Raw genomic sequence first — 453,731 nt, forward strand, 5'->3', positions numbered from 1 at the left:
AGCACTGATCGCCCTGGCCCGCCGCCTGGTCGACGTCATCTGGGCGCTGCTGCGCGACGGCCGCGAGTTTCACCCCTCACCACCGATCACGGCCGCAACCGCTGCTTGACACAGTCATTGAGACTCCTCAGTCCTGCCCCCATCCCTACCATCAGTCCAGGAACTCCGCGATCTCCTCGGGCGAGTACCCCAGCTCGGCCAGCACCTCCCCGGTGTGCTGCCCCAGCGTCGGCGGGGCGGACGTCGGCCGCGCCGGGGTGTCCGACGCCTTCACCGGGAAGCCCGTGCCCACGTACGTCCCCACCGTCGGGTGCGGCAGCCGGACCACCTGCTCGCGCGCGGCCGCCCACGGGTCCGCGTAGACGTCGTCGACCTCGTTGATGGGCGCCGCCGGGATGCCCGCCGCGTCGAACGCCTTCATCCACTCCGCCGCCGTGCGGGTCCGGAGCACCGGCTCCAGCAGCGCGTTCAGCTCGTCGCGGTGGGCGGCGCGAAGAGCGTTCGACGAGAACCGCGGGTCGGCCGCGATGTGCAGGCCGAGCACGTCGCAGAACGCGTGCCACAGCTTCTCGCTGCCGACCGCGATCACCAGCCAGCCGTCGGCGACGTGGTAGCCCTGGTACGGGACGATGCTCGGGTGCGCCGAGCCCATCCGGCGCGGGCGTGGCGCGTCGTAGAACACCGCGCCCGCCGCATACACGTGCCAGGCCAGCTGACTGTCCAATAGGGACACGTCGAGGTACTGGCCGCGGCCGGTCGTGTGCCGGGCCTGCAGCGCCATCAGGACGCCGATGATCGCCCACGTCCCCGCGTTCAGGTCCGCCACCGGCAGCCCGACCTTCGCCGGCGCGCCGTCCGGCTCGCCGGTCAGCGACATCACGCCGCCGAGGGCCTGCGCCACCAGGTCGTACCCGGCACGGTCGCGGTACGGCCCGGTCTGACCGAACCCGGTGATCGACACGTGGATCAGCCGCGGGTTGAGCGCGGACAACGTCTCGTACCCGATGCCCCACTTCTCGAGCGTGCCCGGGCGGAAGTTCTCGACCAGGACGTCGGCGTCCGCGACCAGCCGCCGGACTGCTTCGCGGCCGCGGTCGCTCTTGAGGTCGAGCACGATGCCGCGCTTGTTCCGGTTCGCCGCCAGGTAGTAGACGGCCTCGTCGCCGACGAACGGCGGGCCCCAGCCGCGGGTGTCGTCGCCGTGGCCCGGCGGCTCGACCTTCACCACGTCCGCGCCCATCTCGCCGAGGTACTGGGTGCAGTACGGCCCGGCCAGGATGCGGGAGAGGTCGACGACCTTGATCCCGTCCAGCGGTCGAACAGCAGGGGGCATCGATGGCTCCTCGTCTCGGCGTCCGGTCCCTTTCTACCCGGCCGCCCCTCGGGAATTCACCCACCGACCATCGCGGGAGGCCACTCGTCCGGGGGCGGCATTTCTGCCCTGATGCCCGGTTCACCCCCACGTCACCCTGGAGATCTTGTCCGCAGTCCCGGAGAGGGAACCCATGCGACGGTTCGGGGTCCTGCTGCTCACCCTCCTCACCCTCGGCACGGCGATCGCCGCCCCGGCGGCCGCCGAGGAGCCGGTCATCGCCGCGAAGCCGCCGATGGGCATCTCGTGGTCCCGCGGCTGGAACCAGTGCCCGCGGATCGACGACGCCAAGGTCCGCGCGGCGGTCGACACGCTGGTCACCAGCGGCCTGAAGGACGCCGGCTACAGCTACGTCAACATCGCGGGGTGCTGGGCGGCCAAGACGCGCGCGGCCGACGGGAAGCTCCAGCCGGACACCGCCAAGTACCCGGACCTGCCCGGGCTCATCGCCTACGTGCACGCCAACGGCCTCAAGTTCGGCCTGCACAGCGGCACCGGCGCGCTCGTCTGCGGCAGCGCCATGCCCGGCTCCCGCGACCACGAGGAACTGGACGCGCAGACGTTCGCGGCCTGGGGCGTCGACTACCTCGAGTACGACACGTGCGGTGGCGAGAACGGCGTCGCGGCCGCCACCAAGAAGATGAGCGACGCGCTCAAGGCCACCGGACGGCCGATCCTGCTCGCCATGATCGACACGTTCTCGGCGAACTACCGCCAGTGGGAGTGGGCGCCCGGCGCGGGGGCACAGACCTGGCAGCTCACCAGCGATCTCCCGGACAACTTCCCGGCCGCGATGCTGGCCGTGGACAAGCAGATCCCGCTGGCCGGGCACACCGGCCCCGGCGGCTGGAGCGACCCGGGCTACCTCAACTTCAGCATCGTCGACCCCTGGGTGCGGCGCGCGCAGTTCTCGTTGTGGGCGCTGCTGAACGCGCCGCTGATGCCGAACGAGTCGTTTCCGCTGGACACGATCGCCAACCGCGACGTGATCGCGGTCGACCAGGACTGGTCCGGCACGCCGGGACGCAAGGTCCGCGACCTGTCCGACGGCGAGATCTGGGCGAAGCCGATGTCCGACGGCTCGGTCGCGGTGCTGCTGCTCAACCGCGGCCCGGTCGCCCGGACCATCGTGTTCGACCTCGCGGAATCCGGGGTCGCGGCAGCGCCGGTCTACCGGGTCCGCGACCTGTGGACCGGCGCCGAGCTGACCAGCACCGGCACGCTGCGCACGTCCACGCGCGCGAATTCCGGGACCTTCCTCCGCGTGTGGCCCGGTCAGCCGTCCCCCGCCGAGCCGCTGGTGACGCTGGGCGTCGAGCTGCCCGAGGGGTTCCTGGCCGGCCAGGCGGTGCCGGGCACCGTGACGCTGACCAACGACGGCGACACCCCGATCACCGACGCGCGGTACACGATCACCGTGCCGTCCGGGTGGGCGCTGGACGGCCCCGCGCAGGTCGACGTCCCGCGGGTCTCCCCCGGCAGCACGGTGACACGCGAAATCACGCTGCGGCCGACCGCGGCACCGGCCGCGAAGGTGCTGGTCGGCGCGAGCGGCGGGTACACGAGCGAGTTCGGCCCGCGGTCCGCGGCGGGCTCCGCCGAGGCACCGCTGGTGACCGCGCCGGGCACCGGGACGACCTACCTCAGCACGCGGCCGTGGCTGTACTCGGAAAACGGGCTCGGCCCGGTGGAACGCGGCAGCGTGGCCAACGGGCGGGCGATGGCCGTCGGCGGCGTGGGCTACCAGCCCAACAGCGGGATCGGCGTGCACGCGCCGTCGGTGATCCGCCTCCACCTGGGCGGGGCGTGCAAGTCGTTCACGACCCAGTACGGCGTCGACGACGCGTCGGGCCCGCAGGCGACGGTGGCGTTCCGCGTGCTGGGCGACGGCCGGGAGCTGTTCGCGACGGGGATCGTCCAGCGCGGCACGAAACCGCAGAAGCTGACAGTCCCGGTCACCGGCGTGCAGCAGCTGGCCATCGCGGTCGACGACGGCGGTGACGGCTCGGCGGACGAGTACGCCGACTGGATCGCCCCGAACGTCAGCTGCTGACGGCTCCCTCGAGCAGCGCAACGGCCTGCGCGGTCCGCCGGTAGAGCACGAACCGCCCGTCCCGGACCTTGGTGACCAGGCCCGCCCGGTGCAACGCGCCCAGGTGGTACGACACCGTGCCCGGGCTGTACCCGGTCCGGGTCGCGAGCTCCGCCGTCGACCGCGCGGGTTCGAGGTCGGCCAGCAGTGCCGCGCGGGCCGCGCCGACGACCGGGGCGATCCGGCCCGGCCGGTGGTCGGCGCCCGTGCCGACGCCGTGCGCCGGGTAGCAGAGGACGACCTGGCCGGGGACGTCGATCTGGATGCTGGTGCCGGGCCAGCTGAGCACGCCGGGCGCGAGGACCAGCTCCCGGCCGGAGATGTCGGCCTCGCCGTCGAACGGCTTGACGACGGTGATCGCGTTTCCGGCCCAGCCGATGGTCGGGTGCAGGCTGCCGAGCACCCCACCGACGCCGTGGCGGGCGATGGTTTGCGCGCGGTGGGTGATGTCCCGGTCGAGGACCGACTGCAGACCGGCCCAGTCCTCGGCCAGCGCCTCGCGCCAGAACCGGGCGAGGCCGTTGGCCAGGCGGCGCGGCATCGTCCCCGACTCGACGCTCCGGCGGGCCGTGACCGGCAGCGGTCTGGTCCAGTGGGCCTGCGTGTGAGCCAGCACCTGGGTCTCGACGTCGTCCTGCGCGGTCGCCTCGATCCGGGCGATCTGCTCGTCGAGCAGGTCGCGGTGCCGGGTGGCCGTGCCCGGCTGCGGGGTGAGCAGGTCCGGCGTGTAGACCTCGCCGGGGCGCGGCAGCAGGTCCAGGAGCAGGGCGACGTCGGGGTGGGCGAGCGCCGCGCGGGCGAGCGGGCCGGGATCGCCGAACACCGGGTGCCGCCCCGCGTCGGCGGCGAGCTTCAGCCAGGCGAGGGACTCCGCCGCCAGTGACGGGGAAAACCGTGTCCTGGCCACCGTCTCGGCGTCGACCCGCAGCTTGAACACCTCATCGACGGTAGCAGCGAAAGCGGCGGATTTGAACCGGCTCGAATCCTTTCCGGTCGGAGGTTCCCGCGGGGTTGAGTGGGCTGGTGTGCATCCGACGTGCGGGGACAGTCGCGGCCGTGGCCGCCGTGCTGCTCGCCTCCGCGCCGGCCGCCACGGCCCGCGCCGCCGACGCGCCCGCCCCCGGCTACCGCGCGTGTTCCGTCCTCCGCACGATCGCCTGGTACAGCTGGGTGGCCGGTCCCGACGGCCGGTACCGCCTCGTCACGGTCCGCCGGCCGTACTCGTTCAGCGTGGTGTTCCCGGTGCGCTGAGCTCGAGCAGCCGGGCCTGGGCGTCCCGCAGGTAGCGGTCCAGCGCGGCCTCCGCGGCGTCGAACCGCCCGCCGCGCAGGTCGTGCAGGATCTGCTCGTGGCAGTCCAGGAACGGCTCGTAGAACTCGCGGGTGTTCTCGTTGAGCACGAAGAACAACCGGGTTTCGGCGAGCACCTGCCGCATCGTCGCGGACAGGCGCTCGCTGCCGGCCAGGTCCGCGAGGGCCTGGTGGAAGTGGATGCTCGCGGTGCCGACCGCCGGCCAGTCCTCGGCCGCCGCGGCGGTCCGGCCGGCCTGAAGCGCTTGCTCGACCGGTGAAAGATCCACTGTGGACAGTTCGGCCGCGCGGCGCAGGGCCCCGCATTCGGTCGCGCGGCGCACGACGTAGAGGTCCTCGATGTCCTCTGTGGTCAGTTCGCGCACGAACACGCCGCGGTTCAGCTCGTGCACGGCCAGCCGTTCGTGGGCGAGCAGCTGGAAAGACTCGCGCAGCGTGTTGCGCGAGACGCCGAGCGCCGAGCTGATCACCGGCTCGGACAGCCGTTCACCGGGGGCGAAGACGCCGTCGGTGATGTACTGGCGCAGGATCGCCGCGACCCGCTCGGCCGTGCCGCTGCGCTCGAGCAGGTGCCGCGCGCTCTCCAGCCCCGAGGCATCGACGGTCACGGCACTACCTGACGCCGAGTTCGAAATCGAGGCTGTACCGGTTGCCCGGCATCGCCCCCGCGGCCTTCGCGCCGTCGATCGGCAGCACGACGCCGTTGACGAACCGGGACTCGTCGCTGGCCAGGAACACCACGGCCTTCGCGACCTCCCACGCCTCGCCGACGCGGGCCGCGGGCGTGCTCGCGACCAGCTGGTGCTGCTTGGTCTCGAACTCCTCCGGCGAGTTGAGCGTGCTGCGCAGCATGTCGGTGTCGATCGCGCCCGGGTTGACCGTGTTGGCCCGGATGCCCTGGTGCGCGTGGGCGACGGCGATGGACTTGGTCAGCCCGACCAGCGCGTGCTTGGTGGCGTTGTACACCGGGTCGCCGGGGCGGCCCATCACACCGCCGTTCGACGACGTCGTGATGATGCTGCCGGCCTTCTGCTCGATCATGTGCGGCAGCACGGCGCGGGCGCCGAGGAAGGCGGCGCGGACGTTGAGCGCGAAGATGTGGTCGAAATCGGCGAGCGTGGTGTCCACCAGGGACTTGCCGAGGTGGATGCCGACGTTGTTGAACAGCACGTCGATGCGGCCGGCCTCGGCGAGCACGCCGTCGACGAACGCCGCCACCGCGGCCTCGTCGGTGGCGTCCACTATGGAATGGCGGTGGCCGTCGAGTGCTTCCGCGGGCTCGCGGATGTCGGACGCGAAGACCGTCGCCCCCTCGGCGAGGAACTCCTTCACCGTGGCGAGGCCGATGCCCCGCGCGCCGCCGAAGACCACCGCAACCTTGCCGGCCAACCGACCCATGCTCACTGCCCTGCTCTCAGTCGTGCTGTCTGCTCTTCGTCCACCACGTAGTCCCCGGGCAGCCGGACCAGCGCGTCCGGGTCCCCGAGATACCGCACCTCGACGCCGTACACCGCACGCGCCGCCGCCACCGAGACGTACCCCTCGACGACGTCGGCGAGCACCGCCGCCGCCGGCCGCTCGGCCGGCCGCCCGTACCCGCCACCGCCGGGCAGCGTGACGTCCACCACGGACTCCGTCGCCAGCGGCACCCGGCTCTTCGCGGGCAGGTCCCGGCCACCGTGCAGGCCGAAGCGACCGGGCGCGCCGGGTTTCCCACCGGCCACCCCGGACGCCGCGGCCCGCACCCGGTCGACGTTCCCGTTGACGCTCCAGGAAGTCACGCCGAGTGCGCCCATCGTGGTCACCTGTCCGAGTCCGCCGCGGAACCGGCCGGCGCCGCCGGAGTCCACGCGTAGCTCGCGCGCGTGCTGGACCAGCGGCGCCATGGTCTCGATGACCTCGGTCGGCGTCGACCGCAGGCCGCTCGGGAAGCCGGTGGTGGACAGGCCGTCCTTGTCCGCCCGCGCGCCCATCCCACCGGTCTGGAAGACGTTCAGCATGAAGCCCGGCCCGCGCCAGATGGTCATCCACAGCGCGTCCGCGCTCGGCGCGAGCGCCGTGCCGGGCAGCGCGCCGATCAGCAGCGACGGCAGGAAGTGCCCGATCAGGTGCCGGGACGCGACCGGGGCCGGCGGGAGGCAGTTCAGCACCGAGCCTTCGGGTGCGGTGACGTGCACCGGCCGGAACGACCCGGCGTTGTGCGGCACCTCGGGCGAGATCGCCGCCTTGACCGCGAACGACGCGTACGCCCGCGTGTAGTTCAGGACGACGTTGATCCCGCGTCGGCTCTGCGGCGAGGAGCCCGCGAAGTCGAGGTGGATTTCGTCGCCGTCCACAGTGGCCGTGACGCGCAGGACGATCTCTTCGTCGTCGAAGCCGTCGGTGACGATCTCGTTGGTGTACGCGCCGTCGGGCAGGTCCCGCAGCGCGTCGCGCAACGCCCGCTCCGAGCGGTCCATGATCTCGGCGGCGACCTCGTCCAGGCTGTCGAGGCCGAGCTCGGCCAGCAGCCGCAGCAGGCTCGCCGCGCCGACCTCGTTGCCGGTGACCTGCGCGTACAGGTCGCCGATGGTCTCCTCCGGCGTCCGGACGTTGGCCCGGATCAGCCGTTCCAGGTCGGCGTTGACCTCGCCCGCGCGGAGGAACTTCAGGATCGGCAACCGGAGGCCTTCTTCGAAGACCTCGTGGGCTTCGGCGGACACCAGCCGCCCGCCGATGTCCGGCGCGTGGCAGCAGGAGGCGAACCACGCGACCAGCCGGCCGTTCCGGAAGACCGGCGTCGCCACCGTGATGTCGTTGACCTGGCCCGCGGTCTGCCACGGGTCGTTGGTGAGCAGCACGTCACCGGGTTCGAGGGTCTCCGGCGGGTACGCCGCGACGAAGTGGTGCATGCCTGTCGCCATCGCGTTGATGTGCCCAGGCGTGCCGCCGACGGACTGGCCGATCATCTCGCCGCGCGAGTCGAACACCGCGCAGGCCAGGTCGAGCGACTCGCGCACGACCGCGGAGAAGGCCGTGTTGACCAGCGCGTTCTGCTGCTCGGCGAGGATCGAGTGCAGCCGGTGGCCGAACAACCCGACGACGATGGGGTCGACGCTCACACCGTCACCTCCAGAGCGCCGTCGGCCCGGACGACGCAGGACGCGCCCGGCGGGACGACCACAGTGGACTCGCGTTCCTCCACGATGGCCGGCCCGTCGACCCGCGCGCCGGGTTCGAGCCGGTACCGGTCGAACACGGCCGTGTCGACAAATCCACCGGCCGCCGGGAACCAGGCCGGCCGGCTGCCCTTCCGGGCCTCGCCGGCGGAAGCCGCCTCGAGCCGCAGGGTGACCTCCGGCGCGGGACCGCTCGACACGACCCGCCAGTTCAGCACCTCGACGCCGACCTCGGGCCCGGTCCGCCGGTAGAGCGCGCGGTAGGTGCTGGTGAACTCCTCGATCAGGGTCCCGGGCCAGGGGCCGTCGTGGACCGGGACGCGGATCTCGTAGCCCTGCCCGGCGTACCGCATCTCGGCGACGCGCCGGTGCGTCACCTCGTCCACTCCGGACTTGGCGAGCAGCGCCGCGCCCTCGGCTTCCATCTCGGCGAACAGCGCGTCGACCTGGTCCCACGTCAGGTCGTGGACGGCCGCGCGGGCCGACCGCACGAAGTCGAACGCCAGCGGTGCGGTGAGGAACCCGGCCGCGCTCAGCACCCCGGCCGCGGGTGGCGCGACGACCGAAGGCGCGCCGAGGGCCCGCGCGACGCCGACGCCGTGCACCGGACCCGCCCCGCCGAAGGTGTACATCGGCAGCTTCGCCGGGTCGTGCCCGCGCTCGACGGCGTGCACCCGCGCCGCGTTGGCCATGTCTTCGTTGACGCTCGTGTGGATGCCCCAGGCGGCCTCTTCGACGCTCACCCCGAGCGGATCGGCGATCTTCCTCCGGAGCACTGCTCTCGCGGCCTCGGCGTCCAGGCGCATGCCGCCGCCGAGGAAGTAGCCCGGATCGAGGTAGCCGAGCACGAGGTCGGCGTCGGTGACCGTGGGCTCGGTGCCGCCGCGGTCGTAGCAGACCGGGCCGGGCTCGGAGCCCGCCGAGTCGGGGCCGACGGTGAGCAGGCCCAGCGCGTCGATCCGGGCGATCGAGCCGCCGCCGACGCCGATCTCGATCATGTCCGTGACCGGCACCCGCACCGGCAGCCCGGAGCCGGGCAGCAGCCGGTACTTGCGGTCCACTTCGAACTGGTGCGTCACCAGCGGCGTGCCGCCGGCGATCAGGCACAGCTTGGCCGTGGTGCCGCCCATGTCGAAGGCCAGCAGGTCCTCCGGCCCGATCGCCGCGGCCGCGAGCGCCCCGCCCGCCGGGCCGGACTCCAGGATCCGGATCGGGTGCCGGGCCGCGGTGTCCACACTGGCCAGTCCGCCGTTGGACAGCATGATGTGCGGCGCGCGGGTGATCCCCAGCCGGCGCAGCCGCTGTTCGAGGTCGCGCAGGTACCGTTCGGTGAGGTCCTGGACGTAGACGTTGGCGACCGTCGTCGAGGCCCGTTCGAACTCGCGGATCTCGGGGACGACGTCGGAGGACAGCGCCACCCGCAGCGAGGGCGCGACCTCGGCCAGGAGCTCCGCGGTCCGGCGTTCGTGCGCCGGGTTCGTGAAGGCGTGCAGGAAGCAGACGGCGACGGCCTCGATCCCGCGGTCCGCCAGTTCCCGGCCCAGCCGCGTGACGTACTGCTCGTCGAGTCCGGTGTGGACGGACCCGTCCGCGAGGATCCGCTCCGGGACGTCGAACCGCAGGTGCCGGGGCACGAGCGGCGCCGGCAGTTCCAGGTGCAGGTCGTAGAGCTCGTACCGGTGCTCACGGCGCATCTCGAGGACGTCCCGGAACCCGGCGGTGGCCAGCAACGCCGTCCGCGAGCCCGTCCGCTCGATCAGGGCGTTCGTCACCAGCGTCGTCCCGTGCACCACCTGCTCGACGGCGCCGAGGTCCGGCAGCAGCGCGGCCAGGCCCTCCTCGACCGCACGGGCCGGCTCGTCGTGCGTGGTCAGGACCTTGCCGACCGCGACGATGCCGGTCTCGTCCACCGCGCAGAGGTCGGTGAACGTGCCGCCGATGTCGACGCCGATCCTCATGTCCGGTACCACCGCGGCGAGGTGTTCAGCGGCGGCTTCAGCTTGGCCTTCACGACCAGCACGTTCGGCTCGTCCGACTCGACGAACTCGCCGAGCAGCCGCCGGAACGCCCGCCCGAAGCCGGAGACGCGGTCGGCGTGCACCCCGAACGACCGGGCCAGGCCGACGAAGTCCGGGCTGTCCCAGTCGACCCCGCGGTGCGGCAGGCCCTCGCGGTCCTGGTCGTAGCGGAGCATGCCGTACCCGCCGTCGTCGACGAGGACGACGGTGACCGGCAGCTGCTCCTGCGCGAGCGTCGCCAGGTCGCCGCAGCCGTAGAGGAACCCGCCGTCGCCGGTGATGCAGATGGCGCGCCCGGTGCCGGCCGCGGCCGCGCCGAGCGAGGCCGGGAAGCCGTAGCCGAGGGTGCCCCAGCCCATCGGGTAGGCGAGCTTGCGCGGCGCCCGCACCCGGTGGAAGCCGCCGACCCAGTACCCGGCCACGCACATGTCCGAGACCAGCACGGCGTCCGTCGGCAGCACCTCGTCCAAAGTGGACAGGAAGTCGGAGGCCTGGGGTTCCTCGTCGCGGATGCGCTGACGCACCCGGCGGCCGATCCCCGCCAGCCGCAGCGTGATGTCGTCGAGCCCGTCCCGCTGCTTCGGCAGCAGGCGCTCGACGATCGAGCGCGCGTCCCCGACCAGCGTCAGGTCGGGCGGGTAGTTCTTGGCGGCGTCGTCGGCGTCGACGTTGACCGCGATGAGCTTCGGCGGCTTGGGCATCCGCCAGTTCTGCGTCATCAGGCCGTCGAAGTCGGTGCCGATGGCCAGCACGACGTCGGCTTCGTCCCACAGCTCGCCGACCTCCGGCGTGTGCACCGGGTTCGGCGCCAGGCACGGGTGGTCGAGCGGGAGCAGCCCGCGGGCGGCGAACGTGGTGATCACCGGCGCGGCGAGCTTCTCGGCGAGGGCACCGATCGCCTCGCCCGCGCCCGACCGCAGCGCGCCACCGCCGGCCCAGATCAGCGGGTGCCGCGCGTCGGACAGCATCGCCTCGGCCCGCGCGAGGTCGGGCACGTCGACGTCGGGCTTGCGGTGCGGGGCGGGCGGACGCCGGTGCGGCACCTGTTCGCGCAGGTAGTCGGTCGGCACGCCGAGGTAGACCGGGCCGCTCTGCGGCAGCTGCGCGAGCCGGGCGGCGCGGTGCACGGTGGTGCCGATCTGGTCGGGGGCCCGCACGGTGAAGCCGCCCTTGGTCACCGGCGCGAACATCGCCTGCTGGTCGGACGTCTCGTGCAGCACGCCGCGGACGACGCCGGGGCGCCGCAGCGTCGAGGGGATGTCGGTGGCGATGACCAGCACCGGGGCCGCGGACGCCATGGCCTCGCCGACCGCGCCGAGCGTGTTCGCCGCGCCCGGACCGGTGGTGACCAGCGCGACGCCGAGCTTGCCGGTGGCGCGGGCGTAGCCGTCGGCGGCGTACCCGGCGGTCTGTTCGTGGCGAACGCCGACGAGCTTGATGCGGGTTTCACCGAGGGCTTCCCACAGTGGCAGGTTGTGCACCCCCGGAAGGCCGAAGACGATCTCCGTTCCGAGCGCTTCCAGCGCGTCCACCAGCTCCCGAGCACCACTCACAGCCACGGGCCGGATACTGCCAGATCGTTCAACGATCTGGCAATCTGCCCCTAGACGATGTTGTGCTCGGCGCTCGCCGACCCCGCGGCGAACCGGCGGACGTCGAGCCCGGCGATGTCCACCTCGGGCCGTCGCCGCAGGTAGAGGTCCCGGATCAGCTCCCCGGTGGCCGGGCCCATCTGGAAGCCGTGGCCCGAGAAACCGGTCGCGTAGAAGAACCGCGACAACAGGACGCTTTCCCCGATGATCTGGTTGCGGTCCGGCGTCGTTTCGTACAGCCCGGCCCAGGCGGTCCGGATGCCGGCGTCGAGCGCGGCGGGGAGCCGGCGGCCCGCGAGCTCGGCCAGCCGCGGCAGCCACTCGCCCGGCTCGTACCGCGTGTCGAAGCCCGGGACGCCGTCGCCGTCGGAGAACGACATCGCCAAGCCGGGCCCTTCGCGGTGGAAGTAGAAGGCCGACGGCATCTCGATGGTGAGCGGAACCGCTTCCGGCAGCCCGGGCACCGGCCCGGTGAACACGACCTGCCTGCGGTACGGACGCACCGGCAGGTCCAGCCCGGCGCGTAACCCTGGACGACCGCGTCCGGCGTCGCCTTGGCGTCGTCCGGCGACCAGAGGGCGGCCACGACGCCGTCGGTCGCCACCGGCGGGAGCACCTTCTTCGCTTCCGCCGGGTCGAGCAGGTGGCTGCGGACGCCGTGCTCGCGCTGGAGCTCGGCGCAGCGCTCGAACGCGGGGACGTCGGCCGGGTCGGTGACGAGGTAGAGGTAGCCGTCGCGGCGGAAGTCGATCTCGGTGCCGAATTCGCTCCGGAAAGCGCTGTACGCGGCGAGCCCGCGCAGGCCGAGCTCGACGTTGACCCGGCTGGTGAACGACGACCGGATGCCGCCCGCGGCCTTCGCCGTCGAGCCGCCGCCCAGCTCGCCGCGCTCGAGGAGCAGCACGTCCACGCCGGCTTCGGCGAGCCGGAACGCGCAGCTGACGCCGATCACGCCACCGCCGATCACGACGCACTCGGCCATCGGTGGCAACGACGTTTCCCCCGTGCCGCGGCCGGTCATACTCGCCAATGTAGAACGTGATCCACCGGCGGCCGCCGAGCGCGTAGAGTCGGCGTGCCGAGCTCGAGAGGTGATGTCCCATGGCGATGATGCCCGTGACCGATTCGATGTTCCTCCTCGTCGAAACGCGCGAGCATCCGATGCACGTGGGCGGTCTGCAGCTGTTCAAGAAACCCGATGGCGCGGGCGACGAGTACCTGCGCGACATCCGCAGCAGCCTCCTCGAATCGGACAACATGCGCTCGGTCTTCCGGCGCCGTCCGGCCCGGCCGGTCAACACGATGGGGCACGTGGCTTGGGCCAACGACGCCGAGCTCGAGCTCGACTACCACTTCCGGCACTCGGCGCTGCCGCGGCCGGGCCGCGTCCGCGAGCTGCTGGAGCTGACCGGCCGCTGGCACAGCACCCTGCTCGACCGGCACCGCCCGCTCTGGGAGACCCACCTCATCGAGGGGCTCGACGACGGCCGGTTCGCCGTCTACACGAAGGTCCACCACGCGCTGATGGACGGCGTCTCGGCGCTGCGCCAGCTGCAGGGCACGCTCTCGGACGACCCGGCCGACATGGACTGCCCTCCGTGGTGGGGCTCCCGGCGCAAGCCGGGCTCGGCCGGCGAGAAGCGCCCGCGGTCGCTGCTCGGGACGGCGCGGAAGACGGCCAACCAGCTCGCGAGCCTGGCGCCGGCCGCGATGAAGGTCGCGCGCGAGGCGTTCGGCGAGCACACGCTGACGCTGCCGGGACAGGCGCCGAAGACGATGCTCAACGTGCCGATCGGCGGCGCGCGGCGGTTTGCGGCGCAGAAGTGGTCGCTGGACCGCGTGCGCCAGGTGGCGACCGCGGCCGGGGTGTCGCGCAACGACGTCGTGCTCGCGATGTGCTCGGGCGCGCTGCGGGACTACCTCATCGAGCAGCGCGCGTTGCCGGACGCGCCGCTGATCGCGATGGTGCCGGTGTCGCTGCGCCGCCAGAACGACCCCGGCGAGGCCGCGGGCAACAACATCGGCGCGCTGCTCTGCAACCTGGCCACCGACCTGCCGGACGCGGGCAAGCGGCTCGTCACGATCCACCAGTCGATGCGCAACGGCAAGCGGTTGTTCTCGGAGCTGACGCCGCTGCAGACGCTGCTGCTCTCGGCGGTGAACGTCGCGCAGCTCGGCGTCTCGCCGATCCCGGGCGTCGTCAAGAACACGCGGCCGCCGTTCAACCTGGTGATCTCGAACGTGCCCGGCCCGCGCAAGCAGATGTACTGGAACGGCGCCCAGCTCGACGGCATCTACCCGGCGTCGGTGCTGCTCGACGGCCAGGCCGTGAACATCACCCTGACGAGCAACGGCGACCACCTCGACTTCGGCATCACCGGCTGCCGCCGCAGCGTCCCGCACCTGCAGCGGATCCTGACCCACCTCGACACGGCCTTGGTGGAACTCGAAGCTGCGGTAAGGTAGCCCGCTCATCGGAACGCTTGCTCCCCCATCGGAAGGAAACTTTCCGAAAGCGGGGCGAAAAGGCTCGTCAGGCGGCTCTTCCCGCTCCTAGGGTGGCGACGATCACCCCCGCAGAGAGGAGCAGGACATGACCGAGGAGTGGACGACCCCGGACTTCGTCGAGTACGAAACCCCGATGGAGGTCACCGCCTACGCGGCCCGCATGGCGGACTGACCGATGCCGGTCGAGCCACTCCCGGAAAGCGCATTCATCGACGCGCTGCGCGGTCTTTCCGGCCGGTACTGGGGAACGCACCCGTTCCACCGCCGGCTGCACGCGGGCGAACTCGACGAGCGCGCGCTGCGGATCTGGGCGGCGAACCGCTGGTACTACCAGTGCGTGCTGCCGCAGAAGGACGCGGCGATCATCAGCAACTGCCCGGTGCCGGAGATCCGCCGCCAGTGGCTCGACCGGATCGTCTACCACGACGGCGTGAGCGCCGGCACCGGCGGGATCGACCGCTGGCTGCGGCTCTGCACCGCCGTCGGCCTGGACCGCGACGAAGTTCTCGATGAACGGCACGTCGCTCCCGGCGTCCGGTTCGCCGTGGACGCCTACGTCACCTTCGCGCGGACGAAGCCGTGGTGGGAGGCCGTCGCATCGGGACTGACCGAGATGTTCGCCGGGCACCTGATGCAGCAGCGGGTGGCGGACATGCTCGCCAACTACGCGTGGATCGCCCGCGACGACCTCGCGTACTTCACCAACCGGATCGACAAGGTCGCCGGCGAAGGCAAGGACACACTCGACATCGTGGTCCGCCACTGCGTCACGCGCGAACAGCAGGACCGAGCGATCGCCGCGCTGTCGTTCAAGTGCGACGTCCTGTGGTCGATGCTCGACGCGATCGAACGGGCGGCCGCGTGATCACCGCCGATTCGGTTCCCCAGCTGCGCCGGGGTGTGCGGCTGTCCTTCGACCACGTCCGGGAGACGCACGTGCTGCTGTTCCCCGAGGGCGTCCTGGTGCCGAACGCCACGGCGGCCGCGGTCCTCGAGCTCTGCGACGGCGCCCGGTCCGTCCGCGAGATCACGACGGCGCTTTCCGGGCGTTACTCCGGTGTCGTCGCGCAGGACGTCCTTTCCGTGCTGACCCGGCTGGGCGAACGGCGGGTCGTGGCATGGACGTGAGCCCGCCGCTGGGCCTGCTGGCCGAGCTGACCCACCGGTGTCCTCTGCACTGTCCTTATTGCTCGAACCCGGTCGAGCTGACGGCCCGGGACCGTGAGATGTCCACTGAGGACTGGCTGTCGGTGCTGTCGCAGGCGCGGGAACTCGGTGTCCTGCAGGTGCACCTGTCCGGCGGCGAGCCGTTGCTCCGGCCGGACCTGCCCGCGCTGGTCGCCCACGCGCACGGGCTCGGCTGCTACGTCAACCTGGTCACGTCGGGGCTCGGCCTGACGTCTTCGCGGCTCGACGACCTCGTTGCGCGCGGGCTGGCCCACGTCCAGCTGTCGGCGCAGGGCGCGACCCGGGAGCGGGCCGACCGGTTGGCCGGCGCGAAGGCACACGACCGGAAACTGTCGGCGGCCGAGCTGGTGAAGGCGGCCGGGCTGCCGCTGTCGCTGAACGTGGTGCTGCACCGGCAGAACCACGACCAGCTGGCCGGGATCATCGAGCTGGCCGAGCGGATGGGCGCGGACCGGCTGGAGCTGGCGAACACGCAGTACTACGGCTGGGCGTTGCGCAACCGGGACGCGCTGATGCCGACGGCCGCCCAGCTGGCGGCCGCCGAGCCGGTGGTGCGCGCGGCCATCGACCGCCTGCGGGGCACGATGGAGATCGTCTACGTCGTCGCCGACTACCACGAGCCGTACCCGAAGCCGTGCATGTACGGCTGGGGTGCGCGGCAGCTGACGGTGGCGCCGGACGGGACGGTGCTGCCGTGCCCGGCGGCGTCGGCGATCTCGACGCTCTCGCTGTCGTCCGTGCGGGACACGCCGCTGGCCGAGATCTGGTACCGCTCGTCGTCGTTCAACGCCTACCGCGGCGAGGAGTGGATGAGCGAGCCGTGCCGCACGTGCGACCGCCGGGGCGTCGACTTCGGCGGCTGCCGCTGCCAGGCGTTCCTGCTCACCGGCGACGCGGCGGCGACGGACCCGGTGTGCTCGAGGTCGCCTCAGCGCGGCGTGGTCGACCTGGTCCTGTCCCGGCCCGCGGTTCCCGACCTGGTCATGCGCCGGTGAAGGTGATCCTCCTCGGCACCGCGGCCGGCGGCGGGTGTCCACAGTGGAACTGCGCGTGCCGGCTCTGCGTTTCGGGGTTGCCGCCACGCACGCAGGACTGCGTGGCGATCAGCGCTGACGGCGCCGGCTGGTACCTGCTGAACTGTTCGCCGGACATCCGGACGCAGCTCCTCGGGACGCCGGAGCTGCGGGCCGGGCCGGGGCCGCGCGAGATCCCGCTGCGCGGGGTGCTGCTGACGGACGCCGAACTCGACCACTGCCTGGGCTTGCTGATGTTGCGTGAGTCCGGCGGGCTGCCGGTGTGGGCGCCGCCGGCGGTGCTGTCCGCGCTGTCGCCGTTGTTTTCTATTGTGGACGGTTACGGTCGCTGGCCCCGGTCGTCCTCGGTGGACATCCCGGGCTTGCGGGTCGAGGTGCTGCCGGTGAGCGACAAGCGGCCGAAGTACGCTTCGGCTGCCGACGGCCCCTGGGTGGTCGCGTACCGGATCTCGGACCCGGCGACCGGCGGCGTGCTGGTGTACGCGCCGTGCCTGCGCAGCTGGCCCCCGGGGTTCGACGAGTTCGTCGCCGGCGCTTCGCTCGTGCTGCTGGACGGGACGTTCTACGCGCCGGACGAGATGGCCGGCGTGGGCGGGCCGGACCAGCTCGCGATGGGCCACCTGCCGATCACGGCGAGCCTGCCCCGGGTGGCCGGGCGGCCGTGGGCGTTCACCCACCTGAACAACACGAACCCGGCACTGGACCCGGCATCCCCCGAGCACGCGGCCGTGCTGGCCGCCGGCGCTTCCTTGCCCCCGGACGGCGCTCGGTTCTCGTTCTGAGCGACCCCCAAATAAGTGTTTGACAGTCATGGTTGACTGGGGACATGCCCCACGACCACCTCCGGGTGCTGGCCCACCCGCTGCGCCTGCGCATCCTGTCGCTGCTGACGGGCACGGCCCTGAGCGCGGCGGAGGCGGCCCGCGAACTGGGCGAGACGCAGGCGAACGTGAGCTACCACGTCCGCCGGCTGCACGACGCGGGCCTGCTGGAGGTGGCGGAGGAGGTCCACATCCGCGGCGGCCGCGCCAAGCGCTACCGCCACCAGCCGGACTCGGGCAAGCGCTTGACGACCCGATCGCCGGGCGAGGAGAAGCTCCTGACGAAGGCGATCGCGAACGAGCTGCTGAGGCGCTCTTCCGACCGGGCGGCGGAGCGTCCGGCGTCCCTGACGGACGCGGAGCTGTGGGTGGACCCGGAGTTGTGGGCCCGCCTGCTCGAGAAGGCGACGGCGCTGAGCGAGGAACTGCACGCGGCGGCCCGGCCCCCGAGGACCCCGGGGACGGTGCGGGTCAGCGCGAGCGTGGCGCTGTTCGAGCTGGAGCCGCTGTCGTGAGCGCGCGCAACCGGCGTACCCGCCCCCTCGGAGCCGGTGTCGTGACCAGCCCCTTGCTCGCCCCGCTGCGGGAAGCCCGGTTCCGCGCCCTCGTCACCGGCCGGAGCCTGGCCGACTTCGGGAACGCCATCGCCCCCTTCGCCCTGGCCTTCGCCGTGGTGGATCTCACCGGGTCCGCCGTCGACCTCGGGATCGTCGTCGGGGCCCGGTCGATCGCGAACGTTCTCCTGCTGCTCTTCGGCGGCCTGCTGGCCGACCGGCTCCCGCGGTCCGTCATCCTGCAGGGCACCGAAACCGCCGCCGCGCTCACGCAGGCCGCCATCGCCGCGAGTGTCCTCTGTGGATTCGCCTCCATCCCGTTGCTGGCCGGGCTCGGGCTCGTCAACGGGGCTGTCTCGGCCATTTCCCTGCCCGCGGCCGCGTCGCTCACGCCGTTGACCGTGCCGTCCACCCTGCTCACCCAGGCGAACGCCCTGGTCCGCCTGCTCTCCAACACCGGCCGCATCGCCGGGGCCGGGCTGGCCGGCGTGCTCGTCGCCTTCGCCGGTTCCGGGTGGGCGCTCGCCGGGAACTCCCTGCTCTTCCTCGCCGCCGCGCTGGCGTACCGGCGGATCCGGCTGCCGCGCGGTGAACGCGTGCCCGGCAGCCGTCCGCTCGCCGAGCTGGCCGAAGGCTGGCGGGAGTTCCGCGCCCGGGCGTGGGTGTGGCTGGTGGTGCTGCAGTTCATGATCGTCAACGCGGTGACCGCGGGCGCGCTGCTGGTGATCGGCCCGCTCGTCGCCGACGACACCTTCGGCCGCACCGGCTGGGGCTTCGCGCTGGCCGTGCAGACCGCCGGGTCGCTGCTCGGCGGCATCCTCGCCGCCCACTGGCAACCACGGCGGATGCTGTTCGCCGGCGTCGCGCTGGTCTTGGTCGACGCGCTGCCGATGCTGGTCCTCGGGCAGACGCCGTACCTGCTGCCGCTGCTGGCCGCGATGTTCCTCTCCGGCATCGCGATCGAACAGTTCTCCGTCGCCTGGGACGTGTCGCTGCAGGAGAACATCCCGCCGGACAAGCTCGCCCGCGTCTACTCCTACGACATGCTCGGCTCGTGCATCGCGATGCCGCTCGGCCAGATCAGCGTGGGCCCGCTGGCCGAACACGCCGGCCGGTCGGCGACGCTGCTGGGTGGCGCGGCCCTGGTCGTCGGCGCCACCGCGCTCGTGCTGTGCAGTTCGCAGGTGCGGGGGCTCGTCCGCCGGGCGCCGGTCAGCCCGGTCGCACCAGAATGAAGTTCAGCAGGTTCGCGCTGAACACGACCTCGTCGCCCGTGTCGACGAACTCGACGCGCGTGCGCACCAGCCCCCGGTCGGGTTTTGAACGGGACCGCCGTGCTTCGGTCACGGTGGCCCGCAGCCGCAGCACGGCGCCCGGCCGCACCGGGCGAGGCCAGCGCAGCTCGTCCACTCCGGGGCTACCCAGACTGGACACAGTGGACAGGTACTGTTCGGCGTACAACCGCATCATCAGGCTCGCGGTGTGCCAGCCGCTGGCGATCAGCCCGCCGAACGGACCGGCGGCGGCCGCGGCCGGGTCGACGTGGAAGTCCTGCGGGTCGTAGCGCCGGGCGAACTCGACGATCTCGGCCTCGGTCACCGCGACGCTCCCGCAGTCGTAGGTGACGCCCGGCACGTAGTCCTCGAAATAGCGATCCATCACGGCCGCAGGGTGCCACACAAGTCGTTCGATCCGGAGCGAACTGTTCTCCGGATAGGCTGGCACGATGCCCGGCATCGCATCAGTGGCCCAGGCCATCGGCGAGCCGGCCAGGGCGGCCATGCTCCTCCTGCTGATGGACGGCGGCGCCCACACCGCCCGAGCCCTGGCATCGGCGGCCGGAGTCGCCCCGTCCACGGCGAGTTCCCACCTGCGCCGGCTGGGCGAGGCGGGCCTGATCCAGGTGACCGACGCGGGCCGCCAGCGCTTGCACCGGCTAGCGGGCCCGGAGGTGGCCCAGCTCGTGGAGGCCCTGGCGGCGATCGCCCCACCACGGCTGCCTTCGCGGCTCCAGCCCGACCCACCGGCCGGCCCGCTGTTGCGGGCCCGAGCGTGTTACGGCCACGTGGCCGGGCAACTGGGCGTAGACGTGGCGGCGGCGCTGCGCAAGGACGAAGTGGTCGGAGACCTGACACCGGGCGAGACGGCCTCGCTGCGCACCTTCGACCACCCGCTGCTGGCAGCCCTCGGCATCGGCGGGCTGCCGGGCACCGGCCCGGCGGTCCGCGCGTGCCTGGATTGGTCTCACGGAAGCGTCCATTTGGCCGGCGAGCTGGGGACGGCCCTGCTGAAGGCCTTGCTCGGCACCGGCTGGGTGCGCCGCCGGCCGGGCGGAAGGACCTTGCGCATCACGGAGCCCGGCCGACGCCGCCTCGGCGAGCTCGGCGTGTGTCCGGGTTCCGGCTCAGGTCCGGGTTCCGGCTCGGGCCCAGGCTCCGACTTGAGTCCGGACTCCGGCTCGGGTCCGGCTTGGGTTTGAGTCAAGCTTCGGCTCGGGTCCGGGCTCCGGCTGGGGTCTGGACTCCGGCTCGGGTCCGGCTTCGGTTTGAGTCCAGGCTCCGGCTCGCGTCCACGCTTCGACCCGGGTCGAGGCCCCGGCTCGCGTCCAGGCTTCGACTCGGGTCCAGGCTCCGGCTCGCGTCCAGGCTTCGACTCGGGTCCGGGCTCCGGCTCGGGTCCGGATTCCGGCGCGGACCTGGGTTCCGACAGGCGCCCGGGCCCCGGCGCAGACTTGCCTCCTGGCCGGCCGTGAGAGTTGTCCTCAGGCGCGGCCGCATGTGGACAACCCCTGCCCTGAGCCATCGAAAAGCCAGGATTGTCGCGCCCCGCCGATAGACTGGCCTGGGGGCCAACCCCCGGGATAGGGCGGGCCGCGCCCCGGCCACCGCGTTCCGGCCACCGGCCACCGGGCCCCGGCCATCGCGGCCCCGGCCACCGCGCCCGGCTCAGTTGTCCCACCGACCGGAAAGGCACGCGGACGCCCAAACCGGCACCCCACCCAGACCTCCCCCGCCACCCCGATCCGAAGCCCGAACACGGCCGGTGGTGCCGGTTCAAGGCACGCTTTCCCGCCTTGACGCGGTGCCACCGGCCGTAGTCACAATCCCGGCTTCGGGGTGGTGGGCACACCCGGAACCGCCCAAGTGAACAGCACCTCCAGGGCAGAGACCAGCAGCCCCGCCTCCACCACGCAGCACCGACCTCGCCGGAACTCACTCTCCTGAGGCAACGCTCCGGCGAAGTCGTTTGCTGATCAGACAGGGATCCCGTAGAGGGTGAGTGGTCGAAGCAACGACACGACTTCGCCGAAACCCGCAGGACAGGGCGGGCCGCGCGCGGTACTACCGGCCCACGCGCGGTCCGGACGTCAGGTCGCGGTGGCCGTCGAGGCGCCACCAGTTCTCCAACGTCTCGCGCAGCGCCTTCAGCAGCTCGCCGCCGGTTTCCAGCGGGACGAGGGCCGCCTTGCCGTCGTCCACCCGCAGTGCTGCGGCCAGCCGGTCGCCCTGTTCGATCAGGCCGACGACCACCCGCGTCGGCTCGCCGGTGACGTCGACGGTCGGGATGGCTCGTTCGTACCACCAGCCTTGAGCGTTCACCCGGCCGACAGTGGCACAGCTTTCCCCGCGCCGGTCCGGGTTTCACCCTCACGTGTGGTCAGGGCGCCCAGGGCCGCACTTCCTCCAGCAGCTTCGCCACGGCCAGCACCAGGTCGTCCGAGTGCCGGGGCCCGACGATCTGCAGGCCGACCGGCAGCCCCGCCGACGTCCGCCCGGACGGCACGCTGATCGCCGGCTGCTGGGTCATGTTGAACGGGTACGTGAACGGCGTCCACTCCGGCCACTCGCTCAGCCCGCTGCCCGGCGGCACGTCGTGCCCCGCCTCGAACGCGGCGATCGGGAGGGTCGGCGTGATCAGCACGTCGTAGCGCGTGTGGAACTCGCCCATCCGGATACCGAGCGCGGCACGCTCGGCGGTGGCGTCGAGGTAGTCGCTCGCCGTCCACTTCCGGCCGAGCTCCCAGACCCGGCGCAGACCGGGGTCGGTTCGCTGCTCGGACCCGGGCGGGAACGAGTCCAGCAGCTTCGCCGCGCCGGACGACCAGAGGACGTCGAACGCCGGCTTCGGGTCGGCGAACCCGGGGTCGGTCTCCTCGATGTGCAGGCCGGCGTCCCCCAGTGAGCGGACCGCCTCGGCGACGATCGCGGCCACCTCCGGGTCGACGTCGACGTAGCCGAGCGTCGGCGAGAACGCGGCGATCAGGCCGCGCACGTCCCGCCGGACGGCCTCCCGGAACGACCCCACCGGCGGCGCCAGCGCGGCCGGGTCACGGTGGTCGGGCAGCGAAAGCACGTCCAGCAGCAGCGCGGTGTCGTCGACCGAGCGCGCCATCGGGCCGGCGTGCGAGAGCGGGCCGAACGGGCTCGCCGGGTAGAGCGCGATCCGGCCGTGGGTCGGCTTCAGCCCGACGATGCCGCAGAACGACGCCGGGATCCGCACCGAGCCACCGCCGTCGGTGCCGACCGACAGCTCGCCCATGCCGGCCGCGACGGCCGCGGCACTGCCGCCGCTCGACCCGCCCGCCGTCTTCGACGGGTCGGCCGGGTTGCGCGTGATGCCGCACAGCGGGCTGTCGGTGACGCCCTTCCAGCCGATCTCGGGCGTGGTCGTCTTGCCGAGCAGCACCAGGCCGGCCTCGCGCATCCGCGCGGCGACCGGGCTGTCGACGTCCCACGGCTGGTCCGGGTCGATGCTCTTCGAGCCCCGGACGGTCGGCCAGCCCTGGGTGAGGAACATGTCCTTGATCGACGCCGGCACGCCGTCGAGCCACCCGATCGGGTTGCCGTCCCGCCAGCGGACTTCGGCCGCCTTGGCCTGCTCCAGCGCCCGGTCGGCGTCGACGAGGCAGTAGGCGTTGCACTCGCCGTCCCGGGCTTCGATGGCCTGCAACGCGTTCTGCGTCGCCTCGACCGGCGAGAGCTCGCCGGTCGCGTAGGCGGCGACGAGCTCGCTGGCGGTCAGCATCCTGTCGTTCATCCGGCTCCCTGGTTCCCCTGGTTCTCCGACGGCACGTAACCGAGCGTCTTGTCGACGACATTGCGCAGCGGCTCCCCGGCGCGCCAGCGGCGGAAGTTCTCGGTGAACACCTCGACCAGCGTGTTCCGCCAGCCGATGAAGTCGCCGGACATGTGCGGCGAGATCAGCACGTCCGGCAGCGTCCACAGCGGGCTTTCGGCCGGCAGCGGCTCGGTGTCGAAGACGTCGAGCGCGGCCCCGGCGATGGTCTTGTTTTCGAGCGCGGCGACCAGGTCGGACGTCACCACGAGCTCGCCCCGGCCCACGTTGACGAACCGCGCCGACGGCTTCATCGCGGCGAACGCCCGCGCGTCGAACATGCCCTTCGTGTGCTCGGTCAGCGGCGCGACCGCGACGACGTAGTCGGCGTGCGGCAGGATTTCGGTGAGCCGCGCGGACTCGTGCACGACGCCGAAGTCCGGGTCGCCGGTGCGCTCACGGCGCCCGGCGCCGCTCACCCGCATCCCGGCCGCGCGCAGCAGCCGCGCGATGGCCCGGCCGATCGGCCCGGTGCCGACGACCAGCACCTCCCGCCCGGCGATGCGCTCTGTCTCGCGGTGCAGCCAGCGGCCTTCGCGCTGCAGGTCGTGCGAGCGCGCGAAGTCCTTCGCGAAGGCGAGGACGACGCCCAGCACGTACTCCGCGATGGCGTCGTCGAAGACACCCCGCGAGTTCGTCAGGACGACGTCGCTCTCGCGCAGCCCAGGGAACAGCACGGGGTCGACCCCGGCGCTGGCGATGTGCAGCCAGCGCAGCCGGTCGGCCGCGTGCCACGCTTGCGGGACGGCCGTCGACAGGAAGTCGTAGACGAAAAGGGCGTCCGCTCCGGACAACGCTTCCGCAAGACCCGCCGCGTCCGTGTAACGCACGACCGCCCCGGATTCGACAGCACGCATGTCCGGTGGGCGGGACTCGCCGCAGAGCACTGCCAGGACGGGGGCTTCCCGGTGTTCCGAGGCGATCACGTTGACACGGTAAAAGTGACTCGTATGATTGTCAACAATCCGAGGAACGACCCCCGGAGCACCGGACGTGTCAAGCACAGACGTATTCCGGAGGCTGAGCCTTGGATTTCGACTTCCTGGCGTTCGACGGCCCGCTGGCGCAACGCGGCATCGGGGTCATCGCCCCCTTCGACCTCGCGCTGGAGCGCGAGCTCTGGCGCTGGGTGCCGATGGAGGTGTCCCTCCACCTAGCCCGCACGCCGTACGAGCCCGTGCCGGTCAGCATGGAGATGGCCCGCCTGGTCAGCGACAGCCACCACCTGGCGAGCGCGACCCGCGACGTGCTGCACGTCGAGCCCGAGGTCGTCGCCTACCTCTGCACGTCGGGCAGCTTCGTCAACGGCGTCGACTACGAACGCTCGCTGACCAAGGCGATCTGCGACGCCGGCGCGCCGGACGCCGTCACCACTTCGGGCGCGCTGGCCGAAGTGCTGCACCAGCTCGACCTCCACCGCGTCTCGGTGCTCACGCCGTACGACGCCGACCTGACCCGCGCCCTGCACGACTTCCTCGCCGAACTGGACGTCACGACCGTCGCCAGCGACCACCTCGGCCTGGGCGGCGGCATCTGGAAGGTCAGCTACCGGACCATCGCCGAGCGCATCCTCGCCGCCGACCACGGCGACGCCGAAGCGATCTTCGTAAGCTGCACCAACCTCCCCACCTACGACCTGATCGAACCCCTGGAAGCCGCGCTCGGCAAACCGGTGCTCACCGCCAACCAGCTGACGATGTGGGCGTGCCTGCGCCGGATGAACCTCCCCATCGTCGGACCCGGGAGGTGGCTTCGTGACGTGTCGTGAAGGGTATTCCTTGACCTCCCCTCTAGGATTGTCGACAATTTGCGTCCCCTCCGGAGGTTCCGTGACCACCATCGGTTTCATCTACCCCGACCACGCGGCCGAAGACGACTACCCGCTGGCCGAGCAGCTGCTCGGCGGCATGGCCGTCGACGAGGGCGACATCCGCCTGGCCGTCGAGCACATCTACGGCACCGACAAGCACGCGGTGGCCGAGCTGCTCGACCTCGGCAGCGAGGCCCGCCTCGCCGACGGCGCCGCCCTCCTCGCCAAACACGAGCCCGCCGCCGTCATCTGGGCCTGCACCAGCGGCAGCTTCGTCTACGGCTGGGACGGCGCCCGTGACCAGGCCGACCGCCTCGCCGCCGTCGCCGGTGTCCCGGCCTCCAGCACCTCCTTCGCGTTCGTACACGCCGCGCGTGCGCTGGGCGTTCGACGGGTCGCCGTCGCCGCCAGCTACCCGGACGACATCGCCCGGCTGTTCGCCGACTTCCTCAAGGCCGGCGGCATCGAGGTCGTCTCGATGGCCAGCGCGGACATCATCACGGCGGCCGAGGTCGGCGCGATGACCCCGGAGGCCGTCGTCGAGCTCGCCGTCGGCCACGACCACCCGGACGCCGAAGCGGTGCTCGTGCCGGACACCGCCATGCGCACCCTCGGCGAGATCAACGCCGTGGAGGCCGCGCTCCGCAAGCCCGTGCTGACCGCCAACCAGGTCACGGTCTGGGAGGGCCTGCGCCTGACCGGGCAGCACCGGCTCGTCCGCTCGCTCGGCGCGCTCTTCCGGCACCTGCCGGACGGGGGCGCCTGAGATGGCCCTGCCACCGGGCATGCTGCCCGAGATCGAGCCGGTGAGCCGCGAGTCGACGGCCGCCGTGATCGCGCGCCAGCTGCGTGACGCGATCATGACGGGCGCTCTCCCGCCCGGGACCCAGCTCGGTGAGACCGAGCTGGCCGCGCGGTTCCAGGTGTCACGGGGGCCGCTCCGGGAAGCCATGCAGCACCTGGTGTCCGAAGGGCTGCTGCGAAGCGAACGGCACCGCGGGCTGTTCGTCATCGACCTCGAGCCGGGCGACGTCTACGACATCTACGCGGCCCGATCCGCGATCGAGCGGGCGGCCATGCTGCGCGCCCTGCGCGGCGGCGACCGCGACCGGATCGCGGACGTGCTCGAGCAGACCGTCACCGAGATGGCGACGGCGGCGAGCGAGGACGACCCCACGGCGCTCTCCACGGCGGACCTGAAGTTCCACGAAGCCCTGATCAACGCCTCCGGCAGCAAGCGGCTCGTGCGGATGGCCCGGACGCTGCTGATCGAGACGCGGATGTGCCTGACGGCGTTGCAGAGCACGTACCAGCGGGTCGAGGAGCGGGTGGAGGAGCACACGAAGCTGATCCAGGCGCTGCGCGACGGCGACGAGGAGACGGCGCTGACGTTGCTGGAGGCCCACATGGAGGACGCGGTGCAGCGGCTGGCGCCGGGCACGAGTCTGCGGGACGGGGAAGCTCCGCCGGTGCCGGGAAACGCGTGATCGCAGAGCCGACACGCGTGATTGGAGCGTCGACACGCGTGATTGAAGGGTCGACACGCGTACCTGGGTGGACGACACGCGTACCTGGGTGGACGACACGCGTGATTGGCGGCGGGACTCGGGTGTCGGGGGGATGGGGTCAGTTCGCATGGCGGGGCCCCAGGACGGGCTGGCCGGCGCGGCCGTCGCGGTAGTCGGGGGACCAGGGGAAGCGGCCCTGGGTGTCCGCGTGGACCAGTTGCAGCGCGCGGATTTCCGGGCCGTACAGCGCCGCCGCGAACACCAGGTGGGCCGACGGCTCGGCGAGCGAGACGACCTCGATCAGCGGGCCGTCGCGCAGTGGGATGTGGTCGCCCGCCGCAAAAGGCGGGCCGTGCAGGGTGTGGGACGCCAGGGCGTTCAGCAGGGCGCCAGCGGCGAGCATCGGCAGGCCGGTGACGACCAGCTCCGGCAAGCCGTACCCGCTCAGGCCGATCGTGTAGGCCCACGGCGGGTACGGCCCCGCTCTCTCCACTCCCTGCACCAGCCAGCCCCGGTCGGCCACGCCGCCGCGAAGCCGTTCCAGGTAACCGGATCTGTCCGGGTTCTCGCACTCGAAGCACATCGGTGACTCCTCCCCCTCGGTGGGCTCGTGGTCCACCGTGCCGGAGGGCACCGACAAAACTCAGCCCAGCGCTTCGGCCACCGCCGTGCCGAGCCGTTCTGTGGTATCCGTGCCGCCGAGGTCGGGCGTGCGCACCCGGCCCTCGTCGAGCACCCGGTCCACCGCGGCGCGGATCGCTTGCGCCGCAACGGTTTCGCCCAGGTGTTCGACCAGCATCGCGGCCGCCAGGATCTGCGCCACGGGGTTGGCGATCCCCTGTCCCGCGATGTCCGGGGCGCTCCCGTGGACCGCCTCGAACATCGACGGGAATTCACCCGATGGGTTGATGTTTCCGGACGGGGCCATGCCGAGGCCGCCGGTGATCGCGGCCGCGAGGTCGCTCAGGATGTCGCCGAAGAGGTTCGACGCCACCACGATGTCGAGCCGGTCCGGCGCCTGCACCATCCGCGCGGCCAGCGCGTCCACGTGCATCTGTTCACTGTGTACGTCCGGGAACTCCGCCGCGACCTCGGCGAAGATCTCGTCCCAGAACGGCATCGAGTGGATCAGCCCGTTCGACTTCGTCGCCGAGCAGACCCGCGCCGACCGCGTCCGGGCCAGTTCGAACGCGTACCGGATGATCCGCGTGACGCCGACCCGCGTGAAAACCGACTCCTGCAGCACGAACTCGTCCGGCCGCCCGGCGTTGTGCCGGCCGCCGACCGCCGAGTACTCCCCTTCGGAGTTCTCCCGGACGATGACCAGTTCCAGTTCCTCGGCCTTCCGCCCGGCCAGCACGGACGTCGTCCCCGGCAGCAGCCGCACCGGGCGCAGGTTGACGTACTGCTGGAACGCCCGCCGCAGCGGGATCAGCAGGCCCCACAGCGAAACGTGGTCCGGGACGCCGGGGAAGCCGACCGCGCCGAGCAGGATCCCGTCGAACGCCGAGAGCTGCGCGACGCCGTCCTCCGGCATCATCGCGCCGACCCGGGCGTACCGCTCGCAGCTCCAGTCGAACTCGGTCCACTCCAAGGAAAAATCGAACAGAGCGGAAGCCCGGTCGAGGACCTTGCGGGCCTCGACCGTGACGTCCACGCCGATCCCGTCGCCCGGGATGCTCGCCAGGCGGTAGGCCGTCACAGGGCCACCGCGATGTACTTGGTCTCGAGGAACTCGTCGATGCCGACCGAGCCGCCCTCGCGGCCGAGCCCGGACTGCTTGATCCCGCCGAACGGCGCCGCCGGGTTCGACACGATCCCCTGGTTGAGCCCGATCATCCCGGCCTCCAGGGCTTCCGAGACCCGCAGCGCGCGCTTGAGGTCGCTGGTGAAGACGTAGGAAACCAGGCCGAACTCGGTGTCGTTCGCCTTCGCGACGGCCTCTTCTTCGGTGTCGAACGGCGTGATCGGGGCGACCGGCCCGAAGATCTCCTCGTGCGTCAGCCGCGCCTCCTGCGGGACGTCGGTGAGCACGGTGGCCTGGTAGAAGTGGCCGGGCCCGTCGACGCCCGAGCCGCCGGTGAGGACCCGGGCGCCGCGGTCGGTGGCGTCCTTGACCAGCTCCGTCACCTTCTCGACGGCCTTGTCGTCGATCAGCGGGCCGACCACGACGTCCTTCTCGGTACCGCGGCCCATCGGCAGCGCCTGCATGCGTTCGGTCAGCCGCCGCGCGAACTCGTCGACGACGCCGCGCTGGACGTAGAACCGGTTCGCCGCGGTGCACGCCTCGCCGATGTTGCGCATCTTCGCCTGCATCGCGCCGTCGATCGCGGCGTCCATGTCCGCGTCGTCGAAGACCAGGAAGGGCGCGTTGCCGCCCAGCTCCATCGACGTCCGCAGGACCTTGTCGGCGCACTGTTCCAGCAGTTTGCGGCCGACCCCGGTGGAGCCGGTGAAGGAGAGCTTGCGGGCGCGGCCGTCGCGGATCAGCGGCTCCATCACGCCGCCGGAGTCGCTGGTCGTGACGACGTTGAGCACGCCTTCGGGCAGGCCCGCCTCGGCGAGGATGCCGGCCAGCGCGAGCATCGACAGCGGCGTCTGCGCGGCCGGCTTGATCACCGACGTGCAGCCCGCGGCGATCGCCGGGCCGATCTTGCGCGTCCCCATCGCCATCGGGAAGTTCCACGGCGTGATCAGCAGCGTCGGGCCGACCGGCTGCTTGGTGATCAGGAACCGGCCGGCGCCGTTCGGGGCGGTCGCGTAGCCACCGTCGATGCGGACGGCTTCCTCGGCGAACCAGCGGAAGAACTCGGCGGCGTAGGCGATCTCACCCTTCGACTCGGCGAGCGGCTTGCCCATCTCCAGGGTCATCAGCAGCGCCAGTTCCTCCTGGCGCTGCATCAGCAGCTCGTAGGCGCGGCGCAGGATCTCGCCGCGTTCCCGGGGCGCCATCTTCGCGAAATCGGCCTGGGCCGCGACGGCGGCGTCCAGCGCCGCGACGCCGTCCGACGGCGAGGCGTCGGCGACGTGGCACAGCTCCTTGCCGGTGGCCGGGTCGACCACCGGGAACGTCTTCCCGTCCTGCGCGGCGACCCACTTGCCGCCGATGAACAGTTCCTTGCCGACCGCCTCGACGACGCCGGTCTCGGTGCTCGCGCTCATGCCGACCTGCTCCTCACGTGTTGTCCCGAGGGCCATGCTATGGATATTGTCAACAATCGACAACCCGCTCGAACCGACCGAGGAGCACGCTGTGGCCCAGCTCTCTCCGCTGCTCAAGCAGGCAACGCCCGTCGTGGTCGACCACGGTGAAGGGGTTTACCTCTACGACGTCGACGGCAAACGCCACCTGGACTTCACCGCCGGCATCGGCGTCACGAGCACCGGGCACTGCCACCCCCACGTCGTCCGGGCCGCGCAGGAGCAGATCGGCAAGCTCGTCCACGGCCAGTACACGACGGTGATGCACAAGCCGCTCCTCGAGCTGACCGAACGCCTCGGCGGGGTCCTCCCGAGCGGGCTCGACTCGCTCTTCTACGCGAACTCCGGCAGCGAAGCCGTCGAAGCGGCATTGCGGCTCTCGCGGCAGGCGACGAAACGCCCGAACGTCATCGTCTTCCAGGGCGGTTTCCACGGCCGGACCGTCGCCGCGGCGACCATGACGACGTCCGGGACGCGGTTCAGCGCCGGCATCGGCCCGCTGATGGCCGGCGTGCACGTCGCGCCGTTCCCGTACGCCTACCACTACGGCTGGGACGAGCAGACGGCGACGAAGTTCGCGCTGCGCGAGCTGGACTACCTCTTCCAGACGGTCAGCGCGCCGAACGAAACCGCCGCGATGTTCGTCGAGCCGGTGCTCGGCGAGGGCGGGTACGTCCCGGCGAACACCGAGTTCCTGGCCGGGCTGCGCGAGCACGCGGACCGGCACGGCATCCTGCTGGTCGTCGACGAGATCCAGACCGGCTTCGGCCGCACCGGGAAGTTCTGGGGCCACGACCACTTCGACGTCTCTCCCGACATCGTCCTCATCGCGAAGGGCCTGGCGAGCGGCTTCCCGCTGTCCGGCATCGCCGCTTCGCAGGAGCTGATGGCGAAGGCGTTCCCGGGCTCGCAGGGCGGGACGTACGGCGGCAACGCCGTTTCGTGCGCCGCGGCGATCGCGACGCTCGAGGTCATCCAGCAGGAGAACCTCGTCGAGAACGCCGCCGAGCGCGGCCGCCAGCTCCTCGAAGGCGCGCGGGTGATCGCGGACAAGACGCCGTCGATCGGCGAGGTGCGCGGGCTCGGGCTGCTGGTCGGCTCGGAGTTCACCACCGCCGACGGCGAACCGGACACGGCCACCGCGCAGGCTGCGCAGCAGGCGGCCGCGAAGAACGGGCTGCTGCTGCTCACCTGCGGGCCGTACATGAACGTCGTCCGGATGGTGCCGCCGCTGGTCGTCACCGCCGAGCAGGTCGACGACGCGCTGCGGATCTGGGGAGACGTCGTCGCTTCGGTCACGGGGAGCTGAGCATGGCCCGATACATCACGATCACCCTCGACAAGCGCGGCGTCTCCTGCCGGGCCCGGCTGCTCGACGACGAGGCACCGCGGACCTGCAAGGCGGTCTGGGACGCGTTGCCGCAGAGCGGATCCGCCTACCACGCCAAGTACGCGCGCAACGAGGTCTACACGCTCGTGCCGCCGTTCGCCGAACCCAAGCCGGGCCGGGAGAACCCGACGATCACGCCGATCCCCGGCGACGTCGTGTACTTCGGTTTCGAGGCCTGGGAAATCGGCAATCCGGCGTACGGCTACGACGAAGGCAGCGAGGCGCACAGCGACCAGGGCGCGACCGACCTGGCGATCTTCTACGGCCGCAACAACCTGCTGATCAACGGTGACGCGGGCTGGGTGCCCGGCAACGTGTTCGCCACGATCGAGGAGGGCCTGGCCGAGATGGCGGCGGCCGCGCAGGACCTGTGGCTGCGGGGTGTCGAGGGAGAAACGCTCTCGTTCGCCCGCGCCTGATCCCCCGGCCCGGCCGCGGTCCTTCCCGCGGCCGGGCCGGCGTTCAGCCCAGCTGCGCGAACTCGGCGTCGGAGAGCACGACTTCCGCCGCGGCGCAGTTTTCCTCCAGGTGCGCGATCGACGACGTCCCCGGGATCGGGATCACCACCGGCGAACGGCGCAGCAGCCAGGCGAGGGACACCTGAGCGGGGGTCGCGCCGACGCCGGCCGCCACCTTGCCCAGCACACCTTCCGCCGTGGCGTGGCCGCCGCGGGCGATCGGGAGCCACGGGACGAACGCGATCCCGTTGCGCTCGCAGTGGTCGAGGACGTCGTCGGACGCGCGGTCGGTCAGGTTGTAGCGGTTCTGGACGCTCGCGATCGGCGCGATCGCCTGCGCCTCGGTCAGCTGCGCGACGGTCACTTCGGACAGTCCGATCCGGGCGACCTTGCCCTCGTCCCGCAGCCGGGCGAGCGCGCCGATCTGGTCGGCCAGCGGCACTTGCGGGTCCACCCGGTGCAGCTGCAGCAGCTCGAGCCGGTCGACACGCAGGCGCCGCAACGAAAGTTCCGCCTGCTGGCGGAGGTATTCGGGCCGGCCGAGCGGGACCCACTCGCCGCGGCTCGGGCGGGCGTGCCCGCACTTCGTCGCGATGAGCAGCCCCGGGTACGGGTGGAGCGCGTCGGCGAGCAGCTCCTCGTTCAGGCCGAGGTCGTAGGCGTCGGCGGTGTCGAAGAACGTCACGCCGAGGTCGGCCGCGCGGCGCGCGACCGCGGCGGCGCCGTCGCGCACGTGGTCCCACTCGGTGAGCCGCATCGCGCCGAAACCCAGGCGGTGCACGGAAAGGCCGTCTTCGAAGGTGTACGTCGAGGTCATGCCGGAAGCTTCGCCGACGGTCCCGTCACCCACCAGAGATTTAGTCTGAGCTAAACCAACGCCCTGTACTCTGCGTGAAATGGTAGCGCGAACAGAGTAATTCGATTACTCCATTCGGGGATATGCTGACGTGTCAGGCAACCCTAGGGTGATCGAACCTGACCACTGGGGTCGGCGTGTCAAGGGCGTCAGGACAAGGAGAAGACGAGCCGGATGAACATCGAAACAGCCTTGAAGGAAGCCCTTTCCATCACCGGCGCAGTGGGGGCCGCCCTGGTCGACTACGAGAGCGGGATGGCGCTCGGGACACTGGGCGGCGGCGACTGGCTCGACCTCGACACCGCGGCCGCGGGCAACACCGAGGTCGTCCGCTCCAAGCTGCGCGTGATCTCCGCGCTGCGGCTCAACGACGAGATCGAGGACATCCTCATCACCCTCGGCCGCCAGTACCACCTGATCCGCCTGCTGAAGCCGGCCAAGCACGACTCCGCGCTGTTCCTGTACCTCGTCCTGGACCGCGAGCGGGCCAACCTCGCGCTGGCGCGGCACTACCTCAAGAACATCGAAGCCGAGCTGGTCGTGTGACGGGGATGCCGGCCGAAGTACCCGGCACCCCGGTGCCGCTGCCCACGCGCAAGCTCGGGGCGACCCCGGCCTTCCCCGTCCAGAAGGGACCCCGGGAGGCCCACCCCGACGCCAAGGCCGCGGCCAAGGCCCTCGACGAGATCCGCGACCGGGTCGACCGGGCCAACATCACCGGGCTCCTGGTGGCCAGCCGGGACGGCCTGCTGCTGGCCAGCGACACCCGGGAGATCGAAGACGACAGCGTGGCGGCCATGTCCGCCGCCGCGGTCGGGCTGGCCACGAGGTTCATCGGCCAGGCCGGCCTGGGCGAGGCCCGGGGCGCGATGTTCCAGGGCTCGCTCGGTCACGTCTGCGTCTTCCCCGTGCAGGGGCCGATCCTGCTGGTGGTGTTCGCCCGGCCGGACACGACCATGGGCCTGTTCAACGTCGTCGCGAGGCAGGCGCTGACCCTGCTCCAGGACGCTCTGACCACAGCGAACTGACCGGCGAACCTCCTCCGCGCAAGAACGTGAAAAACCTTCATGGCGACGTACCGCCGGTACGTACTACGCTGCGGTAACCACAGCGACGGCGCGGAGGAGAAACTGCCGATGGGCGACGTGGCGGCACGCCTGGCCGAGATCGTCGGGGACGGAAATCTGCTGACGGGCGAGGCGATCTCGGAGGACTACGCGCACGACGAAGCGCTGACGGCGGAACCGCAGAAGCCTGCGTACGTCGCGAAGCCGGCAACGGCAGAAGAAGTCGCGGAGCTGCTGAAGGCCGCTTCGGAACACAACGTCCCCGTGACGGCCCGCGGCTCCGGCAGCGGGCTGTCCGGGGCGGCCCGGCCGCGGGCGGACGGGCTGCTGATCTCCTTCGAGCGGATGAACGCCGTCCTCGAAGTCGACACCGGGAACCACGTCGCCGTCGTCCAGCCCGGCGTCACCCTCGCCGAACTCGACGCCAAGACCGCCGAAGCCGGGCTCGGCTACACCGTCTACCCCGGTGAGCTCAGCGCGAGCGTCGGCGGGAACGTCGGCACCAACGCCGGCGGGATGCGCGCCGTCAAGTACGGCGTCACCCGCAACAACGTGCTCGGCCTGCAGGCCGTGCTGCCGACCGGCGAGATCATCCGGACCGGCGGCAAGACGTCGAAGATCTCCACCGGCTACGACCTCACGCAGCTGATCATCGGCTCCGAGGGCACCCTCGCGCTGGCCACCGAGATCACCGTCAAGCTGCACCCGCGGCTGGCCCACGGCGCCACCGTGCTCGCCCCCTTCGGCGACTTCGGCCAGGTGATGGCCGCCGTGCCGGAGATCCTCTCCAGCGGCCTCGCGCCGCACATCCTCGAGTACATCGACAACCTGACGATGGCGGCCATCGTCTACAACGAGAAGCTCGAGCTGGGTGTCCCGGACAAGATCCGCGAGACGAGCGAGGCGTACCTCGTGGTGGCGCTGGAAAACCGCGAGACCGGGCGTCTCGAGGAAGACGTCGAGACCGTCGGCGAGCTGCTGAGCGAGCTGGGCGCCACCGACGTCTACGTCCTCGAAGGCAACGCAGCCCGCAAGCTCATCGAAGCCCGGGAGAAGGCGTTCTGGACCGCGAAGGCGGCCGGCGCCGACGACGTGATCGACGTCGTCGTACCGCGCACCGCGATGCCGCAGTTTATCTCGAAGGCGCGTGAACTGGCGATGGCCGCCGGTGGCGGCGCGCTCGGCTGCGGGCACGCCGGCGACGGCAACGTCCACCTCGGCATCTTCTGCAAGGACGACGCCAAGCGGAAGCAGCTGCTCACCGACATCTTCGCCTACGCCATGGAACTCGGCGGCGCGATCTCCGGCGAGCACGGCCTCGGCCGCACCAAGGCCCACTACCACTCCGAACTCGAAGACCCGGCGAAGATCGAGCTGATGCGCCGGATCAAGCAGAGCTTCGACCCCGCCGGGATCCTCAACCCCGGCGTTCTCTTCCCCGAAGGAACCGCATGAGTGAGCTGAACGGCGCCCAGTCCCTGATCCGCACGCTGGTCGACGCCGGCGTCGAGGTGTGCTTCGCGAACCCGGGCACGTCGGAGATGCACTTCGTCGCCGCGCTCGACTCCGTCCCCGAGATGCGGGGCGTGCTCGCCCTGTTCGAAGGCGTCGTCACCGGTGCGGCCGACGGGTACGCCCGGATCGCGGACAAGCCCGCCGCGACGCTGCTGCACCTGGGCCCCGGCCTGGGCAACGGCCTGGCGAACCTGCACAACGCGCGGCGCGCGCACACGCCGATCGTCAACGTCGTCGGCGACCACGCGACCTACCACAAGCAGTACGACGCGCCCCTGGAGTCGGACATCGAAGCCGTCGCGGGCTCGCTGGAAGGCTGGGTGCGCCGCTCGGAGCACACGAAGGACGTCGGTGCGGACGCCGCGGCCGCGGTCGCCGCCGCGCAGGACGCGCCCGGCCGGGTCGCCACGCTGATCCTGCCCGCGGACGCTTCGTGGGGCGAGGGCGGCGAGACCTGCGCGCCGATCCCGCCGCGCGTGCCGCAGGCCGTCGACGCGACGACCGTCAAGGACGTCGCCGCGGTGTTCGGCACCGGCGAGCCGGTGGCCCTGCTCGTCGGCGGCGGCGCGTGCCGCGAGGAAGGCCTGCGCGCCGCCAGCCGCATCGGCGCCGCGACCGGCGCGAAGGTGTTCGTCGAGACGTTCCCGGCGCGGCTGGAGCGCGGCGCCGGGCTGCCCGCGATCGAGCGGCTCGGCTACCTCGCCGAACAGGTCGCCTACCAGCTCGACGGGATCAAGCACGTCGTCGTCGCGGGCACGAAGGCGCCGGTGTCGTTCTTCGCCTACCCGGGCAAGGCCAGCGACCTGGTGCCCGAAGGCGCCCAGGTGCACACGCTGGCGTCGGTCGGGCAGGACGTCACGCGCGCGCTGAACGAGGTCGCCGAGCTGGTCGCCGCGGACACCGAGCCCGTGCTGGCACCCGAGTCGCGGCCGGCGCTGCCCAGCGGGCCGCTGACCCCGCAGAACTGGGTCGAGGTGATCGGGGCGCTGCTGCCGGAGAACGCGATCATCGCCGACGAGGCCAACACGTCCGGCCTGATGCTGCCGATGGCGACGGCGGGTGCGCCGCGGCACGACGTCCTCACGCTGACCGGCGGCGCGATCGGGTACGGCATGCCGGTGGCCACCGGGGCGGCCGTCGCGGCGCCGGACCGGCCGGTGCTGAACCTGCAGTCCGACGGCAGTGCGCTGTACACGATTTCGGCGCTGTGGACGCAGGCCCGGGAGAACTTGAACGTCACGACGGTGCTGCTCAACAACCGCGCGTACGCGATCCTGCGGCTGGAGCTGCAGCGCGTCGGCGCGGCCTCGGGCGGCCCGAAGGCGAACGACCTGCTCGACCTTTCCCGGCCGGACATGGACTTCGTGAAGATCGCGGAGGGCATGGGCGTGCCCGCGACCCGGGCGACCACCGCCGAAGAGCTCGCCGAACAGCTCCAGCGGGCCTTCGCCGAGCCCGGCCCGCACCTCATCGACGCCGCGGTGCCGCCACTGCTGTGAACCGGACTATTCTCCCGTCACACCTTCGACCCGGGAGCGGCGGATGAGCGACGACGAACACGCGAAGCGGGGCATCGACCTCGAAAGACCGAACGCCGCGCGCGTGTACGACTACATGATCGGCGGCAAGCTCAACTACGCCGTCGACCGGATGTTCGCCGACCGCGTCCTGAGCGTGCTGCCGAACGCGCAGCACATGGCGCTGACCAACCGGGCCTGGCTGCGCCGCGCCGTGCGGTTCGGCGCCGAGCAGGGCATCCGGCAGTTCCTGGACATCGGTTCGGGGATGCCGACGGTCGGGCACGTGCACGAGGTCGTCCAGGCGATCGACCCGAAGTCGCGGGTGGTCTACGTCGACAACGAGCCGATCGCCGTCGCGCACAGCGAGATCGTGCTGGAGGGCAACGAGAACGCCGCCATGGTCCAGGCCGACGCCGAGCGCCCGGACGAGGTGCTGGAGCACCCGGTCACCGAGGAGCTGCTGGACTTCGGCGAGCCGGTGATGGTGATCATGGCGGCGTTCGTGCACTTCATCCCGGACTCGCGGGACCCCGCCGGGCTGATCGGCACCTACCGCGACGTCCTCGCGCCGGGCAGCTACCTCGCGCTGTCGTCGGGCACCTGGGAGGGGCAGGGCGAAGAGTCCCAGCGCTCGGTCGCGCTGTACGAGAAGAGCGGCACGCCGCTGACCCTGCGGTCACCCGACGAACTGCGGGCGCTGGTGAAGGGCTTCGAGATCCTGCCGCCGGGGATCGTGTTCACGCCGGAATGGCGTCCGGACGGCCCGCTCGAAGACCCGCCGGAGCAGTCGGGCGGCCTCGCGCTGGTGGGCCGCAAGGAGCGGTGATGGCCGGCGACCACGCGCCGCGCGGCATCGACGTCGACAAGCCCAACGCGGCGCGCGTGTACGACTACCTGATCGGCGGCAAGCTCAACTACGCGATCGACCGGGAGTTCGCCGAGCGGATCCTCCAGGTGCGGCCGGAGTCCAGGAAACTGGCCCTGCTCAACCGGCGGTGGCTGCGCCGCGCGGTGCGTTTCGGTGCTTCGCAGGGGATCCGCCAGTTCCTGGACGTCGGTTCGGGCATGCCGACGGTCGGGCACGTGCACGAGGTCGCGCAGTCGATCGACCCGGCGTCCCGGGTGGTGTACGTCGACAACGAGCCGATCGCCGTCGCGCACAGCGAGATCGTCCTGCAGGACAACGCCAACGCGGAGATGGTGCAGGCGGACGCGGAGATCCCGGCCGACGTCCTCGGGCACCCGACGACCGAGCGGCTGCTGGACTTCACCGAGCCGGTGATGCTGATCATGGCGGCGTTCATCCACTTCGTCCCGGACTCCCGGGATCCGGCGGGGTTGATCGCGGCCTACCGGGACGCGCTCGCGCCGGGGAGTTACCTGGCGTTGTCGTCCGGCACGTTCGAAGGGCAGGGCGAGGAGGTCCGTCGCGCGGCGGAGCTGTACCAGAAGAGCGTCACGGACGTCTTCGCGCGGTCGCGGGAGGAGCTGCGCGCCTTGGTCGGCGGCTTCGAGATCCTGCCGCCGGGGATCGTGTTCACGCCGGAGTGGCGGCCGGACGACCCCGCCGACGTCGGCGCGCACCCGGAGGAGGCCAGTCAGCTGGCCCTGGTGGCCCGAAGGAACTGAGCGGCTATTCTCGCGGCACACCTGACTTCCGGGGAGCGGCGGATGAGCGAAGACGAGTACGCGCGGCGGGGCATCGACCTCGACAAGCCCAACGCCGCGCGCGTGTACGACTACATCCTGGGCGGGCAGCTCAACTACGCCGTCGACCGGATGTTCGCCGAGCAGGTGCTGGCCGCGCAGCCGAACGCGCGTGAGCGGGCCCGGCTCAACCGGCAGTGGCTGCGCCGGGCCATCCGGTTCGGGATGGACCAGGGCATCCGGCAGTTCCTGGACATCGGTTCGGGGATGCCGACGGTCGGGCACGTGCACGAAGTCGCCCAAGCCGTCGACGCCAACGCGCGGGTCGTCTACGTCGACAACGAGCCGGTCGCCGTCGCGCACAGCGAGATCGTCCTGGAGGACAACGACAACGCGGCCATGGTGCACGCCGACGCCGAGTTCCCTGACGACGTCCTCGAGCACGACATCACCGAGATGATGCTCGACCTGGACCAGCCGGTGATGGTCGTGATGGCGCTGTTCGTGCACTTCATCCCGGACGAGCGCAACCCGGCCGGGCTGATCGCCGCCTACCGCGACGCGCTCGCGCCCGGCAGCTACCTCGCGCTGTCGTCCGCCACCTACGAGCAGCAGAGCGACGACACGGCCCGTGCGGTCGCGATGTACCAGAAGAGCGCGAACCCGGTGACCCCGCGCTCGGCCGACGAGCTCCGGACGCTGGTCGACGGCTTCGAAATCGTCGACCCGGGCATCGTGTTCATCCCCGAGTGGCGGCCGGACAACCCCGCGGAAATGCCCCCCGACCCCACGGAATGCGGTGGCCTGGCCCTGGTGGCCCGCAAGAACTAGACGGCGACCAGCTCCGGCGCGGTCCGCGTCCGCGGGACCAGCGCCGCGAGCAGCGCCCCCGCCAGCGCGGCGAACGCGGCCACGGCGAACGTGGCACGGAAGCCGAACAGCGACGGCACCGGCAGCCCGCCGACGGTGATGGTCAGCTGGGCCAGCATCGCCGCCATCACCGCGCTGGAGACGGCCGTGCCGACCCCGCGCATCAGGGAGTTCAGGCCGTTCGCCGACGCCGTTTCGGTGATCGGCACCGAACCCATGATCAGCGCGGGCATCGCCGCGTACGCGATGCCGACGCCGGCCCCGATGATCACCGACGCCGTGATCAGCTCGGCGGCGTTGTCCATGAGCACGATGGCGAACGCGTACCCGGCGGCGATCACCAGCGAGCCGCTGATCAGCGTCGGGCGCGGGCCGAACCGGGCGATGAGCCGTGCCGAAACCGGCGAGAGCAGCATCATCACCAGGCCGTTCGGGGCCAGCGTGAGGCCGGACTCGACCAGCGTCTGACCCAGCCCGTAGCCGGTCGACGCCGGCGCCTGCAGCAGCTGCGGGAACGACAACGCCATGGCGTACAGGGCGAAGCCGACCATGATCGACGCGAGGTTCGTGAACAGCACCGGGCGGCGCGCGGACACCCGCAGGTCGACCAGCGGATCCCGGCGGCGCAGCTGGTAGGCGCCCCAGCCGAGCAGGACGACCACGGCGGCCGCGGCCAGCCCGAGCGTCGGGGCGCTGGTCCAGCCCCAGGTGCCGCCCTTGACCACCGGCAGCAGCAGGCAGAGCAGCCCGGCGGCCAGGCCGAAGGCGCCGAAATAGTCGAACGGCGCCGGCGTCCGCACCGGCGACTCGGGCACCACGGTGAGGATCAGCAGCGCGCAGGCCAGCCCGAGCCCGGCGGCGGTCCAGAAGAGCACGTGCCAGTCGGCGTTCTCGGCCACCACGGCCGCGACCGGCAGCCCGATGGCGCCGCCGACCCCGAGCGTCGCGCTCATCAGCGAGATCGCGCCGCCGACGCGTTCGGGCGGCAGTTCGTCGCGCATGATGCTGATGCCGAGCGGGATGACGCCCATCGCGCAGCCCTGCAGCCCGCGGCCGAGGATCTGGAAGGCGAGCGCGCTGGTCGTCGCGGACACGACCGAGCCGGCGATGAGCAGCCCGAGGCTGACGAGGATCATCCGCCGTTTGCCGTAGAGGTCGCCGAGCCGCCCGCTGACGGGGGTGACGACGGACGCGGCCAGCAGCGTCACGGTGACCACCCAGGAGGCGTCGGCCGGGGACGCGTGCAGCAGCCGCGGGAAAACCGGGATCAGCGGCACGACCAGCGTCTGCATGAAAGACGCAACGAGCCCGCACGAGGCGAGCACCACGACGATCGCCCGGCCGGAACGGGACACCACCACACCCCCAGTGTGTGTTTAGTACGCGTCATGCAACTTCATGCACTGTACCTACGGGGTGACGGGTTTCCGTACGAGTGGCGGTTTCGTCACAGCCAGGTGCGGACGCCTCCGTGGCCGGAGCAGGTGCCCGAGCGGTGCTGGCTGTAGCTGTAGGTGCCGTCCTTGCAGAGGGCCGTGGCGCCGGCCGGGTTGTCACTGGGCCGGTGGACGCAGTTGCCGTCCGAGTTCCGGTAGTAGTCGGCACCGCACTCGGCCGGCTTCGGCGCGGCCTGCGCGGTGGTGCGCGGGGCGGTGGTCCGCGGCGTGGTCGCCTTCGGAGCGGTCACCTTGGGTGCGACCGTCTTCGGCGCCTCCGGGGTCGTGGTGGCCACCGGCGCTTCGGACGTCGTCGGCGCCGACGTCGACGTCTCGGTCGGCGCCGAATACGCCGGGATCGGATACGCCGACGTGGTGGGGGCGACCACCCCGAGGTTCCCGGCGTCCTTGGGCGGCACGGTGCCGGCCCCGCAGCCCGCGACCAGCACACCCGCGACCAGCACCGCACCGAACTTCATCCGCATGCCGACTCCCTTAGCATCACGAAGCAATGCCGAAGAGTCGATCGAACGCGCCCGGTTGTTACGCCGATTCTCCTAAACTCGCCGTATGTCCTGGTTGCGCCGGTTCGCAGTGGAGCTCACAGTCACCGTGACCGTGCTCGCCGGCTCGCTCTTCGCCGTGCTCGGGGACCGTCCAGAGCCCCCGCGCCACGCCGCGCTTGGCTGGGTGCTCACCGTCCTCGCCTGTGCCGCCCTCTTCTCCCGCCGCCGCTTCCCCCTGACCGTCGCCGCGGTCACGCTCGGCTGTTGCGCCCTCTACTACCCGCTCACCGATCCCGACGGCCTCGTCCTGCTCGCCTTCGCCTACGCCCTCTACAACGCCGCCGCGGCCGGGCGGATCCGCGGGGCCGCGCTGCTCGTCGTCGCCGCGATGGCCGGAGTCACCGCCGGGGAAATCGCCTCGCGGACCGGGCGGCACGTCGACAACTTCGCCTTCTTCCTGATGACCGGCTGGTTCGTCGCCCTGGTCGCGGGCGGCGCCGTCGCGCACTACCGCGCCGAAGCCGAGCGCACCAAGGAGGCCGAGGCCCGGGCGCGCGCCACCGACGAACGCCTGCGCATCGCCCGCGAGCTGCACGACGTCCTCGGCCACCACCTCGCGCTGATCAACGTCCAGGCCGGCGCCGCGCTGCACCGCCGTGACCCCAGGCAGGCCGAGGAAGCGCTCGGCGCCATCAAGGACGCCAGCAAGACCGCACTCCAGGAGTTGCGCACGACGCTCGGCATGCTCCGCCAAGCCGGCGGCCCGAGCCTTCAGCGGGTCGCCGAACTCGCCGAATCGGTCGGCGCCTCCGGGCTGACCGTGCGCACCGAGATCGACGGGGTCGCCCGGGATCTGCCGCCGGACGTCGAGCACGCCGCGTTCCGGGTGGTCCAGGAGGCGCTGACGAACGTCGCCAAGCACGCCGGCGCGAAGACCGTCGTCGTCCGGCTCGGCTACGGCGCCGACGAGCTGTCCGTGCAGGTCGACGACGACGGCCGCGGCGGCGCGGCGCCGGCGGGCAACGGCATCCGCGGGATGGCCGAACGCGCGCGGGCGCTCGGCGGCGAGCTGACCGCGGCGCCGCGCGAAGACGGCGGTTACCGCGTGCGCGCCCGGCTGCCGGTGCGATGATGGGCCGATGATCCGGGTCCTGCTCGTCGACGACCAGCGGCTCGTCCGCGCCGGCTTCCGGTCCATTTTGGACGGGGAGGACGACATCTCCGTCGTCGCCGAGGCCGCGGACGGACGCGAGGCATTGCAGGCCGCGCACGACCACCACCCCGACGTCGTGCTGATGGACATCCGGATGCCGGTGCTCGACGGCCTCGCCGCCACCCGGCACCTCCTCGAAGACCCGGGCGTGCGGACCAAGGTCGTCATCCTCACGACGTTCGACCTCGACGAGGACGTCTACGGCGCACTGCGGGCGGGCGCGAGCGGGTTCCTGGTCAAGGACACCGAGCCCGAGGAGCTGATCCACGCCGTGCGCGTGGTCGCCCGCGGCGACGCGCTGCTGGCGCCGTCGATCACCCGGCGGCTGATCGCGGAGTTCGCCGCGCGCGGCACCCGGCCGGCGCCGTCCCCGGCGCTCGACCGGCTCACCGACCGCGAGCGCGAGGTGCTGTCCCTGGTCGCGGCCGGGCTGTCGAACGACGACATCGCGCGCGAGCTCACGCTGAGCCCGGCCACAGCGAAAACGCACGTCAGCCGCATCATGACCAAGACCGGCACGCACGATCGCGCGCAGCTGGTCGTCCTCGCCTACGAGTCCGGCGCGGTGACGCCGCGGTGGCTGGCGCCCTGACCCGTACTCCCCCGGGTGTACGGGACCGGCCTTAGGGGACACCGCCGGGAGCACGTGAAGTGTCCTCCGCTGCGCGACGCGCGGTAGGGCCCCTCTCGCGAATCCTTGTCCACCATGGACACCATCACTCGTACCTCCGGGGGCGGCCTGGCGCGGCTGGCCGGCTGGGCGCAGCGCCACCGGTGGCTCGCCGTCGCGCTCTGGGCGCTGGTCCTCATCGGCGTCACGTTCACCTCGCAGCTGGCCGGCAGCGCGTTCCACGACGACAACTCGTTGCCCGGCACCGAATCCCAGCAGGTCGTGGACCTGCTCGAGAACTCCGCGCAGTCCGGTACGAGCGCGCAGATCGTGCTGAAGGCCAACAGCGGGCTCGCCGCCAACCGGTCGTCGATCGACACCATGCTCGGCGAAGTCCGGTCCCTGCCGCACGTGCGGTCGGTGACCGAGACGACGCTCTCGCCCGACGGGCGGATCGGTTACGCCACCGTCACTTTCGACGCGGCGTCGACCGATCTTCCCTACGACGACATCGTGAAGTTCGCCGACACCACCAAACGGGCCGGGCCGGTCGAGGTCGCGCTCGCCGGGGACCCGATCGAGCGGATCTCCGGAGGCGGCGGTCCCGCGGAGGGGGTCGGCTTGCTCGCCGCGCTGGTCATCCTCGTATTCTTGTTCCGCTCGCTGCTCGCGGCCGGGCTGCCGGTTATCACCGCGGTGTTCGCGGTCGGCAGCACGTTGGGAGTGATCACGGTCGTCTCACACTTCGTCGACATCGCGAGCTACACCTCGCCGCTGATGATGCTGGTCGGGTTCGGCGTCGGCGTCGACTACGCGCTGTTGATCTTTTCCCGCTACCGCACGGAAATCCTCGCCGGCCACGACCGCGAGCCGGCGGCCCGGCGGGCCCTCGACACGGCCGGCCGCTCGGTCCTGTTCGCCGGGACGACGGTGATCATCGCCCTGCTCGGCCTCCTCGCGCTCGGGCTCGGCGGGCTGCGCGGGGTCGCGCTGTCCGTCGCGCTGACGGTCCTGATGACGATGCTCGCGTCCGTGACGCTCCTGCCCGCGCTGCTGTCGTTGTTCGGCAAGCGGCTCGAGCGCGGGATCCGCCGGCAGGCTCTTCGGAAGGAGCCCGGCAAGGCGTGGCGACGGCTCGCCGACAGCGTCCAACGGCGTCCGCTGGCGCCACTGGCGCTCGGCTTGATCGTCCTCATCGGACTGTCCATTCCGGCCGCCGGCATGCGGCTCGGGTTCGCCGACGCGAGCACCGACCCGGCCGGTTCCCCCACGCGCAAGGCCTACGACCTGCTGGCCGAGGGCTTCGGCCCGGGCTTCACCGGCCCGCTCGCGATCGTGACCGAAGACGGCGACACCGGTGCGCTGCAGCAGAAACTGGCGTCGACACCGGGCATCGCCCAGGTCCTGCCGCCGATGGGCCGGACGGTTCTGGTGTTCCCGACGACGTCACCCCAGGACGAGGCCACCGCCGATCTGGTGACGCGGCTGAGGACCGAAGTCCTCCCGACCCTGCCGGGCCACTACCTCGTCGGCGGTTCGGTCGCGGCGGCGACGGACTTCGCGGACGCCGTCGCGGACCGGCTGCCGCTGTTCGTGCTGGTCGTCGTCGGGTTGTCGGCGTTGCTGCTGATGGTGGTGTTCCGCTCGGTGCTGATCCCGCTCAAGGCGGCGCTGCTGAACTTGCTGAGCATCGGCGCTTCGCTCGGCGTGATGACCTTGGTGTTCGGCGACGGCTGGTTCGGCGCGCAGCCGGGCCCGATCGAGGCGTTCGTCCCGGTGATGATCTTCGCGATCGTCTTCGGGCTGTCGATGGACTACGAGGTGTTCCTGGTGTCCCGCATGCACGAGGAGTGGCGCCGCACGGGCAACGCCCAGTTGGCGGTGCGCGAAGGCCTGGCCTCGACGGGAGCGGTGATCACCGCGGCGGGCGCGATCATGGTCCTGGTGTTCGGAGCGTTCCTGCTCGACCCGTCCCGCATGCTGGCCCAGTTCGGCCTCGGCCTGGCGGTCGCGGTCCTGCTGGACGCACTGGTGATCCGCTGCTTGGTCGTCCCGGCGATCATGCGGCTGCTGGGTGCCCGCGCGTGGTGGCTGCCGAAGTGGCTGGATCGGCGGCTGCCGCACTTCGCGCTCGAGCCCTGACGTGGCGCCCCGGCGCCCGGCAATGCGCTCAACAGCTTCGGCCGAACATCTCAAAGATCACTCACGGTGAGTTTACCTTTACGCTGAACAACCGGTTGAGCGGCAGACAACATCGTGCGCCGTCGGGTGAATTGGAGTGGAGGGACGTCCAGGACGAACGGGGAGGGACACCCGCGATGCTCGAAGATCCGTTGGAACAGCTCCGGCAGCAGGCTCACGTGACAATCGAATCCACCCAGGATCTTGCCTGGCGAGTCGAGCGAGCCGCGCACAAGGTGGCCGAAAAGCGGGCTGAGGAGGAGAAGGAGGCGGTTCCCCGCAAACCCGCACTGACGCCGCTTTCGCCTGCTCTGCACCACCGCGGGATGGTCGCCACGCCGTGGGAACTGCTTCACACGCTCGGACGCGCGACCGTACTCGCCGGGCAGACCCCTTCTCGTGGCCTGTCCCAGCATTGGAACTACCTCCGGTATCTGACGACCCTGCAAGCCGACCACCACGGTCGCATGGAGCTCTCCGCCAACGGGAAGCTTCAGCGTTACCACCGCAAAACCGTCCAGGCGCAAGATCTCGGAGCGGCGTTCGCCCTCCGGGCAGCGCGGGAAATCCTCTCCCGGCAGCACCCCGGCCACCACTTCGAAGTCGTCGACGCGGAAGTCGCACTGGAGGCGGGCTGGGCCCTCCGCGGCAAGGAATCGAAAGGCAGGTACCTCACCCAGACCCGGCCCGGCTACTTCCTCATCGGGAAGAAGCCGGGCAGCCCGCTCCGGCTCGTCGTCGTCGAGTGCCGGGGCACGCACGGCAAGGCGGGTATGCAGCACGACCAGCTGGCTCGGGCCGCGGAACGGGTGCAGGCCTTCGCGCTCGACGGTGCACCGGCGCCCAGCCTGCTGATGTCGACGGCGCTTGCCGGGGACGGCGGTATCGGGCTGGGACTGCTCGACCCACCCGGTGACGGAGTGCTCCAGGAGCCTGGCGCCGGGCTCCCGGATCCGACCGGGCCGGCGGAGCAGCTGAATCTGTTCCCACAGATTCCTCAGGTCATGGAAGACGACACCGCCGGTACTCGGCCGGGGTTCAACGTCCGTGCGGTCGATTACGAATGGTTCTCCCGCGTACTGGTGAGGACCGCGGCAGCCGCGGTCCTCACCTTCGTCGGCGACCGGGAGAGCGCCGCTCACTACCTGACCCCGCGGCAGCAGATCCGGCTTGGTGACGACTACTCCCAGCACGCCACGAACGCCGAATGCGATGTCCGCGTCGACCTCGGCGGTGTGGAGCTCGTCGGCACCGACCACGTCTTCCGCCTCGATCGACGGCGGGTCGAAGTCTTCTCGGGCATCCCCGAGGTGCTTCACACGCTCCTCGCCCGGGACAAGGATCTGGGGTCCTACCTCGTCGAAGCTCCGCGGATGTTCGCGCGGTGGGCCGGGTGTTCCGCCGCTGCGGAAGAGGACTGGGGCGGAGTCGTCTCGATGGACGGAGACGGCACCGTCTTGGCGCTTCGCTGGCTCGGCGAAGGGCGGCGAGAACTCCGATCCACCTGACCCCGGACACGTTGAAGGGCCGCCACCGGAATCCGATGGCGGCCCTCTTCACGTCAGCCGTTATTCGTAGATCTCGCCCTTGGCGGCCTTCTCCACCAGCGACGCCGGCGGCTCGAAGTGGTCGCCGTACCGGGCGGCCAGCTCACGGGCCCGGTCGACGAAGCCCTGCAGGCCACCCTCGTACTGGTTGATGTACTGGATGACGCCACCGGTCCAGGCCGGGAAGCCGATGCCGAAGATCGAGCCGATGTTGGCGTCGGCCACCGATGTCAGCACGCCCTCGTCGAAGCACTTCACCGTCTCGAGCGCCTCGGCGAAGAGCATCCGCTCCTTGAGGTCCTCGAACGGCACCTCGGCCGAGCCCGACTTGAACGCGTCACGCAGCCCCGGCCACAGGCCCACGCGCTTGCCTTCGGCGTCGTACTCGTAGAAGCCCGCGCCGGTCGAGCGGCCCTTGCGGTCGAACTCCTCGACCATCCGGTCGATCACGGTCTCCGACGCGTGCGCCTTCCACGTGCCGCCCGCCGCCTCGACCGCTTCGCGAGTCTCCTTGCGGATCTTGCGCGGCAGGGTCAGCGTCAGCTCGTCCATCAGCTGCAGCGGCGGCGCCGGGTAGCCGGCCTGCGAACCCGCCTGCTCGATCGACGCCGGCTCGACGCCCTCGCCCAGCGCGGCGACGGCCTCGTTGATGAACGTGCCGATCACGCGCGAGGTGAAGAAGCCGCGGCTGTCGTTGACGACGATCGGGGTCTTCTTGATCTGCAGCGTGTAGTCGAAGACCTTGGCCAGCGTCGCCGGCGACGTCTTCTCGCCGCAGATGATCTCGACCAGCGGCATCTTGTCCACCGGCGAGAAGAAGTGGATCCCGATGAAGTCCTCGGTGCGCTGCACGCCCTCGGCGAGGGTGGTGATCGGCAGCGTCGAGGTGTTCGAGCCCAGCACAGCGTCGGCGTTGACGATGCCCTCGATCTCGCCGAACACCTTGTGCTTCAGCTCGACGCTCTCGAACACGGCCTCGATGACGAAGTCGACGCCCGCGAAGTCGGCCGGGTCGGCGGTCGGCTTGATCTTGGCCAGCAGCGCGTCCGACTTCTCCTGCGTGGTCTTGCCGCGCGAGAGGGCCTTCTGCTCCAGCTTCTCCGCGTAACCCTTGCCCTTTTCGGCCGCCTCCTGCGAGACGTCCTTGAGGACGACGTCGATGCCGGCCTTCGCCGACACATACGCGATCGCGGCGCCCATCATGCCCGCGCCCAGGACGCCCACCTTGCGAGCCGTGTACTTCTCGAAGCCGTCCGGCCGCGAGCCACCCGAGTTGATGGTCTGCAGGTCGAAGAAGAACGCCTTCGTCATGTTCTTCGAGACCTGGCCGGTGGCGAGGTGGATGAAGTAGCGCGTCTCGATCTGGATCGCGGTGTCGAAGTCGACCTGCGCGCCCTCGATCGCGGCGGCCAGGATCGCCCGCGGCGCCGGCATGTTCGCGCCCTTGATCTGCTTGCGCAGGTTCGCCGGGAACGCCGGGAGGTTGGCCGCGAAGCTCGGGTTCGACGGGGTGCCGCCCGGGATCTTGTAGCCCTTGACGTCCCACGGCTGCACGCCGCCCTCGGGGTTCGCCTTGATCCACGCCTTCGCGGCGGGGACGAGCTCCTCGACCGTGCCGACGAGCTCGTGCACCAGGCCAAGCTCCAGCGCCTTGGCCGGCCGGTGCCGCTGGCCCTGGAGCAGGACGTTCAGCAGCGCGCTCTGGATGCCGAGCAGGCGCACGGTGCGGACCACGCCACCGCCGCCGGGCAGCAGGCCCAGCGTCACCTCGGGCAGGCCGATCTGGCTGCCCTTGACGTCGGCGGCGATGCGGTGGTGCGTCGCCAGCGCGATCTCCAGGCCGCCGCCGAGCGCGGCGCCGTTGATCGCCGCGACGACCGGCTTGCCGAGCTGCTCGATGCGGCGCATCTGCCCCTTCATCAGGGTGCTGCCCTCGGTCAGCTCGACCGCGTGTTCGGGCCTGGCCTGGATGAGGTCGTTGAGGTCGCCACCGGCGAAGAACGTCTTCTTGGCGGACGTGATGACGACACCCGTGATGTTGTCCTTCTCCGCTTCGAGGCGGTCGACCGTGACGCCGAGCGACTCGCGGAAGTCGGCGTTCATCGTGTTCGCCGACTGGTTCGGGTCGTCCAGGGTCAGGGTGACGATGCCGTCTTCGTCCTGCTCCCAGCGGATGGTCTTGCTTTCAGCCATTTCGGTCCTCACACCCGCTCGATGATGGTCGCGACGCCCATGCCGCCGCCGATGCACAGGGTCACCAGGGCGCGGCGCGCCTGGCGGCGTTCCAGCTCGTCGACCACGGTGCCGACCAGCATCGCGCCGGTGGCGCCGAGCGGGTGGCCCATGGCGATCGCGCCGCCGTTGACGTTGACCTTCTCCTCGTCGAGGTGCAGGTCCTTGATCCACTTGAGCACGACGGAGGCGAACGCCTCGTTGAGCTCCCACAGGTCGATGTCCTCGGGCTTGAGACCCGCGGCCTTCAGCACCTTCTGGGTGGCCGGGGTGGGCCCGGTGAGCATGATCGTCGGCTCGGAGCCGATCGACGCGGTGGCCACGATCCGGGCGCGCGGGGTCAGCCCGAAGGTCTTGCCGACCTGCTCGGAGCCGACGAGCACCAGCGCGGCGCCGTCGACGATGCCGGAGGAGTTGCCGCCGGTGTGGACGTGGTTGATCTTCTCGACCGAGTGGTACTTCTGCAGCGCGACGGCGTCGAAGCCGCCCAGCTCGCCGATGCCGGCGAAGGCGGGCTTGAGCTTGCCGAGGCTCTCGACGGTGGAGCCGGGACGGCGGTGCTCGTCGTGGTCGAGGACGGTGACGCCGTTGATGTCCTTGACCGGCACGACGGACTTCGCGAAGTAGCCGCCGGACCAGGCGGCCTCGGCGCGGTCCTGCGAGCGGACGGCCCAGCGGTCGACGTCCTCGCGGGAGAAGCCCTCGATGGTCGCGATCAGGTCGGCGCCGGTGCCCTGCGGGACGATGTAGTTGTCGTAGGCGGTGGCCGGGTCCATGAACAGCGCGCCGCCGTCGGAACCCATCGGAACGCGCGACATCGACTCGACGCCACCGGCGATGATCAGGTTGTCCCAGCCGGAGCGCACCTTCTGCGCGGCGGTGTTGGTGGCCTCGAGGCCGGAGGCGCAGAAGCGGTTGAGCTGCACGCCGGCGACGGTCTCGGGCAGGCCCGCGTTGAGGGCGGCGGTGCGCGCGATGACGGCGCCCTGCTCACCGACGGGCGAGACGACGCCGAGGACGATGTCGTCGATCGCCTGCGGGTCGAGGTTCGGGTGGCGGACCTTGAGTTCGTTGATCAGGCCGACCACCAGGTCGACCGGCTTGGTGCCGTGCAGGGCACCGCCCTTGTTCTTGCCGCGAGGCGTGCGGATCGCCTCGTAGATGTAGGCCTCGCTACTCACAGAACAACTCCTCGCGAGCGTGTGGACGTCGTCGTGCCATGGCCGATGATACCGGCCAGTAGGGCTAATGGCCATTAACATATCGCCGGATAACCCCATGGTGTCAATGGGTTGCAGGTGTGCCGTTAACCGCTATCGTTCACTCACCATGACCGACTCAGTGCGTAGCGCGCGCCCCCGCGACCGCAAGGCCCAGCTGGCCGCGGTGGCGGCGGAGCTGTTCCGCGCCCGGGGCTTCCCCGGAGTCGGCATCAAGGACATAGCGGACGCGGCGGGGGTAACGGGGCCGGCGTTGTACCGCCACTTCGCGGACAAGCAGGCAATCCTGGCGTACGTGGTCCTGAGCGGCTTCGACGACATGGAAGCGGCGACGGCGGAGGCCCTGTCGGACTCGGTCCCCCCGGCTGACCAGCTCCATTCCCTCCTCGACCGGCTCGCCGCCCAGGCGGTCGAGCGGCGCGAGATCGCGGCCTTGTGGCGCTGGGAGGGCCGTCACCTGCCGAAGGAGGACCAGCGCGAGATCGCCCGCCGATCAGCGCTGGCCTTGGCGGCGTGGTCGAAGGCCCTCCAGGCCCAGCGTCCGGAGCTGCCGGCCGAGGACGCCGAGCTCCTGTGCTGGGCGGCCCTGTCGGTGTTCGGCAGCGTGTCGGTCCACCACACATCGGTGGCGCGTCGCCGCTTCGCTGCGTTGTTGGTCGAGCTGGCCTGGGATGTGCTGAACACCACACTCCCCGAACCGTCGTCTCCTCCTCCCGCAGTCGCATCGAGCCTGGGCAAGCCCTCCCGCCGCGAGCAGGTGCTGGCGGAGGCAACGGCCCTGTTCGCCCAGAGGGGCTTCCACGACGTGAGCATGGAGGACATCGGAGCGGCGGCGGGCATAGCGGGGCCCAGCGTGTACCGCCACTTCCCCAGCAAGGCGGCTTTGATGGTGGCAATCGGCCACCGAGCGGCGGACAGGCTGGCCCTGGCGGCGGAGCTGGCATTGCAGACGTCGGACGAGCGCTCGGCCTTGCGCCGCCTGGCGGCGTCGTATGTACACACGATCTTGCACACGCCGGAGCTGCTGGTGTCGTTCTCGGCGGACCGCGTGACGATGCCGGACCGGGACAAGGTTGACCTGCTGCGGGTGCAGCGGGACTACGTGGCCCAGTGGGTGACGCTGCTGTCAGCGGTGCGGCCGGAGCTGCCGCCGAGGGAAGCAAAGATCACGGTCCACGCGGCGCTGACCATTGCCAACGACCTGGCACGCACCCGCCGGGTGGCGTCGAGGCCGAATTTCGGAGCCGAGCTGACGACGCTGATTCACACGGTGCTTGACGTCGCCTGAGCGCGATGCTTCGCCTGATCGAAGCACGGCATGTCGTCTTTCGCCGAGGGTGGACTCGTGCCAAGCTTTGCCCGTCAATGCCCCTCCGGCTTAGGAGCACACCCATCACTACTCGAAAGCCGGTAGGCCGCGGATCAGCGGGGATCAGGTCCGAGCTCCTCGATCTGAGCGCCGTTTCACTGTCCGCACTGCGAGGACTCGACGCGACTCTGCTCCGCCGTTCGATCCGGCACGCAGCGGACCGGACCGCGCACATTCCCGTGACCGCGAGCGGCAGTGGCGGCGGCGCCAAACGGGTCGACTGAAGTCGCTTCAGAGGAGTCGCATCGTGCACACGACGGACCAGGTGGCGTCCACTCCGGAGGCGCATTCGATCTCCTGGGACACCTTTGACCAGCTCGCAGCGGGAGGCGGCGGCGTCGCCGCGGTGAACGAGCTACGCAGCGCTGATCGCAGCCGCCGGTTGCTGCTCCTCCTAGGACTCCTCGACAAGGCGGCCGACGAGCGGCTGACCGGGCCGCTCGCCGACGCCGGGACTGCATGGGACCTGTTGGAACGGGCCCAAGCGGCTGCGCCGGATGCACTGGAGCGGATACTCGCCCACCCCTACACCGGAAGCTGGGCCGGATACCTCACGCGGGTGATCGAGCAAGGGTTGACCGGGGAGTGCCCGCTCTGGGTCCACTACGGCTACCTCCATGCGCTGGCAGCCGCGGCTGCGGTGCACGCCGGTATCGAGTTCCGGATTCGCGTGCCGGTCTGGGACGACACTGTCGTGCTGCCGACCCTGGGGGCGGCGCAACTCGACGAGGGCGGTGGTTTCACCACCGCCGAAGTGTGCGGCGAAGCTGGTTCTTTCTCGATCATCGGCGAACGTTCGCGGGCCACCAAAGAAACGCCGACTTGGCGGCCGCTCCCGTCTTTCCGATTCGAAGCACGCGGCCGGGTTCTGGAACTCCGGCTCGATCACTTGGACCCCCACCGCGGCCTCTACCATCCGATCCGGCCTGATCGGCTCACGGAAACCGAGCTGGAAAGCTGGCGGAAGCTGCTCGGCGAGGCCTGGCGGCTGATTGTCGAGCACGCACCAGAATACGCGGAGGTCCTGCCCATGGGCCTCGAGTCGGTCGTTCCCGACGCGGCCGTTCCGTTCCGGCTCCCCAGCGCGTCGACGGGAGAGGCCTTCGGGAGCATGGTGGTCGCCACGCCCGAGGAACCCGCCACCTTGGCCGCGGCGCTGGTGCACGAGTTCCAGCACATCCGGCTGGGCGCACTTCTGCAGCTCGTCCGGCTGCACGACGACGACCGGACCCAGCGGCTCTACGCCCCGTGGCGGGAGGATCCTCGGCCGCTCGGCGGCTTGGTGCACGGAGTTTACGCGTTCTTCGGCGTTTCGGCTTTCTGGCGAGCACTGTCTCGGGCACGTCCCGACGACCGGTTGGCCGCTTTCGAATTCGCCCACTGGCGTGCTCAAGCTTGGCAGACCCTGGAGGCTATCCGGGGCGATGACGCGTTGACCGACGCGGGGCGGCAGTTCTTGGACGAACTCGCCGGCGTATTCGGGCCGTGGCAGTCGGAGCCGACCACTGACGAGGCCAGGCGGTGGGCGGAAACCCTGGCGTCGGACCACTACGCGGGCTGGCGGCTGCGTCACATCCGTCCCAAGGAAGAAACCGTCGCCGAACTCGCTCGAGCGTGGCGGGAAGAAGCTCCTTGTCCGCCGGTGGCTCGGAACGGCCGCCTCGACACCAGATCGGATGGACAGTGGCCGAACGCCCGCGGCGACCTGATCCGGGTTCTGCTGGGCGAAGACGGTGATACGAGGCTGAAGCGGCAGTGGGCGGACGTGCCGGACGCACTCGAGGGCGACTACCACCTCGTGGCCGGACGCGCGGAAGAAGCACGCTCGGCGTACGAGGGGGTGCTCTCGAAGGAACCGGACGACGCCCCGGCCCTGATCGGCCTCGGCCTCACATTGCTGGACGGACCTGCCGCCCGTGCTCTGCTCAGCACGCCCGAACTGGTGCGTGCGGTACACCGCGAGCTGCGCCGGGACGGTAGCGCGCCGTCGGTCGGCGAGCTCGCGTACTGGATCGGTGAAGCACTGTCCTGACCGGCGTCACAGCGGCATCGGGTCGATGTCGCACTCCGCTCGCGTCGCGTTTTCGGCCGCGGTGATGGCGGGGTGACCTGGCCGGAACGCGCGGTCGGCCGCACTCAGCACCTCCCGGTGCTGGCTCACCGCTTCTCGGACCCGGCCGAGCAGTTCGAGATCCAGCGCCCGGTTGAGGCGCGCCGCGAGGGCGGTGGGGTGGTGCTCGGGTAGCACCCTCCGCAGTCGCGCCAGCGATTCGGTGTTGATGCGCAGAGAACGCTGCACGTCGCCCAGCGCGTGCCAATCGTTCGCCATGTTGATCGAGCACGCCAGAACGTGGGGGTGTGCTTGGCCCAGTCGCGCGCGCAGGCCTCCGAGCGCACGCTCATCCTTTTCGAGCGCGTCGGCCGGACTCCCGAGAAGGCGTAGCGTCACTCCGATGTCGACTTCGGCAGCCAGCGTGTGCGGATGGCGGTCGCCCAGACTTTCCCGGTACAGCAATAATGCCTGCTCGCCCAGCTCCAAGGCTTCCGGCAAGTTCCCCGCGTTTCGCAGGTCGATCGAATGAGCCAGCACGCAGGCCATCGCGCTGGGGTGGCCCGGACCATATCTGAGGCGAAACCGCTCGAGTGCGCTCCCCGACAGAGTGAGCGCGGCTTCGTGGTAGCCGTCTTTGCGCTGCGCTACCGCGAGGTGGTAGTCGCGGCGGATGACACCGTCCGTTCCCGATCCGTACAGACCGCGCACCCGCTCCACGACTTTCTCCTGCTCGATGCGTGCCCATGAGTAGTCCCCGAGCTCACGACGGCAGATGATCATGATATTCAGTGTGGTGATGGTCTTCCAATTGTCGTAGCCGAGAACCTCCGACCGGCGTTCGTAGGTGTCCTCGCTGAGCCAGCGGGCCTCTTCGTAGTCCCCGGCCAGCAAGAACGACACGACCAGGTCGTGCGCCGCGGCCAGCGCGGTCGGGTCGTCGTTGCCGAAAAGGGACCGCACCCGTTCGTAGGTCTGCCGGTTGAGGTCACGGGCAGCGAAGAAGTCCCCGCTGGACTTCAAGCCGACCGCCACCTGGACCTCGGCGTTCAAAGCCTGTTCCGAATCCGGGCCCACGGTTTGCCGGTAGAGCTCCAACGTCCGTCTGCTGACCTCCGAAGAATCTTCATAGTGGCCGAGCACCCAGAGCACGAACCCGAGTTGCACCGACGCCGCCAGCGTCTGCGGATCCTCGGCGCCGTGGCGGTCCGTCCACGCGGCGACGACCTCCTGCGCGAGGGTCAGCGCACCCGCGTGATCACCGGAGACGTACAGGAACTTCATCAGATTGAGCAACAGCTGCCGGACCCAGCGGTCGTCGCAGCCGATCAGCTCGGTGTGCCGCAGATGCGGCAGCACAATCTGGTATTGCGGCCCCTGCCGGGCTGTCTCGGGATCATTCGGATCGACGTTGGCGAGCAGGAGGTGGGCGCCGTGGCGCATTCGCGTCCGGGTCCGATCGGTCATCCGGCCCTGCAGCGCCACCTGTGCGAGCCGGTGCAGGAGAAGTGAGCCACTCCGGTGGTCGAGCTTCGCCAGCCGGCAGCGGTCGATGTCCCTGAGTACCCGGTCCAGCTGGACCGGATCCTGCATCGCGAGGTCCAGTTCCGGGGCGATCGACACTCCACGCACTCCGGAGAACAGGCTGCGGGAGATCGGTTCGGCGGCGAAGAACGCACAGACCTGCAACAACTGGTGCGCAGCCGGGTTGCGTGTCGCCAGTCCGTCGAAGGAAACGTTCCACGCAGCGGTCACTGAAATCTCGTAGTCCGACGGCAGCGGCGACGTTGCGACGATTTCCGCCATCTTCTGGTCCAGTAGCCGCGTGTACTCGGCGACTGGTATCCCGGTCTCGGCGCGCCACGCCGCCGCCTGGGCCAGCGCGATCGGCAGATCTCCCAGCTTTTCCGCCAGTCCGTAGGCATCCGGGGCAGTCAACGCGGAATCCCGGCTGCGCAGCAGATCGACGCTCTCCAGCCGGGTGAACCGGCCGACAGCGATCGAATCCCCGGGGAACGAGTCGTCGGCTGTATGCCGCGAGGTGACGAGGACCCGGCCCGAACCACCGACCGGCAGGAACGGCCGGAGCAGTTCGAGCTGGTCGGCCGCGTCGAAAACGAGTAGCCAGCGGCGGTACGGCTCGCCGGCACGAAGTGCGTCCAAAACGGCCGGCACAGCGGTGAGGGTCTCCTCCGAACCTGGCAGCCGCAGCTGACGGGCCAGCTCGGTCAAGGACGCGCGGATCTGGGTCTCCTGGCGGGCGCTCACCCACCAAACGAGATCGTGGTCGCGGAGCCGACGGTAGATGTACTCGACCGCGATCTGGGTCTTGCCGAGGCCGCCCCGGCCGTGCAGCACCACGAACCCGCGCGAGGCGAGACTCGCATTGAGCCGATCGAGCAGTTCGCGTCGGCCGACGAAGTCCGGGTTCCTGGCGGGAACCGCGCCCCAGACCACCGGTGCGTCGGTGCTGATCCGCCGGATCCGACGCAGCGATGTGGCCGCCTCCTCGCGGACGTCAGCGACCAGCCGTTCGTCCGGGACCCCCGGCTCGACAGACGCCGGCGGCCCCACGCCGTCGACGTCCTCCGCCTCGGCGACCTCGCCGCGCACCTCTGCTGCGGCCAGTTCACTTTCCCGCTCCCGCAGTCGCTCTGCGCGCCACGCGTACGGACCGGACAACGCTCGCATGACGACCCGTTCGAGAGATACGTCCGCGACCTCAACGGGCAGCGATGCGTGCTCAGGGTCCGCCAGCGCGTCGGTCATCCTCTGCAACACCGGGTGCAGATCACCGAACCGCTGCCCGGTCACAACGACCACCTGCACAGTGTCGGCGCGCCGGCCTGCCGTCAGCAAGGCCTGGCGAACTGCCGCCGGAAATTCGAAGACTACGTCCTCACCTGGGGCGGTTCTCCCTCGGGGCGCGTCAAGGAGCCCGCTGGTGAAGACCTCTGCGAGGTGGGAGCTGTCGGCTTCCGGCACGAGTTCGGCTCGAACGAGCCTGGCGATCGGCAGGCTCACCGGCACCGCGGCCAGCAGTGTCGCCAGCCGGAACGCCGGCGGCGTCGCGGCGCCGAGGAATCGCCGGACCCGCTCTTCGGCCGTTCGAGGCGGGGAAGGCTCATCGTCTCCGGCTTCGAGCATCGGCTGGTCACGAGCGAGCAGGACGGTGGCGGACAGCCGGTCGGCGACGGGACGCGAGATGAGCCGCACCCACCAGCTGAACCACCGCCCATCCAGCTCCAGCACCGGTACCGGTACCGCGCCGGCGACCGCCTTTTCCGGGTTCGCCATGGTCATCGAGGCATCGGGCAGGTCGAATCCGTAACGGCGGTTGGGCTGGAACGGTCCGGGTGACGTCAGGAAGGCCCGGTGCAGCGGGATCCCGCTCTTCTTCCACAGGTGCTGGGGCAGCAGGTGCACCACGGCGACCGGCATCCGGCTGCTCCACTGCGCGAGCAGCGGCGATACGAGGTCTCGCCGCCATGCCTCACCGACTCCGTCGGTCAGGACGAGCATGAGCCGTCCGCCATGCCAATCCAGAAGCTCCGCGACACTGTGTTGTGGGGCATCCGGGGTACCGCCGCGAAGCACCGGCGCCAGGGAGCCGTCCGTCGCCCGCGTCTCCGTCTCGAGGTATCGGATGCGGACGGTCCGGAACGCTCCGAGTTGCTGCACCAGCCCGAGGAACGCTGTAACCTCCGGTTGCCACAACACCATCGATGCTCCGGCGTCGACAACCACCGTCAGATCCAGAACCCGTGTCGTCGGAGCGGGCTTCAGCCGCGGGAGCCAGAGACCGGTCTGCGCCGCCTGTTCGGCGGTCAGTTCTTCATCCAGTTCCACGTCGTCTTCGCCGGCGGAAGGACGTAACTGCTTCAGCGGCCGCAGGGCTTTCAGGATGTCCAAACCACCGGACATCGCGGGGCGTTTCGAGGATGGCCCGGTCCATCCCGTTCCGCCGGCTGCGTGCCGGCGAGTCTCCCGCATTGAACCCCCGGCGACCGCATGATGCCGTCGGTCGGCGACCGGCTCGGACACCTGGGACGGTGGCCGAGATTTCGCTGCCGGTGGGTGCGCCGCCGGTTCCGGTTCGGCATCCGGCCGCGGTGGCTCCGGTGGCTGGTCCGCTGCCGACGAGTGAGGCTGCGCTTCCACCCGGTCCACCGATCGCGCCACGCGGGGCCCGAGCGCTGCCGTCAGCCAGACCGCGTCGGCCAGCTCGCTCCACGACAGTGGCGGGTTACCGGACCATTCCCCGGCCATCTCACGGCACCACGGAGTTCAGCTGACGCCAGAGCGCATTCAACAGCCGCTCCCAAGAATCGCCTTCTTCTCGGTATGCACCGGAAGTCGCGAGGTAAACCGCTTCGAGGAGCTTGTCGACTGGCAACCCTCCGAACGCGTTGCTGCGGCTGACGAAGTCCTCGATGATGTGAGAACGGTGAGCGTCCGCCGGGTCGAGCGCGTGCGCCGCCACCATGGCCGCCAGCTGCTCGATGTCCGGGTCCTGGATTTCCAACCGAAGGCACCGGCGGAGGAAGGCGGGTGGAAAGTCGCGATCGCCGTTGCTGGTGATCACGACGAACGGGAAAGCTTTGCAGCGCACGCGCCCGTCCTCCACGGTGGCCGTCGTGTCCGGATCAGCGGTGAAGACCTCGACTTCCCTCGTGCGACTGCGCATCCGCACCAGCTCGGGGATCGCGAACTCGCCGTCTTCGAACAGGCTGAGGAGGTCGTTGGGCAGATCGGCCTCGCTCTTGTCGAGTTCGTCGATCAGCAGCACCCGGGGCAGACTGCGGGGCAGGAAGACCGTACCGAGTTCACCGAGTCGCAGATAGTCTCCGATCGGCGGCTCCCGGTCACCGCCCGGAGCTGCGCCCGACTGGGCGCTGGCGGCCTGGGCCCGGCCAATCGCGTCGTAGTGGTACAGCCCGGCCTTGAGCGTGGTGTGGGATGTGATCGGCCACCGCAGCACCCGGCCCAGCCCCAGTTCGCGCGCGACCCGGTAGGCCAGGCTCGATTTCCCGCAGCCCGGGCGGCCGGTCACCAGAAGCGGACGGCGCAGGTAGAGCGCCGCGTTCACCATGTCGACCTCGTGCGGGTCGACGTGGCGGACCGTCAGCCGGTGTTCGGAACCCAGTCGCCGGTCCGCTTCCCCTTCGTCCGGCGGTACGACGTCTTCGTGCGGCAACGGCACACCACGGAACTCGCGCCACGGTGGCGCGGGCGGGAGCAAGCCGGTCAGCGAACCTTTGCCGCTCGGCTGGCCGGTGCCGCAGTAGATCCACCAATCCGGCGATGACTCAGGATGCTTTACCTCGTTCATTCGAATCCTCCCGTGTCACTTCCGGCATGTACGGGGCGTCGTCAAGGAAGATCAATCTGCTGGGGTCGTCCCAGAGGATCACCAGATCGCGGGCAATCCGGAAGTCGACGGGGAGGGTCGCTTCACGGAACGCCGCCCGTCGCGAATCCTGGGTTCGGACGGGAAGTTCGCCGAGTTCACCTCCGCCGAGGAGCCAGACGACGACTTCGCGCAGCACTTCGGCGGGCGCGTCGGGATGCCAGATCAGCACGGGAATTCCCGTCCGCAGCCCCGCGGCCAGCTCATCTTCACCGGGTCTCGGCCGGGCGGGCGGCGGACCGGCCAGCACCATCACCAGCCACCGTCCGTCGCTGAGGATGGCGTCGAGCCGGTGGCGCTCCGCGGTGTCTTGAGGCCGGCAGAAGTACACCCGTTCCACGGACGGGTTGGCGAGCATGGCTTCCCACCTGATCCGCCACGCGCGGTGCCACTGCCGGGAGAACATCCGCTCCAGCGACCGGATGACGATCGGGTAGTCCAGGAAAAGCGGGCGTGGATCACCGGTCTCGTGTTCCTTGCACCACCGGTGCACCGGCAGGTTCACGAGAGCACGCGGCAGGACGAACTCGAGCGCCACTTCCTCGCGGTACTCCGACCAGGCACGCTCGGCGTCGACGATCAGCCGATCGACGTGATGCTCGAGTTCGTCGCCGCGGATCGTGGTCATACCACCCCGGGCCGGCGGCCACTCCTGCGGATCTTCCTGGCGCCAGTGCGAAACGACGTGCCGATCGGGATCGATGCCGTCGACTTCCACCATGATCACGAGGTGCAGGCGCAGCCCGCTGCCACTCGGCTCCCGTACGGCGCGGAGCTCTTGCAGCCGGGCCTCACCTTGGACGCGACGCGCCTGCCAGGTGTTCCACTCCCGCAGCTCGTCACCGAGCGACCGGGCACACTTGACGGCGATGAGTTCGATGAAGGCCAGGGCCGGCGGCAGCCCGTGCGCCGGCGTGTTGAGCTCGGTCAGCAAGCAGAACGCTTCCCAGGCATCGCCCGGGTCACCCGCCGGGCACATCGCCGGGCTTGCCGCTCGCCGAACGAGCGCACCGAGCCGCGGCGGCGTGAACCCGATCAGTACCGAACGCAGCCAGAGCAGTTCGGTGTCCGGCAACAGGTCGTGCATTCGCGGCTCGTGCACGAGCCGATGCAGCAGTCCGGCTTCCGGCGACCCGGGCCGCAACATGCGGACGGCACGGTCGAGCGCGTGCATCCCGCCCTCCGCGCGTGCGCAGGCATTCACGATGTCGATCAGCTGGTCTCGTCCCGTCGCGTGTTCGGACAGCGTCAGCGAGAACCCGAGATTGTCGTGTATCAGCTCCACCAACAGCGACCGGCTCGGGCGGTCCGCGGCGAAGCCAGCGTTGGCGAGCAGGTTGACGATCGCCTCGCGGACGGCCACGCGGACCGTGGACGGGAGGTGGAGCTCACGTCCCGGTTCGTGGGTTCGTTCACCGGCCGACACCTGACGAACCACCTCCCCGCCCGGGAGCCCGGGAATCGTGATTTTACCTACCGAACCCCTCGGTAATAACGGGCAAAAGGTGGACACGAGGTGGGCGGAAGCAGGACAACCGACCGGATGTCCCTTCGCTCGCCTCCGCTCAGGCGGTGAGGCGAGGGGTGTACCGACGACGCACGACGCGGCCGCTGGCCGAGTTCAACGTAACTCCGTCGACGCAGACGCCGTGCGCAGCTGCACGTGCGTCTGCTCCGCCGGCATCGAACCTCCCTGGATCATCGCGAGCCGACGCGATCGAGATCGCGTCCATCTCTGTCGCGGAAGCCGGGAATGCGCGACAATGCGAAGCGGGCCGACGGGGTCCGTTCTCCGCGCGAGAGGGAAATCGTGATGCAGGTACCTACCTGGGCCGGGGATGCGGGAATCGAATCGAAACTGCTCGATCTCGGCGAAGTCCCGCTCTCGCGCCTGCGCACCCTGGACGGAACTGAATTGCAGAGCTCGCTGCGGTACGCGGCCGAGCGGGTCTCCTACATCCCGGTGACTGCAAGCGGAAGCGGAGGTGCCCGACGGGTCGACTGATGATGACTTCGGACGGACTGGCACCCCATCTTCTGTCATGGGCGGATTTCGATGCCTTCGCCAGAGGCGAGGGCAGTCCCGCCTCCGTACGCCGACTGCGTGCGGCCGAGAGGAGTAGACGACTGCTCCTCTTGAGAGGAATCGTCGACTGGGCTGTCAAATCACCGGAACTCGCCGGGCCGCTCCCGTCGCCCGAATCGGCTTGGGAACTGCTGGCGCGGGTCCAGAACCTGGCCCCTGCTGCGGTCGAGAACATTCTCGCACACCCTTACACCGGAACCTGGGCCGGCTACACCACGAGATTGTGCCACCAGGACATGACCGGCGTCTGCCCGCGTTGGGTCCATCTTGGACACATGCACTGCCTGGCCGCGGCGGCAGCCGTGCAAGCCGGCGTTGCCTTCGAAGCACAACTGCCCGTCTGGCAGGGCAACGTGGCCTTACCGACGCTCGGCATGGTCCGGCTCCGCTCGACCGAAACGTTCGGCGTAGCAGAGATAACCTGCGAGAGGGGTAGTGTATTCGTCCGAGACCAGCACACCGAAGTACGGCTCCCAGATGACTTGAGTGTCGAGACGCCGGGCTGGCAACCGGTTCGCCGGATCGCAAGCTGGTGCGGTGACCGGCGGCTTTCGATCAGGCTCGACGACGTGGATCCGTACCGGGGCCTTTACGAGCCGATCCCCCCTCGCCGCCTCACCCATATGGAGGTCGAGGCGTGGCGGACGGTCGTCGACGGCGCGTGGCAGCTACTCACCACTCATTTACCAGTTGCGGCTGAGACGCTGCCGGTGGGATTGGAATCGGTGGTACCCGCTCCAGCAGTCGCCTTCCGGCTGCCGAGCGCGTCGACGGGCGAAGCATTCGGCAGCGCGATAGCGGCCTACAGCGAAGACCCTGAGCAGCTTGCGGCCGCCCTTGTTCACGAGTCCCACCACATCCAGCTCGGCGGTATCCAGCACCTGGCGACCCTGCACACCGACGATCGCCGGGAGCGGCTATACGCGCCGTGGCGGGACGATCCGCGACCGATCGGTGGGGTATTGCACGGAATCTACGCGTTCTTCGGCGTCGCCGCGTTCTGGCGAGCGATGTCCGCCGCCGAACCGGACTATGCGCTTGCTGCTTTCGAATTCGTCCTGTGGCGGACCGCGACTTGGCGCACCCTGTGCGAGATTTACGACGACGAGAGCCTTACGCCGACTGGACGCAGATTCCTCGACGGTGTCGCGGTCGAGCTGGCCCCGTGGCAAGGAACGTCGGTGCGCGCCGAACCGGCCGATTGGGCCGCCAGGGCCGCACTCGACCACTACGCAACGTGGCGCCTCCGGCATCTGCGCCCGGACCCGACTACCGTCTCGATGCTCGCCGAGGCCTGGCGCGACGGGATCAGCCGGCCCCGGCTCGGTCGGCTGCCGGACCCGCACCTGCCGACCCCCGTTCCGGACGGCGGCTGGGTTGACGCCCGGACGGACCTCGTCCGGTTACGCCTGGGCCGGGATCGAAACTCCTTCGCCGAACACGGTTCCACAGTCCCCGGGGCAACGGCCGCAGATCTCGCACTGGTAGCCGGAGCTCACAAGCAGGCGGCGGAGGGCTACCGCGATTTGCTGGCCGTCGACCCCGATGTCCCGGCGGCGCTGGTCGGCCTCGGTCTGGCGCTGGCGGCGTACAGCACCGGACCGGCGGCACGCGCGCTGCTGCACCGCCCGGAGCTGGTCCGGGCGGTGCACCGCGCATTGCGCACGCACCCCGGTTTCGCCCCGCCGATCGAAGTGATCGCCGGGTGGATCGGCCGCTTCACCCACTGACTGGGGCTACAGCGGCATCGGGTCGATATCGCAGTCGGCGCGGATTTGCTTCGAAGCCGAGACAGTGCCGGGGTGTGCTTCGCCGAGAACATGCCGGTAGCGGGTCATGACGTCTTCGAACAACTCGTCCGCTTCCTCGCCCTGACCCAACGTCCGGAGATCGAGGGAGCGGTTGAGCTGGACGGCCAGCGTGGTGGGATGGTCTTCGCCGAGAACCCGTCGTGAACGCTCGAGCAGCTCCGCGTCCCGCTCCGCGGCTTCGTCGACACGGCCCAACGCCGCGAGATCACTCGCGACGTCGATCGCACAGACGATCGTGTGCGGATGTTCCTCCCCAAGCTGGTCCCGGAACGCTTCCAACGACCGCTCGTCCACGGCTCGCGCGCCCGAGGGATCACCGGACAAGCGCATGGTGACGCCCAGGTCGAGCGCTGCCGACTGAGTGTGCGGGTGGTTCTCGCCCAGGCTTTCGCGATAAAGCTCGAAGACCTCTTCCCCCAGCTCGCGTGCCATCGTGAACTTTCGATCGTGCCGGAGGTCGATCGAATGCCCGAGAGCGCAAGCCAGTGCGCTCGGGTGTTTGTCACCGTACCGGATCCGGAACCGGCGGAGAGCGTCTTCCGAAATCCGAAGAGCTGTCTTGTGTTCGCCGTCTTTCCGGCACGCGACGGCGAGGTGATGTTTACGGCGGAGGGTGCTGATGCTGTCTTCGCCGAGGAACTTCTCGAGCCGGTTGGTGATCTGCTCCTGCTCGATCCTGGCCCATGGGTAATTACCCAGTTCACGCCGAGCGATCACCATCAGAACCTGAACCGTGACGGTCGACGCGTTGTCGTAGCCGAAGACCTCCACATATCGACGGTAGGTGTCAGTAGCCAGCGCGTCCGCTTCGCCGTAGTCCCCCATCAAGAGCAACGCCGTGACGTAGTCGTTGGCCGACTGCAGGGTGATCGGGTCATCCTTGCCGAAGATGCCGCGCGCCTTGACGTAAATTTCTTCGTTGAGCCGAAGCGCTTCAGCGAAGTCTCCTCGCGCCTTCAACATGACCGCGTAGGTCAATTGGGCGTTGAGCGTGTCCTCGTGGTCGGCACCGACCTGCTCCCGATAACGCTCGAAGGTGTCCTGACCGGTCTTCGCGGCGTCGACGTACCGACCGACGGTCCACTGGAAGAACGCCAGCCGCTCGGATGCCTCCAGCTCCTGCAGTGGCGGGTCCTCGATCGGTGCCTCGCCGCCGCGCTGACGTTCGATCCGGTCCCTCGCCCACGCGTCGACCGCTCGCTGGGCGAGGGTGACCGCGCCGTCGTGGTCGCCCCAGTGGTAGAGGAACTTCATCAGGTTGATCACCAGCTGGCGAACCCACTTGTCCGTGCATTCGATCAGCTCGGCGTCGTAGATGTGCGGCAGGATTTCCTGGTACCGCTGCCACTGGGCGGGCGAAGCCGGGTTGTTCGGGTCCAGGTTGGCCAAGAGCGTGTGCGCGCCGTGCCGCATCTCGCGACGTTGATGTTCGGACATGCGGTTACGCAGCACCAGCTGGACCAGCCGGTGCAGGAGTATGGTGGTGGTGCGGTGGTCGATCTTCGCCAATCCGAACCGGTTGATGTCACGGAAGGCTCGGCTGAGCTTGATCGGATCACTCAGCGCCTGGTCGAGGTCGGGAGATACTGTCAGCCCGCGCACACCGGTGAACAGGCTGCGCGAGACTGGTTCGGGTGCGAAGAAGGCGCAGACCTGGAGCAGCTGGTGCGCCGCGGGGTTGCTCTCCGTCAGTTGGTCGAACGAAACGTTCCAGGCCGCGGCCACCGAGGTTTCGTAGTCCTGCGGGCTCGACGTGTCAAGGATTTCGGCGACCTTCTCGTCGAACAACCGCAAGTACTCCCCGGCTGTCATTCCGGTCTCGGCGAGCCAGGCGGCGGCTTGCTCGATGGCCAGCGGCAAGTCACCCAGTTTTTCGGAGATGCGGTCGGCGTCCGCGTCATCCAGCTGGGGTCCGCGCCGGCTCAGCAGCATCTTGCTCTCACCGCGCTCGAACACCGCCACCTCGAGCGGACGCGCGACGCCCGCCCAGTTCGGGTTGCGGGAAGTCACGAGGATGTCGCCGGGACCACCCACGGGGAAGAAGGGACGCACCATCTCCGGGTCCTCGGCGGAGTCAAACACGAGCAACCACCGTCGGTAAGGTCGTCCGAGACGCAGCGCTTCCTTGACGGCGGGCACGGCTGTGATGGCTTCCTGGGCGCCCGGCAGCCGGAGGTGCTGGGCGAGCTCGGTGAGCGACGCGTTGATTTGGCTCGACCGGGTCGCTTGGATCCACCAGACGATGTCGTAGTCCTGCAGGTGCCGGTAGATGTACTCGGTGGCCATCTGGGTTTTGCCGATGCCCCCCATCCCGTGCAGCGTCGCGGGCAGCACCGCGGTGGTGCCCGCCCCCAGTCGCTCACTTAATTGAGTGAGCAGCTCATCACGCCCGGTAAAATTGGGATTGGGCGGCGGGATGGAACCCCAGATCGGCGGAACTTCTTCACCCGAACGCCGTACTTGACGGGAAGTCGAAGCTCCAACGTTGGCGACGACGATAGCTCTTTCGGCGGACGCGTTCGGTTTCTCTGTTTGGGTCGGAGCTCGCTCCACTGGATCCCGGCTCTCCTGGTCAGCGGACGCGGGCACGACGGAGCCCTCCGACCGCTCTAACCCGCGCGGCATTGTATCACTCATTGGCGAAACACTAGTCAGTCTATCTGCGCGCGAGAGACGGGGTCCGGACAACCTATCTGCGCGCGATAGATAGGGCCCGGACAAGGCGCTCATCACATCGCGCTCGAGCGCCACTTCGGCCTGGCTTGCCGTCTCCGGCGGGTCCGGCGTGGAGTCGGGGTCCGCGAGCGCCGCCTGAAGCCTTGCCAGCGCGGGGTTCTGCCCAGCTGCTCGCCGCGACGCCGCGCGGACCGCATGCGCCGTGTCCGATCTGCGCGCACCGCTGAGCAGAACCCTTCTCGTGTCGCCCGAAAACTCCCACGGTGTGCCACTCTCCCACGGTTGCCGGTTCCCGTCATGGCGCAGTAAGCCGCTCGTGAATACCTCAACCAGATGGTCCGGGCCGGTGCCAGGGAGCATTTCCGCCTGCACGGCGCTGGCCACGTTGATATCCACCGGCACCGCCGCCAGAAGCGTGACCAGCCGAAATGCCGAGGGTGACGCTCGACTGTGAAATTCTCTCACCCGCTCCTGTGCGGTCGCCTCATTTTCCGGCTCGTCAGAAAATTCACCTGATTCAGTGGCCGTCGGCTTCCGCCGATCGTGAATCACCGCCACCGAACACTTCAGGGGCACGTCCGACTTTCCGGTGACGACCTCCGCCCAGCGGCTGAACCAACGCTCCTCCAGTTCCAGCACGGGCACCGCGATTGCATCTCCAGGCAGTTCCGCCTGGCCCGGTTCGTCGAACTGCAGGTCGGTCAACTGGACTCGGTACGTGTCGTTGGGCCGCACCGGCCCCCTCGTGGTGATCTCGGCGTTCTTCGCGTTGACCCCTCCGCGCGCCCACAGCCGCCTCGGCAGGAGGTGGACGATCGCGATCGGGCTCTTGCGGCCCCACCGGGCGATCAGCGGCTGAACCAGCTCGTGGTGCCAGGCGTCGCTGATGCCGTCGGTCAGCACGAGCATCAGCCGGCGCCCCGATGAGTCAAGGGCCTCACCCGCGCCTCGTACCGGACTGTCCGGCGTACCGCCGCGCAGCACCGGACCCAGGATGATGCCTCCTTCGGCGCGCCCGGCCTTGCTCGTCTCCAAGAGGCGCACCTGGACCGAGCGGAAGATACCAAGCCGGCGCTGGCACAGCGTCACGAACGCCGCGACAGTCGGCGCCCACAGCTCCATCGACGGCGCCTGCTCGACCACCAGGGTCAGGTCAAGCCACGGCTGCCGCTTCCGGCGAGTGACCGGGATCCACGTCCCCGTTTCCGCGCTCACCTCGGCGGTGCGCTCCTCGTCGAGCTCGACGTCTTCCGGCAGCGTCGAGGGCACCTTGCGCTTGAAAGCCCGGAAGGCGCGTACGAGGCGGGCGATGTCGGGCAACGGCGGAGCAGGAACGGTCGCCGGAATTTCTTCGTGCCCCAGCAGACCGCCCGCACTCACATCGGCTCCGCGGATTCCGGACTCCGCTGGTGCGGGCCTGGTCAGATCCGGCGCCGGCCGGTCTTCGTCCCGCTCCGGCCGCTCCTGCGGCCGGAGCGGCGGTGAGCCGGCGACGCCGGGCACTTCGGCGCGGCGCGGAGAGACGGGACGGTCCTCGGGCGACGGCTCGGCGACGTTCGCCGTCATCGCGGCCATCAGCCACAAGCCGTCGGCGACCTCGCTCGGTGTCAGGTCGTGGTGCTCCGCGCCGTCCGGGTTCACCGCCATCTCAGTGTCCCTGCTGGTTCAACTGCTGCCAGAGCGACTCGACCAGCCCCGGCCAGCCCGGATCGTCGGGTTGATAGACGCCAGAGGTCGCCAGGAAGATTGCGTCGAGCAGCTTGTCCGCGGGCAGGCCGCCGAGCGCCGCGCGCCGGGCGACGAAGTCCTCGATCAGCACGCCGCGCTGTCTCGGGTCGAGCGCATGCGCGGCGACGATGGCGGCGAGCTGCGCCGGGTCGGGGTCCTTCATCTCCAGACGCAGGCACCGGCGGAGGAAGGCAGGCGGGAAGTCCCGTTCCCCGTTGCTGGTGATGACGACGATGGGGAACGCCGAACACCGCACGACACCGTTCTCGATTTGTGCGGTGTAGCCGGGATCGGCCGTGAACACCTCCGCGACCTGCGAGCGCCGTGCGTCGCGCGCCAGCTCCGGGATGAGGAACTCGCCGTCCTCGAAGATCGACAACAGGTCGTGGGGAAGGTCGGACTCGGCCTTGTCGAGTTCGTCCACCAGCAGCACCCGTGGCAGGCGGCGTGGGAGGAAAGCGGTGCCCAGCTCGCGGAGCCGGACGAAGTCGCCGATCGGCGGCTCCTCCATACCCGGTTGGCCCAGCACAGCGTGTCGCGCGGCCGACGCCTGTACCCGGCCGATGGCGTCGTAGTCGTAGAGCCCCGACTTCAAGGTCGTCTGCGAGGTGACCGGCCAGCGAAGCACACGCCCCAGCCGCAGCTCGCGGGAAATCCGGTAGGCCAGACTGGACTTGCCGCTCCCGGGCTTGCCCGTCACCAACAGGGGTCGGCGCAAGTACAGCGCGGCGTTGACCATGTCGACTTCGGCGCGGTTGGGGTGCCCGGCGGTGAAGCTCAGCTCGGAGCCCAAGCGCCGGTCGGTCTCGGCGTCGTCCTGCGGGACGTCAGCCGCGAGAGGCTCGCCGTCCCGCCTGAAGTCACGCCACGGCGGTGGTGGTGGAAGCCGGTCGGCCAGGTGGGTGTCCTGCAGCGGGCGCCCGGTACCACGGTAAATCCACCAATCGGGCGTGCGATCAGAACGCTCGGTCGTGCTCATCGCACCCCCTGACCCGACCGAGCCGGTTCAGCTGCCACCGAGGGGGAGTGTGCGGTTCGGGTCGTCCCATAGCACCACCAATTCCCCTATGACGCCGCCATCTGGGGACGACGACCGATTTCCCAGTGCGTCGAGACGGTGCTTCCGGGTCAGAGCTGGCAAATCCCCCAGATCCTCACTGCTGGCCAACCAGGCTACCACCTCACGCACGATTTTCGAAGGGACCGTGGGGTGCCAGACGATGACCGGAACACCGGCGCGCAAAGCGGCGAAAAGCTCATCACGGCCGGGAATCGCACTCGCCGGCGGCGTCGTGGTCAGCACCGTCATCAGCCACCGCTCGTCACGCAGAATCGCGTCAAGGCGTTGATGATCTTCGGTGTCCTCGCGGCCGCAAAAATACACTCGATCGAACGAAGGGTGCTGCTCCCAGGAAGCCCACCTCCGCCGCCACACCCGGTGTGAGGTAGGAGAACTCATCCGTTCCAGTGAACGAACAACCGTCGGATAAGACATGTACAGCGGTTGCGGCTCCCCTATGTCACTTTGCGTGCTCCAGGCATGCACCGGAAGGCCGAGCAGCACCCGCGGTAGCACGAACTCAAGGACGGCTTCGGCCTTACGCGTCGACCACGCCTCTTCCGCCGCCGAGATCACCTTGGCCACTTCGGCTTCAAGTCCAGCCGACCTCGCCGCCACGGTTTCGCCGCGGGGTGGCGGCCACTCGGCGGGATCGTCCTGGCGCCAGTGCGATATCTCGTACCGACCGGAGTCGATGGGGTCGGGGCTGATCATGATGGCCAGGTGCAGCCGTCCTGACGCCGACGGCTTGACGTCCGCCCGCAGTTCTTGCAACGCGCCGTCGAGTCTGAGGTGGTGCGCCTGCCCGTCCGCCCACTTCCGGAGGTACGCGGCCAGGCGGTCGTCGCATTCCGCGGCGATCAGCTCGGCGAAAGCGATGACCGGTGGCAGCTCGCCGGGCGGCGCGTTGAAGTCCGCAAGGCCGAGGAAAGCGTCGGCCGCGTCTGCATAGTGCGGCGACGGCACGACGAACCGGGCGGCGCGTCGCACTGCGGCCCGGAGCCCGGACGGCGCAAAGCCTTCCAACTGTCGCCGGAACTTCTCCTGTTCGGACTCCGATACCACTTCCCGCAACGGGAGGGAATCCACCAGAGCGCGGAACTGTGTGCATTCGTTCGTACCCGGACGCAAGAATTCGAGCACATCGGCCAACACCGGCAAGCCGTCGTCGATCCCGCTGCACCCGTTGACGATTTCGATCAACTGCGCGCGCGGTGCGAGCTGATCGGGCACAGTGAAGGGTTGGTCCAGCGCTCTTCGTAGTTCCGACACCATCAACGTACGGATCGACTTGTCGTCGGCGAAACCGGCGACGACCAAGACATCGACGAGCGCTCGCCGGATCGTGAAGCTGAGCTGGGGATGCCCCTGTCTTGCCGACACCGGCGTACCACCTCCCGCCCCTGCGAAGTGCCCCCGAAGATCGGGAGTCTACCTACCCGGTGAACCACGAAAAGAGGCAAAAGGCGGACAACTGTCAACGAACTTTGAGCGCGGACCGGCTCGAGATCACGAGGTCAAGCTTCTCGACTTCCGGTGACCCGGGATCGAGCAGCCGGACGGTGGTGAGCAATTCTGCCAGCCCCCCGTCGTACCGTTCGCACGTGCGCGCCAATTCGATCACGTGCAACCGGTCTTCCGCATGGTGCCGGACTGCGTCCGCGATCTCGCGGCGGGACAGCGTCCGCAACAGGAGACTGCGGCTTTCCGCGTTGCGCACGCATTCGACCGCCAGCAACGCTTCCACCAGCATGGCGAAGGAAGCCGGCTCGCTCACTTGCGCGGCCGACGACGACATCGCCGGCACGACGACGCCGTTGTCCGAGGCACCCAGGAGACGCAACCACGCCCACGCGGCGTTCTCCCCGGGTTTGACCTTGACCGGAATGCGGCGGTAGGCCTTCGGGTCGGCGGCCGGGTCGTGGCACACCACCTCTTGGTACATCAGCTCCGAGGTGATCAGTGCCAGGTCCGCCTTCGACTCCTTCTGGGCCCCTTTCGCCTCCGGGGCGTCGAGGATGCGGAACGTGAAACTCACCGCCCGGCTCACCGATCCGTGGCTGCCCTGGGCCACTTCGCCCGCGTGCAACGCCATGCGGAGGTGGATCTGCGCCTCGGGTGCGCGCAGGTGGTTGTAGCGGCAAAGCTCGTCACGCATCCGCGAAGGCAGCTGGGCGACCAGGTCCGCCTTCGCGATCTCCGGAGGCAGCAGGATCATCGCGCCGTCGCCGGTGTTCTCCACGAAACACACGTCCCACGGCAAGCCCGTCTCCGCGAACGTCGTGCGCAGGACCCGCCACAAGCCGTCGTGGACCTCGCGCAGGTGCGCCATGGTCCGGTTCGGGTTGTTGTAACCGGCGATGTCGACAGCCATGATCGTCCGGTGTAGCGCGGCCGCATAGGAATGCACGACCCACCTCCCCACGTCCGCCGCTCATTGTCCCAGACCCATGCACGCTCGGCCATGTTCGCGCTGGGCGTTACGCGGAAACCGGACCTTCTTGACCTTGTTTCGTCCATAATTCGGCGTGCCCACGAGACGCCTGCACCTGGTGAGCGCGGATGAGGACCACCGCGTCTCGACCATCGAGCTCTTCTTCGACCTGGTCTTCGTCTACGCCATCACGCAGACCACCCAGCTGATGGCCGACCACCTGAGCCCCACCGGGGTGGTGCAGGGGGTGGCCATGCTCGCGGTGCTGTGGTGGTGCTGGTGCAGCTATGCGTGGCTCGGGAACACCATCCACGTCGACCACGGGATCGCGCGGCTGGCCATGTTCGGCGCGATGGCGGTGATGTTCCTGGTGTCGCTGACCATCCCCGAAGCCTTCGTCGACCACCCCGGCGGGTTGTTCGCGCCCGTGCTGTTCGTCGTCTGCTACGCGCTCGTGCGGCTGCTTCACCTCGTTGCCTACCTGGGTGCCGCGAAGCACGATCCGGGGTTGCGGCGGGTGCTGCTCAAGATGTTCGTCGGGCTGCTGCCCAGCGTCGTCCTGCTCGGCGTGGCCGCGTTCCTGAGCGGGCCCTGGCAGCTGGGGTTGTGGGTCGTGGCGCTGCTGGTCGACTACCTCAACGTCTACCTCGCCGGGCCCGACGGGTGGCGGCTGAACTCGCCCGCGCACTTCGCCGAGCGGTTCGGGCTCATCGTGATCATCGCGCTCGGCGAATCGATCGTCGCCATCGGGATCGGGATCGGGGCGCTGCCGATGTCGTGGCTGATCACCGGGGCCGCCGTGTGCGGGCTGGGGCTGGCCGCCGGGATGTGGTGGACCTACTTCGACGTCGTCGCGCGTGTCTCCGAGCACCGGCTCACCCAGGCCACCGGGACCGCGCGCACGAAGCTCGCCACCGACTCCTACACGTTTCTGCACCTGCCGCTCATCGCCGGCATCGTGCTGGTCGCCCTCGGGCTGAAGAAGGCGTTCCTCTACATCGCCGATACCGAGCACCACACGCCCGGCGAAGCGCTGCACGGCGTGCCGATCTGGACGCTGACCGGTGGCCTCGCGCTCTACCTGATCGCGCTGAGCGCCCTGCGCAAGCGCAACCTCGGCAGCTGGAACGTCCAGCGGGTGGTCCTCGGGGTACTGCTGGTCGCGGCGACGCCGTTGCTGGAGCACGTGCCCGCCGCGGCGCTGCTGCTGCTCGTGGCCGCCGCGGTGCTCGGGCTCATCACCTTCGAGCGGCTCCGCTTCGGCGAGTGGCGGCGGAAGGTGCACGCCGAACACTCATAGCAACTGCGGGCCGACGACCGAAAGCAGCTGCAGCTTCTCCGCGTCCTCGCTGCCGGGCGTGGCGGTGAACACCAGCAGTACCTGCGCGAGGTCGTCGGTGAAGAGCAGCTGGCAGTCGAGCGCGATCTCGCCGAGGCTCGGGTGCACGATCGTCTTCCGCCGCTCGGACGGTACCGCGACTTCGTGCGCTTCCCACAGCTGCGCGAACTCCGCGCTCTTCGCCGTGAGCAGCCCGGCCAGCTCGGTGGCCCGGCGGTCGGTCGCGCTCGCGGCGCGCAGGCTCGCCACCAGGAACCGGGCGTGGCCGGGGCGCGCGGGCTCCGGGTAGATCCGCTGCTCGGCGGGGTCGGTGAACCACCGGTAGACCGCGCTGCGCGCCGGACCGCGGTGCTGGGTTTCGTTGCCGAGCAGCGCCTCGGCCGGCCGGTTCTGCACGAGCGTCTCGCCGAGGTTCGACATCACCTGCGCCGGCGTGTCGTGCAGCCGGTCCAGCACACGCATCAGCGGCGGGCTGACGTGGTCCGTGCGCGACAGGCGGGCCGGCGCGGTGTGCCCGGCCAGCCGGAACAGGTGGTCGCGCTCGTCCAGGGTGAGCCGCAGCCCGCGGGCGATCGCCGCGAGCATCTGCTCCGACGGCCGCGGCCCGCGCTCCTGCTCGAGCCGCGTGTAGTAGTCGGCCGACATGCCCGAAAGCGTCGCGACCTCCTCGCGGCGCAGCCCGGCCGTGCGGCGGCGCTGCCCCGGCGGCAGCCCGACGTCGTCCGGGCGCAGGGCTTCCCGGCGGCGGCGCAGGAAGTCGGCGAGCGCGGTGCGGTCCACGTCGTCGATTATCGGCGTCCGCCCGGCCGGTGCCAGGGATCGCCGATCCCCCGATCGACGCGCTCTGCCGCACCCCTGCCGCCGCGGTGACGCTGGGCGCATGACCACCTACCTCGTCACCGGGGCCGGCAGCGGCCTCGGCGCCATCGTCGCCCGCGAACTCGCCGCCACCGGGGCCCGCGTCGTGCTGGCCGTCCGTGACCCCGCCCGCGTCACGCCCCCGCCGGGCGCCACCGAAGTCCGGCGGCTCGACCTCGCCGACCTCGCCTCGGTGCGCGAGTTCGCCGCCGGCTGGCGGGGTGAGCTGGACGTCCTGATCAACAGCGCGGGCGTGATGGCCGTGCCGTACGCGAAGACCGCCGACGGCTTCGAGACGCACATGGCCGTCAACCACTTCGGCCCGTTCCTGCTGACGAACCTGCTCCGGCCGCACCTCACCGGCCGGGTCGTCACGGTCTCCTCGAACCTGTCCCGGCGCGGGCGGCTGCGGCTCGACGACCTGAACTGGGAGCGCCGCCGGTATTCGCCGCTGGGCGCCTACGCCCAGTCGAAGCTCGCGAACCTGCTGTTCACCCAGGAACTCCAGCGGCAGCTGGCCGAATCCGGCAGCGCGGTCCGGGCCGTCGCCGCCCATCCCGGCGTCGCGCGGACTGGGATCGACCGGCACTTCGGCGGTGTCCAGGCCGTCCTGCTGAAAGCGCTTTACCCGCTGATCGCGCAGAAGAAGGCCGAGTACGGCGCCCTCCCCATTCTGTTCGCCGCGACCGGAGACGTCCCCGGCAACGCCTACGTCGGCCCGGGCGGCCGGTCGGGCGGACAGCCCCGGCTCGAACGGCGACGCCCGGCCGTCGGCGCCCGCGAGCTGTGGGAGATCTCGGCCCGGCTGACGCGCGCCTGAACCCGCACTGGCGCTATCCCGGCGCGCGGGTTAACCTACTCGCGAGTAGATAACGGGATGGAGGGCCACATGGCTGCGCCAAGGAAACGGGACGCGATGGGCTGGGGCCTGTCCGCGCTGACCCGGCTGGCCGGGAGCAAGGTCGTCGATCGGGCCGGGCTGCGCAAGCCCCTCGAAGGCCTGGTCACCGCGGGGACACGCAACGGCTTCCGCGTCGCCGGCGCGGCGACCCGGTCGTTCAAGTCGGTGCAGAAGCTGGGCAAGCCCGCCCGGCTCACGCCGGCCGCCGACACCGGGCTGTTCGACCTCACGCCGACCGAGGACCAGCAGCTCATCGTCGAAACGGTGACCGAGTTCGCCGCCGAGCAGCTGCGGCCGGCCGCCGCGGACGCCGACGCCAAGCTCGAGGCCCCCGAAGGCCTGCTGAGCCGGGCCGCCGAGCTGGGCATCAGCCTGGTCGGCATCCCCGAGGAGCTCGGCGGCATCGGCACCGAACGCTCGGTGGTGACCAACGCGCTCGTCGCGGAAGCGCTGGCCCACGGCGACCTCGGCCTGGCCGTGGCCGTGCTGGCGCCGTCCGCCGTGAGCACCGCGCTGGTCAGCTGGGGCGACGAGCAGCAGCAGGCCGACTACCTGCCCGCGTTCACCGGCGAGCACGTCCCGGCCGCGGCGCTGGCCCTGCAGGAGCAGAAAGCGCTCTACGACCCCTTCAAGCCCGCCACGAAGGCGCGCCGCACCCCGAAGGGCTACCAGCTCGACGGCGTCAAGTCGCTGGTCCCGCGGGCGACGCAGGCGGAGCTGTTCGTCGTGTCGGCCGACCTCGAAGGCCGTGGTCCGGCGCTGTTCCTCGTCGAGTCGTCGAACGCCGGGGTGTCCATCGAGGCCGAGCCGGCGATGGGCCTGCGCGGCGCCGCGACCGGCAAGCTGCACCTCGAAGGCGTGCACCTGCCCGCGGGCGCGCTGCTCGGCGGCGGCAAGGCGGACGTCTTCGCCGAGGTCGTCCGGCTGTCGCGGCTGGGCTGGGCGGCGCTGGCCGCCGGCACCGCGAAGGCCGTCCTCGACTACGTCGTCCCCTACGTCAACGAGCGGACCGCGTTCGGCGAGCCGATCAGCCACCGGCAGGCGGTGGCGTTCTCGGTCGCCGACATCGCGATCGAGCTGGAGGGCCTGCGGCTGGTGACGCTGCGCGCGGCGGCGCGGGCCGAGCAGGGCAAGTCCTACGCCCGTGAGGTCGCGCTGGCGCGGAAGCTGGCCGTGGACAAGGGCATGCAGATCGGCAATGCGGGCGTGCAGCTGCTCGGCGGGCACGGCTTCGTCAAGGAGCACCCGGTCGAGCGCTGGTACCGGGACCTGCGGGCCATCGGCGTCATGGAAGGCGCCGTCCTTCTCTAGGCTTCGGAAAGGCTTTGGACCATGATCAACCTGGAAGTCCCCAAGAAGGCCGGCGCGCTGATCAACCAGGCGTACCAGGCCGCGGCCGAGGTGTTCCGGCCGATCTCGCGCAAGTACGACCGCGCGGAACACACGTACCCGAGCGAGCTCGACATGTTCGCGGCGCTGCTGGACGGCTTGAATTCGTCCGGCGAGGGCGGCGCGGGCGCGGCGGGTGTGCGGCGGTCCGGCAAGGACGACTCGGCCAAGGGAAACCGCAACGGCGCCAACCTGAACGTCGTCCTCGGCACGATCGAGATGTGCTGGGGCGACGTCGGCCTGCTGCTGTCGATGCCGCGTCAGGGCCTCGGCAACGCGGCGATCGGCTCGGTGGCCACGGACGAGCAGCTCGAGCGCTTCTCCGGCATGTGGGCGGCGATGGCGATCACCGAGCCGGCCTTCGGTTCGGACTCGGCGGCGGTCAGCACGACGGCCCGCCTCGACGGCGACCACTACGTGATCAACGGCGAGAAGATCTTCGTGACCTCAGGCGAGCGCGCGGACGCGGTGGTCGTCTGGGCGACGCTGGACAAGAGCAAGGGCCGCGCGGCGATCAAGTCGTTCGTGGTGGAGAAGGGCACGCCGGGCTTCGAGGTGGTGCGCACCGAGCACAAGCTCGGCATCCGCGCTTCGGACACGGCGGTGCTGCGCTTCGAGAACTGCCGCGTGCCTCGCGAGAACCTGCTGGGCACCCCGGAAATCGACACGGCCAAGGGTTTCGCGGGCGTCATGCAGACGTTCGACAACACCCGCCCCCTGGTGGCGGCGATGGCGATCGGCGTCGCCCGCGCGGCCCTCGACGAGACGCGCGAGATCCTCACGTCCGCCGGCATCACCATCGACTACGACCGCCCGGCGAACAGCCAGCACGCGGCCGCGGCGGAATTCCTCCGCCTGGAGGCGGACTACGAGTCGGCGTACCTGCTGACGCTGGAATCGGCGTGGATGGCGGACAACCGCCAGCCGAACTCACTCCAGGCGTCGATGGCCAAGGCCAAGGCGGGGCGCTCGGTGGTGGAGATCGCGCTGAAGTGCGTCGAGCTCACCGGGGCGTACAGCGAAGAGTCGCTGCTCGAGAAGTGGGCTCGGGACGCGAAGATTTTGGACATCTTCGAGGGGACGCAGCAGATTCAGCAGCTGATCGTGGCGAGGCGAATCCTCGGGAAGACGAGCGCCGAGCTGAAGTAAGCGGAAGGGCCGCCCCGGCAATCGGGGCGGCCCTTCCGACATCTCAAGCGATCTGGTCGTCCAGGAACTCGTCCAGATACCGCCACGTCGTTCCCCGGGCCTTCCGCCCCGTCAAGACACCCAGATGCCCGCCCGGCGCCGTCTTGAAGCGGACTTCGGGGGCCTTGTCCAGGAGCTCCACCACGCGCTCCACCGATGGCCTCGGCGCGATCGTGTCGTTCTCGCCCGCCACCACCATCGTCGGCACGCGGACCGAGGACAGCGAAATGATCCGGCCGTTCAGGTCCACCTTGCCCTCCGCCAGGTCGTTCGTGCGGAACAGGCGGTGGTACAGCTGGCCGAACGTGCGGCCCGGGTACGCGTACATGTTGCTCATGAAATGGTCGACGGCCTCGATCTGGGCCAGGTAGTCGCGGTCGTCGAGGTGGGACAAGATCGCCAGGGGCTTGGTGATTTCCTTGCTGATGCCCGTCGCGCGGAACACGCGGCTGACCAAATAGGACGGTGCGCCGCCGAACACGCGGTAGATGGGCGTCAGCAGGTGGCCGCCGGTCAGGTCCACCAGGGGGCGGAACGGTGCCACGATCGGGATCGCCGTGAAGTCGACCGGGGAGCCGATCGCCGTGATCGAGGCGATCGGGAGGTCCGGCTGGTCGGCGTTCACCAGCAGCGAGAAGATGCCGCCCAGCGACCACGACACCAGGTGCACGTCCTGGCCGCCGGCGTCCGCGCTCACGCGGCGGATGGCGCGCGGGAGGACCTCGTCGATCCAGTGCTCGATGCCCAGGCGACGGTCGGAGAACGCCACCATGCCGTAGTCGACGAGGTAGGTGTTGCGGCCGCCGTCGATCAGGTGCTCGATGAGGCTGCAGCCGCGACGCAGGTCGAAGCAGATCGCCGGGGCCGCCAGCGGGGGCACCAGGAGGATCGGCGGCCCGGACACCGTGCCGCCGCTGTGGGTCATCCGGTACAGCGAGCGGTTGGGCCCCTGGTCGATCAGCACCCGCGGCATCGGGCGCAGGTCGGCGACGCCGCCGTGCAGCACCTTGCCGACCACGTTCGACGCCGCGGCGGCCAGCCGTGCGGGTGGTGAAATCATTTGCCTCGTGCCTCCCGAAACCGATCCGGGGGCAATCTTGCCGGGCCGGGCGGGCGGACTCAACATCGGTACACCCGCAAGCACCCGGCAAGCACGTCCAATTCGGACGGTCGCTAGTCCGTCCGAGTTACCCCGGGCCCGCTCTCCGCGGCCCGGGCTTCGTACGCCGCGCGGGCCGGGGAATGGGCTGCTGAAGCCAAAAGCCGTTCCGCCTTCAACGCCCGCGAGAACGCTTCGCCCGCCCGCCGCGGCAGCAGCCGCGTGAGCTTGCCCATAGTGCCCAGCGAGCGGGGCACGAAAACGTCGAAACGAGGTTTGCGCAGCGCGGATACGATGGCGTCCGCCACATCTTCCGGCCGCACGGACTTGAAGAACTTCGCCTCGGCGAGGCCGCTCGCCAGCTCCGTCCGCACGATGCCCGGCATCACGCACGAGACGTGGACACCGCTGCCGTGCAGCTCCAGGTGCACCGCCTCGGACAGCCCGACGACGGCGTGCTTGGTGGCGCAGTAGGTCGCCGCGCCGGGGAAGCCGGCCTTGCCCGCGAACGACGCGATGTTGACGATGTGCCCGGACCGCCGCGGCCGCATCCGCCGCACCGCCTCGCGCGTGCCGTGGATGACGGCGTGCAGGTTGATCTCCAGCTGACGCCGGGTCGTCGCGTCGCTCTCCGTCTCGAGGTCGCCGAGCGGCATGATGCCGGCGTTGTTGATCAGCACGTCGATGCGGCCGTGGCGGCGTTCGACCTCGTCGAGGAACGCGGTGAACCCGGCGAGGTCGGTGACGTCCAGCGGCAGCGCGTCGGCGTCCAGCTCGCCGGCGGTCTTCTCGGCCCGGACCTGGTCGACGTCGCCGATCACCACCTTCGCGCCCAGCCGGGCCAGCGCCGACGCGGTCGCCGCGCCGATCCCCTGCCCGCCCCCGGTGATCACCACGACCTTGCCCGCGAGTTCCATGGCGACTCCTTCGTCTGTTGGCACCGCGTCAACAGTGTCGCCCCTGAAGCGGGACGGCGCCACTCCCCGGGGCAATTTCAGTGGGATTCCCGAGGCGACGACCGGTCCGCCGTTCCTAGCCTGGCGACATCCGAACCGCAAAGGAGCACGGACATGCGCTTGTCCCACATTTTCGCGGCCACGGCACTGGGGATCTCCACCGTGGCGGTGGCGCCGGCCGCCGCCACGACGACGACCCAGCCGACCTGCACCTCCCCGGCACCGGGCGCCTGGACCATCGACCCCGCGACGGCCGCGGCACCGTCCGGGCCGGGCCGCCCGGCGGACCCGGCCACGGCCCGGCGGGTCCGCGCCGGCATCGGCAACTTCGTCGCGTGCGTCAACGCCGGTGACCCCACCAGGCCGGACGACCTCGCCGCCAACCCGGCGGCCACCCTGTTCACGGTCCATTTCATCACCACGTTCATGCACCAGGACAGCTACGCGAGCGTGCCGAGGGTGCTCGGCGGCCTGCGCATCGACCGGATGCGCACCCTCGACGTCGTCGCCTACCCGGACGGCAGCTTCAGCACCGAAGGCACCTACCTCGCCTACGGCCACAAGCTCGTCCACGAACGCTGGTACTGGTGGCCGGACACCGACGGCTACCTGAAGGTGAACAAGCTCGAACCGCTGGCACCGCCCGTGCCGGCGGACGCGGTCCCGCTCGACGTCGAGGTCGGCGACTACTTCTACCGGCCCGCCGCCACCAGCGTGCGCGCGCCGCACGGCAAGGTGGTGTTGCGCTTCCACCAGACCGGCGCACAGCGGCACGAGGCGATCCTGTTCCGGCTCCCCGAAGGCGCCACCGCCGAGGACCTGCTCGGCGGGAAGCTGACCCACGACCAGGTCGTCACCATCGGCCAGGACAACGGCTCCGACGTGATGTCCCTGATGGCGCTGCGGCCGGGCACCTACACGCTGATCAGCTTCGAACCGGGCCCCGACGGCCGCCCGCTCGCCCTGCACGGGATGACCGCCCGGTTCCGGGTCCGCTAACCCACGCGCTGCTCCAGCACCTGGCCGACCCACTCGTCGACGTCGAACCGGACGGTCGGCTTGAACCCCTGCCCCTCGTAGTACCGCTGCAGGTCGCCGTCACCACCCGCCCAACAGTCGACGCGGACCAGGTCGATACCGCGGCGGCGTGCCTCGTCGAGCGCGTACTCGACGAGGCGGCCGCCGACGCGCCGGCCGGCGAACCGCCGCGAGGTGATCAGCAGCCGGATGTACAGCTCCCGCTCGTCGACCGCGGGCACGTGCGGGTCGTGGTCCTCCGAGACGATCAGTGCGCCGGCCGGCTCGCCGTCGACCATCGCGATGCGCAGGCCCGGGTCCGCGGCCATGCCCTGGACCCGGTCGACGCGCTTCGGGACGCGGCTCCACGGCTCGGTCCCCCACTGCTTCGAGCTGCCGCGTGCGGCCAGCCATTCGACGGCCTCGTCGAAGAAGCGCAGCAGCGTGTCAGCATCCCCAGAATCACCCGACCGGATGACGATGTTGTCCATCCCCCTTGTCTACCGCACGGTGAGCACGCGCGGGCCGTCTTCGGTGATGGCGATGGTGTGCTCGACGTGCGCCGCGCGGCTGCCGTCGGCGGTCAGGATCGACCAGCCGTCCTCGGCGTAGCGGTAATCGTCGCCGCCGCGGGTGAGCATCGGCTCGATCGCCAGCGCGAGCCCCGGCTTGAGCCGCATTCCGCGCCCCGGGCGGCCTTCGTTCGGCAGGTGCGGGTCCTCGTGCATCGCGCGGCCGATGCCGTGCCCGCCGTGGTCGTCGAGCATGCCGTGGCCGTGCGCGCGCCCGGCGACGCCGATCGCGTACGAGATGTCCCCGAGCTTCGCGCCCGGCTGAGCGGCGGCGATCCCGGCCTGCAGGGCCCGCTCGGTGGCCTCGATGAGGGCCAGGTCGGCGGGATCGGCGGTGCCGACGACGAAGCTGATCGCCGCGTCGCCGTTCCAGCCGTCGAGGATCGCGCCGCAGTCGATGCTGACCAGGTCGCCGTCCTGGAGGCGGTACGCGGTGGGGATCCCGTGCACGACGACGTCGTTGACGCTGGCGCAGAGGACGTTCGGGTAGGGCGTCGGCGCGGACCGCGGCTGGTAGTGCAGGAACGACGGTTTCGCGCCCGCCTCGCTGATGACGTGGGCGGCGACGTCGTCCAGCTCGCGCAGGGAGACGCCGATCGCGGCCGCCTCCTTGACCGCGTGCAGGGTGTTCGCCACGACTCGCCCGGCTTCGCGCATCATCGCCAGCTCGGACTCGGTTTTGATCTCGACCATGCCGATAACTATACCGGTATAGTTATCGCTGTCCAGTGCGGACAGCTACGCACGTTCAACCGGTGGCTCGGTCCGTGTCATCCGGAGTTCAGGCAGCGCTGATTGACTTCCCCCGTTCACGACCTCTCTCGCGACGAGGACAAATTGACCCAGTCAGTGCCCGACGGCGACGCGCTCGCCGCGTTCGGCGCCGAACTCGCGGAAATCCAGGCCAAAGCCGCGGAAGCCCAGGAAAAACTCCGATCCGCCGTCGCCAGCGTGCAATCGCCGGACGGGTCGGTCTCGGTGACCGTCGGCCCGAGCGGCGTCCTGCAGGACCTCCGGTTCGGCCCGCGTGCGTACGAGCGTCCCCCGCAAGCCCTGTCCGGCCTGGTGCTGCAGCTGATCGGCCGGGCGCAGCAGAAGGTCTCGGCCGAGGTCGCCGACGCGTTCAGCGGCATGGTCGGCGAGAACTCGGCAGCTCGCGAACTCCTCGACGAATTCCTGCCGCAACCGGAAGAGAGCCCGCAGCAGGCGGCCGAGGAGCCTCCGGCGCACCGGCCACCGCCGCCTGGTCCGCCCCAGGCGGGTCCGCCGCAGCCGCAGCGTGGTCAGCCGCGCCGTCGCCCCCGGCCCGAGCCGGACGAGGACGACGGCGAAAGCAATCCCTGGTAGCACGGAGGAGAAACGGTGGTTTCCGGAGCAGGGTTCTCGGTCGACCCGGCCGAGTTGCAGAAGTTCAGCCAGTTCCTGTCGGGCACCACGCAACCGGCGGTGCAGGACGCCGCGAACCGGATGCAGGCGGCCAACGGGTTCGACAACGCCGCGTTCGGCATCCTGCTCGCGCAGGTGCTCGCCGTGCCCTCGCGGGTCACGATGGCCGTCATCACCGGGGAGATCACCAAGCTCGTCGGCGACATCGGCAAGTCCGCGGACGACCTGAAGAAGGCCGCCGAGACGTACGCGACCCACGACGCGAACACGGCACAGGGCTTGAGCACCTTCGAAACGGAGCTGGGCAAGTGACCGTTCCCATCACGTCCGCGAACTCCACCACGGGCGCCGGCGTCTTCGACAGCTGGAAGCAGGTCGGGGACTCGATCGGCAAGGTCCAGACCGAGCACGGCGGCGACCTCGCGGCCGTCAGCGTGGAGCTGGGCATCAACGTCATCAGCGCCGTGCTCGACACCGTCGCGTTCGCCATGGACCCGCTGGCCAAGCTGATCGCCGCGGGACTGGGCTGGCTGATCGAGCACGTCTCGTTCCTGAAGTGGCCGCTCGACCAGGTCGCGGGCAACCCGTCGGAAGTCACGAAGGTCGCCAACGAGCTGCACAAGATCGGCGAGAGCCTGCGCAACACCAGCGAGGACCTCGACAAGACGCTCAAGGCCACGATCACCCAGTGGCAGGGCAAGGGCTACGACAGCTTCCTGAAGTCGATCAACGACCGGAAGGGCTGGATCGACGCCAACGCCAAGGCGGCCGACGTCGCCGGCTACATGGTCGAGACCACCGGGGCGCTGATCGGCGCGGTCCGCGCGCTGTTGCGCGACATCATCACGACCATCCTCGGCGACATCATCTCCACGATGCTGATCGCGCTCGCCCTCGCCATCCCCACCTTCGGCGCCTCGATCGCGGTCGGGGTGACCAAGTGCGTCGCGACGGTCTCGGTGCAGGTCGCGGCGATGATGGCGAAGCTCGCCAAGGTCGTCGCCTACGCCGGCCGCACGCTGGCCCGGCTCACCGGGCTGTCGAAGCTGGTCAAGGGCAAGCCTGGCTCGTCGTCGAGCGCGGGCCACGAGCTGACGCCGGTGCCGCCGCCGGGCACCGCGATCACCCACGACCGCCCCGGTGGCGGCGCCACCCCCAGCACCCGGCCCCCGGGCGACGGCACGACCCCGAACTTCTCGCGGCCGCTGCCCCCGCCGGGCACCGCGGTCACCCACGACAACCCGGGTGGCGGCGCCACGCCGAGCACCCGGCCGCCGGGTGACGGGACCACGCCGAACTTCTCCCGGCCCCTGCCGCCCCCGCCCAAGCCGGCGCCGCCGAAGTCGCACCTGAGCGACCACGACATCTCGACCATCAAGAAGCACGAGGACTGGCTGAAGACCAAGTTCGGCGACAGCTACCAGAAGATGAAGTTCGCCGACGACTGGATCAAGAAGAACCACCCGGACTACTACCCGATGCTGAAGGCGCTCTCCGACGCGAAGAGCTCGAAGAACTTCGTGGGCTGGGCGGGCAAGGACATCGTGCAGGTCGACCGCGGTCTCACCGACATCCAGATGCAAGCGGAAGCCGCGTGGGCCGAAGAAGACAAGAAGCAGCAACAGCAACAACCGCAGTAACCCACGAGGGGCACCTCCCGCCGGAGGTGCCCCTCGTGCGGTCAGGCGACGCCGAGGTGGCGTGAGATCAGCATCTTCTGGACCTCGCTCGTGCCCTCGCCGATCTCCAGGATCTTCGCGTCGCGGTAGAAGCGGCTCACCGGGAACTCGTTCATGAACCCGTACCCGCCGAAGATCTGCGTCGCGTCGCGGGCGTTGTCCATCGCCGCGTTGGAGGCCACCAGCTTGGCGATCGACGCCTCCTTCTTGAACGGCTCGCCGCGCAGCATCTTCGACGCCGCCTGGTAGTACGCCAGGCGGGCGGTGTGGGTGCGGACCTCCATGTCCGCGATCTTGAACTGGATCGCCTGGTACTCCCCGATCCGCTTGCCGAACGCGACCCGGTCCTTGACGTACTTGAGGCATTCGTCCACGCAACCCTGCGCCAACCCCACCGACAACGCGGCGATCGCGACCCGGCCCTCGTCCAAAATGGACAGGAACTGCGCGTACCCGCGGCCGCGGACACCGACCAGGTTCTCCACCGGGACGCGGACGTCCGAAAAGGACAGCTCGTGGGTGTCCGAGCAGTTCCAGCCGACCTTGGAGTACTTCGGCGCCACCGCGAAGCCCGGCGTGCCGGACGGGATGAGGATCGCCGAGATCTCCTTGCGGCCGTTCTCCATCACGTCGGTGACCGCGGTGGCCGTGACGAACCGGGTGATGTCCGTGCCCGAGTTCGTGATGAACGCCTTGCTGCCGTTGACGACCCACTCGTCACCGTCCTGCCGGGCGCGCGTGCGCGTGGCGCCGGCGTCCGAGCCGCCGCCCGGTTCGGTCAGGCCGAAGCCGCCCAGCGCCGTGCCCGCGCACAGGTCCGGGAGCCACTTCTCCTTCTGCTCCTGCGTCCCGAAGCGGTAGATCGGCATCGCGCCGAGGGAGACGCCGGCCTCCAGGGTGATCGCGACCGACGAGTCGACCCGCGCCAGCTCCTCCAGCGCCAGGCACAGCGCGAAGTAGTCGCCGCCCATCCCGCCGAACTCCTCGGGGAACGGCAGGCCGAACAGGCCCATCTCGCCCATCTTCGCGACGATCGCGTACGGGAACTCTTCCTTCTCGTACAGCTCGCCGATCACCGGCGCGACCTCGCCGCGCGCGAAGTCCTCGACGGTCTTGCGGAGGGACTCGTACTCCTCGTCCAGGCGGAAGTCGATCACGGCTGCTCCTCTTGGGGGCTGACGACGGCTAGGGTTTCGTCCAGCGCGACCTGTTGGCCGGCCCGGACGGGGAGTTCGCTGACCACGCCGTCGATCGGCGCGGTGACCGTGTGCTCCATCTTCATCGCTTCGACGACCAGCAACGGCGTCCCGGCCTTGACGACGTCACCCGCGGCGACCTTCACCACGAGCACCGTGCCCGGCATCGGGCTGGTGACCGGACCCGCCCCGGCGGCCTCGCCGCGTGTCGCCAGCACGAACTCCTGCTCCCCGAACGGGAAACTCAGGCCGTCGCGCGCCAGCCAGACCGTCCGATCCGGACCGCAGGCCTGGCGGTAGCGGTGGAACCCGCCCGCGTGCCGGATCTCCAGGACGTCGCCGTCGCGCCGGGCCGACACGTGGACCGGGGAAGCGTCGTCCACGAACACCGTCGCCGAAGACGGCGTGCCCTGCACCCGGACCACCGCGCGGGCGGTGCCGGACTTCAGCCGGAACGTCACCCCGCCGGAGCCGCCCATCCGCCAGCCGTCCGGCACGTCCCACGGGTCGACCACGGGCCCGGACGGCTGCAGCTCGAGGAACCGGTCGAGCGCGGCCGCGACGAAGAACTCCGCGGGCACCTCGGAGGAGACGAGCTCCGACAGCCGCCGGTCGACGAGTTCGGTGTCGAGCTTGCCCGCGCGGACGTCGGCGTCGGCCAGCAGCCCGCGCAGGAACGCGGTGTTCGTGCCGATGCCCAGCAACGCCGTGTCGGCCAGCGCCAGGTCGAGCCGGTGCAGCGCGGCCGCGCGGTCCGGGCCCCAGGCGATCACCTTGGCCAGCATCGGGTCGTAGTTCGAGCCGACCACCGCGCCCGGCGTCATCCACGAGTCGACGCGGACGCCGTCGCCGGACGGCTCGTGCACGGCCAGCACCGTCCCACCGGTCGGGATGAACCCGCGCGCCGGGTCTTCGGCGTACACCCGCGCTTCGACGGCGTGTCCCTCTAGGACGACGTCGTCCTGCTGCACGGTCAGGTGTTCCCCGGCCGCCACCCGGACCTGCCACTCGACCAGGTCGAGGCCGGTGACCAGCTCGGTGACCGGGTGCTCGACCTGCAGCCGGGTGTTCATCTCCATGAAGAAGAACTCGTCCGGGTCGTGCGCCGACATGATGAACTCGACGGTGCCGGCGCCGACGTACCCGACCGAGCGCGCGGCCTCGGCCGCCGCTGAGCCCATCTTTTCGCGCGTCGCGGCGTCGAGCAGGACCGACGGCGCTTCCTCGATGATCTTCTGGTGCCGCCGCTGCAGGCTGCACTCGCGCTCGCCGAGGTGGATGACGTGGCCGTGCGTGTCGGCCAGCACCTGGATCTCGATGTGCCGCGGGGTCGTGACGAACCGCTCCATCAGCAGCGTGTCGTCGCCGAACGAGCCCTTGGCCTCGCGCCGCGCCGACTCGATCGCGGCGTCCAGTTCCTCGGGGGCGTGCACCAGCCGCATCCCCTTGCCGCCACCGCCGGCGGACGGCTTCAGCAGGAGCGGGTAGCCGACTTTCGCGGCCGCCGAAGCGAAGTCACCGTCCGGTATGTCCACATCGGACGCACCGGGCACGACGGGCACGCCGGCCTTCGACACCGTCGCTTTGGCGCGGATCTTGTCGCCCATGGCGTCGATCGCCGCCACCGGCGGGCCGATGAACACCAGCCCGGCGGCCTCGCAGGCCCGTGCGAACTCGGCGTTCTCGGCCAGGAAGCCGTAACCGGGGTGCACGGCCTGCGCACCGGACGACACCGCGGCGTCCACAATGGCCGGGATGTTCAGATAACTGCGGGCGGCTTCCGCCGGGCCGATGCGCACCGCCGTGTGCGCCTCGCGGACGTGCCGCGCGTCGGCGTCCGCGTCGCTGTATACCGCGACCGCGCGGATGCCGAGGGCCCGCAGCGTGCGGATGACCCGGACCGCGATCTCGCCCCGGTTCGCGACCAACACTGAGTCGAACATGCCCCTCACATCCGGAAGACGCCGTAGTTGACCTCGGCCAGCGGTGCGTTGGCCGCGGCCGAGAGGGCGAGGCCGAGCACCGTGCGGGTGTCCGCCGGGTCGATGACGCCGTCGTCCCACAGCCGCGCGGTGGAGTAGTACGGGCTGCCCTGCGCCTCGTACTGCTCGCGGATCGGGTCCTTGAACGCCTCTTCGTCCTCTGTGGACCATTCGCCGCCGCGGGCCTCGATGGCGTCACGGCGGACCGTCGACAGCACCGACGCCGCCTGCTCGCCGCCCATCACCGAGATCCGCGCGTTCGGCCACATCCACAGGAACCGCGGCGAGTACGCCCGGCCGCACATCGAGTAGTTGCCGGCCCCGAACGAGCCGCCGATCACGACGGTCAGCTTCGGCACCCGCGCGCACGCCACGGCCGTGACCATCTTGGCGCCGTGTTTGGCGATACCGCCCGCCTCGTACGCGCGCCCGACCATGAAACCGGTGATGTTCTGCAGGAACAGCAGCGGGATCGAGCGCTTGTCGCACAACTCGATGAAGTGCGCGCCCTTCATCGCCGACTCGGCGAACAGGACGCCGTTGTTCGCGACGATGCCGACCGGGTGGCCGTGGATCCGGGCGAACCCGGTGACCAGCGTGGCGCCGTACTCCTTCTTGAACTCGGCGAACCGGCTGCCGTCGACGATCCGGGCGATCACCTCGCGCACGTCGTAGGGCACGCGCGGGTCGGTCGGCACGACGCCGTACAGCTCGGCCGGGTCGACGGCGGGCGCTTCGGTCGGCAGGACGTCCCACGGGCGCGGGGTGCGCGGCCCGAGCGTCGAGACGATCGACCGGACGATCCGCAGCGCGTGGGCGTCGTCGTCGGCCAGGTGGTCGGTGACGCCGGACTGCCGGGCGTGGACGTCGCCGCCGCCGAGCTCCTCGGCCGTGACGACCTCGCCGGTCGCCGCCTTCACCAGCGGCGGGCCGCCGAGGAAGATGGTGCCCTGGTTCCGGACGATGACGGCCTCGTCGCTCATCGCGGGAACGTACGCGCCGCCCGCGGTGCACGAGCCGAGCACGGCGGCGATCTGCGGGATCCCGCGCGCGGACATCGTCGCCTGGTTGTAGAAGATCCGGCCGAAGTGTTCACGATCCGGGAACACCTCGTCCTGCCTGGGCAGGAACGCGCCGCCGGAGTCCACCAGGTAGACGCACGGCAGGTTGTTGTGGAGGGCGACCTCCTGGGCGCGCAGGTGCTTCTTCACGGTCATCGGGTAGTAGGTGCCACCCTTGACGGTGGCGTCGTTGGCGACGACCACGCACTCCCGGCCGGAGACCCGCCCCACGCCGGTGATGATGCCCGCCGACGGCGCTTCGTCGTCGTAGAGGCCGTTGGCGGCCAGCGGGGCCAGTTCGAGGAACGGCGAGCCCGGGTCGAGCAGTGTGTCGACGCGGTCGCGCGGCAGCAGCTTGCCGCGCTCGACGTGCCGCGTGCGGGCCTTCTCCGGCCCGCCCAGCCGGGCGGCCGCCAAGCGTTTGCGGAGGTCTTCGACCAGCTCCGCGTGTGAGGTGGCGTTGCGGGCGTAGGCCTCGCTGTCCGGGGCAGCCGTAGTCCCCAGTGCCGGCGTGTCCATGGGCTCCCTCGAAGTTAGCAGGCGTTAACCTCCGCTCCGATGTTAGCGACCGCTAACGTGGGTGTCCAGTCGCCGGATCGCGCGAACGGCCACCCCGGCGGACCGGGGTGGCCGTCTCGGACTCCGCTCAGCCGATCGCCGCGCGCAGCGGGGCGTAGTAGCCGCCCGACTGCCCGGCCGCGGTCGGGTGGTAGGACTCGATCACCGGCCAGGTCAGGCTGTGCAGGTAGTCGTCGGCCGACGAGCAGATGTTGTGCCCGGCGAACGACGGCCGCACGTCGACGAAGGTCGCGCCCGCCGAGCCCGCCCGCGACTGGATCACCGACGCGAGCGCGTCGGCACCCGAGTTGATCGCGGACCGCTTGGTATCGCTCAGCCCGACCCAGCAGGAGCCGGGCACGGTGTAGAAGCGCGGGTAGGACAGGACGACGAGCCGAGCGCCCGGCGCCTTGGCCTTGATCGCGTTGTAGGTGTTGGTCAGCAGGGCCGGCAGCGTGTTGTTCACGTACGTCTTGGCCGTGTTGACGCGGTTCACGCAGTCGGCGTCACTGCCCAGGGTGCAGGTGGTGATGACGTCGGTGAACCCGGCGTCGTTCCCGCCGACGGTCACCGTGACGAGCGTGGCCGACGAGGGGATCGAGTTCGCCTGGTTGATCACGTCCCCGGTCTTCGCGCCGGAGCACGCCAGGAACGTGAACGAGGTTCCGCTGTGGGCGTTGGTCCACAGCTGCGGATAGGCCTTGGAGCTGCGGTAACAGCTCCCGGAACTGCCGTAGCTGCCGGCCCCGACCCCGGAGGAGTAGGAGTCGCCGAGCGCGGCGTAGACGGTCCCGGCGGCTTGGGCGAGGCCCGTGACGCCGAGAGAGGCAAGGACGACGGCCCCCAGGGCCGTGCTCAACCGTAGAAGGGATCGCCTGAAGTTACGGGTGGGAACAGCCATGGGTCACTCCTTTGTGACAGGGCCGACCCAAATAGGACAGCAGGTGAAGGGCTGGCGAGGAACCCCTAGTTACCGGTAGGTACCCACTTAGCCCACACCGGAAGTGTGAAACGTCAGCGATCCGTCAGCCGCACAAGATCAGCAGGTCGCCCCGGGTGGGTTACCCCCAGCCGGACGACGGACGGGGTTCACGCCACGCCCTTGACACCGTGACCGCGTTCGCTAACCTCGTCTGGGAGCGCTCCCAGGATCACGTATTGCTCAAAGGAGAGCAGATGACGCAGTGGAGAAAAGCGTTCGGCGTGCTGGCCGCGGCCGTGGTGGCCGCGAGCGGGCTGGTGGCCTTCGGCGCGACCGGCCAGGTCGCGGCGGCGGCCGGCGGTACGGGCGCCGGGTACCTGCACACCAGCGGCAACAAGATCCTGGACAGCACGGGCGCGACGGTTCGGCTGACCGGCATCAACTGGTTCGGGATGGAGACCGACAACAAGACCTTCCACGGCCTGTGGTCCAGCCGGACCTGGCGCCAGCAGCTCGACCAGATGGCCCAGCTGGGCTACAACACCCTGCGCGTGCCGTTCTCCGACGACGCGCTGAAGCCCGGAGCCACGGCCACCGGCATCAACGACTACACCAACCCCGACCTGATCGGGCTGTCCCCGCTGCAGATCCTCGACAAGGTGATCGGCTACGCGGGGACGAAGGGGATGCGCGTCATCCTCGACCGGCACCGGCCGACCAGCGCGGGGCAGACCGCGCTCTGGTACACCGCCGGCGTCCCGGAAAGCACCTGGATCAACGACTGGAAGACCCTCGCCCAGCACTACGCGGGCAACACCACGGTCATCGGCGCGGACCTGCACAACGAGCCGCACGCCGAGGGCACCAACCCGGCCGCGACCGGCGCGTGCTGGGGCTGCGGTGACACCGCCCGCGACTGGCGGCTGGCCGCCGAACGCGCCGGCAACGCGATCCTGGCCGTGCAGCCGAACTGGCTGATCTTCGTCGAGGGCGTGAGCTGCCCGAGCGGCGGGCTGTCGAACGTGTGGGACGGCGACCCGTCCAACGACGAGGACTGCGGCTGGTGGGGCGGGAACCTGTCGAAGGCGGGCGAGTTCCCGGTACGCCTGTCGGTGGCCAACCGGGTGGTGTACTCCCCGCACGAGTACGCCACGTCGGTCTACAACCAGCCGTGGTTCAGCGCTCCCGACTACCCGGCGAACCTGACGGCGATCTGGGACCACTACTGGGGCTACCTGTACAAGCAGAACATCGCGCCGCTGATGATGGGTGAGTTCGGCACCACGCTGGCGAACCCGGTCGACAAGGTGTGGCTGGAAAAGCTGATGGCCTACACCGGCACCGGCGTCAACGGCATCTCGTTCACCTACTGGTCGTGGAACCCCAACTCCGGGGACACCGGGGGCATCCTCAACGACGACTGGACCACGGTCAACCAGGCGAAGCAGAGCATCCTCCAGCCGTACCTCATCCCGCCCACCGGCGGCGGCCCCGACCCGACGACGACCACCCCCACCACCACGACGACCGGCGGCGGCACGGGCGGGTGCAAGACGGCGTGGAAGCTGGACAACTCCTGGCAAGGCGGCTTCCAGGGCACGTTGACCGTCACCAACACCGCGACGAGCGCCGCCAACCCGTGGACGGTCGTGTTCACCCTGCCCGCCGGGGCGACCGTCGTCAGCGGCTGGAACGGCACCTTCACCCAGGCCGGCACCACGGTCACAGTGAGCGCGCCGTCCTACAGCCCGTCCCTGGGCGCGGGAGCGGCGGTGGCGCTCGGTTTCACCGCCAACGGCCCGTCGGGCACACCTTCGGCCGTCAAGCTCGGCTCGGCGGCCTGCACCACCTGACCGGCCCCTGGCTGCGGTGCCCGCCGGGTACCGCAGCCAGGGTCCCCTCGACGAGCCGGGTGAGCAGGCTCACAGCGCGAGCGGACCGGCGAACCGGGACGTTAGCGCTCGCTAACCTGCCGCTCTAAACTGACCGGATGCCGGCCAACCCCACCCCTCTCGTGAACGGCGAGAAGGCGAGCAGGCGCGAACAGATCCTGTCCGCGGCCGCCGAGCTGTTCGCCCACCACGGCTTCCACGGCGTCGGCATCGACGACATCGGTGCCGCCGTCGGGATCTCCGGCCCCGCGCTCTACCGGCACTTCCGCAGCAAGGACGCGATCCTCGGCGAGATGCTGAACTCGATCAGCCGCTACCTGCTCGACGGCGGCACGGCCCGAGCCGCCCACCCGGGTGAACCCGACGACACGCTGACCGGCCTCGTGCGGTTCCACGTCGATTTCGCGCTCGCGCACCCCGCCTTGATCACCGTTCAGGAGCGCAACCTCGCCAACCTCACCGACGCCGACCGCAAGCAGGTGCGCGCGCTCCAGCGCCAGTACGTCGAGGTGTGGGTGCGGGTCATCCGCGAAGCCGTCCCGGAGCTGGGGGAACGGCAGGCGCGGTCGGCGGCACACGCCGTGTTCGGACTGATCAACTCGACGCCGTACAACCGCCATCTCGGTGACGATGAACTGGCCGAACTGCTCTGCCGGCTCGCGCTGGGTGCCCTTCGCGCGGCCTGAAGGTCATCGGCGGATCAAGGTGTGCCGCCGAGCGCCGTCGTGGTGTTTGATGGGGCACGTGGACCCGGATTGGAGCGAGCAGGAGCGCCGGCTCGTCGAGAAGGCTCAGCGCGCGTTGACCGCGCTGAGCCTCGGCGACGACGCCGAAGCGCTGGGCGAGGTCGCCCCGTCGGCCGCCGAGCCGCAGGCCCGCGCGGACGAGACGAAGGCCCTCATGCTGCTGCTCTTCGGCGAGTGCAGCGCGATGGTCTCCACCCTGGGCGACGGCGGCAGCGCCCCGGTGAAGGTCCAGGTGTTCGACGAGGACGGCGAAGAGGTCTCGATCGACCAGGCCGACCCGCCGGTGCGGACCGCGGTCCGGACGCTGCTCGCCGAGGTCCACGGCAACACCGAAGCCGCGCAGGAACAGGTCGAGATCGCCCTCGCCAACGCGGCCCCGGACGAGGTCGACAGCCTCGTCCTGCAGGCACTGCGCTGGACCATCCGGCTGTCGGTCGAATGCCTGGACCGGGACCTCCCGGTGGCCCCCTGGATCTCCGAAGCCGTCTCCGACTAGGGGCCCCTAACCCAGCAGCTGCTTCACCAGGGCCGCGATCTGGCCGGTTTCGATGAGGAACGAGTCGTGCCCGTACGGCGACGTCACCACGGACGGCTCTGGCGCGCCCGGGATGCCCGCCGCGATCTCCGCCGACTGGTACAGCGGGTAGAGCCGGTCGCTGTCGACGCCGGCGATCACCGCCCGCGCCGTCACGCGGCCCAGTGCCGCCGCCACGCCGCCGCGGCCGCGGCCGACGTCGTGGGTGTTCATCGACTCCGTCAGCACCAGGTAGCTGTTGGCGTCGAAGCGGCGGGCCAGCTTGGCCGCGTGGTGGTCCAAATAGGACTCGACGGCGAACCGGCCGCCGCGCAGCGGATCTTCGCCGTCCTGCGGAAGCCGGCCGAACCGCTGGGCCAGTTCGGGCTCGCTGCGGTAGGTGACGTGCGCGATCCGCCGGGCGATGCCCAGACCGGCCACGGGTCCCGAAGCCGCCGAGTAGTAGTCGCCACCACGGAAGAACGGGTCGCTGCGGATCGCGTGCAGCTGCGGGGCGGCCCAGGCGATCTGCTCGGCCGACGCCCGCGCGGTCGACGCCAGCACCAGCACCGAAGCCACTCGCGAAGGGAGCGAGACCGCCCACTCCAGCGCGCGCATCCCGCCCATCGACCCGCCGATGACGGCGGCCCAGCGTGAAACGCCCAGCGCGTCCGCCAGGGCCGCTTCGGCCGCGACCTGGTCCCACACCGTCACCACCGGGAACCGGCTGCCCCACGGCGTCCCGTCCGGATCCGGCGACGACGGCCCGGTCGAGCCCTGGCAGCCGCCCAGCACGTTCGGGACCACGACGAAGAACTCGTTCGTGTCCAGCGCCTTGCCCGGCCCGATCAGGCCGTCCCACCAGCCGGCGCTCGGGTGCCCCGGCTCGGCGGGCCCGGCCGCGTGGCTGTCGCCGGTCAGCGCGTGCTCGACGAGGACCGCGTTGGACGCGTCGGAGTTCAGCGTCCCCCACGTCTCGTACGCGAGCGTGAACGACGGCAGCACGCCACCGGCCTCGAGCGCCAGCGCGCCCGGGCCGGTGACGAACTTCCGGCGGCCCGGCGGATCGCCGATCCGCCAGGCGCCGGTCACGGTCACAGCTCCGCCTTGGCCGCCCGGAATCCGGCTTCGAGGTCGGCCTTGAGGTCCTCGATCCCCTCCAGCCCGACGGCGAGCCGGACCAGCCCGGGCGTGACGCCGCTGGAGAGCTGCTCCTCGGGCGTCAGCTGGCTGTGCGTGGTCGACGCGGGGTGCACGATCAAGCTGCGGACGTCGCCGATGTTCACCAGCTGGCTGTGCAGCTCGGTGCCGTCGACGAACTTCCGGCCCGCCTCGACGCCGCCACGCAGGTCGAACGACAGGACCGCGCCCGCGCCGCGCGGCAGGTACTTCTGCGCGTTGGCGAAGTGCGGGCTCGACGGCAGACCGGCGTAGTAGACCTTCTCGACCTCGTCGCGCTGCTCCAGCCACTCGGCCAGCGCCTGCGCGTTCGACACGTGCCGCTCGAGGCGCAGCGACAGCGTCTCGATGCCCTGCAGGATCAGGAAGCTGTTCAACGGCGAGATCGCCGCGCCCGTGTCGCGCAGGATCTGCACGCGCGCCTTGGCCGCGTACGAACCGGGACCGAGCGCCTCCCAGTACTTCAGGCCGTGGTAGCTCGGGTCGGGCTCGTTGAAGCCGGGGAACCGCTCCGGGTTCTTGCCGAAGTCGAACGTGCCGCCGTCGACCAGCACGCCGGCCACCGTGGTGCCGTGGCCGCCGAGGTACTTCGTCGCGGAGTGCACGACGACGTCGGCGCCGTGCTCGATCGGGCGCAGCAGGTACGGCGTCGGCACGGTGTTGTCGACGACGAGCGGGACGCCGGCCTCGTGCGCGACGTCGGCGACGCCCCGGATGTCGAGGACGTTGCTGCCCGGGTTGGCCAGCGTCTCGGCGAAGAACAGCTTCGTGTTCGGCCGGACGGCGGCGCGCCACTGCTCGAGGTCGTCCTGGTCGTCGATGAACGTGACCTCGACGCCGAGCTTCGGCAGCGTGTAGTGGAAGAGGTTGTAGGTGCCGCCGTAGAGCGACGGGCTGGAGACGAAGTGGTCGCCCGCGCCGGCGAGGTTCAGGATCGCCGCCGTGGTCGCGGCCGAGCCGGACGCGAACGCCAGCGCCGCGACGCCGCCTTCGAGCGCGGCGAGCCGCTGCTCCAGCACGTCCTGGGTCGGGTTCATGATCCGCGTGTAGATGTTGCCGGGCTCGGCCAGGCTGAACAGGTCGGCGCCGTGCTGGCTGTCGCGGAATACGTACGACGTCGTCTGGTAGATCGGTGTCGCCCGGGCCCCGGTGGCCGGGTCCGGCGCGGCGCCCGCGTGGATCTGCTTGGTCTCGAAGGACCACGCCGAGGTCTCGGTCATCGGTTTTCTCCTTGCGGCTCAAGGGGTTCGCGGAGGGCTGCCGAATGCGAAGCTACTTGCGCCGAACGGCCTACCCAACCCTTCCCACGTCCTGGGAGCCGATTTGCCTTGCCGGATGAATCTCTTTGTGTCTAAGATATCTGCCAGGGAGATTCACAGATGGGGAGATACACATGACCGAGCGGGTACAGGTACTGGTCGTCGGGGCGGGATTGGGCGGGCTGTCGGCCTCGCTGTTCCTCGCGCATGCCGGAGTGGACGTGCTGACCGTGGAGCGGCACGCGGGGACGTCGGTCCACTCCCGCGCCGCCGGGCAGAACTGGCGCACCATGGAGTTGTTCCACTGGGCGGGAATCGACCGCGAGGTGCTGGCGGCCAGCCCACGGGCGGCGCAGGGGCTGCGGATCACCGTCGCGACCAGCCTGGCCGGCCGGGTCCTGCACCAGCTGGTCCAGGACGGCAGCGAGTTCGACGTCTCGGCGTCGACCACCCTGCCCGCCGCCATGGCCGGCCAGGACGTCGTGGAGCCGATCCTGCTGGCGCACGCGGAAAAGGCGGGCGCGCGGGTGCGGTTCCGGACCGAGCTGACGGACCTGGCGCCGGACGACGACGGCGTCACGGCGACGCTGCGCGACCGCGAGTCCGGCGAAGAAACCGTGGTGCGCGCGGACTACGTCGTCGCCGCCGACGGCGGGCGCAGCGGGATCCGGCAGCGGCTCGGCATCGGGACCACCGGGGTGGACGCGCTCAGCCACTGCCTCGGCGTGGTGTTCGACGCCGACCTCGGCGACCGCGTCCACCCCGGCCTGACCGACCTGTTCTACCTGCAGCACCCGGACTTCACCGCCGGGTTCGTCACCACCGACGTGCCGGACCGGTACGTCTTCGCGCCGGACTACTTCCCGGACCGCGGCGAACGCCCGGCCGACTTCACCCGCGACCGGCTGGTCGCGATGATCCGCGCCGCCACCGACCTGCCGGACCTGGAGCCGGAGATCGTCTGGACGGGCTCGTGGGAGATCGCCGCGCGGCTCGCCGACCGGTTCCGCACCGGCCGGGTCTTCCTGATCGGCGACGCGGCGAAGGTGACGCCGCCGACCGGCGGGATGGGCGGCAACACCGCGGTCGGCGACGCCGCGGACATCGCGTGGAAGCTGGCCGCGGTGCTGCGCGGCGAAGCGGGCCCGGCACTGCTCGACACCTACGAAGCCGAGCGGAAGCCGATCGCGCGGATGGTCATCGACACGTCGCTGCACAACATGAAGCAGCGCATGCACCCCGATCTCGACGTCTCCGGGCTGACGAAGGCCGAGGACCAGCTGGCGATCACGCTCGGGTTCCGCTACCGCTCGACGGCCGTGCTGCCGGAGGAGCCGGACGACGGCGAGCGCGTCGAGGACGTCCGGGCGCCGACCGGGCGGCCCGGCTTCCGGGCGCCGGGCCTGGCGTCCACCGTGGACCTGTTCGGGCACTCGTGGGTGCTGCTGTGCGCGGGCGACGGCACGCGGTGGCGGCCGGCCGCGGCGGAGCAGGGCATCCGCCTCGACTGCCACGTGCTCGACGACGACGTCTTCGCCACCCGGTACGGCCTTTCGCGGGGCGGCGCCTCGCTGGTGCGGCCCGACGGAATCGTCGCGTGGCGGTCCCCGGAACCGGCCGAGGACCCGGCCGGCGAACTGCGGCGGGTCCTGACGGCGGTCCTTTCGCGCTAGCGCTGCTGCAGCGCGAAGCGGTTCCCCTCGGAGTCGGTGAACATCGACCACCAGCCCCACGGCTGCTTCTCCGGCTTCGCGGGGAATTCCACGCCCTTTGCCGACAGCTCCTCGTAGGTCTTCTCGATGTCGTCGGCGTACAGGAAGAAGTTCGACGTCGGGAGCTGGCCGGCGGTGGCGCGGGGGCGGTCCTCGGGGTTCTCGCTGAGCACGAGGATCGTCCCGTCCGGGGCGGTCACTTCGACCCAGCGCCGGCCCTGGTCGTCGTAGGGCACGTCCGTCGTCACCGCGAAGCCGACCACCGCCGACCAGAACTCCTTGGCCCGGGCCTGGTCCTCGACCCCGACCACGACCTTGCCGACTCCCCGGATGGGCATGACTCCCGCCTCTCTATATCCACCATGGATATAACCAGGGCGGAGTGTAGGCTCCCTCCATGGCCGACGGCAACCCGCTGACCCCCGCGGCGTTCCAGGTGCTCCTGGCGCTGGCGACGGGGCCGGGCGGGCGCGCGCACGGCTACGGGATCATGGGCTTCGTCGCCGAGGTCACCGGCGGCGCCGTCCAGCTGGGACCCGGGACGCTCTACCGGACGCTGACCCGGCTGGCCGCCGACGACCTGGCCGAGGAGCTCCCGGGCGAGGACTCGCGCCGCCGTTACTACCGGATCACCCCGGCCGGCCGCGCGGCCGCCGCACGGGAGACGGCCCTGCTCGCCCGGCTGGTCGCCGCGGCCGGGGACGCGGGGCTGACGGCCCGCCCGGAGTCGGCGTGAGCCGCCCGCTCGGCCTGGTGCCGCACCTGTTCGTGCGCGATGTGAACGTCGCCCTTTCCTTCTACGCCAAGGCGTTCGGCGCGGTGGAGCTGTTCCGCACGGTGCTGCCGGACGGCACGGTGCTGTTCGTCGAGCTGGCCGTGGGCGACGCGCGGCTGCTGGTCAGCCAGGAGATCGCGGCCCTCGACGCGCTGGCGCCGTCGACGATCGGCGGCACCCCGGTGCTGCTGACGCTGGAAACGGCGGACCCGGACGACCTCGCCCGCCGCGCGGTCTTCGCGGGGGCGACGGTCGAAGCGCCGGTCACGGAGATGTTCTTCGGGGAGCGGTACGGCCGGGTCGTCGACCCCGACGGCCACCGCTGGGCGTTGACGACCAAGCGGGAGCAGTACACGCCCGAGGACATCGACGCGCGGAAGCCATCCGGCATCTGATCAGCCGGCCGCGGGCCGCCGTCCGCTTCCGGCGAAGTGTTCGTGCAGCTCGCGGACGTGCTGGGCCCAGAACAGCCGGCGCCCGCCGCGGGTGCGGGGCACCGCCAGGCCTTTGCGCGCGGCCAGCCGGTAGAAGCCATGCTCGCGCGGCCGGCACTGGTCGTGAAGTCGAATCCGGCCACCCCCGTGCGCCGGGTCAGCGCGGCGGCGAATTCACCGAAGGAAGTCGTCCGGTCGACGACCGCGCGGGCGATCAGAATCGCCTTGCCCTCGTCGATCATCTTTTGCCATTCCGCCACGTCACGTCCGGACCAGCCTGCCACCGCACCCTTTCCGCGCGCCGGGATGAAATAGAGTCGGCGCCTTCCCGGACCCGGAATCGATCGGAGGGTTCGGCATTCGGAGAAATCCCGGGAGCGCCGTGAGCGATTCCCCCTGAACGCCTGCCGGGGTGGTACGACCGCCCGCCACCGCCCCGGCAGGCCGTCACGGCGTCGAAGCCGGCGTCCGGAAAGGACGGTTCCGCCGTGCCAGTGACATCCGGGGAGCGCGAGCGCGGGTCGTCCGGATGCGTGCTGCGCCACGCGGTCGCAACCGCTTTCCACGCCCTGCCGGGCCTCGCTCACCCCGGCGACCCTACCGAGCCGTCGCCGGGTTTCTCGGCGAGAATGCTCCCGTGGTATCGGTGCGCAGCGTGGTCGACCGGGTGGGGCCGACGCTGCTCCACGCGCTCCAGCTGCCCGACGACTCGCCCGCCGTCGCCGACGTCGTCATCGCCGAACCCGGCGGGGCCCTCACGCTGTCCGCCGGCGACCTCGTGCTCGGCGTCGCCACGACCGGCCCCGAAGACGCCGCCGAGCTGGTGAAGCAGAGCGCCGGACAGGGCGCGGCCGCCGTCCTGCTCAAGCCGCCGCTGGCCGCGAAACCGGCGGTCAAGCGGGCCGCGAAGGCCAGCGGGATCGCGCTGATCCAGGTGCACGCCGCGACGTCGTGGGCGCAGCTCGTCTGGCTGCTGCGGACCGTCCTGGACGCCCTGGCCGACGAATCGGAGGACCTCGATCCCGGGTCCGGCGACCTGTTCCGGCTGGCCGATGCCGTCGCGAGCGTCGTCGACGCGCCGGTGACCATCGAGGACACCAACTCGCGCGTGCTCGCCTACTCCGCCCGCCAGGACCTGACCGACCCCGCCCGCGTCGCCACGATCATGGGCCGCCGCATCCCCGACGACGTCCTCGCGCGGTTCCGGTCGCGCGGGGTGTTCCGCGAGCTGTCCCGCGGCCGGCAGACGATCTTCGTCCCGGCCCAGCGCGACGGCACGCTGCCGCGGCTGATCGTGCCGATCCGGATGGGCGGTGAGCTGCTCGGGTCGATGTGGGCGGTGGTCGCCGGGCCGGTGTCCGACGAGCGTGCGGCCGCGTTCGCCGACGCCGCCCCGGTCGTCGCGCTGCACCTGCTGCGGCGCCGCGCGCACACCGACGCGCAGCGCCGCGCGTCGGCCGAACTGCTGCGCGCGGTGCTCGAAGGCCACGCGAACCCGCGCAAGGCGATGGCGGAGCTGGACCTGTCCGACGAGCCGCACCGTGTGGTCGTCATCGAAGTCACCGGCGGCGACGGGCGCGACGCGGAGGGCCTGCGGCTCGCGTTGCTCGAACGGATCTCCCAGGGCATCGGCAGCCGCCCGGTGGCGACCGAGCTCGGCGGCCTGCTCTACGCCGTGGTGCCGGACCGCGCGGGCCCGGGCGGCTGGGCCGAGCTGCGCCACGCCCTGGCCACGCAACCGGCGTCCCGGCGCGGCGGAGCCCCGCGCGCGGCGGCGGGCTCCCCCGGCGGCCTCGCCGACCTCTCGGCGTCGCGCGCCCAGGCCGACGAAGCCCTCGGCCTGCTGCGCGCCGAAATCCTCACCGACCGCGTGATCGCCTTCGACGAGGCCTGGACGTCGCTGACCCTGCACCGCGGCGCGACCGCGGCGACCGCGGCCCGGGTCGCCGACCTCGGCCCGCTGAGCACCCTGCGCGCGCACGACGAATCGGGCAAGGCCGGGTACGTCGAGACGCTCTACGAGTGGCTGCGGCACCCGGGCGACCCGCGGGCGGCGGCGCGGGAGCTGCGGATCCACCCGAACACCCTGCGGTACCGGATGCGGAAGCTGCTCGAACTGGTACCGCTGGACCTCGACGACCCCGACGTCCGGCTGGCGCTGCTGATCCAGCTCGTCGCGGTGCGCTGGAGCTGATTGGGCCGTTCGGCCCAGTTTCTGATGTATGCACTAGTCCGCATGGATCGCGCCGATGGTACGGAGTGTCTTTTCCAGCCGAAAGATGGTGGATAAGGAAGATCGCGTGCCGCATTTTCTCTTCACCACCCGGGGTAGCCGGGTCGTTGCAAGAGGAGTTCCTCCATGAGCAGTTCGGAGCGGTTCGGCAAGGCCGTCAAGCTGGGCGCGGTGTCCGCGCTCTCCCTGGTCGCCCTGGTCGTCCCGGCGGCAGGAGCCGGGAGCGCCGTCGCGGCGCCGAGCGGCGACTGCTTCACCCCCGCCCACGCCGCGGACCGCAGCAAGGACGGGCGCGCCGACTCGGTGTCCCCGGCCGAGGCGGCCCGCATGGAAGCGGACCTGCAGAGCAAGCTCGCCGGCAAGCGCACGGCGTTCTCGGCCCAGGCCGCGGCCGCGGTGTCGATCCCGGTGTACTTCCACGTGATCACCAGCGGTTCGACCGGCAACCTGCCGGCGGCCACGATCAGCAAGCAGATCTCGGTCCTGAACAGCGCGTACGCGTCGAGCGGCTTCAGCTTCTCGCTGGTCAGCACCGACTACACGAACAACTCCACCTGGTACAACGGCATCACCGACGGCACCTCGGCCGAGCGCAACATGAAGAACGCGCTGCGCAAGGGCGGCGCGAACGCGCTGAACATCTACACGGCCAAGCTCGGCGACGACCTGCTCGGCTGGGCGACGTTCCCGTCGAACTACAAGTCCCAGCCGAAGCTGGACGGCGTGGTCATCCTCGACGAGTCCCTCCCGGGCCGCTCGGCGACGAACTACAACGAGGGCGACACGGCCACCCACGAGGTCGGCCACTGGATGGGCCTGTACCACACGTTCCAGGGCGGCTGCTCGGGTTCGGGCGACTACGTGTCCGACACCCCGGCCGAGGCCACGGCGACCTCGGGCTGCCCGGCGAGCAAGGACACCTGCTCGTCGGCGGGCGTGGACCCGGTGCACAACTTCATGGACTACAGCTACGACAGCTGCATGTACGAGTTCACCGCGGGCCAGGCCTCGCGGATGAAGAGCTCCTGGTCGGCCTACCGCGGCTGAGGTTCCCGTCTTCCCGCGGCGGAACCCGTGAAGGCCTTCCCGAGTCTCTCGGGGAGGCCTTCACGGCGTTTCCGGTGGGTTTGCTTCCGCTTCGCCGGGCGGTGTCGCGAATGACTCATTCGGGACGTCCGAGGTCCCGAATGAGTCATTCGCGACCTTCGAGAAGTGCCGGCCCCCCACCCAGAGTCGAAAGCACCCTTTCAGCTACTGCACCGCCCCGAAACGGCACTCTGGCCCCCATACCGGCACCCCGCCCAGACCTGCCCCGCCGCCCCGATCCGAAGCCAGCACGCGGACGGTGGTGCCGGGTCAAGGCACGCTTTCCCGCCTTGACCCGGTACCACCGGCCGTAGTCACAATCGAGCTTCGGGGTGGTGGGCACCCGGAACCACCGCGTAGCTCAAATCCTTCAGCACCAGCCGCGAAGGCCGCAGATACACCCAAACCGCCCCGACGTCCCCATACAGGTACTCCCGGAACCGCGGATCCCACCCCGACTCGTCGACTCCCAGGTACCGCACCAGCTTCCGCCGCCCACGAGCCACGTCGAACGGCCGCACCTCCGCCTCACCGCGAGCCAGGACCTGCAGGACCACCCCGGTCTCGAGCTCGCAGACATCCACCGTCAAAGCGATCCGCGACTTCGCATGGACGAGCGCCGGCAGCCGGGACCACGGCCCGCTCAGGATCCAGAACGCGTCGTCCTCCCACAGGTACCACGTGGGCCGGACCGTCGGCCCGTCCGTCGCCACCCGCGCCGTCAGCGGCCGGGCCAGGAAATCGTCGATCACAGGACCAGCAACGTCTTTCCCACCGTCGCGCGGGACTCGATCGCCGCGTGGGCGTCCGCCGCCTTCTCCAGGGGGAAGCGCTGGCCGATCACCGGCACCAGGCTCCCCTCGGCCGCCGCCGCCAACGCCGATTCCGTGAACGCCCGCAGCTCCGCCGGCGACCCGATCGACCGCACCAGCGAAACTCCCCGGGCCGCAGCGTCCTCTTCGGACACTTCGGCCCACGACCCGCCCGCCAGTCCGTACACCGCCATCCGGCCGCCCGGGCGCAGGAGCCCGAACGCCGCCGTGCCGATCGGCCCGCCCACTCCGTCGAACACGACGTCCACCGGGCCTGCCGCGGACGTCCAGTCCGGCCGCAGGTAGTCGACGACCGAAGAAGCCCCGCGCACCCGAGCCACCTTCGCCGGCCCGCCCGCCGCGCCGATCACCGTCGCTCCCGCCGCCTTCGCCAGCTGGACCAGCAAGCCGCCGACGCCGCCCGCCGCCGCCTCCACCAGGACCCGGTCACCCGGGCGCACGCCGGTCGCCCGCACCAAGCCGGTCGCCGTCCGGCCGTCCGCCAGGAGCGCCACCGCCGCGTCGAGGGACAGCGCGCTGGGCACCTCGAACACCGCCGCCGCGTCCACCGCGACGCGCTCGGCGTAGCCGCCCGAGCCACCCGTCGCCGTCACCACCCGTTGCCCGGCCAGCCCCGGGTCCACCCCCGCGCCGACCGCGCTGATCACGCCGCCGACGCCGTTGCCCGGGATCACCGGCAGCGACGCCCGGAACGGCCCCGGCGCGCCCGCCCGGAACTGCGTCTCGACGAACGTCGTGTTCGCGAAGGCCACCTCCACCAGCACCTGGCCCGGCCCGGGCACCGGATCCGGCGCCTCCCCCGGGACGAGCACTTCCGGGCCACCGAACTCTCTCAACCACACCGCACGCATGCCGCAACGGTGCAACTTCAAGTGAAGTCGAGGTCAAGGGGCTTGTTCCGGCAGAACCACGAATGCCGCCGAGAATTGTCCGGGCAGCACGATGACACCGCCGTCCGGGTGGCTCACCGTGAGTGGCAGCACCAACCGATTCCGGACGCTGACCGACCCAGGAGGCCGACCATGCGTATCGCCGTTCCCCGTGAGATCAAGAAGCACGAATACCGGGTCGCGCTGACCCCGGCCGGGGTGCACGAGCTGGTCGGGCGTGGGCACGACGTCTTCGTCGAGACCGCCGCCGGAGTGGGTTCGTCCATCACCGACGAGGAGTACGTCGCCGCCGGCGCGAAGATCCTCGCCACCGCCGACGAGACCTGGGCCGAGGGCGAGCTCGTCCTCAAGGTCAAGGAGCCCATCGCCGAGGAGTACGGCCGGCTCCGCCGCGACCAGGTCCTCTTCACCTACCTGCACATCGCCGCCGACCGGCCGTTGACCGACGCGCTGCTCGCCGCCGGCACCACCGCGATCGCCTACGAGACGGTGCAGACCGCCTCCGGCGCCCTTCCGCTGCTCGCCCCGATGTCCGAGGTCGCCGGCCGGCTCGCCCCGCAGGTCGGCGCGTTCTCCCTGATGAAGCCCAGTGGCGGCCGCGGTGTGCTGCCCGGCGGCATCCCCGGCGTCCACCCGGCGCGCGTCGTCGTCATCGGCGGCGGTGTCGCGGGCCTGAACGCCGCCCGCGTCGCGCTCGGCCTCGGCTCCGACGTCGAGATCCTCGACACCAACGTCGACCGCCTCCGCCAGATCGACAACGACTTCGGTGGCCGCATCCGCACGGTGACGTCGAACCGGCTTTCGGTCGAGGAGTCCGTGCTGCAGGCCGACCTGGTCATCGGCGCGGTGCTCGTCCCCGGCGCGAAGGCGCCGAAGCTGGTCTCGAACGAGCTCGTCGCCCGGATGAAGCCGGGCAGCGTGCTGGTCGACATCGCGATCGACCAGGGCGGTTGCTTCGCCGACTCGCGCCCGACCACGCACGACGACCCGACCTACACCGTGCACGAGTCCGTCTTCTACTGCGTCGCGAACATGCCGGGCGCGGTGCCCCGGACGTCGACCTACGGCCTCACCAACGTCACGCTGCCCTATGCGGTCCAGCTGGCCGAGCACGGCTGGAAGGCCGCGTTGCAGGCCGACGCCGCGCTGGCCAAGGGCCTCAACACGCACGACGGTGCCCTGACCAACGGCCCGGTCGCGGTGGCCCACGACCTGCCGCACACGCCACTGGACACCGTTCTCGCCTGAGCTGCTCCGCCCGAGCGGGCTCCTGTCGCACCGCGGCAGGGGCCCGCTCCCCTTTCCGCGGCCGCCGCCGTCCGAACGCGGTGGAGCGCCCGAAGTCAGGCTGCCGCGGTCACCACGTGGTAGCCGGCGCCGCGGACGGTCCGGATGGTTTCCGCGCCGAAGGGGACGTCGATCTTGCGCCGCAGCGCGCTGACGTGCACTTCCACCAGGTTGGCGGTGGCGGAGGCAGCGAAGTCCCAGAGGTTGTCGAGCAGTTCGGCTTTGGTGACGACCTGCCCGGGCCGTTGCATGAGGTAGGCGAGGAGGGCGAACTCCTTGCTGGTGAGCGTGATGTCGGTGGTGCCGCGCCGGCAGGTCCGCCCGGCCTGGTCGAGCTCGAGGTCCCCGAGTTTGAGAACGCCGGGCCGGGTGGCGCCGCCACGCCGGATGAGCGCGCGCAGCCGGGAAAGCAGGACGCCGTAGGAGAAGGGCTTGGGCAGGAAGTCATCGGCCCCGGTGTCGAGGGCCTCGATCTCGTCGTCCTCGCCGTCCTTGGCGGTGAGCATCAGGATCGGGGTGCTGTTCCCCTGGTCCCGAAGCCGCCGGCAGACGCGGTACCCGTTGAGCCCGGGCAGCATGATGTCGAGGACGATGGCGGCATAGGGGTGCTCACCGGCGTGCCAGAGGGCATCCCGCCCGTTGTGGGCAACATCGACGGCGTACCCCTCGGCACTCAGCCCGGCCCGCAACGCCTCGGCAAGCCGCCGTTCGTCTTCAACGAGCAAGATCCGCACCGCGCAACGATGCCACAGCCCAGCCCCCACCTTCACACCCAACCCAACCAGCACGGGGGCTGGCTTCACGCCCAACCCAGCTAAGGTCCGGCAGGGCTGGAAGCCGGGCGGAGGCACCGTGGGGGGTCCGGGGGGCTCGGCCCCCCGGGTAATACGACGAAGTCGACATGAGCGGCGAAGCCGCGAAGAAGGAGACGAAGGGGCGACCCGCTCAACCAGCCTGGGGGTCACTGGGAGCGGGCCGCCGGTACCTAGCTTAGAGGGGTTTGGCGGACTTGGCTGCACCGGGTCGGCAAGTCGCACGAATTCTTTACCAAGTTGATCGCCGGGAGAGCACGAATCCTCTGGTCAGTGCCACTGGAGACCGGATCGGCCGGTAGCGGAAAGTGACGAAGGTCGCTCTCGGGCGTTCCGTGCGCGCGAGCGTCGCCGGTAGGGCAGGATGACGCCGCATCAGCGGGGAACGTTAGGGGACGGTATGCACGACGGCAGTGGCCGGATTGTGGTGCAGAACCTGAGCAAGCGGTTCGGCGCAGTGAACGCCGTGCAGAACCTGAGCTTCACGGTCGAACCTGGTTCGGTGACGGGGTTCCTGGGTCCGAACGGCGCGGGCAAGACGACGACGTTGCGCATGTTGCTCGGGTTGGTGACACCCACTTCGGGGATGGCGACGATCAACGGGCGGCCGCATTCGCAGCTGGGGAATCCGGCGCGGGTGGTGGGCTCGGTGCTGGAGAACGAGGGGTTCCACCCGGGCCGGACGGCGCGCAACCACCTTCGGGTGTACGCCGCGGCCATCGGGGTGCCGGATCGGCGTGCGGACGAGGTGCTCGGCCTGGTGGGCCTGGGAAGTGCCGCGGACCGGAAGGCGGGCGGGTTCTCGCTGGGCATGCGGCAGCGGCTGGCGCTGGCGACGGCGCTCCTGGGTGATCCGCAGGTGCTGGTGCTGGACGAGCCGACGAACGGTCTCGATCCCGAGGGCATTCTGTGGTTGCGCAACTTCCTGCGTTCGTACGCGCGGGAGCAGCGGCGGACGGTCCTGGTTTCGAGTCACCTGCTGAACGAGGTCGAGCAGCTGATCGACCAGGTCGTCATCATCAGCCAGGGGGTCACGCGTTATTACGGCCCGCTGGAGCAGCTGCGCAAGAGCCAGCAGTCGCGGGTGCTGGTGCAGCCGGCGGATCCGTCGGGGTTGGTGAAGGTGTTGCAGGACAACGGCATCGTCGGGGTTTCGCCGACGCCGGACGGCCGGGTGGCGGTCGCCGGGTCGAGTGTCCAGCAGATCGGTGACATCGCCGCGAAGGCGGGGATCGCCGTCTACGGGATGCAGGAGGAGCACGCCGATCTGGAGCGGATGTTCTTCCAGTTGACGCAGGGTCAGTACACCGGCGCGCCGGGCCAGCCGCCGCCGGGTTACCCGCCGCAGCCGCAGTACCAGGGCCCGCCGCCCGGTTATCCGCCGCAGCAGCACTACCAGCAGGGCCCGCCGTCGGGCCCGCAGCAGCAACAGCAGCAGCAGTACTGGGGAGGACCGCAGCAGTGATGGGCAACCTGATCAAGGCGGAGTTCCGCAAGACGCTCTCGCTGAACACGTGGTGGGTGCTGCTGATCCCGCTGGTGCTGGTCGCGTTCTGGATGACCTTCGCGTGGGGCAGCCTCACGAACGATTTCGCGGACTTCCTGGGCAGTAAGGACGCCCGGCAGGTCAGCGAGATGATCGGCCTCGACCCGAGCAAGATCCCGGTGGGGCTGCTGGCGCTGGCGCACGGGGTGAACATCGCGCAGCTCGTCCCGGCGTTGTTCGGCGTCTTCGCGCTGGCCGGGGAGTACCGCAACAAGACGATCACGACGACCTTCCTCACCGCGCCGAACCGGGTTTCGGCGCTGACCGCGAAGATGCTCACCTACCTCGTGTGGGGCGCTCTCTACGGTTTGATCAGCTTCGGCGTTTCGGCGCTCGCGGTGATGGCGTCGGTGGACTCGGGCCGCTGGCCGTCGGCGGGTCAGTGGCTGGCCGCGCTCGGCGGGTCGGTGCTGGCCGGGGCGCTGGTGACGTTGTTCGGCATCGGGTTCGGCGCGGTGCTGCGCAGCGTGCCGCTGGCCGTCGTGCTGCTCATGGTGTGGTTCCTGATCCTGGAAAACGTCGTGGTGATCGTGTTCTGGGCCTGGCTGGACATCGACATCCTGGGCGGGATCCTGCCGAACGGCACCGCGAACGGGATCGTCGGCGGCATCGCGGCGGACGCCTTCGGGTTCAACTCGCTCGCCCTGCCGGCCAGCGTGGACTCCGGTTCGCAGCTGGTGCTCCAGCTGACGGCGGGGGCGCCCGGTGTGCTCTCGTGGTGGGCGTCGGCGCTGATCTTCCTCGCGTGGACGATGCTCTTCTTCGGCCTCGGCTGGGCGGGCAACCAGAAGCGCGACATCACGTAGTCCGGCTGTTCGCGAAGGCCACCTCGAGCTGCTCGAGGTGGCCTTCGCGGCGTTCGGGGAAATATTTTGTCGGTGGTGGCGCTTACTGTCACAACGTGACCGTTGCTCCGCCTCGCTCCCGTCAAGAGCTCCCACCCGCCGAGACGGCCGGCTGGATCCGCCGGCTGTCCGCCGCGGCGTGGGAGCACCGCGTGCTCGTCGTGCTGTCGCTGCTGGCCGCCGCCTTCGGCGTCGGCGTGCAGGCCGTGAGCCCGCTGCTGGTGCGCACGGCGGTGGACGACGCGGTGGCCGGGCAGACCGGCGGGCTGCCCGGGATCGCCGGGTTCCTGGTGGCGCTGCAGCTGGTCGCCTTCGGCACCGCGTTCGCGCGCCGCTACCTCGGCGGGAAGCTCGCCCTCGACGTGCAGCACGATCTGCGCCAGCGGGTCTTCAACGCCGTTTCGCGGCTGGACGGCGGCAAGCAGGACGCGCTGCGCACCGGCCAGGTCGCCTCGCGCGCGATCTCGGACCTGCAGCTGGTGACCGGGATCCTGATGCAGGTCCCGCTGTCGTTCGGCTCGGTGGTCTTCGCGCTGCTGTCGTTCGTCGCGATGCTGTGGCTGTCCCCGGTGCTGACGCTGATCGCGCTGGTCGTCACGCCGGCGGTCGGCATCATCGTGGCGCGCAGCCGCAAGCGGCTCTTCCCGGCCACCTGGTCGGCGCAGCAGCGCGCGGCGGATGTCGCGCAGCAGGTCGAGGAGACCGTCACCGGCGTCCGGGTGGTCAAGGGTTTCGGCCAGGAGACGCGGGAGGTCTCGAAGCTGGAAGCGACCGCGCGGAAGCTGTTCGGGGAGCGGCTGCGCGCGGCGAAACTGTCGGCGGTCCCGACGGCGACCACCGCCGCGCTGCCGGCCGCCGGTCAGGTCGCCGTGCTCGGCATCGGCGGCGTCCTCGCGCTGAACGGGTCCATCACGCTCGGCACGTTCCTGGCCTTCGCCACCTACCTCGCGACGCTGATCGGGCCGGCCCGGATGCTGTCCGGCCTGGTCGTGCAGGCGCAGCTGACCCGGGCCGGCGCCGAGCGGGTGTACGAGCTGATCGACGCGCAGCCGGAGGTCGTCGACGCGCCGGACGCGCGGCCGCTGCCGGAGGGGCCGCTGGGCGTGGAGCTCGAGGGCGTCCGCTTCGGCTACACGCGCACCGAACCGGTGCTGGACGGCCTGTCGGTCACCGCGAACCCGGGCGAGACCCTCGCGCTGGTCGGCACCGCCGGTTCCGGGAAGTCGACGATTTCGCTGCTGCTGCCCCGGTTCTACGACGTGCACGAGGGCTCGGTGCGGGTCGGCGGCCTCGACGTCCGGGACGTCCCGCTGCGGCAGCTGCGGCAGGCGATCGGCGTGGTGTTCGAGGAGGCGTTCCTGTTCTCCTCGTCGATCCGGGACAACATCGCCTACGGCCGTCCGGACGCCACCGACGAGGAGGTCTTCGCGGCGGCCAGGGCCGCGGAGGCGGACGGCTTCATCCGCGCGCTGCCGGACGGCTACGAGACGCTGGTCGGCGAACGCGGGCTGACGCTCTCGGGCGGGCAGCGGCAGCGGCTGGGGCTGGCCAGGGCACTGATCACGGACCCGCGGATCCTCGTCCTCGACGACGCGACCTCGGCGATCGACACCGTCACCGAGGCGGCCATTTACGACACCCTCCGATCGGTCACCGCGGCCCGGACCACCCTGTTGATCGCGCACCGGCGGTCCACCCTGGCGCTGGCGGACCGGATCGCGGTGCTGGACGAGGGCCGCGTCGTCGACGTCGGCACCGAGGCCGAGCTGATGGCGCGCTGCCCGCTGTTCCGCGAGCTGGTGGCGGGCCCGGGCGACGACGTCGAGGAGAAGCACCGCTGCGAGAGCCTGGACTCCGGCCGGGACGGCGTCACGCCGTCGCTGTGGCCGCGTGACGAGAGCCGCGACGAGGTCGACGAGCTGGCCGAAGCCGCGCGGATGCGCAGCGGCGACCCGAACAGCAGCGGGTTCGTCGGCGGGGGCGGCGGCCTCGACGTCCCGCCGACGCCGGAGCTGATCGAGGGCGTGCGCAAGCTGCCGCCGGCCGTCGACGAGCCGCGCCTGCCCGGCGTGGACGTCACCGCGCCCGACCCGAAGTTCCGGCTGGCCGGGTTGCTGCGGCCGGTCCGCTGGCCCCTGGCCGTGGTGATCGCGCTGGTGGCGGCGGACGCGCTGGCGTCGATCGCGCTGCCGGGGCTGTACCAGTTCGGCGTCGACCACGGCGTGCGCACCGGGGTCGAGTGGGTGATCTGGCTCGCCGCCGGGATCGGCGCCGTGGTGATCGCGGCCGACTGGCTGGTGGTCTTCGCGCAGACGCGGCTGACGTCCCGGGTGGGCGAGACGGTGCTGTACGCGCTGCGCGTCCGCAGCTACGCGCACCTGCAGCGGCTCGGGCTCGACTACTACGAGCGGGAGCTGTCCGGAAAGATCATGACCCGGATGACGACGGACGTCGACGCGCTCTCGACGTTCCTGCAGACCGGCCTGGCCACCGCGGTGGTGAGCGCGCTGACGCTGGCCGGGATCACGGCCGCGCTGCTGGTCACCGACGCCGGCCTGGCGCTGTACGCGCTGGCGATGGTGCCGGTGCTGGCGGTGGCCACGGTGATCTTCCGGCGGTCGGCGTCGAAGGCGTACAACGAGGCCCGCGAGCGGGTCAGCGTCGTGAACGCGGACATGCAGGAGAACGTCAGCGGGCTGCGCGTGGCGCAGGCGTACACGCGCGAAGACCGCTCCGCGGAGGCGTTCGCTTCGCGCAGTGACGACTACCGGCGCTCGCGGCTGCGGGCCCAGCGGTACGTGGCGACGTACTTCCCGCTGGTGGCGCTGCTGTCGGACCTGGCGACCACGACGGTGCTGGTGGTCGGCGCGAACCGCGTCTCGGCGGGCACGCTGTCGGCCGGTGTGCTGCTCGCGTTCCTGCTGTACCTGCAGCAGTTCTTCTCGCCGATCCAGCAGCTGTCGGCGGTGTTCGACGGCTACCAGCAGGCGAGCGTCGGCCTGAACCGCATCGGCGACCTGCTGCGGACGCCGACGTCGGTGCCGGCGGCGGAGCACCCGGTCACGGTGCCGGAGCGGCTGCGCGGCGAAGTCTCGTTCAAGGAGGTCGGGTTCTCCTACGCCGGCGCGGAGTCCCCGGCGCTGGCGGAGTTCTCGCTGGACGTCGCGGCGGGCGAGACGATCGCGCTGGTCGGCGCGACCGGCGCGGGCAAGTCGACGGCGGTGAAGCTGGTGGCCCGCTACTACGACGTCACCGGCGGCGAGGTCCGGATCGACGGCACGGACGTCCGCGAGTACGAGCTGGCCGGCCTGCGCCGCCGGATGGGCGTGGTGCCCCAGGAGGCCCACCTGTTCTCGGGCACGGTCGCGGACAACGTCCGCTACGGCCGCCCGTCGGCCACGGACGCGGAGGTCGAGGCGGCGGTCCGCGCGGTCGGAGCGCTGGACGGCGTCGCGGCCCTGCCGGCGGGCTTCCTGCAGCCGGTGGGCGAGCGCGGCCGCTCCCTGTCGGCGGGCCAGCGCCAGCTGGTGGCTCTGGCCCGGGCGGAACTGGTGGACCCGGACGTCCTGCTCCTCGACGAAGCCACCGCGGCCCTCGACCCCTCGACGGAGGCGGCGGTCCTCCGAGCGACGGAGACGGTCGCCCGCCGCCGCACCACCTTCGTGGTCGCCCACCGCCTCGCCACAGCCGCCCGAGCAGACCGCATCGTGGTCCTCGACCACGGCCGGATCGTCGAAACCGGAACCCACGCCGAGCTCCTGGCCGCCAACGGCCCCTACGCCCGCCTCTGGTCCCTCGGCTGACCGTGCGGAAAGGGTCGACACGCGTGATCCGGAAGTCGACACGCGTGATTGAGGAGTCGACACGCCGGAAAGCCCGGGCTACGCCGTGTCGACCCTCCAATCACGCGAGTTGACCCTCCAATCACGCGTGTCGACCCTCCAGTCACGGGTGATGCGTCCTTGCGCACGAAAGTTCGTGGCCGGGGCGGGCCGGCGCTGGGAGCATGGCGGGCATGTTCGAAGAGAAGCGGGTCCCCGACCGGCAGATCCGGGCCGCCCAGACCGACACGACCGTGCGGGTCTACCGGTCGTGCCCGCCCGCCGTCGCCGATGCCGCGCTCGAGAAGCAGACCCTCGGGCAGGGTGGGAGCGTGGCGGTCACGCCGTCGTTCCGGCTCGCGGCCCACGACAGCGACAACGGACGCAAGCCCGGCCACGAGCGCGTCCTGGCCGTCGACCTCACCCGTGACGGCTTCGAGCGCGCCCTCCAGGGGCACGTCGAGTGGGTGCCGGAGCGAGATCTCGACCACACCCCGCTGAACTTCCAGGCGATCCGGCTCGTCGGCGGGCACGCCGACGAGTGGATCACGGCTGTCACCGACGTCACCCCGGTCGTGCGGGACATCGCCGGGCTGCTGGCCACCGACCAGCTCCACCTGGCCGTCAAGCTCGTCCCCCACGAGCCGCCGTACGAACGGGGTTAAGGCAGCGCGCGCCACTTCAGCGAGCCCAGCCCGGCCGCCTCCACCTCGGGGCGGGACGCCCAGCGGACCGTGCCCGGCCGGACGTGGACCCCGGCCCCGACCAGCCAATCCGGCTCGTCGGGCTCGACCCAGGCCATCTCCTCGAAGTCGGCCAGCGTAGGCCAGACGGCCGAACACGAATCACACCTCAGGACCACCGTGCCGGACTCGGTGACCAGCGGCCGCACCAGGCCCTGGTCCCAGAACGACGGACATTCGACCAGCCACATCACCCCAGGAGAACCCACCGCGGTGAACGTCCGCCGCACACGGAGCGAACCCGCGCGGAAGAGCCGGGGAACGCTGTACCGGGTCCAGTGCTTAAGGTTCCCTTAGCACATCTTGATCGAGTCAGTGACCGATACCCTAGTGCGCCACGCCTCACACAGGCCGGTTCCATCACATCGCGGTCACCGAGGGGGTTAGCCTGGTAGGCGCATCAGCGGATTCAAGATCGAGATCGAGACGGATAGAGGCGAGCCCCAGCCGTGTCCAGCAGCAGCCCTGCGTCACAGTTCGGCCCCAACGAGTGGCTGGTCGAAGAGATGTACGACCAGTTCCTCGCCGACCCTTCCTCAGTCGATGCCGCATGGCACGACTTCTTCGCGGACTTCAAGCCGACGCAGAGCGCGCAGGCCAAGGCGGACACCGCCCGGCAGCAGGCCGACGCCAAGCCCGCCACCAACGGCCAGGCCGCCCAGCCGTCGCCCAAGGCCGTGCAGAACGCGGAGTCGGCGGCCAAGCAGGCCAAGCAGGCCGCGCCGGCCAAGCCGGCCCCGAAGGCCGAGCCGAAGGCGGCCCCGAAGCCGGCGGCCGCGAAGGCCGAGCCCAAGGCCGAGGCGAAGAAGGAAGAGCCGGAGTCGAAGCAGCTGCGCGGCGCCGCGGCGGCCATCGCCAAGAACATGGACGCCTCGCTGAGCGTTCCCACCGCGACCAGCGTGCGCGCGGTCCCGGCGAAGCTGATGGCGGACAACCGCATCGTCATCAACAACCACCTCAAGCGCACCCGCGGCGGCAAGATCTCCTTCACGCACCTCATCGGCTACGCCATGGTGCGGGCGCTGAAGGACTACCCGAACATGAACCGGCATTACCAGCAGATCGACGGCAAGCCGTTCGCGATCACGCCGGAGCACGTCAACTTCGGGCTCGCCATCGACATGAAGGGCAAGGACGGGTCGCGCAACCTCGTCGTGGCCTCGGTCAAGAACGTCGAGGACATGACGTTCCTGCAGTTCTGGCAGGCGTACGAGGAGATCGTCAAGAAGGCCCGCAACAACAAGCTGACCGCCGACGACTTCTCCGGCACCACCATCTCGCTGACCAACCCGGGCGGCATCGGCACCAACCACTCGGTGCCGCGCCTGCAGGCCGGCCAGGGCGCCATCATCGGCGTCGGCGCCATGCAGTACCCGGCCGCCTTCGAGGGCACCAGCGAGAAGACCCTGGTCGACCTCGGCATCAGCAAGATCATGACGCTGACCTCGACCTACGACCACCGCATCATCCAGGGCGCGGAGTCCGGCGAGTTCCTCAAGCGCATCCACCAGCTGCTGCTCGGCGAAGACGGCTTCTACGACGACGTCTTCACCAGCCTGCGCCTGCCGTACGAGCCGATCCGCTGGGTCGCCGACATCCCGGACGGCCCGGTCGACAAGACCGCCCGCGTGATCGAGCTGATCGACGCGTTCCGGATGCGCGGCCACCTGATGGCCGACACCGACCCGCTGAACTACCGCCAGCGCAGCCACGCCGACCTGGACGTCCTCTCCCACAACCTGACCTTGTGGGACCTCGACCGCGAGTTCCCGGTCGGCGGCTTCGCCGGCCAGGAGCGGATGAAGCTGCGCGACATCCTGGGCGTGCTGCGCAACTCGTACTGCCGCACGGTCGGCATCGAGTACACCCACATCCTCGACCCCGAGGAGCGCCGCTGGATCCAGGAGCGCGTCGAGATCCCGCACGAGAAGCCGGACCCCGCGGTCCAGAAGTACGTGCTCTCGAAGCTGAACGCCGCCGAGGCGTTCGAGACGTTCCTGCAGACCAAGTACGTCGGCCAGAAGCGGTTCTCGCTCGAGGGCGGCGAGACGGCGATCCCGCTGCTGGACACGCTGCTGGACAAGGCCGCCGAGCACGAGCTCGACGAGGTCGTCATCGGCATGCCGCACCGCGGCCGGCTGAACGTGCTGGCCAACATCGTCGGCAAGCCGATCAGCCAGATCTTCCAGGAGTTCGAGGGCAACCTCGACCCGGGCCAGGCGCACGGTTCCGGTGACGTCAAGTACCACCTCGGCGCCGAGGGCAAGTACTTCCGGATGTTCGGCGACGGCGAGACTAAGGTGTCGCTGACCGCGAACCCGTCCCACCTGGAGACCGTCGACCCGGTCCTCGAGGGCATCGTCCGCGCGAAGCAGGACATCCTCGACAAGGGCGGCGAGGGCTACACCGTCCTGCCGGTCCTGATGCACGGCGACGCGGCCTTCGCGGGCCAGGGCGTGGTGGCCGAGACGCTGAACCTGGCGCTGCTGCGCGGATACCGCACCGGCGGCACCGTGCACGTCATCGTCAACAACCAGGTCGGCTTCACGACCGCGCCGGAGCACTCGCGCTCGTCGCAGTACGCCACCGACGTCGCCAAGATGATCGGCTCGCCGATCTTCCACGTGAACGGCGACGACCCCGAAGCCGCGCACTGGGTGGCCAAGCTGGCCGTCGAGTACCGGCAGGCGTTCCACAAGGACGTCGTCATCGACCTCATCTGCTACCGCCGCCGCGGGCACAACGAGGGCGACGACCCGTCGATGACGCAGCCGGCGATGTACGACATCATCGACACCAAGCGCTCGGTCCGGAAGACCTACACCGAGTCGCTGATCGGCCGCGGCGACATCTCCGTCGAGGAGGCCGAGGCCGCGCTGCGCGACTTCTCGAGCCAGCTGGAGCACGTCTTCAACGAGGTCCGCGAGCTGGAGAAGCACCCCGCGAAGGCCAGCCCCTCCGTCGAGGAGGAGCAGCAGGTGCCGGCCAAGGTCAAGACGTCGGTCTCGAGCGAGGTCATCGAGCGCATCGGCGACGCGTTCGTCCAGGTGCCCGAGGGCTTCACGCCGCACCCGCGCGTCAAGCCGGTGATGGAGCGCCGTCACAAGATGTCCCGCGAGGGCGACATCGACTGGGCGTTCGGCGAGCTGCTGGCGTTCGGGTCGCTGGCGATGGAAGGCCGGCTGGTCCGGCTGTCCGGCCAGGACTCGCGGCGCGGCACGTTCACCCAGCGGCACTCGGTCTTCATCGACCGCAAGACCGGCCAGGAGTACGCGCCGCTGCAGAACCTGGCCGACGGTCAGGGCCGCGTGATGATCTACGACTCGGCGCTGTCGGAGTACGCGGCCGTCGGCTTCGAGTACGGCTACTCGGTGGCGAACTCCGAGGCGCTGGTGATGTGGGAAGCGCAGTTCGGTGACTTCGTCAACGGCGCGCAGACGGTCATCGACGAGTACATCTCCTCGGGCGAGGCCAAGTGGGGCCAGCGCTCGGACGTCGTGCTGCTGCTGCCGCACGGCCACGAGGGCCAGGGCCCGGACCACACGTCCGGCCGCATCGAGCGCTTCCTCTCGCTGTGCGCGGAGGGCTCGATGACGGTGGCGGTCCCGTCCACCCCGGCGAACTACTTCCACCTGCTGCGCCGCCACGCCCTCGACGGCATCCAGCGCCCGCTGGTCGTCTTCACGCCGAAGTCGATGCTGCGCAACAAGGCCGCGACGTCGGCGGTCGAGGACTTCACCGGCGAAAGCCGCTTCATGTCCGTCATCGACGACGTCACGCCGGACCCGTCGAAGATCCGCAAGGTGCTGCTGACCTCCGGGAAGCTGTACTGGGAGCTGGTGGCGGAGCGGGCGAAGCGCGAGGCCGACGACGTCGCGATCGTGCGGATCGAGCAGTACTACCCGCTGCCGAAGAAGAAGCTGCTGGCGGCGCTGGAGCGGTACACGAACGCGACGCAGGTCGCGTGGGTCCAGGAGGAGCCGGAGAACCAGGGTGCGTGGCCGTTCTTCGGCCTGAACCTGCCCCGGAAGTTCCCGGAGGTCCTCTCGGGCCTGCAGGTCGTGTCGCGCCGTCCGATGGCGGCGCCGTCGGCGGGTTCGTCGAAGGTGCACGAGGTCGAGCAGAAGGCGCTGATCGCGAAGGCGTTCGACTGAGTTTTCCCGGAACAGGCCTCCTCACGGTTCGCCGTGGGGAGGCCTGTTTTCATTCGAGAGACTCCGACGCCGCCTTGGCCAGGTTGTGCGCGTTGCGGCGGCACCGTTCGATGTTCCGGTCGCTGGTGTCGGCGGCGGTGACGACCACGGTCACGTCGACGTTGCCCTGGTAGAACCGCACGCCGCACTGCAAGGGGCCGCTCTGGTCGTAGTCGACGTCGGCCGCTTTGGTCGCCTTCCCGATCTGCTCGGTGATCGGCTTCGCGCCGCGGTCCACTTCGATCTCGTAGCCCGCCTTCGCGTACCCGGGGCCCTCCCCGGAACCAGGCTGGGTCGACTTGGCCAGGAACATCGAGAGCGTGCCGGACGACGACCCGGACTTCATCCACGAGCAGCTGAGCTGGGAGAGCTGGATCTTGTCGTCCGAGGTGCTGGCGGGCTCGGCCGGGCTGTCGCTGGTGAGCGGCGGCAGGTTGTCCATCCGGCTCCCGACCTCGCTGCACCGGGGCAGCGAGCGGTACTTGTCGGGTTCGCCGGCCGGAGCGGTCGAGGACGGCGCGGCCACGGACGGCTTGTCGGCGGTGAGCAGGAAGAACGCCCCGACCCCCGCCCCGGCCAGCACGAGCACGCCGACGACCACCAGCACGACGATCAGCGCGGTCTTCCCCCCGGACTTGGGCGGCGGGTAGCCGGGCGGCTGTGGCTGGTAGGGCTGGTACTGCGGATACGGGTATTGAGGTCCTTGCTGCACGAATCGGACACTAGGCCATCCGCGCGGGGCGAGCAGGCCGTTCACCCGAAATCGTCAGGGCCCCGCCGGCCCTCAGCCGCGCACGGCCGCCGCCACGCGGGCCGCGTCCTCGATGGCCTGTTCCGGGGCGTCCTCCGGCAGCGGTAGCAGCACCACCGAGCCGCTGCCCGCGTCGTGCAGGGCCCGGACCGCGGCCGCACAGGTGTCCAGGTCGCCGCAGATCGCCAAGCGGTCGATCCACTCCGGGCGCAGGCCCGCGGCCAGTTCGTCCACTGTGGACGTCGAATCCAGCAGGGCCAGCAGCTCGGTCGCGAACGGCAGGCCCTCGACCTGCACCCGCGAGCCCGGCGTCAGGGACTCCGCGACCGTCCTGCGCGCCCGCTCGCGGTCGCCCAGGGCCAGCCAGTTGTACGTCACCAAGGCGTGCGGTCCCGTCGCCGCGATGCCCGCCAGCGCCGTCCGGACGTACTCCGGCGGGGCCGGCTCGGCCAGGATCGTGCCGTCCGCCGCCGTGCCCGCGATCGCCAGGGACTTCGGGCGGCGCACGCCCGCCACCAGCGGGGGCGGCGAGGACGGCGGGAACACCAGCTCGACCTCGTCCAGGTGGACGTGCCGGCCGTCCATCGAGACGCGCTCGCCCGCCAGCAGCCGCCGGACCGCCACCAGCGTCTCCTCCAGCGCCGCCAGCGGTGACTCCGGGTACGCGCCGATCTGCCGCATCCACGACGCGACGCCGTGGCCGAACCCGGCGATCAGGCGGTCCGGGTGCAGTTCGGCGAGCGCCGCGATCTCCATCGCCGCGATCGCCGGGTTGCGCGCCACCGCCGGCAGCACGCCGATGCCCACCTTGATCGTCGACGTCACCGCCAGCGCCGTCGCGACCGTGGCGACGCCGGCCGCCCAGAAGCAGTCCTCGACCAGCCAGAGTTCGTCGAGACCCGCGTCCTCGGCCTGACGCGCGAGGTCGCGCAGCTTGGCCGGCGGCTGCTCGCGGTTGATCCGGACGCCGACCGACCTCGTGGGTGCGTACACGCGTGGCTCCTGTTCAGATCCGGGAGAACGCGGGCGCGTACTCGAAGGCGCCCGCCTGGGTGGGTTCGTACGCGGCCAGCGTCCGCGCCTGGAAGTGTTCGCCCCACTGCGGATCCGGGGCGGTGATCGACAGGTCGGACGCCGTGACGAAGCCGAACCGCGAGTAGTAGGCCGGGTTGCCGAGCAGGACGACCAGGCCGTGGCCGAGGGCGTCCGCCGCGCCGACGACGGCGTGCACCAGCGCGGAGCCGACACCGGCGGCTTGGTGCGCCGGCAGCACACCGAGCGGCCCGAGCCCGACGGCGGCTTCGGTGTCGTCGCCGAGGCGGGCCCGGCTGCAGCAGACGTGCCCGACGACGGTGTTGTCCCGGATGGCCACGAGCGAGAGGGCGTCGATCAGGTCGCCATCGGCGCGGAGTTCGTCGACGAGAGGCGCCTCGACCGGGGTGACGGCGGGTTCGCGCCGGAAGGCTTCGCTGTGGACGGCGTGGATCGCCGCCTGATCGGCAAGCGTCGCGCGACGGATCAGCATGATCGCCACCTTGCCCGCGCCGGCCGCGGACGGCAATCGGGTTTCGGCTCCCGGCCGGGCGCGTAAAGCAGTTCGCCCACCACGGCCGGCGTGTCAGGATCGAGGGATGCCGGTCGACCCGCACCTCCTGCTGGCCTTTCTCGTCACCACCGCGATCGCCATGGTGACGCCCGGCCCGGACATGCTCTTCATCCTCGGCTGCGGCATGCGTGGCGGGCCGAAAGCCGGGCTGCTGGCCACCGCCGGGGTCGCCACCAGTGAGGCCATCCACGTCGCCGTCGCCGCGGCCGGGCTGGCCGCGCTCTTCGCCGCCGTTCCCGTGGCCTTCACCGTCGTCCGGATCGCCGGGGCCGCCTACCTCATCCACCTGGGCGTCCAGGCCATCCGGAACCGCAAGCCGCTCGTGGAACGGAAGAGCGATCGCGCCTACCTGTCCGGCCTGCTCACCAACCTGCTCAACCCCAAGATGGTCACCTTCACCATCGCCTTCCTGCCGCAGTTCATCGACCCCGCCCGCGGCCACCTCTGGCTGCAGTTCGCCGTCCTCGGGGCGATCATGATCGTGTTCGAGTTCCTCGTCGACGGCACCGTCGGCGTCCTGGCCGGCCGGCTCGGCGGGTGGGTCCGCAAGAAGAAGAACCAGCGGCGGATCGAGGTCGCCACCGGCGGGATCTTCATCGGCCTCGGCCTCAAACTGGCCGCCGACGCCTAAGCGCGCAGGCCGTCGACGATCACCGCCACGATCCGCGGCGCGCGCGCATCCCACTCCGCTTCCGGGATCCGGGACAGCGCCCCGAGCAGCAGGATGACGTCGGCGGCGTCGACACCGGCACGGATCTCCCCCGCGGCCTGCCCCCGGTCCAGCAGCGTTTCGAGCGCCTCGTCGAGCCGGTGGTGCTGGCCGTCGTAGAGGTCCTGCCACGTCGGCACCTCGATCGCCGCCATGACGCCGCGTTTCACGCGCGCGTACTCGACCAGCCGGTCCAGCCAGCGGGCCAGCGCCTCCAGCGGGGAGTGTTCCGCCAGCAGCGGCGCCACCGTGCCGACGAGCTGCGTCAGTTCGGCCCGGTAAACCTCCGCCAGCAGGTGCTCGCGCGTCGGGAAGTGCCGGTAGAGCGTGCCCTGCCCGACGCCGGCGGCCTTGGCGACCCGGTGCAGCTTCAGCTCCTCGGCCGCGCCGTTGGACTCGCTCAGCTCGGCCCGGGCGGCCTCGACGATCCGGTCGCGGTTGGCGACGGCGTCCGAACGCGGCAAGACCGCCTCCTCGAATAAGTGGACAACTGTCCGGTAAGCTTAAGCGGACAGTTGTCAGTTTAGTGGGAGGTGCCATGTCGAACGGACTGGACAAGGTCGTCGCCATCACGGGCGCAAGCAGCGGAATCGGCGAGGCGACGGCCGTCGAGCTGGCGAGCCGCGGCGCGGCCGTCGTGCTGGGCGCCCGGCGCACCGAAAGGCTGGAGGTGCTCGCGCAGAAGATCCGCGCCGACGGCGGCCGCGCGGAACTGCTGGACGTCGACGTCACCCGCCGGGCCGATCTCGAGCGGCTCGTCGCCCTCGCCGTCGAGCGCTTCGGACGGCTCGACGTCCTGGTGGCCAACGCCGGCGTCGCCCGGATCGCGCCGATGAGCGCCCTCGACGTCGACGACTGGGACGCGATGATCGACGTCAACGTCCGCGGCGTGCTGCACGGCATCGCCGCCGCGCTGCCGGTGTTCCGCGCGCAGGGCCGCGGGCACTTCGTGACGACCGTCTCGACGTCGGGGCTGAAGATCGTCCCGACCCAGGCCGTCTACGCGGGCACCAAGAACGCCGTCCGCACGCTGCTGGAGGCGCTGCGCCAGGAGTCGACCGACGGCGTCCTGCGCACGACGTCGATCTCGCCGGGGTACGTGCGCACCGAACTGGTCGACTACGTCCAGGACCCCGAGCAGCGCGAGCAGGCGCAGCAGGCGATGGCCGCGCTCGGCATCGCTCCCGAGGCGGTGGCACGGGCGATCGCATTCGCCATCGAGCAGCCGGACGACGTCGAGATCGGCGATCTCACCATCCGCCCCACCCGGCAAGGCTGAGCGGTGGGCGAGCGCGACTGGCGGGTGCTGCTGCTGGGCGGCGCGTCCGGCACCGGCAAGAGCCGGCTCAGCTACCCGCTGGCCCGGCGGTACGAGGTGCCGATCGTCGAGGTGGACGACCTCGTTCTCGCCGTGCAGCGGATGACCACCCCGGCGCAGCAGCCGCTGGTGCACTACTGGGACACCCACCCGGACGCCGGCAGCCTGCCGGTGCCGCAGGTCCTGGAGCTGCAGATCGCCGTGGCCGAGGCGCTGCGGCCGGCGCTGGAGGCGGTGATCGGCAACCACCTGGAGACCGACACCCCCGTCGTCATCGAGGGCGACTACCTGCTGCCCGCACTGGCCGCGCAGGACTCGTTCGCCGGCCAAGCGGCCGGCGGCCGGGTCCGCGCGGTGTTCCTGCACGAGCCCGACCCCGGCCGGCTGGTCGCCAACTACCTGGAGCGGGAACCGGACGAGGGCGAACAGCACAGCCGGGCACAGGTCAGCGCTCGCTACGGCGACTGGCTGGCCGCGCGGGCCCGCGAACACGGGATCCCGGTCCTCACCGCACGACCGTGGACCACCGCGCTGGATCGGCTGTGCGCCTTGCTGGACGCTCCGCGCGGAGGCGCGGGCTAGGCCCGCGCGAGGAAGTCCTCCGCGATGTCCAGGGGATTCCGCTTCTCTTCGGTGAACTCGACGTTCAGCCGCGTCAGCTGTTCGGTGGTCAGCGCCGCCGAGACGCGGTTCAACGCCGCCACTTCGGCGGGCGACAGCGTTCCCTTCGCCACCAGGGGCACGATGTTCTGCGCCGGGAACATGTTCTTGTCGTCGACCAGCGGCACGAACCCGTTGGCCGCGATCGTCGACGACGTGCTGAAGAGGTCCGCCACCTGGACGTCGCCGGACTTCAGCGCCGCCACCGTCACCGGGCCGCCCGTGTCCGTCGTGCGGATTTCCTTGAACTCGCAGCCGTACAGCGACTTGATCTTGTCCTTCCAGCGGCTGCTCCACTGGCCCGGCCCGCCGAACACCAGCTCACCGCAGCGCTTCCCCAGGTCGGAGAACGTCTTGACGCCCGATGCCGCCAGCTGCGGCCCGACGACGAGCAGATCCTTGTCCTCCGCCGGTGCCTGGTCCAGCACCTCGAAGCCCGCCGGGATCTTCTGCTTCAGCTGCGCGTAGACGTCCTGGGACGTCGTCGCCGTAGTGTCCTTGTCGAAGTACCGCAGCAGGTTCCCGCTGTAGTCCGGGACCACCGACAGCGACTTGTCCTGCAGTGCCTTGACGACGACCTCGCGGCTGCCCACCGGCGGCCGCACCGTCACGTTCGAAGCACCGGCCTGCCGGAGCGCTCCGGCGTAGATCTGGGCCAGCAGCAGGCTTTCGCCGACGTCCGACGCGCCGATGATGATGTCGCCCGAAGCGCCACCTTCGCCGCCGCCCGCCAGCGGGTTGCCGCAACCGGCGGCCAGGACCAAGACCGCCACAAGGGAAATCAGCCGCTTCACGCCGTCACCTTCTTCGCGGCCGCCGCGAGCCGGACGCCCCGCGGCACCAAAGCGCGGTTCAGCAAGGAAAAGAGCAGGTCGAGGACGATGGCCAGCAGCGTCGTCAGCAGGGCGCCCGCGATGACCTCGGAATAGTCCAAAATGGCCAGTCCGTCGAGCAGGAACCGGCCCAGGCCACCGAGTCCGACGTACGCGGCCACCGCGGCGGTCGCCACGAGCTGGAGCACGGCGTTGCGGATGCCGCCGAGCACGAGCGGCAGGGAGATCGGCACCTCGACCTTCCACAGCCGCTGCCAGCCGGTCATCCCGACGCCCTCGGCGGCGTCGACCACGCCGTGGTCGGTCGCCTGCAGCCCGGCGTACGTGCCGGCCAGGATCGGCGGCACGGCCAGCACGACGAGGCCGATGATCGTCGAGGTGACGCTCTCGGTGAAGAGCAGGAACAGGAACGTCACGAGCCCCAGCGTGGGCAAGGCGCGGATGGCGTTGCCGACGCTCACCAGCGCGACGCCGCCGCGGCCGGTGTGGCCGACGAACAGGCCCAGCGGCACGGCGATGACCAGCGCGATCACCAGTGACAGCCCGGTGTAGCCGAGGTGTTCCAGCAGCCGCTGCGGGACGCCGTCGGGCCCGGACCAGTGGGCCGGGTCCCCGAACCAGTGGAAGAGGTCGGTGATCATGCGGCTCCCACCCGGGTCCACGGCGTCAGCAGGTTTCGCGAGCCCACCAGCACGAGGTCGACGACCAGCGCCAGCAGCAGGGTCAGCACGATGCCGACCACGATCGGCGAGAAGTACTCGCGCTGGAAGCCGTCGGTGAACAGCACGCCGAGGCCGCCGGTGCCGATCAGCGCGCCGACGCTGACCAGGCTGATGTTGCTGACCGACGCGACGCGCACGCCGGCCGCCAGCACCGGCACCGACAGCGGCAGTTCGACGGCGAAGAACCGCCGCACCGGCTTGTAGCCGACCGCGGTCGCGGCGGCGACCACCGGCGGCGGCACCGCGTCGAGGGCGTCGAGCACCGGCCGGACCAGCAGTGCCGTGGTGTAGATGGTCAGCGCGACGACGACGTTGACGCTGTCCAGGATCTTCGACCCGATCAGGCCGGGGATGACGACGAACAGCGCGAGCGACGGGATCGTGTAGAGCAGGTTCGCCACGACCATCAGCACCTGCCGCGCGGGCCGCCAGCGGTGGCCGAGCCAGCCCGCCGCGATGGCCAGCACGATGCCGAGCACCAGCGGGAGCAGCGCCAGGTAGACGTGGTCGCCCAGGTCGCCGAGGATCTGGCCGCGGTTGTTCGCGCTGCTCAGGTACCGCCCGAGCTCGTCGAAGAAGCTCATGACGCCTGGGGCGTGCCCTCGATGACGTCCAGGACCTGCCGCGCGACCACGGCGCCGAGCACCCGGTGTTCTTCGTCGACGACCACGCCGAGGCTGGCCGGCGACGACAGCGCCGCGTCGAGCGCGCCGCGGATCGGCGTCCCCCGCACCCACAGCGAGCCGCCGGCCACCAGGTCGTCCTCGCCGAGCGGACCGTCCACAGTGGAGTTCGGGGGCAGCCAGCCGCGGGGCTGCTTCTCGGTGTTGACCGCCAGCCGCCAGCCGTCGCTCGCCGCGACCGTGGCGCCGACCTCGATCAGCTCCAGCTCCTTGACCTCGACCCCTTCGGCGGAGAGGAACGACAGGCCGCGGTAGCCGCGGTCACGGCCGACGAAGGACGCGACGAAGTCGTCGACCGGGTGCCGGAGGACGTCGGCGGGCGTGCCGTACTGGGCCAGTTTGCCGCCGACGCGCATCACGGCCACCTTGTCGCCGAGCCGGACGGCCTCGTCGATGTCGTGGGTGACGAACACGATCGTCTTGCCCAGCTGCGACTGCAGCCGCAGCAGCTCGTTCTGGAGGTCCTCGCGCACGATCGGGTCGACCGCGGAGAACGGCTCGTCCATCAGCAGCACCGGCGAGTCCGCGGCGAGCGCGCGGGCGACGCCGACGCGCTGCTGCTGGCCGCCCGAAAGCTGGGCCGGGTACCGCTTGCCGAGCTCGACCGGCAGGCCGATGATCTCCAGCAGCTCGGCGGCCCGCTTGCGCGCCTTCGCCTTGTCCCAGCCGGAAAGCAGCGGCACGGTGGCGATGTTGTCCAGGACCGTCCGATGTGGAAAGAGGCCGGCGTGCTGGATGACGTAGCCGATGCCGCGGCGCAGCAGGGCCGGGTCGCCCTCGGCGACGTCCTTGCCGTCCAGCAGCACCTGGCCGCCGGTCGGCTCGACCATCCGGTTGATCATCCGCAGCGACGTCGTCTTGCCGCAGCCGGACGGGCCGACGAACACGGTGATCGTGCCGTCTTCGACCGTGAGGTTCAGCTTGTCGACGGCGACCGTCCCATCCGGATACTGCTTGGTCACGTCGCGGAATTCGATGGTCACTGCCACTCCCCATGTCCCGGTGGATTCGACCGTAGCCGAGTCCGCGGTGGTTGGCACGCTGTTCCGAGGGGTGGCTACTAGGCTCAGAGTCCGTGAAGGCTCTCGACGACGTCCTCGCCGCGCACGGTGTCGGCGTCCGCCCGCTGTACCGCGTCCTCGACCTGCTGCGCACCGGCGACCACGACCTCGGCGAGCTGGTCCGGTTGAGCACCGCCCCGCGGCGCAGCGTGGAAGCCGTCCTCGCCGCGCTCGGCGACGACCTGGACCGCAGCGGCGACCGCCTGCGCATCGCCCCCGGCGTCGCGGCGTCGTACCTGCAGTACCGCGCGCCGCGCTACGCCGACCCGCTCGACGAAGCAGTCGCGGCGCACGAGTTGCTGCCGAAGGTCGCCGAGTGGGTGGCCGAGGTGCCGTCCCCGCTGGCCGCGCTCGACCACGTGCAGGCCACGCCGGAGACCGTGCTGCGCCGCGCGCTCTGGCTGGACGCGCAGTACGACCTCACCGCCACCCGCCTGCTGTTCCTCGGCGACCACGACCTGACGTCGCTGGCCGTGCGGGCGATCTGCCCGTCGGCGGCCCTGACCGTCGCCGACCTCGACGAGCGCGTGCTCGCCTACCTCGACGACCGCGGCGGCCGCGAGATCCGGACCGTGCACGCGGACCTGCGGGTCGGGCTGCCACCCGCGTTGAGCAGCGGCTTCGACCTCGTGTTCAGCGACCCGCCGTACACGCCCGAAGGCATGGGGCTGTTCGCGGCGCGCGGGGTGCAGGCGCTGCGCGAGCCGAGCGAGGGACGGCTGCTGCTGGCGTACGGCTACAGCCCGCGGCACCCGGCGCTGGGTGCGCAGGTGCAGCGCTCGCTGGCGACGCTCGGGCTGACGTTCGAGGCGATCCTGCCCGGCTTCAACCGCTACTTCGGCGCTCAGGCGATCGGCAGCGCGGCGGATCTGTACGTCTGCCAGCCGACGGCGAAGGCCAAGAAGATGCGCAGCGGCAAGGCGATCTACACGCACGGGCCGCAGTCGGTGGAGGCGGCCGGGACGAAACCGGCGCTGCTGGAGAAGCTCAAGGAGATCGCCGGCGCGGGCGGCCTCGCGCTGGAATCGCGGCCGGTGGACTGGTCGATCTCCGGCCCCGAGGGCGACGCGGTCGCGATGGACCTCTCGGCCGACCCGGGCCCGTGGCTGCTGCGGACGCTGCTGGGCACGAACGCCCGCCGCCTGGCCCTGCTGCTGCCGAACGCCCACCCGGACTTGGCGGACCAGGCGTCCCAGGAAGCGCTGGCGTCACTCGTCCGGGGGAAGTACGCGCTGCGGTACCTGCGGAGCACGCCGGACAACCGGCACGCGGTGGTGGTCGCGGAGGCGGTGGCGCACCAGGACGAGGTCCTGACCCGCGCCCACGCCCGGCTGGCGAACGTCTCGCTCGACGTCCCGGACGACCTGGTGGACCTTCGCCTGGTCGACGTCCCCCGCCACCGCCTGGCCGACCTGCTCGGTTCCTGAGCCTGCCGCAGCCGTCGTGAGTGGCAAGGCGGGTGCTAACCCGCTTTACCACTCACGACCGGCCGCGGCAGGGCAGTCAGGCCGTGACGCCGTCGGCTTCCGCGGCCTTCGCGACCGCGGCCGCGACCTCCGGGGCCACGCGCGGGTCGAGCGGGCTGGGGACGATCCGGTCCGGACCGAGGTCGTCCATCGCCACCGACACGATCGCCTCGGCGGCGGCCAGCTTCATGTTCTCCGTGATCGCCCGCGCGCCCGAGTCGAGCGCACCGCGGAAGACACCCGGGAAGGCCAGCACGTTGTTGATCTGGTTCGGGAAGTCGCTCCGCCCGGTCGCCACGATCGACGCGTACCGCGCGGCCACGGCCGGGTGCACTTCCGGGTCCGGGTTGGACAGCGCGAACACGATGCCGCCGCCCGCCATGCGGCCCAGCAGCGACTCGTCGATCGTCGCGCCCGACAGGCCGAGGAACACGTCCGCGCCCTCCAGCGCCTCCGCCAGCCCGCCCGTCAGGCCGGCCTTGTTCGTCGTCGCGGCCAGGCGCTCCTTGACCGGGTTCAGGCCCTCGCGGCCGGAGTGGATGATGCCGCGGGAGTCGAGCACGGTGACGTCGCCGATGCCCGCTTCCTGCAGGATCTTCGCGCAGGCCACGCCCGCCGCGCCGGCGCCGGAGACGACCACGCGCTGGTCGGCGATCGCCCGGTCGAGGACCAGGTTGGCGCCTCGCAGGGCGGCCAGCGTCACGATCGCCGTGCCGTGCTGGTCGTCGTGCATGACCGGGCAGTCGAGCGCTTCCTTGAGCTTGTCCTCCAGCTCGAAGCACCGCGGTGCGGAGACGTCCTCCAGGTTGACCGCTCCGAACGACGGCCGCAGCCGCACCAGCGTCTCGACGATCTCGTCGACGTCGGTGGTGTCCAGCACCAGCGGGATCGAGTCGAGCCCGCCGAAGGTCTTGAAGAGCACCGACTTGCCCTCCATGACCGGCAGCGACGCGCTCGCGCCGATGTCACCGAGGCCGAGCACCGCCGTCCCGTCGCTGACCACGACGACCAGCCGGTCCGCCCACGTGTAGCGCTTGGCCTTGGCGGCGTCCTCGGCGATCGCGCGGCTCACCTTCGCCACCCCCGGGGTGTACGCGATCGAAAGGTCACGCGGGCTGGAAATCGGGCGGGTGGCCGCCACCGAGAGCTTGCCGCCCTCGTGCCCGGTGAAGATCTCTTCGTCGGTGACCGGCGCGACGGCGCCGGTGGGGTCGCTCATGGGGTTTCCTGTCGTCGTTTCCGGTATTCCCCCGGTGGGAATGACGGAACTCGCGGTTCGGACTGAGGTCACTGGAATTTCTCCTGGGCATGCGGGCTGGGACCACGGTCCACAGGGGAAACCGTGGGGGATTCCCGGCACGGCAGCCCAGCGCGGTAGCGCCGGCCTGTCGGCGAGGCGTCACGTCGGCCATCGGTGCCGTGGGTCTGGCGATGGCCGCGGACGCGGCGGTCCGGTCATTGTGACAGGTCCCGTGCCGCGGGTGACCCCTCGGTGCGGTTGATGTCACACCGGCGCCCTTTTCCCGGCAATTCCCAAGACGTCCGTCCGGTTTTGTAAGGCGCCCGATAAGGTGACGCCATGCAATTCCGCCGGCTGCGCGTCCCGGACGCCTACGAGTTCGCCCCCCGGGCGTTCCCCGACGACCGGGGCCTGTTCGTCGCCCCCTTCCAGGAGGACGCCTTCCAAGCGGCGGTCGGCCACCCGTTGCGGCTCGGCCAGGCGAACCACAGCGTGTCCCGGCGCGGCACGATCCGCGGCATCCACTTCGCCGACACCCCGCCCGGCCAGGCCAAGTACATCTACTGCCCGCGTGGCTCGCTGCTCGACGTCGTCATCGACCTCCGCGTCGGGTCCCCGACCTTCGGCCAGTGGGACACGGTCGTGCTCGACTCGCGCGAGTTCCGCGCCATGTACCTCGCGGAAGGCCTGGGCCACGGCTTCGCCGCCCTCGAAGACGACACCGTGATGTCGTACTTCTGCTCGGAGCCGTACCACCCCACCGGCGAGCACGGCATCACCCCGCTCGACCCGGCCCTGAACCTGCCCTGGCCCGCGGACATCGAGCCGGTCCTGTCGGCCAAGGACCGCGACGCGCCCACCCTCGCCGAAGCCGTCGACCAGGGCCTGCTCCCGCAGTACGCCGACTGCCTCGCCTTCTACGACAAGCTGCGCTCGGCGCACTGACCAGCCCCCGGCCACCAGGCCGCTTGCCGTTTTAGTAAGCGCGCATATAGTCTGCCCGCATGACACTTTACGAGTATGAGCACAGCGAGACGTCCGCCGCCCCCGCCGCCGCGATCTGGCCGCTGTGGGCCGACACCGGACGCTGGCCGGAATGGGACGCCGGCGTCCGGTCGGTGGTCCTCGACGGCCCGTTCACGGTCGGGATCAGCGGCACGATGACGATGGACGGCATGCCGCCGATCCCGTTCACCCTCACCGAGGTCACCGAGGGCCGCAGCTTCACCGACGAGACGCGGCTGCCGGACGCGTTCCTGCGGTTTGAGCACGTGCTGACCGACGTCGACGGCGGCACGCGGATCACCTACCGCGTCACCATCGACGGCCCGGACGGCTTCGGCGAGCAGGTGACCGAAGACACCCCGGATGCCATACGCGCGCTGGCCCGTCTTGCCGAGGCAAGCTCACGGGTATGACGGCCCCCGAGTCCCGCCTGCCCGGCCCGGAGCGCAGCCCCGGCTTCCTGCTGTGGCGCGTGACACTGGCCTGGCAGCGGGCGATGCGGGCCGCGCTGGCCCCGCACGACCTCACGCACGTCCAGTTCGTGCTGCTGACGACGACGTGGTGGCTCACCCGCTCGGGCGAGCCACCGACCCAGCGGCAGCTCGCCGACCAGGCCGGCACCGACACGATGATGACCAGCCAGGTGGTGCGCAAGCTCGCCGACCGCGGCCTGCTGGCGCGCGCCGACGACCCGGCCGACGCGCGCGCGAAGCGCCTGCAGGTCACGCCGGCCGGCCTCGAACTGGTGGCGAAGGCGCTGAAGGACGTCGAGGCCGCGGACGCCGAGTTCTTCGCGGCCACCGACGACGGCTTCGTCGACGCGCTGGCCCGGCTCGGCCCCTGACCGGATTCCGGGGCTTCCCTGGGGACCATCCCGGATGTCCCGGCCGCGTGATCCGAGCAGGCTCACCGCCATGAAACTTCTCGCACTGGGGGCGGCCGCGGTCGCACTGGCCTTGCTGCCGGGCACCGCGGCCGCGGACGAACTCCCGACGTTCGACTTCACCGACTGCCCGGCGCCGCCCGTGAACGCCGACCCGGGCACGTGGCGCTGCGAAGCCTTTGTCTCACAAGGGAAGCTGACGATCGGCGCCCAGGAGATCCCGCTCGGCGAACTGCGGCTGACGTTCAGCGAAGGCCGGGTGAACGGCCAGTACGCGCAGCTGTTCGGCGCGCTGCGGCACGAGCCGGTGCGGGTGCCCGGCCTGGCCGGCACGACGCTCCAGCTGCGCTACGGCGGCTACTCGGACTTCCAGGGCAACGACGAGCGCCGCGGCGAGCTCGACGTCTACGCCGTGCTGCGGCACCCGTTGCTGCGCAAGGAATGCAGCATCGGCACCACGGCCGCGCCGCTGCACACCGTCGTCCACGACGACCCGGCGCTGCCGCCGACCGTGCTGTCCAAGAACCCGCCGACGTTCCACTTCGGCGTCGTCGACCCGGCGCTGGCGCTCCCGGCGACGCAGGGCTGCGGCCCGCTCGGCAAGCTCGTCGACCGGAAGCTGGGGCTGCCGTCGCCGTCCGTGTTCCACCAGACGACGTACGTGCAGTACAAGCAGCTCTAACGCTTCTTCGGCGTCACCCAGATGGTGATCGTCCCGGTGACCACGGGCCGGCCCTTCGCATCCGAAATGGTCACCGGGACGTCGAGGTCGAAGCCGTCGTCGCCGAACTCCGGCAGCTCGGGCAGGGCCGCCACCGCGCGCAGGCCCGTCTCGGCCTTCGCGACGTACTGGACGTTCATGCCCTTCGGCAGCCAGCGGTGCGTGGTGGGGACGGTCGCCTCGGCGAGCATGCCCATCGCGATCTCGGCGAGGTTGCAGGCGGCGATCGCGTGGAACGTGCGGATGTGGTTGTGCACACCCCACCACTTCGGCGCGGTCACCTCGCAGTGGCCGGGCCGCAGCTCGCGCACCGACGGCAACACCGTGCGGAAGTACGGTACCCGCAGGCACATCGCGGCGCTGAACAGCTGTTTTCCGCCCGGCTTCCCGGCCAGCCGGTGCCACATCGCGAACGTCGGCGTCTCGGGCATGGAGGTCTCCTCGAACTAAGCTACCGTTCAGTAGCTAAGCAGACGACCAGCCGCCGCGCAAACCGCCGGATATATTCGGCCGCGTGACCAACCGTCTCTTCCTCCTCCGGCACGGGCAGACCGAATGGTCGCTGAACGGGCGGCACACCGGCCGCACGGACATCCCGCTGACGCCGGCGGGCGAAGGCCAGGCCCGCGCCGCGGGCGGCACCCTCCGCAGCCTGGTGGGTGGCCCGTCGCTGGTGCTGTCGAGCCCGCGGGCCCGGGCGCTGCGCACGGCCGCGCTGGCCGGGCTGCGCGTCGACGAAGTCACCGAAGACCTCGCCGAGTGGGACTACGGCGACTACGAAGGCATCACCACCCCGCAGATCCGGGAAACCGTGCCCGGCTGGACGGTGTGGACCCACCCGAGCCCGGGCGGCGAAAGCGCTTCGGACGTCTCGGCCCGCGCGGATCGCGTGCTGGAGCGCGCCCGGCGTGAGATCGAGGCCGGGGACGTCATCCTGGTGGGACACGGGCACTTCAGCCGCGTGCTGGTGGCCCGCTGGCTCGGCCTGCCCGCCACCGCCGGCGTCCACTTCGGACTCGACGCGGCCGGCATCGCGGTGCTCGGCGACGAGCGCGGCGAACCCCAGATCGAACACCTCAACCTGCTGCCCGCGGAGGACTGACGTGCCCGACGACCGCATCCGCCGGATCCGCCCTTCGGACGTCGAAGCGGCGGTCGGCCTGGCCCACGAACTGGCGGACTACGAGCGCGCGCCGGACGAGTGCCACCTGACCCCGGCCCAGCTGCACTCCGCTCTGTTCGATGACGAGCCGAAGCTGTTCGGGCACGTGGCCGAGGTGGACGGCGAGGTCGTCGGCTTCGCGGTCTGGTTCTTGAACTACTCGACCTGGCGCGGGGTGCACGGGATCTACCTGGAGGACCTGTACGTCCGGGAGTCCCAGCGCGGTTCGGGCCTGGGCAAGGCCCTCCTGGCGGCCTTGGCGGCCGAGTGCGTCGCGAACGGCTACGCGCGGCTCGAGTGGTCGGTCCTGGACTGGAACCCGGCGACGGAGTTCTACAAGGCCCTGGGCGCGGTCCCAATGGACGAGTGGACGGTCAACCGCCTCACCGACGAGCCGCTGAAGGCCCTGGCCGCGCAAGCCTGAACCAACGTCGCGAATGACTCATTCGGGACCTCCGACGCCGCGAATGAGTCATTCGCGGCATCCGGGCGAGGCGTAGCTCAGTCCTCTTCGTGGCCTTCACGCTCGGCGCGGCGGCCCGCCAGCCCGCCGCGCTCGGCGGCTTCGGTCTCGGTCTCGCCCTCGCGGAGGCCGAGCGCCCACGCCCGCGACGGCCGCCGGAACAGCAGGACCAGGGCCGCGATGCCGAGCAGCGCGATCGGCACGCCCCACAGCGGCTCGCCGGACGGGCCCAGCAGGTACCAGCCGAGCCCGATCACGATCAGCGCGATCACCACACCCGGCGAGCGCGCCCAGGTCTGGCCCAGCACCAGCCCGGCCGACGCGGCCAGGAACGCCAGCGCCACCACGATGAACGTGCCCGACTCGACGAAGACGTTGTTGCCGGGCTGCGCGGGCGCACCCAGGCCGTTCACCAGCACGACCACCCCGAACACCAGCAGGGCGAGCGACGGCACCGCGGTGACCACGCCGGCCAGCCGGACCTCACGGGGAGCGGGCGAGAGCTTCACTGCGGCGGCCTTCCCAGGGTTTCGCGAAAGCACAGTGGACTCCACCAGGGCGAGTCACCGTGCGTGAGCCCTTTCGATCGTATGCCACCCGGTCGGCCGTTTTCGCGGGACCGCCCCGGCGTCGAAAATCAAGATGTCGTCGATGAGCGGGCGGTCGGCCCGGGTGCACTTGTCACGACGAGCGGACACTCGCGTGTGAAGGAGGACCGCCCGGCACAGGGTCTCGTAGGTGCTGTTCCCCGGGGTTGCGCCCGTCACCATGCGGCGCCGGAAGGTTCTCGGGCCGCCGGAAGTCACTTACTCTGCGGTAATGCGCGCAATCCTCGTCGTGAACCCCCAGGCCACCTCGACCACCGCGGGTGGCCGGGACGTGCTGGCGCACGCGCTCGCCAGCCAGGTCAAGCTCGACGTGGTCGAGACGGACTACCGCGGCCACGCGATGGCCGTCGCGCGCTCGGCCGCGCGGGACGGCATCGACCTGGTCGTGGCGCACGGCGGCGACGGCACGGTCAACGAGGTCGTCAACGGCCTGCTGGCCGACGCCGACGGAGATCCCACGGAAATCGGGCGAGTGCCCGCCCTGGGCGTGGTCCCGGGCGGCTCGGCCAACGTCTTCGCACGCGCCCTCGGCATCTCGGCCGACTCCTTCGAGGCCACCCACCAGCTGCTCAACGCGCTGGAGAACGACCGCTCGCGCCGGGTCGGGCTCGGCCTGGCCGACGGGCACTGGTTCACCTTCAACGCCGGCCTCGGCTGGGACGCCGACGTCGTCGGCCGGGTCGCCAAGCGCCGCGGCAAGCAGACCACCGCCGGCCTGTACCTGCGGGCCGCCGTCCGCTCCTACTTCCGGCCGCCGCTGGGCCGGCCGGCCCTCACGATCCGCGTCCCGGGCGAGGACCCGGTCGAGACGCTGACCGCTTTCGTGTCGAACACCGATCCGTGGAGCTACCTGGGCGAGCGTGCCGTCCACCTCAACCCGGGTTGCTCGTTCGAGACGGGATTGGGTTTGTTCGCGCTGAGCGGTCTGGGGTTGCCCACGGTGTTCAAGCATGTACGCCAAGCTTTGGCTACGAAGAGCAACCAGCGGGGCCGGCGTCTCGTGCGTCACGATGACCTGCCGATGATCCGCATCGACGCAGCTGAACCGGTAAACTTCCAGGTGGACGGCGACCTCGTCGGCCAGCGGACTCGAGTCGAATTCTTCAGCGTCCCGAATGCACTCACGGTAATCGTGTGACGACGGGACCGCTGATCGCCTGCGGCAAAGTGCCAGGTGCCGTTCGTCGACGGAGAAGCTCCACTCAGCGCATCAGCCTTTCCTTCGGACGGCTGTTTCGGAGAGAAACCGCAGGTCAGAGGGGTCGCTCGGCCGGGTGACCTGACTCACCGATCTCCCGGAAACCCTTGTCGAAAGCGGTGCTTCGTGAAAGCATTCACAAGCACCCAAGAACACGACCGCCATTGACGACTGTGGCGCGGCCCTCCCGCGCCATATGAAGGAGCTCACGAACATGGACTGGCGCCACGACGCGGCCTGCCGAGACGAGGACCCCGAGCTGTTCTTCCCGGTGGGAACCAGCGGTCCTGCTCTGTCGCAGGTTGCTCAGGCGAAGGCCGTGTGCCACCGCTGCCCCTCCGCTTCCGACTGCCTGGCCTGGGCTCTGGCCAGCGGCCAGGACGCGGGCGTGTGGGGCGGTATGAGCGAGGACGAGCGACGCGCTCTCAAGCGCCGCCGTACGCACATCGGCACGCGTACCAACGCCTGAGTTTCTCGAGATCCACCCAGGCCGAGCAGGAATTTCACCCGGCGGGCATTCGTCGTGCCCACGCCGTCTGGGGTGATACCTACCCGGTTTGAGCTTAACAACCGAGGCGAAACCACCCGGCAACGGGTGCGCTGAAACCTCACCGGGACTTCAAGTCCTCCCGCAAGCGCTGAACGGCCCGGCACCACGCACCTGGTGCCGGGCCTTCATCGTGTCGACCCTTCAATCACCGGTGTCGACCCTTCAATCACAGGTGATGACTGCTCAATCACGCGGCCCAGAAGCGCCCGTGTGATTGAGGAGTCAGCTCACGTGATTGAAGGGTCGACACGCGTGATTGAAGGGTCGACACGAATCAGAGGCGGCGGGAGAGGGGGATGCGGAGCGCGGCTTCCGTGCCCGTCACGCGGGTCGACGACGTCTCCGTCCGCACCTTCCGCAGCGAAAGCGAGCCCCGCAGCTCGGACTCCACCAGCGTCCGGACGATCTGGAGCCCGAGCCCGTCCGAACGCTCCAGCGAGAAGCCCGACGGCAGGCCCCGCCCGTTGTCGCGGATGACGACGTCCAGCCACCGCGCCGAACGCTCCACGATCAGCTCGACCTTGCCCGGCCGGCCCGCCGGGAACGCGTGCTCGATCGCGTTCTGCACCAGCTCGGCCAGCACCATCACCAGTGGCGTCGCGATCTCCGCGACCACCACCCCGAACGAGCCCTTCCGCGACAGCCCGACCTGCGACTCCGCCGTCGCGACCTCGCCGACCATCGGCAGCACGTTGTCGAGCAGCTTGTCGAGGTCGACGCGCTCGTCGACCGAGATCGACAGCGCCTCGTGCACCAGCGCGATCGACGTCACCCGGCGCACGGACTCCGCCAGGGCGAGCCGCGCCTCCTCCGACGTCGTCCGCCGGGACTGCAGCCGCAGCAGCGCCGCCACCGTCTGGAGGTTGTTCTTCACCCGATGGTGGATCTCACGGATCGTCGCGTCCTTCGACAGCAACGCCCGGTCCCGCCGTTTGACCTCGGTGACGTCCCGGACCAGCACCAGCGCGCCCGCTGCCTGCCCGGCCGGCCGCAGCGGCAGCGCGCGGAACAGCACCACCGCCCCGCGCCGCGAATCGGCCTCCGTGCGGCTCGACGGCTTCCCGTCGAGGGCCTCAATGATCCGGTGGGACACCTCGGTCGCGTCGAACGGGTCGCGGATCAGCGAGCGTGTCAGCGGCGCCAAGCGCGTCCCGACCAGGTCGGACTCGTGCCCCATCCGGTGGTACGCGGACAACCCGTTCGGGCTGGCGAACACGACCGTGCCGCTCGAATCCAGGCGGATCAGCCCGTCGCCGACCCGCGGGGACGTGTGCGTGTCCGTCGCGTTCGTGCCGTTCGGCGGGAACGTGCCGTCGACGATCATCTGGCACAGGTCGCCGGCACTGCCCAGGTACGCGATCTCCAACGGCGACGGCACCCGCGGCGCGGCCAGGTTCGTCTCGCGGCTCATCACGGCGATGACCTCGTCGTGGAACCGCACCGGGATCGCTTCCCGCCGCATCGGCAGGTCGCGGTACCAGTGCGGGTCCTCCTCGCGGCAGATCCGCACCTCGCGCATGGCCTTCGCCAGCTGCGGGTGCTCCTGGACGGTGAACCGCGTGCCGACGACGTCCTCGGGGTGCGCGGTCGGCGCCGTCGTGGGGCGGGCGTGCGCGACGCAGACGAAGTCGCCGCCGTCCGGCTGCAGCTCCTCGGTCACCGGGACCCAGAGCAGGAAGTCCGCGAAGGACAGGTCGGCCAGCAGCTGCCACTCGGCGACGACGGTCTGCAGGTGGTCCGCCGCTTCCCCGGGGAGGCCGGTGTTGTCGGCGAGCAGTTCGGCGAGCGTGGACACGGCGTTACTCGACCACCCCGAGCAGGTCACCCTGCTGGACGCGGTCGCCCTTCGCCACGGCGAGGCTGGTCAGCGTGCCCGCGCGTTCGCTCACCGCGGGTAGCTCCATCTTCATCGACTCCAGGATCAGCACGGTGTCACCGGCGTTCAGCGCGGCGCCGGGCGTGGCCACGACCTCGAGCACCGTGCCGACCATTTCGGCCCTGATCTCGGCCATCGACACCCTCCTCGCGCTCGCCCGACCACCCCATCCAACCAGAACGGGACGTCATGACACACTTGAGAGGTTGACCAGCTTTGACGACGAGGAGTGAGCATGTCGAAGCGCGCCCGCAAGCGTCGCGACCGGAAGAAGAACGGCGCGAACCACGGCAAGAAGCCCAACGCCTGAGCGTTCGGCATGACGAAGGCCCCCACACGGCTCGTGCGGGGGCCTTCGTAGTGCTCGGGTGCGTTATTCGGAGCGCTGCTCGAGGGTGATCTCGGTGCGTTCCACGGTGACGCCGCCGCGGGAGGCGACGGTCTGGCGGATCGACGCGCGCAGCCGGCTCTTCAGCTCGGCCGGGGCGTGCTCGCCGCCGCACTTGCGGGCCAGCAGCTGCTTGATGTGCTCGTCGATGCCGTACTCCTCGAGGCACGGCGGGCAGTCCTCGATGTGGGCGCGCAGGGCGGCGTCCCGCTCGGGGCTGCACTCGCGGTCGAGCAGCAGGTAGATGTCGGCGAGCGCCTCTTCGCAGCGGACCTTGTCCGACGCGCCCTCGCACATGTCGCTCATCGCCCCGCCACCTCCTCCTTGGCACCCCGGATGAAGCCGCGCTCCCGCGCCACGTCGGCGAGCAGGTCGCGCAGCTGGGCGCGGCCGCGGTGCAGACGGGACATCACGGTGCCGATGGGCGTGTCCATGATCTCGGCGATCTCCTTGTACGCGAAGCCCTCGACGTCGGCCAGGTAGACGGCCAGCCGGAACTCCTCGGGCAGCTTCTGCAGGGCGGCCTTGACGTCGGTGTCGGGCAGGTTGTCCATCGCCTCGACCTCGGCCGACCGGAGCCCGCTGGAGGTGTGGCTCTCCGCCTTGGCGATCTGCCAGTCGGTGATCTCCTCGGTGGGCGCCTGCACCGGCTGCCGCTGCCGCTTGCGGTAGCCGTTGATGTAGGTGTTGGTCAGGATGCGGTACATCCAGGCCTTGAGGTTCGTGCCGGCCTTGAAGGACGCGAAGGCGGCGTACGCCTTCAGGTAGGTCTCCTGGACCAGGTCCTCGGCATCGGCGGGGTTGCGGGTCATCCGCATCGCGGCCGAGTACAGCTGGTCGAGCAGCGGCATCGCGTCCCGCTCGAAGCGCTCGGCGCGCTCGGCCTCGGTCGCTTCTTCCGGCGCTGAGTTCTGCGTGCTCGGCAAACCGTTCCCTTCCCGCTCGGCGTCGATGCGCGTGCGCGCATACGGCGGACCCGAGTTTACGCGGGGACCGGGCACGCCGCGGTTCGCCGGTGCCTCGGGACGGCGGCGGCTGCGTGAGCGTGTAGTGGCGAGCGTTGTTGTCACGTCCCGTACAACCGATCGGGGGGATCGGGCATTCCCTAGACTTCCGCCATGGCTGGCAAGGGCACCCCGGCGACGGCATTGCTGGGGAAGCAGAAAGTGGCGCACACGCTGCACACTTACGACCACGACCCGCGCGCGGAGTCGTACGGGCTGGAGGCCGTGGAGGCCCTCGGCCTGGACCGGGCGCGCGTGTTCAAGACGCTGGTCGCGGAGGTGGACGGCAAGTTGGTGGTGGGCGTGGTGCCGGTCACCGGCCAGCTGGACCTGAAGGCCCTGGCGGCCGCGGCGGGCGGCAAGAAGGCGAAGATGGCCGACCCGGCGGCGGCCCAGCGGGCGACGGGCTACGTACTGGGCGGAATCTCCCCACTGGGCCACCGCAGCCGGCTGCCGGTGGTGATCGACGCCTCGGCGGAGCGCTTCGAGACGGTGTTCTGCTCGGCCGGCCGGCGAGGACTGGAGGTCGAGCTCGCCCCGGGCGAGCTGATCCGGCTGACCGGCGCGGTGGTGGCGCCGATCGGGGCCTGAGTCAGGCCAGCGGCCGCAGCACCCGCGACAGCCACTCGGTCGCCGCCCGGGAGATCGTCTCCAAATCCTTCCCCAGGCTGTGGTCGCCGTCCACCAGGACCAGCTCCTGGTGGGGTCCCGGCTTGGGCCGGCCGAACGGGTCGCGCTCCCCCTGGATCACCAGCGTCGGCACCTCGACCGCGTCGAACTCCGGCTGGCGGGTCTTCTCCGGCCGGCCCGGGGGGTGCTCCGGGAACGCCAGGCACAGCACCGCCACCGCCTGCCCCGCCGACGCCGTCCGGCAGGCCACCCGCGCGCCCGAGGATCGGCCGCCGAACACGAACGGCAGGCCGTCGAAGCGCTCCGACAGGTCGTCCGCCACCGTGAGCCACGCCGTGTCCAGCTGGTTCGCCGGGGCCGGTGCGCGGCGGCCCGCCACCCGGTACGGCTGCTCGACCAGCGCCACGTGCACGTCCGCCGCCTGCGCCGCGCGCGTCACCGCCACCAGGTCCTTCGCCCCGAGGCCGCCGCCCGCGCCGTGGCCGAGCATCAGCACCGCCTCGCCCTCTTCGGCGCAGTGCAGGTACACGCGCGCCGGGCCGTAGGCGGTTTCGATCGGGATGGCCGTCATGACTTCGGCGCGTCGAACAGCGCGCTCTCCTGCGCCGGGTCGACCCGCTCCAGCAGCTCGGGGCCGTTGTTGCGGACGTTGTTGACCTTGCTCGAGATCGGCCGCAGCTCCAGCGACGCGATCTCCTCCGGCGTCGGCACCAGCAGGTCGGTGACGTCTTCGCGGTCCGGGTCCAGCCAGCCGTCCCAGTGCGAGCGCGGCACGATCAGCGGCATGCGGTGGTGGATGTCCGTGAGCTGGCCGGCCGCATCCGTCGTGATGATCGAGAACGTGATCAGCGGCGACGCCTTGTCGTCGTCCTTCGGCCGCCAGCTCTCCCAGATCCCGCCGAACGCCAGCGACGAGCCGTCCGGCTCCGTCATGTAGAACGGTTCCTTCTCCTTGCCCGTGCGGCGCCACTCGAACCAGCCGTCGGCCGGGACCAGGCAGCGGCGCGACACCAGCGCGCGGCGGAAGGCGGGCTTTTCGGCGGCCGTCTCGGCGCGCGTGTTGATCATCCGCGAGCCGACCGACGGGTCCTTGGCCCAGAACGGCACCAGGCCCCACTTCATCATCCGCAGCGAGCGCTCGGCGGGCTCGTCCTCGAGCACCTGGCCGTCTTCGTCACGCGGGTGCCGCTGCACGACCGTCACGACGTTCTTCGTCGGCGCCACGTTGTGGTCCGCCCGCGCGCGTCCCTCGGTGAGGTCGATCGCGTCGAACTCCTCGATCAGCTTTGCCGGGTCCTTCGTGGCGGCGTAGCGCCCGCACATGACCAACCTCCCTCTACGGAAAGAGTCATCGTTACACGCAGGCCAGGGCCCTGGCGAGCGGCGTGGGATCATTCGGGTGGGCACCGGCGCACGAGAGGACGAGGGTTTGGCGCGCAACGACTGGAGCAAGCTGGACGAGTCCGACGTCCGCGTGCGTCCGGGCAAGGGCAGCCGGCCCCGCAGCAAGCGCCGTCCCGAGCACGCCGACGCCGTCACGGCGATGGTCATCGGCAAGGACCGCGGCCGCTGGACCTGCGCGGTCGACGCCGATCCGGGCCGGGTGATCACCGCGATGCGCGCCCGCGAGATGGGCCGGACCCCGGTGGTCGTCGGCGACCGGGTCGGCATCGTCGGAGACGTCTCCGGCAAGCCGGACACGCTCGCGCGGATCGTCCGGGTCGACGAGCGCACCAGCTCGCTGCTGCGCACGGCCGACGACACCGACCCGTACGAGCGGCTGGTCGTCGCGAACGCCGAGCGCCTGCTGATCGTCACCGCGCTGGCCGACCCGCCACCGCGCACCGGCTTCATCGACCGCTGCCTCGTCGCCTGCTACGCCGGTGGCGTCGAGCCGGTCCTCTGCCTGACGAAGGCCGATCTGGCCAGCCCGAACGAGCTCCTGGCCGGCTACGCGGGCCTGGACGTCCCGGCGATCGTGACCCGCTTCGACGAGCAGCCCGAAGGCCTCGCCGACATGCTCAAGGACCGCGTGACGGCCCTGGTCGGCCACTCCGGTGTCGGCAAGTCGACATTGGTCAACCGCCTGGTCCCCGCCGCCGAACTGGCCACCGGCGTGGTGAGCGCGGTCGGCAAGGGGCGCCACACGTCCGTGGCGGCGGTCGCACTGCCGCTGCCGGACGGCGGCTGGGTGATCGACACGCCCGGTGTCCGGTCGTTCGGGCTGGCCCACGTCACCGCGGACGACATCGTGGACGCCTTCGAGGAGTTCGCCGAAGCCGCCGAGGAGTGCCCGTCGGGCTGCGGGCACCTGGGCGCGCCCGAAGACCCGGACTGCGCGCTCGACGACGTCGTCACCGAGGGGAAGGCGAGCCCCGAGCGGCTCGCTTCGCTGCGGCGCCTGCTGGCGTCGCGCGGCGGTCATGATGTGACTCGCGCCACCGATTCGTGAGGCAACCGGGAACCGATCGCGGATCGTCACCGTCACATCGGTAACCATTCGCCCGTTCGGGCGATATGCCGAGCGGAAGATCCGATCCTGAGGGGAACTCAATGCGCAAGACCACCTTGGTCGCCGCGGGTGCCGCGCTGGTGCTCACGCTGACCGCCTGCAGCGGCAACTCCGCTCCCGGCACCGCCGAACCCGCCGCCGCGGGCGGCCAGAGCCAGACCGACGGCCTCGCCTCGCCCTTCACCGACGCGATCAAGCTGGCGTCGGAGGCGAAGCAGGGCACCGAGAAGTCCAAGTCGGCGAAGTTCACCATGGAGGGCTCCGCCGCCGGCCAGACCATGACCGCCTCGGGCGCGATGGCCTTCGACGGCGCGAACACGAAGTTCTCGATGACCAGCACCGCGGCCGGCCAGACCACCGAGATGCGCATGGTCGACAAGGTCATGTACATCAAGCTGCCCGCCGAAGACCAGAAGCAGATGGGCACGGACAAGGCGTGGGCCAAGATCTCGGCCGACGGCACCGACCCGCTTTCGCAGGCGCTGGGCGGCGCGCTGTCCAAGTCGGCGGAGCAGAGCGACCCGAGCAAGATGCTCGAGCAGATCTCCAAGACGGGCCGGATCGTCTCGTCCGACCAGACCGAGCTGAACGGCCAGAAGGTCAACCACTACAAGGTCGAGCTCGACGTCGCGAAGGCGATCGACCAGTTCACCGACCAGGTCCCGGCCGCGGCGCGCGACCAGCTCACCGAGAAGCTCAAGGGCAAGGACCTCAAGCTCCCGGCCGAGCTGTGGCTGGACAAGAACAACCTGCCGGTGCAGGTCACCATGGACCAGGGCCCGATGATGCAGGCGATGGGCGCGCCGGCCGGTGACGCCAAGTTCACGATGAAGTACACCGACTGGGGCACCCAGGTCGACGTGGCGGCCCCGCCGGCCGACCAGGTCGTCGACCTCGGCGAGCTGATGAAGAAGGCCGGTCGCTGACACCGGACGACACTGAGTAGCGGCGGCTCCCCCGAACGAGATCGGGGGAGCCGCTGTGTTTTTGTTGGCGCCATGCGCAAAGCCGCCGTGGTGCTGCTGTTCGCCCTGCTCGCCGGAGCGTGCTCCGACCCATCGCCCCGCCCGGCGTTCGAGGACGCGCGGGCGCTGGCGGACGCGGCGACGGCGGCCACGACGAACGGCGGCTCGGCGAAGTTCGGCACGGACATCGCGGTCGGCTCGGTCCGCTCGAAGGGCCAGGGCCAGGCGCGGTTCGGCGCAGGTGGGACGGCCCAGGCGCTGACGACGGACTTCCTCGGCGAGCCGGTGGAGCTGCGGCAGGTGGCCGGAAAGCTGTACGCGAAGGTGCCGGAGGGCTCGCGCGACGAGGTCGGCAGTGGAAAGCCGTGGATCGTGGTGGCGGCGGACGGGACGGACCCGTTTTCCCAGGTCCTCGGCGGCAGCTTGACGCAGCTGGCGGAGCAGAACGATCCGGCGCACACGCTGGGCGAGATCCGCACGGCGGGCACGATCGTCGCGGCCGAGCGCGGCCAGCTGAACGGGGCGCCGGCGGAGCACTACCGCATCGACCTGGACCTGGCCCGCCTGGGCACGGACCTGCCGGCGGGCCTCCCCCCGGACGCGGCGGGCCGGGTGGGCGGCAAGTTCCCGGTGGAGCTGTGGCTCGACGAGGCGCACCGGCCGATGCAGATCGTGCTGGACCTGACACCAATCCTGCCGGGCTCCGAGGCACGCATCACCACCCGGTATTCGGACTGGGGCACCCCGGTGAACATCCAGCCCCCGCCGGCGGGCGAGGTGGGTTAGCCACGTTTCGCCCGCGCGTCTGCCCGCGGCTCCGGCAGAGTCGGAGCGCCTTCCGCAGCTGCCTCACCGGCCCGAACGGCACGCGGACGCGGGACTTGCACCCCGCCCAGACCTGCCCCGCCACCCCGATCCGAAGCCCAAACACGGCCGGTGGTGCCGGGTCAAGGCACGCTTTCCCGCCTTGACGCGGTACCACCGGCCGTAGTGACAATCGAGCTTCGGGGTGGTGGGCACCCGAAGCCGCCCAACTCAGGTGCACCTCCGGGCAGAGGCCAGCAGACCCGCCTCCACGAAGAACCGCCCGGTTTCGCGGCTTCAACCCCGCCCTCGCCCCTCAACAAACCCCCACCCACCACGGGGGGCGTCCCCAGTTCCACTCTACCGGCCCCCACCGACAAAACCCCAGCTCAAGGCCGGTTGTCCACAGGCGACTCGCATTGAGGACAACTCAGAGCAGTTCCAGCAGGAACGGCAGTTCCTGCGGCGCGTACCAAGCCAGCTCGTGATCCTCGGCGTCCCCCAGCGTGAACTCCGCATCCGGATCCCCCAGATCCGCCGCGTCGATCACCGCCGCCGCCGCGGCCACCGCCTCTGCCGCCTCGGGGGCGTCCACGTGGATCGCCGCCACCGCCGACAGGGGGATCGGGCCGCCGATGCGGACCACCGGCGCGTCCAGGTCCGGACGCAAAGTCACTCCGGAAACGTCCGCCGACACCACCACCCGGCGCGGCTCGCCCTTCTCCTCCGCCGCGATCAGGCGCAACGAGGCCCGGGCCGCGTCCAGCAACGCCGCGTACTCGAGCTCCTCGTCCGACCCGCTCACGTACGCCTCGCGCAACGCCGGGGTCAGCGCGAACGCCGTTCCGCTGCGGGCGCGGAACTCCCCCGAGGTTTCGAGGTCGCGAAGCATCGCGATGGTCGCAGGCAGATAGACCCTCACCAGTGCGCACCCTTCAGCTCTTCCAGGGACTCTTCGATCATCCCGGCCACGAGATCCACGTCGAACGCGGCCTTGCGGTCGCCGTTCAGTCCGAAGTAGACGCCGCCGTGGTACGACGTCACCCCGATCGCCAGCGCCTGGGTGCGCATCAGCGGCATCACCGGGAACATCTCGACCAGTCTGGCCTCTCCCGCGTACATCGGCACCTGGGGGCCCGGTGAATTGGTCACCATGACGTTGAAGATGCGCCCGGACAGCGACCCCGCCGCCCGCGCGCCGAGCGAGTGGAGCGTAGCCGGGGCGAAGCCGCCGACCTTGAGCAGGCCGCGCGCCGCCACCGAACGGCCCGAATCGAGGTGCTCGGCCATCGCGTGGCCGATGTGCTGGAGCCGCAGGACCGGGTTCGGCTCGCCCACCGGCAGGTCCACCAGGTACGCCGCCACCTGGTTGCCGACCAGCCCCGGCGTCGAGTAGCCGGGCGTCTCGGCGTCGCGGACCGCCAGCGGCACCAGCGCGCGGATCGTCGTGTTCGGCGTCAGCTGGACTTCGCGCGACAAGAGCCATTCGCGCAGGGCCCCGGTGATGGCCGCGAGGACGACGTCGTTGACCGTGCCGCCGTGCGCCGCGCGGATCTTGCGGAAGTCCTCCAGCCGCGTGCGGACCACCGCGAACACGCGGCCGCCCGAGACCCGGACGTTCAGCGGCCCCGGCGGCGCCGGGCTGACCAGCGTGCGCAGCGTCGACGCCACCCCGCCGACCGTCTCGGCGAACTTGCCCGCCGCCGCGAAGGCGTCGTTCGCCGCCGACCGGACGTTCTCCACCACCTCGCCCGGCCGCTGGACGCCCTCGCTGATCGCGTCCAGCACCAGCTGGGTGCGGCTCGGCTCGCGGCGCGGTGTCCAGATGTCCTCGAACGGCTCCGGTTCGGCCGGCGCCGGATCGAGGATGAGCTGGCCGAGGTCGATCGTGCCGACACCGTCCACAACGGACTGATGGGTCTTCGTGACCAGCGCCACCCGGTCGCCGGACAGGCCTTCGATGAAGTACGCCTCCCAGAGCGGCCGCTCCGGTGCCAGCCGCCGCGACATCAGGCGCGCGACCAGGTCGAACAGCTGCTCGTCACTGCCCGGCTGGGGCAGCGCCGAGCGCCGGACGTGGTAGTTCAGGTCGAAATCGACGTCGTCCACCCACACCGGGCGCGCCAGGTGGCCCGGCACCTCCAGCACGCGCTGCCGGTACCGCGGCAGGTACGCGAGCCGCCCGCCGATGAGGTCGACCAGCTGGGTGTAGCCGAACCCGGACCGCGGCCGCTCGAAGATCGCCACGCCGCCGACGTGCATCGGGGTCGCGTGGTCCTCGACGTACAGGAACGAGGCGTCCAGCGCGGAAAGGCGGTCGGGCATGGGCCGATCCTTACACAATGGAAGACTGCGGGGTGTGGGTGATGAGTCGACGATCTCGCCGAAGGACCGGTTCCTGACCGTGTACGGCCGGAAGCCGGTGCTCGAGGCACTGGCCGACGACGGCCTGCGCGTGGACAAGGTGATCCTCGCCGACACCGCCCGCGGCCCCGGCGCCGCCGAGATCCAGCGCGCGGCGAAGGCCGCCGGCGTGCCGGTGCAGCGCGCCAGCGCTCACCGGGTCAAAGTGCTCGCCGGCAACGGCAAGCAGGATCAAGGGGTGCTCGCCGACGTCGTCGCCCCGCGGATGCGAGCGCTTTCCGCGGCGCTGGCCGACCGGCGCCCGCCGTCGCGGGTGCTGCTGCTGGACGGCATCACGACCCCCGCGAACGTCGGCATGATCCTGCGGACGGCGACCGCGGCCGGGCTGGACGGCGTGATCGTGCCCCGGCGCGGCGTCGCGGCGCTGGACCCGCTGGTGGTCAAGGCCTCGGCCGGGGTGGCGTTCCGCGCGCCGGTGCTGCGCTGCGGCTCGGCGCGCGAGGCCGCCGAGCTGCTCACCGAAGCTGGCTACGGGCTCTACGCGCTGGGCGCGTCGGCGCGCACCACGGTGTTCGACGTCGACCTGCCGCAGCGCGCCGCGTTCGTCCTCGGCGGCGAGACGGCCGGGGTCGGGCCGGAGGTCGGCGAGCTCGTCACGGAGTGGCTGTCGATCCCGATGCCGGGCGACGTCGAGTCGCTGAACGTCTCGGCCGCCGCCGCGGTCGTGTCGTTCGAGCTGGTCCGCCGCGCGCGCTGACCCTCAGCCGGTGGGGAACAGCACGGCGAGTTCGTCCAGCGTCTCGCTGACCGACCGGTGGTGCACCCCGACCATGCCCGCCTGGACGGCGCCGCGGATGTTCGTCGCGGAGTCGTCGACGAACGCGCAGCGCGCGACCGGCAGCCCGAGCCGGTCGGCCGCGATCAGGTAGACGGCCGGATCCGGTTTCGCCACGCCGACCTCACCGGAAAACACCAGCGCGTCGAAATAGTGGAACATGGTGTTCTTGACCTCATCCGACGCGCCGGGAGCGTTGGACAGCAGCGCGGTGCGGACGCCCCGTTCGCGCGCGGCCGCCAGGTAGTCGTAGAACCGGCCGGCGTCAGGGTCCGTGAGAACTCCGGCGAAATCGACCAATAACCCTTTCAGCACCCGGCACACAATAGCCGGGCGCGTTGTGACATGTCCCGCAGAGTGGTCCACCTACCGCATCCGTCGGCCGGAATCCACAGTTCGGCGGTTTTCGCCCGGATCGAGCGATTCCCGGTTCTTTTCCGGCCCGTTCTCGCCTCTAAGCGAAAGCCGAGTCAGGGAGGGCAGGAAATGATCGAGGAACATCGGTTGCGGACGTTGATCGACTGCGAGGTCCCGCGGCGGCCGGACGGTCGGCAGGTGCCTCAGCGGGAGGAGGAACGCGCGCGCTGCCCGGCGCCGAGACAGGGCGAGGCGGGCGAAGTCGGCCACCTGCTGAACATGCTGCTGGAGGCGTACGACGGCCGCCGCCCGGCGGCGCAGGTCCGCGCACTGGTGGCGCCGGAGGTGTTCGCCGGGCTGGCCGGGCCTCGCCGGCCGCGGCCTCGGCACCGGACGCAGACGATCCACACGTGCAGCCCGGCACCGGACGTGGTGGAGGCCTGCGCCCGCGTGGAGGCGGACGGCCGTTCGTTCGCCCTGGCGGCGAGGTTCGTGCGGACGCCGGTGGGGTGGCGGTGCGAGCGGTTCGCGCTGTTGAAGCCGCAGCCCCCGGCCAACCCGCTCCGGCGGGCGGCTTGAGATGGGGAGAAGGGGCCGCTCGCCGCCGGGGGCCGGTTGGGGCCTCTGGCTGGTCGAGGGACCTGCGCCGTGTCGTGCTGACGCGGCGCAGTCCCTGGTCAGGCCTTGGTGGCGCGGGCAGCCGGGCCAGGGCTAATCGCTGCTGGTCACCGGGAGGCTCGACAAGCCGCGCAGGGTTGCCGTGGGGTTCCAGGCCGGTGTTCCCGCCAATCTCAGGCCTGGGCGGCGGCGGGCCAGCTCGCGGAAGGCGATCCGGGCCTCCAACCTCGCCAACGGCGCTCCCAAACAGAAGTGGATCCCCTGGCCGAACGCCAGATGCCGGCCGGGCTCCCGCGCCGGGTCGAAGGAGTCCGGGGAAGGGCCCGTGGCCGGGTCGCGGTTGGCTGCTCCGATCACCACGATCACCTGGCTACCCTGCGGTATCGGCAGGTCCGCCAGCGTCGTGTCGCGCAGGGCCGTTCGGGCCGTCAGCTGGGCCGGCGAGTCGTAGCGCAGGACCTCCTCCACCACGCGCGCCGCGTTCTCGCCGTCCGCTCCCAGGGGCTTCAAGCCCTCCGGGGAGCGCAACAGCGCCAGTACGCCGTTGCCGATCAGGTTCGTCGTCGTCTCGTGGCCGGCGATCAGCAGGAGCGTCAACGTCACCAGGAGCTCGCCCTCGGTGAGCACGTCGCCCGCGTCCGAGACCGCCACCAGCGCCGACAGCAGGTCGTCGCCCGGCTCGCGCCGGCGGTCGGCCGCCAGTTCGCGGAAGTACGCGACGAACGACTGCCGTGCTCTGACCGCCGGTTCGAGCGTGTCCGGGGGCTGCAGGAACGGCGGGTCCAGGGCCCGCGCCATTGCGTGCGACCACTCCGCGAAGCGATCGCGGTCGTCCAGTGGCACGCCCAGGAGTTCCGCGATCACCTCGACCGGCAGCGGCTTCGCGAACGCCGTCATCACGTCGAACTCCGCCGGCGCGCGGTCGATGAGCGCTGCCGCGAGTTCCTCGATGCGCGGTGCCAGCTGCTCGACCATCCGCGGCGTGAACGCCTTCGCCACCAGCCGCCGCAGGCGCGTGTGGTCGGGCGGGTTCAGCGACAGGAACGCCCGGACCACGCGTCCCGATTCGTCGACCGGCTGGTCCGGGAGGCGGTCCGCCGGGTCGAGGTACTCGGGTTCGGGGTGCCCGAACGCCGGGTCGCGCAGCACCTGCGTGGCCTCGGCGAGGCCGCTGACCACGAACATCCGCTCCGCGAGAGCCGCCACCGGGCGGGCCTCGCGCCAGCGGCGGTAGTGCGGGTACGGGTCCGGCCGCCGCTCGGCGCCGAACAGCGCGAAGAACTCCTGTGGATCTGCCGACGTCACAAAACCCCCATCAACGAAACCGGGGCGCGCGGATCTCGCCGCGCGCCCCGATCGACACCCGTGTCAGCGACGCGGGCCCTTCTTGCCCTTCTTGGCGGCGTCACGCTGGGCGGCGCGACGGTCGCGACGCGTACCGCCGGCGCCACCGCCCGCGGCCTGCGCCCCGCCCTCGGCGTGGGACTCGACCTCGCCGTCCTCGCCCGGACCGGACAGCATCATGCCCGACTGCTGACCACCGCCGCCGAGACCCTTGCCGCGCAGGGCGGCCGGGACGGACTCGGTGTCGGTCGTCGGCGGCTGCGGCGGCGCCGGACGCGCGTGGCGGCCTTCGGTCGCCTGGCCGTTGCCGGTCGGGACACCCGTCGGCAGCGCCGAGGCCTCCTCGGCCGGGGGCGCCTCGGCGCGCTCGACCTGCAGGTTGAACAGGAAGCCGACGGCCTCCTCCTTCAGCGAGTCGAGCATCGCGCGGAACATGTCGAAGCCCTCGCGCTGGTACTCGATCAACGGGTCGCGCTGCGCCAGCGCCCGCATGCCGATGCCCTGCTTGAGGTAGTCCATCTCGTAGAGGTGCTCGCGCCACTTGCGGTCGAGGACCGTCAGCATCACCTGGTGCTCCAGGGTCCGCATGCCCTCCGGGCCGACGAGCGCGTTGATCTCCTCTTCGCGCTGGTCGTAGGCGCGGCGGGCGTCTTCGAGCAGCGCCTGGCGCAGGCCGTCGGCGTCGAGGTCGCCGTCGTCCATCAGCTCGTCCCAGGTCACCGAGACCGGGTAGAGCTGCTTCAGCGCCGACCACAGCTTCTCGTGGTCCCAGTCCTCGGCGTAGCCGTTGGCCGTCGCGCCGTCCACATAGGCGTTGACGACGTCCTCGAGCATGCCCTCGATCTGGTCGCGCAGGTTCTCGCCGGCGAGGACGCGGTGGCGCTCGGCGTAGATCACCTTGCGCTGCTCGTTCATGACCTCGTCGTACTTGAGGACGTCCTTGCGCTGCTCCATGTTGATCTGCTCGACCTGGGTCTGCGCGCTCTTGATGGCCTTGGAGACCATCTTGTGCTCGATCGGCACGTCGTCGGGCAGCCGCATGGTCGTCATGACGCGCTCGACCATCGTCGCGTTGAAGCGGCGCATGAGCTCGTCACCGAGCGAGAGGTAGAAGCGGGACTCGCCCGGGTCGCCCTGACGGCCGGACCGACCGCGGAGCTGGTTGTCGATGCGGCGCGACTCGTGCCGCTCGGTGCCCAGCACGTAGAGCCCGCCCGCCTCGCGGACCTCTTCGCCCTCGGCCTTCGACTCCGCCTTGACCTGCTCGAGGACCTCGGGCCACGCGGCCTCGTACTCCTCGGAGTGCTCGACCGGGTCCAGGCCGCGCTCGCGCAGCACCTGGTCGGCGATGAGGTCGGGGTTGCCGCCCAGCACGATGTCGGTACCGCGGCCGGCCATGTTCGTGGCGACCGTGACGGCGCCCTTCTGGCCGGCGCGCGCGACGATCAGCGCCTCCCGGTCGTGGTGCTTCGCGTTCAGCACCTCGTGCGGGACGCTCAGCTTCACCAGCAGCTTCGACAGGTGCTCGGACTTCTCGACGCTGGTCGTGCCGACCAGCACCGGCTGGCCCTTTTCGTGCCGCTCGGCGATGTCCTCGGCGACGGCCTCGAACTTGGCCTGCTCGGTCTTGTAGATCAGGTCGGCCTGGTCGACGCGGATCATCGGCCGGTTGGTCGGGATCGGCACCACACCCAGCTTGTAGGTCTGGTGGAACTCCGCGGCCTCGGTCTCGGCCGTACCGGTCATGCCGGACAGCTTCTCGTAGAGGCGGAAGTAGTTCTGCAGCGTGATCGTCGCCAGGGTCTGGTTCTCGGCCTTGATCTCGACCTTTTCCTTGGCCTCGATCGCCTGGTGCATGCCCTCGTTGTAGCGGCGGCCGTGCAGGATGCGCCCGGTGAACTCGTCGACGATCATGACTTCGCCGTTGCGGACGATGTAGTCCTTGTCGCGGTGGAAGAGCTCCTGGACCTTCAGCGCGTTGTTCAGGTACCCGACCAGCGGGGTGTTCGCGGCCTCGTACAGGTTGTCGATGCCGAGCTGGTCCTCGACGAACCGGACGCCCTTCTCGGTGACGGCGACGGTGCGCTTCCGCTGGTCGACCTCGTAGTGGTACTTCGAGTTGATCAGGTTCGTCTTCTCGACGCGCTCGCGCGACCCCATCGTCGTGGTGTCGATGCCCTGCATGAGGGGGGCGAGCCGGGCGAACTCGACGTACCAGCGCGACGACTGGTCGGCCGGGCCGGAGATGATCAGCGGCGTCCGGGCCTCGTCGATGAGGATCGAGTCCACCTCGTCGACGATGGCGAAGTTGTGCCCGCGCTGCACGCAGTCGTCGAGGCTCCACGCCATGTTGTCGCGCAGGTAGTCGAAGCCGAACTCGTTGTTCGTGCCGTAGGTGATGTCGGCGTTGTACTGGGAGCGCCGCACGTCCGGCTGCTGCTCCGACAGGATGACGCCGACCTCGAGGCCGAGGAAGCGGTGGATGCGGCCCATCCACTCCGAGTCGCGCTTGGCCAGGTAGTCGTTCGTCGTGACGACGTGGACGCCCTTGCCGGGGATGGCGTTGAGGTAGGCGGGGAGGACGCAGGTGAGCGTCTTGCCCTCGCCGGTCTTCATCTCGGCGACCTGGCCGAGGTGCAGCGCCGCGCCGCCCATCAGCTGGACGTCGAAGTGGCGCTGGCCCAGCACCCGCTTGGCCGCTTCCCGGACGACCGCGAAGGCCTCCGGCAGCAGGTCGTCGAGGGATTCGCCGTCGCCGTTCCGCTTGCGGAACTCCTCGGTCTTGGCCCGCAGCTCGGCGTCGGTCAGGTCCTTGACGTCGTCTTCGAGGGTGTTGATGTGATCGGCGATGTTGCGCAGCCGCTTCACCATCTTGCCCTCACCCGCGCGGAGCAGGCGGTTCAGCACCATCCGGTCGACCTCACTAGCTGAATATGAGCGCGCCCAGGCCGGTCCCGGGCAGGTTCTCCCGCGGTGGCGGCCGTGTTCGGCACCACCTTCCCACCCCCATCGTAGGGAACGGTGGCCCTCGTGTGCACACGCCGTAGGTTCTGACGTGCGGAGGGCCCGCACGCAAGCGCGTGCGGGCCCTCCGGCTGACCTCCCTTGTACCCGGCTCAGCCGAGCCGGATCACGCCGTAGTCGAAGCCTTTCCGCCGGTAGACCACGCTGGGCCGGCCCGCGTCGGAGTCGTTGAAGAGGTAGAAGTCGTGGCCGACCAGCTCCATCTCGTAGAGAGCCTGGTCCACCGTCATGGGCTCCGCGGTGTGCTGCTTCTCGCGAACGACGCGGCCGGGCTGGTGACCCAGGTCGTCGTCGGCCCAGCTCTGCTGCTGGGGCAGGTGGAATTCTTCGGCACTCGCGAAGCCGTTCGTCTGCGGCTCGGCTTCGGGTGCGTCCAACACCGCGGTACGCGCGGCGGGACTGGCTGCGGCCGGGGATCCACCACCCGGCAGTGCCGAGGTCGCTTCGGCGACCGATTCCGGGCGGCTGCGGCCGTAGTGCACGCGCCTCCGGTCGTGTGTCCTCCGCAGCCGGTTTTCCAGCTTGGTGACTGCGGAATCGAGCGCCGCGTAGAAGTCGGCGGCACACGCTTCAGCGCGTACGGCCGGGCCCCGCCCCTTTCCGGTGATTTCGACGCGCTGGCAGCTCTTGGCCTGGCGCCGGTTGGGTTCGTGGAACAGTTCCACGTCGTACCGGATGACTTTCCTGTCGTAGCGCTCGAGCCGGGCCAGCTTTTCGCTGACAAGCGCCCGATAGTGGTCGGGCACCTCCACGTTGCGGCCCTTAACGACGATGTCCATACACGACCTCCCTCGCTGAGATGACTGCGAGCTGTTGTGTTCACACACGGCGCCGGTATTGCGGGGACGTAAGCCCGGATCGCGGGCTGAGAAGGAACTCGGAAACGGTGGACGACGTCTCGTTCCGGTGACCGAGCGCGGACTCAGCGCACCTCCGGCGCCAGGGACATGGGCTCGTCACCTCCCTGCCTGCGGGGATTGCTGATTGCGGAGCACGTTAGCTTCCTCACGCCCGTTACAACAGCCCCCGAGCCGGGGGATGTCAGGGGATGGGACTCGGTCACCCCGCGCAGTGATCGCGAAGTGGGCACCACAAAACACCCGCTGGTCGGACGCGCCGCTGTCGCCGTGCTGTCACACGGACGGCGCATCGCTGCCTCCTGCTGGACGCCGAGGGTGACAGCCCGGTCTCCCACAGCCGCCACCCCGGTGGAGTGGTGCGGCGGCCGAGTGATCGTGATCGACACCCTCATGCCCGGACAACGGGCGCCGGTCCCTCCGCGTTCCCGGTTGTTGTCACTCGTGTAGGTGACGCCGGGTTCACCCGGGCGCGAGAAGTGCGATATTGGCTGGCTTTTTGCGGGCTGAGCTGGGGCGAGGTGGTTTGGGCGGTGTTTGATCGAAGTGAGCCCGCGGAACCGGTACCACCCTTTTTGATCTGTGCGCTTTGTTCTTTCAGCCGGCCGCCAGGAGGGTCAGGACGGCGGAGACGGTGAAGCCCGCCGCCGCCAGGGCCCGGGTGCAGGCCGCGGCGGTGGCGCCGGTGGTGATCACGTCGTCGAGCACCACGATGTCGGCGCCCGGAGGCGGGCGGCCCGCTTCACGGAACTTCAGCCGGCCGGCGAGGTTGGCGGCGCGTTGCTCGCGGCTCAGGCCGACCGCGTCGCGGGCTGCGCCGGCGAGCTCCAGCGCCGGAGCGACGGTGACGGGGACGCCGCGGGCGGCCAGGACGGCGGCGGCTGCCTTGGCGAGGCGCTCGACGTGGGGGCCACCGCGTACCCGGGCTGCCGATGGGCGGCTGGGGGCCGGGACGAGGCAGATCGGCCGGGTGGAGAGGTGGGTCTTTTGGCTGATCGGGCGCGGGCTGGCTGGGGGACGTGGCGGGGCGCCGGCCGGGTGGATGGCTCCGGGCCACGCCCGCGCACGGGCCGGCCACGGCAGAAGGCGCCGCAGGCCGGCCTGAGCATGCGCCGGCCACGCCGAAAGCCGGCTCGGCCAGGTCCGAGCTCGGGCTGACCACACCAGACGCCCACTCGGCCGAGCCAGAGCGCCATTCGGTCGCGCCGACGGGTGCGGCGGGATGGCGGGGGCGGCCTGCGCGACAGTGGGGTGTGGGTTGCCCGGGAAGTGCGCCGGAGCAGACCGAGGGGCGGCCTCGCGAGCGTGAACGGCGCCAGGCCGCGCCGGCGCGCCACCCGACCGAGCCCGAGCATCACTCGGTCGCGCCGACGGGTGCGGCGGGATCGCGGGGGCGGGGCAGGAGTCGCTCGGGAGATGCGCCGGAGCGAACCTAGGTTCGGCCTCGCGAGCGTGAACGGCACCGGGCCAAACCGGCGCGCCACCCGGCCGAGCCCGCGCACCATTCGGCGGGATCGCGGCGGCGGGATGAGGGTTGCCCAGCGGACTTACGGGACGCGAGCCACCAGACTCAGCCGGCATCAACGGCAGCGCCACCAAAGCCTCCGCCAGCACCCGCCCCAGCGACGGCGCCAGGTCCCGGCGCCCCCGCTCCTTGTACGCGATCAACAACCTCCGGCCCACCCCGCGGTACCGGGCCAGCGCGAACACCCGCACCAGCCCCGCGGTCGGGCCGCGCACCACCTCCCGCGCGGCTCCCCACACGCCCTCGCAGCGGGCACAACACGGCTCCCCGCGCGCTCCGCACGCGGCGCAGCGGCTCGGGATCAGCAGATCGAGCAGTCTCTTCAGCACACGGACAGTGTCACGACCGGCACCGACAGTTTCGGACGCTCAGCCGTCACTCACCCGAGTGAAAGATCAGCCCGGGTAGAACGGGTCCGCGTCCTTCATCGTGTGGCTGTGCGGGCGCCACACCTCGCCCAGCACCGAGGCCGTCCACAGGCCGTTCGCGTCCGCCACCACGATCTGGTGGTTGGGGGCCGCCGTCACCCCGTGGACCGTCGGGGTCAGGTTGCTGCTGTTGAACGCGTCCAGGCGCTGGCCGTCCACCGTCACCTTGACCACCGGCTGGGACGACGACTTCGTGACCGCCACCAGGCTGTCCGCGGCGATCCAGTCGACGTCCACGACGTCCTCGATGTCGTGGGGCTGGAGGTGGCGGGGCTCGCGCAAGGACACCGAATCACCGTTGACGACCACCGCGGCCACCCACAGCTGGCCCTTGATCACCGCCGCCACGCGAGCTCCGTCGCGGGAGAACCGGAGCTCCGTGAGGTCGCCCTGCTGGGTCAGGTCCGTGGCGTTGACGCTCAGCGCCGTCCAGTGACCGTTCTGGTCGAGCACCATGCGGCCCACCGACAGCCCGTCGACCACCATCCACAGCTCACCCGTGCCCGGACGCCACGTGGGGCGGGTCAGGGAACTGCCGCCGAGGGGCGTCAGCGCCAGGTCGTGGCCGAGGTCGCCGATGCGCAGGCGGACGCCGCCGCCGCTGCGCTCCACCACCGCCAGGCGCTTGCCGTCGATCGACTGGGCCGCGCTCACCACGTCGTAGCCGCCGTTGCCCGCCGGGCCGCCCACCGGGGCGCCGTCGGCGAGGGAACGGACCCGGCCGCCGACCGTCATCAGGCCCTGCAGCTGCGAGCCGATCGACAGCGACGCGCCGTACGCGGGCAGGTCGTTCTGCCGCCAGTCCGGGTGGTTCGGCACGAGCGGGGCGCCGTCGGCGAGGATGCGGATCCGGGCCGACGTGACGTACTGCAGGGACAGCACGATCTGCGCGGCGATCAGGTTCCGGATGTCGTCGGGCACCCCCGAGAGCCCGGTCAGCGGGACCACCAGCGTCCCGTCGTCGAGGCTCTTGACGTTCGTGTCGATCTCGATCGGCTCGCCGAGCAGGTTCTTCACCGCCCCGGCCAGAGCCGACGACGGCCCGTTCACCAGCAGGTCCATCACCCGGCCCGGCAGGCCCGACTGCGGCTTCGCGACGACGTAGCGCCGATCGGGGACGAAGGTGGCCGACGACTCCGAGTAGAAGTTCACCGGCACCGGCGTGTAGTTCTCGCTGAAGTCGCTCTCGGTCGCGTACAGGTCGGCGGGCGGGTCCACGATCCGCCACTGGTTGTTCGGCTGCCGGCGCACCTTCACCTGCAGCAGCGCCGAGGTGTAGTCCGGCACGAACGCGCTGCTCTGGTCCAGCGTGCCGATGTCGATCCCGCGCACGTTGACGACCTGCGTGTTCGGGTCCGGCTGCGGAGCGGTGTCGTAGACCGTGCCGAAGGTGTCCTGGATGATCGTCAGGCTGCGGCTCGGCCGCCAGTTCGCCCGGCCCTGCTCGTCCAGGTAGGCGCGCGCGGCGGCGTTGTTCTGCCCCGGCTTGAGCGTCGCCCCGACGAAGGCGCGGACCAGCGACAGCGGGTCGAGGCCCGGCGCCGGCTCCGGCACTACGTCGCCGGGGCTCTGGCCCTGCCGCTCCCCCGGCACCACCTGGGGCTGCGATTCCAGCGGCACGTTGGCGCAGCCCGCCAGCAACACCGAGCAGAGAACCAGGAGCAAAAGCCGTTTCGTCCGGAACTTCGCTCCGAGCCGGGGGCTCCGCCACCCGGACCCCCGGAAAACCTGGTGGTTCACTGACCGATTCCCTCACGTTCGGCGAAGATCGCCTCCGGCGCCGGCGTGACGTCGATGACCCCGAGCGGCACCTCGGCGGCGAACCGGTCGGGCGGCGGCAGGACGAGCGGCGACTCGCCCACGGGCACGTCCTGCTGGCGCGGCAGCAGGAGGCGGAAGCAGGCGCCGTTGCCGGGCTCGCCCCACGCGTCGAGCTCGCCGCCGTGCAGGCGCGCGTCCTCCTGGCTGATCGCCAGGCCCAGCCCGGTGCCGCCGGTGCGCCGGTTGCGCGACGGGTCGGCGCGCCAGAACCGGTTGAACACCAGGTCGGCCTCGCCGGGCCGCAGGCCGACGCCGTGGTCCCGGACCGTGATGGCGACGGCGGTTTCGTTCGCCCCGACCGTCAGCACCACCGGCTTGCCTTCGCTGTGGTCGACGGCGTTCGCGAGCAGGTTGCGCAGGATCCGCTCGACGCGCCGGGCGTCGACCTCGGCGATCACTTCTTCCTCGGGCAGCACCAGTTCCACCGAGCTGCCCGCGTTGCCGGCGATCACCCGCACCTGCTCGACCGCGCGGGTGGCGATCGGCCGGACGTCGATGAACTCCGCGGCCAGCTCCTCCACGCCGGCGTCGAGCCTGCTGATCTCCAGCAGGTCCCCGAGCAGCGCTTCGAACCGGTCGAGCTCGTCGACCAGCAGCTCCGTCGACCGCGCGAGGCCGGCCGGGAACTGCTCGCGGGAGGCGTGCAGCACGTCCGCGGCCATCCGGACGGTGGTCAGCGGCGTGCGCAGCTCGTGCGAGACGTCGGAGGTGAACCGGCGCTGCAGGCCGCCGAACTCCTCGAGCTGGCGGATCTGGCGCTGGATGCTCGCGGCCATCCCGTTGTAGGACACCGCGAGCTTCGCGAGGTCGTCTTCGCCGAGCACGGCGAGCCGCTGGTCGAGGTCGCCGCCGGCGAACTGCTCGGCCGCCGCGGCGGCCTGCCGGACCGGGCGGACCACCTGCCGCGTCACCAGGTTCGTGATGCCCGCCAGCAGGAGCAGCAGCACGAGCCCGCCGACCAGCAGCGTGTTCTGCACCGTCGAGACGGTGTTCTGCTCGGTCGTCAACGGGAACAGCAGGTACAGCTGCAGCGGGACGGCCACGGTGTTCAGCGGCGTGCCGACGATCAGGTACGTGGTGCGGCCGCCGCCGGCCTCGGGCGCGGTGTGCTCGAGGAAGCTCATCTGGTCGGCTTCGACGAACTGGCGCAGCCGCGGCGGCACGTTCTCGAACGGGCCCGCGAACGACGGCTCGGCGCCCGACTGGTCGTGCCCGCCGCTGGCGAGGACCGGGACGAACGTGCCCGCCGCCGACCCGGCCGCGTCCTGGCTGGTCGGCGTGATCGCGATCTTCTTCAGTGCGTTCTCGAGCCGGTTCCGGAGCGCCTCGTCGTTCTCGGACGAACCGAGGCCGACGAGCTCGCCGGCGGCCGTCTCCGCCGCCGCGCGGGTCTGCGCGATCGCCGCCGTGCGCTTGGTGTCCAGCAGCCGCTCGGTGATCTGGTTCTGCAGCACCATGCCCAGCACGAAGACCACGGCCGAGGACAGCGCGAGCGTCGACACGGTGACGCGGAACTGCAGCGAGTGCTTCCACAGCTCGTTGAACGCGACCGCGCGGCGGCGCGCGAAAACGACGACACGCCGCACCAGGCGTGCCGTCGAACGCGCGAACGCGGGAAGCCGTCTTCCGCTCGCGAGAGTCATGGCCGCATCACGGCGGGCCGGCCTTGTACCCGACACCGCGAACGGTCAACACCACCTCGGGGTGCTCCGGGTCCTTCTCCACCTTCGAACGCAGGCGCTGGACGTGCACGTTCACCAGCCGGGTGTCGGCCGCGTGCCGGTAGCCCCACACCTGCTCCAGCAGCACCTCGCGGGTGAACACCTGACGCGGCTTGCGGGCCAGCGCCACCAGCAGGTCGAACTCCAGCGGGGTCAGCGGGATGGCTTTGCCTTCGCGCGTGACCTCGTGGCCCGGCACGTCGATCGCCAGGTCGCCGATGGTGAGCGATTCCGCCGGCTCGGCCTCGGTGCGGCGCATGCGGGCCCGGACCCGCGCGACCAGCTCCTTCGGCTTGAACGGCTTGACGACGTAGTCGTCGGCGCCGGACTCCAGGCCGAGAACTATGTCGACGGTGTCGCTCTTGGCGGTGAGCATGACGATCGGCACCCCGGACTCGGCGCGGATCGCCTTGCAGACGTCGATCCCGTTCATCCCGGGCAGCATCAGGTCGAGGAGGACGAGGTCGGGCTTCAGCTCACGCAGCGCGGGCAGCGCGCGTGAGCCGTCGGCGACCACCGCCGTGTCGAACCCCTCCCCACGGAGCACGATGGTGAGCATCTCCGCGAGGGCGGGGTCGTCGTCGACCACGAGAACACGTGCCTTCATGTCCACATATTCGCACTAGTTCCGGCGCCCGCACGCACGACCCGCGTGTTTGACCACCAGAAAGATCAAGATCGCCCGCACTCCCTGCTCCATCCGGGTGCCGGTACCGGCTGCTGTGGACGGTCCGCGGAGGCCGCGCCGGGGTTCCGGCGCGGCCTCCGCGGACCTGCGAGAAGGGGCTCAGGGTAACGACTGGCGAGATGCCGAGCCGGTACGTGAAAGTTGCGCATTGTGAGACTCTGTGCCTCCTCCGCAACAATCCGGCCTGAGGTGGGCCCTCGTCAAGAGATTCGCCCATCCAGCCGATAGGAACTCCGCGAAACGGATACTGTTGCGCCATGCGGAACCAGGACTCGGGCAACGCAACTCAGAGCCAGGTGCAATCGGTCGACCGGGCCATCAGCGTGCTGGAACTGCTCGCGCGCAACGGCGAAACCGGCATCACCGAGATCGCGGGCGAACTGGGCGTCCACAAGTCGACGGCGTCGCGCCTGCTCAGCGTCCTGGAGACCAGAGGCCTGGTCGAGCAGCTCGGCGAACGCGGGAAGTACGCCATCGGCTTCGGCGTCGTCCGGCTGGCCGGTGCCGCGACCGGCCGGATGGACCTCGCGAAACTGGGCCGGGCCAGCTGCCTGGTGCTGGCCGAGGAACTGGGCGAGACGGTGAACATCGCGATCGCCGACGACGGCGTCGCCATCAACATCAGCCAGGCCCGCGGTTCGGCCGCGATCACCACGCAGAACTGGACGGGCCAGCGGACGCCGCTGCACGCGACCTCGAGCGGGAAGGTCCTGCTGGCGTACATGGGGGAACCCGAGCGCAAGCGGGTGCTGAAGCGGAAGCTGGAGCAGTACACCCCGCGCACAACGGTCGAGCCGGAGGAGCTGCTGGCCGAGCTGGACCGGGTGGTCGAGGACGGTTATGCGGCCTGCTACGAAGAACTCGAGCTCGGGATGCACGCCGTGGCCGTGCCGATCCACGGCCCGGGCGGGGACGTCGTCGCCGCGATGAGCGCTTCCGGGCCGTCGTACCGGCTTTCGAAGCAGCGGGTGAAGCAGATCGTGCGGCCGATGACCGAGGCGGCGGAGGAGCTTTCCGCGCAGCTGGGGTATTTCCGGGACTAGGGGTAGAGCCGCACCATCTCGCGGATCGTCTTTCCTATGTGCGCCATCAGTTCCGGGGGTGCCAGCACCTGCGCGTCCGCGCCGAGCCGCAGCAGCCCGGCCGTCGCGTGCGACACGCTCTCCAGCGGGATTTCCGCGCGCTGCCAGCCTTCCGCGTCCGCGGGTTCGAGCGTCCGGGCGACGAGCCGTGCGGCTCGCGGGCCGAGGATGTCCGGCAGGGCCGCGATTCCGGCCGGGGAAAGCCGGATGAGCGCCGTCTCGCCGTCTTCGCCCTCTTCGTACCGTTGGACGTGCGCGCGCCAGAATTCCGCCAGCTCGAAGCCGGCCGGGCGGGTGAAGTGCTCGTCGAGCGCCCGGAACTCCTCGATGTTGCCGACCCGGTAGGTCCGCGGCTCCGGCCCGGCGACCAGGTACCAGACGCCGGCCTTGAGGACCAGGCCGAGCGGGTGCAGCCGCCGCGTCACCACCCCGGGTGCCGGCGACCAGCGGCGGTAGCGGATCTCGACGACCTGGTCCCGCCACAGCGCTTCCGCGGCCGCGAGCAGCTGAGGGACGGCGTCGGCCTCCCGGTACCAGCCGGGCGCGTCGAGGTGGAACCGCTGCCGGATCCGCACCGACGCGTCGCGGTACGGCGTCGGCAGCGCGGCCATCAGCTTCAGCACGCCGAGCTCGGCCGCCAGCCGGGCGGCGCTCATCCTCCCCCGGTTCTGCAGCAACAGCAGCAGGGAAACCAGCCGGCTCGCACGCACGCGCCGGAGTCTGCCAGCGGCCACTGACAGAAGGTGTCAGGGGTAGCCCCGCAAGATCGCCGTCATGAACGACTTCGACTTCTTCATCGGCTCTTGGACCGTCGTCAACCGGCGGCTCGAGTCGCTGTTCTCCGGCTGCGACGACTGGGACACCTTCGCCGGCACCACCACGTGCACGCCGCTCTTCGACGGCGGCGGCAACACCGAGGAGATCCTGTTCCCCGACCGCGGCTTCCGCGGTTTCACCCTGCGCCTGTTCGACGTCGAACGGAAGGAGTGGTCCATCTACTGGGCCAACAGCCGCACCGGGCGGCTCGAACCGCCGGTGGTGGGCACCTTCCGCGACGGCCGGGGCGACTTCTACGGCGACGACACCCACGGAGGCAAGCCCATCAAGGCGCATTTCATCTGGTCGGACATCACCGCCACCTCCGCGCGGTGGGAACAGGAGTTCTCCGCCGACGGCGGCCGGACCTGGGAAAGCAACTGGGTCATGGAATTCACCCGGGCCTGAGGGGCGCAGCTCCGTCGTCCTCGCGACTGTCCACTGTGGGCAAACCGGGCCGGGAACGAGGCAACGCCCGGTGGCGACGCGACCCGGCTACTGCCCTAGCAGCGTCTTCGCGAGCGCTTCGTGGTCGACGCCCGCGACGCCGTCCAGGACGTGCCAAGGCGCGAGCCAGCCCGACGCGGCCAGCTCGTCGTAGACGGCCGCGCACCGCCGCTGCAGGCCGTCGTCGGTTTCGAAGGCGTCGCGCTCCCGGCCGGTCTCGGTCTCCGCACGGCGCTCGGCGCGCTCGGCCGCGACCGCCGGGGCGACGCGCAGCAGCAGGTGCGCGTCCGGGCGCGGCAGCCCGAAGCGGTCGACCTCGAGCTCCCAAACCCACTTCACGACTTCGCCGGACGCGTCCTGCCGCAGGCGCGCGGCGGCGTACGCGGCGTTGGAGGCGACGTACCGGTCGAGGAGAACGACGTCGTGCGCGTCTCGCAGCGCGCGTATCTCGTCTGCGGCGCCGCTGCGGTCCAGCGCGTAGAGCATCGCCATGCCGTACACCGAGTCGGCGAGGTCGCCGTGCCCGCGGTGCAGCGCCTCGCGGACGAGGTCGGCGTGCACGCTCTTGCCGTAGCGCGGGAACGCCAGCGACGCCACGCTCGCGCCCTTGGCGCCCAGCGCCGTCGTCAGCCCGTCGGCGAGCGTGCGCTTGCCCGCGCCGTCGAGCCCTTCGATGACCACCAGTCGACCCACGGGATCACAGTAACGGTGGTGGACCGGCGGGCTCGGTGGAAGGGGATCGACGCCGAGCCCGCCGGTTCGTCTAGGCGGGGTGCCGCCGGAGGTGGAACACGTAGCCGAGGCCGCTGATCGCGAGCACGCCGACGAGGATCAGCAGCGGCACCCAGCCGGTGTCGTGGCCGGACGGTGCCGGGCCGCCGTCACCGCGGGGCATCACCTGGGAGGTGGCGTCGTAGCCGCCGGCCTCGCCGTCGCGGGCGTAGGCCGAGCCGGGGAGCTTGTCGGCGTAGCGCGCCTCGACGATCCGCTGGTAGCCGGCGACCACGTTGCCGTCGGCCAGCGACGTCACCCGGCCGTCGCGGACCCCGTACCAGGCGTCGACCTGCGGTTCGTGCAGCAGCTGGGCGCCGGTGGGCAGCTTCCGGGCGTACTCGCCCTCGACGTCGCCCGAGGCGATGTTGCCGATCTGCCAGGCGCCGTCCGCGCCGCGGACCGACCAGAGCGTCGCCGTCCGGCCGTCCGACGCGCGCGCGGGGATCGCGAAGTAAGCAAAGTCACCCGGCGCCGCGCCGGGCTTGCCCGCGACGAAGTCCGGCGACAGTTCGTACACGGGGTAGGCGTCCGGCGCGATCTGCACCTTCACCGGGCCTTGGGCGCCCGGGGCCTGGGCGAAGAAGCGGACCAGGACGTCCTGGAACCCCTCGGCCGCGCGGTGCGCCGCGGAGGCGTCGGCGCTGCTGATGACGGCGGCCTGGGCCGCGCCTGACACCGGAGCCGTCATCAGCAGCGCCGCGCCGGTCAGCACGGCGAGCACGAGCGCCCGCCTGCTCATCGGGCGATCCCGGTGAGCGTGTGCGTCCAGGTGAACGACGAGTTCTGCGTGTAGTAGCCGTAGGTCGACCAGTTGTAGCGCCGGGCGGGGCCGGGGTCGCCCCAGAACACCCAGTCGCCGCGGGTGTCGTAGCCGTAGAGGACGTGCGTGTGGCCGCCGCCCGAGCGGTAGCCGACGCGGGTCTCGACCGGCCGGTCCGCCGCGGTCTGCGTCCGGACGTCCGCATACGAGATGCGCCGGTCGAGGTAGCGGCCCGGCGAGCCGAAGCCGAGCCGGGCGAAGGCGCGCTGCGGGTCGGCGAGCGTGCCGGGGAGGTTCGCGCAGTCGGCACCGGTCTCGCCGTGGGCCAGCTGGCAGAACCGCGTCTGGCTGACGACCGTGCCGTGGTAGGCGGCGATGGTGTTGCCCGCGCCGGCCCAGCACCACTGGTTCTTCTGCTGGAGCTGCAGGGCGATCTGGTTCCGGTAGGTCGACGGCACTCCGGGCGCGGCTGCTTGGGCCTGCAGCGGGGCGACCAGGCACAACAGCAGGCTCACTGCCAGTACGGCGTGGACCTGGCTCGACTTCACCAGCACGGACGGCCTCCTGCTCGAACGTGGGCGAACCAGCGGTGGTCACAACGGTGAACAACGCGGTCACAAGGAGCAAGAACGCCATCCGGAGGAACGGACCGTTCCGGGGGGCAGCCGGAACGCGGAACGCTCACCTCAACGAGGCCAACCACCCTGAACGGGGGTCGGCACGGCCACTCTACGCTGCTAACGTGAACGTTCCGCGGTGTTCACGCCCAGCGCACACACTGGTCGGGTGAAGGGACGAGCGGTGGCACAAGACGGGAACCTCCCACTGATCATCGATGGCGCCCGCACGACCCGGGCATCGGTCGCCGAACTGCCCAAAGAGCTGACCGAGGCCCTGCGCACCGGCGAGTTCCACCACGCGTTGCGGCTGGCGATCGCCTATCGCGGGCTCTCGCTGGCCCGGCTGCGCGCCCACCTGGCGCTGCGCGGCGTCCAAATCGGACAGTCGACGCTCAGTTACTGGCAGCGCGGGCTGCGTCAGCCCGAGGTGCCGAAGGCGCTGCCGGCGGTCCGGGCCCTGGAATCGGTCCTCCAGCTGCCCGCGGACGCCCTGGTGGTGCTGATCGGGCCCCGCCTGGTCCGCCGCGGCCACCAGCCGGCGGCGTCGTTCCACGACCTGCGGTCCGGCGACATGGGCTCGATCGTCGAGGACCTGCTGGCCGAGCTGGGCGCGTACCCGTCGTCGAACCACTACAACGCGGACCTCGAGCTGCTGTCGGTCCACGACACGATCACGTTCGACGCGGAACACCGCCAGGTCAGCCTGCGGACGCGGCTGGTGACGCGCGCACGCCGCCACGGGCCGGACCGGTATCTGACGGTGTACAACGGCGACCCGGGCTGCCGCATCGACGACGTCGAGCTGATCACGGACGAGGGCTGCCGGGTGGGGCGGATGCGCCGCAACCCGGACGCGGACACGATGGCGACGGAGCTGCTGTTCGACCGCAAGCTCGCCGAGGGCGACATCCACGTGTTCTGCTTCGAGGTCCGGGACGACTCGGGCTCGGCCTCGCCGGGGTACTACCGGATGTTGCGCGACCGGTGCGCGAGTTACCTGGTCCAGCTCCGGTTCGACCGGAACGCCCTGCCGGCCCGCTGCACCCGCCAGGTCCGCGCGCGCGACGACGCCCTGCCGGTGGTCGCGGAGGAACTGGCGTGCGACATGGGCGGGGTGAGCAGCGCGTTCTTCAGCGACGCCGGGCCGGGCTTGGCCGGCGTCGCCGTCGAGTGGAACTGAGCCGTGTCGACCCTCTGATCACGCGTGTCGACCCCTCAATCACGCGTGTCGACCCTCGGATCACAAGCCGGCCCGACGGCTCCCGGGCCGGAACGGTCGACACGCGTGATCCTGAGGTCGACACGCGTGATTGAAGGGTCGACACGACTTAGTGGCCGCGGTGTTTGGCGCGGGCCAGGGTTCGGCGGCGGGTGGCGTCGGCGGCCGCGCGGCGTTTGCGGGCCGCTTTGTTCTCTGCCGCGTGCTGGGTGACTGCGTCGCGGAGGGCGCGCTGGGCGGCCGTGCCGATTCCTTCGTCTTGCTGGGTCTTTTTCGCCAGCTTCGCGAGGCGCTTGGCGTTGAGCCGGGCGGTCGGCCGCTGCTCGGCGGGCACCGGCGGGGCCGCGCGGGCTTCGTCGGCCAGGCGGGCGAAGTCGCGGCCGGCGGCGAACACCGCCAGCTCGGCGTTGGTCGGCTCGCTGCCGAAGAGGTGACGCGCGGCCCGGACCTGGCCGTCTTCGTGGATCTCGTAGACGCCGACCCAGAACCGGCCGTCGTGGTACAGCGTGAACACCCCGCTCATCGGGAAACCTCCAGGCGTGACGGATCAGCCTGGCGTCACCGGTTTCCCTGGACGGGACAACGAGCCCGGAGCGGACCGCCCGGACTACCCACCGGGCCGTGAGGTTCGTGAAGCCAAGAACGGCCCCAGCCTACGCCGGACCGCCGCCGATGCCGATCTCGTTTCCCTCGGGGTCGAGGTAAAGCACCTTGCGGACGCCGTTTTCGTAGGTCTCCCGGCCCACCGGCTCGATGCCCCGCTCGGAGATCGCCGCGACGCGCTCGTCGAGGTCGCCGACGAACAGGACGTGCATGGCGTGCCCGGTGGCCCGCTCCGGACGGCGCTCTATGAAGACGGCACCGTGCTCGGTGACCTCCCACAGCGCTTCGGTCGCGCTCACCACGTACGTCGGCGGCGCCCCGAAGAGTTTTTCGTACCAGGCCAGCGCCCGCTCGTAGTCGAGCACGGCGATGCCTGCCATCAGGTCGACCATCACAGCACCTCGAAGCCGCAGAACGGGAGGCCGCCCCGAACACATCCGGGGCGGCCCCGACCAGCCGGGACCTCAGTACCGGTAGTGCTCCGGCTTGAACGGCCCCTCGACGTCCACGTCGATGTACTCCGCCTGCTCCTTGGTCAGCTTCGTCAGCTCCCCGCCGAGGGCTTCCAAGTGGATCTTCGCGACCTTCTCGTCGAGCTTCTTCGGCAGCCGGAAGACCTCCTTGTCGTACTCCTCGTGCTTGGTGAACAGCTCGATCTGCGCGATCACCTGGTTCGAGAAGCTGTTCGACATCACGAACGACGGGTGCCCGGTCGCGTTGCCCAGGTTCAGCAGGCGTCCCTCGGACAGCACGATGATCGTGTTGCCGTTCGGGAACACCCACTCGTCGACCTGCGGCTTGATGTTCACCCGGCGGATGCCCGGGTAGCGCGCCAGCCCGGCCATGTCGAGCTCGTTGTCGAAGTGGCCGATGTTGCCCAGGATCGCCTGGTGCTTCATCTTCGCCATGTGCTCGACCAGCACGACGTCCTTGTTGCCGGTCGTCGTGATCACGATGTCGGCCTCGGGCAGGGCGTTCTCCAGCGTGCGGACCTGGTAGCCGTCCATCGCCGCCTGCAACGCGCAGATCGGGTCGATCTCCGTCACGATCACGCGGGCGCCCTGGCCGCGCAGGGACTCCGCCGCACCCTTGCCGACGTCGCCGTAGCCGCAGACCACCGCGACCTTGCCGCCGATCAGGACGTCGGTGCCGCGGTTGATGCCGTCGATCAGGCTGTGGCGGATGCCGTAGCGGTTGTCGAACTTCGACTTCGTCACCGCGTCGTTGACGTTGATCGCCGGGAACAGCAGCTCGCCCGCCGCCGCCAGCTGGTACAGGCGCAGGACGCCGGTCGTCGTCTCCTCGGTGACGCCGCGGACGCCTTCGCCGATCTTCGTCCACTTGCCCGTGTCGGCAGCGACCGAGGTGCGCAGCAGCTCGAGGAACACGCGGAACTCGTCCGAGGTGTTCTCGTCCGGGGTCGGCACGACGCCGGCCTTCTCGAACTCGGTGCCCTTGTGCACCAGCATGGTGGCGTCACCGCCGTCGTCGAGGATCATGTTGGGGCCCTCGCCGTCCCAGGTGAGCATCCGCTCGGTGCACCACCAGTACTCCTCGAGCGACTCGCCCTTCCACGCGAACACCGGGACGCCCTTGGGCTCCTCGGTCGTGCCGTGCGGGCCGACGACGACCGCCGCGGCCGCGTGGTCCTGCGTCGAGAAGATGTTGCAGGAGGCCCACCGCACCTCGGCACCCAGCGCCACCAGCGTCTCGATCAGCACCGCGGTCTGCACGGTCATGTGCAGCGAGCCCGAGACGCGCGCCCCGCGCAGCGGGTAGACCTCCGCGTATTCGCGCCGCAGCGCCATCAGGCCCGGCATCTCGTGCTCGGCGAGGCGGATCTCCTTGCGGCCGAACTCGGCGGCTTCGAGGTCGGCGACGGCGAATTCGATGCCGTTGCGGGTCTCGTGCCGCTTGGCAACGCTTTCGGGGGTCATAGTGGCGATTCCTCCAAGACTCGATGACACCCGAACACTACCGTTGTCCGCTCGACTGTCACTGGAACTGTTAGGAGGCCCTTACCGTGCCCATGCCCGGCCCGGACACCCGCGTCGTGGAAATCCGTGTCGCCGGGCTCGTGGGCACCAGCGGGGAGACGCTGCTTGACGCGGTGGCGACCGTCGACGTCGCCGGCGACGGACTGGGCCGGGTGATCCGCCCGGCCGACCGGCTGCGCCGCCCGGCACCCGGGCCGGTGCTGCCGGCGCTGGGCCGTTCGATACCCCGGACCCTCGAGGGCTACCTCTGGCACGGCATGACGTCGGGTGGCGCGGCGAAGGCCACCTGGGCCCTGCTGTTCCCCTTCTCCCTGGCCAACGTCGCCTTCTGGATGCTGCCGCCGATCCCGCCGGACAGCCGTCTCGCGCGCGTCCTCGGCGCCGTCTGCCGCGGCCTGCTGCGCGTGGGCGCCCTGCTGCTGACGATGCTGCTGATGGGCCAGCTCGCCGCGATCGCGCTCGACCTCTTCGCCGCGCAGTGCCTCGCGCCCGGGTCGGGCTGCCTGCCGGTGGTCCCGGACGTCCTCCGCACGACGGCCGCCCGGATCGCCGTCGGCGTGCTCCCGCTGCTGGTCGTGATCTTCGTCCTGCACCGGATTTCCAGCGCGACCTGGGCGGTGCACGCCGACGGCGACCTCACCGGCGGCCCTCTGCGGATGCGCGCCGACCCCGAGACGCCGGCCCTGCGCTGCCTGCACACCGTCGCGGCGCTGGCCTCGGTCGCGCTGCTGCTGCTCGGCGGGCCGTTCCGCGTGCCGGGCGACAGCGCCGGCCTCGTCGTCTGGATCGTCACCCTCGCCGTGGTGCTCGCCACCGTCGTCGCCGCCGCGATCGGTGTCGACACCGGCCGCTTCGCCCGGCCCGGCGTGCTCGCCTTCGCGACGCTGCTGGTCGTGGTCGCCGCCGTGCGGCTCAGGCCGGGTAGGGGCCCGCTGCCCGGCACGAACGGCGTCGTCGAAGGCCTCGGCGCGGCCCTGGTCGCCGTCACCGTGCTGTTCGCGCTGTTCCTCGCCCCGGCGGCACTGCTGGCCCGGCCCGGCTGGAAGCACAAGCCGCAACGGCTGCGGCCGTGGATGGGCGGCTGGGCGGCCGCGCCGGTGCTCGCGCTGGCCGGCCTGCTCGGCGGCGGCTTCGGGGCCGGGCTCGCCGAGGCGCTCCGGCGGCTCTCCGGGGCGGAGCAGCTGAAGGTGCCGGACACGTACCTGCTGGTCACGGTCCTGTGGGGCGCGGGACTGGCGCTGGCCGCGGTGCTCGGCGTGGCGGGCTTCGCGGTCGCCGTCCCGCTGCGGCGGCTGCGGCGGGGCATCCCCGAGATCGTGGCGCTGATGGAGCACGACGAACGGCAGGAGGCCCAGGCCGCGGCGGCCTGGGCGCGGTCGGCGTGGGAACGGCGGCACCTGCACCACCTGGCGCTGGCCGTCGCGAGCGCGATGTCCGCGGGCGGCGCGGCCCTGCTGGTGCTGCGGTTCGGGTTCGGGCTGGTCCCGGGCTGGTTCAAGCCGCTGTCCGCGATCGGCGTGGTCGCGCTCGGCGCGCTGGCCGCGGGCCTGCTGCGCGTGGTCTACACGGCCGCGCGCACGCCGCAGCGCAGCCGTCACCTCGGCGCGCTGGCCGACCTGGTCTGCTTCTGGCCGCGGGCCGCACACCCGACGGTCCCGCCCTGCTACGCGCTGAAGGTCGTGCCGGAACTGGCCGCCCGGGCCCGCGAACACCTCGCCGAACCCGGCACGCGCGTGGTGCTCTCCGGCTACAACCTCGGCAGCCTGCTCACGATCATGGCCGCCGCCCGGCTGGCGGCCGAGCTGCCGAAAGCGGACCTCGAACGCGTCGGCGTCCTGACCGCCGGCTCGCCGTTGCAGTGGGGCTACCAGCGCGCCTTCCCCGCGTTGCTGCCGCAGGAAGCGCTGGAACGGCTCTTCGCCGACCTCGACGGCCGCTGGCGGGCCCTGTGCCGCGGCACCGACATCTTCGGTGGCGGCGTGACGACCTGGCGGCACTCGGTCGCCGACCGGCGGCTGCACGGCGTCGGGTTCCTCCCGGAGGGCGGCTTCGGCCCGGTCTCGGCGACGGCCGACGGGACCGGCGTCCTGATCCTCGGCGGCGACCACTGGCTGCCGGACCCGCTGCGCGGCCCGACCGGGCGGCACCGCTGGGCGCCGGGGGTGCTCAAGCACCAGGACTACGTGGTGGACGCCGAATGGGACCACGCCGTCGCGATGGCCGCCGGCCTCGGCAAGCCGTCCTGGGGCGAGCAGGGCTCGCTGTTCGGGGACTTCCCCCCGAAACGGTGAAGGCCCCTCGCGCGCGGAGCGAGGGGCCTTCGACCGGGGACTAGCTCAGCTTCACTCGGAAGCCTTGCGGCGGAACTTCAGCAGCGCGAGCAGGCCGCCACCGGCGGCGAGCAGCAGCGCGCCGACCCAGATCAGCCAGCTGTTGTCGAAACCGGTGTTGGCCAGGCCGCCACCGGTACCCGACTCGTTGCCCGCCGGGACGACGGCCGGAGCGGTGGAGCTGGTCGGCGACACCGAGGTGTCCGAGGTCGCCGGGGTGCTCGGCTTCGCGGTCGTGGTCGTCGTCGCCGGCGCGGACGGCTTGGTCGTCGGGGTCGTGGGCTGCGTCGGCTTGGTGGTCTTCGTGCCGCACAGGAACCACTTGTCGATCTTCGGCTGGCTGCCGTTGTAGTTGAACGGCGCACGAAGGTCGTTCCACGGGGCGTTCTTGTCGAGCTTCTTGCCCGGCGTGTAGTCGTTGAAGCCGTCGTCGCCGCCGACCACGACGATGCGGGTGACCGTGACGCCTTCGTTGACCGACTTGATGTTCAGCCGGGTGTTGTTCTTCGTCAGCTCGAAGACGACGTCCTTCTGGTCGAGGACCTTGCCGTCGGCACAGGGCGTCGGCTTGCCCGGCGTCGGGTGGGGACGGTTGTCGTCGCTGTAGCAGGCGAGAGCGGAACCGGCGGTCCCGATCAGGGCGGCGGTGGTGAGCGCCATGACCGCGACGGCGCCGCGGAAGGAACGTCTGCGCATGAGTTCTCCAGTACCGAACGGGGGAGGAACGGCAAAATCGGGGGACCGTACGCCACTGCGCGTGGGAATCACGCGGCTGTAATTCACCCGTCAGTGGCACACGAAGGATCGAAAGGTATCGCACGTCACGCACCCGCTTACAGGGGGTCCCCCTTTGCGCACAAATCGCAAGATCGTCTTGATCAAGTCGTAACCTCGCATAACGCAACCAAACGCAAAAAGCCCCGCCGACCTGGGTGTCCAGGAGGGCGGGGCTTTTACCGCGCAAGTCAGGCTTCGGGTGCCTTCACGGGTTCGTCGAGCCCTTCGGCCTGCCGCTTGCCGAGCAGCGAATGCCGGCGGCTGTAGCCGAAGTAGAGCAGCACCCCGACCACCATCCAGGCGATGAACCGCAGCCAGGTCAGCACGGTCAGGTTCAGCATCAGCCACAGGCAGGCGAGGATGGCCAGGATCGGGATCAGCGGCACCAGCGGCACCTTGAACGCCCGGGGCAGCTCCGGCCGCGTCCGGCGCAGCACCAGTACCCCGGCCGAGACGAGCACGAACGCGAAGAGCGTGCCGACGTTCACCATTTCTTCGAGCTTGTCCGCCGGGAAGAACCCGGCCGCGAGCGCGACCAGCCCGCCGACGATCAGCGTCGCGCGCTTCGGCGTGCCGTGCTCGCCGGTCTTCGCCAGGCCGCGCGGCATCAGGCCGTCCCGGGACATCGCGAAGATGATCCGGACCTGGCCCAGCATGAGCACCATGACGACGGTGGTCAGGCCGGCCAGCGCACCGAAGGAAATGATGTTGGCCGCCCAGTCGACGCCGTTCGCGGAGAACGCCGTCGCGAGGGTCTTGTGGCTGCCGTCGCCCGCCTTGGTCGCGAGGTCCTTGTACGACGTCATGCCGACGACCACCAGCGACACCGCGACGTACAGGACGGTCACGATGGCCAGCGAGCCCATGATCCCGCGCGGCACGGCCTTCTGCGGGTTCCGGGTCTCCTCCGCGGTCGTCGCGACGATGTCGAAGCCGATGAAGGCGAAGAACACGAGCGAAGCGCCGGCCAGCAGGCCGAAGACGCCGAACGAGCTGCTCGCGCCGCCCGCGATCAGCGAGAACAGCGACTGGTCGACCCCGGTCTGGCCGGCCCCGCCGGTCTCGCCCGGCGGGATGTACGGCGTGTAGTTGGCGCCCTTGATGTAGAAGAGGCCGAGGATGATCACGAACAGCACCACGGCGACCTTGATCCCGGTGATCACCATCGAGACCCGCGAGGACAGCTTAGTGCCGACCGCCAGCAGCGTCGTCAGGATGGCCACGACGAGCAGCGCGCCCCAGTCGACGGTGACGCTCCCGATGTCGAACGTCGTCTTCGTGCCCTTGCCGAAGAGGTAGCCGAGCACCGTCTCGAGGTACACCGACCAGCCCTTGGACACCGCTGCCGCGCCGACGGCGAGCTCGAGGATCAGGTCCCAGCCGATGATCCACGCCATGAACTCGCCGAAGGTGGCGTAGGAGAACGTGTACGCGCTGCCCGCGACCGGCACGGTCGAGGCGAACTCGGCGTAGCACAGCGCCGCCAGCGCGCAGGCGATCGCCGCGAAGACGAAGGCCAGCGACACCGAGGGCCCGGCGTAGTCACCCGCCGTCCGCGCGGTCAGCGTGAAGATGCCGGCACCGATGACCACGGCGACGCCGAAGACCGTGAGGTCCCACGCGCTCAGGTTCCGCCGGAGCTTGGTGTCCGGCTCGTCGGTGTCCGCAATGGACTGTTCGATCGATTTAGTGCGCCACAATCCCGTTCCGGGCACCGTTGACCTCCTGCGGCTGGCCTGCATGTATCGCAGTAGGTCACCCTATCGGGTCAGGTCGGTGACGGCTCGCCGAAGACGGACGCGGCTACCGCGCGATGCTGCGGTCCAGATCCGGCTCGAGGTAGATCAGCCGGGCCACCGGCACCTTGGCGCGGACGCGGGCCTCGGCGTCGTCGATGGCCGTCGCCACCTCGGCGGTGTCGAGCCCGGGCACCAGCGCCAGCTTCGCCGCGACGAGCAGCTCGTCCGGGCCCAGGTACTGGGTGCGGATGTGGATGACGCGCTCGACCTTGCCCGCGGCGAGCTCGTCGACGATCGTCGCGAGGACACCCTCGTTGGCGCCTTCGCCGATGAGCAGGCTCTTCATCTCGATGATCAGGATGATCGCGATCACGCCGAGCAGCGCACCGATCGCCAGGGTGCCGACGCCGTCCCAGACCGGGTCGCCGGTGACGACCGAGAGCCCGACGCCGAGCAGCGCGAAGACCAGGCCGAGCAGCGCTCCCGCGTCCTCGAGCAGCACCACCGGCAGCTCGGGCTCCTTGGCCTGGCGGATGAAGCCCCACCAGCTCGCGTCGCCCTTGATCTTCCTCGACTCGCCGACGGCGGTGTAGAAGCTGTAGCCCTCCAAGGCGACCGCGACCACCAGGATGATCACGGCGACGATCGGCGATTCGAGCGGCTCCGGATGGCCGATCTTGTGGATGCCTTCGTAGATCGCGAAAGCCGAGCCGAGCGTGAAGAGCATCAGCGCGACGATGAAGGAGTAGAAGTACCGGTCGCGGCCGTAGCCGAACGGGTGCTCCTTGTCCGCTTCCCGCTTCGACGTCTTCTGGCCGAGCAGCAGCAGGCCCTGGTTCGTGGTGTCGGCCAGCGAGTGCACGGACTCGGCCAGCATCGACGACGACCCCGTGACGAGGAAGCCGACGAACTTCGCCGCCGCGATCCCGGCGTTCGCCCCGAGTGCCGCGAGGATCGCCTTGGTTCCGCCTCCAGCTGACACGACCGCTCCCCTGGTAGGTCCTGAAATGTCCGGGTGGAGCCTAATGGGGCCGGTCCCGCCCGGTCGTCACCGGCCGGAGAATCCTGGCCGTCCACCGCGGCCGCCGGTTCTGTCGTACCCCTTCGCTACCGTGGGATTTCCTGTCGGCCTCACCCGGGAAGGTGACATGGCGCACTTCGCCGTGCTCGGTCCGCTCGCCGTCGAAAGCCCGCCGGGCCGGTGGGTGGTCCTGCGCGGGGAACGGCAGCGCACCCTGCTGGCCGTGCTGCTGCTCAACGCCGGGCGGCCCGTCCCCGTCGACGTGCTCGTCGAGGCGCTGTGGCCGGACGGGCCACCCAAGTCGTACACCTCCAACCTGCACACCTACCTCTCGCGGCTGCGCGAGCGGATCGAGGGCCTGCGGGTCGAGCACGGCCCGGCCGGCTACCGGCTGGACGTCGAGCCGGCGGAGCTCGACCTGCTCGTCTTCCGGGCCGCCGTCGCCGAGGGGCGGCGGACCGCGGATCCGGTGGCCGCCGCCGGGCACTACCGGCGGGCGCTCGCGCTGTGGCGGGGGCCGGTGCTGGCCGGGCTGCACGTGCCGCGGCTCGACGCGGACATCGCCCGGCTGGAGTCCGAGCGGCTGGCGGTGTTCGAAGACTGCGTCGACGCGGAGCTGACCGCCGGGCGGCACGGGGAGCTCACCGGCGAGCTGCAGGCCATGATCACCGAGCACCCGCTGCGCGAACGGCTGGCCGCGCAGCTGATGATCGCGCTGCACCGAGCCGGGCAGCAGGGCAGCGCGCTGGAGGTCTACCGGCGGCTGCGCACCACGCTGATCGAGGAACTCGGCGTCGAGCCCGGCGCGGAGGCCCGCCGGGTGCACGCGGCCGTCCTGCGCGGCGAGGACCCGGTGCCGCGCCTGGCGCCCGCGGTGTGGCCGGTGTGCCAGCTCCCGCCGGACATCGGGGACTTCACCGGCCGCGACACCGAGCTGGCGGAGCTGACGGGTGTGCTCGGAGCCGGCATCGGCGTCCCGGTCGCGGTGCTCAGCGGCGAACCGGGAGCGGGCAAGAGCACCCTCGCCGTGCGGGCCGCGCATCGGCTGCGCCCACGGTTCCCGGACGGCCAGCTGTACGTGCCGCTGGCCGGCCGTGACATCGGGGAGGTGCTGGCCGACCTGCTGCGCGCGCTCGGTGTCCCCGGCCCGGCGGTGCCGGACGACGTCCGGGCGCGCGCGGCGGTGTTCCGCGGCCGGCTCACCGACCGGCGGGTGCTGGTGGTGCTCGACGACGCCGTCGACCCCGAGCACGTCCGCACGCTGCTGCCGGGCACGCCGGGCTGCGCGGTGCTCGTGACGAGCCGGCGGCGGCTGAGCGGGCTGGCCGGCGCCCACCGGCTGGCCCTCGGTCCCCTGTCCGGCGCGGACGCCGCCGAGCTGCTGCACCGCCTGGCCGGGGCGCGGGTGGACCGGGAACGCGTCGAGGCCGAGCGGATCATCACCGCGTGCGCGCGGTTGCCGCTGGCGCTGCGGATCGCGGGCAGCAGGCTGGCCATCCGCCCGCACCTGCGGCTCGGCGAGCTGGCCGGCCGGCTGGAGGACGAGGTCCGGCGGCTCGACGAGCTGACCGTGAGCGACCTCGCCGTCCGGAGCAGCATCGCGCTGAGCTACGAAGCCTTGCGTCCACCAGCGCAGCGGGCGTTCCGGCTGCTCGGGCGCTGCCGCCTCGCGGACCTGCCGGCGTGGGCGGTCACCACCCTGGTCGACGACCCGGACGAGGCCGTCGAAGAGCTCGTCGAGGCAAGCCTGCTGGAGGCGCTCGGAGCGGACCAGACGGGCGAAGGTCGTTACCGGATGCACGACCTCGTCCGGCTGTACGCGGCGGAGCTCGACGATCCGGTGCCCAGCGAAGGTCTCCGCACGGTGCTGGCGGCCACGCTCGCGCTCGCCGACGAGGCGGCGGCCCGGCTGCCGCGCACGGTGCCGATGCCGCCCCCGGCTCCCGAGCCGCCCGCACAGCCGTTGCCGGATTCGCTGGTGGAGCGGCTGCTGGCGCGTCCGGACGACTGGTTCGCCGCCGAGCGCGCGAACCTGGTGCTGCTGATCGGCACGCTCGGCCCGCGGGACGCCCTGCTGCTGCTCGACCGCCTCGGCGTCTACCTCTACCTGCACGGCCAGTACGCCGACATGCGGGCGGCGTACGAGTCGGTGTCGGCCGCGGATCCCCCGCTGGCGACGGTGGCGGAGGCGACGCTGACGCTGCTGCGGCACGCGCGCGGCGAGTACGAGGAGGCGGCGGTCCGTTATCGGGCGTGTGCCAAGGAACTGGAGTCCGCGGGCGATCGCCGCACGCACGCGTGGGTGTCGGCGAACTTGGCGCACTGCTTGATCGGCTTGGGCCGCGCGGAGGAGGCCCTGGAGGCGGCGGCCCACGCCCACGAACTGTTCACAGTGGACGGTTCCGCGGCCGAACTCGGCTGGGTCCGGGCGGCGGAGTCGGCGGCGTTGCTGCGGCTGGGCCGGATTTCCGACGCCCACGAGGTCGACCGGACGGCGCTGAGGGCGGCTCGTTCGTCCGGCGACGCCCGGGTGATCGGCGAGGCCCTGCACGGGTTCGCGTGGTCGTCCCTGCTGACGGGCGACGACGCGGGCGCGCTGGCGGCGATCGCGGAGTCGGTGGAGCTGCTGCGCGGGACGATGGCGCGTTCGGCACTGGCGAAGTCGTTGCGCACGCATGGCGCCATCTCGGCGGCAACGGGACTGCGGGACGACGCGACGGCGGCGTTCGAGGAGGCACGCGAGCTGGCCCGCGAGCTGGACGAGCGGCCGAGAGAGCTGTCGTGCACCCGAGCCCTGGCGGCGGCTTGGATCGGCGAAGGACGGGCGGCGCAGGCGATCCCGGTGCTGCGCGCGTGCTTGGACGAGTTCCGCGAGATGGGCGGAAGGGCGGCAACAGGGCTGACGTGGCTGGTGTTGCACCGGGCGTATTCGGCGGCAGGCGATTCGTCGGCGGCTGCGGCCGCGGCGACGGAGGCGGCGGAGCTCCTGAACCCCCGCGACGCCAGCGCGGCCGCGTTGAGGCGGGCGCTGTTGGCACTGACCGAGCGGGCTTAGCGGCGCGGCCCTGGCTGGGCGGACGGCGCGACAGGTCTGGCCGGCTCGGCAGACCTGGCCGCCTCGGCGGGCGCAGCCTGCTGGCGGACGGGCCAGTCGGGGAGGCGGGCCAGGGCGCACCAGGCTTCGATTCTCGCCGGGCACGGCCGGGTTACCACCGCACACCAAGCCCGCCTTCTCGAGCCGCCAGGGGCCGCCGCGGGCGAGACGGGGTGGTGCTGCCCCCTCACCGCACCACCCGTCTCGCCGCGGCCTGCCGGGGGTGGCCTCCTCGCCGGCGGCCGCTCCCCTCGCCCCCCTGCCAGGTGGCCGCAGCCTCGTGCCGGGTGCCGCCCCCTCGCAGCGCCCTTCAGCCAGTCGGCCGCCGGAGTGGTGCCGCCCCCTCGCAGCGCCCTTCAGCCAGCCGGCCGCCGGAGTGGTGCCGCCCCCTCGCGGCACCACCTGCAGCCCACGGACGCCGGGCGATACTCGACCGGCGCCACCCCCAGCGGACCCGGCGGCGCGCATCAGCGCACCAGGGTCCCCCCTTGGTGTTGATCGTGGCGGAGGCCGCCACACGGAACGCACACAGAAAGGCCCAGCCTCGAACGTGAGTCAGTCTTCGCAGGTGCCCGCCGTCGCGCGGAAGAGCTGGGCCCGCTCTCCGCCCGTCGCGCGGATCCGGACCGGCGGGTCCGCCGCCGGCAGCCAGACCGACTGGCCCCGCCTCAGCTCGACCCTCTCGCCGTCGTCCGCCGTCACCAGCAGGGCTCCCGCCGTGCACAGCAGGATCTGGGGCCCGACGCTGTCGACCGAAATCTCGTCGTCCTGGCCCGCCGGCCACTCCACGCGGGACAGCTCGAACTCCGGTGCGTCCGTGCGATACACCGCCATCCGGCCACCCACGTCGCCGCACTGGACTGGCATCTCGCCGCACGCGAAATCCACCACGCGCAGCAGCTCCGGGACGTCCACGTGCTTCGGCGTCAGACCACACCGCAGGATGTTGTCCGAGTTCGCCAGGATCTCCACGGCCGTCCCGTGGAGGTACAGGTGCAGGTTGCCCGCCGGCAGGTAGATCGCCTCGCCCGCGCGCAGCGTCAAGCGGTTCAGCAGCAACGCCGCCAGCACGCCCGCGTCGCGCGGGTGGGCCTCACCCAGCTCGAGGATCGTCCGGCACTCGACCGCGAACTCGCCGTGCTCCTGGACGTGCCGGACACACGCGTCGAGCACCTCCGGCAGCAGCGAATCCAGCGACGGCTGGGGCAGCGTGATCCACGTCGTGAACAGCGCCCGCAGCCCGTCCGGGTCCGGCTGGGCCTCCAGCAGCCCCGTGTACTTCGCCAGCCCCGGCGTCTCGATCGCCTTCAGCAGCTTCACCGTCCGGTCCGGGGTGCGGAACCCGGCCAGCGCGTGGAACTCCGTCAGCGCGCAGACCAGCTCCGGCTTCGCCGTCGGATCCGGGTAGTTCCGGTTCGCCGCGTCCCTCGGAATCCCGAGCTGCTCCTCGCGGGCGTGCCCCTCCGCGGCCTGGGCCGCCGACGGGTGCGCCTGCATCGACAGCGGCTCCTCCGCCGCGAGGATCTTCAACAGGAACGGGAGCCGCCCGCCCCACCGCTTCGCGCAGCGCTCGCCGAGCTGGGTCACCGGGTCGGCGTCCACCAGCTCGAGCAGGCTCCGCTCGGTCCCGTCGGGGCCGATGACGTGCGACGGGTCACCCGGGTGGGCACCCATCCACAGCTCGGCCTCGGGGTGCGGCGCGGGTACCGGACGGCCCAGCAGCTCGGGGATCGCCGTCCGCGATCCCCAGGCGTAGGGCCGCACCGCATTGCGCAGCAGCTCCACTGTCACCTCAACTCCACTCCTTCGGCACCGGCCGCGCCGGTGCTAGGCGGGTCTCACGCCGTCGCGGGGGCGAAGCGGCCCGCGCCGCCGATGCTGCCCGCCGCCAGCCCGAGATAGACCGCCGCCAGTTCGAACCGCAGTGCCAGCACCGCGGCCCGCACGATTTCGTCGGCCTCGATCTCCTCGGCCGGCGCGATGACGTCCGCACCCGGCAGCAGATCCTCGGCTTGGTAGCGCGCCGCGTCCGTGGCCGGACCGGTCCGCACCGAGAGCAGCAGCACCCGGGTGGGGATGTCACCAGAGGGATCGTCCGGATCGGCGAAGATGTCACGCTCCGCGCCACCTGATTGCGCCGCCCGCCGCAATGCGGGGCGCGCCAGGGCCTGACGATAGTCCTCGACGTCGCACACCGTGGCCGCGTGGGCGGCGAATGCGTGCGCAGCGTGTTCGCCGACGGCGACCGCGACCGGGTCCAGCCCCCACAGCAGGGGCACGCGGTCGGCGACGCGCAGCGCCAGGGCCTTGGCCGGGTTCGCGAACGACTCCCGCGCGAGGTAGTCCTTTTCGGCTTCGAGGTCCAACTGGTCGGCCAGCACCTGGACGTCGGAGATCAGCAGGCCCAGCGCGTTCGCGGTGAGCAGCCCGGCGGCCAGGCCGCGCGGGAACGCGAGCTCCGGCGGCACCGGGATCCGCGGCGCCAGGAGGATGCCCTTGCCGGCCACGGCGGCCGCCACCGGGCCTTCCGACGGCGCCGAAAGCACCACCGAGGCGCCGTAGCGGGCGGCGCGCTCCAGCGACGCGGCGAGTTCCCGGTCACCCGGGTCGTCGGTGTGCGCGAACACGACGTCGAGGGCGCCGATCCAGCTCGGCACCACCTCGGCGACGACCACCGGGACCGGGCACGACGGCGCCAGCAGGGCGGCCAGCAGCCGCGTCAGCGTGCGGCTCACCCCCGGCCGGTCGATCAGCACGACGGCGCGCGGGCGGCCCATGTCGAGCCGCTCGGACAGCTCCAGTTCCGCGGCGAGCTCGGCGGTCGCCCGCACCTGGGCGCCCGCCATCGCGGCAGCCCGGAGCAACCCCGCGCTGTCGGCCTCGGCCAGGCGCGCGGGGTCGTCGAGCAACGAGTCGTCAAGCACTGTCGGCATCGGGATTTCCGCTGTCACCCGGCAGGGTCGCTTCGTCGAGCAGCAGCACCGGGATGCCGTCACGGACCGGGTACACCCGGCCGCACTCCGTGCACGTCAGCGCGTCGGCCTCGGGGTCGTCCGGGGCGCCCGGCCGGAGCGGGGCGTGATCGGGCGACGGGCACGCCAGGATCTCGAGGAGCTGGGCGTCGAGCGTGATGGCCATGGTTCCTCCATACCACGCGAGAAGGTGTGGTGAAGGGCACTTCAAGGACACAGTTCGGCCCCGCGGCCGCCCTTCACCGTGGACGGTCAGTTGCGGATGATCGCGAGTACTTCGTCCACCAGCCCCTGCACGGCTTCGGCGTTCGCGGCCTCGACGTTCAGCCGGAGCAGCGGTTCGGTGTTCGACGGGCGCAGGTTGAACCAGGCGCCGCCGGGCAGCTGCACGGTCAGGCCGTCCAGCTCGTCGATCTCGACGCCGGAGCGGGTGCCGAAGGTGTCCTTGACCGCCATCATCTTCGCGACCTGGTCGTCGACCGTGGAGTTGATCTCCCCCGAGGCCGCGTAGCGGGAGTACGCGCTGGTCAGGTCGCTCAGCGGGCCGGTCTGCTCGCCGAGCGCGGCGAGGACGTGCAGCGCCGCCAGCATGCCGGTGTCGGCGCGCCAGAAGTCGCGGAAGTAGTAGTGCGCGGAGTGCTCGCCGCCGAAGATGGCACCGGTCTTGGCCATCTCGGCCTTGATGAACGAGTGCCCGACGCGGGTGCGGACCGGCTTGCCGCCGTGCTCGGCGACGATCTCCGGGACGCCCTTGGAGGTGATCAGGTTGTGGATGATCGTGCCGCCCGGGTCCTTGGCCAGCTCGCGGACGGCGACCAGCGCGGTGATCGCGCTCGGCGAAACCGGCTCGCCGCGCTCGTCGACGATGAAGCAGCGGTCGGCGTCGCCGTCGAAGGCCACGCCGGCGTCGGCGCCGACCTCGCGGACCTTCGCCTGCAGATCGACGATGTTCGCCGGGTCCAGCGGGTTGGCCTCGTGGTTCGGGAAGGTGCCGTCGAGCTCGAAGTACATCGGCACGACGTCGATCGGCAGCCCTTCGAACACGGTTGGGACGGTGTGCCCGCCCATGCCGTTCCCGGCGTCGACCACGATCTTCAGCGGCCGGCTGCCCGACAGGTCGACGAGGTTGCGCAGGTAGGCGGCGTAGTCGGCGAGGACGTCCCGCTCGGTGATCGAGCCGCGCTGGCCCTCGAACTCGGGCACGCCCTGCTCGACGGTGTCGCGGATCTCGGCGAGCCCGGTGTCCTGGCCGACCGGCGACGCGCCCGCCCGGCACATCTTGATGCCGTTGTACTTGGCCGGGTTGTGGCTGGCGGTGAACATCGCGCCCGGCAGGTTCAGCGAGCCCGAGGCGAAGTACAGCTGGTCGGTGCTGGCCAGCCCGATGCTGACCACGTCGAGGCCCTGCGAGGTGACACCCTCGGCGAACGCGGCCGCCAGGGCCGGCGAGGAGTCGCGCATGTCGTGGCCGATCACCACCGAGGGTGCTTCCGGCTTGATGAGCAGGGCGAACGCGGCGCCGAAGTCGCGGACGAGGTCCGCGTCGAGCTGCTCGCCGACCACGCCGCGAATGTCGTAGGCCTTCACGATGCCCGAAAGGTCTGGCACGCCGTCTCCCCGCGAATAGTCGTCCTGGCGCCCGCTGCGCCGCGCGGAAAGCCTACCGGCGGGGTGAGTGGGTTACGCGTTCAGGCGCGACCGGGCAGCACACGCAGGTGGCCGCGGCGCCCGGACGGGCCCTCCGGCTCGGGCGCGGGAGCCGGTTTGTCGGACCGCCCGGCCTCCCGCACGGCCTCGGCCAGCGCGGTCAGTTCGTCGGCCGACGGGTCCGGAGCGGCGAAGGCGCCTTCGTGCCGGACGACTTCCCAGCCCTTGGGGACGGTCAGCCGCAGCGCGTGGGCTTCGCAGAGGTCGTACGAGTGGGGCTCGGAGGCGGTGGCCAGCGGGCCGACGACGGCGGTGGAGTCGCTGTACGCATACGTCAGCGTGGCCACAGCTGGCTCGAGACAGCCAGTACGCGAACACTTCCGTACGCTCCGCACGAAACGAAACGATAGCGCGTCACCGCAAGCCTGGAGGAGCGACACGCGCTGGGACGTGCGGACCGCATAGACTTCGGGCGTGGCGACGGCACGTGATTACCGACAGCGGCGGCGCTCGCGGCGGGACCGGCACGGCCGGGGCCTGCGCGGGACGCTGTATCCGGCAACCCTGCCCGCCGCCGCGAGCCGCGCGGAGAGGTTCGACGCACTGGTGCTCGACGCACTGGAGCCGATCGAGGCCCGCTGGCGCCACGAGCTGACGAAGCTGGACGTGGCGGTCGACGACGTGCCGGAGATCCGCGAGAACGGCCACTCCCCGGCGGACGGCGTGCTCCACGACGGAGCGGTGCCGTTGTCGAGGCTGGTCCCGGCGGGGGTGGACCGGACGGGCCTGCCGACGCGGGCGCGCATCGTGCTGTACCGGCGGCCGCTGGAGGCACGGGCGAAGGACCCTTCGGAGCTGGCCGAGCTGGTGCACGACGTGCTGGTGGAGCAGGTGGCCGGGTACCTCGGGGTGGAGCCGGACGTCATCGAGGGCGAGTAGGCCAGGGGCGGTGTCGCGAATGACTCATTCGGGACGCCGGAGGTCCGCAATGAGTCATTCGCGACCTCCGGCCGGGCATCGAACCCGGCGGGTGGGGGCGCTGGCCAGGCCGGGCACGCTGCGCTCCGGCGGCCGGAGGCGCAAGGCGGCCGCGACATCGCCACGCGCGGACCGGCGGCCGGGAGCGCGAGGAGACCAACGACGTCACCAGACCTCCCCCGCCCCTCATCCCAGCCATCCCTTCAGTCGGCGACCGGGTGTGTCAAGGCACGCTTTCCCGCCTTGACACACCCGGGCGACGACTGAGAATCCCACCGGAGGGGCGGGGGAGGTCGGACCCGCCCTGCCGCGGCAAAGATTTCTGCCGCGGCAGAAAAGACAAAAGCGTCCTCGCCGGACAGGCAGGCTCCGGGATGACCACCCCTTCGCGCTGTCAACCCAGGTTGGGTGGGTGGGCCGCGGGGTGGTCATCCCGTCGCCTGAACTGAGGCCTATCACTTTGAGCCGGGCCCGCAAGCTTGCGTCGTCGGCCCGCTCCGCGCTGTGGGTTGCGGGCCCGGCTCAAAGCGATTTTCACGGCCTCAGGCGACGGGATGACCACCCAGCTCCTCAGTTGTGAGCTGGGCGCCGGGCCGGGACCGCCGTCAAAAGCGTGAACAACACCGCCGCCAGTTGGGCCAGCAAGAGCAGATTGCGCTCTGTTCCCGGGTACTCCACCGTCACCTCTGCTGGCTCCTGGGGTACCGATACCGCCACCTGGTGGCCCCAGGCCGGGACGATCGGGACCGGTTTTCCGGCCACCGTTGCCTTCCAGCCCGGCTCCTGCTCTGCCGCCAGCACCAGGAGCCTTCCCGTTGGTCCCTCCGACACCCGGACGCGCACGTCCGGGAGGTCCGCCCGGACCGGGGCCACGCCCTGGGCATTGCCCGGTGCGCCACCTCCGGTGACCGCCGCCTTGGCCAGTTCCGGGGAGATCAAGATCACCTGGCCCGCCGGAGGCACCAGACGGAGCACGCCGCGGCCGTCCGAGGTCGGGGCCGCCACCGAGAGCAGGTCCTTTGCCAACGGTACGTACGCCTGCGGGTCGACTCCGGGCGGGAGCACCACGAACTGGACACCCGCCGCCGCGGCCGCCGCCAGGGCTCCCTGGACCGCCGGTGCGTCTCCCTGGCCCAATGCCTTGCGCCACGCCGCCAAGCGGGCCGGGGTTCCCGGGGTCGGGGCGAGCTCGTCGTCGCCGTAGTGCGGGAGGCGGCCGGCGATCTGGCGCGTTGCGTCCTGGGCCACGTCGAGCACCGATCGGCCGGAGGCCGCCAGTTCCGCCGAGACCTCCGGGGCCAGCGACGGCCGGTCGCCCGCCCGCAGCGGCCCCTGGGAGCCGACCACCACCGCGCCCGCCGCCAGGGCCAGGAACACCGCCGTGCCGGCCACCGCCATCACCTTCGGCAGCCATGGTGCCGGGACCGCGGCCGTGCCGCCGCGCTGCCAGGATCCGAGCACCACCCAGAGCAGCCCGGCGCCGATGATCAGCAGCGGCACACCGACGTACCCGTGCGATGGCGCGCCGCCCTGCATCGGGGGTGCCGTCACCAAGCGGACCAGGACCAGGCCGCCCGCGCCCAGTGCCGCGAGTGCGAGCCCGCCGGCCGCGAGCTTCGTCGGGCGGACGACCACCGCCACCAGGGCCGCCGCGATCACCGCGACGCCGATCGGCCAGGCTCCCGGCCCGCCCGGGTCGAGCCCGGCGAGGTCCGTGCCGGAGACCGGCGAGGCCGCTCCGCCGAGGCCCTGGACGAGCAGTTCCGGGTGCTTCAGCAGCACCGTCGGCCACGGCAGCAGCAGGGCCAGCGGCAGCAGCACCACGATCCCGACCGACGCGATCCGGCGCGCCAGCCCGGTCGGTGCGGGCAGCACCACGAAGCCGATCAACAGCCCGGCCAGCGCGAGGCCGTGCGCCAGCGGCGAAAACGCGCCGAGCAGCGCCACCCCGAACGCCGACAGCGCGGAGATGTGCAGCCAGCGCGTGTCCGCGTGCACGAGCAGCCCGGCGATGCCCGCGGCCACCAGCGGCAGCACCAGGTGCACCACGACGACGTCGAGCCGGCCCTGCGCCACGCCGGCGGTCGCGGCCGGCAGCAGCGCGTACGTCGCCGCGACGACCGCGCGGACCCAGCGGCGTACGCGGAGCCGCCTCGTCGCCGCGTACGCGCTCAACGCGGATAGGGGGATGTCGCCGATGAGGAGGATCGCCACCAGCGCGGCGGGCCCGCCGATCGGCGCGAACACCGCGCCCAGCGTGCCGAGGACCGGCACGGCGGCCGACGTCGGCGCGCCGGTGCCGCCCGCGATCGCGTGCCACGGTGTCAGGTACGACGCCCAGAGCTCCCCCAGCCCGCCGACCGGGAGCAGCTTGCCGCCGAAGAGGTCGAGGCCGAGCCGGGCGCGGTTGACGACCAGGCCGAGCGCGGTCAGCACGACGAGCAGGACCACGGGCGGTGCGAAGATCGTCGCCGCCAGCACGCGGCGGCGGTTCACCTCGACGAAGACGAGTTCGGGTTCCGGCTCTTCGGCTTCGGGAGCGTCTTCGGGAATTGTTTCGGCCGCCGGCGCCGGGGTTTCCGGCAGCGCCACGGCGACCAGCGTGCCCGGGCGGCGCAGCCCCGACCCGCGCGAGCTGACGCCGCGCAGCGCGCCGGCGGGCAGCGCGTCCGGGCCGACCGGACGGTTCTCGCGGGCGTCGAGCGCTTCCGGCGTCACCCACGCCGACTCGGGTTCGACCGTCTCGGGAACCCGGCCGAGTGCGACGTCGTTCTCGACGCCGCGGCGCACCAGGCCGACGACGCCGGCGCGGACGGCGTTGCGCAGCCGCGTCCAGCGTCCGGTGAAGAGCCCGCGAACCGTGCCCGGCCGCGGATTCCGCCGCCGGCGGGCGCGGGCGGCGCGCAATCCGCCGCGTCCACTGAGGAGGTACGCGATGGCGGCGAACTCGGCCCGCGCTTCCCCGGTGCGGCGCAGCAGGACGAAGGCCAGCGCGCGCAGCACCGCCAGCAGCGGGAGCCGGATCATGCCGAGCCAGAAGGAAAACGGCGAGCAGTTCACCAGGAACACGCGCAGCCCGTGGGCCCGGTTCGCGGCGGGCAGGGCGCCGGGGAGCGCGTCCGCCGGACGCCGTCCGGTGGTCACCGCGCGGGCGTGGCGGACCCGGGCGAGCGGCACGGACAGGACCATCCCGCCGGCCGCGTTCGCGCGCCAGCCGAAGTCGAGATCCTCGCGCAGCAACGGGAAATCGGGGTCGAAGCCGCCGAGGGCGTCCCAGGCGTCGCGGCGCACGAGCGAGCCCGCACTCGGCACGGCGAGCACTTCCAGGGGATCCTCGCCGGTGGTGGCGACCTGCTGGCGGTGCCCGGAGGCGTCGGTGGACAGGCCGGCTTCGACGATCAGCCGCGGATCGGTCCAGTCGAGACCGAGCGAACCGAGCACGGTGGCCGACGGTTCCTTCGTCGCCACGGTCAGGAGTTGTTCGAGGCAGTCGGGTTCGGGCGCGCAGTCGTCGTGCAGCAGCCACAGCCAGGAACCGGGGTCGCCCCAGCGCTCGGTGGCGTGCGCGACGGCTTCGGCGACCGCGGCCGCGAAGCCGGTCTCACTCGACAGTGTGATGACCCCGGAGAGCACAGGGGAAGAATCGAGCCCGGGGTCCTCGGCCGCTTCGGCGAGCAGCCGCGGGGTCGCGTCGGTGGACCCGGTGTCCACGGCGAGCACGTGCCGGGGCCGGACGCTGCTGCGGCGCAACGCGGAAAGCGCCAGCGGCAGCCAGTTTTCGCCGTCGTGACAGACCACAATGGCCAGAACGGGGGCGGTGCGCGGGACGGTCGGCGCGGCGGTGCGGGGCAACGAACGCTCCAGATCAGGCGGGGAGTCGGTGCGGCCACCCTACGGCCCCGGTCCGTCACCCGATGGTGAACCCACGTCTGTCCACCACGGCGAATCACCGGTGACGCCGAGCATCACCGGTGATTCCCGCTCAGACTGCGCGTTTCTTCAGCTTGCGGCGCTCCCGCTCGGACAGACCGCCCCAGATGCCGAAGCGCTCGTCGTGGGCCAGTGCGTACTCAAGGCACTCGTCCTTGACCTCGCAGCCCAGGCAGATCCGCTTGGCTTCCCTGGTGGAGCCGCCCTTCTCGGGGAAGAACGCCTCCGGGTCCGTCTGCGCGCACAGGGCGCGTTCCTGCCAATCCTGCTCTTCTTCGGTGGCATCGATGAGCTCGGTGAGATCTCCCAGAGCCTGCTCCGGGATCTCGCCCCAACCCATGACGTGCCCCCATTCCTTCCCATCGGCTTCCAACCGCACGTCCGCCTCCTCGCTCCCTAGCACTCCCCAGGCTGGCGGTGGTGAAACGACACTCGCCGTCCCCTCTCGGCGGCGAATGACATCACTGTGATTACACCCGTGTAGTGCGGTCAGGTCAAGCGGAGTAGCGAGTTCGGGGGACGTTCCGGCCCGATCGCGCAAGGGGACACGCCGGTAACTTCACACCGGGCATACGGAAGACTGGAGCACGTGCAGAAGTCAGCAGTGCGCCCCAGCCCGGTCTTCCTCGGCATCCTCGCGCTCACCGTCGCCGGTGGCGCCATGGCCGCGTTCGGTGACATCAACACCGTTTTCGTCCGCGACCGCGACCCGCTGCTCATCGCGGGCGTGGTGATCTTCGTCGCCGCCGGCTGGGTGGCGTCGCTGTCGCTGCACGAGTTCGGGCACGCGATGGTCGCCTACCGCGGCGGGGACTACAGCGTCGCCCACAAGGGTTACCTGACGCTGGACGTCCGGAAGTACACCGACCCCGTCCTGTCGATCATCCTGCCGCTGATCTTCCTCATCATCGGCGGCATCCCGCTGCCGGGCGGCGCGGTCTGGATCAACCGCGGGGCGCTGCGCTCGCGCGGGACGTCGTCGTGGGTGTCGCTGGCCGGGCCGCTGAGCAACCTGGCGGTCGGCGCGGCCCTGGCGCTGGTGGTCGCGCTGGTGCCGATGGCGGGCGGGCTCGTGATCGCGATGTCCTACCTGGCGCTGCTGCAGGTGGTGACGTTCCTGCTCAACATCCTCCCGATCCCGGGCCTCGACGGCTGGGGCGCGATCGAGCCGTACCTGCCGCCGCGGGCGCGTGAACTCGGCGCGCAGGTCCGGCCGTGGGCGCCGATCATCCTGTTCGCGGTCCTGTGGTTCTTCCGCCCGGCGAACAACGCGCTGTGGGACGGCTCGTACGCCATCTTCAACGCCTTCGGCGGGTACGTCGACGGCGCCAAGATCGGCTTCAGCGTGTTCCAGTTCTGGAACTGAGGTTTGCCGCGGGCTCCGCGCGGGAATGATCAGCGCGGAGCCGGCGCGTGCTCGGTCAGCCAGCCGTGCGCGCGCTGCCAGGCTTCCCGCAGTCCCGACCGTTCGCTCAGGTAGCTGCCCGCGACGCCGACGACCGGCACCTTGCCGATCGCGCGGTGCAGCAACCGCCCGCGCGGCCGCTTCTCGAGCTCTTCGGTGAGTTCGCGCAGGCTCCGGCCGAGCCGCCACAGCGTGCCCGCGGCGGCACCGACGGTGGCCTTGCCGTGCTTCCGTTCCGACGCGGCGAGGTCTTCGGTCAGCCGGGCGGTGGCCCCGGCCTCGGCGGCTTCGTCGTGGCCGGCGGCGAGCCCGGGCGGGATGTCCCGGCCGAACAGCACCCAGGCGATCAGCCGCACGCGGGTACCGACGTCCGCGACGCCGTATTCCCCGGCGATGGCGCACAGCAGCAGTCCTTGCGACGCCGCGCCGACGGTGTCCTGCACCGGCACCCGGTCGGCGAGCGCGCCGCCGAGGCCGGGCACCGCGGTCAGCACCGCCGCGAACCGGCCGACGCGGTTCATCCACCAGCTCGACCGCTCGTGGCCGGTCATCCGCGTCCAAGCGTCCGTGCCGGGCACCTTCACCGACGTCACCCCGTTGACGAGCTTCGCCTTGAGGCCGGACTCGACGCCGGCGAGGTCCTCCGCGCCCCGCGCCTGCAGCCCGAACGGATCGGCGTCCCGCAGCGAGTCGAGCACCGGCCCGCAGGCCCGCACGAACGGCCGCAGCACGGCCACGATCTGTCCGTCGGAAATGGTCACGGTTGTCGTCCTTCCGGCCGCCGGACCCGGCGCCGGTGCGCCGGGCGTGGCCAGAGTCGGCGCCGCGACCGGCGTTGTTACGGGGTCCGGTGCTCGGTCAGCCAGACGTGCGCCCGCTTCCAGACCACGCGCAGGCCCGACCGCTCGCCGAGGTAGTCCCCCGCGGCCCCGACGACCGGCAGCATGCCCAGCGCCCGGTGGAAGAGATTGCCGCGCGGCCGCTTCTCCAGCTCCTCGGTGATCCCCAGCAGCCCCCGGCCCAGCCGCCACAACGTCCGGCCCGCCGCCTTCACCGTGGCCTTGCCGTGCTTCTTCTCCGACGCCCTCAGTTCCTCGGTCAGCTTCGCCGCTTCGTCCGCCTCCGCGGCTTCGTCGTGCTCCGCGTGCTTGCCCGCCGCCAGGTCCGGGTCGATGTCGCGCTCGAAGAGGACCCACGCGATGAGCCGCACCCTCGTGCCGACGTCGGTCACCCCGTACTCGCCCGCGATAGCGCACAGCAGCAGGCCCTGGGACGCCGCGCCGAGCGTGTCCTGGACCGGCAGGCGGTCGGCCAGCGCGCCGCCCAGCCCCGGGATCGACGTCAGCAGCGCCGTGAAGCGGCCGACGCGGTTCATCCACCAGCTCGACCGGTCGTAGCCGGTCATCCGGGCCCACGCCGCCGTGCCCGGGACCTTCACCGATGTCACGCCGTGGATCAGCTTCGCCTTCAGCCCCGAATCGACCTCGGCCAGGTCCTCCGACGCGCGCGCCTGCAGGCCGAACGGGTCGGACTCGCGCAGCGCGTCCAGCATCGGCCCGCACGCCCGCACGAACGGCCGCAGCACCGCCACGACGTGCTTGTCGGAGATCGCCTCAGCCACGTCCCGGTCCCCTTCCCGCCCGGCGCGGTGCGCCGCCCAGCACCATCGCGCCCGGCAGCGCGCTCGCGCCGAGCAGCAGCAACGCCCGCCAGTCCTGGATCAGCACCAGGTCACCGCCCGGGCCCAGCATCCCGACCCCGAACACGACGAGCACCCACACGGCCAGGGGTACCCACGAAAGCCCGGGTCGCACCAGCTTCGCCGTGGTCCACACCAGCCACGGCGTGGTGACGGCGCCGACGAGCACCGTCACCGGCAGCGGCACCACGCCGATCCGCAGCGGCAGGAAGAACAGCTCCAGCAGCGCGAGCAGCACCGTGTCGGCGACGAGCAGCGCGAGCAACAACCCCCGCTCGAGCGTCAGCTGCTCCTCCACGGTCACAGCCCGCCGAACAGGTCGTCCGCCGCACCCTCGGCCGGGCCGTGGGCCAGGACGAAGAAGTCGCGCCCGAGGATCGGCTGGGCGAGCTCGTTCGTGAGCGCGAAGTACGGGAGGCCGTCGTCGACCACGGTGAGCTGGGTCGCGTGCGCGCGCAGGGCCGCCAGCTTCGCCGGGAGGTGCGCGGCGACGTCGAGCACGGTGGTGATCTCTTCGTCGGGCGTCACGGGCAGCTCGTCGTCGTCCGGGACGGTGAACACCGTGTCGTGCTCACGCAGCGCGGCCAGCCCGGCGCGCACCGCGTCCCGCGACGCGACCGTGTGGAAGACCCGCTCCACCGACTCCGCCCGCGGCGCCGCGGCCATGGTGATCTCGTGGGCCCGGATGTGGTCGGGGTGGCCGTAGCCGCCGAAGGCGTCGTAGGTGACGACGACCTGGGGCCGCACCTCGTCGATGAGTTCCGCCAGCTGCGCGGCCTGCTCGTCGATGCTGCCGCCGGTGAACGCCCGCGGGTGCGACGCCGACGGCGTGCCCGCCATGCCCGAATCGCGCCACCGGCCGAGCCCGCCCAGGTAGCGGTGCCGTGACACGCCCAGCGTGGCGCAGGCGGCCTTCAGCTCGGCGACGCGGTAGCCGCCCAGCTGGTCGGCGGCCCAGGCGCCCAGCCCGGCCAGCTCGGGCAGGCCGGCCATGATCTCGCCTTCCTCACCCAGCGTGCAGGTCACCACGGTCACCTCGGCGCCTCCGGCGGCGTATCGTGCGATCGAGGCGCCGGTGGTGATGCTTTCGTCGTCGGGATGGGCGTGGACGAACAGCAGCCGTCGGGATACCGGGGAGATCACGGGTTGAGCGTAATTCCCGTGCTCCGACCTTCGTCGGGGACACCCTCGGTTATCCTCGCGCGAGTCGCGACCGCCGCGTCGTGACCGTCTGTACCCCCACGAAGGGCATCTGGTGAGCACTGAAGCAACTTCGGCGGACGTCGCCGGCGTGTCAGGATCGGTCCTGTCCATTTCCGACCTCAGCGTGTCGTTCCAGACCGAGGACGGCGTCGTGAACGCCGTCAAGGGCATCGGGTTCGACGTGCAGCCCGGCGAGATCGTCGCCGTGGTCGGGGAGTCCGGGTCCGGCAAGTCCGTCACGTCGATGTCGGTGCTGGGCCTGCTGCCCAAGACCAGCCGGATCGCCGGTGAGCTGCGCCTCGGCGAGCGCAACCTGGCGGATCTCAAAGAGAAGGACATGCAGAAGATCCGCGGCAACCAGGTCGCGATGATCTTCCAGGAGCCGATGACGGCGCTGAACCCGGTCTACACGGTCGGCTGGCAGCTGCGCGAGGCCCTGCGGTCCCACCTCGACATCGCCAAGGACGCCGCGGACAAGCGCGCGGTCGAGCTGCTCGACATGGTCGGCATCCCGAACCCCGAGCTGCGGTTCAAGCAGTACCCGCACCAGCTCTCGGGCGGCCTGCGCCAGCGCGTCGTCATCGCCATGGCGATCGCGTGCGACCCGAAGGTGATCATCGCCGACGAGCCGACCACGGCGCTGGACGTCACGGTCCAGGCCGAGATCCTGGGCCTGCTGCGCAAGCTGCGGGACACCCTGGATACGGCGATCGTGCTGATCACCCACGACATGGGCGTCGTCGCCGACATGGCCGACCGCGTGATCGTGATGTACCAGGGCGAGATCGTCGAAGAGGCGCCGGTGCGCGAGCTGTTCGCGTCGCCGAAGGAGGACTACACCCGGCGGCTGCTGGCCGCGGTGCCGGTGCTCGGGCAGCGTCCCGAGGGGCGCCGCCTGCTCGACGACGCCGGCATCGCCAGCGACAGCACCGAGGCGGCCAAGATCGCCGAGGAGATCCGGCTGGCGGACAAAGAGCTCGAGGCCGTGATCGAGGAGGCCGCGCCGGCCCTGGAGATCAAGAACCTGGTGCTCGAGTACCCGGGCCGCCGCGGCCAGGGCAAGAACCGCGCGGTCGACGACGTCTCCCTGACCATCGCCAAGGGCGAGATCGTCGGCCTGGTGGGCGAGTCCGGTTCGGGCAAGTCGACGGTCGGCCGCTGCGCGATCCGCCTGCTCGACCCGACCGAGGGCACGGTGTCCATCGCGGGCAAGGACATCACGAAGATGTCGGCGAAGGAGCTTCGCCCGCTTCGCCGGTACTTCTCGATCGTGTTCCAGGACCCGGCGTCGACGCTGGACCCGAAGATGACGATCGGCGAGTCGATCGCCGAGCCGATGGTGCTGCACAAGGTGCTGTCCGGCAAGGAGCTGTCGGCCCGGGTCCGGTCGCTGCTCGACAAGGTCGAGCTGGGCGGGCACTACATGAACCGCTACCCGCACGAGCTGTCCGGCGGCCAGCGCCAGCGCGTGGCGATCGCCCGCGCGCTGTCCCTCGACCCGGCGCTGCTGATCGCGGACGAGCCGACGTCGGCGCTGGACGTGTCGGTGCAGGCCCGCGTGCTGGACCTGTTCCTGGACCTGCAGCAGTCGCTGCAGTTCGCGTGCCTGTTCATCAGCCACGACCTGGCGGTGGTCGACCTCCTGGCCGACCGCGTCGCGGTGATGCAGCACGGCAAGCTCGTCGAGGTCGGCACCCGTGACCAGGTGCTCCACTCGCCGCAGCAGGAGTACACGAAGCGCCTGCTGTCGGCGGCGCCGGTCGCGGACCCGGTGCTGCAGGCCGAGCGCCGCGCGGCCTGGGAGGCCGGCCGGCTGGCCCCGGTGGCCGACTGAGGTTCTGACGCCAAAGGGCCCGCACCCACCCTCGGGTGCGGGCCCTTCGCCGTGTCCGGAGGAACATCACGCGTGATTGAGGGGTCATCTCCCGTGATTGAAGGGTCATCATGCGTGATTGAAGGGTCGACACGGGCTCGGGGCCGTGTCGACCCTCCAATCACGTGTGTCGACCCTCCAATCACGCGTGTCGGCCCCTCAATCACGTGTGTGGAGGGTCGATCTCAGCCGACGCGGATTCGGGGGTCGAGGATGCCGTACAGGAGGTCTGCGACCAGGTTGGCGATCACCACGCTCGCCGCGATCACCACCAGCCAGCCCATCAGGACCTGGGGGTCGTTCTTGTTGACCGCCTCGACCAGCAGCGTTCCCATGCCGTGCCAGTTGAAGACCGTCTCGGTGATGATCGCGCCCGTCACCGTGGCGCCGAAGTTGACCGAAAACAGGGTCATCACCGGGATCAGGGCGTTGCGGAACGCGTGGCGCCAGATCACGCGGGTGTTCGACACGCCCTTGGCGCGCGCGGTGCGCACGTAATCGGCGCCCAGGACCTCCAGCATCGACGCCCGCTGAAACCGGCTGTACGCGGCGAACGTGATGGCCATGATCGACAGCGTCGGCAGCAGGAACGCGCCGACGTACTTCGCGAGTGCGTCACCCACTCCGGTGGCCGTGAGGCTCTCCGGGCTCGTCGTCCGGAGCCACGGGTCGCCGAGGACGTCGGACAGGCCGAGGTCGCGGACCCAGCTGTTGGCGCGGATCGCGTAGCCCTTGAGGACGATCGCCACGCAGAAGATGGGCATCGAGAACATCAGGAACGCCAGCGTCGTCGCCAGGTAGTCCCAGATCGAATACTGCTTCACCGCCGCCAGGACACCCACCAGGACGCCGAAGATCAGGGCCAGCACCGACGCCGTGAGCACCAGCTCCAGCGTCACCTTGAACGCGGCCATCACCTTCGGCTGGACCGGGGTGAACGCGTTGCCCTAGGCGATCGAGATGCCCCAGTCGCCGGTCAGGAAGTGGCCGAGCCAGCTGAAGTAGCGGGCGATGACGCTCTGGTCCAGGCCCAGCTTGTGCTCGGTCTCGGCGATCGCGGACGCGCTGATCCCCGGTTTGCTGCGGAGCTCGCCGAGCGGGTCGCCGGTGTTGGCGACCATCACGAAGCAGAGGAACGTGCCGATCAGCAGGACCGGGATCGAAATGGCCAGCCGGCGGAGCACGTACAGCACGAGATTCATCCGAAACCCCCAGGTCCGGCGATCCTCCCGGAAAACGGACGCGGGGGCGACCGGAACCGGTCACCCCCGCGTCGCGCGTTCAGGCCTTCATTCTCCGCTGGCGCGGGTCGAAGGCGTCGCGAAGACCGTCACCGATGAAGTTGATCGTCAGTGAAATCAGCACGAGCACGATGAACGGCCCGAAGAACAACGCCGGCCGGGTCTGCAGCTGGGCGTAGTTCTCCAGGATGACGCGGCCGAGCGAGGTGTCCGGCAGCTGGACGCCCAGGCCGATGAACGACAGCGCGGCTTCCGCCAGCACGGCCTGCGCGACCGCGAGGGTCGCGTTGACCGTGATGCTGCCGACCATGTTCGGCACCAGGTGCTTGAAGATGATCCGGAACGTCCCGGCGCCCGACGCGCGGGCCGCGTCGACGAACTCGCGCTGGGACAGCGACATCGCCTCGGCGCGGGTGATCCGGGCGATCTGCATCCAGCCGAACGCCGCCAGCACCAGCGCGACGATGTACCAGGAACCGCCGCCGAACACCTTGGCGAGGATGGCCGCCGCGGCGATCTGCGGGATGATCAGGAACAGGTCCGTCACCCGCGAGATCGCCGAGTCGGAGAACCCGCGCAGGTAGCCGGCGACCGCACCGAACACGACGCCGATCACGGTGGCCAGGATCGACACGGTGAGCGCGATGAGGAGCGAGTACTGCGTACCGCGCAGCACCTGCGACACCATGTCCTTGCCGACCTGGGTCGTCCCGAGCGGGAAGTCGCCGCTGGGCTTGGCGAACGACGGGAACGAGCTGTCCTCGTAGTTGTGCTTCCAGAACAGCGGCATCAGGATGCTGATCAGCACGATCAGGATGAGCACGCCGGTCGACGCCATCGCCAGCTTGTGGTGCAGGAACTTCCGCAGGACCAGCTTGCCCTGGCTGCGCGGTTCCGGCAGCGCGTCCGGAGGCAGCGTGCCTTCGGCCGAAGCGGTTTCGCTCGCGAGAAGAGAGTTCAAGTCAGCCAACGCGAATCCTCGGGTCCAGGATGCCGTACATCAGGTCGGCGATCAGGTTGGCGACGATGACACTGCTGGCGATCACCACGAGCCAACCCATCATCACCTGAGTGTCGTTCTTCGTGACGGCTTCCACCAGCAATGTGCCCATACCGTGCCAGTTGAACACCGTCTCGGTGATGATCGCGCCGGCCAGGACCGAGCCGAAGTTGACCGAGAACAGCGTCGACACCGGGATCAGGGCGTTGCGGAACGCGTGCCGGAAGATGACCCGGCCGTTGCCGAGGCCCTTGGCGCGCGCGGTGCGCACGTAGTCCGAGCCCAGCACCTCGAGCATCGAGGCGCGCTGGAACCGGCTGTACGCGGCGAAGCTGATCGCCATGATCGACAGCGTCGGCAGCAGGTACGCGCCGATGGTGCTGGTGATGAAGTCGCCGACGCCGTCGGTCTTCAGCTGCTCCGGGCTGGTCGTGCGCAGCCACGGGTTGCCGAGGACGTCGGACAGGCCGAGGTCGCGGACCCAGCCGTTGATCTCGATCGCGTAGCGCTTCAGCACGATCGCGACGCAGAAGATCGGCATCGAGAAGAGCAGGAAGGCGAGGGTGGTCGCGATGTAGTCGATGATCGAGTACTGCTTCACGGCGGCCAGCACGCCGACGATGATGCCGATGATCAGCGCGAGGATCTCGGCGCCGACGACCAGCTTGAGGGTGACGCCGAAGGCGGCCATCACCTTGGGGGCGACCGGCGCGAGGGCGTTGCCCTGCGCGATGGAGATGCCCCAGTTCCCGGTCAGGAAGTCACCCAGCCACGTGAAGTAGCGGGGGACGATGCCCTGGTCGAGACCGAGCTTGGCGGCCGTGGCGGCCAGCGCTTCCTTGCTGATCGTCGGGTTCTGCCGCAGCTCGCCCAGCGGGTCACCGGTGCCGGCGACCATGACGAAACACAAGAAAGTCCCGACCAGGAGGACGGGAATCGATATCGCCAGACGGCGAAGGATGTAGATCACCAGGTTCAACGAACTGCTCCTCATCCGGGCCTGGTCGTCAGAAGTGCGCTGGACCGCTACCCGGTTGTCTACCGTAGTGGCGGTAACCCTACGGTCAACAGCTACTTCCGGTGGGTACCGGGGCCCGGCTTGTGGCCGGACCCCGGCACCTCCCAGGTCATCTGGAGCGAGGGGAAAGAAGAGGCGGGGCGAGCCCTACTTCTTCTGCTCCCACTCGCCGACGTTCCACAGAACACCGTCGTACGACTGCATGTAGACGCGGTCGATGCCCTTGAACGCCCACATGCTCGGCGTCTGGAACAGCGGCAGGGTCGCGTAGTCGTCGGCGATGGCCTTGTCGGCCTCCTGGTACTTCTGCAGCTTGACCTGCTCGTCGGTCGCCTTCACCGCGGCGTTGTAGGCGTCGTCGATCTTCGGGTCGCAGAGGTTCTGGTAGTTCTGCTCGCCGCCCTTGTCCGGGCAGACGTAGATCGACTTCGACTCCGCCTTGAACGGCTGGGCGGACCAGCCGAACAGCGCCACGTCGTAGTCACCGGTCGAGACGCGGCCACCCTTGAGGAAGTTGGCGTCGGTCTCGTCCTTGACCTCGATGCCGGCCGCCTTGGCCTGCGAGATGATGATCTCGACGGTCTGGCTGCGGCGGGCGTTCTGGTTGTGCGTGATCTTGAACGAGGCGCGCTGGCCGTTCTTGGCGAAGATGCCGTCGGCACCCTTGGCCCAGCCGGCGTCGGTCAGCGTCTTGGCCGCCGCTTCGGCGCCCAGGCCGGCCTTGCTGCTGTACAGGTCGGTGTAACCGGGCTCACCCTGGAAGAACACCACGCTGTTCAGCGGCTCCGCGTCCGCCTGGACCTCCTTGAGCAGCTTGTCCGTGATCTCCTTGCGGTTGACCGACTCGAGGAACGCCTTGCGGAGGTCCTTGTCGGCGAACATGCGCTTGAAGTTCAGGTCGAGGTGCTCGTAGGTCAGCTGCGAGGCCGAACCGTAGGTCACGCCCTGCGCCGCGAGGCCCTTCATCGTCTGGGCCGCGGTGGCGTCCGGCTGGGTCGACGCCGCGACGTCGATCTCACCGTTCTGCAGCGCGGTCGCCATCGCCTTGGTGTCTTCCATGGCGCGGACGATGATCTTCGACGGGCCACCCTTGCCACCCGCCCACTGCGGGTTCTTCTCCAGGGTGACGGCCTTCTGGTTGGCGTCGAACGCGGTGATCTTGTACGGGCCCGACGACGGCATGATGTCCGCCTTGAAGCCCTTCCACTCGTTCGACCAGAAGTCACCGGCGGCCTTGATCTGGGCCGGGTCGCCGGTCGGGGCCAGCTTGGTGATGTCGGCGATGCCGGTCTTGGCCTCGAGGACGTGCGCGGGCATGATCGCCGGCGCGTTGAACAGGCCCTTGTAGTCCAGGTAGGGCTCGCTGTAGTCGGTGACGAAGGTCAGCGCGTCCTTGCAGGTGGCCTGCTTGATCAGCGAGTAACCGGTGGTCGACGCCGAGTTGAACGGGTTCTTGCCGTCCGGGCCCTTGGCCAGGCCGCTCTGCGACAGCCACGCCAGGTACATGTCCTTGCAGTCGTAGGCCTGACCGTCCGACCACTTGATGTTCGGCTTGATCTTGTACGTGACCTGCTGCGGGTCCTTCTGCGTGACGTCCCAGGACTCGAAGACGTCGTTGTTCAGCAGGATCTTGTTGTTGCCGTCGAGCTTCAACGTACCGGAGAGCACCGCGGTCAACACGTAGTTGTTGTACGAGCTGTTGGTGTCCGGGGTCTGGTTGTTGTACCCCGAGTACCCGTCGTCGATACCGATCGTGACCGTGCCGTCGTACCCCGGGGTGTCCGCGAGCTTGAACAGGTCGCCGGTCTCGGCCTTGCCGACAGCCATCGCCTTGACGTCGGTCGACGATCCGTTCTGATCGGTGTTGCCCGAACCCGAATCACCACCGCTGCAGGCGCTCAGCAGCAGCGAAGCGCCGGCGACGAGCGACAAAGCGGAGACTGCTTTGGATCTCCTCATGAAGTGTGCCCTCCTAGCACTGAGCCCTTGAATATCGGGACAAGGGCCCACACCGCTCCGGTTGGATGGGCCGGAGCCTACGACACGCCAAGCGACACTCAACTGGCGCACTGCGGGAGCACGCTAGAAAGGAAAAGCACCGACAGTCACCAGTTCCGGGTCGATCGTGACCAAAGGGTGACTTCCAGTCGACATCCAGAAATACGACGGTTACCTCATGGATTCACAACGTCCCACTCGAAGGCGTTGGTAAAGATCACCCGGTAGTACTGAATGCGTAGCCAACCGATTACTTCGGGCCGCGAGTCCAGTTCACCGCCGACCCGAACGGGCCCACCATGGGGGGACCTGGCGTGACGCCCGAGATGCCCGAACCGATCGCCAGGGTGTCAGCCAATTGGAACAGCGGAATCACCACGTTCTGACGCCAAAGTTCAGGCTCAAGAGTGGTGAGCGCTTCGCCCGTCGGAGTGGATCCGGACAGCGCCGCGTCGATCGACGGCTGCAGCGCCGGGTCGCAGAACCCGGCCGCGTTGCCCGGGACGACGGGCTTGGTCTTGTCGACGCCGGTGGCCGTCTGCTCCGGGCGGCAGCCGAAGGTCGATGCGAGGACCGAAGCGGTGTCCCCGCCGACCGCCTGCGGGACGACGGCGATGTCGACCCCGACGTTGCCGGCCGAGTCGCCGGTCGGCTGCTGGACCCCGCCGACGACCGGCATCGCCAGCAGGCCACTGAACAGGTCCCGTGGCGGCGGCGTGATCGCGTTGACCTCGATGCCCTGCGCGGAGAGCTGGCCGGCCAGCTCCTTGGCGATCGACGCGTACGGCTCCTGGGCGGCCGGCGAGGCGATGACCAGCGAGAGCGCCCGGCCGTTCTTGCGCCAGGTGCCCGCGGTCTTGGTGTAGCCCGCCGCCTTGAGCGACTGCTCGGCCTTGGCGACGTCGGGCGCGGTGGGCGGCCCGGGCGGGATGGTCGCCGCGTAGCCCTTCACCGACGGCGCGATCACCTGCGCGTCGGCGTGCAGCGTCGACGACGGCCCGCCGTTGACGCCCTCGGTGATCAGCTTGGTGCGGTCGATCAGCGCGGCGACACCGGCGCGGACCTGGGCGTCCTGCAGGGTCGCGCTGACCGGGCGCAGCAGCACGTCGGCCACCAGCGGGCGGGCCACCGTGTGCAGCTTGACCGCCGAGCCGAGCTCGCCGAGCAGCTTGAGCTCGTCGCCGCTCGTGCGGGCCAGCGCGAACTGGTCGTTGCCGCTGCGCAGCGCGGCCAGCAGCGTGTTCTGGTCCGACCGGCGGAGCACGATCCGGTCGATCGCGGCGGGCTTCTCCCAGTAGCGTTCGTTGCGCTCGAGGATGACCTCGCCGCGGGCGGTGTCCAGGCTCTTGATCGAGAACGGGCCGGCGACGGCCGGGAAGTTCGAGGCCAGCGCCCCGCGCCAGCCGTCGGGCGCGTCCTTGAGCAGGTGGGCGGGCAGCAGGTCGGAGAACAGCGTCTGCCAGCCCGGGTACGGCTTGGCGAAGGTGACCTCGACGCGCTTGCCGCCCTCGCGCGACTGCAGGTCGGTGATCTGCCGGTAGCCGGCGGGCTCGATCACGCCGGGCTGGTCGCGCAGCTGGGTGCGCAGGTAGTCGAAGTCCTCGGCGGCGATGGGCGCGCCGTCGGACCAGGAGGCGTCCGGCCGGATCTCGTAGGCCACCACGAACGGCTGCTGCGAGATCACCTCGGCGGACTTCATCAGGTTCTTGTCGAGCTGGGTGGTGCCGTCGTCCTTCTGGCGGAACACCGAGGGCAGGAGCAGCTGCGAGAGCGCGGAGGTCACCTGGGACGAGTCCGCGAGGTTGTGCGGGTTGTACCCGCCGAGCACGTCGTCGACCCCGACGACGATCTGCGACGGCGTCTTGCCGGTGGTGGACACGGGTGCGACCGACGACGACACGACCGGAGGTGGCGGGGTGTTGGAGCAGGCGGTGAGCAGCACGGCCGCGAGTGCCAGCACCGGCACCGCCTTGCGATTCACCCGCACGCCCCGTTCCTCCCCGTTTCCGCCGATCGGGTCAGTCATGCTCCCACGACCGCCTCCGCCGCCGGAACCGAGATTCCCACACCCGGATCGGGCGGCCTCGCCGCCCCTGGGTGCCACTACGGAATGGACGCGCGGCACACCGTCCGGGTTCCCGGACCGTTCCGGAACGGCGGAACGAACACGGGCCGGACACGAAAAAGGTTCACCCCGGTGGTCGGCGCCAGGCGATGAGGCCGTCGCGACCCCTATAAAGATATAAGGAGAAGAACGGCGGAATTCCTGACGCTGGGTTCGCCACCGACCGACCCAGCGTAAGGGATCAGGCACGAAAAAGCCTCCCGATGACGAGCACCGGGAGGCTTTTTCGAAGCGGCGGATCAGCCGTTGTCGCGGCTCTTGGCGCGCGAACGCTCCTTCGCGCGGGTGTTGACGTCCAGGGTCACCTTGCGGACCCGGACGACCTCGGGCGCGACCTCGACGCATTCGTCGACCGAGCAGAACTCCAGGGCCTCTTCCAGGCCCATTTTGCGCGGGCGGGCCAGCGTCTCCATCACGTCGGCGGAGGACTGACGCATGTTGGTCAGCTTCTTCTCCTTGGTGATGTTGATGTCGAGGTCCTCGAAGCGCGGGTTCTCGCCCACGACCATGCCCTCGTAGACATCCGCGCCCGGCTCGACGAAGAACGTGCCGCGGTCGGCCAGCTGGATCATCGCGTACGCGGTGACCGGGCCCGAGCGGTCGGCGACCAAGGAGCCGCTGTGCCGGGTGCGGATCTCGCCCGCCCACGGGAAGTAGCCCTCGAACACGTGGTTCGCGATGCCGGTGCCGCGGGTCTCGGTGAGGAAGTCGGTGCGGAAGCTGATCAGGCCGCGCGACGGGAGCACGTACTCCAGCTTGATCCGGCCGGTGCCGTTGCCGCTCATGTCCTCCATGCGGCCCTTGCGGGCGGCCAGGAGCTGGGTGATCGCGCCGAGGTGCTCCTCCGGCGAGTCGATGTAGAGGCGCTCGAACGGCTCGTGCAGCTTGCCGTCGATCGTGCGCAGCACCACCTGCGGCTTGCCGACGGTCAGCTCGAAGCCCTCGCGCCGCATCTGCTCGACGAGGATGGCCAGCGCCAGCTCGCCGCGGCCCTGGACCTCCCAGGTGTCGGGGCGCTCGGTCGGCAGGACGCGGATCGAGACGTTACCGATCAGCTCCTGGTCCAGGCGGGCCTTGACCAGCCGCGCGGTGACCTTGTCGCCGCCGTTGCGCCCGGCCAGCGGCGAGGTGTTGACGCCGATGGTCATCGAGATCGCGGGCTCGTCGACGGTGATCCGGGGCAGCGCCACCGGGTTGTCGGAGTCGGCGAGGGTGTCGCCGATCGTGATGTCCGGGATGCCGGCGATGGCGACGAGCTCGCCCGCGCTGGCCTCGGTCGCCGGGACGCGGGTGAGCGCCTCGGTGACCAGCAGCTCGGAGATGCGGACGTTCTGCGTCGTGCCGTCCGCGCGCATCCAGGCCACGGTCTGGCCCTTGCGCAGCTTGCCGGCGTGGATGCGGATCAGCGCGATGCGGCCGAGGAAGTTGGACGCGTCGAGGTTGGTGACCAGCGCCTGCAGCGGCGCGTCGAGGTCGGCGGCCGGCGGCGGCACGTGCCGGAGCAGCGTGTCGAACAGCGGGTCGAGGTTTTCGCTCTCGGGGACCTCGCCATCGGCGGGCTGCTCCAGGCTGGCCTTGCCGGCGCGCGCGGAGGCGTAGACGACCGGGAGGTCGAGGATCGCGTCGTGGTCGGCGTCCTCGATGTCGCTGGCCAGCTCGAGCAGCAGGTCGTGGGTCTCCTCGACGACCTCGGCGATCCGGGCGTCCGGCCGGTCGGTCTTGTTGACCAGCAGGATCACCGGCAGGCCGGCTTCGAGGGTCTTGCGCAGCACGAACCGGGTCTGCGGGAGCGGGCCTTCGGACGCGTCGACCAGCAGGACGACCCCGTCGACCATGGCCAGGCCGCGCTCGACCTCGCCGCCGAAGTCGGCGTGGCCGGGGGTGTCGATGACGTTGATCGTCACCTGGCCCTCGGGGGTCTGGCGGTGGATCGAGGTGTTCTTCGCGAGGATCGTGATGCCCTTTTCGCGCTCCAGCTCGCCCGAGTCCATCACGCGGTCGACGACCTCGGCGCGCTCGGCGAAGGCGCCGGACTGGCGGAGCATCGCGTCCACCAGCGTGGTCTTGCCGTGGTCGACGTGGGCGACGATCGCGACGTTGCGCAGGTCGGGCCGGGTCTTACCGGTCGGCCGGCCGGTTTCGACGGTAGCGCTGGCTGCGGGCACGCGAGAACTCCTGAACTTCAAGGGTTGGATGGCCGCGCACACCGTTCAGGCATCCCGTGACCGGCTCTGGTCACACGCGGACCTCACCCAGGATACCTGCCGCCCCATTGTGAGCGGCCCCACGCCCCCCTGGCGGTTAGGCTGACCTAACGTGGAAACCCGGTGGAGGTCGCCGATCCGGAAGGTGCGTGCGCGTGGGCAAGAAGCCGAAGGACCCGCGGAAGGTCGTGCGCAAGCTCATGAAGGCCGGCAAGGTCAAGAAGAAGTGCTGCCGGTCGAAGCCGCGCTGCAAGAAGTGCCCGGTATTGGCTCTGAAGAAGGCTAAAGAGGACCTGGCTGCTTAGTGGGGCACAGCCTCGTTGACCTGCCGCAGCTCGGGTGCGGTCTTCGTCGGCGAGAACTCGATGACCTCGTAACTCGCCAGGTGCTGCACGCAGAACGGGTCGGACGCCAGGATGGCGTCGAGCTTCCCGCGGGACATCGGCCGCGTGATGATCACGCCGCCGGTGCGCGGGTTCCGCCGCCCGGACGCCAGGAAGTGGCCGTGCTCGTACTGCTTGTTCAGCCACTCGGCGTGGTCCGGGAGCGCGTAGTCGATTTCCTCGATCGGGGCCGTGTAGTTCAACAGGACGACATACATGGTTAGACGGTAGACCCGCACGCCACTGCGCGCCTATGCTCGCCGCATGCACGCGCAGACGTCCAGCTGGTGGCCGCCCTCGGCGGCCGTTTAGACCTGCGCTGATCACCAGCGGCCGCCCCGGGACGGGCGGCCTTTTTCGTGCCTTCTCCGGGGTGGCCTCACCTCGGGAGGAACACATGAGCAAGCTGTCCGGCATCACCCCCTCCGGTCACGTCCACCTCGGCAACTACCTCGGCGCCGTCCGCCGCTGGGCCCTCGAGGGCGGCGCGGACGACCTGTACTTCGTCGCCGACCTGCACGGCATGACGACCCCGCACAACCCGGCGAAACTCCGATCCCTGGCGCGGGAGCAGCTCGCCGTGCTGATCGCCGCCGGCATCGACCCCGAGCGGGTGTTCGTCCAGTCCGACCTGGCCCGGGAGCTGGGCGCGCTGACCTGGGTGCTGGAGTGCACCTGCAACTACGGCGAAGCGGCGCGGATGATCCAGTTCAAGGAGAAGTCGAAAGGCCAGGCCGGGGTCAGGCTGTCCCTGCTGACGTACCCGGCGCTGATGGCCGCGGACATCCTGCTGCAGGGCGCGGACGAGGTCCCGGTCGGCGAGGACCAGCGCCAGCACGTCGAACTGACGCGGACCCTGGCCAAGCGCTTCAACGGCACGTACGGCGAGGTGTTCACCATCCCGCGCGCGGTGCTGCCGCCGGCCGGCGCGCGGGTGAAGGACCTGGCCGACCCGACGCGCAAGATGTCGAAGTCGGCCCGGGACGCGGTGGGCGTGGTGTTCGCGCTCGACGAGCCCGACCAGATCCGCCGCAAGGTCCGCCGCGCGGTCACCGACGGCGGTTCGGTGCCGGTGCACGCCCCGGAGACCCGGCCGGGGATGGCGAACCTGCTGGAGATCCTGGCCGCGTGCCGGGGCGGGTCCCCGGCGGAGCTCGCCGACGAGTTCACCTCCTACGGCGCGGTGAAGGACGCCGTCGCCGACGCGGTGATCGAGGAGCTGCGGCCGGTGCGCTCAAGGGCGTTGGCGCTGCTGGACGACGTCGCCGAGCTGGATCGCGTGCGGAAAGCGGGTGCCGAGCGCGCCCGCGAGCGCGGCTCGCACCGGCTGGACGCGGCGCTGCGGATGATCGGGGCTAACTGAGCAGGGCGCGGAAGGCCGGGAGGAGGATCCGGTCCGCGGGCAGCCAGTCGACGTCGTCGAGGTCGTCGGGTCCGAGCCACCGAACGGCTCGGTGCTCGACGGCCCGCGGCTCCTCCCCGGGCGAAACGAGCGTCGCGGCGTAGATCCGGAGGACCTTGCCGCCGGGCAGCGGGATGTCGTCGCCGACCCGCGCGCCGACCTCGACGACGACGTCGAGTTCCTCGCTGCACTCGCGGGCCAGCGCGAAGGCTTCGGATTCCCCGTCTTCGACCCGGCCGCCGGGCAGTTCCCACTGCCCCGCGTGCTTCGGCGGCCAGGCCCGCTGCTGGGCCAGCAGCTTGCCGTCCCGCACCAGGGCGGCTCCCACGATCACAGCGTTCACAGTCCCGGAACTTACCCGGAAGCCCCGCCCGCGGCCGCACGCCAGACGACCACGAACCGCGCGCCCCCGTCCGGGGACTCGCCCACCTGGACGCGGCCGCCCCGGCGGCGGACCGTCTCCGCCACCATCGCCAGCCCCAGCCCCGTGCCGCCCGAGGACCGGGCCCGGTCGTCGGCGATCCGGTAGAACCGGTCGAACACCTTCTCCCGGTGCTCCGGGGCGATGCCCGGGCCGTCGTCGTCGACCACCACCCGCACCGACGACCGGGACGCCAGCACCGACACCACGATCTGCCCGCGCGCGTACCGGCACGCGTTGCGCAGCAGGTTGTCGAGCACCAGCTCGACCTCCGCGTGCGCCGAAGACGCCCACGCCTGCGCCACCGCCGTGCTCACCCGCGTCTCCGGCGCCCCCGCCGGCAGCCGCGCCACGGCCGACCGCACTTCGCTCACCAGCTCGACCGGTGACGCCGGGGGCACCTCGCCCGCGTCCGACCGAGCCAAGGACAGCAGCCCGTCCAGCAGCGACGACAGGCGCTCGGCCTCGGTCAAGATGTCCGACAGCGTCTCCTGGGACAGCTCCGGATCCGGGTTCGTCACCGCGACCTCGGCCTGCACGCGGATCGACGCGACCGGCGACCGGAGCTCGTGCGCCGCGTCGCCGGTGAAGCGGCGGAGCCGTTCGGCCGCCTGCTCCTGCCGCTCCAGCAGCGCGTTGAACTCCTCCGCCAGCGCCCGCAGCTCGTCGTGCGAGTCCGGCAGGGCCAGGCGCGCGCCCGGAGGCAGCGAGCGCACCGACCCCCGCATGCGCGCGACCGGCCGCAGCGACAAGCGCACCACCAGCCACGTCGCGAACCCCGCCACCAGCGCCCCGACCGCCGCGACCACCACCAGCCACACGCCGCCGTAGTGCACCGCGGCCGCGAAGCCGACCAGGCCGGCCCCCGCGACCACCAAGCGCTGCGACCCGTCCGGCGCGCTGACGACCGTGCCGAGGTACCGCGCGCCGTCGCGCTGGACCGGCTGCCCGGCCTTGAGCGTCGAAACGTCGGCAGGGGAAAGACCCGCCGGGGTACCGCCGTCCACCGGCGTGCCCGCGATGTCCAGCACCCGCAGCGTCACCGGCGCCGCACCCGACAGCGGACGGCCGGCGCTCACCTCGGCGCCCGCCGGGCCGAGCGCGGACGTGAGCTCCCGGTCGACCGAGCCGATGAGCAGCGGCGAGAGGTTCGACGCGGCCAGCGTGGCCAGGCCGAGCAGGCAGGCCAGGGTGATCGTCGCGGCCAGCAGGGTGATCCGGACCTGCAGGGACCGGCCCCGCCACCAGGAGATCACGGCGTGATGACCTCGTCGAGCTGCGCGTCGGACGCCAGGTAGCCGTGCCCCCGCACGGTCCGCAGCAACGCGCCGGCCCCGACCGCGTCGAGCTTGCGGCGGACGTACCCGACGTAGACCTCGACGAGGTTGCGGGTCACCGCCTGCTCCTCGCCCCAGACCGCGCGCAGCAGCTCGTCCTTGGTGACGACCGTGCCCGCGCGGCCGACGAGCACCTCCAGCAGCGCGAACTCCCGCGGGCTCAGCCCGACCTCTTCGTCGTGCCAGTGCACCTGCCGCAGACCGCGGTCGACGGCCAGCGCGCCGAGCCGCAGCGTCCCGCGGCCGGACTCCGGCCCGGCCCGGCGCAGCACCGCGCGGACCTGCGCGACCAGCACCACGAACGAGAACGGCTTGACGAGGTAGCCGTCGGCGCCGAGGTCGAGGCCGTCGGCCTGGTCGATCTCGCCGTCCTTGGCCGAGACGAGCAGCACCGGCGTGGTGACGCCGTCCTTGCGCAGCCGCTCCAGCACGCGGTAGCCGGACAGGCCCGGCAGCATGATGTCCAGGAGGATGACGTCGAACGAGCCCGTGCTTGCCAGCTGCAGGCCGGTGGGCCCGTCCGCGGCCGTGACCACGTCCATGTCCTCCGCGCGCAGCCCGCGCTGCAGGGCCTTGCGCACGCCCGGTTCGTCGTCGACCACCAGCACCCGAGGTTTCACGAGACTCATCATGGCCGGTTTCCGCAGGTCGTGCGTCAGCTCTCAGCACGATCTCAGCGTCGGGGAGAGAACCTTCAGGGGTATCTCAGCCTCGAGAGGGAAGCGTCGTGGCCAGGGAGCCGGGCACACTCGAGCCCGGGAACACCACAGGGAGAGACGCATGAAACCGAAGACGAAGGGCATCACGGCCGCGGTCCTCGGCACCGCGCTCGGTGCCGGCGGGCTCGCGTTCGTCGCGATGCCGGCCAGCGCGGACGACAAGCCGGCGCTGCCGCAGGTGAGCGCCGAGGACCTGGTGCAGTCGGTGGTCAAGGCGAAGCCGGGCGCGTTCGACGGCACGCTGAAGGTGAGCAACGACCTGGGCCTGCCCGCGGTGGGGAACGCGGTGCCGGGCGCCCAGGCGCTGAACATGGACTCGGCGCACATCTTCAGCGACGGCGCGGGCAAGAGCCGGCTCGCCGTCACGCAGGGCGCGAGCCAGGAGACCGTGGTCCACGACGGCACCACCGTCTGGGACTACAGCTCCAAGACGAACACCGCGACCAAGCTGACCATCCCGGCCGACGTGGCCCAGCGGAAGGGCGCGGGCAGCGACAAGACGGCCGACCCGCTGGCGGCGTCGACCGAACTGCTCGCGAAGGTCCGGGAGAGCAGCACGGTGTCCGTCGACGGCACCGCGACCGTCGCCGGCCGCCCGGCCTACGAGCTGGTCCTGACGCCGAAGCCGACCGAGCGGACGCTGCTGCGCGAAATCCGCGTCGCGGTCGACTCGCAGACGCGGATGCCACTGCGGATGTCGGTGCTGAGCAACGGCACGGCGACCCCGGCGCTGGAGGTCGCGTTCACCGAGATCGAGTTCACCCAGCAGCCGGCCGACCTCTTCACCTTCACCCCGCCGAAGGGCGCCAAGGTGCAGGAGAAGACCCCGCAGGTCGACCAGCACGCGAAGGACCTGGCCGAGCAGGCCAAGCAGGACGTCAAGGTCGTCGGCGACGGCTGGGACACCGTCGTCACCGGCAAGGTCCCGGCGGACGCGCTGAACGCGGCGCCGAAGCAGCAGTCCGGGCGGGAAGGCCGCAACGCCGACCCGAAGGCGCTGCTCGAACGGTTCGGCAAGAAGGTCAACGGCACCTGGGGCAGCGGCTACCTCTTCACCACGAAGGTCGGCAGCGCGGTGCTGACCGACGACGGCCGCTTCGCCGCCGGTGCGGTGCCGGAGCAGGTCCTGTACGAAGCGCTGGGTCAGAAGTGACGAGCACGGCTGTCCAGTCCGGGGCGGAGGCTTCTGCGGAGGCCTCCGCCCCGGCGGTTCCGCTCGCCGCGCGGACCCGGGGACTGCGGAAGGTCTACGGCAGCACGGTCGCGGTGGACCACGTCGACCTCGACATCCCGGCCGGCGCGGTCGTGGGCATGCTCGGGCCGAACGGCTCGGGCAAGACGACCACCATCCGGATGCTGCTCGGCCTGGTCCGCCCGACCGAGGGCGAGGTCGAGCTGCTCGGCCGTCCGATGCCGGACGCCGCCGCGCACGCGCTGCCCGACGTCGGCGCGCTGGTCGAGGGGCCGGGCTTCCACCCGTTCCTGTCCGGCCGCGACAACCTGCTGCGCTTCGCCGCGGCCGAACCGCGGCTGTCCTCGGCCGGGATTCCGTCCGCGGTGGACTCGGCGCTGGAGCGCGTCGGGCTGACCGGGGCCGCGCGACGGCGGTATAAGGGGTATTCGCTCGGCATGAAGCAGCGGCTCGGGCTCGCCTCGGCGTTGCTGGTGCCGCGGAAGATGGTCGTGCTCGACGAGCCGACCAACGGCCTCGACCCTGCGGGTACCAGGGAGATCCGCAGGATCGTCGCCGAGCTGCACGCCGAGGGCGTCACCGTGCTGGTGTCGTCGCACCTGCTGGCCGAGGTCGAGGCGACCTGCACGCACGTGGCCGTGCTGCAGAGCGGGAACGTCGTCGCGCAGGGCGAGCTGGCGGAGCTGCTGGAGTCCGGGAACGCGGCCCTGCTGGTCCGCACGCCGGACGCGGAGAAGGCCGTGGAAGTGCTGCGGGAGAACCGGATCGGCGCGCGGCTGACGCCGGAGGGCGTCCGCGCCGACCTCACGGCGGCCGAAGCGCCGCGGGTGCTGCAGGTCCTGGTGGGCGCGGGGGTCGCGGTCCACGAGGCGACGCGGGCCCGCACCGGGCTGGAAGACCTGTTCGCGCGGCTCACGGAGGGGGCGGAATGACGGCGGTCCTGGAGGCACCGGCGGCCCGCACGGGCCACGACACGGTGCCGTTGCCGCGGCTGCTGGCCGCGGAGCTGCGCTGGATCTTCCGGCGGCCGCGCACGCTGGCCGTGCTGGGGCTGCTGGCCCTGATCCCGGTGGTGATCGGCATCGGCCTGACGCTGGTGGACGACGCGGGTGCGCAGGGCGGCGGCCCGGACGACGGCGGCGGAGCGCTGCTGGCCTCGGCGGTCAACAACGCGTTCGTGCTCCCGATCGCGGCGATCGTGATGTCCCTGGCCCTGCTGCTGCCGCTGGCGTCGGCGATGGCGGGCGCGGACGCCATCGCGGGCGAGACGTCCCACGGAACCCTGCGCGGCTGGCTGATCGCGCCGGTCGGGCGGGGGCGCCTGCTGGCGGTCAAGGCGTTCGGCGTCGCGACGGTGTCGGTGGTTTCGGTGCTGGCGATGTGCGTCACGGGTGTGGTCACGGGCCTGATCATCAACGGCACGGATTCGCTGTTCACGCTGTCGGGCACGACGTTGTCCCTCGGCGGCGCGCTGGCCCGGATCCTGCTGGTGGCGGGCTGGGTGGTGCTGCAGCTGTGGGCGGTCGGCGCGGTGGCGCTGGCCATCTCCAGCTGGACCGAGCACCCGATGCTGGTGGTGGCCTCCGTGCTGGCGGCGGACATCGTGTTCACCATCCTCGGGTTCCTGACGTCGCTGGACTGGCTGCACCCGTTCCTGCTGACGCGGAACTGGTCGATGGCGCCGGCGGAGGTGCTGCAGGACCCGATGGGCACGCAGATGCTGGGCGAGGGAGCACTGCGGGCGGCGTGCTACATCGTGATCGGGTTGTCGCTGGCGTACGCCCGCCTGTCGACCCGCGACGGCTGAGGTTCTCCCGGACGGCTAGCCGACCAGTGCGATGCCGTCCGGGTCGAACTGCAGCTTCACCGCGTCGCCGGCGCGCAGGTCCGCCGCCGCCGGGGCCACTGCGTCCACAGTGGACTCTTTGAGCCGGACCACCAGCCGCACGTGCTCGCGCCGGTGCACCGCCGCAACGACCTCGCCCGGCACGCCTTCCGCGGCCACGCGCAGCGCGTGCGGCCGCAACCCCAGCCGCACCGGGCCGTCGTCGACGTCGGGCAGCGCCACGTCACCGAGGGATGTGTGCACGCGACCGGCCGCCGCGGTGCCGTCCACGAACGTCGTCACGCCTAGGAACCGGGCCACGTCGTCGTCCGCCGGGTTGCGCCACACCCGGCGGACCGCGCCCTCCTGGCGGACCTCCCCCGCGTCCAGCACCGCCACCCGGTCGGCCAGCGTGAACGCCTCCTCCTGGTCGTGCGTCACCAGGAGGGCAGTGATCTTGCTGCGGCGCAACAGGTCCGCCAGGTCGATGGCCAGCTGTTCGCGCAATCCGGCGTCCAAACCGGACAGTGGCTCGTCCAGCAGCAGCAACCGTGGCTTCGGCGCCAACGCCCGGGCGAGCGCGACCCGCTGCGCCTGGCCGCCCGACAGTTCCGTCACCCGCCGCTTCTCGAAGCCGGAGAGCCCCACCAGCTCCAGCAACTCGGCCACGCGCGGCGCCCACTGCGCGCGCGGCACCCCGTGCATCCGCAGGCCGAACGCGATGTTCGCGGCGACGTCACGATGGGTGAACAGCTGGCCGTCCTGGAACACCAGGCCGAAGCCGCGGCGGTGGACCGGGACCGCGCCGAGGTCCTCGCCGTCCCAGCTCACCGAGCCGCGGGCCGACGGCTCGAGCCCGGTGATCGCGCGCAACAGCGTCGACTTGCCCGAGCCCGACGGGCCGAGCAGGGCCAGGACCTCGCCGTCGGCGATGTCCAGGCGGGCGTCGCGGACCGCCGCGAAGGTTCCGTAGTGGACGGTCAGGTCCCGTACCGACAACGCCATCAGAACTCTCCCACCCCACCGCGCCCGAGCCGGTCGATCAGCGCGACCGCCAGCACCGTCACGAGCATCAGCAACGCGCACGCCGCGTACGCCATCTGGTTGTTCAGCGCTCCCGGGCGCGCCATCAGCGTCGCCACCGCGACCGGCAGCGTCGGCGCCGTCGGCCGGGCGAGGAAGCTCGTCGCGCCGAATTCGCCCAGCGCCACGACGAAGCCGAAGCCCGCCGCCGCGACCAGCGGCCGCAGCGTCAGCGGCAGGTCGATCTCCCGCCACACCCGCAGCGGGCTCGCGCCGAGCGTCGACGCGGCCTGCCGCAGCCGGACGTCGACCGAACGCAGCACCGGCAGCACCATCCGCACGACCAGCGGGATGATCACCAGCGCCTGGGCCAACGGCACCAGGTAGGGCGACGTCCGGAGGTCGCCGGGCAGCGCGTCGAGCGTCACCAGGTAGCCGAACCCGACGGTCACCGCGGACACCCCGAGCGGCAGCATCAGGACGGCGTCCATCGTCTCGCCCAGCCCGCGCGCGGCTCTCGCGGGCGACCGGCGCAGCGCCACCAGCACCACTGACGCGAGCACGCCGACGACCATCGCGAGCAGCGTCGCGTCGATGGCCACCTTCAGCGAGTTCAGCGCGGCGTCCCAGCCGGACACCTGGAGCGCGCCCTTCTCGCCGGTGCTCGTCAAGGCGCGGTACCCGGCGAGGCTCCAGCCGTCCTCAGTGGACACCGACTCGGCGAGGAGCGCGACGATCGGCGTCACCAGCAGCGCGAGCACGACGCCCGCGGCGCCGACGACCCACCATTCGCCGCCCCTCGGCCGGCGCGCCCCGCCGGACCCGGTCCGCGCACCCTCCTTGCGCCGCCGCGCCAGCCCGCCGACCACCAGCGCGGCGACCACGGCCGCGAACTGGACCAGCGAGAGCGCGGCCGCGCCGGAGAGGTCGAGGAGGTCGACGGTGCGCAGGTAGATCTCGGTTTCCAGGGTCCGGTAGCGGGCGCCGCCGAGGATCAGGACGACGCCGAAGCTGGTGGCGCAGAACAGGAACACGACGGCCGCGGCGGACGCGACCGCCGGGGCGAGCGCGGGCAGCGTCACCGACCGGAACGCCCGCCACGGCGACGCGCCGAGCGCCCGAGCGGCGTCGGCCGTCCGCGAATCCAGCCGCGCCCACAGCCCGGCGACGGTCCGCGCGACGACGGCGACGTTGAAGAAGGCGTTGGCCAGCACGATCGGCAGGACACCGCCGTCCGGCCAGAGCGCCCGGAACGCGAGGCCGACGACCACGGTCGGCAGCACGAACGGCACGAGCACGAGCGTCCGCGCCAGGCCGACGCCCGGCAGGCGCACCCGGGCCAGCAGGAACGCCACCGGGAGGCCGGCCAGCACCGCGACGACCGTCGACGCGGCCGCGCTGGCGACGGTGAACAGCGCCAGCTGCCAGGTCCGCGGGTCGCCGAGGACGACGTCGAGGCCGCCCGCGGCGAACCCGCGGCCGATGATCGCCAGCACCGGCCAGGCGAAGAACACCACCAGGAAGCCGATCGGGGCCAGGCCGAGAAGGGCCAGGCCGAGGCCACGGGCGGTCCGGGGTGGGGCTAGGACTGGTGCTTTTCGGGGGTTCCGGGTGGCGGAGCCCCCGGCCCGAGGCGGAGCCTCGGATGTCACTGCACGAGCGTGCGCCATTCGCCGATCCACTTCTCGCGTCCGGCCTGCACCTGGTCCGCGGGCAGCGTCTGCGGCTTCTGCGGCAGCGGCGCGGCCTGCGCCCAGCCCTGCGGCAGGTCGACGCCCTGGCGGGCCGGGTAGACGTACATGTTGGCCGCGACCGTGGCCTGGAACTGCTGGGAGAGCAGGAAGTCGACGACCTTGCGGGCGTTCTCGACCTGCTTGCCGTTCGCCAGCACGCCGGCGTACTCGACCTGCCGGTAGCAGGTGTCGAGCAGCGCCTTGGTGCGCGGCTTGCCGTCGTCGCCGATCTCCGCGGCGGGCGACGACGCGTACGAGACGACGATCGGCCGCGGGCCCTTGCCGGACGAGCCGGAGAACTGCTTGGTGTAGGCCTCTTCCCAGCCGCTGACCACCTTGACGCCGTTGGCCTTCAGCTTCGCCCAGTAGTCCTTCCACCCGGCGTCGCCGTACTTGGCGATGGTGCCGAGGAGGAACGCCAGGCCGGGGGACGCGGTCGCCGGGTCCTCGGCGACCAGCAGGTCCTTGTACTTCGGGTCGGCCAGGTCGTCGTAGCTCGACGGCGCCGGGATCCCCTTGGCGGTGAAGTAGTTCGTGTCGACGTTGACGCAGACGTCGCCGACGTCGACCGCGGAGAGCCGGTGCTCGGGGTCGACGGCGTAGCGCTGCGGCCCGCGGTCGGCCTCGGGGCTGGTGTAGGGCTCGAAGACGCCCTCGGTCAGCGCCCGGGACGCGAAGGTGGAGTCGACGCCGTACGCGACGTCGCCGATCGGGTTCGCCTTCGTCAGCACGAGCTTGTTGGTCAGCGAGCCGGCGTCGCCCTGCATGAGCACGGAGATCTTGATGCCCGACTGCTTCTGGAAGGCGTCGAGCACCTCCTGCGGCGCCAGGAAGGAGGCGTGCGTCACGAGGGTGACGGTGGGCGTCTGCTGCGTGCCACCGTCACCGTCCGACAGCGAGCACCCGGCGGCGACCACGCCGACGACGGCAACGGCCGTCGCAGCCCTGCGTTTCATCTACCCTCCTGCACTTCGCCGGACGCGGAGGGAAGCCCTCCCGTCGCCGGCATGATCCGGTCAGGTGCGAACGGTCGCGGGTGACCCGCCTCTCAGCCCGGCTCCCCGGACTCCCGTGGCAACCGTGCAGCGTAGTCCAGGACGCAGGACGATGGAGACATGACGGAAATCTTGAGCGACTCCGAGGCCGACGCACGATTGGGCGCGGGCTGGACGCGGTCCGGCGCGGTGATCTCCCGCGAGGTGGAGCTGGCGAGCTTCCCCCGGGCGATCGAGGTGGTGAACCGGGTGGCGGAGCTGGCCGAGGCCGCCGACCACCACCCGGACATCGACATCCGCTGGCGCACGCTGACGTTCCGGCTATCCACGCATTCGGCGGGCGGCCTGACGGCGAAGGACTTTTCTCTCGCGGCCCAGATCGACGCCGTCCTGGTGTGACCCTGGTTACGCTCAGTGCACCTTTGCCTGCTTCCGACGTCTCTCGGTTACCGGAACCTTCAGGAGGGAGAACAGAGATGACGCAGGCAATCGTGGTCGGAACGGCAGCTTTCGCAACGATGGTGGCGGCGGCCGGCGGGGTGCTCTGGTTCACCGTCCGCAACCGCCGTCACCTGGACAGCTGAGAGTTCGATCACAGCGGCTAACGCGGAGCATGATCGAGGCGCTGTTCCTGCGGAAGCATCGGTTTTCGCCCGTAGGGAACGCCATGAACAGCACCGCTCTCACCGCCGCCCAGCGCGCTTGGATCAACGCCCTCGCCCCCGCGGTGGTGCTGATCGCGATCGCCCTGCTGGGCCTGCTCGGCTAGTCCGCTCCGAGCTCGATCTGCCCGGGCGGCGGGAACTCGGCCGGCGGCTCGTCGTCCGTGCCCCAGTACTCGAGGCACGACAACCGGCCGTCGGCGACGAACACGACGAGACCGCCACCGGGCACGCCGGCTTCGACCGCGACCGGGGTGTCGGCGACCTCCGCGAGCGGCAGCGTCCGGTCGACCTCCAGGTTGATGCTCGGGCACCCGCAGCCGCACCGCCTGGTCACCCGGGCGGTGGCGGCCTGCGCCCGCAGTTCCACCGCCCCCGGGAAGTCCGCCGCGAGCAGCGTGTCCAGCGTCGTCCGCTCGGTGGCGGTCAGCGGGCGGCCCGCCATCAGTAGCGGGCCATGTTCGGGATCGTCTTTTCGGCGACCCCGATGAGGTCTTCGACCTTCGCCACGTCGGCCGTCACGTCCTCGGCCGTCACCGCAGGCGCCTCGGAAGAGCGGTAGGCGACCTCGTTGCGGCGCACCCGCATCCGGTTGAAGGGACGCAGAAGCGGCCCCAGCGGCGGATCGAGCTGCGCGAGAACCGCTTCGTAGACGGCGATGTGGCCACCCCGGCTCGTGGCGCGCAGGCCTTGGTTCTGCAGGACCGCCGCCAACGCCCTCCGGGCGCCGTCGTACGCCAGGGTGTAGGCGCCTTCGGGGTCCGAGGTCAGCAGCTGCCGCGCCGAAACGACGTGGGTGCGGGCCCGGGCGATCTCCGCCTCGGCGGCCTCCCGCGAAGCCGGGACGCGTTCGAGGGAGCCGCGCGCGAGGAGGGCGTCGATCGTGGCGCGGCCCTGGTTCCAGCGGGTCATCCTGCCTCCTGAGCGAGCGGCAGCGGGACCAGCGGACGCTCGCGCACGCTGGTGAGGAACGGATCGGTGCTGCTCTCCGCCGCCCACGCCGACGGCGAGAGCCGATGGACGTTGACCTCCCGGTCCAGCCGCCGCGACACGCCCTCGGCCAGGTCGAACAGCGCATCCGGGTCGGGTGAGCCGACGACCAGGACATCGACGTCACCGGGCGGCGGCCCCGGTTCACCGCTGTAGCGCGCGGCCCAGGACCCGTAGATGTAGGCCTCGCGCACGCCGGCCAGGCCGGACAGCGCCTCGGCCAGCAGCGGCAGCGGCCCGAAGGTGACCGAGATGACGTCGCTGAGCGGCCGGTAGAGCGGGGTGTCCGTACGGGCTTTGACGAGCCGGCTCCGGCCCACCCGCCGATCTTCCAGGATGCCGCCGCCGACGAGCCGTTCGACCTCGCGCAGCACGGTGGTCGCCGAGACCCCGAACGCCCTGGCGAGCTCGGTGATGCTGTACTCGCGCTCCGGGTGCAGGAGGACCAGCGCGAGCAGCTCGCCCTGCATGCGCGAACGCAGCAGGGGCAGCAAGCTCGGCGAAGCTTTCATTGGACGCAGTATATCCTGCGTCCAATGAAAACAACAGTCAGTAGCTGACGCTCACACGTTGAAGCGGAACTCGACCACGTCGCCGTCGGCCATGACGTAGTCCTTGCCCTCCATGCGGACCTTGCCCGCCGCGCGGGCGGCCGCCATCGAGCCCGCCTCCATCAGGTCGTCGTAGGAGACGATTTCCGCCTTGATGAAGCCGCGCTCGAAGTCCGTGTGGATGACGCCCGCCGCCTGGGGGGCCGTCGCGCCCTGAGGGATCGTCCAGGCGCGGGATTCCTTCGGGCCCGCCGTCAGGTACGTCTGCAGGCCGAGCGTGTGGAAACCCGCGCGGGCCAGGGAGTACAGGCCCGGCTCCGGCTGGCCGACCGACTCCAGCAGCTCGCGCACCGACTCCTCGTCGTCGAGCTCCAGCAGCTCCGCCTCGACCTTCGCGTCGAGGAACACCGCGTCCGCCGGCGCGACCAGCTTGGTCAGCTCCTCGCGGCGGGCTTCGTCGGTGAGCACCGACTCGTCGGCGTTGAAGACGTACAGGAACGGCTTCGTCGTGAGCAGGCTCAGCTCGCGCAGCGCGTCGAAGTCGACTTCCTTCTGCGCCTGGAAGAGCGTGCGCCCGGCGTCGAGGATCTCCTTCGCCTTCTGGGCGTTGTCCAGCGCGGGCTTGTTCTCCTTCTTCGTCCGCGCTTCCTTCTCCAGCCTCGGCAGCGCCTTGTCGAGCGTCTGCAGGTCGGCGAGGATCAGCTCGGTGTTGATCGTCTCGATGTCGCTCGACGGGTCGATCCGGCCGTCGACGTGCACCACGTCGGGGTCGTCGAACACGCGGATGACCTGGCAGATCGCGTTGGCCTCACGGATGTTCGCCAGGAACTTGTTGCCCAGCCCGGCACCCTCGGACGCGCCCTTCACGATGCCCGCGATGTCCACAAAGGACACCACGGCCGGGACGATCTTCTCCGACTTGTGCAGCTCGGCCAGCTTGTCCAGCCGGGGGTCCGGCAACGGCACGACACCGACGTTCGGCTCGATCGTCGCGAACGGGTAGTTCGCGGCGAGCACGTCGTTGCGGGTCAGCGCGTTGAACAGGGTGGACTTGCCGACGTTGGGCAGGCCGACGATACCGAGGGTGAGGCTCACGACCCCGCAGTCTACGTGGCTCCCCCGGCCGGGCCCCACGCACCCAACGCCGTGGCGAATTTCCGCCAGCGGCCACGCTGACCTGCTGTCATGCTCGGATCCATGGTCACCGAGACGCTCTCACTCTGGCGCGACGCCGAGCGCTGCTACCGCGTGGTCACCGCCCGCGACTCGCGCTTCGACGGCCAGTTCATCATGGCGGTCCGCACCACCGGGATCTACTGCCGCCCGTCCTGCCCGGCGTCGACGCCGAAGGTGCAGAACGTCCGCTTCTTCCCGACGTCGGCGGCGGCGCAGGCCAACGGCTTCCGCGCCTGCCGCCGCTGCCTGCCGGACGCCGTGCCCGGCTCGCCGGACTGGAACGTGCGCGCCGACCTGGCCGCGCGGGCGATGCGGCTGATCTCCGACGGGACGGTCGAGCGCGAAGGCGTTCCCGGGCTCGCCCGGCGGCTCGGGTACTCGGAACGCCAGCTCGGCCGGGTGCTGACCGCCGAGCTGGGCGCGGGCCCGCTCGCGCTGGCCCGGGCGCACCGCGCGCATTCGGCGCGGCTGCTGATCGAGATGTCGGAGCTGCCGCTGACGGACGTCGCCTTCGCGGCGGGTTTCTCCAGCGTGCGGCAGTTCAACGAGACGATCCGCGAAGTGTTCGCGACGACGCCTTCGCAGCTTCGCGCCTTCGCCGCGTCCCGGCGCGGACGGCAGAGCGACGTCACCGGAACCCGGCTCAGCCTGCGGTTGCCGTTCCGGCCGCCCTTCGACGCTTCGGGGCTGCTTCGCTTCTTCGCAGACAACGCGGTGCCGGGCGTCGAGGAAGTGACTTCGGAGGCCTACGCCCGCACGCTGCGGCTCTCCCACGGCACCGGTGTCGTGCGGCTGACGCCTTCGCCTGACCACGTGCGCTGCGAGCTGATGCTCACCGACCTGCGCGACCTCGGCAGCGCGGTCAGCCGCGTGCGGCGGCTACTCGATCTCGACGCCGACCCCGCGGCCGTCACCCGCGTGCTCGGCGCCGACCCGGCGCTGGCCCCGGTGGTCGGGGCCGCGCCGGGGATGCGGGTGCCGGGCGCGGTGGACGGCGAGGAACTGCTGCTCCGCGCGGTGCTCGACGTCGTGCCGCCGCTCGGCGACGAGGTGCCGGGCGAATGGGGCGTGACGCGGCTGTTCCCGACGGCCGCCCAGCTCGCGGCCACCGGGCACCCCGTCGCCGCCGCTCTGGCCGAGGGACGGCTGGACGTGCACATCGGCCGCGACGCCGCCGACCTGCGGGCCGAACTGCTGAGCCATGTCGACCCGTCGACCGCGGACTACGTGCTGATGCGGGTCCTCGGCGCTCCGGACGTCCTGCTCGCCGACGACGCGGAAGTCCGCCGCGGCGCCGAGTCGCTCGGGATCTCGCCCGATTCGCTCGCCGAACGGGCGCGCGCGTGGACGCCGTGGTGCTCCTACGCCGGGATGTACCTCCGGCGCGCGGCGACCGGCCCGCTCGTCTGATCCCTCCGGCGCCCGGCCGGGACCGCGCCGGTGTCAGCTCTGTTCGCCCTGCCACAGCACGGCCTGGGCGACGATGACCTGCTCGCCGTCGTAGGTCGCGGCCGGCGAGCCGTAAAGGCGGTAGCCCAGCTCCAGCGCCTCGCTGACCCGGTGGCAGAACTTCGCGTCGTCCGGGCCGGTGAGCATGCGGTAGCGGGGCAGGCCGTTCGGCGGCTGGTCGGTCATGGCTTCATCTTGGCTCAGTGCTCAGCCCGCGCGCACCTCCAAGGTGGAGCCCGTTCGGGACTTGCGGACACGTAGCCGGGTCGGGATGCGCTGCCGCAGTTCCTCGACGTGGGAGACGAGCCCGACCACCCGGCCGCCGGCCCGCAGTTCGTCGAGGATGTTCATCACGACGTCGAGGGTTTCGGCGTCCAGCGTGCCGAAGCCTTCGTCGACGAACAGCGTGTCCAGGAGCGCGCCGCCGGTCTCTCCCGCGACGACGTCGGCCAGCCCCAGCGCGAGGGCCAGCGATGCGAGGAACGACTCGCCGCCGGACAGGGTTTTCGCCGGCCGGATGGTGCCCGAGTAGTCGTCGAGCACGTCGATGCCGAGACCACCGCGGGTGCCGCGCGCCCCGGCCGCGTCTGAGTGCACGAACGAGTACCGGCCCTGGCTCATCGTGCGCAGCCGGTGCGTGGCCGCGACCGCGACTTCCTCGAGCCGTGCCGCCAGGACGTACGACCGCAACGACATCTTGCGGCTGTTCTGCCCGCGCCCGTTGACGACCTCCGCGAGCGCCCGCAGCTCGGCGTACTGCGCTTCGGCCGGCGCGAGCTCGGCCAGCGCCTTGTGCAGCAGCCCGGCCAACCGGGTCAGCTGCTCGTGCTGCGCGGTGGCCACCCGCAGCGCCGCGTACGCGGAATCGGCGCGGGCCCGGGCCAGCTGGGCGGCGTCGGCCGCGCGGCCGACGTCCGCCACGTCGTCCGGCGAGATCCCGAACAGGTCCGGCTCGGCCAGCAGCGCCCGCGCGCCCGCGGCGGCCGCCTCGGCCTCGGCGATGCCCTGCTCCAGCTTCTCGATCTGCTCGTCCGGCAGCATCGCGGCCCGCGCCTTCTTCAGCGAAGTGAACCCCTTCGCCTGCACCGCCGCCTCGACCAGCGTTTTCTGCTGGGCAACGCGTTCCCGGGCGCCGGCCACCGCCGTCCGCGCCTCCGCGACGGCCTCCAGGGCCTCGGCCAGGCCGAGGAGGTGCTTCCGCCGCGCGCCGACGTCCGCGAACTCACCCCGCCCGGCGACCAACCGGCGTTCCCGCTCGGCCAGCCGCTCCTCCAAGGCCCGGACGTCGGTGGTGGCTTCGGTGGCCGCCTGTTCGGCTCGGCGCAGCCGTTCGCTCCGGGCTTCCAGGTCGCGTTCCAGCAGCACCACCTGCTGGCCCAGCTTCGCCTTGGCGGCGGCCTGCTCGGTCAGCGCGGCGACGGTGGCGCGGGCTTCCGCCAGCTCGGCGGTGATCGACTCGGCCGTGCGCCCGGCCAGCCGCTCGATCAGCCCGGCCAGCCGCGCCTTCGCCTCCTCCAGCGCGACGACGACCCGCTGCCGTATCACGTCCGCGGCCTGCTCGGCTTCCTCGGCCGCGCGTTCCTCGGCCGGGTCGACCAGCTCGACGTCCCGGCTCGCCTTCGCCGGGTGCTCGGCCGACCCGCACACCGGGCACGGCGTGCCGTCGGCCAACGCGGCGGCCAGCTCGGCCGCCATCCCGTCCAGCCGCCGCTCGCGCAGGTCGAGCCGGCGCTGCCGGGCCGCCTGGTGCGCGTCGACGACTTCGCGCAGTTTCGCTTCGCCTCGCTGGACTTTCGCCTCGGCCTCGGGCAGCTCGGCCGCGTCCCGGGCGAAGGCGCGCAGCTCGTCCACCTTCGCTTTGGCGCCGTCGAGCTTCGCCTCGGCTTCGGCCGCGGTCAGGGCGTCCGCGCGCAGTTTCGCCAGCTGGCCGGGGATCGCCGCCAGTTCACCGGTCAGGTCCTCGACCTGTTGCTGCGCCGTGACGGCGGCGAGCTTCCGGTCGTCCCGCCGCATGACGTCGAGCGCCTGCTGTTCGGCCTCGGCGACCAGCTCGGCGACCGCGCCCGCCTCTTCGTGGGCCGTGGCCGCCCGGGCCTTCAGATCACCGGTCGCCCGGGTGCCGAACTCCCGCAGCCGGGCGCCACGGGCCTTCTCTTCCTGCTCGGCTTCGGCCAGTTCGGCCGCACGCCTGTCCAGCAGGTCCGCCTCGACAGCGACACCCGCCGCCCGCCGCGCGGCCGCCACCTCCTGCGCCCACTCGGCCCGCTGTGGCGCCTGCTCGGTGATTTCGAGCAGCCGCAGGTGCGCATTGCGGACCCGCCGGATCTTCTCCGCGCCCGCGCGTTCTTCCTGCAGGTAGACGTCCGCGCGCTGGGCGGCCGAGCGGGCCCGCTCCTCCTCGGCCGTCACCTGCCCGACGCGGGCTTCCGACGCGGCGAGCACGGCGTCGACCCACTCGGCCACGTCCGTCTCGGGCGGGTCCTGCTGGGCCTCCTGCGCGTAGCGGGCCAGCAGTTCCCTGACGTCCCGCTGCCGCGCGTCCAGCTCGCGACCGCGCTCGGCACGCAGGTCGGCGAACCAGCGTTCGACGTCGGCGAAGCGTTCGGTGCCGAATAGCCGCTCCAGGAGTTTCTCGCGCTCGGCGGTGTCCGAACGCAGGAAGCGGGCGAACTCGCCCTGGGGCAGCAGCACCACTTGGAAGAACTGGGCCGCGGTCATCCCGAGCAGCCGCTCGACGGTGCGCGCGACCTCTTCGATCCGGATCAGGCCTTCGGGCGCCAGCCCGGCGGGCGCGGTGCCGATCCAGCTCAGCGACACCCGGGCCTGCTGGGTGGTCGTGCCTTCGCCGCGCCGCTTCGGCCGCTGGTACTCGGGGTTGCGCACGATCTTCAGCCGGTGCCCCTGCACGGTGAGTTCGAGCGCGACCTCGGTGATCTGGTCGGGCTCCGCGAGGTCGCAGCGCAGTCGCTTGGCCTCGTTTCGGGCGCCGGGGACCACGCCGAACAACGCGAACGCGATCGCGTCGAGCAGCGTCGTCTTGCCCGCGCCGGTTTCGCCGTGCAGGAGGAAGAGACCGTCGGCGCCGAGCACGTCGAAGTCGACCACTTCGCGTGCGCAGTACGGCCCGAAGGCTTCGACCTCCAGCCTGTGCAGCCTCATTTCGCGAGGGCCCCCCGGTCGGCCGCTTCCAGGGCCTGGAACAGGAGCTGCTCTTCGCTCTCGGTCGGCGGGGCGCCGCGGCAGTCGTCGAGGAAGCTGCGCGAGACCTCGATGTCGGACCGGCCGCGGACGGCGTCGGAGTAGCGCAGCGGGGCGCCGGCGTGCCCGCCCGCGGGCTCCCACTCCAGGTGCACCGCGTACGGGAACCGCTCGCGCAGCCGCCGCATCGCGTCGACCGGGCGCACGCGGTCGGTGACGGTGACCGACAGGAAGTGGTCTCGGTAGGCGTCGTACTCCGGGGCTGTCAAGAGGTCCTCGATTTCGCCTTCGAGGGTGGCGAGCCTTCTCGGCACGGGCAGTTCGTGCCGCCGGACCTCGTGCAGGCCGTGCTCGTCCAGGTCGACCAGCCAGACGGATTTGCGTTGGCGCGCTTCGGAAAACGAGTACGCCAGCGGGCTGCCGGAGTACCGCAAGTGCTCGGCGAGCGTCTGCGGGCCGTGGAGGTGGCCCAGTGCCACGTAGTCGACGCCGTCGAAGACCGAGCCGGGCACCTGCTCGACGCCGCCGACCGCGATGGTCCGTTCGCTGTCGGTGGGTTCGCCGCCGGTGACGAAGGCGTGCGCGAGCACGACCGAGCGGACGCCGGGCCGGGTTCCGAGGTCCGCGCGGATCCGGCGCATGGCCTCGGTGAGCACGCCGGTGTGGCCGCGCGCGTCCGGTACGCCGAGTGCGTGACGCGCCGGTTCCGGTTCCAGGTAAGGGATGCCGTAGACGGCGACGGTTCCACGAGCGTCTTCGAGCAGGACCGGTTCGGCCAGCCCGGCGACGGTGGTGCGCAGGTGGAGGCCGCCGGCCGCGGCGAATTCGGCGAAGGCGCCGAGGCGGGGCGCCGAATCGTGGTTTCCGGGCGTGACAACCAGTTGTGCGCCGGCCGCGCGGATCCGGGCGACGGCCCTGGTGGCCACCCGCACGGCTTCGGCGGAGGGGACCGCGCGGTCGTAGATGTCGCCTGCCACCAGGACGGCGTCGATCGCCTCGCCGGCCACGAGGTCGGCGAGGTGCCCGAGCACCGCTTCCTGTTCCGCGAGCAGGTCGGCGCCGTGGAACGTGCGGCCGACGTGCCAATCGGAGGTGTGCAGGAATCTCACGAGGGGCAACGGTACGACCCCGCTCCGACGAAATCGCGCAGGCACGCCGCCTTCTCACTCGAACGTGTGTACTAACACGAGCGGGCAAGATCGGACACGCCCTTCGCGGAATCGATGTGTTCGCAGGTCAGCTACCCAGAGCGACGGATCGGGTGCGGTTTTTGTCGGTGGGGTCCGCCATGATGTCTGCGAGCTCGGAGTCGGGAGCTCGGAGTTCGGATGGAGGAGGCGAAGTGGCGACAGTGCTGACGACGGCGGCGATCGTGCTGGCGGTCCTGCTGCTGTTCGCCGTCGCGCTGTTGTGGCGGCTGTACCAGGACGGGATGCGCCGGGCGGACGCGGCGGCCCGGCTGGTGGCGGCCGAGCGGGCCAAGGCGGACCAGCAGCAGCTGGCGCTGCGGCGTTACGAGGTGGCGTTCGCCTCGATCAGCGGCCGGGGTGAGCTGGGCGAGCAGGTCCTGGTCGAGACGGCCCGGGCGCTGGGCCTGCGCGAGGACCTGCACTTCACGCTCCAGACGGACTTGGGCGGCGGCGGCTCGGCGAAGCCGGACATGGTCCTGCGCGTGGGCGGCGACCGGACGGTCCCGGTGGACGCGAAGGCGAGCATGGCGACGTGGTCCGAGGCGGTGGAGACGGACAACCCGGACGAGCGGCTGGACGCGTTGCGCGCGCACGTCCGCCAGATCCGCTCCCGCGCGGCCGAGCTGGCGGGCAAGGGCTACCAGCGCTGGGCGGACGCGATCTACGGAACGATCATGTTCGTCCCCTCGGACGCGGCGGTGGTCGCGGCGCTGGACACGGACCCGGAGCTGCTGCGCTGGTTGATCGACCGCCGGGTGTTCCTGTGCGGCCCGACGGGCTTCGGAGTGCTGGCCTCGGCGGCCCTGTTCGCGGCGAGCGACAGGACGCTGGAGGCGGACGTGGAGCAGGTCCGAGCCGGAGCGGCGGCCGCCCACCGCGCAGCAGGTGGCGCGGTGGAGGCGTTGAACCTGTCGAGCACGCACTTGCAGCGGTTCTTGTCGGCGCGACGGCGGGAGCTGGAGGCGCTCGAGACGTTCCGGTCGACGGTGGCGCCGTTGACGGAGGCGTCGGGCAGCCCGGCGGCCGTGCCGACGGTGCGGAAGGGGGACGAGCTGGCGGCTAGTTGAGGGGCGCGGGCGGGGGTGTCCGGCCGGGGTGTCCGGCGGCTGGTCTGGCTTGCGCGCCGGCCGGCGGGTCAGGCAAGCGCGGCCGGGGTTCGGCGAGGCCGATGCCTGCGGTGCGGGCCCAAGCGGCGGTGAGCCGGCCGGAGTTTCGGGCGGCCGGTCCGGGTTGCGAGCAGACCGGCGGGTCGGCGAGCGCGGCCGGGGGTTCGGCGAGGTCATGCCTACGGGTGCGGGCAAGCCGAGCGTGGGTCGGGCGAGAGCGGCCGAGCCTACGGGCGCGCGCAAGCCGAGCGCCGGTCCGACTTGCGAGCCAGCCGACGGGTCGGCGAGCGCGGCCGCGGATCCGGTGAGGCCAGGCCTGCGGGTGCGGGCAACCGAGCGTGGGTTCGGCCAGAGGCACGAACGCGGGCCAACCGGCGGGGTCCGGCAAGCCCGAGCGCGGGCCCGGCCACGGCCGGTCGGCAGTTTCAGCGGCGTCGATCGGCCAAGGTCGGCGAGCAAGCCAGGCCGGGCATGCCACAACTACTTGCGGCGGTAGCCCATCGAGCGGGCGCAGCCCCCACCCGCCGCCGAGCCGAGTGCGGCCGCCGGGTCGGCGAACAAGCCAGGCCAGGCGCACACGAGGCAGCAGCCCGGCGGGCCATCGAGCCGGGCGCAACCCCAACCCGCCGCCGAGCCGAGCGTGACCGCGGCCGCCTGACCAGGCGTAATCGCGGCCCCGCCCGCCACCGCCGGCCCCTCCACCAACCGGCCGGCCCGGCCACCCTCCGTCCGTGAGTTGTCGTCGGCGACCCGCCCGGGGCACCCTTGCTTCAGCGGGCCGCCGGCTCGCTCGCCAGCGCTGTCGCACGCCGCCGGGGCTTCTCCACCTGAGGCTGTCGGCCCACGTCGGCGGCGGTGCTGGCAAGATCTTCACAACCACGAGATACGGTGTTGCCCTGTGACCGCGATTCGCGATCGCCAGAGCGATCCAGATGCCGACGACGTCCCCGTTGCGTGGGATGAGCGTCCTGTCGTCGGTTCGAGGCGCGGACTGCCCTGGTGGGCGGCGGTCCTGGTCGGCCTCGGCCTGGCGATCGTTGGCGCCCTCCTGGGCAAGCCCAGTCAGGGCAGCATCCCGGTGGTCTTCACCGTCTGCTACATCGCCGGGGCCGTGATCGCGGTCTGCGCGGTGAAGCGCCGCGGCCTGTTCGGGCCCATGGTGATGCCGCCGCTGGTGCTGGCCGTGACCGTGCCCGGCGTGATCCTGCTGACGTCCGGCTCGCAGGGCGACGACATGCTGTCGAAGGCGCTGAACATCGGCACCCCGCTGATCAACGGCTTCCCCACCATGGCCATCACCACCGGTATCACGCTGCTGATCGGCTTCGTCCGCATCTTCCGCGAGCGCGACCCGGACGCCCCGAAAAAGGGCAAGAAGACCGACGAGCGGCCGCGGCCGGCCGGTTCGAACCGGACCGGGCAGACGCCGCTCCCGCAAGGCGCCCGCCGGGGCCGGGAAGGCGAACCGCCGCCGCGACGTCCGCGGCCCCCGGCGGACGGCGAACGCCGCACGTCCCGCCAGGGTGCCCCCGCCGAACGCGACCGCGGCACCCGCAAGCCGCCCCCCGCCGGCCGGCGCACGCCGCGTCCGGACGAAGGCGACCCTCGTCGGCGCGAGCCGCGCGGGGACGCTCCGCGGCGGCGTCCGCGCCCGCCCGAGGACGGCCGTGACGCCCCGCCGCCCCGGCGCCCCGCCGGTGGGCGGAGCACTCCGCCGCGCCGGAACCGGCCCTGGGACGAAGAAGAACGCTGACCGACGCGCGTCAAGTGGCATACGCGCGCGATCGGAGGGGCGGCGACAGGCCCACCAAGGGGCATCACGCGTGATCGGAGGGACGACACGCGCGCGCCGAGGGGGCATCGCGCGTGATCAGAGAGCCATCACACGTGATTGGGAGGCCGACACGCGTGATTGGAGGGACGACACGCGTGATTGGGAGGACGACACGCGCACCTCGCCGGACGACACGCGTACTCAGGTGGACGACACGCGTACCTGGTTGGACGACACGGTGGCGAGCCGCGGGGGCGACCCGCCACCGGGCGTGCCTCAGACCTTGCGGAGTTCCTTCGGCGGCGCGAAGGTGATCTTCTCGTTGGCCGTCGTGACCTCGTTCACGTCGGCGTAGCCGCGGTCGGCCAGCCAGGCCAGCAGGTCCATCACCAGCTCGTCCGGGACCGACGCGCCCGAGGTGACACCGACCGTCGTCACACCCGAAAGCCACGCCTCGTCGACCTCGTGGGCGAAGTCGACCAGGTACGACGCCCGCGCCCCCGCCTTCAGGGCCACCTCGACCAGGCGCTTCGAGTTGGACGAGTTCGTCGACCCGACCACCAGCACCAGGTCGCACTCCGCGGCCATGGCCTTGACCGCGACCTGGCGGTTCGTCGTCGCGTAGCAGATGTCGTCGCTCGGCGGGTCCGCCAGACCCGGGAAGCGCTCGCGGAGCTGGTCGACGCGCTCCATCGTCTCGTCGACCGACAGCGTCGTCTGGGACAGCCAGATCACCTTCGACGGGTCGCGCACCTGGACCTTGTCGACGTCCTCGGCCTTGTCGACCAGCTGGACCTTGTCCGGCGCCTCGCCGGCGGTGCCCTCGACCTCTTCGTGCCCCTCGTGGCCGATCAGCAGGATGTCGTAGTCGTCCTTCGCGAACCGGTTGACCTCCTTGTGCACCTTCGTCACCAGGGGGCAGGTCGCGTCGATCGTGCGCAGGTTCCGGTCCGCGGCCTCCTGGTGCACCATCGGCGAGACGCCGTGGGCGGAGAACACCACCAGCGCACCCTCGGGCACCTCGGACGTCTCGTCGACGAAGATCGCGCCGCGCTCGCGCAGCGTCTCGACGACGTGCTTGTTGTGCACGATCTCCTTGCGGACGTACACCGGCGCGCCGTAGACCTCGAGGGCCTTCTCCACGGCGATCACCGCGCGGTCGACGCCGGCGCAGTAACCACGGGGTTTGGCGAGCAGGACCCGCTTGCCGGAAGCGGTTCCGGTGATCGTCGGGGTACCCGCGGGCTCGATTCCGGGACTCGCTGAACTCATGCCCCCAGGGTACGGGCAGCCACGAGACGACCTCGAAGTCCCTTTCGGGTGAGCTTCGTCCCCCTACCGAGCTGTGCCGGGCGTCACGCGCTGCGCCCGTCCGGTTGGGCAGGAGCGGCGGTCATGCGGCAGGCTGGACCCCATGAAGCCATTCCCGCTCCCCCTCCGGGTCGCCGCGGGCCTCGCCGTCTCCACCGCCGAGCGGGTTCGCGAACTTCCCCGGCAGCTGGCCGGGCTCCCGGTGACCGTGGTCAGCCAGGTGCTGCAGGCCTCCATGCGGGTGCAGCAGCACGTCACCGAGCTGGCGATCAAGGGCGACAGCGCCCTGTCGAGCCTGCGCCCGATCGAGGACACCCCCAGCTGGGCGACGTTCGACGAGGACGCCGAACCGGACGTCCCGCCGGCCCGGCCGAAGTTCGCCGACGTGCCCGAGCCGCGCACGGAGATCAACGGCCGCGTGCCGTCGGCCTCCGAGCTCGAGGCCGAGCTCGGCGATCCGTGGGCCGACGAGGAACGCGCCCTCGCCGAGGACCACGCCGACGGCGAGAACGACAGCGAGGACGAGCCGCCGAAGACGCCCAAGCCCGGCACGCCCAAGATCGACAAGAAGACCAAGAGCGAGACGCCGAGGACCAGCGCCGCGGGGTACGAGGGTCCGGCCGGGCTGACCGGCTACGACCAGCTCACCCTCCCGCAGCTGCGGGCCCGGCTGCGCCAGCTGTCGATCGAGCAGCTCGAGACGATCCTCGAGTACGAACGCGCCCACGCCGACCGCGCGTCGTTCACCGGCATGCTGTCCCGCCGGATCGCCAACGCCCGCAAGACGGAACAGGCCGGGGAAGACGGCGCGGACGGCCGGTGAGCACCGAGTCCGCACAGGCTCCCGCGAGCACCGCGGAAGCGCCGTGGCCGGTCCGGACCGTCGCGCGCAAGATCGGCGACTGGATCCACCGGCTCGGCGCGGTCTGGGTCGAGGGCCAGGTCACGCAGGTCAGCTCGCGCCCGAACACGCAGACGGCGTTCCTGACCCTGCGTGACCCCTCGGCGGACGTCTCGATGTCCGTCACCTGCCCGAACTGGCTGATCCGGGAGATGGAGCCGCCGCTGCGGGAGGGCGCGAGCGTCGTCGTGCACGCGAAGCCGTCGTACTTCTTCGGCCGCGGCACGATCAGCCTGCGCGCCGACCAGATCCGCGCCGTCGGCATCGGTGAGCTGCTGGCCCGGATCGAACGGCTGCGCAAGCTGCTGGCCGCCGAAGGCCTGTTCTCGCCGCAGCGCAAGCGGCCGATCCCGTTCCTGCCGAAGGGCGTCGGGCTGATCACCGGCCGCGCGTCGGCGGCGGAGCGGGACGTGCTGGCCAACGCCCAGCGCCGGTGGCCGCACGTGCGGATCAAGGTGCTCAACACGGCCGTCCAGGGCTCGCAGGCCGTCCCGCAGGTCATGCGGGCGCTGCGGATCTTCGACGCCGACCCCGAGATCGACGTGATCGTCATCGCCCGCGGCGGCGGCAGCGTCGAGGACCTGCTGCCGTTCTCGGACGAAGCGCTCTGCCGCGCGGTGTCGGCCGCCGGCACGCCCGTGGTCAGCGCGATCGGGCACGAGCCCGACACCCCGCTGCTCGACCACGTCGCCGACCTGCGCTGCTCGACGCCGACCGACGCCGGCAAGCGGATCGTGCCGGACGTCCGCGAGGAGACCGAGCGGGTCCGGCAGATGCGCGACCGCGGGCGCCGCGCCCTGCACGGCTGGGTCGACACCCAGGCGCGGCTGCTCAACCAGATCCGCAGCCGCCCGGCGCTGGCCGACCCGCTGGGCCCGATCCAGCGGCGGCAGGACGACGTCGACGTCCACCGCGAACGCGCCCGCCGCGCCATGCTGGGCCTGCTGGCCAAGGACCAGGCCGAAATCGCGAACGGGCGGGCCCGGCTCACCGCGCTCGGCCCGGCGGCGACGCTGGCCCGCGGGTACGCGGTCGTGCAGTTCGTCGACGCCGAAGGCAACCTCCAGGTACTCCGCTCCGTCTCCGAAGTCGAGGCCGGTGCCCAGCTGCGCGTGCGCGTGGGCGACGGCGCGATCAAGGCGGTGGCGGAAGGAGAGCAGGAGTGAAGGTGACGTTCCTCCCGCTCACCGTGGACGCCGCCCGTCGGCTGGGCGCGCGTCCGCTGCTGGACCAGGCGGTCCGCACGGACCGGGCCGCCGCCGAGTGCTGGACGGCGCTGCTCGCGGGCTGCGGCACGGCGGCCCGCCGCGACCTCGGCCCGCAGTTGCGCAGGCTGTCCGAGGTGACGTCGATGCAGGTCGGCTCGCGCTGGTGGTTCGCCGAGGGTGCAGGGCACCGCAAGCGGGTGGCCGGGGCGCAGGAGAACCTCGAAGAGGCGATCGCGGACGGTGACGGGCAGGAGTTCGCTCTCGCCTTCGTGGGTTACGACCACGCGATGGCCAGCGCGGTAGTGTGCGCGAACAGCGCCAACCCGTCAGCCCGGAAGGTCGGAGAACACCGAGCGTGAGTGAAACAGCCAGCGAGGAACTCGGCTACGAGCAGGCGCGCGACAGGCTCGTCGAGGTCGTCCGCGAGCTCGAAGCGGGCGGACTGTCGCTCGAGCAGTCGCTCGCGTTGTGGGAGAAGGGCGAGAAGCTCGCGAAGGTCTGTGAGCGGCATCTCGAAGGCGCTCGCGAGCGGATCGAAGCCGCCCTCGCGTCCGTGGAGGACGACTCCGAGCAGTGAGGTAGGCCATGCCGACGGTATCTGGAAACACGGCGGGTATCTGACAGACTGAACGCCCGCCAGTTCCACGATCCGGGAGGCACAGATGCCCGCCGCAGACAGTCGTCGTGAAGCGCCCGACCGCAACCTCGCGATGGAGCTGGTCCGGGTCACCGAAGCGGCTGCGATGGCCGCCGGCCGGTGGGTCGGCCGCGGGGACAAGATCGGCGGGGACGGCGCGGCCGTCGACGCGATGCGCCAGCTCGTCTCGACCGTGTCGATGCGCGGGGTCGTCGTGATCGGCGAGGGCGAGAAGGACGAAGCGCCCATGCTGTTCAACGGCGAAGAGGTCGGCAACGGCGACGGCCCGGACTGCGACGTCGCGGTCGACCCGGTCGACGGCACCACGCTGATGGCCAAGGGCATGCCCAACGCCCTCGCCGTGCTCGCGGTGGCCGAGCGCGGCGCGATGTTCGACCCGTCCGCGGTGTTCTACATGGAGAAGCTGGCCGTCGGGCCGGACGCGGCCGGCAAGGTCGAGCTCGGCGCGCCGATCGCGGAGAACATCCGCCGGGTCGCCAAGGCCAAGCACAGCAGCGTCAGCGACGTCACCGTCTGCATCCTCGACCGCCCGCGCCACGAGCAGATCATCAAGGAGGTCCGCGACGCCGGCGCGCGGATCCGGTTCATCTCCGACGGCGACGTCGCGGGCGCGATCGCCGCGGCCCGCCCGACCACCGGCGTCGACATGCTGATCGGCATCGGCGGCACCCCCGAGGGCATCATCGCGGCCTGCGCGATGAAGTGCCTCGGCGGCGAGCTGCAGGGCCGGCTGTGGCCGAAGGACGACGCCGAGCGAGAGAAGGCCCTCGCCGCCGGGCACGACCTGGACCGGATCCTGCTGAACGACGACCTCGTGCGCGGCGACAACGTCTTCTTCTGCGCCACCGGCGTCACCGACGGCGACCTGCTGCGCGGCGTCCACTACCGCGAGGGCGGGGCGACCACGCAGTCCATCGTGATGCGGTCCAAGTCCGGGACCGTCAGAATGATCGACGGCTACCACCGGCTGAACAAGCTGCGGGCGTACTCCTCGGTCAACTTCGACGGCCACCTGGACGCGCCCGACGACGACGTCGTGCCCCCGCTGCCGTAAGGAGATCCGTGACCAGGCGACTGCTGGTTCTGCTGGCCCTGCTGCCGGTCCTGGTCCCGGGCACCGCCACGGCCGCCCCCGCGATCGTCGGGGGCGTCGCGGCGGACCAGCCGTACCCGTTCACGGTGTCGCTGCACACCGCGTCGGGCAAGTTCTACTGCGCGGGCGCGCTGATCGCGCCCACCTGGGTGGTCACGGCCGCGCACTGCGCGTACGGCAAGGCGCCTGCCGACATCTCGCTGCGGACCGGGTCCAACGACTCGAACCAGAGCGGCGAAGTCACTCCGCCCGCCGAAATCGTCGTCAACCCCGCGTTCAACACCCAGAGCCCGGCGGGCGACATCGCGCTGCTGCGGCTGCCCAAGCCGGTTTCGGCGGCGCCGATCGGCCTGGCGGCGGCCGCGTCGCCGGGCACCGCCACCCGGATCCTCGGCTGGGGCCAGACGTGCCCGAAGGTCAACTGCGGTGCAGTTCCCACGACGCTCCAGCAGCTCGACACCCGGATCGTCGAAGGCACCAAGTGCACGTCGGTGTTCGACGGCACGGCCGAGCTGTGCACCGACAACCCCGGCGGCAAGTCCGGGGCGTGCTTCGGCGACTCGGGCGGCCCCGAGATCGTGCGCGACGGCGACCACTGGCAGCTCGCCGGCGTCACCAGCCGGCCAGGCAACAACGAGCCGGAATGCGCGACGGCGCCGTCGATCTACACCTCCGTCGTCGCCTACGCACCCTGGATCGCGGAGAAGACGAAGGCCTGAATCACTCGGCGTTGCTCGAGTGGCCCGGGAACAGGTGCGCGTCCGGGTCGAGCGCGACGGCGATGTTGTTGACGGCCGTCGCGGCCTCGCCGAAGCCGGTCGCGATCAGCTTGACCTTCCCCGGGTACGCGGCGACATCGCCCGCCGCGTATACGCGTTCGCGCGCGGTCGCCATCGTCGAGTCCACGGCGATGGCGCGGTGGTGGATCTCCAGGCCCCAGCTCTCGATCGGACCCAGGTCCGCGGTGAAACCGAGCGCCGCGACGACGGCGTTGGCCGGGAGCCGCTCTTCGCCGCTGCCCTTGATCGAGACGTCGACGGCTTCGAGCGAGCCGTCCGGCGCTTCGACGAACCGGGTGACCTCGGCGTCGGTGATGATCCGGGTGCCGAGCTCGCGCGCCTGCCGGACGATCGACTCGGCGGCGCGGAACTTCGCGCGCCGGTGCACCAGCGTCACGCTCGCCGCGACCGGGTGCAGCGCGAGGATCCAGTCGAACGCCGAGTCTCCGCCGCCGACGACCACGACGTGCTGCCCCGCGTGCGCCTGCAGCGAGGGGACGAAGTGGACCATGCCGCGGCCCAGCCAGCCGTCGCCGGCCGGCAGCGGGCGCGGGGTGAACTCGCCGATGCCCGCGGTGATCAGCACCGCGCGGGCACGCAGCGTCTCGCCGCCGTCGAGGCTCAGCTCGACGCCGTCGGCGGCCGGCTCCAGCTTTTCGGCCTTGCGCCCCAGCAGGTACTTCGGCTTGAACGGCGCGGCCTGCTGCACCAGGCCCTCGACCAGATCGCGGCCGCGGACCTCGGCGAACCCGCCGACGTCGTAGATCATCTTCTCCGGGTACATCGCGGTCACCTGGCCACCGGGCTCGGGCAGCGAGTCGACCACCGCCATCGAGAGGCCGCGGAACCCGGCGTAGTAGGCGGCGAACAGGCCCGTCGGGCCCGCGCCGATGATCACGATGTCGTAGGAGTCCCCAGGGACTTCAGTCATGCTCGCTCCAGCCAGTGGTGGATGGCGGTGATCGAGAACACAGCCGATCCTAGCCGGATTGCGCGGGGATGTTCCGGTGTCCGTGGAGGCCGAGCAGCCAGGTATGCCGGATGGCTTCGCGGGCGCGGTCGTAGGCGTCGTCGGTGGCGAGCCAGATGGCCTGGGTGAGCAGCTCGATCGTCGCGGCGACGACGGTCCGCGCCGTGAACGGCGGCGGCAGCGGCCAGCCCGGCTCGGTCGTGCGCAGCCACACCGCCGTCCGGTCGAACACCGCTTCGCTCGCGCGCAGCATCTCCTCGCGCGCCTCGAGGCCCGCGTCGCCGAGGGCGTAGATCTCCAGCAGGACCGCGCGGGCCACCACCGGACGGCGGCGCACGTAGCCGACGACGACGTCGCCGCACGCGGTGACGGCGTCGAGCGGGCTCGGTGCCTCGACGGCCGCCGCGACGCCCTGGTCGAGGAATTCTGCGGTCACCGCCCGGTAGGCGGCGAGGAACGCGGCCTGCTTGCCGGTGAACTGCTCGTAGAACGACGTGCGGGAGACACCCGCCGACGCCGTGATGTGGCCGACCGTGGTGGCCGCGTAGCCGCGTTCGCCGACGTTGACCAGGACCGCCTCGACCAGCCGGGCGCGCTGGACCTGCGCCACCTCTTCCCGGCTGAGGCTGTGCGGCCCTTTGGGGAGACGGGTCTGCATCGCGGCACCGTACCCGGCGGGCGGCCCCGCCGGGTACGGCCGCGGTCAGGCGGGCTGTTCCGGGTCGAGCGCGTTGCCCGCGGGGATGTGCCCGCAGCTCGACGGCACCGCCTTCCCGGCGAACCGGTCGGCCAGCCAGGCGATCGCGGCGGGCGCCCACGCCGCGGCTCCGCCGACGTGGCTGAGCGCGTCGTACTGCGTGTACTTGATCGACCGGTTGCCGGTGGCGCAGTACTGGCGGGCCAGCGCCCGGACGTCGCCGGCCACCATCACGCCGTCGCCGGTGCCGATGCCCGGCAGGTTGCTCGTGGTCCCTTCCAGGAACCCGGCGTTGCCCTGCGCGATGAACCCGGGCACCGACGGGGTCGGCGCGGACCCGAGGTTGACCTTGTTCACCGCGGCGACGAACGGCGGCACGGAGTTCGGGTTCGCGTACGCGGGCTTCGCGATCTTCTGCCACGTCAGGCCCGGGTACCGGCCCAGGGCGGTGATGATCGACGCGTGCTCCAGCTCGTCGAGCACCTTCAGCCCGTACTCGCTCGCGTACGGCCGCAGGTCGATGTCGTAGCTGCGCGCGACGCCGATCAGCGCCATCGGGATGACGCCGGACCAGACCGGGCTGCCGCCGACGTACTTCAGGTTGTGCGCGGGGTCGACGAGCACGCCGCCTTCGGTGAAACCGACGAGGTTTTCGTTGACGTCGGGGGCATAGCTCGGCGCCAGCGCGGCCGCCCAGCCGGTCGCGATCGCCCCGCCCGAGTAGCCGAGGAGACCGAACTTCGTGCTCTTGGTCATCCCCGTCGCGGCCGAGCTCGTCACGGCCCGGATCGAGTCGAGCGTGTTGGTGCCGTACTCCGGCCCGGCGGCGAAGTCCGCGGTCTGCCCTTCGGTGTCGGGCACGACGACGTTGTAGCCCAGCAGGAGCGACGGCAGGAGCAGCAGCGACTCGCCGTTGGGCAGGAGACCGCCGAGGGTGACGTCACCGGCGATCGCCCGCGAGGGCGCGTCCGCGGGGTCGAGCGAGTCGTAGGCCGACTGGTACGACACGGCTTTCGTGGTGTCGCCGGTGATGCTGCGGACGACCGAGGTGACGTTCGCGGCCGGGCGGCCCTGCGCGTCGGTGGTCCGGTAGAGCAGCTGGACGGCCCGCACCGGCGTCGCGAGCCCGACGACGTGGTAGGCCAGCGTCCGGGTTTTGAGGACGGTCCCGGGCGCATAGGACGACAGCGGCGCGCTGCCGTCGTAGGAGTAGAAGGAATCGGACGTCGCGGCGGCGGCCGGAGTGGCCGGGGCGGCGGCGAAGGTCAGCGCGAGCGCGGCGGCGAACGCGACGGTGCGAACGGTCATGACTCCCCTTTGAATCATGAAGCTGATCACGCGGATCGCCGTAACCTACCAGCGAGTAGGTGTCATGTACAGCCGCGTACACGATCTAGGCGCCCCGCACCACCGGGACGTGCCGTACCGGGAAGTTCACCGAATTCGCGATGAAGCACTGCTCGTGGGCGTCGTGGTGCAGCGCGGTCGCCTTCGCGGCCATGCTGGCGTCGGCCACCGTCACCTCCGGACGCAGGACCACTTCGGCGAAGCGGCCGCCGTGGGCACCGTCCTCGCGCATGACGCCGCTCGCGCGGTCGACGTAGCCGGTGACCACCACGCCCGCGCGGGCGCACACCGACAGGTACGTCAGCAGGTGGCACTGCGACAGCGTCGCGACGAGCAGGTCTTCGGGGTTCCAGCGGTCGGCCGCGCCCAGGAAACCCGGGTCGGCGGAGGCCGCCAGCGTGGGTTTGCCCGCCGCCTCGACGTCGTGGTCGCGGGCGTACCCGCGGTAGTGCGTGGTGCCGGGGTCGCCGGTCCAGCGCACCGTGACCGCGTAGTGGTGTTCCCTGCTCATGCTCCGGCTCCTCCCAGTGCGGACATCGTCGACAGGACGTGGGCGCGGGCCAGGGCGGCGGCGTCTTCGGGCCGCCCCTCGGTGATGGCGGCGACGAGGTGCCGGTGCTCCGCGTCGACCTGCGCGGTCCGGGCGGGCGCGGCCAGCGAGGCCCGGGTGGAGACGGTGATCCGGTCCCAGAGCCGGTCGAGCGCCTCGGCCGCCGGCGGGTTGCCGGCGAGCACCGCGATGTGGCCGTGGAACGCCCGGTTGTGCCGGACGCCTTCGGCGAGATCGCCGCTCCGGGTCGCGCGGTCCGCTTCGTCGGCGAGGTCCCCGAGGCGGGCCAGGTCGGCCGGCGCGAGCTCGCCCGCTCGGCAGCGTTCCGCCGCGAGTTCCGCGGTCAACGCCTCCAGCGCGGCCCGCACGAGGCAGGCGTCCCGTAGGGCCTTCTCCCCCAGTTCGACCACGGTCACCCCGCGGCGGGCGGGCTGCACCAGGCCGTCGCTTTCCAAGCGCCGCAACGCTTCCCGCACCGGCGTGCGGCTGACGCCGAGCCGGTCGCACAGCTCCTGCTCGGTCACCGGCCGTCCCGCCGGGTAGGTCCCCAGCACGATCAGGCCGCGGACCTCGTCGTAGACCGAGTTCACGGACCACCTCCCGTTCCGCATCCAATGTATACAATGGATACGGTTACCGGCAACAGGGTGGTCGACGCCACCACGCGCCGACCGGCGATCAGGGCCAGAATCGGTGTCATGGCTGATCAGGAATACCGGATCGAACACGACACCATGGGCGAGGTCCGCGTGCCTGCCGACGCGCTCTACCGCGCGCAGACCCAGCGGGCCGTGGAGAACTTCCCCATCTCCGGCCGGGGCCTGGAACGCGCCCAGATCCGCGCGCTCGGCCTGCTCAAGGCGGCCGCCGCGCGGGTGAACCTCAAGCTGGGCGTGCTCGACGCCGACGTCGCCGAGGCCATCGCGGCCGCCGCCGACGAGGTCGCCGCCGGGGCGCACGACGCGCACTTCCCGATCGACGTCTTCCAGACCGGGTCCGGGACGTCGTCGAACATGAACGCCAACGAGGTCATCGCCACCCTCGCTTCGCGGGCCCTCGGGCGGGACGTGCACCCGAACGACCACGTCAACGCCTCGCAGTCGTCGAACGACACCTTCCCGACGACGATCCACGTCGCCGCGACCGAAGCCGTGCTCAAGGACGTCATCCCGGCGCTGGAGTACCTGGCCGGCGCGATCGAGGTCCGCGCCGCGGAGTGGGCCGACGTGGTGAAGTCCGGCCGCACGCACCTGATGGACGCCGTCCCGATCACGCTCGGCCAGGAGGCCGGCGCGTGGGCGTCGCAGATCCGCTTCGGCGTCGAACGGCTGAAGTCCGGCCTGCCGCGGCTGGGCGAGCTGCCGATCGGCGGCACGGCCGTCGGTTCGGGCCTGAACGCGCCGGACGGCTTCGGCTCGTCGGTCGCCGCGGAACTCGCCACGGTCACCGGGCTGCCGCTGACCGAGGCCCGCGACCACTTCGAGGCGCAGGCGACGCAGGACAGCGTCGTCGAGACGTCCGGGCACCTGCGCACGATCGCCGTGTCGCTCAACAAGATCGCCAACGACCTGCGCTGGCTGGGTTCCGGCCCGCGCACCGGCCTGGCCGAGCTGGCGCTGCCGGACCTGCAGCCGGGCTCGTCGATCATGCCGGGCAAGGTGAACCCGGTGATCCCGGAGGCGACGCTGCAGGTGGTCGCCCAGGTGATCGGCAACGACGCCGCCGTCGCGTTCGCCGGCGCGGCGGGCAACTTCCAGCTCAACGTGAACCTGCCGGTGATCGCCCGGAACGTCCTCGAATCCGCGCGGCTGCTCGCGGCGGTGTCCCGGCTGCTGGCGGACAAGGTGTTCGCGGGCATCACGGTGAACACCGAACGCACGCGGACCTACGCCGAGGGTTCGCCGTCGATCGTGACGCCGTTGAACAAGTACATCGGCTACGAAGAGGCGGCCGCGGTCGCGAAGCAGGCGCTGAAGGAGCTCAAGACGATCCGCGAGGTCGTCATCGAGCGCGGGTACGTCCGCGACGGGAAGCTCACCGAGGAGCAGTTGGACGAGGCGCTCGACGTGCTGCGCATGGCCCGCGGCGGGAAGTGATGGGTGACGCCGCCGGGCTGGGCGCCTTCCTGAAGGCCCGTCGCGCCGCCCTCGACCCCGCCGACCTCGGCCTGCCGCCCGGGGTCACCCACCGGCGGGTCAAGGGCCTGCGCCGCGAGGAACTGGCGCAGCTGGCCGGCATCAGCGTCGACTACTACACGCGGCTGGAGCAGGGCCGCGCGAAGAACGTCTCGGACGCGGTCCTCGACGCCCTCGCGCGGGCCCTGCGGCTCGACCCGGGCGAGGAGTCCTACCTGCACAACCTCGCCGCCCCGACGCGCCGGGAAAAGCCCGCACCGCAGCGGGTCCGGCCGGAGCTGCAGCACCTGCTGGACGCCATCCAGGCACCGGCGTTCGTCTTCGGCCGGTACCTGGACGTGCTGGCCTGGAACGCGCTCGGCGGCGCGGTCGCGTTCGACTTCGCCCACCTCGAAGAGCGCAGCATGCCGAAGCTCGTCTTCACCGACGAACGCGCGAAGGAGCTGCACCCGGAGTACGACGCGGTGTGCCGCGAGCTCGTCGCGAACCTGCGCGCGGAGAGCGGCCGGCACCCCGGCGACCCGCGGTTCGCGCAGCTGGTCGACGAGCTTTCGCAGGCCAGCGCCCAGTTCCGCCGGCTGTGGGCCGAGCACGCCGTCCAGGAGAAGGCGCAGGGCTGGAAGCTGTTCGCGAACCCCGTGGCCGGCGAGCTGCGGCTGCACTACCAGACATTGCGCCTGCCGGACGACCCCGACCAGGGCCTGGTCGTCTACCACGCCGAACCGGGGTCGGCTTCCGAACGCGCGCTCGGCCTGCTGGCCAGCTGGATCGCCGCCGGTGAACGACCGGTGAACACTCACCCGTAGCCGTCCCGCGCCGCGTTTTTGCTGCCTACGCTGCTTCTCCTGGGGGAGTTCGGGGCAGAGGAGCGGCACGGTGGGCGTCGGCGCGACGATGCATCCGGCGGCGGATGGGCTGTCCCGTGCGCGCGCTGCTGCCGAAGCGGTTCGCAGGGGCTCGCCGCGGTCGAAGCACCACTGGGAGCACCCGAGTGGCCACGCTCACCGGCGCCTTGCTGGCGACGCTGCTCGTCTCGTGGTCGCGGCCGGCCGAGTCCGCCCAGTGCGCGCATCGCCGCCGAGTACCACGGCCAGTGCGACGGCGCCGCGATCACCACGCGCGCGACCGGACAAGGACGGGCTGGCGGTGCTCTCCGACGGCCGGTCCGCCGAAGCCGGGGCCGTCGGTGCCGATCGGGATCGTCGGGCGCGGGCAGGCGCAAGACGTTCGAGCAGAAGGTGCTCGGCGGCGCGGAGGACCCCCGGCGTGACCAAGGACGGCCTGCTCGACCCCCGCTGCACCAGGCCGGACATCTGACCATCCGGAAATTGTCGGTGGTTCGGGTCATGATGTCCGGGTGTTGCTGAGCGAGATAGTCCGGGCGTCCGCCGAGCTGGCGGCGACGAGGTCCAGGAAGGCGAAGATCGCCCTCCTGGCCGCGGTGCTGTGTGCCGCCGAGATCGCCGAGCTGCCCGTGGTGATCGCGTACCTGACCGGGCAGACGGCGCAGGACAGGCTGGGTGCGGGCTGGCGCACCCTGGCCGGGCTGGGCGCCGGAGCGCTGCCGGAGCCCGTCGTCACGGTCACCGAGGTCGACGCGGCGCTCACCGCCGCGGCCGGCGTCGCGGCGGGCACGGGCTCCGCGACGCGGCGGCAAGAGGTGCTGCGGGCGTTGTTCGAGCGGCTCACGAAGGACGAGCAGCAGTTCATGTTCCGGCTGGTCACCGGCGAGCTGCGGCAGGGCGCGCTGGAGGGCGTGATGGTCGACGCCGTCGCGGCCGCGGCCGAGGTGCCGGCCGAGGACGTGCGGCGGGCGTTCATGCTGTCCGGGAAACTGGGCGTCACCGGGGTCGCGGCGATGACCGGCGGGCAGGCCGCGCTGGCGGACTTCCGGCTGACCCTGGGCACGCCGATCAAGCCGATGCTCGCATCGCCGGCGGAGTCGCTGGACGAAGCCGTCGCCGAGCACGCCGAGGCGATCGTCGAGTACAAGATGGACGGTGCGCGGATCCAGGTGCACCGCCAGGGCGACGAGGTGCACGTCTGGACGCGGACGCTGCGGGAGATCACCGGGAGCGTGCAGGAACTGGTCGAGCTCGTGCGGGCGCTGCCGTGCGAGTCGGTAGTGCTCGACGGCGAAACCCTGGCCCTGACCGACGCCGGGCGGCCGAGGCCGTTCCAGGACACCATGAGCCGGTTCGGCAGCACCCGCGAGGAACAGGTCAAGGCGCTGCTGCTGCGGCCGTACTTCTTCGACTGCCTGCACCTCGACGGCGTCGACCTGCTGGACGCGCCGCTGTCGGAGCGCAACGCGGCCCTGCGCAAGGTCGCCGGGGCGCACGTGATCCCCGGTGAAGTGGGGGTGGCGGGGGCGGCCGCCGTGCTGGAGGCGGCGATGGAGGCCGGCCACGAAGGGGTGATGGTCAAGGACCTGGCGTCGCCGTACGCGGCCGGGCGGCGCGGGCGGGCGTGGCTGAAGGTCAAGCCGGTGCACACGATCGACCTCGTGGTGCTGGCGGCGGAGTGGGGGCACGGCCGGCGCACCGGCACGCTGTCGAACCTCCACCTGGGCGCCCGCGATCCGGACGGCGGCCCGCCGATCATGGTGGGCAAGACGTTCAAGGGAATGACCGACGAGCTGCTGGCGTGGCAGACGAGGACGTTCCAGGAGATCGAAACCCACCGCGACGACTGGACGGTGTACGTCCGGCCGGAGGTCGTGGTCGAGATCGAGCTGGACAGCGCGCAGGTCTCGACGCGCTACCCCGGCGGCCTGGCGCTGCGGTTCGCCCGGGTGGTCCGCTACCGGCCGGACAAGGACCCGGCCGAGGCGGACACGATCGACACGGTCCGCGGCCTGCTGCACGGCGACCGGTCGGAAGGGAGCTGACAGACGACAGACGAAAGTCGGTGGTGCCCCATGGTCGTTCCAGACCACAGTGGAGGGTGGTCGAGCCGGAGCCGGCGTTCGACGAATTCGACGTGCGCCGGACGGGATTTGACGAGAATTTTCCCGACACCGTCCGCGGCGAAGAATCCCTAAAGTGCGCTCCTTCACAAGGTTCCCGCTCACTTCCCGAGCGGTCATGGAGGAGCAACCAGTGGTCAGCAAGGAACAGATGAAGGCGGCCATCCACGCGGCCTTCGACGGCGCCGTCGAAGACGGGGCGAGCTACACGAAGGTGTACGCCGCGGAGATCCGGCAGAAGAACTACCTGGTCTTCCGGACCACCTCGGTGGCCAACTTCGCGCTGGGCTTCAAGCCGGGGCAGACCGATCTCGTCCTCGTCCCGCTCGAGGAGAAGAACGGCACCGTCACGGCGGGCACCCCGCTGACGATCAACGACGCCAACCGGGCGTCGGTCAAGAAGCGCGACCTCCAGGGCCGGTTCGTCATCAAGACGACCGACGGCCGGACGTTCCGGCTGAGCATCATCCCGTCGGTGGCGAAGCTCCTGGCCGTCTCGTACCAGCTGCCGGTCGAGCAGAAGGCGGAGTACGAGGCGTTCGTCGCGCTCCGGGACTCGCTGCTCGCGGCCTGACGACCGGCGCCCCGGTGCGGACGTCGCCGGGGCGCACCCCTCCACGGTGGTCGATATGTCCACAGTGGAGCTAAGCTCCGGCGATGCGCAGCGAGAAGCTCACCCGCGCCTGGTTCGCGGTCACCGCCGTGGTCGCCGGGGCCGGCCTGGTCACCCAGGTGGTCGCGACCGCCTCCGCCGACGGCCGCGTCGCGAACCTGCTCTGCTTCTTCACGATCGACTCGAACCTGCTGGTCCTGCTGACGTCGGCGCTGGTCGCGCTGGGCCGCGCCCGCGGGCGGCTGTTCACCGTCCTCTGGCTCGACGCGCTGGCCGGCATCATCGTGACGGGGATCGTCTACCAGGTCGCCCTCGCCGGCCTCTACGACCTGCACGGGCTGTCGCTGGTCTCGGACACGATGCTGCACAAGGTGACCCCGCTGCTGTTCGTGCTCGGCTGGCTCCTCGTCGGCCCCCGCGGCGCCGTGACGTGGCGAACGGTCTGGTGGTCGCTGCTGTACCCGCTGGCGTGGCTGGCGTTCACGCTGCCGCGCGGAGCAATCGACGGCTTCTACCCGTACCCGTTCGTCGACGCGGCCACCCTCGGCTACGGCCAGGTGGCACTGAACTGCGTGTTCATCGGCCTGTTCTTCACCGCCCTCGCCGCGGGCGCCTTCGTGTACGACCGCCGCCTGACGCCCGCCTAGCCTCGAACGCGGCGAAACGCGTTGACCCCATCCGTCAGCCCCGCCTGTACCAACGTCGGCACCGCACCACGCCGGTCGACCGGCCTGCCCGCCGCGATCCGGTGCATCTGCCGGGTGTGCCACTGGATCTCCAGGAGGCTGTCCACCAGCCGGATGCCCGTCTTCGGGCAGAGCCGCTCCGCCCGGACGTCCGCGCCCTCCAGCAGTCGGGACGGCAAGGCCGGGTCGACGATCAGCGGGCGGCCGAGCCCGATCACGTCCACCTCGCCCGAGCGCAGCGCCGCTTCCATCCCGTCCGGTGTCGCGAAGCCGCCGGTGACCATCAGCGCAACGTCGGAGACCGCCCGCGCTTTCGCCGCGTAGTCCAGGAAATACGCCTCACGCGCCTGCGTGCTTGCGCCGCCCATCATGGCGGCCTTCTCGTACGTGCCGCCCGATACTTCCAGCAGGTCGATGCCGGCGTCGCCGAGTTCACGCACGACCTCCAGGGACTCCTCCTCCGTGAAGCCGCCGCGCTGGAAGTCCGCGCTGTTGAGCTTGACCGACACCGGCACGGCGCCCCCGACCTCCGCGCGCACGCGCCGGACCAGCTCGAGCAGGAACCGGCGGCGGCGGACGGCGTCGCCGCCCCAGGCGTCGGTTCGCCGGTTCGTCAGCGGGGACAGGAATTGCGACACCAGGTAGCCGTGGGCGCCGTGGATCTGCACGCCCGTGAAGCCCGCTTCGACGAACGTCCGCGCCGCGACGCCGAAGCGTTCGATGATCGCTTCGATCTCTTCGCCGGTCAGAGCCCGTGGGACGGCGAAGGCCGTACGGACGCCTCGATTGCCGAAGGGCACCACGGACGGCGCGACCGGCTGACGCGAGAGGTACCGCGGGCTCTGCCGCCCGGGGTGGTTCAGTTGCACCCACAGCCGGGTGTCCGTGCCCTCGACCGCGCCGGCCCACGGCCGGTAGACGGCCGGATCCGGGGTCGCCGCGACGTTGCGCGGCTCGCCGAGCGCGGCCGGGTCGACCATGACGTTCCCGGTGATCAGCGCGCCCGCGCCGCCGGCGGCCCAGGTGCGGTACAGCTCGGCCAGCTCGCGGGTGGGCGCGTTGCGGCGGTCGCCGAGCTGCTCGCTCAGCGCCGACTTGACCAGGCGGTTGGGCAGCAGCGCGCCGCACCGGAGTTTCAACGGCTCGGCCAGGAGGGTCATCGCGCCACCTCTCGAACTTACTCGCAGTAAGATGACTCGACGGTAGCATACCGTCGGTATGTCATCTACCCGGCGAATGACCACTAGGGTCGGGCGCATGACGGCGATCGTGCAGAACCTGGTGACCTCCGGCGTCTTCCAGCTCGACGGGGGCAGCTGGGACGTCGACAACAACGTCTGGCTCCTGGGCGACGACGCGGAAGTGATCGTGATCGACGCCGCGCACGACGCGAAGGCGATCGAGAACGTCGTAGGCGACCGGAAGCTGGCCGCGATCGTCTGCACCCACGCGCACAACGACCACGTCAACGCCGCCCCGGAGCTCGCCGCCGCGACCGGTGCGCCGATCCTGCTGCACGCGGACGACCGGGTCGTCTGGGACCTCACCCACCCGGACCGCGCCCCGGACGGCGAGCTGGCCGACGGCCAGGTGCTCACCATCGCGGGCACCGACCTGCGGGTCATCCACACGCCGGGGCACGCGCCCGGCGCGGTCTGCCTGTACGCGGCGGAGCTGGGCGTCCTGTTCACCGGCGACACCCTGTTCCACGGCGGGCCGGGCGCCACCGGACGGTCCTATTCGGACTACCCGACCATCGTGCACTCCATCCGCGAGAAGCTCTTCACGCTCCCCGAGGCGACGAAGGTCCACACCGGACACGGCGAAGGCACGACGATCGGCGCCGAGAAAGCCGCTTCGGACGGCTGGGACCAGCCTTAGGATGTGTGCTTCCGGGCGACCAGAGCGAACGCTTCGATCGCCCGGTCCAGCTCGACCACGGCGTCCCGGACGGCCTTCGGCAGCACGACCTTGGTGAATTCGCCGCCGTCGTCCGGCTCGTGCCGCACGTGGTGCAGGTCCATGTCCTTCCGCCGCACCTCCCTGGCCGCCTCCACGAGCTCCTCCGGCCCGCTCATCACCAGGAGCCCGAGCAGGGACCGCATCTCCGCCCGCACGGTGTAGTACTCGTCCTCGTAGGCCGCGAGCCGCTCGGAGCCGGCGTCCTGCCGGTAGGTGACGTTGATGCTGACCAGGTGCTGCCGGGCCCGCGCCCCGGCCTCGATGAACCGGCCGCAGCGGTCGGCCCGGTCCTGTCGCAGCTTCGACCGCCGCGCCGCGTTCAGTTTCAACGGCTCGACCAGCGCGCCCAGCGTGACGCCGACCAGCGAAGCGACCGCGGCGATGACCGCGGCACCGAGGGCCGTCAGCACGTCAGCCGCGGCGCGCTCGGCGACACCCGGACTCGCGACTTCGCTTCCTCCGCGAGGGCCAGCGCCCAACCCTGCAGCCCGGCCACGTCGATGCCGTGCGGCGGCTCGCCCCGGAACGGCTCGATGTTCGCCGCGCCGCGCTCCAGCAGCGACACCGCGCCGACGTTGTTGCCGCGTGCCGCGTGCGTCAGCCCGACGGCGAGCTGGGCCAAGCCTCGCCAGAGTTCGCGGTCGGCCCCGTCGGTCGTCTTCCAGGCGTCTTCGAACACCTCGTGCGCGTGGAACGGCTTGCCGTCGTCCAGCAGCCGCTGCGCCTCCGCAAGCGTTTGCGCCGGGGTGCGTTCGATGCCTTCGGGCTGCCTCTCGACGCCGTCCGCGCCGTACGGCAGCGGCCGGCCGAGGCCGTCACGCGGCCGTGCGTTGCGTGCCCGTCCCTCGGCGTCCCGGTCGCGGCGGCTCATGCCCTCGATCCTGCCACGGGCCCGGCAGGTAGTCTGGTGACTCGTGCGTTTCCTCGACGGCCACCGGCCCGCCCACGACCTGACCTACGACGACGTGTTCCTGCTGCCGAACCGCTCGGACGTGGAGTCTCGCTTCGACGTCGACCTCGCCACCGCGGACGGTACCGGCGCCACCATCCCGATCGTGGTCGCCAACATGACCGCGGTCGCCGGCCGCCGGATGGCCGAGACCGTCGCCCGCCGCGGCGGGCTGGTCGTGCTGCCGCAGGACGTCGACAGCACCGCCGTCGCCGAGATCGTCGGCTGGGTGAAGAGCCGCCACACGGTGTGGGACACGCCACTGGTGCTCACCGGCGGTGACGCGGTCGCCGACGCCCTCAACCTGGTCCACAAGCGCGCTCACGGCGCTGTCGTCGTCGTGGACGGCGAAGGCCGCCCGGTCGGCATCGTCGACGAAGCGGCTTGCGCGGGCGTCGACCGCTTCGCACGGCTCGCCGACGTCGCACAGCCGCCGACCGTCGCGGTCCCGCTCACCACGCCGGCGCGTGAGGTCTTCGAGCTGCTGAACAGCCACGGCGCCCACCTGGCGCTCGGCCTCGACGCCGACGGCCGGCTCGCGGGCGTCCTGACCGCCGTCGGCGCCCTGCGCGCGGAGATCTACACGCCGGCCGTCGACGACGCGGGCAAGCTGCGCGTCGCCGCCGCGGTCGGCGTCAACGGCGACGTGGCGGCGAAGGCGTCGGCCGTGCTGGAGGCCGGGGTCGACGTGCTGGTCGTCGACACCGCGCACGGGCACCAGGAGAAGATGATCGCCGCGCTGAAGGCCGTCCGGTCGGTGTCGCCGCAGGTCCCGGTGGTCGCCGGGAACGTCGTCACCGCGGAGGGCACGCGCGACCTGATCCAGGCCGGCGCCGACGTCGTCAAGGTCGGCGTCGGGCCGGGCGCGATGTGCACGACCCGGATGATGACCGGCGTGGGCCGCCCGCAGTTCTCCGCGGTCGCCGACTGCGCGGCCGCCGCACGCGAGCTGGGCAAGCACGTCTGGGCCGACGGCGGCGTGCGCCACCCGCGTGACGTCGCGCTGGCGCTGGCCGCGGGCGCGTCCGCGGCGATGGTCGGCTCGTGGTTCGCCGGCACCTACGAATCCCCCGGCGACCTGCGCTTCGACGAGCAGGGCCGGCCGTACAAGGAGTCGTTCGGCATGGCGTCGAAGCGCGCGGTCGGCGCGCGGACCCGGACGGACGGCTCGTTCGACCGGGCCCGGAAGGCGCTGTTCGAGGAGGGCATCTCGTCGTCGCGGATGTCGCTGGACCCGCAGCGCCCGGGCGTCGAGGACCTCCTGGACTCGATCGGCTCCGGCGTGCGCTCGTCGTGCACCTACGCGGGCGCGCGCACGCTCGAGGAGTTCCACGAGCGCGCGCTGCTGGGCGTGCAGTCGGCGGCCGGGTTCGCCGAGGGCCGCCCGCTTCCTTCGGGCTGGTAAGTCAGCCCGCGCAGCACACGTGTTCCGACCACTCCGGAACGTGCCACCAGTGCTGCTTCGCGGCCGAGGGGGCGGCGGGCACCACTTCGGTGGCCGCCCGTTGTCCCGGCTGGTTCCGGTAGGGCGCCAGCAGTTCGCCGACCGTCCGCAGCACGCCGCCGACCAGCACGCTGCGGACGTTCGCGGCCGCCTTGACGTCCTGCAGCGGATTGCCGGACACGAGGGACAGATCGGCGTAGGCACCTCGCTTGAGCACCCCGATCCGGTCTTCGAGCCCCAGCCACCGCGCCGGGTTGCGGGTGGCGGTGGTGAGCGCCTCGTGGGGCGTGAACCCGAACGCGACCATGGCCCGCAGGTTCTGGTGGGTGGAGACGGCCACGTTGTCCAGCGGGGAGTCCGTGCCGGTGACCACGAACCCGCCCGCCCGGTGGATCCGCAGCACCATGCCGACGTTCCCGGCGAGGACCTGGCGGAGGTAGGCGTTCTCCGGGTTGCCCGCGGCGTCCGCCGCCGCCTTGAGCTGCTGGTACTCCCACGGCGGGAAGAGGACTTCGGTGCGCTCGTCGGTCACGAGGGACTTGTCGTCCGCGTACAGCGCCCGCGAGGTGAACAACGTCGGCGTGAGCGACATCCCCGAGCGGGTGAACAACGCGATCGCGTCCTGGTACGACCGGCCGATTCGGCTGACGGTGTGCGAGTACCCGAGCCGGTTGGTGGCGCCGGTGTGCTCCATCGCGTCCATGCCGATGTTCGCCGCCGGGTACAGGTAGTGCGACGACAGCGGGATGCCCGCCCGGTGCGCGGCCCGGACCACCGCCTGCTGGGAGGCCACGGGGAGCCGGACGTAGGTCTTGATCAGGTCGTACTCGAGCTCGACCGCGCGGGACAGCTCCAGGTTCAGCTGCCCGGGCGAGAGCGTCGGCCGCATGAAGTTGTAGTAGATCCGGGAGCCGTCGATGGCTTCCCCGGTGCCGAAGTACCTTGGCCCGACCCGGTTCCCGGATTCCAGGGCCTCGCGGGTCTCCAGCATCTGGTACACCGGGTCGCCCGGCGAGCGGGTCGTCGTGATGCCGTAGGACAGCCACAGCCGGCCCTGCCGGTCACCCCACTGCCGGCCGCGCAGGTGCCAGTGGTTGTGGAGGTCGACGAGCCCGGGCAGGGCGGTCAGGTCGTGCGCGTCGACGGTGCCGGGCGCGTCCCGGTGCGGCCGGACGTCGGCGATCCGGCCGCCTTCGACGACGATGTCGACGTTCCGCTGCAGCGTCCGGGCGACGCCGTCCCAGGCCGCGCCGACGTGGATGACGGTCCGGCGCGGCGGGCGCGGCCGGGCCCAGGTGAAGTCGAGCCGGATCGTGCGCGGCTCGCCGCCGCTGAGCTTCTGGGCCTTGAGCTGCCCCTTCGACAGGTACACGAGCGTGTCGTTCCCTTGCCAGGCCAGGGAATCGGTGACGTCGTGGGTGAGCTGCCGCGGCGCCCCGATCAGCCGTCCGGCGCCGTCGACCGGGGCGATCCAGGCGACGCTTTCGACCGTGAACGCCAGGTACCGGCCGTCGGGTGACCACAGTGGACCGTCGTCGCCGCGGGTGGCGAGGGAGCGGAACGGCATCGGCTCGGCGTAGCGGAGCTCGTTCGTCTTCAGGTCGACCGTGAGGATCTGGCTGGTGCCTTCGCGGTACCGCCGCGAGTACGGCTTCACCGCGGCCAGCGCGAGGACCGTCCCGTCGGGCGACCAGGTCGGCCGACCCGGCATGAACAGCGGCGGTGTCACCTGCTGGGCCGTGTTCGTGGCCACGTCGTGGACCCAGGTGGCGCCGTCCTGGTCGGCGTAGGCCACCCGGCCGCCGTCCGGCGACCACCGCGGCGCGACCTGCGCGCCCGCCAGCTCGGTGAGGACGGTGTCCCGGCCGGTGCGGAGGTCACGCACCCACAGGTCGGCGGTGCCGAGCCGGTCGCTCGTGTAGAGCAGCTTCGTCCCGTCCGGGTGGAAGTCCGGGTCGGAGTTGAAGTAGCCGTCGGCGATCAGCCGCTGTGGCCTCCCCCCGCTCGCCGCGACGACGTAGATCGCGTTGAGGGCCCGGAAGGCGATCCGCTTGCCGTCCTTGGACACCACCGGACCGGCGATGCCCCGGACCGGCTTCGGCGCGGCCGAGTCCAGGTCACGGACCCGCCTCCGGTAGTCGCGCGAGGCCGTGGACACGCTCGCTTCGAACGGGATGTCCTCGACCGCGCCTGACGGTTCGCGGCGCCGGAGGTGCCCGTCGGCGGTGTAGAGCGCGGTGGACCCGGACCAGTTCGCGGCGAATCCGAAGACGTCCTCGCCCCGGGTCAGCTGCTCGTCGCCGAGCATCAGGTCCGCGTCGGCGCCGCGCAGCCGCAGGTAACTGGGCCGGCCGCCGGGGCCGAACGCGGGGCCGTAGACCTTGTCGGTGCCGGTCGCGGTGACCAGGCGCGTGCGGGCGCCGGTGGCCAGGGTGACGACGTCGATGGCGACGTCGTTCACCGTGAAGACGAGCTGTGTGCCGTCGGCCGACCATCGCGGCGACGCCTCTTCGTCGGCCGTCGACACGACCGTGCCGATCGCCCCGGAGGCGACGTCCAGCAGGTGGATGCCGTAGCTGCCGTCGCGGTCGCTGCTGAAGGCGAGCTTGGTGCCGTCCGGCGAGAACACGGGCTCGCGGTGGTCGAACTGCCCGCTGGTCAGCTTGCGGGGCGCACCGCCGGCGACCTCGATGACGTACAGGTGGAAGTTGCCGTCGCGGTACGACTGGAACGCGATCCGGCGGCCGTCCGGCGACCAGCTGGGGAGGGTGGCGTCCTGGAGGTCGTCGGTGAGCCGCCGGGCGCGGCCGCCGCCGGCGGGCAGCACCCAGATCCCGGTGACCAGGTCGACCGCGATCCACCGGCCGTCCGGGGACAGCGCGGCGGACATGTTGGTGCCTTCCCGGAGCACCACGCCATCCGGCGCGACCTCCGGTTCGGCCTCGGCCACCCCCGCCCCGGCCACGGTCAGCGCGGCAGCGGCGGCACCACTTCGGACGAGAAGCTCACGACGAGAGAGATTTTCCGGCCCCATCCGGCCCACTATGCCCAGCCCCGGATCGACCGCATAGCGGCCGAGCGGGTTTTTCACCGGGTGCCCGGCAAACGCGGAAACGTTTGCCGGGCATCCGGGAGACCGCGGGTCAGCCGTGGTCCTCCAGCATCTCGGTGACCAGGGCGGCGATCGGCGACCGCTCCGAGCGCGTCAGCGTGACGTGCGCGAACAGCGGGTGCCCCTTGAGCTTCTCGATCACCGCCGAGACGCCGTCGTGCCGGCCGACGCGCAGGTTGTCACGCTGGGCGACGTCGTGCGTGAGCACCACCCGGGACGCCGTGCCGAGCCGTGAGAGCACCGTGAGCAGGACGTTGCGCTCCAGCGACTGCGCCTCGTCCACGATCACGAACGTGTCGTGCAGCGACCGGCCGCGGATATGCGTCAGCGGGAGCACCTCGAGCATGCCGCGGTCGAAGACCTCGTCGAGGACGTCCTGGCTGACCAGCGCGCCCAGCGTGTCGAACACCGCCTGCGCCCACGGCTGCATCTTCTCGCTCTCGGACCCGGGCAGGTAGCCGAGGTCCTGGCCGCCGACCGCGTAGACCGGCCGGAACACCACGACCTTGCGGTGCTGGCGGCGTTCCATGACGGCTTCCAGGCCGGCGCAGAGGGCGAGCGCCGACTTGCCGGTGCCGGCCCGGCCGCCCAGCGACACGATCCCGACGTCGGAGTCGAGCAGCAGGTCGAGCGCGACCCGCTGCTCGGCGCTGCGGCCGTGCAGGCCGAACGCCTCGCGGTCGCCCCGGACCAGCCGGATGCGCTTGTCCGCCGTGATCCGCCCGAGCGCGCTGGAGCTGCCCGCGAGCAACCGCAGCCCGGTGTGGCAGGGCAGCTCGACGAGCTCGTCCATGCCCCACTCGACCGGGTCGACGGTGCTGCCGCCGAACAGCGCGTCCAGCACTTCCTGCTGGACGTCGACGTCCGCCATGCCGGTCCAGCCCGACGGCGTCACTTCCTGCGCGCGGTACTCGTCCGCCTCGAGGCCGACGGCCCCGGCCTTGACCCGCAGCGGGATGTCCTTCGTCACCAGCGTGACCGCCTGGTTCTCGGCCGCGAGGTTGAGCGCGCAGGCGAGGATGCGGTGGTCGTTGGAGTCGGTCCGGAACCCGGACGGGAGCACCGACGGGTCCGAGTGGTTCAGCTCCACCTGCAGCGTGCCGCCGTGGTCCCCGATGGGGAGCGGCGCGTCGAGCCTGCCGTACTGCCGGCGCAGGTCGTCGAGCATGCGCAGGGATTCCCGGGCGAACCAGCCGAGCTCCGGGTGGTGGCGCTTCGCCTCCAGTTCACTGATGACGACCAGCGGAAGCACGACGGCATGCTCGGCGAAGCGGGTGACCGCCCACGGGTCCGAAAGGAGGACCGACGTGTCGAGCACGTACATGTGCTGCTGGGATACGGGCGCTTTCTCCGGGCCGGAAACGGCACCGGTCGAAGAGTGGCCAGAGGCCTTGCGGGGCAAACGCTGCGCAGTCACGACGGCATCTCCCTCGAGGGCGTGTGCACCTCACGCCCGCACTCGCTGGGCCGGGCACCTCCCTGGCTGGACCACTCCTCCTGACCGGAGTCAGGTGGCGCGGCCACGAGGGCCGGGTGCCGGCCCCCTCGAGCGTCTCGTGGGCGGCTGAGCCGCCCCCTCGATCACCGCCACGACCAGGGCCTCCCGCGAGGACCCGCACGGAACGCGTGCCCTCACCTCGGAAGGTACCCACGAATCCGGCGGCGCGCAGGGAGCCAACACGGTGATTCGCCAGATCGTCACCTCACCGTCGGTCGCCCGAAATCAACTCACGGTGGCTTCCGACCGGCGTGACCAGCGGTTTTGCGAGCCGTCTAGGAGCCGAACCGGCGGTGTCGCCAGGCGTAGTCACGCATCGCGCGGAGGAAGTCGACGCGCCGGAAGGCGGGCCAGTACGCCTCGGTGAACCAGAACTCCGAGTGCGCGGACTGCCACAGCAGGAAGCCGGAAAGCCGTTGCTCGCCCGAGGTGCGGATGATCAGGTCCGGGTCCGGCTGGCCCGACGTGTAGAGGTGCTCGGAGATGTGGTCGACGTCGAGGATCTTCGCCAGCTCGTGAATGGACGTTCCCTCGTCGGCGTGCTGCAGCAGCAGCTTGCGCACGGCGTCGGCGATTTCCTGCCGCCCGCCGTAGCCGACCGCGATGTTGACCTCCATCCCGGACCGCCCTTCGGTCCGGGCGGCGGCTTCGCTCAGTCGCTTCGCGACCTCGGCGGGGAGCAGGTCGAGGGCACCGACGATCCGCAACCGCCACTGCGTCCCCGGCCCGGCGAGCTCGTCGGTGACGTCGGTGATGATCTTCAGCAGCGGCGTGAGCTCGTCCGGGTCGCGGTTGAGGTTGTCGGTGGACAGCAGCCACATGGTGACGACCTCGACGTCGGCCTCCTGGCACCAGCTCAGGAAGTCGGCGATCTTCTTGGCCCCGGCGCGGTGCCCGTCCGAAACGTCCGTGAAGCCCGCTTCCCGGGCCCACCGGCGGTTGCCGTCGAGCATGATGGCGATGTGCCGGGGATGCCGCCCGGCGGCCTGCTGGATGAGGCGCCTGCCGTAGGCGCTGTACACGACGTCGGACAAGAACGAGCGAACACTCACGGCGAGTCAGCCTACGCACCCCGGTGTGAGGCGTGTGACTTGAGCACTGCTGGAGAACCTACGCTGCCGTAACCTGGATGCGTGAGCCTGACGACGGAACCACCACCCGAGCCCGTAGTGGACCTCCGCCCCCGGCTGCGCGGGCACATCCACTTCTGGACGTTCTTCGGCGCCCTGGCCGCGGCGGCGACGCTGATCAGCCTGGCGGCGTCCACTGTGTCCCCGGTCGCCGCCCTGGCGACTTCGGTGTACGGGCTGACGGTGCTCGGCCTGTTCGGCGTGAGCGCGTTGTACCACCGCCGCTTCTGGAGCCCGCGGGCGTACAAGTGGATGAAGCGCGCCGATCACTCGATGATCTTCTTGTTCATCGCCGGCACGTACACGCCGTTCACGTTGCTGGCCATGTCGAAGCCGACCGGGTACGTGATCTTGTCGATCGTCTGGGGCGGGGCGATCGCCGGGGTGGCGTTGAAGATGCTCTGGCCGCACGCTCCGCGGTGGCTGGGTGTGCCGATCTACATCGCTCTCGGCTGGGTTGCGGTTTTCGTCTTTCCCGAGCTGGCTTCGCATGCCGGGGTCGCTGCGTTGGTGCTGCTCTGCGTGGGCGGGTTGTTCTACACGCTGGGTGCGGTGTTTTATGCCGTGAAGTGGCCCAACCACTGGCCGGAGACTTTCGGGTATCACGAGTATTTCCACGCGTGCACCGTGTTGGCCGCTGTTTCGCACTACATCGCGATTTGGCTGGCGATGTACGCCTGACCCGGAAACGGCAGAGCGCGGCCCCCGCTCGATTTCGAGCGGGGGCCGCGCTTCTGTCAGAAGAAGACCGACCGTGGTTGGTTGGTGCACACTCGATCAACCAGCCACGAATCTTCTTTCTCGTCAGCCCGCCGAGTTGCCGTTGCAGGCGACGTACGACGGGTTGTGGTCGACCGTCAGCAGCTCGACCGGGCCGTTCCACTGCCAGGGCAGCAGGCAGGCGTTGTTGAGGATGCTGATCCCACCGTGACCGCCGCCGGTGGAGTTGTTGTTGCACGCTGCGTACGAGGGCGCGTGGCCCGCGTGCAGCACCTCGAAGGGACCGTTCCACTGCCACGGAGCCGCGCAGAGGTTGTCGCCGATGCTGATGCCACCGCCACCCGGGTGGTGACCCTCACCGGCGGAAGCCGGCGCGGCCACAGCAAGCATGGCGCCACCGATGATCGCGGCTGCGAAGAGCGTCTTTTTCATCATGGTAAAATCATCGGGCGATCTGCCGCAGTCCTTTATCGACATCACCCGATGGTTTGGACAACGTCACCCGTCCCGGCACTCAAACACCTTACGCCGGGCGGTGTCCACCAGGCTGTGCCACGGTTGAGGGTTCCACCGCCGTGGGTTCGTCACCATCGAAGCTGGTTCCGCGCCGCACGGCCGGTGGAGTGCCCTCTTTGGACAGTCTCAGCCGAACATCCCCGGCTGGTACTCGCCCGCCGGGTTGCGGGCGATCACGTTCAGGCGGTTCCACGCGTTGATCGTCGCCACCAGGGAGATCAGCGCGCCGATCTGCTCGTCGTCGAAGTGCTTGCGCACCGCGGCCCACGTCTCGTCGCTGACGCCGGTGTGCGTGTCCGCCAGGCGGGTGCCCTCCTCCGCCAGCGCCAGGGCCGCGCGCTCCGCTTCGGTGAACACCACCGCTTCGCGCCACGCCGCCACCATCGCGAGACGGACCGCCGTCTCGCCGGCCGCCGCCGCGTCCTTCGTGTGCATGTCGAGGCACATCCCGCAGCCGTTGATCTGGCTCGCGCGGATCTTCACCAGCTCCTGGGTCGCGTGCGGCAGCGAGGACTCCTCGACCGGGCGGGACGCCGCGATCAGGCGCTTGACGAACTTGCCGGTGATCTCGTTCTCGAACAGGTTGATCCGGGCTTCCATGGCCGTTCCCCTTCCATCGTCTGCTTCACCGCCTTGACGACCCGGGCGACGCGGTTGTGACAACACCGCGGGTGACCCCGGTCACGCCGGATCGAGATCCACACCTTTGCGTCTCCGGCGCGCGCGGGCGGTCACGCCGGCGGCACGCCCTCGACCTGCGGACGACGCGGGTCCTGGCCCGCGGGCGACGCTTCAAACGATCACGTTCAGGGGTCACCCACGGGAACACCACGACGGTTGCCGGGCTCGCCGGCGCGGCCGACGGTGGGCTGCACCAGAACCGACGCGTGGAAGGAGCACGACCGCGATGGCCAGCACCCTGCAGCCCGAGGAACTCATCGACAGCGCCGTGGTCGACCCGGACGGCAACAAGCTCGGGAAGGTCGGCAACGTCTATCTCGCCGACGCGACGCACCAGCCCGAGTGGATCACCGTCAAGACCGGCCTGTTCGGCACCAAGGAAAGCTTCGTGCCGCTCTCCGGCGCGCACACGGACAAGGACGGCGTCCACGTCCGGGTCGACAAGGACAGCGTGTCCGACGCCCCCCGCATCGACGCCGACGGGCACCTCTCGCCCGAGGAGAGCACGCAGCTCTACCAGCACTACGGCCTGCCGGTGCCACGCATGTCGCCGGACGGGCGGATGGACCGGACGGACCGGTCGGGCCGGACGGGCCGCGGCCAGGACGCGATGGGCCGGAAGCGCGACGACCGGGCCATGACGCGCTCCGAAGAACGCCTGGACATCGGCACCGAGCAGGTCGAGACCGGGCACGTGCGGCTGCGCAAGTACGTCGTCACCGAGGAACAGCAGGTCACCGTGCCGGTGCGGCACGAAGAGGTGCGCATCGAACGCGAGCCCGTCACCCGCGGTGACGGCACCGCGGAGATCGGCGAGGCCGAGCAGGACGTCGTCCTGCACGCGGAGAAACCGGTGGTGCGCAAGGAAACCGTGCCGGTCGAGCGGGCGCGCCTGCGGAAGGAGACGGTCAGCGACGAGCAGACCGTGTCCGGCAAGGTCCGCAAGGAGCAGTTCGAGATCACCGACGACGACCGCAAGCACCGGCGGTCCTGAGGGCTCCCGGGCGGGTGGCCGGGCCCCGATACCGGCCACCCGCCTGGGTCACCACCGCGATCAGGACGTCAGCATCGGCGCCGCGAGGAACTGCTCCGGGATCGCGAACGCGTCCACCAGCGTGCGCGCGTGCGGGCGCAGCTCCGCGCACAGCCGGTTCACCGCCGACGTGACCGCCTTCGCGCGCGACGCGGTCAAGCGGCCGTGGCCCAGGAACCACGCCAGGTCCTCTTCGATCGCCGACAACGCGTACAGGTCGCAGACGCGCTCCAGCAGCGCACGTGCTTCGGGGTCCTCGCAGCGCTCGATGCCGGCCACGAACGCCTCCAGCACCAGGCGCTCGACGTGGACGCGGCCGGCGCGCAGCACGTGGTCCTGCGCCGCGTTGAACACACCGAACGGGTCGGCCGCCGCCTTGCGCAGGCGCTTCGCCACCCCTTCGACGACGTGCTCCTCGCGGTCTTCGAACAGCCTCAGCTGCCACTCGCGGCGGAAGAACACGTCCGAGTCGGACCCCTCGGTGAGCGACTCGAGCGCCTTGCGCACCGAGGTGCGCTCCAGGATCGTGTTGACCACCTGGTCGGTGAAGAACCGGGCCGTCGCCAGCGGCGAGAGGTCCTCGAAATCCTGCTTGTAGCTGGTCAGCAGGCCCTTCGCGACCAGCTGCAGCAGCACCGTGTTGTCGCCCTCGAACGTCGTGAAGACGTCGGTGTCGGCCTTCAGGCCGGGGAGGATGTTCTCCGCCAGGTAGCCCGCGCCGCCGCAGGCCTCGCGCGCGGCCTGGATGGTCGCCGTCGCGTGCCACGTGTTGAGGGCCTTCAGCCCGGCCGCCCGCGACTCCAGCTCGCGCTGCTCCTCCTCCGGCGCCGACGTGTCGATGTCGTGCAGCTTCGAGACCAGCTCCTCCTGGGCGAAGTTCAGCGCGTACGTCTTCGCCAGCGCCGGCAGCAGTTTCCGCTGGTGCCCGAGGTAGTCGAGGATGACGACCTCGTCGCCGTCCGGCTTCATGAACTGGTGCCGGTGCTCGCCGTAGCGGATGGCCAGGGCCAGCGCGCGCTTGGTCGCGCTGCCCGCGCTGCCGCCGACGCTCACCCGGCCGCGGATCAGCGTGCCCAGCATCGTGAAGAACCGGCGGCTGTCGCTTTCGATCGGGCTCGAGTACGTCCCGTCTTCGGCGACGTCGCCGAAGCGGTTCAGCAGGGCCTCGCGCGGGACGCGGACGTGGTCGAAGCCCAGCCGTCCGTTGTCGACGCCGTTGAGCCCCGCCTTCGGCCCGCAGTCCTCGATGGACACCCCTTGCACCGGCTTGCCGTCCTCGTCGCGGATCGGGACGAGGAACGCGTGCACGCCGCGCGACTCGCCGCCGGTGATCAGCTGGGCGAAGACCACCGCCAGCCGGCCGTCGCGGGCCGCGTTGCCGATGTATTCCTTGCGGGCCATGGCATCCGGCGTGTCGATGACGAACCCGCCGTCGGTGTAGGTCGCCGTCGTGCGCAGGTGCTGGACGTCGGAACCGTGGCCGTGCTCGGTCATCGCGAAGCAGCCCAGGACGTCGAGGTCGATGATCCCGCGCAGGTACCGCTCGTGGTGGCGCTCGGTGCCGAGCAGCTGGACGGCGCCGCCGAACAGGCCCCACTGGACGCCGGCCTTCACCATCAGCGACAGGTCGCCGTAGCCGAGCAGCTCGAACGACGTCACCGAGCCGCCGACGTCGCCACCGCCGCCGTAGGCCGGGTCGAAGCCCAGGCCGGGCCGGTCGGTCGCGGCGAGCGCACGCAGCTGGTCGAGCACCTGGGCACGGTGCGCCTCGATGCCGAGGTCGACCGGGTCCCGGAACTCGGCGCCGGCCATCTGCGCCCGCACCCCGCGGCGCAGCTCGGCCCAGCGACCGTCGAGGACGGCGGTCAGTGCGTCCGGGTCCACCTTCGAGGGCACTTCGGGGACGTCCACGGCTACCTCCGGAAAGGACGAACGGCAGGCTTCCTACTCGTTGGTAGTAAGCCTGCCGCAGCGCCGCCGATCCCGCAGGTTCAGATCGGCTTGCCGTTCACCGTCACCTGCGTGAAACGGGCGTTGTCCACGTACTTCAGCGTGTTCGAGGTATCGGCGACGCCCTCAAACGTGGAGTTCGCCACGGAGAATCCGTGCACGTGGGCGTTCGAAAGCCCGCTGACGTCGAAGGTCTTGCCCGCGATCTTCGTGCTCGAGCAGTTGCTGATCGTGAACGGCCCGAACGACGGGACGGTGCTGCCGGTCTGGCTGTTGTAGGTGGACGTCACGAACACGAAGTTCCGCGCGAAGGTGCCGGAAACGCTGTCGAGGTTGATGTTCTCGGAGAATCCGCCACGCAGCGTGTTGGACTTCACGTAGAGCGCGAACTTCGTGTCACCCTTCACGGTGAGCCGGTAGGCGTAGACGTTGCGGATCCCGCCGGTCTGCTCGCTGCCGCAGGTGATCGCGCCCCAGTTGCCGTTCATCACGCAGTTCACCACGACGAGGTTCTGGCACGGCACGTTCACCCGGCGCCCGTCGGCGTCGCGGCCGGACTTGATGGCGATGTTGTCGTCGTGCGCGCCGAGGGTGCAGTTGGCGATGACGACGTGGTCGCACGACTCCGGGTCGCAGCCGTCGGTGTTGCTGTGCGCGGTGCTGGAGTCGGTGCTGACGCCGTCGACCGTGACGTTGCGGCACAGCGTCGGGTGCAGCTGCCAGAACATCGAGTTCTTCAGGGTGATGCCCTGGATCAGCACGTTTTCGCAGGCGTACGGCTCGACGAACGCCGAGCGCATGGTGTGCCCCGAACCGGGCACCACCCGCTTCTCCGGCGGGGTTCCCTTGGCCACCAGGGATTCCAGGTACGCGCGGTCACTGCCCTTGTTCCACGACGACGTCGCCGCCGCGTCGAGCGTGCCGCTGCCGGTGAGGCCGATGTTCTTTTCCCCGTAGGCGTAGACCATCGGGGAGCGGTTGACGCATTCGATGCCTTCGTAGCGCGTCAGGACGTTCGGGAACTTCGCGGCGTCGCCGCTGAACTTGAGGACCGCGCCCTTTTCCAGGTGCAGGTCGACGTTGCTCTTCAGGCGGACGGCGCCGGTGAGGAAGCTGCCGCCGGACGGCACGATCACATGCCCGCCGCCGGCCGCGGCGCAGGCGTCGATCGCCTTCGCGATGGCCGCGGTGTTGTCGGTTTTGCCGTCGTTCTTCGCGCCGTAACCGGTGATCGGGAAACTGCGGTCGGGGAACACGGGAATCGTCGTGTTCGCGACGATGTCGTTCGCCGCGGGCCACGGGAGCGGGGGAACGTCGATGCGGGGCGCCGCCGAAGCGACGGCCGGGAGCAGCGGCACCGCCGCCACCGCGAGCCCGCCCTTGATCAGCTGCCGCCGGGTGAACCTGCCGTCCATGGACACGTCCTTCACGAGGAACTGGTGCGACGGCGGAACCGCGGCACGGACCGCGGGCACGACGAACTCTAGGCGCGGAAGCCGGTTCAGGTCCAGGCTTGCGCGATCGCCCGGGGTGGCCGATCCGTCCCGGGCACGAGGCAACCGGAACCGCACCTGGGGCGTGATCCGTACGACGGCAGCGAGCAGAGGCGGCGGGACCGCGGGGTGTCACCGAGGGGGCGACACCGCGCGGCTCCGCCTCGCCCCGGCCGCGGGTGCCACCGAAGGGGCAATCCCGCAGCCCGCCCAGCCGAGGTCCAGCCCCGCTCAGCCCAGGTCCGGGCCCTTCGAGCGCAGGTCGTCGACCTTCGTCATCGCCTCGCGCAACTCACCGAGCCAGCTGTCCGCGTGCTGGCCCACCAGGCGCACCGCCCACGCCAGCGCGTCCGACCGCGACCGGGCCACGCCCGCGTCCACCAGGGTGTCCAGCACCAGGCGCTCCGGCTGGCGCAGCCTCGTCATCACCGGGGCCGAGTGCGTCGTGAACAGTGCCGTCGTTCCCCCCAGCCGCGCGCCCCAGGACACCTTGCGCTGGTAGCGGTGCTCCGCCTGGCGGGCGATTTCGATGCGCTCGTCGCGCGTCTCCTCGCGGTACCGGCTGATCCGGCCCTCCTCGGCCGCCGCGCGGGCTGCGTCGTCCGCGTGCTCCTCCGTCAGGGCCGGGAGCTCGCCGACCACGATGATCTCTTCGCGGTCGACCGTGACCTCCGGTGCGCCCGTGAACCAGCCGTCGGGCAGGCGGCCTCCGAACCAGGCCGCCGCGTCGTCCGCCGGCGGGACCTCCGCCTGCTGCCAGCCTCGACCGCCACGCCATCCGCGTCCCATGTCGCACCTCCGGATTACATGATTACATTGCTACCGAAGTTACGCCGAAACCCAGACCACAGACACCGCGTTCACCCAGGGCGATCAGAGCTGGGCGGTCAGCTCCTCGACCGAAGTCACCGGGCGGTCGCAGACGTACCCCCGGCAGACGTACGCCGCCGGGGCGCCGGCCACCAGCGGACGGTCGGCCAGCAGCGGCACGCCCGGCGCGTCCGGCTCGCCCGCCAGCACGATGCCGCCGCCGTGCACACCCCGGGCCGCGGCCAGCCGCAACGCCGGGTCCGCCCCGACCACCGCGACCTGCACCGGACCCGCCTGCAGCGCCTCCGCCACCGACAGCCAGTGCCCGGCGAACCGCGGCACCCGCCCGGCCAGCACCCCGGCCCGCCGCAGCGCCTGCTCGGCCGCCTCCCGGTACCGCGCCGCGCTGTCATACCCCGCGAGCGCGGACGCCGTCAGCAGTGCCCCGGCCAGCGCCGACGCCCCCGACGGGCTCGCGTTGTCGCCCGGGTCGGCCGGGCGCTGGACCAGCGTCTCGGCGTCGTCGGCCGTGTCGAAGTACGCACCCGGGACGTCCGGGGACGCGAAGTGCGCCAGCGCCAGGTCGAGCAGCCGGGTCGCTTCGGTCAGCCACTTCGCCGACCCCGTCGCCTGGTGCAGCGCCAGGAACCCGTCGGCGACGCAGGCGTAGTCCTCCAGCACCCCGGCGGATTCGCCGACGACGCCGTCGCGCGAAGACCGCCGCAGCCGTCCGTTGACGACGTGCACCCGGAGCAGCAACTCGGCCGCGGACGTGGCCCAGTCGATCCATTGTGGACGATCCAGGGCCACCCCCGCCTCGGCCAGCGCGATGATCGCCAGGCCGTTCCAGGAGGCGATCACCTTGTCGTCCCGACCCGGCTGCGGCCGCTTCGCGCGCGCCTCCAGCAGCTTGAGGCGCAGCGGCTCGGGCAAGTCGCCGAACAGGCGCAATGTCGAGGCGCCCTCCTCGAAGGTGCCTTCGGGCGTGACGCCGAACAGCTCGGCGGCGGAGTCGTCACCGACCACCTCACGCAGCTGCTCGGGCGTCCAGACGTACGTCAGGCCTTCGACGCCTTCGGTGTCCGCGTCCAGCGAAGACGCGAAGCCGCCTTCAGGCGTCCGCAGGCTTTCGAAGAGGAATTCCGCCGTTCCCGTGGCGACCCGCAACGCTGTCGCCGAGCCGGTGCGCCGCCAGAGGTGCGCGTAGAACCGCAGGAGCAACGCGTTGTCGTACAACATCTTCTCGAAGTGCGGCACGATCCACTCGGCGTCGACGGAGTAGCGCGCGAAGCCGCCGGCCAGCTGGTCGTACAGGCCGCCGCGGGCCATCGCCTCGGCCGTCGAGTCCACAAGAGACAGTGCGACCGCGGAACCCGTGCGCTCGTGGTGCCGCAGCAGGAACTCCAGCACCATCGACGGCGGGAACTTCGGTGCGCGGCCGAACCCGCCGTTGACGCTGTCCGCCTCCTGCTGGAGCTTCGCGACCGCGCCGGCGAGCACCGCTTCGTCCACGACGGACTCCTTGAGCGGCCCGGTCTGCTCGGCGAGGTGGGCGACGATCTGCTTCGCGCCGTCGAGGAGCTCGTCCGGCCGCTCCTGCCACGCCTCGGTGACGGCGGCGAGCAGCTGCCGGAACGACGGCATCCCCGGCCGCGGCGACGGCGGGTAGTAGGTGCCGCAGTGGAACGGCTCGCCGTCCGGGGTCAGGAAGCAGGTCATCGGCCAGCCGCCCTGGCCGGTCATCGCCTGGGTGGCGGCCATGTACACCGCGTCGATGTCGGGCCGCTCCTCGCGGTCGACCTTGATGTTGACGAAGTTGCCGTTCATCAGGGCCGCGGTGCCGGCGTCCTCGAACGACTCGTGCGCCATGACGTGGCACCAGTGGCAGGCGGCGTACCCGACCGAAAGCAGGATGGGCACGTTCCGCCGCTTCGCCTCGGCGAGCGCTTCGGGCCCCCACGGCCACCAGTCGACCGGGTTCTCCGCGTGCTGGAGCAGGTACGGGCTGGTCGCGTGCGCGAGGCGGTTCATGTGTCCAGGGTGGCACCCGGGAAAACCGGGCGCGCGGTCACCGGCCGCTCCGCCACACTGTGCCCGTGTTGCTGACCATCACGACGACCCGGAACCCGGCCACCGACCTGGGCTTTCTCCTGCACAAGCACCCGGAGAAAGCGCAATCGGTCGCGCTGTCCGCCGGTACCGCGCACGTCTTCTACCCGGAGGCGGCGCCGGACCGCTGCACCGCCGCGCTGTTCGTCGAAATCGACCCCGTCGGGCTCGTCCGCGGCGGCGGGACGACGCTGACCCAGTACGTCAACGACCGGCCGTACGCCGGGGGCTCGTACCTCGCGGTCGCGCTGCGGGCCGCGTTCACCACGGCGCTCGCGGGCCGGTGCGCGGCCCGGCCGGAGCTGGTCGACGAGCCCTTCGACCTGGAGGTCCACCTGCCGTCGCTGTCCGCTCGCGGTGGTCCTGAAGTCGTGCACAAGCTGTTCGAGCCGCTCGGCTGGCGCGTTTCGGCGACGCCGATCCCGCTCGACGCGCAATTCCCGCAGTGGGGCGACAGCCGCTACGTCGATTTGCGGCTCACCGGCACCCAGCGCGTCGCCGACGCGCTGCGCCACCTGTACGTGCTGCTGCCGGCGCTCGACGGCGACAAGCACTACTGGGTGGGCCAGGACGAGGCCGACAAGCTGCTGCGTGCCGGCGAAGGCTGGCTCGCCGGGCACCCCGAGCGGACGCTGATCACGAACCGCTACCTCGAGCGGCGCCGCCCGATCGTCGCGTACGCGCTTTCGCGGCTGGCCGAGGCGGACGACGTCCCGGCGGAGGCCGAAGCGCTGGTCACGGAGGTCACCGACGGCACCGACAAGCCGGAGAGCCTCGCGTCGCAGCGCCACGGCAGCGTGCTCGCCGCGCTGCGGGCCACCGGCGCCCGGCGCGTCCTGGACCTCGGGTGCGGCTCCGGCGCGCTGCTGCGCGTCCTGGAGAAGGAGCGGTCGTTCACCGACATCGTCGGCGTCGACGTGTCCAGCAGCGCGCTGGACATCGCGCAGAAGCGGCTGAAGGAGAGCTCCCGCGTCACGCTGCGGCAGTCCGCGCTGACCTACGCCGACCCGGCGCTGGCCGGGTTCGACGCCGCCGTGCTCATGGAGGTCGTCGAGCACGTGGACGCCGACCGGCTGCCCGCGCTGGAACACGCGGTGTTCGGGGTCGCGGCGCCGCGCACGGTGCTCGTCACGACGCCCAACGCGGAGTACAACCGGCTGTTCGAGTTCCTGCCGATGGGGCATTTCCGGCACGCCGACCACCGGTTCGAATGGACGCGAGCCGAGTTCCGCGCCTGGGCGGACGGCGTCGCGACCCGGCGCGGCTACGACGTCCGATACGTACCGATCGGACCGGAGGACCAGGAATCGGGACCGCCGACCCAGATGGCGGTCTTCACCACCCAAAAGGAGGTGGCCGCGTGAAGCTGACCGTCCCCGACATGGCGCTCGTCGTGCTCGTCGGCGCTTCCGGCTCCGGCAAGTCGACGTTCGCGCGCACGCACTTCGCGCCGACGCAGGTGCTCTCCAGCGATTTCTTCCGCGGGCTCGTCGCCGACGACGAGAACGACCAGTCGGCCAGCGCCGACGCCTTCGACGCGCTGCACTACGTCGCGGCGAAGCGGCTGGCAGCCGGGCGGACGACCGTCATCGACGCGACGAACGTCCAGCGCGCTTCGCGGGCGAGCCTGGTGAAGCTCGCGAAGGAGCACGACGTGCTGCCGACGGCGATCGTGCTCGACCTGCCGGTGGCCGTCTGCGCCGCGCGCAACGCGTCGCGCACCGACCGCGACTTCGGCGACCACGTGATCCGGCGGCAGCGCGGCGAGCTGCAGCGGTCGCTGAAGTCGCTGGAGCGCGAGGGTTTCCGGCGCGTGCACGTGCTGCGCAGCGAAGCCGAGGTGGCCGAAGCCGAGATCGTCGTCGAGCCGCTGCGCAACGACAAGCGCGAGCTGACCGGGCCGTTCGACGTGATCGGCGACGTCCACGGCTGTGCGGCCGAGCTCGAGGAGCTGCTGGCCGAGCTGGGGTACGCCGACGGCGTGCACCCGGACGGCCGGACCGCGGTGTTCGTCGGCGACCTCGTCGACCGCGGCCCGGACACTCCCGGCGTGCTGCGGCGCGTGATGGCGATGACGGCGTCCGGGAACGCGCTGGTCGTGTGCGGGAACCACGAGCAGAAGCTGGTGCGCGCGCTGCACGGGCGGAAGGTCAACGTGGCGCACGGGCTCGCCGAGTCGCTGGAGCAGCTCGGCGCGGAGAGCGAGGAGTTCCGCCGCAGCGTCCACGAGTTCTGCGACGGGCTGATCGCGCACTACGTCCTCGACGGCGGGAAGCTCGTCGTCGCGCACGCCGGGCTGCCCGAGCGCTACCACGGGCGCGCGTCCGGGCGGGTGCGCAGCATGGCGCTCTACGGCGACACGACCGGCGAGACCGACGAGTACGGCCTGCCGGTGCGGCTGCCGTGGGCCCGCGACTACCGCGGCTCCGCGATGGTCCTCTACGGGCACACGCCGACGCTGGAGCCGGAGTGGGTCAACAACACCATGTGCCTCGACACCGGGGCCGTGTTCGGCGGGAAGCTGACCGCGCTGCGCTACCCGGAGCGCGAAGTCGTCTCGGTGAAGGCCCACCGGGTCTGGTACGAGCCTTCCCGACCGCTGGACACGGCGCGGCCGCTCGCCGGGCGCGAGCCGGCGGTGCTGGAGCTGGGTGACGTCACCGGGAAGCGGATCGTGCAGACCGCGCACCACGGCCGGGTCGGTGTCTCGGCGGAGCAGTCGGCGGCGGCCCTGGAGGTGATGAGCCGGTTCGCGGTCGACCCGCGGTGGCTGGCCTACCTGCCGCCGACGATGGCGCCGTGTTCGACGTCGACGCGCGGCGGCTACCTCGAGCACCCGGAGGAGGCGTTCGCCGAGTACCGGGCGGCCGGGGTCGAGGCCGTGCTGTGCGAGGAGAAGCACATGGGCTCGCGGGCCGTCGTGCTGGTCTGCCGGGACGACGAAGTGGCGTACCGCCGCTTCGGCATCCGCGGCGGCGGCGCGGTGTACACGCGGACCGGGCGCCCGTTCTTCTCGGCCGCGCAGAACGCCGAGCTGCTGGCCGACGTGCGCACGGCGGCGGCCGGGCTGTTCGAGGAGCTGGACTCGGGCTGGCTGCTGCTCGACGCCGAGCTGCTGCCGTGGAGCGCGAAGGCCGGTTCGCTGATCGCCGACCAGTACGCGTCGGTCGGTGCGGCCGCCCAGGCCGTGCTGCCGTCGGCGGTCTCGGCGCTGGCGACGGCGGCCGCGCGCGGCATCGACGTCGGCGACCTCCTGGCGCGGACGGTGTCGCGTTCCTCCACAGTGGACTCCTACCGGACGGCGTACCGGCGCTACTGCTGGCCCACGTCGGGCCTGGACGGGGTGCGGCTGGCGCCGTTCCAGCTGCTGGCGTCCGAGGGGAAGGCCTACCACGACCGGCCGCATTCGTGGCACCTCGCGCAGCTGGACCGGTTGGCGGGCTCGCGGTTCCAGCGCACCCGGACGCTCGAGGTGGACCTGCTGGACGACGCCTCGGTCGCCCGGGGCGTCTCGTGGTGGGAGGAACTGACAGCGGCCGGCGGCGAGGGCATGGTCGTCAAGCCGGCGGCGAACCTGACCCGCGGCCCGCGCGGCCTGGTCCAGCCCGGGGTGAAGGTGCGCGGACGCGAGTACCTCCGGATCATCTACGGCCCGGACTACACGCTGCCGGACAACCTGGAGCGGCTGCGCAAGCGCGGGCTCAACCGCAAGCGCATGCTGGCGCTGCGCGAGTACGCGCTGGGGCTGGAGGCCCTGGAGAGAGTCGCGCGGGCGGAGCCGCTGTGGCGGGTGCACGAGTGCGTGTTCGCGGTCCTGGCGCTGGAGTCGGACCCGGTGGACCCGCGGCTGTGATGCGGCCCGATGTGGCGTTCGGTGCGCCCCACGCACCCGACGCCGCATCGGGCGCTCGGGTCCCGCTAGTCGGACTTGGCCGGCGAGGCGCCGTTCGGCTGCTTCTTCTCCGGCTCCACGGGGACCTCGGCCGCCGAATCGGTCTTCGCTTCGGGCTGCTCCGGTGCGGCCTCCGCCGGCGGGTCGTCAAAACTGGCCGGAACCCGCTTGAGGTGCTTGGTCATCGAGCGGACCAGGAAGGCCACCGCGATGAGGAACAGGATCAGCACCAGGAAGCCGACCGGGGAGGACTTGCCGAAGTCCTCCCCCTGCCCGCCGTTGTCGCCGTTGCCCGGCTGTTGCGCCAGCACCAGGGCCGACGCGGTCACCGGAAGCGCCACGCCGGCCGGCAGCGTCAGACTCATGTGTTCACCTTCTCCTCGGCGCCGGCGATGCCGGCGAACAGGTCGTCCTCCGGCAACGTGCTGTCGACCAGCGACTTCACCAGCTCGTACTCCTCGGTCGGCCAGACCTCGCGCTGCATCTCCCGGGGCACGGCGAACCAGCGGCTGGTCGGGTCGATCTGCGTGGCGTGCGCCTTCAGCGCCTCGTCCCGCACCTCGAAGTATTCACCGCACTCGACGCGGGTCGTCACCCGCTCCATCACATCGCCGCGGTTCGGGTCCCAGTTCGCCAGCCACTCGGTGTACGGCGACTCCAGCCCGGCCGCCTTCAGCGCCTCGTCGAACAGCACCATCCGGGCGCGGGAGAAGCCGTGCATGTAGTACAGCTTCAGCGGCTGCCACGGCTCGCCGGCGTCCGGGAAGCGGCTCGGGTCCGGGGCCGCGTCCCACGCCGCCATCGACACCTCGTGGGTGCGGATGTGGTCGGGGTGCGGGTAGCCGCCGTTCTCGTCGTAGGTGGTGATCACGTGCGGGCGGAACTCCCGGATCACGCGCACCAGCGCCTCGGTGGACTCCTCCAGCGGCACGACCGCGAACGACCCCTCGGGCACCGGCGGCAGCGGGTCGCCCTCCGGCAGGCCGGAGTCGACGAAGCCCAGCCAGCGCTGGTTCACGCCGAGGATCTTGGCCGCGCGGGCCATCTCCTCGCGGCGGATCTCGGCCATGTTGGCCAGCACCTCGGGCCGGTCCATGGCCGGGTTCAGGATGCTGCCGGCTTCGCCACCGGTGCAGGTGACGACCAGCACCTCGTGCCCCTCGGCGGCGTAGCGCGCCATCGTCGCGGCACCCTTGCTCGACTCGTCGTCCGGGTGCGCGTGCACCGCCATCATGCGCAGGCGCGGGTTGGCGGTTTTCCTCTGCTCGTCGGCGTCCACCATGCTCCGAACGACTCCCCTTCTGCCCTTATTCCGCGACCCACCTGCGGGCCGCCCACCCAGCGGGCGGATACTCGAGGAGTACCCGCGTCACCATTGTCCCCGCGGGTACGACAAGAACGAGCAGGAGGCCCGGGTTGGCAGGCGGACCGGCGGAAACGGCAGCGCCCGCGCTGCTCGCGGACCGGTACGGCACCACGCGCGCCACGCCGTCCCGGCGCTGGCGGCGCTGGCTCTTCCTGGCCATCGCCCTGCTGGTCAGCGGCCTGATCGCGTGGGTCGCCTACGTCAACCTCGGTGCGGCGCCGATCGATGCCGAGCGCATCGCGTTCAGCGAAAAACCGGGCAACGCGATGGAAATCACCCTCAACGTCACCCGCGACGACGACAGCAAGCCGGGCGTGTGCGTGGTCCGCGTCCGCGACAAGACCGGCGCCGAGAGCGGCCGCAAGGAGCTCCTGATCCCGGCCGGCGTGAAGTACAACCGGATCAGCACGACGATCAAGAGCATCGGGGAACCGGTGACCGCCGACGTCTTCGGCTGCTCGTACGACATACCACGCTATCTGTCAACCCCATAGCGGCCAACGGGGTGAACCGCGCGCCCAACGCCCAGGGCGCGGGGAAATAACGGGCGTCGACCTCTCGCGCCGTGATACTCTGACCCTTCAGCACGGCCCGCGACGGGCCGTGTTTTTCCTTTATCTCAGCCACGCGGGCACCTACGCCCGCGTGGGCCGGCTTGAACACGCAAGCCTGGCAGGCCCGACGAGGAGATGGTGACCGTGAGCGACACCAAGGTGACCTGGCTCACCCAGGATGCCTACGACCGGCTCAAGCACGAGCTCGACGAAATGATCGAGAATCGGCCGGTCATCGCCGCGCGCATCAACGACAGCCGCGAAGAAGGTGACCTCAAGGAAAACGGCGGTTACCACGCGGCTCGCGAGGAGCAGGGCCAGGCCGAAGCGCGCATCCGGCACCTGCAGGAGCTGCTGCGCTCGGCCAAGGTCGGCGAGGCGCCCGCCAACGACGGCACCGCCGGCCCCGGCAAGGTGCTCACCGTGCGGTACGAGGGTGACGACGAGGACGAGAAGTTCCTGCTCGCCACCCGCGAAGAGGGCGCCGAGGGCGAACTCGACGTCTACTCCCCGGAGTCGCCGCTGGGCAAGGCGCTGCTCGGCGCCAAGGAGGGCGAGGCCCGGGAGTACGAGCTGCCCAACGGCAAGGTCCAGAAGGTGACCCTCGTCAAGGCGGTTCCGTACACCGACGCGAAGTAGGCACGGCTAGCGTGTCCTCCCAGGATCCACATTCTGGGAGGACAACGCCGTGAGCACCGAACCGATGTGCCAGGCCTGCGGCATGCAGTACGCCGCGGCCCGCACCGACTGCCCGATCTGCGAAGACGAACGCCAGTACGTGCCGCGGTCGGGCCAGCAGTGGACGAACCTTTCCGCGCTCCGCTCCAGCGGCACGTACACACCGCGGATCGAAGAGCAGGGCCCGGGCATCGTCGGCGTGGGCTCGAACCCGGGGTTCGCGATCGGCCAGCGCGCCCTGCTGGTGCGCGCCCGCTCGGGCAACTTCCTGTGGGACTGCGCGGCGTACCTGGACGACGCGCTGGTGGCGCAGGTCCGCGAGCTGGGCGGCATCACCGGCATCGCGATCAGCCACCCGCACTACTACACGACGATGGTGGAGTGGTCGCGCGCGTTCGACGTGCCGGTCTACCTGCACGAAGCCGACCAACAGTGGATCGGCCGCCCCGACCCGGCGGTGAAGCTGTGGTCCGGCACCACCCTCGACCTCGCCGACGACCTGAGGCTGATCAACCTGGGCGTCCACTTCGCGGGCGGCACGGTGCTGCACTGGCCGGACGGCGAGGAGGGCCGGGGCGCGCTGTTGTCCGGCGACATCGTCCAGGTGATCCCCGACCGCACGCACGTGGGCTTCATGTACAGCTACCCGAACCTGATCCCGGAGCGGCCGGGCGTCGTCCGCCGCGCGGCGGAGCTGCTGGCGGGCTACCGGTTCGAGGCGATCTACGGCGCTTGGTGGGACGCGGTCGTGCGGTCCGACGGGTACGAGGTCGTGCAGCGGTCGGCCAAGCGGTACCTGGCCCAGGTGGCCGAGGAAGGCTGAGCGGCTCGGCCGCATGCCGCGAATGACTCATTCGGGACGTCCGGCGTCCCGAATGAGTCATTCGCGACCTTCCCGCGGCGGGTCGTGCGCGTGGTGCGTTCAGCCCCGCGCGGTCCGCTCCAGCAGGGGGCGGACCCGCGGCGGCACCGGCGTCGACAGCGCGATCGACGTCGACGTCCGCAGCACGTCCGGCACGCCCACGACCTCGTCGATCACCCGCTGCAGGTCGTCGTTGCCCCGGGCCACCATGCGGACGAACAGGTCACCCTGGCCGGTCGTCGCGTGGACCTCGCACACCTCGTCGATCGCCGCCAAAGCCTCCGCGACCTCGGCGCGGCGGCCCTGGGCGATCTCCAGGACCGCGAACGCCGTCAGGCCGTAGCCCATCGCCGCCAGGTCCAGCTCCGGCGGGAAGCCGCCGAGGATGCCGCGCTCGGTCAGGCGGTCCAGGCGGGCCTGGACCGTTCCGCGGGCCACCCCGAGGCGGCGGGCGCACTCCAGCACCCCGAGGCGCGGCGAGTCGGTGAGCAACAGCAGCAGCCGCGCATCCAGCGCATCCAGGTTCTCCGGCATACGCAGATTGTCCACGATGACGGCCCATCTCCCCTGAACACCAGTCAGATTGCCCAGTGAAAATCGAGACCATTGCGCATCTTGCCTCGAAGGGATGATCCTTCGAGGTATGACCCAGACTGCCGAACCCCAGGGTGCCCTCGACGACGTCAGCTACGACCAGCTGCGTCAGCTGGTCGGGCTCGTCGACCACGACGCCTCGACCGACCCGTTCCCGGTCAAGGCCATGGACGCGGTGGTGTTCATCGCCGGCAACGCCACCCAGACCGCCTGGTACTACCAGATCGCGTTCGGGATGCAGCTCGTCGCGTACTCCGGTCCCGAAACCGGCGTCTACGAGCGCAAGTCCTACGTGCTGAAGTCCGGCTCGGCCCGGTTCGTCATCACCGGCGGCGTGAAGCCGGACTCGCCGCTGCTCGACCACCACCGCAAGCACGGCGACGGCGTCATCGACCTGGCGCTGGAGACCACCGACGTCGACAAGTGCGTCGAGCATGCCCGCGCCCAGGGCGCGACGATCCTCGAAGAGCCGCACGACGTCTCGGACGAGCACGGCACGGTCCGCGTCGCCGCGATCGCGACCTACGGCGAGACCCGCCACTCCCTGGTCGACCGGTCGCGCTACCACGGCGTCTACCTGCCCGGCTACGAGTCGCGCGAAAGCACGGTCAAGCGGCCGGAAGGCGCGCCGAAGCGGCTGTTCCAGGCCGTCGACCACTGCGTCGGCAACGTCGAGCTCGGCAAGATGGACTACTGGGTCGACTGGTACCACCGCGTCATGGGCTTCGTGAACATGGCGGAGTTCGTCGGCGACGACATCGCGACCGAGTACTCGGCGCTGATGAGCAAGGTCGTCTCGAACGGCAACCACCGGGTCAAGTTCCCGCTGAACGAGCCGGCCGTCGCGAAGAAGAAGTCGCAGATCGACGAGTACCTCGAGTTCTACGACGGTGCCGGCTGCCAGCACATCGCGCTGGCCACCAACGACATCATCGCCACGGTGACGGCGATGCGCGCCGCCGGCGTCGAGTTCCTCGACACCCCGGACTCCTACTACGACGACCCGGAGCTGCGCGCCCGGATCGGCAACGTCCGCGTGCCGATCGAGACGCTCAAGGAGCACAGCATCCTGGTCGACCGCGACGAGGACGGCTACCTGCTGCAGATCTTCACCAAGCCGATCGGCGACCGCCCGACCGTGTTCTACGAGCTGATCGAGCGCCACGGCTCGCTCGGCTTCGGCAAGGGCAACTTCAAGGCGCTGTTCGAGGCGATCGAGCGTGAGCAGGAGCGCCGCGGCAACCTCTGACGTCTCATCTCGGCGAAGGCCACTGTAGGAGACCTCCGGGTCCCCCTATGGTGGCCTTTGACGTGAACCGGGAACCGACGGCGTCCCGGCTCCGTCTGTGTGGGTGGAGGGAAGGGGGCCGGGATGCCGGACAGCATCGACGCCAGCGACGCGATGATCGACAACTGGACCAAGCGGCTCGAGGAGAACGCCGCCCGGTACCAGGCGCTGGCCGAGCGCATGCAGGGCCAGACGGTCACCGAGCGGTCGAAGGACGGCACCGTCCAGGTGACGATCGATTCGCGCGGCCTGCTGAAGAACCTCGTCATCGCCGAGACCGCGGCCGGCAAGCGGATGGCCGAGGTGTCGGCGCAGGTGATGCAGCTGGTGCAGCGCGCGCAGGCGCGGATCCCGGAGCTGCTGCAGCAGGCCATGACCGAGACCACCGGCACCGGCGACCAGGCCGCGGCGGAGATCGTCCGCGAGGCGCAGAGCACGTTCCCGGCGCCGCCGCCCGAGGCCGAGCCGGCGTTCCCGGAGCCCGACCGCGTCCGCCGGTTCCTGCCGGAGGAGACCGACGAGCCACCGCGCACCCCGCCGCCCGCGCCACCGCAGCAGTCGCAGCAGTCGCAGCAGTCGCAGCCGCCGCGCCGCCGCCGTCCGGCCGACGACGATGACGACGACTTCGGCGGGTCGATCCTTTCCTGAGGGGGAAACCGATGACGGACGTGGAACTCAGCACCGACCTGACGGCGCACGCGAAGCAGCTCGACGCCATCGGTGACGGGCTGCAGCAGGCCGTCGACGCGGCCAACCAGGTGAGCATGCCGACCGACGCGTACGGCATCCTCTGCCAGCCGTTCCGGATGATGCTGGACCCGGTGGAGCAGTACGGGATCGACGCGCTCAAGGACGCCGTGCAGGCGATGACGGCGGTGTCGGGCAAGGTCCGCGAGGCCGCGGCGGCCTACCGCCGGTACGAGACGGGCGTCGCCGACGACCTGAACAAGTCCGCGGGCGGTGCGTGATGCCGGAGGGGAACCCGCTCGTCGCGGACGCCAAGAAGGACCCGGACGGGCCGGGCGCGTTCACGGCGGGCAACGGCGACTACGGCTGGGCAGGCGGCATCGGCATCGCCGAGTCGTCGATGGACGCGTTCAACGGCATCAAGGACGGCGACTGGGTTTCCGGCGGCCTGGGCATGCTGTCGCTGGCGGGCGAGATCGCCGGCGCGGCGATCGACCCGTTCGGGTACCTGATGTCGTCGGTGGCGTCGTTCCTGATGGAGCACGTGCAGCCGCTGAAGGACATGCTGGATTCGGTGGCGGGCAACCCGCCGGTGATCCAGTCCTATGCGGACACCTGGGGCAACGTCTCGAAGGCGCTCGGCGAGCGGAAAACGGACTTCGACAACGCGGTCAAGAACGGCACGACGGGCTGGACGGGAGCGGGCGCGGACGCGTACCGCGCGTTCGCCGCCGAGCACTCGGACGCACTCTCGGGTGCGGCGACGGTGGCCGGGGCGATCAGCACGGTCACGATGATCATGGGCCAGGTCGTGTCGTTCGTGCGCGAGACCGTGCGGCAGCTGATCGCGGACCTGGTGGGCAAGCTCATCGCGTGGGTGATGGAGGAGGTCTTCTCCCTCGGCTTCGGGACACCGGTGGTGGTGGCCCAGGCGTCGGCGGCGATCGCCAAGTGGGGCAAGAAGATCGGTGAGCTGCTCAAGAAGCTGACGGACACGATCCGGAAAGTGTCGCCGCTGCTGTCGAAGCTGGTGGACCTGTTCGAGAAGATCGCGAAGGTCTTCGGGAAGGTGCTCGGCAAGGTCAGCGGGCTGGACGGGCTGAAGGTCAAGGAGGGCGGGTTCGTCCGGAAGATCCCGAAGGAGGGTGGCGGGGTCCACGGCCGGGCGCACGGGGGATCGCACGGCGAGGACGGTTCGGAGGGCGGTTCCGGCGGGGATTCCTCCGATGGCGACGGTTCTTCCTCGAGCGACGGAGCGGATTCACCGAGTTCCGATCCGATGAACACGGACCCGGGGTCCCGCCGGAGTTCGAGCCGCGACGGGTCGAGTTCCCCGGACGGCGACGGTTCGCCCTCCCACACCGGCGACGGAGAGGGATCGCCATCGGCGGCCCGGTCGGACGACGGCTCGCCGGCGCAGGCAGGCGAGGGTTCCGCTCCGCAGGGTTCGCCGTCCCACGCGGGGGACGGTTCTGCTTCGAGCGCCGCGGATGGTTCTCCGTCGCGCGCGGGCGATTCGAGCGCTTCGCCGACTCGGTCGGGCGACTCGGGCCCATCGGCGGTGCGGGGTGGGGACGGAACTCCCTCGCACACCGGCGACGGCAGCCCGTCGCCGGCTCGCGGCAGCACCCCTTCGCATGCCGGGGACAGCAGCCCCTCGCCGACACGTGCCAGCGACGGCACCCCTTCCCACACCGGCGACGGCAATCCTTCGCCCACGCGCGGCAGCGACAGCACCCCCTCCCACACCGGCGACAACAGCCCCTCACCCACACGCGGCAGCGACAGCACCCCCTCCCACACCGGCGACAACAGCCCCTCACCCACACGCGGCAGCGACAGCACCCCCTCCCACACCGGCGACAACAGCCCCTCACCCACACGCGGCAGCGACAGCACCCCCTCCCACGCCAGCGACAACACCCCCTCGCGCTCCGGGGACAACGCTCCCTCCCGGGCCGGGGACAGCAGTCCCTCGCACGCCGGCTCGTCCTCCCGGGCCGGGGACAGCTCGCACTCCGGGGCCGACTCGCCCAGCAGCGCCGCGCCGCCTCGGGTTGACGGGTCCACCGCGGCCAGTGGGACCGCTCCCGCCCCTCCGCGGGCCGGGGAGCCCGGGGCCGCCGTCCCCGCGGCTCGGGGTGGGGATGGCGCCTCCGTCCCGTCTCAGGGTGGCGCTCCGATGATGGGCGGCGGCATGCCGCCCGGGGGTGGGCCTGGTGGCCTCGGCGGGGGTTCCCCGCGCACCGGAGGTGGGCCGGGCTGGACCGGGACCCCCGGCAGCCCGGGCGCGCACGTCGACGCGCCAGGCCGGCCGCGCGCCGGTGGGGAACTGCCTGGCGGTGGCCGTCCGCGGACTCCGGATGCTCCCGCTCCCGCCGCCCGGGGGTTCGGGCCCGGGACGCATGCCCCCGACACCCGCGCTCCCGGCGCCCGGCCGCACGAAAACGGTCCCGGCCCGCGCGAACGCACCCCGCACCAAAGCGCGCCCCACCAGAACACCCCGCACGAACGCGCCCCACACGAGAACGGCCCCCGCCAGAACACCCCACACGAGAACGGCACCCACCAGAACCCGCACGAGAACACGCCCCACGACGCCACCCCCGGCCCTCACGACCCAGACGGCGCCACCCCGCACCACGACGGCCCCCTCACCCCCGACGAAGTCAACGCGCGCCACGCCGAAAGCACCCCCTCGGGCAGCTCCTACCACGCCGGTGACCCGGACATGGGCGACCTTCCCCACCGAGTCCAGCCCGATCCCGATGGCCGCTACACCGTCGACGTGCACGTCACCCCCGATGGCCACGCGCGGATCGGCGATCGCCTCTACACCCCCGAGGAATTCGCCGACATCCTGCGGCGCAACGGGGACTACGACGGGCGCCCGATCCGGCTGATCGGGTGTGATGCCAGCTCCAACGACTTCGCGCACCGGCTCTCCCGGGAGCTCGACACCGAGGTCATGGCCCCGACCAAGCCCGCCTGGACGGACTCGCACGGCCGCGTCTTCTCCTCCGACTACGAAATCGGCCCCGATGGGCGGATGCGGCCCCGGATCCCGCCGGACGGCGAGTGGAACACCCACCACCCCGACGGCTCGACGCACCGCGCGGGCGACGACGGCTTCGCGCCCGACAGCCACCACGGCGACCAGCACGACGTCGACGCCGACAGCGCGCAGCACCGCGGGGACAACGACACCCCCGACCAGCAGCAGCTGCCCTACGACGACGTCCCGCAGCCGCGGTCGATCCCCCGGAACACGCGGGAGTTCGACGAACGGTTCGTCACCTTCGACCGGCACGAGGACAGCCACTACGCCGGCCATCGGGACCGGCCCGGCGACCACCCGCCGATCGAGTCGCCGAAGGACATCGAGGACGTCGAGCCGCGGACGCGCAACTCGAAGCTCACCGAAGACGGTGTCCCGCAGGTCCTGCGCGGGGAACGTCCGCTGGCGCCGGACGCGCAGTACAACGTGACCTACAAGAACGGTGCCACCAGCCACTTCTTCACCGACTCGCAAGGCCGGGTGACGCACGTCGAGGCGACGCCCGGTACGCAGGCGCCGTTCCACAACCCCGATCTGCGCTACCCGCTGCTCCCCGGCGCGCAGTACCGGGTGGCCAACTTCCACGACGCGAACAAGCACTGGGACTTCCAGATCGGCGACCACGGCCGGCCGGTGGCGATGTCGGGCGAGCCGCACTTCGGCGGCCAGAACGAGGACTTCCGCGACACCGCGTCCCAGAACCGGTCGGGCGGCGAAGGCCGCAAGGCGTTCAAGGGCGACGCCGACTACGACCAGGTGAAGTGGGCCGGCGGGCACTTCGCGGCCAACGAGATGGGCGGGCCCGGCGAGTACGTCAACATGCACTCGCAGATGGCGGCGTCCAACAGCGGCAACAACCGCGACGGGTGGATCCACGACGCGTCGTGGCGCCGTCAGGAGGTCGCGCTCGGCGAGTACGCCGCCCGCCCCGGCCACGAGATCGAGAACTACCAGGTCCGGACCACCGGCGAGCTGCCCGGCGGCGTTCCCGCGGAAGTCACCATGCGCTGGCAGAAGGTCACCTACGAAGTCGACGCGAACGGCGAACTGGTGCTCGACGCGAACGGCAAGCCGATCGAGCTTTCGCGGGAGACCCAGGAGCGCGTGTTCAAGAACGACCCGTCGAAGATCAACTACGGCCCGAAGACCCCGTACGGAAGCGAGAGCGCCGATGCCTGACGACCTCACCGGCGGGATCGCCGCCGCGCTCGCGGGCTCCGCGCCCGCGGGCTGGGCGCGGATCACGCTCACCGTTTCCTCGACCGTGCTCGCCGACGACTACGCGCTCCAGGTGCAGCTGGCCGACGGCCGCAACGGGTCGATGGTCACGCCCCCGGAGGTCAAGGACGGCTTCGAGCGGCTGCGGGCGCGGATGTACGAACCCGGGCGGGGCACGTGGTTCTCCGCAACCGTCGAGCTGCGGGCGGGCGCCGCGCCGGAGTTCCGCTACAACTACGACGAAGACCCCCGCTGGTGGCCGCCGCTGCATCCCGCCGCGTTCTCGCGGGACCTCGAAGCGTTCCCCCGCGACGACACCCACATCCCGCCGTGGCTGCGGGAACTGCTCGCCGAGGGCGAGCAGCTCGAACAGCAGCGGACCCCGCCCGCCGTGCCATGATGGCCCCCGCCCCGAACCACTAGGAGGAACCCGCGCATGCCCGTTTGGCCGCTGCTCGACCCGATCCAGCAGAAGGAAGAGCTGGACGGAATCACGAAGGCGCTGGTCGACGCGCTGCCGCCCGGCTGGCGGCAGCTGATGATCGACTTCCGCGCGGTCGGCCGGAACATCGACGTCGCCGTCGGCCTGACCGGGCCGGACGGCCAGGAGCGCGTCTGGGACCCGCCCGCCGAGGTGTGGCGCGCCTTCCAGCGGCTGCGCGGCGGGATGTACACCGAGAACGAGGGCACCTGGTTCTCCGCGCGCTACACGCTCGAACCGCCGTCGCGCTTCACCATCCAGTACAACTACGAGAACCAGCCGGACTTCCAGCCGCCGCCGGAGCCGGGCGAGTTCGCGACCGAACAGGAACGCTTCCCGCGCGACGAAGCGTCCATGCCGGACTGGTACCGCGCCGGGCTCGAAGCGGCTCGCGCGGCGGGCAACTGACACCGGGAGTTCCGCGTCATGACCCAGCCACCGGGGCCGCTGCGCCCGGACCAGCAGCAGGAGATCGTCCGCCAGCTCGGAGCGGTGCTGACCGCGCAGGTGCCGCCGGGGTGGCGGCAGGTGCGCGTCGAATACCGGGCCGCCGGGCGGCACGTCGAGACCGACCTGCTGGTGACCGGGCCGGACGGCGTGCCCCGGCCCGGACAGCCGCACCCGGAAGCGGTGCGGCTGCTCGGGGTGCTGCGGTCGGGCATGTACCGGCCCGGCTTCGGCACCTGGCTGGGCGCGATCCTCGTGTTCGAGCCGGCGCGGCCGCCCGACGTCGACTTCGTGCGGCCCGACCTCGAACCGCCGTTCCGGCAGCAGCCGCCGCCGATCGGGTTCCAGGACGAGCTGCGGTTCTTCCCGCGCGCCGACGAGCACATCCCGGCCTGGCTGCGGGAGCGCGCGGGGCTGACCCCGCCGGCCGCCGCCGGCGAGGTGCGCACGCCGCGGATCTACGACGGCCTCGACGCGTCGGGCAAGCCGCTGGTCCGGCGCGCGCCGCTGCTCCCGGCGGAAGCCGAGCGGGTGCTCGCCTACCTCGACGCGGCGCCGGTCATCCTGGCCTCCCGCAGCAACGGCCCGGACGCCTTCGCACCGGACCGCGCGGACGCCGTGCCGATGAACTTCCGCACCGACGGGGCCTGGGCGTGGCCCGGCGCGGTGGCGTACTACCTGCGTGAACACGGCGTACCGCCGGACCCGGACCTGGTCGCCCACATCCGGGCCCGGCGCTTCACCGCGCCGTCGGACGTCCCGGAGCCCGCCAAGGACCTGGCCCTGGCGGCCATAACCGGAGAAACCCCTCAGACAACCGTGTAGCCCGCGTTCGTCAGCGCGAACTCGACCTCTTTGCAGTGCTCGGGGCCGCGGGTCTCCAGCGCGAGCACGACGTCGGCCTCACCGAGGTCGAGGCTGCCGGAGATGCGAGAGTGCTCGACGTCGAGCACGTTCGCGCCCAGCTCGCTGACGCACGACAGCACGCCCACCAGCGACCCCGGGCGGTCCGGGACCCGCAGGTGGAGACGCAGGTAGCGGCCGCCGGCCGTCATGCCGTGCTGGATGATCTGCAGCAAGAGCACCGGATCGACGTTGCCGCCCGAGAGAACCGCCACGACCGGAGGCTCGAAGATCCCGGGGTGCTGCAGCAACGCGGCGACCGTCGCGGCGCCGGCCGGCTCGACCACCAGCTTCCGGCGCTCCAGGCACAGCAGCACCGCGCGGGACAGGAACTGCTCGGACACCGTCACGACGTCGTCGACCAGCGACTCGACGTGGGCGAAGCTGACCAGGCCGGGTTCGCCGACCGCGATCCCGTCGGCCATCGTCGACGTCGTGCTCAGCCGCACCGGCGCGCCCGCGGTCAGCGACGGCGGGTAAGCCGCGGCCTCCTCGGCCTGGACGCCGACGACGCGGACGTCCGGGCGCAGCGCCTTCACCGCCGAGGCGACCCCGCCGACCAGCCCACCGCCGCCGGTGGCGACCAGGATGGTCTTCACGCCCGGCACCTGCTCGAGGATCTCGAGGCCGACCGTGCCCTGGCCGGCGATGACGTCCGGGTGGTCGAAGGGGTGGATGAACACCGCGCCGGTCCGCTCGCCGAACTCGATCGCGGCGTGGAGCGTCTCCTCCAGGAGCGCGCCGTGCAGGTGGACGTCGGCGCCGTAGCCACGGGTGGCGGCCAGCTTCGGCAGCGGGGCCCGCAGCGGCATGAAGACGGTGGACTTGGCGCCGAGCAGCGACGACGCCAGCGCGACGCCCTGCGCGTGGTTGCCGGCGCTGGCGGCGACGACGCCCCGGTCGCGTTCGGCCTCGGTCAGGCCGTGGATCCGCGTGTAGGCGCCGCGGATCTTGAACGACCCCGTCCGCTGCAGGTTTTCGCACTTCAGGTACACCGGACCGCCGTGAAGCTTGCGCAGGTCGCGCGCGTGCTCCATCGGCGTCACCCGGGTCACTCCTTTGAGGAGTTCCCGGGCGGCCTGGATCCGCTCGAGGGTGACGAGTTCCATGGGCCGGACTATGCCACTCAGGAACTCCACAGGTTGAGTGGACCGTGAGCCGGGTACCCTGGGTCGCGTCAACACGCGGTAAACAAGGAGCGACCATGGCAGCGGGGAACGACGCGGACTCGGCCCGACGGGCGCGCGCCACCCGCTCAGCCGGCCTGCTGCCGCTGGTCATCGGGCTGGCCTCGGCCGCCGCGCTCACCGGTGCCGCGTACATCACGGTGGACAGCGCGTCCTGCGGGTCGCCGGCGCAGTACATCCGCCACGACAGCCACGTCGAGCTGGTCGGCGGCTGCGTCGACGGCGCGAAGCTGCCCGCCACCGGCACGTCGTCGCCCGGCGGTGTCGTGCACGGGAACTACAGCCCCTGACCTGGCGGGTTACCTCGATGTGCCCCGGGAACACGAAAGTGCCTTCTTCCGCGGGGTGTTCGGGTCCCCGATGATCATCGGGTGACCACCGTTTACGAGCCGGGCCGCGGTCCCGGCCCCGCCAAGCCGACCGAAGAAGCGTCCAGCCGGCTGCTCGCGGCCCACAGCCTGGGCGCGCTGGCCACCGTCAACCGCGGCGGCTTCCCGCACCTGTCGACGGTCGCCTACGCCTGGGATCCGGACGAGCGGGTGGTGCGGATCGGGTCGACGGCGGGGCGCGCGAAGGTCCGCCAGCTGGCGCGCGACCCGCACACGTCGCTGTACGTCAGCAGCGACGACCACCTGGCGTTCGCGGTCGCGGAGGGCATCGCCGAGGTGTCGCCGGTCAGCGCGGTGCCCGGCGACGAGACCGGCCGGACGCTGCTCGCGATGCAGGCACCGTTCAGCGACCCCGAGGCGGAGGCCGCGTTCCTGCGGAACATGGTCGAGGACCGCCGCGTGGTGATCACGCTCCGGGTGGACCGGCTCTACGGCGGCGGCCTCGACGTGGGTGCTTGAGCGTCAGCCCAGGGCGGCCAGCAGGTCCGCCACCAGGTCGCGGCCGTCCTCGATGCCGACCGAGAGGCGGAGCAGGTCGGCCGGGACCTGGAGGGTCGAGCCGGCCGTGCTCGCGTGGGTCATCTTGCCCGGGTGCTCGATCAGCGACTCGATGCCGCCGAGCGACTCGGCGAGGATGAACAGTTTCGTGCGGCTCGCCACTTCCAGGGCCGCCGCTTCACCGTCCACGTGGCTGAAGGACACCATCCCGCCGAAGCGGCGCATCTGCTTCGCGGCCGTCTCGTGGCCCGGGTGCTCCGGCAGGCCCGGGTAGTAGACCTTCGCCACCTTCGGGTGCTTGACCAGGGCCTGGACGATCTTCTCGGCGTTGTCGCTGTGCCGCTCCATGCGCAGGGCGAGGGTCTTGATGCCGCGCAGGGTCAGCCACGCGTCGAACGGCCCCGGCACCGCGCCCGCGGCGTTGCGCAGGTAGAAGAACTGCTCGCGCAGCTCGTCTTCGTTCGTGATGATCGCGCCGCCGACGACGTCGGAGTGGCCGCCGAGGTACTTGGTGGTCGAGTGCAGGACGATGTCCGCGCCCAGGGCCAGCGGGTTCTGCAGGTACGGCGTCGCGAAGGTGTTGTCGACGACCAGGCGGGCACCGGCGTCGTGCGCGACCCCGGCCAGCGCGGCGATGTCGGCGATGCCGAGCATCGGGTTGGTCGGCGACTCGCACCAGACGAGCTTGGTCTCGGGCCGGATCGCGGCGCGCACCTCGTCGAGGTTCGCCAGGTCGGCGACGGTGTGCTCGACGCCCCACAGGCTGAGCACCTTGTCGATCAGGCGGAACGTGCCGCCGTACGCGTCGTTGCCGAGCACGAGGTGGTCACCGGGGCGCAGGGTACTGCGCAGCACCACGTCGGAGGCGGCCATGCCGGAGGCGAAGGCCAGCGCGTGCCGGCCGCCTTCCAGCGAGGCCAGCGCCTCCTCCAGCGCCGAGCGGGTCGGGTTCGCGGTGCGCGAGTACTCGTAGTCGCCCTCGCGGGTCCCGCCCACGCCGTCCTGCGCGTAGGTCGAGGTCTGGTAGATCGGCACGATCACCGCGCCGGTGCGGGGGTCGGGCTTCTGACCGGCGTGGATGGCGCGGGTCTCGAAGCCTAGTACGGAGTAGTCGTCCACCATTGGTTCAGCGTACGGGCCACCCCTGACATTCCCGTCAGGTGGGATGGATCTCAGCGGTGTGTCCAGCGGCGGGTGTCCGGCAAGGCCGCGAGCACCAGGAGCACGACGAGCGGCGCCGAGATGACGATCCCGCGCACCAGGGGGTCGCCCAGCCCGGTGGGGCCGCCCACGAGGAAGAGGACGAGCCGGCTGCGGAGCACCGCGTCGACGACGGTGGCCACCAGCGCCAGGCCCGCCGCGAACAGGCACAGCACCCGGCCCGCCGCCACGCGCGCGAGCAGAGACACCCCGCCGAGGACGAGGAGCAGCCCGATGACCGCGTCGGCGATCTGGCCGGGGACCAGCAGGTCGCTTTGGCCCAGCCCCGTGACGAGGCTCCACCAGAAGGTGCCCAGCAGGAACCACACGCCGTCGAGCACCGCGAGCACGCCGGCGGCGATGGCCGCAGCCGCCCGGGGCGGGGCCGTGACCGTCACTCACCAGCTCCGGAACGAATACGCGCCCTGGCCGGACAGCGCCGGGACCACCGACGTGCGGTAGCGCAGGTAGCGGAACGTCGGCGGCAGGAACGCCAGCACCAGCACGAGCACCGCGAGCGCCGCCAAGCCGACGCGGTCGACCATGGCGAACCCGCCGTGGGTGAACATCGCGTCCGCGAAGCGGGCCGGCGGCACGCCGACCGACATCGGCTCGGTGAGCAGGGCGCCGATGGCCAGCAGGGCGCCCAAGCCGAGGAGGACCGCGCCCGCCGTGGCGCGGAACAGCGTGGCCAGCGCACCGAGGAGCAGCACCAATCCGGCGACGAGGTACGCGGCGAGGTCCACCAGCACCCAGGCCGGCAGCGCGCCCAGGCTGAATTCGGCCGGCATGTCGAGGAAGATTTTGACCGGCACGTATCCCGCGGCGACCGCGGCCGGAAAACCGAGCAGACCGGCGAGAACCGCCGTTACTCCGGATGGCCGAGCCGATGAATACGAATGCGAATGCGACACCGGGTATCGGTGCGGACCGGTCACAACTCCCCCATCTGCCGAGCGCGGGACCACGGCGCTCACCCTAACCGGAATCGGGGGAATCAAGCCGGAACGCGAACGGAATTCGGCCGGACGGCGGAACCCAAGATCATTTTTCTGCGGTAGTGGCAGAAATAGGGTCACGCGATTACCGGCCGTGGTGCCGCCCCGGCAATTGTCCTCTTCGGACAATTGCGGACCCGGAAAATGCAACGTGCCCCGGAGCCGAATCGGCTCCGGGGCACGAATGCGCGTGCTAGCTCACCACTGCTGCTGCGGGGGCTGGCCGGGCTGGCCGAACCCGCCGCTCGGCGGGCCCTGCTGCCCCGGCGGCTGGCCCCAGCCCTGCGGCGGCTGACCAGGCTGACCCGGCTGTCCGGGCTGACCCGGCTGGCCGTACCCACCGGGCTGGCCGTACCCGCCCGGCTGACCCGGCTGCGGGAAGCCCCCGCTCGACGGCTGCGGGAACCCGCCGCTGGACGGGTTGGGCCCGCCCGGCTGGCCGTAGCCACCCGGCTGGCCGTAACCCGGCTGACCCGGCTGCCCGGGCTGGCCCGGCTGCCCGTAACCACCGGGCTGCCCGAACCCGCCGGGCTGACCCGGCTCGCCGTAGCCACCGGGCTGCCCGAACCCGCCCGGCTGACCGGGCTGCCCCGGCTGGCCGAAGCCCGGCTGCTGCGGGCCACCGAAGCCCGGCGGCGGTCCGCCGAAGCCCTGCGGCCCGCCCGGCGCGGCACCGCCGGCACCGAGGCCGACGAACTGCTGCGTCGCCGGGATGAGCCCGAGCACGCCCACGATGAGGATGAGCACGCCCAGGATCAGCGGGGGCAGCCCGATGCCGAAGGTGTCCCGGCCGGACGCCCCGCCGACGAAGTCGCTGTTCGGGGTCATCCCGATCTTGAGCAGCAGGGCGAACACCGCGAGGAGCGCACCGCCCGCGACGACCGCGATCGGGACGAACTTCCGGATGCCGCCCAGCCGGCCCGCGAGCGCCAGCCCGACACCGCCGGCGAGGGAGATCAGCGAACCCAGCAGGATCATGATCACGTAGAACCAGACCAGCCCCGGGCCGATCAGCCCGGCGGCGTCGAGCGCCTTCTGGATGATGTCCGAGTCCGTGCTGCCGACGATCGTGGAGTAGTCGCTCGCGTCGCCCATGTAGTTGAACGAGATGATGAGCGCGATCAGGCCCAGCAGGGCGACGACGCCACCGGCGATGTAGCCGAAGAGGGCGTTGCCGCCCGCGGCCGGCGCGCCGAACGGCTGCTGCGGCCCGCCGAAGCCGGGCTGCTGGCCACCGAAACCGGGGGCACCGAACCCCTGCGGCGGCTGGCCGAAGCCCGGCTGCTGGCCGAACCCGCCCTGCTGGCCCGGCTGCCCGAAGCCCGGCTGGCGGCCGTACCCACCGGGCTGCTGGCCGAAGGCCGCGGCCGGGTTGTCGGCCGCGCTCGGCGGCGGGGTGTACGGGATCGCCGGCGGCGGCTGGGAGCCCGGGGGCACCAGCTGCGTCGAGTCCGCGACCGGGGCGTCGCCGCCGCCGACCGGGTTCACCATCTGGGTCGCGTTCGCGTCGACCGGCGGCATGGCCTGGGTCGCGCCCGCCCCGCCGTCACCCGGCCGGCCCGGCTGGACCACCTGGGTCGGCTCCGGCGTCTCCCCGAACGGGGAACCGCCCTGAGGCTGGGCGGGCTGGACGACCTGGGTCGGTTCCGGGCTGCCGAACGGGTCCTGCTGCGGCTGGGGGCCACTCGGCGGGCCCTGAGGCGGCTGGCCGCCGCCCCACGGCTGGTTCGGTGGCTGCGGTGCACTCATGTGGGTCTTGAACCCCCTTGACGAGGACGCGAAAGTGTTCTACTCGCGCCCACGCTATCGGATCGCCCGGCGGGGCGCTCGTAACGCCCCTGCCGGGTCCGCCGATAAAGGCTCCCTTCGGACGCGGTCAGCGACCGGCCAGGAAGCCCAGGAGGTCGTGCCGGGTGACGACGCCGGCCGGCTTGCCGTCGACCAGCACGAGCGCGCCGTCGGCCCCCTGGAGCGCGGTCATCGCCGCGCCCACCTGCTCGCTGCCGCCGATCGTCGGCAGCGGCGGGGACATGTGCTGCTCGAGCCGGTCGGCCAGCTGCGCCTTGCCGGTGAACAGCGCGTCGAGCAGGTCACGCTCGTTGACGGCGCCGACGACCTCGGCCGCCATCACCGGCGGCTCCGCGCTGACGACGGGCATCTGGCTCACGCCGAATTCGGAGAGGATCGCGATCGCCTCGGCGACGGTCTCCTTCGGGTGAGAGTGCACCAGATCGGGCAGCGAGCCGCTCTTCTTCGTGAGCACGTCGGCGACCGTCGCGCCCGAAGAGTCCGGCGGCAGGAAGCCGTAGGAGGACATCCACGTGTCGTTGAACACCTTCGTCAGGTAGCCGCGGCCGCCGTCGGGCAGCAGCACGACCACGACGTCGTCCTCGGTGAGCCGCTCGGCGAGCTTCAGCGCGGCGGCGACGGCCATCCCGCAGGAGCCGCCGACCAGCAGGCCCTCCTCCAGCGCGAGGCGCCGGGTGACCTGGAAGGAGTCGGCGTCGGAGACCGGGATGATCTCGTCGGCGATGTCCCGGTCGTAGGTGTCCGGCCAGAAGTCCTCGCCGACGCCTTCGACGAGGTACGGGCGGCCGCTGCCGCCGGAGTAGACCGAGCCCTCCGGGTCGGCGCCGACCACCTGCACGGCGCCGTCGCTGACCTCCTTGAGGTACTTGCCGGTGCCGGAGATCGTGCCGCCGGTGCCGACACCCGCGACGAAGTGGGTGATCCGGCCTTCGGTCTGCGCCCACAGCTCCGGGCCGGTCGAGTGGTAGTGGCTCTCCGGGTTCTGCGGGTTGGCGTACTGGTTGGGCTTCCAGGCGCCGTCGATCTCGCGGACCAGGCGGTCGGAGACGTTGTAGTAGGAGTCCGGGTGCTCGGGCGGCACCGCCGTCGGGCACACCACGACGCGGGCGCCGTACGCCTTGAGCACGTTGCGCTTGTCTTCGCTGACCTTGTCCGGGCAGACGAACACGCACCGGTAGCCCTTGCGCTGGGCGACCATGGCCAGCCCGACGCCGGTGTTGCCGGACGTCGGCTCCACGATCGTGCCGCCCGGGCGCAGCTCGCCGGATGCTTCGGCGGCCTCGATCATGCGCAGCGCGATGCGGTCCTTGACCGAGCCACCCGGGTTCAGGTACTCGACCTTGGCCAGCACGAGCGGCTTGAGCCCCTTGGTCAACGAGTTCAGCTTGACCAGCGGGGTGTTGCCCACGAGGTCTGCGATGTGCTCTGCGTACTCCACGACCGCCAGCCTAAACGGCGTCCCCATGGCGCTGTCCACCCAGCGCGGGGCGGGCTCCGGGTGCGCGTCGGCGATGCCGGGCCGCGAGCGCGGGGTCGGGCCGCCCGGCGGGGACCTAGGCGGCCACCAAGCCGCTCGTCCGCGCCGGTACCGGCCCGAGGGCCGTCACACGCTGAGCCGTCATCCCGTCCCGGAGGTTCCGCCCGGCGTCGATGGCCGGGCAGCCGGTCCGAAGGGACAGGGACGTCCAGAAGGCGTTCTGGACCATCATCATCGCCAGTTCACCTCCCAGCGGAATGGCGAGCCTTCACGAGTGGGACGATCCTATCGGGCCGCCGGTTGCCCCGGTTCGTCCTTTCGTGTCAATTCCACCTGGCCGGCCTGACCGGCGATCGGCCGTTCTTCCCAGCCCGGGGGCCAGGTCCGCGGAAAACCCGGCTTCGCGCGCGCACCGGCGAGCCGGGCGGCGGACTTCGTCCCGAAATCGGCCGGACCTGCGAAAACGGCGCCGTTGAAACTTTCGCGTTCGCCGCCGAAAACGGTTCCGCGGAAATCGACGCGGTCGGCGAACTCGGCTTTGTTGAAGTCGGCCTTGGTGCGGAATTCGGTCCCGCGGAACGAGGCCAGTCCGAGAAACTTCGTTTCGTAGCAGACGATCGAACGGATCGAGCAGTGCGTGAGGGTCAGCCCGACCAGCTCGGCCCCGGAGAAGTCGAGGTCGGTGTCCGGCCAGAAGTCGCCGCTCGGCTGCTCGGCCCGGCCGGGCCGCAGGTGCAGCATGAGGATGCGCTGCGCGGCCTTGCGGACCTGCAGCTCCTCGGCGTCCTTGCCGGGGCCGTGGGGCATCCGGAGGTAGGCGCAGAAGACGTTGACGATCGTCTGCCGGTGCTCCGGGTGGCCGGCGGCGAGCCGTTCGAGCGCGTACAGCCCGGCCAGCCGCACCGGCGCCTTGTCGCTGCCGAGCTGGTCGGCGGCCTTGCCGTACATCTCGGTGATCCGGCGCTCGGTGGCGTCGTGGTCCTTCTGCACCAGCTCCAGCTCGGCCGACCGCTGCCGCCGCGCGGCGAGCAGCAGGGCCGCGGCACCCCCGGTGCCGACGACGATGTTGGCGGCGGTCTTCAGCGCGTCGAGCCGGGCCGAGTCCTCCGGGCGGCCACCGCCCAGCAGCGTCAGCAGCAGGGTGGCGGCAAGCGCGGCGACGGTCAGCAGACCGGCGCTCCACAGCACGATCGTCCTGGTCCGCAGCACCCGCTCGAGCTGGTTTCCCACCCGGCTGATCCTGGCAGACCGGGCAACCTCACAGTCGCTCCGGCTTTCTCCCGGGCGCCGTACCCGGCAGTATGGTGAGCAACTGCTTAGTTCGCGATACGAGGATGTGTCACGTCATGCCTGAAGCCGTCATCGTCTCCACCGCACGCTCGCCCATCGGGCGGGCCAACAAGGGCTCGCTGGTCGGCATGCGGCCCGACGACCTGACCGCCCAGATGGTCACGGCGGCGCTGGCCAAGGTGCCCCAGCTCGACCCGGCCGACATCGACGACCTGATGCTGGGCTGCGGCCTGCCGGGCGGCGAGTCCGGGTTCAACATGGGCCGCGCGGTCGCCGTCGAACTGGGCTACGACCACCTGCCCGGCTGCACGATCACCCGGTACTGCTCCTCCAGCCTGCAGACCACCCGGATGGCCTTCCACGCGATCAAGGCCGGCGAGGGCGACGTCTTCATCTCGGCCGGCGTCGAGACCGTGTCGCGGTTCGGCAAGGGCAGCTCGGACTCGTGGCCCGACACCCACAACCCGCTGTTCGCCGACGCCGAAGCACGCACCAAGGCGACCGCCGAGTCCGGCACCGACACCTGGACCGACCCGCGCACCGAGGGCAACGTCCCGGACGTCTACATCGCGATGGGCCAGACCGCGGAGAACCTGGCCCGGCTGAAGGGCGTCACGCGCGAGGAGATGGACGAGTTCGGCGTCCGCTCGCAGAACCTGGCCGAGAAGGCCATCGCGGACGGCTTCTGGGCCAAGGACATCACCCCGGTGACGCTGCCGGACGGCACGGTCGTCTCGAAGGACGACGGCCCGCGCGCCGGTGTCACCCTGGAAGGCGTCTCCGGCCTGAAGCCGGTGTTCCGCCCGGACGGGCGGGTCACGGCGGGCAACTGCTGCGCGCTCAACGACGGCGCGGCGGCGCTGGTCGTCATGTCCGACACGAAGGCGCGCGAACTGGGCCTGACGCCGCTGGCGCGGATCGTCTCCACCGGGGTCACCGGGCTTTCGCCGGAGATCATGGGCTACGGCCCGGTCGAGGCTTCCAAGCAGGCGCTCTCGCGCGCGGGGCTGTCGATCGGCGACATCGACCTGGTCGAGATCAACGAAGCGTTCGCGGCGCAGGTCATCCCGTCCTACCAGGACCTGGGCATCGAGCTGGACCGGCTGAACGTCAACGGCGGCGCGATCGCGGTCGGCCACCCGTTCGGCATGACCGGCGCCCGGATCACCTCGACGCTGATCAACTCCCTGCAGCACCACGACAAGCAGTTCGGCCTCGAGACGATGTGCGTCGGCGGCGGCCAGGGCATGGCGCTGATCATCGAGCGCCTTTCCTGACTCGACGCGAAAGGCCCCCGCTCGACGCGAGCGGGGGCCGTTTGCCGAACCAGCGTTATTCGTTCGTCTTCACGCACATCGTCGTCGCCGGCTCCGGGTAGACCGCGACGCGCGTGGCGTCGGTGCCCTCGCAGACGCTCTTGTCCGCCTGGCCCGTCACGACCTTGACGAGCTCGCCGTCCTTGGTCGGGTCGGTGCACGGGACCTTCAGGTAGCCCTTGGTCTGGGACGTGAAGTTCGCCAGGCAGTCGCCCTGCTTCGCGTTGATCATCAGGCACAGCTTGTACGAGCTGCGGCCGCTGACCGAGTAGGTGTCGTAGCCCGCGTCCGAGCCGCCGGGGCAGTTCTCGGAGGAGCTCTCCAGCTTCTTGGCGATCTTGACGTTCGCCTTCGGGTCGTTGCAGTCGGCCTTCGCCGGGTCGTCGCCGCCCTGGGTGAACTCGGTGATGGTGAGGCAGTCACCGGCGTTCGAGGTGGCCGGGGACTTCATGAACGAGACGATCCCGATGATCACGATCGCGACCACCACGATGGCGCCGATGCCGCCCAGGATCAGCCGGGGCGCCTTCGAGCGCTTCGGCGGCGCGGGCGGGAAGCCGGGCTGGCCGCCGGGCGGGAACTGGCCGGGCGGCGGGCCGAACTGGCCCGGCTGGCCCTGCGGCTGTCCGTACTGGCCGGGCTGGCCGTACGGCTGCTGCGGCTGGCCGCCGGGAGGCGGTCCGTAGGGATCGGGCTGACCCACCGGCTGCTGGCCCCCGGGGGCCGGAGGGGGAACGCTCACTGTGAACCTCACACATGTGAAATGAGAACCGACCGGGTTATCAAACACGCAGGGTGAGCGGAGTCCGCAGCGGGGTCCCTATTTGCACTAATTACCCACAGAAAAGGCGCCCCGCCGGTTACGGAGCGCCTTCACTGCGAAACTGTGAGCCAGGTTACTCGCGGAAGTACGAGAGCAACCGCAGGATCTCGAGGTACAGCCAGACCAGCGTCGTCATCAGGCCGAACGCGGTGTACCAGGCCCATTTCGACGGCATGCCTTCGCGGATCATCCGGTCCGCCTGGTCGAAGTCGAGCAGGAAGCTGAAGGCCGCGATGCCGATGCAGACGAGGCTGAACACGATGGCCAGCGGGCCGCCGTCGCGCAGCGGGTTGAAGCCGAACGCCAGCGAGCTGATCAGGTTGAACAGCATCAGGATGGCGACACCGACGACGGCGCCGACGATCCACTTGGTCAGCTTCGGCGTGACCTTGACCGCGCCGGTCTTGTAGACGACCAGCATGCCGATGAACACACCCGCGGTACCGATGATCGCCTGCAGCGCGATACCGGGGTAGATCGCCTCGAAGACGCCGCTCAGCGCACCGAGGAACAGGCCTTCGGCCGCGGAGTACGTCAGCGTCAGCGCGCCGCTCGGCTTCTGGCGGAAGATGATCACCAGCGAAATGACGAGCCCGACGATCAAGCCGCCGAGCATCGCGCCGATGAGCGCGCCCGACAGGCGGCCGGTCTCGGCGATCTGGACCTGCGCCCAGATCCCGGTGACCACCCCGACGAGCAGCGCGACGCCGAGGGACATGCCCGTCTTGACGACGACGTCGTCGACGGTCATCGGCCGGTCGCCCTCGCCGGAGGCGGCCTGGCCGGGGCCGTACCCGGGCACGCCGCCCTGGGGTTGGTTGAAGCCCACGGGGGGCCCGTACTGCCCGTAAGTCTGGGTTCCGCCGCCGGGCAGGTTGCGGAACGCCGGGTTGCTACTGGAACGCACCTGATCCTCCTGGATCTGCTGCTTGGATCATCGCTGCATCGGGTTCAACGACCGCCGCGGGCGCGGGGTTCCCGTCGAGTAAAGACGACTTTACTCGACGGCAGGCCGACTGCCTCGGACGACACGGTAAGCGACGGACATCACGACCGTTCGCCGACAGCCACCCGAAGAGCGGTACACAGTTTCGCCCCTTGGCGCAACGCTCACCTCGCGTGCTCGGACGTTCACCGAACGCGTGTCGGGGTTTTGATCAGTCGTGTGACCTGCAGAGACGCCGGGCGCTGCCGCGCGTCCAACGAAGGAGCATTGACACATGGGGTGGTCAACACGCCCGCGCGCGGGTGCTCGCGCGCTCACCGGGCTCGTCGCCGCGGCCCTGCTCGGCACGCTTTCCGTGACCGCCGGCGCGCCCGCCGCCTCGGCCGCGAGCCAGGAGGGCATCGGCTACGAGGTCAAGCCGGGCCAGGACATGACCCCGCGGCCCAGCCGCAACTGGCTCGGCTCGTACGTCGTCGGCGGGGCGCAGGTCTTCTGCGTGAGCTTCCAGCTCAAGGCGCCCGACACCGACGAGCAGTACAAGCCGGGCGACGAGCTGCTCACGAAGTGGGGCACGAAGCTGCCCGCCGACCAGGCGGCGAACATCTCCTACCTGCTGCTGCGCTACGGCGACACGAAGAAGCCCGCCGAAGCCGCCGCGCTCGCCCACCTGCTGCACTCGTGGACCGCCGCCCCGCGCACGGCGGCCGACCTGGACCCGTCGCTCGGCTACGACAAGATCGGCTACGACGCGAAGTACCACCTCGACCTCCTGCCCGCGGACGCCAAGGCGGCCGTCGACCGGCTGAAGACGGACGCCGAGGCCAACCGCGGGCCGTGGACGGCTTCGGTGACCACGCCGAAGGGCGACCAGCACCCCGGCGAGGCCGCCGAGTGGACGGTCACGGTGAAGAACGCCAAGGACAAGGGCGTCCCGGACGTCCCGGTGAAGCTGACGGCGACCGCCGCCACCCTCGACAGTGAGGACGGCGGGAAGGCGGACGCCGCGGCCGGGAACTCGAGCCCGCAGGCCGCCGCGAAGGACGTCACGCTCAAGACGGGCGCCGACGGCACCGTGACGGTGAAGCTGACCCCGACCGGCGACCAGCCGAGGCTCGTGGCCGCGCTGTCCGCCCCGGCCGACCGGCCGTACGTGCGGGTGCCGGTCGACACCAAGGTGCAGCGGGTGGTCTCCACCGGCGGCGAGAAGGAACTGACCGCACAGGGCGTGGTCGACGTCGCCAAGCCCGGCACGGTCCAGGTGACCAAGACGGACGCGAACACGGGCCAGGGCGTCGGCGGCGCCGTCCTGCGGATCACCGGCAAGGACAAGACGTCGGCGGCCATCGGGCAGGACGGCAAGCCGCTCACCGGAGCCGACGGCAAGCCCGCGGTCGTCACCACCGACGGCAAGACCGGCGGCGTGACGGTCGAGAACCTGCGCGCCCCGCAGGAGATCTGCGTCGTCGAGGCGAGCCCGCCGCCGGGCTACACGAACGCCTTCGACCCGAAGAACCCGCCGTCGGCGTGCGGCACCGTCAAGCCGGGCGAGACGCTCGCCCTGACCGTGACGAACAAGCCGAACGAGGTCCCGCGCGCGATCCCGGCCGGCGACCAGCCGGTCGCGCGGGCGCAGGGGGTCGTCGAGACGAGCTACTCCGTGCCGGGCCTGGCCGGGCTCGGCCTGCTCGTGCTGCTGGCGGGCGGGCTGATCGGCGTCGCCGCGCGGCGGGCCTCCCGGCGGTAACGGCGTGGCGGAGCACGGCGGCGACTGGCGGGCCGAGGACTGGTTCGTCGAGGAATGGCACCGGGGTATCGGCTGGGCGGCCGGCGATGACGAGCCGCCCGGCGGGCCCCCGGAGCCGCCCGCGCGCAAACCCGGCCGGGGCCGGCTGCTGACCGGCTTCGCCCTCGGCGCGGCGACCGTGCTGGCGGTCCAGTTCGGCTCCTCCGTGGTCACCGTGCCGCGGGTGGCCGTCGTGTCCGGTACGGCGCTGCCCGCCGCGGGGGCGGCGGGAGCCGCGGCCGCGGTGCCGTCCCCATCCCCGGCGGCCACCTCGTCCCCGGCTCCGGCCGCGCCCGCCGCGGGGACGCCGTCGCCGTCCGCGCCGCCGCCGTCCCCGCCACCGCAGCCGCGGGGCACCGTCCGGCTGCCCGCCGGCGGGACGGCGACGCTCGTGCGCAAGGACCTCGGCCCGGGCGGCGAGCTGCCGGTGCCCACCGACCTCGGCCAGGCCACGTGGTGGGGCGCGTCACTCGACGCCGCGGGCGGGGCGAGCGTGTTCGCCGGCCACGTGAACTGGCGGGGCGCGACCGGGCCGTTCGCCGAGCTGTGGACCGCGCAGGTCGGCGCCGAGGTGACCATTGTGGACAGTGCGGGTCAGAGCTGGCGGTACCGGATCGCGCAGCTGGTCACGGTGCACAAGAGCGACCTGCCGGCCCGCGCCGACTACCTGTTCGGCCAGTCCGGCCCGCACCGCGTGGTGCTGGTGACGTGCGGCGGCCGCTGGGTCGGCGGCTCGGACGGCTACGAGGAGAACCGCGTCGTCATCGCGGAGCCCAGCTAAGTTACTCGTGGGTAACATCACGTTTCGAAACGGTGGTCGCGGGCCTCGCCATGCAGCAGAATGCCCAGGGTCAGGGCTGCGGAGCGAGAGGTGTGAAGACCATGGCGACGTTCTTGGTGACCGGCGCGACCGGACTGATCGGGCGTCACTTCACCCGGCTGCTGCTGTCCCGCCCCGACGACGACCGCGTCGCCCTCGTGGTGCGCGCGTCCTCGCGGGCCAAGCTGGCCGCGCTGGTCGACCAGTGGCCGCACTCCGACCGCGTCACGCTCGTCACCGGTGACCTCGGCGAGCCGCTGCTCGGAGTGTCCGAAGCGGACCGCGAGCAGCTGCGCGGGAGCGTCGACCACATCGTCCACCTCGCCGCGCTCTACGACCTCACCGCCGACGACGAAGCCAGCATCAAGGCCAATGTGGACGGTACGCGGGCCGTCGTCGACCTCGCCGCGGACCTGCGCGCGGGCTGCCTGCACCACGTGTCGTCGGTGGCCGTCGCGGGCGACCACGAAGGCGTGTTCACCGAGGAGATGTTCGACGCCGGGCAGCGCCTCGTCACGCCGTACCACCGGACCAAGTTCGAAGCCGAGAAGATCGTCCGCGAGCAGGACCAGGTGCCCTGGCGGGTGTACCGGCCGGCCGTCGTCGTCGGGCACTCCGAGACCGGCGAGATGGACAAGATCGACGGCCCGTACTACCTCTTCCCCGCGATCAACCGGCTCGCCGGGCTGCCCGACGTGCTGCCGGTCGTCGGCCCCGACCTCGGCGACACGAACATCGTGCCGGTCGACTACGTCGCCAAGGCGCTGCTGGAGCTGGTGGTCAAGCCGGGCCTCGACGGCCACGCCTTCCACCTGGTCAACCCCGAGCCGCAGCCGGTCGTCTCGGTGTACAACGCCTTCGCGCGGGCCGCGGGCGCGCCGACGATCACCGTGCAGCTGGGTGAAGGCCTCTCGAAGCGGATCGTCGGGCTGGTCAAGCTGACCGAGCACATCCCCGGCGTCACCATCGCGCGCGACGCCGTCATGGAGCGATTCGGCATCCCGCCGGTGCTGCTGGACACGATGGCGTTCCCGTCGGTGTTCTCCTCGGCCGAGACGCGCAAGGCGCTGGCCGGCACGGTCGAGGTCCCGCGGCTGGAGGAGTACGCGCCGACGTTGTGGCGCTACTGGCGCGAGCACCTCGACCCGTTCCGCGCGCGCAAGCACGGCCCGCGCGGCGAGCTCGACGGCCGCCGCGTGATCATCACCGGCGCGTCCTCGGGCATCGGGCGGGCGACGGCGCTGAAGGTGGCGGCCGCGGGTGGCGTGCCGCTGCTCGTCGCGCGCCGCCAGCACGAGCTGGAAGAGGTCCGCGACGAGATCGTCGCCGCCGGCGGCACGGCGTCGGTGTACCCGGCCGACCTGACCGACGAGGACTCGGTGCGCAAGGCCGTCGACGCGATGCTGGCCGAGCACGGCCGGATCGACATGCTGGTGAACAACGCCGGCCGGTCGATCCGCCGGTCGATCAAGCTGTCCTACGACCGGATGCACGACTACGAGCGCGCGATGGCCATCAACTACTTCGGCGCGGTGCGGCTGATCCTTGCCGTGCTGCCGCACATGTCGGAGCGGAAGTTCGGGCACATCGTGAACGTGTCGTCGATCGGCGTCCAGGGCATCGCGCCGCGCTTCTCGGCGTACGCGGCCTCGAAGGCGGCGCTGGACTACTTCTCGCGGATCGCGGCGACCGAGACGCACGGCGACGGCATCACGTTCACCACCATCCACATGCCGCTGGTGCGGACGCCGATGATCCGGCCGACGAAGATCTACGACGCGTTCCCGACGAAGTCGCCGGAGCAGGCCGCGGACATGGTGATGAAGGCGCTCGTCGAGCGGCCCAAGCACATCGGCACCCCGGCGGGACAGGCGATCGGGCTGGCGTACACGCTCACGCCGGGCCTCACCGACGCCGTCGCGTACCAGGGTTTCCGGATCTTCCCGGATTCGGCCGCGGCGGGCGGTTCGGGCGAGCTCAAGATCGGGCGTGGCGAGAAACACCTCTCGCGCGCGGCGATGGCGCTGGCCCGGCTCTCGCGCGGCTTCCACTGGTAGTCGGTCCGGCTGGTCAGCACGGTGGTCTCACTCTGCGTTCCCGGGGTGAGGCCATTCCGGCGACACGGCGACACGTGTTGGTGATTCGTGAAGCCGGAAGGCGGAGGCGGCGGGTGCCCGGGTACGGTCGGGCCCATGGTTCCTGAGCGCGACCCCGCCGCAACCGCCCTCAACGGCCTCCTCCCCCTCCGTCGTGAGTACACGCAGGCTTGGCACGGCTTCGACCGCAACGAGGTCCGGCAGTACCTCGATCACGTCGAAGCCCAGCTGCGCCGGGTGCTCAGCGAACGCGACGCCGCCGCGGCACAGGCCGCCGCGGCGACCCGCGAGGCCGAAACGGTGCGGCAGCAGGTCGCGGCGCTGGAAGCGCGCATCGAGGAGCTGAAGAAGCCGCCGGAGCGGCTCGAGGACCTCGACGAGCGGATGCAGCGCACGGTGACGCTCGCCCAGGCGCGCGCGGACGAGATCATCAAGCGCGCCGAGGTCGCCGCGGAGAAGACGTGGGCGTCCTCGACGGAGGCGTCGACGAAGCTGCGTGAGCGGTACTCGAAGCTGGTGGCGGAGCTGGACAAGCAGGCCGACCTGCTGCACTCCGAGCACGAGAACGCGCTGGCGGAGACGCGCGCCGAGGTCCAGCGGCTGACGATCGAGGCGGCCCAGCGCCGGGAGCTGCTGGACAACGAGGCGGAGCGGAAGCGCCGGAAGCTCGAGCGCGAGTTCGAGGCGTCCCAGGCAGCCCAGAAGGCCACGCTGGAGAAGCACATCGCGGACCAGCGCACGGCGAGCAAGAACCAGGCGGAGCGCCGGATCGCGGAGGCGACGGCGGAGGCGAAGCGGCGGCTGGACGAGGCGACCGCGGAGGCCAAGCGCCGGCTCGACGAGGCAACGACCCAGGCGGCCCAGCGCACGACGGCGGCCAACCGCAAGGTCGAGCGGCTGGCGGAGATCCGCGAGCAGGCGCGCAAGAGCCTGGCGATGGCGGAGGACATCCTCAACCGGAGCGAGACGCAGCTGGCCACGCTGCCGGAGGAGGCGGTGATCCCCCAGGCGTCGAAGCTGGTCGGCGGGGACGCGGAGTCGGCGACCACGCCGGCGGCGCCGGTCGTCCCGGTGGTGCAGCCGTCGATCCCGAAGTCGGCGGCCCCGAAGCCGGCGCCGAAGCCCGCGGCGGCGCCCAAGCCTGCTGCGGCGCCCAAGCCTGCTGCGGCCGCGAAGCCCGCTGCGGCCCCGAAGCCGGCCAACTCGAACGGCCCGGCGACCAAGCCCGCGAACGGCAACGGCTCGAACGGGAACGGCGCCAAGCCGCTTTCGCCGAGTGGGAGCAAGCCGGGCAACTGAGCCATCCGCCGCCTCGAGCATCGGAGGCGGCCTGGCCGCGGCAAGGCCGCCTCTGAGCGTTCGAGGCGGCCTTTGCGCTTTCCGGGCTGCGTCGGCCGCCCCGAAGCCCCCTGCGGGTCCAAGCCAGCTGCGGCAACCAAGCCCCCCGCGGCAACCAGGCCTGCGGCGGCCGCGAAGCCCGCTGCGGCCCCGAAGCCGGCCAACTCGAACGGCCCGGCCACCAGCCCGCGAACGGCAACGGCTCGAACGGGAACGGCGCCAAGCCGCTCCCGCCGACGGGCAGCAAGCCCGGCAACTGAGCCACCACCGCCGCCCTGGCCGCGCAAAGGCCGCCTGGCCGCGGCAGGCCGCCTCGATCGTTCGAGGCGGCCTCTCGTTCGAGGCGGCCTGTGCCCTTTCCGGCTCTGAGCAGCCCCCGTTTTCCACGCTACCGGCGACCACCGACAATTCCGGGCGCCCGGGGGCAGCGCGCGTTCAGTTGTGCACAGCTGCGGGCTCTCAGTTGCGCGCTGTCCGGGCCCAGGGGTTCGCCGTCTCCAGCTGGGCCGCCAAGCCCAGCAGCAGGGACTCCCCGCCCGGGCGGGCCACCAGCTGGACCGACGTCGGCAGGCCCGACACCACCGACCTGCCCATCGGGACCGTGATCGCCGGGTAGCCCGCGAGGTTCCACTGGCCCGTGAAGCCCGCCAAGCGCGTCGACGGCAGCACGTTCGCCAGCCAGCCTCGCTCGTGCCAGCGGCCCGCCTTCACCGGCCAGTGGGACAGCGTCGGCGTCAGCAGCACCTCGTGCGCCGCGAAGAACTCCTCCGCCCGGGCGATCCACCGATCACGCGTCCGCGGGCGGATCAAGCCCGCCCGCTCGACCAGGCGGCCCGCGCGGACGTGGGCCCGGGTCCGGCGCTGCAAGCGCCTGACGTCGAATTCGCGGGCCTGGACTGCCGGGCCCGCCAGCCAGCGGGCCGTCATGCCCAGGACCATCGTCGCCGGGTAGCGGGGTGCGGCCGGGGCTATCTCGTGGCCCGCCGCCGCCAGCAGGCCCGCCGCCGTCGAGACCGCCGCCACCAGCTCGCGCGGGACCGGGCTGTGCAGCAACGGCACCGTCGTCGACATGCCGATGCGGACCGGCGACGGCGAAGTCACCGTGGCCAGCTCAGGTGAGCCTGCCAGCACCGACACCAGCAACGCCGTGTCGGCGACCGTCGTGGCCAGCGGGCCGTGGACGGACATGCCGAACCAGCCGCCCTCCGCCAGCAGGTCCGCGCCCGGCTTCAGCCCCACCAGGCCGCACATCGCCGCCGGAAGGCGGACCGAACCCATGCCGTCCGAACCGTGGGCCAGCGGGACCAGCCCGGCCGCCACCGCCGCCGCGCTGCCGCCCGATGAGCCGCCCGCCGCGTACGTCGGGTCCCAGGGGTTGCGGGCGATGCCGTCCGGGGTGTCGCTCATCGGCCAGATGCACAGCTCCGGCACCCGGGTCAGCCCGACGATCACCGCGCCCGCCGCCCGCAGCCGCGTCGCGATCACGCCGTCCGCGTCCGCCCGCGCCGACGCCCCCGCCAGCGAACCGTGCGACGCGTACTCGCCGGCCACCTCCGTGACGTCCTTGACCGCGACGGGCACCCCGGCCAGCGGCAGCGTCGCGAGATCCGGCCGCGCGGCGACCTCCGCGGCTTCCTTCAGCGCCTCCTCGGCGCGCACCCGCCGGAAGGCGCCGACGACGCCGTCCGCCGCGGCGATCCGCTCCAGGGCCTCCTCGGTGACCTGCACCGGATCGAGCTTCCCGGCCCGGACGGAGGCCGCGATCTCCACTGCCGTGAGCACCATGATCGGACCCTAGCCCACGAAAAGGTGACAGTGGCAAAGAAAACGTCTCAGATCGCGCCGGCTCGCAGGGCGTAGGCGACGGCGTGGGCGCGGTTGTTCAGGCCGCAGCGGGTCATCAGCCCGTAGAGGACGTTCTTCACGGTCCGCTCGGAGTAGCACAGCTTCGCCGCGATCTCCTCGGTCCCGAAGCCCTCGGCGACCAGCCGCAGCACGTCGCACTCGCGGGCCGCGAGACCGGACAGCGTGAGCCCGTTCGGTTCCAGGACGTCCTTGCGCATCCGCTGCACCTGCGCGAGCAGCGCGCCCTGCAGCCGCGGCGGCAGGTTGGCCGTGCCGTCACCCGCCGCGAGCACCGCCGTCACCAGCTCGGCGCCGCCCGTTTCGCGGCGCGGCAGGATCGCCACCACGCCGGCCTCCAGCGCCGCCATCAGGTCGCTTTCGCGGAAGTGCTCGACGACCAGCACGACGTGCGACGCCTTGGCCGCGCGGATCTCGCCCAGGACGGCCTCGGTGACGTGGTCCTCCATCACCAGCAGCACGTCCGGCACGAGGTCGGTCAGCCGGACGTCGGGATGGTTGTCCAGCAGGCTCACCGCGCCGGCGTGCGTGATCGGGTCCGAGGCGAGGACGCTCACTTCGACGGGCTTCATGAGGGCAGTGTGGACGGCGTGTCTTCACGCCTTCCCTATTCCGTCTTCACGCCCGTGAAGAAAGCTCCCCGAAAGCCGCCCGCGCCCGCTCCAGGCACCCCGGCATCCGCCCGGCCGCGCGGGCCCAGTCGCGCTTGGCGCGCCAGTACTCCTCCCGCGCCTCCGGCGTCCAGCCGGCCAGCTCCGGCTCGACCCGGGCCTCCAGGTCGGCCAGCAGCTCGCCGAGTTCGCCGGTGATCGCGCCCATCCGGTCCAGCACCAGATCGGCGAACCGGAAGTCGAGCCGCGTCACGGCAGGCGCGGCCGCGGCATCGGGCCGCCGGTCGCCTCCAGCAGCTGCGCCAGCCGCGACAGGATCACGTCGAACTCCTGCTCCCAGTCGCTCATCGCCTGGCCGAACCGCACCGATGCCTCACCGCGCCAGGACGCCTGCACCATCGCCATCTCGCTGTTGACGTCGCGCAGGCGGGACCGGGCGCCGTCGAGGGTGGCCGCGAAGCAGGCGGCGGCCCGCTGCATGTCTTCGGTCGGCGCTGTCGCCATTCGGGGGCTCCTCTCCGGGTCCCGAGCGTGGCGCACGCCGTGGCGGCGCGGAACCCCGCCCGGGTGCCCTTGCCCGAATGTCCGCCATCCTTGCCTGCCGGTTCACGGCGTCCGCGTATGCTCACGGCAGGCATCCGGCGCGTGACGATTCGTTCACGCACGAAGGGAGACCGATGTCGGCCGCGGACAGCTCCGCACCGAGACTCCAGCTGCTGGGCCCGCTCAAGGCCTGGCAGGGCGAAACGGAGCTGGACCTCGGCTCCGCGCACCGCCGCACGGTCCTCGCCGCGCTGGCGATGCGCCCGGACCGCACGGTTTCGCGCGAGGAGCTGATCGACGCCGTCTGGGGTGACGCGCCGCCGCAGAGCGCGCAGGGCTCCATCTACACCTACGTCTCCGGGCTGCGGCGCGCGCTGGAACCCGGGCGCGCCAAGGGCGAGGGCCCGCAGCTGCTCGCGTCGATCGGTTCCGGCTATTCGCTGCGGCTGGACGCCGAGGCGATCGACGTCCACCGGTTCGAAGCCCTGCGCGAGCAGGCGCAACGCCGGCACGCGGCCGGTGACCTCCGGGGCGCCCGCGAGACCTTCGACGAGGCTTTGGGGCTCTGGCACGGCGTCCCGCTGTCCGGCCTGCCCGGCCCGTTCGCCGCCGCGCAGCGCGCCCGGCTCACCGAGGTGCGGCTGGCGACCATCGAGCGGCGCGCCGAGGTCGTCCTGGACTCGGGCGGGCACACCGAACTCGTCGCCGAACTGACCGCGCTGACCCGCGAGCACCCGTTCCGCGAGACGTTGCGCGGGCTGCTCATGCGCGCGCTGGTCCGGGCCGGGCGCCGGACCGAGGCGATCGCGGTCTACGCCGACGTCCGCGAAAGGCTCGTCGAGTCCTCGGGCACCGAACCGGGCCCGGCCCTGCGGCGGCTGCACGACGAGCTGCTGGCGAAGCCGGCGGCGGCACCGGAACCCAAGCCGGCGCCGGTTTCGCCGGTGACGCGGCTGCCGGCCGCCGCCCTGCCGGAGCGAGCGGAGATCTTCGTCGGCCGGGAGGCGGAACTCGACCGGCTGCACGAAGCCGTCGTCGAGCTCGGGGCCGGCGTGGGGCGGTCGGTCTGGCTGGAAGGCGAGCCGGGCAGCGGCCGGACCGCCCTGCTCGCCGAAGTCCTCGCCGCGGCCCAGGACTTCCGCCCGGCCTTCGCCGCCGCGGACGCGCTGGACCAGCGGTTCGCCCTGCGGCCGCTGCTCGACGCGCTGGGCGTGCACCCGCGCGCCACCGACCCGCGCCGGGCCGCCCTGGCCGCGCGGCTCGCCGGACAGCCCGGCGAGGATCCGGTGGACGACGTCCTCGAGCTCGTCCGCGAGCTGTGCGCGGAGGCGCCGCTCGTGCTCGTGCTCGACGACCTGCAGTGGGCCGACGACACCACGCTGCGCGTCTGGCGCTACCTGAGCCGGGAGACGCGGCAGCTGCCGCTGCTGCTCGTCGGGGCGTGCCGCCCGGTACCCCGGCCGGCCGCGCTGGACGACCTGCTTGACAACGATGACATCACCGTCCTGCCGGTGCCGCCGCTGACCGAGGACGCCGCGCACGAGCTGGCCACCGAGCTGGCCGGCGCGCCACCCGGGCCCGGCCTGCAGCTGCTGGTCTCCTACGGGGCCGGGAACCCGCGCTACGTCCGGGAAATCGTCGAGACGCTGCTCGCGCAGTCGATGATCGTGCTCGACGGCGTCCACGCGCACCTGGACGGCAATTCGTGCCAGACGATCCCGTCGCCGCTCGGCGCGCGGATCACGCAGTACCTGAGCTTCCTGTCCAGCGGGACCCGCGAGACCCTGCGCTGGGCGGCGCTGCTGGGCCGCGAGTTCTCGCCCGGCGACATCGCGGTCGCCACCGAACGGCCGCCGATGGCGCTGGTCGGCGCGGTCGACGAGGCGATCACCTCGGGGGTGCTCGTCGAATCGGGCGACCGGCTGGCGTTCCGGCACTCGCTGGTGCGCCGCGTGCTCTACGAGAAGACACCGGCCGCGATGCGGGTCGCGCTGCACCGGCAGCTGGCCGAAGCCTTCGCCGCCGCCGGCGCGCCCGCCGAACGCGTCGCCGAGCAGCTCGCCGCCGCGCCCGCGCAGGTGGACCCGTGGGTGACCGGGTGGCTCCTGGAGCACATCGGGACGGTGGCCACCGAGGCCCCGCGGATCGCGGTGGACCTGCTGCGCCACGCCGTCACCCAAGGCACGCTGCCGCCGGACGCGCGGGAGACGCTGACCGCGACCCTGGCCCGGCTGCTGTTCTGGCTCGGCCGGGAGCCCGAAGCCGAAGCACGCTCGGTCGTCGCGCGGACGTCCGACAGCAGGCGCGCGGCCGAAATGCGCTGGATCCTGGCGTACGTCTACTACCGCCGCGGTGACTTCTCCGAGGCGACCGCCGAGCTGAAGCGGACGCTCGACGACGCCGACGTCCCGGAGATGTGGCGCGGGCGGCACGAGTCGCTGCTGGCCACGCTGGAAAAACTGGGCGAGGAGACGGCGCTGGCCCCGGCCGGGCTGCACCCGCTGGACGACGCGGCGCTGGCCGTGCCGAACCTCGACAGCCTCGACGACGCCGCCGAACCGCTCGACGCCGCCCGCCGGATCGCCGCCACGCGCGCGGTGCCGGGCGAGATGCACCTGGCCGGCGCGGTGCACTACTACTGGCTGGGCCGCTGGCGGGAGGCACTGGCCGAGCTGGACGCGGTGATCCGCGACGGCGCCGAGACGGCGTCGTACGTGCTGCGCAGCCCGGGGTCGGCGTTGCTGGTCCACGGCGTCGGCGCGCTGATCGCCGGCCACCGCGGCGAGCCGGGCCAGGTCAGGACGCACCTCGACGCGGCCGACCGGCAGCAGTGGCCCCCGGGCTTGGAGCCGGACGGCGGCGACTTCCTGCTCGCCGCGCGGTCGCTGCTGGCCGAGCAGGAGGGCCGGCCGGAGGCGGCGCTGACGGCGTTGCTGCCGCTGCTGGAGGACACCTACCCGCCGGCGGCCCGCCACCAGTGGCTGCCGGACCTGGCCCGGCTGGCGTTGCTGCTCGGCGACCGGGAGCGGATGCAGGAGGCGGTGCGCCTGCTCGAGCCGGACGGCGAGGTCCCGCCGGCGCACGCCGCGGCGGCGGCGCACTGCCGGGGTCTGGTGACGGGCGATCCCGGCCCGGTCCTGACGGCGGCCGGGCACTACCGGGCCGCCGGGCGGGTGCTGAAGCACGCGAAGGCGACCGAAGACGCGGCGATCCTGCTGGCGGAGTCGGGCGAGCTGGCCGAGGCGCGCACGGCGTTCCGCGGCGCGTTGACCGCGTACACGGAGATGGGCGCGGTGTGGGACGTGCGGCGCGCGGAGGCCCGGATGGGCCCGTTCGGCATCCGGCGGGCGGCTTCGGTGCGCTCCCGGGCGGCCGCCGGAAAGTGAACGCGCAACCTTCGCGGGGGTTGCCACGTCGGTAAGGTCACCGGAGATGTCCCTGGGGGATGGGGTCTGGGACGCGAAGTCCCAGAGGGGACGGCAACGACATGCCAGGGGAACACCCCGGCCTGCGGGTGGGCGTGCTCGGCCCGCTGCGGGCCTGGCGCGGGACGGCCGAGATCGGCCTCGGCCCCGCCCGTCAGCGCGCCATCTTCGCGGTGCTCGCCGTCAACGCCGGCCGGCCCGTCCCCCGCGCCGAACTGATCGCCGGCGTCTGGGGCGATTCCGCGCCCGCGAGCGTCGAAGGCAGCGTCCACACCTACGTCTCCGGGCTGCGCCGGGCCATCGAACCGGACCGTTCGCGCTGGTCGGCGGCCAGCGTGCTCGTCTCGGACCCCGCCGGGTACTCCCTGGTCCTCGACGAGGACGCCCTCGACGCGGCCCTGTTCGAACGGCACCGCGAACGCGCGCAGCGGCACCTCGAGCAGGGCGATCCGCGGGCGGCCGTCACCGAACTCGACGACGCTCTCGCGCTCTGGCAGGGCGAGGCGCTCTCCGGCGTCCCCGGCGGGTTCGCCGAACGGCACCGCGAATACCTCGCCGAACTCCGGCTGGACACCCTCGAACGCCGCGCCGAAGCCGTGCTGGCGCTCGGCGGGCACCTCGACCTCGCGCCCGAGCTGGCGGTGCTGGCCGGCGAACACCCCCTGCGGGAATCGCTGCGGGAGTCGCTGATGCTCGCCCTCTACCGCAGCGGACGGCCCGCCGAAGCCCTCGACGTCTTCCGCGACGCCCGCGCCACGCTCGTCGCGGAACTCGGCGTCGAACCCGGCCCCGCGCTGCAACGGCTCCAGCGGCAGATCCTCGCCCAGGACCCGGCCCTCGACGCGCCCGCGGCGCCGGTCGTCGTCACCGGGCAGCGGCTGTTCGGCCGGGAAGCCGAAACGGCCCAGCTCGCGGAGCTCGTCGCCGACGTCCGGGCCGGGCGGGGCCGGGCGGTCTGGATCGAAGGGGACGCCGGGATCGGCAAGTCCGCGCTGCTCACCTCCTCGCTGCCGGACGGCCCCGGTTTCCAGCGGCTCTGGGCGGCCGCCGACGAGCTGAGCACCCGGTTCCCGCTGCAGGTCGTGCTGGAGTGCCTGGCGATCGACGCGCACTCGCCCGACCCGCGGCGCGCGCGGGTGGCGAAGGAGCTCGCGGGTGAGGGCCCGGCGCGGCGCAGCTGGGGTCCGGCCGACCCGGTGCTCGGCGCCGTCGACCGGCTGCTGGCGCTGGTCGACGAGCTGTGCGCGCAGTCGCCGCAGGTGCTGGTGCTCGACGACCTGCAGTGGGCCGACGAAGCGTCCGTGCTGGTCTGGCACCGGCTCTGCGCGGCGACTCGGCAGCTGCCGCTGCTGCTGGTGGCCGCCACCCGCCCGGCGCCGGACCGCGCCGAGCTCGCCCAGCTGCGCCGCGGCGTCCAGGCGCGGGACGGGGTCGTCCTCGACCTGGCGCCGCTGACCGGCGAGGACGTCGGCCGGCTGATCGAAGACCAGCTCGGCGCGCCGCCCGGGCCGGGCCTGCGCGAGCTGGCCGCCCGTGGTGCCGGGAACCCGTTGTACGTCAAGGAGATGGTCGACGTCCTGCGCCGGGCCGGCTCGGTGGCGGTGAGCGGCGGCCAGGCGGACGTCGACGACCCGGCGGAGTTCGAAGCGCCGCGGTCGCTGGTCGCCGCGGTCGATCGGCGGCTGGACTTCCTGACGGCGCGGACGCAGGAAGTGCTGCGCTGGGGCGCGTTGCTGGGCATGGAGTTCGCCGTCGGCGACGTCGCCGCGGTGCTCGGCACCCGGCCGTCGGACCTGCTGGCGCCGCTGGAGGAAGCCGTCACGGCGAACGTCCTCATCGACACCGGGACGCAGCTGGCGTTCCGCCACCCGCTGCTGCGCCAGGCGCTGTACGACCGGCTGCTGGCCGGGACGCGGGCGGCGCTGCACCGGCAAGCCGCCGAGGCGCTCGCCGGGATCGGCGCGCCGGTGAAACGCGTCGCCGAACAGCTGGTGGCGGCACCGGCCACAGTGGACGAATGGGTGCTGGACTGGCTCGCCGCGCACCACGCGGTCGTGTCGACCAGGGCCCCGCTGATCGCCGTCGAGCTGCTGGAGCGCGCGCTGGCCGCGGCCACCGCCACCGACCCGCGCCGGGAGACGCTGCTGGTGGCGCTGGTGAAGGTGCTGTTCCGGCTGGAACGCAGCCCGGAAACCTTGGCGCGGCAGGCCCTCGACGTCGCCACCGACCCGGACGCCGTCGAGGAGATGCGGCACGTGCTCGCGGCGCTGCGGCACCGGCGCGGGGACACCGAAGGCGCCGTCGCGACGCTCGCCGCGTGGGTCGACGACCCGGCCGTGCCGGAACTCTGGCGGGTCAAGCACCGGCAGCTGCTGGCGAACTTCCGGCGCGGCAGTCTGTCCGATTTGGACACCGCGGAGCGGACCGCGCACGAGACGAAGGCCCTCGCCGGTGGCGACCGCTACCTGACCGCGCACGCGCTGCAGTCGTTGTGGCTGGTCGATTCGGTGCGCCGCGAGCACGACCGCGCGCTCGCCCACATCGACGCGGCGATCGAGGCCGTCGGCGACGAGCACGAGCTGGCGGACCTGCACCTCGACCTGCTCGACAACCGCGTCTTCACGCTGCAGAACCTCGATCGCCTGGCCGAGGCGGGTGAGGCCCTGCGGGCGGCGGGGGAAGTCGCGGCGCGGCACGCGCTGCCGGTCGGGCTGCAGGTGTCGGCCGCGGTGCACCGGTACTGGGAAGGCCGCTGGGACGAAGCGCTGGTCGAGCTGGACACGGTCATCGAGGACGGCCCGGCGATCACGTTCTACGGCCTGCGCGAACCGGGCCCGGCGGCGCTGCTGCTGCACGGCGTCGCGGCCCTGATCGCGGGCCGCCGCGACGACCGCGCCCAGGCGGCGGCCCACCTCGACGCGGCCGAGGAGTACGCCCCGGCGACCGGCGCCGAGCGCGAGAGCTTCGACTTCCTGCTGGTCGCCGACGCCTTGGCGGCCGAGCAGCGCGGCGACCGGGTCCGCGCGCTGGCCGTCCTCGAGCCGATCCTGAACCCGACCTACGCGCAGATGATGCTGCGGCACCAGTGGCTGCCGGCGTTCGTACGGCTGGCGACGGAGCAGGACGAACTCGACCGCGCCCGGCGCGCTCTGGCGGTGTGCGAGGAAGAAGCGGCGAAGGAGCGACGCCCGGCGCGGGCGCACGCGGCGGCGTCGTGGTGCCGGGGGCTGATCGAGGAGGACCCGGCGCCGGTGCTGGCGACGGCCGAGCACTTCCGCGCGGTCGGCCGGCGCCCCGAGCTCGCCTCGGCGCTGGAGGACGCGGCCGTGTTGCTGGCCCGCGCGGGCCGGCTGGACGCGGCACACGCGGCTTTCGAGGAGGCGGCCGAGCTGTACACGGCGCTGGCGGCCCGCTGGGACCTGCGGCGCGCGGAGACCCGCCTGCGCCGCCTCGGCGTGCGGCGGGGTGCGCTGTTCTCGCCGATCCGGCCGGGCCACGGCTGGGAGTCGCTGACGCCGATCGAGGTCCGGATCGCCGGACTGGTCGCGGAAGGCCGGTCGAACCCGGACATCGCGGCCGAGCTGTCCCTGCCGCGCCGGACGGTCCAGGCCCACGTGGCCCGGCTGCTGGGCAAGCTGGAGACGCCGTCACGCTCCGGCGTCGCCGACGCCGTCCGCCGCCGGCCGTAACGCGTTGGCCTTGGCGACCCGGCCCAGGTAGCGGCCCGATTCCTTGACCGTCCGCCGCTGGGTCTCGAAGTCGACGTGCACCAGGCCGAACCGCTGCGTGTACCCCATCGCCCACTCGAAGTTGTCCAGCAACGACCAGGCGAAGTAGCCGCGGACGTCGACCCCGGCGCGGACGGCGTCGTGGACCGCCCGCAGGTGCTCCATGAAGTAGTTCACCCGCGCCGCGTCGTACACGCGGCCGTCCACCACCGTGTCGGCGAAGGACGCTCCGTTCTCGGCCACCACGAGCGGGAGGCCACCGGACCGGTCGTCGATCCACCGCAGCAGGTCGGTCAGCGAGCCCGGGGCCTGTTCCCAGCCGAACGCCGTCAGCGGCGGCCGGGCCGGCAGGACGTCCATGCCCCGCAACGTCGGCAGCGGGCAGTTGCTCGGCGCTTGCGGGTCCTCGAGCGGCGTGACGCGGGCCGGGGCGTAGTAGTTCACGCCCAGCCAGTCGATCGGAGCCGCGATGACGTCCGTGTCGCCGTCGCGGACGCACTCGGCGAACCGGCCCGCGGCCGCCACCACGTCCGCCGGGTAGCCGCGGCCGAGCACCGGGTCCAGGAAGAACCGGTTGTGGATGCCGTCGAACTTCCGGGCCGCCTCCGCGTGGGCCGGGGTGTCGCCGTCCGCGATCGCCGGGGCGAAGTTGAGCGCGAGCGAGAACTCGTGCTCCGGCCCGGCCAGCGCACGGGTCGCCAGGCCGTGCGCCAGCAGCAGGTGGTGGGCCGCCACCAGCGCCGTGTCGTGGTCCTGGACGCCGGGTGCGTGCACGCCGCTGCCGTAGCCGAGGAAGGCGGCGCAGAACGGCTCGTTGATCGTCGTCCACTGGCGCACGCGGTCGCCGAGCGCGGCGTGCACCACCGCCGCGTAGTCGGCGAACCGCAACGCCGTGTCACGCGACGGCCAGCCACCCGCGTCTTCGAGCACCTGCGGCAGGTCCCAGTGGTACAGCGTCAGCACCGGCACGATGTCCCGGCGCAGCAGCTCGTCGACCAGCCGGTCGTAGAAGGCGAGCCCGGCCGCGGACGTCGTCCGGCCGTCCGGCATCACCCGCGGCCACGCGACCGAGAACCGGTAGGCGTTGAGACCCAGATCGGCCAGCAGGCCGATGTCCTCGGGGTAGCGGTGGTAGTGGTCGCAGGCGACGGCGCCGGTCGCGCCCCCGAGCACCTTGCCCTCGGTGGCCGCGAACGTGTCCCAGATGGACGGTCCGCGACCGCCCTCGGACACCGCGCCCTCGACCTGGTAGGACGCGGTCGCCGCGCCCCACCGGAAGCCGGCCGGGAAGGTCATACCGGTGCCCCTTTCACGATGCCCCGTACGAGGTGGCGGCCCAGCAGCAGGAACAGCGCGATGACCGGCACGACGGCGACGGTCGCGCCGGTGAGCATCAGCGCGTAGTCGGTGTAGTAGCCGCTGGCCAGCTGCGACAGCGCGACCTGCACGGTCGGCGTCTCGTTCGGGTCGAGGACGACCAGCGGCCAGAAGTAGTCGTTCCAGGTGGCCATGAACGTCAGCATCGCGAGCACCGCGGCCGGCGCGCGCAGGGCGGGCACGGCCACGTGCCAGTAGGTGCGCAGGATCGAGCAGCCGTCGACGGTAGCGGCGTCGACGAGGTCCGGGCTGATCGCGTTCTCGCACGCCTGGCGCATCCAGAACACGCTGAAGGCGCTGACCAGCGCCGGCACGATCACCGCTTCGAGCCGCCCGTACCAGCCGAGGTCGCCGACGACGAGGTACAGCGGGATGACGCCGAGCTGCGCCGGCACCATCGCCGAACCGACGACCAGCAGGAACAGCGTGTTGCGGCCGCGGAACTTCAGCCGCGCGAAGGCGAACCCGGCGAGGCTCGCCAGCACGACGTTGGACACCATGACGGTGCTCGCGACGATCAGCGAGTTCCCGATGGCCAGCCAGAAGTCGACGGTGTCGAAGACGCGCCGCACGTTCTCGGGCAGGTTCCCGCCCGGCAGCAGCAGCGGCGACGTCTCCCCGATCGCCGAGTTGTCCCGCGTGGCCACGACGAACGACCAGTACAGCGGGAAGATCGAGGCGCCGAGCACCCCGGTCAGCGCGGCGTACACCCAGCCGCCCGGCCGCCGCCGCGCCGTCACGCCGACCTCACGAACCGGCGCACCAGCCGGTAGTTGACCAGCGCGAATAGCGCGCAGATCACGAACATCACCCAGGTCAGCGCGGCCGCGTAGCCGGCGTCGAGGTGCGTGAACCCCTTTTCGTACAGGTACATCACCAGCGTCTGGAACTGGCGGTCGTTGCCGCCGGTGCCGGCCGAGCCGCCGGCGTCGAACAGCTGCGGCTCGGCGAACAGCTGCAGGCCGTTGACCGTGCCGGCGATGGCGGTGAAGGCCAGCGCGGGCCGGATGCCGGGCACGGTGATCGACCAGAACGTCCGCCACCGCGAGGCCCCGTCGAGCTCGGCGGCTTCGTAGAGGTCACCGGGGACGGCCTGCATCGCGGCCAGGTAGATCAGGGCGTTGTAGCCGGTCCAGCGCCAGAGCACCATGCTCGCGACGGCGAAGTGCGACGTCCAGGTCGTCGCCCGCCAGTTGACCGGCGCCACGCCGAACCAGCCGAGGACCTCGTTGACGACGCCGTAGTCGCGGCTGAACAGCTGCCCGAAGACCAGCCCGACGGCGACGACGGACACGACGTTCGGCAGCAGCACCCCGGTGCGCCACCAGGTCGCGGCCCGCAGCGGCCGGTCGAGCAGCGCCGCGATGCCCAGGGCCAGCAGGAATTCCGGGATGGCGGCGAGCAGGAAGATGGATACGGTGTTGGCGAGCGCGTTGTAGAAGTGCGGATCCGTGAGCAGGTCGCCGTAGTTGGCGAGGCCGAAGCCGCCCCGGTCGCCTTCGAGCAGGTTCCAGTCGTGCAGCGAAACCCACGCCGTGTACAGCAGCGGGAAGGCCCCGAAGACGACGAACAGGGCGAAGAAGGGCGCGACGAAGAGCAGCGGCGTGACCTTGCGGTCGAGGCGGTGCTGCACGCGCGGCTACTTCAGGGCGGCTTGGGCCTGCTGGACGGCGGTCGTCCAAGCTTGCTCGACGGTGTCGGTCTTCTCCTCGATCCGCCCGAGGGCCCGGCCGAACTCCGGCCGGACGTCGGCGTCGCGCAGCCCGCGGTAGTTCGGACGCAGCTGGTCGGCCGAAGCGGCGAAGATCCGCCCGGTCGGTGCGTCGCCGAAGTAACTGTCGGTGTGCGCGACGACCTGCGGATCCTCGTACACCCCGGGCTCGCTGGGCAGGATGCCGTCGGAAAGGAAGAGTTTCTTCTGCTGCTCCGGGGCGGTCAGCCAGCGGGCGAGCTCGTACGCCTCTTTCTGGTGCGCGCCCTGCTTCGGGACGGTCAGGAACGAGCCGCCCTGGTTGCCGCTCTTGCCGGGCACGGTGGTGACGTCCCACTTGCCGCGGTTGGCGTCCCCGCCGGCTTCCTTGATCTGGCTGAGCATCCACGCGGGGCAGGCGACGGTGGCGAAGGAGCCCTGCTTGATCGCCACGTTCCACGCCTGGGTGAACGTGGTCGCCGCCGCGGTCTGCCCCTTCGCGGCGAGGCCGCCGGAGAGGAAGAAAGCGGTGCGCACGCTCGGGTTGCGGTCGGCGATGAAGGAGTCGTCACGCTGGGAGAAGTAGTTTTCCGGCGACTGGTTGAGCATCGCCGTGTAGACGGTGCCGGCCGAGTCGGCGAACTTCACGTTCGGCGTCTTGCTGGTGAACCGCTCGGCGGTGGCGGCGTAGGCGTCCCAGTCCGGCATGAGCTTCGCGACTTCGTCGCGGTCGGTCGGCAGGCCGGCGGCCTGGAACAGGTCGCGCCGGTAGCAGAGGGCGAGGCTGCCCATGTCCGTGCCGAGCCCCAGCACGAAGGCGCCGTCGGTGCCCTGCGCCCACTTCCACGGCACCCACTGCTTTTCCAGCTCGCGGGCGCCGAAGCCGGCCAGGTCGGCGAACTTGTCCTTCGCCTTCCGGTACTGCGGCATGTACTGCTCTTCGATCGCGACGACGTCGGCGGCACCGCGTCCGGTGGCGAGCTGGGTCGCGAGGCCCTTGTGGTGCGTGTCGAAGTCGGTGACGCGGTTCTGCACCGTGATGTCCGGGTGCAGTTTTTCGTACTCGGCGATCAGGGGCGCGTAGCCGAACTCACCGAAGGTCGCGATGGTGAGCTCGGTCTTCCCCCCGGCGTCACCCGGAGTGCAGGCGGCGAGCGGGATCAACGCGGCGACCAGGATGGCGATCGTTCGCAACAGGGCTTCCTCAGATCACACCGGCCCGCACGGCGTAGGCGACCGCGTGCGGCCGGTTGCGCAGGTTGAGCCGGTTGGTCATGGCGTAGATGACGTTCTTCACGGTCCGCTCCGAGTAGCAGAGCTTTCCCGCGATCTCGGCAGTGTCCCAGCCTTCGGCCATCAGGCGAAGCACATCCACCTCGCGCGGCGTGAGTGCCGCCCCACCGCGTTCATCGGCGAGGGCCTCGACCTGCTCACGCAGCGGCGCGGATCGCCCCCGCGCGGCGGCGAGCACGCTCCCGGTGACCCGATCGAGCGCGGTCCGCGGCAGCACGGCGGAGACGTGGCAGTCGGCGAGCAGGCCGACGTGCGCCGGATCGACACGCCCGGCCACCAGCACAATAGCGGCGGGAGACTCGGCAGAGGCGGCCCGCAGAGCGGCCACGGCCTCCCGGTCGACCTCCCCGACGGCGAACACGAGAACGGCCGCCTCACCCCGGCGGGCCCGCGGCAGGACCAGCAGTTCGGGGCGGGACTTCAGGTGGTTGATCAGCCCGGTCAGGGCAATCGGGTCGGACGCCCACGCGGCCACTCGCACCTGGTCCATCGAACCCTCCTCAGCCCACGACAACGCCTGCCTCGGACCAGTCTGCTGAGGCCGCCTTCACGAATTCTCTAACGGCGGCGGAGCCATTCTTCACGCCGTGAAGTTGGGCTGTTTGATGGCGGCGGGGTGGCTGGTCACGTTGGTCGTGGCCGGCGGGGCCCGCTGTCGCGTTTCGGCCCGCGGTTGCGAGGACGGGGTAACGGGGGGCTTCGATGGCGGCGGGGTGGCTGGCCATGGGGCTGAGCGCGGCTCGTGGCCGGCCGGGCCTGCTGTCGCCTTTCGGCCAGCGATCGCGGGCAGCGGGGGCGGCCTCCACGGCGGCGGGATGGCTGGTCAAGGAGTCGAGCACGCTGTTCGCGGCCAGCGCTGCCAGCTGGAGCGTTGCGGCCTGCGGTCGCGAGGCAGGGCAGCCCGGGGGCCACCTCGACGGCGGCGGGATGGCTGGTCAAGGGGCCGAGCCCGCTGGTTGTGGCCGGCGGGGCCACCTGGAGCGTTGCGGCCCGCGGTCGCGAGGCAGGGCAGCGGAGGCGGCTTCGATGGCGGCGTGGTGGCTGGCCACGGGGTCGAGCACGCTGGTTGTGGCCGGCGGGGCCAGCTGGGGCGTTGCGGCCTGCGGTCGTGAGGCGGCGGGGTGCTGGTCGCGGCATTGAGCACGCTGGTCGCGGCCACAGGGTTCGGGCCCGCGGTCGTCAGGCCGGGGCAGCGGGGCCGTTCTTTACGTCGCCGAGTCGGGGCGTCGACTACGGTCGGGGGGCACACGGACTAGTGAAGGGACCGATGAACCGCCGACGTCTTGCTGCCCTTGGGGTGGCGTTCTCCATCGTGGCCGGATGTCTGCTGGTCGCGGGCCTGCAACCGCGGGTCGTGTCCGGGTTGGCCGTGCCTCTGGCCTCCAATTCCACTCGGCCGGCTCCTGCTCCGGCGGCTTCTCCTCCTGCTGCGTCCGCTCCTAACTCCCAGCTCGCGCGGCCGGGCGACTGCGCGTCGATGGCGGCCGGGCTCGATGTTCGGGCCCAGGTTGCGCAGCTGGTCGTCGTGGGTGTGTCCGGGGACAATCCGGCGGCGACCGTTTCGCTGGTGCGGGATCACCAGGTCGGCGGGATCTTCATCGGGGGTAACGCAACAGCGTTGTTGAAAGATCGCTCGCTGGACGCGGTGCAGGCCGTCGCCCGGGTGCCGGTGGCGGTGTCGGTCGACGAGGAAGGCGGCCGTGTCCAGCGCATCGACGACCTCGACGGTGACCTGCCGTCGGCGCGGACGATGGCCGAGACGAAGTCTCCCGACCAGGTCCGGGCGCTGGCCGCCGAGCGGGGGCGCCAGTTGCGCGCCCGCGGGGTGACCGTGGACTTCGCCCCGGACACCGACGTCACGAACGCCCCGGACGACGACGTCATCGGTGACCGGTCGTTCAGCCCCGACCCGGCCAAGGTGAAGACCTACGCGAAAGCCTTCGCCGAGGGCCTGCGCGACGCGGGGATCCAGCCGGTGCTGAAGCACTTCCCCGGCCACGGCCACGGCTCGGGCGACTCCCACAAGGGCACGGTGGTCACGCCGCCGCTCGACAAGCTGCGCGCGGTCGACCTCGTGCCGTACCGCGGCTTGGCCGACTACGGGCCGGTCGCCGTGATGGTCGGCCACCTCGACGTGCCGGACCTGACCGGTGGCGTGCCGGCCTCGCTTTCGCCCGCCGCGTACCGGCTGCTACGCGGCGAATTCGCGTTCACCGGGCCGGTGGTGACCGACGACCTCGGGGCCATGAAGGCGATCACCGCGCAGTACCCGCTGCCCGAGGCGGTGCTGAAGGCCCTGCAGGCCGGCGCGGACGAGGCGTTGTGGTCCTCCGGAGGGCGGGTGGACGAGGTGCTGGACCGGCTGGCCAAGGCCGTGCAGAGCGGGGAACTGCCGAAACCGCGGGTGCAGGATTCGGTCGCGCGGGTGCTGCGGGGCAAGGGCCTCTGCTGAGATCCGGCCTGCCCCTGGACGGCCTCGCCCGAGGACGTGGCTCGCCAGGAAGCGGGATCTGTTGCCGGACGCCGAAATCCGCGCCGGACGCACGCGTAACCGGACCGCCGAGCGGCCGGACTCCGGCGCGATCGGGAACCCGGCCGCGCGATCCTTGCCGTCGCCCTGGGAGCGCTTTGCCCGGCCGGCGGAGAAGCGGCTGCGTTTTCGGTTGTGCAGAAGGAATCGTTGTCGCCATACCCACGACGGTACCGAACGCGCGTTCGAAGATCACCACTGAATCGGGTGAACATCGGCGGGCAAGTCGCCAAGCCGCTTCCCTTGCGCCACAAAGGAAACAGCAGCCAGGCGTCGTGAGCAGCCCCCGATCTACAGGCTACCGATCGGCACCGACAGAAATGGGACGCCAGCCGTAGCTAGACTTTCCGCGATGGCACCCGGAGCAAGGAGCGGCATGGCGAACCTCGGCGGCACCTTCACCCTCGGCGGCGAACTTTCCGTGACGCGCATGGGTTACGGCGCCATGCAACTGGCCGGACGTGGTGTGTGGGGGCCGCCGAAGGACCGCGACACGGCCGTCGCCGTGCTGCGGGAAGCCGTCGAACGCGGGGTCACCCATCTCGACACCAGTGACTACTACGGCCCGCACACCGTCAACGCCCTGATCAAGGAAGCTCTGCACCCCTACCCCGAGTCGCTCGTCATCGTGACGAAAGTCGGGGCGCGGCGGAGCGCCGACAAGGGGTGGCCGGTCGCCCTGTCGGCCGCGGACCTCACCGAAGCCGTGCACGACAACCTGCGGAACCTCGGGGTCGACGCGCTCGACGTCGTCAACCTGCGGCTCAGCAACGCCGCCGGTGACTACCCCGTCCCGATGTCGGTCGCCGAACCGTTCGGGGTGCTCGCCGAGCTTCAAGAACAAGGGCTGATCCGGCACCTCGGTCTCAGTCACGTCAGCGCCGAGCAACTCGACGAAGCGAAAGCGATCGCGCCCGTCGTCTGCGTGCAGAACCACTACAACGTCGCCCACCGCGAGAACGATCCCCTTGTCGACAAGTGCGCCGCCGAGGGGATCGCCTTCGTTCCCTACTTCCCGCTCGGCGGGTTCAGTCCGCTGCAGTCCGGGCTGCTCGACGACTGCGCCGCGCGGGCCGGGGCCACGCCGATGCAGGTCGCGCTCGCCTGGCTGCTGCGGCGGTCGCCGTCGATGCTGCTGATCCCCGGGACGTCGTCGCCCGCGCACCTGCGGGAGAACCTCGCCGCCGCCGAACTGGAACTGCCCGCGGACGTTCTCGCCGATCTGGACCGGATCGGCGCCGCCTGATCGCTACGCTGAGCGCCCGGACAAGCACGAGAACGGAGCAACCGTGGCGGAGTGGGGCGATCTGGTCGCGTACATCAGGCAGTCGTACCGGGTGGTGCGCGACGAGCCCGACGAACTGCGCATCCGCCTGGTCTTCGGCGACGATCCCGACACCGAACAGCGGGCGCAGATCGTCGTGATCGCCCGCGAGATCCTCGACCAGCGCGAGGACTGGGTGCAGATCGCGACGCCGTTCGCGCGGCACGAGCAGGTCGACCTCCTGGAAGTGCTGACCGAGGTCGGCGAGGCGATCGTCGTCGGCGGGCTCGCGGTGATGGGCGAGCACGTCGTGCTCCGCCACTCGCTGCCGCTGATCAACCTCGACATCAACGAGTTCACCGACCCGCTCGAGCTGGTCGCCGGCGCGGCCGAGCTGCTGGAGCAGCAGTTCACCGGCCGCGACGACTACTGAGCGGCACAACCGCGACGGCGGCGGCCACGGCGAGCGCGGCCCCCAGGCCGAACGCCGCGGTGGCCGTGCCGGTGCCGAGGTAGAGCCCGCCGAGGAGGGCGACACCGAGGGTGCTGCCGAGCTGCTGCACCGCGTTGAGCAGCCCGGCGGCCGAGCCCGGCTCGTGCGGGCGGACCCGGTCGAGGGCCGCGGTGAAGAACGGCACCGTGAACGTCCCCATCCCGAGCCCGCACAGCGCCAGCGCCCACGGGTACGCGCCCACCCCGCCGGCCGCCATGGCGAGCACCCCGGCCGGCAGGAGCGCCAGCCCGGCGAACATCACGCGCGGGCCGAACTTCGGCACCAGCCGGGCGCCGGCGACGGACGACGACACCGCGAGCCCCACCGACAGCGGCAGCAGCGTCAGGCCCGCGGTGCGGACGTCAGCGCCGAGCCCCAGCTGCATCGGCACCACCTGCATCAGGCCGGTCATCACCGCGAAGAACAGCAGCGACCCGGCGAGCGCGGCCGGGAACCCGCCGTGGGTGAAGAGGCTCGGCCAGCGGCGCGGCCGCGCGGCGCTGCTGGAAGCCGAACACGACCAGCAGCACGGCGCCGGCCACGAGCAGGGCCCAGTTCGTCCCCGCCGGGTCGATCAGCGGGTAGACGAGCAACCCGGCGCCGGCGACGACGAGCGCGGTGCCGGTGAGGTCGAGCCGCGGCCGGGTGTCCGCGCGGTCCTCCCGCAGCAGCCGCGCGGCGATCAGCACCGCGAGCCCGCGCGGGACGTTCACGAGGAACGCCGCCCGCCAGGAGATCGCCGCGTCAGCGGCCCGCCGAGCAGCGGCCCGGTGACCGCGGAAAGGCCCATCACCGGGCCGATCGTGCCCAGGGCCTTCGCGAGATCGCCGCCGTCGAAGAGGGCGCGGATGAGGCCGATGATCAGCGCGGCCGCCGCGTCCTGGGCCGCCGCGCAGGCCAGCGACGCCAGCACGAAGCCCGTCACGCCGAGCTTGAACACCTTGGCCCGGCCGAGGATGTCGCCGAGCCGGCCGCCGGTGATCAGGAAGGCGGCGAACGGCAGCGGGGTGAGCACGGGGTCTCCTTTCGTTCGGCGCCCACCTGGCTTTTCGACCTGCAACGCGCTGCACCTCGACGGGCGCCGTTCACCAGGATCGAGGACGTCCTCGGCGTCTCCACGCAGACGGTGGCGCGGCGCTGCCGCCGGCTCCGGGCCGAGGCGTCGCTCCGCGTCGTCGGCCTGCCGGACCCGCAGCGGACCGGCCAGGCCGAGTGGATGGTCCGCCTGACCGCCGACACGGAGATCTGCGTGAACGTCCACACGCCGGCGGCGAGCGACCACGCGCTGCTCCTGCGGGACATCCCGCGCACGGCGAGCATCACGGCGGTTTCCGCGCACCAGCTGCTGCACCGGTACTTCGGCGGCCCGACGGCGTGGCTGGGCCGGGCCAACGCCCTCGACGCGGCCCAGATCGCCGCGCTCACCCCGGTCCACGACGGCCCGGGCAAGCCGCTGACCAGGGACGACGCCGCTCTGATGGCGGCGCTGCAGCGTGACGGCCGCGCGGGCCTGGCCGAGCCGGCGACGGCGACCGGCTGGTCGGCGGCGACCGTCGCGCGCCGCCTGGCCGGCCTTCAGGCGGGCGGCACCGTGTTCTTCGACCTGGAGATCGATCCGGAGCCGCTGGGCGCGACCACGCAGGCGCTGCTGTGGATGGCGGTCGCACCGGCCCAGCTGGACCGGGTGGCGCAGGCGCTGTGCCCGGACGCCGCCGCACTGCACCACTACCTGACGCACCGGCTCGGAGCGCTGGAGGCCATCTGCTGCGGACGGTCAAGGCGGCCGCCTCACGCTGAGCGCAACGGCGCGCAAGTCCTAAGTGGACTTCACCTCGACCAGGTGGTCGAGCAGGCCGCGGACGGCTTCGAACTCCCGGACCTCCTGGCGGCAGTCCGGGCACGCCGCGAGGTGCCGCTCGACCCGGGCCGCCTCGGCGGCGTCGAGCAACCCCAGGCTGTACGCCCCGAGGTCGGTCCGGTCGTACCGGCCCATGGATCGCGTCTCCGTTCCGCGTCCCGTGAGGAACGCCCGCACTACCCGATGCCTCCAGAGTCCTGAGATGGACGCGTCCTCGGCGGAGTTCCGCGGATTTCTACCCGAACGGCCGACAACTTCCGAGGGCAAACAGCCCATGTGAGTGACGGCAATGGTCACGCACCTCACCCGTCCGAACACGGAAAGCTTTTGTGCCACGAACTTCGCCGATTCGGCGTCATGGGTCCCTGGCTCGCTCGTCGGACTGGCGTCGGACCGGGATTTCCCCGCTTCGACCTGGGCAAGAAGGCGATCCGAAACGAGGAGAGCGATGACCGTACGGAGCCACCGGGCGGACGACGTCGTGGACGAGGTCGGGGTGTGGCTGGCCGGGGAGTTCGCGGGGCGGCTCCCTGCCTCGGAGATCGACCGCGTCGTCCGGACGACGCGGATCGACCTCGAAGGGAGCATCGCGCCGGAGGAGCTCGGGGAGATGCTCCACCGGCTGGGCCGGGCGAGGCTGCAGCGCATCCTGCACGTCGCCCCGGCCATGCAGGTGAAGATCCCGCAAGCGCGGTGACGTGCCGGGCGGGCACGCGGCTCCGGTGCCGCGTCGCCCGCCCCGCGGCACGCCCGCACCCGAGAGCCGGACGCCTTCGCCGTGACCACACCGGGAGGCGGTTCACCGGAAGGGACCTTCGCGCACAACCCTTGCCCGCGGCCCCCGGCAATCTTGACTGGACTAGACCAATCTGCTCTAGTGACCGGTGTCACCCTCGTCTGGCCGGATGAGCACACCCCCTCCGACACCGGGCGCCCCCGCGCCCGGACTCCGTCGTGGCCGAAGGAGTGAGCGAATCTTGAGAAGACGTCTTGTCGCGGTCTTGTCCGCTGTTGCCGCCGTTGCCGGGCTCGTGTTCGGCGTACCTGCCGCCACCGGGCAAGCACCTCAGGCGGCCGCCGCCGCGTGCAGTGCCCCGAACTGGGTCGCCGGGCAGTGGTACGACGTCGGCGCCGTCGTCCGCTACACCAACGGCGGCTACTACCGCGCCAAGAACGCCAACCCGGGCTACGACCCCGTCATCAGCACCTGGTACTGGGAGCCCTACAGCTGTGACGGCGGGGGCGGCACCACCTGCAGCTACCCGAACTGGGTGGCCGGGCAGTGGTACGACGTCGGCGCGATCGTCCGGTACACCAACGGCGGCTACTACCGCGCCAAGAACGCCAACCCGGGCTACGACCCCGTCATCAGCACCTGGTACTGGGAGCCCTTCAGCTGCGGCGGCGGCACCGATCCCGGCAACCCCGGCGCGTTCGTGGTGAGCGAAGCCCAATTCAACCAGATCTTCCCGGGCCGGAACTCCTTCTACACCTACAGCGGCCTCACCGCCGCGCTCTCGGCCTACCCCGGCTTCGCCAACACCGGCAGCGACACCGTCAAGAAGCAGGAGGCCGCGGCCTTCCTCGCCAACGTCAACCACGAAACCGGCGGGCTCGTCTACATCGTCGAGCAGAACACCGCCAACTACCCGCACTACTGCGACTGGAACCAGCCCTACGGCTGCCCGGCCGGCCAAGCCGCCTACTACGGCCGCGGCCCGATCCAGCTGAGCTGGAACTTCAACTACAAGGCCGCGGGTGACGCGCTCGGCATCGACCTGCTCGGCAACCCGTGGCAGGTCGAGCAGAACTCGGCCGTCGCCTGGAAGACCGGGCTCTGGTACTGGAACACCCAGAGCGGCCCCGGCTCCATGACCCCGCACAACGCGATGGTCAACGGCCGCGGCTTCGGCGAGACCATCCGCAGCATCAACGGCTCCATCGAATGCAACGGCGGCAACCCCGCCCAGGTGCAGAGCCGCGTCGACAAGTACCGCCAGATCACCGCGGTCCTCGGCGTCGACCCCGGCGCCAACCTGTACTGCTGAGCCCGCGGGCGGGCGGGGTCACGGCCCCGCCCGCTCAGCCGGCGAGCCGGTCCGCGATCAGCCGGATGACCGCCGCCGCGTGGTCGTTCAGGTAGAAATGGCCGCCCGGGTACGTCTTCAGCTCGAAGCCCGCCGACGTCCGCTCGGCCCACTGGCGCGCCTCGGCTTCGGTGACCTTGGGGTCCGCGTCGCCGACCAGCGCCACGATCGGGCAGCCGACGTCGGGGCCGGGACGGTAGCGGTAGAGCTCCGCGGCCTTGTAGTCGCTGCGCAGCGCGGGCAGCACCAGGTTGCGGATGTCCTCGTCGTCCAGCACCGCCGCGTCGGTGCCGCCGAGCCGCTTGACCTCGGTCAGCAGTTCTTCGTCGCCCTTTTCGTGGACCCGCTCGTCGCGGTGGGCCGACGGCCCGCGACGGCCCGAGACGAACAGGGTGAGCAGCTTCGTGCCCCGCGCTTCCAGCCGCCGGGCGACCTCGAAGGCCAGGCTGGCGCCCATGCTGTGGCCGAAGAACGCCACCGGCCCGGCGATCTCCGGGGCGAGCACGTCCGCCAGCCGGTCGGCCAGCACGAACAGGTCGTCCACCGGGGCCTCGGCGTGCCGGTCCTGCCGGCCCGGGTACTGCACGGCCAGCACCTCCACCGACGGCGCCAGCGCCGCCGACACCGGGTGGAAGTAGCTCGCCGCTCCCCCGGCGTGCGGGAAGCACACGAGCCGCGCCGCGGCGGACGGCGCCGGGTGGAAGCGCCGGACCCACTCGGAGGCGTCGAGGGAAATCGTCATGGTCCCCAATCTGGCAGGCCGCCGGACCGGCGTCGACCCCTAACGTGCGCAGTACCGGCGGCAGGCCCCGGGATGCGGCCGGGGCCTGCCGGTTCCCGGTCAGCTGGGCGGCCTCACTCGGCCCGCCACAGCGCCGGGACGGCCGGGGGCTCCCAGCCGGGCTGGGCGGTGTGCGCCTGCAGGCAGACGTACCCGAGGCCGCCGTAGGTGACCCGGGCGCCCGCCGGGTACGCCGTACCCACCGCCCAAGACGTCCCCCCGGGCGGCGTGGACGAAGTCGGCGGGGACGATGTCGAAGTCGACGTGGGCCGCGTCGACGTCGGCGTCTGCGGGACGTTCAGCACGAAGTCGAAGGCGGCTTCCTTCGCGGAGCCGTTGTCCCGCACCGTCATCAGCAGCCGGGCGTCGAAGATCGTGTCGGTGTTGTTGCGCGGCTCGCCGGGGAAGTAGAGCTGCGTGGTCAGGATCGGCCGGCCGGGCGCCTGCACCTTGACGTGGATGTGCCGGGTCCGGCCCGGGTAGAGGCCGGGGACGATCGTGGACAGCGTGAACGCGCCCTGGGCGTTCGTGTACTGGTGCCCGCGGAAGGTGTAGCCGGTGTTGTCGTAGGCGCCGTTGACGTCCGCCTGCCAGAAGTCCAGCAGCGCGCGGTTGATCGGCAGGCAGGCGCGCCCGAAGACGTAGCCGGTCACGGTCAGCCGGGTGCCCTGGGTGCCGGGGGTGACGAGGTTGGTCCGTTCCGGCGAGTTCGGCTTGAAGTACGGGCCCTCGGTCTGCTCGATCGTCGGCTCGTCACCGTCGTGGCAGGCCGGGGTCAGCTCCGGTGCCGTGCCGCCGACGGCGTTCGCGCGGGCCAGCGCCGGGCCGCCGATCAGCGCGACCGGCGCGGCGACGCCCGCGGCCAGCGCGGCCTTGAGCACCGTCTTGCGGCTCAACTGGTTTTCCTCGTCCATGCCTGGCTCCTCGTGGGTGGGGGATCCCTCGAACGTAGGCAGGCACCGGGCGGGCGGCGATGGACTGGACCCGTCAGTCGTGGTGCTTCTCCCCGCCGCGCCGGAAGGCACCGGGGCTCAGCCCGGTTTCGCGGCGGAAGAACCGGCAGAAGTAGGCCGGGTCGGCGAAGCCGACGCGGCTCGCGACCTGCCGGACGGTGAGGTCCGTCCGGAGCAGGAACCGTTGTGCCTCCCGGATCCTGGCTTCGCGCAGCAGCTGCGCGGCCGTGCGGCCGGTCGCGGCCTTCACCGCCTCGGTGAGGTGGCCGGGGGTGACGCCGAGGCGGTCGGCGTGCGCGCGCACCGACCACGGCCCGGGCCCGGGGCGGCCGGTGCGCCGGACGAACTCCGCCGCGACCACACCGGCCGGCGCGGGCGGCGGCGTGCCCAGCAGCCGGCCCGCCCGCACGACCAGGACGTGCACCAGCGCCCGCAGCACCGACTCCGTGCCCTCACCGCCGCGGCGGTACTCGTCCTCCAGGTCGGCGATCAGCCGGGCGACCCGCGCGTCGGCGTGCTCGTCCAGGTGCAGCCACGGTCGTTCGCTCAGCCGCCGCAGCAGCTCGCGGTCGGCCGGGTGGTCGAGGAGGAAGTCGTCGGTGAACAGCACGAGGTGCCCGGTCAGCCCCCGGACGCCGGCCCACTGGTGCACCTGCCCGGGCGCGATGACGCCGAAGTGCGGTGGCCGCAGCGGCCAGCGCGCGGTGTCGACGACGTGCGCGCCGGTGCCGCCGGTGACGTGGACGAGCTCGTGGAAGGTGTGCCGGTGCGGGAAGTCCGCGCGGGACAGCGGCCCGATCGCGTCGAACGTGCCGACGGCGAACGGCGGCGCGTGCGGGGCGGGCACCTCCAGCCGGTGCATCGGCAGCTCCCCCGGCCGCGGGGTCCGGCAGGGCGTGCCGGGCGGAACGGTCGTACCGCGCATGGCCGAAAAGTCTAGACCAATCCGACGGCGATTCGGCCGTTTTGCCCCGATGATCGCAATCCGATCGTCGGGTACCGGACAGCAGAACGGGGCTGGTCCACAGTGGACCAGCCCCGTTCGGTGGTACGTATCAGGCGCGGCTGCGGCGCCGGTTCAGCAGCAGCATCAGCGCGCCGCCGCCGAGCAGCAGGCCGCCGATGCCGAACGGAACAGCGGCGTCGACACCGGTGTTGGCGAGGTCGCCACCACCGGAGGGCGCGCCACCGGGCGTGGTGCTCGGCGCGGTGGTGGTCGGAGCGCCCGCCTCGGTCCAGCTGGCGGTCGCGTTCGCGGCCACCTGGGTCTTCTCCGAGTCGGCGACGATCAGCGACTGCGCCGGCTGCCGCGCGTAGTTCTCCGCGACGAACAGGCGGCCGGTGTCCAGCTCGCCGGTGACCTTCAGCGAGAACGAGCCCTTGCCCGGCTTGGTGCCGGCCGGGACGTCGACGAACAGCTTGCTGCCGTCCTTGACGTCGGTGCCCTTCAGCTCCTTGCCGTCGGCGTCGGTGACCTTGACGCCGTCGGGCAGCTCGGTGGTCAGGGACGTGACGTCACCGTTGGTGGCGACCTGGAACGGGCCGATCTTGGTGCCGGCCTTGCCCTCGGTCTTCGGCCCCGCGATGTTCAGGGTCGGCTTCGGCTGCTCGCCGATGCCCTTGTTCTGGTCGCCGACCAGGTAGCTGTACAGCGCGGCGACGTCGGCGTTGGCCTCGGCCGGGTTGTTCTCGGCCAGCGGCTTCGTCAGGTTGAGGTTGACACCGTCGCTGAAGTGCCAGACCGCGGCCTGCGTGGCGGCGATGGCCTCGCGCTCGGAGACACCGTCGTGCACCTTGACGCCCTGCTTGGCAAGGGCGGCCTCGATGTCGGTGAGCTTCACGCCCGGGTAGCCGTGGTGCAGCACCCAGTTGATCTTGTCGCTGTTCTTGTTGAACGGCGAGTTCGCGGCCGGGTACTTGTTCCAGGGCGTTTCGACCATGTCGACGTCGGTGCGCATGCCGACGGTGATCTGCACGCAGTAGAGCTTGAGCGTCTTGCCGTCCGACAGCTTGAAGCCGAACAGCTTCGCGATGTAGTCGCCGCCGCCTTCGAGGTTGATCCGGTAGCCGACCGTGCCCGCGTCCTCGACGACGCGGCCGCGCGCGGCGCCGTCGTCCGCGAGGGCCGAGGGGGCGCTGACCATGACCGCGGCGGCCGCGGCGAGCACCGCGATCCCGCCACGCACGAGAGCTGACCTGACCTGCATAAATCTCCTATCCGAGCCCGAACCACGCCGTTAGGGGCGCCGTGGGATCACCATCCCCGACCACGGCGGCCACTGATTCGGGTGAGTGATCACCCGGTCAAGCGATATCGGAGCATACACAGACCACACAAGGGCTACGCACGGTGCCCCCATAAACACGAATCGCCGGAGAAATCCCCTGAAAGAGGCCCAGATTTCAGGCGCCGAAATACCCTTCGAACAGGATTCCGGCGATCTTCGTGGTGGTCTCCTTGCCGACCTCGTCGCCGCCGGCGATCACCCGCGTGTCGTTCATCAGCGCCAGGGCGTACCGCTCGTCCGGACCGGCGAAACCGACGGAGTTCATGATCCACGAACCGTCGTCGTTGTCATCCGACCAGCCGTTCTTGTTACCCGGGTGCGCGGCCGCCCCGGCACCCCAGACGCCCCACTGCTGGTTGCCGTCCACGGTGCGCAGTTCCCGGACGAGGTAGTCGCGGTGCCGGGCGGGCATCCGGGTCAGGACGTATTCGATCAGCCGGTCCAGGTCGTCCGCCGTGGTGCGGATCCAGCCCCAGTGGTGCGGGTGCCGATCGCTGAACCGCATGTCGGTCATCCCGTATGCCGGAAATCGACGGCCGAATTCGGTTTCGCCGCCATAACGGGTCCACAACACCTGGGCCGCGTCGTCGTCACTCGAATGGAGCATCCGGTGCAGCAGGTCGCGATCTTCGGCGGACAGCGTGACCGTTCCGGAGTCCGACCGCAGCAGCAGGTCGACGGCCATCGCGAGCTTCGGCGTCGAGCAGGCCCAGATCAGCGTGCCGGCGGCCGGGCTGCGGTAGACGGCGCCGGTCGAGCGGTCCCGCAAGACGATCCCGGTGATCCCGGGGCGGCTGTCGGCGTAGGCCTGCGCCCGGGCGATCCGCGCTCGCAGGTCCGCGCCGAACGGGTCACCGGCGTCCGGCGGCGACGCCGGAGGCCGGGGTGGCGGCGCGGGCGACGGGCCCAGCGCGAAGGCCGCGAGCAGCGCGGCGAGCAGGAGCTTGCCCATGAAGTCCCCCGGGTGACGGCGAGCGGGTGTGTCCACCGTGCAGACTCGCACGGACGACCTCGCCGGGGCGAGCACCGGCGGTCACGGGTCGACCGTCAGGAGGTGGGCTCGGTACCCCTCGCCGTAGGTCTTGGTGGGCGTGCCCGCGTAGTCCTCGATCAGCACGTTGCCGCCGCTGCAGCCCCAGGGGTTCCACGTCCAGGCCGTGTACCCGAGGTGGTGCGCGTCCAGCCAGGCCAGCACCTGGTCGACGTAGTCGTGCGCACAGCTGTTCTGCCCGATTTCCCCGGCCTGCACCGGGACCTGGGCCGCGACCGTCCCGATCTGACTGTCCCAGCAGGACACGGTGACGCAGGCGTTGAAGTTGTAGCTGTGCCAGGACGCCACCAGGTTGCCCGCCGGGTCCACGGGCTTGTACGCCAGCCACTGGGTGAGGTCGTTGGTCCAGGTGAGGCCGGCGGTCATCACCACGTTCTTCGCGCCGGTCGCGCGGACGGCGTCGACGAGTTCCTGCATCCCCGCGACCGGGTAGCCGATCCCGGTGCAGGTCCCGCCGTCGCGCAGGCACTTCCACGCGGCGGCCGCGTCGGACCAGTTGGCGGCCGCGTCCGGGTAGGGCTCGTTGAACAGGTCGAACACCACGGCGTCGTCGCCCTTGAACGCGGTGGCGACCTGGGTCCAGAACGCCGGCGTGTACTGCCGGCTGGGCATCGGCTTCTGGCAGGTGGCGTTGACGTCGGTGCACGCCGACGACGTCCCGGTGTACTGGCCGTGCGTCCAGTGCAGGTCCAGGATCGGGTTGATCCCGTTGGCCTCCAGGAGTTTCGCGTAGTCCTTGACCGCCTGCTGGTAGGAGGCGCCGCTGGGCGTGCCGGACAGGCCGAGCCAGCAGTCCTCGTTCAGCGGGATCCGCACCGCGTGGACGTTCCACGCCTTCATCGCGTCGACCGAAGCCTGGTCGACCGGGCCGCTGTCCCACATGCCCTTGCCCTGCACGCAGGCGAACTCACCGCTGGAGCGGTTGACGCCGAGCAGCCGGTAGGTCCGGCCGTCGGCGGTGAGCAGCTGGTTGCCCGAGACGTGCAGCGCGGGCGCCGGGCCGGGCGGCGGCGGGGTCGAGGTGGTCGTCGTCGGCTTGGTGATCGGGGTGGTCGCCGTGGTCGGCGGGGTTCCGGTGCACGCGGCGCCGTTGACCGCGAAGTCGGTGGGCGTGGTGTTGGTGCCGCTGTAGGAGAAGTTCGCGCCGGTGCTGACCGAGCCGCCGGCCGGGATGGCGCCGTTCCAGCTCGCGTTGGTCACGGTGATCCGCTTGCCGGACTGCGTCCACGTGCCCATCCAGCCCTGCTGGAGGGTCTGGTTCCCGGCGTAGGAGTAGGTCAGCGTCCAGCCGTCGGCCGCCGCGGAGCCGACGTTGGCGATCCCGACGGTGACGCCGAACCCGCTTCCCCAGTCGTTGGCCGAGTAGGTGACGCGGCAGGCGAACGCGGCGCTCGACTCACGCGCGGACGACACCGCCGTCGTCGACGTGACGACCCCGGCGGCCACCGCGAGCCCCGCCACCGCGAGCGCGGCAGGACGTTTCCCGGCTCTTCCCCACATCGGCACTCCCTTGGGCGAAGTGAGCCTCTGGGAGCGTTCCCAGACGCCGTCACACCGTCGCTGCCCGGCCCCGGGTTGTCAATCACCAACGCCGGGAATGGGGCCGAACAGCGCCGGGCGCGTTCACCCGACGACCGCAGGCGTCTCCGCCGCCTGGAGTCCCCTACGGCCGCCACGGGCGGTGGCCGCCGGGCTCGGCCGTGAAGACGGCTTCGCCCTGGCCGAGGGCGGGCAGCCGGCGCCGGAAGCCCGCGGTCGCGGCGGCCGGGAGCGTGCCGCTCAGCCGGGCGAGCCCGGCTTCGACCAGCGGTGGCTCGCAGACGGCCTCCAGCTTGGCCAGCGCGATCAGCGCCGCCCCGGCCGCGTGCTCGGGCACTTCGAGGTCGAACCGGTCCACCGGCTCGTACCCGCGGGTCCGCGCCCGCGCGAGCGCCAGCAGCCGCGCGGTGACTTCGCGGAACCCGCCGGCCGTGCTGAGCGGCGGCTGGAACCCCGAGTGGGTCAGGGTGACGACGCAGTCGGTGACCTCCCAGCCGTGCGGGCCGCACCCCGCCGCGCGGTACACCGTCTGCTCGATGGCCGTGTGGAAGGCCCGCGGGAGCGAGCCGCGTTCGACGGCCGGGCCGAGCCGGTCCAGGAACTGGACCGCTTCCCCGGCGCCGACGGGCTTTTCGACGTGGATCGGCTCCGGCGGCGCGAACCGGGCGGTGAGCCCGAACTCCTCGCGCAGGCGCTCGAGGAGCACCTCGATCTGGACTTCGCCGTAGGTCCGCACCGACAGGCCGCCGCGATCGATCCGCAGACCGAGCAGCGGGTCCTGGTCGCACAGTTCCCGCAACGCCTGGTGCAGCCGGGTTTCCTCGCCGGGCCGCGCGGTGACGACCGAAACGAGCCCGGGCGGCGGGAACAGCCCGGCGCCCGCCACGCCGTCCGCGGAACCGAGCCGGTCGTCGACGCGGACGTCCCCGAGGCCCGAGAGCCGGACCAGGTCGCCCGCACCCGCGCACGTGACCTTGGCGCCGGCGAGCGTCATCGCCGTGACCCGTCGCCGCCGTGCATGCGGGCGTAGGCGATCCGGTCGCCGCCGCGGCCGCGTTCGATCTTGAAGACGGTCGCGCGGAGCTCGGTGCCCGGCACCGCCGTGGGCAGGAAGTCGACGATCCCGGCGATGAGCTCGGGCACGCCGGCGCCGGTCATGGCCGAGCCGAAGACCACCGGGTAGGCCGCACCGGCCGTCACCTGGTCACGGACGGCCTCGGCGGCCGGCCCCATCGCGCGGGACAGCTTCGCCCGCAGTTCGTCGAGCACCCGGCGGGATCGACGCCGGGCTGGTCGAGCTTGTTGACGAACACCAGCGTCGGCACGCGCGTTCGACCTCGGCGACGAATTCGGCGTGCCTGGGCGTGTCGATGACGGTGACCGTCCGGTCGCCGGCCCGGCAGGAGACCACGCCGGTGCTGATCGTGATCCCGCGCCGGTACGGATCAACCGCATATGCCCGCGATATCCCGTCCGGCCTACCCTCACGGCTCGTGAACAGGCGCCCCGGGCTCAGCGCGCGGCTGAAGCTGACCATCAGCTACGCGGGGTTCCTCCTGCTCGCCGGCGCGGTGCTGCTCGCCGTCGTGTGGGCGTCCCTGCTGCGGTACGTGCCCGACAACGACCAGGGCCTGCTCGGGATCGCGCCCAACCGGTACCTGCTCGTGCGCACGTTCGCGCCCGCCGCCGCCACCGCGCTCGGCTTCCTGCTCGTGTTCGGTGTCCTGGGCGGCTGGCTCCTCGCCGGGCGGATGCTCGGCCCGCTCACCCGGATCGCCGACGCCGCCCGGCTGGCCGCGCACGGCTCGCTGTCCCACCGCATCCGCCTGACCGGCCCCTCCGACGAGTTCCGCGAGCTCGCCGACGTCTTCGACACCATGCTCGAACGGCTCGAATCCCAGGTCGGCGAGCAGCAGCGGTTCGCCGCGAACGCCTCCCACGAGCTGCGCACGCCGCTGGCCATTTCGCAGGCCATCCTCGACGTCGCCGGCCAGGACCCGGACTACCCCCGGGAGGAGCTCGTCGACCGGCTCCGCACGGTGAACACCCGGGCGATCGACCTCACCGAGGCCCTCCTGCTGCTCAGCCGCAGCGACCGGCGGCACTTCACCCGCGAGGCCGTCGACCTCTCCCTCGTCGCCGAAGAAGCCGCGGAAACGCTGTTGCCGCTGGCCGAACAGCGGCGGATCGAGCTGGACGTCACCGGGGAGCCGGTCCACGCGACCGGGTCCGCCGCGCTGCTCCTGCGCATGGCGGTGAACCTCGTCCAGAACGCGATCGTCCACAACCTGCCGGACGGCACGGTCACCGTCCACACCGAACGCCGGCGCTACGCGAGCGTGCTGCTGGTCGAGAACACCGGGCGGCCGCTGCCGCCCGAGCTGGTCCCGACGCTGACCGAGCCCTTCCAGCGCGGGACCGCGCGCACGCGCACCGACGAGCACGACGGCGTCGGCCTCGGGCTGGCGATCGTGCACAGCATCGTCCGGGCCCACGACGGGATGCTGGAGCTGGCACCGCGTCCGGACGGCGGCCTCCTCGTCACGGTCCGGCTCCCCGCCCGCCGGGGCAAAAATTGTTCGGGATCGATTCAGTGAAATTCTGCTAGCCTCGCCTCGTCTCGCGGCTCACCGTGGCGCCGCTCCCGCTCGACGAACTCACGAGGAGTGCGATGACTGCCATCGTCGGTGTCAAGGGCCGTGAAGTGCTGGACAGCCGGGGCAACCCGACCGTCGAGGTCGACGTCGAACTGGCGGACGGTTCGCGGGGCCGGGCCGCGGTGCCCTCCGGTGCTTCCACCGGGACCCGGGAAGCGGTCGAGCTGCGGGACGGGGACAAGACGCGGTTCCACGGCAAGGGCGTGCGCAAGGCCGTCGACGCCGTCAACACCGAGATCGCCGAGGCGATCGTGGGCCTGGACGCCGAGGCGCAGGCGACGGTCGACCGCGCGCTGGTCGAGCTGGACGGCACCGCGAACAAGGCCCGGCTCGGCGCGAACGCCACCCTGGGCGTGTCGCTCGCCGTGGTCAAGGCGGCCGCGGCCGCCAACGGGCTGCCGCTGTACCGGTACGCCGGCGGCGTGTTCGCGCACCTGCTGCCGATGCCGATGATGAACATCATCAACGGCGGCGCGCACGCGGACAACCCGATCGACTTCCAGGAGTTCATGATCGGCCCGGTCGGCGCGACGACGTTCGCCGAAGCGGTGCGGATGGGCTCCGAGGTGTTCCACACGCTGCGCAAGTCGCTGCACGACGCCGGGCACAGCACCAACGTCGGCGACGAGGGCGGCTTCGCGCCCAACCTGAGCTCGGCCGACGAAGCGCTGGAGTTCGTGCTGCGGGCCATCGAGCAGTCCGGCTACACGCCCGGTGAGGACATCGCCCTGCTGCTCGACCCGGCGGCGTCGGAGTTCTACACCGGCGAGGTGTACGACTACACCGGCGAAGGCCGCAAGCGCAGCGTCGAAGAGCACGTCGCCTACCTCGCCGAGCTCACCGCCCGCTACCCGATCGTGTCCATTGAGGACGGTCTGGCCCAGGACGACTACGCCGGCTGGAAGCAGCTGACCGACACGATCGGCGACCGCGTCCAGCTCGTCGGCGACGACGTCTTCTGCACCAACGTGAACCTGCTGAACGACGGCATCGAGCGCGGCATCGGGAACTCGATCCTGGTGAAGGTCAACCAGATCGGCACCCTCACCGAGACCCTGACCACGGTCGAGACGGCGCACAAGGCGGGCTACTCGGTGGTGATGTCCCACCGCTCCGGCGAAACGGAGGACACGACGATCGCCGACCTCGCGGTGGCCACGAACTGCGGCCAGATCAAGACCGGCTCGCTGTCGAGGGCGGACCGCACGGCCAAGTACAACCAGCTCATCCGCATCGAGGAGGAGCTCGGCGCCGAGGCCCGCTACGCCGGGGCGACCACGATCAGCGGCCGGCGCTGAGACCGCGGCCGGTCGTGAGTGGTAAGGCGGGTTCCAACCCGCCTTACCACTCACGAGCCGTCGTTCGCGCGGGGTACGTGGCGCACCACGACACCCACGATCCGCTCCCGCGGCACGAACCCGTAGTGCCGCGAATCCCAGCTGGTCGGCCGGTTGTCGCCCAGCACCACCGCGCAGCCGGGCGGGACCAGCTCGCCGCCGAGGCCGTGGACGTCCGGGTCGGCCCAGTCCACCGGGATGCGGTCGCCCGCCACCGCCACCACGCGCTTGAGCAGCAGCTGGTCGCCCACCGGTGCGCCGCTCGGCAACTGCGGGAAGCGCAGCAGGGCCACCTGGCCGCGGCGGGCGCGGCGGGTCCGGCGCACCAGGACCCGGTCGCCGGAGGACAACGCCGGTTCCATGCTCGGACCGTCCACTGTGGTCATGATCAGCCGGCGACGGATGGCGAAGACGCCGAAAGCCAGCAACGCGAGGAAGACTTTCACGACGCCGCCTGGTACCCGTCGGCCTGCAGGCGGAACAGGCGGGCGTAACCGCCGTCGGCGGCGAGCAGGCTTTCGTGCGTTCCCAGCTCCGTCACGCGGCCGTCCTCGAGGACGGCGATGCTGTCGGCGTCGCGGACCGTGCTCAGCCGGTGGGAGATGAGCAGGCTCGTACGGCCCTTCCGGTGCTCGCGGATGCGGGCGTGCACCTCGTGCTCGGCCTCCGGGTCGAGGCCGGAGCTCGGCTCGTCGAGGATCATCAGGTCGCGCCCCTCCCGGACGAGCGAACGAGCCAGCGCCAGCCGCTGCCACTGCCCGCCGGACAGCACCACGCCGGCCGAGGTGCCGATTTCGAAGATGCGGGTGAGCGGCGTGTCGTAGCCCTCCGGCAGGGCGGCGATCCGGTCGTGCGCGCCCGCGCGGGTCGCCGCGGCCACCAGCCGGGCTCGATCGTCCAGTGCGGACAGTTCGCCGAGCCCGATGTTCTCGGCCGCCGTCATGTCGTAGTTCATGTGGTCCTGGAACACCGCGCTGATCCGGTTGCGCAGCAGGGCGTGCGGCACGTCGCAGAGGTCGACGCCGTCCCAGAGGATCCGCCCGCGCGTCGGGTCGTACATGCGGCACAACAGTTTCACGAGCGTGCTCTTGCCCGCGCCGTTGAGACCGACGAGGGCGACCGCCGTGCCGTGCGGGATCGTGAGGTCGACCCCGCGCAGCACCCACGGGTGCTCGTCGCTGTACCGGAACCAGACGTCGCGCAGCTCGATCCCGCGCCGCAGCGGGGGAACCGTGTCGCGGGACCCGCTCGGCAGGTCGGGTTGCGCGCGGACCACGGCGACGTGGTGCGCGAACGACAGCAGCCGGGCCTGGCCGTTGGCGATCGACGACGCCAGCGTCCCCAGCGCGGCCTGCACCCCGGCGACGGCGGCGACGAACATCGAGACGTCGCCGGCGCTGAGCGACCCGGCGCGCGCCGACGTGATCGCCCACCAGAGGCCCGCCCCGGCGACGGCCGCGCTCAGCGCCGTCAGCCCGCCCATCGTCCACAGCTCCCGGAGGTCCATCCGGCGCTGGGCTTCGTTGGCGCTGCGGCGTTCGTCCATCAGGCGGGCGCGCAGGAACGCCCCGATGCCGAACAGGCGGATCTCGGTCGCGGCGGGGATGCCGGTGAGCAGCTGGGTGTAGAAGAACTCGCGCCGGGCGAACCGCTCGATCCGCCACTCGACCGCGGCGCGGCGCCGGGACAGCAGCAGTTCGGCGAGCAGCGCGGGGACCGCGGCGGCCAGCACGACCCCGGTCATCGCCGGGCTCAGCAGGAGCAGCGAGCCGAGGAAGCCGGCCAGGGAGAGCGTTCCGCTGAGCGTGCCGCCGACGCCGTCGACGATCTCCGGCATCCGGCCGCAGCTCTCCTGGGCCAGCCGCAGCCGGTCCTGGTAGGCGGGGTCCTCGAAGGTGCGCAACCCGACCTGGCGGCCGAGCGCGGCGAACAGCCGGTCGGTGGCGACCGTGCTCGCCGCGCGGCCGATCTGCGCGCGGACGTAGTGGGTGAGCACGGGCAGCGCGGCGACGGCGAGCCCGGTGAGCACCAGCGCCCCGGCGAGGCCGCCGACCGAGCCCGTGCGCTCGACGAGCCGGTCGAGGACGAGCTTGGTCAGCCAGGCGGTGGCGATCGGGGCGGCGGCCGCGGCCACGGTCATCACCAGCAGGCCCAGCAGCCGCGCCGGGCCGGACCGCCACAGCAGCGCGGCGGCGGCCGCGGCCGCCGCCCGCACCTGGCCCGCGCCGAGCCGCCGGTCCGGTTCCGCCACGGTCACCGGCCGGCGGGCACGGGCAGCTCGTGCACCCGCCCGGCGGTCGCGGTCACCCGCCCGCCGTCGACGACGTACAGCGCGGGCGTCCAGGTGTTGCGGAACGCGGCGGCGACCGGGCCGCCGTCGAACTCCGCCGTCACCACGTGGGCGACCTCGGCGAGCGCGCGCACGGTTTCCGGCTCGTCGCCGGCGAAGACGGCGAAGACGTTGTCACGGCCTTGCGCGCGGGCGTAGGCGAGGAAGTCGGGAAGGGTTTCGTGGCAGGCGTCGCAGTCGGCGGAGAAGAACGCCACGGTGCCATTCAGCTCGGCAGCCGTGAGCGGCTCGCCGTCGGTCGTGGTGACGGCGAACTCGCCGACGGCCGCACCGGGCTGCAGCGCGAAGAGCGAACCGGAGTCCGGCTGCCCGGACTGCGTCCGCATCCGGCGCAGGATCCCGACGGTCAGGAGCAGGTTGAGCAGGCAGCACAGGCCGAGCAGCACCAAGGCGGCGACGACGATGGGCATCAGGAACTCCTTGCGAACAGGACAGCGATGTCGTCCGTGGCGATGACGAGCACGGCCACCACGACGCCGGTCGCGAAGGCGACCGCGGCCCCGGCGACGGACGGCAGGTGCTCCGGCGCGAGCGCGCCGAGGGCGGCAGAGCAGATCAGCAGGGTGTTGCGGACCAGGTGACGCGGACCGATCGGGGTTTCGGTCGCGCCGAAGCAGCGGCAGGGAGCGCGCCGTCCGCGTCGCAGTGAAGCGGCGATGGCGGCGGTGAACGCCAGCAGCAACGCCGTCGCGAGGGCGAAGCCGGCGATCGGGGTGACGAGCACGAGGACGGCGGAGGCGAGTTCGGTGGCCACGACGGCCACCGACACCGGCGTCACCCACCGCGCGGGCATCGGCACCAGCGCGGGCACCGAACGCGCGAACCCGCGGAAGTCCCGCAGCTTCGACAACGACGAAGCGGCGAACACCACGGCGATCAGCGCCGCGCCGGCGGCCCGCAGGTACTCCATGTCACTCCCCCACGCCGGGTGGTGTCCGCGGGGAAGGTGGCGGACACCACCCGGCACGCTCGCCGGCCGGTTTCAGCAGGTGCTGCGGATCTTGGTCCACTGGCAGCCGTCCTGCACGCAGCAGAACCGGTACCAGTAGCCGGGGTGACCGGCGTTGTTGCAGACGTACTGGCCGCTGCAGGCGGAAGCCTCGGCGGTGGGCACGAGCCGGTTGAGCACGCGGTCGATCAGGCGCCCCATGGTGTCTCCCTTCGACGGTGGGTGTCCGAGGCGTGGGAAGTGGTTTGCACCCCCGCGCCGGCTGCGAGCATTGCGGGCGGCGCCGTGCCCGGGCAGCAATCCCGGACGAACCCGGACGCGCCTGCCCGCCCCGGTTCCGAGCGTCGCGAATGACTCATTCGGGACTTCGGAGGTCCCGGATGAGTCATTCGCGGCATCCGGTCAGCCGCCCGCCGCCACCGGGCGACCCAGTGCTACCGCGATCTCCGCCGACTCCGGCAACCCCAGCTCCCGGTGCCGCTCCCGCGCCGCCAGCCAATGGCGCCGCGCGCCCTCCGGATCCCCCAGCGCGGTCAACGCCCTGGCCAAGCCCGTGTGCGCCCGCGCCGCCGCGTGCAAGCTGCCCAATTCCGCCGCCATCGCCAACGCGCATTCGTGGGTTGTGCGGGCGTCGTCCGTGCGGCCGAGTTCCTGGGACGCCTCCGCCAGGCACAACAGTGCCTCCACGTGCAGGTCCCGGTCGCCCGCCTGCTCGGCGATCGCCGTCGCGCGGCGGAAGTACGTGCAGGCCTCGGCGGGGCTGCCCGACCGCAGGTGCGTGTCGCCGATGTTGAGCAGGGTGCGGCCGGTGTCGCAGAGGTCGCCGGACCGCTGGTCCATGGCCAGCGCTTTCAGGTGGCTCTCCAGCGCTTCGGCGTACCAGCCCAGCCGCCCGTAGACGAAGCCGAGGTTGGTCAGCGCGGTCCGCTCGCCCGCCCGGTCACCCAGCTCGCGCGCCAGCGACAACGTCTCCCGCTGGAACCTCGCCGAGCGCACGAAATCAGCGTTCCAGGAGGCGATCGCGCCCAGTGTGCCGAGCGCCCGGCACTCGCCGGAACGGTCTCCGGCGCCGCGGAAGCAGGCCAGCGCCTCCTCGGCGTGCCGGGTCGCGACGTCGTAGCGCCCGACCTGGCCGTGGGTGGCCGCCAGGCTCAGCAGCGCGTGCCCGCGGGCGATCGGGTCCGCCGACTCCGCCGCGCTCGTGTGCAGGACCAGCGCCTCGCCGAGGTGGCCGCCGGTCTGCAGGTACCGGAACAGCAGCCGCGACAGCAGGCCCGCGTGGCCGGACGGCACCCCGTGGACGCCGGCGCCGACCAGGTTGGCCCGTTCGGCGTCCAGCCACGCGGTCGCCGGCTCGCGGTCGGTCAGCGGCGGGATCGGCAGGCCGGGGTCGGGGACGCGGAACCGGTAGTCCCGCATCCGCGGCGCGTACTGGTCCATCGCGGTCGCCGCGGCGAAGGTGTAGTAGTCGAGCAGCCGGGTCACCGCGGCCTTCCGGGCGGCGGGCGCGTCCTCGTCCTGCGCCCGCGCCATCCCGAACGCGCGGATGAGGTCGTGCAGCTCGAACCGGCCCGCCTCCCCGCGCCGCACCAGGCTGGCCGCGACGAGCCGGTCCGCGGTCCGGGTCGCCTCCGCCAGGCCGGTCCCGGCCAGGGCGGCGACGCCGTAGGCGTCCAGGTCGGCGCCCGGGTGCAGGGCGAGCAGCCGCAGAACCCGCCGTTCCGGTTCGGCGAGCTGGTCGTAGGACAGGCTGATCGACGCGTCCACGGCGTTGTCGAGCCGCAGGTGCGCCCGCCGCTGCTCGAGCCGCTCCAGGTGGTCGGCCAGCAGCCACGACCGGTGGGCCGGCGCGGTCATCCAGAGCGCGGCGAGGCTCAGCGCGAGCGGCAGCCGCCCGAGTTCGGCGGTGATCCGCCGGGCCACGCCGGGCGCCTGGTCGACCCGCGCCGCACCGACCGTGCGTCTCAGGTACGCGAACGCGTCGTCCGGGCTCAGCACGTCCAGCGGCACGGGCGTGGCCCCCGCGAGACCGGCGAGCGCCAGGCGGCTGGTGACGAGCACCGGGCCGCCCCGCTCGCCGGGCAGCAGCGGCCGCACCTGGTCCTCGCTCCCGGCGTTGTCGAGGACGACCAGCAGCCGCCGCCCGGCCGAACGCTCCCGGTAGACCCGCGTCTTGCCGGCGAGGTCGGCGGGGACGGCGTGGCCGGGGACGCCGAACAGGCGCAGGAACGAGTCGAGCACCGCGCCCGGGTCCACCGGCGGCTGGCCGGGGTCGGGGTGGAACCCGCGCAGGTTCACGAAGAGCGCGTTGTCGCACCGGCCCGTGCGCACCAGCTCGTGTCCGATTTGGACGGCCAGCCCGGTCTTGCCGACCCCGGCCATGCCCGCGATCACCGCCGGCCCGCCCGTGCCGAGCACCTCGCCGAGCCGCGCGAGCTCCGCCCGGCGTCCGGTGAAGTGCGGGACGGCCTCCGGCAGGCCGAGCTGGGCCTGCACGAAGGTCGCCGCCTCCGCGCGGCCGCGGACCACCCGCAGCACGTCCTGCCATTCGCCGACGTAGCCCGGGTCCGGGTGCAGCACCTCGACCACGGCCAGCAGCAGATCGGTGTTGGGCCGCGCCCGGCCGGTCTTGAAGCAGTCGGCGACGGTCGTGCGGGCGGTCCGCTCCCCGGGCGGGCGCCCGGCGGCCGTCCAGAGCCGGTTGACCCGCTCGGCGATCTGCGCGTACGACGGGCCGCCCGCCCACGCCTTGAGCAACCGCAGCTGCCCGATCAGCTCGGCCAGCGTGCGCGCAAGCCCCGGATCGGGTGGTTCGGTGAACGCCATTCCGCCATGGTGGCCGCGTTTCCGCGATCGGCGTCCGGATTTCGCCCCAGAAAGCGCCCGGTTCGGTGTCAGTCGAAAAGCGACAAATCGACAGACTCGGCCAGGGCCCGGTAGCCGGCGTCGCTGCCGTGCAGGAAGTCGCCGGAGTGGAACTCCGCCCGGATCCGGCTGGGCTGGTCCGGATCGCGCCAGACGGCGTCGAAGTCCAGCACCGCGTCGAACGCCCCGCCGGTGCGGATCCACTCGTTCACCACCTGCCGCGCGGCCTCACCCTCCGCGGAGTAGGCCTCCGAGCCGCCGAAGGGCGCGATCGTGGTGGCGTAGACCCGCACGCCGTGTTCGCGCGCCCGCGCCGCCAGCTGCCGGAAGCCGGCGATGACGTCGTCCGTCGTCACCGGCCCGCCGGGGAACATCTTCAGGAAGTCGGCGAGAGGACCGTCGTCGCGCGGGGCGAAGGAGATCGCGATGTCGTTGCCGCCCGCGGAGAGCACGACGCCGCCGAGGCCCGGCGTCGCCAGGACGTCCCGGTCGAAGCGGGCCAGCACGGACGCACCGAACCGGTCGTTGAGCATCCGGTTGCCGCTGATGCCCTGGTTGACGACGAAGCCGGCGCCGCGCGCGGCCAGCAGTTCCGGCCAGCTGTGGTGGGTGTCCGGAGTGGACCCGGCACCGTCGGTGCGCGAGTCGCCGATCACGACGACGGCCGAAGCCGGCGCGTCGGGGAGCACCTCGACCGCGGAGAGCAGCGCCCGCACCGGCAGCTCCGTGGCGTCCGGCGGCAGCTCGGGAGCGGCGACGGCGTCACCCGGGATCGTCCAGCCGGTGTCCAGCACGGGATCGTGGCACGTACAGGTCTCCACGCGTCCGGGCAGGTAGAGGCTGATGGACAACTCCGTCAGCGCCGCCGCCGGCAGGTCGACGGGGTCACTCAGCATCGGCGCCCCCACCGGGATGGTGCCGGACGCGGCACCGGAGAACGTCAGCACGCGCCCCTCCCGCACCCCGCCGCCCGGCACCGCGAGACCCACGTGGGCCGCGCCGATGGTCACCGGCGCGGTCCCGAACTCGTTGGTGAAGCGGACGCGCACCCGGCGCCCGCCGCCGCTGAGGCGCACCACCTGGCGAAGGGTCACGCCGGCGAGCGGCGGGTGGTCGTCGAGGGAGCCCAGCCCGTCGTGAGCCGATTGGGGTGCCGCACCCCAGCTGCGCACCCAGGGAATCTGCGTCTCGGTCATGTCTGCCTCCGTTGCTGGATCCGATGTCCGAAGGCTGCGGCGGGCCGCTCACACGCGACGCACGCGGCGCTGACACGATCGACGCATGGAGGGGCTTCGCATCACGCTGCTGGGCACGTTCCAGGTGTCCCGGGGTGACGTCGTCCTGCCGGTGCCGGGCGCGCGGTTGCAGGCCCTGCTCGTCCGGCTGGCGCTCGCCGGCGGCCGCGCGGTCGAGCCGGGCGTGCTGGTCGACGCCGTGTGGGGTGACGATCCGCCGTCCGGTACCGCCTCGGCCCTGCAGACCCTCGTCTCCCGGCTGCGCCGCGCCCTCACCGCGGCCGACGGGGTGCTCGTGCAGGTGGCGGGCGGCTACCGGCTGGCCGTGGACACCGTGGACGCGGTGCGCTTCGAAGAGCTCGCCGCGGCCGGCCGGGAGCGGCTGCGGGCCGGTGACGCGGACGCCGCGAGCGCCGCACTCGCCGAGGCCGTGGCGCTGTGGGGCGAGCCCGCGGTCATCGCCGCCGTCGCCCCGGCGGTGGCGACCCGGTTGCTCCGGCTGTCGATCGAGGCCGTCGCCGACCTCGCCGACGCCGAATTGGCACTGGGACGCGCCGAGCCGGCCGCCGCCCGGCTGACCGCGTTGCTGGCCGAGCACCCGACGCACGAACGCGCGGCGGCCCTGCTGATGGACGCGCTTGCCGCGCAAGGACGTCAGGCCGAAGCGCTGACCGTGTACGAGCGGGTCCGCCAGACACTGGCGGAGGTTCTCGGCGCCGATCCGGGCACCGCTTTGCGGGAACGCCACCTGCGCCTGCTGCACCCCGCGCCCGAACCGGACCGCCCCCGGCCCGCTCCCCTGCCCGCGCCGCTGACCAGCTTCCTCGGCCGTGACGACGACCTCGCGCGCATCGGCGCCCTGCTCACGACCGGCCGGCTGGTCACCGTCCTCGGCCCGGGCGGCGCCGGCAAGACCCGGCTGGCGCTGGAGGCGGCTCGCCGGTACCGGCACGACGTCCGGCTCATCGACCTCGCGTCCGTCACCGAACCGGCGAAGGTGGGGCAGGCCGTGCTCGCCGGGATCGGGCTGCGGGGCGGCGCGCTGTTCGACGCCCGCCGGCGGGCCGGTGGAGGCGAGACGGACGTGCTCGTCAGCGAACTCGGCGGGCGGGAAAGCCTGCTGCTGCTCGACAACTGCGAGCACCTGATCGACGCCGTCGCCCACCTGGTCGCGACGCTGCTGCCGCGCTGCCCCGGCCTGCGGGTGCTCGCCACCAGCCGCGAACCCCTGGCCGTGGACGGCGAAGCGCTCGTGCCGCTGGGCCCGCTCGCCCTGCCCGGCCCCGATGACGACGTCCGCGAAGTGGCGTCCGTGCGGTTGTTCGCCGAGCGGGCGGCCGCCGTGCGTCCCGGCTTCGCCGTCGACGGCACCACGCGGGCCGACGTCGTGCGCGTGGTGCGGGGCCTGGACGGCCTGCCGCTGGCCCTCGAGCTGGCCGCCGCCCGGCTGCGGACGCTGTCGCTGCCCGATCTGGCCGACGGGCTCGCCGACCGGTTCCGGCTGCTCACCACCGGCAGCCGGACCGCGCCGCCGCGGCACCGCACCCTGCGTGCGGTCATCGCGTGGAGCTGGGAGCTGCTCGACGAGCGCGAACGCACGCTCGCGGACCGGATTTCCGTCCTGCCCGGCGGGGTCACGACCGCGTCGGCCGCCGCCGTCTGCGCCGGCGCGGTGCCCGCGGGCGACGTGCCCGAGCTGCTCGCCGCCCTCGTCGACCGGTCGCTGCTGCAGCTCGCGCCGGGGCGCTACCGCATGCTCGAGACCATCCGCGAGTACGGGATCGAGCGCCTCACCGGCTCCGGCGACCTCGGCGCGGTCCGCGACCTGGCCGCGGCCCACTTCGCCGGGTTGCCGGCCCGGTACGACCCCGAGCTGCGCGGACCCGGCCAGCTGGCGGCGATGGCCGTCATCGGCGCCGAGTACGACAACACGCTCGCCGCCCTGCGGCACCTGTGCACCACCGGCAACGCCGCCGCGATCCGCCTGGCCCTGGCGCTGACCTGGTACTGGCAGATGTTCGGCCGCGACGCCGACGCCGGCTACTGGCTGGGCGAGGCCTTGGCGGTGCCCGGCGAGCCGTCGCCCGAGCGGGACTGCGCCCGGGCCGCCCACCTGCTCAGCCGGGCGGACATCCTGTCGGGCCTCACCGCCCGGGAGGCCGCGGCGGACCGGGCGGAGATGCGCGAGCTGGCGGGACGGCTGCTGGCGCACCCGGGACTGCCGAGCCACTACCGCGTCTTCGGCCCGATGCTGCTCTTCCTGCTGGGCGACGAGACCGCCCCCGCGCACTTCCGGCGGCTGGCCGAGGGGGACGACGAGTGGTTGTCCGGGCTGGCGCACAAGTTCCAGGCCGAAATCGCCGAGAACGCGGGTGAGCTCGACCGGGTGCGCGTCCACGTGGAGGCGGCCCTGGCCGGCTTCCGGCGGGCCGGCGACCGGTGGGGCCAGGCGGCGACGCTGCCGATGCGCGCCCAGCTGCGGCGCTACGACGACCTCGACGGCGCGCTGGCCGACCTGCGCGAGGCCCGGTCGCTGGCGGGCGAATTCGGTGTGCCCAGCCTCGGGGACCAGCTCTACAACGACCTGCGCTGGTTCGACCTGTACATCCGGCGCGGCGAAACCGGCCGGGCCCTGGACGTCATCGGCGCCGCCCGGGAGCGGGTGCGGCGCACGTCGTCGGCGGAACTGCCGGTTCTGGTCGACGGCTGGGAGGCCGGGCTGCGGGTGCAGCTCGGCGAGCTGGCCGAGGCCGGTGCCCTGCTCGACGACGCCGAACGCCGGCTGCTCGGCGACACCGGGTTCCCCTCCGACCACGCCCGGACGCTGATCGCGGGAGCGCGGTCCGCCCTGTGCCTGGCCCGGGGCGACCTGGCCGGCGCGGCCGAGGCCGGGCGCGCGGCGTACGCGGCCGCGCTGGCGGCCCGCGACCTGCCGATCCTGTCGCTGGTGGCGGTGCACACGGCCGCCCTCGCCGACGCACTCGGGCGGCCGCACGAATCGGCCGTCCTGCTCGGCGCCGCCGCCCGGCTGCGCGGCGCGCACGACCGCACCGATCCGCAGGTCCGCGCCCTCACCGGCCGGGGCCGGGCCACGCTCGGCGAGGACGAATTCGCCGCGGCGTACGCGAACGGCTGGGAGCTGGACGCGGCATCGGCGGTGGCCCGCCTCGCTTTGTGAGCGCGGTGTGCGCGCCTTGTGCGTGCCGGCGGTCAGGCTCGAGGCACGTTGCACGACCTCGAGAAGGCGGTTTGTCATGCATGACGTGGTGATCGTGGGGGCGGGCCCGGTCGGGCTGTTCCTCGCCGGCGAACTCGGCCTCGCCGGCCGTTCGGTGCTGGTGCTCGAACGGGAGCCGGAGCCGCAATCGCCGTGGCGGAGCTTCCCGCTCGGCCTGCGGGGCCTGACAGGCGGGTCGGTCGAGGCGTTCCACCGCCGCGGAATGCTGCCCGCACTGCTCGCCGCGTCCAATGTGGACGAACGTCCCGAGGCGGTCGCTCCCCGTTCGGTCGGCCACTTCGCCGGAATGCCGCTCGACCCGGCGGACGTCGACCTCGCGCGCCTGCCCCACCGGCTGCCCAGCCCGGCGCTCGACGGCATCATGACCAGCCTCGAAGCGGTGGAAACGGTGCTGGCCGAGCGAGCCGGCAAGCTCGGCGTCGAGATCCGCCGTGGCGTTGCGGTCACGGCGGTGACGCAGGACGGCGCGGGGGTGGTCGCCCGGGCCGGCGAGGAGGAGTACCCGGCCCGCTGGCTCGTCGGCTGCGACGGCGGCCGCAGCGCGGTCCGGCGGCTGGCGGGCTTCGAGTTCACCGGCACCGAGCCGCAGCTCACCGGCTACCTCGCGCTGGCCACGCTCGCCGATCCCGGCGTTCTCCGGCGGGGCTTCACGGTGACGCCGCAGGGGATGTACGTGACGATGTCCGAGCCGGGCCACTTCGGTGTGCTGGACTTCGACGGCGGGGCGTACGACCGTTCGCAGCCGCCGACGCGGGAGCACCTCGAATCGGTGCTGCGCCGCGTGTCCGGCACCGACGTGACCCTCACCGACGTCCACCGGGTCTCCACCTTCACGGACCGCGCGAAGCAGGCGACGACGTACCGCCGCGGCCGCGTCCTGCTGGCCGGCGACGCGGCGCACATCCACTCGCCGCTGGGCGGCCAGGGCCTGAACCTGGGTATCGGCGACGCGATGAACCTGGGCTGGAAGCTCGCGGCGACACTGGCGGGGGACACGCCTTCGGGCCTCCTCGACACCTACCCGGCCGAACGCCACCCGGTCGGCGCGCGGGTGCTCGACTGGTCCCGCGCCCAGGTGGCGCTGATGCGCCCGGACCCGCATTCCCGCGCGGCCCGGTCGGTCCTCGGCGACCTCCTCGCCACCCGCGACGGCACGACGTACGTCTTCGAGCGGACGTCCGGGACTTCGCTGCGCTACTTCGGCGAAGACGGCATCTCCGGGCACAACGCACCGGACTTCGTGCTGACGGACGGCACCCGCCTCGCCGACCTGCTGCACGACGGCCGAGGTGTCGCGCTGGACTTCGGCGGCCGACTGCCCGCGCTCGGCGACCGGATCCGGTACGTCACCGGCCCGGCCCGGGACGACCTGGGGTTCGGGGCGGTCCTGGTCCGGCCGGACGGGATCGTCGCGTGGGCCGGGGGCCGGGAGCCGGACGTGGGCTCCTTCGAGGAGGCCGTGCGCCGCTGGTTCTGAACCAGTCCGGCCGATCGCCCGGTTCCGGCAGCAGTCCGGCGAAGTCGGGTGCGCCAGCGGCACCCGCGATGTCGCGAATGACTCATTCGGGACGTCCGAGGTCGCGAATGAGTCATTCGCGACCTCCGAGGAGCGCCGGCACCCGCGCCGACAGAACCTCGCCGGGACCATGAATGAGCCGATGGTAACGAAAAGGTAACGGCGCTGTGCCGGTTTGAACCGCTAGTCCGAAATGCCCGTTTCTGCCTACGTCGGGACCGCTGCCCGGGCGCGCGTCACCTTGCCGCGCCCGGGAAACCGAACGAGGTGAACAACTCCATGCCCCGAAAACCCGCCACGGGCCGGCACCGCATCACCCGGCGCACCAAGCTCGCCACCCTCGGACTGGGCCTGGCGCTCGCCGCCGGTGCCCTGGTCGTCGCCACCACCACCGGCGGCACCGGCACCGCCGGAGCGTCCGAAGTGGACAAGTCGTTCTTCGTCGACATCACGAAGGTGCCCAAGGGCACGAACGTCAACCAGGCCCTGCAACGCCAAGGCGCCCGCGGAACGTTCACCGTGGACTGCGGCCGCAACGAAAACCAGCACTTCAACCCGGACAACTTCATCGCCCAGCCCGGTGTCCGCAACGGCGCCGAGCACCTGCACGACTACGTCGGCAACCTCTCCACCAACGCCGACTCCACCAACGAAAGCCTCGCGAAGGCCGGCACCACCTGCAAGAACGGCGACAAGTCGACCTACTTCTGGCCGGTCGTCCGCATCGACACCGAGGAAGACGAAGAGAACCCGCCCGCCAAGGAGGTCTCGGGCGATCGCGAGCAGGCGAAACAGGAGAAGGCCGGGACGCAGGTCGACTGCCCGGACGTCGCCAGCAAACTCGCCGACGTCCCCGACCAGGCCGCCGCCGAGGTCGAGCGCAACCTCGACCTGCTCGACAACCAGGTCAAGGAAGCGAACGCGCGGATCGCGGGCGGCGACCTGAAGTCGGAGCAGGACATCCGCAACGCCGTGCTGAACCCGCTCGGCGACAAGCGCAAGGCGACTCTCGACCGCATGGCCATCGCCATCGGCCGGACCGGGACGAAGCCGGAGGACCTCGGCGGTCTGGCGGCCTGCGCCCTGAAGAAGAACGGCCAGGGCGGGCTCGACAACGGCGGCGGCAACAGCAACGGCAAACCCGCCGAACTGCCGGGGGTCGACGAGAACAACGAAATCGGCGACAACGAAGGCGAAATCCAGCGCGTCGAGCGGGCCGATCTGACCTTCACCAGCGGCGGCGCCCGCCGGGTCGTGGCGATGCCGCAGTTCCTCCGGATCCTCTACGGCGACGCCAAGCAGAGCACGAACGGGCCGGCCAACGTCCGGCCGAGCTGGACGTGCAGCGGGTTCGAGGACCGGCTCACCGACAAGTACCCGATCTGTCCCGAGGGCAGCAAGGTGAAGCGGATCCACGCCTTCCCGAACTGCTGGGACGGCAAGAACATCGACAGCGCCAACCACCGCTCGCACATCGTGTTCGCCGACCGGCAGGGCCGGTGCCCGCAGGGCTTCAAGAACGTTCCGCAGCTGCGGATCACGCTGACCTACGACATCCCGCGGGAGGTCCAGGTCAACGGACAGTACAAAGTGGACGCCTTCGAGCAGGAGAACCACAACCCCCGCTCGGACCACGACGATTTCGCCAACGTCATGGGCCAGCGCCTGATGAACCAGGTGGTCCGCTGCATCAACAGCGGCCAGCGCTGTTCGCAGTGAACTGCCGGTAGATGCGGCTCAGGGCCGGAAAGCTCGTGCTTTCCGGCCCTGAGCGCGCGGGTGCTTACTGGTGCAGGAGGGAGGTCGCCGACCCGAGGAGGGCGCCCGGGCCCTGCTGGGTCAGGTCCGGCATCGCGGGGAGCAGTCCCTGGACGTTCGGCAGGAGCCCGCCCAGCAGCGGCAGCCCGTCGCCGATGGCCCGGCCCGACGTCGCCGTCAGCGGCAGTGTCGGCAGATCGGTCGCCGTGAGCTCGCTGCCGAGCGGCGCGTTGAGGTCCGGTTCCTGCAGGTCGCCGTCGACCTCGGCACTCGGCACGTGCTGGACCAGGGACGCCGGCACCGTGTACCGCACGGTCGGCGCGGGAAGCGCGTGGGCGGCGGGCAGCACCGCGTCGACGGCCTGGGCCGGCTGCGGCAGGTCCACGCCGGCCGCGGCGGCGGTCCCGGCGCCGACCAGCAGGAGGCCGCCGCTGACCAGGGCGACCTGCAGGATTCGCTTGGTGTGAATGCGCATGACAAATACTCCTTCGAGCAAGACAGGGGGGATTGGTCCGCGGAAAAACGAGGCGGATCAATCAGGCGTGACGCCGGGCCGGATTTCCGCGGACACCACGTCACGGTGCGACACACCATTCCGGCAGCGCACCGACTGCGCTTGGTTTGCGAAATCCGGCAGCACGACATCGCCGTAACCGCGATCCTGCCCGGACGCGGGACCGGCATTGGCCGAAATCGAGCAGGGCGGCGGCCACGATCGTCCGCCGGGATCTTCCCCGCCGTGTTCGGCCTGAAGGTCGGCCGGCAACGGTCCCGTGGTCGTGACGACGCGAACCGGGACCGTCGCCGATGCGGGTTCGGCTGGTCGCTCACGCGGGACGCTGTCCACCAGCGCGGGCGGGGCGTCGATCGGCCTCGCGGCGCTGAGGCTCGCCTTTTCGGCGTGGTCGCGAGGATCCTTGGCCGGGCTGTCGAGCTCGGTCGGCCCGGTCGCGGCAATCCGCCCGACAGCGGCGACGGCCGCGGGAATGGCTTGGGGCACCTGGCTTTGCACCAGGTCGGCCAGCCGGGCCGGGTCCACGCTCGGCAATTCGGGCACCGCGGGCAGCACCGGGGCAGCCATCCCGAGCGGGCCGTCCGTGATCTGGGTGACGGTGCTGGCCGACGCGGTGGCGGTCAGCCACGCAAGCGCGCAGGCGGCGGCAGCGCCCCCGACGACAACGAGGGCGCGCGCCAGGAAACGACCGGCCTTCGCCGGGTCTTTTTCCCGCCTGGTCACGATCGCAGTCCCGTCTGTTCCACCACCGACGATCAATCCCGCCGATTCGGCAGCTTCACCATAACGACACCGCATTCACCGTCGAGACTCACCCCCGTTTTTCGGGCCCGCGCAATTGTGGCAATTCACCCGGTACAGCGATAACGCGGCTGAATACCTTGGATTTTCGGCACCCCGATCGGGGGATCACGGCCGGAGCAGGACCTTGGTCCAGCCGTCTTCGCGGTGGTCGAACCGCTCGTAGCCCTCGGCCGCCTGGTCCAGCGGCAGTTCGTGCGACACGAGGAACGAGGGGTTGGCCCGGCCGGTGATGATCAGGTCGCGCAGCCGCCGGTTGTACCGCTTGACCGGGCACTGCCCGGTGCCCATGCGCTGGCCCTTCGTGAACAGCGTGCCGTAGTCGAACCCGATCCGGCCCTCCTTCGCCCCCTCGGTCGCCGCGCCCGGGTCCTGCGGGACGTAGACGCCGACGACCCCGATGCCGCCGGTCGAGCGCACCGACTTGACCAGGTTGTCCAGCACCAGCTCCGGGTGCTCCTGGCCGGAGTGGTCGTGCGCCTGATACCCGACGGCCTCGACCCCGCAGTCCGCGCCCTGGCCGCCGGTGGCCGCCATGATCTGCTCCACCGGGTCCGCCTCGCTGAAGTCCACCGGCAGCACGCCGATCTTCTCGGCCAAGGCCAGCCGGTCGCGTTCCTTGTCGACCACATAGACCTCGGCCGCGCCGCGGAGCACCGCGCTGTGCGCGGCCAGCAGGCCCACCGGCCCGGCCCCGAACACGACCACCCGATCGCCCGGGCGCATCCCGGCCAGCTCGGTGCCGTGCCAGCCGGTCGGGAAGATGTCCGACAGCATCGTGAAGTCGTTCTCGTACTCGGTACCCGCGGGCAGGTCGAGCAGGTTGAAGTCGGCGTAGGGCACGCGCAGGTACTCGGCCTGGCCACCGTCGTAGGGACCCATGTTCGCGTAGCCGTACGCGGCGCCGTCCATGCCTTCGGCCGGGTTGACCCGCAGGCAGAACGACGTCCAGCCCTCCAGGCAGTTCCGGCAGGTGCCGCAGGCGACGTTGAACGGCACCGACACCCGGTCGCCGACCTTCACCCGGGTGACCCCCGCGCCGATCTCGACGACGATGCCCATGTTCTCGTGGCCGAGGACCTTGCCCTCCTCGACCGCGGTCCGGCCCTCGTACATGTGCAGGTCGGACCCGCAGATGTTCGTGGTCGTGATCTTCACGATCGCATCCGTCGGCTGGTCGATCCCCGGATCGGGCACCTCGCGCACTTCCACCTGACGCGGACCCCGGTACACCACTGCCTTCATCTCGACTCCCATCCATCACCGCATGTCCGGCGCGGCTACCCGGCGTGTCCCGCGGTAACCGCCGATCAGGGGAGGTCGAGGATCGTCTTCCCGCGACCGTGCCCGGAATCGAGCCGTTCGTGCGCTTTGCGCACCTGGTCGAGCGGCAGGACCTCGTCGACCACCGGCCGGGCCTGACGACGTTCGAACACCGGGGTCAGCTCCTCCAGACGACGGCGTTCGCGGGTCAGCATGATCCCGTGCAGCTGCTGGTTGCGCTGGTACAGCGCGCTCAGCTCGCCCTTGGGAGCCAGGACCGTCGCGATCCGGCCGAACGCGCGGGTCGCCGCGCAGCTCTTGACCAGGTTCTCCCCGCCGACGAGATCCAGCACGGCGTCGACGCCGGTGCCGCCGGTGTGCTCGAGCGCCACCTCGACCGGGTCGGCGGCGTGGTAGTCGATCGGGACCGCACCCAGGTCACGCAGCAGATCCTGGTTGTCGGGGCCGGCCGTGGCGAGCACCCGGGCGCCCGCCGCGACGGCGAACTGGACGGCGAACGTGCCGACCCCGCCCGCGCCGGCGTGCACCAGCACCGTCTCACCGGGACGGACGGCGAGCCGGCGCACGATCGCCTCCCACGCCGTACCCCCGGCCAGCGGGATCGCCGCCGCTTCGACGTGACTGAGCCCGCGGGGCTTGGGTGCCACGATGGCCGCGGCCACGACGTTCAGCTCCGTGTAGCCGCCCGCCCGCGACGTCAGTTCCGGCGTGTAGAAAACCTCGTCTCCCTCGGCGAAATCCGTCACGCCGGGGCCGAGCGCCGCCACGACACCCGAGACGTCACCGCCCAGGACGGCCGGCAGTTCGAGGTCCGGGATCGCGACCCCCTGCCGGATCTTCGCCTCCACCGGGTTCGTCCCCGCCGCGAGCACCCGGACCAGGATCTCCCCCGGCCCCGGCTCGGGCCGGTCGACCTCTTCCAGCGTCAGGACCTCCGGACCACCGAATTCCGCCATCACCACGGCTCGCACAGACATCCCGTTCGCGTACCCGGCGAAGGCCCGGGCAAACGACTCCCGTTTGCCGACCACTCGCGCGGGTAGCCGCCCAGCGCGGCGTAGTGCGCGCCGCCCCTGACCGGAAGGAGGCGACGTGCCCGCACGCACCGCCGATGGCCCGGAACTGCTGCCCGAAACCGAAGAGCTGGCCACTGGCAAGAACTTCGCCGCGGTCACCACCGTGCTGCCGAGCGGGCGGCTGCAGACCCAGATGATCTGGGTCGACGTCGAGGACGGCGAGATCGTGCTCAACACCGAAACCCACCGCGCGAAGGCCCACAACGTCGCCCGCGACCCGCGGATCACCGTGCTGATCCGGGACGAGGCGAACCCCTACCGCTACGCCGAGGTCCGCGGCCAGGTGACCGGCGTCGAGAACGGTGAACGCGCCCGCCGCCAGGTCGACCGGCTGTCCCGCAAGTACACCGGCGAGGACTACCCACCGGACAACATCAAGTCCGAGCGCGTCATCCTGCGGGTGACCCCCGAGCGGCAGACCTACATCGACCAGGCCAAGGGCATCGCCGACTGACCAGGAGGACGAGACGTGGGACTGCTCGACGAACGGGACCGCTGGTCCGGCCGGGTGTTCACCGGCGAATGGACACCCACCGGCGCGACAACGGCTTCGACCGAGCCCGCCACCGGCGACGAGCTCGGCCAGGTCGGCACGGCCACCGCCGGCGACGTCACCCGCTCCGCCGCCACCGCGGCCGAACGCGCGCGGGACTGGGCGCACGCCGGCTACCGGGAACGCGCCGCCGTCCTGCGCCGCGCCGCGGCCCTGTTCGAACAGCACCGCGACGAGATCGCCGGCTGGCTCACCCGCGAAGCCGGTAAAACCGCCACCGCCGTCGAACTCGAGCTGAACCTCACCCTCGACGAGCTGCACGAAGCCGCGTCGCTGGCCAGCGCACCGTGGGGCACGCTGCTGCCCACCACCCAACCCGGCCGCACCAGCGTCGCCCGGCGCGTCCCCTTCGGCGTGGTCGCGGTGATCGCGCCGTGGAACTTCCCCCTCATCCTGGCCATGCGGTCGGTCGCCCCGGCCCTGGCGACCGGCAACGCGGTCGTGCTCAAACCCGCCAGCGACACCGCGATCTGCTGCGGTGTCGTCATCGCCCGCCTCTTCGAAGAAGCCGGCCTGCCCGCGGGGGTGCTGCACATGCTGCCCGGCAAGGGCAGCGAGCTCGGCAACGCCGTCGCCGAGGACCCGCACATCGACATGATCTCCTTCACCGGCTCGACCCCGGTCGGCCGCGAACTGGCGAAGGCGGCGGCCGCCGGGTTCAAGAAGTTCGTCTCCGAACTCGGCGGCAACAACGCGTTCGTCGTCCTCGACGACGCCGACGTCCCGGCCGCCGCGGCCGCGGGCGCGTTCGGCAGCTTCGTCCACCAGGGACAGGTCTGCATGGCCGTGGGCCGTCACCTGGTCGCCGAGAAGATCGCCGACGCCTACGTCGAGGAACTCACGCGGATCGCCGACGGCCTGCGGGTCGGCGATCCCCGCGAGGACGTCGACCTGGGGCCGGTCATCAACTCCAGCCAGGCCGAGCACATCGAATCGGTCGTGGCGCGGTCGGTCGACGCGGGCGCGAAGGTCACCTCCGGCGGCCGCCACGACGGCTTGTTCTTCCGGCCGACCGTGCTCGCCGGCGTCGCCCCCGAGATGCCGGCCTTCACCGAGGAGATCTTCGGGCCGGTCGCGGTCGTCACCACCTTCACCGACGACGACGAAGCCGTCCGCCTCGCCAACGCCACCCCCTACGGGCTCGTCGCCGGAGTCCACAGTGGATCCGCCGTTCGCGCCCGCGCGGTCGGCGACCGGCTGCACGCCGGAATGGTGCACGTCAACGACCAGACCGTGAACGACGAAACCATCGCGCCCTTCGGCGGCATCGGCGAATCCGGCGGGAGCAGCCGGTTCGGCTCGTTCGTCAACCTCGACGAGTTCACCCGCTGGCAGTGGGTCACGGTCCGCGACGAGCAGAGCCGGCCCCGGCTGTGAGCACCGGCCGGCCGGCGCGGACCGTGCCCGGCGCCGGTGGAAAGGTCAAGCGGAGACGTCCAGGACGGTCTTGAGCCAGCCTTCCTCGCGGCGGTCGAACGTCTCGTACGCCGAGATCGCGTTCGCCGGTTCCTCGTGCTGGGTGATGAACGCCAGCGGGTCGACCGCGCCGGAAGCGACCATGCCCAGCAGCCGCGGCACGTACCGGCGGTGGTTGCAGTTGCCCAGCTTGACGGTCAGGTTGCGGTTCATCGCGTCGCCCAGCGGGAACCGGTCGAACCCCGGCGGGTACACGCCGATCACGCCGATGCTGCCCGCCTTCGCGACGGCCTCCACCGCCCACCGCGCGGCCAGGCTCGGCGCGTCCCCGGGCACCCACTGCTCCCCCGACGGCGCTGCGTCCGGCGCGGCCAGCGCCCGCTCCTGATCGAACTGTCCGGCCTGCTCCGCGAGCTTCTCGGCGGCCGGCCCGCCCGAGGGCCGCTGCGCGTCGACGCCGACCGCGTCGATCACCCGGTCCACCCCGATGCCGCCGGTCAGCTCCTTCACCACCGCGACCGGGTCTTCGCGGTTGAAGTCGACGGTTTCGGCGTTCTGCCCGCGGGCCTTGTCCAGCCGCGACGGCAGCCCGTCGACGACGAACACGCGCCCCGCGCCCTGCCGCTTGGCCGAGGCGATGGCGAACTGCCCGACCACGCCGGCGCCCAGGACCAGCACGCTGTCGCCGTGGCCGACCTCGGCCAGCCGGGCGCCGAACCAGGCGGTCGGGAAGATGTCCGAAACCAGGATCGCCTGGTCGTCGCTCACCTGGTCGGGGATGCGCACCAGCGTGGTCATCGCGAACGGGATCCGGGCGTACTCGGCCTGGAGCCCGTCGACCGGGCCGGTCGTTTCCGGGCCGCCGAAGAACGACGTCCCCGCCGACGGCCCGTTCGGGTTGGCCGTGTCGCACTGGGCGAAGTACCCGGCCCGGCAGTACGAACAGGTGCCGCACCCGATCGTGGACGTGACGACCACGCGGTCACCGGGTGAGAACCCGCGCACGGCCGGACCGACCTCTTCCACCACCCCGACAGCCTCGTGCCCCAGGATCGTCCCCGGCTGCATGCCGGGCATCGTGCCGCGGACCAGGTGCAGATCGGTGCCGCAGATGGCGCTGCGGGTGACGCGGATGATCGCGTCGCTGGGCTCGAGGATCTTGGGGTCGGGTACCTCGTCGATGCGGATGTCCCCGATGCCGTGCCAGACGACTGCCTTCACTGCTCCTCCTTCGGCCGGAAGCCAGTCGCGTACCCGCCGCGGTGGCCGGTACGCGTTCCGCGGCGAAGCGGTTGACGCGGCGCCGGGCGGGTACGCGGCAACGGTCCCCGAATCGAACGGAGCCGTGATGACCCCGACCGACCAGCCGCTCGGCGAACTCGAAGTCGTGCACGAATTCACCGGCCCGATGCCGACCGGGGTCAGCGTGTCCCGCGGCGGCCGCGTCTTCGTCAACTTCCCGAAATGGGGCGACGACGTCCGTTTCACCGTCGCCGAACTCCGCGACGGCGACCTCGTCCCGTATCCCAGCCAGGAGTTCAACGACGCGGCGAGCGACACCGACCCGGCCGCCCTGGTCTCGGTGCAGAGCATCGTCGTCGATCCCGCCGATCGGCTCTGGATCCTCGACACCGGAAGCCCGCTGTTCCAGCCCACCGCCCACGGCGGCCCGAAACTGGTCCGCGTCGACCTCGAGCGCGACGAGGTCGCGGCGACGATCCTCTTCCCCGAGGACGTCGCCCTGCCCACGACCTACCTCAACGACGTGCGCTTCGACCTCGGCCGCGGGGTCGCGTTCATCACCGACTCCGCCGACCAGGGCCCCAACGGCATCATCGTCGTCGACCTGAACACCGGCGAATCATGGCGGCGGCTGCACGACCACCCCAGCACCAAGGCCGAAGAGCCGCCGGACCTGCGCATGGTGGTCGAAGGCTGCGACTTCGTGGAGCGCTCGGAAGACGGCACGACCAGCCCGATCAGGATGGGCGCGGACGGCATCGCCATCGGCGCGGACGGCGCCCGCTTGTACTACTGCTGCCTGGCTTCCCGCCGCTGGTGGAGCGTCTCGACCGACGCCCTGATCAACCGCGACCTGGACGACGACGCGGTCGCGGCGACGATCATCGACGAAGGCGACAAAGGCGGCGCCGGAGACGGCCTGGAAACCGACGACCAGGGCCGCCTCTACGTCACCGACGGTGAGCACAACGCCATCCACCGCCGCCACCCGGACGGCCGTTGGGAGACAGTCGTCCACGACCCCAGGTTGCTGTGGCCGGACACGATGTCGGTGGCGGACGGCTACCTGTACGTGACGGCGAACCAGTTGCACCGCCAGGACAAGTACCGCGGTGGCAAGGACGAGCGCGAGTACCCGTACGTCTTGTTCCGCACCCCGATCGACGCCGGCCCGGTCAACCTCCGCTGAGGACGTGCGGTCGGAGCGGGTCTCCGTGGCGTCGGCGCGGGTCACAGAAAGTGATAACTGGCAGGGTTCACCCAGACGGCGAGTGGTCCGTCGTCTCGATGATGGGCACGCGCGGCCGGTCAAGTTGTACTGGATGTGCCGAATCCAGACGACGAGGGAGAACCATGCTCACGCGTACCGCGCTGGCCGCCCTGTTCACCGCCACCGCTGCCGCGGCGCTGATGCCGCCGGCCGCCACCGCCGCCGAGGCCGACCCGGCCGACTACGTGATCGAGTCGGCCAACGGCACGGAGCGGGTGTGGCAGCAGACGCTGTGGGACGGCGAACCCACCATCACCGCGGACTTCCACGGCAGCGACAACCAGCACTGGATCCTCTGGGGCAACCGCACCATCCAGAACACCGGAACCGACCTCTGTGCCACGGCCGACCACGGCCGGGTCATCGGCGCGGACTGCAACGGCGACGACCCGGCACAGCGCTGGACGATCCGCGGCGACCACAACCAGAAGCAGCTGCGGAACGAAGAAACGGGAAACTGCGCGACCTACGAGGGCCACGAGGACCAGCTGACCCTGCACACCTGCGACGGCGGCCGCATCAACCAGCGCTGGTACCTCAACATCTGACCGGTTCCACGATCACGCCGGCACGCCGTTCTCGCTCGGGCTTGCCCTGTGCGAGATCGGCTCGCCGTAGGCGAGGCTCCTCTGGCCGCACGCCACGAGCCTCGCTGGTGTTGTACGTCTCGTCACTGGGATGCGCCCCACCGACCAGCCGGCCCGCGTCCAGGCGGACCCTGGTTACGCTGGCTGAGGTGCGTGGTGCCCTCGCACGGGATCGGCCACCGCTGAAGGACTTTCAAAGTCGGGCAGCGTGCTCCGGCCAGACGACTGTGACGTCCAGACCTCGGTTCCTCGCCGCATCGACGACGTCCGCGGTGCCGCCATGGCCACCGGACGGCCCGCTGTCCCACACCGCGACCATCTTGTCCACGATGGACAGAACATGTTCGCTGGCGGCCATGTACGCGTCGCGGTTCGACTCGGTGAACGGCATCGTGTGGACGCTCGCGTTTGCGATGAGGCTGTCGAACTCGGCCGCGTTGTCCGGCTTGACCTTGCGCTCGCGGTAGTCCGCGGCCGGCAGCACGACTTCGAGCGTCCCACCCAACTCCAGAACGACTAGGGCGAAGACCTGGTCGGCGCCCCGGGCCAAGCAGGTGACCCCCACAAGATCGTCGCGCTGCTCCTTCAGGATCTCGCGGAGCTCGCCGGCCACGAGCTCGGCGGTGGCGTCGGTCAGGTTGGAGTGGCCGGTGATTCCGATGCGCACCACGGAGTGTCCTCTTCCTAGACTGCGAGCTTCGCTGCGACGACCTCGCGGACGTCGCGCACGGCAGGAACCGTAGCGAACGCCCCTGCCTCCCGATCGAAGTCCCGAAGCTTGACCCCGACCCGGCCCGACGTCCACGGCGCAGCATCAGGCAGGGCGATGCCGATCAGTTCGGCGGCGCGTTCCGGCTCGCGGGTGATCAGGTGGCTGCGGGCGAGCCCGATGAGGTCGAAGACGCGGTTGCGGACCCGATCGGGATCGCGCAGGGCGATCGCGTGGCCGATGTAGTCCTGAGCTTGGGCCGCGTGCCAGACGTCGTGTCGCGACAGGTCGCGATAGCGGGCGCCGATGACGCCCATTAGCTCGGCTTCGTCCAAGCTCCGGACCGAAGGCGTTGCCGCATCGCCGTCCCGGAGCCCCTCGCTGAAGTAGTCCTCGGCGAGCCGGACGGTCCGTCGGAACGCAGGCGCGTCACCGAGCTGGGCGTGTGCCCATGCCTCGCGGGTGGCCAGGACGGCTCGCAGCCGTGGGCTGGCCGTCCGGCGCGTGGCGTACTGCGCCAGCTGCACGACCTCCAGGCCGTCGGCCGGCCGGTCGAGGTCGAAGCACTGGCGGGCCAGTGAGGCGAGGGCGACCGCGGCAAGCGCGTCGTCGCCGGCGACGTGAGCCAGCTGAGCCGCCAGCTTGAAGTAGCGCTGCGCCGCGCCGTGTGCAGCTTCGTCCCAGGCCATCGTCGCGACGATGTCGGCGAGCTCGGCGCCGACGCGGAAGGCGCGACGCGTCTCCGCGGTACCGGACGGAGCCTCCTTCAGCCGGCGAAGGTGAGAGTCCAGCTGTGCCACGGCGGTCGAGCGTGCGACGGAGCCGCTGGCCGAACGCCAGCGACGAACGAATTGGACGAATTCTTCTGCCGAGGTCAGCTCGCCATGCGCTGAACGACGACGGTACGGCCGGCCCGGCGGAACTCGACGGCGGGGTGAATCCGAGCGCGGCGTCGTCCGCCGCGCTCAGGACATGCCGAAGAGCGGCTCGATAAGCCGCACTCGGCCACCGAACGACGCCGCGCTCGAGCTTCGCCACGTAGTGGGCGTCGAAGGGATAGCGGGTACGGGTCGTCTCCCACAACCAGCGGGCGACCCCATCTGCGACATCGGCCCGAGACGCGCGTTCACCAGGCACGCTCGACGAGGGCAGCCGTTCCCGCGCTGCCCGCAGAAGGCGATTCGGCTCTGGCACGTACCCTCCCCGGTCACGCCGAGTGTAGCTACGCCTGCGCGTTGAGTCACCGCGTGAAGCTGATCTGCCCCGATCTGCCCCGTGTCTCCCCGCGACGCCCCTGAGCTTGGCCTCCCTCTTGGGAGCAGAGCCGCCGAAGCTGAGTTCGTCCAGCGCTCCGAACCCGAGGAGAACTCGATGTCGATCACCATCAGCATGCACCGAACGGGACGGTCCCTCGTCTCCGAAGACCTCTTCCGCCGCCTGACCAGCCGCATCGTCACGACGGAACGGTTCGAGCGCGACCTCGCCGAACGCATCATGGACCAGGCGCTGGCGTTCCTCGCCGCGTGCGGCTCCAACGTCGGCGCCCCACTCGCCCCGAGCGAGCTCGTCGACATCGGCTGGCACACCTTCATCCTCGACACCCACGAGTACGCCGCCTTCTGCGATCGCGTCGCCGGCAGGTTCCTCCACCACGTGCCCACCGACGGCCGGAACGACGAGGAGTCACCCGCGTCCGTCTTCGCCCGGACGACCACGGCGATGCAGCGGCTCGGCTTCTGCCTCGACGACGCACTGTGGCCACGTACCGCACTCGGCAGCTGCACCGGCTGTCACAATGGCTGCCACGAAGACCCGCCGCCGGTCGCGGCCTAGGAGGACGGACAGGATGCCGCGCAGCACCTGGGAAGCCTTGCCCGTCGCGGTGCAAACCGCGATCGAGCGCGAAACCGGCCGCGTACACGACGTCGTACTACCCGACGCAGGCCGCAACTCCGACTTCTCCGCCACCCTGCACACCGAGACCGGCACGCTTTTCTGCAAGGGCATCGCCGACGCGGATGGCAAGCGCGGTCGCATGCACCGCCACGAGGCCGCGGTCAATCCACTCCTCCCGCCCGAGGTCGCTCCTCGGCTGTTGTGGCGCGCCGAGGCCGACGGCTGGCTCCTCCTCGGCTTCGAGCACTCTCGTGGCCACCATGTCGACCTCTCCCCAGGGTCCACCGACCTGAACCTGGTGCGGGAGGCCGTCGCGGCGATGGCAGCGGGCCTGAGCACGGTGTCTGTCGACGCGCCGTCCCTGGCCGAGCAGTGGGCGAGGCTGGCAGCCTGGCGACGACTCGCCAAGGACGCTCCCGCCGATCTCGATCCTTGGGCCCGCAGCCACATCGACGAGCTGACGAGCTGGGAGACCACCGCGGTCGAGCACGTTTCGGGAAACACACTCGCCCACACCGACCTGCATGCCTTGAACCTGCTCAGCAACAACGCAAAGGTCCAGATCGTCGACTGGGCCTGGTCGCGAAACGCCAACCCGGCAGTCGATCCGGCCTTCCTCATCACCCGCCTCCTCGAAGCTGGCCACAAACCCGCAGCAGCGGAGGCCTGGGCAAACCAGCTCCCGCTCTGGCAGCGAATCCCGGCCGAAACCAAGACGGCGTTCGCGGTCGCGATCTGGGGCATCTGGGAGTACCTCGAACGCCACCAGCCCCTGGCCCACCGCCCGGCCCTCACCGCGGCCGCCCGATCATGGGCTCGACACAGGCTCGCCCTCTGATCTCACCTGCTGCCGGTGATGACAAGGCGGGCCGGGCCGGCGCATGGCGATCCGGGCACGGAACGACTGCGCCACCGGACCGTCCGGCAGCGGCGCCATCCACCGGTAGGACGGGGCACGGGCCACAGCGGCCGCCACCAGCGTGCGGCCGAAGCCGAGACGCCGGTACTCAGCCGCTACGTGGACGTAGTCCAGAGTGGCGGTCCGGCAGCTCGCACACGGACTGGCGGTCACCACGCCGACCTCAGTGCGGTCAAGACGGAGTTCGATCCGGCCGGCCAGCGTTCCCGCGGCCGGTGGATGGGCGACGAAAACGAGCCCGTCGCCCGGGTCCGCGTCGGGCGCGTGCTGAACCGTGACGTCGAGGTGCGCCCACTCGGCGAGGTGCCGAGCCGCCGGATCACAACCTTACTGTGCGCGACAGACCTCGCAAAGTGTGCCGTGCAGCCGGTAGCGATGGCTGTAGGGCTTGAGCTTGTCGTAGAGGTCCAGGTCGAGCCGGTGGCCACGTAGACAGACGATGAGCCTGCTGGTCGCGGACCGGACCAGAATCAGCCCGCCGAACTCACCGCGCGCGCCCGATCGAACGGCTCCGCCGACGTGGTGGTCGATCATCGTCACCTCGTGATTGCCCCGGCCAGTTCGAGCGCGACGACTGTGACCTGCGGATCATCCAGCGACCTCGGTCAGCCCGCGGCCGGCAGATACCTCGACGGCGACAGCTCCGCCGGGGCCTGGGAGCTGCAGCGCGACGGTGCGCGGTTGAGCCGCAGCACCGCGGCCACGGCTGGTCGCGACGACTTCGCGGAACTCCAGGTGGCCGAAGCCGTCGTCGGTGAGACCGCGCCACCGGCGGTTCGACACGCGCAGGTCGAGGTCTGCGCTGGGCCACGGACCCGCGGCAAGCAGGACAGCACCTCGATTGCGGACCCGTCCGGCGAGTCGGCGAGCCAGCTGCGGCTGCATGCCGCGGGTGACGGGCGGGCCGAGCACCACCAAGTCGAACCCGTCGATCAACGCCGAGAGCACCGCGGCGACCTCAGCCCCGGGATGGGGAAAGAGAGCGAGCCGGTCGAGGGCTACGCCCAGCTCGGCCGCCGCCACGAGACCAGCCTCGGGCATGCCGGTGATCGCCGCCCACGATCCTTCGCCGATCGCCTCGGCGAGCAACGCGAAGACCAGCGCGGTCGAGCCCGTGACGGACACCGCGCTACCGCGCCGCAACCCGCCCGGCACCAGCTTGGTGAGTGCTGGCGCCAGCGGCAGGGATCCTGCAGGCGCCGAAGCATCCGGGTTCGGCTCGCCCAGCTGCGCGGCTGTGCGAAGGCCGGGTATCGCCGCGAGCCCAGCGACTGCCTCCGGTACCGCCACCCCACACCTCCAGCACCACGAACACGCGCCGGAGACGCTCACGTGGGGAAGTCGCAAGCGAACCCGAACCATCGAACATTTGTTCGGATACTGCGGGTCGGGCCGGGCGCTGTCAAGTCGAGCCGGTCAGCTCACCCCGCTGTGACCGCGCCGGCAACGCGCGGCGCCCGCTTCCGCACCATCTGTCACCAACCACAGCGAACTCGAACATGAGTGCCGCAAGCTATCCTTCCGAGCCGACGGGCACTTCACACTGCTCACGACGGCTTCCGAGGTGAACGACGTGGACGCACAACGACTCTTCATCCATACGCTTCGAGACCTCGAAGAGCGGTCGCAGTCAACGGACGAGTACACGATACTGATGTCGGCGGCCCTGCTTCGGAAGTTGCTCTTCGATGACTTGCGGTTGGTCGACCAGGTCAATCGCACTCACGGGCTGAAGATCCGATTCAGGATCAACGGCGTATCACCGTTCGAGCAGTTTCATTACGACAACCCTCCAATCTTCTACATCATCGAGGATGCCTTCGATCCCGATTCTCCCTTTGCCTTCAACCCTTACGAGGCGACGATGGATCAATTCGTCAACCGGCGGATCATGTACAGCAACGACAACTGGCTCACCGTCCGAGACGCGGTCAACTACTTCGCCAACACCGCCGGAGCAGTTCATCACGGCCCGGCCAAGAACGTACGACAGCACGCGATGGATGCTGCTGCCGCCTTCTACGGCCGCCACGGACTTCCGGGCGCACTGCACCAGATGAAACAGATCGGGCGGGTGACCGTCGAAGGCCTTGGCCCGCTCCGCGAAGCGGTTCTGGCGCCAGGCGAGGCGACCTAGCGCCCAGCAAGCGTCGCAAGAAGCCGCCGGGTACGGGCAAGACCGGCAACCCACAGGAGCCGGCGGACGTATCTATGGGGCGAACACCCCGTCCATCACGAGGTTCTGCCCATCCCAGAGACACCGCGGGATCCCGTCGAACCACACGGGAGCAGGACCGCGCAGTGGTTGCCACCCCGACCGGCCCACTATCACCGCGGTGACCAGGCCGGGCAAACTGATGGCCGGCACATTGCCAGGACGGATTTCCATGTCCCCCCAACAAAATCGCCACTCACGTTCCGCGAGCCAGTCCTCCAGGCCAGGGTTGTAGGTAACCCGCCGGTCAAGCATGCGAACTGGAAGATCTTTCGTCGCCACCCTCTCCTGGCTGTCCATATACCAAACCGGTCGAAATCCCAGGTCGATCGCGGCATCGCGTTTGAGCACCACTGCCCACGGCTCATAGGGACCACGACCGGTCACTCCGGTGCTGAACAAGGCGGCCAGGCCGGCACCGGAAACCTCGGACGTGCATCCCACGGGCCCCCACGTGCCGAACGTGGCAAACCCCTGGATGAAGCCGCAGGTCAGAATCATGGCCAGCCGATCTTCGGGTTTCGCGGGGACACCAAGCGGAGGTGAGTAGACCCCGCGCGGCCGTCCGGTGAAGTGCACCAGGTACGGAGGGAGGTCAGGGTGCTGGCCCACCCCGAACTGCTGAACCACGGGCGCCCACCTCCGTCCGCGACTGACGATCACATCTCACTTGCGACATAGATCGCGTCGGGCCTACAAGAGGTTTCCACTCCCACTATTACGATCTGAGAAACCCAAGGGCTCAATGAACGTGCCCAGTCGGCTCCTCGGCTACGTGGAGCCCGGCGACTCTAATTCGCCGGGCTGCGACGTTCGAGGAAGACGGTGTCGTGCCAGACGCCGTCGCGCTGGGCGATGCGTTCGCGGACGCCGAGAGTGCGGTAGCCGGCTGCGCGGTGCAGCGCGATCGAGGCACGGTTCTCGTTGAAGATCGACGTCTGCAGTGTCCAGAGTCCGGCAGCGTCGGCTTCGGTGACCTGCGTGCGGATCAGCGTCTTGCCGACGCCGCGGCCACGGTGACCTTCGCCGACGTAGATCGAGGTTTCGGCGACCCCGGAGTAGCACTCCCGGGTGGACACCGGCGCGGCGGCGGCCCAGCCGACGACCTCGCCGTCGATCTCGGCGACCCAGCGGTGCCCGGGCAGCCACTTCGCGTGCAACTCGTCACGGCTGGGCACCGTGGTTTCGAACGTGGCGATGCCGGTGGCGATGCCTTCGGCGTAGATACGCCGGACCGCACCCCAGTCGCCTCGGCGAAGCGGCCGCACGGCGACGTCGTCCGGGACGTCCTCAGGGCAGCAGGGGCGGGGCGCGAGCAGGCCCATGACCGCGTCGGCCGCGTGCGGCAGGCCGGTGCAGCAGGCCTCGTTGACCGTGACGACCGTGGCCGTGCCGCGCTTGTGCATGTGCAGGAATCCGACGTCGGCGAGCTTGCGGACGTGGTGGGAGACGTTGCCCTGGCTGATGCCCATGATCTCGGTCAGCCCGCCGATGGTGAGCTCGCGGTTCGCGGTCGCCACGACGTGCAGGATCTTGACCCGGGTCGGTTCGGCCAGGCAGGAGAACCACTCCGCGTACGTGGCGGCCTCGGCGTCCGGCAGTACCGGCGGCGTGACCGGCAGGGTCGTCGTCATGCCCTCAAGTATTGACCGTGATTGATGGTTGCGTCAATCAATGGCGGTCGATACATTGCTCGTCATCGCTTCATCAAGCAATGTCGATGAAAGGACCTGGGGATGGACGAGTTGCCCGTTGTCGTCGTGGGGGCCGGCCCGGTGGGGCTGGCCGCGGCCGCGCAGCTGCTGGAACGCGGCCTCGAGCCGCTGGTGCTCGAACGCGGCGCCCAGGCCGGGGCCGCGGTGGCGGAGTGGAACCACGTCCGGCTGTTCTCGCCGTGGTCGGAGCTGGTCGACCCAGCCGCCGCACGGCTGCTGGAGCCGACCGGCTGGGTCCAGCCCGACGGCAGCGCCTACCCGACCGGCCGTGAATGGGCCGAGGCGTACCTGCGTCCGCTGGCCGCCGTCCTCGGCGAGCGAGTGCGGCTCGGGGCCGAAGTCATCGGGGTGGCCCGGCGGGGCCGGGACCGGATCGTCGACAGCGGCCGCGACGGCGAGCCGTTCTCCGTGCACGTCCGCACCGCCACCGGCGAGGAGCGGGTCCTGGCCCGCGCGGTCATCGACGCCTCAGGCACCTGGACGACGCCGAACCCGCTCGGCGGCGAAGGTCTGCCCGCGATCGGCGAGCGCGCCGCGGCCGACCGGATCTCCTACCGGGTGCCGGACCTGGCGGCGGAGCGAGCCCGGTACGCGGGCAAGCACATGGTCGTGGCGGGCAGCGGGCATTCCGCGCTGACGGCGCTGGTCGCGCTGGCCGGGCTCGGCGGGGACACGCGGATCAGCTGGGTGCTGCGCCGCGGCGGGATCGGCAACACCTTCGGCGGCGGTGACGCCGACCAGCTCCCGGCCCGTGGCGCGCTCGGGCTGCGTGCGAAGGAGGCCGTGGACGCCGGGCAGGTCACGGTGGTGACCGGGTTCCGTACCGAGGCGATCGAGCGCACCGGCGGATCGATCGCGCTGATGTCGGCGGACGGCCGGCGGCTCGAGGATGTCGACGAGGTGATCGCCCTGACTGGGTTCCGGCCCGAGCTGTCGTGGCTGTCGGAGATCCGGCTGGAGCTGGACCCGACGCTGCAGGCGCCGGTCGCGCTGGCGCCGCTGGTCGACCCGAACGTCCACTCCTGCGGCACCGTCTACCCGCACGGCGCGAAGGAGCTCTCGCACCCCGAGCAGAACTTCTACCTGGCCGGGATGAAGAGCTACGGCCGCGCGCCGACGTTCCTCGCCCAGACCGGCTACGAGCAGGTCCGCAGCATCGCCGCCGAGCTGGCCGGTGACCACGAGGCCGCCGCCCGGGTCGAGCTGATCATGGCCGAGACCGGGGTCTGCGGCGGCGCCGGCCTGTTCGACGAGCCCGACAGCGGCGCGTCCGGCTGCTGCGGCCCGGCCGAGCCCGAACTGCTGACGCTGTCGGCGCCGCCCGCCGCGTCGAACTGAGCCGGTGCCGGCGACCACGAGCACCACGGCGCAGTCCCTGAGCAGCTCGGGGCTGCGCCGGGTGCTCGCGATCCTGTGCGTCACCCAGATCACCAGCTGGGGAATCCTCTACTACGCCTTCCCCGTACTCGCCCCGGACATCGCCCGCGCGACCGGCTGGCCGACCACGGCGGTGGTCGCCGCGCTGTCCGGCGCTCAGCTGGTCACCGCCGTGGCGGGCATCCCGGTCGGGCGGTGGCTGGACCGGCGTGGGCCGCGTGCGGTGATGACCACCGGCTCGGTGCTCGGTGTGCTGGCGGTGCTCGCGGTGGCGACCGCGCCGAACCTCGCGTGGTTCGTCATCGCGTGGGCGGTGGCCGGGGCGGCGATGAGCGGGGTGCTGTATCCGCCGGCGTTCGCGGCGCTGACCCGCTGGTACGGGCCGCGCCGGATCTCGGCCCTGACCGTCCTCACCCTGGCTGGGGGTCTGGCGAGCACGGTGTTCGCGCCGGTGACGGCGCTGCTGGCCGCGCATCTGGACTGGCGCCACACCTACCTGGTGCTGGCCGTCGTCTTGGCGGCGGTCACGGTCCCCGCGCACTGGTGGGGCTTGCGGGGGCCGTGGCCGGACGCCGAGCCGGCGGTGCACGTCGAGCACGACGACCCGCGGCGGATCGCCCGCAGCGGGGCGTTCGTGGTGCTGATGATCGCGTTGAGTATGGCGACGTTCTCGGCGTTCGCGGTCGTGGTGAACCTGGTGCCGCTGCTGACCGAACGCGGCGTCAGCCCCGGGATCGCCGCCGTCGCGCTCGGGCTCGGCGGCGCCGGGCAGGTGCTGGGCCGGCTCGGCTACAGCGCGCTCTCGCGCACCACCAGCGTCCGGGCTCGCACGGGCATCATCCTGCTGGCCACGTCGGTGACGACCGCGTTGATGGCGGTGCTGTCCTCGACGGGCGCGCTGATCGCCGCGGCGGTCGTGGCGGGGATGGCCCGCGGCGTCTTCACCTTGCTGCAAGCGACGGCGATCACCGACCGCTGGGGCGCCACCCACTACGGCCGCCTCAACGGGCTGATGGCCGCGCCGATGACGATCACCATGGCGCTCGCCCCGTTCGCGGGCGCCGCGCTCGCCGGGCTGCTGGGCGGCTACGCCCACGCCTTCCTCGTCCTCGCCGCGGTCAACACCGCGGCTGCCGTGCTGGCGCTGGCCAGCAATCCTCGAATACCTACTGGGAGAACGTCATGACCGACTTCGACGCGATCGTCGTGGGCGGTGGCCACGCCGGCCTCGCCGCCGCCCACGCCCTCCGCACCCGCGGCCTCGCTCCCGTGCTGCTGGAAGCCGGGCCCGAGCCGGTCGGGTCGTGGCCGCATTACTACGACAGCCTCACTCTCTTCTCCCCGGCCCGCTACAGCAGCCTGCCCGGCCTGCCCTTCCCCGGCGATCCCGACCGATACCCACACCGCGACGAGGTCGTGGACTACCTGCGCAACTACGCCGCCCACCTCGACGTCGACATCCGCACCCGCCACCGCGTCACCGCCGTGACCCGCGACGGCGGCGGCTTCACCGCGCACGCCACCGGCGAGACGGCGGTGCGGGCACCGGTCCTGATCGCCGCGACCGGCGGATTCGGCCGCCCGCACCGGCCCGCACTGCCGGGGCTGGCCGAGTTCACCGGCACCGTGCTGCACAGCAGCGACTACCGCGAACCCGGCCCGTTCACCGGGCAGCGGGTCATCGTCGTGGGCGCCGGGAACTCGGCGGTGCAGATCGCCGTCGAGCTCGCCGCGCACGCCCGCGTCAGCCTCGCCACCCGTGCGCCGGTGAAGTTCGCGCCGCAACGGCCGCTGGGCCGGGACGTGCACTTTTGGTCCGCCACGCTCGGCTTCGACCACCTGCCGATCGGGCATCTGCTGCGCAGCACACCGGCGTCGCCGGTCCTCGACTCCGGCCGCTACCGCGAAGCCCTCGCCGCCGGTAGCCCGGACCGCCGCGACATGTTCACCCGCCTCGAAGACGACCAGGTGCGGTGGCCCGACGGCAGCCGCGAGCGCGTCGACGCCGTCATCCTCGCCACCGGCTTCCGACCCGAACTGTCCTATCTCGAAGACCTCGGCGCCTTGACGGAGGACGGCATCCCGCTGCACTCACGTGGACTGTCCACAGTGGTCGACCGGCTCGGGTATGTGGGGCTGGAATGGCAACGCAGCCTCGCGTCGGCCACCGTGCGCGGTGTCGGCCGCGACGCCACCTACGTCACCGCACGGCTGAGCACGAACACGGTGACGCGACGCTGCTGTGCACCGGCGGGGTGACGCATTCTTGGGTCTCGGAACAGCAGCGATCACGAAGCAGGCGTGGCCACGCCCGTCTTCCGGAGAGAACACTGACCGAGTGGACAAGCAGGAGGTTCACGACGAGCTGGAGCGGGCGCGGCAGGAGTTCCACGCGCTTCTCGCCGCCGCCGGCGAAGACGACCTGCGCCGGGCGAGTTCCGGCACCAAGTGGAACAACCGGCAGTTGTTGTTCCACATGCTGCTCGGTTACCTGATCATGCGGGCTTTGCTGCGGCTGGTGCACTGGTTCGGGCGGCGGCCCGATGGGGTGAGCCGCTGGTACGCGTCGCTGCTCAACGCCGGGACCAAGCCGTTCGACGTGGTGAACTTCGCCGGTTCCTGGCTGGGCGGGACGACGATGCCGCGCAGCTGGATGCTCGCGATGTTCGACCGGACCATCGTGAAGCTGCACCGCCGGCTCGACCGGGAAACGGACGCTGACCTGACGCTGGGCATGCACTACCCGACCCGCTGGGACCCGTTCTTCCAGGACTACATGACCGTGGCTGACGTCTACCGCTTCCCGACCCAGCACTTCGACTTCCACCGAGCCCAGCTCACCCTGCCCGCCGAGCGCTGAGCTCGCAGACGTTCAGGGCATCGCAGGTACTCCACGCGCCCGGGGAGAATCCAGTAGCGGACATGGCGAGCTCGTGATGCGATGCCGGTTTGGACGGAGAAGGAGGCACCGTGGCCGAACCGCTGACGCTGGTGATCGAGACCGACGCCGGCACCGCGATCCGCCGCATCCCGGACGCCTCGCCGTTGCCGGATGGCGAGACCCAGGGTCATGCGGCCGAGGACGCCATCCGCGACGCGGCAGCGACCTGGGGCCTACCGGACTTTGTCTTCCTGCCCGAACAGCAGCGCGTCGGATCCGGCGTGCGCGAACTCGGCGACGGGCTGCTGCTCGTCGGCGACCACGCAGCCGTCATCCAGTCAAAGAGCCGCACCGATCCCACCGACAACGCCGACCGCGAGCTGTCCTGGCTGCGCAAGAACGTCGAGAAGGGGCTGAAGCAGGGCAGCGGAACCGTGCGTCAGCTGAAGCTGACCAGCGCGAACATGACCAACGCCCGCGGCCGCACGGTGCCCGTGGACGGCAAGGACTACACCTGGCTGACCGTGGTCATCGTCGACCACACCGACCCGCCGCGCGGGTTCCAACCCCCTCCGGCGCCCACCGAGGTGCCGGCGATCGTGCTGCTTCGCCGGGACTGGGAGTTCCTGTTCGATCACCTGCGCTCGACGCGGTTCGTGCTCGCCTACCTCCTGCGCGCGGCCCGAGGCGGCGACGTCGTCGAGCTAGGCGACGAGCCACGCCGCTACCACGAGTACGCCCTGGCCGACGTGGCCGCCACGCCTGATCCGGTGGATCCGGCGGTGGCTCCGCTCGTCAACGCGAAGCCGACGACGGTCGCCTCGACCGCCCGGGCCCCGCTCGAACCAGTAGGCCGCGAAGACCGAGCCGCGCACATCCTCTATCGGATGATCATGGAAGACGTGGCGAACACCCCGATCCCGGAAGCCCGGGAGACGGATCGCCTGCTCATGCTCGCTGCGCTGGACGGGCTACCAGTCGGCAACCGCAGCGAGCTCGGCCGCACCTTGGTGCAGTTCATGAAGTCCGCCGCCCAGCACCAGGGCGACGGAACGCTCACCCACAGCCGGACGGTGATCCCCAACCCGGGCGAATTCGACCCGCTGGTGTTCATCGTGGCGTCGAAGCTCTCCGAGGAAGCCAACTACGCCTTGATGTTCCGGATGCAGGTGCTGCACCACGACTACAGCACCGCGGTCGGAGACTGGGAACACTGCACTCTGGGCGTCATGCTCACGCCCACGAGCGTGCCCGGCAGGCTGTGGAACACCAGCACAACGGCACTCTGGGGCGATCAAGGTCAGCCGCCCGAAGTCATCGAAGAACTACGAACCATCATCGCCGACAGCGCGATCTGACCGACGAGTCTCAAGACACCGAGGCGAGCCCCGGGGTGGCGAGCAGGCCGGACAGCTGGCTCAGGGTCTCCGACCTGGGCCGGTAGTACACCCAGGTCCCGCGGCGTTCGCTGGTGACCAGGCCTGCTTCGCGCAGCACCTTCAGGTGATGGGAGATCGTCGGGCCGCTCAGGTCGAACGCTGCGGTCAGATCGCAGACGCAGCTTTCGCCTTCCGCCGAGGTGATCAGCGACAGCAGGCGCAACCGCACCGGGTCGCCCAGCGCCTTGAACGCCTTCGCCAGGTCCACCGCCTGGTCAGCCGTCAAAGCCTCGGCGGCCAAAGGCGCGCAGCAGCCTTGGGTGATCACCGGGAGCAATGTTGGCCCGACTTGCTGTTTAGTCACCCATCTATATTGACATCCATCTAATCCATGGGCAAACTTGAGCCACTGATTCGACATCTATCTAGATAGGCCCGTTATGATCAAGCTGCTCCGCAGGCTGTTCTCCGCCTCGACGATCACCGAGTTCTGCGAGTCGTGCGCGCAGGTGTGCACCGGTCAGTGCCGCGCCAACGCCCTGCTCGACCAGGCCCGGACCCGCGCGCTGCAGCTGTCTTCCCGCTTCTGACGCCTCGACCTCGCAAGGAGATCCGTGATGAGCACTGAGACGACCGGCGGTTTTGCCGGCGACCCCGCCGAAGCCTTCACCCCGCCCGTCTCGACCGGCTGTTGCGGCACCGCACCCGCAATGGTCACCCCGGCGACCACCACGACCTGCTGCGGCACCGCGGAGGCAGCAGCCGCCGCCGGTGCCTGCTGCAATCCGGCCGCGAAAGCCGACGCCGTCGCCGAGGGCGCCGGTTGCTGCGGATGACCACGACGGCAGCGACAGAGCTTTCCGGTAGTCGTCTGCGGTCCACCGTCACCACGCTGGCCGGGGACCGCTTCACCGGCCGCCGAGTCGGCACCCCGGGCGGCCACGCGGCCGCCACGTGGCTCGCCGGACAGCTGGAGGCGATCGGCGCGACGGTCACGACCGACGAGTTCCCCGTCGTCGTGCGCGAGCTGTACCGGACACCCGAGCTTCACCAGGGCGACCTTCAGCTGGTGCACCGCCGGGACTTCGTCGAACACCTCGCGTCGGCCAATCTGCCCGAAACCCGCACCGCCGAGCTGGTGGCCGCCGACGCCGGCCGGCTCACCGATCGCTGGGTGCTCGCGCCGGACCTGGGGGTTTCGGCGCGAGCTACCCGCGACGGCGCAGCCGGGCTGCTCGTGCCGCGCGGAACCGATGAAGCCGGGTGGATGCCGAAGATGATCGTCGGCCCCATGCCCGGCGATCTGCCGGTCATCGCGGTCCGCACCGAGCTGCACGAGCGCTTGGCCGCCGGTCAGGTGATCAGCGCATCGATGCCGCTGCGCACCGTCGAGGTGACCGGGTCCAACGTGCACGGGCAGCTGCGCACCGCTACGAGCGGCGGCCCTGACATTCTGCTGACCGCGCACTTCGAGGCGTCGGCGACGACCCGGAGCAGCGGCTGCCCGCCGCGGCGGACAACGCGTCCGGCGTCGCCGTCGTGCTCGAGGCTGCCCGTCTGCTCGCCGGCACGCTCCCGGACGGCGTCGGCTTGGCGGTCACGTTCCTCGACGCCGAGGAAGCCGGAGCCCGCGGCTCCGCCCATCACGCACCGACCGTCCCGGCCGGCACGGTCGTGCTCAACGTCGACGGCGCCGCCCAGCTCGGCGACGCCGCCGCGGTGGAAGCAGGCGGGCCGGCGCACGGGCTGCTCGCCGCGCTCGACCAGGCCGGCCGGGAGACCGGCGTGCCGCTGCGGGCCGGGGCGATGGCGTCGGACAACCACCGCTACGCCGCGGCCGGGCTGGCCGCGGTCGGGATCGGCATGGGAATGCCCGGCTACCAGACCCCGGCCGAGACCCCCGATCGCGTGGAGACCGGCACCCTGATCTCGGCGACCCGGCTCGTCGTCGCCACAGTTATGGGGTTGGCCAACCACTCACGAGGATGATCTGCGTTGACTCACAAGGAGGAATTACAACGCGGGGTGTGATGCAGACGCCTTATCGGGGACCGGAATAGCCGAGTGACCGTCGAGGTCGCGGTTCCTAGCGTGGATGGGATGGCGCGGCATCGAAAACTCCCCGCAAGTCAGTACGAATGCCAGTACTGCAACCGGCGACACTTCAAGGATTCGGAAGCCGGACGGGAATGCGCACGCCGAGCCCAGCGGACACGCACCCGACGCTCTACAGCTCGAACACCAGTCCACCGGCCGACGTGGAACCCGTCGCCCGCGGTTCCGCGAAGCACGCGACCGCGACCGTCGGCGGCACCCCCACCTGTGGCGCCACCGGCTCGCGCCGTCGCGCCGCAGTTCGACCGCAGGGCCACCCGCCGCCAGCATGCCAAGGAGTCATTGAGCCGGGATCCCTCGAACATCGCCGGCGACGTCGTGGCCTATGTCTTCGATGAGAACGGTTTCTACACCCGGCTGGCCAACCGTGCCATCGACAAGGTCCCGTGGACTTCCCCTGTCCGCTACCGCAAACACGGGCTCTGCGTCTGCCTCAACAACGTGGCGAAAGGGCTCGATCCCGGTACTTACGCCAAATACGCGCAGCAGCCGTTGCGGGCGGGCCTGGTTTTGGTCGGCTGCCCGAAGTTCCTCGCCGAAGTCCTCAGCGCGGCATCCGCCTTCGGCATCAAGCAGATCCTCGGCACGTTGCCGCATGCTCAGCTATACAAGACGCTGCGGGTCATGATTCCGCTGGTCTGCCCGGACTTGGACGTCTGCCCAGCTCGGCAAGACGTGGTGAAGACCTATGCCTCGCCGGTGCTGGCTCAGGAGCTCAAGGAGTACGTCGCCGGCCTCCGCTGAACCGGTGCCATCAGCCCAGCAGCTGCGCGGCGATGTCGGCGACCGCGGCCCGGGCGGTCCGGCCGACGCCGATCAGGGTGGCCGAGGCCGGTCCGGTCCAGTCGCCGTAGCCGACGAGGTGCAGCCCGGGCACGTCGAGGGCGCGGGTGCCCTCGGTCCGGACGTGTCCGCCGGTGCTGCGCAGCTTCAGCGGCGCGAGGTGGCCGAGCTCGGGCCGGAACCCGGTGCACCAGATGACGACGTCCGCCTCGGTCGTAGTGCCATCCGGCCACAGCGGTCCCTCGGGCGTGAGCCGGGTGAACATCGGGCGGGCGTTGAGCGCGCCGGCGTCGCGAGCGCGACGCACCGGCGGCACCGCGACGATGTCGCCGAGCCCGGCAACCCCGCCAGGGTCGGCGGCGCCGCGGTCGAGAGCCTGACGGCGGCGCGTGGCGATGTCGAACAGCGCGTGCCCGTCGACCTCGTCGGGCAGGAAGCGCGGTGCTCGGCGTGTCGCCCAGGCGACCTCGGCGATGCCGGTGAGGTCCGCAGCGATCTGCGCGCCGGAGTTTCCGCCGCCGACCACGACCACGCGCTGGCCGGCGAACTCGCCGGGGCCGCGGTAGTCGACGGTGTGCAGCTGACGGCCGGCGAAGGAGCCGGGCACCAGCGGCAGGAACGGCCGCCACCAGGTCCCGGTGGCGCTGATGACGGCCTTCGCGGTCCAGGTGCCGGTGTCGGCGGTGACCGTGAAGCCGTCGCCGCTGGACTCGACCGCGGTGACGGTGACTCCGCGGTGGACGGGCAGCTCGTAGCGTTTCTCGTAGGCGGTGAGGTAGTCCACGACGTGGCTGGCCGGCGGATACCACTCGTCGCGATACGGCGGCATCAGCCAGCCGGGCAGCGAGCTGAACCGGGCCGGGGAGAACAGCCGCAGCGAGTCCCAGCCGTGCAGCCAGGCGCCGCCGGGCTGGGTCCGGGCGTCGAGGATGACGAAGTCGAGGCCCGCGCGGCGGAGGTAGTAGCCGGCGGCCAGTCCTGCCTGGCCGCCGCCGACCACGACCACCTGCGTCGAGGACATCACTTCGGTTGCGGGGTCTTCTCGACCCACCGCTTGCGCAGCCACAAGCTGACGTACACCAGCCCGACGAGGACCGGCACCTCGATCAGCGGGCCGACCACTCCGGCCAGGGCCTGGCCCGACGTCACGCCGAACACGCCGATCGCGACCGCGATCGCGAGCTCGAAGTTGTTGCCCGCCGCGGTGAACGCCAGCGTCGTGGTCCGCGCATACGACAGTCCGGATGCCTTGCCGAGCAGGTAGCCGCCGCCCCACATGATCGCGAAGTAGGCCAGCAGCGGCAGCGCGATGCGGGCGACGTGCAGCGGCTGCGAGGTGATCGTCTCGCCCTGCAGCGCGAACAGCACGACGATCGTGAACAGGAGACCGTAGAGCGCGATCGGGCCGATCTTCGGCAGGAACTTGCTCTCGTACCAGTCGCGACCCTTGCTGCGCTCGCCGATCCGCCGCGACAGGTAGCCCGCGGCCAGCGGGATGCCGAGGAAGATGACCACGGACAGTGCGATCTCCCACGGCGAGAAGGAGACGCTGGTCGTGTCGAGGCCGAGCCAGCCGGGCAGCAGGTCGAGGTAGAACCAGCCGAGCACGCCGAACATGATCACCTGAAAGACCGAGTTGAGCGCGACCAGCACGGCGGCGGCTTCGCGGTCGCCGCAGGCGAGGTCGTTCCAGATGATGACCATGGCGATGCAGCGGGCCAGCCCGACGATGATCAACCCGGTCCGGTACTCCGGCAGGTCCGGCAGCAGCAGCCACGCGAGCGCGAACATCAGCGCGGGCCCAAGGATCCAGTTCAAGACGAGCGACAGGACCATGGTGCGCTTGTCGCGAGTGACGGTGTCAAGGCGGTCGTAGCGGACCTTCGCCAGCACCGGGTACATCATCAGCAGCAGGCCGAGCGCGATCGGCAGCGACACCTGCCCGATCTTCACCGCCTCCAGCACGCCCTGCAGTCCGGGGATGACGCTGCCGAGACCGAGCCCGGCGGCCATCGCGGCGATGATCCACACCGGGAGGAAGCGGTCCAGGAAGGACAGTCTGTGCAGGACGTCGGCGTCGGCCGGGGTGGCGGTCTTGTCGGCGGTCTCGGTCACGGACCGTGCCGGTGCGGATGTCGACGTCATGAGCGCGCAGCTCGTCGGCGACCAGCGACCCGAGTTCCGGGTCCACAGTGGACAGGACCTGCAGGAGCTGTTCGACGAGGGTGACGTCGATGTCACGGGTGCGCAGCGCTTCGACCATCTCCAGGCCGATGTAGCCCGCGCCGACGACCACCGCGGAGCGTGGGCTGCGGTTCAGGGTGGCGGTCAGGGCGAAGGTGTCGTCCATGGTGTGCAGCAGATGCACGCCATCGGCGGGACCGAGCTGGTCGAGCCCCTCGATCGGCGGGCGGATCGGGACCGCGCCGGTGCCGATGACGAGCTGGTCGTAGGCCAGCTGTTCCTGGCCGCGGTCACTCGTGACCGTGACGGTCCGCGCGTCCGGGTCGACGGCGACCGCACGGGTGTTCAGCCGCAGGTCCAGCCCGGCGTTCTCCAGGTCGGCCCGGGTGCGGTGGGCGAGGCTGCGCCAGTCGGAGACCTCGCCGGAGACGTGGTAGGGGATGCCGCAGATGGAGAAGTTCGGGTAGGCGTCCGCGACGACCAGCAGCGGCCGCACGTCCGGAGCGAGCTCGTGGACGCGCAGGCCGGCGCTGATTCCGGCGTCGCTGCCCCCGATCACCACCACACGGGTCATGGCCAAGTCCTCCTTCGTCCGGCGGGCGCCGGTTGACACCCGCACATTCATTCAACCATCATTGAGTCAATGAACGTTGAGTGGAGTTCTGAGCTGCGGGCCCGCGCCCAGGTGCATGCCGCCCTGGGCGAACCCGCGCGCCTGGCGATCGTGGACCGCCTCGTGCTCGGTGACGCCTCACCGACCGAGCTCGGCCAGGACCTCGGCCTGCCGGGCAACCTGCTGGCGCATCACCTGAAGCTGCTGGAACAGGCCGGAGTGGTGGAGCGGTCCCGCTCCGAAGGCGATCGCCGCCGCACCTACCTGCAGCTGCGACCGGACTCCCTCACCGGGCTGCGGCCCACGGGAACGCGATCGGCGCCGCGGGTGGTGTTCGTGTGCACCCACAACTCCGCCCGCTCCCAGCTGGCCGCCGCGCTCTGGGCACAGCAGAGCCCGGTGCCCGCGACCTCCGCCGGCACCCACCCGGCCGCCCGGATCCACCCCCGCGCGGTCGCCATCGCCCGCGCCCGCGGCCTGTCGCTGGCCCGGGCTCGCACCTCCCGCGTCGAGGAGGTCCTGCACGAAGACGACCTGATCGTCGCGGTGTGCGACAACGCCCACGAAGAACTCGGGCCGGGCGACCGGCTGCACTGGTCGGTCCCCGACCCCGCTCGCACCGACACCGACGACGCGTTCGACCAGGCCTTCACCGACCTCGCCGACCGGATCACCCGACTCACCCCCGCCGTCCACCTCCCCGGAGCGCAGACCGATGACTGACACCCAGCACGAACCCCCTCGCGACCTGAGCATCGACCAGCAGCTGGCGCTGCGCACCGCCGCGACCCGCCTGCACGGCGAGTTCGACGGAGTCTTCGCCACCGAGACGATCGAGCAGTTCCTGCACTCCAGCTACGACCAGTTCGCCGGCCACAGCACCATCCCCAACTTCCTGCCCCTGCTGGCCGAGCGATTCGCCCGCCAGCGCCTGCACGCACTGGCCAAGGTCGAAGGCCACCACGACAGCAAGCCGACCGTGCTGTTCCTGTGCGTGCACAACGCCGGACGCAGCCAGATGGCCATGGGGTTCTTCCAGCACCTCGCCGGTGACCAGGCACTCGCCTGGTCCGGCGGCTCCGAACCCGGCCACGAGATCAACCCCTCGGCGATCGCCGCGATGCACGAACGCGGCATCAACATCGCCACCGAGTTCCCGAAGCCCTGGACCGACGAGATCGTCCGCGCCGCCGACGTCGTGATCACCATGGGCTGCGGCGACGCCTGCCCGATCTTCCCCGGCAAGCGGTACCTGGACTGGGAGCTCGAAGACCCGGCGGGCAAGAGCGTCGACGACGTCCGCCCGGTGCGCGACGAGATCGAACGCCGCGTCCGCGGCCTGCTCGACGAGCTCGGCGTGCCCGCCCTCGCCTGATCCACGACGACCACTGCCTGCCGAGGAGTACCGCATGGATCAGCCGTTGCCCCGCAAGCTTGCCGCCGAATTCCTGGGCAGCCTGCTGCTCGCCGCGCTGGTGATCGGATCCGGAATCGCCGCGCAACGCCTCTCCCCCGCCGACACCGGTCTGCAGCTGACCGAAAACGCCGCCGCCACCGCGGCCGGACTGTTTGCGCTCATCCTGATGTTCGGGCCGATCAGCGGCGCGCACTTCAACCCCGTCGTGTCCTTCGTCGACGCCGCGTTCGGCGGGCTGTCGTGGCGGCACGCCCTCGCCTACCTGCCCGCTCAGGTCGCCGGCTGCGTCGGCGGCGCGGTCCTGGCGAACCTGATGTTCTCCGCCAGCGCGGTTTCCATCAGCACCACCCATCGCGCCACGGCCGCGCATGGCTTGTCGGAAGTCGTCGCGACCGTCGGCCTGATCTTGATGATCTTTTCCCTCGTCCGCTCGGGCCGCGCCGAGCGGGCCCCGGCCGCGGTCGGCGCCTACATCGGCGCCGCGTACTGGTTCACCAGCTCCACCAGTTTCGCCAACCCCGCGATCACGATCGGTCGCATGTTCAGCGACACCTTCGCCGGCATCGCCCCGGCCTCGGTGCCGCTGTTCCTGGGAGCTCAGGTCGTCGGCGGCGGGCTCGCCCTGCTGCTCGTCCGCGCCCTCTACCCCGGCGTCACCGCCGCCCAGGCCGTCGACGTGGTCCTGCCCCACCCAGCCGCGTCCGCCAGCCGCTGACCCGCCTCAACGAGGAGGCACCCCGTGCACCAGCGCATCGACCGGGACACCGGAGCCGACCGCATCGTCAACCAGCTCGCCTACCGCTACGACGGGCTGTTCGACCGCGACCGCATCGACACCCTCTTCCACGACAGCTACGACCGACTCGCCGAAACCGCCCGCGTCACCGTCTTCCTCCCCACCCTCGCCGAGAAACTCACCGTCCAACGCCTCGACGCCCTCGCCCAAGCCGAAGGCACGATCGCCAAACGCGTGCCCGAGATCCTCTTCGTCTGCGTGGGCAACGCCGGCCGCTCCCAGATGGCCGCCGCCCTGGCCCGCCACCACGCCGGCACCCGCGTCCACATCCGCACCGGCGGCTCCAACCCCCACGAAGCGATCTACCCCGAAGTCGAACAGATCATGACCGAAACCGGGCTGTCACTCGCCGAGGAATTCCCCAAGCCGCTCACCAACGAAGTCCTCGCCGCCGCGGACGTCGTCGTCACCATGGGCTGCGGCGAACACTGCCCCATTCTGCCGGGCCGCCGATACGAGGACTGGTCCATCGACGACCCCGCCGACCAGCCACTGGACCGCATCCGGGCCATCCGCGACGACATCGACCACCATGTGCAAGCGCTCCTGACCGAGCTCGGGCAATAAGGGCGCCAGCGCCCAGGCCACGACGTGGTCGGCCGCCTCGGCATCATGCCGCGAGTGGTGACAGCGACGCGCGCCCACCTCCGTGAATCTTACTTCTTGACAATCTCGACTTCGAACGCGCACCATCGATGTCAACATGTCAGGAGGTGTGATGCCGGACGGTGACTACTTGGCGTGGCGGGTCGGCGGCAAGTGGCGCAAGGTCGCCAACTTGCTGAAGGCGCACGCCTCCTCGATCAAGGTCGAAGACGCGCTGGCCGCAGCGGTCGCCAACTCGATTCGCGCCTCCGGCGGCATCCCCGAGTTCGCCGATGTTGTGGACCGAGTGCGGCATGCAGCAAGTGGTGGCGGCGAGATCACTGCAACTCGTCCTGGCACTCCTGGGAGCGTCCTCGGCCGATTGCTCGACGAGGTCGCGCCGACATTGGTTGAGGCAATGCAGCGCGACTTGAAGCTCGTCTCACCGGTGGCGGCCACCGAGTTGGCAGCCGAACGGTTCCTGACCCGCATTGCCGAAGCCGGGTTGGACCAGATGCTGCCAACGCTCGTCGCCAACGGCTACACCATGGCCCAGCTGCGGAACCTGTTCACCATCTTGCCCAGCTCACCACCGATGGCCGCTCTGCGTGGCCGGTTCATCAAGCACCCATCAGGCGAAGGCCTGGTTGCACCGCGACGCCGAATGACAGCAAAGCCCCTCGGGGAGCTGATCGTCACGGGATTGGACGACCTGTGAAGACTGTCGACGTGACACCCTCCGACGCCGTAGTCAGGTACTGGTCCGATGCTGCTCCTGACGAGCACTGCGTCCGATTCGGCTCGGATGCGCGCTTGGACTGTGTCGGAGCCGTCAACCTGCTATCCCGCCACCTGCCGACGCTAGCTGCCGATCTTCTCGACTTTGCCGCGTCCGTCTACGCGATCGATCGGATGGTGCCACGGCCGCGCTACCGCGGCTATGACAGCGGAAGCGACTGGGCTCGTGAGATCAGAGCGGAGTTTCCCGTAAGAGAACCCGACCGGTGGACACAAGCCAAGGGCGAGCTTCACGCACTCCTCGAATGGCTGACAGACGATCACTGGGACTGTTCGTTCGTCCAATCCGCCGGCCAAGGCCTGTCCTCGGGACAGGGCTACTTGATGGGGATCCTGCCGCACGGCATCGAGCCCGTCCTGTTTTCCGGAGGGCTGGACTCGTCTGCCGGACTGGCCGTCCACGGTCGAACCCGCCCCTTACTACCGGTGAGCGTCGTGACCAACAACCACATGGCCGGCGTTCAGCGCGAGGTGCTATGTCGGCTACCGGAGGGGGCAGACGAGTCCCTCCACGTCAGGTTCAAGATCAACCTGAAGCGCAGCCTTACCGGACCGTCAGGCACCTCCGAGTCGTCGCAACGCTCTCGTGGGCTGGTCTTCCTCGCCGTCGGTGCAGCAACCGCACTGACGCTGGGAACCGAACGTTTGTGGTTCTGCGAGAACGGAATCGGCGCGGTCAACCTGCCTTACATACGTTCACAACTCGGTGCCCAAGCCACACGATCAGCCCACCCTCGGACCACAGCGGCAATGGAGGCGTTGCTGGGCAAGCTCACAGGTAGGAGCTTTGAGATCCACAACCCGTTCATCGGCATGACCAAAGCCGAGGTCCTGTCCACCGTTCCGCCGGAGTCGGTTGGCGCCGTAGCGAAGAGCGTGTCCTGCGACACCAGCTTCGCGACCCGAGTGAAAGGTCATCCGCGGTGTGGGGTGTGCACGTCGTGCCTGCTTCGCCGACAGGCTGTCGCCGCTTCCCGATACCCGCTGCTCGATGAACACCTGACCTACCGAAAGGACGCGAGCGCAAGCACCAAACAGCTCGTGGCGATGCTGTGGCAAGCCTCGCGAATGTCGGCCTGCCTGGATACCGATGCCCCTTGGGCGGCGCTGGTCAACGAGTTCCCGCAGCTGGTCCACGCCAGGCAGTTCGTTCCACCCGGCACGCTGACCAGCATGTTTGCAACCTACACCCGCGAGTGGCCAGCCTTCATCGACTCGCTAGGTTTGCGCGTCGGCGATTGGTTAGGTGACCGCCGTCAGCACGCGAACGATGGGTATCACAGTGGATAAGCACGATTCGGGCGAGGCCGTGGCCACGCGGATCCGCGGCGCGCGGGAGTCAGCGAAGCTGACTCAAGCTCAGGCCGCAGCCGAGCTGGGCATTAGTCGCCCGACCCTGATCTCGATGGAGAAGGGCACTCGTCCAGTCAGCCCGGCCGAACTCGTCAAGCTCGCAGAGCTGTATCGCCAGGACGTCGCAACTCTGCTTCGCCCGTCGCAACCGCCGGCGTCGATCCGAGCCAAGTTCCGAACAGGCTTGATGACAAGTCCGAACGAAGGTGACCTCGCGGACGCAGTTGACGAGCTTGAACTTTTCGCGGACAACTACCTCGACCTCCTGCGCCGTTCACAGGTCAGGCTGCCCGGCAGGCCGCCCGCGGTCAGGCCCAACGACTACCTCGGACCTGAACAAGCCGGAGAAGCGCTTGCGAACGAGGAACGCAACCGGCTTGGCCTCGGCGATGGACCGATCCAGCAGCTACGCGAAGTCCTCGAGGTGGAGGTCGGCCTGCGGATCTTCTTCCTCGATCTCCCGTCCAAGATCGCGGGCCTGTTCATCCAGGTTGAGCCGCTGGGCGGATGCGTTGGCGTGAACCGAAACCACCCGCCGCAACGACGCCGATGGACAATGGCTCACGAATACGCCCATTACCTTGCATCAAGGGACAGGCCGGAGATCACCCGGCTCGGCGCCGGACGCATCAACGACACCGAACGCCTCGCCGAGGCCTTTGCCGGCAACTTCCTGATGCCGCGCAACGGCATCGTCCGTCGCTTCCATGAACTCAAACAAGACACCGGCGGAAAGGCTACACCGGCGACACTAGTGCAACTCGCCCACACCTACCGCGTTTCAGTACAGGCGCTGTGCCTGCGACTCGAAGACCTCGAACTCATCAAACCTGGGACCTGGGACCGACTGAAGGACCACAACTTCCAGCCTCGCGCCGCCGCCGACCTGCTCAATCTGTCGCCTTTCCCAGACAGCGGCGCACCCCTGCCCTACCACTACCGCACTCTCGCCACCCAACTGTTCATCGACGGCGAAATCACCGAGACCCAATTCGCTAAATACCTCGACATGAGCGTCGTCGACGCACGTAAGGAGTTCCTCAACCTCACATCCACACCCGACGTCGGCGACGACGGTCAGCCTCAGATCGTTGATCTCCTGGACAGCGTGGAGTGACACCCGGTGCGGAACCCGCTACTTCTGGATGCATGTATCGCGATCAATCTCCTGGCGACCAACCACTCCGAGAGCATCGCGGAAGCGCTCGAAATACACTTCCTGATGGCAAGGCAAGCTGCGACAGAATGTGAATGTCTAGACATCGCCGACGACAAGATCGCTGTTCGGCGCCAAGGCACCGAAGCCACGACGATGGCGTTCGCCGACGTGTTGTCCCTCGTGGACGCGGAGATCGACGACTACGTACAGCTGGCACGAGACATTGATGACGGTGAAGCCGCCACCATCGCGATCGCAAAATCCCGCTCACTCCCCATGGCCACAGATGACCGAAAAGCCCGGCGAGTCGCCGTCGAGGTAGGTCTCACCATCCCCATAGGCACCACGTCAATCCTGCGCAGGTACGCAGGAATCGCAAACCTGACACCACCGCACGTCGCCGAACTTCTCCAACGGGTGCGAAACGACGCGAGCTACATTCCCCGCCACACCGACGAAAACTTCGCCTGGTGGCAGCAAGCAATCCACCTTGGCTCCTGAACCACAACGCCGGAGCTGGCGGCCACCTACTTGCTGGGCGCCGTCTCGGAACGCACGATGGCGCACAGCCATGAGAAGAGGCCGCACCCGCCTCCATCTCACGCCTCAGCGTCTCGGCGGAGATAAGGCCGTCGTCGAGGCGAGCGATTTCTCATATGCCGTACTCGTCGGACAGTCGCCACCCGCGAGTCAATCACCAGCGACACTCTGCATTCGACAGGCGTCGATACCCATATGGGGTAAGTGTATCAAGCGACCTGCGTCTCGGCGTCGGTCACCCCCAGGCCCGCCAGCAGGTTGAAGCTGCCGGTGAGCTGGTTCAGGGACAACAGGGCAACCGCATCGGCGAGCACGCGATCGCTCCAGCCGTGCACGGATCGGCATCCCGTTTTCCAGCGTCACCGCTGATCGACGGACGTGGGGGTCCGACTATGACCGGAAGTACGACGTTGACCGCGCGCAGCACAACGCTCCTGGACCGGGCGCGCTACCTGACCTTGACGATCAGCTCACCCGACGGCCATCCGTGGGCGGCTGTCCTGCAATACGCCTGGCAGGATTCACCGCTTCGATTCATCTTCGGTTCCGCCGTCGATTCGAGGCACAGCAGGAACATCACGGCAAACCCGGACGTCAGCTTCGCTCTTCACAGCTGAGGGAAACCAGTTCACCGCCGTCGACGGCGCCCAGTTCACTGGCCGCTGCACGGAAGTCGGGCTCGACAAGGTCGACCAGTACCGCGAGTTGTTCTACGAGAACGTGTTCCCGGACACCCGCCAACGCGACGAGTGGTCGCTACCGCCCAGCAAGCTCCTGGTACCCGCACCGCATCGCCTCTACTCGATCAAAGTCGTCTGGTCGACACGAGAACGTGGGCGGAGGACCGGATCGACCGGCGCATCGAGATCCACGATGGCGATGTCCGAAGGGCTGCCATCGAGATGACACGGCGGTCACCCGGCGCCGCTGAAGCGGGGAGGCGCTGAAACTCGTTGTCCCTGCTGTGTTCCCTGATGCCGTTGGTCGGGTCCTCAGCAGTTCCCCGGCGTTACACTAGGCCTGACATGTCGTCGTTTGCCGCGGCTGTCGCCGCTCCACGCCCTGCGTAGTAACCGCGGTAGAGTACCCGCGCGCACGCGACTTGGGCATCCCGGCGGAAAACACTGTCGAAGGAATACGACTTCAGGTCCTCGTAGCCCTCCTGCTCGACGATCCAGGCGTTCCACTCGGCCCGCAATGTGCTCCAGGGAGTCGGGGTCGGCTGTGCGCGCCGGCGAGCGACGAACCGAGCCAATACGAGTTGCGCGATTCCTTGTGACCTCGCGCGGTATTGACCTTCGGTCCGCCTTGCGTCCAGTCGTTTCCGCGCCGCGCGGTATGCATCAGCCACCTCCTCGGGCCCGGCGGCCGGGTGTACATCGAGGGTGATGCGCTCCGACCAAGCCGTCCAGTTGCTTTCCCGAACGTTGTGGGCTCCTTCGGTGATGCGAATAAGTCCGATCAGCGGGGTGACGCCGGTGAGAACCCAGGTAGCCGCTTGAGACGGTTCCCAACCATGCGAGATCGCCAGACCAGTCGCCAACCGACGCAGCCGATCGAGCACTCCTCCTGGTGCCACAACGACTTCGCGAACCGTGTCGTAGCCACCCGCGACGTAAGCGAGCCTCTCGACGAACACGGAGGCGCCGGCGGACGGCAACGGTTCCTTGCCGTCCCATCCTTCCGGGACAGCAATACGAGCTATCGCCTTCTGCTCGGGTTGTTCCTGCACCCGCTCTGCCACCCACGCTTCGATCTGGTCCAGCGTGAGAAGCCCGTCGGGCAAGTGGACGCGCCTGAACTCGGCGGTCACCCGGTCCCGGTCGGCCCGCGCGGCAACGTTCTCGCTCAACGCCAGCGCGAAGGCGGTGGACCGGTCGCCGACGTCGGCAGACTTCCGCCCCGAGGGCGGCACCACCCGGCCCGGTTCGGACGAGCCCGCTGGTGAACCGAGAGGGAAGTGCCTCCGCAGGGACCTGACGACCGCGGCGACCGCCTTCACCTCCTCCGCCAGTTCATCGCCATCGAGGGCTTGAAGGTCTTGGACGCGTCCCTCGTCCTGCAGGTAGGCCCAGATGTCGTCGTCGACCGCGCCACGTAAGCGCTTGTTCAGGAGTTCGCGCACCTTCAGCTCTGTGACCACGGCTTTTGATTGTATGGGGTACCGATAATTCAAATGGATGCTGGGGTCATGTCCTTCGACAAGCGAGTCGCCCGGTGGGCGAAGAAGACCTGCACCGTGCTGAACGCCGTGCGGACGGTGGTGGTCGCGACGAGGCGGCTGCTGGTGACCGTCTGCCTCCTCTCGACGACGGTCATCGTCTGGATGAACGGGGTGATGCCGGGCATCAAGTAGCGGACCTCGTGCTGGCTCGGCGAGCCCAAGGCCGGCACTTTCGCTGTAGGACAGGGTGCAATCAGCTCTGCAAGCGTTTGCGCCCTGTCCTCGGCGAAGACACCTCGGACTCCGCCAGTTGCACTGCTTGCCACGGAAGTTCAACCGCAGGGCAGGTACGCGGTCTACATCTGAGCCATATCAGCGAGTGGCTTCGTGTCGAGGACCAACGCCAGATCGCAGGCTTCTGCCAATTCCTTCCGGAGGACCGCGCACAAGCGCCGGGCCTTCGTGGCGCCGATCCTGAGCTCGCGGCGCAGGGTATCTGCCGAGATCGGCCGCTTGTGCCTTGTCCAATGAGCGGCGTTGAGGGCTCGTGCACGCTCCAACTCATTCCCGATCGCCACGAGACGTGGCTCTGGAGTCGTCTGCCTCGGCGAGTCGACGTGATGCTGCACGGGCATCCCCTGTTCGTTGCCCGCCGCGGCCATCTCCCTTCCGCACTCTGTAGGCACATCCGCTCTGGCGCCCGCAACCTGCAGGCCACGAAGCAACCCGGGCCCAACCTCAGCCCAACCGATCAAAAGAAGTGGACCGACCGCGTCGAACGCCGCCTTGCCCCACTGGCCAGTGCAAACAGGTTCAGCAACGTTGAGCGCGAGCGTGACGACGCTGGCTGCCAGCAACAACCGCCGGGCCGGCAGCAGCTGCAGATCCGAAGCGCCATGCATGGCGAGATACCTCGTGCCCACCAGCAGACCCAGGACTGTCAGGTCGACCGCCGGCGCCACCAGCGGTGCGACGTAGACCGGGACGCCGATCCGCAAGGCCAGGGCCAGGACGTTTCCGAAACCGAAGAGGAAGGTCAGCCCGATGACGATACCCATCACCGTGGTTACGAACCTGGTTACGCCAGCGGAGGTACCCATCACGACCTCCCGCGCATCGACGAGAGGTCGTACGTGCCTTCGATGACCAGCGTGCCGGTCAGCCGAGGCCGATCAGGGTGATGATGGTCTGCGTGGTGCCCCCGACGGGACTCGAACCCGCACTGCGTCGATTTGCAGGCATGGTTGTCGACCATCGGTCGTCGTTGATCGAAGTTGACTACTACCTGTCGGGTTAGCGATCGCAAACGCTCCTTACTAGCGAAAGTCGGTCGTCTTTCGTCGTCAATAGTGGGGCGAATGTGGGACACTTGATCTTGAGCGCCCTGCCGACTAGGCAGCCCAGGTTTCGATAACCGTCATTGCAGTGAGCGACGCAAGCGCTACAAATAGTCCTGTTGATGTTCACATGACACTACATGTGGTGTCAGTGCCCGAACTTGTCGGTGCGGGCGGTTACGCTTGACTCGCGACAGGAAGACCCCGACCGGGGGTCAGCACCCTTCGGCCGGGGTCCAGTGCATTGGCGTGCTCTGCGACCGTACAAGGCTGCGTTGCCGGGCATCAAGGCTTGGCTTCGTTTGGTGTTCGAGGTCGCAGAACGAAGGTGCACCACCTTGGAGAGATCGATCACTTCGAGTGCTAATGATCCGGATCGTCCTCGGCTTGTTGCGTCCACTGACTACGAGGCCGCAGAGGCCGACATGGGACCGATGGACCCCGAGAACCCGATCGCGATTGCCCGGATATTCATCACAGCCTTGCACGGTCCGGAAGGCCCTCTCGTGGACGTCCTGCGCGCAGTTGTGACACCCGAGAGCCTGCCGGCGTGGGGCGATTTCCGTGACGCCGCAGAGGCGCTTGAGGGCTGCGGCATGACGTCTCGGGTGTCGCCCTCGGATGACCCAGCGGTGGTTTACGCCAAGTACGTCACTGATCACGATGGCGTCACCTACCAAGTCCAGGGTGGTGACATGGTGCTGATGGTTCGGGCCGTAGCTACGCTCGTCCATAGGCCTGAACACGGCGGATGGCTGATTCATGGCGTTGGGATGCCACTCCAGCCTGAAGAGGTGCCCCACTAACTAGTGGGTGGCCTCTTCGCCATCTCGTCGACCTGGCAACGCCCGATCGCACCGGGTCAAGGGGGCCCTTTCGCCCGGCTGAGCGCGTCCTCAGGAGTCGCCCCCTTGACGCGGTGCGATAGCCCTCCGGGAGGTCGACGAGGTGGCGACAGGCCGCTCACGGACGCAACCGGTGCTCGCCGACCGGCCATCTCGGAGACCTGCCCGTCCGGCGAGGACACCTTCTCCCCTACGGTCTGGCGGCCCCGCCGGCGAGTGGTCGCTGGGCTGCTTTTCCGCGGGCGACCGCCGGGGACCGGGCGCCAGCCCGCACGCCCCGGCGGGGCTTGCCCGCGGGTCAAACACCGTGCTCAGCGGCCCCCGGCGGGGCCGCCTTGAACAAGTAAGGAAACTCTGAACACGCAGGTTCAGTCGCGCCCGGGCTTGCAGGCCGGCAGGGCGATCACCAAGATCGGAAGGGTGAGCAGACTGGAGCTGACGACTGAGCGACGCGACGAGCTAGCAACCCTGCTCGATGACGAGCAACGGCTTCGCTCCGAGTACCCGAAGGTGGCCGACTACCTCGACGCGGCACCTCGCCTGCAGGGTACGGGTGACCAGCGGATGGATGCGGCTTTCGATCTTCGATTCGTCCACTACATGACTGCTGACGCGTCCATCAGTACGAACCCGTACTGGGACATCGTCGAACCCTTCGTGTTCGAGAGCGAAGGGCGCCGAGTCGTCAACGGTGGTCGAGCAGAGGGCAGCAGCAGGCTCGGTTACGCGGCGATGATCTTGCAGGCCGCCTACGCATACGCGCTTCCCTCGCCTGAGACCCTCCGATGGGTAGCCGCGGCCACGTCCGGGCGTCCGTTGATCGAGCTTGGCGCTGGCAGGGGATACTGGGCTGCCCAGCTCGCTCGACAAGGCCTGGCAGTGGAGGCGTACGACGTCGACCCTCCGGGCGCCGTTCAGAACCCTTCATTCCCGGCTGTCCGCGGACAGCGAGACGCATGGTACGACGTCGGAAGTCTGGAAGACTTTGCCCGCCGAAAAGAGGATATTAAAGATAGAGCTCTTTTCCTTTGCTGGCCACCGGGATGGGGAAATAAGATGGCTTCTGAGTGCCTCATAGACTTTGAGAAATCCGGAGGTACCGAGGTTATCTTTATAGGCGAACCACGGGGCGGAAAGACCGGCGATGACCAGTTCTTTGAGCTATTATCAAAGCGATGGACGCTCGCGTCCCAGGATCCAAAATTTGTTTCGTGGTGGAACTTGAAGGATGTCGCCCAGCACTGGGTAAGGTCCTAGGTGCAACCGAGGGCGGCACTGGCGCCACCCTCGATCGCACTCTGCGTTCACTATCAGTCCAGAGTCATTCGAAACACGAACGCTTCGTAGCGGTCGCGCGGGTATGAGACATCCGAAACCATGACGACTCCCCCGTCAGCGTCAATGAAGCGTTGGTGAACCGACTTGACCAATTCGCCCGAGTTCACTCGCAACCACTCTGCATGGTCAGCCGACGGAATTCGGTCCGCGATCGTCTCTTCAAGAACTTTTGCCGTCGATATTCCCTCGACACCTACAGGCTGGTAGGTGTCAGAGATTGAGATGGGGCGCCCACCTTCGGAAGCGCGGGTAACGATCCGCGAAACTTCTCGACCCGGTTCCAATCCGAGAATTTCGGCCGTCTCGACAGGTGCCGCAACCTGTTCGAAATCGCGTTCGACTCGGACATCCTGCTCGGATTCGTTTCCGAATGTGGTCTCCGGGTCCTGCATTTGTCGCTCAGGCGAGATCCGCACCAAGTTCGTCCGACTAGCGACGAAAACGCCACGGCGACGCACGGAGCGAACGAGTCCCTGATTCTGCAGGAGTTCGACCGCCTTCCGGACGACAATGTCCGAAACACCGTTTTGCTCAGCGATCTCCGCATAGCTCGGCAACTGGGTACCCGCCGGAAGTTCTCCCATCCGAATGCGACGCGCGTACTCACCTGCAATGACGACGTATGCCGGCTCGGCCACAGTCATGATCCCTTCCTCGAACTCGACAGCACTCCTGGTCACGTAAAGTATACCCAACTTCGTATACGCAAGCGAGCGGCGGTGACACTCTCCCGCGGTCGCGGCGCCGGCCTCACGCGTCGTCCAGCGAGCTTCATCGTCGTTGACCACATTTTCGCAGGTCAACCCGGCAGCCACTAGCCCGAACGAGTGAATCAGGCAGCTTACGTATACGCAAGACTTGTGCGTATACGTAGCTGCGTATACGTTGGTTGATGCAAGGCAACGCCAACCAACGGAGGTCGACATGAAGAACATCCCGGTGAACCTCGCGGGCTACCGCCTCACCGTCTCGGAGAACCCGGAGATGAAGACGCGCAAGGAGAACGGCGTCGACACCGTCGTGACCGACCGGGACGGCGTCACGAAGTACACGGTGGCGCTGATGGTGAAGGCCAAGGGCCAGAAGGGCGAGGAGATCCGAGTGACGCTGGACTCCGACCCGGGCGAGGGCTTCTCCGAGGACGAGATGACCCGGGTGGAGCTGATTGACCCGCGGGTGACGCCGTACTCGTTCAAGAACGAGCGGGGCGAGACCGTGTCGGGTGTCGCCTGGGGCGCTGCCGGCATGAAGCCGGTCCTCTGATCACCACCCGCTAGCACCATTTCCGCCCGTTCGGGCACGTAATTCCCTGTTCATTGACAAATAAATAGTGAGCCCAACCATGCCCAAATCACGCCTGTCACGGCTACGCGACGGTGATTTCCGGCCCCATTTCGCCGGAATTCGCCGGGCATATCCGTCCCAGACGAAACGAGGCACCCCATGGACGAGGACGAGTACTACGCGGCCCAGCTCAGCGCCTGGCCGTGGTTCCACCTGGCCGAGTGAACAGTACAAACACCCTCTCCGGCGGGCGCGACCCGCCACCCAGCTCGAAGGAGTGATCAGCATGAACGTTCTCCGAGTCGACGGTCTTTCCTCGTACGACCCGCACGGCCCGAAGCGGCGGAAGTGATGGCCAAGCACGTCTGCTCAGCAGATTTCTGGCTCTCCCCTACTCGTATCGCGACCTGCCGCGTCTGCGGCGCCCAGTGGCAAATCTGAGGAGTTCCGAATGTCGAATTTCGCCACCCTGACCTTCTACCCGCTGTGGCTGACCCTGGTCGGCTGCCTCGCCCTCGCGGCCCCCGTCGCCGCGGCCGCGGCACTGCTGCTCGGGCTGGTCGCCGTCCTGCGCGTCCGGGGCACGCGGTGACCGCCGAGCCGCTGGACCTGTTCGGCAACGAGCTGACCGCCACCGTCCCGGTCGAGACCGGCCGGCCGCCGGTGAACGACATGAACCTGATCGAAAAGGTGCTCCAGGTTGCCGAGAACACCGGCTACGCCCTCGTCGGCCCCGCGGAACGGGTCTACCGGATCGTCGCCAACGCCACGATCGAGGCCGCCCCCGCCGACGAGACCGACGCGGTCCACCAGCTCCTGGACTCGAAGTGGCTGACGAAGGGAGGAACCCACACCTACACCTGCCACGGGCACGCCGGCCCCGGCAACTCGGTCCTCGTGCCCCGGGCGACGAAGGAGAAGGCCCGCAAGTGGCGCGCCCTCGCGGGCCGCCCGATCACCCCCCACCAGCAGCGAAAGGTGAGCTGATGACGTCCCAGACGATCAACAACCACAATAAGGCCAAATACACCGAGTTCGAGTTCGCCCTCGACCAGGTCCGCGTGGCCTTCGACGAGATCGGCAAGCTCACCCGGGCCCTGAACGAGGGCAAGAGCACCGGGGAGCGGTTCGAGGGCTGGCAGGTCCCGAGCAAGACCGAGGTCAAGTCCGCGGTCACCGCCGCTTCCGGCGCGCTGGACGAGCTGCGCACCGCGGCCACCAAGCGCAAGGACGTGCTGATCTCCCGCTCCTGGCTTCCCTGACGCACCGCCACCCCACCGCCTACCCCATCTGCAAGGAGGAACCCGTGAGCACCAACCAGATCGACGCGAAGATCACCGAACTCGACAAGGCCATGAAGAAGCTGCGTGAGAGCATGACCGCCTTGCCGAACCGGCTCGGAGGCTTCGGCAAGCAGTACACCGAAGTCACCCGCAAGGTCGCCACCGTGATCACCACCGTGGAGGCCGCCCGCCCGCTGTTTGACACCGACCGCCGCCGGCCGAAGGCCCGCCGCCGCTGACCAGCCGAACCGCCATCACCTGAACACCGAGTGACACCGCACCTGGACGTCGTTGGGCCGTGGCCCCGCCGTCCAACGCGTGCGCAGGGCCACGGCCCGGGGCGTCCCCGAACCACGGAGACCACCCATGGCACGCAAGAACAAAACCCCCACCATCCGCCCCGGGGCGCACAAGACCCGAGCCGAAGCCCGCCTCGCGCTGTGGCTGGCCCGCCACCCCGGTGTCCTCGCTACCCCCACCGCCGTCACCGCCAGCCTGATCGAGCTGGGGCCGATCACCACCGGGAGCATCGCCGGCGGACTGCTCGCCACCGGGGCCGGCTGGTACCGCGCGCACCCTGACTCCTTCACCCGCCACGCCGCCCCGCGGATCCGGGCGTTTCACCGCCGCTGGACCCGCTACGTCGGCCGCTCCTGGCGTGACTCCCTGGACCACTGCGGCCTGACCGTCCAGCACCGCCGCACCGGTGAACTGCTCGTGCCTCGGCTGGCCAAGGTCGAATCCCCCACCCCGTCCATCGACGTCCTGCGCGTGGTGATCCGCAAGGGCCAGTCCCTGACCACCTTCCGCAACGCCCAAGAGGAACTCGCGTCCGCGCTCGGGGCCGACGTGATCGCGATCGAGAAGACCAAGCCCCGCGTCCTGACCATCACCCTGGTGCACGGCAACCCGTTCACCGACGTCGTCGCACCGGCGGAGATCCCCGGCGACGTGGACGACGTCGACCTCACGGCGATCGAACTCGGGGACGACGAGTACGGCCGGGTCTGGACCGAACCCCTGCTCGGGCAGCACTGGCTGATCGCCGGCGCGACCGGCTCGGGCAAGGGGTCGCTGCTGTGGAACCCACTGCGGGCGATGGGACCGGCCATCCGCGAGGGTGTTGTTCGCCTGTCGGTGATCGACCCCAAGGGCGGCATGGAGACCGAACGCGGCAAGCCGCTGTTCTACCGCTACGCCACCTCCGCCGACGAGGACGTCGAGTACGACCCGGACGGCGACGGCCCCGAGGACATCGACGCCATGCTCGGGCTGCTGTACGAGTTCCGCGACGAGATGAAGGCCCGGCAGGAACTGCTCCGCTCGCAGGGCAAGCGCAAGTTCACCCCGTCGACCGAGGCCCCGTTCAACGTGCTCGTGATCGACGAACTCGCCATGCTCACCGCCCTCGGGGGCCGCCGCGCCACCCTCATGGCCGTCAACAAGGTCCTCGCCGAGATCCTCACCCAGGGCCGCGCCGCGGGCAGCGCGGTGATGGCGTTCGTGCAGGAACCCACCAAGGACATCGTCCCGGTCCGAGACCTGTTCACCCGCCGGTTCTGCCTGCGTATCGGGTCCGCCGCCTACGTCGACATGGTGCTCGGGGAAGCCGCCCGCGAACGCGGCGGTCTCGCTGACGAGATCCCCGAGACCGGATGCGAAGGCATCGGCTACCGCACCTCGGAGAAGTCCCGCCAGCCCGTCCGGGTCCGCGCCGGCTACAGCGACGACGAGGACATCGACGAACTCGTGCGCCTGTGCACCCCGCACCGCCCCACCGACGACGGCCCCGCCCTCTACGCCGTCTCCGCCTGAACCGTCCCGAAAGGACACGATCATGACTGCTGCGCTCGTTCCGCTGACCGGGGTGGCCAAGCTCGCCGCGGTGGCCGTCACCTACGTCCGCGACACCCCCGCCCCGGAGCCCTGCTACCTCGCTCTCAATCCCGGATCCCAGACGGTCGAGATTCAGCCGGACGTCCGCCGGGTCGATCCGGTCGGTGTGCTCGGGACGCTACTGGTGTGGACGCACCGGCTCACCGGCATCACCGGCGACTGGTGGCACACCTCCAGCGGAGAACTGCACATCACCCTCACTGGCCGCAGCCCGTCCGGCGTCCGGTTCCTCGTCTACAGCTCGTTCCCCTACCGCGCCGCTCGCCGGCACGTCGCCCTCACCGCCGGCGCCCGCGAATCCGTCACCCCGGACGAGCTGTACCGGCTCGCCCTCGAACTCCGTAAAGGACAGAACAAATGATCACGCTCAAGTTCCTCGGCACCTGGCTCAAGATCACCGGCGTAGCCGTGCTCGCCGCCATCTTCACCGGCATCCTCGTCCACTCGCCGGGCTGGCGGACTGTCATCACCACCGTGATCGCACTGGTCTACTTCGGACTCAGCGCCGCACTCTGGCGCGAGTGGGCCGCGTTCCGTCGCGGGGACGGTGGTTACTCCTACCAGTACATCCGCTACGGCCGCGACGAGTGACCACCATGGACACTCCTGCACCGACCCCGCCCCCGTACGCCGACGTCTGGCACACCGCAGTGTCCACACTGGAAGACGGCCTCGGGATATACCCGCTCGGGTCACTGGACGGGGTGCGGTTCTGCCGGGCCACCGTGGACAACACCGCGGTGTCCGGCACCGCCACCGACGTCCTGCTCCGGGTCACCCGCACCATCCCCGGCCGCGGTCTCCAAGCCTGGGAGATCTCCATGCCGCCGGCGTTCGCCGGCTACCTCGCCGCAGCCCTCGACGCTCACGCCCGCTACATCCAAACCGGACCGGAAGGAACCTCGTCATGAACTCGAAGTCCAACCTCGACAAGCTCGTGAAACTCCAGGAAGAGTTCGACGCCACGAACAGCTCGGTGATCGCGCCCACCGGCGGCAAGAACCGTGATGCTCTGCGCCGCCTGTCCGAGGTGGCCGGACAGATGGCCCGCCTCCACGAAGAGGAAGCCGCCGAGATGCGCCGGATCGCCGGGCGGGCCCACGACCTCGCCATCACGAAGTAGGCACCTCCCCGGCATGACCGGAGTCCTCGTGACGCTCCGCCGGCCGAGATCTCCGCCGTGCCACACGCGTCCCTCGAGTGTCCTCTTGGACCTGTTCGAGAACGGAGGAACCCATGAACCACACCAAGGAATTTGATCTCTACTCGATCCTCGCCGTCACGCACAGGCTACCCTCGACCGCCTTGCAGTACCGGACGATCCTCGCGCACATGGCCGGGCGTGATGTGAGCCAGATCGGCGGTGCCGGCGTGTCCGCACTGACCCTCGCGCCGGAATGCCGAGCCTGGCTACTCGAACAGCACCCCCAGCTCAACCAGATCCCCACCTCGCCGGACTTCGACGACGACGCCGACATGGACGCCTGGGCCGCCGAACAGGCCGCCCTGATCGGCGCCGATCACCTCCCGGTCACGCCGCTCCCACCCGACCGTCCCCGCCGTCTCGGGCTTGGGGACCTGATCGACGCGATTTCTGACGCGAACGACGTGAACAAGGTGTTCGTACTCGACCCCGACAAACTGCCCCGCGTCCCGAAAGGAGTGACCGTGACCGAAGTGGACTTCGGCGAACTGACCAAGAACGCCCGCCCCCTGGTCAACGAGTACTTCGACCTGTACCGGCGCGAACAGGCCAAGCGCAACGGTGAGCAGTGGTTCCAGCACGACGAACTTGCCGACCTCGCCGACGAGGCCGCCAAGTGGTTCGAGTTCTACATGGAACTCTTCCGCCGGAACGCCCGCCGCTTCCGCGACGGCCGCTGACCACCCACCCATCCAGACACCTGAAAGGAGGTGCCTGACGTGTTCCGCAATCCCGCCCCGCGCGACGACGCCGGCCGCCCGGTCTCACGCCGGGTCCGCACCCTCACCACCCAGCTCGCCGAAGCCCACGACGTCCACCGGCTCGCCGCCGACCCGCTGCTCGGGGCGGTCACCGCGGACCGCTTCCGCACTTCCATCACCCGCACCATGTGGTTCTTCCTCGTGATCGGGCTCGGGTTCACCACCACCGGCGTCCACGACTTCCTCGCCGGACACCTGGCCGACACCGACCCGGTGTGGTGGGGAGCCTGGTTCGCCGAACCCGCCCTCGCCGGCATCCTCGTCAACCTGCTCCGCTGGGAATCCGCCATGCTCGCCGCCGGCATCCCGGTCGACGACAAGCCCGTCAAGCACCTCAAACGGCTTCTGCTCGCCGCCACCTTCGCCGCGAACGTCTGGGCCGCCTTCACCCCCACCACCGGCGGGATCTCCCAGGGCAGCGTGTTCTTCCACGTCGTCATCCCGCTCGTGGTGTTCCTGCTCGCCGAAGTCATGCCGATCATCCAGCAACGCTGCACCCAAGCCCGCGAACACGCCCTCACCGCCACCCCGCCGGCCGTCCCTCCTCCCACCCGGGTCGATCGGCCGGCCCCGGTGATCACCTCGTCCGGCAAGGTGCTCACTAAGCTCCCCGCCGGCATCCGCGACACCGTCACCGCCACCACCGCCGACGCCCACGCGGCCGGCCGCCCGGTCACCGCCGACGACCTCGCCACCAAGGTCAACCTGCCCGACCCGATGCTCACCGCCCTGGTGGACGAGCTGAACACCACGGTCAACCACCACCCGGTCACCGCCTGACCGACCGCACGACACCGCACCTTCGCCGGGCCACCCCACGACGTTGCACCGGGGTGGCCCGGCCTCGTGGTGCCCGCACGAATCGAGGCCAGCATGATCACCGAGCACGACGGGTCCTCACTGGCTACCCGCATCACCACCCACCTGTCCCGCCCCGACATCCGCGCCATCCGCGCCCGCGCCGAAGCCACCGGCGGCTGCCTCCAGCCGGTCCACCTCACCGGACACCGCACCATCACCGACCGCGCCACCGGCCGGATCGTCGACCGCACCGCCGGGGTCGTCTACGCCCCGTGCGGCAACCGCCGCGAAACCGTCTGCCCCGCCTGCTCCGACCGCTACGCCGCCGACGCCTTCCACCTGATCCGCGCCGGCATGACCGGCGGCAAGAGCGTCCCCGAGACCGTCGCCGACAAGCCCCGGCTGTTCGTCACCCTCACCGCCCCCAGCTTCGGCCCCGTCCACTCCCGGCGGATCACCCGCGCCGGGCGCCGCATCCCCTGCGCCTGCGGGGAGCACCACCATGAGGCAGACACCCGCGTCGGGACCGCGCTGAACCCCGCCACCTACGACTACCGCGGGGCGGTGCTGTGGCAGGGCCACGCCGGGGACCTGTGGCACGCGTTCACCGTCCGCCTGCGCCGCGAGATCGCTACCGCCGCCGGTTACCGCGCCAAGGACTTCCCGAGCGTGGCTCGCCTGTCCTACGCCAAGGTCGCCGAATACCAGCGCCGCGGCCTCATCCACTTCCACGCCGTCCTCCGCCTGGACGGTCCCGAAGGCCCCCACGACTCCGCACCCGCCTGGGCCGACAACCAGCTCCTCGAGAACGCCGTCCGGGCCGCCGCCGCCCACACCCGCGTCACCAAAACCCTCACCATCGACGGCGCCACCACCGAGCACGCCTTCACCTGGGGCGAGCAGGTCGACGTCCGCCCCATCCGCCCCGCCCACGCCGCGGCCATCGAAGACGACGGCGAGATCTCCGACCGCGCGCTCGCCGGCTACATCGCCAAGTACGCCACCAAGGGCACCTCAACCAGCGAAGTCCCCGACCGCCCGGTCCGCTCCGAACTCGCCATCGCTGCACTGGACGTGCACCCGCACCACCGGCGCATGATCACCACCGCGTGGGACCTCGGAGCCAACGAGGACCTTGGCTACCTGCGGAAATGGGCGCACATGCTCGGGTTTCGCGGCCACTTCCTCACCAAGTCCCAGCGCTACTCCATCACTTTCACTGCCATCCGCGGGGACCGCCGCATCCACCAGCACCTGGCCACCCTCGAAGCCGCCGGCACCCACCCCGACGCGGTGCTCGTGGTCAACCACTGGGCTTACAGCGGTAACGGCTACCGCCACCACGAAGAACGCGAGATCGCCGAAGCCATCTACGCAGGAAAGCGTCAGCAACGCAAAGAGAAACTCACCACGGAGGTACAGCAATGAGTGCTCGCCTGATGTCCATTGAGGACCTGTCCGACCATCTCGGAGTCCCGATCAACACCTTGTACAAGTGGCGCACCAAGGGCTACGGCCCCGCTGGCCGCCGGATCGGCAAGTACGTCCGCTACCGCCCCGAGGACGTCGCTGCCTGGATCGAAGCCCAGGGGACAGCCTGATGGGCCGGCAACCGATGCCGATCGGCACCGCCGGAACGATCCGCCACACCCGGACGTCGACCGGTTGGCGTGCGAAGGTGCGCTACCGCGGGCACGACGGCGTGATCCGGGATCTGAGCCGATCTGGCAAGACAAAGGCCGCCGCCGACCGAGCGCTCAAACTCGCGCTCGCGCAAGCGCTGCAAACGACCTCGGGAGGGGAGTTCACCGCACGGTCGCGCTTCCGAGAAGTAGCGGCCCCGTGGCTGGCTCGCCAGGAGCGGCGGGCGGAAGCCGGAGAGCGCGCGGCCGGAACGATCGACAACTACCGCAGCATCCTGAACAACCGCGTCCTCCCTGCTCTCGGTGAACTTCAGCTTTTCGAGGTCACCACAGGCCGCCTGAACAAGTTCCTTGCCGCGGTGAAGGAGGAGACCAGTGCCGCGCACGCTCGAACTGCTCGCGCCGTCGTGGGCGGCATCCTGCGGTACGCGATCAACAGCAGTGGTGCCTTGGCGACGAACCCGATCCGGGACGTCGATCCGATCGAGGGCGGTCCAGCGCAACGGGTCCGGGCGCTCACACGAGAGGAGCGGCGGACGTGGCTCGCTCAGCTCGAACTGGACCCGAAGGCGGTGCGTCACGATCTTCCGGACCTCACCCGGTTCATGCTCGCGACCGGGGTTCGGATCGGCGAGGCGCTTGCCCTGTACTGGGAGGACGTCACGCTCCCGGACGGCGAAGCCGGCGGTTTGGGTCTCGCCCGGTTCGAGTGGACCGTCGTTCGGCTCAGGGGAGTTGGACTCGTCCGTACTGACCCGAAGACGCCGGCGTCCGAACGAACCATCCCGCTGACCTCGTGGGCCGTCGACCTACTTCGACGACGTCGCCGGGTTGCCTTGGCCGAAGGTCGGTCTCCGGCCAGCCCGGTCTTCCCGGATTCGCTGGGCGGCCTGCGGGACCCGTCGAACACGCGCCGGTCGCTGCGGGAGTGCCGCGGCTCGGAGGGCTTCTCCTGGGTCAAGTCGCACGTCTACCGCAAGACGGCCGGCACGGTGCTCGATGAAGCCGGATATTCCCCGCGCCAGATCGCCGACTTCCTCGGGCACGCTCGCCCATCGGTTACCCTCGACCGGTACGTCGGCCGGGGCGCCGTCGCACCCACGATCGCGGACGCGATGGAAGACCTGTTGTGACGGTCAGGGGAAAGTGGGGCGTAAGTGGGGCGCTTGATCTTCACTGCGCTCCACCGAGAGCCATTGACCAGCGCGTATGGTGCCCCCGACGGGACTCGAACCCGCACTGCGTCGATTTTAAGTCGACTGCCTCTGCCGATTGGGCTACGGGGGCACCCACACTCTAGGCGATACCCCGCCAGCGAACCCCGAACCCCGTCCGACCCCCGAAAGCCGAAAGCCCCCGGCCGACGAAGGGCCAGGGGCTCACAGCGGAGAAACCTCAGGACTTCGACACGCGCGCGAACTCGTCCTTCGGGTTGTTGATCTGGCCCAGGGAGATCACCTCGCGGCGGAACAGCCCACCGAGGATCCAGTCGAACAGGATGCGGATGCGGCGGTTCCACGTCGGCATGGCCTTGAGGTGGTACGCGCGGTGGAAGAGCCAGGCCGGAAAGCCCTTGATCTTCAGGTTCAGCGCGTCCGCCACGCCCTTGTGCAGGCCCAGGCTGGCCACCGCGCCCAGGTTCTTGTGGAAGTAGTCCTTCGGCTTTCCGCCGCGCAGGACCTTGATGATGTTCTTCGCCAGGAGGCGGGCCTGGCGGACCGCGTGCTGAGCGTTCGGCGGGCAGGTCGCCGTCGGGTCCTCTTCCGTTCGGGACAGGTCCGGGATCGCCGCGTTGTCGCCCGCCGTCCAGACGTCGGGGTGGCCGACCACCTGCATCGCCGCCGTGGCTTCGAGGCGGCCTCGCTTGTCCAGGGGGAGGTCCGAGTTGGCCAGGACCGGGTTGGCCTTCACACCCGCGGTCCAGATGATCGTGTCCGTGTCGAACTCGGTTCCGTCCGAGAGCACCACGTGGCCGTTCTCGAACGACTTCGCCGCCGTCGACAGGTAGACCTCGATGCCGCGCTTCTCCAGCTGCTCGACCGTGTACACGCCCAGGGTCTCGCGGACCTCGGGCAGGATGCGGCCGGCCGCCTCGACGAGCACCCAGCGGATGTCGGAGGTCTTGATGTTCGGGTAGTAGTTCTCCACCGCGAACCGGGTCATGTCCTCGAGCTCGGCCAGGGCCTCGATGCCGGCGAAGCCGCCGCCGACCACCGTGAACGTCAGGAGGCGCTTGCGCAGCTCGGGGTCGAGCGTGCTCGCGGCCTCGTCGAGCTTGGTCATGATGTGGTTGCGGAGGTAGATCGCCTCGCCGATGGTCTTGAAGGCGATGCCCTCCTCGACCAGGCCCGGGATCGGGAGGATGCGCGCGACGGCGCCGAGCGCGACGACCAGGATGTCGTAGCCGAGCTGCTCGATGTGGCCGTCGGCCGCCTCGACCGTGACGGACTTCTTCTCGTTCTCGATCTTGGTGACGCGCGCCGTCAGCACGTGGCAGCGCTTCAGCACCCGCCGCAGCGGCACGACCACGTGCCGGGGCTCGATCGCGCCGGCCGCGGCCTCCGGGAGGAACGGCGCGTAGGTCATGTGGGGCTGCGGGTCAACGACGGTCACGGAGGCCTCGTTGGCCCGGAGCATCTTCTGGAGGCCGTACGCCGTGTAGAGCCCGACGTACCCACCACCGAGGACGAGGATCCGAGTCGGTTCCGACTTCGACTTCGCAGCAGCCATGTCCTCATGGTGACACCTTCGCCGCGACCCCGCTCGGGGGCCCCATCCCGCTGTGACCAGCGTCGCTGCGGTTTCCGTAACGATTCAGTTCGGCCCTGTCACCGAGGTCGCGGCGCGGAAGACGTCCGCCACCATGGCGTGGGTCACGCGGTGTGTCTGGACATTGCGCGGCGAGACGTGATAACAGCCGAAAACCCGCAGGTCGTCCAGTTCCAGGACGGCCCCGTGCGCGAACGCCGGACGCGGCTGCGGCACCGCCCAGCCGGCCGCGTCCAGCACGGGCAGTAACGCCTGCCAGCCGAACGCCCCGAGCACCACGATCGCCCGCAGTGTCGGACGTAACAGTGCCAGTTCCTCGGCCAGCCACGGGCGGCAGGTGTCCCGCTCGGCCGGCGTCGGCTTGTTCTCCGGCGGCGCGCACCGCACGGGCGAAACGAGCCGGGCGCCGTACAGCTCCAGGCCGTCGCCGATCGCCGTCGACGTCGGCTGGGAGGCGAGCCCGACCTCGTGCAGGACGCGGAAGAGGAAATCACCCGATGGGTCGCCGGTGAACATCCGGCCGGTGCGGTTGGCGCCGTGCGCGGAGGGCGCCAGGCCGACGACCGCGAGCGACGCGTCCGGCGGCCCGAAGCCCGGCACCGGGCGCGCCCAGTACTCCTCGCCGCGGAACGCCGCCTTGGTGCCCGCGACGCCCTCGCGCCAGGCCACCAGCCGCGGGCAGGCGCGGCAGCCGGCCACCGCCGCGTCCAGCTCGGGCAGGGACCTCATCGCAGCGCCGCCCGGGACAGCCGGTCGGCGTGCCGCGTCGTCTCGGGCAGGCGGTACCGCGGGGTCAGGGCCAGCGTCAGCCGGCAGGCGTGGGCGAGGTCGATCCGGTGCCCGGCCGAGACGTACACCGGTTTGACGCCGTCCCGGGTCCGCAGCACCGCGCCGACCTCCTCGCCGGCGTCGACCAGGGCCGTTGACGATCCGCGGGCGGACGCAGGCTCGGCGTGGGTGCCGACGAAGCGCGTCTTGGCGACGCCGAACGCCGGCCGCCCGGTCAGCACCCCGAGGTGGCAGGCCAGGCCGAAGCGCCGCGGGTGCGCGAGGCCGTGACCGTCGCAGACGAGGACGTCGGGCTCGTGGTCCAGCCGCTCGAGCGCGGCCAGCAGCGGTGGCAGCTCGCGGAAGGCGAACAGGCCCGGCTCGTACGGGAAGACGGCCTTCGCGCGGTGCGTCCGCTCCTCGACCACGGTCAGCCCGGCGGTTTCGAGGGTGACGACCGCCGCGGCGATGCCGCCGGCGCCGTCGTAGGCGACGTCGAGGCCGGTCACCGTCGGCGGCAGCTCGGGGCAGTCGTCGGCGAGATCGACCCGGCCGCGGAGCCGCTCCTGCACGGCGAGCGCTTCCTCGACCGTCGACGGCCAGTCCTCGGTGTGCACCAGGTCACCCTGCCACAGACCGCCGTTCGCGCCGACTAAGTTGGGGCCATGGCGGACAGCACCCCCGAAGAGGCCACCGAGCCGAAGGCCGCGGAAGCGACCGAGGTCGCGGCCGAGCCGACCGATGACATCGTCACCACCCAGCACACGCTGACGGTGAAGCGGAAGAAGCTCGCGTACACGGCGAAAGCGGGGCGGATCGTCCTCCGCAAGGAGATCGTCAAGGACGGCAAGTCCGAGGGCTTCAAGGCGAAGGCCGAGGTGTTCATCACCTCCTACACCCTCGACGACGCCGACCCGGGCTCGCGGCCGGTGACCTTCGCCTTCAACGGCGGGCCTGGCTCGTCGAGCATCTGGCTGCACATGGGCCTGCTGGGGCCGCGGCGGGTGCTCTCGGGCGACGTCGACGACCTCGTGCCGCCGCCGTACGGGCTGGCCGACAATCCCGAGACGCTGCTGGTGCACAGCGATCTCGTCTTCATCGACCCGGTGTCCACGGGGTACTCGCGCGCGTCCGACGGCGGCGAGACGAAGGACTTCCACGGCTTCAAGGGCGACATCGAGTCGGTCGGCGAGATCATCCGGCTGTGGGTGTCGCGCCACGAGCGCTGGCTGTCGCCGAAGTTCCTGGCCGGCGAGTCGTACGGCACGCTGCGCGCCGCCGGGCTGGCCGCGCACCTGCAGGACCGGCACGGGCTGTACCTGAACGGCCTGCTGCTCATCTCGTCGGTGCTCGACCTCGGCACGCTGCGGTTCACGGAAGGCAACGACCTGCCGTACTCGCTGTACGTGCCGACGTACGCGGCGATCGCGCACTACCACGGCCTGCACGGCGAGCGCCCGCTCGACGACGTGCTCGCCGACGCCGAGGACTTCGCGGCGAAGGACCGGCCGTACGTGCTTTCGCGCGGCGCTCGGCTGTCCACTCAGGACCGGGCCGAGGCGGTGGCCACGCTGGCGTCGCTGACCGGGCTCACCGAGTCCTATGTGGACCGGGTGAACCTGCGGATCGAGCACGTCCGGTTCTTCACGGAGCTGCTGCGCGACCGCGGCCTGGTGGTCGGCCGGATGGACGGCCGCTTCACGAACTGGGAGCCCGACGGCGGCCGCGAGCACATGAGCGACGACCCGTCGATCTCCCTCGTGGTCGGCGCGTACGCGGCCGCGTTCAACCACTACGTGCGGGCGGAGCTCGGGTACGCCAACGACCTGCCGTACGAGCTCATCAGCGAGGACACGTTCAAGGCGTGGTCGTACGCGGACTTCGAGGGCCGTTCGGTGTCGGTGGTCGACTCGCTGAGCTCCGCGATGCGCGCGAACCCGCACCTGAAGGTCCACGTGGCGTTCGGGCACTACGACGGCGCGACGGCGTACTACGCGGCCGAGCACGTGCTGGCCCACCTGCAGATCCCGGAGGAGCTGCGGGACAACATCGACACGGCGTACTACCCGGCCGGCCACATGATGTACATCCACGAGCCGTCGCGGGTGCAGCAGTCGAAGGACCTGGCGAAGTTCGTCAAGAAGGCGTCGAACCGCTGAGCACGGCCCGCAGCCGCCGCCACTGCACGACACCCACGACGACCTGCGCCGCCACCGCGAGCAGGGCGTAGCCGGCGAGCCACGGACGCCATTCCGGCGGCTGCGCGTGGTCGCCGACCAGCGCTTCGAGCAGCAGCGGCAGGGCGTAGATCCCGGGCATCGCCACGAGCAGGTCGTACAGCCGCAGGGCGGCGTCCACCGCCCGGGAGGTCTCGTCCTCCGCGATGACCGGACGCCGGAGGACGTCGGTGACGATCGCGGTGGTGACCGCCGCACCCAGGGCCAGCAGCAGGAGCCAGCCGGCCGCGTAGGTGCGGAACGGCGTCGTGGCGAAGATCGTCACGGCGAGCGCGGCCCCACCGCCGAAAGTGATCAGCGGGACGGCGAGGAACCAGCCGGTCAGCTCGGTGCGCGGCGGGCCGCCGAGCGTGCCGAAGCGTGCCAGCGCCTGGCGATCGCGGACCCGCGCGGGCAGCCAGTAGCCGAGCTGCTGGATCACCAGGAGGAAGTAGAGGAACGAGCTGCCCGTCAGGTCCGCGCCGCGGACGGCGGGCAGGAAAGTCAGGCTCGCGAACCCGATCGTGGCGGCCGCGTACACCAGGACCGCCAGGCCCATCCACCGCCGCCACCCGGGCGGCCGCGCGCCGGCGCGGAAGCCGAGGCGCAGGGCCAGCAGGTCGGTCATCGCCGGCACGTCGACGCGGTGCTTGACCAGCCAGCGTCCGGCGGCCGCCCGCTCCGCCTCCGTCACCACCGTCGCCGTCACGCGGTCACCGTCCCGTAGTGGCCCGGCGGCAGCCGGCGGTTCCGGAACTCGACCGCGGCACGGGCGTAGACCGCCACGGCCAGGACGAAGTACGCCACCACCGGGACGATCCGGGCCGGGGGCCACGGCCAGTCCGCGGACAAGTCGACCCAGGGCAGGAACGTGAACAGGAACGGCACCATGAACGCCCGGGTGTCGTAGGCCCTCAGGGCCGCGTCGACGGCCGCCGATGCCGTGTCCTCGGCGAGCACCGGGGCCCGCAGGGCCCGCTCGAGGACCAGCGCCGAGCACGCGACGCCGATCACCAGGGCCGCTGCCCAGCCCACCGGGTGGGCGGCGAACACCGCGCACAGGACCACGCCGCCGCCGAACGTCACCCCCATCGCGGCGAAGTACCAGCGGCCCACCTGCCCGGCCGCCTCCCGGAACGGCAGCCGGACGCCGGGGGGAACCAGCCGGGCGGCGGCGCGGTCGGCCCGCCGCACCCGGCGCCACATCAGCAGCGGATAGGCGGTGCAGACCACGGCGACCACCAGGTAGCGCGCGAGCACCGGGACCGGCGGCAACAAGGCGACCACGTTGGCCACGGGAGAAAGAACCCAGAAGGCCTGATAGGACCGCGTGGCCAGCTCCCGGGCCCCGACGCGGACCGCGAGCAGCGGCGTCGGCTCGCCCACCGTCACGCCGTGCCGGGCCAGCCACGCCCGCGCACCCTGTCTCTCGGCGAGCGTCGTCCACGCTGTTTCCGCCACCATCGAACCTCCCCCTGTCCCGCCGTACACGCCCGAAGCGCCGGAATGGTTTAGCGGCCGTAGAAGCCGGGCGGCAGCCGGCGGTACCGGTGGCGGACCACCGCCCACCCCAGCAGCTGCAGGACGACGGCCGTGACCAGGTACGCCAGCGCCGACCACCCCAGCCAGCCGGGGATCGCCCAGTCGACGACGAAGACCGGCACCGCCAGCACGGCGTAGCCGGCGCACGGCGCGAACCGGTAGACGTCCTCGGCGCGCAGCACCTGGTCGACCGCCCGCGACGCCTCGTCCTCCGCGAGCACCGGTGCGCGGAGCGCCCGGCCGAGCACCAGCGCGGTCGCGGCGGCGCCGACCGCCAGCGCGAGTGTGTGCGCGCCGATTTCGGCGGCCGGCGAGTACCAGTGCTTCCAGGTGAACTGCGGCCGGGTCAGGAACGACGCGGCGCACAGCGCCGCCCCGCCGACGAACGTGACGGCCGTCGAACTCAGGTACCACCAGCCGACCTGCTTCGCCGCCACGCGGAGCGGGAGCGGGGCGCCACCACCTGTCAAGCGCTCCGCGAGCTGTTCGCGGCTCTGCGTGCGGCGCCAGCGGACCACCTGGAACGCGGCGAAGAGCAGGGCCATGCCGGCGGCCCTTCCCGGCAGGTCCACCTCGTGGAAGAACGGCCCGCTGAGCGCCCACAGCACCGCGAAGACGATCGCGTAAGTGGGTGTTCCCCGGGCACCGATCGCGCGCCCGCCCAGGCGCAGCGCGAGCAGCCGGGTCGGCAGCCACACCCGTACCCCGCGCTTGCCCAGCCACAGCCGCGCCCAGCCCACCTCGAGCACCGTCGGCTCACCCGGCAGCCTCGGGTCCACCGGCAGCGCCGGCTCACGAACGATCAACGGAACTCCCCCCGGTCCCGTCGTACACGCGAACCGCCCCGGGAAGGTTGCCTTCCCGGGGCGGATTCGTCCGGAATTCCCTACTTCAGGTACTGCGAGCCGCGCGTCACCGCCGCGTAGGCGTCGACCGCGCCGTGGCCGTAGAAGCCGTTGAACGACGGGTCGCCCTCACAGGTGGCCGTGAACGTCGCGTCGCGGCCCTCCTTCAGGTAGTCCACCGTGCGCGGGACCGGGCAGGCGATCTTCGCCGCCGTGCCCTCGAGGACGCGCTGGACCTGGTCCGGGTCCATCCCGAACTCGCCGTGGGACTTCTTGCCGTACTGCGAGATGATCAGCGCCGCGACGCCGGTGGCGTGCGGGGTGGCCATCGACGTGCCCTGCAGCCACTGGTAGTAGCCGACCCGGCCGTCGGCCGCCGTCGCCTTCTTGACACCCGCGGTGACGCCGTCCGGCGTGATGTTGCCGTCCGCGTCGATGTTGCCCTCGGCGATCCCCACGTTCTTCGGGTACGTCGAAAGGATTTCGTTCTCGACCGTCCGGTACCACGGGGAGCCGAAGTAGTCGCGGAAGAAGCCGCCCGGAGCCGAGACCGAGATCTGCTCGAGCCCGTAGTTCGAGTAGTCCGCCTTCTTCTGGGACGGTCCGAACGCGCTCACGCCGATCGTGTGGTTGCCCTCGACCGGCAGGTTGAGGCAGGTCGAGTTGTCCACCGTGCGCGGGTGGGTGCTGTTGGCCGGGTAGTCCGGGCTCGTGGTGTCCGGCTGCGGCGCACCCAGGTCGGTGTGCTGGTTGCCCAGCGCGACCAGCATCGTGACGCCCTTGCGGTGCGCGTAGTTCAGCGCGCGCTGGGTCGCCTCGATGATCGTGCGCTGCTCGGCCTGCTCGGCGGGCGAGTCCGCCGGGTTCGCCGTGCAGTTGTACAGCCACGGGTCCGTGTAGAACGACATGTTGACGACGTCGATGCCCGCGTCACCGGCGTAGGTGATCGCGTCGACGGTCGGCTGCAGGAAGAAGTAACCCGAGTCCTGGCCGGCGCGGATGTTCACCAGCGTCACGTTCGGTGCGACACCGGAGACGCCGAAGCCGTTGGCCGCGGCGGCGATGGTGCCGGCGACGTGCGTGCCGTGGCCGCCGTCGTCGTGGTTGGCCGGGTCGACGCAGCCGCGGAACTCACACGGTCCGTCCACTTCGGCGCCGTTGACGTCGGTCGGGATGTCGCGGGTGAAGTTGCGCGAGTCGGCCAGGTCGAAGTTCGGCGCGATGTCCGGGTGCGTGCCGTCGATGCCGGTGTCGATGACGCCGACCTTGACCTGCTTGCTGCCGGCCTGTTTGGTGCGCGAGAGGTCCGACCGGACGGACTTGAGGCCCCAGAGCTGGTCGTCCAGCGGGTCCATCCCGACGGCCTTGTTCGCCGCGGCCTTCTTCGAAGCGGCGCCGCCGCGGCCTTCCTTCTCGACGCCGGCGTCACCCTTGGTCTTCTTGCCCGTCCGCGGCACCGAACCGATGGACTGGGCCTTGGCGGCACCGAACACCGCGCGGTTCGTGGCCACCCGCTCGGTGAAGCCGGTGGCCGGCGCGCTGGCCCTGATCAGGCCGACCGCGGTGTTGGTCTCCAGGACCGTGCCGCCCGCGGCCTTGATCGCCTGCTGGGCGCTGCCGATGCTCTGGACGTCCTTGGCGAGCACGGTGAACTCGGTCGCCGGACCGGACAGCGCGGGCTGCGCCGACGCGGCCGGGACCGCGACGGCGGACACCGCGCCGAACAGCGGCACGGCCAGCACCGCGGCCAGAAGCCTGGGTCTCTTCACGTTTCTCCTCCTCGCGGAAAGCGGTTCCTGCACCGTATAGATCGGACAATGCGCGTACAACGGCCAAACGTCTGTTACGGAACAACCGACTTCTGCTCGGCGAAGTGACAAGCTGACAAGTGCCCGTCGGTCCTGGGCACCAGTTCCGGCACCTCCGTCGCGCACCGGTCCTCGGCCTTCCAGCAGCGCGTGCGGAACCGGCACCCGGACGGGGGATCCAGCGGGCTCGGCACGTCGCCGGTCAGCCGGATCACCTGGCGGCGGCCGCGCACGGCCGGGTCGGCCACCGGCACCGCGGACAGCAGCGCCTGGGTGTACGGGTGAGACGGTCGTTCGTAGATCTCCTCGTCGGTGCCGAGCTCGACGATCTTGCCGAGGTACATCACCGCGACCCGGTTCGACAGGTGCCGCACCACCGAAAGGTCGTGCGCGATGAAGACGTAGGACAGGCCGAACTCGCCCTGCAGGTCGCCGAGCAGGTTCATCACCTGCGCCTGGATCGAGACGTCCAAGGCGGACACCGGCTCGTCGCAGATGATCACCTTGGGCCGCAGCGCGAGCGCCCGCGCGATGCCGATGCGCTGGCGCTGCCCGCCGGAGAACTGGTGCGGGTAGCGGTTGAGGTGCTCGGGGTTGAGCCCGACCACTTCGAGCAGTTCCCGCACCTTGCCCGCCCGCGAGCCCTTCGGGGCGACCTCGGAGTGGATCTCGAACGGCTCGCCGACGATGTCGCCGACCGTCATCCGCGGGTTGAGCGAGGTGTACGGGTCCTGCAGCACGATCTGGATCTCGCGGCGCAGTTTCCGCAGCTCGGCGCCGCGCATGGCGAAGATGTCGCGGCCCTCGAACTTCGCGGTGCCGCCGGTCGGTTCCTCCAGGCGCATCAGGACCTGGGCGAGCGTCGACTTGCCGCAGCCGGACTCGCCGACGACGCCGAGCGTCTCGCCCGGCATCAGGTCGAACGAGACGCCGTCGACCGCCTTGACCTGGCCGATCGTGCGCTTGAACAGGATCCCGGTGCGCACCGGGAAGTACTTCTTCAGGTCGGTGACCGAAAGGATGGGGTCAGGCACGGGAGCTCACCACCTCTTCGGCGAAGTGGCACGCGCTCGTGCGGCCGAAGCCGATCGCGTGCTGCGGCGGGACATCCACGCTGCAGCGGTCCTCGGCCCGCTTGCACCGCGGGTGGAACGGGCAGCCGGGCGGGATGTCGAGCAGGCTGGGCGGCAGGCCCTTGATGGTTTCCAGGGTCTGTCCTTTGAGGTCGAGCCGGGGCAGGGAGTCCATCAGCGCGGCGGTGTACGGGTGGGCCGGCGCGCGGAACAGCTCGACGGCGTCGGCCTGCTCGACGATCCGGCCCGCGTACATCACCGCGATCCGGTCGGCGACCTCGGCCACCACGCCGAGGTCGTGGGTGATCAGGACGAGGCCCATCTTGCGTTCGGCCTGGATCTCCTCCAGCAGGTCCATGATCTGGGCCTGCACGGTGACGTCGAGGGCGGTGGTCGGCTCGTCGGCGATGAGCAGGTCCGGGTCCAGCGCCAGCGACATCGCGATCATCGCGCGCTGGCGCATGCCGCCGGAGAACTGGTGCGGGTAGTCCTTGATCCGGCGTTCGGCGGCCGGGATGCGGACGGTGTCGAGCAGTTCGATCGCCCGCTTGCGAGCGTCCTTCTTGGACATGCCGAGCCGGACGCGCAGCTGCTCCTCGATCTGGAAGCCCACGGTGAACACCGGGTTGAGCGCGGACAGCGCGTCCTGGAAGATCATCGCGATCTCGCTGCCGCGCACCTCGCGGCGGCGGTCCTCGGACGCGGTCAGCAGGTCCTCCCCGCGCCAGCGCACGGCGCCCGCGGTGATCACGCCGGGCGGCATGTCGAGGATGCCCATCACCGTCTGGGCGGTGACGCTCTTCCCGGAACCGGATTCGCCGAGGACGGCCAGCGTTTCGCCCGCGTGCACCGAATAGCCGACGCCGTTGAGCACGTTGGCCACGCCGTCGGCCGTCCGGAACTCGACGTGCAGGTCTTCGACTTCGAGCAGGAGTTCGTTGTCGGACAAGGACTTACCTCGACTTCGGATCGAGCGCGTCGCGGATGCCGTCACCCAGCATCACGAAGGCCAGCACGGTCAGGGTGACGAAGGCGCCGGGGAACAGCAGCATGTGCGGGTCGTTCCGGAAGTAGTCCCGCGAGTCGGCGATCAGCACGCCCCACGAGATCACCGGGGCCCGCACGCCGATGCCGAGGTAGGCCAGCGTCGCTTCGGCGCCGATGAACGCGCCGAGGGCGATGGTGGCGTACACCAGCACCGGCGCGATCGTGTTCGGCAGCAGGTGCCGGAAGATGATCCGCGGGGTGCTCGCGCCGAGGCCGCGCGCGGCCTTGACGTAGTCGAGCTGCTTGGCCACCAGCGTCGCCGAGCGCATGATCCGCATCCCCACCGGCCAGCTCAGCACCGCGATCGAGCAGACCACCTGGACGATGATGGTGACCGCGCCGGGGTTCGAGCCGGGCGCGTTGAACGTCGTCAGGATGACGATCGCGCCGAGCACGAACGGCAGGCCGGCGAAGATGTCGCCGAACCGCGAGAGCAGGCTGTCGACGAGCCGGCCGTAGTAGCCGGCGATGATGCCGATCACCGAGCCGAGGAGCACGGTCACCAGCGTGGAGAACAGCCCGACCAGCACCGACGCGCGGGTGCCGTAGATGGTGCGGGCGTAGACGTCCTGGCCCTGGTTGTCGTAGCCGAACCAGGCGTCCGCGGACGGGCCCTCGTTCGCGCGCGCGAGGTCGCTGAAGCCCGCGTCGCGCGAGCTGAACAGGCCGGGCGCGATCGCGATCAGCACGATGAACAGGATGATCACCGCCGAGGCGAGCACCGCCGGCTTGCGCCGCAGCTGCCGCCAGGCGTCGCTCCACAGGCTGCGGGGTTTCTGCGGGCCGGCGGCGGAATCGTCCACACGGGACAGTTCGGCCGCGTCGGCCCCGCCGCCGCCCACCAGGTTCGGGTCAGTCATAGCGGATCCTCGGGTCGAGAACGGCGTACAGCAGGTCGACGACCAGGCTCATCAGCAGGTACACCAGCACCAGCAGGACGACCACGCCGACGACGGTGGCGCTCTCCCGGTTCTGGATGCCGCGGAAGATGAGCCCGCCGAGGCCGTTGATGTTGAACACGCCTTCGGTGACGATCGCGCCGCCCATCAGGGCGCCGAGGTCGGTGCCGAGGAACGTCAGCACCGGGATCACCGAGTTGCGCAGCAGGTGGACGAGCACGACCCGGCTCTGCGGCTGGCCCTTCGCGATCGCCGTCCGGACGTAGTCGGCGCGGCGGTTCTCGGCGATGCTCGTTCTCGCCAGCCGGGCCACGTACGCCATGGACAGGCTGCCGAGCGCGATGCCGGGCACGATGAGCTCGCCGACGCTCGGGTTGTCCGACACGCTCGCTTCGATCCAGCCGAGGCCGTTGCTGCCCAGGGCGAGCTGCAGCACGATCGCGGTGACGAACACCGGCAGCGAGATCAGGAACGTGGTCGAGACCAGCACCAGGTTGTCGAGGAAACCCTTGCCGCGCAGGCCGGTCAGCACGCCGGCGGTGAGCCCGATGACCGCTTCGATGACCACGGCGATCACGGCCAGGCGCAGCGTGATCGGGTAGGACGTGGCGATCAGATCGCCGACGGACGTGCCGTTGAAGGTTTCGCCCCAGTCGCCGGTGAACAGGCTGCCGAGGTACTTGAAGTACTGGACGAAGATGTTGTCGTTCAGGTGGAACTTCTCGGTCATCTGGGCGACGTAGGACGCCGGGCAGGCGGCCTGGCCGCACTTGCCGGAGAACGGGTCGCCGGGAACCGCCCAGACCAGGACGTAGATGAGGAACGTGGTGCCGAAGAACACCGGGATCAGCTGGAGCAGCCGTCGCAGGACGTAGCGGGTCATCAAGTGTTCCTAGTGCGCGCCGGCCGTCGTGAGTGGTAAGGCGGGTAAGAACCCGCGTTACCACTCACGACGGCGTGGTGGTGGGAGCCGCAGCTACTTCTTCAGGACCTCGATGGACGGGTAGTCCGGCATCCGCCGGAAGTCCAGGGCCGCCGTCTTGAGGTTCTTCGACTTCGCCGCGACACCCTTCTCGTCCCAGGTCGGGATCGACGGCAGGTCCTTCGCGATCAGGTCCTCGGCCTGCTGGTACAGCTTGACCGCGGCGTCCTTGTCGGCGGTGGCGTCCGCCTGCTCGAGCAGCGCGTCGACCTGCGGGTTCGAGTACGTCGAGTCGTTCGAGGAGCCGCCGGTCTTGTAGATCGGGTTGAGGAAGTCCTCGATGGACGGGTAGTCCGCCGACCAGTCCGACCGGCCCATGCCGGTCAGCTTGTGACCGGTGACGATGCTGCGCCACTGGCCGAAGTCGGTCGCGGGCACGAAGTCGCACTCGACGCCGAGGGTGTTCTTGATGCTGTTGCACGCCGCGACCAGCGGCTCCTTGCGGCCACCGTCCGCGTTGGACGCGATGGTCAGCTTGCCCTTGAAGCCCGACTTCGCGAAGGCTTCCTTGGCCGCCGCCGGGTCGTACTTGCAGAACTGGCACACGCCGGGCCGCGCGCCCGGGATGCCCTGCGAGATGTAGCCGTCGGCCGGCACGTAGGTGTCGTTCATGACGGTCTTGGTGATCTGCGCGCGGTCGATCGCCATCGAGATGGCCTTGCGCAGCTCGAGGTTGTTGTAGCCCGGCACGTAGTACGGGACGGCGATGGTGCTGATCCCGAGCAGGTGGCCGGTGACCAGCCGGTCGCCGAGGTCGTTCTTGTACTTGCCGCCGGCGACGGCCGACGGCGGCAGCGCCTCCATGAAGTCGAGCCGCCCGCTCAGCAGGTCCTGGTAGGCGGTCTCCTGGCTGGAGTAGATCTTGATGTCGAGGTTCTTGAACTTGACCTTGTCGTCACCCTTGTAGTCGTCGAACCGGGTGAGCTTGATGTCCTGGTTGGGCGTCCGCGAGACGAACTTGAGCGGGCCGTTGCCGATCGGGTGCTGCTCGAAGGCCTTGGGGTCCTTGAAGAAGGAGTCGGGCAGCGGCGCGAAGGCCTGGTAGCCGACCTTGATGTCGAAGACGGAGAAGGGCGCGTTGAGCGTCACCTGGAACTCGTAGTCGCCCTTCGCGACCAGCCCGGACATCTTGTCGGTGGCCGGCTTGGCGTTCTCGTCCTCGGGGTGGACGTCCTTGTACCCCTGGATGTTCGAGAAGAAGTCGGTGTTGAGCTGGCCGTTCGGCGCGTAGGCGCCGTAGTTCCAGGCGTCGATGAAGTTGTGCGCCTTCACCTCGGTGCCGTCGTGGAACTTCCAGCCCTGCTTGATCTTGATGTCGTAGACCTTGGAGTCGGTCGTGGTGATCGAGTCCGCCATCAGGTTGAAGGGCTTGGCGTCCGCACCCTTGAAGCCGACCAGCGTGGCGAACATCGGCTGGACCGCCTTGGTGCCGCCGAGGTCGTTGATGTTGGTCGGGACCAGCGCGTTCTGCGGTTCGGTGCCGTAGACGCTGACCGTGCCGTCGGGGTCCGTCTCGCCGGCCCCCGTGGAGCTGCCCGAGCCACCGCCGCACGCGGTGAGCGCGAGCGCCAGCGAGGTCATCACCACCGTGGGTCCCCAGAGCCTGCGCGAACGACGCATGATCCCCTCCATATCCGGTGTGTCCGAAAGGTGAGACGCACGCTATCGGGGCCGGTGAAGCTGATCACAGGACTGCGGTGTTGCAAATGTGTGACGGTCGTCGGGACCACCTGGTTGGAGCACAACCAACGTAGGAATCCGGATACTCCGGACGGCCCAGCGCGGACAGCAGGTCATCACCCGCTCACCCACGGTTCGGTTGCGCCACAAGCCCTTTGGGGCGGCCGAACGGTCGGTCAGCCGGAACACCGCTGAAGCCACGTGCCCGAAAAGCCGACACGCGTGATCAGAGGGTCGACACCCGTGATTGGGAAGTCGACACGGCGTGGCTCAGCCGTGTCGACCCTTCAATCACGCGTGTCGACCCTTCAATCACGGGTGTCGACCCTTCAGTCACGGGGTCAGGCGAGGGAGAGGGCGATGCCGTCCAGGATGTCGTGTTCGCTGACGATCAGCTCGGTCGGGCCGCCGCGGGCCGCGAGCTGCTCGGCGAGGGTCTGGACCACTACCGCGCCGCCGCCGATCACGTCGACGCGGCCGGGGTGGATCACCGGGTTGGCCGCCCGGGTCGCGTGGTCGCTGTGCAGCAGGTCCGAGGCGAGGCGATCGATGTCCGCCGCGCCGAGCTTGGACAGGTGCACGCGGTCGCTGTCGTACTCCGGGAGCCCCAGCGCGATCGCCGACAGCGTGGTCACCGTGCCCGCGACGCCGATCCACGTGCGGGCGCGGGCGACGTCGACGACGTCGAACGCGTCCGTCAGCACCTTCCCGGCCAGGTCGCGGGCGGCGGCGATCTCCTCCGCGGTCGGCGGGTCGCTCTTGAGCGCGCGCTCGGTGATGCGGACGCAGCCGATGTCGACCGACTTCGCCGCGAGCACCTCGGCCCGCCGTCCGTCCCAGGTGCCGAGGACCAGCTCCGTCGAGCCGCCGCCGACGTCGACCACCACGAACGGGCCGTCGTCCGGGTCCTGCTCGCCCACCGCGCCGGTGAACGACAACCGCGCCTCCTCGTCGCCGGTGATCACCTCGGCCTCGACGCCGAGGGTCTCGCGGGTCATCCGGAAGAAGTCGTCGCGGTTCTTCGCGTCACGGGTCGCCGAGGTCGCGACCATGCGGACCTTCTCGACACCCTTGCGCCGCGCGGCGATCGTGTAGTCGGCGAGCGCCACGCGGGTGCGTTCGAGGGCCTCGGGGGCGAGCTCGCCGGTGGCGTCGACACCCTGGCCGAGCCGGACGATCCGCATTTCGCGGTGCAGGTCGCGCAGGTCGACCGTGCCGTCGTGGCGCGGCGTCAGCTCGGCGACGAGCAGGCGGATGGAGTTGGTCCCACAGTCGATCGCGGCAACACGAGGCATGCGATCACCCTAACCGGCGGGTGTCGTCGTCCCGACGGTCGTGGTCGTCGGGGTGGTCGACGTGGTGACCGAGGTGACCGTCTGACCGCAGGTGGGACTGGGGGTCTTCGTCGTCGTCGGACTCGGGCTCGGGTCGCCGGTGCCGGTCGGGGTCGGCGACGGCTCGGTCGTGACGCTGGTGACCGTCGTCGTGGTGACCGTCGTCGTCGGCGGGACGCACGTGGACGACGACGTGGCCGGCGGCGTGCTCGTGGTCGGCGGGGCCGCCGGAGAAGTCGTCGGCGGGACCGGCGGGGGCGGGATCGGCGGCGGCGCGGGCAGCGCCGCCGCGTTCGGGGCACCGACCGGCACCGTGCTGTCCGGCACCTGCATGATCCCGTTGCGGTAGGCGTCCGCCCACAGGACCACCGTGTTCACGTACGTGTCGGAGTTGTTGTACCGGTAGATCGCCCCGCGCAGCTGGTCCGGCTCGGCCAGGTCGAACCCGCCGGAGCACAGGTAGCGGCCGGTGGCCAGGGCCGCGTCGAAGATGTTGTTCGGGTCGGACTTGCCGTCGCCGTTGCCGTCGGAGGCGTAGCCCCGCCAGGTGCCCGGGATGAACTGGGTCGGGCCGACCGCGCGGTCCCACACCGGGTCGGTGTCGAGCAGGCCCTGGTCGGTGTCCGGGATGGCGGCGAAGTTGCCCTGGCCGTTGAGCTGCGGGCCGAGGATCGGCTCCCGGGTGGTCCCGTTCGCGTCGACGTACCCGCCGCGCGCGTGGTTCGACTCGATCCGGCCGATGCTGGCGATCAGGGCCCAGTCGATGTGACACGCGGGCTGCTCGCGGCCGAGGATGTCGGCGGCGTTCTGGTACGCCTTCAGCGCGGTGGCCGGGATGCCGAGCGGGCCGTCGGGGAGCTCGTACGCCGGGAGCGGCTCCGGGCTGACGCTGCCGGGGAGGGTGCCGTCGACGGCGATCTGCTGGAGGGCGGCGTTGCCGGGGTCGTAGCCCTGGGCGAGGGCGGCGTCGCGGGTGTGCTCACCGGTGCCGCCGAGCCAGCCGAGGGTGCCCCCGCCGGCGACCAGCGCCGGGATCACGGCCAGGATGCCGGTGATCAGCGGGTACGCGGTGCGGTGGCGGATCCCGAATCTTCGCGTGTAGCTGCCGACTGCGTCTGGCAGCCGCCGCACGCGCATGTTCAGAGCCCTCCTGGCCGGATCGATCGCCGCTGTCGGGACACAGCCTGCCGCAAGCGCGGCGAGGTTTCAGCCCATCGAGAGTCGGAATCGAGCTTTTCGCTCACCCAGACCAGTTATCTGTTCACAGCGCGCGAGTGTTACGCGGCGCAGTCCCCCATCGGCCACCCGTTGGCCTTAAGCAGGGCCAGCGTCTCGTCACCGAACGGATTCACGCCCGGGCCGACGGCCAGCGTGTGGGCGACGTGCACGTGCAGGCACTTGACGCGGCCCGGCATGCCCCCGGCGGTGACCTGGTGACCCAGCGGCTCGATCGCGTCCCGCTCGGCGAGGTAGGCCTCGTGGGTGCGCTGGTACTGCGCGGCGAGCTCGGGATCGGTGGTGAGCCGCTCGGTCATCTCCTTCATGATCCCGGACGCCTCGATGGTGCCGATCATCGAATTGAGCTTCGGGCAGGTCAGGTAGTAGAGCGTCGGGAACGGGGTGCCGTTCTCCAGCCGCGGGCTGGTCTGCACCACGGACGGGTGCCCGCTCGGGCACCGCGCGGCGATCGCGCGCAGCGCTCGCGGCGGCCGTCCGAGCTGCTCCGCGATGATCTCGCGGTCGGCGTCGGTGACGGGCTCGAACCGGTGCTGCTGCGTGCTGTTCACGCGGTCCAGGTTAGAGCGTGCCCCTCAGCCGCCCGAGACCTGGTTCCACAGGTTCTCGTACCAGGAGCTGCCCGCGACCTGCTGCTGCCCGGCCGGCGGGGCCGCGTCCGGCGCCTTGTCCTCCGGCAGCTGGACGATGTACGGCGTCTCGCCGGGCTTCACGTACCGCAGCCGCCGGCGCGCCTCGGCCTCGATCTGCGCCGGGTCGCTCAGCTCCGCCTTGCGGCCTTGGAGCTGAGCGACCTCCTGCTGCAGCTGGGCCTGCTGCGCCTGCTGTTCGCGGACCTCGGTCCGCTGGGAGAGGTACGTGCGCAGGGGCACGGCGATGGTGAACGCCAGCGCGCACACCACGATCGCCACCACCGCCGCGCGGCGGGTGGTGGACATGCCGAGCACCTTCGCCGCGCCTGAGGCCCGCTTCGCCGCCAGGCCCCGGCGCAGCCGGGCCCTGGTGGTCTCCGCGTCGCCGGTGCGGCGGCGCGCCGCCGCGGTGCCGTCGGTCCGGGGCGACCGGGATCCCGGGCTCCCCGCACGACCGGCCTCCGGGCGGCGGGTCCGCGCGGGTCCGCCGACCCGCGCCGAACCGCCGCCACCGCCGCGGCGGCCACGTGTCCTCCCCCGGTCCGCCATCGGCGTCAGGCCTCGGCGGTGAACCGCGGGAAGGCCAGCTCGCCGGCGTACCGGGCGGCGTCACCGAGGGTCTCCTCGATGCGCAGCAGCTGGTTGTACTTGGCGATCCGCTCGCCGCGGGCCGGGGCACCGGTCTTGATCTGGCCGACGCCGGTGGCGACGGCCAGGTCCGCGATGAACGTGTCCTCGGTCTCGCCCGAGCGGTGGCTCATCATCGACTTGTAGCCGAACGACGTGGCCAGCGAGATCGCGTCGAGCGTCTCGGACAGGGTGCCGATCTGGTTGACCTTCACCAGCAGCGCGTTGGCGGCGCGGCGGGTGATGCCCTCCTCCAGGCGGTCCGGGTTGGTGACGAACAGGTCGTCGCCGACGATCTGGACCTTCTCGCCGACCTCGGCGGTCAGGGTGACCCAGCCGTCCCAGTCGTCCTCGCTCAGCGGGTCTTCGATCGACACCAGCGGGTAGTTCGCCAGCAGTTCGGCGTAGTAGGCCGACATCTGCTCGGCGCTCTTCTTCGCGCCCTCGAAGGTGTACACGCCGTCGGAGAAGAACTCCGTCGCGGCGACGTCGAGGGCCAGCGCGACGTCGCGGCCGGGGGTGTAGCCGGCCTTCTCGATGGCCTGCAGGATCAGGTCGAGGGCCTCCCGGTTGTTGCCGAGGTTCGGCGCGAAGCCGCCTTCGTCGCCGAGACCGGTCGACAGGCCGCGGCCCTTCAGCACCGACTTCAGCGAGTGGTAGACCTCGGTGCCCCAGCGCAGGGCCTCGCGGAAGGTCTCGGCGCCGATCGGCGCGATCATGAACTCCTGGACGTCGACGTTGCTGTCGGCGTGCGAACCACCGTTGAGGATGTTCAGCATCGGCACCGGCAGCACGTGCGCGTTCGGGCCGCCCAGGTAGCGGAACAGCTCCAGCTCGGCCGACTCGGCGGCGGCCTTCGCGACGGCCAGCGAGACGCCGAGGATGGCGTTCGCGCCGAGGCGGGACTTCGCCGGCGTGCCGTCGAGGTCGACCAGCTTCTGGTCGACGATCCGCTGGTCGACGGCCTCGATGCCGACCATCTCCGGGCCGATCTCGTCGAGCACCGCGGCGACCGCGCGCTCGACGCCCTTGCCGTTGTAGCGGCCGGTGTCGCCGTCACGCAGCTCGACCGCTTCGTGCTCACCGGTCGACGCCCCCGACGGGACCGCGGCCCGCGCCAGGGTGCCGTCGTCGAGAGCCACCTCCACCTCGACCGTCGGGTTGCCGCGCGAGTCCAGAATCTCGCGCGCGCCTACCTGCTCGATGAGAGCCACGCCATGCTCCTCGGTGCGTCTTGCCTGCGATGACGCGCCCAGCCTAGCCGTCGCCGCAGTTCACCCGTTGGAGGACTCACCGCCCGCGCGCACCTCCTGCCAGCCGGGCGGCAGCTCGACGACCTCGGACGTCTGCTGCCAGAACGTCCAGCTGTTGCCCCCGAGATCGGCGACGGTGAACACCCGGGCGCCGTACGGCTGGTCCTGCGGCGGCTCCAGCTCGCACTCGTCCCCGAGGGCGGCCTCGATCCGCGCGTAGGCGGCGTCCACGTCGTCGACGTAGAGGATGTTGAGCTGGCCGACCGGGCCGTCGACGCCCTTGGCCTGCCAGTAGTCCGGGCCGACCCCGGCGAGCTGGATCCGCGCTTCGCCCGCGCGCAGCGTCGCCTGGAACACCTCGCCGGCGCCGTCGCAGAACCGGACCTCTTCGGTGAACCCGAAGACCCTGGTCAGCCAGGCGAGCGCCTCGGTGGCGTCGGCGTAGTACAGGTAGGGCGCCAGGCCCCGGTACGGGCTGCTCATGGCGGCACAGTCCATCACGTCCCGTTCGGAGGCGTGTGCAACCCCCTCCTCCGGGGTAACGTGGGAGTGACCATGACGGACGCCGCAGCTGCTTCGCAGCCTCCCGAAGAGTCGCGGTTCCATGCCTTCCGCCAGGCCGAAGACCTGGTCGGCCGCCGTCGTCCGCTCGACGCGCTGAAGGCCCTGCAGCCCCTGCTGGAATCCGAAACGGACAAACCGTCGGTGCACCTGCTGGCCGGGCGCGCGTACTTCCACTCCGCCCAGCTGCGGCGCGCCGAAGAGGCGTTCACCCGGGTGCTGGAACTGGACCCGACGGACCACTACGCCCGGTTCATCCTGGGCCGGACGCTGCAGCGGCTGGGCCGGTTCGTCGAGGCGCTGGCGCAGATGAAGATCGCCTCGGCGATGCACCCGGTGCCCGAGTACCTCGAAGCGATCAGCGAGGTCAAAGCCCACATCGCGCTGCGCGAACCCTGACCAGGGCCGAACGGCCCGGGCGTCCTCGGCCGTTCGGCCGAGCAGGCCGGGCCCCTCGACCGATGTCCCGCACCCCCTCGTCCGGCGAAGCTGGTTCCAGACCGAACCGGGAGGAACCACGATGTCGATCTTCGTCACGCTGGGCGCGTACGCCGGGCTGCTGCTGTTGGTGCTGATGGCCGTCACGCCGTTCGTCGCCGACCGCGAGCTGTGACTCAGGGCGCGACGCTCGCCTCCGCGTAGGCGTCCGCCGCGCTGAAGACGTCCTGGCCGTAGGGAACGGCCTGGTTGTAGAACAGGATCGCCCGCCACCAGCCGGCCGGGGTGCCGAGGTCGTCGCCCCCGGAACACAGGAACCGCGCCGCCGTGAAGGCCGCGTCGTCGATGTTCTGCGGGTCCGGCGCACCACCGTCGCCGTTCGCGCGCTCCTGGTGCTTCTTCCACGTCGACGGCAGGAACTGCATCGGGCCGATCAGGTGGTCCCACGTCTTGTCGCCGTCGAGCTTGCCGCCGTCGGAATCGCGCACCGCCGGGACGCCCGGCGAGCCGTCCAGCGGCGGGCCGACCACCGGCTTCGCCACCCGGCCGTCCGCGCCGATCGCCGCGAGGTCGAACTCGCCGCGTTCGGTCTCGACCCGGCCGATGCCCGCGAGCGACGCCCACGAGAGGTGGCACGTCGGCTTCTGCCGCTGCATCCACATCTCCGCCCGGCCGTACGCCGAGAGCACGCGCGCCGGGACGTGCGTCTTGTTCGCGACCCGGGTCGCCCACGCGTCCAGCTCGACGCGGTCGGACACCTGCGGCCGGTCGACCGGCGCGGCGAGCCCGGCCCGCGGCGCTTCGGCACCGGGCTGCGGACGCTGTTCGGGGATGGCGAGCGCCGGCTGCACCGGCGGGGCCGCGGCGGGCGCGTCGGGATTCCGGACACCGATGGTGACGAGCAGGATCACGCCGGTGACCACCAGCCCGAGCGCGAGGGCGATCCGGCCGACGTACCGCCTGGGCGGGCCGCCCGAGGGCGACGACGGAGGCGTGACGGTCGGCTGAGCGGTATCGGCCACCCGAACAGGTTACGGACGCACTCAAGTGGGGCTGTGTTGCTCCGGTGCTTCGCCCCGGGCCGGGGGCTCCGCCACCCGGAACCCCCGAAAAGCGGTCCCCCAAGCGGCTGACCAGGCAAGCCGACGGTTAACCCGGGCCCGCTGCCTGCGAAATCACAGAATTCGTTATCGAGTCGACGCGCAAGCCTCTGACCTGCGGTTACCCTAACCTAACTTCGAGCCGATGTCCTGTTTGCCCGATTGCATCGTTTCGGAGCGGCGCGCGCACGCTGGACTTACAGGTGAGCCTTACCTAAAACCATCACGGAAGCAGAACTCAGGGAGGCGGACCGGTGTTGTTCTCGAGCGCGTTGATCGGGCTGCGCGAAGGCCTGGAAGCCGCGCTGGTCGTCAGCATCCTGGTGGCCTTCCTGGTCAAGACCGAGCGGCGGCACGCGCTGCGCTGGGTGTGGCCGGGCGTCGGCGCCGCGGTGCTGCTGTCGGTGGCCGTCGGAGCGATCCTCACCTACACGACCGCCCAGCTGTCCTTCGAGCACCAGGAGCTGCTCGGCGGGAGCCTGTCGATCGTCGCCGTCGTGTTCGTCACCGCGATGATCTTCTGGATGCGCAAGGCGTCCAAGAGCATCGCCGCCGAACTGCGCGGGAAGATGGACGACGCGCTGGACGTCGGCCCCGCGGCCGTCCTGCTGCTGTCGTTCCTCGCGGTCGGGCGCGAAGGCCTGGAGACGGCGGTGTTCTTCTACTCCGCCGTCCAGACCGCGCAGTCGGACACCGTGCAGCCGCTGATCGGCTTCGCCGTCGGCATCGCGGCCGCGGTCGTCCTCGCCTGGCTGCTCTACCGGGGCGCGGTGCGGTTCAACCTGGGCAAGTTCTTCACGGTCACCGGCGTGCTGCTGGTGTTCGTCGCCGCGGGCGTGCTCGGCTACGGCCTGCACGACCTGCAGGAGGCCGCGTTCCTCCCGGGCATCGGCACCCTGGCCTTCGATGCTTCGGCGACGCTGCCCGAGACGTCTTGGTACGGCGCGCTGCTGAAGGGCATCTTCAACTACTCGCAGCAGACGACCGTGCTGCAGGCCGTCGCCTGGGTCGCCTACGTCGCCATCGTGCTGCCCCTCTTCCTCAAGCCCAGCAAGAAGACCGCGCCGGCGCCCGCCGCCGCGGCCGCCTCGAAGGAGTGACCGTGCGCAAGACCACCCCCCTGGCCCTGCTGGCCGGCGCCACCACCCTGGTGGCGCTCGCCGCGTGCGACAGCAAGAGCCAGCCCGCGGCGGACGGCGGCCCGATCAAGGTTTCGGCGTCCGACACCGCGTGCGAGGTCTCCGCGACCACGGCCGACGCCGGCAACGTGACCTTCGAGATCACCAACAAGGGCACCAAGGTCACCGAGTTCTACCTCTACGCCGAGGGCGACCGGATCATGGGCGAGGTCGAGAACATCGCGCCCGGGCTCAACCGGCGGCTGATCGTCGAGGTCGCCGACGCCGGCAAGTACCAGACCGCGTGCAAGCCGGGCATGGCCGGCAACGGCATCCGCGGCGACTTCACCGTCACCGGCGGCGTCGCGAAGCAGAACGACACCAACGCGCAGAAGGCGCAGGCCACCAAGAGCTACGCCGACTACATCGCGAACAACACCGGCGCGCTGCAGGACGAGACGGTGAAGTTCGCCGACCTCGTGAAGGCCGGCAAGGTCGACGAGGCGAAGACCGCATACGCGCGCACCCGCGTCTATTACGAGCGGATCGAGCCGGTCGCCGAGAAGTTCGGCGACCTCGACCCGGCCATCGACGTCCGCGAGGCCGACCTCGAGCCGAACCAGCAGTTCACCGGCTTCCACCGGCTGGAGAAGGACCTGTTCAAGACCGGCCTGCAGCCCGACAGCGCCCAGATCGCCGACAAACTGGTGACCGACGTCAAGGACCTGGTCGCCAAGACCAAGACCCTCGAACTGTCCGCGCTGGACCTCGCGAACGGGGCCAAGGGCCTGCTCGACGAGGTCGCGACCGGCAAGATCACCGGCGAGGAAGAGGCCTTCTCGCACACCGACCTCTGGGACTTCCAGGCCAATGTGGACGGTTCCAAGGGCGCGATCACCTCGCTGCGGCCGATCCTGCAGGCCAAGGACCCGGCGCTGGTGTCCACTCTGGACAAGGAGTTCGCGAACGTGCAGGGCCTGCTGGACAAGCAGCGGGCCGGTGACGGCTTCAAGCTGTACACCGAGCTTTCCCAGGACCAGGTCAAGGAGTTCGCCTCGGCCGTCGACGCGCTGAGCGAACCGCTGAGCAAGGTTGCGGAGGTCGTGTCGAAGTGACGTCGGCAGAGGGCACGCGCGTCTCGCGGCGGAAGCTCTTCGGCCTGGCGGGCGCGGGTGTCGCGCTCGCCGGGGCCGGAGCCGCCGCCGGCATCGGGATCGACAAGGCGACGAGCGGCAACGCCGAGGCGTCGACGAACACCGTCGACTTCCACGGCGAGCACCAGGCCGGGATCGTCACGCCGGCGCAGGCCAACCTGCACTTCGCGGCCCTCGACGTCACGACGAAGGACCGCGAGAAGCTGCGGGCCCTGCTCAAGACGTGGACCGAAGCGGCCCGCCGGATGACGGCGGGCCAGGAGGTCGTCGCGAACGGCGCGGTCGGCAGCGGCGCGTACGCCCCGCCCGGCGACACCGGCGAGGCGCTCGACCTGCCGGCGTCGAACCTGACGCTGACCATCGGCTTCGGGCCGTCGCTGTTCGACGGCCGGTTCGGCCTGGCCGGCAAGCGCCCGCCGCAGCTGATCGACCTGCCGCTGTTCCCGAAGGACAAGCTCGACCCGGCCCGCAGCGGCGGCGACCTGTGCATCCAGGCCTGCGCGGACGACCCGCAGGTGGCGGTGCACGCGGTCCGCAACCTGGTCCGGCTCGGCTTCGGCGTCACCGAGGTCCGCTGGTCGCAGCTGGGCTTCGGCCGCAGTTCGTCGACTTCGCGCGAACAGCAGACGCCGCGGAACCTGTTCGGCTTCAAGGACGGCACGAACAACATCAAGGCCGAGGAGCCCGACGTGCTGGCCGACCAGGTGTGGGCCACCGCGGCCGACGGCCCGGCCTGGATGGCGGGCGGCTCGTACCTGGTGGCGCGCCGGATCCGGATGCACATCGAGACGTGGGACCGCGAAACCCTCGACGGCCAGGAGAAGATCATCGGCCGTACGAAGGGCACCGGCGCCCCGCTGGGCCAGACCGCGGAGTTCGACGAGCTCGACCTGGACGTCGGCGGCGCGGGCGGCGAGAAGCTGATCCCGGAGGACGCCCACGTCCGGCTGGCCTCCCACCAGGCGCTGAACGGCGTCCGCATCCTGCGGCGCGGCTACAACTTCGTCGACGGCTCGGACGGCGTGGGGCACCTGGAGGCGGGCCTGTTCTTCCTGGCGTTCAACCGCGACACCCGCAAGCAGTACGTGCCGATGCAGCAGGCGCTGTCGTCGAAGGACGCGATGATGGAGTACGTCCAGCACACGGGCTCGGCGCACTTCGCGGTCCCGCCGGGCGTGACCCGCGAGTCGAGCTGGGCGGACGCGCTCTTCTCCTGACCCCGGTTGCCTAAAGCCTTTAGGTCGATCTACCCTGGCTTTAGGCAAATGGGAGAAGGATGATGGTTCGAGCAGGGCTGACCACCGCACGCGTGGTGCACGCGGCGGCAGAACTCGCCGACGAGGCCGGCTTCGACAGGGTGACGCCGTCGGAGCTGGCGCGGCGGCTCGGCGTTCAGGTCGCCAGCCTGTATTCGCACGTCAAGAACGCTCACGACCTGCGGACGAAGGTCGCGCTGCTGGCGCTCGACGAGCTCGCCGATCGGGCCGCCGCCGCGCTCGCGGGGCGGGCTGGGCGGGATGCGCTGGTTGCCTTCGCCGACGTCTACCGGGACTACGCCCGTGAACACCCCGGGCGGTACGCCGCCGCGCAAGTGCGGCTCGACCCGGAGACCGCTGCCGCGAGTGCCGGGCCGCGGCACGCCGAGATGATGCGCGCGATCCTGCGCGGCTACGCCCTGACGGGCCCGGACGAGACCCACGCCGTGCGGTTGCTGGGCAGCGTTTTCCACGGGTTCGTCAGCCTCGAAGCCCAAGGCGGGTTCGACCACAGTTCCCCCGCCGCGCCGGAAAGCTGGGTCCGCATCCTCGCCGCCCTCGATGCCCTTCTGCAGGATTGGCCGACTTCGTGATCGACATCCCCCTGACCGCGGAGCTGGTTCGCGGCGCACTCGAACTCGAACGCACCGAGCGCGGCCTGGTGCCCCACCGGCTCCCGGCTCGCGCACGGGCGCAGAACACCGACCCGCGGCTCGCCATGGCCGAGGCGCAGCCCGCCGGCGTGCGGCTGCGGTTCCGGACCCGCGCGGACGTCGTCGAGCTGGAAACGCTGCGCACCAAGCAGGTCTACCCCGGCGCCCCGCCGCGGCCGGACGGCGTTTACGACCTGCTCGTCGACGGCGAGCTGACCGCCCAGGCGAGTGTGGGCGGCGGCAACATCCTCACCGTCGACATGGCGGCCGGTACGTCCTCGCTCACCGCGGGACCGCCCGGGGTCGTCCGGTTCGCCGGGCTGGGCGGGCAGCCCAAGGACGTCGAGATCTGGTTGCCGCACAACGAACTCACCGAGCTGATCGCCCTGCGGGCCGACGCGCCGGCCGAGGCCGTCCCCGAAGGCCGGGTGTGGCTGCACCACGGCAGCTCGATCAGCCACGGCTCGAACGCGGCGAGCCCGGCGACGACGTGGCCCGCGCTCGCCGCCACCGCGGCCGGCGTCGACCTGGTGAACCTCGGCTTCAGCGGCAACGCGCTGCTCGACCCGTTCACCGCCCGGGCGCTGCGGGACACACCCGCCGACCTGATCAGCGTCAAGCTGGGCATCAACGTCGTCAACGCGGACCTGATGCGCCTACGCGCGTTCGGGCCCGCGGTGCACGGGTTCCTCGACACGATCCGCGACGGCCACCCGGACACCCCGCTCGTGGTCGTCTCACCGCTGTACTGCCCGATCCACGAGCGGACGCCGGGCCCGGGCGACTTCGACCACGAAGCGCTGGCGGCCGGCGTGGTCCGTTTCCGCGCGACCGGCGACCCCGCCGAGCGCGCGGCGGGCAAGCTGACGCTGGAGGTCATCCGGGACGAGCTGGCCCGGATCGTGACGCAGCGGCAGGCCTCCGATCCGCACCTGAGCTACCTCGACGGCCTTGCGCTGTACGGCGAAGCCGACTTCGCGGACCTCCCGCTGCCGGACGACCTCCACCCGTGCCCGGCGGCCCACCGCCGGATCGGGGCGCGGTTCGCCGCACTGGCCCTTGACTTCAAGGGAGCTTGAAGTTGGACACTTCGATCATGTTTACCGAAGCAGAGCTCGCCTATCTGACCGACCAGCTGCTGGGCCGGCTGGCGACCCGGCAACCGAACGGGACGCTGCAGGTGAACCCGGTCGGATTCCGGTATAACCCCGACGAAAAAGCCATCGACATCACCGGGCACCGCCTGCGCGGGACCCAGAAGTTCCGCAACATCGCGACCGACGACCGCGTCGCCCTCGTGGTCGACGACGTCCCTTCGACGAACCCGTGGCGGGTCCGGTGCCTGGAGATCCGGGGCCGCGCGGAGGCCCTGGTGGGTGTCGGAGTCCCGCAGGGGCAGTACGAACACCTCTCGGACGTCCACTTCGACGACGCGGTGATCCGCATCCACCCGGAGCGCATCCTCGCGTTCGGCGTCGAGAACTGGGACCGGGAGCCGTACGAACTCGAGATGAACGTCCGCAACGTCTGAACCTTCCCGAGGTGGCCGCCACTAGCGGCGGCCACCCCAAGCGGTGTACGTCACCGCTCCCGCGATCGCCAGCACCGCCGCTGTCCAGGTGGCCGCCGGGGTTTCCGGAGGTTGCAGCAGCCAGGCGGCGACGCGGTTCACCGTCGTGGGGTCACCGGGGACGAACAGCGAGGCCGCCGACCAGGCCAGCGGGAGCGTCCAGCCGAACTGGCCGCCCGCGACCGTGGCCGCCAGCCCCGCCAGCCCCGCGAGACCGGCCGCGTCGCGGACGATGATCGACGCGGCGACCGGCGACGGGCCCAGTTCCTGCACGCCCAGCACCACCGCCCCGGACAGGACCGCGATCAGGGCCAGGTGGGCGAACCGCCGGACCGGCCACGGCAGCGCCGCCGTCCGGTCGAGGTCGGGGTCCTGGCCGCTCAGCCCGATGGCCGCCACCGCGACCGCCGTGGTCAGCGCCAGCGTGGCGAAGATGCCGCCCCAGGAGTCCCGGCCCAGGAACCACACCCCGGACGTCGCCACCAGCAGCGCCCCGAACGCCGCCGGCAGCTGCCGCGAACGGGCGTACAGCGTCGCCCACCTCATCGGCCCGATCCCGGCACCAGCGTTTCGAGCGGGTCACCCTGGCACGTCAGCAACGCCTGGCGCACGGCGACGACCCTGGTGAACCGGACATCCGCGGGCAGAGCGCGGAACTTCGTCCAGGCCTGCTCGATCGGGCCCGCTTGCGGTGGGAACCACCTCCCGGCGTACTCGGGAAGCGGTTTCAGCTCTTCGGTGAAGTACGCCGCCGCGATCATCCGGCCACCCATGTCGGACACGGTCGCGTTGGTCGGCCACTCGCAGGACGGCACGCCCGCCCCGGACAGCACGGCCACCCGCAGGGCGCTCGCGTCCGCCGTGAGGAGTTCGGCGTTGCGCTGGAAGTCGAGGTAGACGACGGCGGGATCGCGCCGGACGGGCTCGTACACCGGGTTGGGCGCGACCTGTTCTTCGACCCGGGTCGGCGCGCCGGGCAGCTTCGCCAGCATCGCGAGCGCTTCGCGGCCGGGGCCGGCCAAGGCGGCCAGCCTGTCGCGGTGCAGCTCCGCCACGCAGACCGGGCCGTCGCAGACCTTCCGGGCGGCGGCGTTGTCGACGGTGAGGACGTCCGCGGGGAACAGCGGCAGGGCGATGGCGGCACCGGCGACGAGCGGCAGCAGGCTCAACAGCCGCGCTCGCACGGAGTGCACCGACAGCAGCAGGAACCCGGTGACGGCGAGGCCGAGGAACCACCCGGCCTGCCCGGCGTCGAGCGCGCCGGCGGTCGTCACCATCGAGCCCCGCGGCTGGGCCAGCACCGGCGCCAGCGGACCGGCCCGGCGCGGCAGGACGGCGTCCAGCCCCGGTTCGAACGACAGCCAGCAGAGGATCGTCCCGACGAAGGCGAGTACGGCCAGCCCGGGCGCGGTCAGCGGATGCGGCAACAGCCGTCCGACAGCCAGCCCGAGCCAGCTGCCGGCGACCACACCGAGCACCCCGACACCGATGACGGGGACGAAGGCGCCCGAGAAGAACCCGTCGTGGGCCAGGACTTCGGCGGCACCCACCCCGAACACGACCAGGTAGCCGACGGCGGCCAGCCCGCCGACGGCGCCGGCCAGCCGGATCGCCCGGTGCCACGCGGGCCGCGGCGTGGTGGCCAGCAGTTCGATCGTGCCGGAGCGGCTGTCGCGCATGCCCTGGATGGCGCCGGCCCCGACCACGACGGGCCAGAGGAACTGCAGCAGGAACCGGAGCCAGAGCGCGGTCGTGGTGGTGTTCGCGGTCAGCGGCGCGGGCACCTTCCACCACGGCCCGGAAAGCAGGAAGAGGAACCCGAGCGCGAAGACGACGACCGCAAGGCCGGCCCAGGGCGCGATCGAGCGCCGGAGTTCGATGCGGAAGATCACCACGCCCCCTGACCCGGCTCGTGGTTGAGCAGCGCGGAGTAGCCGCGCTCGATCGGGCTGTCGCCGACGTGCTCGAGGGTGCCCGCGGCGGCCAGTTCGTCCGGTGTTCCCTGGAACACCAGCTTCCCCGCCGCGAACAGGATGACGTCCGTGCACGCCGTGGCGACGTCCTCGACCAGGTGCGTCGAGATCAGCACGCAGGAGTCGCGGCCCAGTTCCTGGACCAGCTCGCGGAACCGGACCCGCTGCGCCGGGTCGAGGCCGGCCGTCGGCTCGTCGAGGAGCAGGACCTCCGGGTCGTTGACGATCGCCTGGGCGATGCCCACCCGGCGGACCATGCCGCCCGACAGCGTCTTCATCCGGTCGTCCGCGCGATCGGCCAGGCCGACCCGCTCCACCGCCCGCTGGACCGCACCCGGGATGTCCTCTTTGGACATCTCCTTGAGCCAAGCCAGGTACTCGACGAACTCACGGACGGTGAACCGCTTGTAGTACCCGAAGTTCTGCGGCAGGTACCCGATCCGGCGGCGCAGCTCGCGCTGGCCGGTGCGGCCGCCGGCCGGCGTGCCGAGCAGCGACAGGCGGCCCGACTCCGGCCGGAGCACTGTCGCCAGGGCCCGGATCAGCGTCGTCTTGCCGGCGCCGTTCGGGCCGAGCAGCCCGTGCACGCCCTTGCCGAGCGACAGGTCCAGCCCGTCCACGGCCATCTTCTTCCGTCCCACCCGCACCTTCAGCGCCTCGGCCTGGATTTCCCAGGCGTACGTCGCCGGAGCGACCTCGGCGGCCCCTACTGCCCGCATGCTTTCCTCCCTAGTGACGTGCGCCGAGCCGGGTGAACGCCGGCCCGCGCAGGGCGACGACCACCGTGGTCAGCACGAAGACCCCCGCCCACACCGGCAGCGCGCCGGTGCCGAGCGAAAACGCTTGCCCCGGCTGGACGTACGCCGGCAGCACGACGACCGCGATCCACACCGCGATCAGCGCGTACGCCGCCCGGCTGACGCCGACCAGCCCGCCGAGCGCGAGCGTGCCGCTGGTGAAGGCCAGGCTCGGCAGCAGCCAGAGCGCCGGCTGCGTGCCGGTCAGCCACCCGGCGACCCCCAGCACCGGCAGGACGGCGGCGAGCACCGCGAACGTCCGCCGGATGATCAGGTAGAGCCCCGCCCGCGGGGTCGCGGTGACGACCTCGTAGGCCGGATCCAGCCCCCGGGCCCACGCCGCGGCGACGCCGAGCACCGGCAGCACCGGGGCGAACAGCTGCACGGCCGGCACCCGGGCCGTCGCGACCCAGACACCATCGAGCAGGACTGCGGCCAGCGTGACGGCCACGATCATCGCCAGCCACGGCGCCATCGCGGGGGTGACCCAGGTGTCGAGCCACCGCCACCGCCGCGGTCGCCGCCGCGGCTGGGGTGGGAGGGCGGGCTCGTGGAACGGGACGGCCGGCAGCCGGACGTCGACCGAAAGCCGGCTCCAGACGAGGTCCACCACCGGCTCGACCGGCGCCACCTCCGCGAGCCGCGCCCGGCAGACGGGGCAGGCTTCGAGGTGGGCTTCGAGACCCCATAGCTGGTCGCCTGGGAGGTCTTCGCCGGCCACGTACGCGGCGATGAGCCGCTCCGGTGCGTGGTTCATGACAGCGCCTCCTCTAACGCGATCGGTCGCCGTCGCACGCGGGAACTCACGGCTCCGACCGGCAACGCGGCCCACCCGCGAACCGTCATGACAGGGCCTCCCCGCAACGCAATCCGTCCCCGACGCACGCGGAGGTTCACGGTTCCCTCCGGCAACACGGCCCTCTTGCGACCCGTCATGACAGCGCCTCCAGCAGCAATCCGCCCCCGGCGTGCGCACGAACTCACAGTCCCAGCCGGCAACGCGGCCCTCTGGCAACCCGTCATGACAGCGCCTCCCGCAATGCGATCCGCGCCCGCCGCGCCCGCGTCTTGACCGTTCCCTCCGGCAAGCCCAGCAGCACCGCGGTCTCCCGGACCGTCAGCCCGTCGAGCACCATCGCCTGCAGCACGGCCCGCAGCTCCGGCGCGAGGTCGCGCAGGGCCGAACCGAGCTCGTCGCCCACCGTCGCCGCCAAGGCCACGTCTTCGGCCGCGAGGACCGGGGCGGCGTCGAGCGCGACCTCGGGCGGCGGCTGGGCGTGGTGCGCCCGGCGCCGGAACGCGTCGACCAGGCGGCGGGCCGCGATCGTCCAGACCCAGCCGACCGCGCTGCCGCCGGTGGCCGCGCCCGCGAACGACGCCGCCGCGCGCCAGACGGCCAGGAACGTCTCCTGCATGACCTCCGCGACGATCTGCTCGTCCGCGCACCGGCGGCGCAGGCGCACGGCGAGCCAGGGCGCCGTGCGGCGGTAGAACTCCTCGAACGCCGCGCGATCGCCCGTGGCCGTGCGCCGGACGAGGTGCTCCTCGTCGGCGTCTTTCAGTGACGGGTGTCTCACACCAAGCAAGACGCCGGATGATCCAAAACGGTTCTCACCCGAATGTGTTCTGCGTCACACCTGACGGTCGGGCCAGAACTTGCGCCAGCCGTCGGCCTCCAGGGTCGTCGGCTCCAGGCCGGCGTCGCGGGCGGCCTGCTCGGCGGCCTGGATGTCCTTCGCGAACTGCTTCGCCAGCGCCCGCAGCTCGCCCTCGGCGTCGACCCCCGCCCGGCGCGCGGTGGCCGCGATGCGGAACAGCTGGGCAGGTGCCCCGGGCCCCTCCGGGAAGAGGTCGAGCGGGATGCCCGCGCGCCCGGAGCGCTGACCCAGCTTGCCCGCCAGCGCGACCGCGGGCTGACCGAACGCCACGCCGTCCACAATGGACCGACGCTGCTTCTCCTGCTGCTTCAGCTCTTCCCACTTCACGTTCTGGTGCTCGACGGTGTGCACCTTGTCGCCGTCGGTGAAGACGTGCGGGTGCCGGCCGACCAGCTTCGCGACGAGCGCCGCGGCAACGTCGTCGATGCCGAACGGGTCGTCCACGTCCTCGGCCGCGACCCGCGCGTGGAAGAGCACCTGCAGGAGGACGTCGCCGAGCTCTTCGCGCAGCGCCTCGCGGTCACCCTCCTCGATCGCGTCGAGCAGCTCGTAGGTCTCTTCGACCAGGTACTGCCGCAGCGAATCGTGCGTCTGCACCGCGTCCCATGGGCAGCCGCCGGGCGAACGGAGCCGGTCCATCACGTCGGCGGCCTCGACCAGCGGCGGCACCGGCGTCTCGATGACGTCCGCGCCGGTCGCGATGAGCAGCGACGCCGCGGGCTCGTCCCGGGATCCGGCGAGCAGTACGACGTCCTTCAGCGAAGGCGCCTCGGTGACGGCCGGGACGCCGAACGCGGCCGGGTCGACGTCCGTGGCCGCGTAGACGGCGGGAGACTCACGCAGGATCTTCAGCGCCGCACCGGGCAGCGTCGTCCCGCGGACGACTACGACGACACCCGTGCTCACTGCTGCGCGGGCGCGGCACCGCGGACGGGCAGCACGATGCCCTGGGTGGCGTCGGAGTTCGGCACGAGGTTCATGCCCACAACATCCCACACGCCGTAACGCGGGTTGACGCGCAGGCCGCCCTGGCCGAGGTACGGCTGCAGCAGCCGGGTGCCGATCGCGGTCAGCTGCGCGTCGGTCGGCTTCTGCGCTTCCTGGTCGGCCGGGACGGCCTTGTCGGTGCCGCGGGCGCGGATGACGAAGACGAACCAGTCCGGCCGCTGCGGCTTCTGCGCCTGGAAGACGACGACGTTGTTCTTCTCCGTGCCGAACAGCACGGTCTGCGCGAGACCGGGGTACTGGGCGGCGCCGAAGAGTTCGGCGGTCTGGCCGGCGGAGTACCCGCTGGGGCCGGGCGCCCCGGTCTGCTGGGCCTGCTGGCCTTCCTGCTGCGCCTGCTGGACGACGCCCTGGACCTTGCCGGGGTCGTCGGCGAACTCCTTCGCCAGGTCGAAGGCGCGGGTGCGGGCCACCGGGTCGTTGTCGGCGGTCGCGCTGATGCCGACGTAGTCCGCGCCGACCGACAGCTTCGGCAGCAGCTTCGCGGCGAGCGCCTGCTCCAGGACGACGTCGCTCGCGACCTCGTTGCGGTCGCGCAGCTGCGAAACGATCTGGGTGACGGCGACCTGGTCGCCCTGCCCGGTGTCCGCGACCGGCGCGTTCGACACCTGCGCGGCCAGCCCGGCGATCTTCGCCTGGTCGGCGACGAGGTTTTCCTGCTCGGTCGCGCGCACCGTCAGCTCGTGGAGGACGGTCTGCCGGACGATCTCGCGGCCCAGCAGGTCGAGCTTGTGCTCGCCGGCGAGCTTCTGCGCGTACGGGTGTTCGCGGACAGCCTGGTCGATCATCGACTGGACCCGGTCGATCGACACCGACCGGTCGCCGACGATGACGGCGCTGCCGACCTGGCTGGGGCCCGAGCCGCACCCGGCGAGCAGAAGAGCACCGGCAACGACCGCGACCAGCGCGCGAGGGCGCCCCATGATCCGCATCACAGGCCATACCCTCTCACACCATCGCCCCCGAAACGCAACACCCATGGGGTCACGGCGGCGGTAATGTCGACATATGGACCATTGGCTGACCATCGAAGTGTTCGACGGGGAGCATTCGGCTTCGCTGTGGCGCCTGGCTCAAGGGGACGCACTCACCGAAGCGGCGCTGACGAACGGCGCTGAGCAGTGGGTTTGGCACGAGCACCGGTGGGGTGTGGTGCTGGAGATCGAGTTCGCGACGGAGGAACGCCGGGATGCGTTCCGGGCTCTTCCCGTGGTGACGGCGGCGCTTGATGCCGTTCCGGATCCGGCTCGGGGGTTGCTGGTGTACCCGGGGCGGGGTGGCGGGTCGGGGTCGCGGGTGCCGCGGCGTCCCCGGCCGCTGCCGATGGCCGGGGCTGGGGCGGTTCCGGTGCCTGAGGAGCAGGTGCGGATGAGGTTGGCTGAGCCTCTGCCGCCCATGTTCAGCGAAGTCGGCTGACGCCTGCTTGGGATTCGCGCTTGTTGTGCCCGCCACCCCGAAGCCTGATTGTGACTACGGCCGGTGGCGCCGCGTCAAGGCGGGAAAGCGTGCCTTGACCCGGCGCCACCGGCCGTGTTCTGGCTTCGGATCGGGGTTGCGGGGGGTCTGGGTGGTGGGCCCTGTTGAGCTGTTAGGTGCGGTTTCGTTGGCTGGCTAGACCGCTGCGGGTTTCTTCGTCAGCTGGACCAGTAGCTTTGTGCACCAGTCCAGGAGTTCCTCGTCCCTCAACGTCGGTGCGCCGATTCGGCCGCCGGCTGGGCCCTCGGTCGGCTTCGGGACCGACACCGTGTTCGTCACCGCCTTGTACACCGCCTTCGGATACAGGCGCTTCAGGCGCACCATCTGCGAGTCCAGCAGCGGCAGCGGTGCGAAACGGATCGTGGTGCCCTGGACCGCCACCTCCGTCACGCCCGCCTCGCGGCACGTGTGGCGGAACTTGGCCACCGCCAGGAGCCGGTTGACCGGGGCCGGGGGCTGGCCGTAGCGGTCGATGAGCTCTTCGCGGACCGCGTCGAGGCCTTCGGTGTCCGGGGCCGCCGCGATCTTGCGGTACGCCTCCAGGCGCAACCTTTCCCCTGGAACGTAGTCGTGTGGGATGTGGGCGTCGATCGGGAGGTCGACGCGGACTTCCGCCAGCTCCTCTTCCTCCGCCGTCTCCGCGCCCGCGTGCCTCCGGAACGCGTCGACCGCTTCGCCGACCAAGCGCACGTACAGGTCGAAGCCGACACCCGCGATGTGCCCGGACTGCTCCGCCCCCAGGATGTTGCCCGCGCCGCGGATCTCGAGGTCCTTCATCGCGACCGCCATGCCTGCGCCGAGCTCGGTGTTCTGGGCGATCGTCGCCAGCCTGTCGTGGGCCGTCTCCGTCAGCGGCGCTTCCGGCGGGTACAGGAAGTACGCGTACCCGCGCTCGCGCCCGCGCCCGACCCGGCCGCGCAGCTGGTGCAGCTGCGCCAGGCCCAGCAGGTCGCCGCGCTCGACCAGCAGCGTGTTCGCGTTCGAGATGTCGAGCCCGGTTTCGACGATCGTCGTGCAGACGAGCACGTCGTACTCGTTCTCCCAGAAGCCCTGGATGATCTTTTCGAGCTTCTCTTCGTTCATCTGGCCGTGCGCGGTGACGACCCGCGCCTCCGGCACCAGCTCGCGGATCCGCCGGGCCGCCTTCTCGATCGAGGAGACCCGGTTGTGGACGTAGAAGACCTGGCCGTCGCGCAGCAGCTCACGGCGGATCGCCGCGCCGACCTGCTTGTCGTCGTACGCGCCGACGTAGGTCAGGATCGGATGGCGGTCCTCCGGCGGGGTCAGGATCGTCGACATCTCGCGGATGCCGGCCAGGGACATCTCCAGCGTGCGCGGGATCGGTGTCGCCGACATGGTGAGCACGTCGACGTGCGTGCGCAGCGCCTTGATGTGCTCCTTGTGCTCGACGCCGAAGCGCTGCTCCTCGTCGACGATCACCAGGCCGAGGTCCTTGTAGCGGATGCCCGTCTGCAGCAACCGGTGCGTGCCGATGACGATGTCGACCTCGCCGCCGGCGAGCTGCTCCAGGATCGCGTCCGACTCCGCCTTGTTCGTGAAGCGGGACAAGCCCTTGATCGTCACCGGGAACGACCGCATGCGCTCGGTGAAGGTGTTCAGGTGCTGCTGGGCGAGCAGCGTGGTCGGGACGAGCACCGCGACCTGCTTGCCGTCCTGCACCGCTTTGAACGCCGCGCGCACGGCGATCTCCGTCTTGCCGTAGCCGACGTCGCCGCAGATGACGCGGTCCATCGGGACGCCGCGCTCCATGTCCGCCTTGACCTCGTCGATCGCGGCGAGCTGGTCGTTCGTCTCGGTGAACGGGAAGGCGTCTTCCAGCTCGTGCTGCCACGGCGTGTCCGGCCCGAACGCGTGCCCGGGCGCGGCCTGGCGCGCCGCATAGAGCTGGACGAGCTCCGCGGCGATCTCCTTGACGGCCTTCTTCGCGCGCGCCTTGGTGTTCTTCCAGTCGGAGCCGCCGAGCTTGTTGAGCGTGGGCAGCTCGCCGCCGACGTACCGGGAGACCTCGTCGAGCTGGTCGGTGGGCACGAACAGCCTGTCGCCCGGGTGGCCACGCTTCGACGACGCGTACTCCAGCAGGAGGTACTCGCGGGTGGCGCCGGCCACCGTGCGCTGCACCATCTCGACGAACCGGCCGATGCCGTGCTGGTCGTGCACCACGTAATCGCCGGCCTTCAGCGCCAGCGGGTCGACCGCGTTGCGCCGCCGGGACGGCATCTTGGTGTTCAGGTCCTTTGTGGACGTTCCGGCGCCCGCGCCGCGGCCGGTGAGGTCCGCTTCGCTCAGCACGACCAGGGCGCGCTCCGGCGAGACGAACCCGTCGGTGAGGCCGCCGCAGGTGACCGTGACCATCCCCGCGGACGGCGGCCCGGCCAGCCCGTCACCGGCCTGGGTGGCCGGGACGTCGGCGCCCGTGAGCTGCTCCACCGCGCGCGCCGCGGTGCCCTGGCCGGCGACGACGAGCACCGCCGTGCCGCCCGCCGCGGTGTGCGCGCGCAGGTCCGCCGTCGCGCGTTCGAGCTCGCCCCGGTACGCCGGCGCGGCCTCGACCGAGACGCGGTAGACGTCCGGGTCTTCGCTGGTCAGCTGGGTGAGCGTCCACCAGGCGCGCTTGGTGTCCTGCGCGTGGGACGCGATCTCGTCGAGCCCGCGGTAGGCCGACGCGCCGAGGTCGATCGGGGCCTGCCCGCCCGCCGCGGCCGTCGTCCAGGACGCTTCGAGGAACTCCTGGCCGGTGCGGACCAGGTCGGCGGCGCGGGCGCGGATCTTCTCCGGGTCGGTGAGCAGGACGTGGGTGCCTTCCGGCATCGCGTCGGTGAGCAGCTCCAGCTCGCCTTCGCAGAGCACCGGGATGAGCGCCTCCATGCCCTCGACCGGGATGCCGTCGGCGAGCTTGGTGAGCATCTCGGCCAGGTGCGCGTCCGCCTCGTACGTCTTCGACAGCTCCGCGGCCTTCTCCTTGACCGGCCGGGTGAGCAGCAGCTCGCGGCACGGCGGCGCGGTGACCCGCGGGATCTCGCCGGGCAGCGACCGCTGGTCGGAGACGGCGAACGCGCGGATCTCGCTGACCTCGTCGCCCCAGAACTCCACCCGGACGGGGTGCTGCGCGGTCGGCCCGAAGAGGTCGAGGATGCCGCCGCGGACGGCGAACTCGCCGCGCTTCTCGACCATGTCGACGCGGGTGTAGGCCAGCTCGACCAGCCGTTCCAGGAGTTCCTCGAACGGCGTCTCCTCGCCGACGACGAGGTCGATCGGCTTCAGCGACCCGAGCCCGGGCGCCATCGGCTGGATCAGGCTGCGGACGGTGGCGACGACGACGCGCAGGCCGTCGTCCCCCGTCTTCAGCCGGTGCAGCACCTCGAGGCGGCGGCCGACGGTGTCCGCGCGCGGGGAGAGGCGCTCGTGCGGGAGGGTCTCCCAGCTCGGGAAGTCGGCGACTCTGCTCCTGCCGAGGAGGGCACCGAGGGACGCGGTCAGCTCGTCGGCCTCGCGGCCGGTGGCGGTGACGGCCAGGACGGGACGGCCGGCGCCGGTGTCGGCGGCGACGGCGGCCGCGACGAGCTGCCGGGCGGCGATCGGGCCCTGCAGCTCGAGCAGCGGCGCGCCGGCGCGCTCGACCACGCCGCGCAGGGCCGGGTCGGGAAGGATGGCGGTGAGGAGTCCGGACAGTGGAGCGTCGGTCACGGTCCCAGCCTACGTGCCACCCCCGACAGGTTTCCGATCACGGCTGGTCGCGCAGCAGTTCCACCACCTCCGCGACCCGGGGCAGCTGCTCGTCGAACACCTTCGGGTCCGTGCTCGCGATGCGCAGCAGGAAGTGCTCCACGCCTTCGTACTCGCGCAGCCGCGAAGCCACTTCCGCGGCACTGCCGGTCACCTGCATCTGGATGCCCTGGACGAAGCTCGCCGGCATCCCGTAGTTGCGCCGGCAGTACTCCTCCAGGAGTTCGCTTCCGCGCGCCGGATCGTCCTCGACCAGGACCGTCGCGAACAACGCCGGCGTGACCGGGCGCGAAGCCGTGGCCCGGATGCGGGCCAGGCCGGTGCCGTAGTCCGCGGGGTCCGGCGGGTAGGGCAGCCAGCCGTCGTACAGCCGGCCGACCCGCTCGAGTGCGCCCGGCGTGTACGCCGCCAGCCACACCGGCGGGCCACCCGGGCGGGCCGGCGCCGGGAACACCGGCAGCGAGTCGTAGCGCAGCACCGGACCGTGGAAGGACGAAGCGCCGCTCCAGGCCGCACGCCAGAGGGCGACGATGTCGTCCAGCCGGGCGCGGCGGCGCTCCCAGGGGACGCCGGCGAACGCGAACTCCGGCTCGCTGCGCCCGGCGAACCCGGCGCCGACAGCCACGGTGAGCCGTCCTTCGCTGAGGAGATCGATGCCGAGCAGCTGGTTGGCCGTCGAAATCGGGTTCCGCAGGGCCGGGAGCAGCGCCGCCGTCCCCAGCGTCACGCGGGACGTCCGGGCGGCGAAGGCGGCCAGCATGGTGAGCGCGTCGAGCGGAGCCTTCGCGAGGGTGTCGCCGACCCAGACCGAGTCGAGGCCGAGTTCTTCCGCGGCGACGGCGGTGGCGACCAGCTCGGGCGCGGTCCGCCCGGTGTCGAGGATGGCCTGGTAGGTCGGGACGACCAGTCCGTAGTTCGTCATGGCCGAAGCGTCGCCGAACCGGGGAATGCCCTCAATTCCCCGCGGGGAATGGACGCCCCGAGCAGGATGGGGCCGTGGACTTCGGAACGGCGCTCAAGGACTGGCGCACCCGGCGGCGGCTCAGCCAGCTCGACCTCGCCCTGCGCGCGGGCACGACGCAGCGGCACGTCAGCTTCATGGAGAGCGGGCGCTCGGTGCCCGGCCGCGGCATGGTCCTGCGCGTCGCGGAGTCCCTCGAACTGCCCCTGCGCGAGCGCAACGGCCTGCTCCACGCGGCCGGCTACGCGCCGACGTACCCCGAAACCCGGCTCGACGACCCGGCGATCCGGCCGGTGCTCGACGGGCTGCGGCGGCTGCTCGACGGCCACCGGCCCTACCCCGCGATCGTCGTCGACCGCCACGGCGTGCTGGTCGCGGCGAACGACGGGTTCCGGCTGCTCACCGAGGGGGTCGCGCCGGAGCTGCTGCGCGAACCGGTCGACACGCTGCGGCTGGCGCTGCACCCGCGCGGGATGGCGCCGCGCGTGGCCAACCTCGACGACTGGGCGCGGCACATCCTCGAACGCCTCCGCAACGACCTCGCCCGCACGCCCGACGACCGGCTGGCCGCCCAGCTCGCCGAGCTCGAGGGGTACCTGCCGCCGGCGGCCGCCCCCGGCCCGGAGCACCTGGGGTTCGCGGTGCCGGTCCGCCTGGCCACCTCGCTCGGCGAACTGCGGCTGATCACGGCGATCACGACGTTCGCGACGGCAGCGGACGTGACCGTGTCGGAGCTGAAGCTGGAGACGTTCCTCCCCGCCGACGCCGAGACCGCGGAACGGCTTCACAGCACCAGCGCCGTCGTGTGACCCACCAGCAGTTCCGCGCTCGCCCACAGCACCGCCGCGCCCACGCTGCCCGCCGCGAACCGGCGGTACGGCATCGCCGCCGAGCCCGCCACCCGCGGCACCAGCGTGCGGACACCCGCCAGGCAGCGGCCCGCGATCACCGCCGGGACGCCGCGATCTGGTCGCCGAGGACCGCCGAAGCGACGGCCACCGCCCAAGCGAGTCCGAGGTGGAGCGTGCCCCGCTCGGCGAGGAAACCCATCAGCAGCAGCGTCGACAACGTCGGCAGCACGATTCCCGGCAGCAGCGCGGTTTCCGCCGTGATGATCAGGGCGCAGACCAGGTAGACGACCGCCGGGGGCGCGTCAAGCAGGGGCCGCAGCAGGCTGTCCACGCCGGGCCCTCCCCACCGCCACCGGCAGCGCCGCGCGGTAGACGAACGCGGGCGGCAGGTTGCCCCAGACGACCCGCGTGCGCTCCACGACCGCGAACCGGCTGCGCAGCGACGCGGCGAAGCGGCGGGCGGGCGGGGTCCAGGCCGCGTGGGCGTACGCGAAGGTCGTGAACCGGCCGTTCGGGGCGAGCGCCGCGGTGACCGCGTCGAGGATGCGCTGCTGCCGGGCCGCGGTCATGGCCGTCCACGGCAGCCCGGAGACGACGACGTCGACGTCCTCGAGCGCCAGGTGCTCCGCCGAGCCGGTGACGACGTCCACCTGCGGAAGACGGTCCTGCAGCGAAGCGGCGAGACGCGGGTTGATCTCGACGGCCGTGAAGCGCGCTTCGGGGCGAAGCAGCGCGAGGACCGCTTCGGTGAACACGCCGGTGCCCGGCCCCAGTTCCGCGACGCACGACGCGCGTTCCAGGCCGAGGCCCGCCGTCATCTCTTCGGCCAGCCGCGGCGAGCTCGGCGCGATCGCGCCCGTCAGCACGGGGTGGCGGAGAAATTCCCTGGTGATCGACATGATCCCGACGGTAGGAACGGCGGCTGTGGTCCCGAATCGTCCGGACCGGCCGGCTCCCTCCTCCCGGAGGAGGACGAGGACCGGCCGCAGGAAGGACGCCCCGGCCGGCCCCCCGGCACTACGTTCGGGGCGTGGAACGACTCGTGAAGTGGGTGCGCCGGCACCGGTGGACGGTGGATCTGCCGCTGTACGGCGTGTTCGTCTTCCTCGCGCCGAGCTGGACCGGCCCGGAGCCGTGGACCGTGCGGGCCATCCCGATGCTGTTCCTGCTCCCGCTGCTGGTGCGCCGCCGGTACCCGCGCACGGTCGCGGTGCTGATCATCGCCGGGGCGGCGGTGGTGTACTTCACCGAGATCTGGGCGTACGACCGCGGCCGCACCGAGCTGGCGATGGCGGTGGTGCTGTTCAACCTGGTCAAACGGCGGGACCGGTGGTTCGCCGCGGTGATCGCGGTGGCGATCGCCGTGCTCGGCACCCAGTGGTACGTCCTCTACGCGCCGGAGACGGCGAACCCGACGTTGACCCTGGTCGGCATCCTGCCGCTGCACATCGCGGCGTGGGCGCTCGGCGAGTTCTTCCGCAAGCAGGAGGAGCTCGTCGCCGAGGAGAAGAAGCGGGACGACGCCCAGGCCCGCGCGGCGGTCGCCGAGGAGCGCACCAGGATCGCGCGGGAGCTGCACGACGTCCTGGCGCACAGCATGAGCGTGATCGTGCTGAACGCCGAGGGCGCGAAGCTGGCCCGGCACCGCGACCCGGCGGCCGTCGACCGCACGCTCGACACGATCGTCCACACGGGCCGGGACGCGCTGGCCGAGCTGCGCCGGCTCCTCGAAGTCCTGCACGCCGGCCAGGCGGCGCGCAGTCCCCAGCCGACCCTCGCCGGGCTGCGCGAGCTCGTCGAGCAGGCCGGCCGGGAGGTCACCCTCGACGTCACCGGCGACCCGGGCACCCTGCCCGCGAGCGCCGCGCTGCAGGCGTACCGGATCGTCCAGGAGGCACTGACCAACATGATCAAGCACGCCCCCGCCGACGCGACCGGCCGCGTCGGCGTCGCCTTCGAGCCACCGGAGGTCCGCATCGAGGTGACGAACACCGGCGGCCACGCACCGCCGGCGCCCGCCCTGCCGTCGTCCGGGCGCGGGCTGGCCGGCATGCGCCAGCGCGTCGAGATGTACCACGGCGAGCTGACGACGGGCCCTCTGCCGGACGGCGGGTACCGGGTGCGCGCCAGCCTGGTGGTGACCCCGTGACCACCCGGATCCTGCTCTGCGACGACCAGCAGCTCGTCCGCGTCGGCCTGCGCATGATCGTCGAGAGCCAGGACGACCTCGCCGTAGTCGGTGAGGCCGCCAACGGCGAAGAAGCCGTCGCCCTCGCCCGGGAACTGCGTCCCGACCTGGTCCTGATGGACGTCCGGATGCCGGTGCTCGACGGCGTCACGGCGACCGCGCGGATCTGCGCCGAGCTGCCGGACGTGCGTGTCCTGATCATCACCACCTTCGACCTCGACGAGTACGCCTACGCCGCTCTTCGGGGCGGGGCGAGCGGGTTCCTCGTCAAGGACGCGCCCGCCGAGGAGATGCTCGTCGCGATCCGGGGCGTGCTGCGGGGTGACTCGATGGTGTCGCCGTCGGTCACGCGGCGGCTGCTCGACCGGTACCTCGCCGACGACCGCGATCCCGTCGACGTCGCGAAGCTCGGGGTGCTGACCGAACGCGAGAAGGACGTCCTGGGGCTCATCGCGCGCGGGCTGTCGAACACCGAGATCGCCGCGAAGCTGTACATCGGCGAGACGACGGTGAAGACGCACGTCGGGCGGGTGCTCGGCAAGCTGGGCCTGCGGGACCGGGTGCACGCCGTCGTGTTCGCCTACGAGTCCGGGCTGGTGCGGCCGGGCTCCTGAGCGCAGGCCCGTCCGGTGCCACCGCCACCACCTCCGGCGAGCAGCTCGGCACCCACCTCACCGACGCTCGACATGGCCCAGCAGGCATTGTGCGGGCAGCTGGAAGGGTTCTCCGTCCTACTACCGCCAAGACGCCGAAGCGGCTGGCGAACGGCGATTTCACCGCATGGTGGCAGGATGGGCCTCATGCGGCGTTCGCTGGGTCTCCTCGGTGCGGTGTCCCTGCTGGTCCTGGGCTGTTCGGGGGCGGCGAGCGAACCCGTGCAGAGCGTCCCGCCGGCGTCGTCCCCGGCCGCCGCGAGCGGGAAGTTCAAGGTCGAGACGGTGACCGGCGGGCTGGAGCACGGCTGGGACGTGGGGTTCCTGCCCGACGGCGGCATCCTCGTGCCGCAGCGGCCCGGCAAGCTCGCGCTGGTCCGCAACGGCCAGGCCGCCGAGGTGCGCGCCGACCTCTCCGACGTCATGGCCAAGGGCGAAGGCGGGCTGCTCGGCATGGTCGTCAGCCCGGACTTCGCGACCAGCCGCGAGTTCATCACCTGCCAGGACCACCAGGAAAACGGCAAGGCCGTCGACATCCGGCTGGTCACCTGGAAGCTGGCCGCCGACGGCGCGAGCGCGGCCAAGGTGAAGGACCTGCTCACCGGGCTGCCGGTGAACCCGAGCGGACGGCACTCCGGCTGCCGTCCGACGTTCGCCCCGGACGGCGCGCTGCTCGTCGGCACCGGCGACACCGCCCGCGCGTCGATCTCCCAGGACCGCCACTCCCTCGGCGGCAAGGTGCTGCGGCTGGACGCGAAGACCGGAGAGCCGTTGCCGGACAACCCGTTCATCACTTCGAGTGACCCGCGCGAACGGCTGATCTACACCTACGGCCACCGCAACGTCCAGGGCGTGGCGATCCGGCCGGGCAGCGGCCAGGTGATCACCGCCGAGCACGGGCCGTCGTTCGACGACGAGGTGAACCTGCTGAAGCCGGGCGCCAACTACGGCTGGGACCCGTCCAAGGGCGGCACGGAATCGAGCTACGACGAGAGCGTGCCGATGACCGACCTCAAGCGCTTCCCGGACGCGGTGAGTCCACTGTGGACGTCCGGGAAGACCACCGAGGCGATCAGCGGCGACGCCTTCCTGACCGGCGCCCAGTGGGGGACGAACGACGGCGCGCTGGTCGTGGTCGCGCTCAAGGGCCAGAAACTGCTGCTGTACCACCTGGACCCGGCGGGCAAGGTCCTCGACGTCACGCTGCCCCCGGAGTTCGACGACACGTTCGGCCGCCTCCGCGCGGTCCGCAGCGGCCCGGACGGCGCCCTGTACGTGACCACCTCGGACGGTACGGACGACAAGCTGCTGAAGGTCACGCCCGCCTGATCATGCGAAAAGCACGGCCACTGTGTGCCGTGGACACTTACGCCCGGGCGGCGATCGGCGGAACATGGTGTGCACCAAGAGTTTTCGCCCGCCCCCGACGCGTGTTGGACGCGGTCCGAAGAGAGCGTTCCCGCGGCAGCACCGTGCCGGTCCCCGGGCGCCGTCGCCGACCTGGCGATCCGGGGGCCGGCCTCCAGCCCCGCTTCAGGCCTTTCCGGCCTTGAGCGAGCCCTTCAGTGAGCCGACGGCGGTGGTCACCGCCGTGGTCGCGGCCGGCCAGTCGACGGTGTCGCTCCAGGACGCCATCACCGCGACGGCGTAGGTCCCGGACGGGGTCCGGACCAGGCCGGTGGTGTTGAGCACCCGCCGGGACTCGGAGCTGCCCCAGCCCTGCTTGACCGCCCACGCCGCACCGGAGAAGGCGCGCGGGATCCCGAAGTGCTGGTCGAACCCGTCGACGGCGGTGCGCGGGGCGTTCTCGCGGCGGTGATGTGCCGGTAGACGGTGACGACGTCGGTGGGTGACATCCGGGTGGAGCCCCACTGGCCGGCGCCGGCCGGCGGCGTGGTGTGTGCGAGCCCGAGTTTCCCGGCCTGCCGCCGCACGATGTCCGGGCCACCGTTCTGCTGCCACAGCCGGCTGGCGACGCGATCATCAGTGGCGGCGAGCATGCTGTGGACGGCCGTCGCTTCACCGCCCGAGGGCACCCCGGACCGGTCGAGCAGGTCGAGGGCGATGAGCAGCTTCACCACGGACGCGGCGGGCTGCGGCTGGTCGGCCTTCCACCGGGTTTCGACCACGCAGGCGACCGCGACGAGCAGGCCGCCGACCACGATGACCACGGCGATGCCGACGAGCACCTTCAGGTTGTTCAGCCGCTCGAGCACCAGGCCACCTCCGCCGGATCGGTGAGGAATCCGAAGCTATTGCGGAGGTAGACCGCGGGGATCGCCCGAAAAGCCGGGGTGTTCCGGCCTTCCGGCGGACAACCGGCGCGCGCATTGGCCGATCGGCCGATCTCATCTGCCCGGGTGGGCACCGCCGTTGACGTGCAGCACCTGCCCGGTGACGTGCCCGGCGACGGGGCTCGCCAGGTACGTCACCGCGGCGACGACGTCGTCCGGCGAGCCCGGGCGCTTGTTCATCGTGTTGCCGATCAGCCACTCGCGGCGCTGGTCGCTCAGCTGGCCGTGGAAGAACTCGGTGTCCCCGATCAGGCCCGGCGCGACGACGTTCGCGGTGATCCCGCGCGGCCCGAACTCGCGCGCCACGCTCACGTTCCACGCCTCGACCGCGGCCTTCGCGGCGCCGTACGACCCCGCGCCGGTGTGCGCGGCGATCGATCCGATGGTGATGATCCGCGCGCCCTCGGCGAGGCGGTCGCGCAGCGCGTGCGTCACCAAGGCCGCACTGACCACATTGGACCGGAGGTTCCGCTCGAAAGCCGCCGCGAAGCCGGCCAGCCCCGTTTCGCCGCCGCCGTCGAGGAAATCCGTGTTGCCGCCCGCGTTGTTGACGAGGACGTCGACGCGGTCCGGCAACTCCTCCAGTGCGGCTTCGACGGCCGCGGGGTCGGCGGCGTCGAACACGACGGGCCGCGCGCCGGCGAGTGTCGCGGCTTCGGTGAGCACCTTCTCGCGGCGCCCGGTGATCGTGACGCGCTCGCCGGCCTGGGCGAAGGCCGCCGCCACGGCGTACCCGATGCCCGTGCCGCCGCCCGTCACCACGATTTCCCTGTTGTTCGCCATGAGCCCGACCCTAGTGCCTAGGATCGGGGCATGAGCAAGATCGACCCGGCCACCTCCGCGCTCGTGCTGATCGACCTGCAGGAGCGGATCGTGGCGCTGCCCACCACGCCGTACCGCGGCGAAGAAGTCCTCGCGAACGCCCTGCGGCTGCGGGACGCGTTCCGCAAGGCCGGGGCGCCGGTGGTGGTCGTGAAGGTGTCGCGCCCGGACAACCCGCCGGGCAACGAACTGGCCTTCGACGCCGAGGACGACAAGATCGTCACGAAGTACACGATCGGCGGCTTCGCGGGCACGGACCTCGACGAGTTCCTGCGCGGCGCGGGTGTCCGCACGGTGTACTTCGGCGGCATCGCCACGGAGTTCGGCGTGGAGTCGACCCTGCGCGCGGCCTCGGACCACGGCTACGACACGGTCGCGGTGTCCGACGCGATGACGGCGCTGTCGGACATCTCGCACGAGAACGCCATCACGAAGATCTTCCCGCGCCTGGGCACGGTCGTGACGACCGACGAGGCGCTGGCGGCGCTCGCGTGATCGACAAGATCGCTTGGATCCACGTGGTGGACGGCCGCATCCTGGTGGCGCGTTCGCGGGGGAAGGACAAGTTCTACCTCCCGGGCGGCAAACGCGAGCCGGGCGAGACCGACGCCGAGACGCTGGTCCGGGAGATCCGCGAGGAACTCGGCGTGGCGATCGACGCGGCTTCGATCACGCCGGCGGGCACGTTCGAAGGCCAGGCGCACGGTCACGCGGAGGGGACGCTCGTGCGCACGACGGCCTACTCGGCGGAGTACGAGGGAACGCCGCGGGCGTGCGCGGAGATCGAGGAGATCGCCTGGCTGGGCTATGCGGACCGGCCCCGGGTTTCCTTGGTGGCGCAGCTGATCTTCGACCACCTGCACGCCGCGGGGCAGTTGCGGTGACGCTCAACCGCGCTTGATCAGCGGCGCGTCCCGCGAGAACGCCCGGAACCCCACGCCGTAGTACAGCTCGCGCGCCGGGGCCGGCTCTCCCATGCAGGCGACCGTCGCGTCCCGGGCGCCCGCCGAGCGCGCGAGGCGCATTCCGTGCAACAGCATCGCGCGCGCCAGCCCCTTGCGCCGGTAGCGCGGGTGCGTTCCGACCGGCTCGAACTCGACCGTCTCGTTCGCCTCGTCGAGCCACATGATCGCCGAGCACGCCATCGGGCCGTCCGGTGCCTGCACCAGGACGTGCAGGTCGTCGCGGTAGCCCGGCGCCTGCCGGACGCCGAGGTACGACGCCTCCGTGTACGACGTCGGGGCCCAGGCGTCCACATGCGCCTGCACCACGGCTTCCGGCGGCAACTCCGCCGCCGTGCGGAACGAAAATCCGGCCGGCAGCGACGGTTCTTCCACCTCGGTGAGATCGCGCTCGTTGAGCTGCGACCATTCCTCGTCGGCTTCGTAACCGTGCGCCGCCCAGCGCTGCAGACCGTGCGCGTCGGCCGCCGCCGGGAGCACGGTGCGGGACACGCCGGGTGCCGTCGCCTCGTACCAGGCGATCACGTCGTCGACCAGCTCCGCGTGCGCGGGATGCACCTGGTAGGCCAGGTACGCGTCGGTGATGTCCTTGACCGAACCGTCGTTGCGCCGCACCTGGCGCGGCAACTCGGCCCGGCCCCACGCGACGAGCTCGTCGCCCGCGAACCACAGCCGGTGCTCGCCCTCGCCGCGGGTGCGGCCCCAGTTCCAGGCCAGCTCGCCGAACGACGCGTCGCTGTTCACCAGCTCCGGGTGGGTGGCGGTGATCCGCTGCGCCAGGCCCTGCATGAGCCGCAACTCCGCGGCCGTGAGCGCCACGACGTCAGCCCAGCCGCAGCTTCGGCTTGTGCTCCAGGTGCGACAACCCGTTCCACGCCAGGTTGACCAGGTGCGCCGCCACCTCGTCGCGCTTGGGCTTGCGCGCGTCCAGCCACCACTGGCCGGTCAGCGCCACCATGCCCACCAGCGCCTGCGCGTACAGCGCCGCCAGCTTCTCGTCGTAGCCGCGGGCGGCGAACTGCTGGGCCAGGATGTGCTCGACCTGGCTCGCGATGTCGTTCAGCACCGTGGAAAACGTCCCCGTGGAGCTCGCCACCGGGGAGTCGCGGACCAGGATGCGGAACCCGTCGTGGGAGTCCTCGACGTAGGACAGCAGCGCCGTCGCCGCCTGCTCCAGCATCGCGCGCGGGTGGCCGCCGTGGAGGGTCGAGACCATCCGGTCGAGCAGCAGCTGCGTTTCGCGGTCGACGACCACCGCGTAGATGCCCTCTTTGCCGCCGAAGTGCTCGTACACCACCGGCTTCGAAACGTTGGCGCGGTGGGCGATCTCCTCGATCGACGTGCCGTCGAAGCCCTTCTCGGCGAACAGCGCCCGGGCGACGTTCAGCAGTTGCTGACGCCGCTCGGTGCCGGTCATCCGGACCCGGGTCACCGGGGCGGCCGGACGGGCCCCGGTGACCTGCTGCTCACGCTTCGAACGTCGTCTCCCCGCCATCGGGGCAGCCTAGTTGACTAGGCTTTTTCGGTGGCGATACGGGCCAGGCGCTGCGGCGTCGGCCAGCGGACGTCGTGCACCCAGCCGAACTTCTCGAAGATCCAGATCAGCCGCGCGGAGATGTCGATCTGGCCGCGCTTGACGCCGTGGCGGGCGGACGTCGGGTCGGCGTGGTGGAGGTTGTGCCACGACTCGCCGAAGCTGAAGATCGCCAGGGGCCAGAAGTTGGCCGACTTGTCGCGGGCGGCGAACGGCCGCTCGCCGATCATGTGGCAGATCGAGTTGACCGACCAGGTCACGTGGTGCAGCACGCAGATGCGGACCAGCCCGGCCCAGAAGAACGCCGTCACCGCGCCCCACAGCGACCACGAGATCAGCCCGCCGAGCAGCGCCGGCAGGGTCAGGCTGACCAGGGCCCACAGCCAGAACAGGTCGTCGACCTTCTTGATCGCCGGGTCCTTCACCAGGTCCGGCGCGAAGCGCTCGGCGTTGGTCTGGTCGCGCTCGAAGAGCCAGCCCATGTGCGCGTGCCAGAAGCCCTTGGCGATGGCCCACGGCGAGGTGCCGAACGCCCACGGCGAGTGCGGGTCGCCGTCGCGGTCGGAGAACGCGTGGTGGCGGCGGTGGTCGGCGACCCAGGTGATCACCGGGCCCTGCAGGGCGATGCTGCCCGCGATGGCCATGAACACGCGCAGCCACTGCTTGGCCTTGAACGAACCGTGCGTGAAGTAGCGGTGGTACGACACCGTGATGCCGAGCCCGCTGATCGCGTAGAACACCACGAAGATGCCGACGTCGACCCAGCTCAGTCCCCAGCCCCACGCGAACGGCACCGCGACCAGGAGGGCCACGAGCGGGGCGATCACACCGAAGTAGACCGACAGCTGCACGCCGATGCCGCGCTTGCCGTCGATGACGGGTTTGGGCCCCTTGGGGGCCGGAGGCTCCCCGGTGGGCTGGGAACGGTCGAGCGTGGCCGTCATACGCTTCACTTCTTCCTACACACGGCGCCCTTTACCAAGGGTGACCTAACCTACGATGCCGTAAGTTACGGTACAGGAGGTTCGGGCGGCTGGGGAGTGCCTGAAGCCACACACCTGTCCCGAGGAGCGGGTACCCGGCCGCCGGGCGCCTAACGCATCCCCCGCGCGGACGACACCCGATCGTCGCTATCCTGACCAGGATCGATCCGCCGTAGTGTAATCGGCAGCACTTCAGATTTTGGTTCTGACAGTTCAGGTTCGAATCCTGGCGGCGGAGCAGCAGAGGAACCGGAAACCCACGACACCGGGAGGTTGGCGCTGACCGACGAGGCGACCGACCCGGTGATGGCCAGGCGGCCCGCGCTGGCCGAGATGTCCGACGCCTGGATCGTCGGGCGCGCGCGGGAGCTGAACGCCGCGGTCCAGCGGCACGAGTACACCCAGCAGCTCGAGATCGTCGCGATGATGGACGAGCTGCTCGACGAGACCCAGCGGCGCGGCGAGCCCCTGCTCGTGGCCCAGCTGCTGCGCTCGTCCGCCCTCGCCCGGCTGGCCACGAAGGGCCTGGCCGCGGAGGCCGAGCCCCGGCTCGACGAGATGCTCGCGCACACCCGGCGCCACGGCATCGCCCTGCTCCGGGCCGACGCGCACGCCCTGCGCGGGCGCCGGCTCGTGATCGCCGCGCAGGAGGACGCCGCGCTCACCGAGATCGCCCGGGCGCTGGCCATCCTCGACGACTCGACCATCCCGGACCGCCAGGTCGGGCTGCGCAACTGGAACCGGCTGCTCTCCTCGACGCTGATCGACTGCTGGCTGGTGCTCAACCAGCTCGGCGTCTACGAGGCGGCCGAAGAGGTGATCGGCCGGGCCGCGGCGGCGATCCGCGAGAGCGCGAGCCCGCACGACATCGCCCTGCAGCTGATCAACCGGATCAAGATGCTGCTCGGCTGGGGCCTGCGGCTGGAGCGCATCGACGAGTACGACGAGAGCGCCGAGAAGTTCCGCACGGCGGCGTCGATGGGGGCGGCCGCCGAAGGGCCGTTCGCCGAGTCGCTGTTCCCGCGCAAGGCGAACGTCGACGCGATCGACCAGGTCGGCGTCCTGGCCGCGGCGCCGGCGCTGAACCAGCCGGGCGGCGAGCACGTCGAGCGGCTGCAGAACCTCTACACCGAGCGCGCGTTCGGGCACGACCGCGAGATCGTCGCGATCGCGCTGGCGCGCTGCCTGGACAGGGAGGGCCGCCGCGACGAGGCCCTCTCGGTCCTGCGCGAGACCCGCCAGTCGATCTCGGACGACACCTCCCAGCCGTCGATGCGGCTGAACATCGCCCGCGAGCTGGCCCGGCTGGACACGAGCCCGGGCTCCGGCGCCGGCGAGTCGCTGATCGACTACGCGCGGCGCCTGGAGTCGGAGATGTGGAGCCTGCGCGAGTCGCAGATCGCCACGCTGAACGCCCGCCGCGAGCACGAACGCCTGTCCGCCGAGCACGGCGCGATCACCCAGCAGGCGCTGCAGGACCCGCTCACCGGCCTGCCCAACCGGCGCGCGCTGGACGAGAAGCTGCGCCAGCTCGCGTCGTCGGCGGACGCGCAGCCGCTGGCGGTGGCGCTGGTCGACCTGGACGGCTTCAAGGGCGTCAACGACAAGCAGTCGCACGCGGAAGGCGACAACGTGCTGCGTGTGGTGGCGAGCACGCTTCGTGACGCCTTGCGCGGCGACGACCTGGTGGCCCGCTACGGCGGCGACGAGTTCATCGTCCTGCTTCCGGGCACGCCGGCCTCTGCGGCGAAGATGGCGCTCGGGCGGGCCGTGAAGTCCGTCTCGAACCTGCCGCACCACCTTTCGCACGGCGTGACGCTGTCGATCGGGCTCGTCTCGCTGCGGCCGCAGGAACGCGGCGAGCAGGTCCTGGCGCGTGCGGATGCGGCGATGTACCAGGCCAAACGCGGTGGCGGCAACCAAGTGGCGTCGGCGAACTCGATGGCCGCCGACCCCGCCGCGGCATGGGCCAGCGAGGCCCCTCCTACCGACCCCGCGTGGGACGCCGAAGAGCACAGTTAGGATCGGTGCCCGACAGAAGCCATCTTTTGGTAACCGTTGGGAGCGCCGTTGACCGGCCCGCTGAGCACGTTGATCCTCGCCGCGGGTGAGGGCACCCGCATGCGTTCCTCGACGCCGAAGGTGCTGCACCCGATCGCCGGGCGGCCCCTCGTCGAGCACGCCGTCCGGGCCGCCGCCGGCCTGAACCCCGAACACCTCGTGGTGGTCATCGGGCACGGCCGGGAAGCGGTCGGCGAACGGCTGAGCGCGGTCGGCGAAGCCCTCGGCCGCCCGGTCGGCACCGCGGTGCAGGCCGAGCAGAAGGGCACCGGCCACGCCGTGTCCTGCGCGCTCGCCACCCTCCCCGCCGACGTCACCGGCACGGTGATCGTCAGCTACGGCGACGTCCCGCTGCTCGACACCGCCACCCTCGGCGCGCTGCTCGACGAGCACACCGAGGCGAAGAACGCCGTCACCGTGCTCACCTCGGTCGTCGCCGACCCGACCGGCTACGGCCGGATCGTGCGCGACAGCGCGGGCAAGGTCACCGGGATCGTCGAGCACAAGGACGCCACCCCGGAGCAGGCCGAGATCACCGAGATCAACTCGGGCGTCTACGCCTTCGACGCCGCCGTGCTGCGCGACGGCCTCTCGCGCCTCTCGACCGACAACGCCCAGGGCGAGCTCTACCTGACCGACGTCCTCGGCATCGCGAACGGCGACGGCCTCCACGTCGGCGCGCTGGTCGTCGACGACCCGTGGCTGACCGAAGGCGTCAACGACCGGGTGCAGCTGTCGGTGCTCGGCGCCGAGCTCAACCGCCGGATCGTGCAGCGCTGGCAGCGCGAAGGCGTCACCATCACCGACCCGGCCACGACCTGGATCGACGCCGGCGTGACCCTGGCCCGTGACGTCGTCATCGAGCCCGGCGTGCAGCTGAAGGGCACGACCTCGGTCGGCGAGGGCAGCACGGTCGGCCCGGACAGCACGCTGACGAACGTCACGATCGGTGCGGGCGCTTCGGTGGTCCGCGTGCACGGCTCGGACTCCGAACTCGGCGACGGCGTCAACGTCGGCCCGTTCACCTACCTGCGCCCAGGCACGAAGCTGGGCGTCAAGGCGAAGCTGGGCGCGTTCGTCGAGACGAAGGCGGCCGACATCGGCGCCGGGACGAAGGTCCCCCACCTGACCTACGTGGGTGACGCCACGATCGGTGAGCACAGCAACATCGGTTGCTCCAGCGTGTTCGTGAACTACGACGGCGTGAACAAGCACCGGACCGTTATCGGGTCGTATGTCCGGTTGGGCGCGGACAACACCTTCGTCGCCCCGGTGCACATCGGTGACGGCGCTTACAGTGGTGCGGGTGCCGTGATCCGCGAAGACGTCCCGCCAGGCACACTCGCGGTGTCGGCGCCGCCGCAGCGCAACATCGAAGGCTGGGCGATCCGGCGCCGGCCGGGTACGCCCGCGGCGGAGGCGGCCCAGGCCGCCCTCGACGCCGATTCAGCAGCAGGAACCGACGGGGAGTCGCCAGCATGAGTCCGAAGCAAGGGACGCCGAAGAAGAACCTGATGCTCTTCTCCGGACGCGCGCACCAGGAGCTCGCCGAAGAGGTGGCCCAGCACCTCAACGTCACGATCACCCCGCAGACGGCGCACACCTTCGCCAACGGGGAGCTGTTCGTCCGGTTCGAGGAGTCCGTCCGCGGGACCGACGCCTTCGTCATCCAGGCGCACACCACGCCCATCAACGAGTTCGTGATGGAGCAGCTGATCATGGTGGACGCGCTCAAGCGGGCGAGCGCGAAGCGGATCACCGTCGTGATGCCGTTCTACCCGTACGCGCGCCAGGACAAGAAGCACAAGGGCCGCGAGCCGATCTCGGCGCGGCTGATCGCGGACCTGTTCAAGACCGCGGGCGCCGACCGGATCATGACGGTCGACCTGCACACCGCGCAGATCCAGGGCTTCTTCGACGGCCCGGTCGACCACCTGATGGCGCAGACCGTGCTGGCCGACCACATCAAGGCCACCTACGGCGACGCGGACATCACGGTCGTCTCCCCGGACTCGGGCCGCGTGCGGCTGGCCGAGAAGTGGGCCGCCCAGCTGGGCGACCGCCCGATCGCGTTCATCCACAAGACGCGTGACCCGGACAAGCCCAACCAGGCGGTGGCCAACCGCGTGGTCGGCAAGGTCGAGGGCAAGCTCTGCGTGCTGATCGACGACATGATCGACACGGGCGGCACGATCGTGAAGGCGACCGAGGCCCTGATCGAAGAGGGCGCGGCGGACGTCGTCATCGCGACGACCCACGGCATCCTGTCCGACCCGGCCACCCAGCGGCTGTCGTCGTGCAAGGCGCGCGAGGTCATCGTCACGAACTCGCTGCCGATCCCGGAGGAGAAGCGGTTCCCGGGGCTGACCGTGCTGTCGATCGCGCCGATGCTGGCCGAGGCGATCCAGCAGGTCTTCGAGGACGGCTCGGTGACGTCCCTCTTCGACGGCAACGCCTGAGGTTCCGCGCGGGAGCGTGCCACCGGTGTCGCGAATGACTCATTGGGGACCTCGGAGGTCCCGAATGAGTCATTCGCGGCACTGAGAGCGCGGTCAGTAGGCGACGGTGAAGCGCGCGCGGCGGTGCTTCGGCCGCTCGATCTCGTCGACGTAGGCGATCGCGAAGTCGTCGCCGCCGATGTGGGACCGGCCGTTTTCGTCGGTCACCAGGACGTCGCCGCCGATCCGGTACTCGCCGCGGCGCTCGCCCGGCGTCCACGCGCCGAACTCGGCGGCGGGGCTGACGTAGAACCAGTCGACCCCCTCGGGCTGCTCGCGCAGCAGGCCGAGGACCTCGGCGTGGTTGCCCGCCTCGTCCTTGTACTCGGCCGGGAACTCACGAGTGTCGAACAACCGCGGGCCGCCTTCGGCCACGTGCAGGCTCGCCGCGCCGCCGACGAACGACAGCCGGACGCCGTTCTCGCTCGCGATGCGGGCCAGGGCCGGGACCGCCTCGATCAGCTTCTTGCCGTCGAGCTCCCGGGCCGGGGTGGCGACCACGAACACGTCCGCGTCCTTCGCCAAGCTCGCCACGAACTCCTCGTCGTGCAGCGAACCCTGGTGTTCGTCGACGCCCTCGGGCACCGAGCCGGCGTGCCGCGCGACGCCGGCCACCTCGTGGCCGCGACGCAGCGCCTCGGCGCCGATCCTGCCCCCGGCGTACCCCGTCGCCCCGAAAATGACCAGCTTGGCCATGGCTGTTTCTCCGTTTCCTCTCGGCTGTTCGCAGCCGATGCTAGGAACGGAAGATCACCTACTTCAACGGAAGCAACACACCTGGGGGTAGGTGTCCAGGTCAGCCGCCGAGGCCCGCGAACTCGGTGGCCACCCGCTGTTTCACGGCGTTGACGTCGAGACCCGCGCGGACCTCCGCCGTCGCGTTCGGCTTCGACAGCACCTGGTAGCTGGCCGTGCGGTTGGGCAGCTTGAACTTCACCGCGCACGACAGCTGGATCGTCTTGTACGGCTCCGCGTCCCCGGCCGCCGTGCACGTCTGCGCCCCGAGCGACTCGGCGCTGACCTCGACCGACAGGGTGATGTGCACGACGCTCTTCTCCCCGGACGCCGGCGTGCCGACGACGCTGTTGGAGACGTCGACCGTCGTCGTGCAGGAGCCGACGAAGTCCTTGCAGTCGAGCTTGTCGTTGGTGACGACGGCGCTGGCCTGCACCAGCCCTTCGAACGGCTGCCCCAGCCCGCCGACGGCGGCGTCAAGGTCGGTGTGGAACGCCTTGACCGCCTCCCCGGTGAGCGCGGTGACGCCGAACTCGGCGCCGTACTTCGGGCCGTTCTGCGGGTCGAGCAGCGTCGGGGCGAAGCTGACGACCCGGTTCGGCTTGGCCGTCGTGACGCGCAGGACGCTCGGCGCGGCGCCGAGCTGGTAGACCTCGGTGCCGTCGGGCAGCTTGGCCTTGACCGGCTCGCCCATCCGGTCGAGCCCGGCCAGCGCCTTGCGCAGCCCTTCGGCCAGCGCCGGCGGCGCGAACCGGGCCGCCGGGTCGAAGGGCAGCTCGGAGCCGAGCGAACGCACCCAATTCGTGCCGAACTGCGTGCCCTCGTCGATCGCGTGCGCCTTCCAGTAGTCGGCGTCGGCCTGCAGGTAGAACTGGCTCGCGGCGGCCGTCACCTGGACGAACCGGCCTTCCAGCGGCAGCGCGCCGACGGCGTAGCCGCCGCGGGTGATCCGGAACTGCTGCTCGGCGCCCTTCACCGTGGCCTTCAGCGCGATCGCGGGCGCCTGGCCCAGCGCGGTCAGGGCCGCGTCGACCGCCGTGCGCTGCTCCGCGCGCCGGTCGGCCGTCGCCTGGTCGGCCGCGGAGACACCGGCGGTGCCGGCCACGGCCACCTGGCAGCCCGCCAGCAGCCCACCCAGCAGCAGCACCGCCGCCACTTTGCTCCACCGAGCGCGCATTTCCCGCCCCCTGCTCTCCCGCTACCCGAGCACACCTCGGCCGGCGTCGTCCCGCCACCGGATTTGTGTCGTCACGTACCGGGGTTCCAGGAGGGTTCTAGCCTGGGCCGGGCACCCGCCGCAACCCACCGTGATGAGGTTGGTTTACACTCTTGAGGTTGTCTCGGCGAGGCGGGGCCCTTCTGGGGTGCCCGGCGTGATCGACGCGGCGGCTCGAGTAGCCCCCGTCGTCGTGCACGCCCGGAAACTCGCCGCCGAAACTTCCTTGAACAGAACACACATCGGCTTCCCCCGCCGCAGCATGCTGTCTTTGATTTGAAGGAGTGCAACACCGTGTCCGAGGTACGTCTGTCCGTCGAGCCGCGCACCGAGTTCGGCAAGGGCGCCGCGCGCCGCACGCGTCGCGCCGGCAAGATCCCCGCCGTCCTCTACGGCCACGGGTCGGACCCGCGGCACTTCGCGCTGCCGGCGATCGAGTTCGCCCGCGTCGTGCGGGAGAACGGCTCGAACGCCGTCATCACCCTGGACCTGGAGGGCTCCAGCGAGCTGGCCCTGACCAAGACCATCGTGGTGCACCCGCTGAAGAACTACATCGAGCACGTCGACCTGCTGGTCGTCAAGCGCGGCGAGAAGGTCACCGTCGACGTCCCCGTCGTCGTGACCGGCACCCCCGGCCCGGGCGGCCTGGTCAACCAGGACGTCGACACCCTGCAGGTCGAGGTCGAGGCGCTGCACATCCCGGAGCAGGTCGAGGTCTCGATCGAGGGCCTCGAGGTCGGCACCCAGATCCTGGCCGGCCAGGTCCAGCTGCCGCAGGGCGCGACCCTGGTCACCGACCCGGAGTCGCTGGTCGTGTCGGTCAACGAGCCGCAGCGTGAAGAGGCCGACGAAGAGGCCGAAGCTGGCGAAGAGTCGGCCGAAGCCGCCGAATAACATCGCTGTATGACGGAAGACCTGCCCGGGGCCGGCGAGCTGGTATTGCTCGCCGGCCTCGGCAATCCTGGACCCCAGTACGCCGGAAACCGGCACAACGTCGGGTTCATGGTGCTGGACGAGCTCGCCGCCCGCGTCGGCGGCAAGTTCAAGGCGCACAAGACCGGCGGCGAGGTGCTGGAAGGCCGCCTGGCCGGGCGCCGCGTGGTGCTGGTGAAGCCGCGCTCGTACATGAACCTCTCCGGCGGGCCGGTGGTCGGCGCGGCGCGGTTCTACAAGGTCGAGCCGTCCGGCATCGTGGTGGTGCACGACGAGCTCGACGTCGACTTCGGCGCGCTGAAGCTGAAGCTGGGTGGCGGCGACAACGGCCACAACGGCCTCCGCTCGATCACGAAGTCCCTGGGCACCCGCGACTACTACCGGGTGCGGTTCGGCATCGGCCGCCCGCCCGGCCGCCAGGACCCGGCGGACTTCGTGCTGAAGGACTTTTCGACGGTCGAGCGCAAGGAACTCCCGCTGGAGGTGGACCGGTGCGCGGACGCGACCGAGGCGCTGATCAGCACCGGTCTCGCGGCCGCGCAGAACACCTTCCACGCGGGCTGACATGGGTGGCAAGGTGAAGCCATGACCCCCGACGAAGTCCGGGCGATCGCTTTCGGCAAACCCCGCTTCGGCCGGCGCGGCTACAACGAGGACGAGGTGGACGCGTTCCTCGACCTCATCGCCGAGGCACTGGCCGGGCGGAACATCCTCACGCCGGACGACATCCACTACGTCGAGTTCACGATCATGCCGGTCGGCATGCGCAGCTACGACCAGGCCCAGGTCGACCTGTTCCTGGACGAGGCCGAGGCGGCGCTGGTCGAGCTGCGGAACCCGAAGCCGGCAGTCGTCGAGGAGCCGCAGCGCCCACAGGGCACGCGGAAGTGGTTCGGGCGCAGCTGACCCTCGTGTGAGGGGCGCCACACAGCGCTCGGTAGCGCAAACTCACCCGAAGGCGGGCGCGCGGCTGCCCGTGGGGGTGAGGTTGGGGGCAGGCCCTTCCGGGGAGCGTGTCCACCGGTTAGGACGGTGTACGGGAGTTTCGCACCCGCCGACCCCGGAATCGGAGAGTTCCATGTCGTTCACCGCCGAAGACCTCGCCGCGGTCACCTTCGGTAACGCCCCGATCGGCCGCCGTGGTTACGCGAAGCACGAGGTCGACGCGTTCGTCCGGCGGATCGCCAAGACCCTTGCCGACGAAGACGACCTGACCGCCGCCGAAGTGCACCACGTGATGTTCGCGAAGCCGCTGATCGGCAAGCGCGGCTACGACGAGCGCGAAGTCGACGAGTTCCTCGACGCGGTCGAGGACCAGCTCGCCGCCCGCACCGGCCAGGCCCCGGACCTCCCCGGCGCCCGCACGGCGCCCGAAGCCACCACCGAGCGCGCCGCCCCGCCGACCCTCCGCGCGGTGCGCGTCCAGCAGCGCTGACCTGGCCGGCGGCGGGTCGTCGAGGCCCGCCGCCGGAGCCCGTCAGGCGTCGGCGTTCTTCGAGATCTTGTCCGCGAACTGCTGGGCCGTCGCCGCGCGCTTGACCTTGCCCGACGGCGTCTTCGGGAGGCTGCCCGCCGGGAGCACCACCACCGCGTACGGCCGCATGTCCACCGCGTCGCGGACCCGGGCCGACACCTGCTTCATCAGGTTCTTCTCGGCCTCGGCGTCGCCCGCCAGCTTCGACTCCACGACCACCGCGAACCGCTCGCGACGGCTGCCCGCGTCCAGCCGGACCGCCACCGCGTTGCCCGCCCGCACGCCCTCGACCGACGTCGCCGCGCGCTCGATGTCCGTCGGGTACAGGTTGCGGCCGCCCATGATGATGACGTCCTTGCGGCGGCCGCAGATGACGATCTGGCCGTCCACCAGGTAGCCGAGGTCGCCGGTGTTCAGCCACCCGTCGTCGTCCTGCGTCGCGAGCGGGCCGTCCATGGTCAGGTAGCCCGGGGTCACGGCCTCGCCGCGCAGCCGGATCTCGCCGACCTCGCGCTCGCCCAGCCGCGCGCCCGACTCGTCGACGATCTCCGCCTCCAGTCCGTCGAGGGGCCGGCCGAGCAGCGCGAACGACCGGACGCTGTCGGTGCCGCGCCGCGGGTCGCCCTCCAGCACCGGCACCGCGCGGTTGTCCGCCTCCAGCGCGTCGGCTTCGACGACGTCCAGGGTGAGGCCGGTGAACAGCGGCGCGAACGACACCGCGAGCGTCGCCTCCGCCATGCCGTAGGCCGGGAAGACGCACTCGGCGGGCATCTTGAACCGGGCGCCGGCGTCCACAAAGGTCTGGACGGCGGTCTCGTCGATCGGCTCGGCGCCGTTCAGCGCGATGCGCAGCGTCGAGAGGTCGTAGGCGTCGTCCTCGTCGACACGGGCCATCCGGCGCCCGACGATGGCGTACGCGAAGTTCGGCGCCGCCGTCGTCGTGCCGTGGTATTTGGTGATCAGTTCCGGCCAGATCAACGGCCCCGAGAGGAACTCGACCGGCGTGATCTTGACCAGCTCGACGCCGAAGGTCATCGGCACGGTCAGGAAGCCGACCATGCCCATGTCGTGGAACGTCGGCAGCCACGACACCATCACGTCGACGTCGAAGTCGAACTCGGCGCGCTCGACCATGGCCTTGACGTTGGAGTACAGGTTCCCGTAGGTGATCCGCACGGCCTTGGGATCGGCGGTCGAGCCGCTGGTGAGCTGCAGGAGCGCGGTGTCGCCCTCGTCGGTGGGGACGACGTCGGCGAGCGGCTCGGCCGCGGCGAGCTCGGTGATGAGCTTGAACCCGATGCCCTTCTGCTCCAGCACGGGCGCGAGCTGGTCGAAGGGCTCCCCCAGCAGCACCAGGTCGGAGCCGATCATGCCGAGCACCCGCACGGTGTCCTCGGCCCACTCGGCGAGGTCGGTGCGCGGGGTCGGCTGGTGCAGCATGGTGACGCTGCCGCCGGCCAGCCAGACGGCCTGCACGGTCGGCGCGATCAGCACCGGCGCGGCGGCCAGCACGGCGACCGCGCCCCCGCGTTCGAACCCGCCGGCCACCAGGCCACCGGCGATCCGCCGCGCCTCGGCGTGCACCTCGGCCCAGGTCCGCCGGACCGGCTCCTTCGGCTCCCCGGTGACCATGCCGCGCTGCTGCCCCCGCTTCGTCGCGGTGGCGACGAGCGTGTCCACGAACCTGCTCATAGCGGGAACATTACTGTCTGGACGTCAACATCCGCCGAGCAACGCGGAAACGAGGCCTCGAAGCCGGCGGTCCACCTGGTGCTGCCCGCGCAGCCGGACGACGACGAGGCCAGGGTGGCGGTCCTCGTCGATCGGGCCGAGCACGCTGGTCACTCCAGCAGCTCGGACGTCTCCAGCCAGCGGCCCTCGACGTCCTCGATCTCGCCCTGGACGCCCTTGAGCTCGGCGTTCAGCTCCATCAGCTTCGCCGGGTCCGTCGCCGCCGCCAGCAGGGCTGCGTGGAGCTTCTCCTCCTTCGCGTGCAGCTGGTCGAGCTTGCGCTCCAGCCGGCCGAGTTCCTTCTGGGCCGCGCGCAGGTCGGCCGCCGACTTCTTCGCCTCCGCCTTCTCCGCCGTCGGCGCCGCCGCGGCCGCCGGTTCCTTGGCGAGAGCGCGGCGGTTCAGGTACTCCTCGATTCCGCCCGGGAGGTGGGTGATCCGGCCGTCGCCGAACAGCGCGACGATCGTGTCGCACACCCGCTCCACCAGGTAGCGGTCGTGGGAGACCACGACCATCGTGCCCGGCCAGCCGTCGAGGAGGTCCTCCAGCTGCTGGAGCGTGTCGATGTCCAGGTCGTTCGTCGGCTCGTCGAGGAGCAGCACGTTCGGCTCGGCCATCAACAGCCGGCACAGCTGCAACCGGCGGCGCTCGCCGCCCGAGAGGTCCTCGACCGGGGTCCACTGGCGGGCCGCCGGGAAGCCGAGCTTCTCGCCCAGCTGCGACGCCGTCATCTCCTGCTTGCCGAACACCACGCGCCCGGCGACCTGCTCGATCGCCTGCAGCACGCGCAGGTCGCCGGGCAGGTCGTCGAGCTCCTGGCGCAGGTGCGCGAGCGCGACCGTCTTGCCCTCGATCCGGCGACCCGTCGAGCCCTCGACATCGCCGCCGAGCAGCTTCAGCAGCGACGTCTTGCCCGAGCCGTTGACGCCGACCAGGCCGATCCGGTCGCCCGGGCCGATCCGCCAGGTGACGTGGTCGAGCAGCGTCCGGTCACCCACCGCGTACGTCGTGTCTTCCAGCTCCAGCACGGTTTTCCCGAGCCGCCGCTTCGCGAACGCCTGCAGCTCGACGGAGTCGCGCGGCGGCGGGACGTCGGCGATCAGCGCTTCGGCCGCCTCGACGCGGTAGCGCGGCTTCGACGAGCGCGCCTGCGGGCCGCGGCGCAGCCACGCCAGCTCCTTGCGGGCCAGGTTCTGCCGCTTCTCCTCGGCCGTCGCGGCCAGCCGCGCCCGCTCGGCGCGCGCGAAGATCCAGTCGGCGTAACCACCTTCGTACTGCTCGACGCGGCCGTTCGCGACCTCCCACGTCAGGGTCGCGACGGTGTCGAGGAACCACCGGTCGTGCGTGACGACCACGACGGCGACCTTCCGGGCCAGCAGGTGGTCGGCGAGCCAGCGGACACCTTCGACGTCCAGGTGGTTGGTCGGCTCGTCGAGCACGATCAGGTCGAGCTCGCCGGTCAGCGCGGCGGCCAGGGAGACCCGGCGCCGCTCGCCGCCGGACAGGTTCGCCGTCGGGGTGTCCAGACCGATCGCCGTGATACCCAGGCCGTCCACAATGGACCGGACACGGGCGTCGGCGGCCCATTCGTGCTCGGCGCCGTAGCGTTCGAGCACGACGTCGCCGACCGTGCTGCCGTCCGGGAGTTCCGTGCGTTGGGTGACCACGGCCATCCGCAGATCGCGAACATGGCTCACCCGCCCTGAATCCGGCTCGGCGAGTCCGGAAAGGACTTCCAGCAGCGTGGTCTTGCCGCCCCCGTTGAGGCCGACGACGCCGATGCGCTGCCCGGCCGCGATGCCGAGGGAAACGCCGTCCAGCAGCGGGCGAACCCCGTAGGACTTGCTCACCGCCTCCAGGTTGACCAGGTTGGCCATCCGCTCAGCCGATCCTTTCCACAATGACGAACCGGGTCGCCACGACCTGAGTCGTGTCGTCCACGGTGAATTCCGGGTTCTCCAGGGCGGCGCGCACTTCCGCGCTCTGCCAGAACTTCGTGTGCTCCGCGCGCCACTCGGCAACGCTCGCGAAACCCTCGCCCTCGCCGAGCGCGTGCTCGATGTCCACTGCGGACAGTGGCAGGACACGTACCTCGACCGTTTCGATGACCGCCACCCCGGTGCCGGCGGAGTCGAGCACCAGCTCTCGCTCACCCACGAAGGGCAACGCTTCGCCGTCGTGTTCGTATTCCGCGAGCAGGGCCGAGGTCGTCGTCTTCTCCCCGGCCAGGATCGCCGCGACCAGCTTGTCGCGCAGCGGGCCGGGGAACGCGAACTCGGCGTGCTTCATGCGTGCACCCGCGGCGGCGCCGGGCGCGGCGCGTCGTCCCCGCCGACCACCCGGGCGCCGGGGACCGGGCCGTGGGCCACGCGGACCGTGCGGCAGACGCCGGCGCCCGACAGCTCGGCCGCGACCTCCACCGCCGACTGCGCGTCTTCGCAGAGGAACGCGCACGTCGGGCCGGAACCGGACACCGTGCCCGCGAGCGCGCCCGCGTTCACGCCCGCCCGGAGCGTGCGGCGCAGGTCGGGCCGCAGCGAGACCGCGGCCGCCTGGAGGTCGTTGCCCAGCAGCAAGGCCAGCTGGCGCGGGTCGCCCGAGGCCAGCGCCTCGACGACCGGCGTGTGCGAGCCGATCCGGGGCGGGTTGCCCGCCGCGCGCAGGCGGTCGAGTTCGCCGAACACCTTCGGCGTCGACAGCCCCTCGGCGGCGAAAGCCAGCACCCAGTGGAACGTGTGCCGCGACAGCACCGGGACGAGCTGTTCGCCGCGGCCGGTGCCCAGCGCGGTGCCGCCGTAGAGCGCGAACGGGACGTCGCTGCCCAGGCCGGCGGCGATTTCGGCGAGTTCGTCGCGGGTGACGTCGAGCCCCCACAGCGAAGCGAGTCCGACCAGTGTCGCCGCGGCGTCGGCGCTGCCGCCCGCCATGCCGCCCGCGACCGGGATGCCCTTGCGCAGCACCACCCGGACCTTCGGCTCACCGGTGCGCCCGACGTGCGCCGCGAGCGCCTCGACGGCCCGCCAGGCCAGGTTTTCGGGGCCGATCGGGACCGAGCCCTCCCCCTCGCCGTAGACCTCGATGCCGGGCTCTTCGGTGACCGCGACGGTCACCTCGTCGGTCAGCGACAGCGCCTGGAACACGGTGACCAGCTCGTGGTAACCGTCTTCCCGCAGGTCGTCGACCGAAAGGTGCAGGTTGACCTTGGCCGGGACCCGGACGGTGACTGGGGGCGGAACTACAGCGAGCACCCGACCAGCCTACGTGCCCGCGGAAACGCCCCGATGCGACCTGCGCATCGGGGCGTTCCCGGTGGAAAGCTCAGGCAGCCGCCACACCCTGCGGGCTGCGCGCGGTCTGCGTCACGTGCCCGCCGCGCTCGGCGACCCAGGCCAGCGCCGCGTCGGCCCGCTCGCCGCGGACACCCAGGCGGAACCGGCCGACCGGCGTGTCACCGATGCGGGTCAGGCCGCCGCCGATGGTGGCGAACTCGACGTCGAAGCGGCCGGCGGCCTCGGGCAGCAGCGCGCCCACCGAAGCGAAACCGACCAGCACGACGTCGGCCGAGCGGTCGTAGCGCGCCGCCTGCGAGCGGGTCGTCTCGATGGCCGGCAGCAGCGCCTGGGCGGTGCGGCTGGCCGGGTTCGAGATCAGGTCGAGCACCGTGCCGCGCTCGACGACCGTGCCGTCCTCCAGCACCGCGACGTCGTCGCAGACCCGGCGGACCACGCCCGCGTCCGGCGTCGTGACGACGATCGTGGTGCCCAGCTCGGAGCGCGCCCGGTCGAGGACGGCGAGCACCGCGCCGGCCTCCTCCGGGTCGACGCCGGCGGTCGGGTCGTCGGCGAGCAGCACGGCCGGGGCCGCCGCCAGCGCCTTCGCGACCGCGACGCGGCGCAGCTGCCCGGCGGACAGCTCACCGGGCCGCTGCGTGGCGCGCTGGGTCAGGCCGACGAGGTCGAGCAGCGAGCCGACCCGGCTGCGGCGCTGCGGGCCGTCGACGCCGAGCTGCTCGAGCGGGGAAGCGATGTTGCCGGCGATGGTGCGCTCGGCGATCAGCTCCGGCTTCGTGGAAACGACGCCGAGCTGACGGCGGATTTCGCGGAGGCGGCGGCCGTCGAGGGTGCCGGTGTTGAGGCCGTCGAGGCGGACGACACCGCGGTCGGGGCGCTCCTGCAGGGCGATGCACCGGGCGAGGACGGACTTGCCCGACCCGGCGGGACCGACCACGCCGAACAGCGAGCCTGCCTGGACGTCGACGCTCACGTCCCGCAGCGCGACGACGGAGTTTCCGTTGGTGGCAAAGGTTTTGGACAGGTTTTCGACGGTGATCACGAAGGCTCCAGAAAACGGGGTGCAGGCAGCGCGCAGCACCCGGCCGCAAGCGAGTTCCGTCCTGTTCGGACGGTGCATGAAGAAGAGGTGGACCGGCTCGGACTAGCTCAGTGGGAGCGTCGACATGCGGTCACGGAGCGGCGGCCTTCGTCGACAACGCGACGCCTGGTCAGGAGCAGGGGGCGGGCTACCCTCTTCATCGAAAACGGCCTCCATCGGTCCTGGCGGTAGCACCTGCCCTGTGGAGGGTGGTTGCTGCGACTTCGGCGAGCCAGGTCTCTCAGTCGCTCGGGATGGACGTATTGAGTAAAACCGATCCCGAGGAGCGAAAGCAAGCCCGTTGGCCCAGATCACACGAGTGGAGGTGTCCGAATCGCGGGATCACGGGCTTGGCGGGCGTATTTTCACGCCTCCACTGTGGAGCCGCTAGCGCGCGGCGGCGATGCGGGCGAAGTCGTGCACATCCAGCTGCTCGCCACGGGTCCTGGGGTCGATCCCGGCCGCCGTCAGGAGTTCGCCGGCGCGCTCGGCCGAGCCCGCCCAGCCCGCGAGCGCGGCCCGGAGCGTCTTCCTGCGTTGTGAGAAAGCGGCGTCCACCAGGCCGAAGAGGACGTCCCGGTCGTCGGACGCCGTCGCGTCGGCCCGCTCGAAGGCGACGAGCGCGGAATCGACGTTCGGCACCGGCCAGAACACCGAGCGTGGCACGGCGGCGACCTTGCGTGCGGGGCCGTACCAGGCGAGCTTGACGCTGGGCACGCCGTAGATCCGGCTGCCGGGGCCGG

At 71.1% G+C, this 453,731-nt stretch carries 432 protein-coding genes, 2 tRNA genes, 5 pseudogenes and 2 riboswitches (1 of these 441 running past the window's edge); of the genes and pseudogenes, 203 read left to right on the forward strand and 236 right to left on the reverse strand.

Annotation, left to right across the window (positions count from 1 at the left end; genetic code table 11):
• Window positions 1–151 precede the first annotated feature (151 nt).
• Window positions 152–1,333, reverse strand: a complete 1,182-nt coding sequence (locus H5965_RS27840) for a CoA transferase (protein WP_310973246.1) — start codon at window positions 1,331–1,333, stop codon at window positions 152–154.
• A 172-nt stretch (window positions 1,334–1,505) separates the two neighbouring features.
• Here H5965_RS27840 and H5965_RS27845 point away from each other — a divergent pair, with 172 nt between their 5' ends.
• Window positions 1,506–3,425, forward strand: coding sequence for an NPCBM/NEW2 domain-containing protein (locus H5965_RS27845; protein WP_310973248.1), 1,920 nt, complete (start codon window positions 1,506–1,508; stop codon window positions 3,423–3,425).
• Here H5965_RS27845 and H5965_RS27850 read toward each other — a convergent pair.
• Window positions 3,415–4,401: a DUF5937 family protein gene (locus H5965_RS27850; protein WP_310973250.1), complete on the reverse strand. Its 987-nt coding sequence runs from the start codon at window positions 4,399–4,401 to the stop codon at window positions 3,415–3,417. The two genes, H5965_RS27845 and H5965_RS27850, sit on opposite strands and share 11 nt — an antisense overlap.
• 119 nt (window positions 4,402–4,520) lie before the next feature.
• On the opposite strand from H5965_RS27850, the gene H5965_RS27855 reads away from it, so the two are divergent.
• Window positions 4,521–4,715: a hypothetical protein gene (locus H5965_RS27855; RefSeq protein WP_310973252.1), complete on the forward strand. Its 195-nt coding sequence runs from the start codon at window positions 4,521–4,523 to the stop codon at window positions 4,713–4,715.
• Here the strand turns inward: H5965_RS27855 and H5965_RS27860 are convergent.
• From H5965_RS27860 to H5965_RS27885, 6 genes and pseudogenes are all read right to left on the reverse strand, one after another.
• Entirely contained in the window at window positions 4,690–5,382 is a 693-nt protein-coding gene (locus tag H5965_RS27860) for a GntR family transcriptional regulator (protein ID WP_310973254.1), read from the reverse strand. The genes H5965_RS27855 and H5965_RS27860 overlap by 26 nt on opposite strands.
• 4 nt (window positions 5,383–5,386) lie before the next feature.
• The gene (locus H5965_RS27865; RefSeq protein ID WP_310973255.1) at window positions 5,387–6,172 is read right to left on the reverse strand and encodes an SDR family oxidoreductase; all 786 of its coding nucleotides are present in this window, start codon (window positions 6,170–6,172) and stop codon (window positions 5,387–5,389) included.
• 2 nt (window positions 6,173–6,174) lie between these two features.
• Window positions 6,175–7,875, reverse strand: coding sequence for a hydantoinase B/oxoprolinase family protein (locus H5965_RS27870; protein WP_310973256.1), 1,701 nt, complete (start codon window positions 7,873–7,875; stop codon window positions 6,175–6,177).
• Complete coding sequence (locus H5965_RS27875) at window positions 7,872–9,890, reverse strand: hydantoinase/oxoprolinase family protein (protein WP_310973258.1); 2,019 nt, start codon at window positions 9,888–9,890, stop codon at window positions 7,872–7,874. Before H5965_RS27875 ends, H5965_RS27870 begins: the two co-directional genes overlap by 4 nt.
• On the reverse strand, window positions 9,887–11,509 hold the full coding sequence (locus H5965_RS27880; RefSeq protein ID WP_310973259.1) for a thiamine pyrophosphate-binding protein: 1,623 nt from the start codon (window positions 11,507–11,509) through the stop codon (window positions 9,887–9,889). The genes H5965_RS27875 and H5965_RS27880 overlap by 4 nt, the downstream gene beginning before the upstream one ends.
• A 44-nt stretch (window positions 11,510–11,553) precedes the next feature.
• Window positions 11,554–12,563 (reverse strand): annotated as a pseudogene (locus tag H5965_RS27885) (NAD(P)/FAD-dependent oxidoreductase).
• 80 nt (window positions 12,564–12,643) lie between these two features.
• Here H5965_RS27885 and H5965_RS27890 point away from each other — a divergent pair.
• From H5965_RS27890 to H5965_RS27925, 8 genes are all read left to right on the forward strand, one after another.
• Complete coding sequence (locus H5965_RS27890) at window positions 12,644–14,008, forward strand: wax ester/triacylglycerol synthase family O-acyltransferase (RefSeq protein WP_310973260.1); 1,365 nt, start codon at window positions 12,644–12,646, stop codon at window positions 14,006–14,008.
• Window positions 14,009–14,135: 127 nt separating this feature from the next.
• Window positions 14,136–14,222, forward strand: a complete 87-nt coding sequence (gene pqqA, locus H5965_RS27895; RefSeq protein ID WP_043776987.1) for a pyrroloquinoline quinone precursor peptide PqqA — start codon at window positions 14,136–14,138, stop codon at window positions 14,220–14,222.
• A gap of 3 nt (window positions 14,223–14,225) precedes the next feature.
• Window positions 14,226–14,915 carry a pyrroloquinoline-quinone synthase PqqC gene (gene pqqC, locus H5965_RS27900; protein ID WP_310973262.1) on the forward strand — a complete coding sequence of 230 codons (690 nt, stop codon included), beginning with the start codon at window positions 14,226–14,228 and terminating at the stop codon, window positions 14,913–14,915.
• Complete coding sequence (gene pqqD, locus H5965_RS27905) at window positions 14,912–15,178, forward strand: pyrroloquinoline quinone biosynthesis peptide chaperone PqqD (protein ID WP_310973264.1); 267 nt, start codon at window positions 14,912–14,914, stop codon at window positions 15,176–15,178. Before pqqC ends, pqqD begins: the two co-directional genes overlap by 4 nt.
• Entirely contained in the window at window positions 15,169–16,233 is a 1,065-nt protein-coding gene (gene pqqE / locus H5965_RS27910; RefSeq protein ID WP_310973265.1) for a pyrroloquinoline quinone biosynthesis protein PqqE, read from the forward strand. Before pqqD ends, pqqE begins: the two co-directional genes overlap by 10 nt.
• Window positions 16,230–17,054 carry a pyrroloquinoline quinone biosynthesis protein PqqB gene (gene pqqB, locus H5965_RS27915; protein WP_310973266.1) on the forward strand — a complete coding sequence of 275 codons (825 nt, stop codon included), beginning with the start codon at window positions 16,230–16,232 and terminating at the stop codon, window positions 17,052–17,054. Before pqqE ends, pqqB begins: the two co-directional genes overlap by 4 nt.
• A 44-nt stretch (window positions 17,055–17,098) precedes the next feature.
• Window positions 17,099–17,608 (forward strand): helix-turn-helix domain-containing protein, encoded by a 510-nt coding sequence (locus tag H5965_RS27920; RefSeq protein ID WP_310973267.1) that lies wholly within the window; start codon window positions 17,099–17,101, stop codon window positions 17,606–17,608.
• A gap of 41 nt (window positions 17,609–17,649) precedes the next feature.
• Complete coding sequence (locus H5965_RS27925) at window positions 17,650–18,882, forward strand: MFS transporter (protein ID WP_310973268.1); 1,233 nt, start codon at window positions 17,650–17,652, stop codon at window positions 18,880–18,882.
• Here the strand turns inward: H5965_RS27925 and H5965_RS27930 are convergent.
• Window positions 18,860–19,306 (reverse strand): MaoC family dehydratase, encoded by a 447-nt coding sequence (locus H5965_RS27930; protein WP_310974154.1) that lies wholly within the window; start codon window positions 19,304–19,306, stop codon window positions 18,860–18,862. The two genes, H5965_RS27925 and H5965_RS27930, sit on opposite strands and share 23 nt — an antisense overlap.
• Before the next feature lie 67 nt (window positions 19,307–19,373).
• Here H5965_RS27930 and H5965_RS27935 point away from each other — a divergent pair, with 67 nt between their 5' ends.
• Complete coding sequence (locus H5965_RS27935; protein ID WP_310973270.1) at window positions 19,374–20,126, forward strand: helix-turn-helix transcriptional regulator; 753 nt, start codon at window positions 19,374–19,376, stop codon at window positions 20,124–20,126.
• Between the two features lie 862 nt (window positions 20,127–20,988).
• Here H5965_RS27935 and H5965_RS27940 read toward each other — a convergent pair.
• Genes H5965_RS27940 through H5965_RS27950 form a run of 3 tightly spaced genes read right to left on the reverse strand, consistent with a single transcriptional unit; the run spans window position 20,989 to window position 23,688 of the window.
• A complete protein-coding gene (locus H5965_RS27940; RefSeq protein WP_310973271.1) occupies window positions 20,989–21,246 on the reverse strand; it encodes a hypothetical protein in 258 nt (85 codons plus the stop codon).
• A 58-nt stretch (window positions 21,247–21,304) separates the two neighbouring features.
• The gene (locus H5965_RS27945) at window positions 21,305–22,684 is read right to left on the reverse strand and encodes an amidase (RefSeq protein ID WP_310973272.1); all 1,380 of its coding nucleotides are present in this window, start codon (window positions 22,682–22,684) and stop codon (window positions 21,305–21,307) included.
• Window positions 22,681–23,688 (reverse strand): D-2-hydroxyacid dehydrogenase, encoded by a 1,008-nt coding sequence (locus H5965_RS27950; RefSeq protein WP_310973274.1) that lies wholly within the window; start codon window positions 23,686–23,688, stop codon window positions 22,681–22,683. Before H5965_RS27950 ends, H5965_RS27945 begins: the two co-directional genes overlap by 4 nt.
• A gap of 101 nt (window positions 23,689–23,789) precedes the next feature.
• Between H5965_RS27950 and H5965_RS27955 the strand changes: the two genes are divergently transcribed.
• The 3 genes from H5965_RS27955 to H5965_RS27965 all read left to right on the forward strand — a co-directional run bounded on the left by H5965_RS27955 (window position 23,790) and on the right by H5965_RS27965 (window position 26,059).
• Window positions 23,790–24,530 (forward strand): Asp/Glu/hydantoin racemase, encoded by a 741-nt coding sequence (locus tag H5965_RS27955; RefSeq protein ID WP_310973276.1) that lies wholly within the window; start codon window positions 23,790–23,792, stop codon window positions 24,528–24,530.
• A 61-nt stretch (window positions 24,531–24,591) separates the two neighbouring features.
• Window positions 24,592–25,338 carry a maleate cis-trans isomerase gene (locus H5965_RS27960; protein WP_310973277.1) on the forward strand — a complete coding sequence of 249 codons (747 nt, stop codon included), beginning with the start codon at window positions 24,592–24,594 and terminating at the stop codon, window positions 25,336–25,338.
• A 1-nt stretch (window position 25,339) separates the two neighbouring features.
• On the forward strand, window positions 25,340–26,059 hold the full coding sequence (locus H5965_RS27965) for a GntR family transcriptional regulator (RefSeq protein WP_310973279.1): 720 nt from the start codon (window positions 25,340–25,342) through the stop codon (window positions 26,057–26,059).
• Between the two features lie 139 nt (window positions 26,060–26,198).
• On the opposite strand, the gene H5965_RS27970 is transcribed toward H5965_RS27965, so the two are convergent.
• Genes H5965_RS27970 through H5965_RS27980 form a run of 3 tightly spaced genes read right to left on the reverse strand, consistent with a single transcriptional unit; the run spans window position 26,199 to window position 29,242 of the window.
• Window positions 26,199–26,663 (reverse strand): DUF4262 domain-containing protein, encoded by a 465-nt coding sequence (locus tag H5965_RS27970; protein ID WP_310973280.1) that lies wholly within the window; start codon window positions 26,661–26,663, stop codon window positions 26,199–26,201.
• Between the two features lie 60 nt (window positions 26,664–26,723).
• Complete coding sequence (locus H5965_RS27975; protein WP_310973281.1) at window positions 26,724–27,782, reverse strand: tartrate dehydrogenase; 1,059 nt, start codon at window positions 27,780–27,782, stop codon at window positions 26,724–26,726.
• A complete protein-coding gene (locus H5965_RS27980) occupies window positions 27,779–29,242 on the reverse strand; it encodes an NAD-dependent succinate-semialdehyde dehydrogenase (protein WP_310973283.1) in 1,464 nt (487 codons plus the stop codon). Before H5965_RS27980 ends, H5965_RS27975 begins: the two co-directional genes overlap by 4 nt.
• Before the next feature lie 91 nt (window positions 29,243–29,333).
• Between H5965_RS27980 and H5965_RS27985 the strand changes: the two genes are divergently transcribed.
• Window positions 29,334–30,590, forward strand: a complete 1,257-nt coding sequence (locus H5965_RS27985; protein ID WP_310973286.1) for an aminotransferase class III-fold pyridoxal phosphate-dependent enzyme — start codon at window positions 29,334–29,336, stop codon at window positions 30,588–30,590.
• 2 nt (window positions 30,591–30,592) lie between these two features.
• Window positions 30,593–31,090 (forward strand): DUF3830 family protein, encoded by a 498-nt coding sequence (locus H5965_RS27990; RefSeq protein ID WP_003079597.1) that lies wholly within the window; start codon window positions 30,593–30,595, stop codon window positions 31,088–31,090.
• A 43-nt stretch (window positions 31,091–31,133) separates the two neighbouring features.
• Here H5965_RS27990 and H5965_RS27995 read toward each other — a convergent pair whose 3' ends face one another.
• Complete coding sequence (locus tag H5965_RS27995) at window positions 31,134–31,946, reverse strand: aldo/keto reductase (protein ID WP_310974156.1); 813 nt, start codon at window positions 31,944–31,946, stop codon at window positions 31,134–31,136.
• A 213-nt stretch (window positions 31,947–32,159) separates the two neighbouring features.
• Between H5965_RS27995 and H5965_RS28000 the strand changes: the two genes are divergently transcribed.
• From H5965_RS28000 to H5965_RS28030, 7 genes are all read left to right on the forward strand, one after another.
• Entirely contained in the window at window positions 32,160–32,531 is a 372-nt protein-coding gene (locus tag H5965_RS28000; protein WP_310973289.1) for a hypothetical protein, read from the forward strand.
• A 5-nt stretch (window positions 32,532–32,536) separates the two neighbouring features.
• Complete coding sequence (locus tag H5965_RS28005; protein ID WP_310973290.1) at window positions 32,537–33,013, forward strand: roadblock/LC7 domain-containing protein; 477 nt, start codon at window positions 32,537–32,539, stop codon at window positions 33,011–33,013.
• Window positions 33,014–33,121: 108 nt separating this feature from the next.
• Window positions 33,122–34,507 carry an FAD-binding oxidoreductase gene (locus H5965_RS28010; protein ID WP_310974157.1) on the forward strand — a complete coding sequence of 462 codons (1,386 nt, stop codon included), beginning with the start codon at window positions 33,122–33,124 and terminating at the stop codon, window positions 34,505–34,507.
• Entirely contained in the window at window positions 34,504–36,066 is a 1,563-nt protein-coding gene (locus H5965_RS28015) for an acetolactate synthase large subunit (protein ID WP_310973291.1), read from the forward strand. Before H5965_RS28010 ends, H5965_RS28015 begins: the two co-directional genes overlap by 4 nt.
• Before the next feature lie 43 nt (window positions 36,067–36,109).
• On the forward strand, window positions 36,110–36,913 hold the full coding sequence (locus tag H5965_RS28020) for an SAM-dependent methyltransferase (RefSeq protein WP_310973292.1): 804 nt from the start codon (window positions 36,110–36,112) through the stop codon (window positions 36,911–36,913).
• Window positions 36,913–37,716 carry an SAM-dependent methyltransferase gene (locus H5965_RS28025; protein ID WP_310973293.1) on the forward strand — a complete coding sequence of 268 codons (804 nt, stop codon included), beginning with the start codon at window positions 36,913–36,915 and terminating at the stop codon, window positions 37,714–37,716. Before H5965_RS28020 ends, H5965_RS28025 begins: the two co-directional genes overlap by 1 nt.
• 42 nt (window positions 37,717–37,758) lie before the next feature.
• Window positions 37,759–38,565 (forward strand): SAM-dependent methyltransferase, encoded by an 807-nt coding sequence (locus H5965_RS28030; protein WP_310973295.1) that lies wholly within the window; start codon window positions 37,759–37,761, stop codon window positions 38,563–38,565.
• On the opposite strand, the gene H5965_RS28035 is transcribed toward H5965_RS28030, so the two are convergent.
• Both H5965_RS28035 and H5965_RS28040 read right to left on the reverse strand, forming a co-directional pair.
• The gene (locus tag H5965_RS28035; protein ID WP_310973297.1) at window positions 38,562–39,965 is read right to left on the reverse strand and encodes an MFS transporter; all 1,404 of its coding nucleotides are present in this window, start codon (window positions 39,963–39,965) and stop codon (window positions 38,562–38,564) included. The two genes, H5965_RS28030 and H5965_RS28035, sit on opposite strands and share 4 nt — an antisense overlap.
• An 86-nt stretch (window positions 39,966–40,051) precedes the next feature.
• Window positions 40,052–40,525, reverse strand: a complete 474-nt coding sequence (locus H5965_RS28040; protein ID WP_396136955.1) for a DUF3761 domain-containing protein — start codon at window positions 40,523–40,525, stop codon at window positions 40,052–40,054.
• Between the two features lie 85 nt (window positions 40,526–40,610).
• On the opposite strand from H5965_RS28040, the gene H5965_RS28045 reads away from it, so the two are divergent.
• The 4 genes from H5965_RS28045 (at window position 40,611) to H5965_RS28060 (ending at window position 46,058) form a co-directional block, all read left to right on the forward strand.
• Window positions 40,611–41,678: a sensor histidine kinase gene (locus H5965_RS28045; RefSeq protein ID WP_310973299.1), complete on the forward strand. Its 1,068-nt coding sequence runs from the start codon at window positions 40,611–40,613 to the stop codon at window positions 41,676–41,678.
• Window positions 41,679–41,685: 7 nt separating this feature from the next.
• On the forward strand, window positions 41,686–42,351 hold the full coding sequence (locus H5965_RS28050; protein WP_310973300.1) for a response regulator transcription factor: 666 nt from the start codon (window positions 41,686–41,688) through the stop codon (window positions 42,349–42,351).
• A gap of 114 nt (window positions 42,352–42,465) precedes the next feature.
• Window positions 42,466–44,511, forward strand: coding sequence for an MMPL family transporter (locus H5965_RS28055; protein WP_310973302.1), 2,046 nt, complete (start codon window positions 42,466–42,468; stop codon window positions 44,509–44,511).
• A gap of 176 nt (window positions 44,512–44,687) precedes the next feature.
• On the forward strand, window positions 44,688–46,058 hold the full coding sequence (locus tag H5965_RS28060; protein ID WP_310973303.1) for a hypothetical protein: 1,371 nt from the start codon (window positions 44,688–44,690) through the stop codon (window positions 46,056–46,058).
• 60 nt (window positions 46,059–46,118) lie between these two features.
• Here H5965_RS28060 and H5965_RS28065 read toward each other — a convergent pair whose 3' ends face one another.
• A complete protein-coding gene (locus H5965_RS28065; protein WP_310973304.1) occupies window positions 46,119–48,290 on the reverse strand; it encodes a 3-hydroxyacyl-CoA dehydrogenase NAD-binding domain-containing protein in 2,172 nt (723 codons plus the stop codon).
• Between the two features lie 8 nt (window positions 48,291–48,298).
• On the reverse strand, window positions 48,299–49,510 hold the full coding sequence (locus tag H5965_RS28070; protein ID WP_310973305.1) for an acetyl-CoA C-acetyltransferase: 1,212 nt from the start codon (window positions 49,508–49,510) through the stop codon (window positions 48,299–48,301).
• A 148-nt stretch (window positions 49,511–49,658) separates the two neighbouring features.
• Here H5965_RS28070 and H5965_RS28075 point away from each other — a divergent pair, with 148 nt between their 5' ends.
• Together H5965_RS28075 and H5965_RS28080 are read left to right on the forward strand one after the other, a co-directional pair.
• Window positions 49,659–50,837: a TetR/AcrR family transcriptional regulator gene (locus H5965_RS28075; RefSeq protein ID WP_310973307.1), complete on the forward strand. Its 1,179-nt coding sequence runs from the start codon at window positions 49,659–49,661 to the stop codon at window positions 50,835–50,837.
• A 328-nt stretch (window positions 50,838–51,165) separates the two neighbouring features.
• Window positions 51,166–52,950 (forward strand): HEXXH motif domain-containing protein, encoded by a 1,785-nt coding sequence (locus H5965_RS28080; protein ID WP_310973309.1) that lies wholly within the window; start codon window positions 51,166–51,168, stop codon window positions 52,948–52,950.
• 6 nt (window positions 52,951–52,956) lie between these two features.
• Here H5965_RS28080 and fxsT (H5965_RS28085) read toward each other — a convergent pair whose 3' ends face one another.
• From fxsT (H5965_RS28085) to H5965_RS28095, 3 genes are read right to left on the reverse strand one after another with little or no spacing between them, the layout of a single operon-like run.
• Complete coding sequence (fxsT, locus tag H5965_RS28085) at window positions 52,957–57,237, reverse strand: FxSxx-COOH system tetratricopeptide repeat protein (protein WP_310973310.1); 4,281 nt, start codon at window positions 57,235–57,237, stop codon at window positions 52,957–52,959.
• Between the two features lies 1 nt (window position 57,238).
• Window positions 57,239–58,300, reverse strand: a complete 1,062-nt coding sequence (locus H5965_RS28090) for a MoxR family ATPase (protein WP_310973311.1) — start codon at window positions 58,298–58,300, stop codon at window positions 57,239–57,241.
• Window positions 58,278–59,741: an effector-associated domain 2-containing protein gene (locus H5965_RS28095; RefSeq protein ID WP_310973312.1), complete on the reverse strand. Its 1,464-nt coding sequence runs from the start codon at window positions 59,739–59,741 to the stop codon at window positions 58,278–58,280. The genes H5965_RS28090 and H5965_RS28095 overlap by 23 nt, the downstream gene beginning before the upstream one ends.
• A gap of 390 nt (window positions 59,742–60,131) precedes the next feature.
• On the opposite strand from H5965_RS28095, the gene H5965_RS28100 reads away from it, so the two are divergent.
• Together H5965_RS28100 and H5965_RS28105 are read left to right on the forward strand one after the other, a co-directional pair.
• Window positions 60,132–60,383: a hypothetical protein gene (locus H5965_RS28100; RefSeq protein WP_310973314.1), complete on the forward strand. Its 252-nt coding sequence runs from the start codon at window positions 60,132–60,134 to the stop codon at window positions 60,381–60,383.
• Window positions 60,383–62,194, forward strand: a complete 1,812-nt coding sequence (locus H5965_RS28105; RefSeq protein WP_310973315.1) for an HEXXH motif domain-containing protein — start codon at window positions 60,383–60,385, stop codon at window positions 62,192–62,194. Before H5965_RS28100 ends, H5965_RS28105 begins: the two co-directional genes overlap by 1 nt.
• Before the next feature lie 6 nt (window positions 62,195–62,200).
• On the opposite strand, the gene fxsT (H5965_RS28110) is transcribed toward H5965_RS28105, so the two are convergent.
• The 4 genes from fxsT (H5965_RS28110) to H5965_RS28125 all read right to left on the reverse strand — a co-directional run bounded on the left by fxsT (H5965_RS28110) (window position 62,201) and on the right by H5965_RS28125 (window position 70,113).
• Window positions 62,201–66,598: an FxSxx-COOH system tetratricopeptide repeat protein gene (gene fxsT / locus H5965_RS28110; protein ID WP_310973317.1), complete on the reverse strand. Its 4,398-nt coding sequence runs from the start codon at window positions 66,596–66,598 to the stop codon at window positions 62,201–62,203.
• 1 nt (window position 66,599) lies between these two features.
• The gene (locus tag H5965_RS28115; RefSeq protein ID WP_310973319.1) at window positions 66,600–67,658 is read right to left on the reverse strand and encodes an AAA family ATPase; all 1,059 of its coding nucleotides are present in this window, start codon (window positions 67,656–67,658) and stop codon (window positions 66,600–66,602) included.
• A gap of 27 nt (window positions 67,659–67,685) precedes the next feature.
• Window positions 67,686–69,122, reverse strand: a complete 1,437-nt coding sequence (locus H5965_RS28120; RefSeq protein WP_310973320.1) for an effector-associated domain 2-containing protein — start codon at window positions 69,120–69,122, stop codon at window positions 67,686–67,688.
• A gap of 94 nt (window positions 69,123–69,216) precedes the next feature.
• Complete coding sequence (locus tag H5965_RS28125; RefSeq protein ID WP_310973322.1) at window positions 69,217–70,113, reverse strand: effector-associated domain 2-containing protein; 897 nt, start codon at window positions 70,111–70,113, stop codon at window positions 69,217–69,219.
• Window positions 70,114–70,267: 154 nt separating this feature from the next.
• Here H5965_RS28125 and H5965_RS28130 point away from each other — a divergent pair, with 154 nt between their 5' ends.
• On the forward strand, window positions 70,268–71,473 hold the full coding sequence (locus tag H5965_RS28130) for a low temperature requirement protein A (protein WP_310973324.1): 1,206 nt from the start codon (window positions 70,268–70,270) through the stop codon (window positions 71,471–71,473).
• Here the strand turns inward: H5965_RS28130 and H5965_RS28135 are convergent.
• Window positions 71,468–72,292, reverse strand: coding sequence for a helix-turn-helix transcriptional regulator (locus tag H5965_RS28135; RefSeq protein ID WP_310973326.1), 825 nt, complete (start codon window positions 72,290–72,292; stop codon window positions 71,468–71,470). The genes H5965_RS28130 and H5965_RS28135 overlap by 6 nt on opposite strands.
• A gap of 100 nt (window positions 72,293–72,392) precedes the next feature.
• Between H5965_RS28135 and H5965_RS28140 the strand changes: the two genes are divergently transcribed.
• From H5965_RS28140 to H5965_RS28150, 3 genes are all read left to right on the forward strand, one after another.
• Complete coding sequence (locus H5965_RS28140; RefSeq protein WP_310973328.1) at window positions 72,393–73,190, forward strand: SDR family NAD(P)-dependent oxidoreductase; 798 nt, start codon at window positions 72,393–72,395, stop codon at window positions 73,188–73,190.
• A 96-nt stretch (window positions 73,191–73,286) separates the two neighbouring features.
• Window positions 73,287–74,582 (forward strand): acyl-CoA dehydrogenase family protein, encoded by a 1,296-nt coding sequence (locus H5965_RS28145; protein WP_310974160.1) that lies wholly within the window; start codon window positions 73,287–73,289, stop codon window positions 74,580–74,582.
• A gap of 21 nt (window positions 74,583–74,603) precedes the next feature.
• Window positions 74,604–75,809: an acyl-CoA dehydrogenase family protein gene (locus tag H5965_RS28150; protein WP_310973331.1), complete on the forward strand. Its 1,206-nt coding sequence runs from the start codon at window positions 74,604–74,606 to the stop codon at window positions 75,807–75,809.
• Between the two features lie 43 nt (window positions 75,810–75,852).
• Here H5965_RS28150 and H5965_RS28155 read toward each other — a convergent pair whose 3' ends face one another.
• Together H5965_RS28155 and H5965_RS28160 are read right to left on the reverse strand one after the other, a co-directional pair.
• On the reverse strand, window positions 75,853–76,908 hold the full coding sequence (locus H5965_RS28155) for an alpha/beta hydrolase (protein WP_310973333.1): 1,056 nt from the start codon (window positions 76,906–76,908) through the stop codon (window positions 75,853–75,855).
• 113 nt (window positions 76,909–77,021) lie between these two features.
• On the reverse strand, window positions 77,022–77,864 hold the full coding sequence (locus H5965_RS28160) for an SDR family oxidoreductase (protein ID WP_310973335.1): 843 nt from the start codon (window positions 77,862–77,864) through the stop codon (window positions 77,022–77,024).
• A 153-nt stretch (window positions 77,865–78,017) separates the two neighbouring features.
• Between H5965_RS28160 and H5965_RS28165 the strand changes: the two genes are divergently transcribed.
• A complete protein-coding gene (locus H5965_RS28165; RefSeq protein ID WP_310973337.1) occupies window positions 78,018–78,902 on the forward strand; it encodes a hypothetical protein in 885 nt (294 codons plus the stop codon).
• Here the strand turns inward: H5965_RS28165 and H5965_RS28170 are convergent.
• Both H5965_RS28170 and map read right to left on the reverse strand, forming a co-directional pair.
• Complete coding sequence (locus tag H5965_RS28170; RefSeq protein WP_310973338.1) at window positions 78,899–79,411, reverse strand: GNAT family N-acetyltransferase; 513 nt, start codon at window positions 79,409–79,411, stop codon at window positions 78,899–78,901. The genes H5965_RS28165 and H5965_RS28170 overlap by 4 nt on opposite strands.
• A gap of 9 nt (window positions 79,412–79,420) precedes the next feature.
• Entirely contained in the window at window positions 79,421–80,185 is a 765-nt protein-coding gene (gene map, locus H5965_RS28175) for a type I methionyl aminopeptidase (protein ID WP_310973340.1), read from the reverse strand.
• Between the two features lie 144 nt (window positions 80,186–80,329).
• On the opposite strand from map, the gene H5965_RS28180 reads away from it, so the two are divergent.
• The 3 genes from H5965_RS28180 to H5965_RS28190 are packed head-to-tail and all read left to right on the forward strand — an operon-like array spanning window position 80,330 to window position 82,518.
• On the forward strand, window positions 80,330–80,839 hold the full coding sequence (locus tag H5965_RS28180) for a YbaB/EbfC family nucleoid-associated protein (protein WP_310973342.1): 510 nt from the start codon (window positions 80,330–80,332) through the stop codon (window positions 80,837–80,839).
• A 15-nt stretch (window positions 80,840–80,854) separates the two neighbouring features.
• Window positions 80,855–81,190 carry a hypothetical protein gene (locus H5965_RS28185; protein ID WP_310973344.1) on the forward strand — a complete coding sequence of 112 codons (336 nt, stop codon included), beginning with the start codon at window positions 80,855–80,857 and terminating at the stop codon, window positions 81,188–81,190.
• Window positions 81,187–82,518 (forward strand): hypothetical protein, encoded by a 1,332-nt coding sequence (locus H5965_RS28190; protein WP_310973345.1) that lies wholly within the window; start codon window positions 81,187–81,189, stop codon window positions 82,516–82,518. The genes H5965_RS28185 and H5965_RS28190 overlap by 4 nt, the downstream gene beginning before the upstream one ends.
• Before the next feature lie 41 nt (window positions 82,519–82,559).
• On the opposite strand, the gene H5965_RS28195 is transcribed toward H5965_RS28190, so the two are convergent.
• The 4 genes from H5965_RS28195 to H5965_RS28210 all read right to left on the reverse strand — a co-directional run bounded on the left by H5965_RS28195 (window position 82,560) and on the right by H5965_RS28210 (window position 88,213).
• The gene (locus tag H5965_RS28195) at window positions 82,560–83,714 is read right to left on the reverse strand and encodes an acyl-CoA dehydrogenase family protein (protein ID WP_310973346.1); all 1,155 of its coding nucleotides are present in this window, start codon (window positions 83,712–83,714) and stop codon (window positions 82,560–82,562) included.
• On the reverse strand, window positions 83,711–85,696 hold the full coding sequence (locus tag H5965_RS28200; RefSeq protein WP_310973347.1) for an acetyl-CoA carboxylase biotin carboxylase subunit: 1,986 nt from the start codon (window positions 85,694–85,696) through the stop codon (window positions 83,711–83,713). The genes H5965_RS28195 and H5965_RS28200 overlap by 4 nt, the downstream gene beginning before the upstream one ends.
• A gap of 5 nt (window positions 85,697–85,701) precedes the next feature.
• Window positions 85,702–87,315, reverse strand: a complete 1,614-nt coding sequence (locus H5965_RS28205) for a carboxyl transferase domain-containing protein (RefSeq protein ID WP_310973348.1) — start codon at window positions 87,313–87,315, stop codon at window positions 85,702–85,704.
• 127 nt (window positions 87,316–87,442) lie between these two features.
• Window positions 87,443–88,213: an SGNH/GDSL hydrolase family protein gene (locus H5965_RS28210; protein WP_310973349.1), complete on the reverse strand. Its 771-nt coding sequence runs from the start codon at window positions 88,211–88,213 to the stop codon at window positions 87,443–87,445.
• Between the two features lie 317 nt (window positions 88,214–88,530).
• Between H5965_RS28210 and H5965_RS28215 the strand changes: the two genes are divergently transcribed.
• From H5965_RS28215 to H5965_RS28225, 3 genes are all read left to right on the forward strand, one after another.
• Window positions 88,531–90,129: a cellulase family glycosylhydrolase gene (locus H5965_RS28215; RefSeq protein ID WP_310973351.1), complete on the forward strand. Its 1,599-nt coding sequence runs from the start codon at window positions 88,531–88,533 to the stop codon at window positions 90,127–90,129.
• A 137-nt stretch (window positions 90,130–90,266) separates the two neighbouring features.
• A complete protein-coding gene (locus tag H5965_RS28220; protein ID WP_310973353.1) occupies window positions 90,267–90,854 on the forward strand; it encodes a TetR/AcrR family transcriptional regulator in 588 nt (195 codons plus the stop codon).
• A 49-nt stretch (window positions 90,855–90,903) separates the two neighbouring features.
• Window positions 90,904–91,410 (forward strand): hypothetical protein, encoded by a 507-nt coding sequence (locus H5965_RS28225; RefSeq protein ID WP_013229665.1) that lies wholly within the window; start codon window positions 90,904–90,906, stop codon window positions 91,408–91,410.
• A gap of 6 nt (window positions 91,411–91,416) precedes the next feature.
• On the opposite strand, the gene H5965_RS28230 is transcribed toward H5965_RS28225, so the two are convergent.
• Window positions 91,417–92,526, reverse strand: a complete 1,110-nt coding sequence (locus tag H5965_RS28230; protein WP_310973355.1) for a homoserine O-acetyltransferase — start codon at window positions 92,524–92,526, stop codon at window positions 91,417–91,419.
• Window positions 92,523–93,827: a bifunctional o-acetylhomoserine/o-acetylserine sulfhydrylase gene (locus H5965_RS28235; RefSeq protein ID WP_310973357.1), complete on the reverse strand. Its 1,305-nt coding sequence runs from the start codon at window positions 93,825–93,827 to the stop codon at window positions 92,523–92,525. Before H5965_RS28235 ends, H5965_RS28230 begins: the two co-directional genes overlap by 4 nt.
• A gap of 173 nt (window positions 93,828–94,000) precedes the next feature.
• Between H5965_RS28235 and rdmE the strand changes: the two genes are divergently transcribed.
• Window positions 94,001–95,539: an aklavinone 12-hydroxylase RdmE gene (gene rdmE, locus H5965_RS28240; protein ID WP_310973359.1), complete on the forward strand. Its 1,539-nt coding sequence runs from the start codon at window positions 94,001–94,003 to the stop codon at window positions 95,537–95,539.
• On the opposite strand, the gene H5965_RS28245 is transcribed toward rdmE, so the two are convergent.
• Window positions 95,536–95,916: a VOC family protein gene (locus H5965_RS28245; RefSeq protein ID WP_310973360.1), complete on the reverse strand. Its 381-nt coding sequence runs from the start codon at window positions 95,914–95,916 to the stop codon at window positions 95,536–95,538. The two genes, rdmE and H5965_RS28245, sit on opposite strands and share 4 nt — an antisense overlap.
• 59 nt (window positions 95,917–95,975) lie before the next feature.
• On the opposite strand from H5965_RS28245, the gene H5965_RS28250 reads away from it, so the two are divergent.
• From H5965_RS28250 to H5965_RS28270, 5 genes are all read left to right on the forward strand, one after another.
• Window positions 95,976–96,314: a helix-turn-helix transcriptional regulator gene (locus tag H5965_RS28250; RefSeq protein WP_310973361.1), complete on the forward strand. Its 339-nt coding sequence runs from the start codon at window positions 95,976–95,978 to the stop codon at window positions 96,312–96,314.
• Entirely contained in the window at window positions 96,311–96,748 is a 438-nt protein-coding gene (locus H5965_RS28255) for a VOC family protein (RefSeq protein WP_310973363.1), read from the forward strand. Before H5965_RS28250 ends, H5965_RS28255 begins: the two co-directional genes overlap by 4 nt.
• A 42-nt stretch (window positions 96,749–96,790) precedes the next feature.
• Window positions 96,791–97,102 (forward strand): hypothetical protein, encoded by a 312-nt coding sequence (locus H5965_RS28260; RefSeq protein ID WP_310973365.1) that lies wholly within the window; start codon window positions 96,791–96,793, stop codon window positions 97,100–97,102.
• Window positions 97,103–97,424: 322 nt separating this feature from the next.
• Window positions 97,425–98,981 (forward strand): helix-turn-helix domain-containing protein, encoded by a 1,557-nt coding sequence (locus H5965_RS28265; protein WP_310973367.1) that lies wholly within the window; start codon window positions 97,425–97,427, stop codon window positions 98,979–98,981.
• A gap of 165 nt (window positions 98,982–99,146) precedes the next feature.
• Window positions 99,147–100,067, forward strand: coding sequence for a zinc metalloprotease (locus H5965_RS28270; RefSeq protein ID WP_310973368.1), 921 nt, complete (start codon window positions 99,147–99,149; stop codon window positions 100,065–100,067).
• Between the two features lie 353 nt (window positions 100,068–100,420).
• Here the strand turns inward: H5965_RS28270 and H5965_RS28275 are convergent, their stop codons facing one another.
• Together H5965_RS28275 and H5965_RS28280 are read right to left on the reverse strand one after the other, a co-directional pair.
• Window positions 100,421–100,858 carry a pyridoxamine 5'-phosphate oxidase family protein gene (locus H5965_RS28275; protein WP_310973370.1) on the reverse strand — a complete coding sequence of 146 codons (438 nt, stop codon included), beginning with the start codon at window positions 100,856–100,858 and terminating at the stop codon, window positions 100,421–100,423.
• Window positions 100,855–101,790 (reverse strand): zinc-binding dehydrogenase, encoded by a 936-nt coding sequence (locus H5965_RS28280; RefSeq protein WP_310973372.1) that lies wholly within the window; start codon window positions 101,788–101,790, stop codon window positions 100,855–100,857. Before H5965_RS28280 ends, H5965_RS28275 begins: the two co-directional genes overlap by 4 nt.
• A 171-nt stretch (window positions 101,791–101,961) precedes the next feature.
• Here H5965_RS28280 and ald point away from each other — a divergent pair, with 171 nt between their 5' ends.
• Window positions 101,962–103,077: an alanine dehydrogenase gene (ald, locus tag H5965_RS28285; protein ID WP_310973373.1), complete on the forward strand. Its 1,116-nt coding sequence runs from the start codon at window positions 101,962–101,964 to the stop codon at window positions 103,075–103,077.
• 95 nt (window positions 103,078–103,172) lie between these two features.
• On the opposite strand, the gene H5965_RS28290 is transcribed toward ald, so the two are convergent.
• On the reverse strand, window positions 103,173–103,850 hold the full coding sequence (locus tag H5965_RS28290) for a response regulator transcription factor (RefSeq protein ID WP_310973374.1): 678 nt from the start codon (window positions 103,848–103,850) through the stop codon (window positions 103,173–103,175).
• Between the two features lie 478 nt (window positions 103,851–104,328).
• Between H5965_RS28290 and H5965_RS28295 the strand changes: the two genes are divergently transcribed.
• The 4 genes from H5965_RS28295 to H5965_RS28310 all read left to right on the forward strand — a co-directional run bounded on the left by H5965_RS28295 (window position 104,329) and on the right by H5965_RS28310 (window position 110,805).
• Window positions 104,329–105,393, forward strand: coding sequence for an ABC transporter ATP-binding protein (locus tag H5965_RS28295; RefSeq protein ID WP_310973375.1), 1,065 nt, complete (start codon window positions 104,329–104,331; stop codon window positions 105,391–105,393).
• Window positions 105,393–106,280: an ABC transporter permease subunit gene (locus H5965_RS28300; protein WP_310973376.1), complete on the forward strand. Its 888-nt coding sequence runs from the start codon at window positions 105,393–105,395 to the stop codon at window positions 106,278–106,280. The genes H5965_RS28295 and H5965_RS28300 overlap by 1 nt, the downstream gene beginning before the upstream one ends.
• 95 nt (window positions 106,281–106,375) lie before the next feature.
• Entirely contained in the window at window positions 106,376–110,122 is a 3,747-nt protein-coding gene (locus H5965_RS28305) for an ABC transporter ATP-binding protein (RefSeq protein WP_310973377.1), read from the forward strand.
• 212 nt (window positions 110,123–110,334) lie between these two features.
• Window positions 110,335–110,805, forward strand: coding sequence for a DUF4291 family protein (locus H5965_RS28310; RefSeq protein WP_310973378.1), 471 nt, complete (start codon window positions 110,335–110,337; stop codon window positions 110,803–110,805).
• On the opposite strand, the gene H5965_RS28315 is transcribed toward H5965_RS28310, so the two are convergent.
• On the reverse strand, window positions 110,802–111,092 hold the full coding sequence (locus H5965_RS28315; RefSeq protein WP_310973379.1) for a hypothetical protein: 291 nt from the start codon (window positions 111,090–111,092) through the stop codon (window positions 110,802–110,804). The two genes, H5965_RS28310 and H5965_RS28315, sit on opposite strands and share 4 nt — an antisense overlap.
• Before the next feature lie 240 nt (window positions 111,093–111,332).
• Between H5965_RS28315 and H5965_RS28320 the strand changes: the two genes are divergently transcribed.
• Window positions 111,333–115,037, forward strand: coding sequence for a multifunctional oxoglutarate decarboxylase/oxoglutarate dehydrogenase thiamine pyrophosphate-binding subunit/dihydrolipoyllysine-residue succinyltransferase subunit (locus H5965_RS28320; protein ID WP_310973380.1), 3,705 nt, complete (start codon window positions 111,333–111,335; stop codon window positions 115,035–115,037).
• Between the two features lie 49 nt (window positions 115,038–115,086).
• Here H5965_RS28320 and H5965_RS28325 read toward each other — a convergent pair whose 3' ends face one another.
• The 3 genes from H5965_RS28325 to H5965_RS28335 form a co-directional block, all read right to left on the reverse strand.
• Window positions 115,087–115,788: a hypothetical protein gene (locus tag H5965_RS28325; protein ID WP_310973381.1), complete on the reverse strand. Its 702-nt coding sequence runs from the start codon at window positions 115,786–115,788 to the stop codon at window positions 115,087–115,089.
• A gap of 72 nt (window positions 115,789–115,860) precedes the next feature.
• Complete coding sequence (locus H5965_RS28330; RefSeq protein ID WP_310973382.1) at window positions 115,861–116,820, reverse strand: LLM class flavin-dependent oxidoreductase; 960 nt, start codon at window positions 116,818–116,820, stop codon at window positions 115,861–115,863.
• 13 nt (window positions 116,821–116,833) lie between these two features.
• Window positions 116,834–117,352, reverse strand: coding sequence for an N-acetyltransferase (locus H5965_RS28335; RefSeq protein WP_310973383.1), 519 nt, complete (start codon window positions 117,350–117,352; stop codon window positions 116,834–116,836).
• Window positions 117,353–117,458: 106 nt separating this feature from the next.
• On the opposite strand from H5965_RS28335, the gene H5965_RS28340 reads away from it, so the two are divergent.
• Complete coding sequence (locus H5965_RS28340) at window positions 117,459–118,064, forward strand: LysE family translocator (RefSeq protein ID WP_310973384.1); 606 nt, start codon at window positions 117,459–117,461, stop codon at window positions 118,062–118,064.
• Here the strand turns inward: H5965_RS28340 and H5965_RS28345 are convergent.
• Complete coding sequence (locus tag H5965_RS28345; protein ID WP_310973386.1) at window positions 118,061–118,606, reverse strand: TetR family transcriptional regulator; 546 nt, start codon at window positions 118,604–118,606, stop codon at window positions 118,061–118,063. The two genes, H5965_RS28340 and H5965_RS28345, sit on opposite strands and share 4 nt — an antisense overlap.
• A 74-nt stretch (window positions 118,607–118,680) precedes the next feature.
• Here H5965_RS28345 and H5965_RS28350 point away from each other — a divergent pair, with 74 nt between their 5' ends.
• Together H5965_RS28350 and H5965_RS28355 are read left to right on the forward strand one after the other, a co-directional pair.
• Window positions 118,681–119,421 carry an SDR family oxidoreductase gene (locus tag H5965_RS28350; RefSeq protein ID WP_310973388.1) on the forward strand — a complete coding sequence of 247 codons (741 nt, stop codon included), beginning with the start codon at window positions 118,681–118,683 and terminating at the stop codon, window positions 119,419–119,421.
• 3 nt (window positions 119,422–119,424) lie between these two features.
• Window positions 119,425–120,042, forward strand: coding sequence for a hypothetical protein (locus tag H5965_RS28355; RefSeq protein WP_310973390.1), 618 nt, complete (start codon window positions 119,425–119,427; stop codon window positions 120,040–120,042).
• Here the strand turns inward: H5965_RS28355 and H5965_RS28360 are convergent.
• From H5965_RS28360 to H5965_RS28375, 4 genes are read right to left on the reverse strand one after another with little or no spacing between them, the layout of a single operon-like run.
• On the reverse strand, window positions 120,039–120,914 hold the full coding sequence (locus tag H5965_RS28360; RefSeq protein WP_310973392.1) for an ABC transporter substrate-binding protein: 876 nt from the start codon (window positions 120,912–120,914) through the stop codon (window positions 120,039–120,041). The genes H5965_RS28355 and H5965_RS28360 overlap by 4 nt on opposite strands.
• A complete protein-coding gene (locus H5965_RS28365; RefSeq protein ID WP_310973394.1) occupies window positions 120,911–121,594 on the reverse strand; it encodes an ABC transporter permease subunit in 684 nt (227 codons plus the stop codon). Before H5965_RS28365 ends, H5965_RS28360 begins: the two co-directional genes overlap by 4 nt.
• The gene (locus H5965_RS28370; protein ID WP_310973396.1) at window positions 121,591–122,259 is read right to left on the reverse strand and encodes an ABC transporter permease subunit; all 669 of its coding nucleotides are present in this window, start codon (window positions 122,257–122,259) and stop codon (window positions 121,591–121,593) included. Before H5965_RS28370 ends, H5965_RS28365 begins: the two co-directional genes overlap by 4 nt.
• Complete coding sequence (locus H5965_RS28375; protein ID WP_310973398.1) at window positions 122,256–123,341, reverse strand: ATP-binding cassette domain-containing protein; 1,086 nt, start codon at window positions 123,339–123,341, stop codon at window positions 122,256–122,258. Before H5965_RS28375 ends, H5965_RS28370 begins: the two co-directional genes overlap by 4 nt.
• A 92-nt stretch (window positions 123,342–123,433) precedes the next feature.
• Here H5965_RS28375 and H5965_RS28380 point away from each other — a divergent pair, with 92 nt between their 5' ends.
• Window positions 123,434–124,846: a bis-aminopropyl spermidine synthase family protein gene (locus H5965_RS28380; protein WP_310973400.1), complete on the forward strand. Its 1,413-nt coding sequence runs from the start codon at window positions 123,434–123,436 to the stop codon at window positions 124,844–124,846.
• Window positions 124,847–124,922: 76 nt separating this feature from the next.
• Here the strand turns inward: H5965_RS28380 and H5965_RS28385 are convergent, their stop codons facing one another.
• The gene (locus H5965_RS28385) at window positions 124,923–126,104 is read right to left on the reverse strand and encodes an NADP-dependent malic enzyme (protein WP_310973402.1); all 1,182 of its coding nucleotides are present in this window, start codon (window positions 126,102–126,104) and stop codon (window positions 124,923–124,925) included.
• Window positions 126,105–126,464: 360 nt separating this feature from the next.
• Here H5965_RS28385 and H5965_RS28390 point away from each other — a divergent pair, with 360 nt between their 5' ends.
• The 4 genes from H5965_RS28390 (at window position 126,465) to H5965_RS28405 (ending at window position 128,695) form a co-directional block, all read left to right on the forward strand.
• Entirely contained in the window at window positions 126,465–127,070 is a 606-nt protein-coding gene (locus tag H5965_RS28390; RefSeq protein ID WP_310973404.1) for a dTDP-4-dehydrorhamnose 3,5-epimerase, read from the forward strand.
• A gap of 59 nt (window positions 127,071–127,129) precedes the next feature.
• Window positions 127,130–127,543: an SRPBCC family protein gene (locus H5965_RS28395; protein WP_310973406.1), complete on the forward strand. Its 414-nt coding sequence runs from the start codon at window positions 127,130–127,132 to the stop codon at window positions 127,541–127,543.
• Complete coding sequence (locus H5965_RS28400) at window positions 127,540–127,974, forward strand: MarR family transcriptional regulator (protein ID WP_310973407.1); 435 nt, start codon at window positions 127,540–127,542, stop codon at window positions 127,972–127,974. Before H5965_RS28395 ends, H5965_RS28400 begins: the two co-directional genes overlap by 4 nt.
• A gap of 70 nt (window positions 127,975–128,044) precedes the next feature.
• On the forward strand, window positions 128,045–128,695 hold the full coding sequence (locus H5965_RS28405) for a hypothetical protein (protein WP_310973409.1): 651 nt from the start codon (window positions 128,045–128,047) through the stop codon (window positions 128,693–128,695).
• Here the strand turns inward: H5965_RS28405 and H5965_RS28410 are convergent.
• A complete protein-coding gene (locus H5965_RS28410) occupies window positions 128,692–129,165 on the reverse strand; it encodes a hotdog fold domain-containing protein (protein WP_310973410.1) in 474 nt (157 codons plus the stop codon). The genes H5965_RS28405 and H5965_RS28410 overlap by 4 nt on opposite strands.
• 83 nt (window positions 129,166–129,248) lie before the next feature.
• Between H5965_RS28410 and H5965_RS28415 the strand changes: the two genes are divergently transcribed.
• Window positions 129,249–129,836: an acid phosphatase gene (locus H5965_RS28415; protein ID WP_310973412.1), complete on the forward strand. Its 588-nt coding sequence runs from the start codon at window positions 129,249–129,251 to the stop codon at window positions 129,834–129,836.
• A gap of 1 nt (window position 129,837) precedes the next feature.
• Complete coding sequence (locus H5965_RS28420) at window positions 129,838–130,320, forward strand: GNAT family N-acetyltransferase (RefSeq protein ID WP_310973413.1); 483 nt, start codon at window positions 129,838–129,840, stop codon at window positions 130,318–130,320.
• Between the two features lie 77 nt (window positions 130,321–130,397).
• Here the strand turns inward: H5965_RS28420 and H5965_RS28425 are convergent, their stop codons facing one another.
• Window positions 130,398–130,868: a hypothetical protein gene (locus tag H5965_RS28425; protein WP_206790153.1), complete on the reverse strand. Its 471-nt coding sequence runs from the start codon at window positions 130,866–130,868 to the stop codon at window positions 130,398–130,400.
• A 310-nt stretch (window positions 130,869–131,178) separates the two neighbouring features.
• Here H5965_RS28425 and H5965_RS28430 point away from each other — a divergent pair, with 310 nt between their 5' ends.
• Together H5965_RS28430 and H5965_RS28435 are read left to right on the forward strand one after the other, a co-directional pair.
• Window positions 131,179–132,105, forward strand: coding sequence for a diacylglycerol kinase family protein (locus H5965_RS28430; protein ID WP_310973415.1), 927 nt, complete (start codon window positions 131,179–131,181; stop codon window positions 132,103–132,105).
• Window positions 132,106–132,379: 274 nt separating this feature from the next.
• Window positions 132,380–132,634 carry a WhiB family transcriptional regulator gene (locus H5965_RS28435; protein ID WP_043777259.1) on the forward strand — a complete coding sequence of 85 codons (255 nt, stop codon included), beginning with the start codon at window positions 132,380–132,382 and terminating at the stop codon, window positions 132,632–132,634.
• Window positions 132,635–132,989: 355 nt separating this feature from the next.
• Here H5965_RS28435 and H5965_RS28440 read toward each other — a convergent pair whose 3' ends face one another.
• Both H5965_RS28440 and H5965_RS28445 read right to left on the reverse strand, forming a co-directional pair.
• Complete coding sequence (locus H5965_RS28440) at window positions 132,990–134,510, reverse strand: histidine kinase N-terminal domain-containing protein (protein WP_310973418.1); 1,521 nt, start codon at window positions 134,508–134,510, stop codon at window positions 132,990–132,992.
• A 4-nt stretch (window positions 134,511–134,514) separates the two neighbouring features.
• Window positions 134,515–134,727: a biotin/lipoyl-binding carrier protein gene (locus tag H5965_RS28445; protein ID WP_310973420.1), complete on the reverse strand. Its 213-nt coding sequence runs from the start codon at window positions 134,725–134,727 to the stop codon at window positions 134,515–134,517.
• Between the two features lie 99 nt (window positions 134,728–134,826).
• Between H5965_RS28445 and H5965_RS46210 the strand changes: the two genes are divergently transcribed.
• A complete protein-coding gene (locus tag H5965_RS46210; RefSeq protein ID WP_098515123.1) occupies window positions 134,827–134,901 on the forward strand; it encodes a 50S ribosomal protein bL37 in 75 nt (24 codons plus the stop codon).
• Window positions 134,902–134,964: 63 nt separating this feature from the next.
• On the opposite strand, the gene rsrA is transcribed toward H5965_RS46210, so the two are convergent.
• Both rsrA and H5965_RS28455 read right to left on the reverse strand, forming a co-directional pair.
• Window positions 134,965–135,285 (reverse strand): mycothiol system anti-sigma-R factor, encoded by a 321-nt coding sequence (gene rsrA, locus H5965_RS28450; protein WP_310973421.1) that lies wholly within the window; start codon window positions 135,283–135,285, stop codon window positions 134,965–134,967.
• Entirely contained in the window at window positions 135,282–135,905 is a 624-nt protein-coding gene (locus tag H5965_RS28455; protein WP_003059778.1) for a sigma-70 family RNA polymerase sigma factor, read from the reverse strand. Before H5965_RS28455 ends, rsrA begins: the two co-directional genes overlap by 4 nt.
• A 192-nt stretch (window positions 135,906–136,097) precedes the next feature.
• Between H5965_RS28455 and ybaK the strand changes: the two genes are divergently transcribed.
• Window positions 136,098–136,574 carry a Cys-tRNA(Pro) deacylase gene (gene ybaK / locus H5965_RS28460; RefSeq protein ID WP_310973422.1) on the forward strand — a complete coding sequence of 159 codons (477 nt, stop codon included), beginning with the start codon at window positions 136,098–136,100 and terminating at the stop codon, window positions 136,572–136,574.
• A gap of 1 nt (window position 136,575) precedes the next feature.
• Here the strand turns inward: ybaK and H5965_RS28465 are convergent, their stop codons facing one another.
• Together H5965_RS28465 and H5965_RS28470 are read right to left on the reverse strand one after the other, a co-directional pair.
• Window positions 136,576–137,184 (reverse strand): alpha/beta family hydrolase, encoded by a 609-nt coding sequence (locus tag H5965_RS28465; RefSeq protein WP_310973423.1) that lies wholly within the window; start codon window positions 137,182–137,184, stop codon window positions 136,576–136,578.
• Window positions 137,181–137,936 (reverse strand): SOS response-associated peptidase, encoded by a 756-nt coding sequence (locus H5965_RS28470; protein WP_310973424.1) that lies wholly within the window; start codon window positions 137,934–137,936, stop codon window positions 137,181–137,183. The genes H5965_RS28465 and H5965_RS28470 overlap by 4 nt, the downstream gene beginning before the upstream one ends.
• Before the next feature lie 106 nt (window positions 137,937–138,042).
• Between H5965_RS28470 and rsgA the strand changes: the two genes are divergently transcribed.
• From rsgA to H5965_RS28485, 3 genes are all read left to right on the forward strand, one after another.
• On the forward strand, window positions 138,043–139,065 hold the full coding sequence (rsgA, locus tag H5965_RS28475; RefSeq protein ID WP_310973426.1) for a ribosome small subunit-dependent GTPase A: 1,023 nt from the start codon (window positions 138,043–138,045) through the stop codon (window positions 139,063–139,065).
• 101 nt (window positions 139,066–139,166) lie between these two features.
• Window positions 139,167–140,051: a hypothetical protein gene (locus H5965_RS28480; RefSeq protein WP_310973428.1), complete on the forward strand. Its 885-nt coding sequence runs from the start codon at window positions 139,167–139,169 to the stop codon at window positions 140,049–140,051.
• A 72-nt stretch (window positions 140,052–140,123) separates the two neighbouring features.
• On the forward strand, window positions 140,124–140,876 hold the full coding sequence (locus H5965_RS28485) for a hypothetical protein (RefSeq protein WP_310973429.1): 753 nt from the start codon (window positions 140,124–140,126) through the stop codon (window positions 140,874–140,876).
• Window positions 140,877–141,324: 448 nt separating this feature from the next.
• On the opposite strand, the gene H5965_RS28490 is transcribed toward H5965_RS28485, so the two are convergent.
• On the reverse strand, window positions 141,325–141,816 hold the full coding sequence (locus H5965_RS28490) for a DUF6912 family protein (RefSeq protein WP_191315199.1): 492 nt from the start codon (window positions 141,814–141,816) through the stop codon (window positions 141,325–141,327).
• On the reverse strand, window positions 141,813–143,219 hold the full coding sequence (locus H5965_RS28495) for a wax ester/triacylglycerol synthase family O-acyltransferase (RefSeq protein ID WP_310973431.1): 1,407 nt from the start codon (window positions 143,217–143,219) through the stop codon (window positions 141,813–141,815). The genes H5965_RS28490 and H5965_RS28495 overlap by 4 nt, the downstream gene beginning before the upstream one ends.
• A gap of 34 nt (window positions 143,220–143,253) precedes the next feature.
• On the opposite strand from H5965_RS28495, the gene H5965_RS28500 reads away from it, so the two are divergent.
• On the forward strand, window positions 143,254–144,015 hold the full coding sequence (locus H5965_RS28500; protein WP_310973432.1) for an RNA methyltransferase: 762 nt from the start codon (window positions 143,254–143,256) through the stop codon (window positions 144,013–144,015).
• A gap of 3 nt (window positions 144,016–144,018) precedes the next feature.
• Here H5965_RS28500 and H5965_RS28505 read toward each other — a convergent pair whose 3' ends face one another.
• Window positions 144,019–144,393 (reverse strand): HAD-IA family hydrolase, encoded by a 375-nt coding sequence (locus H5965_RS28505; RefSeq protein ID WP_310974161.1) that lies wholly within the window; start codon window positions 144,391–144,393, stop codon window positions 144,019–144,021.
• Window positions 144,394–144,579: 186 nt separating this feature from the next.
• On the opposite strand from H5965_RS28505, the gene H5965_RS28510 reads away from it, so the two are divergent.
• Entirely contained in the window at window positions 144,580–145,029 is a 450-nt protein-coding gene (locus H5965_RS28510; protein ID WP_310973434.1) for an Rv3235 family protein, read from the forward strand.
• Between the two features lie 132 nt (window positions 145,030–145,161).
• Here H5965_RS28510 and H5965_RS28515 read toward each other — a convergent pair whose 3' ends face one another.
• From H5965_RS28515 to mtrA, 7 genes are all read right to left on the reverse strand, one after another.
• Entirely contained in the window at window positions 145,162–146,373 is a 1,212-nt protein-coding gene (locus H5965_RS28515; RefSeq protein WP_310973436.1) for a cytochrome P450, read from the reverse strand.
• A gap of 63 nt (window positions 146,374–146,436) precedes the next feature.
• Window positions 146,437–149,322: a preprotein translocase subunit SecA gene (gene secA, locus H5965_RS28520; protein ID WP_310973438.1), complete on the reverse strand. Its 2,886-nt coding sequence runs from the start codon at window positions 149,320–149,322 to the stop codon at window positions 146,437–146,439.
• A gap of 206 nt (window positions 149,323–149,528) precedes the next feature.
• On the reverse strand, window positions 149,529–150,215 hold the full coding sequence (gene hpf / locus H5965_RS28525) for a ribosome hibernation-promoting factor, HPF/YfiA family (RefSeq protein WP_003085632.1): 687 nt from the start codon (window positions 150,213–150,215) through the stop codon (window positions 149,529–149,531).
• 675 nt (window positions 150,216–150,890) lie between these two features.
• Window positions 150,891–151,457 carry a ComF family protein gene (locus H5965_RS28530; protein ID WP_310973440.1) on the reverse strand — a complete coding sequence of 189 codons (567 nt, stop codon included), beginning with the start codon at window positions 151,455–151,457 and terminating at the stop codon, window positions 150,891–150,893.
• A 756-nt stretch (window positions 151,458–152,213) separates the two neighbouring features.
• Complete coding sequence (locus H5965_RS28535) at window positions 152,214–153,911, reverse strand: LpqB family beta-propeller domain-containing protein (RefSeq protein WP_310973442.1); 1,698 nt, start codon at window positions 153,909–153,911, stop codon at window positions 152,214–152,216.
• A 71-nt stretch (window positions 153,912–153,982) separates the two neighbouring features.
• The gene (gene mtrB / locus H5965_RS28540) at window positions 153,983–155,710 is read right to left on the reverse strand and encodes an MtrAB system histidine kinase MtrB (protein ID WP_310973444.1); all 1,728 of its coding nucleotides are present in this window, start codon (window positions 155,708–155,710) and stop codon (window positions 153,983–153,985) included.
• A gap of 7 nt (window positions 155,711–155,717) precedes the next feature.
• Window positions 155,718–156,395, reverse strand: a complete 678-nt coding sequence (gene mtrA, locus H5965_RS28545; RefSeq protein WP_005150760.1) for an MtrAB system response regulator MtrA — start codon at window positions 156,393–156,395, stop codon at window positions 155,718–155,720.
• A 338-nt stretch (window positions 156,396–156,733) separates the two neighbouring features.
• Between mtrA and H5965_RS28550 the strand changes: the two genes are divergently transcribed.
• Window positions 156,734–157,519 (forward strand): IclR family transcriptional regulator, encoded by a 786-nt coding sequence (locus H5965_RS28550; RefSeq protein ID WP_310973466.1) that lies wholly within the window; start codon window positions 156,734–156,736, stop codon window positions 157,517–157,519.
• Here H5965_RS28550 and H5965_RS28555 read toward each other — a convergent pair.
• The gene (locus tag H5965_RS28555) at window positions 157,516–158,268 is read right to left on the reverse strand and encodes a WYL domain-containing protein (protein ID WP_310973468.1); all 753 of its coding nucleotides are present in this window, start codon (window positions 158,266–158,268) and stop codon (window positions 157,516–157,518) included. The two genes, H5965_RS28550 and H5965_RS28555, sit on opposite strands and share 4 nt — an antisense overlap.
• Before the next feature lie 64 nt (window positions 158,269–158,332).
• Here H5965_RS28555 and H5965_RS28560 point away from each other — a divergent pair, with 64 nt between their 5' ends.
• Entirely contained in the window at window positions 158,333–158,782 is a 450-nt protein-coding gene (locus H5965_RS28560; RefSeq protein WP_310973470.1) for a hypothetical protein, read from the forward strand.
• A gap of 87 nt (window positions 158,783–158,869) precedes the next feature.
• Here the strand turns inward: H5965_RS28560 and H5965_RS28565 are convergent, their stop codons facing one another.
• The 3 genes from H5965_RS28565 to H5965_RS28575 form a co-directional block, all read right to left on the reverse strand.
• Window positions 158,870–159,502 carry a dTMP kinase gene (locus H5965_RS28565; RefSeq protein WP_310974164.1) on the reverse strand — a complete coding sequence of 211 codons (633 nt, stop codon included), beginning with the start codon at window positions 159,500–159,502 and terminating at the stop codon, window positions 158,870–158,872.
• Between the two features lie 82 nt (window positions 159,503–159,584).
• Complete coding sequence (locus H5965_RS28570; RefSeq protein WP_310973472.1) at window positions 159,585–160,334, reverse strand: hypothetical protein; 750 nt, start codon at window positions 160,332–160,334, stop codon at window positions 159,585–159,587.
• Window positions 160,331–160,909: a papain-like cysteine protease family protein gene (locus H5965_RS28575; RefSeq protein WP_310973473.1), complete on the reverse strand. Its 579-nt coding sequence runs from the start codon at window positions 160,907–160,909 to the stop codon at window positions 160,331–160,333. The genes H5965_RS28570 and H5965_RS28575 overlap by 4 nt, the downstream gene beginning before the upstream one ends.
• Before the next feature lie 247 nt (window positions 160,910–161,156).
• Between H5965_RS28575 and H5965_RS28580 the strand changes: the two genes are divergently transcribed.
• The gene (locus tag H5965_RS28580; protein ID WP_003085563.1) at window positions 161,157–162,155 is read left to right on the forward strand and encodes a hypothetical protein; all 999 of its coding nucleotides are present in this window, start codon (window positions 161,157–161,159) and stop codon (window positions 162,153–162,155) included.
• A gap of 148 nt (window positions 162,156–162,303) precedes the next feature.
• Here the strand turns inward: H5965_RS28580 and H5965_RS28585 are convergent, their stop codons facing one another.
• The 3 genes from H5965_RS28585 to ahcY form a co-directional block, all read right to left on the reverse strand.
• Entirely contained in the window at window positions 162,304–162,717 is a 414-nt protein-coding gene (locus H5965_RS28585; protein ID WP_310973476.1) for a YjdF family protein, read from the reverse strand.
• A gap of 130 nt (window positions 162,718–162,847) precedes the next feature.
• Window positions 162,848–163,189, reverse strand: coding sequence for a VOC family protein (locus H5965_RS28590; protein ID WP_310973477.1), 342 nt, complete (start codon window positions 163,187–163,189; stop codon window positions 162,848–162,850).
• Between the two features lie 72 nt (window positions 163,190–163,261).
• Window positions 163,262–164,734, reverse strand: a complete 1,473-nt coding sequence (ahcY, locus tag H5965_RS28595) for an adenosylhomocysteinase (RefSeq protein WP_310973479.1) — start codon at window positions 164,732–164,734, stop codon at window positions 163,262–163,264.
• A 92-nt stretch (window positions 164,735–164,826) separates the two neighbouring features.
• Here ahcY and H5965_RS28600 point away from each other — a divergent pair, with 92 nt between their 5' ends.
• Entirely contained in the window at window positions 164,827–167,085 is a 2,259-nt protein-coding gene (locus H5965_RS28600; protein ID WP_310974165.1) for a hypothetical protein, read from the forward strand.
• Window positions 167,086–167,136: 51 nt separating this feature from the next.
• Here H5965_RS28600 and H5965_RS28605 read toward each other — a convergent pair whose 3' ends face one another.
• From H5965_RS28605 to H5965_RS28615, 3 genes are all read right to left on the reverse strand, one after another.
• Window positions 167,137–167,820, reverse strand: coding sequence for an LPXTG cell wall anchor domain-containing protein (locus tag H5965_RS28605; protein ID WP_310973481.1), 684 nt, complete (start codon window positions 167,818–167,820; stop codon window positions 167,137–167,139).
• Window positions 167,821–168,089: 269 nt separating this feature from the next.
• The gene (locus H5965_RS28610; protein ID WP_310973483.1) at window positions 168,090–169,616 is read right to left on the reverse strand and encodes an amino acid permease; all 1,527 of its coding nucleotides are present in this window, start codon (window positions 169,614–169,616) and stop codon (window positions 168,090–168,092) included.
• A gap of 88 nt (window positions 169,617–169,704) precedes the next feature.
• Window positions 169,705–170,622 carry a cation diffusion facilitator family transporter gene (locus tag H5965_RS28615; RefSeq protein WP_310973485.1) on the reverse strand — a complete coding sequence of 306 codons (918 nt, stop codon included), beginning with the start codon at window positions 170,620–170,622 and terminating at the stop codon, window positions 169,705–169,707.
• Window positions 170,623–170,788: 166 nt separating this feature from the next.
• On the opposite strand from H5965_RS28615, the gene H5965_RS28620 reads away from it, so the two are divergent.
• Complete coding sequence (locus tag H5965_RS28620; RefSeq protein ID WP_310973487.1) at window positions 170,789–173,716, forward strand: BTAD domain-containing putative transcriptional regulator; 2,928 nt, start codon at window positions 170,789–170,791, stop codon at window positions 173,714–173,716.
• A gap of 594 nt (window positions 173,717–174,310) precedes the next feature.
• Here H5965_RS28620 and manA read toward each other — a convergent pair.
• The 5 genes from manA to H5965_RS28645 form a co-directional block, all read right to left on the reverse strand.
• On the reverse strand, window positions 174,311–175,540 hold the full coding sequence (gene manA, locus H5965_RS28625; RefSeq protein ID WP_310974167.1) for a mannose-6-phosphate isomerase, class I: 1,230 nt from the start codon (window positions 175,538–175,540) through the stop codon (window positions 174,311–174,313).
• Window positions 175,541–175,593: 53 nt separating this feature from the next.
• Window positions 175,594–176,688, reverse strand: a complete 1,095-nt coding sequence (locus tag H5965_RS28630) for a hypothetical protein (RefSeq protein ID WP_310973489.1) — start codon at window positions 176,686–176,688, stop codon at window positions 175,594–175,596.
• On the reverse strand, window positions 176,672–176,893 hold the full coding sequence (locus H5965_RS28635; RefSeq protein WP_310973491.1) for a Trm112 family protein: 222 nt from the start codon (window positions 176,891–176,893) through the stop codon (window positions 176,672–176,674). Before H5965_RS28635 ends, H5965_RS28630 begins: the two co-directional genes overlap by 17 nt.
• An 86-nt stretch (window positions 176,894–176,979) precedes the next feature.
• A complete protein-coding gene (locus tag H5965_RS28640) occupies window positions 176,980–178,335 on the reverse strand; it encodes a phosphomannomutase/phosphoglucomutase (protein WP_310973492.1) in 1,356 nt (451 codons plus the stop codon).
• Between the two features lie 80 nt (window positions 178,336–178,415).
• A complete protein-coding gene (locus H5965_RS28645; RefSeq protein ID WP_033261311.1) occupies window positions 178,416–178,769 on the reverse strand; it encodes a DUF3499 domain-containing protein in 354 nt (117 codons plus the stop codon).
• A gap of 79 nt (window positions 178,770–178,848) precedes the next feature.
• Here H5965_RS28645 and H5965_RS28650 point away from each other — a divergent pair, with 79 nt between their 5' ends.
• A complete protein-coding gene (locus tag H5965_RS28650) occupies window positions 178,849–179,313 on the forward strand; it encodes a metallopeptidase family protein (protein WP_103341201.1) in 465 nt (154 codons plus the stop codon).
• Between the two features lie 609 nt (window positions 179,314–179,922).
• Here the strand turns inward: H5965_RS28650 and H5965_RS28655 are convergent.
• The gene (locus H5965_RS28655; protein WP_310973496.1) at window positions 179,923–183,204 is read right to left on the reverse strand and encodes a glycosyltransferase family 2 protein; all 3,282 of its coding nucleotides are present in this window, start codon (window positions 183,202–183,204) and stop codon (window positions 179,923–179,925) included.
• 130 nt (window positions 183,205–183,334) lie between these two features.
• Complete coding sequence (locus tag H5965_RS28660; RefSeq protein WP_167385067.1) at window positions 183,335–183,622, reverse strand: WhiB family transcriptional regulator; 288 nt, start codon at window positions 183,620–183,622, stop codon at window positions 183,335–183,337.
• A 264-nt stretch (window positions 183,623–183,886) separates the two neighbouring features.
• Between H5965_RS28660 and H5965_RS28665 the strand changes: the two genes are divergently transcribed.
• Window positions 183,887–184,648, forward strand: a complete 762-nt coding sequence (locus H5965_RS28665) for a site-2 protease family protein (protein ID WP_310974169.1) — start codon at window positions 183,887–183,889, stop codon at window positions 184,646–184,648.
• 29 nt (window positions 184,649–184,677) lie between these two features.
• Here the strand turns inward: H5965_RS28665 and H5965_RS28670 are convergent, their stop codons facing one another.
• From H5965_RS28670 to mshB, 4 genes are all read right to left on the reverse strand, one after another.
• The gene (locus H5965_RS28670) at window positions 184,678–185,448 is read right to left on the reverse strand and encodes a hypothetical protein (RefSeq protein ID WP_310973498.1); all 771 of its coding nucleotides are present in this window, start codon (window positions 185,446–185,448) and stop codon (window positions 184,678–184,680) included.
• Window positions 185,449–185,525: 77 nt separating this feature from the next.
• A complete protein-coding gene (locus H5965_RS28675; protein WP_310973499.1) occupies window positions 185,526–186,308 on the reverse strand; it encodes a hypothetical protein in 783 nt (260 codons plus the stop codon).
• Window positions 186,301–186,690: a hypothetical protein gene (locus H5965_RS28680; RefSeq protein WP_310973502.1), complete on the reverse strand. Its 390-nt coding sequence runs from the start codon at window positions 186,688–186,690 to the stop codon at window positions 186,301–186,303. Before H5965_RS28680 ends, H5965_RS28675 begins: the two co-directional genes overlap by 8 nt.
• Window positions 186,687–187,529, reverse strand: a complete 843-nt coding sequence (gene mshB, locus H5965_RS28685) for an N-acetyl-1-D-myo-inositol-2-amino-2-deoxy-alpha-D-glucopyranoside deacetylase (RefSeq protein WP_310973503.1) — start codon at window positions 187,527–187,529, stop codon at window positions 186,687–186,689. The genes H5965_RS28680 and mshB overlap by 4 nt, the downstream gene beginning before the upstream one ends.
• Window positions 187,530–187,641: 112 nt before the next feature.
• On the opposite strand from mshB, the gene H5965_RS28690 reads away from it, so the two are divergent.
• Window positions 187,642–189,423 carry an ABC transporter ATP-binding protein gene (locus tag H5965_RS28690; RefSeq protein WP_310973505.1) on the forward strand — a complete coding sequence of 594 codons (1,782 nt, stop codon included), beginning with the start codon at window positions 187,642–187,644 and terminating at the stop codon, window positions 189,421–189,423.
• Window positions 189,424–189,647: 224 nt separating this feature from the next.
• Here the strand turns inward: H5965_RS28690 and H5965_RS28695 are convergent.
• The 6 genes and pseudogenes from H5965_RS28695 to typA form a co-directional block, all read right to left on the reverse strand.
• Window positions 189,648–190,664, reverse strand: a pseudogene (locus H5965_RS28695) (ABC transporter permease).
• Window positions 190,665–190,743: 79 nt separating this feature from the next.
• Window positions 190,744–191,673 carry an ABC transporter permease gene (locus H5965_RS28700; RefSeq protein WP_310973507.1) on the reverse strand — a complete coding sequence of 310 codons (930 nt, stop codon included), beginning with the start codon at window positions 191,671–191,673 and terminating at the stop codon, window positions 190,744–190,746.
• Window positions 191,666–192,682 (reverse strand): ABC transporter permease, encoded by a 1,017-nt coding sequence (locus tag H5965_RS28705; protein WP_310973508.1) that lies wholly within the window; start codon window positions 192,680–192,682, stop codon window positions 191,666–191,668. Before H5965_RS28705 ends, H5965_RS28700 begins: the two co-directional genes overlap by 8 nt.
• Window positions 192,683–192,868: 186 nt before the next feature.
• Entirely contained in the window at window positions 192,869–194,680 is a 1,812-nt protein-coding gene (locus tag H5965_RS28710) for an ABC transporter family substrate-binding protein (RefSeq protein WP_310973509.1), read from the reverse strand.
• Window positions 194,681–194,969: 289 nt separating this feature from the next.
• Complete coding sequence (locus H5965_RS28715) at window positions 194,970–196,706, reverse strand: ABC transporter family substrate-binding protein (RefSeq protein WP_310973511.1); 1,737 nt, start codon at window positions 196,704–196,706, stop codon at window positions 194,970–194,972.
• 377 nt (window positions 196,707–197,083) lie between these two features.
• On the reverse strand, window positions 197,084–199,009 hold the full coding sequence (typA, locus tag H5965_RS28720) for a translational GTPase TypA (RefSeq protein WP_176174984.1): 1,926 nt from the start codon (window positions 199,007–199,009) through the stop codon (window positions 197,084–197,086).
• 194 nt (window positions 199,010–199,203) lie between these two features.
• Here typA and H5965_RS28725 point away from each other — a divergent pair, with 194 nt between their 5' ends.
• A complete protein-coding gene (locus H5965_RS28725; protein ID WP_003090169.1) occupies window positions 199,204–199,353 on the forward strand; it encodes a hypothetical protein in 150 nt (49 codons plus the stop codon).
• Here H5965_RS28725 and H5965_RS28730 read toward each other — a convergent pair.
• A complete protein-coding gene (locus H5965_RS28730) occupies window positions 199,350–199,649 on the reverse strand; it encodes a YciI family protein (RefSeq protein ID WP_310973512.1) in 300 nt (99 codons plus the stop codon). The two genes, H5965_RS28725 and H5965_RS28730, sit on opposite strands and share 4 nt — an antisense overlap.
• A 179-nt stretch (window positions 199,650–199,828) precedes the next feature.
• On the opposite strand from H5965_RS28730, the gene trpS reads away from it, so the two are divergent.
• Window positions 199,829–200,794, forward strand: coding sequence for a tryptophan--tRNA ligase (gene trpS / locus H5965_RS28735; protein ID WP_310973514.1), 966 nt, complete (start codon window positions 199,829–199,831; stop codon window positions 200,792–200,794).
• Here trpS and H5965_RS28740 read toward each other — a convergent pair.
• From H5965_RS28740 to H5965_RS28750, 3 genes are read right to left on the reverse strand one after another with little or no spacing between them, the layout of a single operon-like run.
• Window positions 200,787–201,176, reverse strand: coding sequence for an NUDIX domain-containing protein (locus H5965_RS28740; protein ID WP_310973515.1), 390 nt, complete (start codon window positions 201,174–201,176; stop codon window positions 200,787–200,789). The two genes, trpS and H5965_RS28740, sit on opposite strands and share 8 nt — an antisense overlap.
• A gap of 11 nt (window positions 201,177–201,187) precedes the next feature.
• Window positions 201,188–202,510, reverse strand: coding sequence for a HAMP domain-containing sensor histidine kinase (locus H5965_RS28745; RefSeq protein ID WP_310973516.1), 1,323 nt, complete (start codon window positions 202,508–202,510; stop codon window positions 201,188–201,190).
• Window positions 202,507–203,223: a response regulator transcription factor gene (locus tag H5965_RS28750; RefSeq protein ID WP_310973518.1), complete on the reverse strand. Its 717-nt coding sequence runs from the start codon at window positions 203,221–203,223 to the stop codon at window positions 202,507–202,509. Before H5965_RS28750 ends, H5965_RS28745 begins: the two co-directional genes overlap by 4 nt.
• Window positions 203,224–203,371: 148 nt before the next feature.
• On the opposite strand from H5965_RS28750, the gene H5965_RS28755 reads away from it, so the two are divergent.
• Genes H5965_RS28755 through H5965_RS28765 form a run of 3 tightly spaced genes read left to right on the forward strand, consistent with a single transcriptional unit; the run spans window position 203,372 to window position 206,309 of the window.
• Window positions 203,372–204,463: a sigma-E factor regulatory protein RseB domain-containing protein gene (locus tag H5965_RS28755; RefSeq protein ID WP_310973519.1), complete on the forward strand. Its 1,092-nt coding sequence runs from the start codon at window positions 203,372–203,374 to the stop codon at window positions 204,461–204,463.
• The gene (locus tag H5965_RS28760) at window positions 204,460–205,434 is read left to right on the forward strand and encodes an ABC transporter ATP-binding protein (protein WP_310973521.1); all 975 of its coding nucleotides are present in this window, start codon (window positions 204,460–204,462) and stop codon (window positions 205,432–205,434) included. The genes H5965_RS28755 and H5965_RS28760 overlap by 4 nt, the downstream gene beginning before the upstream one ends.
• Window positions 205,431–206,309: an ABC transporter permease subunit gene (locus H5965_RS28765; RefSeq protein ID WP_310973523.1), complete on the forward strand. Its 879-nt coding sequence runs from the start codon at window positions 205,431–205,433 to the stop codon at window positions 206,307–206,309. The genes H5965_RS28760 and H5965_RS28765 overlap by 4 nt, the downstream gene beginning before the upstream one ends.
• Window positions 206,310–206,324: 15 nt before the next feature.
• On the opposite strand, the gene H5965_RS28770 is transcribed toward H5965_RS28765, so the two are convergent.
• The 3 genes from H5965_RS28770 to H5965_RS28780 form a co-directional block, all read right to left on the reverse strand.
• Window positions 206,325–207,332 (reverse strand): ABC transporter ATP-binding protein, encoded by a 1,008-nt coding sequence (locus tag H5965_RS28770; protein ID WP_310973524.1) that lies wholly within the window; start codon window positions 207,330–207,332, stop codon window positions 206,325–206,327.
• A complete protein-coding gene (locus tag H5965_RS28775) occupies window positions 207,332–208,888 on the reverse strand; it encodes an iron ABC transporter permease (protein ID WP_310974170.1) in 1,557 nt (518 codons plus the stop codon). Before H5965_RS28775 ends, H5965_RS28770 begins: the two co-directional genes overlap by 1 nt.
• Window positions 208,889–208,998: 110 nt before the next feature.
• Complete coding sequence (locus tag H5965_RS28780; protein WP_310973525.1) at window positions 208,999–210,039, reverse strand: thiamine ABC transporter substrate-binding protein; 1,041 nt, start codon at window positions 210,037–210,039, stop codon at window positions 208,999–209,001.
• Window positions 210,040–210,059: 20 nt separating this feature from the next.
• A riboswitch (TPP riboswitch) is annotated at window positions 210,060–210,166 on the reverse strand.
• A gap of 32 nt (window positions 210,167–210,198) precedes the next feature.
• Here H5965_RS28780 and H5965_RS28785 point away from each other — a divergent pair.
• Window positions 210,199–210,477, forward strand: a complete 279-nt coding sequence (locus tag H5965_RS28785) for a 4a-hydroxytetrahydrobiopterin dehydratase (RefSeq protein WP_310973527.1) — start codon at window positions 210,199–210,201, stop codon at window positions 210,475–210,477.
• 366 nt (window positions 210,478–210,843) lie between these two features.
• Here the strand turns inward: H5965_RS28785 and H5965_RS28790 are convergent, their stop codons facing one another.
• From H5965_RS28790 to ychF, 4 genes are read right to left on the reverse strand one after another with little or no spacing between them, the layout of a single operon-like run.
• Window positions 210,844–211,185 carry a hypothetical protein gene (locus tag H5965_RS28790; protein ID WP_310973529.1) on the reverse strand — a complete coding sequence of 114 codons (342 nt, stop codon included), beginning with the start codon at window positions 211,183–211,185 and terminating at the stop codon, window positions 210,844–210,846.
• Window positions 211,185–211,652: a hypothetical protein gene (locus tag H5965_RS28795; RefSeq protein ID WP_310973531.1), complete on the reverse strand. Its 468-nt coding sequence runs from the start codon at window positions 211,650–211,652 to the stop codon at window positions 211,185–211,187. The genes H5965_RS28790 and H5965_RS28795 overlap by 1 nt, the downstream gene beginning before the upstream one ends.
• Window positions 211,649–212,242: an ArsR family transcriptional regulator gene (locus tag H5965_RS28800; protein ID WP_310973532.1), complete on the reverse strand. Its 594-nt coding sequence runs from the start codon at window positions 212,240–212,242 to the stop codon at window positions 211,649–211,651. Before H5965_RS28800 ends, H5965_RS28795 begins: the two co-directional genes overlap by 4 nt.
• A gap of 51 nt (window positions 212,243–212,293) precedes the next feature.
• Complete coding sequence (gene ychF, locus H5965_RS28805; RefSeq protein ID WP_310973533.1) at window positions 212,294–213,376, reverse strand: redox-regulated ATPase YchF; 1,083 nt, start codon at window positions 213,374–213,376, stop codon at window positions 212,294–212,296.
• A 102-nt stretch (window positions 213,377–213,478) separates the two neighbouring features.
• Here ychF and H5965_RS28810 point away from each other — a divergent pair, with 102 nt between their 5' ends.
• Entirely contained in the window at window positions 213,479–214,867 is a 1,389-nt protein-coding gene (locus tag H5965_RS28810) for an AlkA N-terminal domain-containing protein (RefSeq protein WP_310974172.1), read from the forward strand.
• Between the two features lie 33 nt (window positions 214,868–214,900).
• Here H5965_RS28810 and H5965_RS28815 read toward each other — a convergent pair whose 3' ends face one another.
• The 3 genes from H5965_RS28815 to H5965_RS28825 are packed head-to-tail and all read right to left on the reverse strand — an operon-like array spanning window position 214,901 to window position 219,213.
• A complete protein-coding gene (locus H5965_RS28815; RefSeq protein WP_310973534.1) occupies window positions 214,901–215,092 on the reverse strand; it encodes a DUF1737 domain-containing protein in 192 nt (63 codons plus the stop codon).
• A 21-nt stretch (window positions 215,093–215,113) separates the two neighbouring features.
• A complete protein-coding gene (locus H5965_RS28820; RefSeq protein ID WP_310973535.1) occupies window positions 215,114–218,065 on the reverse strand; it encodes an SMC family ATPase in 2,952 nt (983 codons plus the stop codon).
• The gene (locus tag H5965_RS28825; protein WP_310973537.1) at window positions 218,062–219,213 is read right to left on the reverse strand and encodes an exonuclease SbcCD subunit D C-terminal domain-containing protein; all 1,152 of its coding nucleotides are present in this window, start codon (window positions 219,211–219,213) and stop codon (window positions 218,062–218,064) included. Before H5965_RS28825 ends, H5965_RS28820 begins: the two co-directional genes overlap by 4 nt.
• Before the next feature lie 233 nt (window positions 219,214–219,446).
• On the opposite strand from H5965_RS28825, the gene rmuC reads away from it, so the two are divergent.
• Together rmuC and H5965_RS28835 are read left to right on the forward strand one after the other, a co-directional pair.
• A complete protein-coding gene (gene rmuC, locus H5965_RS28830) occupies window positions 219,447–220,361 on the forward strand; it encodes a DNA recombination protein RmuC (protein ID WP_310973539.1) in 915 nt (304 codons plus the stop codon).
• A 937-nt stretch (window positions 220,362–221,298) separates the two neighbouring features.
• A complete protein-coding gene (locus H5965_RS28835; RefSeq protein WP_310973540.1) occupies window positions 221,299–222,153 on the forward strand; it encodes a DUF6542 domain-containing protein in 855 nt (284 codons plus the stop codon).
• 297 nt (window positions 222,154–222,450) lie between these two features.
• Here the strand turns inward: H5965_RS28835 and H5965_RS28840 are convergent, their stop codons facing one another.
• Window positions 222,451–223,446: a 4-hydroxy-3-methylbut-2-enyl diphosphate reductase gene (locus H5965_RS28840; RefSeq protein ID WP_310973541.1), complete on the reverse strand. Its 996-nt coding sequence runs from the start codon at window positions 223,444–223,446 to the stop codon at window positions 222,451–222,453.
• A 142-nt stretch (window positions 223,447–223,588) separates the two neighbouring features.
• On the opposite strand from H5965_RS28840, the gene H5965_RS28845 reads away from it, so the two are divergent.
• The 6 genes from H5965_RS28845 (at window position 223,589) to H5965_RS28870 (ending at window position 228,064) form a co-directional block, all read left to right on the forward strand.
• Complete coding sequence (locus tag H5965_RS28845) at window positions 223,589–224,308, forward strand: lipid droplet-associated protein (RefSeq protein ID WP_310973542.1); 720 nt, start codon at window positions 223,589–223,591, stop codon at window positions 224,306–224,308.
• Window positions 224,305–225,552, forward strand: a complete 1,248-nt coding sequence (gene xseA / locus H5965_RS28850; RefSeq protein WP_310973543.1) for an exodeoxyribonuclease VII large subunit — start codon at window positions 224,305–224,307, stop codon at window positions 225,550–225,552. The genes H5965_RS28845 and xseA overlap by 4 nt, the downstream gene beginning before the upstream one ends.
• Entirely contained in the window at window positions 225,549–225,953 is a 405-nt protein-coding gene (locus H5965_RS28855; protein ID WP_310973545.1) for a hypothetical protein, read from the forward strand. The genes xseA and H5965_RS28855 overlap by 4 nt, the downstream gene beginning before the upstream one ends.
• Entirely contained in the window at window positions 225,950–226,171 is a 222-nt protein-coding gene (locus H5965_RS28860; RefSeq protein WP_308673846.1) for an exodeoxyribonuclease VII small subunit, read from the forward strand. The genes H5965_RS28855 and H5965_RS28860 overlap by 4 nt, the downstream gene beginning before the upstream one ends.
• An 85-nt stretch (window positions 226,172–226,256) precedes the next feature.
• On the forward strand, window positions 226,257–227,306 hold the full coding sequence (glpX, locus tag H5965_RS28865) for a class II fructose-bisphosphatase (RefSeq protein WP_310973549.1): 1,050 nt from the start codon (window positions 226,257–226,259) through the stop codon (window positions 227,304–227,306).
• Between the two features lie 8 nt (window positions 227,307–227,314).
• Window positions 227,315–228,064, forward strand: a complete 750-nt coding sequence (locus H5965_RS28870; protein WP_310973551.1) for a serine protease — start codon at window positions 227,315–227,317, stop codon at window positions 228,062–228,064.
• 1 nt (window position 228,065) lies between these two features.
• Here H5965_RS28870 and H5965_RS28875 read toward each other — a convergent pair whose 3' ends face one another.
• The 5 genes from H5965_RS28875 to H5965_RS28895 form a co-directional block, all read right to left on the reverse strand.
• On the reverse strand, window positions 228,066–229,055 hold the full coding sequence (locus H5965_RS28875; protein WP_310973553.1) for an NAD(P)/FAD-dependent oxidoreductase: 990 nt from the start codon (window positions 229,053–229,055) through the stop codon (window positions 228,066–228,068).
• A 49-nt stretch (window positions 229,056–229,104) separates the two neighbouring features.
• Window positions 229,105–229,752 carry a TetR/AcrR family transcriptional regulator gene (locus H5965_RS28880; RefSeq protein ID WP_310973554.1) on the reverse strand — a complete coding sequence of 216 codons (648 nt, stop codon included), beginning with the start codon at window positions 229,750–229,752 and terminating at the stop codon, window positions 229,105–229,107.
• 45 nt (window positions 229,753–229,797) lie between these two features.
• Entirely contained in the window at window positions 229,798–231,099 is a 1,302-nt protein-coding gene (locus tag H5965_RS28885; protein WP_310973555.1) for a lipase family protein, read from the reverse strand.
• Window positions 231,100–231,184: 85 nt separating this feature from the next.
• Window positions 231,185–231,649 (reverse strand): OsmC family protein, encoded by a 465-nt coding sequence (locus H5965_RS28890; RefSeq protein WP_310973557.1) that lies wholly within the window; start codon window positions 231,647–231,649, stop codon window positions 231,185–231,187.
• On the reverse strand, window positions 231,646–232,278 hold the full coding sequence (locus tag H5965_RS28895) for a GntR family transcriptional regulator (RefSeq protein ID WP_310973559.1): 633 nt from the start codon (window positions 232,276–232,278) through the stop codon (window positions 231,646–231,648). Before H5965_RS28895 ends, H5965_RS28890 begins: the two co-directional genes overlap by 4 nt.
• 108 nt (window positions 232,279–232,386) lie before the next feature.
• Here H5965_RS28895 and H5965_RS28900 point away from each other — a divergent pair, with 108 nt between their 5' ends.
• The 5 genes from H5965_RS28900 (at window position 232,387) to H5965_RS28920 (ending at window position 238,051) form a co-directional block, all read left to right on the forward strand.
• Window positions 232,387–233,784, forward strand: a complete 1,398-nt coding sequence (locus tag H5965_RS28900; RefSeq protein ID WP_310973561.1) for a class II fumarate hydratase — start codon at window positions 232,387–232,389, stop codon at window positions 233,782–233,784.
• Window positions 233,784–234,629 (forward strand): helix-turn-helix transcriptional regulator, encoded by an 846-nt coding sequence (locus H5965_RS28905; RefSeq protein WP_310973563.1) that lies wholly within the window; start codon window positions 233,784–233,786, stop codon window positions 234,627–234,629. The genes H5965_RS28900 and H5965_RS28905 overlap by 1 nt, the downstream gene beginning before the upstream one ends.
• Before the next feature lie 551 nt (window positions 234,630–235,180).
• Window positions 235,181–236,713 carry an ATP-dependent DNA ligase gene (locus H5965_RS28910; RefSeq protein ID WP_310973564.1) on the forward strand — a complete coding sequence of 511 codons (1,533 nt, stop codon included), beginning with the start codon at window positions 235,181–235,183 and terminating at the stop codon, window positions 236,711–236,713.
• A 211-nt stretch (window positions 236,714–236,924) separates the two neighbouring features.
• Window positions 236,925–237,365: a hypothetical protein gene (locus H5965_RS28915; protein WP_310973565.1), complete on the forward strand. Its 441-nt coding sequence runs from the start codon at window positions 236,925–236,927 to the stop codon at window positions 237,363–237,365.
• 83 nt (window positions 237,366–237,448) lie between these two features.
• On the forward strand, window positions 237,449–238,051 hold the full coding sequence (locus tag H5965_RS28920; RefSeq protein WP_310973567.1) for a Pr6Pr family membrane protein: 603 nt from the start codon (window positions 237,449–237,451) through the stop codon (window positions 238,049–238,051).
• On the opposite strand, the gene H5965_RS28925 is transcribed toward H5965_RS28920, so the two are convergent.
• Window positions 238,048–239,250, reverse strand: coding sequence for an NADH:flavin oxidoreductase/NADH oxidase family protein (locus H5965_RS28925; protein ID WP_310973568.1), 1,203 nt, complete (start codon window positions 239,248–239,250; stop codon window positions 238,048–238,050). The two genes, H5965_RS28920 and H5965_RS28925, sit on opposite strands and share 4 nt — an antisense overlap.
• A 97-nt stretch (window positions 239,251–239,347) precedes the next feature.
• Here H5965_RS28925 and H5965_RS28930 point away from each other — a divergent pair, with 97 nt between their 5' ends.
• The gene (locus H5965_RS28930; protein ID WP_310973569.1) at window positions 239,348–239,971 is read left to right on the forward strand and encodes an MBL fold metallo-hydrolase; all 624 of its coding nucleotides are present in this window, start codon (window positions 239,348–239,350) and stop codon (window positions 239,969–239,971) included.
• On the opposite strand, the gene H5965_RS28935 is transcribed toward H5965_RS28930, so the two are convergent.
• Window positions 239,968–240,462 (reverse strand): hypothetical protein, encoded by a 495-nt coding sequence (locus tag H5965_RS28935; RefSeq protein WP_310973571.1) that lies wholly within the window; start codon window positions 240,460–240,462, stop codon window positions 239,968–239,970. The two genes, H5965_RS28930 and H5965_RS28935, sit on opposite strands and share 4 nt — an antisense overlap.
• Complete coding sequence (locus tag H5965_RS28940) at window positions 240,456–240,923, reverse strand: DUF309 domain-containing protein (RefSeq protein WP_310973573.1); 468 nt, start codon at window positions 240,921–240,923, stop codon at window positions 240,456–240,458. Before H5965_RS28940 ends, H5965_RS28935 begins: the two co-directional genes overlap by 7 nt.
• Before the next feature lie 43 nt (window positions 240,924–240,966).
• Between H5965_RS28940 and H5965_RS28945 the strand changes: the two genes are divergently transcribed.
• Window positions 240,967–242,406, forward strand: coding sequence for a GuaB1 family IMP dehydrogenase-related protein (locus tag H5965_RS28945; protein ID WP_310973574.1), 1,440 nt, complete (start codon window positions 240,967–240,969; stop codon window positions 242,404–242,406).
• Window position 242,407: 1 nt separating this feature from the next.
• Here H5965_RS28945 and H5965_RS28950 read toward each other — a convergent pair whose 3' ends face one another.
• The 3 genes from H5965_RS28950 to H5965_RS28960 all read right to left on the reverse strand — a co-directional run bounded on the left by H5965_RS28950 (window position 242,408) and on the right by H5965_RS28960 (window position 248,107).
• Window positions 242,408–245,479 carry an amidohydrolase family protein gene (locus H5965_RS28950; protein ID WP_310973575.1) on the reverse strand — a complete coding sequence of 1,024 codons (3,072 nt, stop codon included), beginning with the start codon at window positions 245,477–245,479 and terminating at the stop codon, window positions 242,408–242,410.
• Window positions 245,480–245,588: 109 nt separating this feature from the next.
• Window positions 245,589–246,881, reverse strand: coding sequence for a PhoH family protein (locus H5965_RS28955; RefSeq protein WP_310973576.1), 1,293 nt, complete (start codon window positions 246,879–246,881; stop codon window positions 245,589–245,591).
• A 449-nt stretch (window positions 246,882–247,330) separates the two neighbouring features.
• Complete coding sequence (locus tag H5965_RS28960) at window positions 247,331–248,107, reverse strand: isoprenyl transferase (protein WP_310973577.1); 777 nt, start codon at window positions 248,105–248,107, stop codon at window positions 247,331–247,333.
• Between the two features lie 117 nt (window positions 248,108–248,224).
• On the opposite strand from H5965_RS28960, the gene H5965_RS28965 reads away from it, so the two are divergent.
• Window positions 248,225–248,866 carry a hemolysin III family protein gene (locus tag H5965_RS28965; protein WP_310974174.1) on the forward strand — a complete coding sequence of 214 codons (642 nt, stop codon included), beginning with the start codon at window positions 248,225–248,227 and terminating at the stop codon, window positions 248,864–248,866.
• Between the two features lie 123 nt (window positions 248,867–248,989).
• Here the strand turns inward: H5965_RS28965 and H5965_RS28970 are convergent, their stop codons facing one another.
• Window positions 248,990–249,340: a hypothetical protein gene (locus tag H5965_RS28970; RefSeq protein WP_310973579.1), complete on the reverse strand. Its 351-nt coding sequence runs from the start codon at window positions 249,338–249,340 to the stop codon at window positions 248,990–248,992.
• Between the two features lie 207 nt (window positions 249,341–249,547).
• Window positions 249,548–250,021, reverse strand: a complete 474-nt coding sequence (locus tag H5965_RS28975) for a carboxymuconolactone decarboxylase family protein (protein ID WP_310973580.1) — start codon at window positions 250,019–250,021, stop codon at window positions 249,548–249,550.
• A 307-nt stretch (window positions 250,022–250,328) separates the two neighbouring features.
• On the opposite strand from H5965_RS28975, the gene H5965_RS28980 reads away from it, so the two are divergent.
• Window positions 250,329–251,096 carry a PRC and DUF2382 domain-containing protein gene (locus tag H5965_RS28980; RefSeq protein WP_310973582.1) on the forward strand — a complete coding sequence of 256 codons (768 nt, stop codon included), beginning with the start codon at window positions 250,329–250,331 and terminating at the stop codon, window positions 251,094–251,096.
• Window positions 251,097–251,156: 60 nt separating this feature from the next.
• Here H5965_RS28980 and H5965_RS28985 read toward each other — a convergent pair whose 3' ends face one another.
• The 4 genes from H5965_RS28985 to H5965_RS29000 form a co-directional block, all read right to left on the reverse strand.
• Window positions 251,157–253,046 (reverse strand): acyl-CoA dehydrogenase, encoded by a 1,890-nt coding sequence (locus tag H5965_RS28985; RefSeq protein WP_310973584.1) that lies wholly within the window; start codon window positions 253,044–253,046, stop codon window positions 251,157–251,159.
• A gap of 80 nt (window positions 253,047–253,126) precedes the next feature.
• Complete coding sequence (locus H5965_RS28990) at window positions 253,127–254,500, reverse strand: glycosyl hydrolase family 28 protein (RefSeq protein ID WP_310973586.1); 1,374 nt, start codon at window positions 254,498–254,500, stop codon at window positions 253,127–253,129.
• Window positions 254,501–254,809: 309 nt separating this feature from the next.
• Complete coding sequence (locus tag H5965_RS28995; protein WP_310973587.1) at window positions 254,810–255,367, reverse strand: hypothetical protein; 558 nt, start codon at window positions 255,365–255,367, stop codon at window positions 254,810–254,812.
• A gap of 84 nt (window positions 255,368–255,451) precedes the next feature.
• A complete protein-coding gene (locus H5965_RS29000) occupies window positions 255,452–257,419 on the reverse strand; it encodes a thioredoxin domain-containing protein (RefSeq protein ID WP_310973588.1) in 1,968 nt (655 codons plus the stop codon).
• Window positions 257,420–257,484: 65 nt separating this feature from the next.
• On the opposite strand from H5965_RS29000, the gene H5965_RS29005 reads away from it, so the two are divergent.
• Together H5965_RS29005 and H5965_RS29010 are read left to right on the forward strand one after the other, a co-directional pair.
• A complete protein-coding gene (locus H5965_RS29005) occupies window positions 257,485–258,861 on the forward strand; it encodes a 3' terminal RNA ribose 2'-O-methyltransferase Hen1 (RefSeq protein WP_310973589.1) in 1,377 nt (458 codons plus the stop codon).
• The gene (locus H5965_RS29010; RefSeq protein WP_310973591.1) at window positions 258,858–261,350 is read left to right on the forward strand and encodes a polynucleotide kinase-phosphatase; all 2,493 of its coding nucleotides are present in this window, start codon (window positions 258,858–258,860) and stop codon (window positions 261,348–261,350) included. Before H5965_RS29005 ends, H5965_RS29010 begins: the two co-directional genes overlap by 4 nt.
• Window positions 261,351–261,415: 65 nt before the next feature.
• Here the strand turns inward: H5965_RS29010 and H5965_RS29015 are convergent, their stop codons facing one another.
• Window positions 261,416–261,754, reverse strand: a complete 339-nt coding sequence (locus tag H5965_RS29015; protein ID WP_310973593.1) for a hypothetical protein — start codon at window positions 261,752–261,754, stop codon at window positions 261,416–261,418.
• Window positions 261,751–262,671 (reverse strand): mycothiol conjugate amidase Mca, encoded by a 921-nt coding sequence (gene mca, locus H5965_RS29020; protein WP_310973595.1) that lies wholly within the window; start codon window positions 262,669–262,671, stop codon window positions 261,751–261,753. The genes H5965_RS29015 and mca overlap by 4 nt, the downstream gene beginning before the upstream one ends.
• Window positions 262,672–262,805: 134 nt before the next feature.
• On the opposite strand from mca, the gene H5965_RS29025 reads away from it, so the two are divergent.
• The 3 genes from H5965_RS29025 to H5965_RS29035 all read left to right on the forward strand — a co-directional run bounded on the left by H5965_RS29025 (window position 262,806) and on the right by H5965_RS29035 (window position 264,810).
• On the forward strand, window positions 262,806–263,249 hold the full coding sequence (locus tag H5965_RS29025; protein WP_310973597.1) for a DUF4307 domain-containing protein: 444 nt from the start codon (window positions 262,806–262,808) through the stop codon (window positions 263,247–263,249).
• Between the two features lie 195 nt (window positions 263,250–263,444).
• Window positions 263,445–263,948, forward strand: a complete 504-nt coding sequence (gene greA, locus H5965_RS29030; RefSeq protein ID WP_310973599.1) for a transcription elongation factor GreA — start codon at window positions 263,445–263,447, stop codon at window positions 263,946–263,948.
• Window positions 263,949–263,997: 49 nt separating this feature from the next.
• Window positions 263,998–264,810 carry an MBL fold metallo-hydrolase gene (locus H5965_RS29035; protein ID WP_310973600.1) on the forward strand — a complete coding sequence of 271 codons (813 nt, stop codon included), beginning with the start codon at window positions 263,998–264,000 and terminating at the stop codon, window positions 264,808–264,810.
• 99 nt (window positions 264,811–264,909) lie between these two features.
• Here H5965_RS29035 and H5965_RS29040 read toward each other — a convergent pair whose 3' ends face one another.
• Window positions 264,910–265,383, reverse strand: coding sequence for an Lrp/AsnC family transcriptional regulator (locus H5965_RS29040; RefSeq protein WP_206790021.1), 474 nt, complete (start codon window positions 265,381–265,383; stop codon window positions 264,910–264,912).
• Window positions 265,384–265,492: 109 nt separating this feature from the next.
• Between H5965_RS29040 and hppD the strand changes: the two genes are divergently transcribed.
• The 7 genes from hppD to H5965_RS29075 all read left to right on the forward strand — a co-directional run bounded on the left by hppD (window position 265,493) and on the right by H5965_RS29075 (window position 273,447).
• Entirely contained in the window at window positions 265,493–266,692 is a 1,200-nt protein-coding gene (hppD, locus tag H5965_RS29045; RefSeq protein WP_310973602.1) for a 4-hydroxyphenylpyruvate dioxygenase, read from the forward strand.
• Window positions 266,693–266,815: 123 nt separating this feature from the next.
• Complete coding sequence (locus H5965_RS29050; protein WP_310973604.1) at window positions 266,816–267,379, forward strand: YbaB/EbfC family nucleoid-associated protein; 564 nt, start codon at window positions 266,816–266,818, stop codon at window positions 267,377–267,379.
• Between the two features lie 11 nt (window positions 267,380–267,390).
• On the forward strand, window positions 267,391–267,699 hold the full coding sequence (locus H5965_RS29055; protein WP_310973606.1) for a type VII secretion target: 309 nt from the start codon (window positions 267,391–267,393) through the stop codon (window positions 267,697–267,699).
• Window positions 267,699–271,655: a hypothetical protein gene (locus H5965_RS29060; RefSeq protein ID WP_310973608.1), complete on the forward strand. Its 3,957-nt coding sequence runs from the start codon at window positions 267,699–267,701 to the stop codon at window positions 271,653–271,655. The genes H5965_RS29055 and H5965_RS29060 overlap by 1 nt, the downstream gene beginning before the upstream one ends.
• On the forward strand, window positions 271,648–272,094 hold the full coding sequence (locus H5965_RS29065; RefSeq protein WP_310973610.1) for a hypothetical protein: 447 nt from the start codon (window positions 271,648–271,650) through the stop codon (window positions 272,092–272,094). Before H5965_RS29060 ends, H5965_RS29065 begins: the two co-directional genes overlap by 8 nt.
• Before the next feature lie 36 nt (window positions 272,095–272,130).
• Complete coding sequence (locus H5965_RS29070) at window positions 272,131–272,583, forward strand: hypothetical protein (RefSeq protein ID WP_310973612.1); 453 nt, start codon at window positions 272,131–272,133, stop codon at window positions 272,581–272,583.
• Window positions 272,584–272,601: 18 nt separating this feature from the next.
• Window positions 272,602–273,447: a ferredoxin gene (locus H5965_RS29075; RefSeq protein ID WP_310973614.1), complete on the forward strand. Its 846-nt coding sequence runs from the start codon at window positions 272,602–272,604 to the stop codon at window positions 273,445–273,447.
• Here the strand turns inward: H5965_RS29075 and ilvA are convergent.
• Window positions 273,432–274,634, reverse strand: coding sequence for a threonine ammonia-lyase (gene ilvA, locus H5965_RS29080; protein ID WP_310973615.1), 1,203 nt, complete (start codon window positions 274,632–274,634; stop codon window positions 273,432–273,434). The two genes, H5965_RS29075 and ilvA, sit on opposite strands and share 16 nt — an antisense overlap.
• 95 nt (window positions 274,635–274,729) lie before the next feature.
• On the opposite strand from ilvA, the gene H5965_RS29085 reads away from it, so the two are divergent.
• Window positions 274,730–275,002, forward strand: a complete 273-nt coding sequence (locus H5965_RS29085; protein ID WP_310973616.1) for a hypothetical protein — start codon at window positions 274,730–274,732, stop codon at window positions 275,000–275,002.
• 81 nt (window positions 275,003–275,083) lie between these two features.
• Window positions 275,084–275,560: a TIGR03618 family F420-dependent PPOX class oxidoreductase gene (locus H5965_RS29090; RefSeq protein ID WP_310973618.1), complete on the forward strand. Its 477-nt coding sequence runs from the start codon at window positions 275,084–275,086 to the stop codon at window positions 275,558–275,560.
• A gap of 3 nt (window positions 275,561–275,563) precedes the next feature.
• On the opposite strand, the gene H5965_RS29095 is transcribed toward H5965_RS29090, so the two are convergent.
• The 7 genes from H5965_RS29095 to H5965_RS29125 form a co-directional block, all read right to left on the reverse strand.
• Window positions 275,564–276,721 carry a cystathionine gamma-synthase gene (locus tag H5965_RS29095; protein WP_310973619.1) on the reverse strand — a complete coding sequence of 386 codons (1,158 nt, stop codon included), beginning with the start codon at window positions 276,719–276,721 and terminating at the stop codon, window positions 275,564–275,566.
• A gap of 50 nt (window positions 276,722–276,771) precedes the next feature.
• On the reverse strand, window positions 276,772–277,197 hold the full coding sequence (locus H5965_RS29100) for a hypothetical protein (RefSeq protein WP_310973621.1): 426 nt from the start codon (window positions 277,195–277,197) through the stop codon (window positions 276,772–276,774).
• Window positions 277,198–277,590, reverse strand: coding sequence for a hypothetical protein (locus H5965_RS29105; RefSeq protein WP_310973623.1), 393 nt, complete (start codon window positions 277,588–277,590; stop codon window positions 277,198–277,200). It abuts the gene before it with no gap.
• A gap of 405 nt (window positions 277,591–277,995) precedes the next feature.
• Window positions 277,996–279,546, reverse strand: a complete 1,551-nt coding sequence (locus H5965_RS29110; protein ID WP_310973625.1) for a hypothetical protein — start codon at window positions 279,544–279,546, stop codon at window positions 277,996–277,998.
• A gap of 127 nt (window positions 279,547–279,673) precedes the next feature.
• Window positions 279,674–281,044, reverse strand: coding sequence for a cystathionine beta-synthase (locus tag H5965_RS29115; protein ID WP_310973627.1), 1,371 nt, complete (start codon window positions 281,042–281,044; stop codon window positions 279,674–279,676).
• Between the two features lie 115 nt (window positions 281,045–281,159).
• Entirely contained in the window at window positions 281,160–281,318 is a 159-nt protein-coding gene (locus H5965_RS29120; RefSeq protein WP_310973629.1) for a hypothetical protein, read from the reverse strand.
• Window positions 281,319–281,368: 50 nt separating this feature from the next.
• Window positions 281,369–282,313 carry a pentapeptide repeat-containing protein gene (locus H5965_RS29125; protein WP_310973630.1) on the reverse strand — a complete coding sequence of 315 codons (945 nt, stop codon included), beginning with the start codon at window positions 282,311–282,313 and terminating at the stop codon, window positions 281,369–281,371.
• Between the two features lie 116 nt (window positions 282,314–282,429).
• On the opposite strand from H5965_RS29125, the gene H5965_RS29130 reads away from it, so the two are divergent.
• Entirely contained in the window at window positions 282,430–283,650 is a 1,221-nt protein-coding gene (locus H5965_RS29130) for an acetyl-CoA C-acetyltransferase (protein WP_310973632.1), read from the forward strand.
• A 55-nt stretch (window positions 283,651–283,705) separates the two neighbouring features.
• On the opposite strand, the gene H5965_RS29135 is transcribed toward H5965_RS29130, so the two are convergent.
• Both H5965_RS29135 and H5965_RS29140 read right to left on the reverse strand, forming a co-directional pair.
• On the reverse strand, window positions 283,706–284,392 hold the full coding sequence (locus tag H5965_RS29135) for a hypothetical protein (RefSeq protein WP_310974176.1): 687 nt from the start codon (window positions 284,390–284,392) through the stop codon (window positions 283,706–283,708).
• 193 nt (window positions 284,393–284,585) lie between these two features.
• Window positions 284,586–285,419, reverse strand: coding sequence for a Bax inhibitor-1/YccA family protein (locus H5965_RS29140; protein WP_310973634.1), 834 nt, complete (start codon window positions 285,417–285,419; stop codon window positions 284,586–284,588).
• A gap of 313 nt (window positions 285,420–285,732) precedes the next feature.
• Between H5965_RS29140 and H5965_RS29145 the strand changes: the two genes are divergently transcribed.
• From H5965_RS29145 to H5965_RS29160, 4 genes are all read left to right on the forward strand, one after another.
• On the forward strand, window positions 285,733–287,202 hold the full coding sequence (locus H5965_RS29145; protein WP_310973636.1) for a SpaA isopeptide-forming pilin-related protein: 1,470 nt from the start codon (window positions 285,733–285,735) through the stop codon (window positions 287,200–287,202).
• A gap of 4 nt (window positions 287,203–287,206) precedes the next feature.
• Entirely contained in the window at window positions 287,207–288,022 is an 816-nt protein-coding gene (locus H5965_RS29150) for a class F sortase (protein ID WP_310973638.1), read from the forward strand.
• 101 nt (window positions 288,023–288,123) lie between these two features.
• Window positions 288,124–290,118 (forward strand): SDR family oxidoreductase, encoded by a 1,995-nt coding sequence (locus H5965_RS29155; protein ID WP_310973639.1) that lies wholly within the window; start codon window positions 288,124–288,126, stop codon window positions 290,116–290,118.
• A 135-nt stretch (window positions 290,119–290,253) separates the two neighbouring features.
• Complete coding sequence (locus H5965_RS29160) at window positions 290,254–291,456, forward strand: cell division protein DivIVA (RefSeq protein ID WP_310973640.1); 1,203 nt, start codon at window positions 290,254–290,256, stop codon at window positions 291,454–291,456.
• A 498-nt stretch (window positions 291,457–291,954) separates the two neighbouring features.
• Here the strand turns inward: H5965_RS29160 and H5965_RS29165 are convergent, their stop codons facing one another.
• From H5965_RS29165 to H5965_RS29180, 4 genes are read right to left on the reverse strand one after another with little or no spacing between them, the layout of a single operon-like run.
• The gene (locus H5965_RS29165) at window positions 291,955–293,280 is read right to left on the reverse strand and encodes an amidase family protein (RefSeq protein WP_310973642.1); all 1,326 of its coding nucleotides are present in this window, start codon (window positions 293,278–293,280) and stop codon (window positions 291,955–291,957) included.
• A 47-nt stretch (window positions 293,281–293,327) separates the two neighbouring features.
• Window positions 293,328–293,930: a response regulator transcription factor gene (locus H5965_RS29170; protein ID WP_086845415.1), complete on the reverse strand. Its 603-nt coding sequence runs from the start codon at window positions 293,928–293,930 to the stop codon at window positions 293,328–293,330.
• Between the two features lie 46 nt (window positions 293,931–293,976).
• Window positions 293,977–294,222, reverse strand: coding sequence for a WXG100 family type VII secretion target (locus H5965_RS29175; protein WP_103336999.1), 246 nt, complete (start codon window positions 294,220–294,222; stop codon window positions 293,977–293,979).
• Complete coding sequence (locus H5965_RS29180; RefSeq protein WP_310973643.1) at window positions 294,219–294,473, reverse strand: WXG100 family type VII secretion target; 255 nt, start codon at window positions 294,471–294,473, stop codon at window positions 294,219–294,221. Before H5965_RS29180 ends, H5965_RS29175 begins: the two co-directional genes overlap by 4 nt.
• Before the next feature lie 173 nt (window positions 294,474–294,646).
• Between H5965_RS29180 and H5965_RS29185 the strand changes: the two genes are divergently transcribed.
• A complete protein-coding gene (locus H5965_RS29185; protein ID WP_310973644.1) occupies window positions 294,647–297,898 on the forward strand; it encodes a BTAD domain-containing putative transcriptional regulator in 3,252 nt (1,083 codons plus the stop codon).
• A gap of 101 nt (window positions 297,899–297,999) precedes the next feature.
• On the forward strand, window positions 298,000–301,626 hold the full coding sequence (locus tag H5965_RS29190; protein WP_310973646.1) for a BTAD domain-containing putative transcriptional regulator: 3,627 nt from the start codon (window positions 298,000–298,002) through the stop codon (window positions 301,624–301,626).
• On the opposite strand, the gene H5965_RS29195 is transcribed toward H5965_RS29190, so the two are convergent.
• From H5965_RS29195 to H5965_RS29215, 5 genes are read right to left on the reverse strand one after another with little or no spacing between them, the layout of a single operon-like run.
• On the reverse strand, window positions 301,585–302,961 hold the full coding sequence (locus H5965_RS29195; protein WP_310973647.1) for a GH1 family beta-glucosidase: 1,377 nt from the start codon (window positions 302,959–302,961) through the stop codon (window positions 301,585–301,587). The two genes, H5965_RS29190 and H5965_RS29195, sit on opposite strands and share 42 nt — an antisense overlap.
• On the reverse strand, window positions 302,958–303,782 hold the full coding sequence (locus tag H5965_RS29200) for a carbohydrate ABC transporter permease (protein ID WP_310973649.1): 825 nt from the start codon (window positions 303,780–303,782) through the stop codon (window positions 302,958–302,960). The genes H5965_RS29195 and H5965_RS29200 overlap by 4 nt, the downstream gene beginning before the upstream one ends.
• A complete protein-coding gene (locus H5965_RS29205) occupies window positions 303,779–304,675 on the reverse strand; it encodes a sugar ABC transporter permease (RefSeq protein ID WP_310973651.1) in 897 nt (298 codons plus the stop codon). Before H5965_RS29205 ends, H5965_RS29200 begins: the two co-directional genes overlap by 4 nt.
• A gap of 6 nt (window positions 304,676–304,681) precedes the next feature.
• Entirely contained in the window at window positions 304,682–305,929 is a 1,248-nt protein-coding gene (locus tag H5965_RS29210; RefSeq protein WP_396136961.1) for an extracellular solute-binding protein, read from the reverse strand.
• A gap of 7 nt (window positions 305,930–305,936) precedes the next feature.
• Window positions 305,937–306,515 (reverse strand): LuxR C-terminal-related transcriptional regulator, encoded by a 579-nt coding sequence (locus tag H5965_RS29215; protein ID WP_310973654.1) that lies wholly within the window; start codon window positions 306,513–306,515, stop codon window positions 305,937–305,939.
• 777 nt (window positions 306,516–307,292) lie between these two features.
• Between H5965_RS29215 and H5965_RS29220 the strand changes: the two genes are divergently transcribed.
• From H5965_RS29220 to H5965_RS29230, 3 genes are all read left to right on the forward strand, one after another.
• Window positions 307,293–308,477: a glycoside hydrolase family 3 N-terminal domain-containing protein gene (locus tag H5965_RS29220; protein ID WP_310973655.1), complete on the forward strand. Its 1,185-nt coding sequence runs from the start codon at window positions 307,293–307,295 to the stop codon at window positions 308,475–308,477.
• Window positions 308,478–308,931: 454 nt separating this feature from the next.
• Window positions 308,932–309,801 carry an oxidoreductase gene (locus H5965_RS29225; protein ID WP_310974178.1) on the forward strand — a complete coding sequence of 290 codons (870 nt, stop codon included), beginning with the start codon at window positions 308,932–308,934 and terminating at the stop codon, window positions 309,799–309,801.
• A gap of 43 nt (window positions 309,802–309,844) precedes the next feature.
• Window positions 309,845–310,252 (forward strand): hypothetical protein, encoded by a 408-nt coding sequence (locus tag H5965_RS29230; protein ID WP_310973657.1) that lies wholly within the window; start codon window positions 309,845–309,847, stop codon window positions 310,250–310,252.
• Here H5965_RS29230 and H5965_RS29235 read toward each other — a convergent pair.
• Genes H5965_RS29235 through H5965_RS29245 form a run of 3 tightly spaced genes read right to left on the reverse strand, consistent with a single transcriptional unit; the run spans window position 310,230 to window position 311,327 of the window.
• The gene (locus H5965_RS29235; RefSeq protein WP_310974179.1) at window positions 310,230–310,742 is read right to left on the reverse strand and encodes an MFS transporter; all 513 of its coding nucleotides are present in this window, start codon (window positions 310,740–310,742) and stop codon (window positions 310,230–310,232) included. The genes H5965_RS29230 and H5965_RS29235 overlap by 23 nt on opposite strands.
• Window positions 310,675–311,025: a hypothetical protein gene (locus tag H5965_RS29240; RefSeq protein ID WP_310973659.1), complete on the reverse strand. Its 351-nt coding sequence runs from the start codon at window positions 311,023–311,025 to the stop codon at window positions 310,675–310,677. Before H5965_RS29240 ends, H5965_RS29235 begins: the two co-directional genes overlap by 68 nt.
• Window positions 311,022–311,327 carry a hypothetical protein gene (locus H5965_RS29245; protein ID WP_310973661.1) on the reverse strand — a complete coding sequence of 102 codons (306 nt, stop codon included), beginning with the start codon at window positions 311,325–311,327 and terminating at the stop codon, window positions 311,022–311,024. Before H5965_RS29245 ends, H5965_RS29240 begins: the two co-directional genes overlap by 4 nt.
• Before the next feature lie 462 nt (window positions 311,328–311,789).
• Between H5965_RS29245 and H5965_RS29250 the strand changes: the two are divergent.
• Window positions 311,790–311,834, forward strand: a pseudogene (locus H5965_RS29250) (hypothetical protein); the annotation flags it as partial.
• Window positions 311,835–312,128: 294 nt separating this feature from the next.
• Here the strand turns inward: H5965_RS29250 and H5965_RS29255 are convergent.
• Window positions 312,129–312,446 (reverse strand): zf-HC2 domain-containing protein, encoded by a 318-nt coding sequence (locus H5965_RS29255; protein ID WP_310974180.1) that lies wholly within the window; start codon window positions 312,444–312,446, stop codon window positions 312,129–312,131.
• 172 nt (window positions 312,447–312,618) lie between these two features.
• Here H5965_RS29255 and H5965_RS29260 point away from each other — a divergent pair, with 172 nt between their 5' ends.
• Window positions 312,619–312,867: a hypothetical protein gene (locus H5965_RS29260; RefSeq protein ID WP_310973662.1), complete on the forward strand. Its 249-nt coding sequence runs from the start codon at window positions 312,619–312,621 to the stop codon at window positions 312,865–312,867.
• Window positions 312,868–313,144: 277 nt separating this feature from the next.
• Window positions 313,145–314,218 carry a glycoside hydrolase family 19 protein gene (locus tag H5965_RS29265; RefSeq protein ID WP_396136962.1) on the forward strand — a complete coding sequence of 358 codons (1,074 nt, stop codon included), beginning with the start codon at window positions 313,145–313,147 and terminating at the stop codon, window positions 314,216–314,218.
• Window positions 314,219–314,252: 34 nt separating this feature from the next.
• Here the strand turns inward: H5965_RS29265 and H5965_RS29270 are convergent, their stop codons facing one another.
• The 9 genes from H5965_RS29270 to H5965_RS29310 form a co-directional block, all read right to left on the reverse strand.
• Window positions 314,253–314,999 carry an alpha/beta fold hydrolase gene (locus tag H5965_RS29270; RefSeq protein ID WP_310973663.1) on the reverse strand — a complete coding sequence of 249 codons (747 nt, stop codon included), beginning with the start codon at window positions 314,997–314,999 and terminating at the stop codon, window positions 314,253–314,255.
• A gap of 113 nt (window positions 315,000–315,112) precedes the next feature.
• On the reverse strand, window positions 315,113–315,952 hold the full coding sequence (locus tag H5965_RS29275) for a carbohydrate-binding protein (RefSeq protein ID WP_310973665.1): 840 nt from the start codon (window positions 315,950–315,952) through the stop codon (window positions 315,113–315,115).
• Window positions 315,953–316,025: 73 nt separating this feature from the next.
• The gene (locus H5965_RS29280; RefSeq protein ID WP_310974182.1) at window positions 316,026–316,853 is read right to left on the reverse strand and encodes an AraC family transcriptional regulator; all 828 of its coding nucleotides are present in this window, start codon (window positions 316,851–316,853) and stop codon (window positions 316,026–316,028) included.
• A 193-nt stretch (window positions 316,854–317,046) separates the two neighbouring features.
• Window positions 317,047–318,198: a thioester domain-containing protein gene (locus tag H5965_RS29285; protein ID WP_310973666.1), complete on the reverse strand. Its 1,152-nt coding sequence runs from the start codon at window positions 318,196–318,198 to the stop codon at window positions 317,047–317,049.
• A 196-nt stretch (window positions 318,199–318,394) separates the two neighbouring features.
• Entirely contained in the window at window positions 318,395–319,231 is an 837-nt protein-coding gene (locus H5965_RS29290; protein ID WP_310974184.1) for a serine hydrolase, read from the reverse strand.
• An 81-nt stretch (window positions 319,232–319,312) separates the two neighbouring features.
• A complete protein-coding gene (locus H5965_RS29295; protein ID WP_310973668.1) occupies window positions 319,313–320,830 on the reverse strand; it encodes a cellulase family glycosylhydrolase in 1,518 nt (505 codons plus the stop codon).
• Window positions 320,831–320,993: 163 nt separating this feature from the next.
• Entirely contained in the window at window positions 320,994–321,863 is an 870-nt protein-coding gene (locus H5965_RS29300; RefSeq protein ID WP_310973670.1) for a hypothetical protein, read from the reverse strand.
• Window positions 321,860–322,138 carry a hypothetical protein gene (locus H5965_RS29305; RefSeq protein ID WP_310974207.1) on the reverse strand — a complete coding sequence of 93 codons (279 nt, stop codon included), beginning with the start codon at window positions 322,136–322,138 and terminating at the stop codon, window positions 321,860–321,862. Before H5965_RS29305 ends, H5965_RS29300 begins: the two co-directional genes overlap by 4 nt.
• Window positions 322,074–322,406 (reverse strand): GTP-binding protein, encoded by a 333-nt coding sequence (locus H5965_RS29310; RefSeq protein WP_310973672.1) that lies wholly within the window; start codon window positions 322,404–322,406, stop codon window positions 322,074–322,076. Before H5965_RS29310 ends, H5965_RS29305 begins: the two co-directional genes overlap by 65 nt.
• Here H5965_RS29310 and H5965_RS29315 point away from each other — a divergent pair.
• Window positions 322,363–323,466 (forward strand): HAMP domain-containing sensor histidine kinase, encoded by a 1,104-nt coding sequence (locus H5965_RS29315; RefSeq protein WP_310973673.1) that lies wholly within the window; start codon window positions 322,363–322,365, stop codon window positions 323,464–323,466. The two genes, H5965_RS29310 and H5965_RS29315, sit on opposite strands and share 44 nt — an antisense overlap.
• 74 nt (window positions 323,467–323,540) lie before the next feature.
• Window positions 323,541–324,824 carry a phosphopyruvate hydratase gene (gene eno, locus H5965_RS29320; protein WP_310973674.1) on the forward strand — a complete coding sequence of 428 codons (1,284 nt, stop codon included), beginning with the start codon at window positions 323,541–323,543 and terminating at the stop codon, window positions 324,822–324,824.
• 50 nt (window positions 324,825–324,874) lie between these two features.
• Here the strand turns inward: eno (H5965_RS29320) and H5965_RS29325 are convergent, their stop codons facing one another.
• From H5965_RS29325 to H5965_RS29355, 7 genes are all read right to left on the reverse strand, one after another.
• On the reverse strand, window positions 324,875–325,309 hold the full coding sequence (locus H5965_RS29325; protein WP_310973675.1) for a S26 family signal peptidase: 435 nt from the start codon (window positions 325,307–325,309) through the stop codon (window positions 324,875–324,877).
• Window positions 325,306–327,120, reverse strand: a complete 1,815-nt coding sequence (locus H5965_RS29330; RefSeq protein ID WP_310973677.1) for an ABC transporter ATP-binding protein — start codon at window positions 327,118–327,120, stop codon at window positions 325,306–325,308. The genes H5965_RS29325 and H5965_RS29330 overlap by 4 nt, the downstream gene beginning before the upstream one ends.
• Entirely contained in the window at window positions 327,117–327,623 is a 507-nt protein-coding gene (locus H5965_RS29335) for a TlpA family protein disulfide reductase (protein WP_310973678.1), read from the reverse strand. The genes H5965_RS29330 and H5965_RS29335 overlap by 4 nt, the downstream gene beginning before the upstream one ends.
• Window positions 327,623–328,123 carry a MauE/DoxX family redox-associated membrane protein gene (locus H5965_RS29340; RefSeq protein ID WP_310973680.1) on the reverse strand — a complete coding sequence of 167 codons (501 nt, stop codon included), beginning with the start codon at window positions 328,121–328,123 and terminating at the stop codon, window positions 327,623–327,625. The genes H5965_RS29335 and H5965_RS29340 overlap by 1 nt, the downstream gene beginning before the upstream one ends.
• Window positions 328,124–328,195: 72 nt before the next feature.
• Window positions 328,196–328,363, reverse strand: a complete 168-nt coding sequence (locus tag H5965_RS29345) for a hypothetical protein (RefSeq protein ID WP_310973681.1) — start codon at window positions 328,361–328,363, stop codon at window positions 328,196–328,198.
• Window positions 328,364–328,564: 201 nt separating this feature from the next.
• Window positions 328,565–330,988, reverse strand: a complete 2,424-nt coding sequence (locus tag H5965_RS29350) for a tetratricopeptide repeat protein (RefSeq protein WP_310973683.1) — start codon at window positions 330,986–330,988, stop codon at window positions 328,565–328,567.
• Window positions 330,989–331,056: 68 nt separating this feature from the next.
• Complete coding sequence (locus H5965_RS29355) at window positions 331,057–332,223, reverse strand: SGNH/GDSL hydrolase family protein (protein WP_310973684.1); 1,167 nt, start codon at window positions 332,221–332,223, stop codon at window positions 331,057–331,059.
• Between the two features lie 85 nt (window positions 332,224–332,308).
• On the opposite strand from H5965_RS29355, the gene H5965_RS29360 reads away from it, so the two are divergent.
• The 3 genes from H5965_RS29360 (at window position 332,309) to H5965_RS29370 (ending at window position 338,735) form a co-directional block, all read left to right on the forward strand.
• The gene (locus tag H5965_RS29360; protein WP_310973685.1) at window positions 332,309–335,440 is read left to right on the forward strand and encodes a BTAD domain-containing putative transcriptional regulator; all 3,132 of its coding nucleotides are present in this window, start codon (window positions 332,309–332,311) and stop codon (window positions 335,438–335,440) included.
• A gap of 76 nt (window positions 335,441–335,516) precedes the next feature.
• On the forward strand, window positions 335,517–336,977 hold the full coding sequence (locus tag H5965_RS29365; protein WP_310973687.1) for an FAD-dependent monooxygenase: 1,461 nt from the start codon (window positions 335,517–335,519) through the stop codon (window positions 336,975–336,977).
• A gap of 318 nt (window positions 336,978–337,295) precedes the next feature.
• On the forward strand, window positions 337,296–338,735 hold the full coding sequence (locus H5965_RS29370) for a DUF1996 domain-containing protein (protein WP_310973689.1): 1,440 nt from the start codon (window positions 337,296–337,298) through the stop codon (window positions 338,733–338,735).
• 64 nt (window positions 338,736–338,799) lie between these two features.
• Here H5965_RS29370 and H5965_RS29375 read toward each other — a convergent pair whose 3' ends face one another.
• From H5965_RS29375 to H5965_RS29390, 4 genes are all read right to left on the reverse strand, one after another.
• On the reverse strand, window positions 338,800–339,249 hold the full coding sequence (locus H5965_RS29375) for a hypothetical protein (RefSeq protein ID WP_310973691.1): 450 nt from the start codon (window positions 339,247–339,249) through the stop codon (window positions 338,800–338,802).
• A 57-nt stretch (window positions 339,250–339,306) separates the two neighbouring features.
• Window positions 339,307–340,011, reverse strand: coding sequence for a hypothetical protein (locus H5965_RS29380; RefSeq protein ID WP_310973692.1), 705 nt, complete (start codon window positions 340,009–340,011; stop codon window positions 339,307–339,309).
• Window positions 340,012–340,197: 186 nt separating this feature from the next.
• Window positions 340,198–341,334 (reverse strand): glutathione-independent formaldehyde dehydrogenase, encoded by a 1,137-nt coding sequence (locus tag H5965_RS29385; RefSeq protein ID WP_310973693.1) that lies wholly within the window; start codon window positions 341,332–341,334, stop codon window positions 340,198–340,200.
• Between the two features lie 65 nt (window positions 341,335–341,399).
• Window positions 341,400–342,350 (reverse strand): zinc-binding dehydrogenase, encoded by a 951-nt coding sequence (locus H5965_RS29390; protein WP_310973694.1) that lies wholly within the window; start codon window positions 342,348–342,350, stop codon window positions 341,400–341,402.
• Window positions 342,351–342,465: 115 nt separating this feature from the next.
• On the opposite strand from H5965_RS29390, the gene H5965_RS29395 reads away from it, so the two are divergent.
• Window positions 342,466–342,903 carry a PPOX class F420-dependent oxidoreductase gene (locus tag H5965_RS29395; RefSeq protein ID WP_310973695.1) on the forward strand — a complete coding sequence of 146 codons (438 nt, stop codon included), beginning with the start codon at window positions 342,466–342,468 and terminating at the stop codon, window positions 342,901–342,903.
• A gap of 15 nt (window positions 342,904–342,918) precedes the next feature.
• A complete protein-coding gene (locus H5965_RS29400; protein ID WP_310973697.1) occupies window positions 342,919–344,379 on the forward strand; it encodes an aldehyde dehydrogenase family protein in 1,461 nt (486 codons plus the stop codon).
• 45 nt (window positions 344,380–344,424) lie between these two features.
• On the opposite strand, the gene H5965_RS29405 is transcribed toward H5965_RS29400, so the two are convergent.
• On the reverse strand, window positions 344,425–345,639 hold the full coding sequence (locus H5965_RS29405; protein WP_310973699.1) for a zinc-dependent alcohol dehydrogenase: 1,215 nt from the start codon (window positions 345,637–345,639) through the stop codon (window positions 344,425–344,427).
• Between the two features lie 127 nt (window positions 345,640–345,766).
• On the opposite strand from H5965_RS29405, the gene H5965_RS29410 reads away from it, so the two are divergent.
• Entirely contained in the window at window positions 345,767–346,849 is a 1,083-nt protein-coding gene (locus tag H5965_RS29410; protein WP_310973700.1) for an L-dopachrome tautomerase-related protein, read from the forward strand.
• 164 nt (window positions 346,850–347,013) lie between these two features.
• Window positions 347,014–347,478, forward strand: coding sequence for an RICIN domain-containing protein (locus H5965_RS29415; protein WP_310973702.1), 465 nt, complete (start codon window positions 347,014–347,016; stop codon window positions 347,476–347,478).
• Between the two features lie 232 nt (window positions 347,479–347,710).
• Here the strand turns inward: H5965_RS29415 and H5965_RS29420 are convergent, their stop codons facing one another.
• Both H5965_RS29420 and H5965_RS29425 read right to left on the reverse strand, forming a co-directional pair.
• Window positions 347,711–348,187 (reverse strand): hypothetical protein, encoded by a 477-nt coding sequence (locus H5965_RS29420; RefSeq protein ID WP_310973704.1) that lies wholly within the window; start codon window positions 348,185–348,187, stop codon window positions 347,711–347,713.
• 14 nt (window positions 348,188–348,201) lie between these two features.
• Complete coding sequence (locus tag H5965_RS29425) at window positions 348,202–349,026, reverse strand: hypothetical protein (protein WP_310973706.1); 825 nt, start codon at window positions 349,024–349,026, stop codon at window positions 348,202–348,204.
• A 571-nt stretch (window positions 349,027–349,597) separates the two neighbouring features.
• Between H5965_RS29425 and H5965_RS29430 the strand changes: the two genes are divergently transcribed.
• Both H5965_RS29430 and H5965_RS29435 read left to right on the forward strand, forming a co-directional pair.
• A complete protein-coding gene (locus tag H5965_RS29430) occupies window positions 349,598–350,059 on the forward strand; it encodes a hypothetical protein (RefSeq protein ID WP_310973707.1) in 462 nt (153 codons plus the stop codon).
• Window positions 350,060–350,072: 13 nt separating this feature from the next.
• Window positions 350,073–350,960, forward strand: a complete 888-nt coding sequence (locus H5965_RS29435) for a hypothetical protein (RefSeq protein WP_310973708.1) — start codon at window positions 350,073–350,075, stop codon at window positions 350,958–350,960.
• On the opposite strand, the gene H5965_RS29440 is transcribed toward H5965_RS29435, so the two are convergent.
• From H5965_RS29440 to H5965_RS29450, 3 genes are all read right to left on the reverse strand, one after another.
• On the reverse strand, window positions 350,931–351,197 hold the full coding sequence (locus tag H5965_RS29440) for a GNAT family N-acetyltransferase (RefSeq protein WP_396136956.1): 267 nt from the start codon (window positions 351,195–351,197) through the stop codon (window positions 350,931–350,933). The genes H5965_RS29435 and H5965_RS29440 overlap by 30 nt on opposite strands.
• A gap of 171 nt (window positions 351,198–351,368) precedes the next feature.
• A complete protein-coding gene (locus H5965_RS29445; RefSeq protein WP_310973710.1) occupies window positions 351,369–351,581 on the reverse strand; it encodes a hypothetical protein in 213 nt (70 codons plus the stop codon).
• A 48-nt stretch (window positions 351,582–351,629) separates the two neighbouring features.
• On the reverse strand, window positions 351,630–352,331 hold the full coding sequence (locus H5965_RS29450) for a hypothetical protein (RefSeq protein ID WP_310973712.1): 702 nt from the start codon (window positions 352,329–352,331) through the stop codon (window positions 351,630–351,632).
• A 283-nt stretch (window positions 352,332–352,614) separates the two neighbouring features.
• On the opposite strand from H5965_RS29450, the gene H5965_RS29455 reads away from it, so the two are divergent.
• Window positions 352,615–353,178 (forward strand): hypothetical protein, encoded by a 564-nt coding sequence (locus H5965_RS29455; protein ID WP_310973713.1) that lies wholly within the window; start codon window positions 352,615–352,617, stop codon window positions 353,176–353,178.
• A 72-nt stretch (window positions 353,179–353,250) separates the two neighbouring features.
• Here H5965_RS29455 and H5965_RS29460 read toward each other — a convergent pair whose 3' ends face one another.
• Both H5965_RS29460 and H5965_RS29465 read right to left on the reverse strand, forming a co-directional pair.
• Window positions 353,251–353,886, reverse strand: a complete 636-nt coding sequence (locus H5965_RS29460) for a hypothetical protein (protein ID WP_310973715.1) — start codon at window positions 353,884–353,886, stop codon at window positions 353,251–353,253.
• A gap of 161 nt (window positions 353,887–354,047) precedes the next feature.
• On the reverse strand, window positions 354,048–354,890 hold the full coding sequence (locus H5965_RS29465; protein ID WP_310973716.1) for a metalloregulator ArsR/SmtB family transcription factor: 843 nt from the start codon (window positions 354,888–354,890) through the stop codon (window positions 354,048–354,050).
• A gap of 102 nt (window positions 354,891–354,992) precedes the next feature.
• Between H5965_RS29465 and H5965_RS29470 the strand changes: the two genes are divergently transcribed.
• The 5 genes from H5965_RS29470 to H5965_RS29490 all read left to right on the forward strand — a co-directional run bounded on the left by H5965_RS29470 (window position 354,993) and on the right by H5965_RS29490 (window position 360,587).
• Complete coding sequence (locus H5965_RS29470) at window positions 354,993–356,309, forward strand: NAD(P)-binding domain-containing protein (protein WP_310973717.1); 1,317 nt, start codon at window positions 354,993–354,995, stop codon at window positions 356,307–356,309.
• Between the two features lie 4 nt (window positions 356,310–356,313).
• Window positions 356,314–357,534, forward strand: a complete 1,221-nt coding sequence (locus tag H5965_RS29475) for an MFS transporter (RefSeq protein ID WP_310973719.1) — start codon at window positions 356,314–356,316, stop codon at window positions 357,532–357,534.
• Window positions 357,531–358,607 (forward strand): NAD(P)-binding domain-containing protein, encoded by a 1,077-nt coding sequence (locus H5965_RS29480; protein ID WP_310973721.1) that lies wholly within the window; start codon window positions 357,531–357,533, stop codon window positions 358,605–358,607. The genes H5965_RS29475 and H5965_RS29480 overlap by 4 nt, the downstream gene beginning before the upstream one ends.
• Window positions 358,608–358,686: 79 nt before the next feature.
• A complete protein-coding gene (locus H5965_RS29485; protein WP_310973723.1) occupies window positions 358,687–359,208 on the forward strand; it encodes a DinB family protein in 522 nt (173 codons plus the stop codon).
• Window positions 359,209–359,318: 110 nt separating this feature from the next.
• Window positions 359,319–360,587, forward strand: coding sequence for a hypothetical protein (locus H5965_RS29490; RefSeq protein WP_310973725.1), 1,269 nt, complete (start codon window positions 359,319–359,321; stop codon window positions 360,585–360,587).
• A 10-nt stretch (window positions 360,588–360,597) separates the two neighbouring features.
• Here H5965_RS29490 and H5965_RS29495 read toward each other — a convergent pair whose 3' ends face one another.
• Window positions 360,598–360,936: a metalloregulator ArsR/SmtB family transcription factor gene (locus tag H5965_RS29495; RefSeq protein ID WP_310973726.1), complete on the reverse strand. Its 339-nt coding sequence runs from the start codon at window positions 360,934–360,936 to the stop codon at window positions 360,598–360,600.
• Window positions 360,937–361,048: 112 nt separating this feature from the next.
• Here H5965_RS29495 and H5965_RS29500 point away from each other — a divergent pair, with 112 nt between their 5' ends.
• The 4 genes from H5965_RS29500 (at window position 361,049) to H5965_RS29515 (ending at window position 363,467) form a co-directional block, all read left to right on the forward strand.
• Entirely contained in the window at window positions 361,049–361,198 is a 150-nt protein-coding gene (locus H5965_RS29500; protein WP_310973727.1) for a hypothetical protein, read from the forward strand.
• Between the two features lie 27 nt (window positions 361,199–361,225).
• The gene (locus H5965_RS29505) at window positions 361,226–361,444 is read left to right on the forward strand and encodes a hypothetical protein (RefSeq protein WP_310973729.1); all 219 of its coding nucleotides are present in this window, start codon (window positions 361,226–361,228) and stop codon (window positions 361,442–361,444) included.
• A gap of 664 nt (window positions 361,445–362,108) precedes the next feature.
• A complete protein-coding gene (locus tag H5965_RS29510; protein ID WP_310974188.1) occupies window positions 362,109–362,597 on the forward strand; it encodes a M28 family peptidase in 489 nt (162 codons plus the stop codon).
• A 333-nt stretch (window positions 362,598–362,930) separates the two neighbouring features.
• Window positions 362,931–363,467, forward strand: coding sequence for a hypothetical protein (locus H5965_RS29515; RefSeq protein ID WP_310973731.1), 537 nt, complete (start codon window positions 362,931–362,933; stop codon window positions 363,465–363,467).
• A gap of 10 nt (window positions 363,468–363,477) precedes the next feature.
• Here the strand turns inward: H5965_RS29515 and H5965_RS29520 are convergent, their stop codons facing one another.
• From H5965_RS29520 to H5965_RS29530, 3 genes and pseudogenes are all read right to left on the reverse strand, one after another.
• On the reverse strand, window positions 363,478–364,527 hold the full coding sequence (locus tag H5965_RS29520; RefSeq protein ID WP_310973733.1) for an ArsO family NAD(P)H-dependent flavin-containing monooxygenase: 1,050 nt from the start codon (window positions 364,525–364,527) through the stop codon (window positions 363,478–363,480).
• A complete protein-coding gene (arsB, locus tag H5965_RS29525; RefSeq protein WP_396136957.1) occupies window positions 364,527–365,651 on the reverse strand; it encodes an ACR3 family arsenite efflux transporter in 1,125 nt (374 codons plus the stop codon). The genes H5965_RS29520 and arsB overlap by 1 nt, the downstream gene beginning before the upstream one ends.
• A gap of 19 nt (window positions 365,652–365,670) precedes the next feature.
• A pseudogene (locus tag H5965_RS29530) lies at window positions 365,671–366,315 on the reverse strand (FAD/NAD(P)-binding oxidoreductase); the annotation flags it as partial.
• A gap of 18 nt (window positions 366,316–366,333) precedes the next feature.
• On the opposite strand from H5965_RS29530, the gene H5965_RS29535 reads away from it, so the two are divergent.
• The 8 genes from H5965_RS29535 to H5965_RS29570 all read left to right on the forward strand — a co-directional run bounded on the left by H5965_RS29535 (window position 366,334) and on the right by H5965_RS29570 (window position 372,912).
• Entirely contained in the window at window positions 366,334–367,026 is a 693-nt protein-coding gene (locus H5965_RS29535) for a helix-turn-helix domain-containing protein (protein ID WP_310973736.1), read from the forward strand.
• Window positions 367,019–367,678 carry an arsenate reductase ArsC gene (locus tag H5965_RS29540; RefSeq protein WP_310973738.1) on the forward strand — a complete coding sequence of 220 codons (660 nt, stop codon included), beginning with the start codon at window positions 367,019–367,021 and terminating at the stop codon, window positions 367,676–367,678. Before H5965_RS29535 ends, H5965_RS29540 begins: the two co-directional genes overlap by 8 nt.
• A 34-nt stretch (window positions 367,679–367,712) precedes the next feature.
• Window positions 367,713–368,435, forward strand: coding sequence for an MIP/aquaporin family protein (locus tag H5965_RS29545; protein ID WP_310973740.1), 723 nt, complete (start codon window positions 367,713–367,715; stop codon window positions 368,433–368,435).
• Window positions 368,436–368,459: 24 nt separating this feature from the next.
• The gene (locus H5965_RS29550; RefSeq protein ID WP_310973741.1) at window positions 368,460–369,083 is read left to right on the forward strand and encodes a three-helix bundle dimerization domain-containing protein; all 624 of its coding nucleotides are present in this window, start codon (window positions 368,460–368,462) and stop codon (window positions 369,081–369,083) included.
• Between the two features lie 151 nt (window positions 369,084–369,234).
• Window positions 369,235–369,819, forward strand: coding sequence for a hypothetical protein (locus H5965_RS29555; RefSeq protein ID WP_310973743.1), 585 nt, complete (start codon window positions 369,235–369,237; stop codon window positions 369,817–369,819).
• Complete coding sequence (locus H5965_RS29560; RefSeq protein WP_310973744.1) at window positions 369,816–371,189, forward strand: 7-cyano-7-deazaguanine synthase; 1,374 nt, start codon at window positions 369,816–369,818, stop codon at window positions 371,187–371,189. The genes H5965_RS29555 and H5965_RS29560 overlap by 4 nt, the downstream gene beginning before the upstream one ends.
• Complete coding sequence (locus H5965_RS29565; RefSeq protein ID WP_310973746.1) at window positions 371,146–372,369, forward strand: XRE family transcriptional regulator; 1,224 nt, start codon at window positions 371,146–371,148, stop codon at window positions 372,367–372,369. Before H5965_RS29560 ends, H5965_RS29565 begins: the two co-directional genes overlap by 44 nt.
• Window positions 372,370–372,375: 6 nt before the next feature.
• On the forward strand, window positions 372,376–372,912 hold the full coding sequence (locus tag H5965_RS29570; protein ID WP_310973748.1) for a hypothetical protein: 537 nt from the start codon (window positions 372,376–372,378) through the stop codon (window positions 372,910–372,912).
• Between the two features lie 248 nt (window positions 372,913–373,160).
• On the opposite strand, the gene H5965_RS29575 is transcribed toward H5965_RS29570, so the two are convergent.
• On the reverse strand, window positions 373,161–373,286 hold the full coding sequence (locus H5965_RS29575) for a hypothetical protein (RefSeq protein WP_310973750.1): 126 nt from the start codon (window positions 373,284–373,286) through the stop codon (window positions 373,161–373,163).
• 57 nt (window positions 373,287–373,343) lie between these two features.
• Here H5965_RS29575 and H5965_RS46215 point away from each other — a divergent pair, with 57 nt between their 5' ends.
• Window positions 373,344–373,568 (forward strand): pyridoxamine 5'-phosphate oxidase family protein, encoded by a 225-nt coding sequence (locus H5965_RS46215; protein WP_396136958.1) that lies wholly within the window; start codon window positions 373,344–373,346, stop codon window positions 373,566–373,568.
• A gap of 392 nt (window positions 373,569–373,960) precedes the next feature.
• Here the strand turns inward: H5965_RS46215 and H5965_RS29580 are convergent, their stop codons facing one another.
• Window positions 373,961–375,094 (reverse strand): hypothetical protein, encoded by a 1,134-nt coding sequence (locus H5965_RS29580; protein WP_310973751.1) that lies wholly within the window; start codon window positions 375,092–375,094, stop codon window positions 373,961–373,963.
• Between the two features lie 48 nt (window positions 375,095–375,142).
• Between H5965_RS29580 and H5965_RS29585 the strand changes: the two genes are divergently transcribed.
• Window positions 375,143–375,307: a hypothetical protein gene (locus tag H5965_RS29585; RefSeq protein WP_310973752.1), complete on the forward strand. Its 165-nt coding sequence runs from the start codon at window positions 375,143–375,145 to the stop codon at window positions 375,305–375,307.
• A gap of 164 nt (window positions 375,308–375,471) precedes the next feature.
• On the opposite strand, the gene H5965_RS29590 is transcribed toward H5965_RS29585, so the two are convergent.
• A complete protein-coding gene (locus tag H5965_RS29590; protein WP_310973753.1) occupies window positions 375,472–376,173 on the reverse strand; it encodes a hypothetical protein in 702 nt (233 codons plus the stop codon).
• Between the two features lie 617 nt (window positions 376,174–376,790).
• Between H5965_RS29590 and H5965_RS29595 the strand changes: the two genes are divergently transcribed.
• Together H5965_RS29595 and H5965_RS29600 are read left to right on the forward strand one after the other, a co-directional pair.
• The gene (locus H5965_RS29595; protein ID WP_310973754.1) at window positions 376,791–377,258 is read left to right on the forward strand and encodes a hypothetical protein; all 468 of its coding nucleotides are present in this window, start codon (window positions 376,791–376,793) and stop codon (window positions 377,256–377,258) included.
• A 459-nt stretch (window positions 377,259–377,717) separates the two neighbouring features.
• Window positions 377,718–378,554, forward strand: a complete 837-nt coding sequence (locus H5965_RS29600; RefSeq protein WP_310973756.1) for a hypothetical protein — start codon at window positions 377,718–377,720, stop codon at window positions 378,552–378,554.
• A gap of 53 nt (window positions 378,555–378,607) precedes the next feature.
• On the opposite strand, the gene H5965_RS29605 is transcribed toward H5965_RS29600, so the two are convergent.
• Entirely contained in the window at window positions 378,608–379,279 is a 672-nt protein-coding gene (locus H5965_RS29605) for a GntR family transcriptional regulator (RefSeq protein ID WP_310973758.1), read from the reverse strand.
• A 280-nt stretch (window positions 379,280–379,559) separates the two neighbouring features.
• On the opposite strand from H5965_RS29605, the gene H5965_RS29610 reads away from it, so the two are divergent.
• From H5965_RS29610 to H5965_RS29680, 15 genes are all read left to right on the forward strand, one after another.
• Window positions 379,560–379,898, forward strand: coding sequence for a hypothetical protein (locus tag H5965_RS29610; protein ID WP_310973760.1), 339 nt, complete (start codon window positions 379,560–379,562; stop codon window positions 379,896–379,898).
• A 472-nt stretch (window positions 379,899–380,370) separates the two neighbouring features.
• A complete protein-coding gene (locus H5965_RS29615) occupies window positions 380,371–380,511 on the forward strand; it encodes a hypothetical protein (protein WP_310973762.1) in 141 nt (46 codons plus the stop codon).
• Window positions 380,508–380,906 (forward strand): hypothetical protein, encoded by a 399-nt coding sequence (locus tag H5965_RS29620; protein WP_310973764.1) that lies wholly within the window; start codon window positions 380,508–380,510, stop codon window positions 380,904–380,906. The genes H5965_RS29615 and H5965_RS29620 overlap by 4 nt, the downstream gene beginning before the upstream one ends.
• Window positions 380,906–381,181 carry a hypothetical protein gene (locus tag H5965_RS29625; RefSeq protein ID WP_310973766.1) on the forward strand — a complete coding sequence of 92 codons (276 nt, stop codon included), beginning with the start codon at window positions 380,906–380,908 and terminating at the stop codon, window positions 381,179–381,181. The genes H5965_RS29620 and H5965_RS29625 overlap by 1 nt, the downstream gene beginning before the upstream one ends.
• 44 nt (window positions 381,182–381,225) lie before the next feature.
• Window positions 381,226–381,441: a hypothetical protein gene (locus tag H5965_RS29630; protein ID WP_310973767.1), complete on the forward strand. Its 216-nt coding sequence runs from the start codon at window positions 381,226–381,228 to the stop codon at window positions 381,439–381,441.
• Window positions 381,442–381,568: 127 nt separating this feature from the next.
• Window positions 381,569–383,017, forward strand: a complete 1,449-nt coding sequence (locus H5965_RS29635; protein ID WP_310973768.1) for an FtsK/SpoIIIE domain-containing protein — start codon at window positions 381,569–381,571, stop codon at window positions 383,015–383,017.
• 22 nt (window positions 383,018–383,039) lie between these two features.
• Window positions 383,040–383,459: a hypothetical protein gene (locus H5965_RS29640; protein ID WP_310973769.1), complete on the forward strand. Its 420-nt coding sequence runs from the start codon at window positions 383,040–383,042 to the stop codon at window positions 383,457–383,459.
• Window positions 383,456–383,689, forward strand: a complete 234-nt coding sequence (locus tag H5965_RS29645; protein WP_310973771.1) for a hypothetical protein — start codon at window positions 383,456–383,458, stop codon at window positions 383,687–383,689. The genes H5965_RS29640 and H5965_RS29645 overlap by 4 nt, the downstream gene beginning before the upstream one ends.
• A gap of 5 nt (window positions 383,690–383,694) precedes the next feature.
• Window positions 383,695–384,009 (forward strand): hypothetical protein, encoded by a 315-nt coding sequence (locus H5965_RS29650; RefSeq protein WP_310973773.1) that lies wholly within the window; start codon window positions 383,695–383,697, stop codon window positions 384,007–384,009.
• Window positions 384,006–384,221 carry a hypothetical protein gene (locus H5965_RS29655; protein WP_310973774.1) on the forward strand — a complete coding sequence of 72 codons (216 nt, stop codon included), beginning with the start codon at window positions 384,006–384,008 and terminating at the stop codon, window positions 384,219–384,221. The genes H5965_RS29650 and H5965_RS29655 overlap by 4 nt, the downstream gene beginning before the upstream one ends.
• Window positions 384,222–384,334: 113 nt before the next feature.
• Window positions 384,335–384,982 carry a hypothetical protein gene (locus tag H5965_RS29660; protein ID WP_310973775.1) on the forward strand — a complete coding sequence of 216 codons (648 nt, stop codon included), beginning with the start codon at window positions 384,335–384,337 and terminating at the stop codon, window positions 384,980–384,982.
• 30 nt (window positions 384,983–385,012) lie between these two features.
• Window positions 385,013–385,843, forward strand: a complete 831-nt coding sequence (locus tag H5965_RS29665; RefSeq protein ID WP_310973777.1) for a hypothetical protein — start codon at window positions 385,013–385,015, stop codon at window positions 385,841–385,843.
• A gap of 93 nt (window positions 385,844–385,936) precedes the next feature.
• A complete protein-coding gene (locus H5965_RS29670) occupies window positions 385,937–387,292 on the forward strand; it encodes a replication initiator (protein ID WP_310973779.1) in 1,356 nt (451 codons plus the stop codon).
• On the forward strand, window positions 387,289–387,465 hold the full coding sequence (locus H5965_RS29675) for a helix-turn-helix domain-containing protein (protein WP_310973780.1): 177 nt from the start codon (window positions 387,289–387,291) through the stop codon (window positions 387,463–387,465). Before H5965_RS29670 ends, H5965_RS29675 begins: the two co-directional genes overlap by 4 nt.
• Window positions 387,465–388,640, forward strand: coding sequence for a site-specific integrase (locus tag H5965_RS29680; RefSeq protein WP_310973781.1), 1,176 nt, complete (start codon window positions 387,465–387,467; stop codon window positions 388,638–388,640). Before H5965_RS29675 ends, H5965_RS29680 begins: the two co-directional genes overlap by 1 nt.
• Window positions 388,641–388,717: 77 nt before the next feature.
• Here the strand turns inward: H5965_RS29680 and H5965_RS29685 are convergent.
• The 4 genes from H5965_RS29685 to H5965_RS29700 all read right to left on the reverse strand — a co-directional run bounded on the left by H5965_RS29685 (window position 388,718) and on the right by H5965_RS29700 (window position 391,661).
• Window positions 388,718–388,794 (reverse strand) — tRNA-Leu (locus H5965_RS29685).
• Window positions 388,795–388,902: 108 nt separating this feature from the next.
• Window positions 388,903–390,237 carry an NAD(P)/FAD-dependent oxidoreductase gene (locus H5965_RS29690; protein WP_310973783.1) on the reverse strand — a complete coding sequence of 445 codons (1,335 nt, stop codon included), beginning with the start codon at window positions 390,235–390,237 and terminating at the stop codon, window positions 388,903–388,905.
• Window positions 390,238–390,321: 84 nt separating this feature from the next.
• Window positions 390,322–391,005, reverse strand: coding sequence for a uracil-DNA glycosylase (locus tag H5965_RS29695; protein ID WP_310973784.1), 684 nt, complete (start codon window positions 391,003–391,005; stop codon window positions 390,322–390,324).
• Window positions 391,002–391,661 (reverse strand): endonuclease V, encoded by a 660-nt coding sequence (locus tag H5965_RS29700; protein ID WP_310973788.1) that lies wholly within the window; start codon window positions 391,659–391,661, stop codon window positions 391,002–391,004. The genes H5965_RS29695 and H5965_RS29700 overlap by 4 nt, the downstream gene beginning before the upstream one ends.
• Window positions 391,662–391,709: 48 nt before the next feature.
• On the opposite strand from H5965_RS29700, the gene H5965_RS29705 reads away from it, so the two are divergent.
• Window positions 391,710–393,203 carry a S10 family serine carboxypeptidase-like protein gene (locus H5965_RS29705; RefSeq protein ID WP_310973790.1) on the forward strand — a complete coding sequence of 498 codons (1,494 nt, stop codon included), beginning with the start codon at window positions 391,710–391,712 and terminating at the stop codon, window positions 393,201–393,203.
• Here H5965_RS29705 and H5965_RS29710 read toward each other — a convergent pair.
• From H5965_RS29710 to H5965_RS29780, 15 genes are all read right to left on the reverse strand, one after another.
• Entirely contained in the window at window positions 393,181–393,969 is a 789-nt protein-coding gene (locus H5965_RS29710; protein ID WP_310973791.1) for a hypothetical protein, read from the reverse strand. The two genes, H5965_RS29705 and H5965_RS29710, sit on opposite strands and share 23 nt — an antisense overlap.
• The gene (locus tag H5965_RS29715) at window positions 393,966–394,724 is read right to left on the reverse strand and encodes a hypothetical protein (RefSeq protein ID WP_310973792.1); all 759 of its coding nucleotides are present in this window, start codon (window positions 394,722–394,724) and stop codon (window positions 393,966–393,968) included. Before H5965_RS29715 ends, H5965_RS29710 begins: the two co-directional genes overlap by 4 nt.
• Window positions 394,725–394,771: 47 nt before the next feature.
• Complete coding sequence (locus H5965_RS29720; protein ID WP_310973794.1) at window positions 394,772–395,608, reverse strand: hypothetical protein; 837 nt, start codon at window positions 395,606–395,608, stop codon at window positions 394,772–394,774.
• An 80-nt stretch (window positions 395,609–395,688) separates the two neighbouring features.
• Window positions 395,689–397,416, reverse strand: coding sequence for a S8 family serine peptidase (locus tag H5965_RS29725; protein WP_310973795.1), 1,728 nt, complete (start codon window positions 397,414–397,416; stop codon window positions 395,689–395,691).
• Between the two features lie 74 nt (window positions 397,417–397,490).
• Window positions 397,491–398,489 (reverse strand): dipeptide ABC transporter ATP-binding protein, encoded by a 999-nt coding sequence (locus H5965_RS29730; protein ID WP_310973797.1) that lies wholly within the window; start codon window positions 398,487–398,489, stop codon window positions 397,491–397,493.
• Window positions 398,482–399,477 carry an ABC transporter ATP-binding protein gene (locus tag H5965_RS29735; protein WP_310973798.1) on the reverse strand — a complete coding sequence of 332 codons (996 nt, stop codon included), beginning with the start codon at window positions 399,475–399,477 and terminating at the stop codon, window positions 398,482–398,484. The genes H5965_RS29730 and H5965_RS29735 overlap by 8 nt, the downstream gene beginning before the upstream one ends.
• Window positions 399,478–399,481: 4 nt before the next feature.
• Window positions 399,482–400,435, reverse strand: a complete 954-nt coding sequence (locus H5965_RS29740) for an ABC transporter permease (protein WP_310973802.1) — start codon at window positions 400,433–400,435, stop codon at window positions 399,482–399,484.
• Window positions 400,428–401,357 carry an ABC transporter permease gene (locus H5965_RS29745; RefSeq protein WP_310973804.1) on the reverse strand — a complete coding sequence of 310 codons (930 nt, stop codon included), beginning with the start codon at window positions 401,355–401,357 and terminating at the stop codon, window positions 400,428–400,430. The genes H5965_RS29740 and H5965_RS29745 overlap by 8 nt, the downstream gene beginning before the upstream one ends.
• A 93-nt stretch (window positions 401,358–401,450) precedes the next feature.
• Complete coding sequence (locus H5965_RS29750; protein WP_310973809.1) at window positions 401,451–403,076, reverse strand: ABC transporter substrate-binding protein; 1,626 nt, start codon at window positions 403,074–403,076, stop codon at window positions 401,451–401,453.
• A gap of 401 nt (window positions 403,077–403,477) precedes the next feature.
• The gene (locus H5965_RS29755) at window positions 403,478–404,431 is read right to left on the reverse strand and encodes a Ppx/GppA phosphatase family protein (protein ID WP_310973815.1); all 954 of its coding nucleotides are present in this window, start codon (window positions 404,429–404,431) and stop codon (window positions 403,478–403,480) included.
• Window positions 404,432–404,440: 9 nt separating this feature from the next.
• On the reverse strand, window positions 404,441–405,607 hold the full coding sequence (locus tag H5965_RS29760) for a lytic murein transglycosylase (protein ID WP_310973819.1): 1,167 nt from the start codon (window positions 405,605–405,607) through the stop codon (window positions 404,441–404,443).
• Between the two features lie 140 nt (window positions 405,608–405,747).
• A complete protein-coding gene (locus H5965_RS29765; RefSeq protein ID WP_310973824.1) occupies window positions 405,748–406,257 on the reverse strand; it encodes a DUF501 domain-containing protein in 510 nt (169 codons plus the stop codon).
• Between the two features lie 24 nt (window positions 406,258–406,281).
• Window positions 406,282–406,644: a septum formation initiator family protein gene (locus H5965_RS29770; RefSeq protein WP_086845214.1), complete on the reverse strand. Its 363-nt coding sequence runs from the start codon at window positions 406,642–406,644 to the stop codon at window positions 406,282–406,284.
• Between the two features lie 248 nt (window positions 406,645–406,892).
• Complete coding sequence (gene eno / locus H5965_RS29775; protein WP_310973826.1) at window positions 406,893–408,179, reverse strand: phosphopyruvate hydratase; 1,287 nt, start codon at window positions 408,177–408,179, stop codon at window positions 406,893–406,895.
• A 60-nt stretch (window positions 408,180–408,239) separates the two neighbouring features.
• Window positions 408,240–408,701, reverse strand: coding sequence for a VOC family protein (locus tag H5965_RS29780; RefSeq protein WP_310973827.1), 462 nt, complete (start codon window positions 408,699–408,701; stop codon window positions 408,240–408,242).
• Window positions 408,702–408,773: 72 nt separating this feature from the next.
• Here H5965_RS29780 and H5965_RS29785 point away from each other — a divergent pair, with 72 nt between their 5' ends.
• Window positions 408,774–409,178: a tetratricopeptide repeat protein gene (locus tag H5965_RS29785; RefSeq protein ID WP_310973829.1), complete on the forward strand. Its 405-nt coding sequence runs from the start codon at window positions 408,774–408,776 to the stop codon at window positions 409,176–409,178.
• Window positions 409,179–409,393: 215 nt separating this feature from the next.
• On the opposite strand, the gene H5965_RS29790 is transcribed toward H5965_RS29785, so the two are convergent.
• Window positions 409,394–410,140, reverse strand: a complete 747-nt coding sequence (locus tag H5965_RS29790) for a murein transglycosylase (RefSeq protein WP_310974190.1) — start codon at window positions 410,138–410,140, stop codon at window positions 409,394–409,396.
• A 431-nt stretch (window positions 410,141–410,571) separates the two neighbouring features.
• On the opposite strand from H5965_RS29790, the gene efeU reads away from it, so the two are divergent.
• The 6 genes from efeU to H5965_RS29820 all read left to right on the forward strand — a co-directional run bounded on the left by efeU (window position 410,572) and on the right by H5965_RS29820 (window position 416,029).
• Window positions 410,572–411,417, forward strand: a complete 846-nt coding sequence (gene efeU, locus H5965_RS29795; protein WP_310973831.1) for an iron uptake transporter permease EfeU — start codon at window positions 410,572–410,574, stop codon at window positions 411,415–411,417.
• Window positions 411,414–412,550: an iron uptake system protein EfeO gene (efeO, locus tag H5965_RS29800; RefSeq protein ID WP_310973833.1), complete on the forward strand. Its 1,137-nt coding sequence runs from the start codon at window positions 411,414–411,416 to the stop codon at window positions 412,548–412,550. The genes efeU and efeO overlap by 4 nt, the downstream gene beginning before the upstream one ends.
• A complete protein-coding gene (gene efeB, locus H5965_RS29805) occupies window positions 412,547–413,806 on the forward strand; it encodes an iron uptake transporter deferrochelatase/peroxidase subunit (protein ID WP_310973834.1) in 1,260 nt (419 codons plus the stop codon). Before efeO ends, efeB begins: the two co-directional genes overlap by 4 nt.
• A gap of 62 nt (window positions 413,807–413,868) precedes the next feature.
• Window positions 413,869–414,438, forward strand: coding sequence for a WHG domain-containing protein (locus tag H5965_RS29810; RefSeq protein ID WP_310974192.1), 570 nt, complete (start codon window positions 413,869–413,871; stop codon window positions 414,436–414,438).
• Window positions 414,435–415,577 (forward strand): GDSL-type esterase/lipase family protein, encoded by a 1,143-nt coding sequence (locus tag H5965_RS29815; RefSeq protein ID WP_310973836.1) that lies wholly within the window; start codon window positions 414,435–414,437, stop codon window positions 415,575–415,577. Before H5965_RS29810 ends, H5965_RS29815 begins: the two co-directional genes overlap by 4 nt.
• 17 nt (window positions 415,578–415,594) lie before the next feature.
• Window positions 415,595–416,029: a PPOX class F420-dependent oxidoreductase gene (locus H5965_RS29820; protein ID WP_310973838.1), complete on the forward strand. Its 435-nt coding sequence runs from the start codon at window positions 415,595–415,597 to the stop codon at window positions 416,027–416,029.
• 21 nt (window positions 416,030–416,050) lie between these two features.
• Here H5965_RS29820 and H5965_RS29825 read toward each other — a convergent pair whose 3' ends face one another.
• The 7 genes from H5965_RS29825 to H5965_RS29855 form a co-directional block, all read right to left on the reverse strand.
• Window positions 416,051–416,614 carry a hypothetical protein gene (locus H5965_RS29825; protein WP_310973840.1) on the reverse strand — a complete coding sequence of 188 codons (564 nt, stop codon included), beginning with the start codon at window positions 416,612–416,614 and terminating at the stop codon, window positions 416,051–416,053.
• Entirely contained in the window at window positions 416,611–417,960 is a 1,350-nt protein-coding gene (locus tag H5965_RS29830) for a hypothetical protein (RefSeq protein WP_310973841.1), read from the reverse strand. Before H5965_RS29830 ends, H5965_RS29825 begins: the two co-directional genes overlap by 4 nt.
• The gene (locus tag H5965_RS29835) at window positions 417,957–418,760 is read right to left on the reverse strand and encodes an ABC transporter ATP-binding protein (RefSeq protein ID WP_310973843.1); all 804 of its coding nucleotides are present in this window, start codon (window positions 418,758–418,760) and stop codon (window positions 417,957–417,959) included. Before H5965_RS29835 ends, H5965_RS29830 begins: the two co-directional genes overlap by 4 nt.
• Before the next feature lie 10 nt (window positions 418,761–418,770).
• Window positions 418,771–419,595, reverse strand: coding sequence for a zf-HC2 domain-containing protein (locus H5965_RS29840; protein ID WP_310973845.1), 825 nt, complete (start codon window positions 419,593–419,595; stop codon window positions 418,771–418,773).
• Between the two features lie 262 nt (window positions 419,596–419,857).
• Window positions 419,858–420,415: an RNA polymerase sigma factor gene (locus H5965_RS29845; RefSeq protein ID WP_310973847.1), complete on the reverse strand. Its 558-nt coding sequence runs from the start codon at window positions 420,413–420,415 to the stop codon at window positions 419,858–419,860.
• 54 nt (window positions 420,416–420,469) lie between these two features.
• The gene (locus tag H5965_RS29850) at window positions 420,470–421,402 is read right to left on the reverse strand and encodes a MazG family protein (protein WP_310973848.1); all 933 of its coding nucleotides are present in this window, start codon (window positions 421,400–421,402) and stop codon (window positions 420,470–420,472) included.
• Window positions 421,399–422,433: a hypothetical protein gene (locus tag H5965_RS29855; RefSeq protein WP_310973850.1), complete on the reverse strand. Its 1,035-nt coding sequence runs from the start codon at window positions 422,431–422,433 to the stop codon at window positions 421,399–421,401. The genes H5965_RS29850 and H5965_RS29855 overlap by 4 nt, the downstream gene beginning before the upstream one ends.
• A gap of 76 nt (window positions 422,434–422,509) precedes the next feature.
• Between H5965_RS29855 and H5965_RS29860 the strand changes: the two genes are divergently transcribed.
• Window positions 422,510–422,917, forward strand: coding sequence for a hypothetical protein (locus H5965_RS29860; RefSeq protein WP_310973851.1), 408 nt, complete (start codon window positions 422,510–422,512; stop codon window positions 422,915–422,917).
• 195 nt (window positions 422,918–423,112) lie between these two features.
• On the opposite strand, the gene mfd is transcribed toward H5965_RS29860, so the two are convergent.
• Entirely contained in the window at window positions 423,113–426,667 is a 3,555-nt protein-coding gene (gene mfd, locus H5965_RS29865; RefSeq protein ID WP_310974194.1) for a transcription-repair coupling factor, read from the reverse strand.
• 52 nt (window positions 426,668–426,719) lie between these two features.
• Window positions 426,720–427,643: an LLM class flavin-dependent oxidoreductase gene (locus H5965_RS29870; protein ID WP_310973852.1), complete on the reverse strand. Its 924-nt coding sequence runs from the start codon at window positions 427,641–427,643 to the stop codon at window positions 426,720–426,722.
• A gap of 74 nt (window positions 427,644–427,717) precedes the next feature.
• On the opposite strand from H5965_RS29870, the gene H5965_RS29875 reads away from it, so the two are divergent.
• A complete protein-coding gene (locus H5965_RS29875) occupies window positions 427,718–428,491 on the forward strand; it encodes a helix-turn-helix transcriptional regulator (protein ID WP_310973854.1) in 774 nt (257 codons plus the stop codon).
• On the opposite strand, the pseudogene H5965_RS29880 reads toward H5965_RS29875, so the two are convergent.
• Together H5965_RS29880 and H5965_RS29885 are read right to left on the reverse strand one after the other, a co-directional pair.
• Window positions 428,467–428,864: pseudogene (locus H5965_RS29880) on the reverse strand (DedA family protein). The gene H5965_RS29875 and the pseudogene H5965_RS29880 sit on opposite strands and share 25 nt — an antisense overlap.
• A complete protein-coding gene (locus H5965_RS29885; protein ID WP_310973856.1) occupies window positions 428,836–429,432 on the reverse strand; it encodes a methyltransferase domain-containing protein in 597 nt (198 codons plus the stop codon). Before H5965_RS29885 ends, H5965_RS29880 begins: the two are co-directional and overlap by 29 nt.
• 131 nt (window positions 429,433–429,563) lie before the next feature.
• Here H5965_RS29885 and H5965_RS29890 point away from each other — a divergent pair, with 131 nt between their 5' ends.
• The 3 genes from H5965_RS29890 (at window position 429,564) to H5965_RS29900 (ending at window position 432,703) form a co-directional block, all read left to right on the forward strand.
• Window positions 429,564–430,682 carry a histidine kinase gene (locus H5965_RS29890; RefSeq protein ID WP_310973858.1) on the forward strand — a complete coding sequence of 373 codons (1,119 nt, stop codon included), beginning with the start codon at window positions 429,564–429,566 and terminating at the stop codon, window positions 430,680–430,682.
• Window positions 430,679–431,335 (forward strand): response regulator transcription factor, encoded by a 657-nt coding sequence (locus H5965_RS29895; protein WP_310973860.1) that lies wholly within the window; start codon window positions 430,679–430,681, stop codon window positions 431,333–431,335. Before H5965_RS29890 ends, H5965_RS29895 begins: the two co-directional genes overlap by 4 nt.
• Before the next feature lie 186 nt (window positions 431,336–431,521).
• Window positions 431,522–432,703, forward strand: coding sequence for a PQQ-dependent sugar dehydrogenase (locus H5965_RS29900; RefSeq protein WP_310973862.1), 1,182 nt, complete (start codon window positions 431,522–431,524; stop codon window positions 432,701–432,703).
• 305 nt (window positions 432,704–433,008) lie between these two features.
• On the opposite strand, the gene H5965_RS29905 is transcribed toward H5965_RS29900, so the two are convergent.
• Together H5965_RS29905 and H5965_RS29910 are read right to left on the reverse strand one after the other, a co-directional pair.
• A complete protein-coding gene (locus H5965_RS29905) occupies window positions 433,009–433,590 on the reverse strand; it encodes a hypothetical protein (protein WP_310973864.1) in 582 nt (193 codons plus the stop codon).
• A gap of 132 nt (window positions 433,591–433,722) precedes the next feature.
• Complete coding sequence (locus H5965_RS29910; RefSeq protein ID WP_310973866.1) at window positions 433,723–434,451, reverse strand: SDR family oxidoreductase; 729 nt, start codon at window positions 434,449–434,451, stop codon at window positions 433,723–433,725.
• A 30-nt stretch (window positions 434,452–434,481) separates the two neighbouring features.
• Here H5965_RS29910 and H5965_RS29915 point away from each other — a divergent pair, with 30 nt between their 5' ends.
• Window positions 434,482–434,985 (forward strand): isochorismatase family protein, encoded by a 504-nt coding sequence (locus tag H5965_RS29915; protein WP_310973867.1) that lies wholly within the window; start codon window positions 434,482–434,484, stop codon window positions 434,983–434,985.
• A complete protein-coding gene (locus tag H5965_RS29920) occupies window positions 434,982–435,374 on the forward strand; it encodes an NUDIX domain-containing protein (protein WP_310973868.1) in 393 nt (130 codons plus the stop codon). Before H5965_RS29915 ends, H5965_RS29920 begins: the two co-directional genes overlap by 4 nt.
• 3 nt (window positions 435,375–435,377) lie before the next feature.
• Here H5965_RS29920 and H5965_RS29925 read toward each other — a convergent pair whose 3' ends face one another.
• From H5965_RS29925 to H5965_RS29935, 3 genes are all read right to left on the reverse strand, one after another.
• On the reverse strand, window positions 435,378–436,271 hold the full coding sequence (locus H5965_RS29925; protein ID WP_310973869.1) for a GNAT family N-acetyltransferase: 894 nt from the start codon (window positions 436,269–436,271) through the stop codon (window positions 435,378–435,380).
• 4 nt (window positions 436,272–436,275) lie between these two features.
• Window positions 436,276–436,869 carry a TetR/AcrR family transcriptional regulator gene (locus H5965_RS29930; RefSeq protein ID WP_003062116.1) on the reverse strand — a complete coding sequence of 198 codons (594 nt, stop codon included), beginning with the start codon at window positions 436,867–436,869 and terminating at the stop codon, window positions 436,276–436,278.
• Window positions 436,870–436,964: 95 nt separating this feature from the next.
• On the reverse strand, window positions 436,965–437,930 hold the full coding sequence (locus tag H5965_RS29935) for an acyl-CoA desaturase (RefSeq protein WP_310973870.1): 966 nt from the start codon (window positions 437,928–437,930) through the stop codon (window positions 436,965–436,967).
• A 205-nt stretch (window positions 437,931–438,135) separates the two neighbouring features.
• Here H5965_RS29935 and H5965_RS29940 point away from each other — a divergent pair.
• From H5965_RS29940 to H5965_RS29955, 4 genes are all read left to right on the forward strand, one after another.
• A tRNA-Gln gene (locus H5965_RS29940) sits at window positions 438,136–438,207 on the forward strand.
• 35 nt (window positions 438,208–438,242) lie between these two features.
• A complete protein-coding gene (locus tag H5965_RS29945; protein WP_310973872.1) occupies window positions 438,243–439,991 on the forward strand; it encodes a GGDEF domain-containing protein in 1,749 nt (582 codons plus the stop codon).
• Between the two features lie 48 nt (window positions 439,992–440,039).
• Window positions 440,040–441,512: a bifunctional UDP-N-acetylglucosamine diphosphorylase/glucosamine-1-phosphate N-acetyltransferase GlmU gene (gene glmU, locus H5965_RS29950; RefSeq protein WP_310973873.1), complete on the forward strand. Its 1,473-nt coding sequence runs from the start codon at window positions 440,040–440,042 to the stop codon at window positions 441,510–441,512.
• Window positions 441,509–442,489 carry a ribose-phosphate diphosphokinase gene (locus tag H5965_RS29955; RefSeq protein WP_310973874.1) on the forward strand — a complete coding sequence of 327 codons (981 nt, stop codon included), beginning with the start codon at window positions 441,509–441,511 and terminating at the stop codon, window positions 442,487–442,489. The genes glmU and H5965_RS29955 overlap by 4 nt, the downstream gene beginning before the upstream one ends.
• Before the next feature lie 93 nt (window positions 442,490–442,582).
• Here the strand turns inward: H5965_RS29955 and H5965_RS29960 are convergent, their stop codons facing one another.
• Both H5965_RS29960 and H5965_RS29965 read right to left on the reverse strand, forming a co-directional pair.
• A complete protein-coding gene (locus H5965_RS29960) occupies window positions 442,583–443,224 on the reverse strand; it encodes an NAD(P)H-binding protein (RefSeq protein WP_310973876.1) in 642 nt (213 codons plus the stop codon).
• A gap of 100 nt (window positions 443,225–443,324) precedes the next feature.
• Window positions 443,325–444,419 (reverse strand): hypothetical protein, encoded by a 1,095-nt coding sequence (locus H5965_RS29965; protein ID WP_310974199.1) that lies wholly within the window; start codon window positions 444,417–444,419, stop codon window positions 443,325–443,327.
• A 354-nt stretch (window positions 444,420–444,773) separates the two neighbouring features.
• Here H5965_RS29965 and H5965_RS29970 point away from each other — a divergent pair, with 354 nt between their 5' ends.
• The 4 genes from H5965_RS29970 to H5965_RS29985 all read left to right on the forward strand — a co-directional run bounded on the left by H5965_RS29970 (window position 444,774) and on the right by H5965_RS29985 (window position 446,847).
• Entirely contained in the window at window positions 444,774–445,373 is a 600-nt protein-coding gene (locus H5965_RS29970) for a 50S ribosomal protein L25/general stress protein Ctc (protein ID WP_310973878.1), read from the forward strand.
• Between the two features lie 9 nt (window positions 445,374–445,382).
• Window positions 445,383–445,976 carry an aminoacyl-tRNA hydrolase gene (gene pth / locus H5965_RS29975; RefSeq protein WP_310973879.1) on the forward strand — a complete coding sequence of 198 codons (594 nt, stop codon included), beginning with the start codon at window positions 445,383–445,385 and terminating at the stop codon, window positions 445,974–445,976.
• A 21-nt stretch (window positions 445,977–445,997) separates the two neighbouring features.
• The gene (locus H5965_RS29980; RefSeq protein WP_310973881.1) at window positions 445,998–446,318 is read left to right on the forward strand and encodes a DivIVA domain-containing protein; all 321 of its coding nucleotides are present in this window, start codon (window positions 445,998–446,000) and stop codon (window positions 446,316–446,318) included.
• A 172-nt stretch (window positions 446,319–446,490) separates the two neighbouring features.
• On the forward strand, window positions 446,491–446,847 hold the full coding sequence (locus H5965_RS29985; protein ID WP_310973882.1) for a DivIVA domain-containing protein: 357 nt from the start codon (window positions 446,491–446,493) through the stop codon (window positions 446,845–446,847).
• 42 nt (window positions 446,848–446,889) lie between these two features.
• On the opposite strand, the gene H5965_RS29990 is transcribed toward H5965_RS29985, so the two are convergent.
• The 7 genes from H5965_RS29990 to rsmA form a co-directional block, all read right to left on the reverse strand.
• Window positions 446,890–448,578, reverse strand: a complete 1,689-nt coding sequence (locus H5965_RS29990; protein WP_310973884.1) for a fatty acyl-AMP ligase — start codon at window positions 448,576–448,578, stop codon at window positions 446,890–446,892.
• A gap of 24 nt (window positions 448,579–448,602) precedes the next feature.
• Window positions 448,603–448,731 carry a hypothetical protein gene (locus H5965_RS29995; RefSeq protein ID WP_310973886.1) on the reverse strand — a complete coding sequence of 43 codons (129 nt, stop codon included), beginning with the start codon at window positions 448,729–448,731 and terminating at the stop codon, window positions 448,603–448,605.
• Complete coding sequence (locus tag H5965_RS30000) at window positions 448,728–450,494, reverse strand: ABC-F family ATP-binding cassette domain-containing protein (RefSeq protein WP_310973888.1); 1,767 nt, start codon at window positions 450,492–450,494, stop codon at window positions 448,728–448,730. The genes H5965_RS29995 and H5965_RS30000 overlap by 4 nt, the downstream gene beginning before the upstream one ends.
• A gap of 4 nt (window positions 450,495–450,498) precedes the next feature.
• Window positions 450,499–450,906 (reverse strand): ASCH domain-containing protein, encoded by a 408-nt coding sequence (locus H5965_RS30005; protein ID WP_310973890.1) that lies wholly within the window; start codon window positions 450,904–450,906, stop codon window positions 450,499–450,501.
• A complete protein-coding gene (locus H5965_RS30010; RefSeq protein WP_310973891.1) occupies window positions 450,903–451,865 on the reverse strand; it encodes a 4-(cytidine 5'-diphospho)-2-C-methyl-D-erythritol kinase in 963 nt (320 codons plus the stop codon). The genes H5965_RS30005 and H5965_RS30010 overlap by 4 nt, the downstream gene beginning before the upstream one ends.
• A gap of 70 nt (window positions 451,866–451,935) precedes the next feature.
• Window positions 451,936–452,949, reverse strand: coding sequence for an ATP-binding cassette domain-containing protein (locus tag H5965_RS30015; RefSeq protein WP_310973892.1), 1,014 nt, complete (start codon window positions 452,947–452,949; stop codon window positions 451,936–451,938).
• Window positions 452,950–453,158: 209 nt separating this feature from the next.
• Window positions 453,159–453,249, reverse strand: a riboswitch (SAM riboswitch).
• A 126-nt stretch (window positions 453,250–453,375) separates the two neighbouring features.
• A protein-coding gene (gene rsmA / locus H5965_RS30020; protein ID WP_310973894.1) for a 16S rRNA (adenine(1518)-N(6)/adenine(1519)-N(6))-dimethyltransferase RsmA crosses the window boundary here: on the reverse strand, window positions 453,376–453,731 show its 3' portion. The gene runs 481 nt beyond the window's last position; only the last 356 of its 837 coding nucleotides appear in the window; its start codon lies beyond the right edge, outside the window — the gene reads right to left on this strand; it ends in the stop codon at window positions 453,376–453,378.

The organism is Amycolatopsis sp. 505 (genome assembly GCF_031625235.1).
Lineage (GTDB): Bacteria > Actinomycetota > Actinomycetes > Mycobacteriales > Pseudonocardiaceae > Amycolatopsis.

What these genes read in the sequence shown, in the direction of transcription:
- H5965_RS29345 (WP_310973681.1), bottom strand. Translation starts at nt 328,363, where the DNA reads ATGGGGCGCCTGATCGACCGCGTGCTCAACCGGCTCGTGCCCACCGCC.
- H5965_RS27845 (WP_310973248.1), top strand. Translation starts at nt 1,506, where the DNA reads ATGCGACGGTTCGGGGTCCTGCTGCTCACCCTCCTCACCCTCGGCACG.
- H5965_RS28055 (WP_310973302.1), top strand. Translation starts at nt 42,466, where the DNA reads ATGGACACCATCACTCGTACCTCCGGGGGCGGCCTGGCGCGGCTGGCC.
- H5965_RS29295 (WP_310973668.1), bottom strand. Translation starts at nt 320,830, where the DNA reads ATGTGGGGAAGAGCCGGGAAACGTCCTGCCGCGCTCGCGGTGGCGGGG.
- H5965_RS27930 (WP_310974154.1), bottom strand. Translation starts at nt 19,306, where the DNA reads ATGGATCGCTATTTCGAGGACTACGTGCCGGGCGTCACCTACGACTGC.
- H5965_RS27945 (WP_310973272.1), bottom strand. Translation starts at nt 22,684, where the DNA reads ATGAACGACAGGATGCTGACCGCCAGCGAGCTCGTCGCCGCCTACGCG.
- H5965_RS28200 (WP_310973347.1), bottom strand. Translation starts at nt 85,696, where the DNA reads ATGTTCGACTCAGTGTTGGTCGCGAACCGGGGCGAGATCGCGGTCCGG.
- H5965_RS29050 (WP_310973604.1), top strand. Translation starts at nt 266,816, where the DNA reads ATGCCGGACAGCATCGACGCCAGCGACGCGATGATCGACAACTGGACC.
- hppD (WP_310973602.1), top strand. Translation starts at nt 265,493, where the DNA reads ATGACCCAGACTGCCGAACCCCAGGGTGCCCTCGACGACGTCAGCTAC.
- H5965_RS28310 (WP_310973378.1), top strand. Translation starts at nt 110,335, where the DNA reads ATGTTCGAAGAGAAGCGGGTCCCCGACCGGCAGATCCGGGCCGCCCAG.
- H5965_RS29625 (WP_310973766.1), top strand. Translation starts at nt 380,906, where the DNA reads ATGACGTCCCAGACGATCAACAACCACAATAAGGCCAAATACACCGAG.
- H5965_RS29770 (WP_086845214.1), bottom strand. Translation starts at nt 406,644, where the DNA reads ATGTCCACCACCCGCCGCGCGGCGGTGGTGGCGATCGTGGTGTGCGCG.
- H5965_RS29605 (WP_310973758.1), bottom strand. Translation starts at nt 379,279, where the DNA reads ATGACTGTGGCCGAGCCGGCATACGTCGTCATTGCAGGTGAGTACGCG.
- H5965_RS29120 (WP_310973629.1), bottom strand. Translation starts at nt 281,318, where the DNA reads ATGATGATGGTCCAGAACGCCTTCTGGACGTCCCTGTCCCTTCGGACC.
- H5965_RS28040 (WP_396136955.1), bottom strand. Translation starts at nt 40,525, where the DNA reads ATGCGGATGAAGTTCGGTGCGGTGCTGGTCGCGGGTGTGCTGGTCGCG.
- H5965_RS28970 (WP_310973579.1), bottom strand. Translation starts at nt 249,340, where the DNA reads ATGATGAAAAAGACGCTCTTCGCAGCCGCGATCATCGGTGGCGCCATG.
- H5965_RS29900 (WP_310973862.1), top strand. Translation starts at nt 431,522, where the DNA reads ATGCGGCGTTCGCTGGGTCTCCTCGGTGCGGTGTCCCTGCTGGTCCTG.
- H5965_RS28045 (WP_310973299.1), top strand. Translation starts at nt 40,611, where the DNA reads ATGTCCTGGTTGCGCCGGTTCGCAGTGGAGCTCACAGTCACCGTGACC.
- H5965_RS29590 (WP_310973753.1), bottom strand. Translation starts at nt 376,173, where the DNA reads ATGGGTATCGTCATCGGGCTGACCTTCCTCTTCGGTTTCGGAAACGTC.
- H5965_RS29070 (WP_310973612.1), top strand. Translation starts at nt 272,131, where the DNA reads ATGCCCGTTTGGCCGCTGCTCGACCCGATCCAGCAGAAGGAAGAGCTG.
- H5965_RS46215 (WP_396136958.1), top strand. Translation starts at nt 373,344, where the DNA reads ATGACCGGAAGTACGACGTTGACCGCGCGCAGCACAACGCTCCTGGAC.
- pqqC (WP_310973262.1), top strand. Translation starts at nt 14,226, where the DNA reads ATGCCGGTCGAGCCACTCCCGGAAAGCGCATTCATCGACGCGCTGCGC.
- H5965_RS29075 (WP_310973614.1), top strand. Translation starts at nt 272,602, where the DNA reads ATGACCCAGCCACCGGGGCCGCTGCGCCCGGACCAGCAGCAGGAGATC.
- H5965_RS29695 (WP_310973784.1), bottom strand. Translation starts at nt 391,005, where the DNA reads ATGAGGTCCCTGCCCGAGCTGGACGCGGCGGTGGCCGGCTGCCGCGCC.
- H5965_RS28390 (WP_310973404.1), top strand. Translation starts at nt 126,465, where the DNA reads ATGCAATTCCGCCGGCTGCGCGTCCCGGACGCCTACGAGTTCGCCCCC.
- H5965_RS28880 (WP_310973554.1), bottom strand. Translation starts at nt 229,752, where the DNA reads ATGCAGACCCGTCTCCCCAAAGGGCCGCACAGCCTCAGCCGGGAAGAG.
- H5965_RS29820 (WP_310973838.1), top strand. Translation starts at nt 415,595, where the DNA reads ATGTTTACCGAAGCAGAGCTCGCCTATCTGACCGACCAGCTGCTGGGC.
- H5965_RS28600 (WP_310974165.1), top strand. Translation starts at nt 164,827, where the DNA reads ATGCCCGGCCCGGACACCCGCGTCGTGGAAATCCGTGTCGCCGGGCTC.
- H5965_RS29955 (WP_310973874.1), top strand. Translation starts at nt 441,509, where the DNA reads ATGAGTCCGAAGCAAGGGACGCCGAAGAAGAACCTGATGCTCTTCTCC.
- H5965_RS27935 (WP_310973270.1), top strand. Translation starts at nt 19,374, where the DNA reads ATGCCCGGCATCGCATCAGTGGCCCAGGCCATCGGCGAGCCGGCCAGG.
- H5965_RS27840 (WP_310973246.1), bottom strand. Translation starts at nt 1,333, where the DNA reads ATGCCCCCTGCTGTTCGACCGCTGGACGGGATCAAGGTCGTCGACCTC.
- H5965_RS28335 (WP_310973383.1), bottom strand. Translation starts at nt 117,352, where the DNA reads ATGCTGATCCGTCGCGCGACGCTTGCCGATCAGGCGGCGATCCACGCC.
- H5965_RS29715 (WP_310973792.1), bottom strand. Translation starts at nt 394,724, where the DNA reads ATGGTGGCGGAAACAGCGTGGACGACGCTCGCCGAGAGACAGGGTGCG.
- H5965_RS29055 (WP_310973606.1), top strand. Translation starts at nt 267,391, where the DNA reads ATGACGGACGTGGAACTCAGCACCGACCTGACGGCGCACGCGAAGCAG.
- H5965_RS29215 (WP_310973654.1), bottom strand. Translation starts at nt 306,515, where the DNA reads ATGGACCAGGTGCGAGTGGCCGCGTGGGCGTCCGACCCGATTGCCCTG.
- H5965_RS27980 (WP_310973283.1), bottom strand. Translation starts at nt 29,242, where the DNA reads ATGAGCGCGAGCACCGAGACCGGCGTCGTCGAGGCGGTCGGCAAGGAA.
- H5965_RS29195 (WP_310973647.1), bottom strand. Translation starts at nt 302,961, where the DNA reads ATGACCTTCCCGGCCGGCTTCCGGTGGGGCGCGGCGACCGCGTCCTAC.
- H5965_RS29760 (WP_310973819.1), bottom strand. Translation starts at nt 405,607, where the DNA reads ATGCGCGTGCGGCGGCTGCCAGACGCAGTCGGCAGCTACACGCGAAGA.
- H5965_RS28215 (WP_310973351.1), top strand. Translation starts at nt 88,531, where the DNA reads ATGACGCAGTGGAGAAAAGCGTTCGGCGTGCTGGCCGCGGCCGTGGTG.
- H5965_RS27990 (WP_003079597.1), top strand. Translation starts at nt 30,593, where the DNA reads ATGGCCCGATACATCACGATCACCCTCGACAAGCGCGGCGTCTCCTGC.
- H5965_RS29225 (WP_310974178.1), top strand. Translation starts at nt 308,932, where the DNA reads ATGGCGAACCTCGGCGGCACCTTCACCCTCGGCGGCGAACTTTCCGTG.
- H5965_RS28065 (WP_310973304.1), bottom strand. Translation starts at nt 48,290, where the DNA reads ATGGCTGAAAGCAAGACCATCCGCTGGGAGCAGGACGAAGACGGCATC.
- ald (WP_310973373.1), top strand. Translation starts at nt 101,962, where the DNA reads ATGCGTATCGCCGTTCCCCGTGAGATCAAGAAGCACGAATACCGGGTC.
- H5965_RS28920 (WP_310973567.1), top strand. Translation starts at nt 237,449, where the DNA reads ATGCGCAGCGAGAAGCTCACCCGCGCCTGGTTCGCGGTCACCGCCGTG.
- H5965_RS28495 (WP_310973431.1), bottom strand. Translation starts at nt 143,219, where the DNA reads ATGCCCGACCGCCTTTCCGCGCTGGACGCCTCGTTCCTGTACGTCGAG.
- H5965_RS29500 (WP_310973727.1), top strand. Translation starts at nt 361,049, where the DNA reads ATGATCAAGCTGCTCCGCAGGCTGTTCTCCGCCTCGACGATCACCGAG.
- H5965_RS29655 (WP_310973774.1), top strand. Translation starts at nt 384,006, where the DNA reads ATGAACTCGAAGTCCAACCTCGACAAGCTCGTGAAACTCCAGGAAGAG.
- H5965_RS28885 (WP_310973555.1), bottom strand. Translation starts at nt 231,099, where the DNA reads ATGACCGTTCGCACCGTCGCGTTCGCCGCCGCGCTCGCGCTGACCTTC.
- hpf (WP_003085632.1), bottom strand. Translation starts at nt 150,215, where the DNA reads ATGGACATCGTCGTTAAGGGCCGCAACGTGGAGGTGCCCGACCACTAT.
- H5965_RS29785 (WP_310973829.1), top strand. Translation starts at nt 408,774, where the DNA reads ATGACGGACGCCGCAGCTGCTTCGCAGCCTCCCGAAGAGTCGCGGTTC.
- map (WP_310973340.1), bottom strand. Translation starts at nt 80,185, where the DNA reads ATGGTCGAGATCAAAACCGAGTCCGAGCTGGCGATGATGCGCGAAGCC.
- H5965_RS28025 (WP_310973293.1), top strand. Translation starts at nt 36,913, where the DNA reads ATGGCCGGCGACCACGCGCCGCGCGGCATCGACGTCGACAAGCCCAAC.
- H5965_RS29585 (WP_310973752.1), top strand. Translation starts at nt 375,143, where the DNA reads ATGTCCTTCGACAAGCGAGTCGCCCGGTGGGCGAAGAAGACCTGCACC.
- H5965_RS29435 (WP_310973708.1), top strand. Translation starts at nt 350,073, where the DNA reads ATGCCGCGCAGCACCTGGGAAGCCTTGCCCGTCGCGGTGCAAACCGCG.
- H5965_RS29705 (WP_310973790.1), top strand. Translation starts at nt 391,710, where the DNA reads ATGGCGGACAGCACCCCCGAAGAGGCCACCGAGCCGAAGGCCGCGGAA.
- H5965_RS29155 (WP_310973639.1), top strand. Translation starts at nt 288,124, where the DNA reads ATGGCGACGTTCTTGGTGACCGGCGCGACCGGACTGATCGGGCGTCAC.
- H5965_RS28165 (WP_310973337.1), top strand. Translation starts at nt 78,018, where the DNA reads ATGCGCTTGTCCCACATTTTCGCGGCCACGGCACTGGGGATCTCCACC.
- H5965_RS28125 (WP_310973322.1), bottom strand. Translation starts at nt 70,113, where the DNA reads ATGGCTGTCGACATCGCCGGTTACAACAACCCGAACCGGACCATGGCG.
- H5965_RS29285 (WP_310973666.1), bottom strand. Translation starts at nt 318,198, where the DNA reads ATGCAGGTCAGGTCAGCTCTCGTGCGTGGCGGGATCGCGGTGCTCGCC.
- H5965_RS28485 (WP_310973429.1), top strand. Translation starts at nt 140,124, where the DNA reads ATGCGCAAAGCCGCCGTGGTGCTGCTGTTCGCCCTGCTCGCCGGAGCG.
- ybaK (WP_310973422.1), top strand. Translation starts at nt 136,098, where the DNA reads ATGGCTGGCAAGGGCACCCCGGCGACGGCATTGCTGGGGAAGCAGAAA.
- H5965_RS28560 (WP_310973470.1), top strand. Translation starts at nt 158,333, where the DNA reads ATGAACGACTTCGACTTCTTCATCGGCTCTTGGACCGTCGTCAACCGG.
- H5965_RS29750 (WP_310973809.1), bottom strand. Translation starts at nt 403,076, where the DNA reads ATGCGTCGTTCGCGCAGGCTCTGGGGACCCACGGTGGTGATGACCTCG.
- H5965_RS30000 (WP_310973888.1), bottom strand. Translation starts at nt 450,494, where the DNA reads ATGGCCAACCTGGTCAACCTGGAGGCGGTGAGCAAGTCCTACGGGGTT.
- H5965_RS29755 (WP_310973815.1), bottom strand. Translation starts at nt 404,431, where the DNA reads ATGCCTCGTGTTGCCGCGATCGACTGTGGGACCAACTCCATCCGCCTG.
- H5965_RS28170 (WP_310973338.1), bottom strand. Translation starts at nt 79,411, where the DNA reads ATGGACAACATCGTCATCCGGTCGGGTGATTCTGGGGATGCTGACACG.
- H5965_RS29660 (WP_310973775.1), top strand. Translation starts at nt 384,335, where the DNA reads ATGAACCACACCAAGGAATTTGATCTCTACTCGATCCTCGCCGTCACG.
- rdmE (WP_310973359.1), top strand. Translation starts at nt 94,001, where the DNA reads ATGACCGAGCGGGTACAGGTACTGGTCGTCGGGGCGGGATTGGGCGGG.
- H5965_RS28840 (WP_310973541.1), bottom strand. Translation starts at nt 223,446, where the DNA reads ATGAGTTCAGCGAGTCCCGGAATCGAGCCCGCGGGTACCCCGACGATC.
- H5965_RS29430 (WP_310973707.1), top strand. Translation starts at nt 349,598, where the DNA reads ATGTCGATCACCATCAGCATGCACCGAACGGGACGGTCCCTCGTCTCC.
- H5965_RS29370 (WP_310973689.1), top strand. Translation starts at nt 337,296, where the DNA reads ATGCCCCGAAAACCCGCCACGGGCCGGCACCGCATCACCCGGCGCACC.
- H5965_RS28145 (WP_310974160.1), top strand. Translation starts at nt 73,287, where the DNA reads ATGGGCTGGGGCCTGTCCGCGCTGACCCGGCTGGCCGGGAGCAAGGTC.
- H5965_RS28630 (WP_310973489.1), bottom strand. Translation starts at nt 176,688, where the DNA reads ATGCCGACAGTGCTTGACGACTCGTTGCTCGACGACCCCGCGCGCCTG.
- H5965_RS29505 (WP_310973729.1), top strand. Translation starts at nt 361,226, where the DNA reads ATGAGCACTGAGACGACCGGCGGTTTTGCCGGCGACCCCGCCGAAGCC.
- H5965_RS29930 (WP_003062116.1), bottom strand. Translation starts at nt 436,869, where the DNA reads ATGACCGGCACCGAGCGGCGTCAGCAACTGCTGAACGTCGCCCGGGCG.
- H5965_RS29365 (WP_310973687.1), top strand. Translation starts at nt 335,517, where the DNA reads ATGCATGACGTGGTGATCGTGGGGGCGGGCCCGGTCGGGCTGTTCCTC.
- H5965_RS28250 (WP_310973361.1), top strand. Translation starts at nt 95,976, where the DNA reads ATGGCCGACGGCAACCCGCTGACCCCCGCGGCGTTCCAGGTGCTCCTG.
- H5965_RS28465 (WP_310973423.1), bottom strand. Translation starts at nt 137,184, where the DNA reads ATGACGGCCATCCCGATCGAAACCGCCTACGGCCCGGCGCGCGTGTAC.
- H5965_RS28770 (WP_310973524.1), bottom strand. Translation starts at nt 207,332, where the DNA reads ATGGCGTTGTCGGTACGGGACCTGACCGTCCACTACGGAACCTTCGCG.
- H5965_RS29275 (WP_310973665.1), bottom strand. Translation starts at nt 315,952, where the DNA reads ATGGACGAGGAAAACCAGTTGAGCCGCAAGACGGTGCTCAAGGCCGCG.
- H5965_RS28810 (WP_310974172.1), top strand. Translation starts at nt 213,479, where the DNA reads ATGGTCACCGAGACGCTCTCACTCTGGCGCGACGCCGAGCGCTGCTAC.
- H5965_RS28435 (WP_043777259.1), top strand. Translation starts at nt 132,380, where the DNA reads ATGGACTGGCGCCACGACGCGGCCTGCCGAGACGAGGACCCCGAGCTG.
- H5965_RS29555 (WP_310973743.1), top strand. Translation starts at nt 369,235, where the DNA reads ATGCCGGACGGTGACTACTTGGCGTGGCGGGTCGGCGGCAAGTGGCGC.
- mtrA (WP_005150760.1), bottom strand. Translation starts at nt 156,395, where the DNA reads ATGAAGGCACGTGTTCTCGTGGTCGACGACGACCCCGCCCTCGCGGAG.
- H5965_RS29085 (WP_310973616.1), top strand. Translation starts at nt 274,730, where the DNA reads ATGGCAGCGGGGAACGACGCGGACTCGGCCCGACGGGCGCGCGCCACC.
- H5965_RS28480 (WP_310973428.1), top strand. Translation starts at nt 139,167, where the DNA reads ATGCGCAAGACCACCTTGGTCGCCGCGGGTGCCGCGCTGGTGCTCACG.
- H5965_RS28105 (WP_310973315.1), top strand. Translation starts at nt 60,383, where the DNA reads ATGATGACTTCGGACGGACTGGCACCCCATCTTCTGTCATGGGCGGAT.
- fxsT (WP_310973317.1), bottom strand. Translation starts at nt 66,598, where the DNA reads ATGGCGGTGAACCCGGACGGCGCGGAGCACCACGACCTGACACCGAGC.
- H5965_RS28815 (WP_310973534.1), bottom strand. Translation starts at nt 215,092, where the DNA reads ATGACCGACCAGCCGCCGAACGGCCTGCCCCGCTACCGCATGCTCACC.
- H5965_RS28400 (WP_310973407.1), top strand. Translation starts at nt 127,540, where the DNA reads ATGACGGCCCCCGAGTCCCGCCTGCCCGGCCCGGAGCGCAGCCCCGGC.
- H5965_RS28090 (WP_310973311.1), bottom strand. Translation starts at nt 58,300, where the DNA reads ATGAACGAGGTAAAGCATCCTGAGTCATCGCCGGATTGGTGGATCTAC.
- rsrA (WP_310973421.1), bottom strand. Translation starts at nt 135,285, where the DNA reads ATGAGCGACATGTGCGAGGGCGCGTCGGACAAGGTCCGCTGCGAAGAG.
- H5965_RS28050 (WP_310973300.1), top strand. Translation starts at nt 41,686, where the DNA reads ATGATCCGGGTCCTGCTCGTCGACGACCAGCGGCTCGTCCGCGCCGGC.
- H5965_RS29635 (WP_310973768.1), top strand. Translation starts at nt 381,569, where the DNA reads ATGGCACGCAAGAACAAAACCCCCACCATCCGCCCCGGGGCGCACAAG.
- H5965_RS27890 (WP_310973260.1), top strand. Translation starts at nt 12,644, where the DNA reads ATGGCGATGATGCCCGTGACCGATTCGATGTTCCTCCTCGTCGAAACG.
- H5965_RS28000 (WP_310973289.1), top strand. Translation starts at nt 32,160, where the DNA reads ATGAACATCGAAACAGCCTTGAAGGAAGCCCTTTCCATCACCGGCGCA.
- H5965_RS28365 (WP_310973394.1), bottom strand. Translation starts at nt 121,594, where the DNA reads ATGATCACCGACCTCTTCCACTGGTTCGGGGACCCGGCCCACTGGTCC.
- H5965_RS28750 (WP_310973518.1), bottom strand. Translation starts at nt 203,223, where the DNA reads ATGATGAGTCTCGTGAAACCTCGGGTGCTGGTGGTCGACGACGAACCG.
- H5965_RS29535 (WP_310973736.1), top strand. Translation starts at nt 366,334, where the DNA reads ATGAACGTTGAGTGGAGTTCTGAGCTGCGGGCCCGCGCCCAGGTGCAT.
- H5965_RS28930 (WP_310973569.1), top strand. Translation starts at nt 239,348, where the DNA reads ATGACGGCGATCGTGCAGAACCTGGTGACCTCCGGCGTCTTCCAGCTC.
- H5965_RS29220 (WP_310973655.1), top strand. Translation starts at nt 307,293, where the DNA reads ATGAACCGCCGACGTCTTGCTGCCCTTGGGGTGGCGTTCTCCATCGTG.
- H5965_RS28350 (WP_310973388.1), top strand. Translation starts at nt 118,681, where the DNA reads ATGTCGAACGGACTGGACAAGGTCGTCGCCATCACGGGCGCAAGCAGC.
- H5965_RS28975 (WP_310973580.1), bottom strand. Translation starts at nt 250,021, where the DNA reads ATGGAAGCCCGGATCAACCTGTTCGAGAACGAGATCACCGGCAAGTTC.
- H5965_RS29355 (WP_310973684.1), bottom strand. Translation starts at nt 332,223, where the DNA reads ATGACCGAGACGCAGATTCCCTGGGTGCGCAGCTGGGGTGCGGCACCC.
- H5965_RS28100 (WP_310973314.1), top strand. Translation starts at nt 60,132, where the DNA reads ATGCGCGACAATGCGAAGCGGGCCGACGGGGTCCGTTCTCCGCGCGAG.
- H5965_RS28410 (WP_310973410.1), bottom strand. Translation starts at nt 129,165, where the DNA reads ATGCCCGAGACGCCGACGTTCGCGATGTGGCACCGGCTGGCCGGGAAG.
- H5965_RS28385 (WP_310973402.1), bottom strand. Translation starts at nt 126,104, where the DNA reads ATGAGCGACCCCACCGGCGCCGTCGCGCCGGTCACCGACGAAGAGATC.
- H5965_RS29160 (WP_310973640.1), top strand. Translation starts at nt 290,254, where the DNA reads ATGGTTCCTGAGCGCGACCCCGCCGCAACCGCCCTCAACGGCCTCCTC.
- H5965_RS28710 (WP_310973509.1), bottom strand. Translation starts at nt 194,680, where the DNA reads ATGAGGAGATCCAAAGCAGTCTCCGCTTTGTCGCTCGTCGCCGGCGCT.
- H5965_RS29745 (WP_310973804.1), bottom strand. Translation starts at nt 401,357, where the DNA reads ATGACCCGCTACGTCCTGCGACGGCTGCTCCAGCTGATCCCGGTGTTC.
- H5965_RS28620 (WP_310973487.1), top strand. Translation starts at nt 170,789, where the DNA reads ATGGCGCACTTCGCCGTGCTCGGTCCGCTCGCCGTCGAAAGCCCGCCG.
- H5965_RS28845 (WP_310973542.1), top strand. Translation starts at nt 223,589, where the DNA reads ATGAAGCCATTCCCGCTCCCCCTCCGGGTCGCCGCGGGCCTCGCCGTC.
- H5965_RS29255 (WP_310974180.1), bottom strand. Translation starts at nt 312,446, where the DNA reads ATGGGCTGTTTGCCCTCGGAAGTTGTCGGCCGTTCGGGTAGAAATCCG.
- H5965_RS28765 (WP_310973523.1), top strand. Translation starts at nt 205,431, where the DNA reads ATGACGGCGGTCCTGGAGGCACCGGCGGCCCGCACGGGCCACGACACG.
- H5965_RS29960 (WP_310973876.1), bottom strand. Translation starts at nt 443,224, where the DNA reads ATGGCCAAGCTGGTCATTTTCGGGGCGACGGGGTACGCCGGGGGCAGG.
- H5965_RS28550 (WP_310973466.1), top strand. Translation starts at nt 156,734, where the DNA reads ATGCGGAACCAGGACTCGGGCAACGCAACTCAGAGCCAGGTGCAATCG.
- H5965_RS29690 (WP_310973783.1), bottom strand. Translation starts at nt 390,237, where the DNA reads ATGGCTGCTGCGAAGTCGAAGTCGGAACCGACTCGGATCCTCGTCCTC.
- ilvA (WP_310973615.1), bottom strand. Translation starts at nt 274,634, where the DNA reads ATGGAACTCGTCACCCTCGAGCGGATCCAGGCCGCCCGGGAACTCCTC.
- eno (WP_310973674.1), top strand. Translation starts at nt 323,541, where the DNA reads ATGACTGCCATCGTCGGTGTCAAGGGCCGTGAAGTGCTGGACAGCCGG.
- H5965_RS28800 (WP_310973532.1), bottom strand. Translation starts at nt 212,242, where the DNA reads ATGAAAGCTTCGCCGAGCTTGCTGCCCCTGCTGCGTTCGCGCATGCAG.
- H5965_RS29300 (WP_310973670.1), bottom strand. Translation starts at nt 321,863, where the DNA reads ATGACGCTCGCCGGCGCCAAGGTCACGTGCGCGGGTGCGGGCGACCTG.
- H5965_RS29935 (WP_310973870.1), bottom strand. Translation starts at nt 437,930, where the DNA reads ATGACGGCCACGCTCGACCGTTCCCAGCCCACCGGGGAGCCTCCGGCC.
- secA (WP_310973438.1), bottom strand. Translation starts at nt 149,322, where the DNA reads ATGGTGCTGAACCGCCTGCTCCGCGCGGGTGAGGGCAAGATGGTGAAG.
- H5965_RS29825 (WP_310973840.1), bottom strand. Translation starts at nt 416,614, where the DNA reads ATGAGGTGGGCGACGCTGTACGCCCGTTCGCGGCAGCTGCCGGCGGCG.
- H5965_RS29835 (WP_310973843.1), bottom strand. Translation starts at nt 418,760, where the DNA reads ATGCGGGCAGTAGGGGCCGCCGAGGTCGCTCCGGCGACGTACGCCTGG.
- H5965_RS29105 (WP_310973623.1), bottom strand. Translation starts at nt 277,590, where the DNA reads ATGCCGGCCGAATTCAGCCTGGGCGCGCTGCCGGCCTGGGTGCTGGTG.
- H5965_RS29040 (WP_206790021.1), bottom strand. Translation starts at nt 265,383, where the DNA reads ATGCCGGAGAACCTGGATGCGCTGGATGCGCGGCTGCTGCTGTTGCTC.
- H5965_RS29130 (WP_310973632.1), top strand. Translation starts at nt 282,430, where the DNA reads ATGCCTGAAGCCGTCATCGTCTCCACCGCACGCTCGCCCATCGGGCGG.
- H5965_RS27875 (WP_310973258.1), bottom strand. Translation starts at nt 9,890, where the DNA reads ATGAGGATCGGCGTCGACATCGGCGGCACGTTCACCGACCTCTGCGCG.
- H5965_RS29840 (WP_310973845.1), bottom strand. Translation starts at nt 419,595, where the DNA reads ATGAACCACGCACCGGAGCGGCTCATCGCCGCGTACGTGGCCGGCGAA.
- H5965_RS28020 (WP_310973292.1), top strand. Translation starts at nt 36,110, where the DNA reads ATGAGCGACGACGAACACGCGAAGCGGGGCATCGACCTCGAAAGACCG.
- H5965_RS28905 (WP_310973563.1), top strand. Translation starts at nt 233,784, where the DNA reads ATGGGTGACGCCGCCGGGCTGGGCGCCTTCCTGAAGGCCCGTCGCGCC.
- H5965_RS28245 (WP_310973360.1), bottom strand. Translation starts at nt 95,916, where the DNA reads ATGCCCATCCGGGGAGTCGGCAAGGTCGTGGTCGGGGTCGAGGACCAG.
- H5965_RS29740 (WP_310973802.1), bottom strand. Translation starts at nt 400,435, where the DNA reads ATGACTGACCCGAACCTGGTGGGCGGCGGCGGGGCCGACGCGGCCGAA.
- H5965_RS28730 (WP_310973512.1), bottom strand. Translation starts at nt 199,649, where the DNA reads ATGTATGTCGTCCTGTTGAACTACACGGCCCCGATCGAGGAAATCGAC.
- H5965_RS28010 (WP_310974157.1), top strand. Translation starts at nt 33,122, where the DNA reads ATGGGCGACGTGGCGGCACGCCTGGCCGAGATCGTCGGGGACGGAAAT.
- H5965_RS28980 (WP_310973582.1), top strand. Translation starts at nt 250,329, where the DNA reads ATGGCCAGCACCCTGCAGCCCGAGGAACTCATCGACAGCGCCGTGGTC.
- pqqA (WP_043776987.1), top strand. Translation starts at nt 14,136, where the DNA reads ATGACCGAGGAGTGGACGACCCCGGACTTCGTCGAGTACGAAACCCCG.
- H5965_RS28340 (WP_310973384.1), top strand. Translation starts at nt 117,459, where the DNA reads ATGCCGGTCGACCCGCACCTCCTGCTGGCCTTTCTCGTCACCACCGCG.
- H5965_RS28790 (WP_310973529.1), bottom strand. Translation starts at nt 211,185, where the DNA reads ATGGCGGGCCGCCCGCTGACCGCCACCGAGCGGACGACGCTGGACACG.
- H5965_RS29110 (WP_310973625.1), bottom strand. Translation starts at nt 279,546, where the DNA reads ATGAGTGCACCGCAGCCACCGAACCAGCCGTGGGGCGGCGGCCAGCCG.
- H5965_RS28430 (WP_310973415.1), top strand. Translation starts at nt 131,179, where the DNA reads ATGCGCGCAATCCTCGTCGTGAACCCCCAGGCCACCTCGACCACCGCG.
- H5965_RS29520 (WP_310973733.1), bottom strand. Translation starts at nt 364,527, where the DNA reads ATGTCCTCGACGCAGGTGGTCGTGGTCGGCGGCGGCCAGGCAGGACTG.
- H5965_RS29335 (WP_310973678.1), bottom strand. Translation starts at nt 327,623, where the DNA reads ATGCCCATCGTCGTCGCCGCCTTGGTGCTGCTCGGCCTGTGCTGCCTG.
- H5965_RS29615 (WP_310973762.1), top strand. Translation starts at nt 380,371, where the DNA reads ATGTCGAATTTCGCCACCCTGACCTTCTACCCGCTGTGGCTGACCCTG.
- H5965_RS27970 (WP_310973280.1), bottom strand. Translation starts at nt 26,663, where the DNA reads ATGTGCTTCGAGTGCGAGAACCCGGACAGATCCGGTTACCTGGAACGG.
- H5965_RS29340 (WP_310973680.1), bottom strand. Translation starts at nt 328,123, where the DNA reads ATGGAGTACCTGCGGGCCGCCGGCGCGGCGCTGATCGCCGTGGTGTTC.
- H5965_RS28295 (WP_310973375.1), top strand. Translation starts at nt 104,329, where the DNA reads ATGCACGACGGCAGTGGCCGGATTGTGGTGCAGAACCTGAGCAAGCGG.
- H5965_RS28235 (WP_310973357.1), bottom strand. Translation starts at nt 93,827, where the DNA reads ATGACCGAGACCTCGGCGTGGTCCTTCGAGACCAAGCAGATCCACGCG.
- H5965_RS28405 (WP_310973409.1), top strand. Translation starts at nt 128,045, where the DNA reads ATGAAACTTCTCGCACTGGGGGCGGCCGCGGTCGCACTGGCCTTGCTG.
- H5965_RS29860 (WP_310973851.1), top strand. Translation starts at nt 422,510, where the DNA reads ATGGACCATTGGCTGACCATCGAAGTGTTCGACGGGGAGCATTCGGCT.
- H5965_RS29095 (WP_310973619.1), bottom strand. Translation starts at nt 276,721, where the DNA reads ATGGTGGACGACTACTCCGTACTAGGCTTCGAGACCCGCGCCATCCAC.
- H5965_RS28780 (WP_310973525.1), bottom strand. Translation starts at nt 210,039, where the DNA reads ATGAAACGCAGGGCTGCGACGGCCGTTGCCGTCGTCGGCGTGGTCGCC.
- H5965_RS29360 (WP_310973685.1), top strand. Translation starts at nt 332,309, where the DNA reads ATGGAGGGGCTTCGCATCACGCTGCTGGGCACGTTCCAGGTGTCCCGG.
- H5965_RS28445 (WP_310973420.1), bottom strand. Translation starts at nt 134,727, where the DNA reads ATGGCCGAGATCAGGGCCGAAATGGTCGGCACGGTGCTCGAGGTCGTG.
- H5965_RS28755 (WP_310973519.1), top strand. Translation starts at nt 203,372, where the DNA reads ATGAAACCGAAGACGAAGGGCATCACGGCCGCGGTCCTCGGCACCGCG.
- H5965_RS28890 (WP_310973557.1), bottom strand. Translation starts at nt 231,649, where the DNA reads ATGAGCAGGGAACACCACTACGCGGTCACGGTGCGCTGGACCGGCGAC.
- H5965_RS29410 (WP_310973700.1), top strand. Translation starts at nt 345,767, where the DNA reads ATGACCCCGACCGACCAGCCGCTCGGCGAACTCGAAGTCGTGCACGAA.
- H5965_RS28510 (WP_310973434.1), top strand. Translation starts at nt 144,580, where the DNA reads ATGATCGAGGAACATCGGTTGCGGACGTTGATCGACTGCGAGGTCCCG.
- H5965_RS28635 (WP_310973491.1), bottom strand. Translation starts at nt 176,893, where the DNA reads ATGGCCATCACGCTCGACGCCCAGCTCCTCGAGATCCTGGCGTGCCCG.
- H5965_RS28570 (WP_310973472.1), bottom strand. Translation starts at nt 160,334, where the DNA reads ATGAGCAGGCGGGCGCTCGTGCTCGCCGTGCTGACCGGCGCGGCGCTG.
- H5965_RS29465 (WP_310973716.1), bottom strand. Translation starts at nt 354,890, where the DNA reads ATGACGACGACCCTGCCGGTCACGCCGCCGGTACTGCCGGACGCCGAG.
- H5965_RS28280 (WP_310973372.1), bottom strand. Translation starts at nt 101,790, where the DNA reads ATGCGTGCGGTGTGGTTGAGAGAGTTCGGTGGCCCGGAAGTGCTCGTC.
- H5965_RS28605 (WP_310973481.1), bottom strand. Translation starts at nt 167,820, where the DNA reads ATGCGCAGACGTTCCTTCCGCGGCGCCGTCGCGGTCATGGCGCTCACC.
- H5965_RS28300 (WP_310973376.1), top strand. Translation starts at nt 105,393, where the DNA reads ATGGGCAACCTGATCAAGGCGGAGTTCCGCAAGACGCTCTCGCTGAAC.
- H5965_RS29350 (WP_310973683.1), bottom strand. Translation starts at nt 330,988, where the DNA reads ATGGCGTTCACCGAACCACCCGATCCGGGGCTTGCGCGCACGCTGGCC.
- H5965_RS28225 (WP_013229665.1), top strand. Translation starts at nt 90,904, where the DNA reads ATGGGGCACGTGGACCCGGATTGGAGCGAGCAGGAGCGCCGGCTCGTC.
- H5965_RS29060 (WP_310973608.1), top strand. Translation starts at nt 267,699, where the DNA reads ATGCCGGAGGGGAACCCGCTCGTCGCGGACGCCAAGAAGGACCCGGAC.
- greA (WP_310973599.1), top strand. Translation starts at nt 263,445, where the DNA reads ATGGTGACCGTGAGCGACACCAAGGTGACCTGGCTCACCCAGGATGCC.
- H5965_RS29165 (WP_310973642.1), bottom strand. Translation starts at nt 293,280, where the DNA reads ATGGTGCTCACGGCAGTGGAGATCGCGGCCTCCGTCCGGGCCGGGAAG.
- H5965_RS28115 (WP_310973319.1), bottom strand. Translation starts at nt 67,658, where the DNA reads ATGAGCACGACCGAGCGTTCTGATCGCACGCCCGATTGGTGGATTTAC.
- H5965_RS28875 (WP_310973553.1), bottom strand. Translation starts at nt 229,055, where the DNA reads ATGACTGAAGTCCCTGGGGACTCCTACGACATCGTGATCATCGGCGCG.
- H5965_RS27865 (WP_310973255.1), bottom strand. Translation starts at nt 6,172, where the DNA reads ATGGGTCGGTTGGCCGGCAAGGTTGCGGTGGTCTTCGGCGGCGCGCGG.
- mtrB (WP_310973444.1), bottom strand. Translation starts at nt 155,710, where the DNA reads ATGACTCTCGCGAGCGGAAGACGGCTTCCCGCGTTCGCGCGTTCGACG.
- H5965_RS29640 (WP_310973769.1), top strand. Translation starts at nt 383,040, where the DNA reads ATGACTGCTGCGCTCGTTCCGCTGACCGGGGTGGCCAAGCTCGCCGCG.
- H5965_RS29780 (WP_310973827.1), bottom strand. Translation starts at nt 408,701, where the DNA reads ATGAGCAGCCCGTACCGGGGCCTGGCGCCCTACCTGTACTACGCCGAC.
- H5965_RS29855 (WP_310973850.1), bottom strand. Translation starts at nt 422,433, where the DNA reads ATGCGGATCATGGGGCGCCCTCGCGCGCTGGTCGCGGTCGTTGCCGGT.
- H5965_RS28660 (WP_167385067.1), bottom strand. Translation starts at nt 183,622, where the DNA reads ATGGGTTGGGGCGAGATCCCGGAGCAGGCTCTGGGAGATCTCACCGAG.
- H5965_RS29000 (WP_310973588.1), bottom strand. Translation starts at nt 257,419, where the DNA reads ATGAACCGCCTCGCGCACGCGACCAGCCCGTACCTGCTCCAGCACGCG.
- H5965_RS28395 (WP_310973406.1), top strand. Translation starts at nt 127,130, where the DNA reads ATGACACTTTACGAGTATGAGCACAGCGAGACGTCCGCCGCCCCCGCC.
- H5965_RS29990 (WP_310973884.1), bottom strand. Translation starts at nt 448,578, where the DNA reads ATGAGCAGGTTCGTGGACACGCTCGTCGCCACCGCGACGAAGCGGGGG.
- H5965_RS29645 (WP_310973771.1), top strand. Translation starts at nt 383,456, where the DNA reads ATGATCACGCTCAAGTTCCTCGGCACCTGGCTCAAGATCACCGGCGTA.
- H5965_RS28590 (WP_310973477.1), bottom strand. Translation starts at nt 163,189, where the DNA reads ATGGTCGACCTGATGGCAGGCATCGCCGTGCTCGACTACGAGCGGGCG.
- H5965_RS29280 (WP_310974182.1), bottom strand. Translation starts at nt 316,853, where the DNA reads ATGCACCGGCTGGAGGTGCCCGCCCCGCACGCGCCGCCGTTCGCCGTC.
- H5965_RS29675 (WP_310973780.1), top strand. Translation starts at nt 387,289, where the DNA reads ATGAGTGCTCGCCTGATGTCCATTGAGGACCTGTCCGACCATCTCGGA.
- H5965_RS28470 (WP_310973424.1), bottom strand. Translation starts at nt 137,936, where the DNA reads ATGTGCGGGCGCTACGCCGCCACGAAGGACCCGGCAAAGCTGATCGAG.
- H5965_RS28785 (WP_310973527.1), top strand. Translation starts at nt 210,199, where the DNA reads ATGACGGAAATCTTGAGCGACTCCGAGGCCGACGCACGATTGGGCGCG.
- H5965_RS29185 (WP_310973644.1), top strand. Translation starts at nt 294,647, where the DNA reads ATGTCGGCCGCGGACAGCTCCGCACCGAGACTCCAGCTGCTGGGCCCG.
- H5965_RS27995 (WP_310974156.1), bottom strand. Translation starts at nt 31,946, where the DNA reads ATGACCTCGACGTACACCTTCGAAGACGGCCTTTCCGTGCACCGCCTG.
- H5965_RS28585 (WP_310973476.1), bottom strand. Translation starts at nt 162,717, where the DNA reads ATGAGCGGGGTGTTCACGCTGTACCACGACGGCCGGTTCTGGGTCGGC.
- H5965_RS28140 (WP_310973328.1), top strand. Translation starts at nt 72,393, where the DNA reads ATGACCACCTACCTCGTCACCGGGGCCGGCAGCGGCCTCGGCGCCATC.
- H5965_RS29170 (WP_086845415.1), bottom strand. Translation starts at nt 293,930, where the DNA reads ATGAAGCCCGTCGAAGTGAGCGTCCTCGCCTCGGACCCGATCACGCAC.
- H5965_RS29670 (WP_310973779.1), top strand. Translation starts at nt 385,937, where the DNA reads ATGATCACCGAGCACGACGGGTCCTCACTGGCTACCCGCATCACCACC.
- H5965_RS29985 (WP_310973882.1), top strand. Translation starts at nt 446,491, where the DNA reads ATGTCGTTCACCGCCGAAGACCTCGCCGCGGTCACCTTCGGTAACGCC.
- H5965_RS29375 (WP_310973691.1), bottom strand. Translation starts at nt 339,249, where the DNA reads ATGCGCATTCACACCAAGCGAATCCTGCAGGTCGCCCTGGTCAGCGGC.
- H5965_RS29650 (WP_310973773.1), top strand. Translation starts at nt 383,695, where the DNA reads ATGGACACTCCTGCACCGACCCCGCCCCCGTACGCCGACGTCTGGCAC.
- H5965_RS29910 (WP_310973866.1), bottom strand. Translation starts at nt 434,451, where the DNA reads ATGGCGAACAACAGGGAAATCGTGGTGACGGGCGGCGGCACGGGCATC.
- H5965_RS28955 (WP_310973576.1), bottom strand. Translation starts at nt 246,881, where the DNA reads ATGTACGTGCTCGACACGTCGGTCCTCCTTTCGGACCCGTGGGCGGTC.
- pth (WP_310973879.1), top strand. Translation starts at nt 445,383, where the DNA reads ATGACGGAAGACCTGCCCGGGGCCGGCGAGCTGGTATTGCTCGCCGGC.
- H5965_RS29470 (WP_310973717.1), top strand. Translation starts at nt 354,993, where the DNA reads ATGGACGAGTTGCCCGTTGTCGTCGTGGGGGCCGGCCCGGTGGGGCTG.
- H5965_RS29680 (WP_310973781.1), top strand. Translation starts at nt 387,465, where the DNA reads ATGGGCCGGCAACCGATGCCGATCGGCACCGCCGGAACGATCCGCCAC.
- H5965_RS28155 (WP_310973333.1), bottom strand. Translation starts at nt 76,908, where the DNA reads ATGATTTCACCACCCGCACGGCTGGCCGCCGCGGCGTCGAACGTGGTC.
- H5965_RS29810 (WP_310974192.1), top strand. Translation starts at nt 413,869, where the DNA reads ATGGTTCGAGCAGGGCTGACCACCGCACGCGTGGTGCACGCGGCGGCA.
- H5965_RS27920 (WP_310973267.1), top strand. Translation starts at nt 17,099, where the DNA reads ATGCCCCACGACCACCTCCGGGTGCTGGCCCACCCGCTGCGCCTGCGC.
- H5965_RS28940 (WP_310973573.1), bottom strand. Translation starts at nt 240,923, where the DNA reads ATGAGCCGCCGCGACCGGGACGCCGAGGGACGGGCACGCAACGCACGG.
- H5965_RS29190 (WP_310973646.1), top strand. Translation starts at nt 298,000, where the DNA reads ATGCCAGGGGAACACCCCGGCCTGCGGGTGGGCGTGCTCGGCCCGCTG.
- H5965_RS29015 (WP_310973593.1), bottom strand. Translation starts at nt 261,754, where the DNA reads ATGAGTCTGACGCTGCCGGCCGGCGTGGCGCTTCCGGTGACCGCGTCG.
- trpS (WP_310973514.1), top strand. Translation starts at nt 199,829, where the DNA reads ATGAGCAAGCTGTCCGGCATCACCCCCTCCGGTCACGTCCACCTCGGC.
- H5965_RS29885 (WP_310973856.1), bottom strand. Translation starts at nt 429,432, where the DNA reads ATGTCGATCACCAGGGAATTTCTCCGCCACCCCGTGCTGACGGGCGCG.
- H5965_RS29545 (WP_310973740.1), top strand. Translation starts at nt 367,713, where the DNA reads ATGGATCAGCCGTTGCCCCGCAAGCTTGCCGCCGAATTCCTGGGCAGC.
- H5965_RS28995 (WP_310973587.1), bottom strand. Translation starts at nt 255,367, where the DNA reads ATGGGACGCGGATGGCGTGGCGGTCGAGGCTGGCAGCAGGCGGAGGTC.
- H5965_RS27965 (WP_310973279.1), top strand. Translation starts at nt 25,340, where the DNA reads ATGGCCCTGCCACCGGGCATGCTGCCCGAGATCGAGCCGGTGAGCCGC.
- H5965_RS28370 (WP_310973396.1), bottom strand. Translation starts at nt 122,259, where the DNA reads ATGAGCTTCTTCGACGAGCTCGGGCGGTACCTGAGCAGCGCGAACAAC.
- H5965_RS28075 (WP_310973307.1), top strand. Translation starts at nt 49,659, where the DNA reads ATGACCGACTCAGTGCGTAGCGCGCGCCCCCGCGACCGCAAGGCCCAG.
- ahcY (WP_310973479.1), bottom strand. Translation starts at nt 164,734, where the DNA reads ATGACCCCCGAAAGCGTTGCCAAGCGGCACGAGACCCGCAACGGCATC.
- H5965_RS28030 (WP_310973295.1), top strand. Translation starts at nt 37,759, where the DNA reads ATGAGCGAAGACGAGTACGCGCGGCGGGGCATCGACCTCGACAAGCCC.
- mca (WP_310973595.1), bottom strand. Translation starts at nt 262,671, where the DNA reads ATGGTGGACGCCGACGAGCAGAGGAAAACCGCCAACCCGCGCCTGCGC.
- H5965_RS28060 (WP_310973303.1), top strand. Translation starts at nt 44,688, where the DNA reads ATGCTCGAAGATCCGTTGGAACAGCTCCGGCAGCAGGCTCACGTGACA.
- H5965_RS29870 (WP_310973852.1), bottom strand. Translation starts at nt 427,643, where the DNA reads ATGACGAACTACGGACTGGTCGTCCCGACCTACCAGGCCATCCTCGAC.
- H5965_RS28820 (WP_310973535.1), bottom strand. Translation starts at nt 218,065, where the DNA reads ATGAGGCTGCACAGGCTGGAGGTCGAAGCCTTCGGGCCGTACTGCGCA.
- H5965_RS28925 (WP_310973568.1), bottom strand. Translation starts at nt 239,250, where the DNA reads ATGACCCTCCTGGCCGAGCCGTTGAAACTCCGGTGCGGCGCGCTGCTG.
- H5965_RS28005 (WP_310973290.1), top strand. Translation starts at nt 32,537, where the DNA reads ATGCCGGCCGAAGTACCCGGCACCCCGGTGCCGCTGCCCACGCGCAAG.
- H5965_RS30005 (WP_310973890.1), bottom strand. Translation starts at nt 450,906, where the DNA reads ATGAAGCACGCCGAGTTCGCGTTCCCCGGCCCGCTGCGCGACAAGCTG.
- fxsT (WP_310973310.1), bottom strand. Translation starts at nt 57,237, where the DNA reads ATGGCCGGGGAATGGTCCGGTAACCCGCCACTGTCGTGGAGCGAGCTG.
- glpX (WP_310973549.1), top strand. Translation starts at nt 226,257, where the DNA reads ATGCCCGCCGCAGACAGTCGTCGTGAAGCGCCCGACCGCAACCTCGCG.
- H5965_RS28990 (WP_310973586.1), bottom strand. Translation starts at nt 254,500, where the DNA reads ATGGACGGCAGGTTCACCCGGCGGCAGCTGATCAAGGGCGGGCTCGCG.
- H5965_RS28150 (WP_310973331.1), top strand. Translation starts at nt 74,604, where the DNA reads ATGATCAACCTGGAAGTCCCCAAGAAGGCCGGCGCGCTGATCAACCAG.
- H5965_RS29260 (WP_310973662.1), top strand. Translation starts at nt 312,619, where the DNA reads ATGACCGTACGGAGCCACCGGGCGGACGACGTCGTGGACGAGGTCGGG.
- H5965_RS28205 (WP_310973348.1), bottom strand. Translation starts at nt 87,315, where the DNA reads ATGGACACGCCGGCACTGGGGACTACGGCTGCCCCGGACAGCGAGGCC.
- H5965_RS28220 (WP_310973353.1), top strand. Translation starts at nt 90,267, where the DNA reads ATGCCGGCCAACCCCACCCCTCTCGTGAACGGCGAGAAGGCGAGCAGG.
- H5965_RS29145 (WP_310973636.1), top strand. Translation starts at nt 285,733, where the DNA reads ATGGGGTGGTCAACACGCCCGCGCGCGGGTGCTCGCGCGCTCACCGGG.
- H5965_RS28795 (WP_310973531.1), bottom strand. Translation starts at nt 211,652, where the DNA reads ATGACCCGCTGGAACCAGGGCCGCGCCACGATCGACGCCCTCCTCGCG.
- H5965_RS29415 (WP_310973702.1), top strand. Translation starts at nt 347,014, where the DNA reads ATGCTCACGCGTACCGCGCTGGCCGCCCTGTTCACCGCCACCGCTGCC.
- H5965_RS29290 (WP_310974184.1), bottom strand. Translation starts at nt 319,231, where the DNA reads ATGGGCAAGCTCCTGCTCGCCGCGCTGCTCGCGGCCTTCGCGCTGGGC.
- H5965_RS29065 (WP_310973610.1), top strand. Translation starts at nt 271,648, where the DNA reads ATGCCTGACGACCTCACCGGCGGGATCGCCGCCGCGCTCGCGGGCTCC.
- H5965_RS29390 (WP_310973694.1), bottom strand. Translation starts at nt 342,350, where the DNA reads ATGTCTGTGCGAGCCGTGGTGATGGCGGAATTCGGTGGTCCGGAGGTC.
- H5965_RS29180 (WP_310973643.1), bottom strand. Translation starts at nt 294,473, where the DNA reads ATGGCGACAGCGCCGACCGAAGACATGCAGCGGGCCGCCGCCTGCTTC.
- H5965_RS28270 (WP_310973368.1), top strand. Translation starts at nt 99,147, where the DNA reads ATGAGCAGTTCGGAGCGGTTCGGCAAGGCCGTCAAGCTGGGCGCGGTG.
- H5965_RS29915 (WP_310973867.1), top strand. Translation starts at nt 434,482, where the DNA reads ATGAGCAAGATCGACCCGGCCACCTCCGCGCTCGTGCTGATCGACCTG.
- H5965_RS29270 (WP_310973663.1), bottom strand. Translation starts at nt 314,999, where the DNA reads ATGACGATTTCCCTCGACGCCTCCGAGTGGGTCCGGCGCTTCCACCCG.
- H5965_RS28950 (WP_310973575.1), bottom strand. Translation starts at nt 245,479, where the DNA reads ATGGGGCCGGAAAATCTCTCTCGTCGTGAGCTTCTCGTCCGAAGTGGT.
- pqqE (WP_310973265.1), top strand. Translation starts at nt 15,169, where the DNA reads ATGGACGTGAGCCCGCCGCTGGGCCTGCTGGCCGAGCTGACCCACCGG.
- H5965_RS29610 (WP_310973760.1), top strand. Translation starts at nt 379,560, where the DNA reads ATGAAGAACATCCCGGTGAACCTCGCGGGCTACCGCCTCACCGTCTCG.
- H5965_RS29385 (WP_310973693.1), bottom strand. Translation starts at nt 341,334, where the DNA reads ATGAAGGCAGTGGTGTACCGGGGTCCGCGTCAGGTGGAAGTGCGCGAG.
- H5965_RS28900 (WP_310973561.1), top strand. Translation starts at nt 232,387, where the DNA reads ATGGCTGATCAGGAATACCGGATCGAACACGACACCATGGGCGAGGTC.
- H5965_RS29480 (WP_310973721.1), top strand. Translation starts at nt 357,531, where the DNA reads ATGACCGACTTCGACGCGATCGTCGTGGGCGGTGGCCACGCCGGCCTC.
- H5965_RS29310 (WP_310973672.1), bottom strand. Translation starts at nt 322,406, where the DNA reads ATGGTCAGCTTCAGCCGCGCGCTGAGCCCGGGGCGCCTGTTCACGAGC.
- H5965_RS28160 (WP_310973335.1), bottom strand. Translation starts at nt 77,864, where the DNA reads ATGGAACTCGCGGGCAAGGTCGTGGTGATCACCGGGGGCGGGCAGGGG.
- H5965_RS28015 (WP_310973291.1), top strand. Translation starts at nt 34,504, where the DNA reads ATGAGTGAGCTGAACGGCGCCCAGTCCCTGATCCGCACGCTGGTCGAC.
- H5965_RS29980 (WP_310973881.1), top strand. Translation starts at nt 445,998, where the DNA reads ATGACCCCCGACGAAGTCCGGGCGATCGCTTTCGGCAAACCCCGCTTC.
- arsB (WP_396136957.1), bottom strand. Translation starts at nt 365,651, where the DNA reads ATGACGTCGACATCCGCACCGGCACGGTCCGTGACCGAGACCGCCGAC.
- H5965_RS29540 (WP_310973738.1), top strand. Translation starts at nt 367,019, where the DNA reads ATGACTGACACCCAGCACGAACCCCCTCGCGACCTGAGCATCGACCAG.